Consider the following 345216-nt stretch of genomic DNA (forward strand, 5'->3'; position numbering starts at 1 on the left):
TCTATCATTTTTAAAAACCTTATTTTTAAAATTTTACTTTAAGATACCATATAATGAGCCATTTTTATCAAACAACGCTTTTTAAGAGTGGCTCAAGGGCTAATTGGATAGAATAGAGCCACTATTAGGATAAGGTTTTGATGACGATATGGAAATTAAAAACATCAAAGAGTTTGAAAAAGCTTCCAAAAAACTCCAAAAAGACACTTTAAAGATCGCTCTCGCTCTTTTGTTTCTCATCGGTGCCGCTTTGCTCGCTCTCATTTTTGGGCAGGCTAATTCTAAGGGATTGTTGCTTATTTTTGCGGCCGTGATTGGGGGATATATGGCGATGAATATTGGCGCGAACGATGTGTCTAATAATGTCGGCCCTGCCGTAGGCTCTAAAGCCATTAGCATGGGCGGAGCGATTTTGATTGCTGCGATTTGTGAAATGCTTGGAGCGATCATTGCTGGGGGGGAAGTGGTTTCTACGATTAAGGGCCGTATCGTTTCGCCTGAATTTATTAATGATGCACATGTTTTCATCAATGTCATGTTGGCTAGCCTTTTGAGTGGGGCGTTGTGGTTGCATGTAGCGACTTTAATAGGCGCTCCCGTTTCCACTTCACACTCTGTAGTGGGGGGGATTATGGGGGCTGGAATGGCAGCAGCTGGAATGTCTGCTATCAATTGGCATTTTTTATCCGGCATTGTGGCTAGTTGGGTAATCTCGCCTTTAATGGGGGCTTTGATAGCCATGTTTTTTTTAATGCTCATTAAAAAGACTATCGCTTATAAAGAAGATAAAAAGAGCGCGGCTTTAAAGGTCGTGCCTTATTTGGTAGCGTTGATGAGCTTAACATTTAGTTGGTATTTGATCGTTAAGGTTTTAAAACGCCTCTATGCGGTGGGTTTTGAAATCCAGCTAGCTTGCGGTTGTATCCTTGCGCTTTTAATCTTTATTCTTTTTAAAAGATTTGTGTTAAAAAAAGCCCCGCAATTAGAAAATAGCCATGAAAGCATTAATGAGCTTTTTAATGTCCCTTTGATTTTTGCTGCTGCGCTTTTAAGCTTTGCGCATGGGGCTAATGATGTGGCTAACGCTATAGGCCCCTTAGCGGCTATCAGTCAAACTTTAGAAGATGCAAATAGCCCTATGGGGAATACTTTAAGCTCTGTACCGTTGTGGATTATGGTAGTGGGGGCAGCTGGGATCGCTTTAGGCTTGAGTTTGTATGGACCAAAGCTCATTAAAACGGTGGGGTCTGAAATCACAGAATTAGACAAAATGCAAGCTTTTTGCATCGCGCTTTCTGCGGTCATTACCGTGCTTTTAGCCTCTCAATTAGGCTTACCGGTAAGCTCTACGCATATTGTGGTGGGCGCGGTGTTTGGGGTGGGCTTTTTAAGGGAGCGTTTAAGGGAGCAATCAAGAAGGCGTTTTGCTAGAATCAGAGACAACATTGTAGCCGCGCACTTTGGGGAAGATTTAGAAGAAATTGAAGGTTTTTTAGAGCGCTTTGATAAAGCCAATTTGAAAGAAAAATCGCTCATGCTAGAGAGCTTGAAAAAAAGCAAGAACACCGCCATCGCTTTGGAATTGAAAAAGAAAGAAAAAAAGTCGCTTAAAAAAGTGTATAAAGAAGAAGTGATCAAACGCTCCATTTTAAAAAAGATTGTTACCGCTTGGTTGGTAACCGTGCCAGTTTCTGCACTTTTAGGGGCGCTTCTTTTTGTGGCTCTTGGTTTTATAGAAAAGTATTTCTAGGGTTTTTAAAGGCTTGATTTTTAAAGTTAGGCTTAATCTTTTATGTTAAAATTCCAAGATTTTATATTTATTTTATATTTATCATTAGGTTTAAAGTCATGGGGAGGAATCAAGGAGCTTATTTGGATTCGTCTGAATCAATTTTGATGTTGATGGTTGCTTTTTTATTGGTGCTGTTGAACGCTTTTTTTGTGCTTTCAGAGTTTGCCCTTGTGAAAGTGCGTAAAACCCGCTTAGAAGAGCTGGTTAAAATCGGTAATTCCAACGCTAAACTCGCTTTAAAGATGAGTCAAAGACTAGACACTTATTTGAGCGCAACGCAGTTAGGCATCACCCTTTCTTCATTAGCTTTAGGCTGGGTGGGTGAGCCCGCTATCGCAAAATTGTTAGCCGTGCTGTTTGAGTCTATGGATTTGAGAGAAAATCCTATTTTTATCCATTCAATGAGCGTGGTTATAGCGTTTTTAAGCATCACTTTTTTGCATGTCGTGTTGGGCGAGATTGTGCCTAAATCTTTAGCGATCGCTAAATCTGAAAAAGCCGCTCTTTTTGCCGCGCACCCTTTGCATGTGTTTTGGGTCGTGTTTTACCCGGTGGTGCGCTTGTTTGATGTGATCGCTCATTTCTTTTTAAAAAAAGTGGGCATCAATCCTAAAGAGCATGACGGCACGCATTCTGAAGAAGAGTTAAAAATCATTGTGGGCGAGAGTTTAAGAGAGGGCATTATTGATTCAGTGGAGGGCGAAATCATTAAAAACGCTGTGGATTTTTCTGACACGAGCGCTAAAGAAATCATGACCCCACGAAAAGACATGGTGTGTTTAGACGAAGAAAACAGCTATGAAGAAAATATAGACATTGTTTTAAAAAGCCGCTTCACGCGCTACCCTTATTGTAAAGGCTCTAAAGACAACATTATCGGCATGGTGCATATCAGAGACTTGCTCTCTCGCTCTATTTTTACCCCCAAAATGCATGATTTCAATCAAATCGTTAGGAAAATGATCATCGTCCCTGAGAGCGCTTCCATTTCTCAAATCCTTATTAAAATGAAAAAAGAGCAAATCCATACCGCTTTGGTGATTGATGAATACGGCGGCACGGCCGGGTTGCTCACTATGGAAGATATTATTGAAGAGATCATGGGCGAGATTAGCGACGAATACGACTTGAAACAAGAGGGCGTGAACAAGCTTGAAGAGGGCGTGTTTGAATTAGAGGGCATGCTGGATTTAGAGAGCGTAGAAGAAGTGCTTCACATTGAATTTGACAAAGAATGCGAGCAGGTAACGCTTGGGGGTTATGTTTTTAGCTTGTTAGAGCGCATGCCTATGGAGGGGGATACAATCGTTTCGCATGGGTATGTTTTTGAAGTCTTAAGCGTGGATGGGGCCAGGATAAAACGCTTAAAAGCGGTTAAACAAGATCAGGGAGAAAATGAAGCATGAAAAAAACAACCCTCTTTGTATTGGGCTTATTATTCAATAACTTTTTAAGCGCTGTTGATGGGATTTCTCAAACCGAGCCTTCTTCTTTGAATTTGGCTGAAGACAGCGTGCCTTTGAACCATTCTAACGCTCAAAAACTCTCTTTAAAAAACGCATGGGCTAGGGTGTTATCTAACCATGAAGGCTTGCATGCACAAGAATACGCCATTAAACGAGCGAGTAAAATGAAATTAGCGGCTAAGCTTTCTTTTTTGCCTCAAATTGATTTGAGCGCTTTTTATGTGTACCTTTCTAACCCCATTAAAATGGATTTCGCTAGCCAAAAACAACCGGGCGTGCAAAAAGCCACCAACCAGATCCATCAAGGCTTGCAAAACATCCAGCAAAATATCCCCCCTCAAGTATTAACCCCTCAAATCCAAGCGGGCATGCAAGGGGTGATGCAAGGTTTTGGGGCTTTGAGCAGCACTTTAGAAGCCCCCTTATTGTTTTCTAAGCAAAATGTGGTGATTGGGGCTTTGAGCATTATTTATCCCCTTTATATGGGTGGGGCAAGATTCACGATGGTGCACATTGCGGATTTGATGCAAAAAGACGCTAATGAAGTGTATCGCTTGAAAAAGCTCTCCACTTTTCAAGAGCTTGTGAGCGTGTATTATGGCATGGTGTTAAACGCAGAAGTGGCTGAAACTTTAGAAGAGGTAGAAAAAGGCCATTATAAGCATTTCCAAAACGCTTTGAAAATGCAAAAAGTAGGCCAAATCGCTAGGGTGGAAACATTAGGCGCTCAAGTGGCTTATGATAAGGCCCATATCGCTAGCGTTAAGGCTAAAGATGTGTTAGAAGTTTCGCAGCTCTCGTTCAATTCCATTTTATCCAGCAAGGACGATCTAGCACCTTCAAGCAAATTAGAGATCCACACCGAGAAAAATCTGCCTGATTTGAGCTTTTTTGTTTCTTCCACGCTCAATTCTTACCCGGCTTTAAAAACTTTAGAAAATCAGGTTCAAATTTCTAAAGAAAACACGAAATTACAGATCGCTAAATTCTTGCCCCAAGTGAGTTTTTTTGGCTCTTATCTTATGAAGCAAAACAATTCGGTGTTTGAAGACATGATCCCTAATTGGTTTGTGGGCGTAGCCGGGCGCATGCCCATACTCTCCCCCACAGGGCGTATCCAAAAATACCAAGCGAGCAAATTAGCGGAGTTGCAAATGAGTAGCGAACAAATCCAAGCTAAAAAAAACATGGAATTATTAGTGAATAAGACTTATAAAGAGACGCTTTCTTATTTGAAAGAATACAAAAGCTTGCTTTCTAGCGTGGAATTAGCCAAGGAAAACTTAAAACTCCAAGAGCAGGCTTTTTTACAAGGCTTAAGCACGAACGCTCAAGTCATTGATGCGAGGAACACGCTTTCTTCTATCATTGTGGAGCAAAAAAGCGTGGCTTATAAATACATTGTTTCATTAGCGAATTTAATGGCGTTAAGCGATCATATTGATTTATTTTATGAATTTGTTTATTAAAGGAAAAAATCATGTCAAACAGCATGTTGGATAAAAATAAAGCGATTCTTACAGGAGGTGGGGCTTTATTATTAGGGCTAATCGTGCTTTTTTATTTAGCTTATCGCCCTAAGGCTGAAGTGCTGCAAGGGTTTTTGGAAGCCAGAGAATACAGCGTGAGTTCCAAAGTCCCTGGTCGCATTGAAAAGGTGTTTGTCAAAAAAGGCGATCGCATTAAAAAGGGCGATTTGGTTTTTAGCATTTCTAGCCCTGAATTAGAAGCCAAACTCGCTCAAGCTGAAGCCGGGCATAAAGCCGCTAAAGCGCTTAGCGATGAAGTCAAAAGAGGCTCAAGAGATGAAACGATCAATTCTGCAAGAGACATTTGGCAAGCGGCAAAATCTCAAGCCACTTTAGCTAAAGAGACTTATAAGCGCGTTCAAGATTTGTATGATAACGGCGTGGCGAGCTTGCAAAAGCGCGATGAAGCCTATGCGGCTTATGAAAGCACCAAATACAACGAGAGTGCGGCTTACCAAAAGTATAAAATGGCTTTAGGGGGGGCGAGTTCTGAAAGTAAGATTGCTGCTAAGGCTAAAGAGAGCGCGGCTTTAGGGCAAGTGAATGAAGTGGAGTCTTATTTAAAAGACGTCAAAGCTACAGCCCCAATTGATGGGGAAGTGAGTAATGTGCTTTTAAGCGGTGGCGAGCTTAGCCCTAAAGGTTTTCCTGTGGTGCTTATGATTGATTTAAAGGATAGTTGGCTAAAAATCAGCGTGCCTGAAAAGTATTTGAACGAGTTTAAGGTGGGTAAGGAATTTGAAGGCTATATCCCGGCGTTGAAAAAAAGCGCGAAATTCAGGGTCAAATATTTGAGCGTGATGGGGGATTTTGCGACTTGGAAAGCGACGAATAATTCCAACACTTACGACATGAAAAGCTATGAAGTGGAGGCCATACCCTTAGAAAAGCTGGAAAATTTTAGGGTAGGGATGAGCGTGTTAGTTACTATTAAACCTTAGAAAGGATTGTTTTGTTCAGATTGATAAGCGCATGGGTTTTACAAGACAAGTTCTTGTTTATCGTGTGTTTTATATTGCCTTTTTGTTTAGGGATTTTAGGCACGCAAATCTTTAAACAAGAAATCCCAAGACAGCTCCCTATCGTGGTGGTGGATTTAGATAAGACCACTACAAGCCATCAGGTAGCGTTTGAATTAGGCGCAACGAGCGCGCTTGAAATCAAATACCAAGTGGCTAGCCTTTTAGAAGCCAAACGCTTTTTAAACTCCGCTGAAGTGTATGGGGCGTTAGTTTTACCTAAAGATTTAGAGAAAAAAATCAAAATGGGGCGAAAGGTGGATTTGCCCTTTTATTATAATGCGGAATATGTTTTAGTGGGGAAAACGCTCAAAAACGCTTTTTTACAAACCGCTTTGACTTTAGACGCTAAAACCTTAGCCACCAAAGCTTTAGTGCGAGATTCCAATTTGATTTCTGCTAAAGCCCAAGCGGTGCCTATTGTCTTGCAATTGCATGCACTATACAATGAAGAAAACAATTACACGCAATACCTTTTAAGCGTGATGCTGCCTTGCATGTGGCTTATTTTGATTGCGATTGGCATGCTCAATTTCATTCAAAAAATCTCTAACATGCGCGAGCTTTTAATCAGTATTTTAGCGAATGTGTGCGTGTTTAGCTTTTGGGGGATGGGCATGGCGTTTTATTTTAATCTCATTGGCATGGAGGGGCATTATGCGCATTTGTCATTGGTCTTTTTGGCGGTCGTTTTAATGGCGCTCATTATGAGCGGGTTTGTGGTGCTAGTTTATGGCGTTTCAAAAAGCGTTATTGAAACCGCTGGCGCGATTGGGGTCTATACCGCTCCAAGTTTTGCTTTTGCTGGGGTTACTTACCCACAAAACAACATGGAAATTTTTGGGAGTTTTTGGAGCCATTGCTTGCCTATTAGCCATTTTATGAAGTTCTTTTTACAAGAGGCCTATTACAAGACGGATTTTACAGAGTCTTTAAATTCTCTAATGCCGCTTGTGTTCTTTTTAATCTTTTTAGTCTTAGGGCTTTTGATTTTTTATTTTTCTTTTAAAAAAGGCAAGGCTAGCGCATGAATTTTTTTAAAATCCTTTTAATGGAATTAAGGGCGATTGTTTCTCATAAGGGCGTTTTGTTAATCCTTATAGGCGCGCCTTTAATCTATGGTTTATTATACCCTTTGCCTTATTTAAAAGACACCGTAACGCAGCAAAAAATCGCCCTTGTAGATGAAGACAATTCCTTTCTTTCCAGGCAATTAGCCTTCATGGTGCAAAGCTCCAACGAGTTGGAAATCGCTTTTTTTAGCCCCTCTATGCTGGAAGCTAAAAAGCTTTTAAAAGAAGAAAAAGTTTATGGGATCTTGCATATCCCTTCGCATTTTGAAGCCAATATCCATAAGCAAGTGCCTGTAACGATAGATTTTTATGCGAATTCCAATTACTTTTTGATTTATGGCGCCTTAGCGAATGCGGTGGTGGAGAGCATCAACGCTTTAAATGATGAGATAAGGTTTAAGCGCAACGCTCAAATAGAAGAGGCTGAATTAGGGACAGACGGGATTAAGATTAGGCCTATCGCTTTGTATAACCCTAGTGAGGGGTATTTGAATTACGCGCTCTCTAGCGTGTTTATTTTCATTTTACACCAGGTGATGCTCATTGCAAGCAGCATGTTTGTCAGCTCCAGGCGTTTGGAATTAGCCCTTTTAGACAAAAAGCAAATCGCTTTAAGGCAATTTGCAAGGCTTTTGATCTTTATGGGAGCGTTTAGCGTTTTTATTTTATGGTATTTTGGAGCGTTGTTTTCTTTTTATGGGATCGAACGGCATGCGAGCACTTTAATGGTGTTTTTGAATAGCTCCATCTTCATGCTTGCAACCTTGAGTTTGGGGTTGTTTTTAGGCGCATGGATCAAAAATGAAGCCCACACCACTCAAATCGTTTTAATTTCTTCTTTGCCCTTGATTTTTATGATGGGTTTTGTGTGGCCTTTTGAATCCTTGCCCTCTTATTTACAAGCGTTCGTTCAAATAGTGCCTGCTTATCATGCGATTAGTTTGCTAGGGCGGTTGAATCAAATGCATGCGGAATTTATAGATGTTTCCATCCATTTTTATGTGCTTATTGCGATTTTTATTGCGAGTTTTATAGGGAGTGTGTTCAAACTCAGCTCTTTAAAGAAAGCTTGTGAAAACGCTTAAAAATCTTATCGCTTCCAAGCACCAGACTAAAGCGTCTCGCTTTTTAGGGTATCTTATGCCTTTTGATGGTTTTGAAAAAACCCTTTTACAATTGAAAAAAGAGCATTTTAAGGCCGCGCATTTTGTAACGGCGTTCCGCTATTGTTTAGAGGGCAAAATCACGGAGGGTTTTAGCGATGATGGCGAGCCTAAAGGGAGTTCAGGCATGCCTGTGCTTAGCGTTTTGAGGCGAGAGGATTTGATCAATATAGGATTAGTGAGCGTGCGTTATTTTGGAGGCACGCTTTTAGGGGTGGGGGGCTTGATGAAAGCTTATGCCACTAGCGCGTTATTGTGCGTAGAAAACGCTAAAAGAGAAAACGCTTTTAAGGATTTTGTGGAGTTAGAAACTTTAAGCGCTCATTATTCTTACAAAGAATTAGACGCTCTTCAGCGTGAAATTAAGAAATTTAGCTTACAATTAAGCAAAAAGAATTTTTCAAACCAAAGCGTGGAAGTGGAAATCAGCGGCACGAGAGAAAATTTGCAAGCGTTTTTAAAACAAAATAATATTTGATTAGGGAGAGCAGTATGGAATTTTTGAGCGGGTATTTTTTATGGGTTAAGGCTTTCCATGTGATAGCGGTCATTTCGTGGATGGCGGCGTTGTTTTATTTGCCGCGCCTTTTTGTCTATCATGCCGAAAACGCGCATAAAAAGGAGTTTGTAGGAGTGGTTCAAATCCAAGAAAAAAAGCTTTATTCCTTTATCGCTTCACCGGCTATGGGTTTCACGCTTATTACAGGGATTTTAATGCTGTTGATAGAGCCTACGCTCTTTAAAAGCGGGGGTTGGTTGCATGCTAAATTGGCTTTAGTGGTTTTGCTTTTATCCTATCATTTTTATTGCAAAAAATGCATGCGCGAGCTAGAAAAAGATCCTACAAGAAGAAACGCAAGGTTTTATCGTGTGTTTAATGAGATTCCAACGATTTTAATGATTCTCATTGTGATTTTAGTGGTTGTCAAGCCTTTTTAAAGACAAGCCATGAAGTAAAGAAAAGTCATGAAAAAAGAAAAGCACCTCAAGCAAGAAAAAATCATCAACATGTTTGATGATATAGCCAGCTCTTACGATCAAGCCAACCGCTTGATGAGTTTTGGCTTAGATGTTAAGTGGCGAGAAAGGGCTTGCGAGCATGCGTTTTTGTTTTTGGAAAACAAGAAAGCGTTAAGGCTTGTGGATGTGGCATGCGGGACAGGGGATATGCTCATAGCTTGGCAAAAAAGCGCTCTCAATTGCGGCATAGAGTTTAAGGAGTGTTTGGGGATTGACCCCTCTAATAACATGCTTGAATTAGCCATTAAAAAATGTGAAGAGCTTGAAAATAAAATTTCTTTCATCCAAGCTCAAGCCAAAGATTTAAAGGGCGTTGAAAATAACAGCGTGGATATCCTTTCCATTGCGTATGGCTTGCGTAATGTCGTGGAAAGACAAGAGGCCTTAAAAGAGTTTTTTAGGGTGTTAAAGCCTAGGGGCGTTTTAGTGATTTTAGAATTTTTAAAAAAAGACAACCCCACATGGCTGGATAAAATCTCAGGGTTTTACACGAATAAGGTTTTGCCTTTAGTGGGAGGGGCTATCAGTAAGAATTATGGCGCTTATTCTTATTTACCGCAATCCATTGAGGGGTTTTTGAGTTTGGAGGGTTTGAAGCATGAATTAAAAAACGCAGGGTTTGAGATTTTAAGGACTGAAGATTCTATCGCTCAAATTTCAACGACCATGCTTGTTAAAAAAAGCTAAAGGAATGTTATGCAAGATGAATTATTTGAAACCGAAAAAGCCCCCCAAAAAAATACTAAGAACACTAAAAATACTAAAAACGCCCCTAAAAAAAGCTTTGAAGAGCATGTTCATTCCCTAGAGCAAGCCATAGATCGCTTGAATGATCCCAATTTATCCTTAAAAGACGGGATGGATTTGTATAAAACGGCCATGCAAGAGTTGTTTTTGGCTCAAAAGCTTTTAGAAAACGCTTATTTAGAGCATGAAAAACTCCAAACGCTAGACAAAAAGGCTTAAAGCATGCGAGTGTTTGCTTTGCAATTAGAGTCTTTTGAAGAAAATCTCATGCAATCCTTATTCAACTCCATACCCAAGCAAAGCGTGGTGGTGTTGCCTGAATACGTGATCAACCCCTTTTTCCACCATAACATGGGATTGGATGTGAATGAAATCAGCGATCAGTCCAAGCGAGCGATAGAATTTTTGTCTCAAAAATGCGAAGAATTGGATTTGATCGTTTCAGCCCCGGTGCTTTTAGAAGAACATTCTAAAATCTATAAAAAAATCGCCCTCATTTCTAAGGAAAATATCCAGTATTACACACAACAACGCTTAATTCCCTATCCTCACTGGGACGAAGAGAGCTTTTTTGACAATGAAAAAAGCGCCTTTAAAGAATTGCTCGTGTTTGAAAGAGACGGCTTGAAATTCGCCCCTTTGTTTGGCTTTGAAGCGCATTTTGATGAAATATGGGTTCAAGCTAAAAATCAGGGCGTGGATGTGGTGCTTTTAAGCAGCGTGGCCACTTTTGAATCCAATGAAAGGTGGCGGCTTTTGTGCCAGATGCGCGCTTTTTGCGCTTCTTGCGTGGTGGTTAGGGCTAATAGGATCGGAGCGTATCGCCAGATCATTGTAGAAGAAGATCAAAAAAACGAATTTTTGTGGAAATTTTATGGGGATAGTTTTGTGGCCTTGCCTAATGGCGCTATTGAAGATTCTTTAGAGGGTAAAATGGGGGCTTTGAGCGCTCAAATAGATAAAAACGATATAGACGAATGGGTTAAATTGTGGCATTTTAGAACGATTAAAGAGGGTTGAATGATTGATAGAAAACTTTTATTGCAAGATTTTGACAAGGTGGCTAATTCTTTAAAAAAGCGTAACCATGCGATGGGTGATGAGTTGGAGCGTTTGCGCGAAGTCATCACGCATTATAAAAAGCAACTCATTGAACTAGAAGGCTTGCAAGCCTTTCAAAACAAGGTTTCTAAAGAATTTGGCATCAAAATGGCTCAAAAAGTGGATACAAGCGATCTCAAAAAAGAGCTAGAAAACAATAAAATCAAATTGAATGAGCTTTCTAAAAGCGTGGGCGAATTGGAGCAACAAATTGATTTGAAGCTTTCCATAATCCCCAATCTAGTGGATGAAAAAACCCCTTTAGGCGCGAATGAAGAAGACAACATAGAAATTAAAAAAATCTTAACCCCAAGGGTTTTTACTTTCAAACCCAAAGAGCATTTTGAACTCGCTCAACAAAACGGCTGGATTGATTTTGAAAGCGGCGTGAAACTCGCCAAAAGCCGTTTTTCTGTCATTAGGGGTTTTGGGGCGAAAATTTATCGCGCGCTCATTTATTTAATGTTGGATTTTAATGAAAAAAATGGCTTTGAAATCATCTACACGCCGGCGTTAGTGAATGAAAAAATGCTTTTTGGGACCGGGCAATTACCCAAATTCAAAGAAGATGTTTTTAAAATAGAAAATGAAAATTTGTATTTGATCCCCACCGCTGAAGTAACGCTCACCAATCTATACAACGACACGATTGTTAGCGTTGAAAACCTCCCCATTAAAATGACCGCACACACGCCTTGTTTCAGGAGCGAAGCAGGGAGCGCGGGCAAGGACACAAGGGGGATGATAAGACAGCACCAATTTGATAAAGTAGAACTAGTGGCTATCACGCACCCTAAAGAAAGCGATGCCATGCAAGAATATATGCTAGAGAGCGCGAGCGAAATTTTAAGGGCTTTGGAATTGCCGCACCGGTTTGTGCAATTGTGCAGTGGGGATTTAGGCTTTAGCGCAAGCAACACGATAGACATTGAAGTGTGGCTGCCCGGGCAAAATTGCTACAGAGAAATCAGCTCCGTGTCTAACACGAGGGATTTTCAAGCCAGGCGCGCCAAAATCCGCTTCAAAGAAAATCAAAAAAACCAATTAGCGCACACCTTAAACGGCTCTTCTTTAGCGGTAGGCAGGACAATGGTCGCTTTAATGGAAAACCACCAGCAAGCGGATGGGAGCATTCATATTCCTAAGGCGTTAGAAAAATACCTTTAAGGCTAGTTTGTGCTGAATGAAGAGCAAAATTCTAAAGAATTAGAAGAAAAAGGGGGCGAAAACAAAAACGAAAAAGAAACCCCCCTAAAGGGCATTCATTCTAAAATCCCCTCTTTGAAGCAGGCTTTGGAGCAGACGATTAATAAAATCAAAAGCTCTAAAGAGTTTTTCAAACAATTCTTACACAATAAAAAAAAGCTTTATATCGCGCTTGGAATATTGCTTTCACTCATCGCGCTCATTGTGGCTTTGAGTTTGTTACTAGGGCATAAAAAAGAAAATCAACAAACTTCTTTACAAACTAATACCGCCACCACCAATAACGAAACGCCTAACGACACCAATAACGCTAACAACGCACAAGCCGAGGGGCAAATAGAGAATTTAGATTTACCCGATTTAATCGGCAAGGACTCCCTCAAACGAAACGATGAAAATCAAGTGGATGCGATCATGAAAAAAGCGAGCCTTTTGTATGAGCAAGGGCAAAAAGATGAAGCCTTACACCTGTTTGACAAAGCCGCTTCTTTTTCGCAAGGGATTGCGAGCCATAATTTAGGGGTGATTAAGTTTAAAGAAAAGGATTTTAACGGGGCGTTGGATCTGTTTGATTCTAGCATCGCTTCTAAAGAAAACGCGAGCGTGAGCGCGATTGATGCGTTGGTGAGCGCTTATCATTTGCAAGATGCGGATTTGTATTATCATTATCTAAAAATTGCGAGAGACACTTTGTATAAAGACTATAAAAAGTCTTTTTATTCCTACGCTTACGCGCTCAAATCCTATTACGCCGGGGAGTATTTTGAAGCCCTTTCGCCCTTAATGCACCCTAATTCCAACGCTTTTTTAAAACCTAATGCGCGCCTAGCGTCTAAATTGTTTTTGATGTTTAAAGATGAAACGAACGCTTATAAGCAATTGCAAAAAAGCGCCAACGCCCAAGATGGGCTTGCTTTAGGGCTTTTGCAGGCGCGTTTGGGCCATTACAAGCAGGCTTTGGAGCATTTGCAGCATTATTTGCACAACTACCCTAAAGATTTAAACGCTTTAATGGCTTTGGAATTGGTGAGTTTGAAAAAAGGCGACATCCTTAAAGCGAGCGAAGCCTTAAAACTGGCCAGCCACACGCCAGAAGACACGCTATTAGCCAACTCTTTTTACCCCATCAAGCCCACTATAAACCCTGTTTTTTTGGATAAAGAAAGAGCCAAAGAGCGTTTTTGGAACACGCAATATTTTGAAGGCAAAAGGGATTTTATCTACCGCTTGCTCTTTTATTACGCCCCTTTTAAGGTTTTAGACTCTAAAGAAACCTTAGGCGTGATTGAAGAGGGGCTGTTTCTTTTAGACTCTGATGCACAAAAGGATTTAGAGGGGGCAAGCCTTGCTTTTAAAAGGGGGCGTTTGATGGCGATAGCGGATAAAAACGCGCTCAAAGGGTTGAAAGCGTTAGAAAACAAGCGCTTGAAAAAAGCCCTTTCTTTTTTTGATTCGTCTTTAAAAAACAGCCCCAATAACGCACTCTTGCATTATAATACGGGCTTGATTTATGCGCAATTAGAAAATTACCACAAAGCCTATTTCCATTTTTTAAGGGCTTTTCATTTGAATTCTGCGGATTATTTGAGCGCGGTTTTTGCAATTCTAGCCTCGCATTTCACCCACGAAGACACCACGGAGTTTTTAAGAGAAATCACAGAGAATTTTTATAGTCAGGATTTTTCTAGCCCCACGCAAAAAGCTTTACTATCTTCGCTCATCGCTTATTTGAATTACCGCACCAATTGGGATATGGACTGGCTTAAAAACGCCCCTAAAAAGCTCCCTTTTTATTACGCGCTAGAAGCGGTGTTCGCTAAAGAGAGCAAGGATAAAAAATTGATGGTGCAATCTTTTGGGAATTTAAAAAAAATGCTCCCTAAAGATCTCATCTCTAATATCTTTTATGAAATCGTTTCGTATTATGATGCGAGTATCCGGCATACTTTAAGCATTTACACCCTTTTAGATTCGCATAAAATCAGTTGGGATCAAACCATGCAAGGGCCTATTTTGGGGCGTCATTTCTACACTTACATGGGATTTATGGTCAATGATTTGGATCATCAAGAAAAATTATTAGAGCAAAAAATCGCCAGTTTAGAAGAGAGAGAAGCCCCTAACGATTGGTTAGAAAATTTAGCGCTAGTGAGTTTGTTTCAAGGCCAGTATGAAAAAGCGGGCGCGTTGTATCAAAACTTAATTAGCGATCTTAAGGACAATGAGGTGCGCTTAAAAATCCTAGCGGGTTTAACCTATATCGCGCAAAAGAATTACAATAACGCCGCTTTATGGCTAGAGCTTGGGAAATTAGACGATCCGAATAATGAAAATATCCGTTACGCTTTAGGGTTGTTGTATCAAAGAAAGGGGGACTTGAAATCAGCGCTAAACCATTTTTTAGCCATTAAAACCTCTGATTTTTCGTCGCCTTATTTTGATTTTGAAATTGACACCAACCTTTTAAAAGAGCGTTTAAACCAAGAAGAAAAGGGCGAGTTTTTAGAATAATGGGTTTTGAAAAAAGCATTTTAGACAATTTGAACGGAGCGCAAAAAATCGCTGCAAGCCACATTCAAGGGCCTTTGTTGATTTTAGCGGGAGCTGGGAGCGGCAAGACTAAGACTTTAACGAGCCGTTTGGCGTATTTGATTGGCGCTTGTGGCGTGCCTAGCGAGAACACTCTAACGCTCACTTTCACCAATAAAGCGAGTAAAGAAATGCAAGAAAGGGCTTTGAAATTGTTGAAAAACCAAACCCTTATCCCCCCCTTGCTTTGCACTTTCCATCGTTTTGGTTTGCTGTTTTTAAGGCAACGCATGAGCCTTTTAAAAAGAACGTGCGATTTTTCGGTGCTAGATAGCGATGAAGTCAAAACGCTGTGCAAGCAGCTCAAAATTTCAAACTTTAGAGCCAATATTTCTCAAATCAAAAACGGCATGATGGATTTGAGTGCGCAAGATAGCGAATGTTACAAAGCGTATGAGCTTTATCAAAACGCGCTCAAAAAAGACAATTTAGTGGATTTTGACGATTTGCTTTGTTTGAGCCTTAAGATTTTACAAGATAATGAAAAACTCGCCAAAGAGGTTAGCGAACGCTACCATTACATTATGGTAGATGAGTATCAAGACACGAACGCCTTGCAATTGGAGTTTTTAAAACAATTGAGTTTCACGCACCATAATTTGTGCGTGGTGGGCGATGACGATCAGAGCATTTATGGTTTTAGGGGGGCGGATATTTCTAACATTTTAAATTTTTCCAAGCATTTTAAAGGGGCTAAAATAGTGAAATTAGAGACCAACTACCGCTCTAGCGCTGAAATCTTAGCGTGTGCTAATTCCCTTATCAGCCATAACCAACACCGCCATATTAAAACGCTTCAAAGTTTCAAAGGCTCGCATAAAAGCGTGGTTTGTAAAGAATATTTGACGCAAAAAGAAGAGAGCTTGGATGTGGCTTATCAGATCAAAGCCCTTTTAAAGAAGGGCGAAAATTTAGAAAATATCGCTATTTTGTATCGCTTAAACGGGCTTAGTCGCAGCATTGAAGAGAGCTTGAACGCTTTGAATATCCCCTATAGGCTTATTGGAGCGGTAAGTTTCTATGAAAGAGCAGAGGTTAAAGACGCTTTGGCGTTCATGCATTTAGTGGCTAAAAAAGACGATCGCTTTTTTATCAGGCGCGTTTTAAACAAGCCCTCAAGAGGCCTTGGCAAGATCACTCAAGAATTGATTTTTTCTCTTTTAGATGGTGAGGACTTGAATTTAGAAGAAGCGCTAAAATTTGGGGTGTTTAAAGGCAAATTAAACCCTAAAAACGAACACGCTTTGAATAAATTTATCGCTATGATAGGGCGTTTGAGGGAGGCTTTTGAAATTTCAGTAGAGGAGTTTTGTGCTCGGTTTTTAGAAGAAACCAACCTTTTAAAAAGCTATGAAAAAGAAGACAATTACGAAGAAAGAGAGGGCTTTGTTAAAGAGCTTTTAAGCTTAGTGAAAGAGCATTTTAAAACTAACCCCACGCATTCTTTACTGGATTTTTTGAATGAAAGCGTTTTAGATACCCATAATACAGAAAACGCGCAAAAAGTGAGTTGCATGAGCGTGCATATGAGTAAGGGGTTAGAGTTTAAGCATGTGTTTGTGATCGGGTTAGAAGAAGGGTTTTTCCCGCATAGGGGGTTCAATCAAGAAAGCGATTTGGAAGAAGAAAGGCGCTTGGCTTACGTAGCGATCACTAGGGCGAAAGAAGAATTACAACTTTCTTATGTCAAAGAGCGTTCGTATTTTGGGAGGAAAATTTCTTGCTCGCCCTCTGTGTTTTTAGAAGAGGCCAAGCTGCTCAAAAGTGATCAAACCCCTAAACAGGATCATAAAAAAAACACGCCCATTAAAGTGGGGGATTTAATCAAACATAAGATTTTTGGCACCGGTAGGGTTTTAGGCGTAGAAAAAGGCTTGAGCGGTTTGTGCTTGAAAATCAATTGCGGAGGGAATGTCTATGATAAAATCTCAGAAAAATTTGTAGAAAAAGTGGATAACGGGTTTTGAAAATTTTAACCCTTTTTTTCATGGTTTTACGCACGCTACTAGCTATGGATACCAACACGCTTAAAACAGAGATTAAAGCAATTTACCTTAAAGAATACCAAGACTTGAAATTAGAAATTGAAACCATTAACTTAGAAATCCCAGAGCGCTTTTCTAACGCTCCCATTTTAAGCTATGAATTGAGCGCTTCTAACAAGCTTAAAAAAGATGGGGTCGTGTTTTTAAGATTGGAAAATGAGCCTAATTTACGCCTACCGGTGCGTTATAGCGTGATAGGCAGCATGCAGGCTTTTAAAAGCATAAGCGCGATTAAAAAAGACGAGAACATCACCGCTAGCAATACCAAAAAAGAGCGCGTTTTGTTTGGCGCGCTTTCTAACCCCTTATTAGAGGGTGCGATTGATAGAGTGAGCGCGAAAAATTTTATCCCCCCTGACACGCTTTTAAGCATGGATAAAACCCAAGCCTTAATCATCGTGCGTAAAAACGACATCATCACCGGGGTGTATGAAGAGGGGCAAATCAGCATAGAAATAAGCCTAAAAGCCCTAGAAAATGGCGCACTTAATCAAATCATTCAAGCCAAGAATTTAGAAAGCAATAAAATCTTAAAAGCAAAAGTGTTGAGCAGCTCTAAAGCGCAAATCTTATAAAGGACATTCATGAAATTAGTTTTAGGCATCAGCGGGGCGAGCGGGATACCCCTAGCCTTGCGGTTTTTAGAAAAATTACCCAAAGAAATTGAAGTTTTTGTCGTGGCGTCTAAGAACGCGCATGTCGTGGCGTTAGAAGAATCTAATATCAATCTTAAAAACGCCATGAAAGATTTACGGCCTAGCGCGACTTTTTTCAACGAGCAAGACATTCATGCAAGCATCGCTTCAGGGAGTTATGGTATCCATAAAATGGCGATCATTCCAGCGAGCATGGACATGGTGGCTAAAATCGCGCATGGCTTTGGAGGGGATTTGATCTCTAGGAGCGCCTCTGTGATGCTTAAAGAAAAGCGTCCCTTACTCATTGCCCCTAGAGAAATGCCTTTAAGCGCTATCATGTTGGAAAATTTGCTCAAACTCGCCCATTCTAATGCGATCATCGCGCCGCCTGTGATGACTTATTACACCCAGAGCAAGACTTTAGAAGCGATGCAAGATTTTTTAGTGGGGAAGTGGTTTGACAGCTTAGGGATAGAAAATGACTTATACCCACGATGGGGAATGAACTGATGCAAAAAATCGGCATTTACCCAGGCACTTTTGATCCGGTCACTAACGGGCATATAGACATCATCCACCGCTCTAGCGAATTGTTTGAAAAGCTCATTGTCGCTGTGGCGCACTCAAGCGCTAAAAACCCCATGTTTAGTTTAGATGAGCGTTTAAAAATGATGCAACTGGCCACTAAAAATTTTAAAAATGTAGAATGCGTTGCGTTTGAAGGGCTATTAGCTAATTTGGCTAAAGAATACCATTGTAAGGTGTTAGTTAGGGGCTTAAGGGTGGTGAGCGATTTTGAATACGAATTGCAAATGGGTTATGCGAACAAATCCTTAAACCACGAATTAGAAACCTTGTATTTCATGCCCACTTTACAAAACGCTTTCATCAGCTCTTCTATCGTGCGATCCATTATCGCGCATAAGGGCGATGCGAGCCATTTAGTGCCTAAAGAAATTTATCCTTTGATTTCAAAGGTTTAAAATGTATGTGGTGTTAGAAGGCGTTGATGGCGCGGGCAAAAGTACTCAAGTAGGATTATTAAAAAACAGGTTTAAAAACGCCCTTTTTACCAAAGAGCCAGGGGGGACAAAAATAGGCGAGAGTTTAAGGCGTATCGCTTTGAATGAAAATATCAGTGAATTAGCCCGAGCGTTTTTATTTTTAAGCGATAGGGCTGAGCATACAGAAAGCGTGATCAAACCGGCATTGAAAGAAAAAAAACTCATTATTAGCGACAGGAGTTTGATCTCTGGCATGGCTTATAGCGAGTTTTCAAGCCTAGAATTAAACCTGCTTGCCACTCAAAGCATCTTGCCTGAAAAAATCGTTCTTTTACTCATAGACAAAGAGGGCTTAAAACAGCGCTTAAGCCTTAAAAGTTTAGACAAAATAGAAAACCAAGGCGCAGAAAAATTACTTCATATCCAGCAAAAGATCAAAACCCACGCTTATGCGTTAAAAGAAAAATTCGGGTGCGAAGTTTTGGAACTAAACGCCAAAGAAAGCGTTAAAAACTTGCACGAGAAAATCGCCGTCTTTATAGAATGCGTTGTTTAACCTGTTTGAAGCTTTCTTTTAAGCCTCTTTGCCCAAATTGCTTAAACGATCTGCCCTTAAGCTTAAAAGTAAGGGTTTTAGAGGGCGTGAGCGTGTATAGTTTTTACGCTTATAGCGAAATAGAAGAACTTATTAAAAGCAAATACGCGCTGATTGGCTCTCGCATTTTGCCCTTGCTTTCTCAAAAAGCCGGCGCGGAATTTGTGAAAATCCTAAAAGAAAAAGGCTTGACTACCCCCCTTTATGGCATCGCCATTGATGATAAAATCAAATCCTTTTACTCGCATTCAGCCGCGCTTTTAAAAGGCTTTTGTCAAGGCAATTTAAAGCCCACTTACGGGCGTTTAAGGGCTAATAATACTATTTCGTATGCCGGGAAAAGCTTAGAATTTCGCGCCAATAACCCACGGGATTTCACCTTCAAAGGCGATGAAACTTTAGATTATTTTTTATTAGATGATATTATCACCACCGGCACCACCCTAAAAGAAGCCCTAAAATACCTTAAAACCCTAAACACAAAAGCACACTTTGCAATCGCTCTTTGCAGCGCGGATGAATGAGTTATAATTTTAATTTTTAAAAGGATAAAACCATGCAAGCTTTTCGGTTAGAAGATGATGTTGATGACTATGTTAAAAAAGAATTGACAAAATTAGGGCTTATGAAAAATAAGGATTTTAATGTTAAAAGCCAAATGAGTCCTAGCCTTAAAAACGCCCTTTTGAATGCGAGTAAGACTAAAGATAAAACTTCTTATGGCGAGCCAGATTTCAGTTTAGAAAAATACACGCACCCTAAAAATAAAGAGAGCGTTATCCCTATCATCATAGAAAACAAACTCTACGCTAAAAATTTAAAAAAGCTCAAAAACAGCGTATTGCAAAACGATGATCATTCCATTTCAAAATGCGCCGTGAATGGGGCTTTACACTACGCTCAAAATATCCTAAGAAACAAAGAAAAGTATAAAGAATGTATCGCTATAGGCATAGCCGGCGATGATGAAGAAAACCTTTTGATAGAAGTGTATTATGTTTTTGCGAGCGGGATCAATTCGCACAAACTCACTAACGCTAAAAACCTGCATTTTTTAGAAAATCAAGAATCGTTTAACGCTTTTTATAAAGAATGCACGCTCACTGAAGAAGAAAAACATTTTATCTTAATCAAAACCAAAGCCGATCTAAACGAAACCGCTAAAAAACTCAACCGCCTTATGCATAACCACAACATCACAGCGCCTCAGCGCGTGCTATATGTGAGCGGCATGCTTTTATCCATGCAAGAAATTAAGGGCAAAAAAGAGGGCTTAAAACCAAGCGATTTAAAAGGCGAATTGACCGATACTAGCCGTGATGGTGTTTTAGTGTTTAACCAAATTAGCGAATTTTTGAAAACCAAAAACTTGAGCGAAGAAAAACGAGAACTAATGCTCGCTAGTTTTAAAGAAATCAGTAAAGATCCGCAGCGCGATAAAGAAACGAGCCTGGATAAAGCCATAAGCATGCTTTTAGAAAAAGATGAAAGCATCACTAAGCAAATTTTTACCTTTCTTTATGAGTTTGTCCATAAGCCCATTAATGAAAGCGACAATACCGGTCATTTAGACATCATGGGCGAACTTTATAGCGAATTTTTAAAATACGCTTTAGGGGATGGTAAGGAATTAGGCATTGTTTTAACCCCGCCTTATGTAACTAAAATGATGAGCGAGCTTTTAGGGGTTAATGCGAAATCCTTTGTGATGGATTTAGCTGCAGGGAGTGCGGGCTTTTTAATTTCTTCTATGGTGCTAATGATTGAAGACATTGAAAAAACCTATGGTAAAAACACCACTAAAGCGAACGAAAAAATCAAAGCCATGAAAACCACGCAACTTTTAGGCGTGGAGCTTAACGCTGAAATGTTTTCTCTAGCCACCACTAACATGATTTTAAGAGGCGATGGATCAAGTTTAATCATCAAAGGCAACACTTTTGAAACCAGTAAAAAGATTTATGAAGATTTTAAGCCCAATATCCTTTTATTAAACCCTCCTTTCAGCTACGAAGAAAACGGCATGCCTTTTATCAAGTTCGGGTTAGAGCATATGCAAAAAGGCGGTTTAGGCGCGATCATTATCCAAGATAGCGCAGGGAGCGGGCAAGCGTTAAAATCCAATGTTGAAATTTTAAAAAAGCATTCGCTTTTAGCGAGCATTAAAATGCCCACCGATTTATTCATGCCTCAAGCCGGGGTGCAAACAAGCGTCTATATTTTTAAAGCCCATGAGCCGCACGACTATGAAAAACCCGTTAAATTCATAGACTTTAGAAACGATGGTTTCAAGCGCACCAAAAGAGGCTTAAATGAAACCTCTAACCCCACCAAACGCTACGAAGAAATCATTAAAATTTACAAAGCCGGCTTAAACGCTAAAGTCTCTAAAGAGCTGTGGGGTGCTTTAGAAACGATCTATATTGAAGACTTTATCGCCAAGCCGCGCGAAAACAAGCATGCTAAAGACTTTAATTTTGAAGCCCACCAAAAGAATGACACTAAACCCGAATTAGAGGATTTTAAAAGAACGATAGCCGATTACCTTTCTTATGAAGTGGGCTTGATTTTAAAAAACCAAACGCCCCCAAAGTGATTGGCCCCCTTAGTAGCCAGCTCAACGCTATTAAGTGGGGCGAGTTCAAATTGGGGGATTTGTTTGAGATCTACACTGGCTCTTTATTAAGCCAAGAGGATTTAGCAAAAGGTGATATTGTCCGCATATCAGTTAAAAGTGATAATAATGGCGTTTATGGTCATTTTGACACCTTAAAAAATAAGAAAGCAAGGCATTTTGAAAATTTTATCAGCGTAAATTTTTTTGGCAATTGTTTTTATCACCCTTATTTGGCAAGCGTAGAGATGAAAGTCCATGTCTTAAAATTAAAAAATCGTACTCTTACAAAACGGATAGGATTATTTCTTGCCAATCAACTTAATAAGTGTTTTTATGGTCAATTTACCTATGGAACACAATTATCTAGCTCTAAATTAAAACATAATAATTTTAAAATCCAACTACCCCTAAAACCCACCGCTAAAACTCAAACCCTTAAGGATATTGATTTCAATTTCATGGAAAAATTCATAGCCGAACTTGAGCAGTGTCGGCTCGCCGAACTTGAGGCTTATTTAAAAGCTACAGGGCTATCAAACACCACCCTTTCTAACGATGAAGAAAACGCCCTTAACCTTTTTGACGGCAAAAATTCTGGGGGGGGGGGGGTAATACCCCATGCGGCTTAACATGGCAAAGCTTCAAATTAGGGGATTTGTTTGAAGTGTTGCCATATAAAAAACGCTTTGATGCTAATAAGGTTAATATTTACGCTAGCAAAACTAAAGATACTTACCCTTATGTTGTGCGCACAAGCATAAATAATGGCATAAGGGGTTATTTAAAAGAAAATACAAATTTTTTAAATGCGGGAAACACTATATCTTTTGGGCAAGACACTGCTACAATGTTTTATCAAGAAAAGCCTTATTTCACAGGGGATAAAATCAAAATTCTACGATGCAAAAATCCTAATTTTAATAAGATAAATGCTTTATTTTTTATCACAAGTTTAACAAAGGCTTTTAGAAATTTTTCATGGGGGAGTGCGAGTTTTAGTGTTAGCATAATAGAAAATCAAAATATTTCACTCCCCACCAACCAACATGGCAAAATAGATTTCAATTTCATGTGCACCCTTATAAACGCTCTAATGAAACAAACCATTCAAGGCGTGGTCCAATACAGCAGCGCTAAAATACAGGCCACAAAAGAAGCCATCAGCCAAGAAACGCCAACCCAAAAAGACTCGTTATTTTGAAATGGATGAGGTCAAGCTTGTGTTACAATAAACTTAAAATTTGCTTGATTGAAGAGGGTTGATGCATGGAAGAGCCAGTCATTAAAGAGGGGACTTTAGCGTTAATTGACACTTTTGCGTATTTGTTTAGAAGCTATTACATGAGCACTAAAAATAAGCCTTTAACCAATGATAAGGGCTTTCCTACAGGGCTTTTAACGGGGCTTGTGGGCATGGTTAAAAAATTTTATAAAGATAGAAAAAACATGCCTTTTATCGTGTTCGCTCTAGAAAGCCAGACTAAAACTAAAAGGGCTGAAAAGTTAGGCGAATACAAACAAAATCGTAAAGACGCCCCTAAAGAGATGCTTTTACAAATCCCTATCGCCTTAGAATGGTTGCAAAAAATGGGTTTTGTTTGCGTGGAGGTGAGCGGGTTTGAAGCGGATGATGTCATCGCAAGCCTGGCTACGCTAAGCCCTTATAAAACCCGCATTTATTCTAAAGATAAGGATTTTAACCAGCTTTTGAGCGATAAAATCGCGCTTTTTGATGGCAAAACGGAGTTTTTGGCGAAAGATTGCGTGGAAAAATACGGGATTTTGCCGAGTCAATTCACGGATTATCAGGGCATTGTGGGGGATAGTAGCGATAATTACAAGGGGGTTAAAGGCATTGGGAGCAAGAACGCTAAGGAATTGTTGCAGCGATTAGGGAGTTTGGAAAAAATCTATGAAAATTTAGACTTGGCGAAAAATTTACTCAGCCCTAAAATGTATCAAGCCCTTATACAAGACAAAGGAAGCGCGTTTTTAAGCAAAGAGTTAGCCACTTTAGAAAGAGGATGCATTAAAGAATTTGATTTTTTAAGTTGCGCTTTTCCTAGCGAAAACCCTTTATTGAAAATCAAAGATGAATTGAAAGAATATGGTTTTATTTCTACTTTAAGGGATTTAGAAAATTCCCCTACGCCTTTAATTTTAGACAACGCACCCCTATCAGACAACACGCCCGCATCAGACAACGCCCCTAAAAAATCACGCATGATCGTTTTAGAAAACACCGCGCCTTTGAGCGCGTTTTTAGAAAGATTAAAAAAAACTAATGCAAGGATTTTTATGCGTTTGGTGCTAGATAAAGAAAAAAAAGTTCTAGCCCTAGCGTTTTTATATGAAGATCAAGGCTATTTTTTACCTTTAGAAGAGGCGTTATTTTCGCCATTTTCTTTAGAGTTTTTGCAAAACGCTTTTTTTAAAATGTTACAGCATGCGTGCATCATTGGGCATGATTTAAAACCCTTATTAAGCTTTTTAAAAGCCAAATACCAGGTGTCTTTAGAAAACATTCGCATCCAAGACACTCAAATTTTAGCGTTTTTAAAAAATCCGGAAAAAGTGGGGTTTGATGAAGTTTTAAAGCAATATTTAAAAGAAGAATGGATTCCGCATGAAAAAATCAAAGATTTTAAGACAAAAAGTAAGGCGGAAAAATTAGAGCAATTGGATATGGAATTAAACGCTTTAAAGCGTTTGTGCGAGTATTTTGAAAAAGGGGGGCTAGAAGAGGGTTTGCTTGCTTTGGCTAGAGAAGTTGAAACGCCGTTTGTGAAAGTTTTAATGGGCATGGAATTTCAAGGCTTTAAGATTGATGCGCCTTATTTCAAGCGATTAGAGCAGGAGTTTAAGAATGAATTGCATGTTTTAGAGCGCCAAATTTTGGATCTAATTGGCGTGGATTTTAACCTCAACTCCCCCAAACAACTCAGCGAGATTTTGTATGAAAAATTAGAGCTTCCTAAAAATAAAAGCCACTCTACCGATGAAAAAAGCTTGTTAAAAATCCTAGACAAGCACCCAAGCATCGCTTTGATTTTAGAATACAGAGAACTGAATAAGCTTTTTAACACTTATACCACCCCCTTATTGCGCCTAAAAGACAAAGACGATAAGATCCATACCACTTTCATCCAAACCGGCACAGCTACCGGGCGTTTAAGCTCGCATTCGCCTAATTTGCAAAATATCCCGGTGCGATCGCCTAAAGGCTTACTCATTCGTAAAGGTTTTATTGCTAGCTCTAAAGAATATTGTTTGCTAGGGGTGGATTATTCGCAGATTGAATTGCGCTTACTAGCCCATTTTAGCCAGGATAAGGATTTAATGGATGCGTTTTTAAAGGGGCGAGACATCCATTTAGAAACTTCTAAGGCGTTGTTTGGTGGAGATCTAGCCAAAGAAAAACGATCCATCGCTAAAAGCATTAATTTTGGGTTGGTGTATGGCATGGGGAGTAAGAAATTGAGCGAAACTTTAAACATCCCTTTAAATGAGGCTAAAAGCTACATAGAAGCGTATTTCAAACGATTCCCTAGCATTAAAGATTATTTAAACCGCATGAAAGAAGAGATTTTAAAAACTTCTAAGGCTTTTACTTTGCTTGGGCGTTATCGGGTGTTTGATTTTACCGGCGCAAATGACTATGTTAAGGGCAATTATTTGCGAGAGGGTGTGAATGCGATTTTTCAAGGGAGCGCGAGTGATTTATTGAAATTAGGCATGCTCAAAGTGAGCGAGCGTTTTAAAAATAACCCTTCGGTGAGGCTGCTTTTGCAAGTGCATGACGAATTGATTTTTGAGATTGAAGAAAAAAACGCCCCAGAGTTGCAGCAAGAAATCCAACGCATTCTTAATGATGAAGTGTATCCTTTGAGGGTGCCGCTAGAAACGAGCGCGTTTGTGGCGAATCGTTGGAATGAACTAAAAGGTTAGTTTTTTAATTGAGTTTAAGAAAAAATATATTATTATTTCTTTATAAGTAATACTTAACCATGTTAAGCTAATATAATATAAAGTGGTTATCAAAAAATAAAGGGAAAAGACTGAATGCTGAAAAGAATTATATTGTTAGGGGCTTTGGGTGTTTTAGCGAGCGCTGAAGAGAGCGCGGCTTTTGTGGGAGTCAATTACCAGGTGAGCATGATACAAAATCAGACTAAAATGGTGAATGACAACGGCTTGCAAAAGCCTTTGATAAAGTTCCCGCCTTACGCAGGAGCGGGTTTTGAAGTGGGCTATAAGCAATTTTTTGGTAAGAAAAAATGGTTTGGCATGCGTTATTATGGGTTTTTTGACTACGCGCACAACCGCTTTGGCGTGATGAAAAAGGGTATCCCGGTGGGCGAGAGCGGGTTTATTTACAATAGTTTTAGTTTTGGAGGGACGACTTTAACCGAAAGGGATTCCTATCAAGGGCAATATTATGTCAATTTATTCACTTATGGCGTGGGGTTGGATACGCTGTGGAATTTTGTGAATAAAGAAAACATGGTTTTTGGTTTTGTGGTGGGGATCCAATTAGCCGGGGATAGTTGGGCAACGAGCATCAGTAAAGAGATCGCTAATTATGTAAAACACCACAGCAATTCCAGTTACAGCCCGGCTAATTTCCAGTTTTTATGGAAATTTGGGATCCGCACCCATATCGCTAAACACAATAGCTTGGAATTAGGGATTAAAGTGCCTACGATCACGCACCGGCTTTTCTCCATCACCAACGAAAAGGGATACACCTTACAGGCTGATGTGCGTAGAGTTTATGCGTTTCAAATCAGTTACTTGAGGGATTTTTAACCCCTTTTTAGATACAATCACACCTAAACTATCCTTTAAAGGTGTGAAATGGCAGATTTAGAGAATTTAGACTGGAAAAATTTAGGCTTTAGCTACATTAAAACGGATTTTCGCTTCATCGCCACTTATAAAAACGGCTCTTGGTCGCATGGCGGATTGGTTAGCGAAAATGTGTTACAACTCAGCGAAGGCTCGCCGGTCCTACACTATGGGCAGGCTTGTTTTGAAGGCTTGAAGGCTTACCGCTCTCAAAAGGGGAAAGCTTTACTCTTTCGCCCTTTAGAAAACGCCAAACGCTTGCAAACTTCATGCGAAAGGCTGCTCATGCCCAAAGTGAGCGAAGAGCTGTTTTTAAGGGCATGCGCTGAAGTAGTCAAAGCGAATCAAAAATGGCTCGCTCCTTACAAAAGCGGGGCGAGTTTGTATTTGCGCCCTTTTGTCATAGGCGTGGGGGATAATTTGGGGGTAAAGCCGGCCAGTGAATACCTTTTTATCGTGTTTTGCGCGCCGGTGGGAGCGTATTTTAAAGGAGGCATAGAAAAAGGGGGGGCTAGGTTTATCACCACGGCGTTTGATAGAGCCGCGCCTAAAGGCACCGGTGGGGTGAAAGTGGGGGGGAATTATGCTGCAAGCCTGTTAGCCCACAAAATGGCCACAGAGCAAGGCTATGATGATTGCATTTATTTAGACCCCACCACGCACACTAAGATTGAAGAAGTGGGAGCGGCGAATTTTTTTGGCATCACGCATGATAACGCCTTTATCACCCCACATTCGCCAAGCATTCTACCAAGCGTTACCAGAAAAAGCTTGATGGTTTTGGCTAAAGAATATTTGAATCTCAAAGTAGAAGAGAGGGAAATCTTAATGGATGAGTTGGGTGCGTTTAAAGAAGCTGGAGCGTGCGGGACAGCCGCAATCATTACGCCCATTAAAGAAATCACGCACAACAACAAGTCTTATTTTTTTGAAGCGCCGGGCCATATTACTAAACAACTCTATGATTTGCTTTTATCCATCCAGCAAGGCGAACAAGAAGCCCCTAAAGATTGGATTTTTGAAGTTGGCTAAAAGGTTAAAATTTATAGCTGTATGCCGCATAAAATAAGGGCGAAGTCTCAAAGCGTCTGGAGCTAGAAAGCAATCTGGCGGTGGGTAAGATTTTAAACCCTAATTCAATGCGGTGTCTTAAAAAAAGCGTGAGCATAACCCCCCCATTAATCGCCAAGCCCCCTGAAACCACCGAATGTTTAAAAAACTTGAAATTTTGTTTGTCTGTATAAACGACTAAAGCCCCCCTAGCTCCTCCGAACGCCCCCAAATAATGCTTATAACTCCCTAAAGGGAATTCCATAATCACATCCAAACCCACCGCAAGCATGGTAAAAAAAGAGTTGGTAGGATCTTTATGGCTTTGGTAATTCACTTTTCCTGACCCAAGATCCCATGCAAAAACCCCCCTAATCCCGATGTATTTTTTAAAAAAACTTTGCACGCCGGTTTTTAAATTGAGCGTGGCGATCCAATCTTTCATTTCCTTGCCTTGATAGTCTTTAATGGCCTCTACAGCGCCAAACCCTCCTAAAAAATACCACCCGCTTTTTTTGCGTGTGAGCTTTTGGCGGTTAATGATGCTTCTATAGAGCTTTTCATGGGCTTCTTGGTAACTTTTTTTAGGGGTTTTATTATGCAAGATAGGCATGGCTTCAAGGGGCGGAATAACAAATCCCCCCATTAAAAAAACGCCAAAAAAAATGATTTTTTTAAACATTTTAAAAATGATTAATCCTTTATTAAACAGAGTGTTGTTTAACCTTTTGTTTTATCATTGTGTTAAAATAGCCGTTTTAACAAACAAAATTTTGTTAATAGATTTTACCTAATCTAAGAGAGAATATATTTTAATGAAGACAGAGAAACAAAAATTTTTAGAGATGCGTAAAGATGGGGCGAACTCTGTGCTGATTTTAAGAGGAGATTGGGATTTTAAAACGAGCGTGTTTCGTTTAGATGAGTTGAAAAAAAATTTATTAGATCATCAAGGGTCTTTAAAAATAGATTTTTCAGGGTGCCAAAAAGTGGATTTTGTTTTTGGCATGTTTTTATTTGATTTAGTTAAGGAGCGTTCTTTAAACATTGAATTGTGCAATGTGAGCGAGAATAACGCATGCGCTTTGAAAGTGGTTAAAGACTGGCTTGAAAAAGAAGAGGATTTAGAATCTAAAAAAGCGGGCAAAAAATACGAACTCATGATCACTAAATTGGGTAAGAGTATCGTAGAGACTTATAACACCTTTTTAAACGCATTCAATTTTTGCGGCATGATTTTATTTTACTTCATTAAAAGCGTTTTCAACCCCAAACGCTTTTGCATCACTCCTTTGCTCTATCATATCAATGAATCCGGGTTTAAGGTTTTGCCAGTGAGTATTTTAACGGTGTTTATCGTGGGGTTTGCCGTTGCTTTACAAGGGGCTTTACAACTACAAGACATGGGTGCGCCTTTAATGTCGGTTGAAATGACGGCTAAACTCGCTTTAAGAGAAATCGGCCCTTTTATTTTAACCCTCGTGGTGGCCGGGAGGAGCGCGAGCAGTTTTACCGCACAAATTGGGGTGATGAAGATCACTGAGGAATTAGATGCGATGAAAACCATGGGCTTTAACCCTTTTGAATTTTTAGTATTACCTAGGGTGTTAGCCTTAGTGATTGTTTTGCCTTTATTGGTGTTTATTGCCGATTCGTTCGCCATTCTTGGGGGCATGTTTGCGATTAAATACCAATTGGATTTAGGCTTCCCAAGCTATATAGACAGATTTCATGACACAGTGGGCTGGAATCATTTTTTAGTAGGGATTGTCAAAGCCCCTTTTTGGGGCTTTGCGATTGCGATGGTGGGGTGCATGCGCGGGTTTGAAGTCAAGGGGGATACTGAGAGCATTGGGCGCTTGACCACTATTAGCGTCGTGAATGCGTTGTTTTGGATCATTTTCTTAGACGCTATTTTTTCTATTATCTTTTCTAAGTTGAACATATAATGAACGCTACTAACAATCAAGTCTTAATTGAAGTGAAGGACCTCCATAGCGCTTTTGGAAGCACCATTATTCATAGGGGCGTGAGTTTTAGCGTGCATAAGGGCGAAGTGATGGCGATTTTAGGGGGTTCAGGGAGCGGTAAAAGCACGCTTTTAAGGTGCATGATCTTGCTCAATCGCCCTACAAAAGGGGAAGTGTTGCTTTTTGGGGAAGATATATGGAAACTCAAAGAAGCAGAGCAGCAAAAGATTTTTAACCGCTGCGGCATTTGCTTCCAGTTTGGTGCACTCTATAGCTCTCTAACCGTTTTAGAAAATGTGGGCGTGATGCTAGAGCAATACGGCGCTTATTCTAAAAAAATTGTTGAAGAAATTTCTAAAATGTGGATTGAAAAAGTGGGTTTGCCCCCTAGGGCTTACCACCTTTACCCCTATGAATTGAGTGGGGGGATGAAAAAGCGCGTGGGTATAGCTAGGGCTATGGCGACTAACCCGGAAATCTTATTTTTAGATGAGCCAACAAGCGGGCTAGATCCTTATAGCGCGGGCAAATTTGATGAACTGATCATGACGCTCAAAGAGAGCTTACAGCTTACGGTGGTGATGATCACGCATGATTTAGACTCCGTGCATGATTGCGTGGATCGATTCATCATGCTCAAAGACGGGCTATTAGAATTTAATGGGGATTTAAAAGATTTTATTAAAAAAGCTCAAACTCAAGGGCTAGATGAAGGCAATTTATTCAATTCAACACGAGGAGAGAAATTTTGGAAAGGCATGTGAATTACACTTTAATCGGCGGGCTTTTCTTTTTATGCTTAGTGTGCATGGTAGGCTTTATTTTATGGCTAGGCCATTTGGGCTTAGATGACGGAAAATATTATGAATATGTGGTCTATACGGACAAAGACTTGGGAGGCATTGCGACCAACTCGCCCATTAATTACAAAGGGATTCAAGTGGGTAATGTCATCAAAGTGGGTTTTGCAAAGGATAAAGTGGGGGTGGTCCGTTTGGATTTGATGATTAAATCCAGCGTTAAGATCCGTAAAGACTCCAAAGTGGCGGTTTCTTCTAGAGGGTTTATGGGGTTAAAATTTTTAGCCTTAGAGCAAAGCCACAATGAAGAATTTTATGGTAGTGGCGATAAAGGGGAGCGGATTTTAATCTTTAAAGAAGGGCTTATGGATCGCTTGAGCGGTGATGCTAATCAAGTGGTGCAAGAAGTGATGAAAGCGATCAGGAATGTGAATAGGATTTTAGACGATGAAAATGTGGAAAAATTCAAGCACATTCTCGCTTCAGTGGATGATCTCATCGCTAATTTGGATTCAAGAAAGACTCAATTTGATTCACTAATCAGCAACGCTAACAACCTTGTTTCTAATGTCAATAACGTGGCTTTAGATGTGGATAAACGCGTCAAGCAGGGGCAATACGACTTTAAAGCGATGTTCACTCCCTTAATCATGCAAGCGCAGTTGAGCTTGAGAAACATTGATAATTTTGTGGAAAAAGGCTCTGCTTTGATAGATAAATTTGACGCTAACCCCTATAAAACGATTTTTGGAGAAAGGAAATAATCATGAGAGCTACGGCGATAAAAATCTTTTCACTCTCATCAGCATTAGCCTTATTGCTTCAGGGTTGCTTGAGCATCAATTTAAAACAAATGCTACCAGAGATCAGAACTTATGATTTGAATGCGAGTTCTTTTGAAATCATGCAATGCCCTAAACCTCTGGCTGAAGTGAGGCTCATTAGCATTTTGAGCGCGGATTTATTCAACACTAAAGAGATCGTGTTTAAAGCCAAAGACGGGCAGATCACGCATGGGAAGCACCAAAAATGGATAGACTTGCCTCGCAACATGTTAAAAACCATGTTCATGCAAGAAGCGCAAAAAGCATGCTTAGGCGTGGCTTTGCCTCCTTATGGCGCGGGCGTGCCCACTTATGCGGTTCGTTTTACGATTTTATCGTTTTCTCTTTTAGAAAAAGAAAATTCTACCTATAGGGCGGAATTCGCGCTAGGCTATGACATTAGCGTGAAAGGCGATTCGTATTCTGGAGTGATCATTAAGCATGAAAATATTTCTAGCTTGGAAAATAAAACGACCAAAACGAGTAAAAATGGCAATCAAGATTTTCAAGAAAGCGCGATACAATCCCTCCAACATGTCAGCACGCAAGCGATGCAAGAAGCGGTTTCTTTGATTAAAAAAGCCATTGAAGCGCAAAGCGTAAGCCCGTTAAAAAAATAAAACATAAGGAGGAATTGTTTGAATTTACGATTGGCTGGAGCAAGCGTTTTAACGGCTTGTGTCTTTTCGGGGTGTTTTTTTTTAAAAATGTTTGATAAAAAACTTTCTAGCAACGATTGGCATATCCAAAAAGTAGAAATGAACCATCAAGTCTATGACATTGAAACCATGCTCGCTGATAGCGCTTTTAGAGAGCATGAAGAAGAGCAAGATTCCTCTCTAAATACCGCTTTGCCTGAAGATAAAACAGCGATTGAAGCCAAAGAGCAAGAACAAAAAGAAAAAAGAAAACGCTGGTATGAGCTTTTTAAAAAGAAACCAAAGCCCAAAAGCTCTATGGGAGAGTTTGTGTTTGATCAAAAAGAAAATCGTATTTATGGGAAAGGCTATTGCAACCGGTATTTTGCCAGCTATGTATGGCAGGGCGATAGGCACATTGGGATTGAAGACAGCGGGATTTCAAGAAAAGTGTGTAAAGATGAGCATTTAATGGCGTTTGAATTGGAATTTATGGAGAATTTTAAGGGTAATTTTACGGTAACTAAGGGTAAGGACACGCTCATTTTAGACAACCAAAAAATGAAAATTTATTTGAAAACGCCTTGAGTGGGTTGTTGGTTTCAAACAATCTAAAACCACTAAATTAGGGGTTAAAAAGAAATTTTTAAGCGTTTTTTAAGAGATTATCTCTTGGCTTTTCGCAAGCTTTTGTATTATTGATCGCAAAAGACACTTTGAGTATTTTTTAGATTTAGCGCCAAAGCCCCTTAAAAGGACTTTTTAAAATCAAAAAGAGGGTTTAGGGGTTTTGTCCGTCATTATAGGGAGTTCTGGATAGAGTATTTTAGGTTTTTTACCCTTTAAGGCTCCAAAGAAAATTTCAATTTTTTTCGCTTCTGCATCGCTGATTTCAATGCCTAACTGGATAGATCCCATTTCTTTAATCGCATCTTTAACATCCCAAAACTGCCCGTTATGGAAATAAGGCATCGTTTCGGTGATATTCCTTAAAGTAGGCACTTTCACAAGCCCGTTTTTATCGCCTTTGAAATCGCCCACATTAGCGAATTTATAAGGTTTGACCACCCCAAAAGGCTGCATCGTTCCCCCAAGATTGATGCCGTTATGGCAAGCCACACAGCCTTTAGAAATGAATAAATCCAGCCCCTCTTTTTCGGCTTTACTGAGCGCTTTAGGATTGCCCCTTAAAAAATCATCGTAACGGCTTGGGGTAATAAGCGTGGCTTCAAACATAGCGATACTATCAGCGATCAATTTAAAATCAATTTTGACTTTAGAGCCATAGGCTTTTCTAAAGAGCTTGACATAGCCTGGCATGGAATTGATTTTTTCTACCACCACTTTAGGATCAGCCCCCATTTCAAAAGAAGATTGGATCGGCCCTTGCGCTTGTTCGTTTAAATGCGTAACCCTACCATCCCAAAACTGCACATCGTTAAACACAGAATTATACACCGTTGGGGAGCTTAAAAGGTGGGGGTTTTTCTTCCATTGAGAGCCTATGGCGCTTGGGACTAAATCCACCCCACCTAAGCCCAGATTATGGCATGTGTTGCAAGACACGAGATAGGAAGTGGAAATCCTAGGATCAAAATAGAGCATTTTGCCTAATTCCACTTGAGCGGGGGTCATGATTTCGCTGTTTTTGGTGCCAATACCCACATCTCTGGTTTTTTTGATTTGGTATTCTTTGAGCGCTTTGCCCATAGGCATGGGTTCTAATTGGCTTTCCCTCGCTTTTTTAATCAATTCTAAATCGTTCAAGGCATGAGCGCAAGAAAAAGCCAGACAAACGCCCAACAAAATGGATTTTTTCATGATGAACTCCTAAAATAGCATTAAAAATAAGAAAAACTTTCTTATTATAACCACCATTTTAAAATAATTTACCATTAAATGATCTGATAAAGAGTTTTTTAAAGAGCGGTAGGTATAATGGCGTTAAATCCAAATAGGGGTTATACAATGAAAGAGAATAAAGCCTTCACGCATTTGCACTTGCACACAGAATATTCGCTTTTAGACGGGGCGAACAAGATTAAAATTCTAGCCAAACGCATCAAAGAATTGGGCATGAAAAGCGTGAGCGTAACCGACCATGGGAACATGTTTGGAGCGATTGATTTTTATACGAGCATGAAAAAAGAAGGCATTAAGCCTATCATCGGCATGGAAGCGTATATCCATAATGATGACAACCTCTCTAGCAAAGAAACCAAGCAGCGTTTCCATTTGTGCCTGTTCGCTAAAAACCAAGAGGGCTATGAAAATTTGATGTTCTTAAGCTCTATGGCGTATTTAGAGGGGTTTTATTACTTCCCGCGCATCAATAAAAAGCTTTTAAGGGAGCATTCTAAAGGCATTATCGCTTCTAGCGCATGCTTGCAAGGGGAAGTTAATTACCACTTGAATACTCATAATGAGAGAAACCGCAAGTATGGGGCTAAAGGCTATGATGAAGCCAAAAGAATCGCTTGCGAATACCAAGAGATTTTTGAAGACGATTTTTATTTAGAAATCATGCGCCATGGCATTTTGGATCAGCGATTCATTGATGAGCAAGTCATTAAAATGTCTTTAGAAATAGGGTTAAAAATCATTGCCACAAACGACACCCACTACACCATGCCCAATGACGCTAAGGCTCAAGAAGTAGCGATGTGCGTAGCGATGGGTAAAACCCTAAACGATAAGGGGCGCTTGAAACACTCTGTGCATGAGTTTTACATTAAATCCCCTGAAGAAATGGCAAAGCTGTTTGCAGACATTCCAGAAGCTTTAGAAAACACCCAAGAAATCGCTGATAAATGCGTTTTAGAGATTGATTTAAAAGACGATAAAAAGAACCCTCCAACCCCCCCAAGCTTCAAATTCACCAAAGCTTACGCCAAAAAAGAGGGGCTGGATTTTGAAGATGACGCTTCTTATTTCGCCTATAAGGCTAGAGAGGGCTTGAAAGAGCGCTTAATCTTAGTGCCAAAAGAAAAGCATGATCAATACAAAGAGCGGCTAGAAAAAGAAATTGGAGTCATTACGAACATGAAATTCCCAGGGTATATGCTGATCGTGTGGGATTTTATCCGTTACGCTAAAGAAATGGGTATTCCTGTGGGGCCTGGTAGGGGGAGTGCGGCCGGGAGTTTGGTGGCTTTTGCCTTAAAAATCACCGATATTGACCCTTTGAAATACGATTTGCTCTTTGAAAGGTTTTTAAACCCTGAAAGAATCAGCATGCCTGATATTGATACGGATTTTTGCCAGCGCCGGCGTAAGGAAATCATAGAATACATGATTGAAAAATACGGCAAATACAATGTGGCTCAAGTCATCACCTTTAATAAGATGTTGGCTAAAGGCGTGATCAGAGATGTCGCAAGGGTGTTGGACATGCCTTATAAGGAGGCGGATGATTTTGCCAAACTCATCCCTAATCGCTTAGGCATCACGCTTAAGGGCTATGAAAAAAATGGCGAGTTCATAGAGGGGGCGTGGGAATTAGAGCCTAAAATCAAGGAATTAGTAGAAAGCAATGAAGTAGCCAGACAAGTGTGGGAGTATTCGCTCAATTTAGAGAATTTGAATCGTAACGCAGGCGTGCATGCCGCAGCCTTAGTGGTGGATAGCCAAAAAGAGTTGTGGCACAAAACCCCTTTATTTGCTTCTGAAAAAACCGGCGGTATCGTTACGCAATATTCCATGAAGTATTTAGAGCCGGTGGATTTGATTAAGTTTGACTTCTTGGGGCTTAAAACCTTGACCGTGATTGATGATGCGCTTAAAATCATTAAAACGCAGCATAACATTGATGTGGATTTTTTATCGTTGGATATGGACGATCCGAAAGTGTATAAAACGATCCAAAGCGGGGATACGGTGGGGATCTTCCAAATTGAATCCGGGATGTTTCAAGGGCTTAACAAGCGCTTAAGGCCTTCAAGCTTTGAAGACATTATCGCCATTATCGCACTAGGCAGACCGGGGCCTATGGAATCAGGCATGGTAGATGATTTTGTGAATAGAAAGCACGGCGTTGAGCCTATCGCTTATGCGTTTAAAGAATTAGAGCCGATTTTAAAGCCCACTTACGGCACGATCGTCTATCAAGAGCAGGTAATGCAAATCGTGCAAACTATCGGCGGTTTTAGTTTGGGCGAAGCGGATTTGATCCGCCGTGCTATGGGGAAAAAAGACGCTCAAATCATGGCGGACAATAAGGCGAAGTTTGTAGAAGGCGCTAAAAATTTGGGGCATGATGGCCAAAAAGCGGCTAATTTGTGGGATTTGATCGTTAAATTTGCCGGCTATGGTTTCAACAAATCGCATTCCGCCGCTTATGCGATGATCACTTTCCAAACGGCGTATTTAAAGACTTATTACAAGCATGAGTTCATGGCAGCGATGCTCACTAGCGAATCCAATAAGATCGAATCCGTGGCGCGCTATATTGATGAGGTCAGGGCTTTAGAAATTGAAGTGATGCCCCCACACATCAATTCTTCTATGCAAGATTTCAGCGTGGCGGAATTTAAAAATCAAAAGGGTGAGTTAGAAAAGAAAATCGTGTTTGGTTTGGGAGCGATCAAAGGGGTTGGGGGTGAGCCGATTAAAAACATCATTGAAGAAAGGGCTAAAGGGGATTATAAGAGTTTGGAAGATTTTATTTCACGGGTGGATTTTTCTAAACTCACTAAAAAATCTTTAGAGCCATTAGTGAAATCAGGGAGCTTGGACAATTTAGGCTACACTAGAAAAACCATGCTCGCTAACTTGGATTTGATCTGTGATGCCGGGCGCGCTAAAGACAAGGCTAATGAAATGATGCAGGGGGGCAACTCCCTTTTTGGAGCCATGGAAGGCGGAATTAAAGAGCAGGTTATTTTGGACATGGCTGATTTGGGCGAGCATGACGCTAAAACGCTTTTAGAATGCGAATACGAGACTTTAGGCATCCATGTTTCAGGCAACCCCTTAGACGAGTTTAAAGAAGAGATTAAGGGCTTTAAAAATTTAGTCAAAAGCATTGATATTGAAGAGTTAGAAATCGGCTCGCAGGCTTATTTGTTGGGTAAAATCATGGAAGTTAAAAAGAAAATTGGCAAACGAAGCGGCAAGCCTTATGGCACAGCGGACATTTTGGATCGATACGGCAAGTTTGAACTCATGCTGTTTGAAAAGCAATTAAACGCCTTAGAAGAGTTGGATATCAATAAGCCTTTAGTGTTTAAATGCAAGATTGAAGAGCAAGAAGAAGTGGCGCGATTAAGGCTTTTTGAAATCTTGGATTTAGAGAGCGCTAGAGAGGTTAAAATCCCTAAAGCCCGCTATAAAGACCCTGACAAGCAAAAAGAAGACGTGCGCGAAATCCCTCCCATGGAAATACTCGCTTCTAGTTCTTGCTCTTTAGCGATCGTGTTAGAAAACGATGTGAAAAAAGAGTTTTTAAGACAGATCAAAGAGAGCGCTCTAAAACACCAGGGTAAACGCCCCTTGTATTTGATCATCAAAGATAAGGATAAGCAATTCAAAATCCAAAGCGATTTAATGGTAAATGAAAAGATTAAGGACGATTTTAAAGGGTTAGAGTGGAGGGATTTAGCTTGAGGATCAACCAGTTTTTAGCCCATTATACCAAGCACTCTAGAAGAGAAGCTGAAAAATTGGTTTTAGAAGGGCGAGTGAAAATCAACCATGAGCATGCCAAACTCGCTAGCGTGGTTAAAGAAAACGACAAGGTGTTTTTGGACAAACGACTCATCAAGCCCTTAAAAAACAAAAAATTCAGCGTGCTGGTTTATCACAAGCCAAAGGGCGAACTAGTGAGTAAAGCCGATCCCTTAAAACGGCGCGTGATTTATGAAAGCTTGGAGAAAAAATACGCCCATTTCGCGCCGGTGGGGCGTTTGGATTTTGCGAGCGAGGGGGTGCTACTCTTAAGCGATAGTAAGGCGGTGGTGAGCGCTTTGATGCATGCGGATTTAGAAAAAGAGTATCTTGTTAAAATTCAAGGTTTTGTTACAAGAGAGATAGAAAACGCCATGCAAGAGGGCTTGAAATTAGAAAACGCTACTAAGGGAGCGCACCAAAAAACCCCCATTAAAAGCATGGAATTTGACCCCTTTATTGGTTATGAAATCATCAAAAACCATGCCAAATACTCTAAACTGAGAGTTATTATCAATGAGGGGAAAAACAGAGAACTAAGGCGTTTTTTTGCGTTTTTTAACGCTGGGGTGTTGGATTTAAGGCGCGTTCGTTATGGTTTTGTGAATTTGAACGCCTTGCCGGTAGGGAAAATGCGGTTTTTAAACCGCCAAGAATACAATGAGTTGCATGCGTTTATGGCTAATAGGGCTAATGTTAAAGGGGATTAGCGCTTGAGTTATGCTATACTTCGGCGGTTGGGGGAAATAAAAAATAAGGATTATCATGTTAGAAGTGATTAACGGAAAGAATTACGCAGAAAAAACCGCTCATCAAGCGGTAGTGGTTAATGTGGGGGCGAGCTGGTGCCCGGATTGCAGAAAGATTGAGCCGATCATGGAAAATTTAGCCAAAACTTACAAAGGCAAGGTGGAATTTTTTAAGGTTTCTTTTGATGAAAGCCAGGATCTCAAAGAGAGTTTAGGCATTCGCAAGATCCCTACTTTGATTTTTTACAAAAACGCCAAAGAAGTGGGTGAAAGGCTTGTAGAACCTAGCTCTCAAAAACCGATTGAAGACGCGATTAAAACGCTCTTATAAAGGGCGTTAAAAAGCCTTGTTAAAATAAGAACTCACAAAATCTTTTTAGCCCCTTTTTTGATAGGGGGCTAACTTCAAATAGCTTTTATGTTATTTCTTTATCTCAAAAAATCGTTTTTTATCGTTTTTAAATAAGCATGTTTGTTAAAAAAGTTTCTTTAATTAAGCTAAAAATGAGCGAATTTGTGGTATTAGTGCTCGCAGTGTGAAATTTGTAGGGCTAGAACTTGTAAAATGTGAAAAAAAAGACACATAAAATGCTAAAATCCGCAAAAACACTATGTGTTTATATTAGAAGTTTAGAATTAGAAACAGATGTATCTGTTTTAAATTTTGAATAGGGAGTTTCTATCACTATGGTATTGAAAACAAAATTAAAAATTATAAGCTCGGTGATTTTGAGTGCTTTATTATGGGTGGGTTGCTCAAGCGAAATGGCAACTTATCAAAATGTGAATGATGCCACTAAAAATACGACTGCAAGCATTAATAGCACGGATTTATTGCTAACCGCTAACGCGATGTTAGATTCCATGTTTAGCGACCCTAATTTTGAGCAACTCAAGGGCAAGCATTTGATTGAAGTTTCAGATGTGATTAACGACACCACACAGCCCAATTTGGACATGAATCTTTTGACGACCGAAATCGCACGGCAGTTGCGGTTGCGATCTAATGGGAGGTTCAATATTACAAGGGCGAGTGGAGGGAGTGGCATTGCAGCCGATAGCAGAATGGTGAAACAGCGCGAAAAAGAACGAGAGAGCGAAGAGTATAATCAAGACACCACTGTAGAAAAAGGCACTTTAAAAGCCGCTGATTTATCTTTAAGTGGTAAAGTATCTAGTATCGCAGCCTCTATTAGTAGTTCTAGGCAGCGCTTGGACTATGACTTCACCCTAAGCCTTACCAATAGGAAAACGGGTGAAGAGGTATGGAGCGATGTTAAGCCTATTGTGAAAAACGCTAGCAATAAGCGTATGTTTTAAATTTATATTTGAAAGGATGAGCGATGAAAAATCAAGTTAAAAAAATTTTAGGAATGAGTGTGATAGCAGCGATGGTGATCGTAGGTTGTAGCCATGCCCCAAAATCAGGTATCAGTAAAAGCAATAAGGCATACAAAGAAGCGACTAAAGGTGCTCCTGATTGGGTTGTAGGGGATTTGGAAAAAGTGGCGAAGTATGAAAAATATTCAGGGGTCTTTTTAGGAAGGGCTGAGGATTTGATCACTAATAACGATGTGGATTATTCTACGAATCAGGCTACAGCGAAAGCTAGGGCTAATTTAGCGGCGAATCTAAAATCCACTTTACAAAAAGATTTGGAAAATGAAAAAACCAGAACGGTAGATGCTTCTGGTAAAAGGTCCATAAGCGGCACTGATACTGAAAAAATTTCTCAATTGGTGGATAAGGAATTGATCGCTTCTAAAATGCTTGCCCGCTATGTCGGTAAAGATAGGGTTTTTGTTTTAGTGGGCTTGGATAAGCAAATTGTGGATAAAGTGCGCGAAGAGTTAGGCATGGTTAAAAAGTAGGGTTTTAATGAAACGCCTTGCTGTCGCGCTTGTTTTGGTGTTGGGAGTGGCGTGGGGGAAGTCCTTGCCTAAGTGGGCTAGGGATTGCTCAAAAGAAGTGCAGATTGAAAAGACCCAAACCAAAGACGAAAAAATTTTAGTGTGTGGGATGAGCGATATATTGCTTTCAGATATGGATTATAGCTTGTCCTCAGCCAGACAAAACGCCTTAGAGAAAGTGATGGAAGCTTTCAAGGGGGATAAAATAGAGATTAAGGCTAGTGAGCTAAAGGCCACTTTTATTGATACGGATAAAGTTTATGTGCTTCTAAGAATCACTAAGAAGCATGTCGCTTTAATGAACGAGTAAGGATTAATAATGAAAAAGATTATTCTTGCATGCCTTATGGCTTTTGTGGGTGCCAATTTAAGCGCAGAACCTAAGTGGTATGGCAAGGCCTATAACAAAACAAACACCCAAAAAGGCTATCTTTATGGGAGTGGTTCAGCCACTTCTAAAGAGGCTTCTAAACAAAAAGCGTTAGCGGATTTAGTGGCGTCTATTAGCGTGGTGGTTAATTCCCAAATCCATATTCAAAAAAGTCGTGTGGATAACAAGTTAAAATCCAGTGATTCGCAAACGATTAACTTAAAAACCGATGACTTGGAATTGGATAATGTAGAAATTGTCAATCAAGAAGCGCAAAAAGGGATCTACTACACCAGAGTAAGGATTAATCAAAACCTGTTTTTGCAGGGTTTAAGGGATAAGTATAACGCTCTTTATGGGCAGTTTTCCACCTTAATGCCTAAGGTTTGTAAAGGGGTTTTTTTACAGCAATCTAAGAGCATGGGGGATTTGTTGGCTAAAGCGATGCCTATAGAAAGGATTTTAAAAGCGTATTCTGTCCCGGTGAGTTCGTTAGAAAATTATGAAAAAATCTATTATCAAAACGCTTTCAAACCTAAAGTGCAAATCACTTTTGATAACAATAGCGATACAGAGATTAAAAACGCTCTCATAAGCGCTTATGCTAGAGTGCTAACCCCTAGCGATGAAGAAAAACTCTATCAAATCAAAAATGAAGTTTTCACAGACAGCGCTAATGGCACCACACGCATTAGAGTGGTTGTTAGCGCGAGCGATTGTCAAGGCACGCCCGTATTGAATAGAAGCCTTGAAGTGGATGAAAAGAATAAGAATTTTGCTATCACGCGCTTGCAATCTTTGCTTTATAAAGAATTGAAAGATTATGCCAATAAAGAAGGACAGGGCAATACGGGGCTATAAGTAGGGTAATAATCCCGCTTTGCGCCTTAGTTTTATAGCGTTATTGTTTTGTTGGATGTGGCATTTTTAAAATAGCTCTCTAAAGATTTTTGGCTTTTATTCTTGCCAAATAAACTAAATATCATTCAATACGCTTTATCCCACAAACTCATCTAAAACCACACCCACTAAAAACTAAAATTAACAAAAACTAAAATCTTTTTTAAGAGCCTACACGAGCGAGCAAAAAGAATGACAATCAATAAAAACGAATTTTACAACAATTTTAACAACTTGGGCGCTCTCACAATCTATTACGCTTTGCATGGATTGCATAAAGAACCTCTCTTAATGCAATCTTTATTCTTTTAAAACCCTAATTTTAGTGCTCATTAAATCGTGGTTTAAAGCTTTTTTGATGTTTTCAAATTGGCGTTTTTTGTTTTTAAGGCTTGCGATCTCATTATCCAAAGCGCTTAAAATGTTAGCGATAGCGCTCTGTTCGTTTAGAGGGGGTAAAAAAATAGTCTTTTCTTTATAATCTTTGAAATAAATATGCGGTATTATGCTACCGCTTGTGAAATTTTTAAAATCAAAATTAGATAACAAATAAAATAAAAATTCTGTTGTTGTCTTATGATTAGCAATTAACGCTCCCATAGTAGATAAAACATTTGTTTTAGGTGGCAAAATCCTTACTCTGCCTACACTTCCATCTTTAACGATAGAAATATAAGGCTTATCACTAATGAAAGTTGTATCTGTATAACCTATGAAATTATTCACATCATAGACTTTAATTTTTCCTTGTTGCGTGATTTGTTCTACACTTAAATTTGATGTTAAATAGTTGGCAATATCCCCAAGCCTTACTCTTTGCCAAGCTTGATTGAAACCTTTCAAGCGTTTTCTTTGGCTCAATAGTTCAAAGCTTAAAGCTTTTTTAACGCTCTCTTTTTTAAGAATGAGAGCGTCTAATGCACAAAGATAACGATCCAAACCGCTTAAAATGTTAGCGATAGCGCTCTGTTCGTTTAGAGGGGGTAGGGGGATTAAAGTATTTCTAAAATTATCATTATAAAGTCTTAAGATAGTTGTATGCTCTGTATTCCATTTGACATTAGAATAAGCATAAAATAAAAAATCATTTTTTACTAATGTTTCATCGTTGTCAATCCAAACAATATTTGAGTCTTGAAAATAAGCGGGTTTTCCGTCATAAATGACTGCTCTCCCAATAGTTCCGGAAGCAGAAATTAAAATATCGCCTTTTTTTGGAAAAGAATATTTTGTTCTGTATTCTAAAAATAGCTTTTTTGAAATAAAGGCATCAGCGGTGTTGCCAAATGTGCCTATTTTGTAGAATGGAATTTCACCATATCGTGTTGTTTGATGCTTCATCACTCTTTTACACATGCATGGTTTGCCTATATCCCCAAGCCTTACTCTTTGCCAATTTAAGGGCAGCATTAATGCGTCCATGCGTTCTTTTGAATGGTCTTAAAAAAGATAGCGCGCTCTAATTTTAGGGTGTTATCAAAAGCGTTTTTAGGGTTAAAATCCAGCCTTAATAGCAGGATTTCAATGTTTTTAACTAGCGAGCTTGTTTTGATTTTAGAAGGGTTGTTATGGAATAAGTCATTCCTGGCTTTTCGTATCAAGCTGAAAGCCTTTAAAAAATGCTCCCAAGTGCCATAGGCTGGTAAAACATGCTCGTTGTATGTTTTGTAATCTGCAAATAAGGGTTTAAAATCGCTCCAATACATTTTGATAATGGTTTTTAAAGCGCCAAGAGTGAATAAATTTAAGATTTGAAAGCCATTGTATCCTTTTAAGCTTTCTAAATGGTGGATTTTTTTTAAGTGTTCAATCTCATGGCTAAGCTTTTTAGATAAAAACCAATCGTCAATATCCTTGCTGCTGTGTTTTTGAGCCAAAATAACCGCCATTTTAGAACGCAAAGCCGTTTCAAAAAAATGTGTCCATAAAAAAAGCATGTGGTGTGTTTTAGCCCGTTTGTTGTAAAAATGCATTAAAAAATCAAAAAGGTTATCGATTTCATTTTCTTTATTAGGGTATTTTTGTAACATAATACCTAACTCCTTACTGGCACCTATGAGATAGTCATAGTGTAACACGCTAATAGATTTTTTTAATTGATCCAAACCCTTATTTTTGAAAGCAAGGGGGTTTTTTAGGGCTAGATGCTTTAAAATACGATCAAAAACTTCATTTTCAAGTTCCATTAAATTTCCTGTGTTATAATCGCTTTTAGTTTGGAGGTCTCATAGCGAAGGATACGCTAGTCAAAAGGCACTCCAAACTTTTTAATGTCAAACTACAACCCCCAAATCTTTCAAATGCTCTAAAACTTTTGATTCGCTCTCTTTGACTTCTTTGTCTAATTCTAACAAGCTGTTAGAGTAGTTTGAAATGATTGAATTAAGGGCGCTAGTAAAAGCGTTGATGCGTTTTAAAATTTTGTTTTCTAGGGCGTTTTTTAGGCTCTTAAGCCATTTGTCTTGGATGATGAGATCTTTAATTTCATCTAATTTTAAGTTTTTATACTGGTGGAACGCTTTTAATTCCAGCTCCTCGTAGGCTTTATTTTTCATTTTTAGCGCCTTGTTTTTAGCTTCTAGCAATTCTAAAGCGGTTTTTAGGATTTCTTTATCTTCTAAATCGGTGGCGTTTTTTAGCTCTTTTTTCAAAACGCTTTCATTGATTTTCAATTCATAAAAAAGCCTTTCTTCACTAGAATGCTCTTCTATAAATTCTTCAAAATCAGCCTCTTTTTCATTAAAGGCGTTTTCTAATTCTTCTAATTCTTTTGCTTCTTTTTCAAAAAAGCGTTGTTTGATCAAGTCTTTAGGGATTAGATCGCTTTTATAGTAGGTTTTTTGAATGACAAAATCCGGCTCCTCTAAATAGTTGGCTTTTTTGTTTTTGTCTTTTAGGGGGTTTAATTTTCTTAATTCTTTAGCGCTCAAAAAATCATTGAATGAAAGAAGGAACCAATCGTCTTGTAAAACTTCGTTGTAGTAATCTTTAAAGAGCTGATACACGCCGTATTTGTCTAAAATTTCTACCTTTTCAAATTCTTTTAAAACCTTTGAACAAACGCTCTCTATGAGGGTTTTTGGGTTAAAACCTGGCTTTAAATTGTCAAAAGTTTCAAACAGATTCAATCGGTCAAAAGCGCTTAAAACAGAAGCGTGGAAAGCTTGGAATTCTGAGCTTTGGGTGATTAGATCTTTAATGTTTTGGCATTCTGTTTTTAAAGCGTAATAACCCTCTTTATCGCTTTTTTTAAAAAGCGTGTTTTTAAGCTCTTTAAACACTTGAAAATAAGGGGCGTAGGCTTTTATTTCGTTTTTGGGCAAATAACTAGCCTTGTGGCTGTTAATTAATGCAAACAAGTCTTTTTCTGATTCTTGTTTGGCGGCAATGTAGCGCGCGATATTCAAGTTATAGTCGTTGGTGCTAATTTCTTCTAGGCTTACCATTTTGGAATAATAAGGGATTTCTTTTAAAGCGTTAAAAGTGTCTATCATTTTTTGGACATCTTGCTCTCTTAGGCGGTTTTTATTGCCGTCTTTTTTAAAATCCTTGCTCGCATCTATCATAAAAACGCCCTTTCTGGTGCGCGCGTTTTCTTTGTCTAAAACAATCACGCATGCAGGAATGGAAGTGCCATAAAAAAGATTAGGGGCTAGGCCTATCACGCCTTTAATATAGCCTTTTGTTAAAAGATTTTTTCTAATTGCACCCTCAGCATTCCCTCTAAATAGCACCCCATGGGGTAAAATCACTGCCCCTTTGCCTGTGTCTTTTAGGGATTTGATGATATGGAGCAAAAAAGCGAAATCGCCGTTTTTTTCAGGGGGCGTGCCGTCTTCAAAACGATTGAAACTATCGTTAATGACTTGCTTGCTTTTAGGGTCTATGCTTAGCCCATCAGTCCAGTTTTTCAAGCTAAAGGGAGGGTTAGCCACGACATAATCAAAGGTTTGCAGCATGCCATTTTTAATAAAAAAGGGGTTAGAAAGGGTGCTAGAACCCCCTTTGGCAATATCAGCATCAGTGCTATTGTGTAAAATCATATTCATTTTACAAAGGGCTGTTGTGGAAATGTCTTTTTCTTGACCATAGATAGTTAAGCCGTTTTTACCGGCCAAGCTAGAAGCTTTTAACAATAACGAACCGCTCCCGCAAGTGGGATCATAGATGCTTTTATCTTGTTTGGTGTTTTCATCAATGCCAAGCAAAAGGGACAATAAAAGCGAAACTTCGCTAGGGGTGTAAAACTGCCCTTTGGATTTACCGGATTCGCTGGCAAAATGGCGCATTAAATAATTCGTAAGCATCGCCCAATAAATCATCGTCCAAAGCCCCATGTGCGCCCAAACTCAAATCGGCAAAGATTTTAACCAAATTAGAAAGGGTGTCTACCATCGCTTTGCCCTCTCCAAGCTTAGTGTTATCGTTAAAATCCACGCTGTCAATCACGCCTTTTAAGTCGTTTTGCTCTGCGATTTCTGCGATGATTTTATTTAGCTTGTCGCCTATTTCCTTATCGCCCTCTAAAGCGAGAATGTCTTCATAAAAACACCCTTGCGGCACTTCTATGGTGCTATCAGTATTGTTTTTAGCGTCATTTCTGGCCTTATCGCTGATGTATTTTAAAAAAAGCAGGTTCAAAACATAGTTTTTATACTCGCTCGCATCCATTCCACCCCTTAAACTATCCGCCCCAGCCCATAAAGAGCTATACAATTCGCTTTTTTTGATCGCCATTTCAATCGCCCTATTTTGTTTTTAGGATTATAATATAAAGCGATAAAAAGCGCTCTTAAGGGGGTTTATGGTGAAAACAGAAAAAGAAGTTCAAAAACAAGTCATAGAAACTTTTAAAAGCATGGGCTATGCGTATTTGGGGGATTTAACAAAGAGCGATAATGAAAACATTAATAAAGAAAGCTTGAAGGCATGGCTAGTTAAAAACCAAAAAATCAATCATGAAAGGTGGCAAAGAATTGAGCATGAAATCAATAACGCTTTAAAAAACGATCTATACGAAGCGAATCAAAAATTTTACGAGCTTTTAATTTATGGCGTGAAAACCAAAATAAGCCAGAATGAACCACACCAAACAAGTTGGCTCATTGATTGGAAAGATGTTTCTAAGAATGAATTTAGCGTGGCTGAAGAAGTGAGCGTTAAAGGGCCAAACATGAAACGACCGGATATGGTGCTTTATGTTAATGGGATCGCTTTAGGGGTGCTAGAATTAAAAAATTCCAGCGTGAGCGTAGAAAGCGCTATCAGGCAAAATTTAGACAACCAAAAGAAAGAATTTATTAGAGATTTTTTTAAAACGATTCAATTGGTTATGGCGGGCAATGAAAGTCAAGGGCTGAGATATGGCGTCATAGAAACTGAAGAAAAATACTACCTTTCTTGGAAAGAAGAGGGCGTTCAAAAAAATTTGTTTGAGACGATTGAATGCTTTTTAAAAAAAGAAAGGTTTTTAGAATTTATCCATGATTTTTTGATTTTTGATAAGGGGCAAAAGAAATGCGCCAGATTCCATCAGTATTTTGCGGTTAAAAAAACGCAAGAATTTATCCACAAAAAAGAAGGGGGGATGATCTGGCACACGCAAGGCAGCGGTAAGAGCCTTACTATGGTGTGGCTTACTAAATGGCTAAGAAGCAATATCAAACAAGCAAGGATTTTAATCGTTACAGACAGGAGGGAATTAGACGCTCAAATTCAAGGCGTGTTTGAAGGAATAGGCGAGGCTATTTATCGCGCCGACAGCAAGAAGGATTTATTGAGCGTGCTGTTTGAAAATAAGGAATTTTTGATCGGATCGCTTGTGCATAAATTTGATGACAACGACTTAGAAGACTTAAAAAAGCAACCTGTTTTAAAAGAATGGATTGTTTTAGTGGATGAATGCCACAGAACCCAAAGCGGTAAATTGCACAACGCCATGAAAAGCCTGCTCCCTAATGCGATTTTTATCGCCTTTAGCGGCACGCCTTTGTTGAAACAAGATAAAAAGACAAGCCAAGAAGTGTTTGGGAATTATATCCATTGCTATAAATTTAATGAAGCCGTTAGCGATAAAGTGGTGTTAGATTTAAATTATGAAGCCAGGAGCGTGGATCAATATGTCAGTAGCCCCAAAAAGCTAGACGAATATTTTGAATTAAAAACCCAAAATTTGAATGATGCGGCTAAAACAGAGCTTAAAAAGAAATGGGCTAATTTGCAAAAAGTTTTTTCCACTAAAAACAGATTGGAACACATTGTGCAAGATATTGTATTGGATATGGCAAAACTCCCAAGATTAAGCAATGGAAAGGGGAATGCCATGCTGGTGGCTGAAAGCGTGTATAACGCATGCCGGTATTTTGAACTCTTTTTAGAAACAGAATTAAAGGATAAGGTGGCTGTGATCACAAGCTATGAACCCAATATCGCTGATCTTAAAGATTGCGGGAGCAATGAGAACGAAGAGAGTTACAAATACCGCGCTTATTGCAAAATGCTGCAAAACTTTTTTAATGAAAAAGATGAGAAAAAAGCCCTTAATAAAACCAAAGAGTTTGAAGAAGAAGTTAAAAAGCGTTTTATTAATGAGCCTGCTAGAATGAAGCTATTGATCGTGGTGGATAAGCTATTGACCGGTTTTGATGCGCCAAGCCTCACTTATTTATACATTGATAAGAAAATGCAAGATCATGGGCTTTTTCAAGCGGTGTGTAGGGTGAATAGACTGGATGGCGAAGATAAGGATTTTGGCTGTATCATAGATTATAGCGATTTGTTTGATAGCCTGCAAGAAGCACACAGCGATTACACTAACGGGGCGTTTGAAAACTATGAAAGAGAAGACATTCAAGGGCTTATCTCCAACAAAGCTCAAAAGATTAAGAAAAAATTAGAAGGGCTAGAGATCAATTGAGTTCGCTTTGTGAAAGCGTGAAAGAGCCAAAAGATGAAACGGGTTATATCGCTTATTTTTGTGGGAGCGATTTAGAAAAAAACGCTCAAAAAAGGCGGTTGTTTTACCAGCTTGTGGGCGTGTTTTTAAGAATGTTTGTGGAATTGAACCATTTAGAAAAGCCCATTTATTCTAAAGAAGAAATGCAAAAAATCAAACAAGAAGCAGAATTTTATAGGCATTTACAAAAGATGATTGGCTTAAATAGTGGGGATAGCGTGGATTTAAAAAGCTATAGCGAAGACATGCACAGGATCTTAGACGCTTACATTAAAGCCACGGACAGCAAGACGCTAATTAAAATAGAAGATCAAGGGCTGTGCGAAGTTTTAGCCCAAATGGATATTAATGATTTTAATAAGGAGCTGTCTGAAGTGTTTAAAAAGGAAAGCTCTATGGCAGAAAGCATCGCCAACAACACTAGAAAACGCATTATAGAAAAAGAAGCGAGCGATCCTAAGTATTACGAAAAGTTATCTTCGCTTTTAAACGATTTGATCAACCAGTTTAGAGAAAAGAAATTAACCTATTTAGAATACTTGCAACAAATCCACAATTTAGCCAAGCAAGTTATCCATAAAGAAGATAAAAATTACCCTGAAAAGATCAACACTAACGCTTTAAAAACCCTCTATGATAATTTAGATCAAAATGAAGCCTTAGCCCTAGAAATAGACGCATGCATAAGGGATAATAAAAAAGATGGTTGGGTGGGGCATAACCAAAAAGAAAAAAACCTTAAAATCGCTTTAAGAAAAATCATAAACGATGAGGGTTTGTTAGAAAATACCTTTAATTTAGCCAAACACATAGACGAGTATCATTAATGAACGCTTATTGTTTGACTTTAAATGATACCAACATCGTTATAGAAAAAAAGGATATTAAGCATTTACACATTAGCGTTTGTCCGCCTGATGGCTCTGTGCGTGTGTCTTGCCCCCTAGCCTTAAACGATGAGAGCCTCAGGCTTTCTTTGATTAAAAGACTCCCTTGGATAAAAGAACAGCAACAAAATTTTTTAAACCAAAACAGACAAAGCAAAAGAGGAATGCTAGAGAGAGAAAGCCATTATCTTTTTGGGAAACGCTATTTGTTAAAGATTGAACACACCACAAAAAAACACTTCGTCCTCCAAAGCCCTAAATATTTAATCTTGCATGTCCATCAAAAAACGAGTTTGGAAAAGCGCTTAAAAGTGTTAGAAAGCTATTACAGACAAGTCTTAAGAGAAAAAATACAAACCTACATCAACCAGTATGAAAAAATCTTAAACGAAAGCATACAAAGCTTTAAAATCCAAAAAATGAAACAGATATGGGGGAGTTGCAACATTGCTAAACGCACCTTGCTTTTTAATTTGGAACTGGCTAAAGCGCCTAGCGAGGGCATTGAATATGTGGTTTTGCATGAATTATTGCATTTAAAAACGCGCCACCATAACGAATATTTTAGGGATTTGCTGAGTTTGTATTTGCCTAATTGGCAAAGGGCTAAGGCCAGTCTCAAAGAAACTTATTTGGAGTATTCTTAAATGAAGATTCCATCATTGTTAATAAAACTGCTAAGCGGCTGATTTTAGCGACTCATCATAGAGCAGTAATCCCCCTCCTTTTTAAAGCCTTTAGAAAGTGTAGTTCAAATACGCTGTAACTGACCTTCCAGGTGCAGGTTGCAAGCCTGCAGGGCTAGAACCAATCCCTGTAAAATAATACTTCATGTTGAAGATATTATTGACTTGCAAACTTCCTGTAACTCTGTGTCTTCCGTTTTCCCAGAAAATTTGGCTCACTTGGATATTCCACACCCAATACCAAGGCAATAGCCCTTCATGTTGGGTCATACACCAAGCTTCGCATTGATAACCGCTATTGAGAACGCTTTCATAGTTGTTCCCCCCACTATAATATTGCATCCCATAATAGCCTCCTGCCGCGCTGTTGCTAATCCCGCTATAAGCGCGGCTATAAAAATAGCTAGAAATACCAATGGTGGTTTTATGCCAATTGTAACGAGCGTCAAGAATGAACTGGAAAGGGCTTACAAAAGGGAAATGCTTGTTATAGCTAGTCCCTTTTAGCACATCCCCATTCAAGTCTGTTAAAGGGCCATGGCTGGTTACACGAGTGTCAATGTAGTTGAAAGCGGCATGGAATTGCAACCCTCTAATAGGCCTATAATATAATTCCAACTCCACGCCTTGAGAATAGCCATTAATGGGGCGCACATTACCCTTCATAGGGCCGCTTGTATAGACTGAATACTGCCCGGTGGCAAAATCGCGTGCCCAAATCCTAAAATAGTCCGCATTGAAGCTAAACTTATCTTTATAGGTGTAGCGCGCTCCTGCTTCCACAGTGTCAAAGTGTTGGGTAAAATACTCCGCTCCTCCATAGCTCAAAACATCTAATTGAGGCGGGACAAAAGAGCGTTGGTAGTTAAAGTAGGTAAGCACATTGTGATCGCCTTGCACAGGGATAAAGCCAATGTTGGTTGAGGGCATCCAATTGTTCATGTGCTTGATTTTTCTTAAATCCTTCTCAGGGATTTGCGCCCAGTTAGCCGCATTTTCGTTGTTGTATTGCACAAAAGCGTAGCGCAAACCAGGCACGATGAAAAAGCGCCCATCCCAAGCTTCAATGCGATCGCTCAAATAAACTGCTGTGTAATTGTTGCGCCAGTTATTCCAGTTTCTATAGACGCCATGCTTGATGTGGGGTTGCCAACCGCTCATCACATTAGCGCCCTCACACAAGAATCCTGCCCCCTCACCGCTCGTTTTGGTGGGGCATTCATTGGTGTTTAAGTATTGGCGTTGTAAAAAAGTGGTGGTCATGAAACGCAAGCCCATGATAAAGGTTTGCCTGACTTTCCCGGTATTGACGATCAAACTCACTTTAGGCTCAAAAGCGTTGTTGATGGAGCGCACAGGGTTTTCTACTTCTGCCCAACCATTGTAGTTGGTGGCATAATAAGGCACAGCCAAGTTATACCCTGCCGGGAGTCCTGCCGCCCTACATGCCGCTTCGCTAAAACAAGTAACCGTGTTAGCGCTATTGTAGCTGGAGCTTACCTGAAAGTCCCTAGTCATCAACTGCCCATAGTAAGTGAAGCTGAAAGTCCCGCCCACTTTGTCTAAATCCCCGAAGCGGTTTTCATACACAGCCCCAAAGCGTTGTGAGCGCCCGCCTTTTTGGTTGATAGGGCGTAAATTAGCGAAGCGGTTTATTTTGTAATCTTGCTCGCTGAGCGATCCTGGTTGAGCGATAGCAAAATCGTAGTATTGGTAATAGGCTTTAATCCCGTTGTTTTCGTTGATGTCATAGACTCCATCTAGCCAATAGTTTGAAATACTAGAGGGGCTATTGTCCCTAAAGCCTTGTCCTCTAACCCAGTTAGCTTGTGCTTGGATACCCACATGCTTATTGATCATCCCTCCACTCCTCACATAAGTGTTATAGAGGAGATTATTGCCTAAAGACTTGATGAAAGAAGGATCGCCGGTTTTATCAGGGGGAGCGGCAAACCCGGCGTTTCTAGCCTTAGCCCAATAAGTGATCCTTTCAGCCGCTTGGTTTTCCCATTGAGTAGGGATAGGCTTAGTGATGATATTGACAATACCCCCATAAGTGTTAGGTCCGTATTGCACGCTGCCCCCGCCTTTGATCACATCAATGCGATCAATGGCTTGAAAGGTAACGGGGAAAATGTCTAGCTCAATGTGAGCGTAGGGGGCCATATAAACAGGAATACCATTAACTAACATAAGCGTCGCATCGCTATGCCCTGAACCCCCAGCCCCAAAGCCACGGATTTGGATAGTAGGCATAGCCCCTACACCTGTCGCATTCCTAATTTGCAGACCTGGGACATTCTGTAAAGCTTCTTCAATGCTTTGGTTAGCTTGTTGGGTGAGCGCTTTATTAGAGATCACCGTGCGGCTTCCTGTGTATTTTTTCACTTCTTCATCTTGCCAACTTTTAGGCGCGGTAATCCCGCTATAACCCAAATTGACTTGCCCAGAATAATCAGATTTATCCTTTTTCCCGGCAGTAGAAACCTTGCCTAAAGTGTAGTCTTTATCTTTAGCGAACAAAGACTCTTGGCAAATTAAGCTGGCAGTTAAAGCCAACAGAACTTTTTTATGCAACGCAAACTCCTTATGTTTCGAGATTAAAAAATGGTTTAAATTTTTTAAGTAAAATCACGCTAATGAGAATGCAAGTATTAGGTAATAAAAACAAAAAAAACTTAATAAGAATTTTACATTAATCTCCCATGAAAATCTTTTTTTTTTTTTTGATTTTGCTGATTTTGCTCAATCTCTAGTGAAAAATTCCCATTTTGACACACAACGAGCCTATATGCGCTCTCAAAACACACAAAACATTCTTTGACGCTAAAAGCGGGTTAACTTTTTATCGTTGTGTTTGAAAAGCGATCAGCGACTCATTGTAAAAGATGGCTTCTTGTCTTTAATTTTACAGCTATTAATGATGAGATCTAAGATCTCTAAAACCTGCTTTTCTTCTTCGTCGGTGTGTTTTGCACTCACCGTGGGGTTGTATTCGGTTACTTCAACGGCTCTTAATCTGTCTTTAAAACTTTCTAAAAGCAAGCCCAGTAATTGCTTTAACTCATCAAAGCTCAGCCCGTTGTTTTCACGCACGCCAGTAGAAGTGAAAAGCTTGCCATCCATAATGTCTAAATCCAAACTGAGATAAATAATATCCACCGCTTTTAATAATTCTTTGGTTTTTTGAACCACTTCTTGCATGTTTTCTCTTATCGCTTCCACGCTAAATAAAGGGATTTGCAATTCCTTAATCACATCTCTCTCGCTCTGTTCGGTGCTTCTTACCCCAAAATACACCAAACATTTAGGATCAATTTCTAACCCTCCCTTTTCTAACCCCAAAGAGCAGAGCTTTTGCCATGCCTTCTCTTCGCTCTCACTCATGCGATTGAACCCGCTACGGACACGATTTAAAACCATGCCCAAAGGCATGCCGTGGATATGCTTTGAATCGCTGTCATAAGCCGTATGAATATCCGCATGCGCGTCTAAATACAAAATCCCTATTTTTTTGTCCTTATGAACGCTCCTAAAGGCTTGGAAAATCCCAAACATGTTCGCATGCTCTGAGCTTAAAATCAAAGGAAATTCTTTTTTCTCAAACACTTCTCGCATGCAAGGGATCAAATTTTCTTTACAAAAAAGGTAGTAATCTTCAAAATTCTTAGCGTATCTAAACTCTTTATAAAGCACGCACCGCTCTTGAATGATTGTTTGCATGCCTTTAATCACATCGCCGTGCGTTGTGCTTAAGGCTTCTCTCAAACGCCTAACCCCTTTATCGGTGCCTCTTTTTGACGCTCCTAATTCCGCTTCCAATCCTATTAAAATCATTTTATAACTCCTTTAAATTCCTTTTTCTTGCTGATAGCCCCATTTGTCTTTACTCAAATAATACGCCCCATAGCAAAGCCCCATAAACACCAGCGTGAGATACCCTCCAATGCGTTCATTTGCATCCATATACGCCCCTATAAGCCCCACCAAACATCCGCTGATGCCAATGATTTGGATCAAGGGATTAAGAGGGGCTTTATAAGGAAGATCTTTTAAGAATTTTCCCAAAGCCAGATACTCTTTCCTGAAGCGGTATTGCGCTACACTGATACTGATCCATACAATAATCACCATAAAACTCACCACATTGATCAAGCTTGCCATGATTTTTTCTGGTGCAAACGCTTCGGTAAGCATGCCAATAAGTGTAACCCCTAAAGATAAATACAAAGCATAAGTGGGCGTGCCAGAAGCGTTAAGTTTAGCAAAAAGGGGGAAAAACATCTTTTTTTGGCTTAAGCCATAAATCATCCTCCCTGAAGCGTATAGCCCAGAATTAGCGGTGGATAAAATCGCAGTGACAATGACAAAATTCATAATATCTGCCGCATAAGGGATGCCCACGCCCAAAAAGGGTAAGGGGATTTTTTCTAAAGCGCTCACAAAAGGGCTTTGCGTCAAACCACTATCCGTCATGGGCAAAAACACCGATACCACAAACACCGCCCCTAAAAAGAAAAACACGATCCGCCATAAAGTCGCTTTAATCGCTTTAGGCATGACTTTTTTCGCGTCTTTAGTTTCTCCTGCTGCAACGCCGATAATCTCTGTGCCCGTGTAAGCAAAAATCACCGCTAAAATCGCTCCAAAGAACGCTCCCACGCCTTTAGGGAAAAAGCCTTTTTCTAGCCCTTGAGTCTCCCCGTTAAAATAGAAATTAGCGAACACGCCTTCAAAACCATGCAAATAAAACGAATAAACAATGCCAATGCACCCAAGCACAATAAACACAAAGACCGCTAAAACTTTGATGGTGCTGAGCAAAAATTCGCCTGTGGCAAAAATTTTAACCGAAAAGAAATTCAACAAAAATAAAAGCACAATGCATGCGATGACCCACACATACACAGGAATAGTCGGGAACCATCGTTGCATAAGCAAGCCTATGGCGATGTATTCCACGGCCACGGTTAAAACCCAGCTCAGCCAATACATCCAAAAGACCATATACCCTGTGCTTGGGTTAATAAAACGGCTCGCATAATCCCCAAAACTCCCTGTAGTGGGATACACGCTCGCTAATTCCCCCAAAGATAAAACAATAGAATAGACAATAATCCCTCCAATCAAATACGCTAAAAGCGTGGCTAAAGGCCCTGCGCTAGCGATATTCCCCCCTGTGCCTACAAAAAGCCCGGTGCCAATCGTTCCCCCTAAAGCGATCATCATCAATTGGTTGAAGCTAATGTCCCTGCTTAAAGTCGTGTTGTCTTTCATAAACGCATCCTTTAATCGTTAGGTAAATTCTATTTTAAATCCCAACCAACAATTACAAAATAATAAGAAAATGAATAACAAACAAAATGAATTCTATTGTGTAAAAGGGTAATACTATTTAGCTTTTTAAAAGAAAGATACCCAATCGTTTAATGGAGTGAGTATAATCATAACTGACACTACTATTTAAAGGATTAACATGACTATTGGGCTAGTCAAAGAAAGCATGGATTTAGAATCACGAGTGGCTTTGGTACCTGATGATGTGGCGCTAATCACTCAAAAGGGCGTGGGGGTTTTAGTGGAAAATCATGCCGGCACTAATAGCGGTTATAGTAACGAAGCGTATGAGAGCGTGGGGGCTAAAATCGTGGATTCTAAAACAGCGTGGGGGCAGGATTTGGTGGTCAAATGCAAAGAACCTTTAGAGCATGAATACCCTTTGTTGAAAGAAAAAGCCACGCTGTTTAGTTATTTGGATCTAGCGTATCAAAAAAGCTTGTGCGAAATGTTTATAGATAAAAAAATCACTTCCATTTGCACTGAAACCATTGCCGGGCCTAAAAACGACTACCCTATTTTAGCACCTATGAGCGTGGTGGCTGGGAGGTTGGCTGCGCATTTAATCCAGCATTATTTACTGGCTTTAGAGCATGTTAAGGGCTTTATGGGTAAGGGGGTCATGCTTGGGGGGTTATCGGGTGCACAAAGGGCTAAAATTGTCGTGGTTGGGGGCGGTGTGGTTGGCATGGAGAGCGCGAAAGTGTTGAGCCAAATGGGGGCTAAAGTAACGATTTTAGAATTAGACTACGCTAAATTGCAAAACCACCCCTATTACCATTTGTATGATTTAGAAGTTTTAAGCGTGAATGAAGCCAATATCATTCAGGCTTTAAGCGGAGCGGTGGGGCTAGTGGGAGCGGTGTTAGTTACAGCGAGCCAAACCCCTAAAGTGATCTTAAGAAGGCATTTAAAACGCATGCAAAAACAAGGGGTAGTGATAGATGTGGCTTGCGATTTAGGGGGGTGCATAGAAACCATACACCAAACAAGCCATTCTAACCCGGTGTATGTGGAAGAGGGTTTGTTGCATTATGGCGTGCCTAACATGCCAGGGATTGCCGCTAAAACAAGCTCTGTAGCTTATAGCCATGCGAGCGTGCCGTATTTGTTGTATTATTTAGAGCATGGCTTGAAAGGCTTTTTAAAAGCCAACACCAAAATCGTGGCAAACACCCTTGGAGGCTTGAGCGCTTATAACGGCTATATCACCCAAGAAGGCATCGCTAAAGCTTTCAATCTAGCGTTTAAATCGCCTTTAGAGGTTTTAAAAGAGCTTTAAAAATAGGCTGTAAAAAAGGGCATGGCGATAAACCATGCGTCTTAATGCGTGGAAATATTTCAAAAAAAAAACACTTTTTAATGTTATAATCCATTCAAAACACGCAAAGGGGTTTTTATGGCAAACGAAAGCATTGAAGGCAAGGCCTATCAATTAAAAGATATTTTAGCTACAGAACTTAGTGCTTATTACCAAATCCCTACCTACCAACGCCCTTACCAATGGACAGAAAAAAACTGCGAAAAGCTTTTAGACGATTTGTTTTCTAGCTATGAATATAAAGAAAGCGATTATTTTTGCGGTTCATTAGTTTTAATCGCAATTGACATAGATTCCAAAACCAACGCTACAACCTATGACATTGTAGATGGCCAGCAACGCTTAAGCACTTTCATTCTGCTTGCAAAAGTTTTAGTTACTCTCTATGATAAAGTTTTAAACGATAAAGTTTTAAACAAAACTAGCAGAGATTTTTTAGAAAAGAGTTTGGGCGATACTGATGGAGAAAAAAGAAAGCGGTTGATTTTTGATACTATAGGGCTTAACGCTGAAAAAGATTTTCAAAATGCCTTAGATTTTTTTGACGATCTTGATGCAAGCAAGGGTGAGAATAGCAAGAGCAACGACCCAAGCAAGGGTAAGAACAGCTACTTGAAAAATGCGATTTGTTTAAAAAACTATCTTGAAAAGAAAGAGATTGAGAACATTAACGATTTCATTAGATGGCTGTATCTTAAGGTCATATTTATCAAAACCACTTGCTCCAATATAAGTATGGCGTTAAGGATTTTTGGTGTTTTAAACGCTAGGGGTTTGCCCTTGCATGCGATAGATGTTTTTAAGGTGGAGTTGTTAAAAAACTCGCTAAAGAAAAGGATCAAGAAGAGTTTGTATCTCGGTGGAATGACTTGTATCAAAAATGCTTGGATAATGAGTTAAAAATTCTAAAGGATTTAGAAAAAAAGAAAAAAAGAAAAAAAGAAAAGAGAAAAAACAAGATAGAAATGCCGCAGAAACATTGTTCAGTTGGTATTTAGACTATCTTAATCCGGTAACTGGTGGGAAAAAAATGGAAGAAAGACTTGCCGATCAGTTTGAAAAGCTTGATAAAACCCCTTTAGAATACCTTAAGAGCGTAGAAGATTTTTACAACGCTTATTGTAAAATTTTGGAAATGTCGGATCGATACGCCCACTTGCTTTCTTATGTGGCTACGGATTCTTGGCGTGTCATTTTGTGCACCAGCATATTGCACAACTATAGCCAAAGCGAGATAGAGACTTTAAAAGAATTGCTAGTCAAGTTTTATTACCAAAATTGGGTTGCAGAGCAAAAAGAGCCTAAAAAACAAACTAATTGCAACATTATTAAAGCCCTAAAAGAAAAGAAAAGCGTAGAAGACATCGCTTCTATTGTGAAAAAATATTTAGATGAAAAAAATATCACGCAAAATTTTAGAGAAAAACTAAAAGATGACCATTTGTATGAAAAACACAAAAAAAGTTCAAAAAGTTCATGGCTCAGACCCATTCTCATTTTAGTGGAATATTTCATGAGCGATGATCCTAGACCTAAACGCATTCAAACGAACGATTTTCATGTTGAACACATCTTGCCTCAAAAGCCCGATCCCTCAAGCCAATGGGCGAAGGATTTTAGCGAAGAAGAAAGGGAGTGCTACACGCATTCTTTAGCCAACCTCACGCTTTTAGGGGGCAAGAAAAACAAAGAAGCTTCAAATTTGGATTTCAAAGATAAAAAGAAAATCTACATGGGAGAAGAAAAGAAAACTTTTAGAGCGATGACTTGTTATGACACCACCAAAGACATTGCACACCATTACACAGAATGGACACCCAAAAGCTTAGAAAAAAGAGAAAAAGAGCTGATTGAAATCATTGAGAGCGTTTTAACGCTCTAGGGACACGCCCCTAGAAAGTGAACACATAATTCACATACCATGAATACACGCGCCTAAACCCTATATCCAAATTTTTTGCAGTGATATAGGGGTTTTTCTTCAGCATGGGGAATTTCACGCCCGCTTCAATGCTAGAATGCTTTAAGATCCTTAAGCGAGCCCCCACATTGAATAAAAATTGGAAAGAAGTGGCTTTTTTGCTCACAAGGGCTTGCTCCACTAAAATACCCTCAAAGCTCGGTGTTGCCATAAGCCATGAATTGCCGGCTAATTGCACCCCACCAAAAGCCCCCAAACTCATGATGCCGTTATTGATGACATTGACCATCACATCCATAGCCCCCCCATAAGTGAGCATGTTTGGCTCAAAGGTTTTGGGATCGGCAATGTTTGTTAAACGATTGATTTCTTGTTTCCCAAGAATTTGACCTGCTACTTGTGCCGCTTCGCTGTTATAGTTGGGGTTTTTAAGCCTAATAGAATTGGCATGGGCGTAGTCAAAAAACCCATAAAGGCGCAAGCCAAAGTGTTTTTCAAAGAAAAATTGATACCCTAAAAGCGCATCAAAGCCCTTGATAGTAGCGTTAGTGGCTTGTTTTTGAGAATTAATATCCGCATGCATTTGGGCTTGTCCTTGCAAATAACCCGCCCCTAAAAAAACGCCATTACCATCCATAGCTAGTAGCGTGCTCATAGACACAACCAAAGCTAACAAAGGTTTAGAAAAAAATCTATTCATGTATGATTCCTTAACATAATGCTTACATTTTTAAAAAGAATACCCAAAAAACAATTAAAAACGATTAAAAAATGAAACATTAATAAAAATAAAAACTTCTTATGAATTTCACATAAGATTAATAAAAAGCGGCTAAAACCCTTTTTTTTAAAATTTTGTTTCAAGCTTTAAGCTACAATATACGCATGAAAGATTCACATCAAACTATCGGCGTGTTTGTGCGGCCCACTCATTATCAAAACCCTCTTTTTAAAAAGCTAGAGCAAGCTAAAGAATGGGTTTTAAAGCTTTTAGAAGATGAAGGGTTTGAAAGCTTCATGATTGATAGCCTTGATGGAGCAAAAGATGAGCGGTTGATAGAAAAAGCTTATGCGTTTTTATGTTTAGGGGGCGATGGCACGATTTTAGGGGCTTTAAGAATGACGCATTCTTACAATAAGCCATGTTTTGGGGTTAGAATAGGGAATTTAGGGTTTTTGAGTGCGGTTGAATTGAATGGTTTGAAAGGTTTCTTACAAGATCTCAAGCACAACAGAATCAAATTAGAAGAGCATTTGGCTTTAGAGGGCCGTATCGGGAAAACCTCTTTTTATGCGATCAATGAAATTGTGATCGCCAAAAAAAAAGCTTTAGGGGTTTTAGACATCCAAGCTTATGTGGGCCATACGCCCTTTAACACCTATAAAGGCGATGGGCTTATCATTGCCACGCCCCTAGGCTCAACCGCTTATAATTTGAGCGCTCATGGACCCATTGTGCATGCTTTAAGCCAAAGCTATATTTTAACGCCCTTGTGCGATTTTTCTTTAACGCAACGCCCTTTAGTGCTAGGAGCGGAATTTTGTTTGAATTTTTGCACTCATGAAGACGCTCTTGTGGTCATTGATGGGCAAGCCACCTATGATTTAAGAGCCAACCAACCCCTATACATTCAAAAAAGCCCCACGACCACCAAACTCTTACAAAAAAATTCAAGGGATTATTTTAAAGTGCTTAAAGAAAAGCTCTTATGGGGGGAAAGCCCTAGCAAAAAAAGATAAAAAGGGTAAAACATGCGAGATTTCAATAACGCTCAAATCACACGCTTAAAAGTGCGTCAAAACGCTGTTTTTGAAAAGCTGGATTTGGAGTTTAAAGACGGCTTGAGCGCGATTAGTGGGGCTAGTGGGGTGGGAAAAAGCGTTCTTATTGCGAGCCTTTTAGGGGCGTTTGGGCTTAAAGAGAGCAACGCTTCAAACATTGAAGTGGAGTTGATTGCACCTTTTTTAGACACTGAAGAATACGGCATTTTTAGAGAAGATGAACATGAACCCTTAGTCATCAGCGTGATTAAAAAAGAAAAAACGCGCTATTTTTTAAACCAAACAAGCCTGTCTAAAAACACGCTCAAAGCGTTGTTAAAAGGTTTGATCAAACGCCTATCTAACGACAGATTCAGCCAGAATGAACTCAATGATACTTTAATGCTCTCTTTACTAGATGGCTATATCCAAAACGAAAACAAGGCGTTTAGCCCCCTTTTAGGCGCGCTTGAAGAAAAATTCACCCGCTTAGAGAATCTGGAAAAAGAAAGGCGATTATTAGAGGATAAAAAGCGTTTCCAAAAGGATTTAGAAGAGCGTTTGAATTTTGAAAAAATGAAATTAGAGGGATTGGATTTAAAAGAAGATGAATACGAACGCCTTTTAGAGCAAAAAAAATTGCTTTCCAGTAAGGAAAAATTGAACGATAAAATCGCTCTGGCGTTAGATGTGCTAGAAAATACCCACAAAATCACGCATGCTTTAGAGAGCGTGGGCCATAGCGCTGAATTTTTAAAAAGCGCTTTATTAGAAGCGAGCGCTCTATTGGAAAAAGAGCAGGCTAAATTAGAAGAGTGCGAGCGTTTGGATATTGAAAAAGTGCTAGAAAGGCTTGGCGTGCTAAGTGGGATCATTAAGGATTACGGGAGTATTACGCATGCTAAAGAACGATTAGGGCATGTTAAAAACGAATTGCATAATTTAAAAGAAATTGATAGCCATTGCGAAACTTACTACAAAGAAATAGAGCAACTAAAAACCGAATGCTTGAAATTGTGCGAAGAAATAAGCGGCTTTAGAAAAGAGTATTTAGCCGGTTTTAACGCTCTTTTAAGCGCTAAAGCGAAAGATTTGCTCCTAAAAAGCCCTAGTTTGGTTTTAGAAGAAGCCCCCATGAGCGAAAAAGGTGCTCAAAAACTCGTTTTGAATTTACAAAATTCCCAATTAGAAACCTTAAGCTCTGGAGAATACAGCCGTTTGAGGTTGGCGTTCATGCTTTTAGAAATGGAGTTTTTAAAGGATTTTAAAGGCGTGTTGGTGTTAGATGAAATGGATTCCAACCTGAGCGGTGAAGAGAGTTTGGCGGTTTCTAAAGCCCTTGAAACCTTGAGCAGCCATTCCCAAATCTTTGCCATTTCGCACCAAGTCCATATCCCAGCGCTCGCTAAAAACCATATTTTAGTCTTCAAAGAAAACCACAAAAGTCTCGCCAAAACCCTTAATAACGAAGAAAGGGTTTTAGAAATCGCACGCATGATAGGGGGGAGCGAGAATATAGAGAGCGCGATTTCTTTTGCTAAGGAAAAATTAAAGGCGCAAGAATGAAATTTTTTCTTTTAAAGAAATTCAGCGAATTTTTAAACGCTCAAACGCATTTTAATCTCAAACGCTTGAGTGCATCTAGTTTTTTATTGGAAACTTTTTCTAAAGAAAAACACGCCTTTGTTTTAGATTTGAACGCGCCTTATATCGGTTTGTCAAAAAAACCCCCAGAGAGCGTTTTAAAAAACACCCTAGCGTTAGATTTTTGTTTAAATAAATTCACTAAAAATGCCAAAATCTTACAAGCAAACATCATTGATGACGATCGGATTTTAGAAATCACAGGCGCTAAAGATTTGGCTTATAAGAGTGAAAATTTTATTTTGCGTTTAGAAATGATCCCTAAAAAAGCCAATCTCATGATTTTAGATAAAGAAAAATGCGTGATAGAGGCCTTTCGTTTTAATGACAGAGTCGCTAAAAACGATATTTTAGGGGCATTGCCTCCTAATGCATACGAGCATCAAGAAGAGGATTTGGATTTTAAGGGATTGTTAGAGATTTTGGAAAAAGATTTTTTATCCTATCAACATAAAGAATTAGAACACAAAAAAAATCACATCATCAAGCGATTGAATATGCAAAAAGAACGCTTGAAAGAAAAATTAGAAAAACTAGAAGATCCTAAAAATTTACAATTGGAAGCGAAAGAATTGCAAACTCAAGCTTCGCTATTGCTCACTTACCAGCATTTAATCAATAAGCATGAAAGTCGCGTGGTTTTAAAGGATTTTGAAGATAAAGAATGCGCGATTGAAATTGATAAGAGCATGCCCTTAAACGCTTTTATCAATAAAAAATTCACTCTCAGCAAAAAAAAGAAACAAAAATCGCAATTCTTATATTTAGAAGAAGAGAATCTAAAAGAAAAAATCGCCTTTAAAGAAAATCAAATTAATTATGTTAAAGGAGCAAAAGAAGAAAGCGTTTTAGAAATGTTTATGCCGGTAAAAAATTCTAAAACCAAACGCCCGATGAATGGGTATGAAGTGCTGTATTATAAGGATTTTAAAATCGGTTTAGGGAAAAACCAAAAAGAGAATGTCAAACTCTTACAAGACGCAAGAGCGAATGATTTATGGATGCATGCAAGAGATATTCCTGGATCGCATCTGATCGTTTTTTGCCAAAAGAATACGCCTAGAAATGAGGTTATTATGGAATTAGCCAAAATGTTGATTAAAATGCAAAAAGATGTGTTTAATAGTTACGAAATTGACTACACGCAACGAAAATTTGTCAAAATCATCAAAGGAGCTAATGTCATTTACTCAAAATACCGAACTATTAGTCTAAAGGACACTTAAACATTCTAAGGAGGTTAGCATGGGTGTTTCAGCTTTAGGCAATGTAACTTATATCAACCAAAACGCTCCTTTAAATTCTGCTATCCAACAGGGTGCAAGAAGTGATATGCTGGATTTAGCGCAAAGCTTTCAAAATAAGCTTGAATTAGCCCAAGAAACAAGAGCGTTAGAAAACATGCAAGCTATTAGCGATAAAGACCCTAAAGAAGGCTCTAAAAACCGCTATCAAAACAGCCAAAGGGCTAAGGCGTTTGGCTTGGAAGAAGAAGAAATTGAATTGTGGCATGAAGAGCATTTGTTGGATATTGTGGGGTAGGATTAAACTAAAGGGTTAAGATATTTTGAAATGGATTTTTTAATTTGATTTAAGTAAAACTTGATGTAGGTTTTACTTAATTATTATATTATATTTATACTTTCTTTCTGCTATTAAAATAATTTAAACAATAAACATAAAAATATTTTTTATGTTGACTTACTATTATATTTATGATATTGTAGAACCTATGTCAATGGAAGCTATAACTTTAAAAGCATATAGAAAAGGCTTTTTAAAAGGACACGCAAATGAGCGAACCATTAGAAACATTAGACAAAGACAAACAAGCGATGATTGAAGCTATTAAAAAAGACATTGAAAAAGACAAAGAAAATCTCGCACGCGTAGAAGCGGATAAAAAAGTCAAAGCCGATGAGAGTGAAAAAGGCTACGAAAAAGACGATGACAAAAAAGCGCAAAAGCTTGACAAAGAAATCGCTAAGGACAAAGCAAGCCCTAATGACGATAAGCTTTATGAAGCGGACGACAGAGTTAAGCGAGACAAAGAGAGAGACGATGCCCTCCGTGATGAAGAAAAAGCTAAAAACGACGCATGCATGGTTAGAGCCGATGATGATACCATAGAAGACGACGAGGAATATGGCGATGATGATAAATTAAGAGACGAAATACTCGGTGTTATGGAAGAGCTATGCGACACGCTAAATGATAGCCTTAACTTCAAAAAAGTCGTGTGCATGGGCATTAAGGTTTCAATTGCGTTCAAATTTCTAATTTTTTGCTCTCAATCTTTTAGAAAAAATTCAGATTCTAAGGATCTATCTTTTCGTTAGGATTATTGGAGCGATTGGTTTTATCGCATTTAAATGAAAAATTTTTGCCGTCAAACGCTCTAAGGACAAGACCTGATTGTTTGCACAATTCCAATGCTTTGTTAAGCTTTTGATTTCTTATCTCTTCCAATTGTTCAGAGTTATTTGCAATATCAGTATCAAGATAGGCTTCATAGGTTCCTTTTGTCATTATAATCATTCCAAATGTTAAAATCCTATAGCCTTTATTTTGATGATAGGCTTTAAGCATAACAAAGATCACTAAAGCATAAACACCCAGAAGCGCCAATAACCAAAGAGTTATTTTGCTAGCTATGATTAATGCTTTTTTCACTTCAATACCTAAACATAGGATTATCAAAATAATCAAACATTTTAATATTGTTTTGTGGTTGTGTATTTTGATGATTGGAGTTAAGAATGTTGTTTGTAGGGTTTTCTAAGGGCTTTTTTGTAGCCGGCTCATCGCATTCAAACGAAAAATTGGTGTTATCAAATTTTTTAAGAACACGATTTTGTTGTTTGCAAAATTCTAAAAACTTTTGAAAATTCTCTTGAGATTTTTTTTCTTGCTCTTCTTTTTGCCTACGCTGTTCTTTAAGATTTTTTTCTCTTAAAAGTTCTGCATGCCACCTTGAGATTTCAGCGTCTCTTTTAACTTCTGCTTCTTTTAATCCAATATTGCTAAGTTTTTTAAACTTAATACAATTTTCAAGAGATTTGAATAAAGAAAGACATAAAGAATCTTCAATTTCTAATTCATCTAGTTGCTTGCCAATTTTATACTGAAACCAAATATTATTCATGTGTAATTCCTTGTGAAAAATTATTATTCTACCAAAAAATAGAATAAGACAAAAATTCTAGCTATTTTTTTTGAACTTTTAAGGGTTAGGTTTTTAACAAGCTTATAAACCCACTTATTTACACCATAAACCGCAAAAGTGGTATTGTTAGAAAACCGCCTTAAAAAGCTACAGAAAGAAGTAGCCAAGCCAAGCTAAAAAATAAGCAAAAAAAAATCCCCTATTAGATAGGGGAGTTTTATCTTAAAAAACAAACTATACCGAACTATACCATAATTTGTTTATTTTGTTATAATCCAGCTATGAGCATGGATAATAAAAACACCGATGAAGTCAATATCATACAAGAATACAAAAAGATATACGATGAGTGCGATATTGAGAAAAAAATCAAAGTGTTAGGCAATATCCAAAAGTATCAAATGGATATGCTAAAATTTTATCCCTAATCAAACCCAATTAAACAGCTTTCGTTTAACTGGTTGCTTTTATGATATTTAACAGACCCTTTGTCCTCTCAAAAAGAGAAAATGGCGCTAGAGTCTCTTGGTGTCTGGCTCTTGGGGGTCTTTTGATCAAGGTGTTAGCGCATTTGGAAAAATCAATCAAATCCATCGTCGTTTTGATGTAACTGGGCAAGTTTAATAAGCATATTTCAAAGAGCTTATAGCTCGCTAAAGCGTCCGCATAGGCTCTATGGCTGACTTCTATGCCAAACCCTAAAAGCTCTTTTAAAAAGCTCAAAGAATAACGCATGGATAAAATGGCTCGTTTGGATAAATCCAAAGTGCAAAGCTTTAAGTTCAATAAGGGGCAATGCAATTTTTCTACAAAATAACGCCCTAAAAAGTTGTAATCAAAATTAGCGTTATGGGCTACAAACACGCTATTGCCTAAAAAAAGCCGCAATTCTTGCAAGGCTTCATGCGCACTTGGGGCGTTTAGGGTGTCTTCATAAGTGATGCCTGTAAGCTCAGCGATATAATCAGGAACGCTTTTGACTTTCACAAGGGTTTCAAAACGATTGATGATTTCCCCCCCCTTTACTTGCACGGCTCCGATTTCTAAAATCTCATGTTTTAGGGGGCAAGGGCCGGTGGTTTCTAAATCAATAAAGGAAAAAACCTCATCTTTAAGGGGGGTTTTAAGGTTTTTGAGCGTGATTAAATTTTCGCTCGTTTCTACGAAGTTAAGCCCGCATGCTTTTAAATATTCCAAATTGATTTCATCATAAATAAGGCGAGAGAGCGATTTTTCTAGCATGCCTAAGCTTAAATCCTGGTGCTTTAAGCGAGTGATTAGGGCTTGAATATCTTTATGCAAGAGGCTGTCTGACATTCTGTAAGCCTTCAATAGCCAGCTTACGATCTTTAGATTTAAAAATATAACTCCCTGAAACCACCACATCCACGCCCGCTTGTTGGAGTTCAAAGATATTTTTATCATTCACGCCCCCATCCACTTCTAAAAGACAGCTAGGGTTGTAGCGCTTGATCAATTCTTTAACTTTTAAGCATTTTTCTAACACCAAATCTAAAAACTTCTGCCCGCCAAAGCCCGGATTCACGCTCATTAAAAGCACTAGCCCCACGCTTTCTAGCAAATATTTAAGGCTTTCTTCATGCGTGTGGGGGTTTAGAACAATGCCTGGCGTGATGCCTGAATTTTTAATGAGTTGCAACACCCTGTGGGGGTGTTTTTCATTTTCTGCATGGATGCTGATGATTTGCGGGTTTAAAGGAGCGAACAATCCCACAAAAAAACTCGCATTTTCTACCATTAAATGCACATCTAAAGGCACTTTGCTCATTTTGGTAACATTCTCTAAAACCACAGGCCCCATGGTTAAATTAGGCACATAATGCCCATCCATCACATCCACATGCAAAAAATCAGCGTTACTCACGCTCTCTATCTCTTTGGCTAAATGCATAAAATCAGCGCTCAAAAGGCTCGGGGCTACTTTCAAAATACTTCCCTATTTCCAATGTTTTCAAGTAAAATATTAGCATCTTTAATCAATCAAATCATAAAAGGGTTTTTATGGATTACAAACATTTTAAAGGCAAGCATGCAAGCATCGTTATAGAAATCATCAGTCTTTTAGAAAAAGGGGTTAAAAAAGCCCAAGAGATTTTAGAAAAGCCGGACGCTGGGAGTTACACCAAGCTAGAAAACAGCAGCGGGGATACGCCCATTAAAGCGGATTTAGCCCTAGACAAATTTTTAGAAGAAAATTTTTTGAGTTTAGAAAATGTGAAAAGCGTTTTTAGCGAAGAAAAAGAAACGCCTGTTACTAAAGAAAACGGCTCTTATTTGATCGCTTATGACCCACTAGACGGGAGCTCAGTGATGGAGGCGAATTTCTTAGTGGGCACGATTATAGGGGTTTATGAAAAGGATTATAAGGCGCAAAATTTAGCCGCAAGCCTTTATGTGGTTTTTGGGCATAAAATAGAACTGGTGGTGGCTTTAGAAGAAGTTTATCGTTACGCGTTTTACCAGAACAAGTTCCATTTTATAGAAACCATTGTTTTAGAAAATAAGGGTAAAATCATCGCTAGCGGAGGCAATCAAAAGGATTTTTCTTCGGGCTTAAAAAAGGCTTTGGAAGGGTTTTTTGCAGAAAATTACCGCTTACGATACTCGGGATCTATGGTGGCTGATGTCCATCATGTGCTGATTAAAAAAGGCGGAATATTTTCCTACCCGCAAAAGAAATTGCGAAAGCTTTTTGAAGTCTTTCCTTTAGCCTTGATGGTTGAAAAAGCTAGAGGGGAAGCGTTTTATTTTGATAAGGGGGTTAAAAAGCGCCTGTTAGATCAAAGCGTAGAAAGCTACCATGAAAAAAGCGAATGCTATTTAACCAGCCAGCATGAAGCTCACATTTTAGAAAAATATTTAAAGGGAGAATGATGCAAAATAGTGCTAAAAAAATAGAATATGAAGAGCGTTTTAATGACGCTCTTTTGAAATTGCAAGCATGCCAAGAAGAAAAACAAGTAGCGAGTTGCTTGAAATGTGAGAAGGTTTTGAAATGCGAGATTCGCAACAACTATGTGAATGCGGCTTATGAAAGCATGAGTTTAGGCGAAGCGGGCGGGTTTGATTTCAACTGATTATCAAATACGCATAAGCGTTATTTAATACTCTCTTATTTTTTTATTTCGTTGGTGTTGCTTTTTTATTTCTTTTATTTTTGAGTTGTTTGGGTTGTTGGGGGTTGGTGTTTAAAATTTGATAAGGATAGATCCATTGCAAAAGAACATGAATTGAAATATATTTATTTTGAATTACTAAATTTGCTAGATAAACAAGTGATTTATGATCTACGCTTGAATATGCGTTTGAGCGTTGAAAGCATGACTGCTATTCAAGGAGATGAGCGTCCTATTTATGCTGAGCTTGACATGGCTTTTAGCGATGGTAAAAATCTCTATATTGTAGAGTGTAAGAGTGGGGAATTAAAAAATAAAGGGGTTTTAGCCAATTTATCTGCTAACGCTCAAATTTTTGGTGGAGCCAATGCGAAATGTATTTTAATATCAATTGATGATAATTTGGGACCAAGCATTCAAGAAAAAATTAAAATTTTGAACATCAAGTTTATCTTTAAGGATTTTAAAAAAGATATTGAAAATTACATAAATGACTCTAAGCGTTAGCGGGTAGGGGGGTGTTTAGCCGGTTCGCTTCTTGCCTCACTTTAGGCCGCATTCGCATCAGATAAAATCATTTTGCCATATTGGGGGAATAAACTATGGAGAAGGTATTTGAATAGAACCATTCTAAAATAGCGATTAACCCATGCGCTATCCGTGATGGTGGGCAAAGAAACAAGGGTGGTGCTAATGTTTTGGCATTTTAAAGGGGAAAAATGTTTGAAAGGCTTGATAGTTTCTTGGAGTTTGTTTAAATCATTTTCTTTCAAACCGCAATACATAGATACCAATGATTTCACTACCTATAATATTTTTATCAAATTCTCAAATCTCTACTGATACAATTTTAAGTTTCCTTTAAATCTTTTAACTATTAGGATTAAGAGCGTTTAAATTTTGGGGTGTTAGGGGTTGTTAGAATAGCTATAGCGTTTAGAATTTAGTTAAACCACTCAAAAAGCTTTGTAGTCATAATACCTTATAGGGGTTATTAGTAATAATAAAATCCCAAAATAAAGATTATTTTGAAAAAGCCATTCAAACAACCCACCATAAATTAAAAATCATAAAACCATGCCCTCCCCCCTTTTTTAATTCAATGCACTTCGCTCCAAACTTTTCTTTTCCACGCATAAGCCAAGAACGACAACACCGCAAAGAAAATCATGATTTTTATCCCTAAGGTATTCCTTTCATGTTTTTTCCTATCGCCCGCTTTTTCCAAATAAGAGATGACTTGTTTTTGAGCTTTTTCACTCAACCCCACTCTAGGCATAGCCGTGCCAGGCAAAAGCTTTTGCGGATCGTTGATGAAAACATTCAAGCCATGTTCACCCTTAGCCCTAATCATCATGGACAAATCAGGCGCATGAGAGCCTAAATAATTGGCTAAATCTTTAGGATCGCTAAAGGCCTTATCTTTAGCATAATCCAAGCTATGGCACCTTTGACAGCTTTGAGCAAACACTTCCTCATCGCTCAAACTTTTAGGCAAAATAGAAGTGAGATACGCCACAATATCGCTCAAATCTTGATTGCTAAATTGAGAAAACGCCGGCATAGGATAGGGCCTTTCATCGTTGAATTTATGGCTCAATTTCGCCGTTTTCACAGGATCTTTGATGAAGTGGGCTAAGAAATTCGTGCTCAAAACCCCCGCCACATGGCTTAAATCCGGTGGCACGACCCCAAAAGAGTTGCTCGCGCTAAGGCTATCCATAGGGGCTGGAATGTTTTGGGATTTAATGCCATGGCAAGCGGTGCAATTTTCGGCTACAAGCTGTTTGCCCTTATTAGCGTCGCCATTTTTTAAATCAATCGGCCCTAAATCCTTGAAAGCAAAATCTGCCGGAGCGACTTTAGGGTGCATCACCGAATGCGCATAAGGCTCAACCCCATAATAAATCACTCCTACCACCACAATAAGGATGATTAGAATCTTAAATTCTTTCATCTAACACCCCCTTGTTTCTTGCTCTCAGCGATAGTGATAAGGGGCAACACCACAAAGAAAAGGGCTAGGAAAGTGATTGAACCCACTAAGCCAATGTATTTACCAATCCCAAGCGGAGGCAATTTACCATAGATCGTTAAAACAATCATATCAATGATTAAAAGCCAAAACCACACCATAAACGCTGGCCGTTTGTGCGCGGGAGCGACGACTGGGCTTCTGTCCAAAAAGGGCAGTAAGAAGAAGATCACTTGCGCCACGCCAAAGGCCATTAGCCCTAAATCAGCGCTAAAGAAAAAGCCCCTTAAGACTTCATAGCTCCATAAGAAATACCATTCAGGGTAAATGTGAGGCGGCGTTTTAAGGCTGTTAGCCCTTTCAAAGTTGATAGGATCCATCGCAAAATCATAGTGGTAACACACCAAGTAAAAGAAAAAGACCATGAACGCACAAACCACAAAAATATCTTTAGACAAGAATACCGGCCAAAAAGGAATGACTTTGGATTCTTTTTTCTTGCCTTCAATGAATTTCTTTTCTTCTAATTCAAAGTCAATTTCTTCGCCTTCTTGGTTATTGACATGCGGGATGCGTAAAGAATAAAAATGCACCCCAACAAGTAGAATGATCGCAATGGGCAGTAAAAACACATGGAGCATGAAAAAGCGCGTTAAAGTGGAATCGGCCACGACATAATTGCCCCTAATCCACTCCACCACATCAGCCCCAATGAAAGGAATGCCTCCAAATAAATTAGTGATAACCGCTGCGGCCCAATAGCTCATCTGCCCCCAAGGTAGCATATACCCGCTAAAGGCTTCCGCGCTAAAGACCACAAATAAAATCATCCCGCTAATCCAAATCATCTCACGGCCTTTTTTGTAAGAGCCATAATAGATGCCGACAAACATGTGGATATAAATAATAACAAAAATCATGCTCGCTGCCGTGGCATGCATGTGGCGCCAAAGCCAACCATAAGCCACTTCTTGCATGATGGTGAAATTCACGCTATCAAACGCCATTTTCGCATCAGGCTTGTAATACATGAGCAAGAAAATCCCTGAGACCACAAGCACGCCAAAAAGGGTCAATAAAATCACCCCCATGGCCCATAAGAAATTGATGTTTTTAGGGATCCAATATTCTGTCATTAGCACTTTAACAAGCTTGTTAGTGCCAAGACGCATGTCCAGCCATTCGCCTAAATTCTTCGCTTTTTTTATCTCTGCCATTGAATTCTCCTTACGCTTTAGCCATCATTTTCTTGTATTCAGCCCCGGCTTCACCAAAAGTGATTTTAGTGCCTTCAATTTTAAAAGGCGGGATATCAAAAGGGCGTGGAGGGGGGGTGCCGGCAATATTCACGCCATCAGCAGTGAAACGCCCCCCATGGCATGGGCATAAAAAGCCTTTTTCTTCATCTTGATAAGTGGGGATACACCCTAAATGCGTGCAAATTTGAATGGCTGTGGTAAAAACGCTCTCGCCAATTTCAAAATCGCGCTTTTCATTAAAGCCCTCTTTTTTAGAACGCTTGAGGATATAGACCGGTTTCCCACGCCATTCCACCGTGGAAAACTGCCCTTCTTGCATGTTCGCCACATCTATGGTTGTAAAACCGGCTGAAACAACGCTTGGAAGCGGATCCCAAGTCTTTTTCATCGCTACCAAACTCGCTATCGCCCCCATAGCTGTAACGCTAGCAAGGCTCATTCCTAAAAAATCACGCCTTTGAATATCTGCCATGATTAAAAAACTCCTTAATGATAATTACCTTTTAACGACTAAAGGCATAGCAAATCCCTATTTTACAACAAACTCTCTTAATAATCTTTTTAAAATAACAAATTGAGGCTAAAATCAAACGCTTTTAACGCCGCTTTAAAGAAATTTGAGCGCGCAAATGTTTCAAAAGGGTTTCTAAAATATCGTTATCGTCTTTGCTTGGGGCTTTTAAGCTTTCTTTATGTTCATCGTTATAAGTAAGGGTGATGTTTTGATTGAAATTAGAAAGTTTAATGATGCCAAGCTGGTTGGCTAAGATTTTAAGCGTAATGATTTGCAAAAATTGAGCGCTCAAATCGTCTATTTTACCAAACCTGTCTTCTATTTCTTCATGGATTTGCCCCACCTCATCTACATTTTCACACAAACTCAAACGGCGATACAAATCCAATCTCAAACTATCGCTTGCAATGAGTTCAGGGTTTAAAAAAGCGCTCACGCCAAGTTGGATTTCTACGCTTTTTTCAAGCCTTTTCTTCCCCCCACTCAATTCATAAATCGCGTCTTCAAGCATGCGTGTATAGAGCGCATAACCAATGTTTTTAATATGCCCGCTCTGATCTTGCCCGAGCAAATTCCCGCCCCCCCTGATTTCTAAATCATGATAGGCGATACTCTCCCCACTGCCTAAATACGAATTTTTTTCTAAAGCGAGCAAGCGTTTTAAAGCCTGTTCATTCAAACTTTTTTGATCTTCTATGAGGAAATAACAAAAGCCTTCTTTTTTGCCTCTCCCAACACGCCCTCTTAATTGGTGCAAATCAGCCAGCCCGAAATTTTGTGCATTATCTATAATAATCGTGTTAGCGTTAGGCAAATGGATTCCTGATTCCACAATAGAAGTACATAATAAAACCTGATAGTTCCCCTTAGCAAACTCTAGCATGATTTCTTCGCTCTCGTTAGCGTTAATCTGGGAATGCAAAATAGCGATTTTGAGTTTAGGGATTAACTCTTCTAGCTTGGTTTTGACTTTTGAAATGCTAGCGATGTGGTTATGGATGTAAAAAATTTGCCCGTTACGGCGTAATTCTCTATGAATGATCTCTTTTAAGAGTTCATCATTCTTTTCTTTCAAAAAAGTGCGGCTGGGCTTTCTGTCTGTGGGCGGGGTTTTTAAAGAGCTAATGCCTTTAATTTGAGAGAGCGCCATGTTTAGAGTGCGCGGGATAGGCGTGGCGGACATGCTTAAAAAATGCACGCTTTTGCTCAATTCTTTTAAAGCTTCTTTTTGTTTCACGCCAAATTTATGCTCTTCATCCACCACCACTAAGCCCAAGTTTTTAAATTTCGCGCCTAAAATCGCATGCGTGCCTATTAGCGCATCAACTTGCCCTAATTCCACCGCCTTTAAAAGCTTGTTTTTTTCGCTCGCATACCGATCCAAACGAGCCACTTTAACGCCAAAATTTTCAAAACGCGCCCTTAAAGTCTCAAAATGCTGGTGCGCTAATAAAGTAGTAGGCACGACTAGAGCGCTTTGAAAGCCGTTCAAAAACGCGCAAAAAATCGCATGCATCGCCACTTCTGTTTTCCCAAAACCCACATCCCCACTCAACAATCTGTCCATCACTCTCTTAGAGCTTAAATCCTTTGAAATTTCAGCGATGGCTTTTTCTTGATCGCTTGTGTATTCAAACCCCGCATGCGATTTAAAGACTTCCAACTCCGCTAAATGCACATCCATCTTTTTACCCAAGATCAAATTGCGTTCAGCCGCTAATTCAATGATCTTGCTTGCAATCTCTAAAAGCTTAGTCCTGACTTTAGCTTTTAATTTGAGAAAGCTCCCTTTCCCTAGCCGGTCTTTAACCGGTACGCTATCGCTTTGCGCCACATAGCGAGCGATGAGATGCAAGTTTTCTACCGGTAACAGCAGTTTGTCTTCGCCCAAATAAGCGATTTCTAAAAAATCCCTCTTGCTCCCTAAAACGCTGTGCTGGACTAATTGAGAAAACACGCCCACCCCATAATCATCATGCACCACCCATTCGCCCGCATTCAATTCATTCAAAGCGAGCTTGGATTTTTGGCGTTTTTTCTTCCTTTCAAAAGAATTGAGCGAGATAAAAATCCCATCAGGGGTTTTAAAATTTAACACAAAGGGGGCGATGACGCATTCCATGCTACTTTTTTCAAGCGCGCTTACCGCGTTGTCTAAAATCGTTTTATTGGGGGCTAGGAGCGTGATTTTATGATTTGAATGCAAAGCGATAAAGCCTTCTAGGGCATGCGCATGGATTTCTAAATCTTCATAGCCTTGCGCATTTTCTAAAACTTTTAAAAATTTGAAACGCTCGCAATCCAATTCGTTTAAACTCGCTAATTCTTGAATTTCTTCTAAAGCTCTAGGACTTATGGTGCTTTTATAAACGCTTAGCAAGTCTTGCGCTTTTTCTCCTAAAAACCACAAACCAAAACTGGTTAAATCTTTAGAAAAGCTATTTAAGGGGCTTTGTTCCACTTTTGTTTTCAGATCCTTATAAGATGGTTCGTCCAAACTAAAAAGCGTGGGAGGGATTTCAATTTCTAACAAATCTTCTTTGAGGCTCATTTGAGTGGTGGGATCCAATTCCTTAATGCTCTCACACTCCGTGTCAAAAAAACTCAAGCGATACGCTTTAGAATTGGGTACATAAATATCCACAATATCCCCCCTAAAGCTCGCTTCGCCCTCCACTTCCACTAAGTCTAAAATTTCATAGCCATAATAAAAGAGTTTGTCTTTTAAATCCTTAAGGTTATATTTTTCTAAAAGAGTGATTTTAAAGCTTTCTAAAAGTTCTTTTTTAGGCAAATGGTGCAATAACGCGCTAATAGGGGCAATAATGATAACTTCTTGCTTGTTTTCTAAGGCTTGATAAAACTCCCTTAAACCCCCTAAAAGCTGTAAAAATTCTTCAAAAAACGAACGCAAATCGTCGTTTTTTTTAGCCCTAAACTCCGGGAAAAGAATGGCTTTAATATTTGGCTTAAAATAGCTTATGACTTCTTTAGCGAGCTCGGACTCTTTAAAATCCTTACAAGCGAGTATTTGATAATCAAAGCCTTTGTTTAAGGCTCCATAAAGGCTAGATTGGATCATTCCCTATTTATTTTCAATTTTCTTTTCTTGCTCATTGATCAACAACGCCCCCCCTTGAAGGTTTTTAGGGCGCGTTTCCCCAATCAAAATCCCCTTTCTTTCCACCACAAGCTCTTGGCTAGAGATTTTACCATCAAGGCGTCCTAAAGGCATGATTTCTACCACTTCCGCTTCCACCGTGCCAGTGAACTTGCCATTGACCACTAATTTATTAGCGAAAATCTCACCCACTACCGAGCCGGTTTGCCCGATTACCACCGTGCTTTTAGAATGCACCACCCCTTCTAATTCGCCATCTATGTGCAAATGGCAATCCAAATGAAGCTCCCCCTTTATTTTTGTGCCTTGAGCGATGATAGTCGCTGGTCCTGTTTTTGCATTAGCTGATTTATTATTGTTATCAAAGATTGCCATCTGATGCTCCTTTCTTTATTGAAAACTTCTTCAAAATCTTTCATGTTCCATTTGGTGAAACTCATGGGGTTTATGGGCTGATTTAAAAACCGCACTTCATAATGCAAATGCGGCCCTGTGCTCATCCCTGTACTGCCACTATACCCAATCAACTGCCCTTTTTTGACAAATTCGCCCGTTTTTACGATGATTTTATTCAAATGGGCGTAGTAGGTTTTAAAACCAAAAGGGTGGAAAACTTTAATCAAATTCCCATACCCCCCATTCCACCCCTTGCTCGCTAACCCCACTACCCCGCTCGCGCTCGCATACACAGGGGTGTTAATAGCGGTGCTTAAATCAAGCCCGGTATGGTTGTGCAACACATGCAAAATAGGGTGGATTCTTTTATTAAAGGCGGCTGAAACGCGCCGATAGGATTCTAGCGGGTAGTCATTGGGGATAAGGCGCATGATAAAGCTTTTTTGAAGCCCGGTAATCCCAGCGACATCCAAGCGGCTGGAAAAATTACCCTCTTCTTTTTCTTCTTCAGGCCTATTCACTCCCACCACTTCTTCTAAATCGTTGATGCGTTCCCCTGAAAGTTGCAAATCGTCTAAAAATTCATCCATTTGCAAGGAAAGCTTTTCATTAGTCTCTCTTTTTTTCTCAAATTCTTTAGTGATTAAAGCATGCTGCTTTTCAATGTTTTTAATTTCTTTATTTAAAACCAGTAACGAAATGCCTAAAAACAATAAAGATCCCACAACGCTCAAAAGCGCATACAAGCCAATTTGACGAAATAGTATATGAACATTAATATAACGGCTCCCTTTAGAGTCCGTAACCATCACAATCAAACGCCTGTCTAAAAACACTAAAATCCTTACTGGCTTATTAGCGCGTCTTTATCCACATGCTCTTGGAGCTGGACAATGTCTTCTAAAACCCAAAACAAATTCTTCCATTCAATAAATTTATTTTCTTCTAAAGCGCTTTGAAAATGATCTAAATCCCATGCTAGAAATTTTTGCGCGTCTAAAATTTTACCCAAAAAGCGCACTTCATAATGCAATTTTTCGCCGCCGCTATTACCGCTCTTCCCGCTATACCCAATCAACTGCCCTTTTTGGATAAAGCTTTTAGGCTGCACATTGACATGATCTAAATGCGTGTAAATGGAGCTAAAACCAAACGCATGTTCAATGCGTACCAAGTTCCCATACCCCACATTAGAATTGGTCTTCACAAAATCCACAATCCCATCAGCGCTCGCATAAACAGGCGTGTTTAATGGCGCGATAAAATCAATCCCGGATTCAACGCCCTTAATTTTTTTAATGGGGTGGTTCCTTTCTTTGGTGGGTTTGATCGCGCTATAAGTTTTTAGGGGCATGCCATTAGGAATGAGCATGAGCGCTAAATGTTTTTGAGCCAGATTCAAATTTTCTAAATCCACTTCATCATAAAGATGCACGCCCCCATTAGCCCCTCTTTTGACTTCAATCAAGGATTCTATCGTGCGAATCTTTTGCCCCACAACAAAGAGCTCTTCTCGCTTGTCTTTAATCTCTTTTGTCAAAGTGTAATTTTTTTGATACAAATCCCTAAAATCCCTTAAAACCGCATTCCTCTCGCTTGTCATCGTATCCATTTTAGCGATTAAAAATTTTAAAAACCCTACGCCAAGCCCCACGATCAACAAAAAAATGATAACAGAAATGATGAGGTTGCGTTTTAAATTTTTAGAAAATTTGAGCTGTTTAGAGCCTGATTCATCAATGATGGTGATCACAAGCTGGTTTTGTGGCATCAATCCCTCTTCTTTGGATAGCGTTCATAAAAAGCGTTGGCTACCAGAAATGAGCCATACACCAAATAATTTTCATTTTCTTTCAGTTCTTCAAACAAAGCGTGTTCTAACCCTAAAGTTTCTAAAATCCCTTTAAGTTTTTCTAATTGGATAATTCTTTCATTATGCAATTCTAAAATCAAAACCTTTTTAACCACAGGCTTTAAAATTTCTAGCACCAAAAAAGCGTCTTTATCTTGGTAGCAATTATAAATCAAAACGATTGGAGCGTTAAAAACGCGCTTGATTTCTTCTTTTAAGGCTTTGGCGCTATGGGGGTTATGCCCCACATCTATTAAGATATTAGGACTTAAAAGCTCGCAACGGCCGATCAAATTCAGGGGTTTTAGGTTTTTTAAAACTTCTTGTTTATTGCATGGCACTAGCGTTTCAAACGCTTTTAGAGTCACTTCTAAATTCATCGCTAAAAAATGGGCTAAATGGTAGCGTTCAATATAATCCTTGACTCCTTTTGAAATCTCATTTTGAACCACAATCAATTGCGCGTGTTTTTCTTTGGCGATTTTTTGAGCCACATTTAAAACCAGTTCTTGTTGGGGAGCGATGATATTAAGAGAACCCATCGCTTTTAATTTAGTAGTCGCAATGCTTTCTAAACTATCCCCTAAAAATTCCTTATGATCGTAATCAATGGGGGTGAAAACGCTTAGGGTTTTTTCTAAAGCGTTCGTGCTGTCAAACTCCCCCCCAAGCCCCGCTTCTAAAACCAAATAATCGCAATCTTTAGCGAGCATGACGGCTAGTAAGGTAGCGTATTCAAAATACGAGCAAGCGCTGCTGAAAGCGTGTGGTTGCAATTGCTGGTGGGCGTTTTCTAAAACGCTTTCTTCAACAATAGAACCATTCAAAAAAAAGCGCTCCCTAAATTCAAAAACATGAGGGGAGGTGAAATGCAACACCTTAAAATTTTGATCGGCTAATAAAAGGGTTAAAAACCGCCCTGTGCTGCCCTTACCATTAGTCCCTACAATGTGAATGACCTTCGCTTGAATCTCAAAAAAAGCGTTTTTAAAATCCTTATAAATTTGAATGAAACGGCTAGGGTCAAACTTGTGGTATTCTTTAGGCTTTGTTTCTAAAAACGCCTTTAATCCATTCAAAGGGCTATTTTTCATTATTGAATTTCCCCTCATAAGCGATTTGAGCCACAAATTTAGTCAAAGTTTGTTCCACAGCCTGATTGATAGCGTAATAGCGGTTCTGGTAGGTATTAAGGGGGTCTTGCAAATTCACAGCGTAATTATAATACCCGCTATCTTGAAAAGTCTTTCTAACGCCTCTCTTATTATCGTAGGTATAATTCACAGACACGGTTGCGCGATAGAAAGTCGTAAAGCCTTCTTTATTTTGCGTGATACTCGTATCGGTTACATTCGTGATTTCTATAATAATGATAGAATCCGCATCCTTTTCACTCGCTAAGCGGCTTTGGAAGCGTTGCACGACTAAACGATTCATCAAATCCTTAAACTCTACAGAGTTTTCAGGGTTAGGCAAATTCACAATGAGTTTCACGTATATGCTATCGCCTAAAGCGTTTTGAGCGTAAGCGGCGATGGGCTTATACCCACAGCCCTTGAACAAAAGCAGCAAAATAAAAAAAATAAAGCTCTCATGCGATAACAAAATTAACAAGCTTATTAGGCACATAAATTTCTTTTTTAACGCTCGCATTTTTTAAATATTTCTCTAATTCTTTTTTAGCCAAAATAATAATTTCTTCTTTATCAGCATTAATATTGACTTTCAATTCCGCACGCCTTTTGCCATTAATGGTAAGCCCTAAAGTCATAAAGTCTTCCACTAAAGCGCTTTCATCGATCGCTATAGGCTTAAAATTCGCTCTTTTAAAAAGCCTTTCACTCAACTCCCATGCCGTGTGCGGGATAATAGGCTCTAAAATTTGCAACAATACAAAATAACCCTCGCATAAAATCCGCTCATTATTTTGCGCACTCAAAGCGTTTAAAGCCTCCATGCAACTTGCGATCAAAGTGTTAAACGAGTAAGCGCTTTCAGCCTTATTGAAAATTTCATGCGATTTTTTTAACGCTTCATAGACTTTTTTACGAGCTAATTTTTCCGCTTCATTCAGGCTGACTTCTTTAAATTCAGGCTTAGAAGTGGTAGGGGTAATGGCGTTCGCTTTATCGTATAAGCGCTTGATAAACCGGTGTGCGCCCTCTAAAGCGCTGTCATTCCATTCCAATTCTTTAGCCGGTGGGGCAGCAAAAAGGATAAAAAGCCTTGCAGCATCAGCCCCGTATTTTTTAAGTATCTCTTTAGGGCTAACGACATTGCCTTTAGATTTGCTCATCTTAGCGCCATCTTTTAAGACCATGCCTTGAGTGATAAGCTGTTTGAAAGGCTCATTTAAATTAAGATAGCCCAAATCCCTTAAAGCCTTAGTGAAAAAGCGCGCGTATAACAAGTGCAAAATCGCATGTTCAATGCCGCCAATATAAGTGTCCACCGGCATGAAATACTTCAAGTAATTTTGATCAAACGCTTGATTTTCACGCTGGTTTTTGGGTGTGGTGTAGCGCAAGAAATACCAACTAGACTGAATGAAAGTGTCCATGGTGTCTGTTTCTCTTAAAGCGTCTTTGTAGCATTTGGGGCATTGAGCGAATTTCCAACTCGCATGCTTTTCTAACGGATTGCCCTCCCCATCAATCACAATATCTTCAGGTAAAGTTACCGGCAGTTGGGTTTCAGGCACAATCCCGCAATGTTTGCAATGAATCATAGGAATGGGCGCTCCCCAATACCTTTGACGGCTCACCCCCCAATCTTGCAAGCGGTAGTTGATCGCCCTTTTACCGAGGTTTTCTTTTTCAAAATAAGCGATGATTTGCTCTCTGGCCACTGAGCTAGAAAGATCGCTCCACTCCCCGCTATTTTTTAAAACCTCTTCTTTAGTGTGGGGCAAACTTTGAGAACTTTGAGTGATCACTTTAATAGGGATATGATAAAGATTGGCGAATTCAAAATCCCTTTCATCGCAGGCTGGCACGCCCATTAACGCCCCAGAACCATAATTAGCTAGAGCGAAATTAGCCACCCAAACAGGGATTTTTTGCTTCGTTAAAGGGTGGATAGCATAAATGCCTAAAAACGCCCCTTTTTTCTCTAAGGCTCTTTCTCTTTGAGTCGTGTTTAAAATCGCTTTAATCATCTTTGAATCTTCTTGGCTCACTTGTTTAATGGCATGCTCTACTAAAGGGTGTTCTGGGGCGATGGCGATGTAAGTTACACCATAAATAGTATCCGCTCTTGTGGTAAAAACTTCAATTTCTTGAATGTTATTGCAAACTTTCAAGCACTCATCAGCGATTTTAAAACCAAACTGCAACCCGCTAGATTTCCCTATCCAGTTTTTTTGCATGGTTAGGACTTGAGAAGGCCAATGATTTTCTAAAGTTTCTAAGTCTTTTAGCAATTCTTCAGCGTAGTTTGTGATCTTCAAATAATATTGATAGAGCTCTTTTTGAACAACTTCTGTATCGCAACGCCAACACCTCCCATCAATGACTTGCTCATTAGCTAAAACGGTTTTATCGTTAGGGCACCAATTGAGCATGGCTTTCTTGCGATAAATCAGCCCCTTTTCCCACAAGTCAATGAAAAATTGCTGTTCAAATTTCGTGTAATCCGGATCTGAAGTGGCAAATTCCCTGTTTTTAGAAAAAGAAAACCCTAAAGCTTCAAACTCTTTTTGCATGGCTTCAATGTTTTCATAAGTCCAGGTTTTAGGGTGGATACCATGCTTAATGGCCGCATTTTCTGCAGGCATCCCAAAAGAATCAAACCCCATAGGGTGCAACACATTGTAATGGTGCAAACGATAATAACGCGCCAACGCATCGCCAATGGTGTAATTGCGCACATGCCCCATGTGGATTTCCCCACTAGGATAAGGCAGCATGCTTAAAATGTATTTTTTAGGGAGGTTAAAATCGTCTTTAGGCTCAAAACTCTTATTTTTCCACCAAAATTCTTGCCATTTTTTTTCTATATTGATAAAATCCATCAATTACCCCTTAATCCGTTTCGCTCGTTACAACGCTTTCAATCAACAAAAAGATGAGGCTGAAAGCGTTACTAATCAACGCCCCAATCATGAGCATGTAAGCTGTAACCAGATTGTTTAAAATCTGTAAAAACACAAATGCCGGTATGAGGTGCAACACGGTAGCTAAAGAGCTGGCCAACAGCTCTGAAGCGAAACGCTTACACACCCCAATTTTGAGCGTAACAGAAATAAGATTTAAAGCTAACGCTACAAACAACACCACCGTGTTAGGCTCATACAAAAACCCTGCAATGGTGGTTAAAGAAATAAGGCTGAACAGCACATGAACGACCCGACCCCAATCCATAGAAACTCCTTAAACCCGACCGCTTTCATACAGACGGCGCATTTTTTCTTTCTCTTGAGCTTTTTTGATTTTTCTAGCCTCATTCTCATAATATTTATGCATATCAAAGCCCAACAATAACGCTACTTTAGGGGCGATGAAAATAGAACTATAAGTCCCTACAATCGTGCCTATTAACATGGGCAATGAAAAGCCAATAATGATCTTACTCCCAAACACGCACAAAATCAACACCACAAAAAACACGGTTAAAGAAGTTAGAAGCGTGCGCGTGAGCGTGCTGGAAATGGCTTCATCAATGGCTTGAATGGCATTTTTGGTTTTTTGAGAAAGCATTTCTTCTCTGATCCTGTCAAAAATAATGATCGTATCATTAATGGAATACCCGATCAAAGTGAGCAAGGCCGCAATCACTTCTAAATTCATATCAATCTTAAAAACAATCACCGAGCTTGCCACTAAAATCACATCATGCATAAGCGCAATAACGCTCGCTAAAGCGAAACGCCATTCATAGCGGAAACTCACATAGACCATGATCGCCATCAAAGCTAAAATCAGCGACAAAATGCCCTTTTCTTTCAATTCGCTCCCCACTCTAGGACCCACGGTGTCAAATTTACGGATTTCAAAATCGCCGCTGGGTTTTAGAATGTTAGCCACGATAGCGTTCAAATCTTCATTTTCAGCCGTTTCTACAAAAGGGAATTTGATTAGAATTTCTTCTTTAGAGCCAAATTCGCTCACTTGCACGCCTTTAAAGCGAGCTTCTTTTTCAAACAGATCGCGCACTTCTTTAATGGGGGCGTTTTGAGTGTAACGCACCTGCACCAAACTCCCCCCTGCAAAATCAATCCCTAAAGAAAACCCTTTGAAAAACAAAAGCCCTAACGCTAGAAGCACCAAGATCGCTGAAACGATCACCCCATAATTGGAATAATGCATGAAGCTTAAGATTCTAGTTTGCTTGAATAATTCCATAAAACCTCCTAAGCTCTTTTATTCACGCCAAACCAAAAGTAAAGGCTTTTTGTTTGGGTGAGTTTAGGTAAAAGGGCTTGATAAATCCCTTGCGTGCCTATAATAGCGGTGATAATAGAGGCTAAAATCCCAATACCTGTGGTGAGAGCAAAGCCTTTAATCGCTCCTGTGCCATAAGCGTATAATAACACCGAAGCGATCAAGGAAGTGATATTGGAATCAAAAATCGCCCGACTCGCATTGATATAGCCTAAATGGATCGCTTTAGCGATGCCCTCATTCTCTCTTAAGACTTCTCTAATGCGTTCGTTGATAATGATATTAGCATCCACGGCAATCCCCACGGTTAAAACAATCCCTGCCATTCCCGGTAAAGTCAGCGTCGCTCCAAAAATTGCCATGACCGCCACGATCAAAAAAAGATTGACCACTAACGCCATGCAAGCGATCACTCCCGCCATAGAATAATAAAGCACCATAAAGCCCATAACCAAAATAAAGCCCCCAATGAGAGCGATAATGGAAGTTTTAATGCTGTCTTTCCCTAAACTCGGGCCTATAATCCTTTTTTCTAAAACCTGAATGGGTGCGCTCATCGCCCCACTCCTTAAAGCGATCGCTAAATCGCTCGCTTGAGCCACGCTAAAATTCCCGCTAATTTGCCCGCTCCCTCCGCCAATACGCTCCCTGATCACCGGGGCTGAATAAACCTTATTGTCTAAAACAATCGCCATGCGTTTGCCCACATTCGCGCCTGAGAAATCCCCAAAAATCTTAGCCCCTTGCGCATCCAGCGTGAAGCTCACCACCGGCTGGTTGTTTTGATCATACACCACTTTCGCATCTGTAAGCATTTCGCCATCTAAAATGGGGATCGCTTTGAGTAAGATTTTACCCCCCATTTCCACATCAGACAATAACACGCTGCCTAATTTTTGAGCCTCTAAATCCGTCATTTTCATCGCATCTTTATTGTGCTCTTCATCCACTGCCATCATCTGCAAATGAGCGGATTTAGAAATCAAGTCTTTAGCGCGCCGCTCTTCTTCTAAAGTCTTAATGCCGGGCAATTGCACTGAAATTTCTTCTTTACCTTGCTGGATGACTACAGGCTCAGCCAAACCAAATTGATCCAAGCGGTTACGAATGATCCCTATCACTTGCAAAATCGTGTTTTTACGCAATTCTTCTTGCTCTAAAGGGGTGAGCTTCACGCTATAAAACTCCGCTTCTTTTTTGATTTCAAACTGGCTATGGCCTTGCAATTCCAATAAAAGTGCGTCTAATTTTTTCGCTTCATCTTCATCTAAAAGCTCAAAACTGATCCCTTCTAAATTGGATTTAATGTCTTTAAGCAAGATATTTTGCTTTTTAGCGTTGTATTCTAAAGCGGACGCTAGGCTTAAATACTTGTTTTTTAAAGCCTCATCGGTTTGCACCCCTAAAAGCATGTTTAACCCCCCCCTTAAATCCAACCCTAAAGTGATTTTAGGGCCTTTAGTTTCTAGTAAAGAAGGCACAGAAAACCCTACCCCTAAAAGAAGTGCAAAGATAAAAACGATTAAACGAGGGTTAAAAAGTTTCATTTAGTTGTTATTTGGCGTTGTTTCAAAGTCTTAGCACCGGATAATCTTGCCGAAATTTCTTCTCTGCCTTGCTGAATGACTATAGGCTCTGCCAAACCAAATTGATCCAATTCGTCTAATTTGAACGCTATATAGTTTTTAGAAAGTTTAGCGGTGGTGTCATCGTTGAGTTTTACGCTAAAAAAATTCGCTTCCGCTTTAAGTACCTCAACGATCAACCCGCCTTGAGTGACAACTTTATCGCCCTTAGTCAAGCCCTCTATCATTTCTTTGTGCTTTTTTTGTTGCTGGCGTTGCGGGCGAACAATCAAAAAATAAAAAATAAGAAACAACACCAGAAGGGGTAAAAGCGTCGTTAGAATGTCTTTAATTTGTCCCATTTAATTCCCTTAAAAGATGTTTTAATCTCAAATTATAGCATTTTTAACTATTTCTTTAAAGCCGCTCTTTGGTTTAATAAAAATAAATACAAAGCCCCTATGATCCCAGAAATCAAAGATCCTAGTAAAATCGCAATTTTTGCCACTTCCATAGCGTCCTTATGCTCGCTCGTGAAAGCCAAATTAGAAATAAACATAGACATAGTAAAGCCAATCCCTGCTAAAAGCCCAGCCCCTAAAATATGCCACCAGCTGATGCCTTTAGGGCGCGCGGTGATTTTAAGCTTTTCGCTTATAAAAGTGATTAAGAAAATCCCTAAAGGCTTGCCCAAACAAAGCCCTAAAATAACCCCTAAAAGCACCTTATCCACTTCTAAATTGATGCTAGAATCAACGCTCACCCCTGCGTTTGCAAACGCAAACAAGGGCATGATGAAATACCCGCTAATGGGGGCTAAAAAATGCTCCAATCTTTCTAAGGGGCTTTGTAAAGCGCTCGCTTTTTCTTCAATGGAATGCAAGATCTCTTGCTGTTCTTTGGTTAAAAGCGCTCCTGAACTCGTTTCTGCGTATCGCTTACCCAGTTCTAAAAGCTCTACATTTTTAGAATCTTTAGGGATCTTCACCGGTATCATAAAAGCTAAAATCACTGCAGCAATCGTCGCATGGATACCGCTCTCATGCACGCAAAACCAAAGCAACACCCCTAAAAGCAAGTAAGGGATAAGCGAGCGCATATTCAGGCGGTTTAATACAGCTAAAACAAGAACCACCCCCAAAGCCCCTAAAAGCCATGCGAATTTTAAATTCGTGGTATAAAAAAGCGCGATCACCACAATAGCCCCCAAGTCATCAGCCACCGCTAGAGTGATTAAAAAAACCTTTAAAGCGGTTGGCACCCTCTTGCCTAAAAGCATGATCACGCCCAAAGCGAACGCAATATCTGTCGCCATAGGGATCCCAAAACCATGCTGGGAAGGCGTGTCAGCGTTAAGAAAAAAATAAATCAATCCTGGGGCTATCATGCCCCCTATGGCCGCAATCACAGGAAAAGAAGCTTTTTTGAAACTGGATAGCTCCCCAAACAACAATTCTCGCTTGATCTCTAATCCTATCATCAAAAAGAATAACGCCATTAAAACATCATCAATCCAGTGATGCAAACTAAAGCCGATGAAAAAATCCCCTATTTGAAACCCAAAAGGGGTGTGCCATAGCGCAAAATAACTTTCTTTTAAAAACGAATTAGCCACCACCATCGCTAAAACAGCGTTTAAAAAGAGGAAAATCCCTCCAAAAGACTCGCTTTTAATAAAGTTTTTAAGCGTTAAGCTGATCGCGTTTTCTGTTTTTTTGAGTTTCATAGACAACCTTAAAATTTTTAATTTCAAACCCATAATTTTTCAAGCAGTCTTTTATGAGCGTAAATAATGCCCGCTTGTATCTTAAAATGGGGGGCTTGAGTTTGCAAAAACGCAGCGTAATGAGAAACTTGTGTCTTATGGCTTTGCTGGTAATTTTGAGAGCTTTTATAATCTAAAACATACAAATTTTGCCCCTTATCCCACAATAAAACATCAATCCTAGACACAACCCCTTGGAATAAAAAAGCCACTTCACCCCTTAAGGCCAAATTTTTAAAAAGAGCTTGTATCTTGGCATCGTTTTCAAAAAGCTCCAAACTTTCTTCTAACGCTTGATAATCCAAACCATAAAAACCATGATGGTAGTTTAAATATTCTAAAACGCTTTTTTTAGGAATGCGATAAGCGTATTGGTATTCTAATCCCTTGTGCAAGGCGATACCAAAATTGATCGCTTCTTGGTCGTTATTCTTTTCATAATCGCTAGGCTCTTCTTCTATCTCTTGGACTTGCTCGCCATAGGCATGGGGTTTGATCACAACGCTCGCGCTTGAAGGCTCTTTTTGAGAAGAAATAACCGGCGCGATTTCTCCTTCTTCTAAAGGCGCAAGATCCAATTTTTCGCGCATTCCTTTGTTTTTGCTTTCTTTTTTGTCTTTTTTTTGGTTTTTGTCTTTAGCCACGACAATCAGCCCTAACTCAGCCCTAGTGAATGCGACATAATACACATTGGTTTCTTCATGATCTTTAGCCGCTTCTTCTTTATCTAAAGCCCTAGCGTAATCTTTATCCACCACCTCACGATTTTTCATTCTGTAATAAAGGCGAATAAGCTCTGTGCCGCTATATTCTTCAAGGAATTGATTGGAGTTATTCGTTTTAGGCTTGCCCAAGCGTTCGCACACGATCACATAAGGGAATTGCATGCCTTTAGATTTATGGATAGTCATAATCTGTGCGCCTTCTGCTTTGAAAGAAGCGATCTCTTTAGCCTCTAATTTTTCTAAAAATTCATTCGCATCTTCGCATCCAACCGCTAACTCCAAGCAGATTTGCGCGCACTCTCCATAAAGCTCAAACAATTCCATCACCTTCCACACAAAGCCTGCCACGCTCTCTTTTTTGGGGTTAAAACCAGCTAAAGCGATGGCATCATCATGCAAGTATCCAGCGAGTTTTAAAACGCTGTGCTTATAAAAGGGCTTGTAAGGTTCTTCAGCTAGAGCGTATTCTAAAGCGTTCTTAATGATTTTAGATTCCACAAATTGAGACAATTTAGCACTAGATTCCGTGCTTGGGTTAATCGCGCTCAAATTCTTTTGCAAATAATTTTTGATTTCTAAAGCGTCGTCATTAGTGGCGCATAAAAGGGTAATGTCTTTAGGATCAATGCGATGCTCTAAAAGGTTTTTAGCTTCTTGTAAGATTTGTTTTAATAACAATTCTCTTTCATCAGCCACTAAAGAGACTTTAACATAGCCGTCTCTAGCATGATTATTACTAGAAGCTTTAGGGTATTTTTGCTCCAAATAAGCGGTGGGGGAATTTTGATAAGCCTTTTTAAAAATGGTATTCACATAATTAATGATCAAAGGCGAACTGCGGTGGTTGAATTCCAAATTATCGTGGTAAAAATCCTTAGAAACGCTTTCAAACAAGGAGCTAAAACTCCCCCTAAAACCATAAATACTCTGCTTGACATCACCCACAAAAAACACGCTCCTGTGCCATTTAGCTTGCCCTATCCCGGCCTTAATCTCATCAATAAAAGGGGCTAAAATCTTATAATCGTTCAAGCTCGTGTCTTGAAATTCATCAATCAAAATGTGCGCGATTTTGCTGTCCAATCTGAAATAAAAAAACTCCGCTGGCATCTCTTCATAACCATTCAATAAGGCATGGACTTTATCTTTAATTGCATCAAAATCCAGGGCTTGGATTTTAGAAGTGGCTTTATCATAAAGCTGGATGAATTTAGGGAATTTTTTAAACAATGCGCTTTCTCTGGCTTCATAATAGCGTTTTAGATCGTTTTCAATCTCTTCGCATTCGCTCTCTAAAGTGGGGATTTCATCTTTGAATTTTTTGAAATAGCGGTATTCGCTCTTTTTTTCAAGCCAGGTTAAAGAGCTGTTTAAAAACCCCCTAAAATCATCGCATTTAATGGCTTTTTTAGCCTCATTTGACGCTGTTTCTATGTTTTGAATTTGTTGGTTTAAGCTTCTTAGTTTTTCTAAAAAACCCTCTTCATTAAATACAGGATCTTTCTTATTGGGATCAAATAAATAAAGCTTGTTTTTTAAAAAACGCAACCGCTCTAAAACAGAATCGCTTGTGTAACTATCATGACTTAAGCATTGAGCGATAAAAACGCTCAATTCCTCAAGCTGTTTACTATTTAAAGCACTCAAAAAACTCGCATTAAGCTGTTGTTGGTGCGCTTTTGTGTCTTCATTGACTTCAAAATTCGCGCTCAACCCCACAAACCAGCAAAATTTCCTTAAAATGCTTTGGAAAAACGCATCAATGGTGCTGATTCTGATTTCGGCGTTTAAAAAGCGTTGGTAGATTTCTTGAGCGCTATTTTGCACAAAACTAGGGTTTAAGCGGTATTTTTCTTCTAATTCTTTTAGGATATTTTGGGATTTTTCTTTTTCTTTTTCATCTTCAAGGTTTTCTTTTTGCAAGATTTTTAAATAGTCTAAAATGCGCTCTTTCATTTCGGCGGTGGCTTTTTTAGTGAAAGTGAGCGTTAAAATCTCGCTAGGATTAGCCCCCTTAAACAATAGGGCTAAAAACCGCACGCTCAAAGCGAAAGTCTTCCCACTTCCTGCTGAAGCCTTTAAAGCCATGCATTGTCTTTTTGTATCCATTAGATCTATCCTAAAATTCTATTTTGCCTTTATTATAACCTAAAAGCCTTTTTTACTTAAGCTAAAAAACCCTAATCTTTTGCTATAATCATGGGGTTTTGTCGTTTTTCTATCATTTTATAGGAATCAAAGGCAAAGACAGCGTCAAATTCACACATGCTAATCCTTGTATTTAGGTGTTCTTAAGAAATTTAAGAATCAAATGAGCATGGAGGAAGAGAACCAAAATAACTTTAAGGAGAATATTCTCATGGTAACCATGAAAGATTTATTAGAATGCGGTGTGCATTTTGGACACCAAACAAGGCGTTGGAACCCTAAAACCAAGAAATTCATTTTTGGCGTTAGGAAAAATATCCATATTATTGATTTGCAAAAAACTTTGCGCTATTTTAGATACACTTATAACATCGTGCGCGATGCGAGTGCTCAAGGCAAAAGCATCATGTTTGTAGGCACTAAAAAACAAGCCAATGAAACTTTGAAAGAATTTGCTGAAAGCATTCAAGTCCCTTATGTCAATTACCGCTGGCTTGGTGGCATGCTGACTAATTTTAGCACCATCAGAAAATCAGTGAGGAAATTAGAAATCATTGAAGAAATGGAAAATAGCGGTCAAATTGATTTATTGACTAAAAAAGAAAAGCTCATGATCTTAAGGAAAAAAGAAAAGCTGGATAAGTATCTTGGCGGGGTGCGCCACATGAAAAAAATCCCTGATATGATTTTTGTGATTGATGTGGCTAAAGAAAAAATCGCTGTCGCTGAAGCCAGAAAACTCCATATCCCTATCGTGGCTCCCTTAGACACTAACTGCGATCCTGATTTAGTGGATTACCCCATTCCTGGAAATGACGATGCGATCCGCTCTATCAGGCTATTTTGTAAAGAAATGAGCGAAGCGATTTTAGAGGGGCGAGAACTCATGCAAGAAGAAATCGTCCATGCAGATGAAAATAGCGAAGAAATAGAGTATGTGAGCAATGAAGAAAAAGAAGAAATGCTCGCTGAAATCCAAAAAGAAATCACTCAAGGAGACGAATAATGTCAGGAATTAGTGCTCAATTAGTCAAAAAATTAAGGGATTTAACCGATGCGGGCATGATGGATTGCAAAAAAGCCCTTGTAGAAGTGGCTGGGGATTTGCAAAAGGCTATTGATTTCTTGCGCGAAAAAGGCTTGAGTAAAGCCGCTAAAAAGGCCGATAGGATCGCTGCTGAGGGCGTAGTCGCTTTAGAAGTAGCACCCGATTTTAAAAGCGCGATAATGGTAGAAATCAATAGCGAAACGGATTTTGTGGCTAAAAATGAGGGCTTTAAGGAATTGGTGAAAAAAACTTTAGAAACGATCAAAGCCCACAATATTCACACCACAGAAGAACTGCTTAAAAGCCCATTAGACAACAAGCCTTTTGAAGAATATTTGCACTCTCAAATCGCTGTGATTGGTGAAAACATTTTAGTGAGAAAAATCGCTCATTTAAAAGCCCCTAGCTTTCACATCATCAATGGCTATGTGCATTCTAACGCCAGGGTGGGCGTGTTAATCACCATAAAATACGATAATGAGAAAAACGCTCCAAAAGTGGTGGAATTGGCCCGAAACATCGCCATGCATGCCGCAGCGATGAAACCTCAAGTATTAGACAGCAAAGACTTTAGCCTTGATTTTGTCAAAAAAGAAACTTTAGCCTTGATCGCTGAAATTGAAAAAGACAATGAAGAGGCTAAACGCTTGGGCAAACCTTTAAAAAACATTCCTACTTTTGGGAGTCGCATTGAATTGAGCGATGAAGTTTTAGCCCATCAAAAAAAGGCTTTTGAAAACGAACTAAAAGAGCAGGGCAAGCCTGAAAAAATCTGGGATAAAATCGTTCCAGGAAAAATGGAAAGATTCATCGCTGATAACACCCTTATTGATCAACGCCTAACCCTTTTAGGGCAATTCTATGTCATGGACGATAAAAAAACTATCGCTCAAGTCATCGCTGATTGTTCCAAAGAGTGGGATGATGATTTAAAAATCACTGAGTATGCGCGTTTTGAATTGGGCGAAGGCATTGAGAAAAAGACGGAGAATTTCGCTGAAGAAGTGGCTTTGCAAATGAAGTGAGATTTTAGAAAACAACCTTTAAGGTTGTTTCTTCTAACTTTTCAACTTTCTTTATTTAAAATTTTCCATTTTAAGGTGCTTAAAATTTTTGTAATTTTCAATCTCTACGCTTTTAATCATTTGAATTTCGCCTTTTAGTTAGCTTGAATTGATGCCACTAGACATTGGTACAGTCGCTCTAATTTTACATTATTTTGATTAAATTTTGAACGCTCACCTGTTGTAAACCTTGCGTTTAAATTATAATAGCAAGCTAATCTGCATTCTTTTTTGATTTAAGGGTTAGTTTTGATTGTCTTTCTAGGAATCATGCAAGTCTCATTTTATTTAATTGGGTTCAACCTAACTCAAACAGATTTTTTCTAATCTGTCCTCTAAATTTGGCCCCAAATCGCAGAGCCGGCAACTTAAGACTCCTTTTTTGGAGTTTGGGTTAAAAAGAGCCTTTTATTTTATTTTAAAGCGGTTTTTCTCCAATGCGTTTTGAATCGCAATAGAGGGCGATAGATAATTGTAACGCACTAAAATTTCGGTGATTTCTTTAAAAATAGGGGCTGCAATCTTGCTAGCGTAATATTCTTCCTTGCCATGCGAGCCTAAGATAACCACGCCGATAGTAAAAACCTGCCTTTCATCTTCAGCGAACCCAAAAAAAGAGCTGTTGTAGGACTCCGCACTATAACTCCCGTTTTTAGCAACCCTAGCCGTGCCGGTTTTGCCCCCTATGTATAGCCCTTCAAATTGAGCGTTTTTACCGGTGCCATAACGCACCACTTTGATTAAGGTTTCTTTCATTTTTCTAGCGCTTTTGGGGCTAATGACTTGAAAAGTGGGTTTGGGGCTAGGGATGTAAATATCGCCATTAGGGGCGGTTTCTCGTTGCACTAAATAAGGGGTAGTCAATTTGCCTTCATTAGAAAACACCGCATAAGCCCTTAAAAGCTGTAAGAAAGTCGCGTTCAACCCATAGCCATAAGAGACGCTGCCCTTTAACACTTCACGCTTGAAAGCGGACAAAGGAGGGATCTTTCCTGTGGCCTCTAAGGATAAGTCAATGCCGGTTTTTTGAGAAAACCCGTAGCCTAAAAGCCCGTTATAGAAATCCTCTGGGTTGAGATTTTTACTGATTTTTATCATGCCCACATTGCTAGATTGGATCAAAATGTCTTCCACAACGGCTTTTTTACTGGGGATAAAGTCGTCTTTAATGGTGTATTTTCCTAGTTGGTAATAGCCATGGTTTAAATCAATGCGTTCTTTAGGGTTGATTAGATTCTTGTCTAACAGCAAGGAATAAACAATGGGTTTAATCGTGCTGCCTGGCTCAAAAACCTTTTCGGCAACGCTCAAATTCAAGCTTTCATAATCGCTGGTTTTAATGGCGTTAGGATTGAAGCGCTTGCTTGAAGCTAGCGATAAGATTTCCCCGCTTTTAGGGTTAATGATACCCACTAGGATTTCTTTAGCCCTGAGTTTGTCTTTAGTTTTATCTAATAGGGTTTCAATTTCTCTTTGGAGTTTTAAAGGAATGCTCAAATACACCTCATAGCCATCAAGGCGTTCAACCTCTGTGTAAGAGTGGTTTTGGATAAAGTTAAAACTCACATCCCTTTTGCCTGTTCTTATGCCATTTTGTTGGGCTTTAAGCAAGTGATCTTGAGATTTTTCAACGCCTTTTTTACCGGTAGTTAAAGTGAGTTTGTCTTCTTCTTGTTTTTGCACATAGCCAATGATTGGCTCTAGGCTATTTTGATAAGGGTAATGCCTGGAAACGCCGCTCACTTCAATGTTTAGCCCTTGTTTTTGCCACACTTTATCGTGCGCGTCTTTGAAATTTTGAAAAACCCCAAAGGCTAAAAATTTCTTATTCAAGTCCCTAATATTAGCGGCCATATTGGGCGTGAGATCATAGGCTAGAATGATATAGCCTTTCGTATTGATGGCGTCTTTTAAGGACTTTTTAGGGATATTGCTATAAATAGAAAGGAAATCAATGAAAAAATCTTCTTTATCCGGGTTTAAAAACCTTGTATCAAAGCCCAGTTTGAAAAGGGTTTGCGAAGCGGCCAGGCTGTAGTTGTCTTGACTATAGATAGTCCCCCTAGTCGCAGTGTCTTGTTTGCTCATCACTAGAGTGGGCATGTTGGCTTGGGCAAAAAAAGCTTTTTTAAAAGCCACCATTAAAAAAATAAAAAAAAGCAATAAAAAGATTAAAGCCGTAACCATGCCCTTGTATTTTTGGGTTTCTAAAAATTGCTCTGGGTTGAAGTTGGGATCAATGTTTTTATTATCCATGAACGCTTACTTGAAAATGGCGTAGCTTCGGTTTTTCACAACGCATGAGAGCATGAATTTTTGATGGCAAAATCTGTTAAAATGGGGTGTAGGAACAACAAACCCTCTCTTTAAAAAGGACCAAGCGATCATTTAAAGAGAAGCCCCTTAAGAGACTAGATCTGCGTTCTTAAAAGCTCTTTATAAGCGCTAATCGCTTTGTTGCGCACTTCAAGCATGAGTTTCATGCTCGTTTCAGCCTTCCCTATGGCGATAGCCGCTTGGTGCAAGTCTTTGATTTGCCCTGTCGCCATATCCGCTAAGGCTTTATCAGATTGCTCTTGAGTGTTGTTAAGCTCATTGATAGATTGTTTTAAGAGTTTAGAAAACTCCCCACCTTTTTGTTCTTTGAAAGTGCTACCCGATTCTTCTCTTTTAGTCCTGTTGTCCGTGTTAAGCTCAGAGAAAGGACTCAATAAGCTTTTATCATTGTGTATGGCTTGCATAGAACCTCCTTAAGCTCTTTTTTAAAAATTTAACTCTATTAAATATCTTATTCATTTCTGTATTCTACTGATCTTTGGCTAATACTACCTAAATTTTCTTATACTACCATAAATTGTTGAAAATCGTTCATGTTTGTAACATACTAATCGCGTTTTGCGCCATGTTTTTAGCGCTTTGAAAGGCTGCAACATTAGCCTGATAGGCTCTAGTCGCTTCCACTAAGTCCGCCATTTCAACCACCGCATTCACATTGGGGTAAGCCACATAGCCTTGAGCGTTAGCGTCAGGGTGGCTGGGATCGTATTTCATTAACGGCTCGCTATCATCGCGCACAATCTTATCCACCACCACGCTTGTAATGGGGATTAATGGGTTGTCATCGCCTTCATCTAAGGGGTCTTCATAGGGGATAATTTGATTGTTTTGGGCGATTTTTTGGTTTAAAATCTCGTTGAAATCAAAAGCCCTAAACACTGCTTCTTGCCTCCTATAAGGACCTCCTTCGCTCGTGCGCGTGGTGTTAGCGTTAGCGATATTAGAAGAAATCAAATTAGCCCTTAAGCGTTGGGCGGACAAACCATAACCGCTAATATCAAAAGAAGATAAAAACATGCTTTCCCTTAACTATAAATTCTTACTGGAATCAATGGCGTAATTGATCACGCCTCGATACTTTTTTAAGGCTGAACTCAAGGCTAAATACATGGTAGAGTTCTTGCCCATTTCACTCGTTTCTATGTCTAAATCCACGCTGTTGCCATCATTTTTAGCCAAATGCCCGTCTCTAAAAAAAAGGCTCGCCCCATCTTTAGCGCTATTTTCAAAGTCTAAATGCCTAGGGTTAGTGTGGGCTAAAGGCAAAACTTTACTGGATTGGTTTTCAAAAATTTCTGCTTTTTTCTTTGCTAAAACGCTTTCAAAATCCAAATCCTTTGGCCTGTAAAAGGGGGTATCCACATTAGCGATGTTAGAAGCGATCATATCTTGCCTTAAAGCCCTATAATCTAGTGCTTTATAAACCAATCCAAACGCTTTAGAAAAATCCATCAAAACCCCTTTTTTAAACCCTTGCAAATTAAAGCATGCAAAAATCATTCCAAAATCAGCTCGCTTCTCATCAAAGAATAAAACATGCTTAAGCTTGAGCGATAAGCCAATTTGGAGCCATTATAGTGTAAAATACCCCTAAAATACCTTAAGAGAACGCCTATTCAAAAACCAAAATAAGGAAATCCTAATGACTACAGACAGAAACCTGTTTTTTTGCGCTTCGCTATTGATTTTTTTGGGGGTATTGATGAGCTATTCGCTCTCAACTTACACCACAGTGGTGCTGTATCATTATGGGGAATTCCATTTTTTCATACGCCAGCTTGTGGGTGCAATCATAGGGATTGTCATCATGTGGGGGTTGTCTAGGGTTGATCCTAGCAAGTGGTTTAGCCGTTTGGGGTTTTTTCTTCTTTTTATCCCACCATTACTCATTATTGGCATGTTTTTTTTGCCAGAAAGCCTTTCTAGCAGCGCAGGGGGGGCGAAGCGTTGGATCCGTTTGGGGTTTTTCTCTCTAGCGCCTTTGGAGTTTTTAAAGATTGGTTTCACCTTTTTTCTTGCGTGGAGTTTGTCTCGCACCTTTGTGGCAAAAGAAAAGGCTAATGTCAAAGAAGAACTGATCACTTTTGTGCCTTATTCGGTGGTGTTTGTGGCCTTAGCGATTGGGGTGGGGGTTTTGCAAAACGATTTGGGGCAGATTGTTCTTTTGGGGGCGGTTTTAGCGGTGTTATTGGTTTTTTCTGGGGGGAGTGCGCATTTGTTTGGCTTGATTATTTCAGGGGCGTTTGCGATCAGTGTTTTAGCGATTGTTACAAGCGAGCATAGGATTTTACGCCTGAAATTGTGGTGGTCTAATTTGCAAAACTCACTTTTCACGCTTTTGCCGGATAGATTAGCGAACGCTCTTAGAATAAGCGACTTGCCCGAATCCTATCAGGTCTTTCATGCAGGCAATGCCATGCATAATGGGGGGTTTTTGGGGCAAGGGCTTGGGCTAGGGCAAATCAAGCTCGGGTTTTTAAGCGAAGTGCATACAGATATGGTTTTAGCTGGGATCGCCGAAGAATGGGGGTTTTTGGGGTTATGCGTTTGTTTTATTTTGTTTTCTGTTTTGATTGTTTTGATTTTTAGGATCGCTAACCGCTTGAAAGAGCCAAAATATTCGCTATTTTGCGTGGGCGTGGTGCTGCTTATCAGTTTTTCTTTGGTGATTAATGCTTTTGGGGTGGGCGGAATTCTTCCGGTTAAAGGCCTAGCGGTGCCGTTTTTGAGCTATGGAGGGAGTTCGCTTTTAGCGAATTGTATCGCTATAGGGCTTGTTCTAAGCCTAGCGCGATACACGAAGGGCTAAAAAGCCTAGCCCTTTTAAAGATTAGTGCCATAAAAAGGGTTCAACTTCTGCGTCATTCAAATCAAAAACCACCTTATAATAATCTTTGACTATCGCATTAATATCCACGCCCTTAAAGGCTTCAGGATGGGCTTTTAAAGCGATATACAAGCTAATGAGTGGGGCTCTAGGACCGCCAATATCCATTGTGGGGAGTTTATAAACTTGCTTGTTTTTGATAGCTTTGATAGTAGCAAATTTGGGGTTGTTTAACACATCTTCAGGGCTAAGCGGGCTTATCCACCAAATAAAGATAATCTCAGGGTTTTCTTTAACGATTTTTTCCACGCTAATGTCAGCACGTCCAAACTTAACGTATTTCAAGCCAAAATTATCTATGCCCCCTTTTTCTAAAATATCTGAATCGAGGGCTTGATGGCCGCTGATTTTATTGGCTTTATGGAAAAGCTCCACGCCCTTTTTGTTTTTAACATTCTTCAAACGCTCTTTAATAAAATCCAAAGTTTCTTGCATTTTGGCGAATTTTTTAGAAGCATCAACTTCTAAGGCTTTAGCTTGAGCGTCAATATCTTCCATGACTTCTGCAATGGTTTTTTCTTGGAAAGAAAGGAATGATATACCAAATTTTTTCGCATGCTCTACCGCTTTAGGGTTGCCCACAAAGGTTACCACAAGATCGGGGCTAAGCTTTTTTAAAAGCTCCACATTCAACGCCGCCACATGATCACTGCTCATGGATTTAATGCGATTAGGATCTTTGAGAGTGGCTTTAACAATATCAGATTTAAAAGCGTAATCCGAAATGCCCACGACCCTATCCCAAGTATTGAACATGGCAGGCACTTCTGCAAAGCTACCCAAGTAGATTATTTTAGAAACAGGAAGCTTTATGGTTTGCTCCCCAAAATAATCCTTGACTTGGATTTCTTGATTAGAAGCGTTAGCCACGCCTAATAACGATGAAACAAGAAGTGCCCCTAAAGAATAAGAAATTAAAGCTTTTTTAAAGCGAGCGATTAACATAACAATTCCTTTCGTATGATTTATGAAGCGATTATAACACCATTAAGGAAATACAAGCAGTAAAAATGAAACTTTTTTTCACAAAATCTTAAAATTTAAAAGGAAATATCTTTTCATTAACTTTTTAAGAATATACTCCACCATGTTTCCGCTGATTGAGTGGAAAGCATAATAAAATTAAATCTGTTCAGGTTTAATTTTGATCCAACAAAATTTTAATAACACTAAGGAGTTGTATATGTTAGTTACAAAACTTGCCCCCGATTTTAAAGCGCCTGCCGTTTTAGGAAACAATGAGGTTGATGAACACTTTGAGCTTTCCAAAAATTTAGGTAAGAGCGGTGCGATTCTTTTCTTTTGGCCAAAAGATTTTACTTTTGTATGCCCTACAGAAATCATTGCGTTTGACAAAAGAGTGAAAGACTTCCACGAAAAAGGCTTTAATGTGATTGGCGTGTCTATTGACAGCGAGCAAGTCCATTATGCATGGAAAAACACCCCTGTAGAAAAAGGCGGTATTGGTCAAGTAACTTTCCCCATGGTGGCTGATATTACTAAGAGCATTTCTAGAGACTATGATGTGTTGTTTGAAGAAGCGATCGCTTTGAGAGGGGCTTTTTTGATTGACAAAAACATGAAAGTAAGACATGCAGTGATCAATGACTTGCCATTAGGTAGGAATGCAGATGAAATGCTTCGCATGGTAGACGCTCTCTTACACTTTGAAGAACACGGTGAAGTATGCCCAGCAGGCTGGAGAAAAGGCGATAAAGGCATGAAAGCGACTCATCAAGGCGTTGCAGAATATCTTAAAGAAAATTCCATTAACCTTTAATGGTTTAATTCGCTGTTTGATCAAGAGAAACTTCGTTTTTCTTGGTTGAATCCTTTTCTTTTTATTCTTTGCCAGTTTCTAAGATTTTCGTATCGTTTTATCTTTTTATAATTTTTGAATTTTTGAATTAATTTTTTTAATAAAGGGTTTTTTATGAACATATTCAAGCGTATTATTTGCGTAACGGCTATTGTTTTAGGTTTTTTTAACCTTTTAGACGCCAAACACCACAAAGAAAAAAAAGAAGACCACAAAATCACTCGTGAGCTTAAAGTGGGCGCTAACCCTGTGCCGCATGCGCAAATCTTGCAATCAGTCGTGGACGATTTGAAAGAGAAAGGGATCAAATTAGTGATCGTGTCTTTTACCGATTATGTGTTGCCTAATTTAGCGCTCAATGACGGCTCTTTAGACGCGAATTACTTCCAGCACCGCCCTTATTTGGATCGGTTTAATTTGGACAGAAAAATGCACCTTGTTGGTTTGGCCAATATCCATGTGGAGCCTTTAAGATTTTATTCTCAAAAAATCACAGACATTAAAAACCTTAAAAAAGGATCAGTGATTGCCGTGCCAAATGATCCGGCCAATCAAGGCAGGGCGTTGATTTTACTCCATAAACAAGGCCTTATCGCCCTCAAAGACCCAAGCAATCTATACGCTACGGAGTTTGATATTGTCAAAAATCCTTACAATATCAAAATCAAGCCTTTAGAAGCCGCGCTATTGCCTAAAGTTTTAGGGGATGTGGATGGGGCCATCATAACAGGGAATTATGCCTTGCAAGCGAAACTCACCGGAGCCTTATTTTCAGAAGACAAGGACTCGCCTTATGCCAATCTAATAGCCACTCGTGAGGACAACGTGCAAGATGAAGCCATAAAAGCGCTGATTGAAGCCTTACAAAGTGAAAAGACCAGGAAATTCATTTTGGATACTTATAAAGGGGCGATTATCCCGGCTTTTTAAGCCATTTGTTGGATAAAATTCATCTTTAAGATGAATGGGGACTTTAGGCGCTAATCAAAAGTTCTTTTCTTATTGAGTATTAAAAACGCTAAGAGTATTTTTAAAATAAAACGAAAAGAGCTTGCACTAATCAAGCGGCAATTTCTTAAAAGCGTTATTTCTTAAAGGGGGAAATGGTGCAAAATAACCCCCCTATCTCCCTTTAAAAGATTAAACAAGGCTTTAGCTGTCAATATGCGATTAGAACCAAGCCAAACATACAGCAAGCCTAAATCTCATTGAAGTTACGCTTTTAGAATTTTTCCAATAAAAGCCAGTTTTAAAACCATTAGACTGAGTTATAGAGCACTGAAACAAGTTTGGAAACAAGCTGGCTGGTTTTTAGCGTTTAGAGGGTAATGCGTTTTTGAAAAGATTTAGAATTTTATTAAAGATAGCCAAGCTCATAGAGTTTATTGCTCATTTTCACTAACAAGCCCCCTAGTTTTGACCCCCCTTCCCCATGTTCTACTAAAATCGTGATAGCGTATTTGGGTTTTTCATAAGGCAAAAATGCGGTAATCCACGCATGGGATCGATGGAAATATTCCATATCCTTTTCTTTCATGCGATTGACGATGTTTTGAGCGATTTCCACGACTTGCGCGGTGCCGGTCTTGCACGCTAAAGTAACCTTAGAACCCCTTGTGGAATGATAAGCGGTGCCGTCTTTATGGTTACACACTTCATACATGCCCACGCGCAAGGCTTGGAGCTTCTTTTTTTGAAAACTATTCAGGGGGTCTTTGAGCGGCTGTTGGTTGTTGATAGCAAAATGAGGCGTTGCCAGTTTGCCTATCGCAATGAGTCCCGTGTAGGCTAGCACTTGCAAAGGCGTGGCTAAAAAAGAGCCTTGCCCAATAGCGGTAATGAGCGTGTCCCCAACGCGCCAATCCTGATTGAAGCGTTTGAGTTTCCACAAATTATCCGGCACAATCCCCACAAATTCATTCGGCAAATCAACGCCCGTTTTTTCCCCAAAACCCACTTCCCTTAAGGTTTTAGAGAGTTTTTCTATAGAGATTTCAAGCCCAAACTTATAAAAATACACATCCACGGACTCCCTAATGGCTTTATACAAATTAGAATTGCCATGCCCTGTTTTTTTCCAGTCTCTGAATTTGCGCTTACCCACTTCAATAAAAGGCGGGGTGGGTATGGTGGTGTTTTCTGTGATATGAAGGTTTTCTAAAAAGCTCAACCCCACGCCCATTTTAACCACAGATCCCGGCGGATACAAAGCGTTAGCGAAGCGGTTTAATAAGGGGTTATAAATATCATCTTGAAGTTTTTGCCATTTGTCTTGACTGATCCCGCCTACAAAATCGTTCAAATTGTATTCAGGGTAACTTCCTGCAACGAGCAATTCCCCATTTTCGGCGTTCATCACTAAAATAGCCCCCCTTTTATTTTCAAAGAGCTTGTCCGCTTCTTTTTGCAAGCGTTTGTCTAAACTCAATTGCAAGTGGTTGTTGGCGCTTGGCGGCACTACTTCTAAAGTGGCTAATTCTTGATTGAGCGCATTGACACGCATGATTTTATAGCCCACCTTGCCTTGTAAAAGCTTGTTGTATTCTTTTTCAATGCCGGTTTTGCCCACAATCTGGCTGTATTGATTCTCTTCATCGTCTTTTAGATCTTGCAAGCTTGCCACCCCCACATAGCCTAAAACATGCGAAGCTAAAGCGTTATTAGGGTAGTAGCGCTTGTCTAAGGGCAGCACAAAAATGCCTTGAGTTTGGATGAGTTTGGTATAAAGAGATTGCATGGCAGTATAAGGAATGAGGCCCACCACTTTAATGAGGTTGTGGTTATAAAGCGAATTTTCTTTTTGGTAATTGTTTAAAAGCGTTTCTTTGGAAAAATTAGGGAAAAACTTTTGGATCATTTCAATTTTTTCTAAAAGCTCTTTTTGTTTCAACCCGCTAGGCAAAAACACGCCAAACACCAATTCATTAAGGGCTAAAAACTCATGGTTTCTGTCTGTAATATTGCCTCTTGTAGGGACTAAAAATTCCTTTTTGGTCATGTTGCGTTCGGCCAGTTTTTCATAGTATTCTTGATTTTTAACGCTTAGAATAAATAAATTTAAAACCAACAACCCCCAAAACCCTACAAAAACAAAGAGTAAAAGCTTATAGCGAAGATTTTTCATACAAACCCCACAAAGCGCTCTCTATTAAAGCAAAAAGAGCGAGAAAACCGAGTATCTTCAAATCCAAAGACACCGAAAAAAAGCGCGATAAATAGAGGTAATAAACCAAAAAGACATGCAAAGTTTTGAATAAAAAGCCGTCATTAAAAAGCTTTAAAGAGTTTTTATAGACGATTTGGTGGTAGATTAAAAACAGCAAGGCTAAAACGCCTAAAGTCTTTAAATGCATGCTTTCAAACCAAAACAAACAACCAAATACGCTTAGGCTTGGCAGAAAATGGTCGTATTTTTTGGCATAAAACAAGAATAAAAACCCAATCATCGGGGGTAAAAAAGGCATCAAATCTCTTAAAAGGCTATAAAAATAAAAACCAAAAATCCCTAAACATAAGAAAAAAAAGGAATCTTGTTTTAAAGAGAGCATGGTTTTGTGGCTTATAAAGGGTTGGTGAGCAAGTATTTCAAAAGGGTTTGGCGCACTATTTCAAGGGTTGGGTATTTTGAAGAAAGAGCGTTAAAATGGGTGGTGTTGATTAAAAAAGGTTTAGGAGCGTTTAAAAAAAGGCGGTGTTGCTCGTTTTTATTCAACTTGTCAAATTTCGTAAAAAGAGAAAGGTAGGCTTGATCGGGCCTTAGAAGGGCTTGAATATTTTCTTTAGCGTTTTTGTCAATTTCTAAATCCAAATGGCGTGCGTCTATCAAATGGATAAAAAGTTTGATAGAAACTCTAACGCTCAACAATTCCCATAAAAACCCCTCCCATTCTTTTTTCAAGCTTCTAGAAACTTTAGCGTAGCCAAACCCGGGCAAATCAATCACATTAAAGGTTGTTATTAAAGCGTTTTCTTTATCTTCCCAAGTGGTGGAAAAAAAATTCGCTAAGCGGGTTTTTCCCGGCGTTGCTGAGCTTTTGGCGAGATTTTTCCCCAATAAGGTATTAATAAAGGTGCTTTTGCCTACATTGCTGCGCCCTAAAATGACCATCTCAGAAGTCAGGCTTGCGGGGCATTGAAAAAGTTGGCTTGAAGAAGTGAGAAAATGAGCGTCTTTAATGGCGATCATGGTTTTTCCTTAGCGCCTTTCTTCTTCAATTTAGCCTTACGATTTTCTTCACTAATATCTTCCATATCAAACACAAACTTAGCGGGCCGTTTCGCGCTCCCCAACACATCAGCATAACCCTTAGTTTTGTTTAAAATGATTTCATCACCGGTGATGACATTGGATTTCCCCACTTCTCTAACCACCGCATTTTGCAACAATTTGTATTCCCCATTCAGCGCGTTATAAATGAGCTTGTCAGCGCTCCCGCTGATTTCACGATTATCCTCTGTAAAGATGTTAAAATGCGTGTTCCCTGTGGCTTCATAGCGCTCTGGCTTTCGTTTATCGTTTAAAAACACGCTCACCTTATCCGCAAACAACCGGTCTTTACCTTTTTTGATCTGCACATTGCCTTGAATAACGGCGGTTTTTGTTTTGTCATTCGCTACAAATTTGTTGCCAGTAATTTCTAAAAGTTCTCTTTCTTTTTTCAAACCTTTATTATCTGTTTTTTGAGCGCTCATCACGCTTAAAATACCAAAACAACACACAAGAACACACCACCAACGCATTAAAACCCTCCTTTAAAAGTGGGGAATTTTTTCTTTTCTTTTTGGCTTTGTTTGATCTCATCTAAAAATAAATTAGCTTGAATGCTTTGAGCTTCAATAATGGCTAAAGCATGCGAATAAGAAATGTCAAGCCCTTCAACCTTGCTATCCTTTGAAGTGAGAATGAAACGGCCCTTGCCTTTAAAATTTTGCTCTTTATGGTTGTAAATCCCTGTTTCACTCCAAAAACTAGAATCATCGCTTCTTTTATAGGTAACCCCATTAGGGAAGAAATACAAATCCTGCTGCCGTTTGGCTTTAGGGGATTCAACGCTTTCAATGGTGTCTTCATCATAGCGCTTGATTTTGGAATCAAAAAAGATCTCATGATCATCATATTGCAAAGCTTTTTTGCCTTCTATAGACAGATCAAGGATTTTATCGTTGATTTGGAACGCTTTAAAATTTTCTAATTCAATTTTAGGGATATCTTCTTTAGAGACCACGCTAGTGGGTTGGGAACGCAAAAAGAAAAAAACTAACCCTATCATGATGAAAGACAAAACCACAAAAAAGTTTAAAACGCTATTAGAGGTAAAGCTTGAGCACTTCATCTTGCAAGCCTTCTAATGTTAAAAGATAATCAATCGCTTCCCTAACAGCCCCCTTGCCCCCTGAATTTTGCAACACTTTATAGGCCTTGCTTTTAAGCAAGGGGTGCGCATCAAAAGGAGCGAAACTCAAAGTGCATGCTTTAAACATGCCCAAATCGTTATAATCATCGCCTACGCATGCGATTTCTTGTGCACTTAATTGCAAGTCTTTTTTGAGCCGCTCCACAACCACGCCTTTATTTTCAACGCCCATAAAAACAAACTGAACGCCCAAACTCTCCATGCGTTTTTTGACCATTATTGAAGTTCTTCCTGTAATGATAGCGATTTTTTTGCCCAATTTTTGCCATAGCGTCATGCCAAGCCCGTCTTTGACATTAAAAGCCTTGATCTCGTGAAAATTTTCATCAAAATACAACGATCCGTCTGTGAGCGTGCCATCCACATCTAAAAGCAATAACTTAATCATTCTCTGGTTAAAACCGCATTCTGGTTATATTTTTTCATAAAATCCCTAGCCTCTTCTTCGCTTTGAAACCCTTGAACTAAAACTTTATACAAATCGTCTTTAAAAGCGACCTTAACGCTGTAATTTGGATTCTCCGCTTGCAATTTATCCGCTAAAGTTTGGGCGCCTATTTGGTTTCTAAAAGCCCCCATTTGCAAAGAAAATTTCCCTCCGCTCACGCTTTTTTCGCTCTCGCCGACTTTAAATTCCTTGTGCAAGATCTTTGAAGAGTTAGCGTTAAAGGATTGTTCGTATTGCTTGGAGATAACCCCACCAAAACCCAAAACAATAAGACGCACGCTGGCTGTGCCTTTTTTAACCATGTCAATATCTCTAGCGGCCGCATTAGATAAATCAATGATGCGATCGCTCACAAAAGGCCCTCTATCGTTGATGCGCACAATGGTGCTTAAATTGTTTTCAACATTGATGACTTTCACCACGGTGTTCATGGGTAAAGTCTTGTGCGCGGCGGTGTGGGCATACATGTTATAAATTTCCCCATTACTGGTTTTTTTGGCATGGAAATTGGGGCCATACCAGCTCGCAATGCCATCAAATTTTTCGCCTAAATCCACTTTAGTGGGGTAATACCACTTGTTCCCCACTTGATAAGGGCGCATGGTGGCTCTTTGGATCGCGCTAGAATCGCGCATGCCGTTATCTAGGGGTTGTTTTGTATTGCTATCTTGCGAATCGGAGTGGTGTTTGAAATGGCGTTCAAAAAAATTGCGCTTATAGGTGGCTTTTTTGGTTGTCGGATCATAGTCTTTAGCGTTTTCATAAGCGCGCAAGCTTTCATGCTTATAAGACAAATTCTTTATTCCCTCTTTTTTAACCGCACAAGCGCTAATCAAAAAAATAACGCCTAAAAAACAAACTTTTTTTAACGCCAAACCCATTAAAACTCCCTTGTAGCGAGTAATTTTTTATTAGTAGGGATGATTAAGCGTTGGTGGATAAAGATATTAGAATCTTTGAGGTTATTGGCTAATTGGATACTGGAAATACTGACTTGATAGCGTTTAGCGATAGAAGATAAGGTTTCTTTAGGCAAGACCACATGGGTGATGAAAGGGCTTTTAGGACTGGCTTGAATGTTTTTATTTTGTTTGAGTTGGCGTTGTTTGAAAAGGGCGAGTTTTTCATAAGGGATATAAATGGTGTAGGTTGGGTCTTTAGAGGGCAGAATGTTATAGCGGAATTGGTGGTTGTAGGATTTTAAGGTCTCTAAACTCAAGTTTAAATTTTTGGCCACTTGGATTAAAGAAGTGTGCCTTTTAAACGGGATGCCCACCAAACTCACCCTCGCCCCACGATTGAGCAGATATTCTTTATCTTTGAGGTTGTCTAGGCTGTTGAATTTCAACGCCAGGCTTAGAATGGAGCGGATATACTCTCGTGTCTCTTTAGGGAGGTATTTCTTATCTTCATCCAACAAAATCTTAATGTCTGAAGTGCCGGCGGCTTTAATAGCGTTTTGAACCTTGCGTAAGCCGTAATTATACGCCATAGCGACCAAATACCACTCCCCGGTTTGCTTGTAGAGCCGTTTCAAATAAGTGATCGCTGCTTGAGTGCTTTTAATGGGATCTCTTCTTTCATCAATGTAATGATTGACCTTAAGCCCTAATTCTTTAGCCGTGCTTGGCATGAACTGCCAAATCCCTACCGCTTTTTTCCTACTATAAGCCCTTGATGAAAATTTAGACTCTGCCATGGCTAAAAACAAAAATTCTTGCGGCACGCTCGCTTCTATGAGCATGTTTTTAATGATAGGGATGAACTGGTAATTCACATCAAATCTTTTGACTAACTTTTTCCATTCTTCTTCTTTATTCATTTTTTTTAAAGCGTTTGGCATTTGGGATAAAAAGCTCGCATTAACCCCAAAGGCCTCTAGCGCTTTGGTGTCAATATTAGATTCAAAAGCCATTTTCGCATGACCTAAAGAAGCCAACAAAAGCCAATGGGTAACAAAAAAAACCAACCATTTTTGACTAAAACACTTCATTCTTTTTGACATCACATCCTAATAACTACAGCTATCCAGCTTTTAAAATAGCCTTGATTATAACTAAACTTGAATAACGCTTTCTAACACAGCCTTATTTTTAGGGGAAACTAAAGAGCGTTTGGGCGTTATGCGTACTTAAAGAAGCGAGCTCTTCAGTCTCTATGTTGATGATTTCGGCAATTTTTTGAGCGATTAAAGGGATATAAGTAGGGCTATTCCTAGTGCCTCTAAAAGGGTGTGGGGTCAAATAAGGCGAATCCGTTTCTAAAAGAAGCCTGTTTTTAGGGATTTTAGGGAGGATCTCTACCAGTCTTTTAGCGTTTTTAAAAGTGCTAACCCCCCCTATCCCATAATAAAAACGATCGCTCAGCTCCAAAAGCATGCTATCAGCGTTAAAGCAATGCAACACCCCAAAAGCTTCAGGATAGCTTTTTAAAAGATTCAAACTATCAAAACTCGCCTCTCTAATATGAATAATCAAGGGCTTGTTGTGTTGGATAGAGAACTCAATCTGTTTTTTAAAAATTTCTTTTTGCTTGCTTTTATAATTTTCTCTTTCATTCAATTCAGGCAAGCGGTAGTAATCCAGCCCGCATTCGCCTATTGCCACGCATTTTTGATGACTGACAAACTTTTCAAACAGGCTTTCATCAAAGCTCTCCACATCATAAGGGTGAGCGCCTATGGCAAAAAACACGCCTTCAAATTTTTCGCTAATTGCTACCGCTCTATTCAAATCTTTCATGTCTGCGCCCGGAATCACGCATTGGGTAACGCCTTTTTCTAGGCTTTCTTTTAACACTTCTTCTAAATCGCTTTCATAATCCTTGTGATCCAAATGGCAATGCGTATCGATAAACATGCTTCTATCCTGTGGTTTTATTTAATATGTTACAATACTTGAGCATTCTAACATAAGGAAAATAATCATTAACTATGTTCAGCGGTCTAATCCATCAAATAGCTAAAGTGAAAAGTTTTAAAAACAATATTTTAAGCATAGAGAGCGATCTCAATCCCAAGCTTGGCGACAGCGTTGCAATTAATGGGGCGTGTTTGACCGCCATAGAAAGTTCAAAAACGCATTTTAGCGTGGAATTGAGCCAAAAAACCCAAAACAGCGTAGCGTTAGAAAATTACAAGGATTTAGTCCATATTGAGCCAGCCTTAAAAGCCGATGCGAGTTTAGACGGGCATTTTGTGCAAGGGCATATTGACGCTATCGGGGTGATTGAAAAAATCATTCAGCATTCTAATCAAGTGGATTTTTTCATCAGCGCTTCTAAAGAAACGCTTTTATTGTGCGTTGAGCAAGGCTCTATCGCCATTGATGGGGTGAGTTTGACTTTAAGCAAGGTAGAAGAAAAAGGGTTTTGGCTAACGATTATTCCTTACACTTTAGAAAACACCCTTTTTAAGACTTATAAACTCAAACGGCGCGTGAATATTGAAACGGACATGTTAGTCCGCAGCGTTGCGTCTATTTTGAAAAAAACAAAAGGGTTTGAAAAAAATTTCTCTTGGAATGAGGCTGATGCCTTGACTTTAGGGTATTAGATGAATAAAACCATAAAAGCCGCCGCTCTAGCCTATAACATGGGGCAAGATCATGCCCCAAAAGTGATCGCAAGCGGTGTGGGTGAAGTGGCTAAAAGGATCATTCAAAAAGCTAAAGAATACGATATAGCGCTCTTTTCTAACCCCATGCTGGTGGATTCGCTTTTAAAAGTGGAATTAGATTGCGCGATACCTGAAGAATTGTATGAAAGCGTGGTGCAAGTGTTTTTATGGCTCAATAGCGTAGAAAATAACGCGCAAATGTCCAAGTGATCGGGATGTAAAGTTAAAACGATGGTAGTGGAATTAAAAAACATTGAAAAGATTTATGAAAACGGGTTTCATGCTTTAAAAGGCGTGAATTTGGAATTGAAAAAAGGCGATATTTTAGGCGTGATAGGCTATTCAGGGGCGGGGAAATCCACGCTCATTCGCTTGATCAATTGTTTGGAACGCCCCAGTTCTGGCGAAGTTTTAGTCAATGGGGTCAATCTGTTGGGGTTAAAGCCTAAAGAATTGCAAAAAGCGCGCCAAAAAATAGGCATGATTTTCCAGCATTTCAATTTATTGAGCGCTAAAAATGTGTTTGAAAATGTCGCTTTCGCTCTAGAAATCGCCCGATGGGAAAAAAATAAGATCCAATCCAGGGTGCATGAATTGTTGGAATTAGTGGGGCTAGAAGATAAAATGCATTTTTATCCTAAACAGCTAAGCGGTGGGCAAAAACAACGAGTGGCGATCGCTAGGAGTTTAGCGAATTGCCCTAATTTGTTGCTTTGCGATGAAGCCACATCTGCTTTGGATTCTAAAACCACGCATTCTATTTTAACGCTTTTAAGTGGCATTCAAAAAAAGTTTGATTTGAGCATCGTTTTCATCACGCATGAAATTGAAGTGGTTAAAGAATTGTGCAATCAAATGTGTGTGATCAGCAGTGGCGAAATCGTGGAAAGAGGCTCAGTGGAAGAAATTTTTGCTAACCCTAAACATGCCGTTACTAAAGAATTGCTTGGCATCAAAAACGAGCATGCGGATCAAAAATCGCAAGACGTTTATCGCATCGTGTTTTTAGGGGAGCATTTAGACGAGCCGATCATTTCTAATTTGATCAGGCGTTTTAAAATAGACGTGAGCATCATTTCAGGCAATATTGAAGAGCTTACGACTAAAGATATAGGGTATTTAGTGGTGCGGTTTTTAGGCAGTGTTGCAGAGATTCAAAGGGCTTTAGAGTATTTAAACGCTTTAGGCTTACAAGTGGAAAAATTAAAGGATTAAAATGATTTCTCAAATGCTCATTCAAGCCACGCTAGAAACGCTTTATATGGTGTTTGTGGCGAGCTTTTTGGCGGTTGTTTTTGGCTTGCCTTTGGGGGTTTTATTGTTAGTGAGTAAAAAAGGGCATTTGTTAAACAAACCCTTTTTGCATAAAATTTTAGACACTTCTATCAACATGACTCGCTCTTTCCCTTTTATCATTCTCATTATTTTGCTCTTGCCTTTATCGCGCTTTTTGATTGGCACAAGCATTGGCTCTAGCGCGAGCATTATCCCATTAGCCATTTCAGCCATTCCTTTTGTCGCAAAGCTTTTTGAAAATTCTTTAATGGAAGTAGAGCATGGCAAGATTGAAACCACTTTAAGCTTAGGAGCGTCTCATTTGGAAGTCATTAAAATGATGCTTTTAGAGAGCCTGCCCTCTTTAGTGAATAATATCACCATCACCTTAATTTCTTTAATAGGCTATTCGGCTATGGCGGGAGCGTTAGGGGCCGGGGGCTTGGGGGATTTAGCCATTAGGATTGGCTATCAAAGTTATAGGGGCGATGTGCTTTTTTATGCGGTGGTTGTGATTATTGTTTTAGTGCAAATCATTCAAAGCATGGGGGATTATGTGGTGAAACGCCTAAGAAAGCATAAGTATTAGGATTTGGTTCTCATCAAATACGAATAAAAGCCAACTTTAATACGCTTTTTAAAGGGGATTTTTACGCTTTGTTTATGGTAAAACCCCACTTTCTAAAGAACGCTTTAAAAAGGTTATCATTCAAACTGAATTAGAGCTTTTTACAATCAATATTCAATTAAGTCATCATGCCAAAATGGGCTTTATTTTGCGCCATTGATAAATCTATCCATCTGTTTTTCTAAGTCTATGATTTGCGTTATCGCTCCTTCTAAAATTTCAAAATTTTTAGCGTTTTTTGGGGTAACGCATGCAAGCTTGTTGGAAGTTTTTTCTAACGATTGGATGTCTTTAAGCAAGGTTTTTAAAACTTCTACGCTTTTAAAATCCTTCTCAAAATAATCATCAAATTGCTGTTCTGTTTGAGATAAGTTCTCTAAAAAAGCGCTTTGAAGGCGCATTTGGGTGCGATCATGCCCGGTTTCAACACAGGTTTTATAGGTTTTATCAATCATAATAAAAGCGTCTTTGGCTTTCAAAAAAGCCTTTGAAAGCTCAACGATGATTTCATAATGTTCGCCTTGCACTCTTAAAAACCCTAAAAAAAGCAAAATGAGTAATAACTTTTTTAGCACTTTATCCCTTTACCATTGATAAGAAAAGCTCACCCCATAGCGGCTACTGCCCTTAAAATCGCTAGAGATTTCAGGATAGAGCATCCATTGCTTGGGTTTGTAGCGTGAAGTGAATAAATAAGCAAACCCCCATGCGATAAGGCTGCCGATCGTAACTTGCAAGATCGTGTGTTGTCCTGCCACCACTCTGCTAGCGTCAGTGAGGATTGCAAGAGCGATCACAGGAAGAGCCGGCTTCCACCCATAGCGGTAATACACAAACCCAGCCGCGCTAAACGCCCCCCCAGCATGCCCGCTTGGCATGCCTCTCCAAGAATTACAGCACGGGCGTTTGGCAAATTCCACTCTAGCCCCATCTTTATGGGCGTTGCTAAAAGCTCCTTTAAGGCCATAAATCACTCCTTGAGTGACTAATGTGCCGACCGCTAATTCCCCTAAACCTCTATAATCGCGCATCGCCAAACTGACCGTGCCGACAAAAATAGGCAAAAACCTGAGCACATCGCCAATCTCTTCTAAAATGTATGCCCCCTCATTGATCGGCTCACTCCTTAAAGGATATACCCATAAGAGCAGGATCAAAAAAAGACCTTTGAGCTTTTTCATTGAAACGCTCGCTTTTCTAAGGCGCAAACTTGCCTATTCAAATAAGCATAGCCTATTAAATAGCATGCGATAAAGACCAGACTAATGACAATGAGCGCGTAAGAATTTAAGCGGAATAAGACGCTGATTAAAATAAAAGGCAAGTTGCATAGAATAAGGATAAACGCGCATAAAGGGTTAGGGTAATTGAAAGAGCGTTGTTGCAAGAATTTAAATAAAAGGGTGTGCAAATGCAAGTTGTCTGGCATGGTAGCTTTCTGGCGTTTTATTTTGCGCCTTAGGATACTAAAAAGCACTTCTATGACCGGATAAAGCATTAAATTGAGCCCAAAAAACACGCTGATTTTTTGCTCTAAACTCAAATGTAAAAGGGAGATCCCGCACACCAAGCCCAAAAAATACGCCCCTCCATCGCCTAAAAAAATCTTTCCTAAAGGGAAATTTAACACCATAAACCCAAGCACCATGTAAGCGAGCAAACAAGACAAACTGCCAGGATCTATATAATGGATGACTAAAAGAGTAATCGCGCAAATCCCTGATGCAAGCCCGTTAAACCCATCAATAATATTAATAGCGTTACTGATACCCACCAGCATAAAGATAGCGAATAAAAAAGCGATAAAATAAGGCAAGCTAAAAAGGGGCGAAAAATCGCTCACCACTAAAGGCGTTGATGAGATGATGCAAACGACCCCTACGGCTTGCAAAATAAGGCGTATTTTGGGGCTTAATGAAAGGTTAATGTCTTCTAAAAAACCGCTTAAAAACACCAATAACAAACCCAAAAAAACAAAAAACCCCTTAAAAGGCATCTCAAAAGGTTCAAAATAACAAGCCAACGCAAAAGAAAGAAAGATCCCAAGCCCCCCGGCTCGTGGGGTTCTTGTATGATGAAAGCCTTGTATTTTATTAGCGTTATCCACAAAAAGCATGGATTTTTTAGACCACAAAATAATCAACGAGCAAATAAATAAACTGGTTAAAAAATATAGCACCCACAACACTTTTTATTGGATTTAATTGGCATTTTGTTTTGGGTATTATAGCAAAAGATAGCTTGATGATAAAATCTTATAGGCGTAAGAGGTGGGTTTTATGTTACAATTTCAAAAATCATTATTATAAAATAAAGGACAACCATGCGTTTTGGATTGAACATTGATCACATTGTTACTTTAAGAGAGATAAGAAAAACTTATGAGCCTGAGATTTTAGAAGCCCTATTCATCGCTAAAAACACCCACAAAGTGGATTTAATCACCATTCATTTGAGAGAAGACAAACGGCACATTCAAAATGAAGATGTTTTGAGATTGCTTGAAATAAGCCCTTTGCCTATCAATATTGAATGCTCTATCAATGCAGCCATCACTGATTTTTTATGCTCTTTGAAAAATAAGCCGAGTAAGGTTACAATCGTGCCTGAAAACAGAAATGAGGTTACGACAGAGGGGGGGTTGGATTGCTCATTAAAGGGGTTAGGAGAGGTGATTAGAGCGTATCACAATAAAGGCGTTGAAGTGTCTTTGTTTGTTGATCCTTTAAAAGACGCCCTGCATTTTGCAAAGGAGCATCAAGTCAAGCAAGTGGAGTTCCACACTGGGGTGTATGCGAATTTGCACAACGCTCTATATTCTAACGCTAACAATCAAATCCATGCCATTAGCGCACTCAAAGACAAAAGCCCTAAAGAATTGAAAGAAGAATTGCACAACGCCTTTTTGCAATTAAGAAAAATGAGTAAAGAAGCGTTTTTTATGGGTATCACGGCGTGTGCGGGGCATGGGTTGAATTATTCTAATGTGAAAGAATTGTTAAAAATCCCCTCTTTAAGAGAGCTTAATATCGGTCATAGCGTGATTTCAAAAGCGGTTTTAGTGGGTTTAGAAAAAGCGATTTTAGAAATGGCACAACTCATCAAGCGATAAAATGGCTAAAAAGAAAATTGCGATCAGTTGCGGGGATATTCAAGGCGTAGGCTTAGAATTGATTCTAAAAAGCCATAAGGAAGTGAGCGCGTTTTGTGAGCCGTTGTATCTTGTTGATGGCGAACTTTTAGAGCGGGCCAATCAATTGCTTCATAACGCTTATGAAGCTAAAACGCTTAACACGCTCGCTATCCATTCCCCCTTACCCTTATTAAACTCTAGCACGATAGGCAAAGTCAGCGCTCAAAGCGGGGCGTATAGTTTTGAGAGTTTTAAAAAGGCTTGTGAGTTAGCAGATAGTAAAGAAGTGGATGGCATTTGCACTTTGCCTATCAACAAACTCGCATGGCAACAAGCTCAAATCCCTTTTGTGGGGCATACCGATTTTTTAAAACAACGCTATAAAGATCATCAAATTATTATGATGCTTGGGTGTTCAAAACTCTTTGTGGGGCTATTTAGCGACCATGTGCCTTTAGGGGCGGTTTCTCAACTCATTCAAGTTAAAGCGTTAGTTAAGTTTTTATTAGCGTTTCAAAAAAGCACTCAAGCTCAAATCGTTCAAGTGTGTGGTTTTAACCCCCATGCGGGCGAAGAGGGCTTGTTTGGGGAAGAAGATGAAAAGATTTTAAAAGCCATTCAAAAGAGCAACCAAACGCTGGGCTTTGAATGCTTTTTGGGGCCACTGCCCGCTGATAGCGCTTTTGCCCCTAATAAACGAAAGATAACCCCCTTTTATGTGAGCATGAGTCATGATGTGGGGCTAGCCCCTTTAAAAGCTCTCTATTTTGATGAAAGCATTAATGTGAGTTTGAACGCCCCCATTTTACGCACCTCCACTGACCACGGCACAGCGTTTGACATTGCTTATCAAAACAAAGCGAGCAACAAAAGCTATTTGAATGCAATTAAATATTTGGCTTAAAGATTTTAAAATACAAGCCAACAAAGTATAATTCAGGCAAAAACACCACCCAAAGATAAAGACATGATTTTAAGCATTGAAAGTTCTTGCGATGACAGCTCTTTAGCCCTTACAAGAATAGAGGACGCTAAACTTATCGCTCATTTTAAAATCTCTCAAGAAAAGCACCACAGCTCTTATGGAGGCGTTGTGCCTGAGCTTGCATCGCGTTTGCATGCTGAGAATTTACCGCTTTTATTAGAACGCATTAAAATAAGCTTGAATAAGGATTTTTCCAAAATTAAAGCCATCGCTATCACTAATCAGCCAGGTTTGAGCGTTACTTTAATAGAAGGTTTGATGATGGCAAAAGCCTTGAGCTTGTCTTTGAATTTACCCCTGATTTTAGAAGATCATTTGAGAGGGCATGTGTATTCGCTCTTTATCAATGAAAAACAAGCCTGCATGCCTTTAAGCGTGCTGCTAGTCTCTGGGGGGCATTCTTTAATTTTAGAGGCTAGAGATTATGAGAATATTAAAATCGTTGCCACGAGTTTAGACGATAGCTTTGGGGAGAGTTTTGATAAGGTTTCAAAAATGCTTGATTTAGGCTATCCAGGAGGCCCCATAGTGGAAAAATTAGCCCTTGATTATGCGCATCCAAACGAGCCTTTAATGTTCCCTGTCCCTTTAAAAAACAGCCCGAATCTGGCTTTTAGTTTCTCAGGTTTAAAAAATGCGGTGCGTTTGGAGGTTGAAAAAAACGCCCCTAACTTGAATGAAGCGATCAAGCAAAAGATTGGCTATCATTTTCAAAGCACGGCTATTGAGCATTTAATCCAGCAAACTAAACGCTATTTTAAAATCAAACACCCTAAAATTTTTGGCATTGTGGGGGGAGCGAGCCAAAATTTGGCGTTAAGAAAGGCGTTTGAAAATTTGTGCGCTGAGTTTGATTGCAAGCTTGTTTTAGCCCCTTTAGAATTTTGCAGCGACAATGCCGCCATGATAGGGCGATCAAGCCTAGAGGCTTATCAAAAAAAGCGCTTTGTCCCTTTAGAAAACGCCAACATTTCGCCAAGAACGCTGTTAAAAAGTTTTGAGTGAATGGATACAAAAAGAAAGCGCATGATAAAACGCCCTAAAATTTATCAATCTTTTATCTGTATTTGAGAGATTAAATTTGAATAAAAGCGCATTAAAACTGAATTAACGAGTAAGCAAAAAGCCTTGAAATGCTTGACGAGAATTGTTTTATTATGGGCAGATTATTAGATTAAATACGGATCAAATCTACAATTTTATACAAAACCGCTATCATTTAAGTTAAATTAAGGATTATTGCATTATAGTTCCATCACAAAAAGAGTTTAAAAAATCCTTAAAGAGTTGGTAACTCTTAAGGATCTGTATTTAGTGTAGTGGTGTTACGAGCACCATTAACCTGTCATGATTATGATCAGCTTCATGCTTACTCCTTTCTTGTTTAGATTTTAGTGTGTTTCTTGGCATGCATTATTCTTCAAACCATTAGGTTGGTAGCTAATGGTTTCAAATGGCATGCAAAAACACTGCCACATGTTTTATTATGCCATAAAATAGCCTTATTTAGTCTAAATCCCATTAAATAAGATAAGCGTAAAATGGAATTTCTATAACTACTGATCTCAAGCTGGATTTTGGCGTATTTATTCATGAAAAGCGTGTTGTTGTAAAAACGCTTATAAAATCAAAATAATGCCACTGACAAGGTTTTTATAATGCTTAAAAGTGCTAACGCATTCATCTCAAACGCTAAAGGCGTTTATAAGATTTCTGCATGAGACTAGGTTTAAATCTTTTTTAAACCTTTTTATTAAAAAAGCGTTTCAAGTTTAGTCAAATTTAATATTATTTTTGTTAGAATTTTGGGTGATTAAGTTTCAGTTTAAAGGGAAAAAATGCTCCGCTCTCTCTATAGTGCCACTTCAGGGATGCTCGCCCAACAAACGCATATTGACACTACTTCAAACAATATCGCCAATGTCAATACCACCGGGTTTAAAAAATCTCGTGCGGATTTTAACGACTTGTTTTACCAAGCGATGCAATACGCCGGCACCAACACAAGCAACACGACTTTATCGCCAGATGGCATGGAAGTAGGCTTAGGCGTGCGCCCTAGCGCGATTACCAAAATGTTTTCGCAAGGCAGCCCTAAAGAAACGGAAAACAATTTAGATGTCGCCATTACAGGTAAAGGCTTTTTTCAAGTCCAACTGCCTGATGGCACCACCGCTTATACAAGAAGCGGGAATTTCAAGCTAGACGAGCAGGGCAATCTTGTAACAAGCGAGGGCTATCTTCTCATCCCTCAAATCACTTTACCTGAAGACACCACGCAAGTAAACATCGGTGTGGATGGCACGGTGAGCGTGACTCAAGGCTTGCAAACGACTTCTAATGTGATCGGGCAAATCACTTTGGCTAATTTTGTCAACCCAGCGGGGCTTCATTCTATGGGGGATAATTTATTTTCCATCACCAACGCTAGCGGGGATGCGATTGTGGGCAATCCGGATTCTCAAGGCTTAGGCAAGTTAAGGCAAGGCTTTTTGGAGCTTAGCAATGTGAGATTGGTAGAAGAAATGACGGATCTCATCACCGCTCAAAGGGCTTATGAAGCCAATTCTAAAAGCATTCAAACCGCTGATGCCATGCTCCAAACCGTCAATTCTCTCAAACGCTAAAAGGGGATTTTACTCTCCTTGACGCTCTTTAATCTCTGCTCCCTTGTTGTTTTTGTGCTTGGGGTGGTTTTGTGTTTTGGAGCGGTTGCTGCCATTCTTTAATCCTTGTGGCTAGGGTTTTTAAGTTTTTCAACACCGTTTTTTGGGTTATTGCTTGGGTCATTGCTTGAATGGTGTTTTCCTTTGATGAAAAAAAACAGCTAAAAACAGCCAGACCAATGAGAATGCAAAAAACAATAACCAGATACCACATTTTCTTTTCATCCGCTTCTCGTTCTGCTTTCAGTCTTGCTTGTTTTGCTTCTTGTTATGCTTTCAATTTTTTGCGTAAGGTGGCAACCAAAACGCATGCCGGTATGGTTACCCTATAGGCCGGCCCTGCAATACCAATCACTGTCCATACACCTGTAATGATCCAGCCAACAGGGCCTGTTAAAATGCTTAGCCCTCTTGTAAGAGCGGCATTTGCCCCTAGAGACAACCCTCTTTGAAAAATCGCCTTTATCACGGCGTTTGCAACAATTAAAGCTAATTGATAGGATTTGAAACCCCCCCCCCATTCTAAACAGCGTTAAAGCAGATGCGATTAGGACTTGTTTGTTCTCACCAATCACTTTATCAATATTTGTCATGCCCAATTCATCGCAGAGTTCTTTAATCTCTTTCCCACTCATTTTTTCTAAACTACCTTTCAAAAGTTTAGAAAGCATGTTTTGCTCAATCAAAGAGGTTGGAGATTCTTCATGGTAATTAACCTTTAAATGATCGCACGCATCGCACAAAATCTCTTTGTATAAGACCCCCTTCATCTCTAAAAAAATTCGCAAAACTATTGCCCCCGTAACACTGCAATTCTTCAGCGATTCTTCTGGGGTATTTGGCGTAATCATGACCATACCTTTTATATTCTGTTGAATTTGTCAATTCTTCATTCACTCTTAGTGTGCCATCTTCATCATAAACAAGCACATCAAACAAATCTTTCAAATCATTAGAGCTTAATTGCTTTAAAAATTCCAAGTCGCTATCACATCTGCATGCCATGCAATCCCTTTAATTTTACTTCTACCGCTCGCTCAAATCCCACCAACCCCCTTTTTTAGTGATTAGTGATTATAGCATCATTTTTTAAAATCATGTTTAACGCCCTAAAAGGTTTAAGCACACCCGCTAACTGCGCATGAATATTGCGTTACAAATGCTAATGGGTTTTATTGATTTTACAACCAAAGAATGATGATAATAATTAAAATGTTTTGATACGCTTATCATTTTAAATAAGATAAATCTGATTTGAAAGCAAAAACCTATTGATTTTTTTAGGTGGGGCTAATTTAATGAAACGCTATTTTGATTTTTGGCACAAGAAACCCCCTCCTTTAACCCTCTAACCCTTATTTTTTGTCGTTTTTATGTTCGTGGTTAGCGTTGCATTGATTAGCTTGGTTTTGGCTATTTTTTTGACAACTTTCGTTGTTTTGATTTTTAGCATCACCTTTTTGATTGTGGTTTTGATTACTGCAACTGTTACTCATTTTGTCTCCCTTAAATTAAAATAAAAACTAGATGCATTTTCGCATCTAGGTTTCCATTTTATACCTCTTTCTCTAAAAAAAAGCTTAAATGGATTCTATTTGCAACGACTTCTTATCTTCATTGGCTTGCTGTGTTTTTAGGCGTAAAGTGGCAACCACAATGCATGCTGGTATGGTTACCCTATAAGCCGGCCCTGCAATATCAATCGCTGTCCATACGCCTGTAATGATCCAGCCAACAGGGCCTGTTAAAAAGCTCAGAGTTCTTGTAAGCACTTGATTGCCCGCAAGCGATAAACCACGCCCTAGAATGGTTTTTGCGACCGCATTCGCAACAATGACAGCCAATTGATAAGATTTAAAGCCCCCCATTTTAAACAGCGTTAAAGTCGCCGCACTTAAGGCTTGTCTGTTTAAATTGTCCGTGTTTTTTATGGACAATTCATCGCACATTTCTTTCACTTCTTCATCGTCCATTTCTTCTAAACTTCTTTCTAAGATTTTAGAAAGCATGTTTTGTTCAATTAAAGTCGTTTCGGTTTTCTTGTTGTAATTGACCTTTAATTTATCGCACACATCGCATAAGATCTCTTTGTATAAGACTCCTTCGCCTTTAATGAAGCTTGCAAAACTATTGCTCCCATAGTATTGCAACTCTTCAGCGATTCTTTCTGCGTATTTAGCGTAATCATCGCCATGCCTTTTGTATTCTATTGAGCTTGTCAGTTTTTCATTGTGCCTTTTTTCGCCGTCTTTACCAAAAACAAGCACCTCAAACAAATCCAATAAATCACTAGATTCCAATTGCTTTAAAAATTCCAAATCTCTATCATATTTGTATGCCATATTATTCCTTTATATTGTTTTATCACTTATTAAAAACAAACGACTTTTCACGCTCCATCGCTGTTTTTCTAAAGTGATTACTGATTTTAATATCATTTGTCTAAAACTACACTTAATATTCTAAAAAGGCTTAAGCTCAAAAGCCCAACGCTCTTAAGATTGCTTTAAAGCATCAATTTTCTCAAACGCTAAAAATAAAACCCAGACATTTTATAGAATCTGGGTTTATATTGTATTTTTAAGAAAGGTTTAATAAGAGTTAAAGAAGATTTTTAATTTCGTTTGCTTGCGCTTTTAGGCGTAAAGTGGTAACCAAAATGCATGCCGGTATGGTTACCCTATAGGCCGGCCCTGCAATATCAATCACTGTCCATACACCTGTAATGATCCAGCCAACAGGGCCTGTTAAAATGCTTAGCCCTCTTGTAAGAGCGGCATTTGCCCCTAGAGACAACCCTCTTTGAAAAATCGCCTTTATCACGGCGTTTGCAACAATTAAAGCTAATTGATAGGATTTGAAGCCCCCCATTCTAAACAGCGTTAAAGCAGCTGTGCTTAGGGCTTGCTTGCCTAATTTATTGGTGTTTTTCACTCCTAATTCATCGCAAAGCTCTCTAATCTCCTCATCGCTCATTTTTTCCAAACTTTTTTGTAAAATGCTAGAGAGCATGTTTTCTTCAATCAAAGTTGTGTCAGACTTTTTGTTGTAATTGACTTTTAATTTATTGCACACTTCACACAAAATCTCTCTGTATAAAACCCCTGTACCTCTCAACGCGCTCGCAAAACTATTAGCCCCATAATGCTGTAACTCTTCAGCGATCCTTTCTGCATATTTAGCGTAATCATTGCCATGTTTTTTGTATTCTTCTGAAAGCGTTAATCCTTCAGTAAATCTTTTTTCGCCATCTTTGTCATAAACAAGCACATCAAACAAATCTTTCAAATCATTAGAGCTTAATTGCTTTAAAAATTCCAAATCTCTATCATATTTGTATGCCATATTATTCCTTTATTTTTATTTCTACCACTCGCTCAAATCCCACCAACCCCCTTTTTTAGTGATCAGTGATTAGTGATTAGTGATTAGTGATTACGGCATCATTTTTTAAATTTAGGCATAAAACGCCCTTAATTCAAGGGTTTTTGAGCGAGCTTTTTGCTCAAAGAATCCAAGATAGCGTTTAAAAATTTAGGGGTGTTAGGCTCAGCGTAGAGTTTGCCAAGCTCTATGCATTCATTGATGATGATAGGGTTTTGTGTGGGCGTGAAGCCAATTTCATACGCTCCTAAGCGTAAAATCGCCTTTTCCATGCTCCCTAATCGCTTGAAATCCCAGTCTTTCAAATGCGGTTCAATGAGAGCGTCAATTTCACTGATTTTTTCTAACACGCCATTAAAAAGGCTTAAGGCAAAAGCCAACTGGTTGTTTTTAATCTTTTTTTCTTCTAACATGCTGGAAGCGATTTTTTTAATTTCTTCATTACCGCTTTCAAACGCATACAACAATTCAACCACAGCCCCCCTGGCTTGAGTTCGTGTCGCCATTTTAACCCTTGAGAGTTTGGCACAAGCTCAACAATTCAATGAGGGTGCTCATCGCTTCAAAGCCCTTATTGCCGGCTTTACTGCCCGCTCTTTCAATCGCTTGTTCAATATTGTCTGTGGTAAGCACGCCAAAGCTTACCGGCATGCTGTATTTTAGCATCGCGCTAGCAATGCCCTTAGTCGCTTCCGCGCTCACGTAGTCAAAATGCGGAGTCCCCCCTCTAATAATGGCTCCTAAAACGCACACGCCATCGTATTTTTCACTCTCTAACAATTTGTCTAAAATCAAAGGCAATTCATAAGCCCCAGGCACTAGCACGAGATCTAAAAGCTCCTCATTGCCCCCATGCCTTTTAAAGCAATCCATCGCCCCTTCTTTTAATCTGTCTGTGATGATATGATTGAAGCGCGAGGTTAAAATAGCGATTTTTTCATTCCCTTGTAATTGCAATTTCCCTTCTATGATTTGCATGAAATTCCTTTAAAATAAATTTTGGATTTTTAACATGTCGGTTACTAAGTGTTCTAACTCATCAGGTTTTAGCATGTTTGCTCCGTCGCTTAGGGCGTTTTTAGGATCAATGTGCGTTTCAGCGAATAACCCATCAATCCCCACCGCCGCCGCCGCTCTGGCTAAAATAGGGGCAAAAGAGCTGTCTCCTGAACTTTTCCCGTTCGCTCCCCCTGGCATTTGCACGCTATGGGTAGCGTCAAAAATCACCGGGGCAAACTCTCGCATGATTTTTAAAGAGCGCATATCCACCACTAAATTCCCATACCCAAAGCTGCTCCCCCTTTCACACAGCCACACGCCATTTTTTAACGCTGTTTCATAAGTGGGGCTTTGAATGCTACTATCCCTTGTTTTAAGAGCTTTTAAGACAGAATATTGCATGTCTTTTGGGTTCATGAATTGCCCTTTTTTGATATTGACAATAGCGTCAGTCTGGCTCACTGCTACAATCAGATCCGTTTGGCGGCACAAAAACGCCGGGATTTGTAAAATATCCGCTACTTTGGCTGCCACGCTTGCTTGATAGCTCTCATGCACATCGGTTAAAATTTTATAGCCAAATTCATCTTTGATAATTTGTAACATTTCTAAGCCTTTTTCTAAACCAGGCCCTCTGTAACTCTCCAAACTCGTGCGGTTAGCCTTATCAAAACTCGCTTTAAAATAAAAATCCAACCGCTCGTTGTTGGCTAGGGGTTGTAATTTAATAGCGATACTTCTTAAATTTTCTAAGCTCTCAATGACGCATGGCCCAGCGATTAAAACGGGTTTGGGGGTTTTTATGTTAGAAGTTTTCATGACTTATCCTTTGTTTAATGGTTTCTTCAATCGGCTCAAAAAAATGGCTTTCAAAATTATAATTATAAATCCTGCCTGTTTCTATAATATAGTGCCAACCAAAAATTTTTAATTCGTTATCCATCACTCTTTCTTGAATGAAATCATAGCTTAAGAGGTTGTTGAGTTGCAAGCGCACATTCAAACGCTCTGTAAGCCATGAACGCTTGGCGAAGTGGTTGCTGAATTGCGGGTGATCTTTTAATTCTTCTTTAATAGGCTCTAAAAATTGTATCCAGTTTGCAATGTAAGGGGTTTTAGCTTTGGTGGTTTCATCATTGATTAAATGAATGCTCCCGCAAGCCCCACAATCGCTATGCCCGCAAATGATTAAGTTTTGAATCCCCACATGCACAATAGCGTATTCAATGCTCGCAATGGTAGAAAGGGATTCTTTATAGCTTGTTTTAGGGGGGATCACATTGCCCATGTTGCGGATCACATACAATTCGCCCGGTTTGGTGCCAGTGATTAGATTAGGCACGACTCGTGAATCCACGCAAGAAATGAACAAAGTGTGGGGCTTTTGCTTAGTCTTTAAGCTCTCATAAAGCTCTTTAAGCTCTTCATATTCATTCTCTTGAAACTCTAACGCTCCTAAAAACGCTTTCACTCTTTAACCCTTAAAATCTCATTTTTTTAAACTTGGTTTTCATTCTAAAACGCTTATCATAGCTAAAAATCTTGCATTTCTTTTTGTTATAATGGCGTTATTTTACACTTTAAAGGGCTTTCATGCAATTATGTGTCGCATTGGATTTAGAAAAAAAAGAGGACAATCTTTCTTTATTGCAAGAATTGAAGGGCTTAGATTTATGGGCTAAGGTGGGGCTTAGATCGTTTATAAGAGATGGGGCTGTTTTTTTAGATGAAATCAGAAAGATTGATGAAAATTTTAAGATCTTTTTGGATTTGAAGCTCTATGATATTCCTTATACTATGGCAAATGCCGCGCTAGAATGCGCGAAATTAGACATTGACATGCTCACCGTGCATTTAAGCAGCGCTAAAAGCGCGCTAACCATTTTAATGCAACGCCTGAACGCTCTTAAAAAACGCCCCTTGATCATGGGCGTGAGCGCTTTAACCAGCTTTAGCGAAGAGGAATTTTTGATGGTGTATAACGCCCCTTTAAAAACTCAAGCGATTAAATTGAGCGCTATGGGCAAAGAGAGCGGGATTGATGGGGTGGTGTGTTCGGTGTTTGAAAGTTTAGCGATCAAAGAGGCTTTGGGTCAAGGCTTTTTGACTTTAACCCCTGGCATAAGGCTGGATAAAAACGATAAAGAAGATCAAGAACGAGTGGCGAACGCTAAAGAAGCTAAACAAAATTTAAGCGATTTTATCGTGGTGGGCCGCCCCATTTATCAGGCTAAAGAGCCTAGAGAAGTGGTTTTAGAGCTTTTAAAGGATTGTTAAATGTGGGTGTTAGAAACGATTGCTGCTTTAAGAGAATATCGTAAAAGTTTGAAAGAAAGCGTGGGGTTTGTGCCGACTATGGGGGCTTTACACAAAGGGCATCAAAGCTTGATAGAAAGGAGTTTGAAAGAAAATCCCCACACGATTGTAAGCGTTTTTGTCAACCCCACGCAATTTGGGGCTAATGAGGATTTTAGCACTTACCCGCGCCCTTTAGAAAAGGATTTGGCTTTGTGTGAAAAATTAGGCGTTAGTGCGGTGTTTTTGCCTAAAATTGGCGAAATGTATCCCTATGAAGCAGAGCAATGCCTAAAATTATATGCCCCTGCATTTTTATCCCGCTCTTTAGAGGGAGCCATGCGTAAGGGGCATTTTGATGGGGTGGTTCAGGTTGTGTTAAAATTGTTCCATCTTGTCAATCCCACTAGAGCGTATTTTGGCAAAAAGGACGCCCAACAGCTTTTAATCATTGAGCATTTAGTTAAAGATTTGCTTTTAGACATTGAAATAGCGCCATGCGAGATTGCGCGAGATAGCGATCATTTGGCGTTAAGCTCTAGGAATGTGTATTTGAATGCCACAGAAAGAAAACATGCCCTAGCCATTCCAAAAGCTCTAGAAAGTATCCAGCAAGCCATAGATAAGGGCGAAAAAGCGTGCGAAAAACTGAAAAAACTAGGGCTTGAAATTTTAAAAAATTTAGAAGTGGATTATTTGGAATGCTGTAACCACAAGCTAGAGCCTTTAACAACCATAGAGCCAGCTAACACGCTCATTTTGGTGGCGGCTCGTGTGGGTAAAACCAGGCTTTTAGATAATTTATGGGTGTAGTTTGAAATTTTTGTGGCGACCCTTGAAAGATTTGAACTTCCGTTTCCACCGTGAAAGGGTGGTATCCTTGGCCACTAGATGAAAGGGTCATTTTTAACGATTGACTATTATATTGGAAATAAAGCGTAGAAAATGATTTAAAAAGTTCTTGGTGGCGGAGCGGACGGGACTCGAACCCGCGACCCCCTGCGTGACAGGCAGATATTCTAACCAGCTGAACTACCGCTCCCTATCCAAACCCCATAGCCTAAAAATGCATGCTTTAGTCATGGTGGTCGCTATAAGACTCGAACTTATGACATCTACCTTGTAAGGGTAGCGCTCTACCAACTGAGCTAAGCGACCAAAATATTGAGATAAATCCAACTAAACCCGTATAAAAGAGTGGTGACTCCTAGGGGATTTGAACCCCTGTAACCACCGTGAAAGGGTGGTATCCTAACCACTAGATGAAGGAGCCACGATGCTCATGGTGACCCGTGTTGGATTTGAACCAACGGCCCATTCCTTAAAAGGGAATTGCTCTACCAGCTGAGCTAACGGGTCTCACAAAAAAAGATAATAATACAATTTTTTTTAACGCTTGTCAAGAATAATTGAAAAATATTGCGGTTTTCATAGGAATGACACGCTCTTAAAACGGCATGGGTAACAGCTTTTGCTTAAATGAGAACTTGATTGCGCTTAATGCTGCAAGAATCGCAACAGATTCCATGCGTTTTTGTTATTGGTTGGTATTGTTTTTAAGGTTTTAAAAAATGCTTGTAGCGTTTTTAGTCTCTATAATTAATGCCTAATGAGAACAGAGCCTTATAATTTTATAGCAAATAAAAGCCTGCTAAACACAGACCTAAGATAAAGAAAAAGGCTAACTAAAAACATAGCGGATAAGAGTTGCGTTATTCCTCTGTCTGTTGGGGTGTTGTTTGTGTTTATCTATCAAAGCTGGAAAGTCCAAGTGTCTTTGTTGGTTTGTATTTCTATTTTTCTCATTATTACACTTTGAGAAAAGCCCTTCATGATTTTTTTCAAATTCACTTTAAGAGCGCTTGAATTTTGGGATATCAAGGGCTGTTAGAATAGCTAAAAAATCATCGCAGATAAGGATAATGAAAATAATTTTTAAAATAAAATTTAAAAATATAAAATAAAGTAACTCAATTTTTTGAAACAATGAAAGAATATTCAAGTTAAAAATTTTATTTGTTATTAAAAATACTGAATGGATTTGAAAAGTTGCGTGTTTTATTTTTAGAATGAGCGGTTTTATCAAAGCACCCCCCAAGAAAGAGAGATTTTATAGAGTGCTTTTTAAAAAGTAAAGAAAAGTTACAAAAAGCAAGGGGGCTTACATCATTCCGCCCATGCCTCCCATACCGCCCATGCCACCCACATCAGGCATTGCTGGGGTCGCTTTTTCTTCTTTGATTTCATGCACGGTGGCTTCTGTGGTTAAAAGCAGGCTTGAAACCGAAACCGCATTTTGTAAAGCGATCCTTTCTACTTTTAGGGGGTCAATAATGCCTTCTTTAAACATATCCACATACTTGCCATTGCTAGCGTTAAAACCAAAATGCCCTTCGTGTTTTTGCACTTCATTCACGACCACACCGCCATCATAACCGGCATTGATAGCGATTTGAGCTAATGGGGCTTTAATGGCGCGCATGATGATTTCATAGCCCACTTTTTCATCATCGTGTAAATTCAAATGCACTTTTTGAGCCGCGCGAATAAGAGCCGCACCGCCGCCAATCACAATGCCTTCTTCAACCGCCGCTTTAGTCGCGCTCAATGCATCATCAACCCGGTCTTTTTTCTCTTTCATTTCCACTTCACTCGCAGCGCCCACTTTAATCACAGCCACACCGCCAGAGAGTTTAGCCAACCTTTCTTGCAATTTTTCTTTGTCATAATCGCTTGTCGTGCTTGCAATTTGGGTTTTGATTTGCGCGACTCTGTCTTTAACATCATGGCTATGACCTTTGCCATCTACGATCGTGGTGTTGTCTTTGTCAATCACAATCCTTCCGGCTTTGCCTAAAAACTCCACTTCAGCGTTTTCTAAAGTCAAACCTAATTCTTCGCTAATGACTTGACCGCCGGTTAAAACAGCGATGTCTTTGAGCATTTCTTTTCTTCTGTCCCCAAAGCCTGGAGCTTTAACCGCTGCGATATTTAACACGCCTCTTAATTTATTCACCACTAGAGTCGTTAAAGCTTCGCCCTCAATGTCTTCAGCGATGATTAAAAGCGGTTTGCCCTCTTTCATGGTTTTTTCTAGTAGCGGGAGAATGTCTTTCATGCTAGAGATTTTTTTATCCGTTAAAAGGATGTAAGCGTTATCCAATTGAGCGGTCATTTTCTCAGCGTTGGTTACAAAGTAAGGGGAGAGGTAGCCTCTATCAAATTGCATGCCCTCTACGACATCCAATTCATCTTCAATGCCCTTAGCTTCTTCAACGGTGATCACGCCGTCTTTGCCCACTTTTTCCATAGCGTCAGCGATGAGTTTCCCGATATTGTGATCGGAGTTTGCAGAAATGGTCGCCACTTGGGTGATTTCTTCTTTACCGCCCACTTTTTTGCTGGCTTTTTTAAGCTCATTAATGATCGCTTCAGCGGCTTTATCCATGCCTCGTTTCACTTCAATAGGGTTAGCCCCAGCCGTGATATTCCTCAAGCCTTCTTTAAAAATGCTATAAGCCAGCACGGTCGCTGTGGTCGTGCCATCGCCGGCAGCATCAGCGGTTTTGCTCGCTACTTCTTTAACGAGTTGAGCACCCATGTTAGCCACCGGGCAACTTAATTCAATCTCTTTAGCCACGCTCACGCCATCTTTGGTGATGCTTGGAGCGCCATAGCTTTTTTGGATCAACACATTCCTGCCTCTTGGCCCCATGGTTACTTTGACAGCGTCATGGAGTTGTCTCACGCCTTCAAATAAAAGGTTTCTTGCACTATCTGAAAATTTGATTTCTTTTGCCATTTTGTATCCTTAATAATGATGTTTTTAGTGTTTTTTGTGATCATGACAGCAAGATTCATGCTCTTTAGCATGTTTATGGTCATGACTATTTGTATGACAACAAGAGCCTGAGCTCACAATACCTAGAATGTCTTCTAGTTCTAGCACCATGTATTCAACGCCGTCTAAAACGATTTCTGCACCTTTGTATTTGCCAAAAGCGATCACATCGCCTTCTTTAACGCATTTACAACCCTCGCTGATTTTATGGCTAACCGCTTTGACTACGCCCATTAAAGGCTTTTCTTTAGCGTTATCAGGGATGATGATGCCTGAACTGGTTTTGTTCTCTTCTTCAAGTCTTTCTACTAAGACCCTTTCTCCTAATGGCTGAAACTTCATATTAGTTCTCCTAAGTTTTGATAAATAAAATAGAAAATTAGCGCTTAGTATTCTTAAGCGACATAACTATAGCGCATTTTTAGGGATAAGTCAAGCCATAAAAACAAAGCTAATAATATAACTATAAGGATTATTAAGTCTATTTGTATAAAGTTTCATTAGTTTAAAAATATAAGGATTAGAAAAGGGGGCGTTATCAACAAAGATTTTATTTATTGAGTATAATTCATTCAAGCGAGTTAAAACAAGAAAGCAAGATGAAGAAAGCAAAAAATGATTCTTAAAAGTTCCATTGATCGCCTTTTGCAAACGATAGATATTGTAGAAGTCATTAGCTCTTATGTGGATTTGAGGAAATCAGGTTCTAATTACATGGCTTGTTGCCCTTTTCATGAAGAAAGGAGCGCGAGTCTTAGCGTCAATCAAGTTAAAGGGTTTTACCATTGCTTTGGGTGTGGAGCGAGCGGGGATAGCATTAAATTTGTGATGGAGTTTGAAAAGCTTTCGTTTGTGGAAGCATTAGAGAAATTAGCCCACCGATTCAATGTGGCTTTAGAGTATGACAAAGGCGTTTATTGCGATCATAAAGAAGATTACCACCTTTTAGAAATGGTGAGCTCGTTGTATCAAGAAGAGCTTTTTAACGCCCCGTTTTTTTTGAATTATTTGCAAAAAAGAGGGCTTAGCTTAGAGAGCATAAGAGCGTTTAAATTAGGCTTATGCACGAATAGAATTGATTATGGCATTGAAAATAAAGGCTTGAATAAGGACAAACTGATTGAATTAGGCGTGCTGGGCAAGAGCGATAAAAAGGATAAAACCTATTTGCGTTTTTTGGATCGTATCATGTTCCCTATTTATAGCCCTAGCGCTCAAGTGGTGGGTTTTGGAGGGCGCACCTTAAAAGAAAAAGCGGCCAAGTATATCAATTCGCCCCAAAATAAGCTTTTTGATAAATCCAGTTTGCTCTATGGCTATCATTTGGCTAAAGAATACATCTACAAACAAAAGCAAGTCATTGTAACAGAGGGGTATTTGGATGTGATTTTATTGCACCAAGCGGGTTTTAAAAACGCCATAGCCACGCTTGGGACAGCTTTAACGCCATCGCATTTGCCCTTGCTTAAAAAAGGCGAGCCAGAAATTCTTTTGAGCTATGATGGGGATAAAGCAGGGCGAAACGCAGCTTATAAAGCGAGCTTGATGCTGGCTAAAGAGCAAAGGAGGGGGGGGGTGATTCTCTTTGAAAACAACCTGGATCCAGCGGATATGATCGCTAATGGCCAGATTGAAACCTTAAAAAATTGGCTATCGCGCCCCATGGCTTTTATTGAATTTGTTTTAAGGCACATGGCAAATTCCTATCTTTTAGACGATCCTTTAGAAAAAGATAAGGCCCTTAAAGAAATGTTAGGGTTTTTAAAAAACTTTTCCTTGCTTTTACAAAGCGAATACAAGCCCCTAATCGCTTCTCTTTTGCAAGTGCCTTTGCATGTTTTAGGGATTAGAGAGCGAGCCTCTTTTCAGCCTTTTTACCCCAAAACAGAAAAACCCAATCACGCTCAAAAGTTGGTTAATGCTCCTAGCACGCTCAGTTTGGAATTTTTAGAAAAATTAGTGATCCGCTATCTTTTAGAAGACAGAAACTTGTTGGATTTGGCGGTGGGTTATATCCATAGTGGGGTATTCTTGCATAAAAAACAAGAATTTGACGCTTTGTGTCAAGAAAAATTGGACGACCCTAAATTAGTTGCGTTATTATTAGATGCGAATTTACCCCTAAAAAAAGGGGGTTTTGAAAAGGAATTGCGTTTGTTGATTTTGCGCTATTTTGAGCGGCAACTCAAAGAAATCCCTAAAAGCTCGCTCCCTTTTAGCCAAAAAATGATCTTTTTAAAAAAGGCTCGCCAAGCCATTATGAAATTAAAACAAGGAGAATTAGTCGCCATATGAAAACAATAAAAGCTTTAGCCTTATTTAGTGGGGGGTTGGATAGTTTGTTGTCTATGAAATTGCTTATTGATCAAGGCATTGAGGTAACCGCTTTGCACTTTAATATAGGGTTTGGGGGGAATAAAGATAAAAGAGAGTATTTTGAAAACGCCACTGCGCAAATCGGGGCTAAGCTCTTGGTGTGCGATATTAGAGAGCAGTTTTTTAACGATGTGTTGTTCAAGCCCAAATACGGCTATGGGAAATATTTCAACCCTTGCATTGATTGCCATGCCAACATGTTTAGGAACGCTTTTTATAAAATGCTTGAATTGAACGCGGATTTTGTTTTGAGCGGAGAAGTGTTGGGGCAACGCCCTAAATCCCAAAGGAAAGAAGCGCTCAATCAGGTGAGGAAATTAGTCAGAGAGGTGGGCGAAGAGGCGCGTTTTGATCCTATTTTAGACCGAACGCAAGCAAGCGGTGAGAAACCGCAATTTTTAGACGAGTTGCTTTTACGGCCCATGAGCGCGAAACTCTTAGAGCCTACTTTCATGGAAAAAAAGGGCTGGGTTGATAGAGAAAAACTTTTAGATGTGAGCGGTAGGGGGCGAAGCAGGCAATTGCAAATGATCAAAGATTACGGCTTGAAATATTATGAAAAGCCAGGTGGTGGGTGTTTGCTTACGGACATTCAAGTGAGTAATAAGATTAAGAATTTGAAAGAATACAGAGAAATGGTGTTTGAAGACAGCGTGATTGTCAAAAACGGGCGTTATTTTGTCTTACCCAATAACGCTCGTTTGGTGGTGGCAAGGAATGAAGAAGAAAACCATAAGCTAGACATTGAGCACCCCTTAATGGATAAGATTGAATTGCTAAGTTGTAAAGGCCCTTTGAGTTTAGTGGATAAAAACGCCAGCCAAGAAGATAAAGAATTGGCCGGCCGTATCGCTTTAGGCTATGCTAAGACTTTAAAAAATCAAGCTTATCTCATTCAAATAGGGGATGAAAAGTGCGAGCTTTACCCTTTGGATAAAGAGAGTGCTAGAGAGTATTTGTTTGCTTGAAAGGGAGTTTTTGAGAGTTTTAGGGATTTTCTTTTATGCTATAATGAAAAAAGCTCTAATCAGTGTTAGGCTGTTTTTTAGGAGGTTTGCATGCAAGAGTTTTTAGGTTTTGGTGTGGTGGGGAATTTTGCAGGGCATTTGGAGCAAGCAGGAGAGAGTCATAGTTTTATTAACATGAAAAGCGAAGAAAAGGACGCCCCTAAGGGATTATTCCCTTTTTATATCCCATATGAGAATTGCTATTTGGGGCGTTGTTGCATTGATAACCATAAGATTATTTTGCCTAACGATCCAGATTTAAGGGTGCAAGCAGAGCCAGAAATCGCTTTAGAATGCGATGTTAAATACGATGAGAAACATTTTGTTACCAAGCTTGTGCCTAATTTTTTCATGGCGTTTAATGACGCTTCTGTGCGTAATTTAGACGCCACAAAACTCTCCCAAAAAAAGAATTTTTCACCAGCTTCTAAAGGTATAGGGCAGAAATTGCCCATTGACAGGTTTGCTTATGGGGGGGTGTGTAACAATTTTTCTATCGCGTCTTTTTTGAAATACAATAATGTTTGGCACATTTATGGGGAAAACAGCAAATTGCTCAAATACGAGTTTTTCTACCAGAAACTGCTAGATTGGATCAAAGATAGGCTCAATTACCAACAAGATGGCGATTCTTTAGAAGCTCTAAGGCCGTTTTTAGAGCGCCATAATTTCCCCACTAAAATGATTTTTGCGATAGGGGCTACCCCTTATATGCCCTTTGCGCAAGAGCATTTTTTGCAAAAAGGCGATGAGGTGGCGATTGTTGCTTACAACCATTTGCAATATAGTTTTGAAAAGATTCAAAATCTCTTAGAAGAAGACGCCCTACAAACCAAAGAACACGCTAATCTTTCTTATGTCTATCAAATCGTAGAATAGTAAGGCTTTTACCTCTTTAACTTTGCTTTTTTACCCTTTTAAAGATAAAAGCCACCCTTTTTGACCCCTTTTAGGGAGTTTTAATGGTTTTTTTGAGATAATAAAGCCGTATAAAGTTAATTAAAATTAAACAAAAGGGTTTTGATGTCCGCTCATTTTTTAAAAATCATTTTTTTAGTAGGCATGTGCGTTTCAAGTTTGTTCGCTGAAGGATTAGAAGGGTTTTTTAATGCCCTAGAAGCCCAGCTCAAAAGCCCCATCGCTAAGGGGATTTTAATGGTGATTTTCATAGGGATCGCTATTTATGTGTGGAGGAATTTAGACCGGTGGAAAGAGATTTTATTCACGATCCTTGGCGTGGTGTTTGGGATTTTTTTATTCTTTAAAGCCCCGAGTTTGGCGAATTGGTTTATGGGAGTTTTTTAATGATTATCCTCTCAGCGAGCGTGAAGAATTTGCGTGAAATTTCGGTTAAAGAAAAATTTTTATGGCTGAACGCTAAATCTTATTTGATTTCTGTTTTTGTGCCTTTTGTTTTGCTCCCTTGGATTGATTTATTGAGCGCTTTTTTATTGTATTTAGGGTTTTTAGCGCTCTTTAGCGTGTTGGAATTTTTTGATGAAGACATTGCAGATATTATTGTGGCTAAAAGCAAAATAAAGACTAAAACCAAATCTTATAGAGCGTAGGATGTTAGAAAAGCTTTTAGGCGCTATCAAACAAAAAGTTTCAAACTATTTTTTAGGGGTTTTGCCTAAAAGCTATTCTATGAGCGAAGAAAACAATATTTTAGGCTTGTATGATGAGCATTTTTTACTCACTAAAAACGAAAACCTAGTGGGTATCCTCCGTTTAGAGGGGGTGAGTTACACCCATTTAAGCACAGAGCAATTGCAAGATCTTTTCACTGAGCGCCAAATGGCGTTGGATTCTTTAGAAAAAGTCGTGGCGCGCCTGGTGGTTAAAAGGCGTAAAATTGATCACCAACAAAGCATTCAATCTGATTCTCAATACTTGCAAGCGATTTTGAATCAATTTGAAAATAAAGAAGTGTATGAGAATCAGTATTTTTTAGTTTTAGAAAGCACGCACTCTTTACAAGGTGTTTTAGAGCATAAGAAAAAATCTCTCATGCATGCCAATAGGGAAAATTTTAAGGATATTCTCTCTTATAAAGCGCATTTTTTACAAGAAACTTTAAAAAGCCTAGAAATCCAGCTCAAAAATTATGCCCCCAAATTCTTAAGCTCTAAAGAGGTTTTGAATTTTTATGCAGAATACATTAACGGGTTTGATCTCCCTTTAAAACCCCTAGTAGGGGGGTATTTGAGCGACAGCTATATCGCTAGTTCCATCACTTTTGAAAAAGATTATTTCATTCAAGAAAGCTTTAACCAAAAAACCTACAACCGCTTGATTGGCATAAAAGCTTATGAGAGCGAACGCATCACCTCCATAGCGGTGGGAGCACTTTTATACCAAGAAACACCTTTAGATATTATCTTTTCCATAGAGCCTATGAGCGTGCATAAAACGCTGAGTTTTTTAAAAGAGAGGGCCAAGTTTAGCATGTCCAATCTCGTTAAAAACGAGCTTTTAGAATACCAAGAATTAGTCAAAACCAAACGCCTATCCATGCAAAAATTCGCCCTAAACATTCTTATCAAAGCCCCTAGTTTAGAGGATTTAGACACTCAAACCAGCTTAATTTTAGGGCTTTTATTTAAAGAAAACTTAGTGGGCGTTATAGAAACTTTTGGCTTGAAAGGGGGGTATTTTTCCTTTTTCCCTGAACGCATCCATTTAAACCACCGCTTGCGTTTTTTAACTTCTAAAGCCCTAGCGTGTTTGATGGTGTTTGAAAGGCAAAATTTAGGCTTTAAGGCTAATTCATGGGGGAATAGCCCTTTGAGCGTGTTTAAAAATTTGGATTATTCCCCTTTTCTATTCAATTTCCACAACCAAGAAGTGAGCCACAACAACGCTAAAGAAGTCGCTAGAGTGAATGGGCATACTTTAATCATAGGGGCTACCGGAAGCGGTAAAAGCACGCTGATTAGCTTTTTAATGATGAGCGCTTTGAAATACCAAAACATGCACCTTTTAGCCTTTGACAGGATGCAAGGGCTGTATTCTTTCACCGAATTTTTTAAAGGGCATTACCATGACGGCCAATCTTTTAGCATCAACCCCTTTTGTTTAGAGCCTAATTTACAGAATCTAGAATTTTTGCAATCCTTTTTTTTGAGCATGTTTGATCTTGCCCCTTCAAAGGATAAAGAAGCCTTGGAAGACATGAATGCGGTTTCTGGAGCGATTAAGAGCCTTTATGAGACCTTATACCCTAAAGCCTTTAGTTTGCTAGACTTTAAAGAAACGCTTAAAAGAACCTCATCTAACCAATTGGGCTTGAGTTTGGAGCCGTATTTGAATAACCCCCTTTTTAACGCTTTGAATGATGCGTTCAATTCCAACGCTTTTTTAAATGTAATCAACTTAGACGCTATCACCCAAAACCCTAAAGACTTAGGGCTTTTAGCCTATTATTTGTTTTATAAAATCTTAGAAGAATCCAGGAAAAACGACAGCGGTTTTTTGGTTTTTTTAGACGAGTTTAAATCCTATGTGGAAAACGATTTGTTGAACACTAAAATCAACGCTTTAATCACGCAAGCCAGAAAAGCTAATGGCGTGGTGGTGTTGGCCTTGCAAGATATTTACCAGTTAAGCGGGGTTAAAAACGCCCATAGTTTTTTAAGCAACATGGGGACTCTCATTTTGTATCCGCAAAAAAACGCTAGGGAGTTGAAACACAATTTCAATGTGCCTTTGAGCGAGACTGAAATTTCTTTTTTAGAAAACACCCCTTTGTATGCCAGGCAGGTTTTAGTCAAAAATCTGGGTAACGGGAGTTCCAACATGATTGATGTGAGTTTGGAGGGCTTGGGGCGTTATTTGAAAATCTTTAATTCGGATTCTAGTCATGTGAATAAAGTGAAAGCGTTACAAAAAGACTACCCTACAGAGTGGCGTGAAAAACTTTTGAAGAGCTAGTTTAAAAAAGTTAATATCATTTTGAAACACTCCTATTCAGATGGCTAAGGCACACAAGAAATTAGGGGACTCTGCTGTATTCCTACCCTGAAGCGTTACCCTAAAGTCCTATTGCATAGGTCTAAATAAGAGCTTGGGGATCATTTTAACCATAGAAAGCTTATGTTTTCATTAAAAATGTTATGATACGCTCAAATTAGTCAAGCAAACAAGCAAAAAAATTAAAAGGGTTAGATTGAAAATATTCGTTCTGTTGATGTCGGTAATTTTAGGAATATCATTAACAGGTTGCATAGGCTATCGTATGGACTTAGAACATTTTAACACGCTCTATTATGAAGAAAGCCCTAAACAAGCTTATGAATATTCTAAACAATTCACTAAGAAAAAAAAGAACGCTCTTTTATGGGACTTGCAAAACGGCTTGAGCGCTTTATACGCCAGAGATTACCAGACTTCTTTAGGGGTATTAGATCAAGCCGAGCAACGCTTTGATAAAACCCAAAGCGCTTTCACAAGAGGGGCTGGTTATGTGGGCGCTACCATGATTAATGATAATGTGCGCGCTTATGGGGGGAATATTTATGAGGGCGTTTTAATCAATTATTACAAAGCGATAGACTACATGCTTTTAAACGATAGCACGAAAGCTAGGGTGCAATTCAACCGTGCGAATGAACGCCAACGCAGGGCTAAAGAATTTTATTATGAGGAAGTTCAAAAAGCCATTAAAGAGATCGATTCTAGCAAAAAGCACAATATCAATATGGAACGCTCTAGGGTAGAAGTGAGCGAGATTTTAAACAACACCTATTCTAATTTAGACAAATACGAAGCTTATCAAGGCTTGCTTAACCCAGCGGTTTCGTATCTTTCAGGGTTGTTTTACGCTTTAAATGGGGATAAGAATAAGGGGTTAGGCTATCTTAATGAAGCCTATGGGATCAGTCAAAGCCCTTTCGTGGCTCAAGACTTGGTTTTTTTCAAAAACCCTAACAGGAGCCATTTCACTTGGATCATCATTGAAGATGGTAAAGAGCCGCAAAAAAGCGAATTTAAAATTGATGTGCCTATTTTTATGATTGATTCGGTTTATAATGTGAGTATAGCCTTGCCCAAGCTAGAAAAAGGGGAAGCGTTTTATCAAAATTTCACTCTCAAAGATGGAGAAAAAGTAACGCCCTTTGACACTTTAGCCTCAATAGATGCGGTGGTCGCTAGCGAATTTAGGAAGCAATTGCCCTATATTATCACTAGAGCCATTCTATCGGCTACTTTTAAGGTGGGCATGCAAGCGGTAGCGAACTATTATTTGGGGTTTGTTGGAGGGCTAGTAACTTCGTTGTATTCGGGTGTGAGCACCTTTGCAGACACCAGAAACACGAGCATTTTTGCCCATAAAATCTATCTTATGCGTATCAAAAACAAAGCTTTTGAAAATTATGAAGTTCGAGCTGATTCTATTGACGCTTTTTCGTTTTCCTTAAAGCCTTGTAAAAGATCGCTTGAAAACCCTAAAGTCATTGACGCTAGGGAATTGCTTTCTGGGTTTGTAACAGCCCCACAAATCTTTTGCTCTAACCGCCATAATATTTTATACATCCGCAGTTTTAAAAACGGGTTTGTTTTGAGTCATTTAAAATGATTCCAAAACCCCAAAGATAGTTTTTAAGTGTCGTTGGCATTAAACACAAACACGATATAATTATAAAACGATACGAAAACCTAAATTAAGGGGAAGTCATGGCTGATAGTTTAGCGGGCATTGATCAAGTTACGAGTTTGCATAAAAATAACGAGTTGCAATTGTTGTGTTTCAGGCTGGGTAAAAACAAGGATTTGTATGCGGTCAATGTCTTTAAGATCCGTGAAGTGGTGAAATACCATGGCAATCTCACCATCATCAGCCACGAAAACAATTCGCTCGTTGAGGGGCTAATCATTATAAGAGAGCTCACCATTCCCTTGATTGATATGAAAAAATGGTTTTATTATGACAGCCAGAACAAAAGCAAGGATTTACGCCCTTACAGGATAGAAAAAGAAAAAGGCGAAGACGATATTGTTATGATTTGTGAGTTTTCTCGCTGGACCATAGGGGTTAGGATCTATGAAGCGGATAGGATTTTGAGCAAGAAATGGACTGAAATGGAGCAAAGCACTGGGCTAGGGGGATCTGCTGGGAATAACAAACTCGTGAGCCGCACGCGCTATTTTGACGGGCGCTTGGTGCAAGTGGTGGATATTGAAAAAATGCTTATAGATGTGTTCCCTTGGATTGAAGATGAAAAACACAGCGATTTAGAGACGCTCTCTAAAATCCATTCTAACCAATGCGTTTTGCTCGCTGATGACTCCCCAAGCGTTTTAAAAACCATGCAAATGATTTTAGACAAGCTAGGCGTCAAGCATATAGATTTTATCAATGGTAAAACCTTATTAGAGCATTTATTCAACCCCACAACCGATGTGAGCAACATTGGTCTTATCATTACCGATTTAGAAATGCCAGAAGCGAGCGGTTTTGAAGTGATCAAACAGGTTAAAAACAATCCTTTAACTTCAAAAATCCCTATCGTGGTCAATTCTTCTATGAGCGGGAGCTCTAATGAAGACATGGCCAGGAGTTTAAAGGCCGATGATTTCATCTCCAAATCTAACCCCAAAGACATACAGCGAGTGGTTAAGCAATTTTTGGAATCAGCATGAAAAAATACAGCGCTATCCCCACCCCTTGCTATGTGCTAGAGAGCGAACGCTTAGAAAAAAACGCTAAGATTTTAGAAATCGTGCGCCAACAAAGCGGGACAAAGGTTTTGCTCGCTTTAAAGGGGTATGCGTTTTGGCGTGAGTTTGGGATTTTAAGGCAAAAATTGAACGGGTGTTGCGCAAGCGGTCTTTATGAGGCTAAGCTCGCTTTTGAAGAATTTGGGGGGCGAGAGAGCCATAAGGAAATTTGCGTTTATAGCCCGGCTTTTAAAGAGGCTGAAATGAGCGCGATTTTACCCCTAGCGACAAGCATCATTTTCAACTCTTTTTACCAATACGCCACCTATAAAGACAGGATTTTAGACAAAAACAAGCAATTAGAAAACTTGGGCTTAAGCCCCATTAAAATGGGTTTGAGGATAAACCCTCTCTATAGCGAAGTAACCCCAGCGATCTATAACCCATGCTCTAAAATGAGCCGGTTAGGGATTACGCCTAGCGGATTTGAAAAAGGGGTGAAAGAGCATGGCTTAGAGGGGGTGAGCGGGTTGCACTTCCATACGCATTGCGAGCAAAACGCTGACGCTTTGTGCCGGACTTTAGAGCATGTAGAAAGGCATTTCAAGCCCTATTTAGAAAACATGGCGTGGGTGAATTTTGGTGGGGGGCATCATATCACTAGGAGCGATTACGATGTGAATTTGCTCATCCAAACGATTAAGGATTTCAAAGAGCGTTATCATGATATAGAAGTGATTTTAGAGCCTGGGGAAGCCATAGGGTGGCAATGCGGGTTTTTAATCGCAAGCGTGATAGATATTGTTCAAAACGATCAAGAAATTGCGATCTTAGACGCTTCTTTTAGCGCTCACATGCCCGATTGCTTAGAAATGCCTTATCGCCCCAGTATCCTTAAAATTTCCGTAGAAAACGATGAAGAAATTATTGAAATGGAAAAGGGCGAAAATCAAGGGGCGTTTTCTTATTTTTTAGGCGGCCCTACTTGTTTAGCGGGGGATTTTATGGGGAGCTTTAGTTTTGAGAAGCCTTTAAAAAGGGGCGATAAAATCGTGTTTCAAGACATGCTCCATTATACGATTGTCAAAAACAACTCGTTTAATGGCGTGCCGCTCCCAAGCCTGGCTAAAATAGATTCGCAAGGTTTTAAGATCCTCAAAAGCTTTTCTTATGAAGATTATAAAAACAGGAATTAAAGCTTTTGATTAAGGCTTTTGGGGCTTGTAAAAAGGCTTACGCACAACATTCCAACACCAAGCCCGGCCAACACCGCGCCAATGGTGTGCATGTCTAAATAGATGCGAGCGAGCATGGTTAAAGGGATTAAAGGCAAGAGCCACAAGTATTTTTTAAAAGAATAACGGCGCATTAAAAACGCCACCGCCAAACCCACCATAGACGAATGCCCGCTTGGCATGTTGAAATTACCCCCATAAGGGCGCTCGCCCAAACGCCGATCATTGATCGTTACATGGTTTAAGGCTCTTTTAGTGGTGTGCGTGAGGAGGGTTGTAGCGATAGAAGCGTTAGCGACTTGAAAAAGCCCTACCGCATCTCTTTGAATTAAAGGAATCGCCACAGATAAAATCGTAGGGATAAAGCGCGCGTAATGCTCGGTGAAATGAAACACCAAAGGCACGCTATGCTGTTTAGGGACTTTAGGGAAAGGCGCAAAAATACCTAGTAAAATCAAGCCCAAACTGAGTGCTAACAAAGTTTTAGAAAAGCTTTTAGGCAGGCTTTCACAAAATTTTTGTTTAAATAAGAATTTTTTCATGAGTGTTATTTTACTCTTTTTTGTGTTTGAGCAGATCTAAAGAAGGGCGATAAACAACGCTTGGGTTTTTAAAATCCAAAAACACCCCTAAAACGCTATGGAAAATGGTATTTTGATTAATGGGGGTTTGGGTTTGAATGATGGAATGCTCCTTTTTAAAAAGATCATTGGCATAAAGAATAAAGGGGATCTCGTATTGTTCTTTAGGGGCGATGCTTTTAGGAATGCCATGCAAATAATACGCTCCTTCGCCCAAACTTTCGCCATGATCGCTTAAATAAATCATTAAGGCGGGCTGCTTGGCCTTTTCAAGCATGCTAATGATTTTGTCTAGCAGATAGTCGTTGTAAAAAATGGTGTTGTCATAGGCGTTAATCAGGCTTTCTTTGGAGCAAGAAGACAGATCAGCGCTTGAGCAATAAGGCTTAAACACCCTAAAATTTAAAGGCACTTTGTTGTCATAGTTGGGGCCATGCGAGCCGGCAAGGTGTAAGATGAGTAAGACATTTTCGTTAGAGTGTTCTTTTAAAAGGTCAGGCAAATTATAGAGTAAGGATTCATCATAAGGAGCGATCGCTTCGCAATTGGGGCATTTTTGAATCAATTCGTAGTTTTTACGATAGCTTGTAACCTTAACATTCTTTTCGCCGTCATTCGCGCTATACCAAAAGACTTTGATACCGGCATTAGTCAAGTAAGTTGGCAAATTTTCATAGGCGTTGTTTTTAAAAGAAGAATCTAAAATGCATTCCAAACTCGCTGTCGTGTAAGTGGCGCAAGAAGTGGCGTTAAAAAGGGTGAGTTCATGATTTTCTAAGCGTTTGCTTAATCTTGGGGTGGTGGGTTTTTGATAGCCATAAAGGGCGTAATTGTGTTTCCTAGCGCTTTCACCAATGACTAGCACTACAAACGAATGAGAATGGTTGGGCGAAAAGAGAGGGAGCGGCTTGATAGTGGGGGCGAAAAATTTAAGAGCACTCACTCTAAAAGCGTTCACGCTATAAGCGAAGGGCAGAATTAAGCCCCCTATGAATTTCGCATGCTTGTCAAACCACAGCCAATTTTTAGCGTTAGCTAAAGCGCTAGCGATAAAGATAAACACTAACGCCAAGATCGCTAAAAAGGGCGCTTTTTTAGAAGAATTTTTGATGGGGATTTTATAAATGATATAGCCGGGTAACACCCCAAAAACAACGATAAAAACAAATAATTTAACGCTCAAAAAGCCTAAAACTTCATGCGTGTTGGTGTTTAAGACATTACCCATCATGCTCTTATTTAAAAACACCTTATAAGCGCTAATGAAATAGAAAGCGACAGAATTGAGCCAACTAAAAACAACCGCACTTAAGCGCATCAAAGAAGCAGAGATCAAGCCTAACGCCAAAAAAAGAGCGCCATTAACGCAAAAAAGCACCACAACCATCATGGCTATAAAACTAACTTGGTTGCTTTCTTTATAAACATAAGCGAACAAAGGGAAATGGTATAAAACGCCAAAAATAAGGCTATAAAGCAAACCGGCTTGCAGACAACTTAGGGGCTTTAAAAATTTTAGATGAAATGGTAATGTCAAACACGCCCCTTAAAATCAATCAATCTTAGGATTATATCGTAGGTATGGGGATTTTATGGTTTATTTTAAAGTGGAAAGCACTTTTTTTAGGGTGGTTGCGTTTAAGAGCTTTAAAGCGTGTTTGTTGTAGGATCTCATCACGCCCCATAGTCGCAATATGGGGCAAATCCAAATAAGGAGCATGCCATGAAGCGTAAAAGTGGCAAACGCTCTTGGAAACTATTATACCTTGAAATTTCTTTTTCTTGGTTTAAGGTAGTGTTTTTGATGAAACGCTGATTTCTAAGAGCGTTCCCTAAGCCTAAAAAGCTTAGGGGTTTCCTTTTCAAGTGGGTTTGTCCTTGACTTTTGGGGCGTTTGCATGCGGTTATTAAAAAATGATCGCTTGAATAACGCTAATTTTTATTTAGATTGTAAAAAACGCCTTTGAGTATTTTTTATGATTAACGCTTGAAGTCAAAAAACTTTGTTTGGTGGAAAAAATTAAAAAAGTTTAGAAAAATAAAAACTTTATGAAAAGATTAAAAAGCGAGTGAGAAGTCAGCGAAAAAAGATTAAACCCCCTAAAAAGAGGGTTTAAAAAGGGGTTTAATACTTTAGTAAGCAAACACATAGTTGAGATACACGCTATAAAGCCTTCTGTATTGCAAGGTAGTGCCTAGCAAAGAATAGTAATTCGTGTTGATCGTGGGGATCTTCACGCCTAATTCCATGCCATGTTGCGTGCTATGATCAGCGCCTCTTCTCTTATTCCTAGCGAGATTGGTCCTTAAGCCCAAATTGAATAGGAATTGGAAGTTAGAGGTGTTGATTTTAGCCTTATAGTAATTGTTCACATTCGCCAAATTCACATACTGAGAATTAAGCCATGAAGTCCCGGCTAAGGCGATACCGCCAAACGCGCCAAAAGAAATTTTATTGTGTTTAGTGGCTTTATCGTTGATGAAATTCACTAACAAATCGCTCCCCACACCATAAGTCCAAACATCAGAAGAGGCGTTGAAAAATTGGGATTTGTTATAGGTGTGGTTGTAATCCACAAAGCCGTAGTATCTCGCGCCCCATCGTTTGTTTTTCCCAAAGAATTGCTTATAGCCCACTTGAAAGCCGATCCCGTTCATCGCGCCGTTATTGGTGGTAGAAGCGGCGATTAAGCCGGCGCGTCTGAAAGGGTTACTGCCTAATTCTTGAGTCCTAGATTGCACTTGAGAATGGATATTGGAGTCAATGTAGTAGTTGTCTTGTATGCCTTGCGGGCTATTAGGGTTAGTCTTTTTGCTCACCACATTTTGCAAAGATTGAGCGTCAGGCAAGCTTGAAACGGCTGCTGTGATGCTGTCATAATGTTCGCCTAGCTTTTTATACTGGCTGCTGAAATTCGCTAAAGTGTAGGCGAGATCTTGTGCATTATGGATTCGCTCCGCTTGGTTGCCAAAATGAGCGATGCTGTTTTTTAGATTCGTTACGGTTTCTCCCACATACGCGCAACCGGCTCCCCAAGTGTTAGAAGTGACCGTGCCAGATGGCGTGCCACGAAGATTGCCATCGCTACCCTTTTCATGGCACACCCCTAAAGAGTCTTTCACAAACGCTGCAGGGATTCTTTCAAAGTCCTTCACCACTGCTTGAGCGCGGTTTAAAATCTCCGCTTGCGCTCTAGCGTTAGCGAACATGCTTTGAGAAAAGCTAGCGTCTTTATAGGGGTTGAATGTCTTTCCAGTGTCTAGGTTGTGCTGGTTTTGCGCGTTTGCAGTAACGATTTTGGATTGCTCTACGGCTATTTCAGCGTTTTTGATCATGTCTTGAATTGCACTGATTTCATTTTTAAAAATCCCGCACGCGCTCCCATCGCCCTTCAAATATATTCCTTCCCATAAACTACCACTGCTTGCACCACCTGCACCACCATTATTGATCCATGGGCATGCGCTATTAAGGGTAGTTATAATGGTGCTAGCCTGTTTTAAAAGCTCTTGAGCGTTATTTTTTGTAACAATTTCTTCTTTATTATTATTGCTATTGCTCCCATTTTGGTTGATTGTAAATTTAAGTTCGGTGTTGGTGTCGCTTAAGGCAGGAATATCCTTCCCACTTGCTCCAAAAGCCTTTTGGATGATTTGATAAGCCTTATTGATTTTCGCGTAATTTTCAGTGGATATAATGCTATATGGTCCTGGTTCATATTGAGTAGTGCCACAAGTAATGGTGGTCCCTCCCCATTGATTTGTTGGTGTGTTGTGGAAAGTTTGAACGCCTCCATTTTTGCTGCTGTCTTTGCCAGGGCCGCAAGGGCTGATCGCATAGCTCATGACTTGCCACAACCCCGCTGCCGCATTGAGCGCTAAAAGCACCGCTTGATATGCCGGGGAGTTCTCTTTATCATTGATTAAATTCTTCGCACTCGCATCCAAATTAGTCCTTGCGTTATTGATAGCGTTGGGGTCGGAGGACTGCCTGATGAGAGTGTTTAGGGTGCTGTAACTCGTTAAAAGATTGTTCAATCTTTCATAACTATCTGAAAGATCTTGAATGCCTTTAGTGTTTTTCACCATTTGAGCGGATTCACCGATTTGATAACCCGCACTCACAAAAAAGCCGTTGTCTTCAGCGCTTAAAGTGGAAACTAAAAGCGAACCTAAGGTTAATGACAGAAATTTTTTCTTCATGTTTTTCCTTTACTTCTTGAAATAAGATTGATTTTGTCAGTAAATCTTGCGGAAATGTATATTTAAGTAATTCTATACCGCAAGCTTTCGTTAATATAGTATAAATTAATGCGATTTTGATATTAATGAGGCGTTTTTGCCCTTTCAAAAAAAAAAAAAAAAAAGGTTTTTGTAGCGTTTCTAAACAAATATTAAACCAATAAAGGTAATTTTAAAAGAAATGAGGTTGTTTAATAGGGGTGGCTATCAAAAAAGGGGGTTTTTAACTTTGGTTGTTTGGTGTGGTTGTAATAGTGATTTTTTCTTTAGATTTTGTTATAAAAATGATTTTTTCTAAAAAATGAGATTTGATTGCTTGAGATTTGTTGTAAAAAGGATTTTCTTAAGGAGATAGAAAGGTTTTGCAATCATTTTCCCCAAAAACTCAAGGGTTTGCTTGTAAAAGTGGGGTTATTTTTGAGTTTTGGGGCGTTTGCATGCGGTTATTAAAAGATTATCGCTCGCTTGATGTGAGATCCTTACTCTTTTAAACAAGGCTTTGAGCGTTTCTTAAAACTATCACCAACGCTCTGTTAGGACAAAGCCTAATCCCCTACATAGACTTGTCTTGGGCGTGTGATCCTGGCTTGCGGACTTTTGACATGCTCTAAAAGCTGAGCGCACCAGCCTACGGTTCGGCCAATGACAAACACCGGTGTGAAAAAACGCACCGGGATTTTTAAAGCCCTTAAAATCGTGCCAGAGTAGAAATCCACATTAGGGTAGAGATTCCTTTCAATGAAATACTCGTCTTTTAGCGCGATTTCTTCCACTTTGGCGGCGATTTCACTCAACCTCTTGTCCATTTTAACGCCTTTTTGGTGCAGTTCGTCTTTTAGGCCTTTTAAGATTTTTGCACGCGGATCATAGCTTTTATACACCCTATGCCCAAAGCCCATGAGTTTGAAACTGTCGTTTTTGTCTTTCACGCGTGCAATATATTTATCCACATTTTTCACATCGCCGATTTCTTCTAATTGCAAAAGCACTTTTTCATTCGCTCCGCCATGCAAATGCCCCCATAAAGCGCTAATACCCGCACTAATGGCTGCATAAGGATGCACGCCGGTGCTAGCGACATTCCTTACCGTGGTAGAAGAGGCGTTTTGCCCATGGTCAGCGTGTAAGGTTAGGATTTTATCAAAGGCTTCCACTTCTAGGGGTGTGATTTCCGCTTCGCCTTGAGTGGTGTGTTTTAAACGGCTATAAGGATACCCTCTCAGCATGAAAAGGATATTTTCCACATAAGAGCGCGCGATGTCCGGATAAATAATGGGTGCTCCCACTTCATTACGATAGCAAATAGCCGCCAGCGTGGGGATTTTAGCGATAATTCTTCTGGCCATAGTTTGGTAATCTTCTTCAGTGTGCATGTTTTGGTGCGTGGAATAAAGGGTGGATAAAATAGACACACCGCTAGAAAGTTTCGCCATAGGGTGGGCGTTGCTAGGGAAGGCTGAAAACATGTTGAGTAAGCTCTCATGCACAAAACTTCTGTGGCGTAGTTCCAATTCAAATTCCAAGCTTTCATCTTGATTTTTGGGTAATTCCCCTGTGAGTAATAGCCTGCACACATCTACATATTTGTATTTGGCGACTAAATCTTCTATTCTGTGCCCTCTGTAATACAATTCGCCTTTTTTGCCATTGATATAGCTGATTTTAGATTGGCACCCGGCGGTAGAAGAATACCCTGGATCGTAAGAAAAAAACCCGGTCGTTTCAAAAAGCTTGGAAAAATCCACCGCTTTAGGCCCACGAGTGCATTCAATCGTTTCAAATTCATAGCGTTCATTATTTTCATTATTGATTAAAGTAACAGACATTGTGATTCCCTTAAGTTTTGATAATATTCAACTCCTAATTATAAGCCAAAAAATTAAATGATTTCTTTTAAAAACATTCCGTTTTTTCAAGTTATTTCCAACCGCTACTTTTAAACACGCATTCAAAAAAGATTTTTAGGGGTTATATAGTATTTTTGCGCTAGTATAGTTACTCAAACTTTAGAAAAAGGATAAACAATGGCTTACAACCCCAAAATTTTACAAAAGCCTAAAGAGGGCGAAGAAATTACGATTAAAGACAATAAATTGCATGTGCCAAATTACCCCATTATCCCTTTCATTGAGGGCGATGGCATTGGATCAGATATTACCCCGGCGATGATTAAAGTGGTGGATAGCACGGTTCAAAAGGCGTATAAAGGCGAGAAAAAAATCGCATGGTATGAAGTGTTTGTGGGCGAAAAATGCTATCAAAAATTTAAAGATCATAAGGAATTAAGCCCCGAAGAGCAATGGCTCTTACCGGACACTATTGAAGCGATCAACCATTATAAAGTCTCCATTAAAGGGCCTTTGACCACGCCTATTGGTGAGGGGTTTAGATCGTTGAATGTAGCGTTACGCCAAAAAATGGACTTGTATGTGTGCTTGAGACCGGTAAGGTGGTATGGGAGTCCGAGTCCGGTGAAAGAACCACAAAAAGTGGATATGGTGATTTTTAGAGAAAATTCTGAAGACATTTATGCGGGCATTGAATGGCAAGAAGGCAGTGCGGAAGCGAAAAAACTCATCCATTTTTTACAAAATGAATTAAAGGTTAAAAAAATCCGCTTCCCTGAAAGCAGCGGCATAGGGGTAAAACCCATTAGCAAAGAAGGCACAGAGAGGCTAGTGAGGAAAGCGATTGAATACGCTATTGATAACGACAAGCCAAGCGTAACTTTTGTGCATAAAGGCAATATCATGAAATACACCGAAGGGGCGTTCATGAAATGGGGCTATGCGCTCGCTCAAAAAGAATTTAACGCTCAAGTCATTGATAAAGGCCCATGGTGTTCTTTGAAAAACCCTAAAACCGGTAAAGAAATCATCATTAAAGACATGATCGCTGACGCGTTTTTGCAACAAATCTTATTACGCCCTAGCGAATACAGCGTCATTGCGACCATGAATTTGAACGGGGATTATATCTCTGATGCGTTAGCGGCGATGGTGGGGGGTATTGGTATCGCTCCTGGGGCTAATCTCAATGACACAGTGGGCATGTTTGAAGCCACCCATGGCACCGCTCCTAAATACGCCGGGCTGGATAAAGTCAATCCGGGGTCTATTATTTTGAGCGCGGAAATGATGTTAAGGCATATGGGCTGGGTGGAAGCGGCTGATTTGATCGTCTCTGCTATGGAAAAAGCGATTAAGAGCAAGAAAGTTACTTATGATTTCGCTCGTTTGATGGATGGGGCTAAAGAAGTCAAATGCTCTGAATTCGCTAGCGTGATGATTGAAAACATGTGAAAGAGCGTTTTTTAAGCTCTGGTGTTTGATGCGATTATTAGGCTAATACTATCATAAGGAATGAAGTTGATAAAATTTGTGCGTAATGTGGTTTTATTCATTTTAACAGCGATCTTTTTAGTGCTCATGCTTTTAGTGAGCTATTGCATGCCCCATTATAGTGTGGCTGTCATTAGTGGGGTGGAAGTCAAAAGAATGAATGAAAATGAAAACACGCCCAATAATAAGGAAGTAAAAACCCTTGCTAGAGATGTCTATTTTGTGCAAACTTACGACCCTAAGGATCAAAAAAGCGTGACCGTCTATCGTAACGAAGACACGCGCTTTGGCTTCCCTTTTTATTTTAAGTTTAATTCGGCTGATATTTCAGCCCTCGCTCAAAGTTTAGTCAACCAGCAAGTGGAAGTGCAATACTATGGCTGGCGGATCAATTTGTTTAACATGTTCCCTAATGTGATTTTTTTAAAGCCCTTAAAAGAGAGTGCTGAGATGTCAAAACCCATTTTTAGCTGGATTTTATACGCCTTGCTACTAATGGGCTTTTTTATCAGCACACGTTCTGTTTGCACTTTATTTAAGAGCAAAGCTCATTAATTCCTTTAGGCTTTGTTGGAAAATCACAATGGGGTTATTGGAGCGTTTATTAAAAAGCTCAATATAGGGCAAACTGATGCTGTGAAAAGCGGTGTTGTTTTCTCTCAGATTGATAGCGATTTGATAATCCAGTTGGTGGGATTTCAATAAAAAGTCATTCAGCAAACAATCATTAATCAAACCCAAATTGTCATGGCTGATCAAAAGCATTTTGGCTTTTAATTTTAGGGCCAAATCCAGCATGTTTTCTTCTAAAGTGATAGGCACGCATAGCCCCCCAGCCCCTTCAACGATGACTAAATCGTAAGTTTTGGTGAAATTTTGAAGGCGTTGGGTTAAATTGTCCGTGTCAATGGGGGCGTTTAGATCTTCTTCTTGTTGGGCGATGAGGGGGGCTGAAGCTTTATGATAACGATAGAATGAAATGTCTTTTAAGGTTAAAGAGCGATCCAAAAGGCGGTTATCTTGCAAGAACAAATGCGCATCGCTAAAGTGGTTGGTTGCATCATTAACGCCTGTTTCAATGGGTTTTAATAAAATCGTTCTAACGCCACAAGCGTTGCAATATTGGGCTAAGAGCCTAGCGCATGTGGTTTTTCCGGTATTAGTGTTAGTCGCGCTGATAAAAAGCATGGTTTAACCTTTAAATTTATAGTCGTTACCTCTAAACTGATAAGCCCCATCAAAGATTTGAGAAGTCAATACATTTTTGATTTGTGGTAACTTCACATTCTTTAGTGCTTCTCGTGGGACTTCAATCACCAATTCGTTTAACACTTGGTCGCTTAAAGGGTTATCAATATCAAAAATGAAACTTAAGATATTGTGGAGTGAGTTATAGGTAACCTTGTCAATTAACGCATAATTCAGTCTAACGCCCTCTGCTTGCTCTATAGCGGTAACGATGCTTTTAGATAGTCTAGGGCTGATATTGTTAAGCTGTGTCGCTAAATCTGTCGGTGAAATAAAGCAATAACCCGCATCGGTGTCAATAGTGTTAGCAAGCACTTTAGCTAATAATGTCCTACTCACTTTTTTGCCTTGTCTTAAAGCCTTAACAAGGTTATTGACTTTAATGTTGTGGCTGTAACTTGCTTTAAAACTTTTACTTTTAGCGCATCTTTGTAAATCCAGTCTTTTAATAGCTTGTAGCTCGTATTGTTGGATTTTGTCCATATCAAAAGTGCGACCAGGATAATTTCGTTCCGCTCCTAAACTGCTATGAATAGAAGTTTTAATGTGGTGTTCAATGTAGGCTTTACAAGGGATGTTAAATCCCTCAATGTCTTTAGGCATTCCCATTGCTTTTAATTTTGTCGTAGAAAGCTCTTCAAAACTAACGCCATAATTTTCCATATTTTTCTTTTCAAAGAATGTATAGACTTTATTGTGTAAGCGTGTGAGAGATTGGGTTAAAGGGATAGTGAATGTGATGTCAGTGAATTTCGCCCACACATCGCCAAAGTCATTAGGTAAAGCGCTCACCAATTCCACCTTATCAGTCTTTGCGTTGTCGCAATAACAAATCGCCGCTTGATTGAATAGTCTCGCTAACAACAATAAATAGCTCGCTAAATCAAATGTGCTACTAGGTTCGTTTGCGAATACAAAAAAACTAGTCTCTTTATCAGGGATAAGGTCGTCATCAATATTCTCTTTCCAATAACCGATTACTTGAATATAACCTAAAAAGTGTCGCTTACTATCCAATAGTGATTTTAGCTGTCGTGTCCTTTTCATATTGTCTTTTTGAGTGTAGCGGTATTTTTTGACAAATTTATCACTAGACATAAAGTCTTTCATTGTGGCTTCACTTTTAGGAGCAATATAGCTATCCATAAATTTTTGTCCAAATAAATTGCGAAGTGTCCTATAAATGTTAGTGTTCCCTTTAAAGAAGTCTTTAGCTTTTATAGGTTTATGTAAGTCTATTTTAGTGGGTTTGTTTTGCCAATATTGAGTGATTTTATCGGCGTCAGCTTTAATATAACCGCTCTTATAAGCAATGATTAGTGCTTTTCGTTGGTTTTCAGTAAAGTCTTTAATAAAAGCGTCTTTAAAAGGTCTAAACGCAGAGATAGTCCCAAAAGGTAGTCCGCTTTTGATTTTATTGACAATGCTATTGAGATTAGCGCTCTCAATGGTAGAGCCTTTAATAGTCTCTGTGTTTTGTTCTCTTTTAAGTCGTGAGAGTTCATCGCCAAAGGCATCTAATGTCGCTCTTAAAGATAAGTTGTCTTTTATCCTTACTCTGGGTTTATTTTGTCTAGCTAGTTTCTTGTCCGCTAACGCCTTATCAATAGCCGATGTTAAAGAAGTGTTTCTTTTTTGTGGCTCATCAACAAATTCTAAAAAGTCGTAATTCAATAGCATTATCGTGTCCTTTTCTTTAAGCGAGATTGTAGCGCTTTATCTTTGAGCTTTCAGCGGGTCATTAGGGTTTATTTGGTATAATACCAAAACTTCATTTAAGGTTGGTTCTTATGAATATTTTATTTGGGATTAGCGACACGCAAGAATGCTATAACGCTATTAAATTCGCTGTCAAATTAGCCCATTCGCTTAAAGAGGTCCGTTTCACTCTATTGCATGTGAGCATGGAAGTGTTTATTTATAGCGAAAGCGGGATGATGGATTACGGCCAAACAGAAGCCTTAGAAGAAGAAAAAGCTAAGGCTTTGTTAAAGCAATTTGAAGACGCTTTCAAAAAAGAAAATATAGAGTGCGAGAGCGTTCTAAAAAGCGGTGATTTGATTGATGTGGTTTTAGAAATGGCAAAGGATTATGATTTGTTATTGATTGGGGCGAGCGAATCCAATTTGTTGTATCGTTTGTTCATTTCACACCAAAATAGCTTGGTTGAACAATCCAGTATCCCTGTTGTGATCGCCAAGTAGCATGAATAAGCGGCATGAAAATGTATAACATACCCACCCCCACCATGGCGCAAGTGATCATGGTTGATGACCCCATTACGACAGCGGAATTTGTCATCTCTGCTTTAAGGGATTTTTTTGACAAGTCTTTAGAAGAGGCTCAAGCCCTCACATCAAGCATCCATCGTGATGGCGAGGGGGTTTGCGGCGTCTATCCTTATGATATTGCCAGGCATAGGGCAGCATGGGTTAGGGATAAAGCCAAAGAGTTGGATCTCCCTTTAAAATTATTGGTAGAAGAGATAAGATAATGGCTAAATTCAATCAAGATCTCAATGAAGTCCTAAACCGAGCTTTAAATTTAGCCCTAGATCTTAACCATGCCCTTTGCACCACAGAGCATGTGCTATTGGTCATTTTAGAACATGAGAGCGGGGCAAAGATGATTGGCGCTTTAGAAAGAGATGATTATGATAAAATGAGGCAAATCCTTAAAGACTACTTGTTGCAATACGTGCCTTTAAAGAATGATCCAGCCAAAATGCCTGCCAGGAGTTTTGTGCTATTAAGAATGCTTAAAACCATGTATGCGAGCTGTTTTGAGAGCGTGGGCGTGGAAGAATTGCTTGTTGTAATGCTAGATCACCCTGATTGTTACGCTTCAAAACTCATGGATAGTTTTGGCGTCTCTCGTTTGTATTCTAGTTCTGCTTTATTGGATCTGGATAACCATGGTATTCCTAATAATACCAATAAGGAAGAAGCGCCCAAGAACACTCCCTTAAAAAAATACGCTAAAAATTTGAGCGCTTTAGCCCAAGAGAACGCTTTAGATCCAGTCATTGGCAGAGAAGAAGAGATTTTAAGAGTGATAGAAATTTTAGGGCGCAGGAAAAAGAATAACCCGCTTTTAATTGGCGAAGCGGGCGTGGGGAAAACCTCCATCGCTGAAGCTTTGGCTTTAAAAATCGCTCAAAAAGAAGTGCCGGAGTTTTTGCAAGAATATGAAGTCTATTCTTTGGATTTGGCTCTAATGGTGGCTGGGGCAAAATACAGAGGGGATTTTGAAAAACGCTTGAAAAAAACGCTTAAAGAGATCCAACAAAACGGTCGCATCATTTTATTCATTGATGAAATCCACACCCTTTTAGGCGCAGGGAGCAGTAACGCTGGGAGCTTGGATGCGGCGAACATATTAAAACCGGTTTTAACGGATGGGGGCTTGAAATGTTTAGGAGCGACCACTTTTGAAGAATACCGCAGCGTGTTTGAAAAAGACAAGGCTTTTAATAGGCGCTTTTCAGTAGTAAAAGTTGAAGAGCCTTCTAAAGAAGCGTGTTACTTGATTTTGAAAAAGATCGCTCCCCTTTATGAAGAACACCACCAAGTGCGTTATGATGAGAGCGTGTTTAAGGCATGCGTGGATTTGACGAGTTATTACATGCATGATAAATTCTTGCCGGATAAAGCGATTGAATTGTTAGATGAAGTGGGATCGAGGAAAAAAATCAACCCCAAAAAGGGCAAAAAAATCGGCGTTGATGACGTGAAAGAAACGCTCGCTATAAAGCTTAAAATCCCTAAAATGCGTTTGAGCAGCGATAAAAAAGCCCTTTTAAGGAATTTAGAAAAATCGCTTAAAAATAAGATTTTTGCCCAAGCAGACGCGATCAGTCTTGTCAGCAATGCGATTAAAATCCAGTATTGCGGGCTTTCTGCAAAAAATAAGCCTGTGGGGAGCTTTTTATTCGTGGGGCCTAGTGGGGTGGGGAAAACAGAGTTGGCTAAAGAATTGGCCTTGAATTTGAATTTGCATTTTGAACGCTTTGACATGAGCGAATACAAAGAAGCCCATAGCGTGGCAAAGCTCATCGGGAGTCCTAGCGGTTATGTGGGGTTTGAGCAAGGGGGGTTATTGGTGAATGCGATTAAAAAGCACCCGCATTGTTTGCTGCTTTTAGATGAGATAGAAAAGGCCCATTCTAATGTGTATGATTTGTTGTTGCAAGTGATGGATAACGCCACTTTGAGCGATAATTTAGGCAATCAGGCGAGTTTTAAGCATGTGATTTTGATTATGACTTCAAATGTGGGGAGTAAGGATAAGGATACGCTAGGGTTTTTTAGCGCTAAAAACACCAAGTATGATAGAGCCGTTAAAGAGCTTTTGACCCCTGAATTACGATCTAGGATTGATGCGATCGTGCCGTTTAATGCGCTCAGTTTGGAGGATTTTGAACGCATTGTTTCTGTGGAATTAGACAAATTAAAAGCCCTAGCGCTAGAGCAAGACATAACCTTAAAATTCCATAAAGAAGTTGTGAAATTCATCGCGCAAAAAAGCTACCAAACGACTTTAGGAGCGAGAGAAATTAAAAAAATCATTCACAATGAGATCAAAACCCCATTAAGCGATCTACTGCTCTTGCAATCGTTTAAAAAACCTTGTAAGATCGCTTGCTTGCTAGAAAAAAACCAATTGGTTTTGAAAGAAATCAAGCGTGCGCAAAAGGTGAAAGAAAATGACTTTTGAAATGCTTTATAGTAAGATCCATAGGGCTACAATCACAGACGCTAATCTCAATTATGTAGGCTCGATCACCATAGATGAGGATTTGGCCAAATTCGCTAATCTTAGAGAGGGCATGAAGGTAGAAATCGTAGATGTCAATAATGGCGAACGCTTCAGCACCTATGTGATTTTAGGGAAAAAAAGGGGCGAAATTTGCGTCAATGGCGCAGCAGCCAGAAAGGTGGCCATAGGCGATGTGGTGATCATTTTAGCTTATGCGAGCATGAATGAAGATGAAATCAACGCGCACAAGCCATGCATCGTGCTAGTGGATGGAAAGAATGAGATTTTAGAAAAATAAGGGGTTAGAGATGGATTTTAGTCAATTGGGTGGGTTATTAGACGGCATGAAAAAAGAGTTTTCCCAACTAGAAGCAAAGAATAAAGACACGATCCACACTTCCAAAAGCGGTGGGGGAATGGTGAGCGTGAGTTTTAATGGAATGGGGGAGTTAGTGGATTTGCAAATTGATGACAGCCTGTTAGAAGATAAAGAAGCGATGCAAATCTATTTGATGAGCGCTTTGAATGACGGGTATAAAGCCGTAGAAGAAAACCGCAAAAATTTAGCCTTTAACATGCTAGGGAATTTTGCTAAATTGTGATGTTTCACAAAGCCTTTATTGTTCTATGGTTTTTTTTGAATGGCTTAGGGGCTTATGATTTCAAGCATTGTCAGGCTTTTTTTAAAAAAGCGAGCCTTCAAAAAGGGGGCGTGGCTTTAAAAGAATTGCCTAAAGGCGTGTATTTGTATTATTCAAAAACCTACCCTAAACACGCCAAAGTCATCAAATCCGATCCTTTTGTAGGGCTGTATTTGTTGCAAAGCGTGCCAAGCGAGTATTTTTATACCTTAAGGGATTTAGACAAAGACGCCCTTATAAGGCCAATGGCCAGTATAGGGGATAAAGAAGCCCTAGAAGCGCGATTGCTTTTTAGGCAAAAAGGTTATGATCGCTACGCCCAAATTTCACAAGAGATTCAAAAAAATGGCGTTATCAGCAATATTTGCTATCAAATGTTAGGGCTAGGGGTAGGGGGGAATGGCTTTATAGAAACGAAATTTATCAAGCGCTTTTTAAACCAGCAAGAGCCTTATTATGGGGATATTGGGGTGCGTTTAGAAGAACATCATAAGCGTTTAGTGGTAGCGCAATTTGATCCCTTTTTCCCTAAAAACCCTTTTTTAAAAAACGATGAAATTCTAGCGATCAACCACCAAAAGATCCGCTCGTTAGCGGAGTTTGAATGGGTGGTGAGCAATCTTAAATACCAAAGCCTTGCCAAAGTGAAAATCAAACGAAACCATAAAATCAAAGAAATAACGCTCAAAGTCAATAAGCGTTATGGGGGGTTTTTGCTTAAAGACACTTTTTTAGAGCGCTATGGCATCGCTTTAGACAAGCGTTTTATTATCACTAAAATAGGCAATCATTTGCCCAAAGGTTTGGATTTTTTAAAGCTTGGGGATAGGATTTTATGGGTGAATCGTAAAAATGTGGCGTTCAACCCGAAGGCTTTAAGAGAAGCGTTAAGCGCGCCTAAAATTGAATTGTTAGTGTGGCGTAAAGGCTTTGAATTTTACATTAAAGTCCGTTGAAATATTGATGAAAAATGACGCTTATGAGATTATCCTTTCTTGGTTTATCACGCCTCTCACGGCGATTTTAGGGCGTTTCGCTGAATTTTTTCTCTACACTTTGCATGCGCAATTGGTGTTTAATAGCGTGGTCGCTTTGGCGTTCATGCTCTTTGCTTATAGGAGTTTGAAAGAACAGAATCTCTTCAGCGCTAGCACGCTAACAGAAGCGTTATTGTTTGTGGGGTTTTTTGCGCTTTTTAACTACGCTTTGAAAAACCCTTCGCGCTTTTATGAATTGTTTCAAAACGCTATTTTTATTGCACCTAACATGATCACTCAAAGCCTTTCTCAAAGCTTGAGTAACTTTTCTAACCATGTGCTTTCTTTAGAATTTATCTTTAATCATGGTTTTTATGCCCTTAGTTTTATTAGCGATTTGAGCCATAATGAAATGTCTGTGTGGCTTTTTTTAAGCATCTTGCAAGCGCTTTTTTTGAGCGTTTTGTTTGCGATCATCATTTTAGTGTATTTGGAAGTGCATGTGTGGTGCTCTTTAGGGGCACTGTTTTTAGCGTTTGGGTTTTTCAAAACCTGGAGGAGCGTTGTAATTATATGCCTAAAAAAATGCTTCGCTCTTGGGTTTTACAAGCCTTTTTTGTTGTTGGTGGGGTTTTTGAATGTGTCGGTTACTAAGGCGTTAATAAACGCTCATATGCAAGAAAAACAAGACTTAAGCCTTTTATTGGTGGTAGCGTTATTTTTGTGTTGCGTTTTTATCATAGGCGTGCCTTTTTTCATCAACGCTTTGTTTAGGGTGCAAAACAGCCTTAAAGAAACTTACAAACTCGCCACCAATTTGAGCGCTAACCTCAGCCAAAACGCTCTCAATTCCTTACAATATATCACGACCTCGCCCGCTCCCTCTCCTATTTCTACTTCTACAAGCGGTAGCGTTTCTAAAGAAAAAGAAACGCATTCCCCCACATTTAAGGTAGAAACCACTCAATTAGATGTAAAAATTCCAAATTTCAAGCAAAAAAAGGTTAAAAAGGATACAATAAATACAAAAAATGAAATTTAAATAAATGGGAATTTAATGAGAATTTTTTTTGTTATCATGGGACTTTTGTTATTTGGTTGCACGAGCAAGGTGCATGAGATGAAAAAAAGCCCTTGCACCTTGTATGAAAACAGGTTAAATCTCGCATGAGAGAAAAGCCTTTCAACAGCGAGCAATTGATCTATTTAGAAGAGCTTTTAAGCCACCAAGAAAAGCATTTAGAAAACAAGCTTTCTGGTTTTTCGGTGAATGATTTGGACATGCAAAGCGTGTTTCGGTTGGAAAGGAACCGCTTGAAAATCGCTTACAAGCTCTTAGGCTTGATGAGTTTTATCGCTCTTGTTTTAGCGATCGTGTTAATCAGCATTCTACCCTTACAAAAAACCGAACACCATTTCGTGGATTTTTTAAACCAGGACAAGCATTACGCCATTATCCAAAGAGCGGATAAAAGCATTTCCAGTAATGAAGCGTTGGCTCGTTCGCTCATTGGGGCGTATGTGTTAAACCGAGAGAGCATTAACCGCATTGATGATAAATCGCGCTATGAATTGGTGCGCTTGCAAAGCAGTTCTAAAGTGTGGCAACGCTTTGAAGATTTGATTAAAACGCAAAACAGCATTTATGCGCAAAGCCATTTAGAAAGAGAAGTCCATATCGTCAATATTGCGATCTATCAGCAAGACAATAACCCCATTGCGAGCGTTTCCATTGTGGCTAAACTAATGAATGAAAACAAGCTCGTGTATGAAAAGCGTTATAAAATCGTATTGAGCTATTTGTTTGACACCCCGGATTTTGATTACGCTTCCATGCCTAAAAACCCTACCGGCTTTAAAATCACTCGCTACAGCATCACTGAAATCGCGCCGACTAACAGGGGCGATTGATGCGTAAGGTTTTATACGCTCTCATGGGTTTTTTGTTGGCTTTTAGCGTTTTAAAAGCCGATGATTTTTTAGAAGAAGCGAACGAAACAGCCCCGGCGCATTTAAACCACCCCATGCAGGATTTAAACGCCATTCAAGGGAGCTTTTTTGACAAAAACCGCTCCAAAATGTCCAACACTTTAAACATTGATTACTTTCAGGGGCAAACTTATAAAATCCGCTTGCGTTATGCGATGGCGACCTTATTGTTTTTTTCAAAACCCATTAGCGATTTTGTTTTAGGGGATAAGGTGGGTTTTGATGCGAAAATATTAGAAAGTAACGATCGCATTTTACTCATCAAACCCTTACAAATTGGCGTGGATTCCAATATCAGCGTGATAGATAGTGAGGGTAAGATTTTTTCTTTCTATGTGTTTTCTACCACTTTCACCAGCTCCAAACACCCTAATTTGCAGGTTTTCATAGAAGATAAAAATTATTATTCCAACGCTTTTTTGAAGCCCCAAAAAGAAAATAAAGAAAATATGGCTGAAAATGCCCCTAAAGATGCACCCACAAACAACAAACCCTTAAAAGAGGAAAAAGAAGAAACCAAAGAAAAAGAAGAAGAGACTATAACTATTGGCGATAACACTAATGCGATGAAAATCGTTAAAAAAGACATTCAAAAAGGCTATAAGGCTTTAAAAAGCTCTCAAAGGAAATGGTATTGTTTATGGGCTTGTTCTAAAAAATCCAAACTCTCTTTGATGCCTAAAGAAATTTTTAACGACAAGCAATTCACTTATTTCAAATTTGATAAAAGATTAGCGCTCTCTAAATTCCCGGTGATTTATAAAGTCGTTGATGGCTATGATAACCCGGTGAATACAAGGATTGTAGGCGATTACATTATCGCTGAAGACGTTTCTACTAAATGGACTTTAAGGCTGGGTAAGGACTATTTGTGTATCCGTTTTGTCAAAAAGGCTAAAGATGAATAAGTGGCTTAAGGGGGTGCTTGTTTTTGTGGGGGGTTTTGCAACGATTACAACAATTTCTTTAGTCTATCATCAAAAGCCAAAAGCCCCCTTAAATAACCAACCTAGCCTTTTAAATGACGATGAGGTGAAATACCCCTTACAAGACTACACTTTCACTCAAAACCCACAGCCAACCAACACGGAAAGCTCCAAAGACGCTACTATTAAAGCCTTACAAGAACAGCTCAAAGCCGCTTTAAAAGCCCTAAACTCCAAAGAAATGAATTATTCTAAAGAAGAAACTTTTACCAGCCCTCTCATAGATCCAAAAACAACCCCCCCTAAAAAAGACTTTTCTCTAAAGCAATTAGATTTACTAGCCTCTCGCATCACCCCTTTCAAACAAAGCCCTAAAAATTACGAAGAAAACCTGATTTTCCCCATGGATAACCCTAAAGGCATTGATGGTTTCACTAACCTTAAAGAAAAAGACATTGCCACCAATGAAAACAAGCTTTTACGCACCATTACAGCCGACAAAATGATACCCGCCTTTTTGATCACGCCCATTTCTAGCCAGATCGCTGGTAAAGTCATCGCGCAAGTGGAGAGCGATATTTTCGCTCACATGGGCAAAGCCGTTTTAATCCCCAAAGGCTCTAAGGTCATAGGCTATTACAGCAACAATAACAAAATGGGCGAATACCGCTTGGATATTGTATGGAGTCGCATCATCACTCCCCATGGGATTAATATCATGCTCACTAACGCTAAAGGGGCGGACATTAAAGGTTATAACGGCTTGGTGGGGGAATTGATTGAAAGGAATTTCCAACGCTATGGCGTGCCGTTACTGCTTTCTACGCTCACTAACGGCCTATTGATTGGGATCACTTCAGCTTTAAACAACAGAGGCAATAAAGAAGAGGTAACTAATTTCTTTGGGGATTATCTTTTATTGCAATTGATGAGGCAAAGCGGTATGGGGATCAATCAAGTGGTCAATCAAATTTTAAGAGACAAGAGCAAAATCGCCCCCATTGTGGTGATTAGAGAGGGAAGCAGGGTATTCATTTCGCCTAATACCGATATATTTTTTCCTATACCCAGAGAGAATGAAGTCATCGCTGAGTTTTTGAAGTGACTTAAAAATGCCGGATTAAAAACGCTATAATAACCCTAAAAAACAAAAGAGAGCCTAACAAGAAAACCCATGAAAATTAAAAATATCTTACTGAGTGGGGGGAGCGGCAAACGCTTGTGGCCTTTAAGCCGTAGCCTATACCCTAAGCAATTTTTAAAGCTTTTTGACCATAAAAGCTTGTTTGAATTGAGTTTTAAAAGAAACGCTTCCTTAGTAGATGAAACGCTCATTGTGTGCAATGAAAAGCATTATTTTTTAGCCCTAGACGAGATAAAGAATGAAATCCAAAACAAAAGCGTGGGTTTTTTATTAGAGAGCTTGAGTAAAAACACCGCTAACGCCATTAGTTTGAGTGCTTTAATGAGCGATAAAGAAGATTTGCTCATCGTTACGCCAAGCGATCATTTGATTAAAGACCTTCAAGCGTATGAGAATGCGATAAAAAAAGCAATTGGTTTAGCCCAAAAAGGTTTTTTAGTCACTTTTGGGGTGAGTATTGACAAGCCCAACACGGAGTTTGGGTATATTGAAAGCCCTAACGCTCTAGATGTCAAGCGATTCATTGAAAAGCCAAGCTTAGAAAAAGCGATAGAGTTTCAAAAAAGCGGAGGGTTTTATTTCAATAGCGGCATGTTTGTTTTCCAAGCGGGCGTTTTTTTAGACGAATTGAAAAAGCATGCCCCTGCTATTTTAAAGGGGTGCGAAAGAGCGTTTGAATCTTTGGAGAGGGCGTATTTTTTTGAAAAAAAGATCGCTCGCTTGAGCGAAAAGAGCATGCAAGATTTAGAAGATGTGAGCGTGGATATTGCTTTAATGCAACAAAGCCACAAAATCAAAATGGTAGGATTAAATGCCAAGTGGAGCGATTTAGGGAATTTTAACGCTCTTTTTGAAGAAGCGGCTAACGGCACTAAAGAAAATGTCAGCCTGAATCAAACGCCTGTTTTTGCCAAAGAGAGTGCAAACAATTTAGTGTTTTCTCATAAAGTGAGCGCTCTTTTAGGCGTTGAGAATTTAGCAGTTATTGACACTAAAGACGCTCTTTTAATCGCTCATAAAGATAAGGCTAAAGATTTAAAGGCTTTAGTGAGCGAGATAGAAATAAATAACCAGGAATTATTACAAACGCACACTAAAGTGTATCGCCCTTGGGGGAGTTATGAAGTCTTGCATGAGAGCGGTTGTTACAAGGTTAAGATTTTAGAAGTCAAACCAAACGCTAGGCTTTCTTTACAAAAGCATTTCCATAGGAGCGAACACTGGGTGGTGATTAGCGGGATGGCGAGCGTAGAGTTGGATCACCAATCGTTTGAATTGCAAGCTAATGAGTCCACTTATATCCCTAAAAACACCCTACACCGCCTGGCTAATTACGGCAAAATCCCTTTAACCATCATAGAAGTTCAAGTGGGCGAGTATGTCGGCGAAGACGATATTGTAAGGGTTGATGATGATTTTAACAGACAGAATCAAAACGCCTAGTGAAAAAATTTAATAAATAAAATTTAATAAAGGAAAAATAATGAAAGAAAAAATCGCTTTAATCACCGGGGTTACCGGACAAGACGGGAGCTATCTGGCTGAATACTTGCTGAATTTGGGTTATGAAGTGCATGGGCTAAAAAGGCGCTCTTCTAGCATCAACACTTCTAGGATCGATCATTTGTATGAAGATTTGCACAGCGAACACAAGAGGCGTTTTTTCTTGCATTATGGGGATATGACCGATAGCTCTAACCTCATCCATTTAATCGCTACCACTAAGCCTACAGAGATTTATAATTTAGCCGCTCAAAGCCATGTGAAAGTCTCTTTTGAAACCCCAGAATACACCGCTAACGCTGATGGTATTGGCACGCTAAGGATTTTAGAGGCCATGCGGATTTTAGGCTTAGAAAATAAAACACGATTTTATCAAGCCAGCACGAGCGAATTGTATGGTGAAGTCTTAGAAACCCCACAAAATGAAAACACCCCCTTTAACCCACGAAGCCCCTATGCGGTCGCTAAAATGTATGCCTTTTACATTACCAAAAATTACAGAGAGGCCTATAACTTGTTTGCGGTTAATGGCATTCTTTTTAACCATGAAAGTAGGGTAAGGGGTGAAACTTTTGTCACTCGTAAAATCACACGAGCCGCTAGCGCGATAGCGTATAACTTAACAGATTGCTTGTATTTAGGGAATTTAGACGCTAAAAGAGATTGGGGGCATGCCAAAGATTATGTGAAAATGATGCATTTAATGCTCCAAGCACCCACCCCACAAGATTATGTGATCGCTACAGGGAAGACCACAAGCGTGCGCGATTTTGTGAAAATGAGCTTTGAATTTATCGGTATTGGTTTAGAATTTCAAAATACAGGGATTAAAGAAATCGGTTTGATTAAAAGCGTTGATGAAAAAAGAGCGAACGCTTTAAAATTAAACTTAAGCCATTTAAAAACAGGCCAAATCGTGGTGCGCATAGACGAGCGTTATTTCAGGCCTACTGAAGTGGATTTGCTCTTAGGCGATCCCACTAAGGCTGAGAAAGAGCTAGGCTGGGTTAGGGAATACGATTTAAAAGAGTTAATTAAGGACATGTTAGAATACGATTTAAAAGAATGCCAGAAAAACCTTTACTTGCAAGATGGGGGCTATATTTTAAGGAATTTTTATGAATGAGATTATTTTAATCACCGGTGCCTATGGCATGGTGGGGCAGAACACGGCGTTGTATTTTAAAAAAAATAAGCCTGATGTTACTTTACTCACCCCTAAAAAGAGCGAATTGTATTTGTTGGATAAGGACAATGTTCAAGCTTATTTGAAAGAATACAAGCCTACAGGCATTATCCATTGCGCTGGGAGAGTGGGGGGCATTGTCGCTAACATGAACGATCTTTCAACTTACATGGTTGAGAATTTACTCATGGGCTTGTATCTTTTTTCTAGCGCTTTAGATTTGGGCGTGAAAAAAGCCATTAATCTGGCGAGCTCTTGTGCTTATCCTAAATACGCCCCTAACCCCTTAAAAGAGAGCGATCTATTGAACGGCTCTTTAGAGCCAACGAATGAAGGCTACGCTTTAGCCAAACTCTCTGTGATGAAGTATTGCGAATATGTGAGCGCTGAAAAAGGCGTTTTTTATAAAACCCTAGTGCCTTGCAACCTTTATGGCGAGTTTGACAAATTTGAAGAAAAAATAGCGCACATGATACCAGGGCTTATTGCTAGGATGCACACCGCTAAATTAAAAAATGAAAAAAATTTTGCGATGTGGGGCGATGGCACGGCCAGAAGAGAGTATCTAAACGCTAAAGATTTAGCCAGATTCATCGCTCTCGCTTATGAGAGTATCGCTCAAATCCCTAACGTGATGAATGTCGGCTCTGGCGTGGATTACAGCATTGAAGAGTATTATGAAATGGTCGCTCATGTTTTAGACTATAAGGGCGTGTTTGTTAAAGACTTATCCAAACCAGTGGGCATGCAGCAAAAGCTTATGGATATTTCCAAACAAAAGGCTTTAAAATGGGAATTAGAAATCCCTTTAGAGCAGGGCATCAAAGAAGCTTATGAGTATTATTTGAAGCTTTTAGAGGTCTAAATTCAAGGCTCTTATAGAGTTTAAAAACGCTCCGCTATTAGGCGTTGGACTAGCGATTTTGCGATATTGTGCTTATCAATTCGCTTCAAAAAGCTTGAGCCATTAAAAGGGTTTGGTCGCTTCGCTCTCAATCTCAAGCGCTTTCAAAAAGCAAGGCGTGTTAGTATTTTAATTTTTCATAAAGAGCTAGGGAGTGGGGGAAAGTGGGGGGCTTTTTCTATGAGATTAACCACCGCTTGCTTTGCATTAAAAATAAACTCCTAAAGGGCTATGACAATAATTTCTAAATTGTATTGTCTGTTTTAGATTGTTAGTTTGTTTTTATTTTGTAGAAATCATGACATCATTTTCTAGCAAATGTAAAATTCCAAGTCCCTTTATCGGTCTTAACGCTAATTTCTTTGATATGCTGACAAAACGATGGAAGAATGCGAAACTCATAACTATTGCCAAATCCTAGTTTTCTATCAATCCTACTGATTCCACCACAATTCCCACGATTGATTTTTGCGCTCAATATAGTGATACTATCAACATTTGAAATGATGCTTATCCAATAAGGATTGTATCCAAAAGTCATTCTAAGATCTATTGGTGGTTTTTTTGGCAGTTTTTCATCAAACGCTTCTCTTATCTTTTCCTTTATCTTTTCTTTTTTTATTGTCTCTTCCTCTTTTATCTTTTTTTTAATTCCCTTCTCTTTTATTATCTTTACTATCTTTTTTTGCGTAATCACTCTTACACCCAGAAAAAAACACAGCAAACCCAAAAATGACCGCTAATATCAAGTCCGCTTTTTTATAACCCGCCACTAACACCCTCTTATTGCAAGTTTTCTTTCAAATAGCTTGAGTATAGTAGACTTAGACTTAGCTTAAGCGGACTCTAAACCATTTTTAGGGCAGGCTTAAAACGATTAAAAAGTGACGGCGTGTTAACAAATCCTAGGCAATAATTCGCCCTCTGGCATCTCTAAAATCCTTTCAAAACCCCATGCGTTCTTTAAAACCACGCTAGGATAAGGGTTTTCAAACACTCCGCCAATCACGCAAGCGTTTTTAGCTTTTTCATTACTTTTTAAAATTTCTAAGGCTTTAGGGGCATCTTTTTGATTGAGCGCTAAAACAAACACCCCCTCATTGGCCAGTGCATAGGGTTCTAGCCCTAAAATCTCACAAATCCCTTTCGTTTCTTCTTTTAAGGGGATTTTTTCTTCTTCTATAACGATTTTCACTCTGGAGCTGTTCGCCCATTCGTTCAGCACGCTCGCTAACCCACCCCTAGTCGCATCTCTTAAAGCATCAATTTTGAGATCGCTTAAAAATAAGGGTTTTAATAAAGGGTAGAGCAGTTGGCAATCGCTTTCTAGATTCGTTTTAAGCTTGATTTCATTACGCATCGCAAACAGGCTTGCCCCATGATTGGCGATAGTGTCGCTTAGGATAATGGCTTGCCCTTGTTGTAAGTGGCGCGAAGAAATCCCTGGCTTGATGATTTTACCAATACAGGTTGTATTGATAAAAAGCTTATCCACGCTCCCCTTTGGCACGACTTTAGTGTCTAGGGAGAGGAGTTTTAGGTTGGCTTTAAACAATTCTTTTTGTATGGATTGTAAAATTTGCTTTAAAAGAGGGATTTCTAAGCCTTCTTCTAAAATAAAACCCATATTCAAATACAAAGGTTCGCCCCCTTGCACGCTCACGTCATTCGCGCTCCCGCAAACGCAAAGCTTGCCTATATCGCCCCCATTAAAAATTAAAGGCGTGATGACAAAACTATCCGTGCTCACGCAATATTCTCCACTAGCTTCAAATGTAGGGGCGTCTTCATCAAACGCAACGATAAATTCTTTTAAATAGGGCATAAAGACTCGCTCAATTAAAGCGTTTGTTTCTTTCCCTCCGTTCCCGCATGCTAGAGTTACGCTATCCATTTTTATCCTTTTTTGATGATTGTAGGGTTGAAATACGCCATTAAGGCTTGACCGACAGGGATACTGCTGTCATTAGGGGGGAAATGATTGTGGAAAAAATACTCCCTTTGAAGCTTTTTGAATCGTTGGGCTAATTGTTCGCACAACAATTGGTTGCAAAACACGCCCCCACTACACACCACGACATGTTCTTTAAAAGGCACAATCAAAGCGGTAATGATTTCTACTAAGCTGTTAAAAAATTTCTTAGCGATGCGTTTGGGTTCTAAAACGCCCAAATCCTTTTCAAACGCTTGATAAAACTCTTTCAAACACACCACGCTGTTTTTGATTTCAAAAGGGTAAAAGGCAATTTCATCGCTTTGTAGGGCCAGATTTTCTAAAACCTGCCCGCTCTCGGCTTCAAAACTAATCGTTCCCACTAAATCCAAACTAAACGCTACTATATCAAACAAACGCCCTATGGAATTGGTAGCGACGCTTTGAATTTTTTTGTCATGCATTTGTTGGAAAATTTCTAATTCGTCTTCTTTAAAATGCTTTTGAACGCGCTTTAAAAGTTTGTTGAGTTGGTGTTTTAAAGCGATTTCTAAAACCAAGCGTTTAGGCTCTTTGATCGCTTTTTGCCCCCCTAAAAGCCAAAATTCTTCAAACCTGGCAATTTCTTCAATGCGTTCAAAATCCCCCACAAAACACTCCGCCCCATAAACCTTATTTTCATAAGCCCCACTCCCATCCCAGATGATGCCTATAAAGGGGTGGTTTAAATGCGGATCTTGTAATAATGCGTCTAAGACGCTCGCTAAAAAGTGGGCATGGTGGTGCTGGACTTGCAATAAGGGCGTATTAAATTCAAAAGCCATTTGAGTGGTGGTGTAGTTTTTATGCTTATCGCAAGCTAAGAGCGTGGGCTTGAAATCATAGGTTTTTAAGAAAAAATTCAGGGTTTCTTTAAAGTGTTTTTCATTTTCTAAAACGCTCAAATCCCCGCAAAAAGGCGAGAGTAAAAGAACAGAAGTTCCGCTATCCAATAAACTAAAATGCCCTTTTTGCTCCGCTCCAAGCGCTAAAATCTTTTTTTGTGCTTGATTAGAGCGTTTAGGCAAAGTGAGGTAAAGGGGGGCAAACCCTCTAGCCAAACGCATGGGGCGAATTACATTATCCACGCGCTGCACAATGCTATCATCAATCCTGTGGATGATAGCGCGATTGTGCGTGAGCTTAAAATCAAAAATAAAATGAAGCGAATCGATTTCTTTTTCATCGCTCGCTAAAGGGAGGGAGCTGAAATTCGCGCTCGTAAATACAATAGGGAAATCCAATAAATCCAGTAATAAAGCATGCAAAGGGGTATAGGGCAAGATAACGCCATAAAAGGGGGAGTTTTTAGCGATATTGGGGGCTAATTGGGTGTCAGGTTTTTTACGCGCCAAAAGAATGGGGGTGCTTGTAGAATTCAAGCTCTCGCATTCTAATGTGTTCAAAAACGCATGCTGTTTGGCTGATTTTAAGTCTTTAAACATGAGCGCGAAAGGCTTTAAGGGGCGGTTTTTTAAAAGCCGTAATCTTTCTATGGTTTGAAAATTTCTCGCATCGCACAAGAGAGCAAAGCCTCCCAAACCTTTAAGAGCGATGATTTTACCCTTTTGAATGTCTTTAGCGCATTCTAAGAGAGCGTCATCATTCTTTAGTTGTTTATAATTGAGCGCGATACCGCACTTTTTGCAGCTTATGCCTTGAATGTGGAATCGCTTGTTATGAGTGTCTTTATAAACGGATGCGCAAAATTTGCAGAGCTTGAAAGGTTTTAGGGCGGAGTTTTCTCTGTCATAGGGTAAGGCGTTTAAAAGGCTGTATCTCGCCCCGCATTTCGCGCAAGAATTGAAAGCGTAATGAAAATAGGGGGAGTTTTTATCTCTGATTTCACGCAAGCAATCCTTGCACACGCCTAAATCTTTAGGGATTTGACTGAGCAGATTTAAGGGGTGGTTCTTGCTTTCTAAGATCCTAAAATCATTAAAATTTAACGCCTTATCATAGGGGCTAATAATGATTTTTTCCACTAACGCTAAAGGGGGCAATCCCTTTTTTAGGGCGTTTAAAAAAGGCCCTGTTTTGTGAGCGGGTAAGATGACTTCTAAAGCCGCTTGGGTGTTACGCACAAAGCCTACAAGCTCTAATTTTTGAGCCAGGGTATAAACAAAAGGGCGCATGCCCACGCCTTGAACCACGCCAAAAAGCGTGATTTGATTCAATAAAGTTGCATCGTTACACAATGCAAACTCCCATGCTGTTTGATTAGAGTATTACAATCAACCCCTATCACTTCTAAGGGCGTGTGTTGTTTTAAGGTTTCTAAAATGAGCGTATCATTAGGGTCGTTGTAAGTGGGGACGATTAAAGCGTTATTGCACAATAAAAAATTCACATAAGTTGCCGGCAAGCGTTGTTGGTTTTCATCAAAAATGGCTTTGGGGATTTCTAGGGGGATGAGTTTATAAGGCGTGCCGTCTAGTTTTTTAAAGGTTTTTAATTCTTCTTGCATTTTTTTTAAGGCTGTGTAATGCTCATCGTTTTCATCTTCGCATGCGCTATAAACAATGGTGTCTTTATTTAAAAAACGAGCGAGCGTGTCGGTATGGCTATCGGTATCATCGCCTTTGAGATAGCCATAAGAATACCACAGCACTTGTTTAGCCCCTAATTCCTTTTTAAGCATGTTTTCTATTCCATTTTGATTCAAATGGGGGTTACGATTTTTTTCTAGCAGGCATTGGGTGTTGGTTAAAATGCTCCCGGCCCCATCGCTTTCTATGCTCCCGCCCTCTAAAACATAGGGCATCGTTTTTAAAGGGTGTTTTAAAATCCCTAAATGTTTGAGCTTGAAATTCACTAAATTGTCTAAATTGGACGGGTATTTCAACCCCCAGCCATTAAAACCAAAATCTAAGCACTCTAAAACGCCATGATTTTCAACGCTGATCGCTCCAAAATCCCTAGCCCATGTGTCGTTAGTGTCGACCTTTGCGATCTCTACACCGGGTAAGTTTTTAAGCGTTTCATAACCGATAGTGTCGTTAGTATGGACGCACACTAGCACTTTAGCGTGTTTGGCTATGGTTTGAATGATGTTTAAAAAGCTCTCCCTGGCTTCTTTGATACAATACGCCCAGTCGCCAAACTCATGGGGGAACGCCATTAAAATCGCTTGGATTTTTTCAAACTCCGCTAACATTCTTTTCATTAAAAATATCCTTTTAAGCAACTATAACACAATCTCATTCAAATAGCGTTTTTAAAAGCTAGCTCAAACGCTTTTTGGCGGTTTGAAAATATTCTTTTTCTGATTCTATGCCGATAAAATTTCGTTTTAAATTTTTGCACGCTAAGCCGGTGGTACCGCTCCCCATGAAAGGATCTAGCACGATGTCATTAGGGTTTGTGTGGATGGAAATGATTTTTTCCATTAAGGCTAGGCTTTTTTGCGTGGGGTGTTTGACTCTTTCAAGCCCGCTCACCACAGGGCTTTTTAAGATCAAGGGCCGTAAATATTTTTCATTTTCAGGTTTATTAAACACCCATTTGGCTTTCTTTTTAACCGCCCACAGGGCAAATTCCGTGTCTTGGACATAGCGCCGGTGAATGTTTCTTGGCATGGGATTATTTTTAACCCATTGGATAAAGTCTTTGACCACAAAGCCGTTTTCTTCTAAAAAATCAGCGATATAGCTTATAAACCTGTAAGAGCAAAAAATCACCATGCAGCCGTTTGGATTGACTAAGGGGGCGTAGCGCTTGATCCATTCTAAAAGCCTGAAATTTTTATCCCATTCCCCAAAATCTATGCCTTGCCTTTTAGCGCTCTTTAGGGTGGAAAAATTGTTTTTAACCGAAATGTTGTAAGGAGGGTCTGCGATGATCGCATCCACTTTTAAATTTTGCTGGTGAAAATCCTTGATGATTTCAAAAGCGTCAGCGTGATAAATTTGTATCATTTTCTTAAGCTTTTTAAGATCGCTTTGCCTAAGGCTAGGGCTAGAAGAGGAGGCACAGCGTTACCGATTTGCTTACAAACGCTCGTTTTATTGCCATAAAAGATATAATTATCGCTAAAACTTTGTATCCTAGCAGCTTCTCTGGGCGTGATAGAGCGGTGCAATTCAGGGTGGGAGTTGGTGCCATTACTTGGGGTGTCAAAGCGTGTGTCTATGGTGGGGCTGATTTTATTCCAATTCAAGCGTCCCCATGTGCTTTTGAATTGCTGTTTGCCATGCAAGTTTTTAGGCAAGCATTCTTTGCCCTGCTCTTTATTGATGAGCTTTAATTTCTCTAAAGCGGCTTGCGAGTGGTTGGTGGCTTGGTGGTTGTATAATTTAGGGCTATCTTTTCGCATTAAGGCTTGATAGTTTGATTGGATAGGGTTTAAATAATCACTCTCAAACGCCCCCTCATTAGAACAAAGATAGGCTAAATCGCTTATGGCATCTTGAATATTCTCAAACGCGCTTTGTCCTTCTTTTAAATCCTTAATCCATTCTTGCATATGCTTTGGATAAGTTCTAAAACTATGATAAAAATCCGCCCTGTCATACTCGCCCCAAGTAAGTGGTTTTAACGAGCCTATCACTTCTTTTAAGGTTTTTTCTTGTTTGAAATCAGGAAAAAATTCTAACGCGCTTGTAAAATCTTTAAACTCTTTACAAACCCCTATCACTAAAGTTCTTGTTCGGCTTGAATTAGCTCCAAAATTTTTAAAATTGATCACCTCATCATAGAGCATATAATCACCACTCAAATTTTGCTCTATCATAGATCCTATTTCTAGTAAATTGTCATTTTTGTCTATACAACCTGTTTTATAAAAACTAGGGACATTTTCTAAAATAAAAAATCTGGGTTTGATTTGTTTGATCAAATCAATGCTCTCAACCACCAAAGAATTCCGTTTGATTTCATCGTTTTTCTTTTTATGATTGGCTACGCTCATGCCTTGACAAGGTGGGGTTGCTATCACTAAATCAACCCTATCATTACCAAATTTTTTAGAATAAAATCCAATTTGTTTTAAAATTTTTTCTTTTGTTTCTGGCTTTTTAATATCCCCACTAATGTAGCTTTCATCTAGTTTGCATTTACGATTGATCCTTTGGATATTCAAGCGTTTTTCTAAAATTTCATTGGTAGCAATGCATTCAAACCCCTCTTCTAAAAGCCCATAGCACCCCACCCCTGCCCCAGAAAATAAAGAAACATAGGTTAAGGTTTGATTAAAGAGCATAGGGGGATTAAGGATTAAACCAAGCTCATTTGAAGCGTTTTAATGCCTCAAGCTCTCAATTTCTTTAAGCATGGTTTCAAAAGCCTCTTTAGTGCCTGCTCGCACGCTAGAAAACAAACTAAACACCACAATAGCCACACTCGCTACAATAAAGCCCGGAACGATTTCATAAATATCCAAAAAGCTCTTGCCAAATTTATCGTATAAAATCACCGTGCTAGCCCCAGAGAGCATGCCCGCAATCGCGCCAATGCGCGTCATTCTTGACCAAAAAAGTGAAAACAAAATCACAGAGCCAAAACTCGCGCCAAAGCCAGCCCATGCGTAACTCACGATGCTGAGAATGCTGGCGTTTCTATCCGTTGAAATGAAAAAAGCGATGCAAGCCACCCCTAAAACCGAAAGCCTAGAAATAACCATCACTAATTTTTGCGGAGCGTTTTTGTTAAAAATCGTCGCATAGAAATCTTCAGCAATGGTAGAAGAGCTTACAAGCAGTTGCGAACTGGCTGTGCTCATCACCGCCGCTAAAATCGCGCTCAATAAAATGCCTGTGATCCAAGGGTTAAAGAGCAATTGACTCATCACAATGAAAATCTTTTCAGGGTCTTCTAAGCTCAAATCAAATTTATGCGCATACGCAACGCCTAAAAGCCCCATAGTGCATGCCCCAATCAAAGAAATAACCATCCAAGAAATCCCAATAATGGTCGCTTTAGGGACATCTTTAATGGAGCGGATAGACATGAAACGCACTAAAATATGGGGTTGCCCAAAATAGCCTAACCCCCAAGCAAGGCTTGAAATGATGGCGACTACGCTAGAGCCTTGCAAGAAAGAAAGGTTTTCAGGCTTGATTTCTCTAATGATCTTAATCCCCTCTCCAATCCCTCCAAGATGGATTATCATCACAATCGGCACCACGATTAAAGCGCTCATCATCAAAAGCCCTTGAATCAAATCCGTCCAGCACACCGCCCTATACCCTCCTAAAAAGGTGTAAGAAACAATGATCAGCGTGCCAATGCTTAAAGCGTAGTTGTATTGGATGCCAAAGGTCGCTTCAAAAAGTTTAGCCCCACTCACTAGCCCTGAAGAAATGTAAAAAATAAAAAAGATCAAAATCACAAAAGCTGAAATCAAGCGCAAGATGTGTTTATCATCGCTAAAGCGCGTTTCAAAATAATCTGAAATGGTAATGGAATTAGCGATCACGCTCGTATAAATGCGTAAGCGTTTGGCCACAAAAACCCAGTTAATGAGCGCTCCTAAACTCAATCCTATAGCGATGTGCGAGTTGATAAGCCCCCCCACATATAAAGCTCCCGGTAAGCCCATTAAAAGCCACCCGCTCATGTCACTCGCCCCCGCGCTCAAAGCGCTAATCACAGGGCCCATGGAGCGATCGCCTAAGAAATAATCTTCAGTCGTTTCATTTTGCTTGTAAAAATAAAAACCGATATAGAGCATTAACAGCGAATAAACGATAAACATCGTAACAATAGGGGTGCTTAAAACAACATGTCCCATTTTGATCTCCTTATTTAATACAATATTTATTTTTCAGCACAGCATGATTTGTGGCAAGTGGGTTGTCTTAAAACCCTTGAGCCTAAATTCCCGTAACGATGATACGAAATGCTAACCGATCGCTCTAAGTGGTAATATAATAATTCAAAACGCCCGTTCAAGCATGGTTTGGCCGTGGCTAAAATAATCCCTAAAGCGCTCGCTTGCTTGTGCAATAAATCCAAATCGCTTTTTAAATAACGGACACGATTGAAAGCATGCAATTTTTCGCTAAATTTTTGCAAGCTTTCATAAACGATAGGGGTGTTTGCTCGGAGCACTTTTAAGCATTCTAAAAAAAAGGTTAAATCCTTGTTCGTTCGCTCGTTTTCTATGCTGAGCGTTAAAGGGATTTGAGAAATGAGACATGCCAAAGCCACGCCCAACATGTCGCTTAAGGTGTCCTTTTCGGTGATGCGATAGCCCACGCTTTTAACTTTAGTGTAGGAAAAGAGGTTGTCTTCGCCTCTGATTTTGACATAGTCTTTAGCTTGGCTAAATTCATGTTTATAATGATAAGCGTAGCTCTTTGCCATAAAAATCGCGCGTTTCAACTCATGCGTGTGTTCGTCATAGCCTTTTTGAGTTAAGTTTTCTAAGGCTTCGCTTAAGGGGTTTTTTAGGGCGTGTTCATCTTCTTCTTCTTGGTGGATATTCACAAATTGCGTGATATAGTTAAAAATGCCTACTTTCCTCCCAAACCCCACAGCGGATTTTTTAACCCCCCCAAAAGGCTGGCGCAAAACGATCGCTCCTGTGGTGGGTTTGTTGATATAGATATTACCGGCTTCAATGCGTTCTAAATAGTATTCCCACTCCCTTTCGTCTAAAGACTCTAACGCGCTAGTCAGCCCGTAACCGGTAGAATTGACTATCTCTATCGCTTCGTCTAAATCTTGCGCTTTCATCACGGATAAAATGGGCGTAAAAAGCTCAGTTTGGTGCGTGAAATCGCCTTTTTTGGTGCCGTATTTGATGCTTGGCTTCATCAAATAGGGGTTATCATTCACAAAACTTGCCGGGATTTCGTAATTTTCATAGCTTTTCAATTCATCTATGGCTTTGATGACTTTTTCATTAGGCTTGTCCGCTAGAGTGCCGATTTTGTTTTTGAAATCAAAAGGATCGCCCACGCTAAGGCTTAGAGTCGCATCTATCAAAGTCTTTTTGAAATTCTCATCTTCATAGACTTCTTTTTCCAACACTAAAAGCGAAGTGGCAGAGCATTTTTGCCCCGAATTGCTAAAAGCTGAATGGATAACATTCTTAATCGCTTGATCCCTGTCTGCCATTTTGCTCACAATGGTGGCGTTTTTACCGCCCGTTTCAGCACTCAAGGCTAGAGTGGGGTTAGCTTCTAGCATTTTATAAGCAGTGTCTTCACCCCCGGTTAAAATGGCAAACTGGATGCTTCCATCTTTTAAAAGGTGTTCGCTAATATCGCTCCCTTTAGAGGGCAAGTAAATGAGCGCATCTCTAGGCACGCCCGCATCCCAAAAGCACTCACAAAGCTTATAGCCCGTTACGCTAGATAAACTTGAGGGCTTGTAAATCACCCGATTGCCAGTGGCTAGGGGGGCAGCGATAGTGCCTACAGAAATGCCCACAGGGAAATTCCATGGGGCGATGACCACACCCACGCCTTTGGGGGTGAATTTCGTTTTTTTATTCTGCTCTTGTAACACCCTTAAGCTGTAAGGGTAAAACTCTAAAAAGTCAATGGCTTCGCTCACTTCAGCGTCCGTTTCAGCGAAAGTCTTACCCACTTCTAAAGCCGAAATCCCTACCAAATCGCCTCGCCTTTCTCTAAAAAGCTGGGCGGTTTGACTCATTAAGGCATGGATTTCTGTAAAGCTTTTTTGGCTGAAACGGCTCTTATCGCTTTTAGCCACTTCTAGGGCTTTTAAAATCGCTCCCTTATCCGCTAAATGCACGCTAGCGATTTTTCTATGATGGATTTTATCAAAGACTTCTAAAGGGGTTAAATTAGGATCTTCAAACCTCCCATCCATTTCTGGGTAAAGCTCTAAAATAGGGGCGTTACGCATTTTTTCGCGCACTTTTTTAGCCCACTCTCGGTTAGCTTTTAAAATAAAATCGGTATCGCTTTCGTTTTTAAAAGAGTGGTTTGGGTAGGTGGTATGCCCGCTTTGTTTGGCGTTTCTGTCTTGAGTCCTGTGGGTGGCGTTGTCTAAAGCGGCAACTCCCTTAAGGCTGTTTAAAAAGCGTTGTTCTTGGTCTTTCCATTCGCTCGTGCCGACTTTGAGGTTGAAGAAAGCTTTCATGAAATTATCGCTTGAGGTGTTTTCATCTAACCTCCTCACCAAGTAAGCGATCGCATTATTGAAATGCGCTTCATCGCACACCGGTGCATAAAGAATGAGTTTGTGCATCTCTTTTAGTTCTTGGCTCGCTTGCAAGCTCATGCCCTCTAACATTTCAAAGCTAAAATGCTCCAACACAACAGGATCATTAAGGGCATGGATGCGCGTATAGACATAAGCGATTTCAAAAATATTATGGCTCGCTGCGCCGATATGAATGTATTTATAATTGTCGCCCTCTAAAACAAAATCCAGCATTTTATTGTAATTAGAATCGGTGTCTTGCTTACTAGAAAATGTGGGTAACGCCCAGTCTTTCATAGAAGCGATAGTCTCTTCGCTCTCCATGTTCGCTCCCTTAACAAAGCGGATTTTAATGGGTTTTAACCCTTTTAAAACCCTTTCTTTAGAAAAAGCGTGCAGTTTTTTCAAATATTCATAAGAATCAGGGATATAAGCTTGCAGCACAATTCCGGCGTTCAAATCAAATTTAGCAATGGATTCCATAAAAGACTCCACCGTAAGCTCTAAATCCCTAAATTCTTCCATATCCAAATTGATGAATTTAGGCATGCCTTGCTTTTTTTCTTCTTCTAAAGCCAGGGCATAAAGAGCGTCTAAGCGTTTGACAATTTCTTTTTTAGAGTATTCAAAATCAAGGATATTGATTTGAGAAAAAATCGTGGTGATTTTAATGGAAATGTATTGGATGTAGTTGGATTTTAGGGCTTGAGAGTATTTTTCAAAACGAGCATTAGCTTCTTCTTCGCCTAAAACCTCTTCGCCAATAAAATTCACGTTCAAAACGATGTTTTCATTTTTTCTTTTTAAAACCCGCTCTTTTAATTTATCCTCTTCTTGATCCAAGACCATCGCTTTCGTATCGCTTCTGATCTTATTGACAAAGAAAGGCACGCTCATATCAGGGAGCATTTTCCCAAGGCTTAAAAACCCCATTAAAAGCACTTTTTCAAACGGAGAAAAAATCTCACGGCTTTTGTATTTGTCCAAAACATGCTCAATCATTTCAAAGCGGGCTTTATTGTCCAAGCACCTGAAACTCCGATCCATAAGCTCTATGAGCATGACTTTATTTTCAGGGTTGTTTAAAAGCTTTTGCATTTTAGAGTGGAACGCTTTTTCTTGTTCGCTCAAATGGTTACTAATACTATCTTGCAGTTTTTTAGCTAATTCTAATGAATCGTCAATGATTTTTTGCATGAGCTTACCTTTTATTTAAGAATTTGGCTTGATTGTAGCATGTTTTAAGCGGGTGGCTTTAAGTCTCATTGATTGGTAATGTTTTTTAATTTTAAATTTTGTTCTAGTGGCAATTAATTCTCATTTTAATCTTTTTGAGTTTATCACGCATTTTTACACAATGATAAGAATTTGAGTGATAATTTGTATTGTTTTTAGCTTCATTTACTTTTCGTTTAATAATAAATTATAACATTCGCATCGTGTAATTTAAAACCATTGAACGAAACGATTTTAAATTAAACGGATTTACAAAAAATTTTACAAAACAAAGGATATAAAATGAAAACAATTAAAAATGGTATTATGATTGGCACACTCGGTGCGTTGTTATTGAGCGGTTGTTCTAGCTTTGATACTCAGCGTTTCGCTTGTCTCCCTAAAGACCATTCTTCAAAAGACGCTCCTACCAAAAAAGAAGCGCAATACACGCCTAAGGGCTTTTTTGACCCTTATTCTTCTAACTTAAACCACTGGGATTCTACATTCTAGGGGTTTGTTAGAGGGGGCGAAAAGGGGAGGAAATAAAGCTCATTTTAAGTTTTCTCAGATTACAATAACAATCTTTTTAACACTGATATAATATAAAAGGGGATATTCTTATGAGTGGTGCTCATATTGTAGAAAATACGAATAATGAGAAAATAGAAAATACGATTACTTTAAATCCCACTGCTTCCACCCCCCCCAATAATGATGAAGAGCTTTTAAAATCTGTTAAAGGTCTTGCAGATCGCATTAAAAAATTAGAAGATCTTAAATTAGAAGACTTTGAACCCCTTAGAAAACCCTCTCATTTTATAGGCTCTTTCTTTTCGCTTGGAAAATCCTCTAACGACACCCAAGAAAACTCAAAAGACGCTTTAAAAAAAGAGGAAGAGCTTAAAAAAGTCAAAGAAGAAAGCACCGCACTAAATAGAGAAAAAACAGATCTAACTAGAGAAAAAGATAAGCTAGCTGACCAAAATAAAACACTAACCACAGAAAAAAATGAGCTAACTAACAAAATCACCGGATTATCCACAGACAAAGAAAACCTAACCAATCAGCTTAACGCATCACAAAAGCAAGTGCAAGCGTTAGAACAATCTCAGCAAGTTTTAAAAAATGAAAAAGCCGAGTTGTCAAAAGATAAAGAAAACCTAGCTAAAGAAAAAACAGAACTGACTGAAAAAAATCAAAAACTAACAGCAGAAAAAGATAATCTAACTGAAGATAAAGAAAACCTAACCACAGTGCTATCAACAGCAAAAAGCCAAGCCGAACAAACGAGCCAAAAATTAAATGAGCTAGAGCAAAGGCACGCTCCATACCAAAAATTAGAAAAACTCTATGAAGTCTTTTTGGAAGTCAAAGATCGCTTGAATTTTAATTTTGTAGCAACCACTCACAGCGCAATGGATTTGATCGCGTCTGTTCTTAGCGATAGCAAATACTATTTAGAAAGCCTTTATAACAAAGCGAGCCAAGAATTAAGCGATAAGAGGAGCGATAAGGGCGAGAAATTAGCTGAATTGTTTGATTTGCTTTTTGAATACATTAAGGACAATAAATTTGAACGTTTGAAAGAGCCAAGCGGTTATGATCATTCTTGCAAAAAGCTATACCCAGAGCAAAACACTTCTCAAAAGATGCAAAGAGTGGTTTTAAGAGGCTACACATACGACAAAAAAATAGCATGTTACACTATCGTGGATATGGGAGGGTGAAATGTTTTGTTTGTCTTCAACAAGGGAAAAATTAGAAGCCCGCATCGGTGAGTTAGAAAATGAAAACGCCGAGTTGTTAAGAGAAAGAGAATACTTAGTTGCAGAAACTAGCGAGTTAAAAGACGCTAACGATCAATTATGGCAAGCTAAAGAAAAGCTCACTAAAGAAAACACCGAGCTAACCCATAAAAACACCGCGCTGACTGAGAAAACCGCCGATCTGAAAACCGAAAACGACAAACTCAACCACCAAGTTATCGCGCTCAATAACGAGCAGGGCAGCCTCAAACAGGAGCGAGCGCAATTGCAAGGAGAGCATGGGGTTTTAGAAAAATCATGCGCTAATTTAGAAAAAGAAAACCAACACCTAACCGACAAGCTTAAAAAGTTAGAAAGCGCTCAAAAAAATTTGGAAAACACTAACAATCAATTACGGCAGTCTTTAGAAAACTCTAACGCTCAATTAGCGCAAGCTAAAGAAAAAATAGCCAAAGAAAAAACCGAGCTGGAGCGAGAAATCGCGTGCTTGAAGAGCTTAGAGGGCATGGAAGAAAAAAGCAAATTGGACTTGGATAACAGGCGTTTAGCGAGCGCAAACCAGGATTTAAAACGCCAAAACCGAAAATTAGAAGAAGAGAATATAAAACTCAAAGAGGAGGTTGGTAATGTCAGTTAAAGAAGAAATAGAAAACTTTGTATCACAAAAAGAAGTGCATGCGTTAGAAGACTCTTATCATCTTTTAAAAAATGAAAAAACCGAGTTGTTAAGAGATAAAGAAAAGCTCACTAAAGAAAACGCCGGACTATCAAAAGAAAAAGATAATAGAAAAAGATAATCTAATCAAAGACAAAGAAAGGCTAACTAACGAAAAAGATAATCTAACCAATCAGCTTAATGCATCACAAAAGCAAGTGGAAGCGTTAGAACAATCTCAGCAAGTTTTAAAAAATAAAAACGCTGAGCTGACTAACGAAAACACCAAGCTAAAAAATGAAAAAACCAAGCTGACTGAAAAAAATCAAAAGCTAACAGCACAAAACACCGAGTTAGCTGAAAAAATTAAAGCGCTGACCGCAGAAAAAGAAATTCTAGCTAAAGAAAAAGAAATTCTAAACGATGAGCTTAATGCATCGCACCAAGAAAAAGCCGACCTAGACTTACACAACAGGCGTTTAGCGAGCGCAAATCAGGATTTAAAACGCCAAAACCGAAAATTAGAAGAAGAGAACATCGCCCTCAAAGAGAGGGTTGATGGCTTGAAAGAGCAACTCTCAAAACAACCAAAACCACAATAAAGGAGAAATTCATGGTAACACCCTTACAAAGTTTAAGACTGCCGATTGGCCACCCCTTAGTAGAGAAGCTGTGCGAGTTGTCTTTAAACAATAAAGCCGCATTCAATGAAAAAAGTGGAGTCAATTTCAAAGAAGAAGTGTCAAAAGAAGACAAAATCAAGTTTGAACAAGCGTTGCGGGTGCTTCATGCGATCGTCAATAATGAGACTTCTTTAAGGTATCTTTCTGATGAAAATCAAAAATTCATAGAGGATTTAGCGCAAGATAAAAAGATCACTAATGAGAAAATAGAAAAAACCTTAGAGATCGTTTCTGTTAGCGATGTGGATGTGGATTTTGAAAAATTTAAAGAATTGATGCTTAAGGTGGATAGTGTAGCGGTAGGCCTTAAGAGCTATAGCCAAAGCCAATTGCTTGATTTGGACGGAGGGCATTGGGATTTAAAGGTGCCTAGCGCGCCTAAAGAAAGCGTAACCTTTAGGTTTGATAATTTACCTAAAGACGAAAAAAAACAAAGAAATGAACTTCTATGCGCGCTCAAGTTTGAAGGATTTAAACAAGGGCGTTGTCGCTATTGACTTTGGGACTAAAAGCACGACCGCAAGCTATATGGATAAGAACGGAGATTACCGCTTGCTCTCTATTGGCGGGCTAGTAGATGATACGAGCCTGACAAAGTTTGAAAACCCCACGATCGTGGAGTTCAGACACAGAGAAGCCTTTCTTAACGCTTACAACGCGCTAGATCACCGCCCTTTCACAGAAAAGAACGATATAGAAGTGGCGCATGAAGCCCAAAAGAATGCTGCAGGCGTTAAAGGGAATGATTTGTATCGGTTTTTTTCTAAATTGAAGCAATGGGCTGGAGCGGATGAAAAACAGAATTTTAGGGATCTCATAGAGGATTTTTCTTTAGAAAGCTTCACTAATTGCACGGATTTTAACCCCATAGAAATCTACGCTTACTACATCGGTCGCTGCATTAATAACATGCATAATGGCGTGTTTTTGAAATACTTTTTATCCTACCCCATCAAGTATGAAAAGCATCAGGCTGAAAAAATCAGAGAGAGTTTTGAAAGAGGCTTGAAAAAATCCTTACCCCGGCATGTTTTTGACGATGAAAAAACGGATAAAACTTTCAAAGTGGAACTAAGAGCGAGCGAGCCTTGCGCGTATGCCATTAGCGCTTTAAAAAGCTATGGGTTTTTTAAATCAGAGAAGTTAGACAAGCCGGTTTATTACGGGGTGTTTGATTTTGGGGGCGGGACGACGGATTTTGACTTTGGCAAATGGGAAAAAAGCGCTAGCCCTAAATTCCTTTACAAAATGACGCATTTCAGCAGTGGAGGGGATAAATATTTAGGCGGTGAAAATTTATTGGAATTGCTGGCTTGGGAAGTGTATGCCAAAAATTTCCAAGAGCTGAAAGCAAAAGACATTGTCATCGCTAAGCCCAACTATGACAGGATCGATACGCAACGCTTTGGATCGTTTATGCAAAATTCTAGGGAAGCGCGCTTGAATTTGCAAACGATCGCTTCTACATTACGCCCTTTTTTAGAAAATTTAGACGCTGATATTATAGAAGCGATAGAAGAAAATGAAGAGTTTAGCATAGAGGGTTTTGAAAAGGATTTTAAAGCCATGCTGTTGGATAGGAATGGGGTAGAAACAGAATGCGATCTTAAAGTTGATTGCAAAGAGCTTTTAAATCTCTTAAAAGGCAAGATAGAGGAAGGCGTTGCCAACTTCTTTGCCGGATTTTCTAAAGTGATGGCTGAAAACATTGATGATGAGTGTCGGGCGTTTCACATTTTCTTAGGCGGGAATGCGAGCCGTTCGGTGTTAGTCAAACAAGCGTTTGAAAACGCCAAAGAAAAGCAGCTCAAAGATTACAAGCAAAAGATCTCTAAAGATGATTTCACATTCATCATTTATGAGCCGCTAGGCACAGAAAAATCAGACAAACAGATTTTAGAGCTTACAGGAGAAGATGTTTCTAACATGCTCGCTTATTTGAAGCCCACTTGCAAAACCGGGGTGGCTTTTGGGCTTTTAGAAAGCAGGGACAAGGCTAAAGGGATTGAAATGCCCTCCATAAGCGCCAATCCTGTGTTTAAATACGATTTAGGCATTGAGATAGAGGGGAAATTCCACGCTAAAATCCATAGGGGTTCTTTAAAGCCTAATGAATACCAGATTTTCCAAACTAAAGAGGAATGGGGAGGCTTTGATGGGTTAGAGATACGCTATAGCGATAAAGCCCTAGCCAACACCAACACTCTAAATATTCAAGATACGCAAATGGTTTCCATAGCGCTAGAAGAGCATGAAGAAGTGGATGTGAAGGTGTGTTGCGTGGATTCCCAAAGCATTAAAGTGGGGCTGTTTAAAGACGGCCAACTAATCTATGAAAGCGAGGTAGAAAAATTATGATGACTAAGAACGCTTATGCGTTTGTCGTAATTGAAAAAAGTATTATGGTGTTTAAATGCGCCAAAGACAAGGGGCTAATCCCTATCACTGAAAGCTTTGCACCTTTAAAAGAGGGTTTTTTGAGAAGTTTTAAAGAGCGTTGCAATCTGGAATTTTTAGAAAATTTAGATCTTTTGTTTTTGTATGACTACCAGTTTTCAAGCGAGGTTTTTTCCTTGTGTAAGGATTTGAAAAATTCCATTTGGGACAGGAAGCTTGTGGTAGCGCTAGTGGAGGCTTTGGAGGGTTTTAAGGGCTTGAATTTGTCTCTTAAAGTAGAAGATAGGCGTTCTAACAGCTTGGGTAATGGCATTCAAAAATTGCTCACCAACGCTGATCTAGGGAGCACCCATCAAACAATCGTGATAGACAGCATGAAAACATACCACCAAAGCCAGCAAGAAAAATACAAAAGAGAAAGAGGCGAAACGATAGAGATTCGCCCCACAACACCCCCTAGCTATGGGGGTGGGAGCATTAGAATCAGCGGCGATAAAAAGCCTGATTCTAATGAAGAAAATTTTTAAAAGAAAGGATAGCAGATGAGCAAAGTGCAAATGGATACCGAAGAGGTCAGGGAATTTGTAGGGCATTTAGAACGCTTTAGAGAGTTACTAAGAGAGGAAGTGAATAGCTTGAGCAACCATTTCCATAATTTAGAGTCATGGCAAGACGCTAGGAGGGATAAATTTAGCAAGGTGGTGGATAACTTGAAAGGCACTTTCAATGAATTTGATGAGGCCGCGCAAGAGCAAATCGCATGGCTTAAAGAGAGGATTAGGGTTTTAGAGCAAGATTATTAAGGGGTGGTTTATGGCTGAATGGAAAACGGACACAGAAGAAGTCAAAAAGGTTGTTGAAAAATGCAGGGAATTTAAAAGATCCCTGCAAGAAGAAAGGTGCCTTCAATTTATCACAAATCTTGATAGTTACGCGCGAGAAATCCTAGTAGAACGCAGAAAAATTGAAATGCAATTGGAAAAAGCCATAGGAGAATTAAAAAAAGCCAAAAAGGAGCGAAAGGGCTTTTGGGGACTTCTTGGGGAGCTTGGGAGAGATCTTGGTAATGCGGTAGGGTCGGTTATCCCTCCTGTTAAATTATGCGCTGAACTTTGTGAAAAGGGCTTAAACCTTATGGAAGACAATATAAAAAAATGGGAACACAATGTAAGGTTATTAGAACGAATGCTTGAAATCTACTCGAATCAAGCCAAAGCGAGCGTGGAGCTTGTGGAGGGGGCTTGGGAGAGCGTTAAAAAGATGTTGCATTTTTATACTGATAAGCACCAGGAATTTATCAGGCGTTTGAACTATGCGAGCGCGGCGATAGATAATGAATACAATATCGCGCCCCCAGAAAGTTTAAAGGAGCACGATTTTGAACGGCCTACTTTCTCTTATAGCCCTAAAAAAAGCGTTTTTGATGAACGCTTGAAGGATTTAAGGGAAGATTTCAGCTTTTCTTTATACGCTGATTTGAAAGATAAAATCAGAGCTTTTTCTCATAGAGATCGCGCCACAACTTCTAAAGAGCATGGATTGGATTTGATGAGCGTTGATTTTGAGAGCTTGAATTTAGCCAAAAATCGTTGCACTAAAAACATGAAAGAAGCCTTACAAGGTTTTACAAAAAAGATCAAAGAATCCCCTAACGATTTGAACGCTGTGAATGAAGCCTTTAATCGTTTAAAAACAGAGTTAGAGAAGGCTACAGATGATGAGCGCTTGAAAGATTTGAGAGAAAATTTCGCTTCTTTATACGCTGATCTGTGCGCTGATCTGAAAGACAAGATCCATCATAACGCTTTGTCTAACGAGGATTTAGAACGCATGGCAAGCTCTAAAGAACAAGAATTTGAAAAGAGTTTAGAGGATTTAACGCCAAGCTTTAGAGATAAAACTAACGCCTTATCTGGCGATGATTTAGAACGCATGGCAAGCTCTAAAGAACGAGAATTTGAAAAGAGTTTAGAGGATTTGATGCCGAGTTCTTTAGGCGTGCCTTCTTATGATGAGAGCTTGACTCTAGCCAAAAAGCATTGCGTTAAAAATTGTAAGAAAGCTTTACAAGATTTTGCAGAAAAAATCAAAGAAGCCCCCAACGATTTGAACGCTCTCAATGAAGCTTTTGATAATTTAGAAACAGAGTTGGAGCGCGCTACAGAAAGTTTGAGCCAAAAAATAGCACCCATCTTAGAACGCAATGAAAATTATACGCAAAAAGCGTTGGAGTATAGAGAGTTTTTAGAAAAAGAAAAAGAGGGCTTTATTGTAGATGAGCAAAACCCCTACCCGGAAGAAGTCAAATTCAATGATTTGCGTTTAGCGGAGTTTGATAGCGTTTTTAGCGCCATTGCGCCTTTAGAAGATTGGAGTAAAACCGCATGCGCTCATCATGCCCTAAAGGCTTTACAAGCTGCGCTTAAAGACAACGATTTGGGCTTTGATGCGGCAGAATTGGAACAGATCGCAAAAGGATTCATCCCTAGGGGGTATTTGTGGCATTTTGATGCGAATGTTTTAGGGAATGTGGTGTTGGTGAGAGAAGAGTTATTATTAGGCGTGAAACACACGAAAGGATACAAACTATGGGAGAAATTCCTACAAACACAGAACTGAATTGGGAATTTGTAGAGCCGCTCAATGACAATGCGTTGAACGGGTTAGAAGAGCGATTGAAAATAGGCTTGAGCGATGAATTTAAGGACTTCATCAAACGATCAAACTATGGCTTTAGCCAATGGCGTTCTTTTATGGTGGGCAATGAATCTTACACATTCAAGCATGTTTTAAACTTCAATTTAGAGGGTAAGGGCTTGTTTGTTGATTTGATGCAGAGCTTGAAAGAATGGTTAGAGCCTGAAGAAATTATCTTTGCTAATGACGGGTATGGGGGGTATTATCTTTGGAATACGACTACTGATGTGGTGCTGTTTTTAGACACTGATGATGGCTCAAAACATGCGCTGTTGCATCTTAAAATGTTTTTAAAAAAATTGGAATCAAGGGGTTAAAATGTTGTCTCATAAAGTTTTTTTGGAGGGTTGCACCAATAAATTAAGAAAGATTTGCGATGAATTTGTAGAAAACGCCATGCAAGATGATTTAGGGCAGAAACTCAGGAGCAAGGTGCTAGAGGAGATGCTAAAAATCGCGCATGACTTAGAAAATTTAGAGCAAGACACTCAATACCAAAGAAGAAAAATCAACGAGCAAATTGAAGAAGCCAAGTCTTTAGAGGGGCGAATTGATAGGAATTTCCATTCACCAAGCGAGATCGATAGGCTTATGCGTGAAGCCAAAGAGCATGAAAGAGAAGCTAAGAGACGCTATGATGAATATCTTAAGGATAGAAATGATTGATGCGGGTAATTTATTAAAAGAACTAGACGACGCCTTAGATAAGGTTGTTGCTAAAAAAGAGCCAGAGAGTTTTCTCAAGCCGTCCACTTTAAAAATAGAAGAATATCAAAAGAGTATCAGGCAAATTCAAGCGCAATTCATAGACGCGCCGCAATTTAATGAAACGAGTGCTTACCCTAAATTTTTAAGCTGTGGTTTATTACATGTTAGGGGCAAAAATGGCACTAACATGGAATTTTTATTGCCTAAAGTTTATCCTTTCCCCCCTAAAAGCTTGTATATAGAGCATGAAAAAGACGGGCAGTTTTTAAGAGAAATGCTCATGCGCTTACTCTCCAGCATGCCTTTAGTGCAACTGGAAGTGATTTTGATTGATGCGTTGAGCTTGGGGGGTATTTTCAATCTAGCCAGAAGGCTTTTAAATAAAGACAATGACTTTATTTATCAGCAAAGGATTTTGACCGAAAGCAAGGAAATAGAAGAAGCCCTAAAGCATTTGTATGAATATTTAAAGGTTAATTTGCAAGAAAAATTAGCCGGCTTTAGAGATTTTGCGCATTATAATGAAAACGCCACAGACCCCTTGCCTTTAAAAGCGCTTTTTTTAAGCGGGGTAGATGCTTTGAGTAAAGACGCGTTTTATTATTTGGAAAAAATCATGCGTTTTGGCTCTAAAAATGGGGTTTTGAGCTTTGTCAATTTGGAGAGCGAAAAAAACAATAAATCCGCAGAAGACTTGAAAAAACATGCGGAGTTTTTTAAAGATACGACAAGTTTTGAACGCTTTAAATATCTTAATGTGGAAGTGATCAACGATCAAGGTATTAAATCCCAACACATGCAAGACTTCGCTGATAAAATCAAAGCGTATTACAGGCAAAAAAAGAAGTTAAAAGGGAGTTGAAAGACTTACAAAGAGATAAAGAATTTTGGACTAAAAGCTCTCATCATGAAGTGAGCGTGCCGGTGGGGTGGGATATTAACCATAAGGAAGTGTGTTTTGAAATCGGTAAGGCGCAAAACCACACGCTCATTTGCGGGCGCAGCGGGAGCGGGAAATCCAATTTCTTGCATGTGTTGATTCAAAATCTAGCTTTCTACTACGATCCCGATGAAGTCCAACTCTTTTTGTTAGACTATAAAGAGGGGGTGGAATTTAACGCATACACAGATCCGATTTTAGAGCATGCGAGGTTGGTGAGCGTAGCGAGTTCGGTGGGTTTTGGTGTTAGTTTTTTAAGCTGGCTTTGCGGTGAAATGGAAAAAAGATCTAATCTGTTCAAGCAGTTTAAGGTGAAAGATTTAAGCGATTACCGAAAGCATGAAAAAATGCCCAGATTGATTGTAGTAATTGATGAATTTCAGGTGCTTTTTAGCGATAAATCCACTCAAATGAAAGGGAACGTGGAACGATCCTTAAACACTCTGCTTAAAAAGGGCCGTAGCTATGGGGTGCATTTAGTTTTGGCCACTCAAACCATGCACGGTGGCGAAATTGATTCAAGCTTTAAGGCTCAAATCGCTAACCGCATCGCTTTGCCTATGGATGCAGAAGACAGCAATAGTATTTTGAGTGATGATGATGTGGCTTGTGAGCTTACGCCACCAACAGAAGGCATTTTCAATAACAATGGGGGGCATAAAAAATACCACACCAAGATGAGTATCCCTAAAGCCCCTGATGATTTCACAGCGTTTATCAAAAAAATCCATGAAGAATTTAACCAAAGAAATCTCACCCCCATAGATCGTAAAATCTATAATGGCGAGACGGCTTTAAAAATGCCCCACACCCTTAAGGCTAATGAAATGCGTTTGCATCTGGGCAAAGAAGTGGATTATGAGCAAAAGGACTTGATAGTGGAGTTTGAAAACAACGAATCGCATTTGTTAGTGGTGAGCCAAGATTTAAACGCTCGCATCGCTTTAATGAAACTCTTGTTCCAAAACATTAAGAGTACGAACAAAGAATTGGTTTTCTGCAATAAAGAAAAACGCCTGATAAGGTTTTTTGATGCGCAAAAAGAATACGGTATCACGCCTGTAGAAAATATCTTAAGCGTTTTAGACACCGCCATGAACCCTAATAGCGCGCTTGTGATAGACAATCTCAACGAAGCGAAGGAATTGCACGATAAAATAGGGGTGGAAAAGTTAAAATCGTTTTTAGAAAAAGCCATAGACAACGAGCAGTATTGCATCATTTTTGCGCATGACTACAAACAAATTAAAGCTAATTACCATCTTGACAAGTTAAGAGAATTGTTAAACCACCACTTCAAGCAATGCCTGGCCTTTAAATGCAATGGGGAAAACTTAAACGCTCTCAAAAGCAATTTATCTTTACCAAGCAAACTCAACGCGCTATTTGTAGAGCTTTCCAAAGACAGCCACACTGAGTTCAGGCCTTTCAGCTTATAGGGTCAAAAAGGGGGTTAAAAAAGGGGGGGTTAAAAAGACTAAAGGGATTTAATCTTTTTGAAGCGCTTTTTAAACCTTTGGCGTGATGGTTTGCGTGATTATGCGAGCGATTTTTTCTCTTAAATGCAACAAGGGTTCTGAGCCTTTCGCTAAAGCTTTTAGGCATAAATGAGAACTAGCAATCTTGCTCACGGCTCCATCCACTCCTTCGCTCTCTTCAATCAATCCTCGCACACCAGACAGCTCTATGGGGCAATTGACAAGCACCAGATTCAAATAATGTGTGTAGCCATCAAACATGCACATATTATTCATGTTGGTGGTTTTGGGATCTAAAATCGTATTATCATAATAGATAGGCTTCTCATCTTGTAAGATAGAGATTTTGGTGTGCAAGCGGTTGAATTGGAACAACTCATTGCACGCCACTCGCCCGGCGACAATGATTTCACTATAAAGCAATTGGGAGCTAGAGCGTAAAGAAATCGTGGTGTTGCCCTTAAAATGCGCGTTTTCAAAGGGGATTAACGGGAAAGGCGCGAAGTCTAAAAAGGCGTTTTCCCCCACAACGATATGCATGTCTCTGCTGGCAAACCCATCTTCAGTGTTATGGATTTTTTCAAAGGATTGCGAGGTGATCCTTAGCTTGCAATTTTGACCGATGCTTAATTGCATGTCTTGCGCATCGCCCCTCATCATGCCAGGGCTTACCGCTAAAAGCATGATTTCAGCTAAATCGTCTTTAGGGTAAAAAGGCGCCATGAGCTTAAAGGGGGGCGTGAAAAAATTGTCTTCAATCACGCACCGCCCATCAGCCCCTATTTTGGTTTTTAACCTGAGCTTGGATTCTTGAGCGTAAGTGTTCATCAATCTTCCAATAAAGCGTTGTGCTTAATCCATGCGATCACATCATCTAGGCCTTCTTTAGCGCGGATATTTGTGAAAATAAAGGGCTTTTCGCCGCGCATTTTTTTAGAATCCCTTTCCATGACTTTCAAGTCCGCTCCCACATAGGGGGCTAAGTCAATTTTATTGATGACAAGCAAGTCTGAACGCGTGATTCCTGGCCCGCCCTTCCTAGGGATTTTATCGCCCTCAGCCACATCGATCACAAAAATCGTAAAATCTGCTAGCTCTGGGTTGAAAGTCGCTGAAAGGTTGTCGCCTCCGCTTTCAATCAAAAGTAATTCCAAATCAGGGAAACGCCCATGCATTTCTTCTACGGCCTCTAAATTCATAGAAGCGTCTTCTCTAATGGCGGTGTGAGGACAACCTCCTGTTTCTACGCCAATAATCCTCTCTCGTGGCATCACCGAATTTTTACACATAAACTCTGCGTCTTCTTTCGTGTAAATATCATTAGTGATAACCGCCATGTCGTAATCCTTTGACATGTGGCGCGTTAAAGCTTCAATCAAGGCGGTTTTACCGCTTCCTACAGGACCACAAACTCCAATTTTTACCATAAAATTCCTTTCAATTTGAGATTAAAATTCAAGACATATAAAGGCGCGAGTATAAACTCTCATGCTGCATCGCCTTAATGTCGTTTTGAACGCTTGCCGCACACAAGTGGCTTTCGTCTAGTTCTAGGGTTTTTTCTATGAGTTGGTTAAAAGGGCTTTGCAAGCTCAATAAGATTTTTTGCCCGTCGTTTTGGGATAAAGGGACGCTTTTAACGCAGTTGATTACCATGTTAGAAGTTTGCGCATAAAGATAATGCCTTAAAGCCTTTTTCAATTCAATCCCCAAACTCGCCGCAAAAACGCCATAGCTAGTGGCATGGGTGGGATCTTTGGTTTGTTGAGCGTAAGCGTTAAAAAATGCGCCCATGTCTAATTCGTTCATGGCTTGTAAGGTTTTAATGAAACGATTGCCTAGCTTTTGATTGGCTAATCGTAATTCCATGGGGCTTGTGGATAGCATAATAACTTCTTCAACCCCTAAGATTTTTTTTAAATCTTGTTGGAGGGCGCTTTCATAGGTGAGTTTCAAGCTCAGCATTTCCGTATAAAGGAACTGGCTAGAAAGATTGGCTTTTAAATACTCTAAAGCGCTTTCTTTATTGGTAACCTTTTTTTGCTGGATATAAGTTTCTAGTCCAAAAGAATGCGTGTAAGAGCCAATAGGGAACACCGCATCATTGACTTGCAAGATCAGAAATTCATTATCCACATGAGCATTGTTGTCTGTCTTTGGGGTTTTTGGGGGCATAGCCACGCTTTTTTTAGTGCTTTTCACGCTTTTTCCTCTATCCTCTATATTTATTTCATGACCACTTTAAAATCGCTCGCCAATGAGACCTTAAAATTAGGCTCACTATGGGGCATGCTCACGGTTAAGCGTTCTTTGGAATCCAATTTTGAACTTAAAACACGATTTTGAACCCCTAGCTTTTCTAATAACGCTAGCGTGGGCTTTTCAAATGGTGTTTTAAATTCAAATTGAGACTCGCCATAGTATAAAGCCGCATGGCGGTTTCCTATTTCATAGCATATTTTCGCTACTTCAGCCACGCTCTTGGCTTGGATGTGAATGACTTCAGAATCCAAGATATTAACGGCGATAATTTCCTTCTCTTCTTTAAATAAAATATCCCCTTGAGAGAGACCCAGCTTGGGAGCGTCTTTAAGGCGTATGGCTATGTCTTTGCCTTGCCTGGTTTTAAAACGAGCGATCTTTTTCCTCGTTTCAAACCATTCCAAATCCACATAATCCACATTGAAATCCAAGGGGTTTAAATCCCTTAGATTGCCAACTAAACGCTCTATGATCATCTCACACCCAGTGTTGGATAAAGAGTAACCAAGCAGGAATCCAAGCGGTTAAAATACCCTCAATGATAGCAAGCCATGGAGTGAATTTCCCTAAAGGGATTTTCAAGATGTTTTCAATGAAAGCGGTAAGCCACAAAACACCCCAAGCCAACCATATGATCGCCCACCAATCGCCTTCAGTGATGCCTAACACTTTGTGGTCATCAAGCATATCGCTATAGTGGGATAAAATCGCAGCAGGAATCGTGTTGATCGCTACGAATAAGCTATACCAAGAATACGGCCTCCAATCTAAACCAAAAGTGTGGTTGATAGCCGCATACAAGTAGGTAAAACCAAACAATAACCCAGTCGCTGGCCCATAGAAACTAGTCAAATGGTGCGATACTTGAGCAATATCTTCGGCGCCTTCTACAGGGGCTGTAGGGTTGAGAGCGGAATAAGTGATGACCACCACATTACAAACAATGGAAAGTCCGCCCACAAAAAAGTTCATCACCGCAGTGCTTTTAGGATCGACTTTGGTTAATCCGCAAATCCCGTTGCTGATTAAAACAATCCCAACATATAACAATACAAGTCCTAGCATTGCCTTTTCCTTCCAAACAAAAATTTTTACAACAAACGCACCTTACGAATAACTTTTGTTGCTTGAGCTAATCATAAAGAAAAATAGTAAATTGACAAAAAATAAAAACAAAAAAATAAGCTCTTAACTTTTAATAAAAAAGTTAGAGAGCCTACAACCTAAGATTTAAGGAGGAACGCTCCTAGAACCTTAGAAAATTAAAAAATCCTAGAAAATGCTAAAGAGTTGCGCCAAGCTCACTTTATTGGCTGGTTTAGAAGTTACTTCCTTGCCATCCACGAACACATGGTAAGTTTCAGGATTGACTTCAATGTGAGCGGTAGTGTCGTTGAATTGCATGTCTTTTTTGGTGATGTTTCTGCAATTTTTTACCGGCAACACTTGTCTTTCAAGCCCTAATTCTTCTTTAATGCCTTTGTCATAAGCCGCTTGAGACACAAAAGTGATGTTTGCATCGTATTTAGCTTTACCATGATGAGCGAACATTTCTCTGTAATAAACCGGTTGTGGGGTAGGGATAGAAGCGTTCGCATCGCCCATTTGGCTTAACGCAATGAATCCGCCTTTGATGATCATGTTGGGTTTCACGCCAAAGAATGCTGGACTCCACAATACCAAGTCAGCCACTTTGCCCACTTCTACTGAACCTACATACTCGCTAATCCCATGAGCGATCGCTGGGTTAATGGTGTATTTAGACAAGTAGCGTTTGATCCTGAAGTTGTCGTTATCGCCTTTTTCTTCTTTCAAGCGGCCAAATTCTTTTTTGTTTTTGTCAGCTGTTTGCCAAGTTCTAGTGATAACTTCACCCACACGACCCATCGCTTGAGAGTCAGAACTGGTGATTGAGAAAATCCCCATGTCATGCAAAGTGTCTTCAGCCGCAATGGTTTGAGGGCGAATCCTTGAATCAGCGAACTGAACATCTTCTTTAATGCTTTTATCCAAGTGGTGGCACACCATAAGCATGTCCATGTGTTCGGCTTCTGTATTCACGGTGAAAGGAATAGTGGGGTTAGTGGAAGCGGGTAGAATGTTGTGTTCACCGGCCACTTTAATAATATCAGGAGCGTGTCCGCCGCCAGCGCCTTCAGTGTGGAAAGTGTGCATAGTGCGCCCAGCAATAGCAGCCATAGTGTCTTCTACACAACCAGCTTCATTCAAAGTGTCTGTGTGGATAGCGACTTGCACATCGTATTTGTCCGCAACATCTAACGCATGATTGATTGCAGAAGGAGTGGTACCCCAGTCTTCGTGGATTTTAAAGCCAATCGCACCGGCTTCAATTTGATCGGCTAAGCTCGCATCGTTAGAAGTGTTACCTTTAGCCAAGAAACCTAAGTTCATAGAATATTCTTCAGCCGCTCTGAGCATCCATTTTAAATTTCTTCTACCTGGAGTGATAGTAGTCGCATTAGTGCCATCAGCAGGACCGGTTCCGCCACCAATCATGGTTGTTACACCGCTTGCAAAAGCTGTAGGGATTTGTTGGGGTGAAATGAAGTGGATGTGTGTGTCAATACCACCAGCCGTTACGATTAAGCCTTCACCGGCTAGCGCTTCAGTAGCAGGACCCACGCTAAGATTGTTTTTAACGCCATCTTGCATGTCTTTGTTACCGCCTTTACCAATACCAGCGATTTTGCCATCTTTAATACCAATATCCGCTTTATAAATACCGGTGTAATCCACGATTAAAGCGTTAGTGATGATTAAATCTAATTCTTCTTTGCTAGGGTTGTTAGATTGGCTCATGCCTTCTCTTAGGGTTTTACCACCGCCGAATTTAAGCTCTTCGCCATAAATGGTGTAGTCATGTTCTACTTCAGCGATCAAATCTGTATCGCCCAATCTCACTTTATCGCCTGTAGTAGGGCCATACATAGAAACATATTCTTTTCTGCTAATCTTTTTCATTTCTTACTCCTTAATTGTTTTTACATAGTGGTCATCGCTTTTAGCGCCATGAAAACCACGCTCTTTAGCTCTGTGTAAAGCAATTTTTTTGCTTTCGTTGTCTGCTTGCCTATCAACCAATGCGTTAAATCCAAAGATTCTTCTGTTACCGCCAATGTCAATCAATTCTACGGATTTTTCTTCGCCAGGCTCAAACCTTACCGCTGTCCCGCTCGCAATGTCTAAGCGTTTGCCGAAAGTTTTTTCTCTGTCAAAGTCTAAGCATCTATTCACTTCAAAGAAATGGAAGTGTGAGCCGATTTGAACCGGTCTGTCGCCAACATTTTTAACTTTCACGCTAACGGCTTTTTTGCCTTCGTTGATAGTGATGTCTTCATTTTTTAAGAACAACTCACCAGGAACTAATTTACCATTAGCCTCAATAGGGGTATGCACGGTTACGAGTTTGGTCCCATCAGGAAACATCGCTTCAATACCCACTTCATGGATCATGCTTGCCACGCCATCCATCACATCATCAGGTTTTAAAAGAGTGCGTCCTTCTTGCATCAATTCAGCCGCAGTCTTTTTACCAGCTCTCGCTTCTTCCATAATATGGGCACTAATCAAAGCTACTGCTTCTACATAGTTAAGCTTAATGCCTTTTTCTTTGCGTTTCCTAGCTAATTCTCCAGCGTAGTGGAGCATCAACTTATCTAACTCTTTTGGGGTGAGTTTCATCTCATTCTCCTATTCTTAAAGTGTTTTTCCTTGAAGACATAACGAAATCAAGGTTGGATGTAATTGTAGCAATGTTTTGATTTACTAAGATTAACAGAAGCGTTCATTAACTAATTATTATTTAAAATGAATTAGTGTTATATTTTTGAAGCACTATAAAAGCGTTATTGGGAACGCGTTTAATACCCCTTTAGAATTTATAAAAATCAAAAACCCGCAAAAAAATGAGAATTAGGGTTGGAGTAATAATAATGGTGGCCACGACTGGACTTGAACCAGCGGCCACTACCATGTCAAGGTAGTGCTCTACCAACTGAGCTACGCGACCTTTATTAAAAAGGGTAATTATGCCTTAATTTTGTTTTGTTTTTGCTTAAAAAAGAATCGTCTTAACAATAAAACGCCCACGCCCACATCTATCATGACATCAGCGAAATTAAAAATGGCAAAATCAAAGCCATAATGGTAATACACATAATCCACCACGCCCCCATGCACAAACCGATCCAAAACATTAGAAACCCCAGCGCCAAACACCATGCCAAACTCTATCGCATGGCTTTTAAAAAGCTCAATTTGGCGCATTAAAAAGATAAAAAGCCCCAAAATCAAAAGGATTTGCAAGTATTTCAAACCCCCCTCTAAAAAACTGAGTAAGGAAAACGCCACGCCTTTATTGAACACTAAAACAATATCTATAACCAAACTTTCATAGCGAAACCCCTCTAAAATAGCGTATTTAATCGCTTGATCCACGCCAAAAATAAGAAAAAAAACCCCTATAAAAACCAACAGGCTTTGTTGGGTGGTGTTTAGCACAAATGTCCTTCAAAAAACTCTTTTAATTCTTGCATTTTCAATTCGAGCAATTTTTCATCTTTAGCTTCTAAAAGGATTCGTAATTTGTTTTCAGTGCCGCTATAACGGATCAAATGGCGGATCTCTAGTTGGTCTAATTCTTTTAAAAGAGCGCTATAACCTTTCAGGCTTTCTAAAGGGGGCTTTTTTTGGATATTCAAATTCGCTAGGCTTTGGGGGTATAATTCAAAGGGGTTTAACGCAACAGAACTCACTTGCTTACTTTCTAACACAAGCGCGCTCACTTGCAAAGCGCACACCAAGCCATCGCCGGTTTTAGCGTAATCGCTAAAAATGATATGCCCGCTTTGCTCGCCTCCAAAATTGGCTTTGTTCAACCGCATGCATTCGCTCACAAACTTATCCCCAATCGCGCAATGCTTCAATTCTAAATCTTGGGATTTTAGGTATTCTTTAAGGGCTAAATTGCTCATGTTTGTAGCGACAATTGCTTGAGAAGAAAGGGCGTTTTTAGATTTTTGATAAACCCCTAACACCCCTAAAAGCTTATCCCCATGCACGATATTCCCTAAATTGTCCACCACCACTAGCCTATCAGCATCGCCATCAAAAGCAAAGCCTAAATCCGCGCGGTATTTTTTCACTTCCTGGCTCAATTGGTTAGGGTGTAAAGCCCCACATTGCTCATTAATGTTACACCCATTAGGTTCATCATTAATCACTAGCACATCAGCCCCAAGCTCGCTAAAAACGACCGGAGCCACCTTATAAGCCGCGCCATTAGCGGTATCTAGCACGATCCTTAAACTCTGTAAATTCAAATGTTTGGGGAAAGAGTGCTTTAAATGCACGATATAGCGCCCTATGACATCGTCTATCCTTTTAGCGCTACCGACGCTCTCGCCTACTTTATAGCTAGAATGCAGTAATTCTTCATCATGAAAGATTTCTTCAATCGCTTTTTCTTCTTCTTCTTTAAGTTTATAGCCATAAGAATTGAAAAACTTAATACCATTATCTTCAAAAGGGTTGTGGCTCGCGCTTATCATAATGCCCGCATCACAGCGCATGTCTTCGGTTAAAAACGCAATCGCAGGGGTAGGCATAGGCCCTATTTGAATCACATTATAGCCTATGGAAGTGAGAGCGCTCACTAAAGCGTTTTCTACCATATAGCCGCTTTTTCTGGTGTCTTTACCGATTAGAATTTTATTCGTTTGAGAATGTTTTTTAAAATACAACCCGGCAGCAATGCCTAAACGCATCACAAACATGGGGGTGAGTTTCACCCCTGCTTTACCTCTCACGCCATCAGTCCCAAAAATTTTCATCGTTATAAAATACCTTTTAAACTATTTTTAATCAATTTTTAGATAGAATTATGCCAAATTTTACATTACAAAGGGATTAAAACAAGGCTATGGCAAATCATAAGTCCGCAGAAAAGCGAATCAGACAGACCATTAAGAGAACCGAACGCAACAGGTTCTATAAAACTAAAATTAAAAATATCATTAAAGCCGTGCGTGAAGCGGTCGCTGTCAATGATGTAGCAAAAGCTCAAGAGCGTTTGAAAATCGCTAATAAAGAGTTGCATAAATTTGTCAGCAAAGGGATTTTAAAGAAAAACACCGCTTCTAGGAAAGTTTCAAGGCTTAACGCTTCAGTGAAAAAAATCGCTCTCGCTTAGTTTTGGGGCGTTTTTAACTTCTTTAGCTCAGTAATGGGTTTTTATTATTGGGCTTCTTTTTAAGTTTTAGTGTTTTTTGAATTGTTGCATCTTTCATTCACATCTTTTTATAGGTAGTCTCGCATGTCCATTCTAGCTGAAAAGCTTTCTTCCATTCTCAAACGATACGACGAACTCACAGCGTTGCTTTCTAGCGCTGAAGTGATTAGCGATATTAAAAAACTCACCGAATTTAGCAAAGAGCAAAGCTCCATTGAAGAAATCTCCATAGCGAGTAAAGAGTATTTGAGCGTTTTAGAGAATATCAAAGAAAATAAAGAGCTTTTAGAAGACAAAGAATTGAGCGAACTGGCTAAAGAAGAGTTAAAAATTTTAGAAATCCAAAAAAGCGAACTAGAAACTGCCATTAAGCAACTCCTCATCCCCAAAGACCCTAACGATGATAAAAACATTTATTTAGAGTTAAGGGCTGGCACAGGGGGCGATGAAGCGGGCATTTTTGTAGGGGATTTGTTTAAAGCGTATTGCCGTTATGCGGATTTGAAAAAATGGAAAGTAGAGATAGTGAGCTCTAGCGAAAACAGCGTAGGGGGCTATAAAGAAATCATCGCTTTGGTTAAGGGCAAGGGCGTGTATTCAAGGCTCAAATTTGAAGCAGGCACGCATCGAGTCCAAAGAGTCCCCGAGACAGAATCTCAAGGGCGAATCCATACTTCCGCTATCACGGTAGCGATCATGCCTGAAGTGGATGATGTGGAAGTTTCTATCAACCCTAGCGATCTAAAGATTGAAGTGTTTCGCGCTGGCGGGCATGGGGGGCAATGCGTCAACACTACAGACTCTGCGGTTCGCATCACGCATCTCCCCACTAATATCAGCGTGAGCATGCAAGATGAAAAATCCCAGCATAAAAACAAGGATAAAGCCCTAAAAATCCTAAAAGCGCGCCTTTATGAAAAACAAATTGAAGAGCAACAGCTCGCTAACGCTAAAGACCGAAAGGAGCAAGTGGGTAGTGGGGATAGGAGTGAAAGGATCCGCACTTATAATTACCCACAAAACCGCTTGAGCGAGCATAGAATCAATTTAACTTTGTATAGTTTAGAAGAAATCATGCTTTCAGGGAATTTAGATGAAGTGATCAACCCTTTAATCGCTCATGCTCAAAGCCAGTTTGAATAAGACCATTACTAAAATGATAAAACAAGCGATAAAACACTCAAGCGTTTTTTAAGATAGCCACCCACTACGACCAAAAACCCTAAAAGCTCTAAATTTTTGCCCCACACAAAAACAGCACAAGAGCTTCCATAAAATCTAGTTATAAATATAATTTTAAATTATATATATATTTTTATATATAAATACACTTTTAAAACATAAAACGATTTATTTAACCCATTCTTAACGAAAAATTCACTTTTTTGTGATATAACTCCAAAGCTTAATATTTGTAAGAGCGAATTGTATTCTGTAGAAGCGAATGTATGAGGACAACTCTCAAATTTTGATAGCTCCCTACATTTTTGCACCATAGCATGAATGCAATAAAAAAAGAAATCCTTAGGATTTCTCACATTAAGGAGTTTTAAATGAAAAAAGTTTTTTTAGGTATGGCATTAGCCTTTAGTGTGTCTATGGCAGAAAAAAGCGGCGCGTTTTTAGGAGGGGGGTTTCAATATTCTAATTTAGAAAACCAAAACACCACCCGCACCCCAGGCGCTAACAATAACACCCCGATAGACACTTCAATGTTTGGCAGCAATCAAGTAGCTCCAGCCCAAGAAACGCAAAGCGCTTCTAAACCGGACACGAAAGTCAATCCAAGCGCAAGCTGGATGAAAAAATAAGAAGGAAGTTGTGAAAAAGTCATTCAAAAAATTAGGCTTTGTCTCTTTGGCGGCTAGTGGCGTGCTTTTAGGGAGCATGAACGCTACCGATTTAGAAACCTACGCAGCATTGCAAAAACCATCGCATGTTTTTAGTAATTATGCTGAAAAGGATAAGGATAGTAAATTAACAAGCGATTCACCAACGCAACAACAAGCCCAAACTCAAGCCCAAGCCACCGCTCAAAGCGACAGCCAAGAAGCGACAACACTTGAGAACACCGCTGCTACTGACAGCCAAACCGCCACAACTGATGAAACTTATACAAAAAGCACTGACACTACTGTAGCTGGTGCGGCTAAACAAGTAGAAATCGATAACACAGCCGTTCAAAACGATGAAACAGCTTTAGAAAACGCTGTAGCTCAAGTTAAAAAAGACGCTGATGCTAAAGATTTTGATGAAACCACTTTTACAAAAGATCAAGCAACAGAACAAACCGCTGAAACAACTTTACAAAAGGCTGAAAATCAGCTCACTAACGATCAAAACGCTTTAGAAACAGCGCTAAAAGATCAGACACCATCAACCCCACCAACCCCACCAACTAAAGAGGAACCAAAACACACCGCTTCAAGCGGCACACCAGCTCCAACAACCCCACCAACTAAAAAAGACGAAACAACTGGCACACCAAGCGCTAGCGGGAGTTCTGTGGCAAGCCAGCTAACCAAAGATACCACTATGGTTAATAATTTTAAGAGTGTGAGCGTGAGCGCGATGAACACCACTTTAAGTGGGGTAGAAACCATGTCTCAGCAAACCGCAACGATCAGCTCTCTTTTAAGCGGTAATCCTAATTTAGGCAGTGTGATTTCCAACGCTCAAGGGCTAAGCAGCGCGTTTAGCGCGTTAGAAAGCGCTCAAAACACTCTAAAAGGCTATTTGGATTCTTCTAGCGCGACGATTGGGCAATTGACAAACGGCTCTAATGCGGTTGTGGGCGCGTTAGATAAAGCTATCAATCAAGTGGATATGGCTCTAGCCAATCTTGCTACAGCTGATACGCAAAAAACGCAAGCTGTTGCGCTTGCAGCTGCTAGTGATAGTGCAACGACAACGACAGATGCCATCAATTTCTTAAACGCGCTAAAAACCAATCTAATGGCTCAAAAAGACGCTTTCATGAGCGTGCATAAAAACATTCAAACCGCTGTCGCTCAAGCCCAAGCAACCTACACGCCAAGCGTGATCAACACCAATAATTACGGGCAAATGTATGGGGTAGATGCGATGGCAGGGTATAAGTGGTTCTTTGGCAAAACCAAACGCTTTGGCTTTAGGTCTTATGGATATTACAGCTATAACCATGCGAATTTAAGCTTTGTGGGGAGCCAGCTTGGAATCATGGAGGGTGCGTCTCAAGTGAATAACTTCACTTATGGCGTGGGCTTTGATGCGCTCTATAACTTCTATGAAAGTAAAGAGGGCTATAACACAGCAGGGTTGTTCTTAGGCTTTGGGTTAGGAGGGGATTCGTTTATCGTTCAAGGAGAGAGCTACTTAAAATCTCAAATGCACATTTGCAACAACACCGCAGGCTGTTCAGCGAGCATGAACACGAGCTATTTCCAAATGCCTGTTGAATTTGGTTTTAGGAGCAATTTTTCTAAACACAGCGGGATTGAAGTGGGCCTTAAATTGCCTTTATTCACCAACCAATTCTATAAAGAAAGGGGCGTAGATGGATCAGTAGATGTGTTCTATAAAAGGAATTTCTCTATCTATTTTAACTACATGATCAACTTCTAAGCCTTTTTCTTCTTTTCAATAGAGGGTTTTCTCTCTGTTGGTTTTTTTTCTTTTTTTTTGCGATGTTTGTTTTGTTGTGTTGGGGGGGTTAGGTTTTTGTTTAAGAAAGTTTTTTAAAAACTAAAGAAGCGTTTAAAACAGAACCTTTTGTTTTGGGATTTGATTTTTTACTTTGGCTTGTTTTCAAAAGTCATTTTGATTTCTAAAAATAGTCTATAATGCTCGCAAGAGATATTTTTTAAGGTTATGAATGAAAGCTATAAAAATACTTTTTATAATGACACTCAGTTTAAACGCTATCAGCGTGAATAGGGCGTTGTTTGATTTAAAAGATTCGCAATTAAAAGGGGAATTAACGCCAAAAATAGTGAATTTTGGGGGTTATAAAAGCAGCACCAGTGAATGGGGGGCTAGTGCTTTAAACTATATCAATGCGGCTAATGGCGATGCGAAAAAATTCAGTGCGTTAGTGGAAAAAATGCGTTTTAACTCTGGCATCTTGGGGAATTTTAGAGCGCATGCACGTTTGAGGCAAGCCCTAAAATTGCAAAAGAATTTGAAATACTGTCTTAAAATCATCGCTAGGGATTCTTTTTATAGTTACCGCACCGGTATTTATATCCCCTTAGGCATTTCTTTAAAAGATCAAAAAACGGCTCAAAAAATGCTCGCTGATTTGAGTGTGGTAGGGGCGTATCTTAAAAAACAACAAGAGAATGAGAAGGCTCAAAGCCCTTATTATAGGAGCAACAACTATTACAACTCTTACTATAGCCCTTATTATGGCATGTATGGAATGGGTATGTATGGCATGTATGGCATGGGCATGTATGATTTTTATGACTTTTATGATGGCATGTATGGCTTCTACCCTAACATGTTTTTCATGATGCAAGTTCAAGATTACTTGATGTTAGAAAATTACATGTATGCGCTCGATCAAGAAGAGATTTTAGACCATGACGCTTCCATTAACCAACTTGATACGCCTACTGATGATGACAAAGACGATAAAGACGATAAATCTTCGCAACCAGCAAATCTCATGAGCTTTTATCGTGATCCCAAATTCAGCAAAGGCATTCAAACCAACCGCTTGAATAGCGCTTTAGTCAATTTAGACAACAGCCGTATGCTCAAAGACAATTCGCTTTTCCACACCAAAGCCATGCCCACTAAAAGCGTGGATGCGATAACTTCTCAAGCCAAAGAGCTTAACCATTTAGTGGGGCAAATCAAAGAAATGAAGCAAGATGGGGCGAGCCCTAATAAGATTGATTCAGTGGTCAATAAAGCTATGGAAGTGAGGGACAAATTAGACAACAATCTCAACCAATTGGACAATGACTTAAAAGATCAAAAAGGGCTTTCAAGCGAGCAACAAGCCCAAGTGGATAAAGCCCTAGACAGCGTGCAACAATTAAGCCATAGTAGCGATGTGGTGGGGAATTATTTAGACGGGAGTTTGAAAATTGATGGCGATGATAGAGATGATTTGAATGATGCGATCAATAACCCTATGCAACAACCCGCGCAACAAACGCCTATTAACAACATGGGCAACACCCATGCAAATAACAGCAAAGATCAAGGGGGTAATGCGCTCATAAACCCTAACAACACCACCAACGATGATCACAACGATGATCACATGGATACTAACACCACTGACACCGGCAACGCAAACGACACCCCCACTGATGATAAAGATGCTAGCGGCAACAATACCGGCGATACCGGCGATATGAATAACACCGATACCGGCAATACTGATACCGGTAACACTGATGATATGAGCAACATGAACAATGGCAACGATGATACGGCTAACACTAATGACGACATGGGTAATAGCAACGACATGGGCGATGATTTGAACAACGCGAACGACATGAACGACGACATGGGTAATAGCAACGATGACATGGGCGATATGGGGGACATGAACGACGACATGGGTGGCGATATGGGAGACATGGGGGATATGGGTGGCGATATGGGAGACATGGGGGATATGGGTGGCGATATGGGGAATTGAGATTAAACCCCAACATCAAAGAGTGATAGCCAAACTTAATATTTTTATTTATAATTTTTTTAATGTGGTAGGGGATACTTTGGCGATGAATACCCCTTTAACCCCCAACTAACTCCCCTTAAGAACGCTTTTTAAAATCCAACCAAAGCTTTTTACCATCAAACCAACGCAAAAAAACTCCGTCCTTTAGGGTGTAAGATGTAAACGCTTAGGCTATATTCAAGCTAACAAAATACCTCTAATCTTTTTAGGGTGAGAAATGCCCATGCAGACTTTAAAGAGCCTTTCGCATTAGCGTCCGTTAGGGTCACTTTAGTTAAAAAAACCCCTTGCTTTAGGAAAAAGGGGGCGGTTTTACATTTTAGACGCTCAAAATTAAAAGCAGAAATCAAAATTTCTTCTTGCTCACATCTTCTAAAATATCTTGGGAGATCCCATCAATTTTAGTGCTGACTTGTAAAGAATGGTTAGCGATAGTCAAATTATCCTGGACATCTTGTTGCAAGGCGTTAATGGAGTTGTGGATATTTTCTACGCCCTTATTTTGCATTTTAATAGACTCAGCGTTATCGGCAATGCTTTGAACGAGAATATTGATATTGGCTTCAATCTCGCTGAGCGATTTTTGCGTCCTTTCAGCGAGCTTTCTCACTTCATCAGCCACTACCGCAAAGCCTCTGCCATGCTCACCGGCCCTTGCGGCTTCAATAGCAGCGTTTAGGGCCAAAAGATTGGTTTGATCGGCAATATCTCTAATCATATCCACCACGCTTTTAATGTCTTCGCCTTGAGAGATCATCTCTTGGCTTTTAGAATCAATGGTTGTAATAATATTAGTGATTTCTTCTAAGGATTGAGTGGTGTTTTTCAGGCTTCTTTCTTGTTTGTGAGCGGTTTTGGTTAAGTTATCCACGCAAGTTTTTAAATCTTTGGATTCATGGTTGAGCGCGTTTGCAAACCCTAAAGAAGCTTTAAGCATGCTAGAAATTTCTTGCCCTAAAGTGTTGAGTGCTTTTTCCATGTTGGCTTTAGGGTTTTGGATGTGGTGGGTGAAATCCAGGTTTTTATAATGCTCTAGGGCGTTATTTAGGGCTTCAATATTGGCGCCAATTTGGTTGCGAAAATACTGGATAATGCTATTAATCGTATTTCTTAGGGCTTGCAAATCTTTATTTTTAGGCACGCATGCGATTTCTTGCGTGAAATCCCCATTTTCCACATGGTTTGTTACTTCAATGCTGTTTTGAATGGCTTTATTATCGGCTTGAATGCTTTCTTGGGTTTTAAGAATGTTTTCATTGATAGAAGCTTGCATTTGCCCGATTTCATCATAAGCGCTTGGGGGCGTTAGGCTTATGGCATGGTTATTTTTGGGGTTATTAAGCAAGTTGAAAAAATCGTTTAGGGTGTTATTGACCCTACTGATGCGTGTGGTTATAAGACTAGAAATGATGATAAAGACTAAAAGGGCTAACACCAGCACGCCTAAAATCAAAGTGGTGATAATAATGTATTTGGTGTTTGTGGCTTCTTTAAAGACTAAAGATTTATTGACATATTTTCCAATTGCCCAACGCCACTGATTGCCGTTATCCCCTTTTTCTTCAAAAAAATTAAAGGGCTGTATGGCTAAAAAAGTTTCTGTATTCCCGCTCAATGAATGGTAGCTCAAAGTGCCCGCTTCGTTTTGATTGTAATACTCCACAGCTTTAGCGACTCTTTTATCCGGATTGATAGCGCTTAAAATCTTATCTTGGATCTTATGATTAGGGTTGATTAAAAGCCTGCCATCTTTCCCCATTAAAAAGGTGTTACTCTTTGTCTTGCCTACCACATCTGTATAAAAAGCGTCAATGTTTAAAAAGAGATTCAGCACGCCTATAATCTTTTGATTCTTACCCATTAGGGGGAGGGTAATATCCATGCCATAGATTTTATTGCCATTAATTTCTTTATAGTAGGGATCTGAATGGGTTGTATCTTTGAGCGAATGGATTTGATTGGTCATGGTTTCATTGAGCGTGGTATTAGGGTAGGCGATTTTTGAATCCAAATTCATGGCAGTGATAATTCGTTCATTATTGTTCGTATAAATCGCACTAATCAATAACACATGAGGGTTTGCTAACAAAAACTCAGAGAGCATGCGCCTTTTTAGGGTGTCGTTGATAGCGCTATTTTCATCGCTTAAAAATTTTTCAAGGGTGTTAGCGCCAATAAAAATGCGTTTCATGATGCTTTGAATCTTAAAACTGACTAACTGAGCCTTTTTTTGCAGCAATTCTGTGGCTTGGCTTTGCAACACGCTTTCAACCTTGTAGCTGATAATAACGCCCATAACAGCACTAATTGCAATGACAACCGCACACACTATCATGACAATTTTAGAACCAATTCTTGCAGATTTCATTCTCTTTGCCCTTTTAAAACTAGTGATAGAGAATGATTATTATACATTAATTTTGAAATTTTAATAAAACAAGAGAGAACAAAAAAGCGGAAAATAAAAGAGAGCCAAAGCCTTCCAAAGCCCCCAAAGGAGAGGCAAAAAGAAATAAAAATTACCTTTTGGAGAATTGCGGGCTTCTTCTGGCCTTTCTTTTACCATATTTTTTGCGTTCAACCACCCTTGAATCCCTAGTGAGCAAGCCCTTAGGTTTTAAAACGGCTCTAAAAGCAATATCATAAGCGTTCAAAGCTTTAGAAATGCCATGCCTTAAGGCTTCCGCTTGCGCTGAGTAGCCCCCACCAAAAACCACCGCTTTAATATCCACAGATTGCTCTTGTTTGGTTAAAAGTAAGGGCTGCATGACTTTCATCTTAATGGCTTCATGCCCGCCTAACCATTGATTCAGGCTCTGTTCATTGATACTCAATTCGCCTTTACCCGGAGTGAGCCACACTTTAGCGATAGCGGTTTTTCTTTTACCGGTAGCATAGATTTTTCTCATTTAGCGTCCTTTTTGCTAGTTTGTGCGGTGTGAGGGTGCTTATCATCACGATAAACTTTGAGTTTTTTAATCATCGCTTTCCCTAATTTCGTTTTAGGGAGCATGCCCCTAACGGCTAAGTGGTAGAGCTTTTCGGGGGTTTTTTCTAGCATTTCTTGGAGAGTCTTGCTCTTAGTGCTGCCAAAATAGCCTGAATGGGTAAAATACTCTTTATCCTCTAATTTCATGCCTGAAAATTTAACCTTATTAGCGTTGATAACCACCACAAAATCCCCACAATCCACATTAGGGGTGTAAAAAGGGCGGTGTTTGCCTCTTAAAAGCACAGCGATTTCAGTGATCAAGCGGCCAAAAACTTTGTCTTTAGCGTCTAAAACGACCCAATCACGAACGATGTCATTGACTTTAGCAGTCTTTGTCATGAGAATCCTTTGATAAAATTAAAGCGAATATTATAAGGAAATAAGCTTAAATGTTGCTGAATTTAAGGAAATTTTAAAGTTTAAAAATTTTCTTTCAACTAAATCCCCAAAAGACCGCTTAAAAAAGACCGCTTGATTAAAGACAAGCTTTTTACTATTTGATCGTAAAAATACCAAAAAGCCTTTATTTTTGCTCCTGATTGAGCCTTTCTTCTATCTTTTTGATTTGGTGGCTCATTTGAGCGCTCGCGTTGATTTGATTGATGAGCATGTAAAGGTTTATCATCATCAAAAGCACCACCACAAGCCCTAAAAAAAACACGATTTTAACGGCTTTTTTAGCGATCTCTAGGGCTTCTTGTTCGTTTTGCATGCGTTTTTAATTTTCCAATTCTTCTGGGGATAAATCTTTATAAAAGCGTTCTAATTCAAAGCTCTCGCCCAAATACGCAACGATTTCTTGAGAATCCACAAGGGCGTTTTGCAAGCAACTCGTCGCACCTGGAGAAGGGGTCATGTTAAAAGTGATACCTTTATGGGTGCAAATCTTTTTTTCGCCTAATTCCAGCTTTTGCTTGGTTCTGTCTAAAACTTGCGGGCGCACTTCGCCAAAACCATGAGCGTATTCTAAATCTTCTAGGCTAAGAGAGGGGATGATTTTTTGAGCGTCTTTTAAAAATTTCCTTTTACCGATAATGGGCAATTCAAAAACCATGTTTTTAAACACATAATTACGGATTTCTTTATCGCTCATCAAATCAAACGCAATCTTAAACACATCTTTATTCAAATCCATTTTCAACAATTCCAAGCTAATGCCCTTAAGCCAGCATTTGTTTCGTTCTAATTTAGGCATCGTTAAAGCGGTAGGCCCGATTCGTGTTTTTCCTTTAATGACGGCATCAGGGTCGCCATGCACGGCTGCAAAAGGGAGCTTGGGGTTTTGAACGGTATAAACCTTACCCCTTAATAAATCCGGCACAAAATAAAAGCTGCCCGCCACAGGCAAGCACCCTAAATCCAAGCCATAACCCATGCTCTGAGCCAAAGGCAAAGCGTAAGAGCCGGCATTGACCAGCACGAATTTAGCATACACTTCTTCAGCGTCTTCAGAAATGATTGCGTAAGTGTCGTTGCGTTTTTCAATCTTTTTCACTTTGAAATTCAAAAACACCTGGTTGTTAGGCTTTAATTTTAGGGCTTCTTCAACGAAGTTTTCGCTCAACTTCGCAAAATTCATCGTGCTCCAATCTTTTTGATAACCATGCCCGATAATGTTTTCATGCCTGTCTATGCCATTAGCCCCTAAAATCACATTAGGCTCTAATTCTTTAATCTTTTGTTTGTCAAATTCTTCTAACCCCACAAAGATCTCTTTAAAGGATTCGTAGCGTTTTTTCATGAACTCGCATTCTTCATCGCCCACGCCTATAGCCATTTTCTGGGTTTCAAAAATCACTTCATTTTGCAAGCCTTTATTGAGTGCGTATTGCCTGGTCTTATAAGCGCTCAAACGCACTTTTTTAGCTTTTTCAGGAGTGTAATTCGTTTCAATAGAGCCATCATGAATGGTTTGTGAATTAGCCTTAGCGCTGGAGCTGATTTGAGCTAATTTAGAGCATTTTTCCACGATAGCCACGCGTTTTAAAGAGCTGTATTCGCTCAAAGTATAAAAGGTCGCGCACCCTGAAACCCCACCTCCAATAATCACAGCATCAAATTCCATACTCATTGTCTTTCTCCAAATGTTTTAAATTGATAAATCGTAATCATAGTATAAGAAAATCAATTCGCATTCAAAGGGCTTGAAGTTTTATTGACAAAATCTTTCAAATCGCTCATTCCAAGCACCCTATCAATCAATAATTTCTTTTTAGAAAACGCCCCATTATGTTCTTCGGCTAACCATAATGAAGTGATCACCACGCCCCCTATTTTATGGCTCAAGGTTTTAAAATGCTTTTGGGTTTGCACCGACCAAATGCTGTGAGCGACTATCGCTTGATGGTTGTATGCGCCTAAATAGAGCATGATATGCCCTTTTAAATAGATGAGCGTTCCAAAAGGCGTGGCGTTTTTAAGGATGTAATCTTCTTTTTCTTTAGCTTTCATGGAGCTTAAATCCATATAATTGTTCGCATAACGGCTTTGCGCGTAGGAATTTCTGGGGAGCAAAATACCAAAATTAGCAAAACTATCTCTGGTGAAGGCCGAGCAATCCCTATTACCTAATAGTCCACCCCAGCCGTATTTTTGCCCTAGCATGGTGTCTATAAAATACGCCATGTTCTCGCTGTTAAAAGCCTTAGGAAAAACAAAAAAATCCTTTTCATCTAAGATCACGCTTTGTAAAGCTGCATAACCCTTAGCGTCCCTCAAAAAACCATAGGCTTTCAATTCCTTTTTTTGGGGGTTTTGAGATGCGTTTTGACTTTGGGGGATGAGAGCGAACAATTCGCCCACCCTAGCATTGGTGTAAAAATCCCCATAGTCTGTATAAAGGGGGATTTTATCTTTTATAGGCATGACATAATTTTTAAGCTTGGTTAAAAGCTCTATGTCTTTATCGCGCATGTAGGCTAGATCGCTAACTTTAATCCAGCCATAAACAAAACTGCTTTGAATGTGGGCGTAAGTTTTATCCAGATTAAAATGCGTGATTAAAACCGGCGTGCCTTGAAAAATCAGCGAATTTTGATACCTATCAAAAGGATAGCCTTTTTGAGAAAGGTAATAAGGCTTGTTAGTAGGCACAGCCCTCACATCGCTATCTCGCACCACAACAGCCTTAATCTTAGCACTTGGGTAATGCTCAATATCCATGCTTTTAATAAGTTCATCATTGAAAGCTTTTGCGTTGGGTTTTAGATCTTCGCCATAACCGGTGGATTTATTCATTTCCTTAAGGATCCAAAACACTTCTTTTTTATTGCTTTTGACTTTCGCATCTAGCCATGGGGAATACCACGCTTTGAGATAGCTCTCTTTTAGATTTTCTCTTAACGCTTGGGGGTCAATGCTTTGGTTATTATGACTATCATTTTGAGAGCTTGCAAGATAGCTTGAAGCCTCTTGGGGCAAGGATAAATCTTTGAGCGTGAAATCTTTTTTCATGCAACCCACAAACAAAAACAAGAAAACTATAAGAAAATAACGCATGCTTTAGAGAACCTTAACATCAAATGCGCAAATAGTTTCTTAAAATGCGCCCGTATTGCGGGCTTCTCAATTTTTTGATCGCAGAGCTTTCAATCTGGCGTACCCTTTCTCTAGTAACATTCAATTCCTTACCGATTTCTTCTAAAGTTCGATCGCTTTCATCGTCTAAAAGCCCAAAACGCATGCGGATCACCGCTTTTTCTCGCTCGTTCAACTGGTCCAAAACGCTTTCAATTTGCGCTTTTAAATCTTCTCGCATGATGTGATCAATGGAGCTAACGATATTTTTATCTTCCACGAAATCCCCAAATTTGCCGTCATCATCATTGCCGACTGGGGTTTCCAAACTGATAGGCTCTTTAGTAACCTTAATCACATTCTTCACTTTATCTAACGAAAGCCCCACTTCTTCAGCCACCACTTCCAAATCAGGCTCTTTGCCGGTTTCTTGAATGTGTTTGCGCATGACTTTATTGATGCGATTAATCGTGTCAATCATGTGAATGGGGATGCGGATAGTGCGGGCTTGATCGGCTATGGCTCTGCTGATAGCTTGTTTGATCCACCAGGTCGCATAGGTAGAAAACTTGAAGCCCTTTTCATGCTCAAACTTATCCACTGCTTTCATCAAGCCGATATTACCCTCTTGAATCAAATCCAAGAAGGGTAAGCCTCTGCTTGTGAATCGTTTAGCGATGCTCACTACCAACCTTAAATTGGATTTAGCCATTTTGTTTTTAGCGCGATCGGAAATCAATTTCCCTCTTTTGATTTGCTCTAAAATTTCTTTTAGTTTGTTAGGGGCTAAATCAAAGCCTTCTTCGCTCGCTTCTTTGGTCAAAAAGAGTTTTTTGAGATCCATATACACGCTCACCATAGTCGCTTCTGGCACTTGAGCGATAATATCTTCTTTAGTCATGTTAGTGATATTAGCAAGGATTTTTTTATGGTTAGCGATCAAAACATCATTGAATAAGGGCAGTTTGTATTCCAAGCGTTTCAACTCTTTTTCAAACCCATCGCCGCTTTTTAAAGTGGTCTCCATCGTTTTGACTAATTCATTAATCAGTTTGCTGGTAGGCTCTAAATCATAGAGTCTGTCTTTGAGTGTTTGGCGTTTGTAAGCTAGGGTCAATAAACGCACTAGCTCGTCTTCTTTTTCATCTATGGGGGCTTCAAGGGCTTTAAGCCATTCTTTTTTAGCCTTGTCTAGGGCTTTAAAGCTTTCTTGAACCTTTTCTACGCGCTTCTTGTCTTTTTCAGAAACGACTTTTTTCCTTTCTTCGTTTTCTTCATCTTCTTCGCTGTCGTCATCTTTTTTAGAATCGCTCACGCTATTTTCATCGTCATCATCAAAGCTCCTGAAAAGCTCTTTAACCCTTCGTTCACGATTGATTAAAGCGTCTTTATACGCATAAATAAAATCAATCAAATACGGCACCGAGCAAATCGCATCTAAAATAATGTCTTCACCCAAGCGGATCTGCTTGCTCAATTCAATTTCTTCATCTTTGCTTAAAAGTTTTATATCCCCCATTTCACGCAAATACATGCGCACCGGACTATCGCTTCTGCTCCACTCTAAAAAATCCTTTTCTTTCAAAAAGTCATAGCCATCTTCTAATTCTTCATCTAAAACTTTTTGCTTTTCTTTGGTGTTTTTAATCTTGTCAATCGCATTGAGTTTTTTAGCGTATTCTGAAGAGCTGACCAATTTCTTTTGGTATTTTTGGCACAATTCTTTGATTTTTTTGATTTGGGCTAGAGTGGGGACTTTCGCACTGATTTGAATGATGGACTCATAAGAAACGCAATCGCTTAAGGAATTAGCGAACAATTCTTCTAACGCTTCGTTAAAACTAAGCTTTTTAACAGGAACAGGCTCTTTCGCTGTTTCTTTGACTTTGCTTTCTTTGGTTTTGGCTTCTTTAATTTTGCTCTCTTTGGCTTTGTTTTCTTGTTTAATTTCTTGTGTGGCTTCTGTTTTGGCTTCCTGTTTAGCTCTTTTGGGGGCTTTTTCTTCGTTAGCTTTCTTTTTCATTGGACACTCCATAAAATAAGAACCCATGCTTTTTGCAAGCTAGGTTCATAAGATTAAGATACACCTAATCCTTTGCCATTTTACTAAAAAATAGCTTAAATTCTAATTATATTATTGGAATTTGGTTTTATTCCACCGAATATTGATCGCAAAACCATCAAAAAGCGTAACGCTAATCAAGCGATAGCCTTTAAAAAATGAGTTTAAAATAAAATTTAAACCCCCCCATTTTTTAGAAAAGGGTTTTAATTGTCTGCGTTTAATAAAAACAAGCCCTAAAGCTTATCCACCATGCTTTTTAAAAATTTCGCTGAAGTTTGAGCGCTTTTTTCTAAAAACGCATCAAAGCTCATGTTAGCTTCCTCATCAGCGTTATCGCTAATGCTCCTTAGCACGCAGCATGGCACGCCAAATTTTTGGCACACAAACGCCACGCTCGCCCCCTCCATTTCCACCGCACTCGCTTTAAATTCGCTAACTAAAAACTCTTTCCTTTCTTTGCTATGCACAAACTGATCACCTGATGCGATGACGCCTTCTTTGAGCGCGATATGTTGCTCATTAGCGACTTTTTTAGCTAAAGCGTTTAAACTTCCGCTCGTTTCAATAAAAATCGCGCTTTCGGGGATAAACCCTAAAGGGTGATCAAACGCGCTCAAATCCACATCATGCTGGACTAATTGATTAGCCACTAACAAATCATTGATTTTTAAATCTTTAATCAAGCTTCCAGCCACCCCGCTAAAAAGCACCTTTTGAACGCCAAACGCTAAAATCATGCTCGTTGTGGTTAAAGTGGAATGCACCTTGCCAATCTTGCTATAAGCGACAATGATTTCTTTATCATTATAAACGCCTTTATGGAAAACATTCCCCCCTAAAGGGATCTCTTCAAAACCCACGCCAAACAATTCTAAAATAGGGGTTATTTCTTCTCTCATCGCCCCTAAAATGCCAATTTTTTGCACCATTTTCTCCCAATCACACGTATTCTTCTAAAAATTCAATGGCTTCATCAAGCCCTTTATTATCCCCCACGCTTATGGTAGGCTTGTTGCTTAAGCGCTTGTTAAGCCCCTTTAACACACTCCCGCAGCCTAATTCAAAAAAAACATCCACTCGGTTGTTGTTAGATTTCACGCAGTCTTGATAACGCACCGGCTGAGTGAGTTGCAAGCTCAATAATTCAACGGCTTTTGCTTTGCTATGATACGCTTCGTTAGTCGCATTGGAGATGATTTCAAAATGGAATTTATCTTTTAAGCTTTTTTCCAGCAATTCCTGGAATTTAAAAGTCATAGGCTCTAAAAAAGGGCAATGGCTCGCCACGCTCATTTCTAAAAAAACCACTCTTTTAGCCCCCATTTCCTTTAAAGTCGGCTCTAGGGCTTTCAAATCGTCTTTAATCCCGGCTAAAACCACTTGCATGCCGCCATTGAAATTCGCACACCACACATTTTTGGTTCTTTGACACAAACTCAAAAGGCTTTCTTCAGAAACGCCCAAAACGACCATCATGGAAGCGTCTTTATTCGCGCACGCTTCTTGCATCATTTTGCCTCTTTGGTGCGTGAGTTTAAGGGCTTTTTCAAAATCTAGCGCCCCGCTCAAAGACACCGCGCTCACTTCGCCGAGCGAATGCCCTAAAGCAAAAACGGGTTTTAACCCCCCATTTGCTTGCTTGTTGAGTAATTGGTAAGCGATACAACTCACTAAATAAATGGCAGGCTGGGTGTAAGCGCTCTCTTTTAAAAGCTCATTTTCTTCAAAAAGCGTTTTTTTCATATCCACTTTAAGCGCGTTAGAAGCCCTTTCAAACAATTCTTTAGCTAGGGTGTGGCTCTCATAGAATGATTTTCCCATTCCTATACATTGCGAGCCTTGCCCTGGAAATAATAATGCGTATTGCATGGTGTTATCCTTTAAATTTTATTAATCCATAATTTAAAATTGTAGTATAAAAGCCCTTAGTTTTGTTTAGAAACCATTAAAGTTTAAGGTTTATTTTAACTTATTTTTACTATAATTCTACTTTTTAAAGGACAGGTGGGTGAGTTGGCTGAAACCACATCCCTGCTAAGGATGCGTAGCCGTCAAGGTTACCGAGGGTTCGAATCCCTCCCTGTCCGCCAGCCTTTTTGCCTTTAAAAACTTTTTGTTTAGAATGTATTAACGAGACACCATAGTTTCTAAGCATTCCTTTTACGACACTCCTTTTACAGATTTTACAAATACAATTTTAGGTTGGGTGAAGAGAGACACCCAGCCTAAACCCTATATTTACTGCGGTATTTTCAAACATTTTGAGTATAATCGTTTCCACTACAATCATAAAAAAGAAAGAACATGACTTACATAGAATTAGGTAAAAAAGTTTTAGAACAAGCAGGGAAGCCTTTGAGCGTTAAAGAAATTTTTGAGAAAGCTTGTGAAATGGGATTGGATAAAGAATGCAACGACGGAAAAATACTTTCTCATAGTCTTGGAAGTCAGCTTGGTGAGCACAACATTAAAGAGGAAGACAAGCAATTCTATGTTGCATGCAAAGAAGGAAAAACCTTTTTCTATTGGCTCAAATCTCGTGAAAGAGAATTTCCTCCACAAAAAACCCTAGATGCCAAAGAAGAAGATGATGAACAGAGCGAGTGTTCAGACGCAGCCAAAAAGGAAAAGGAAAAGGAAAGGGATTTGCACCCACTACTTGTGAAATTCCTTGACAAAGATCCAAATTTCAAGCTTCTATGCAAAACCATCCGCCATGAAAAATGTAAAAAAAGCACAGCGGGCGAATGCAAGTGGAATTATCCTGACATCGTGGGCGTGTATTTTCCCTACAATAAATATTTTCCCTACAATAAATATAAAGAAGAAACTTTGAAATTTTTACAGCATACCGGTCAAAAAAGACACAAGCTTTTTTCCTTTGAGCTTAAAATCAGGATTAAACTTTCCAATCTAAAAGCGAGCTATTTCCAAGCGGTGAGCAATTCTACTTGGGCTAATGAGGGGTATTTGGTGGTTTTTAATATTGATGATGAGGTTTTAAATGAATTAAGGCGGCTCAACCAAAGCTTTGGTATAGGGGTCATCAAGCTGGAATCTGAGATTTCAAACTCCAAAATCTTGTTGCCAGCTAAAGAAAGAGAGATTGATATACCCACACTTAACATGCTTATAGAACAAAGTCCGGAGGATTTTAAGCCTTTTATGGAAAAGATTAACAAGCAAATTGAAAAAGGACTTGATACGGCAATCGAGATGAAAGGTTTTGATCCAGTGCTTGATGATGAAGCAATGCAAAAACACATTAAAGATAGAGGCATTAAAGCAGAATAAAAAATGGGAACGCTTTATCTTTCTCGCCCCATTTTTAAAAGCGCAGACGAGCTTTTCACCCTTTATCAAGGGGATTGTAATGAGATTTTGCCCCAATTTGAAAATGCTTTTGATTTGATTTTTGCTGATCCGCCTTATTTCCTTTCTAATGACGGCTTAAGCATACAGAGCGGTAAAATCGTGAGCGTCAATAAAGGCGATTGGGATAAAGAAAATGGGATTAACGATATTGATGAGTTCAATTACCAGTGGATCAACAACGCCAAAAAGGCTTTAAAAAACACAGGAAGCCTTTTAATCAGCGGGACTTACCACAATCTTTTTTCTTTGGGGCGTATTTTACAAAAATTGGATTTTAAGATTTTAAACCTCATCACTTGGCAAAAAACCAACTCTCCTCCCAATTTCAGCTGCCGTTATTTGACGCATTCGGCTGAGCAAATCATTTGGGCGAGGAAAAGCCGCAAGCATAAGCATGTTTTTAACTATGAGGTTTTAAAAAAGATCAATAACGATAAACAAATGCGTGATGTGTGGAGTTTCCCAGCGATCGCTCCTTGGGAAAAAGCAAACGGCAAGCACCCCACTCAAAAACCCCTCGCTTTATTGGTGCGCTTGCTTTTAATGGCGAGCGATGAAAATTCCCTCATTGGCGATCCTTTTAGCGGGAGCTCTACCACAGGCATTGCGGCTAATCTTTTGAAAAGGGAATTTATCGGCATAGAAAAAGAAAGCGAATTTATCAAAATATCCATGGACAGAAAAATAGAATTAGACGCTCGCTTTAAAGAAATCCGATCTAAAATCAAAGATTTAAATCTTAAGTAAGCCCCTTTTTTAAGTCGCTTTAAGCGTTATACTTTTTGGATTTTACCTCAAAATGGGATTCTATTTTCACCCATTCCTCACAAAGGATATTTTCATGCCCAAAAAGCCAGTGTTTGGGGCCAATAATGATTTTTTCTGGATTTTTTATCAAATAAGCCGCCCACCAGCTATAAGTGCTATTAGCGATAATGCCATGCTGACAAGATTGCATGAGCAGCATATCCCAATACGCCTCTTCTTCTTTATCCCTAGTGGTCATGTCTATAAAAGGGTAGCCCAGATCAAGGTTTTGCGTGAATTTTAAGTCTTCGCAAAACACAAAAAGCTCCATGTTTGGCACGCGCTTTGCCATATACTCAAGCGCCTTTTTTTGATAATCAATACCAAGCTGACAGCCAATCCCCACATAATCCCCTCTTCTTATATGCACAAACACGCTGTTTTTAGCGGCTAAAATCAAAGAAAGCTTGCGGTGGTATTCTTCCTCTTTTTTTTTATGATTTTCTGGGGGGGGGGGGGTAGAGTGAAGATTTGCTTGATTAAAGGGGATATAGCGTCAAAATATCGTGGATCTTGGAAATAGCCAAAAAAATAAGTCAAGCGGCTTGGCTTTAGCAATTTAGGCTCGTATTCAAAAACGATTTCTTGACTCACTCTATCAAAACCCATGCATTTGAGCGCGTCTCTTACTAGCTTGGGGAGGTGTTGCATTTTAGCTATAGCGATTTCTTTCGCGCTTGCATAGGGCAAATCAATAGGGAAAAGTTCTAATTGCATTTTCCTATTACTCCAACCAAAAGAAGTAATATCTAATAGCACAGGCGTATTAAGGTGTTTTTGCAAACTTTTAGCAAAAGCGTATTGAAACATTTGATTCCCAAGCCCCCCACAAATTTGCACCACCTTAAAAGCCATTCAATCCCTTTGTTTTTCAAATGAAACGCTCATTTTAGCTCATTTTAAAGCCCTTTTTCAATAAAAGCCTAAAAAGTGGGGCAAGTAACGCTTTCAAATCATTTGAATTTTTTATTTGAAAAAGATGCGTATGAGGGTTCTAGCAAGCGTTCTTGGTATTCTAAAAGAATCCTGTCTTCGCTATTGAGCGAGTAGGCTTCATCGTATTTGCGTTTGATGATGCCCTTTAAAATGGTGTGTTGGACTTGGTATTTATCTTCTTTAAGCATTTCATCCACTAAAGCGTAAAGCTGAATGTCTTGAATGAGTAAATCTGAAATTTTAACGCTCTCTTTATCAAACAATTCTTCATTAGCGCAATATTCATTCACTAAAATAAGCACTCGGTTATACACATCCGATGCGATTTTAGCGTTTAGGGTTCTATAAATGTAGTCTTTGATTTTTTTGAGCTGCTCTTCTAAATCTTCACTGGCCTTGCTCGCTAAGGCTAAAATACTTAAAATTTGAACTAAAGTCATCATTTTATGGCTTAAAGAGCGGGTGCGCCATTTAATGAGAAGGCGCATGAAATAAGACATTTTGATAGAAAGGCTACATGGGAGAGTGTTTTTCTTGGGTTTTGGCATGCTTAGTTTCTTTTAAAAAAGGATTTTTGTGGTTTAATTATATAACTTTAAAATTAAATCTAGGAGTAAAGAGATGAAAACATTCAAAAAAGGCGTAATCTTAGACGCTAAAAGCGTGGGGTTAAAAGCGCTAGAAGTTTTAAAAGAAGTGGCGGATTTTGATTTTTATGAGGTTACTTCGCCCAGTCAAATCGTTGAACGCTCTATTGAAGCTGAAATTATGGTATTGAATAAAGTCGTTATCACCCAAGAGGTTTTAAGCCAATTGCCTAAACTCAAACTCATTTGCATCACCGCTACAGGCACGGATAATGTGGATATAAAAAGCGCGAAAGCTTTAGGCATAGAAGTCAAAAATGTGAGTGCTTATTCTACTGAATCTGTAGCCCAGCACACTTTAGCGTGCGCGTTGTCTTTGTTGGGGAGGATCAATGACTACGATCGTTACTGCAAAAGCGGGGAATATAGTCAAAGCGATATTTTTACGCACATTAGCGGTATGAAAATGGGGCTTATTAAAGGGGGTCAATGGGGGGTTATTGGTTTAGGCGCAATCGGTAAAAGAGTCGCCAAACTCGCTCAAGCTTTCGGGGCAAAAGTGGTGTATTATTCCCCTAAAGATAAAAAAGAAGGGTATGAGCGCTTGAGTTTAGAGGAATTGCTTAAAACAAGCGGTATTATCAGCATTCATGCCCCCTTAAATGAAAGCACACGCGATTTAATCGCTCTCAAAGAATTGCAAAGCCTAAAAGAAGGGGCGATTTTAATCAATGTGGGGCGTGGGGGCATTGTGAATGAAAAGGATTTGGCTTTAATTTTAGAAACCAAAGATTTGTATTACGCGAGCGATGTGTTTGTGAAAGAGCCTTTTGAAAAAGATCATGCGTTTTTGAACCCAAAGATCCAAAATAAATTGCTTTTAACCCCCCATATCGCATGGGCGTATAGCGACAGCTTGAAAACCTTGATAGAAAAAACCAAAGAAAATATCCAGGATTTTTTAGCTTCTCAAAAATAAAAGTAGGATTTTATGGAGAGATGGGTTTATTAATTGTTTGAGTTTTTTCTCTTTTGCCATAAAATCTAAAAAATGGAGTAGGGTTTAATCGTTTTTAACCCATTAAGAAAAAGCCTTTAGGTGGATTGACCCCCAAAAAAAGCTTTTATGACAGAGAGCGATTAAGCCTTAGAAATATCAATCTTAAAGGTGTGGATTTCATCTTCTAAAAAGACTTTAACCACCACCACGCCCGGGGTTTTAAGGTTTTTGGTATCCACTACCACAAACCCTCCCTTAGCCTTACCTTCAACATTAAGGGTGTTTTTCTTAAGGTAATTGATCGCTAGGATCTTTAAAGCTTGGCGGCTTTCTTGCATGATTTCTTGCTCTTCTACATCATCCACCATCATCATGCCAAAGCCTGGCCCATACAAGCCCATTCCCCCATACATCATGTCATAAGCTAAAAATCCCCCTTGCCCGTAATAAAACATAGGCGGGGTGATCATATTGACATTATCAATAGGGGTGGTCGGCACGGCAATATTAAAACTTTGTAAAATGCCCTCAAAATCAAAACTGGATTTCATCACCTGTCTTAGGCTTAAGACCGGTAAATTCGTTTGGTTGATAGACACCGAAATGGCTTTACGGCCAAACGCCACAGGATTTCCCTCTAAAACTTGCGCCGCTACATACAGCACTAAAGGGGACTCGCTCAAGCCTTTTAATTTGCTTTGAGCGATTTCTAGCTGGACTTTAGATTTGGCTTGCGTGGAAGTCATCACTTGAATCCCATTATTATAGGATGTAACATGTTCAGGCGTGATCTTATAGCTCGCGCAAGCGCTCATCAGTAAGGCTATCGCTACTAAAACGATTCTTTTCATTCAAACTCCTTTCATTCAGTTTAATTTTTGTTTAGAGTTTATTTATTATAGTGTGTTTTAACTTAAAATGTAACTTTTATTAAGGTTAAAAGCCAAAAAAAAGTTTTAGTGCGTGTTTTCTAGCCACAAAAGAATAGAAGATTTGATCTCATTGAGTTTTAAAACTTCTTGGTGCTTGATTCCTTTTTCAAATAAATCATCAAGGCGCTGGCTATCTAGGGTATTGTAGCTGTTTTTAAGCGTTTCTAGGGCGGTTTTGTCGTTATCGTTTTTCTTTTGCTCGTTTAGGGCTAAAAGGGTGGTTCTAGGGAATTTTTCATAAGAGGCGGTGGCAGAAACAAGGGTTTTTTCACTAGTTTTCAAGCTGGCGTTTAAAGCGGTGGCGGTGTGGGGGTCAATCAGGTATTGGTGCTCTGCATAAACTTCTTGGATTGTTTTCAAACAAGCTTCATCTGAGCAGCTCGCGCAAGAAAAATGCTCCTGTAAAAGGGCTAATTCTTTAGGCTTTAATGCATAAAATTTCTCTTCTTCTAAAGCTTGCATCAACTCTAGCGTGCGTTCAAACCCAAAGAGATCAAAAAGCACCCTTTCCACATTAGAGCTTTTTAAAATATCCATAGCCGGCGAGTAGGTTTGCTTTAAAGAACGATGGGTTAAATCGTAACGCCCTGTTTCTATAAACTCCCTTAAAACATCATTGCTGTTGGTTACAACCTTGATTTTAGCAATATTCAAGCCCATTTTTTTGGCATAAAACGCTCCTAAAGCGTTCCCAAAATTACCGCTAGGTATGGCTAGGGTGATTTTTTCTTTAGAATTGATCGCGCCTTTTTTATACAATTCTAAAAAGCCCCAAATATGATAGACGATTTGAAAAGCGATGCGCCCAAAATTCACGGAATTAGCCACGCTTAATTTCAATTGGCGCGCTTTTAAAGCGCCGTTAAAATCATCGTCTTTTAAAAGGTTTTTGAGCGCGTTTTGCGCACCATCAAAATCCCCACTGATCCCAAAGACCTTTAAATTGCTAGCGCTTTGGGTAACCATTTGGAGTTTTTGGACTAAACTCGTGCCGTCTTTGGGGTATAAACACACCACAAAAACATTAGGCATGCCCGCCAAACTTTCCAAAGTCGCAGGGCCGGTATCGCCACTGGTAGAAACGAGTATTAAATACTTTTCATTTTTTCCTACCGCTAGATTAGAAAACAAGCTTGCTAAAGGCTGTAACGCCATGTCTTTAAACGCCAAACTAGGCCCATGGTAGAGCTCTTGGACAAAAAGCCTTTCATTGAGCGCAAAAATAGGGGCCGGGTTTTTAGGGTCATCAAAATTTTCATAGCGTTTTAAAGCGCTTGTCAATAAACCCTTAGGAATCTCTAAACCCAAGCGCTCAAACACGCATTCTACCAGCTCGTTATAGCTCAGATTCAAACAATCCTGCCATTGTAATGTTTCAAAATGCTCTAAAGTGTAAAGCCCGCCTTTTGGGGCGTTGGGGTTTAATATCGCTTCAATAAAATCAATCTTTTTTTCTTTCAAAGAACGAGTGGGGACAAAAGGCATGATGATTCCTTTTTATATTTGGATAATTTCAAGTCGTAGCATACCCTAAAAGAGCGAATGCAACCTTAAATGGTTTTTTAATGAGAATGATTGATCGTCTTTTTAACCCAATTTAATTTTTAATTTATGCTTATAATACTATAATGCGGTTTAAAATTTTGCCACAAATAGGCAAAAAATTTCATCATAGCAAGGTTGTGTTTTGTCTAAAGGTTTGAGTATCGGTAATAAAATCATATTGTGCGTGGCGTTGATTGTGATCGTGTGCGTGAGCATTTTAGGGGTGTCCTTAAACAGCAGGGTGAAAGAGATTTTAAAAGAAAGCGCTCTGCATTCTATGCAAGATAGTTTGCATTTCAAGGTTAAGGAAGTGCAAGGGGTTTTAGAAAACACTTATACGAGCATGGGCATTATCAAAGCAATGCTCCCTAAAGACACCAAAAGAGAAATCAAAATCCAGTTGTTAAAAAACTTCATTTTAGCCAATTCGCATGTCGCTGGGGTGAGCTTGTTTTTTAAAGACAGAGAAGATTTAAGATTAACGCTTTTAAGGGATAACGATACGATTAAATTGATGGAAAATCCGTCATTAGGGAATAACCCTTTAGTGCAAAAAGTGATGAAAAATAAAGAAATTTCTAAAAGCTTGGGTTATTATAGGAAAATGCCTAATGGTAAAGAAGTTTATGGGGTTGATATTCTTTTACCTTTATTGAATGAAAACACGCAAGAGGTTGTAGGGGCTTTGATGATTTTCTTTTCCATTGATAGCTTCAGCAATGAAATCACTAAAAACAGGAGCGATTTGTTTTTAATTGGCGTTAAAGGTAAAGTGCTTTTGAGCGCGAATAAGAGTTTGCAAGACAAATCTATCGCAGAAATTTATAAGAGCGTGCCTAAAGCCACCAACGAAGTGATGGCTATTTTAGAAAACGGCTCTAAAGCGACTTTAGAATACCTGGATCCCTTTAGCCATAAGGAAAATTTTTTAGCCGTTGAAACCTTTAGAATGCTAGGCAAAACAGAAAGTAAAGACAATCTTAATTGGATGATCGCTTTAATCATTGAAAAAGACAAGGTTTATGAGCAAGTAGGCTCGGTGCGTTTTGTGGTGATCATAGCGAGTGCCATCATGGTGTTAGCCTTGATTATAGCGATCACTCTCTTAATGCGAGCGATTGTGAGCAATCGTTTGGAAGTCGTTTCTAGCACCTTGTCTCATTTCTTCAAATTATTGAACAATCAAGCCAGTTCCAGCGATATTAAATTGGTTGAAGCGAAATCTAATGACGAATTAGGGCGCATGCAAACAGCGATCAATAAAAATATCTTGCAAACCCAAAAAACCATGCAAGAAGACAGGCAAGCCGTTCAAGACACCATTAAAGTGGTTTCAGATGTGAAAAAAGGGAATTTTGCGGTGCGCATCACGGCTGAGCCCGCAAGCCCTGATTTGAAAGAATTGAGAGATGCGCTAAACGGGATCATGGATTATTTGCAAGAAAGCGTAGGGACTCACATGCCAAGCATTTTCAAAATCTTTGAAAGCTATTCTGGTTTGGATTTTAGAGGCCGGATCCAAAACGCTTCGGGTAGGGTGGAATTGGTTACTAACGCTTTAGGGCAAGAAATCCAAAAAATGCTAGAAACTTCGTCTAATTTTGCCAAAGATTTAGCCAACGATAGCACGAATTTAAAAGAATGCGTGCAAAATTTAGAAAAGGCTTCAAACTCCCAACACAAAAGCTTGATGGAAACTTCTAAAACGATAGAAAATATCACCACTTCCATTCAAGGCGTTAGCTCTCAAAGTGAAGCCATGATTGAACAAGGCCAAGACATTAAAAGCATTGTAGAAATCATTAGAGATATTGCCGATCAAACCAATCTTTTAGCCCTAAATGCGGCTATTGAAGCCGCAAGGGCCGGCGAGCATGGCAGAGGCTTTGCGGTGGTGGCTGATGAGGTGAGAAAGCTCGCTGAAAGGACGCAAAAATCGCTCAGCGAAATTGAAGCCAATATCAATATTTTAGTTCAAAGCATTTCAGACACGAGCGAAAGCATTAAAAACCAGGTTAAAGAAGTAGAAGAAATCAACGCTTCTATTGAAGCCTTAAGATCGGTTACTGAGGGCAATCTAAAAATCGCTAGCGACTCTTTAGAAATCAGTCAAGAAATTGACAAGGTTTCTAACGATATTTTAGAAGATGTGAATAAAAAGCAGTTTTAATGCTCATTCATATTTGCTGCTCAGTGGATAACCTCTATTTTTTAAAAAAGGCTAAAGAGGCTTTTGTGGGTGAAAAAATAATAGGGTTTTTTTATAACCCCAATATCCACCCTTATAGCGAATATCTGTTGCGTTTAGAAGATGTGAAACGCACTTGTGAGATGCTAGGAATTGAATTGCTTGAGGGCGATTATGAATTGGAAAAATTTTTAGATAAAGCTAAGGGTAAGGAATTGTTAGGGGAAAAAAGCGAACGCTGTTTTGAGTGCTTTGATTTACGCTTGGAAGCGAGCGCTCTAAAAGCCTTTGAATTAGGGGAAGAAAAATTCACCACGACCTTACTCACAAGCCCTAAAAAAGACCCTAACCAACTCATCGCTAAGGGACAACACATCGCGCAAAGGCACAATTTGGAATTTGTTGTGTTTAGAAACGATAATTTTGAACATTTTAAGAGCGAGTTGGATTTAAACTTGCAGGCTTTGGCGAGAGAAAATGAGCTTTATCGGCAAAATTATTGCGGTTGCCAATTCGCTTTAAAAATCCAAAAAGAATCCCAAAACAGAAGCCCCTTTGAGCTTTACTCGCCTTTAAAACGCCAGATTTTACCCGCAAGCGTTGAAGAAAGAACGCAAGTTTTTAGAGCGTTAGAAGCAACTAAAAAGGACGCTAGTAAGCCTTTTTTAGCCCAAAAAACGATTGCAACTTACCGCTTATTGAATGGGGGCGTGTGGCTTTCTAAAAATTCAAACCCCTTGAATTGTTATATTTTGGCGCGCTCTAAAAGTAAGGCTAAAGTAAGGATTAACGATTTAAGGTGGGTTTTTTCCCAGCGTTTAAACGCGCTAGTAGGTTATAGCCAAAGAGATGAAACCTTGTTTTTGACTTTAAAAGGCCTTAATACTCTTATGGCAAAAAACTACGATAATTTAAAAGAGTTAAACCTTAACCCCTTAAATTATGAAGAAGAGTTGTCTTTAAGGGCGTTAGTGAGCGGGAGCGAGAGCATAAACCCTATTATCGTGCTAGAAGAACGCACAGAAAAAACCCTTTTTGTAGAAATTAAAAGCATTTTTCAAGAAGAAAAGGTGTTCTATTTGCTCTGAGCCAAACTTTAATTGAGCGATAAATTCTTAAAAAAGCGGTCGTGTTGGGGGGGGTTATAGTAAAAACATACAAGTAATTTAAAATCAATTTAAGATAATTAGGCACAATAGCCACAAAAAGTTTAAGGCTGTATTTGAAAACTCTATTTAGTATTTATCTTTTTTTGTCGTTGAATCCACTCTTTTTAGAAGCTAAAGAAATCACTTGGTCTCAATTCTTAGAAAATTTTAAAAACAAGAATGAAGACGACAAACCTAAACCCCTAACCCTTGATAAAAATAATGAAAAACAGAAAGTTCTAGACAAAAACCAAGAAATCTTAAAAAGGGCTTTAGAAAAAAGCCTTAAATTTTTCTTTATTTTTGGATACAACTATTCGCAAGCCACTTATTCAACCACTAATCAAAACTTGACCCTTCTGGCTAATAGCATAGGGTTTAATACCGCTACAGGCTTGGAGCATTTTTTAAGAAACCACCCTAAAGTCGGTTTTAGAATCTTTAGCGTCTATAACTATTCCCATTCCGTTTCGCTCTCCCAGCCTCAAATCCTAATGGTGCAAAATTATGGGGGCGCGTTAGATTTTTCTTGGATTTTTGTGGATAAAAAAACCTATCGTTTTAGGAGTTATTTAGGAATCGCTTTAGAGCAAGGGGTGTTATTGGTGGATACGATTAAATCCGGCGCTATCACAACAATCATCCCAAGAACCAAGAAAACCTTTTTTCAAGCCCCTTTTCGCTTTGGTTTTATCGTGGATTTTATCGGCTATTTGTCCTTGCAGTTTGGGATTGAAACGCCTTTAGTGAGGAATGTTTTTTACACCTACAATAACCATCAAGAAAGATTCAAACCACGATTTAACGCTAATCTTTCTTTAATCGTTTCGTTTTAGACTCCCTTTAGATCCCCTTTTAAATAAGCCCATGATCTTTCTGGGGTATTTTAAAAGCATGGAAAAAACATTCGCTTGAATGCCATTTTCCTGGCACGCTCTCAAATTTTCTTTATTCCTTAATAAAAGGCTTTTAAACCCCCTTGCGCTAACCCCACCGGTGCGCATGATGACTAGCACTTCTTTCAAATAAGAAAAGCTTATTTTTTGCACCACAAACAAGCGGATGATCATCTCAAAATCCGCTGAAATCTTATAGTCGGTTTTGTAGAGCCCATAGCGTTCATGAATGGCTTTTTTGACAAAAAGCGTGGGGTGCGCTGGCACCACGCCATAAAGCAAGGTTTTAGGGTTAAACTCCCCGCTTTCATAATAACGGACCACTTTTTCTAAACAATCAGGTTTGACAAACACCAGATCCGCATACACGCTATCGCAATTTTTGTTTTCAAACTCATGCACCACTTTTTCTACCACAAACTCATCTTTGTAAAAATCATCGCTATTCAATAAAGCGATAATATCCCCACTAGAACGCTTTATGCCTTTATTCATGGCATCATAAATGCCCTTATCTTTTTCACTCATTACGCAAGCGATTTTATCTCTGTATTTTTGAATGATTTCTAAAGTGCTATCCGTGCTAGCCCCGTCTATAATGATGTATTCAATGTTTTTATAAGTCTGATTAAGCACGGAAAGAATGGTGTCTTCAATGGTTTTTTCGCTATTAAAACACGCCGTGATCACAGAAACTTTTAACAATCCAACCCTTTTTTGATAAACTCCCCCCAATTAAGTTTTAAACAAATTCACTTGTTTGTCTAAATTCATGGTCGTTTCGCTCACATGCGTAGCGATGTTTAAAATATCTGAAGAATCGGCTAAAGTCTTAGAAGCCACTTTTTCCACTTCTACAAAATCGCTTACCATAGCTTCAATTTGGTGTCCGGATTTGGCGTAATCGTCCATGCTTTGATTGCTGTCTTGCACGACTGAGCTTAAATTAGAACTCATTTTTTCGTAAGTTTCTTGCACGCTTTTACTCATATCGCTCAAGCGCTCCATTTTTTGCGAATTGAGATTCATTTGCGAGCTTACGGTATTGATTTCTTGGACAATCACCATGATAGTGGAATTGATTTCAGCTAAAGACTTTTGAGTGCGCCCGGCTAAATTCCTAACTTCATCAGCCACCACCGCAAAGCCTCTGCCATGCTCGCCGGCTCTTGCGGCTTCAATAGCGGCGTTTAGGGCTAAAAGATTGGTTTGATCGGCAATATCATTGATAATATCCAAAATGGATTTGACATCATCAGCGTTACGGCTGAGTTGCTCCACTTGGCTAGAGAGTTCCTCTTCAGTGTGCGCGCTCTCTGTGATTTGAGAAAATAAATCCCCAATCGCATCCTTACTCTCTTTGACAAACGCTTGCGTTTCAATCAAACGCTTCCTTAACCCTTGAGACTGCTCTATGGAAGCATTCATCATGCTCGCTATATCAGTGGCTTTATTTTTTACGGAATTTAGGGTGGTTGATGAATTTTTCATGCTCTTTTGGGTTTCTTGCGTGATTTGGACTAATTTATCCATTGAAGTTTTATTGAGGGTGGAAATCCCTTTAATCTCTTCCATAATCAAGCGGGCGTTCTCCACAAACAAATTGATCCCACGGCCCACTTGCGAGATTTCATCGTTGCGATCACCCACATCAATTTTGGCCCTCAAATCCTTATCTCCATGGCTGAAAGCGTTGATTTTAAGGACCAATTCATCAATGCGTTTCACGATCCTTAATTTAGCGTATATGAGCGCCAAAACCACTAACGCTATTGTCGCTGTCAGTATCCAAAGGAATAATTTCGTGGTGTTTTCATTAAAAACCTTATTCACGCCTTCTTTAATCGCTTTATTTTCTGTGTTAATGTCAGTGTAATAAGAAGTCGTTGCGATCACCATTTGAGACACTTCATCATAATGCGAGTAAGCGAATTTTTTCTCCGGCACGCCTCCATCGTATTTAGGCATTTTATAATAAGTGTAGCCTCCCCCTTTTTTAGCCGCTTCCAAATACCCCCTAACATAATACACCCCATCAACGCTTTGAGCGTCAAGCCCTGATTGGCCTACGGTTTTAGGATTGACCGGATCAAACAGCACCACCCCGTTTTTATCCACCACCACCATGTAAATCATGCCCTTATCGTCGTTAATGCGTTTAAAATAATCCAACGCCATTTTTCTTGCAGTAGCGTTATCAAAACTTTTGTAATATTCATGAATGCCCTGTTCAATAATCTCTGTCATGTAAGCGAGCGTTTTTTCACGCTTTTTGTATTGCCCGGTTTCTAAATGCTCCATGAGTTGCGCTAACACATCTTTTTGCATAACCTTTACAAAACCAATAAAAAGCCCCCCTAAACCTAAAAGAGCGGCTAGCACGATAAATATAATACGAGTCCCCAACGAAGAAAACACCATTCATCTCCTATCAATCATTTTTAAGTTAAACCCTAATTTTAGAGTTAGCTTCTAAATGCACCCCCCCCCCCGAAAAATGAGTGGTGGCACAAAACAAAATTAAAAACCCGGTTGTTTGAAAACCACTGTAAACAGAGAACAAACAAGACAAATTATAGAACATCTCTTTTTAAGTTAGGCTTAAAGAATAAATAATAAAAATAAAGAATCTTATTTAACTTCACTTTCCTTAATGGATTTGACATTCAAGGTCCTTCCGTCTTTTGAAGTGGGGATTTTGATGCTCCCCTCTTTTAATTTTTCTCTCAATTTTTCCAGCAACGGGTTTTTGAAATTGTAGTTGATGATTTCCCAGTTATGTTCCAGTTCAGGGGTTACCTTCCCGCCTTTTTCTTCTGTGATGTATTTGATGATTAAATCTCGTATTTGCCCGTTATCTTGCAATCCATCGTAAGAATTATAATACCTATTAGCGTCTGTAACCAAATTTAATGTCTTGGATAATGTCCCAAATCGGTAATTGTTGATCGCTAATTTATAGATCGCTTTGGGGTCAATGGGTTTGTTGTTAATTGTTGGATTAATAATCCTTGATCCGGCGGGTTTTGTAACATCAACTTGGTATTTCACGCCAGAAAACATATCAAAGTTATAGCCGCGAATATTTTCATTAAAGCTGATCGTCAAATCTCCTGGTTGCAACTGATTGTAGAATTGATACGACCATTCCATGTATTTCAGTAGGTTTTCACCCGTTATTTTCACTCCAATGAGCGTGTTAGCGAACTTGTAAATATAGGCGACATCTTTCCTTTTGAAAGGCCCTTTTTTCAAATTGGCGCCAAAATTGAATAAGGCTGCCGCTGAAACATCGGCTTTTGCATAATATTTTTGCACTTTATTGATCAATTCTATCACCGGTGTTTCTTGCAATGCGGCGGTGGGCATCGTAGTGATTTTTTCTTCTCCTGTGATAAAATCAGGCCTGTCAATAAAGGTTTTTGTAACTTCGCCGACAACTTCATTAGCGTATTCTTTTGATTTTTTATCCACATATTCATATTTTTTCGCTAATTCTTCATCTTCTGGCACGCCTTTTGTGGGTAAATTTTCAGTCGTTATGATTTTTTTCTTCGTTTTGGTGTCAAACACCACCACGCCTTTTGCCAGATAAGCCCCATACGCTCCAGGCTCAATGGTATGCACCTTTCCTATTTTAGTGTTATAAACCGCATGCTCATGCCCTGCAAAAATGATGTCAAATTGCGGGAATTTTTTCGCCAGATCAGGGACTCCATCGCCACCTTTCTCATCTTCTCGCCCCAAATGAAAAGCACCAATCAAAATATCATACTTCCCTTTTAGCTCTTTTAAGGTCTTTTTTAACGCTTTTTCAGCGTCCAAAAACTCCAATCCTGCAAAATGTTCAGGAGTAGAGGCTTCCCAAGTGGGGATGTGTGGCACCACATACCCCACAACCGCCACCCTCACGCCATCAATTTTTTTAACCGCATAAGGTTTTACAAACGGCTGATTGTCCGCAGTTTTGATGATATTCGCATTCACAACATCGCCATTAAACCCCTTGATATTTTTCTCTAAAAAATCTTTACTGAAATTAAACTCGTGATTCCCAAGCACACGAATATCAAATTTCAAATCATTTTCGGCTAAGATTAGCGGGTGGATAGGCTCATCGTTAAACAACTCCGCGCTATTACCCTGCAACAAATCCCCGCTGTCAATCAAAACCACATTTTTATTCTCAGCCCTCTGCTTTTTGATTAAGGTCGCAATCCTTGTCAAGCCATTATTGGGTTTTTGCTCGCCAGTCGCATAATCATACGAAAAAAGCCGCCCATGGATGTCTGAAGTTTCTAAAAACACTATTTTTACTTCTTTTGCAGATATTGAAAGCGTTAGCGTTAAAAAGATGATTAAAACCAATTTTTTCATTGAAATCCTTCTAATACAAGAAATTCATAACATTAATTTTACACAATATTAACACTGATAGTTTTTGATCGGGATGTAACGCTAAAATGAATAAGGGGGCAAATGAATAAGGGAGCAAAAGAGTAAAAATCATTCCCCCCACCAATCAAACCCCCACTTCAGACCACTCAGCGCGTTTGTCTAAAAAAGCGCGCGCTAAATTCTGCGCGCCCTCTAAAGTGTGGTTAGCCGCCCAACCGCATTGCTTTTCATTGCTAGCAGGCACTTCTGTAGCCTTTAACACATCTTGCATCGTCTTTTCTAAAACCTCTAAAATCTCTGTGTAATTGTCATGGTTTAACACCGTGAGATAAAATCCCGTTTGGCAACCCATAGGCGACCAATCCACAACATAACTAGCGTGGTTGCGGATAATCTCAGCGACTAAATGCTCTAAAGAGTGCAAGCTTGGCATGTCCATGTGATCTTTGTTGGGCTGTTTGAAGCGCACATCGTATTTGACAATCAAATCCCCATTAACGCCCTTTTTGCGATCAGCGATACGCACATAAGGGGCTTTGACTTTGGTGTGATCCAAATTAAAACTCTCTACATTCATTTTTGGCGTTTTCATGTTTTTAACTCCTTTAGTTTATAAATGTTAAACTTTAGCCTATTTTAGCGAATGCTTGCTCTAAATCTTCCAACAAGTCCTGTTCATGCTCAATCCCCACAGACAAGCGCACCAGACCATCTCTAATCCCGGCCGCTTCTCGTTGCGCTTTGGGGATACACGCATGGGTCATAAGCGCAGGAATTCCCACCAAGCTTTCCACTCCGCCCAAACTCTCGCCTAAAATAAATAATTTAAGGCTTTCTACAAAAGCAACCGCTTCGCTGTCGTTTTTGAGAGTGAAAGAGAGCATCCCGCTAAAGCCGCGCATCTGTTTTTTGGCCAGTTCGTGGTTAGGGTGAGTGGGAAGACCCGGGTAATAAACTTTCTCCACTTTAGGGTGTTTTTCTAAAAACTCAGCCACGCAAAGGGCATTTTTTTGATGGGCTTCCATGCGCAATCCCAGCGTTTTAATCCCTCTTTGCAACAGCCAGCTGTCTTGAGGGCCTAAAACCCCACCGATAGCGTTTTGGAAAAAAGCGATCTCTTGGGCTAGCGCTTCATTATTAGTGGTTACAAGCCCAGCGACTACATCGCTATGACCGCCTAAGTATTTGGTGCCGCTATGCACCACGATGTCCGCTCCCAAAAGAAGCGGGTTTTGGCAATAGGGGGTGGCAAAGGTGTTATCCACGATAGTGAGCAAACCATGATCTTTAGCAACACTAGCACATTGCACTAAATCCGTGATTTTAAGCAAGGGGTTACTAGGGGTTTCTAAATAAAGGGCTTTGGTGTTGGGCTTGATAGCCTTTTTGATTTGGGATATATCGCTAGTGTCTATAATGGTGCAAGAAAGGTCGTTTTTGACAAGCACTTTATTGAACAAGCGAAAAGTCCCCCCATAAACATCATCGCCTAATAGCACATGATCGCCTGATTGCAAGAGGGAAAAAACGGCGTGGATCCCAGCTAAACCAGAGGCAAAAGCAAACCCCTTAACCCCCCCTTCTAAATCGGCGATGAGTTCTTCTAAAGCAAAGCGCGTGGGGTTGCCTGAGCGAGAGTATTCATAGCCCTTATGGTGGCCTATGGCGTCTTGGCGGTAGGTGGAAGTTTGATAAATAGGCACGCTCACCGCCCCGGTTGTTGCGTCCTCACTAATGCCCCCATGGATTAATTTTGTTTGCATGCGCATGGTTTTTCCTTTTGATGAATTTATAAATAAATACCTTTTGAGAGATAACGATCGGCAACATCCGGGAAAATGGTTAAAACCTGGCTGCCTTCTGGGAGGCGTTGCGCTTCTTTCAATGCTGCTACAAAAGCTGCTCCGCTAGAGCTCCCCACTAACAAGCCGTTTTTCTTGGCTAACTTCCTAGTGTAGCTAAAACCCTCTTCATCTGAAATCGTTTCAAAGCCATCAATATCCAAGTTTGCAAAAAAAGGGGGGATGAATTCCACGCCAATGCCCTCAATCTCATGAGGTCCAGGCTCGCCCCCATTCAAAATAGAACCCTCCGGCTCCACCCCAATCAAGCGAATCGTAGGGATTCGTTCTTTCAAATACTTAGCCGTGCCTGCAAAAGTGCCACCACTCCCTATCCCGGCTACAAAGCTCGTAAAATTTGTGCCTAATTCTTGGACAATCTCAGGGGCTAGGGTGTGGTAGTAAGCGGCGGGATTATTAGGGTTTTCAAATTGCAAGGGCAAATAGCTATCAGGGATACTTTCGGCTAACTCTTTACTTTTTTTAATGGCACCAGAAATCCCCTCGCTAGTAGGCGTGTTGATCACTTTAGCCCCCAAAGCCCTCATGACTTGTTGTTTTTCTGCGCTGAATTTTTCCGGGACAACAAAAATGGTTTTTAAGTGGTGCTTGAGCGCCACTAAAGCTAGAGCGATGCCGGTATTGCCTGCGGTAGGCTCAATAATGGTTGTTTTAGAAGTGATTTTACCCGTTTTAAACCCTTCTTCTATAAGGTATTGGCCTAAGCGGTCTTTAACGCTCCCTCCCGGGTTTAAATGCTCTAGTTTGGCGTAAATGGCGGACTTTGTGGGAATGGGGTAATCCTTGTTAGTGAATTTAAAAATGGGGGTGCGGCCTATGGCGTCTTGCATTGCGGTAAGGATCATTATTCCTCCTAATAATAAAAATAACTCAATTTTAGCGATTATGCCTAAACTCATTAAATGGAGTAAAATTAAGGATAAAATTTGAGCTTATTAAGATCGATCAAGGAGCTTTCAATGAAAACGATAGAATGGAATGGAGAGCAAAGAAAAGCGTTCCAAGACTTGTTAAGAGAGTTTGTAGCGTCAATTGACGCTAAAATGCAAGAGGAAAAGCAAACGGGTAAAAATCCAAAGATACCAAAATACGCTTCATGCCAAAACGGGCTGAATGAGTTTTTAGCGCCATGGGGTTATGCGTGTAAAATCAGTCTTGGCTCTGGGAATTTATCCAATGAGCCATCAATCGCCTTTTGCCGTCAGGATATTTTAGGGGAAGAGTTTGTCAATGGTGAGAAACTAACCCCAAAAAAAGGTTTTTATATTTGGTTTGCTTACTATTGGCGCAACGATTTAGAAAAAATTGATCTTTGCATAGGTCGATCCATAGAGAAGAATGGGGAAAAAGAGTGTCAAAAATGCCCAGCGTATGATAAGATCATTGATCCTAATGGAGACACATACTACCAAGAGATCTATGACGATTTAGAAGCCGATCTTGAAAACATTACCAACGATTTTTTACGCTTTGCTAACGAATTTAATCAAATCCCCACTGCGTGTTTTGAATTAGAGCCATCTAGCGCGAGCCATTGAGAAACAACCCCCATACCAAAAAGAACTCTCTCATAAGGGATTTTCCTAAAATCCCACCAACGCTTTTTAAAATAAGTCTTGAAAAGCTATCGTTTGGTTAAAATCAAGCTTTGATATTTGGATTAAAAAACGCTTTGAGTGTTTTTTAGATTTTGCAATCAGTATCCCATTAATGAAAAAAAGCAAGCAAGTTTTGATTAAAACCGCTCGCCTAAAAGAAGTTTTTAAAGCGCGTTTAAATTTCACTCCACTTCCGCATCAATCACATCATCGTCTTTTTTCTTGGGCTGCTCGGCGTTGTTTTTATTCGCCATGGCTTCGCCTAATTTTTGAGCCGCTTGCGTTAATAATTTTGTTTTGTCTTCAAGCTCAGCTTTAGTAGCGTTATCGTTTTTGATGCACTCTTTAAGAGCGTTAATGGCGTTTTGGATCTCGTTAGCGTCGTTTTCATTCAAATTCGTTTTATGCTCATCAAGGCTCTTTTGGGTTTGGTGCGCCAAACTATCGGCATGGTTTCTCGCTTCAATCACTTCTTTTTTCCTAGCGTCTTCTTCTTTGTGCAATTCAGCGTCTTTAACCATTTTTTCAATTTCGCTATCAGACAACCCGCTAGAGCCAGAAATTTTAATCTCTTGGCTTTTGCCGGTATTTTTATCTTGCGCTGACACGGTTAAAATCCCGTTAGCGTCAATATCAAAGGTTACTTCAATTTGCGGCACGCCTCTTGGAGCTGGAGCGATGCCTTGCAAATCAAATTTACCCAAAGATTTATTATCCCTTGCCAATTCCCTTTCGCCTTGTAAAACCATAATGGACACAGCGGGTTGGTTGTCTTCAGCGGTTGAGAACACTTGAGATTTTTTCGCAGGAATAGTCGTGCCTCTATCAATCACTTTAGTCATTACGCCCCCTAAAGTTTCAATCCCAAGGCTTAAAGGCGTAACATCTAATAAAAGCACATCTTTCACATCGCCTTTTAACACGCCCCCTTGAATGCTCGCGCCCACCGCTACGACCTCATCAGGATTGACGCTTTTATTCAACTCTTTGTTGATAAACGCTTTCACCCTTTCTTGGACTTTAGGGATACGAGTAGAGCCTCCCACCATCACCACTTCTGAAATCTCATTTTTGGTTAGCCCCGCGTCTTTGATCACGCTTTCAATTTTGGAAATCGTTTCTTCCATGAGATCTTCTGTCAAGCTTTCAAATTTAGCCCTAGTGAGTTTTTTAACCAAGTGTTTAGGCCCGGTAGCGTCTGCGGTGATAAAGGGCAAATTGATTTCAGTCTCCATCGCAGAGCTCAGTTCTTTTTTAGCGTTTTCAGCCGCTTCTTTCAGGCGTTGCAACGCCATCACATCGTTTTTAATCTCAATGCCCGTTTCGCTTTTAAACTCAGCCGCTAAGAAATCAATCACACGATTGTCAAAATCATCGCCCCCTAAAAACGCATCGCCCCCTGTGGCTAAAACTTCCACGACATTATCGCCTGTTTCTAACACGGTAACATCAAAAGTCCCCCCACCCAAATCATAAACCATGATTTTTTCGCTCTCTTTTTTATCCAAGCCGTAAGCTAACGCCGCGCTGGTAGGCTCATTGATGATCCTTAAAACATTAAGCCCTGCAATCGTGCCGGCTTCTTTAGTCGCTTTTCGTTGGCTGTCGTTAAAATAAGCAGGAACGGTGATAACCGCTTCCGTAACGCTCTCGCCTAAATAACTTTCAGCGTCTTCTTTGAGCTTCATTAAAATTTTGGCTGAAATTTCTTGAGGGGTATAAACTTTACCCGAAATCTCAATCGCGCAAGCCCCATTCCTGTCCACAATCTTATAAGGCAAGCGTTTTTCGGCCTCTTTAGCCTTATCTTCATTAAACATTAAGCCCATGATTCTTTTAATAGAATAAATGGTTTTTTCTGGGTTAGTAACCGCTTGTCTTTTGGCGCTCTCGCCCACTAAAATCTCGCCCTTATCCGTAAAGGCTACGATAGAAGGAGTGGTGTTTTTACCCTCTTTATTCGCAATAATCTTTGCTTCATTGCCTTCATAAACCGCCATTGCGGAGTTGGTTGTCCCTAAATCAATTCCAATAACTTTTCCCATGCGTTATCCTTTCTTATTAAAATAAATGTTTTAATCGTTTTTAGCAATGCTCACCATTGCCGGCCTCAAAACCCTACCCTTATACTTGTAGCCCTGTTGCAAAACTTGCACGATTTTCCCGTTTTCTTTTTCTTCGCTTTTGACTTGCATGATCGCATTGTGGAAGTTGGGATCAAATTCTTCTAAGCATTCAATCCCCTCAATGCCATGCCTTGCCAAAACTTCATGCAACTTTTCCATCGTAAGCTCCAAGCCTTTGGTTAAAGCGCTCTCCTTATCCACTTCTAAAGCGCTCTTGTAAGCCCCAAGAAGTGCATCAATCACCGGCAATAGATCCAATGCGATTTTTTCATACGCATATTCTAATGCCATGCTCTTGTCTCTTTCTAAGCGCTTTTTCACGTTTTCAAAATCCGCATGCGCTCTTAAATATTTTTCGCGCATTTCTTGGTATTTAAGCTCAAAATCTTCCCTGATCTCGCCTTCTTTTTCGCTCGCTTCTTGTTTTTCTTCACCTTGTTGTTCTTTGCAAGCGCAAGCCTTTTGATAAAACTCTGGCTCTTTTGGGCTTAAATGATCGTGTTCTTGGTTGTGTTCATCTTTCATTATTCCTCCTTAGAAATCGTTTGAAAAAACCCTTCATAATCGCATTCCAATTTCCCCACGCAAAGCAGTTGTATTTGCTCGTTTTGAAATTCTATGGGGCGTATTACCAGCATGCAATCAGGCTCTATAAAATGCAACCCCTTTTTGAAACGCTCCAAAACCTTACCCTCTAAAATGTCAAAAAATAAAGGGCTGTTTAAAAGCGTTTTTAACCCCATCAGATTAAAGCGTGTCATTTGCGCACTGGAATACTCCAAACGCTCTAATTGTCTGGCCAAACTCAACGCATTGACAGAAGCAGCGATTGAGCGCACTTCTTTAACGCTCCTGCCCACAAGCTCTAATAAAAATTTCTCCATTTTAACGCTGTAACCCACCGCGCAAGAAAACGCCAAAAAATCCAAAATCAAAAAGCGTTTTTCGCATTCAATGACTCTTTCTAAACGCTCCAAACTGGATTTTTTTAACAGCGTAAAAAGCCCAAAATTTTCACTCGCGCTTTTTAAGCGTTTTTCATTCACCTTTAAAACTTCAAAGCACAACGACTTGCGCCAATAGTTTTCAAACGCCTTAAAAGTAGGCAATCTAGCGCCACTAGAATGGGCTTGATAAAGCATGCCTTCTTTAGAAAGGATTTGAAAATAATTCCTGATCGTCGCGCAAGATATTTTCAAGTTTGCCAACTCTTTCAAGCGTTTAGAGCTAATGGGTTCTAAAATCTGCAGATAGGTTTTAACAAACGCATCTAACAAACTCTCTTTTTTATTCAAATCAGAACCTACTTTAATTCTTCTTAACATCATTATTTGAAAAATCTCGTCAATCACCATTCTTGATGAAAGAACTCTCGCATTATAGCGCAAAAAGTTAATAATCTATCACTTGCTTTAAAAAAGTGATAAAAATTACCTGATTTTTCTTTAAACTTTAGTCTGTATCACTAAATTTATTTACTAGAATTAAATTAGGATTTTTTATAGAGTTGATTTAATTTAGATCTGTTGGGCAACTAATACCTTTTATTAAAAAAACTTGTTATCATGCTAATCATGAACACACACACAAGAGGCATTGACAGCGGACTGATTCATTCGCTCCAAAGCATTTCATTATCCATGTTTAGAAAGGGTTTTTTTGGGCTTTATCAAGGCTCTATTTCAGCACGCATTGGCACGAATCAATTTGTGATCAATAAAAGAAACGCTGTTTTTGATCAATTGAATGAAAACACCTTGTTGGTTTTGCATGATAAGATCGATTACCGCTGGAAAGAAGCGAGCCTGGATTCGCCCATTCATGCGAGCGTGTATAGGGAGTTTTTGGACGCTAAATTCATCGCTTATGCGCGCCCTCCTTATAGTTTGGCGTATTCCTTGCGCCACAACCGATTGCTCCCTAGAGATTATTTAGGGTATCGTTCTTTGGGCGAAGAAATCGCCATTTTTAACCCCAAAGACTATGACAGCTGGCAAGAAAGAGCGGATACAGAAATTTTACGCCAACTGCAAGAGAGCAAAAAATATTTTGTTTTCATTAAGGGGTGCGGGATTTTTGCCTACCACAGAGAGCTTTCTAAACTCATGGAAGTTTTTGATTTGATTGAAAACTCATGCAAGGTTTTACGATTGGGCGATTTAATGGATTATTGCTATAATGATGATCCACGATTGAGCGTGTAAAAAACTAAAAAGGATAAAACATGACCATCAACACCCATTACACCCCTAATTTCACACAGCTCCAAACCCTAAACAATATCAATAATGACGCAACCATAAAGGACAGGAATCAAGTAGAGCAAGATTTACAACAAAGCAATATTCAAGATGGTTTCAGCCAAGATAATACGCAAAACGCCCCTGATTTTGACAGGTTGCAAGCTTTAAACGCTATCAATAACGACGGCGAGATTAAAGATAGATCCCAAGTTGCAAAAAACCTTGTTGATGGCGGAAATATCCCTGAAATTTATTCCAGCCTAGACACATACGCCTAAAGACATATGCATTTAAAAGGGGGTTTTACCATTCCTTCAAAGCCATTTTGATCGCTTCTATCACGCAATCAATCCCACCCGCTAAACTAAAAAGCCAGTATTTGTGCGCGTAAATGTATTCCAATTGCTTAGCCCTTAATTCGTCTTCATTATTCGTTTTTTTACACACGATTTCAGCGATATGCAATTCCTGGTGGAAGATGTAAGATTGTATCGCATCCATAAAATATGAATTGAATTGTTTGTCATCAAAAAGCTCTTTAATGTTATCAATTTCAGCGCTCAAATTTTCTAATTTTTTAAAATCCAACTCTTCTAATTTTTTTTCTTCATGAAGCTTTTCCACTTCTTCTAAAAATGGCGCCACCTTTAAAAACACTTCTTCAACTTGAGTTTTTTTCTCATTGGCGTATTTGATGATCTCTTCGCATTTTTGTTTAGCGATCTTTAAATTTTTAGCCTGTTCTGATTGGGTGGGATAAATCAGATTGATAGGAGGCTTTGGCTTAGATTTGTCTATTTTTTCGCACGCTTCTTTAAAAGGCATTTCTTTAGTCCCTTTAATCCTAGCCCCCCCTTCAGTAGCGTTAATGACTTCCAGTTTATAGGGCGTGTTAAAAATATCTTTTTCAAAAAATTCTAAGAAAAGTTTCCACACTAAAGTGGTTTCTACTTCCCCGTTACCCCCATATTTTTCTGTAAAGATCTTGTCTTTATCTTTTTTAGGCTTGATCTCTCTATCGCCATAAATCGCCCCACTAGCGTGGCTGTTACCGCTTTGTGAGAAGCTCAAATCTTGCCCGATAAACACGCATCTTTTGAAACGAGAATGCACCACTAATTCATACGCCATGTTCGCTGCACTCATGCCTATGCCCACATAGCCATACTGGTGCAAACCAAAAAGGTTGGTGTAACCAAAGGGGCGGAAACTGAATTGTTTAACCCCCTTTTTAATCGCTTGAATCAATCGTTTATGCACAATGGAAGTCAGAGCAAAAATAACGCCTTCTTGAAAATCCAAGGGGGTTTCTTCGTAGAATTTCGCCGTTAAATCCACCCTTTCTAAAGACAGCACAATATCAGGCTTGATACCGGCTTTAGCTAAAATAGGGAAAGAAGCGTCTATGCAAAAAAGCGTGGCGTAGGGCGCGATTTCTTTTAAAAGGGGGAGTTGTTTGTTCAAACTGGGCCCGGTTGAAACAATAATAGCGGTGTCTCTGTTTTTTAAAGCGCTCACAAAATCCACTAGACTAGGGCTTTTGATGACTTCAGGCAAATTAGCGGCATGCTGTTTGATGCCTATGAGCGCGTCTTTAGCGTCATTGCCTACGCTAATAGCGCCATGCTCTAAAGCGCGCGTGAAATGCTGGTTGATTTCTATCATTTGATGAGAGTATTGTTCATAATAAGCGTTAAAAAGTTTTAAATCATACATTCTTGCGTATAAACGAGATTTTTTATCCATATCAAATAAGGAAGCGATCATGTTGTAATTGCAAAAACTTGCATGCAATACAATCAAACGATTTTCTAAAATCTCCGTGGAAAAATCCAAGAGATTCAGCACAATGAAAATAATTTCTATTTCAGGCTCAATGACCACCAAGCGTTTTAAATTATCATTGCCTAAAAGCAAGCGATAAAACACCCCATTACCCAAGCCAAAATAATACAAATAAGGATAAAGCATGTAAATTTCGCTATTTTTGTATAGCTCTAAGCTTGAATCTAGCGGGCTTTTTTCAAATAAGGGCGTGTTTGTTTCTTTATCTAAGAGGTTGAAATTCGCGCTATCATTCCCTAAAAACACTTCGTATTTTTTGTTTTCTTTAATGGCTTTGAGCTTTGCAAACAAAAGAGGGTCTTTTTTGAAAAGAGCTTGTAAGTTTTTTTGATAAATATCCATCATTCTAACTTATAAAAATAACTTATAAAAAGGGCTAACGCCCCTTTGAATCAAGGGTTGTTATTGTAAAAGCCTTAAGACATTTTGTTGCACCGCATTCGCTTGCGCCATAGCAAAACTCCCGCTTTGCGCCAAAATATTGTATTTAGAAAAGTTCGCGCTCTCTTCAGCAAAATCCACATCTCTGATTTGAGATTCAGCCGCTTTAACATTCACTTGGGTTACAGAAATATTATTAATGGTGGTAACCAATTCCATTTGCACCGAACCCATATCGGAGCGGATCTTGTCTAATTGCGTGCGCGCAGAATCTGCCATATCCATCACAATCATTGCCCCTTTAAGGCTTGTTACCCCAGCCCCTATACCTTGAGAATTGGTCTCCGCTTGCGCGCCATTAGCGTTCGCTCCGGCTGCTGAAGCCACATTCGCATCAAAAATGCCCCTAACCGCTCTCAAATTCACGGTGTATTCTGCCACCCCTTGAGCGGAATGAAAGCCCACATGGCTGAAATTCACACCGCTCACAATGATGTCTCTAGCGTCAGTCCTAGTCAAGGTTAAGCGCCCAATAACCGCATGCTGTGTCCCAGAAATCCCTGCAAAATTCCCTCCCCCAAAAACCTGACCGCTCGCGCTCGCTGCATGCACTGAGATCGCACGCCCATCAATGGAGTGCAAATTAATGCGCCCTTGAATATCCAAGCTCGCTTCCACGCCGGTGCGATCTTTGACGGAGTTAATAGCGTTAGTCAACCTCCCGTCGGCGTCGTTTTTATGCACATCATTCACGGTCCCAATTTCTACGCCATTAATGGTGAGTTCTCTCACGGTTCCTGATTGCACGGGAGTGCCGCCGGTGGCCATGACATTATAAGACGCCCTAACGCCTAAGGTGTTAGAAAAGCGGTTGATGATTTCGCTTAACGCTCCAATCCCAGTGCCAGCGCTTGTGGAAATACGCACGGTTTCAATCTTATAGTCATTCACGCCATTGACTTGTTTGAAATTCAATCCCACTTCAGTCAAGTTTTGCGCCGCTGCACTAGCGAGCATGCCTTCAGCGCTAAAAGAAGAGGTTTCCATGCGCACATGCCCAATCTTATCTGAGCTCGTTGAGCCAATAGACGCCTTAACCGTGGTGTTAGAATACGCGCCAATTTGGAATTCTTTGTTAGAAAAACTTCCTGAAAGCATTTGTTGGCCGTTAAAGCTTGTGGTGTTAGCGATGTTGTCCAGTTCTTCTAACAACCTTTGAATATCGCTCTGGAGCGCTCTTCGGCTTTCTAAAGTTTGCCCGTCTTGAGCGGCTTGAACGGCTTTGGTTTTAATGGTGTCTAAGATTTTGATTTGCTCATCCATCGCTTTATCTGCGGTTTGAACCATACCAATAGCGTCATTAGCGTTGCGGATCGCTTGACCCAAATTCGCGCTTTGACTCCTTAAGCTATCAGCGATCGCCATCCCACTAGAATCATCAGCGGCTTTATTGATCCTAAGCCCTGAGCTTAACTTTTCAAGCGAGCTTGAAAGGTCTCTGTTGTTTTGAACCCCTACCGCATGAGAAGTTAAAGCGGCGATATTGGTATTTATCCTAAAACTCATGTTTGCATCCTTTGCATAGATATTTGCTGTTAGTCAAGCAAAGGGTGTTCCAACTCTTTGATTTTTAGCGCTGTTATGGTTTTTATGGTTTGATGAATCGTTTAGTCAAAATTCTATGCTACAATCATTCATTAATTAGGTATAAACATTTTATTAAAGGCGTTCAATGAAGCACCTTATTATCGTAGAATCCCCCGCAAAAGCCAAAACCATTAAAAATTTTTTGGATAAAAATTACGAAGTCATCGCCTCTAAAGGGCATGTTAGGGATTTATCCAAATTCGCTTTAGGCATTAAGATTGATGAAACCGGCTTTACTCCTAATTATGTCGTGGATAAAGATCATAAAGAGCTTGTCAAACAGATTATAGAACTTTCTAAAAAGGCATCTATTACTTATATCGCTACCGATGAAGACAGAGAAGGGGAAGCGATAGGCTATCATGTGGCTTGTTTGATTGGGGGGAAATTGGAGAGCTACCCTAGGATTGTTTTTCATGAGATCACGCAAAATGCGATTTTAAACGCTCTAAAAACCCCACGAAAAATTGACATGTCTAAGGTCAATGCCCAACAAGCCAGGCGTTTTTTAGATCGAATCGTGGGGTTTAAGCTCAGCTCATTGATTTCATCAAAAATCACTAAAGGTTTGAGCGCTGGGCGGGTGCAAAGCGCGGCTTTAAAACTTGTGATTGATAAAGAGAGAGAGATCAAAGCCTTTAAACCTTTAACCTACTTCACGCTAGACGCTTTGTTTGAGCCGGATTTAGAAGCGCAACTCATTAGCTATAAGGGTAACAAACTCAAAGCTCAAGAACTCATTGATGAAAAAAAAGCCCAAGAAATTAAAAACGAATTAGAAAAAGAAAGCTACGCTATTTCTAGTATCGTTAAAAAATCTAAAAAATCCCCCACACCGCCCCCTTTCATGACTTCTACTTTACAGCAAAGCGCTTCCAGTCTTTTAGGCTTTTCGCCCACAAAAACCATGAGTATCGCTCAAAAATTATATGAAGGCGTAGCCACCCCGCAAGGCGTTATGGGCGTGATCACTTACATGAGGACCGATAGCTTGAATATCGCTAAAGAGGCTTTAGAAGAAGCGAGGAATAAGATTTTAAAAGACTATGGCAAAGACTACCTACCCCCTAAAGCCAAAGTCTATTCCAGCAAGAATAAAAACGCCCAAGAAGCCCATGAAGCGATCAGGCCCACTTCTATTATTTTAGAGCCAAACGCTTTAAAAGACTACCTTAAGCCTGAAGAATTAAAGCTCTATACTTTAATTTACAAACGCTTTTTAGCTTCTCAAATGCAAGACGCTCTTTTTGAAAGCCAAAGCGTGGTTGTGGCTTGCGAAAAAGGCGAGTTTAAAGCTAGTGGGAGAAAACTCCTTTTTGATGGCTATTATAAAATTTTAGGCAATGACGATAAGGACAAATTGCTCCCCAATTTGAAAGAAAATGATCCCATTAAATTAGAAAAACTAGAGAGCAACGCCCATGTTACAGAACCTCCAGCGCGCTATTCAGAAGCGAGTTTGATTAAAGTTTTAGAAAGTTTAGGCATAGGCAGGCCCAGCACCTACGCCCCAACGATTTCTCTTTTACAAAACAGAGATTACATCAAGGTAGAAAAAAAGCAAATCAGCGCTTTAGAGAGCGCTTTTAAAGTGATAGAAATTTTAGAAAAGCATTTTGAAGAAATCGTGGATTCCAAATTCAGCACTTCTTTAGAAGAAGAACTGGACAATATCGCTCAAAATAAAGCCGACTATCAGCAAGTCTTAAAGGACTTTTACTACCCTTTTATGGATAAAATTGAAGCCGGGAAAAAGAATATCATCTCTCAAAAAGTGCATGAGAAAACCGGCCAATCATGCCCTAAATGCGGTGGGGAATTGGTCAAAAAAAATAGCCGTTATGGGGAGTTTGTCGCTTGCAACAATTACCCTAAATGCAAATATGTCAAACAAACTGAAAACGCCAATGATGGAGTTAAGCAAGAATTGTGCGAAAAATGCGGAGGGGAAATGGTGCAAAAATTCAGCAGAAACGGGGCGTTTTTAGCTTGCAACAACTACCCTGAATGCAAAAACACCAAATCGTTAAAAGACACCCCTAACGCAAACGAAATAATAGAAGGCGTGAAATGCCCAGAATGCGGGGGGGATATTGCCTTAAAAAGGAGCAAGAAAGGCTCGTTTTATGGCTGTAACAATTACCCTAAATGCCGTTTTTTATCCAACCATAAGCCCATTAATAAGCGTTGTGAAAAATGCCATTATTTGATGAGTGAAAGAATCTATCGCAAAAAAAAGGCGCATGAATGCATCCAATGCAAAGAGCGCGTGTTTTTAGAGGAAGATGATGGCTAAAGAAAATCCGCCTGTCATTTTTGGGCCTGTTTTATCTAGGCGTTTTGGGAAATCTTTGGGCGTGGATCTATCGCCTTCTAAAAAACAATGCAATTACAATTGCATTTATTGTGAGTTGGGTAAAGCCAAGCCCATTGAACGCATGGAAGAAGTGATAGAAGTAAAAACCTTGATTAGCGCCATTCAAAACGCCCTAAACAACCTTGCTACCCCCATTGATGTTTTAACCATTACCGCCAATGGCGAACCCACTCTATACCCTCATTTATTAGAGCTTATCCAAAGCATCAAGCCTTTTTTAAAGGGCGTTAAAACTTTGATTTTAAGCAACGGCTCACTATTTTATGAACCAAAAGTCCAGCAAGCCTTAAAGGAATTTGACATCGTTAAATTTTCTTTAGACGCTATTGATTTGAAAGCCTTTGAAAGAGTGGATAAGCCCTACTCTAAAGACATTAACAGGATTTTAGAGGGGATTTCGTGCTTTTCTCAAATCTATCAGGGGCAACTGGTGGCTGAAGTGTTGTTAATTAAGGGCGTGAATGATAGCGCGAATAACTTAAAACTCATCGCTGAATTTTTAAAACAAATCAATATAGCCAGAGTGGATTTAAGCACCATAGACAGGCCCTCAAGCTTTAAAGCCCCTAAATTAAGCGAAGATGAATTGTTAAGATGTTCTTTGTTTTTTGAAGGGCTTTGCGTGAGTTTGCCTAAACGATCCATTACTCAAGCTAAAAAATTGATTTCTTGCGATGCGGACGAATTGCTCGCTTTAATTTCCAGGCGCCCTTTAAGCACAGAAGAAGCCCCCCTAATCTTAGATTCTAACGCTTTTAAGCATTTAGAAACTTTGTTAAACCATAAGCAAATTACGATTAAAAAAGTCGGCTCTTTGGAGTTTTATTGCGCGTTTTAACCTCCATTGGTAACCCATAGTTTTACCTTACTTTAGGGAGTTTAAGCTTTTAAAAAGGTTCTCTTTTATTACCAAATAACGCCACAATACCATAAAAAATCAAAAGCCGACAGATCATTAAAAACTTGGTGTAATATTTTAATCGCTACACCCTTTTACTATAACCATAACCCGCTTTTTCTACTTTTTTCTCGGTATTAGCAACTACTTTTATTTCTTTATTGATATCAGCAAATATTTTTTGAACGAGCAAAAGGCTTTGAGAGGTTGAAAGGTGGGCTTGTGGGTCTGGTTTTAAATGCCTCATTTCAAGCATTTTAGCTTGAGCTTTAGAGCGTATTTTTAAATTTTCTTTTTGCCATTCTTCTGTAACACTAAAATCTCTAGGGTCTAATTCTAAATAAGCGATAGAACTTGGTTTATAAAAATCCACTTGTCTAGCGATAGCTTTTTGTGAATAGGGCAGAGATTCCAGCTCTTTTTGCAAATAAGCTATAAGCTCTTGCGCTTTTGATCCTCTTTGAGAGCGGGGTTGTTTAGAGTTTGGGAGGTGTTTTGGCTGGATAGGGGTTTGATTGGTTTTTGTGGGTTTAGGGGTTTTGCATTCAGCTTCTATTTCTATAGCAATACCAGTAGTAATACCGGTCTTAATTCTTGCTTTTTTAATAAACAATTGGCCATGTTTTTCTTGGCAATTTTGTTCTGTTTCTTTAATGAAATCTTTCTGTTCTTTAATCAAATCTCTTTGTGTATTAATTGTCTTTTGTTTTTGCTGTTCTAACTCTATCTCACTCTTATTTGCTTTTTGTTTTTCTTGTTCTGTCTTTTGTCTTTCTTGTTCTGCTTTTATTTGACTATTAGCGAGTTCTATCCCACTCTTGTTTGTTTTCTGTCTTTCTTGTTCTAACTCTATCTCACTCTTATTTGTCTTCTGTCTTTCTTGTTCTGTTTTCTGTCTTTCTTGTTCTAACTCTATCCCACTCTTATTTGCCTCCTGTTTTTCTTGTTCTAACTCTATCTGTTTATCAGTATCACCAGCGCTACAAGCGGCTAATAATAAACTTGTCGCTATTGTTAATCCTGAATATTTCCACCAATTGATTTGATTTTCTTTTTCAGCTTGTTTGGATTTATCTTGGACTTTATCGTCCAATTCTTTCGCTTCCTTGCACGCAACATGGGTCAATACTACTAATGCCGCCTCGCTTTTCTTGGGGTGTTTTTTTACAAGTTCTCTAACTTTCTTTGCGATCTTTGTAAAAAATCCACCAATTGATCTGATCGTATTTGTAATGGCGTTCGCTTGTTTAAAATGAGTCTCTTTATTTGCCTTTGTGTCAGCTGTCTCTGTGTTTTTGCCAACTTTATTTGTTTTTCCTGTTTTTACTGATTCCATTGCCAACCTTTTTTTCAAAAAACAATCCTACCTTTCAAAATTATATCATGGAAACTAATACGAAAAACCCACTCAAGTTAGATCAACCCATTTATTATCAAGTTAAGCCATGTTCTTTCAACTCTTTTTCTAACTTGGCTACAGCGTTCCAAGTGGGGATCACGCTATCAGGGTTTAAAGAAATGGAAGTGATGCCTTCTTTGACTAAAAACTCTGTCACTTCAGGGTAATCGCTTGGGGCTTGCCCGCAAATTCCGCAATATTTGTTGTGCCTTTTACAAGCTTCAATCGCTTTTTTAAACATTTTTAGCATCGCTTCATTCCTTTCATCAAAGACATGGCTGACTAACTCGCTGTCTCTATCCACGCCTAAAGTGAGCTGGGTTAAATCGTTTGATCCAATAGAAAAGCCATCAAACAAGCTTAAGAAATCATCAGCCAAAATGACATTCACCGGCAATTCACACATGATATAAATTTCAAGCCCGTTTTTACCGGATTCTAAATTGTTTTTTCTTAAGATTTCTAGGACTTTTTTACCCTCTTCAATGGTGCGCAAAAAAGGGATCATCACTTTCATGTTCGTTAAGCCCATTTCTTCCCTCACTAACGCTAAAGCTTCACACTCCCACGAAAACGCTTCATTGTAGCTCTCTGAATAATACCGACTAGCCCCTCTATAGCCAAGCATGGGGTTTTCTTCATTGGGTTCATAACTAGAGCCGCCAAGCATGCGCATGTATTCATTGGATTTGAAATCGCTAGTCCTTACAATCACAGGTTTAGGGTAAAACGCTGCGCTGATCATGCCAATGCCTTCAGCGATTTTTTTCACAAAAAAATCTTTAGGGTTAGCATAGCCTGCCATAAGGTTTTCAATTTCATTTTTTTCTTTCACGCTTTTTTTGTGGTGCAAATCCACTAAAGCTAAGGGGTGGGCTTTGATTTGATTTAAAATAATCATTTCCATTCTGGCCAGCCCTACGCCGTGATTAGGGAGTTGAGAAAAGCCAAAGGCTTTTTCAGGGTTTCCAATATTAATATAAATTTTTGTTTGAGTTTCTTGCATGTTAGAAAGCTCCACCCTTTCAATTTCATGCTCATAAATGCCCGCATACACATAGCCCTCTTCGCCCTCAGCGCAAGAAACCGTGATTTCCATGCCGGTATAAAGGCTATCAGTCGCCCCACTCACGCCAACAATGGCTGGCACGCCAATTTCTCTAGCCACAATAGCAGCATGGCAAGTGCGCCCCCCACGATTGGTGATAACCGCGCTCGCTTTTTTCATGCAAGGCTCCCAATCTGGGTCGGTGTTATCCGTAACTAAAATTTCGCCCTCTTTAAAAGAATTCATATGCTCCAAATCATTGATGATGCGCACTTTCCCTGAGCCGATTTTACTCCCAATCGCTCTGCCTTGTAAGATAATCTCTTTCTTTTCGTTAGGGTTTTTGAATTTGAATTTTTCAAAGACTTGATTTTCTTCTTTACTTTTTTGGCTTTGAACGGTTTCTGGGCGCGCTTGAACGATAAAGATTTCCCCGCTATCGCCATCTTTAGCCCATTCTATATCCATGGGGCGGTATTGTTTGGCTTCTTTAGAGTAATGTTTTTCAATTTCAATGGCGTATTTGGCTAAAATCAGCACGTCTTCATCGCGCAATGAAAAGGACTGCCATTCTTTTTTGGTGGTTTTAATGTTTCTAGTAGGGTGTTCGCTACCTCTTGGGGCATAGACCATTTTTTGCGTTTTGTTGCCGAGTTGGCGTTTGATAATGGGGCGTTTGTTTTGCTCTAAAGTGGGCTTAAACACATAAAATTCATCGGGGTTTATCGTGCCGCCCACCACATTTTCGCCCAACCCCCACGCTGAAGTGATAAACACCGCGTCTTTAAAACCGGTTTCAGTGTCAATAGAAAACATCACGCCCGCGCTGCCTTTATCCGCTCGCACCATTTTTTGCACCCCCACACTGAGCGCGACTTTTAAATGATCAAACCCACGACTCGCTCTATAACTAATCGCTCTATCGGTAAAAAGCGACGCTAAACAGGATTTGATATAGTGGATCAATTCTGTTTTACCCTTAATGTTTAAATAAGTGTCTTGCTGCCCGGCAAAAGAAGCGTCCGGCAAATCTTCTGCAGTAGCGGAACTCCTTACAGCCACATCGGCTTCTTTCATGTTGTATTGTTGGCTTAAAATCTCATAAGCTTGAAAAATCTCATCCCTCAAATCGCTAGGAAAAGGCGTGCCAAAAATAAGCTCTCTGATTTGTTTGGAGCGGATTTTTAACACATCAATTTCGGTGGCATCAACATTTTCTAAAAGCTCTATGATTTTTTGTTTAGCCCCCCCTTGCTCTAAAAGATACCAATACGCTTCGCTAGTGATCGCAAAGCCATCAGGCACTTTAATGCCAATTGGCACTAATTCTTGAAACATCTCGCCAATGCTAGCGTTCTTGCCCCCAACCAGATTCACATTCTTATTGTTCAACTCTTTGAAAAACTTGATATATCGCACAAAACTCCCTTAAAATGATCATTAAGTCTCTTAAAACATAAAATATAATAATGATAGCATGATAGAGCTTTAGTTTTAGCTAGTTTGTATTCTAAGCTTTTTAATAAGGGGTGTATTCTTTTTGGTTTATGATTTTATTGTATAATGGGCGGTTAGTTAGGTATTTTTGAATAGAAAGGGTAGTTTTGTATAGGCGGTTGCTATTGAATTTGCTTTGTATGGTGTTTTTACAAGCGTGTTTAAAGCCTATGAGCGACCCTAAAGCTGAGAAAGTGGATTCGCAAGTGCAATGCGGGTTTGGCTCAAAAGATTGCTAAAAGCATTGAAAAAATATTGAAAAAGTATTGAAGAAAGGAAACATAAGTTTTAAAGAATGAGTGCGGAACTGATTGCTGTTTATAAAGACGAGCAAATAATAGATTTAGAGAGTGCAAAAGTCTTAGGGCTGAGCGATGGGATTAAAGCGTTAAAAGGGAGTGAGCCGATATTTTTTGATGATTCGCCTTTGGCTTTAGAAGTGATCAGGCATTCATGCGCGCATTTGCTCGCGCAAAGCTTGAAAGCCCTTTATCCGGACGCGAAATTTTTTGTAGGCCCTGTGGTAGAAGAGGGGTTTTATTACGATTTTAAGACTTCTTCAAAAATCAGCGAAGAGGATTTGCCTAAAATTGAAGCGAAAATGAAAGAGTTTGCGAAGTTGAAACTCGCTATCACTAAAGAGACTTTAACCAGAGAGCAAGCTTTGGAGCGTTTTAAGGGCGATGAATTAAAGCATGCGGTCATGAGTAAAATCAGTGGCGATAAATTTGGCGTGTACCAACAAGGCGAGTTTGAAGATTTGTGTAAGGGACCGCACCTCCCAAACACTCGTTTTTTAAACCATTTCAAGCTCACTAAACTGGCTGGGGCTTATTTGGGTGGCGATGAAAACAATGAAATGCTCATTAGAATCTATGGCATCGCTTTTGCCACCAAAGAGGGCTTAAAAGACTATCTTTTCCAAATAGAAGAGGCGAAAAAACGAGATCACAGAAAGCTAGGCGTGGAGCTAGGGCTTTTTAGCTTTGATGATGAGATAGGGGTGGGCTTGCCTTTATGGCTGCCTAAAGGGGCAAGGCTCAGAAAACGCATTGAAGATTTATTGAGTCAAGCGTTGCTTTTAAGAGGCTATGAGCCGGTCAAAGGCCCTGAGATTTTAAAGAGCGATGTGTGGAAAATCAGCGGGCATTATGACAACTATAAAGAAAACATGTATTTCACCACGATTGATGAGCAAGAATACGGCATAAAGCCCATGAATTGCGTGGGGCATATTAAAGTCTATCAAAGCGCTTTACACAGCTATAGGGATTTGCCTTTAAGGTTTTATGAATACGGCGTGGTGCATCGGCATGAAAAAAGCGGCGTGTTGCATGGGCTTTTAAGGGTTAGGGAATTTACCCAAGACGATGCGCATATTTTTTGCTCTTTTGAACAGATCCAAAGCGAAGTGAGCGCGATTTTAGATTTTACGCATAAGATCATGCAAGCGTTTGATTTTAGCTATGAAATGGAATTATCCACAAGGCCGGTTAAATCCATAGGCGATGATGAAGTGTGGGAAAAGGCCACTAACGCTTTAAAAGAAGCCCTAAAAGAGCACCGCATTGATTATAAGATTGATGAAGGGGGAGGGGCTTTCTATGGGCCTAAGATTGACATTAAAATCACTGACGCTTTAAAGCGTAAATGGCAGTGCGGCACGATTCAAGTGGATATGAATTTGCCTGAACGCTTCAAGCTTGCTTTCACTAATGAGCGTAATCACGCTGAACAGCCGGTGATGATCCACAGAGCGATTTTAGGCTCGTTTGAAAGGTTTATTGCGATTTTGAGCGAACATTTTGGGGGGAATTTCCCTTTCTTTGTCGCGCCCACTCAAATCGCTCTCATTCCTATTAATGAAGAGCATCATGTTTTTGCTTTGAAATTAAAAGAGGCACTAAAAAAGCGCGATATTTTTGTAGAAGTGTTGGATAAAAACGACAGCTTGAATAAAAAGGTGCGCTTAGCCGAAAAGCAAAAAATCCCTATGATTTTAGTGTTAGGGAATGAAGAGGTGGAGACCGAAATTTTATCCATTAGAGACAGAGAAAAACAAGCTCAATATAAAATGCCCTTAAAGGAGTTTTTAAGTATGGTTGAATCTAAAATGCAAGAGGTTAGTTTTTGAGTAGGAACGAAGCGTTGTTAAACGGAGACATTAATTTTAAAGAAGTGCGTTGCGTGGGTGATAATGGCGAAGTGTATGGGATCATTTCCTCCAAAGAAGCGTTCAATATCGCTCAAAATTTAGGTTTGGATTTGGTTTTGATTTCAGCGAACGCGAAACCTCCCGTGTGTAAGGTGATGGATTACAATAAATTCCGCTACCAGAATGAAAAGAAAATCAAGGAAGCCAAGAAAAAGCAAAAACAAATTGAAATCAAAGAGATCAAGCTTTCCACTCAGATCGCGCAAAACGATATTAACTATAAAGTCAAGCATGCGAGAGAATTTATTGAAGCCAATAAGCATGTCAAATTCAAGGTGGTTTTAAAGGGTAGGGAGAGCCAAAATTCAAAAGCCGGGCTTGATGTGCTTTTGAGAGTCCAAACAATGATGGAAGATTTAGCCAACCCTGAAAAAGAGCCAAAAACTGAGGGGCGTTTTGTTTCGTGGATGTTTGTGCCTAAGGCTAAAGAAGCCCCCAAAAACGAAAAGAAAACCAAAGAAAATAACCCGCCTTTTAATCGTATTAACCTTATGAAAGGAGAAAATCATGCCAAAAATGAAGACTAATCGTGGCGCGTCTAAGCGTTTCAAAGTTAAAAAAAACTTGATTAAGCGTGGTAGCGCTTTTAAAAGCCATATTTTGACTAAAAAAAGCCCCAAACGCAAAGCCAATCTAAACGCGCCAAAACATGTGCATCACACTAACGCGCATTCTGTCATGTCGTTGCTTTGCAGGGCTTGAGAATGCTCATTAGAAAGTGGAGTTAATCCCCTTGTTTAAGGGAAAGTCGTTGTAAAAACGCACCTAAAAATATTTTAAAAAGAAAGGTAAAGAAATGAGAGTTAAAACAGGCGTTGTGCGCAGAAGACGCCATAAAAAAGTCTTAAAACTCGCTAGAGGGTTTTATAGTGGCAGAAGAAAGCATTTTAGAAAGGCTAAAGAACAGCTTGAAAGAAGCATGTATTACGCCTTTAGGGATCGCAAACAAAAGAAAAGAGAATTCAGGAGTTTGTGGGTGGTAAGGATTAATGCGGCTTGCAGAATGCATGAAACAAGTTATTCGCGTTTCATGCATGCCTTAAAAGTGGCTAATATTGAATTAGACCGCAAGGTTTTAGCAGATATGGCGATGAATGACATGCAAGCCTTTAAGAGCGTGTTAGAGAGCGTGAAAGAGCATCTTTGATCTCTATTGGCTGTTAGGTTTTAGTTTTAGCCTAAAAAAGGTGAGAGGATTTTAGGACTTTTTACTAAAAAGTTCCTAAAATTGATTTTTTGTTTCAATTTATTCTCATTCAATCGCTATATTTAATCAAAAAAAAAGCAATTTTATAGTAGAATGTAGCATTTAGAACTCAAGTAGAGAAAATGTAGAAGGAAGGAATACATGAAGAAATCTGTTATAGTAGGTGCTGTCTCTCTAGCAATGACAAGCTTATTGTCAGCAGAGACCCCTAAGCAAGAAAAAGCTATTAAGACTAGCCCTACCAAAAAAGGTGAAAGAAATGCTGCTTTTATAGGGATTGATTACCAGTTGGGTATGCTTAGCACTACCGCTCAAAATTGTTCCCATGGGAATTGTAATGGTAATCAAAGTGGGGCTTATGGCTCTAATACGCCTAACATGCCTACAGCGTCAAACCCAACAGGAGGTCTTACTCATGGTGCTCTAGGGACTCGTGGGTATAAGGGCTTAAGCAACCAACAATACGCTATCAATGGTTTTGGGTTTGTTGTAGGGTATAAGCATTTTTTTAAGAAATCCCCGCAATTTGGAATGCGTTATTACGGATTCTTTGATTTTGCAAGCTCTTATTATAAGTATTACACTTATAATGATTATGGCATGAGAGACGCTCGCAAGGGTTCTCAAAATTTTATGTTTGGCTATGGGGCTGGCACAGATGTGTTGTTTAACCCGGCTATTTTCAATCGTGAGAACTTGCATTTTGGGTTTTTCGTTGGCGTTGCGATTGGTGGCACTTCTTGGGGTCCAACAAACTATTATTTTAAGGACCTAGCTGATGAATACAGAGGGAGTTTCCACCCATCAAATTTCCAGGTCTTAGTTAATGGTGGGATCCGATTAGGCACTAAACACCAAGGTTTTGAAATTGGCTTGAAAATCCAAACTATCCGCAACAATTATTATACCGCTAGTGCGGATAATGTGCCTGAAGGGACTACTTATAGATTCACCTTCCACCGCCCCTATGCCTTTTATTGGCGTTACATTGTAAGCTTTTAAGGTGTTTTAGGGTTAATCTTATGGGGGTATAGAAAAGGGCTTTTGCTCTTTATGGCCTTTTATGATTTTCTTGTATCAAAGGCTTTAAAAAATCAATACGATTATTTGGCAAAAATTAAAGCACAATCCTTACAAACAATTGAACTTACCAACAACAGCACACAAACAAGTCTTTGAAAAATCAAAAATGAATTCATTACTTTTGAAAATAATAATAGGGGATACAGGTTAGCTGTTTTACATAAAATCTAAAAATCAATTGGCCATTAAAGCGCTATAAGTTATCTTTAATCAATCAAATGATAGAATTCATTTGTTATTTTTGAATTGGGAGCATTTGATGAAAAAATTGGCGTTTTCTTTATTATTTGCAGGGACTTTTTTGGGGCTTTTTTTGAATGCGAGCGATTTTAAGAGCATGGATAATAAGCAACTATTAGAGCAAGCAGGGAAAGTTGCTCCTAGCGAAGTTCCAGAGTTTCGTGCAGAAGTCAATAAGCGATTAAAAGCGATGAAAGAAGAAGAGCGTAAAAATTATAAAGCGGATTTTAAGAAAGCGATGGATAAAAATTTAGCTTCTTTAAGCCAAGAAGATCGCAACAAGCGTAAAAAAGAAATTCTTGAAGTCATTGCTAATAAAAAGAAAACAATGACGATGAAAGAATACCGCCAAATGGGGCTAGATTTGCATGATTGCACATGTGAAGGCCCTTTTCATGATCATGAGAAAAAGGGAAAAAAAGGCAAAAAACCAAGCCATCATCAGCATTAACGCTTTAGGGTGTGCTAACTTTTTTTGATTTTTGTAAAACCACGCCGTAAGTTTCTGGCTTTTGGCTAGGGGGATATAAGGCGTTTTCGTGTTATAATTCTACCATAGCGTTTGGGCACTTAAAATAGAGGCTATCTGCTTGGTGGGTGGGCTTTGTTGATTCTAAATCTTTTAGCTGTGAAGGGCATGTCAGTTTTTTAGAGTTAAAGTTTTTGGAGTGTTTGTATTTTTTGGATATTTATAGTATCATACCCAATAGTAAAGACCCTTTGAAAGTCTGTAATTTAAGACGGCTAAAATGGCTTGAATTCTAGGTGGTTTTTTATCAATAGAAGAAGATTTCAAAAGAGAGCTTATGAAGAACGGTATCTATTTTTGTTGCGGTTATATATTAATTAGGAGTTTGGTGTGAAACGGATTTTATTTTTTTTAGCGGCTACGACTTTTTTGTTGAGAGCAGAGACGGCTTCTGCCACTATTAACACTACAGTTGATCCCAATGTTATGTTTTCTGAAAGCTCCACAGGGAATGTGAAAAAGGACCGCAAGAGGGTTTTAAAGAGTATGGTTGATTTGGAAAAAGAGCGCGTGAAGAATTTTAACCAGTATTCTGAAACCAAGATGAGTAAGGGCGATTTATCCGCTTTTGGAGCTTTCTTTAAGGGGAGTTTGGAAGATTGTGTGGAGCAAAAGATTTGTTATTATGAGCATAGGAATGGTAAGGTTTCTTTTGTGGTGAATGACAGAGAAAAGTTTTATAAGCATGTGCTTAAAGACTTAGGGACAGAGCTTTCACTCCCTTTGTTCAACTGGCTTTACAAAGGCTCGGATTTTGGGGCTTTGCATGAGCAGTTTGGGGATATGTATGATGGGTATATCAAATACTTGATCAGCATGGTTAGAATAAGCCAAAAAGAAAAGGCTAGAAAACTGGATGCAGTCACTCTTAAAAAAATGGAAGATCAAGCTGAGAAAGACACTAAGGCGGCATTTCAAAAGAGGAGTAATGGGGAGCTTGAAAGCCATACTGATAGCCCTGAATTTATAAGCTCTTCTAAGAAAACACAGACTTCTAATCCGGATCTAGATTCTATGACCAATGCTAACACGCTCAAAGAAACAGCTTCAAAAGAGCTAGAGACTTCTTCAAACAAAGAGAAAAAGTCTAAGAAAAAACGCCGCCTTTCAAAGAAAGAAAGGCAACAACAAGCCTTGCAACAAGAGTTTGAAAAGCAAATTAGCGACTCTAGTAAGTCTGAAAAATAGTAAAATAGCCTAACTTATCTTTTTGAGTAGGGGGCTTTAAATAAGTTTCTTAAGCACTCCTTTTTTGGGCTTTTAGCTCTCTATCGTTAAGCTCTCTTATATTAGGACTATCTTTTTAAAAACCACCGCTTTTTTAAAATCTTTAAACTTTTTGGCTTTTTTTGTGGTAACGATTGGTAACGATTAGCTTAAGGTTTTGTTACGCAAAAATCTTTGAAATATGGCGATTGACAGAGTTAAACACAACCTCAAGACATTCCAACGCATTTTATAAAGCCTATAAAAAGTTTTTAATGGAGTATTGGCATTGATGCCTTTGAGTGTTTTTTACAATCAAAATAAAAAAGCTTGTGTAAGCAAGTGAATAGTTTCTCATAACACGCTCTTAGGGGGTTAGGGGGATTTAGTTTTGGGTTTGAGAAGGGCGTTAAAGCGCAAAATACCCCCTTATTTTCTTATGAGTTTAAACAAACTTAATGAGTTTTACTACAAAATGAAATCCAAAACAATGAAAGAACGCTTTAAACCCTATGTTTAAAAATTTTTAAGGAATATTAAAGTTGGGTGGGGCTTATTTGTGTTGGTTAAAAACAAAGCCTTTTTATTTTGAATTTAAAGCCCTAAAAGTTGAGAGCTATCCTTTAGCATTTTAAGGTTTTGGCTAATCCCCCTAACGAAGTTTCTTTGTATTTTTCATTCATGTCTTTTCCGGTCGCATACATCGTGGCGATCACTTCATCTAGGCTCACTTTAGGCTTGTATTCATCTTCTAAGGCTAGTTTAGAAGCGCTGATCGCTTTAATCGCCCCTAAAACATTGCGCTCAATGCAAGGGATTTGCACCAAGCCCCCCACCGGATCGCATGTCAATCCTAAATGGTGCTCCATAGCGATTTCACTAGCGATCAAAACCTGTTGCGTGGTCGCTTGGCACAAATAGGCTAACCCTCCTGCAGCCATAGAGCTTGCCACGCCAATTTCAGCCTGACACCCCGCTTCTGCGCCGCTCAAGGAAGCGTTTTTCTTGTAAAGATAGCCAATCGCCGCACTAGTGAGTAAAAAATCATTGATAGATTTTTGCGATAAATTTTCAAACAAATGGTTTTTAGCGTATAAAAGCACACTTGGCACCACCGCGCACGCTCCATTAGTGGGGGCGGTTACCACCTTGCCTCCACTAGCGTTTTCTTCAGCAATGGCGCGAGCGTAAAGCGAAATGTAATCAATCAGCGCTAAGGGGTCTTTCCCGCTTGTGGGGTGTTTTTCTAAGCGCGTTTTAACGCTTGGGGCTAATCGTGTTACTTTCAAAGAACCAGGCAGATACCTTTCTTTAGAATTAGCCCCATTATAATAACACTCAAGCATCGCATGATAAATTTTAGTCATCGTTGCATCAGGGCAGTTTTTGAGGGCGTTTTCTCTCAAACGCACGATTTCAGCGATGCTTTTTTGGTGTTTTTGGCACAATTCTAGCAATTCCTTAGCGCTTGAAAAATCATAAGCAACGCTTTCATTCCCGCCCTCTTCAGACAAGTTGTCTAATTCTTTTTCAGTATAGACAAACCCTCCACCAACAGAATAATAAGTCTCTTCCTTTAAAACCTCATTTTTAGCGTTAAAAGCTTTTAGAATGAGAGCGTTTTGGTGTCTGGCTAAAGGTTTGTTGTCAAAAATCAAATCTTTAGCATAATTAAAAGGGATATGATGCTGGTTAGCGAGTTTTAAAGCTTTGTTTTCAAACACCTCATGCAATAAGGCTTTTTTGGTTGTTATATCTAATTCGTTAGCATAGATGCCATGCAAGCCAATTAAAACCGCCTCATCGCTCAAATGCCCTTTGCCGGTTAAGGCTAATGAGCCATGCAAGGTGATTTGAACGCGTTCAACCTGCTCTAAAACGCCTTTTAACAACCCGCAAAATCTCGCTCCCGCTTCCATAGGCCCTATGGTGTGTGAAGAGCTAGGCCCAACGCCGATTTTAAAAATGGATAAAATAGAAAAACTAGCCATTAAAATAGTCCTAAAAATACGCTCAAAGCCGTTAAGCTCCCAAAGACAAACACAAAAATATCCACTTTGAAATTTCTAAAACGCTTCAAACTAGAAACGCTATAAAACGCTATCATGGGCATCACAAACAGAATGAGCGCGATAATGGGGCCGCCTAAATTCTCAATAAAATCCAAGATATTAGGGTTAATATAAGCCACAAGCGTGATAGTCAGCCATAAAAAAATCGTTACGCTCACGCTCAAGGTTTTAGAAGCTTTTTTCAATTTTAAGCTTTGAATGATTATGCCTTCTAAACCCTCCTTAGCCCCATAATAATGCCCAAAAAAAGATGAAAAAATCGCTAAAAAAGCCACCACAGGCCCAGCATAATTGATTAAAGGGTTGTTTAGGGTGTTAGCAAAATAGCTTAAAATGGGGATATTTTGTTCCCTTGCTTTCATAAAATCATCAGCATTCAAGCACATGACACACGAAAACACAAAAAACATCACAAACCCTAAAAGCATCAGCGATGTCCCTAATTCAATTTGATTGAGTTTATACTCTTTGAAAGCGCCGTATTCTTTTCCCACATTTTGAGTGAAGGTGGAAATAATGGGGCTATGGTTGAACGAAAACACAAGCACCGGTAAGGTTAGCCAAATCGCTAACACAAATTCTTTAAAACTTGGCACCACAAAAAGATTAGTGCCTTGCCAATAAGGGATAAGATACAAAGAAAAAAGCAATAAAATCAAGCATAAAGGATACACTAAAGCGTTACAAATGCGTGTCACAATCGTAGCGTTAAAAACCATCACCAACATCATTAAAGAAACTAACACCACAGCCAGTAAGCCCCGATGAAAAGGCGTGAAATGCAACTGGTTAGTGAAAAAATGATCAAACACATTAGTGATACCCACCCCATAAGCCAAACAAATAGGATAAATCGCCAAGAAATAAAGCAAAGTGATAAGAAAACCCCATTGAGCACCAAAATGAGAGCGAACGACCATGGTAATGTCTTCTTGATCTTTAGATCCTATGAAATAAGCCAAAGCTCTATGCCCCAGATAAGTTAAAGGGAAGATGATCGCACTCATCACCACAATAGCCCATATCCCATGCCCACCGGCTCTAATAGGCAAAAATAAAATCCCAGCCCCCACCGCCGTGCCAAATAAAGACGCTATCCAACGCAAATCAAACAAATTGAGTTTTTTAGGATCTCTTGGAACTGCTTTTTCTTGTACCATGCTATTAAACCGCCCTTTTATCGTGTTAAAGAGTTTTCATTGTAGCATAAAGCTTTTTATGATTGGGGTTTTTTGAGATTAAGGGGCGGTTTTGGGCGCGCATTTATTCCCTAAAATCCACGATTTAACCCGCACAAGCTATAATAACGCTTAAAAAAAGATTAATAAAGGATTATAGAAATGTCAAACACAACTTGGTCGCCAACTTCATGGCATTCTTTTAAGATAGAGCAACACCCCACTTACAAAGATAAGCAAGAATTAGAAAGGGTCAAGAAAGAATTACACTCCTACCCTCCCTTAGTGTTTGCTGGCGAAGCGAGGAATTTGCAAGAGCGTTTAGCCCAAGTCATTGACAATAAGGCGTTTTTGTTGCAAGGGGGCGATTGCGCGGAGTCGTTTTCTCAATTTAGCGCTAACCGGATTAGGGACATGTTTAAAGTGATGATGCAAATGGCGATTGTCTTAACTTTTGCCGGCTCTATACCGATCGTGAAAGTGGGGCGCATTGCTGGGCAATTTGCCAAGCCTCGTTCTAATGCGACTGAAATACTAGATGATGAAGAAGTGTTGAGTTACAGAGGGGATATTATCAATGGGATTTCCAAAAAAGAAAGAGAGCCAAAGCCTGAAAGAATGCTTAAAGCTTACCATCAAAGCGTAGCGACTTTAAACCTTATCAGAGCCTTTGCCCAAGGTGGGTTAGCCAATTTGGAACAAGTGCATCGTTTCAATTTGGATTTTGTCAAAAACAACGATTTTGGGCAAAAATACCAGCAAATCGCTGACCGGATCACGCAAGCTTTAGGGTTTATGCAAGCATGCGGGGTGGAGATAGAAAAAACGCCTATTCTTAGGGAAGTGGAATTTTACACCAGCCACGAAGCGTTACTGCTCCATTATGAAGAGCCTTTGGTGCGTAAGGATAGTTTAACTAACCAGTTTTATGATTGTTCCGCGCACATGCTGTGGATTGGCGAAAGGACAAGGGATCCTAAGGGCGCGCATGTGGAGTTTTTAAGGGGGGTTTGTAACCCTATTGGCGTGAAAATCGGGCCTAATGCGAGCGTTGGCGAAGTGTTAGAATTGTGCGATGTTTTAAACCCGCACAACATTAAGGGGCGTTTGAATTTGATCGTGCGTATGGGTTCTAAGATGATTAAAGAGCGTTTGCCTAAACTTTTACAAGGGGTGTTGAAAGAAAAACGCCATATTTTATGGAGCATTGATCCCATGCATGGCAACACGGTTAAAACCAGTTTGGGGGTTAAAACAAGGGCTTTTGATAGCGTGTTAGATGAAGTGAAAAGCTTTTTTGAAATCCATAGGGCTGAAGGGAGTTTGGCTTCAGGGGTTCATTTGGAAATGACGGGTGAAAATGTTACAGAATGTATCGGTGGATCGCAAGCGATCACCGAAGAGGGTTTGAGCTGCCATTACTATACGCAATGCGATCCAAGACTAAACGCCACTCAAGCCCTAGAACTCGCTTTCTTAATCGCTGGCATGCTCAAAAAACAGCGCGCTTAGTTAAAAAGGGATTAATCTTTTTTTAACTCTTTTTCTTTATAATTATCGTTAGCATTTTAATATTCAAAGGATCTTGAAATGAGAATTTCTTTTTTAGCTGTAATTTTAGCGCTATTATTTGTGGCTTGCCATGAAACCAAAAAACAAATTTTGCAAAATGAAGCCGATAGCACCCCTTCAGAAAAAACCATTTGGCAACCTGAACAAAAATAAAAATTGTAAAAATACTCAAAGGCATTTTTTAAAATAAACGCAATAAAAAGGCTAGCGAGTGGTCGTCTTTTGTAAAGCCATCTTATGGGCTATTAAAGGGGAATGATTTCAAAAACACTCCCTATTCCTTATGAAGTTTGTTATCAAACAAAATTTAAAAAACAATTTTTTAAAAGTGAGAGAATGGCTAAAAATCTCAAATTAAAATGGGTGAAAGCTAGAGAGTTACACTACAAACTCTCTAAAACCTTTTGAGCATGGCCTTTCGCTTTGACATTGTAGAAGCATTTTTCTAAAACGCCTTGCGTGTTGATAATGAAAGTGGAGCGGATAATCCCCAAATGCTCCTTCCCATAAAGCATGCACTTGCCATAAGCTTTGTAAAGATTGGCGGCTTTTTTATCTTCATCGCAGAGCAAAATCACATTCAAAGAGCATTGGCTGATAAATTTTTGGTGCGATTGGGCATTATCAGGGCTTACGCCTACGACAACAGCGTTTTTCTTTTCAAATTCACTAAACAGAGCGCTAAAGTCTTTGGCTTCTAAAGTGCATCCGGGGGTGTTGTCTTTAGGGTAGAAATACAGAACCACTTTTTTATGGAGCAAATCTTTTAAAGAAATCTCTACGCCATCGCTGTTTTTCAACCTGAAATCAGGGGCTAATTGCCCCACTTCTAATTTTTCCATTCGTATCCTTTAGTAGAGAATGATAGCGACTTTTTGAGGCCCATGCACCCCAAAAACGGTTTTTAATTCAATATCGGCTGTCCGGCTAGGCCCGCCAATAAGGAGCATGTTTGTGGGTAATACGCCGTTTTTACTCTGGTTTTTTAAAGCTTGCATGCCTTCACTCAAATTGCGCACAATGGATTCTTTTTTCAATAAGATGATGCAATTAAGGGTGATGAGCGAAAGCAACCGTGGGCTTGCATGCGAAGAAACCGCCCCAATCATGCCCAAGCTTGAAATCCCACAAACCCCATGCAATAAAGCCGTATCAATCTCAAACAACTCTTCACGCATCGCTTCAATTTCTTTATCATAAGGCTGTAAAGTAAAATCCTTAAACGCTTCAAAATTCAAATTCAAATCTGTGGAGTGTAAGATTTTTTTGCTTTTAAAATTTTCTAAAGCCTTTAAAATTGCTTGCTCTAAATTTTCTTTAGTGCTTTCAATGACTTCAGCTTTATTCAACACTTGGAAATGCTTGTATTCTTCCACCAAGTCTTCAAACTCCACTTTAATGATATTCCTATAAATAGGGTTTGCTCCCTGAATGGCATGCTTGGCTCTGGCTTCTTTAATGCGCTTTAAAATAAGCTCTTTACTCATAAATCACCCCCTCTAAATGCTGGACTTTTGCATGCAAGCTTGTGTCCATATTGGGTAAGGTTCTCACGCTCGCCCACTCTTTGACTAAAGGCAGTATGGGAGCTAAGAGCTTGCCTAAAGGCGAGAAAAATTGAGCCATTTTCAATTGGAAACGCCACTTAGCCCCATCGCTTGCCATTTTGGCAAACATTTTCATAGAGAATTTTTCCATTCCGCTGTGTTGGGTGCTTTTAGCCCCCTTAACTACGCCTCTGCCTTCGCCCACTTTATCCGATCGTAAATCTCTAATGAGCTCGGCTAAAGGGATTTCTACAGGGCACACTTCAGTGCAACGCCCACAAAGACTGCACAAATTAGGGATATGCCCGTAATTATTCAAGCCAAAGAGTTGAGGGGATACCACCACGCCTATAGGGCCAGGATAAGTAGAAAGATAGGCATGCCCACCGATCTTATCATACACAGGGCAGTGGTTCAAACAAGTCCCGCAACGAATGCATGAAAGAGCGCGATAATACTTTTCATCAGCCAAAATATTAGAGCGGTTGTTGTCTAATAAAATGATGTGGGCTTCTTTAGGGCCGTCTAAATCGCCCTCTTTTCTGGGGCCTGTGATAATGTTTTGATAGCATGTGATAGGCACACCCACAGCGCTTGGAGCGAGCAGATTGTTTAAAATCGCCGCATCATCAAAGCTTTCTACTAATTTTTCAATCCCACAAATAGCGACATGCACATCGCATGCGGTGGTGCTCATGCGGCCATTGCCTTCATTTTCCACTAACCAAATCGCTCCCTCATTAGCGATAGCGAAATTAACCCCACTGATCCCCATTTTAAAGCTTTCAAATTCTTTGCGCATGTGTTTTCTGGCGATCGCATTAAGCTTTTCAGGCTCTTCTTCATAAGCGGCGTTGAGTTTTTCTTCAAAAATCTTACCGATTTGCTTGCGGTTTTTATGGATAGCCGGCACGACAATATGCACAGGGTGTTCATTAATGAGCTGGATAATCAATTCGCCCAAATCCGTTTCTTGCGCTTGAATGCCCTTTTCTTTGAGGTAATGGTTCAAGCCAATTTCTTCGCTCGCCATGGATTTTTGCTTTAAAATGCGCTTGATATTTTTTTCTTTAGCGAGGTTGTAAATGATTTCATTAGCTTCATCGCCGTCTTTAGCGTAATGGATTTTAAAGCCGTTTTGAGTGGCGTTTTTTTCAAACAATTCCAAATACTCATCAAGCCTGGATAGAATTTTAAGCTTGACTTCTTTGCCTAATTCCCTTAAATTTTCCCACTCGCTGTAACGATTTTTAATCAAATTCTTACGATTAGCCCTCAAGGTATCCATTGCAGAACGCAAATTTTCCCTTAGTTGCATATCGCCTAATTGGTCGGCGATGATTTCTTCGTATTCTTGGTCGCTATGGTATTTTTCCATGATTATTCCTTAAAATAATTCTTTAATGTTAAAGCCCAAGCCTTGAGGCTAAAAAGTCATAAAAATGCATGGGTTTTGTGGGAGAGCCCATTTTTTGCATAGCGGTGCTGATATTCATCAAACACCCAGCATCCGCTGAAACAATCACATCCACTTGACGGCTTTCTATGTCTTTGATCTTTTCTTTGACCATAACCGCTGAAATTTCAGGCTCTTTGACTGAAAAAGTCCCCCCAAACCCGCAGCATTCTTCTTCTTTTTCCAATTCAATGAGTTCCACATTTTTAAGCTGTCTGATAAGATTTTTCGCCGAGTCAATCACCTTAGCCACCCTTAAGGCATGGCAATTAGAATGCCATGTGATTTTAAGGGGTTCGCCCTTATCTTCATATTTGACTTGCAATTTTTTATCCAAAAACTCGCTCAATTCATACACCCTAGAGCAAAAATCTTTAACCATGTTGAATTCCGCATGCCCTTCAAACAATTCCAAATAATCATGCCGCATCATCCCTGTGCATGAACCGCTAGGCAAAATAATAGGGTAGTCGTTATTGGAATAAAGCTTGATATTGTATAAAACGACTTTTTTTGTCTCTTCATAATACCCTGAGTTGTAGCTTGGCTGGCCGCAACATGTCTGGTCTTTTTTAAAAACCACTTCCAAATTTTCCTTACGGAGTAATTTGATAGCGTTAAGCGATGCGTTGCTATAAATGGCTGCTCCTAGACAAGTAGCAAAGAAATTGACTTTCAAAGAAGACTCCTTAAAATTCCAAATTAAGAGTTTCAAACACAATATGATACTCAAAAAAATTAACAAGATTGTAACCACAAGTTGATAAACCCACTCGCTCAAACATTGTTACTAAAATAAACCACAAACCCATTAAATTTGACTTAATATTAAATGCTACTTAAAATTAGTTTTTTCTTTTAAGTAAGATGAAGAAATACTTTTAATTATTCAAGGAAGATTTATGGAATTTTATCAAGTCTATGACCCATTAGGCCATATTTGGCTGAGCGCTTTAGTGGCGCTATCGCCTATTGCACTCTTTTTTATTTCTCTTATTGTCTTCAAACTTAAAGGGTATAGCGCTGGGTTTTTAAGCTTAGTGCTTTCAATCATTATTGCGTTATTTGTGTATAAAATGCCTGCTCAAATGGTGAGCGCGAGTTTTTTCTATGGCTTTCTTTATGGCTTGTGGCCGATCGCATGGATTGTGATCGCTGCGATTTTTCTTTACAACCTTTCAGTGAAATCCGGGTATTTTGAGATTTTAAAAGAAAGCATTTTAACCCTAACGCCGGATCACCGCATTTTAGTGATTTTGATTGGCTTTTGTTTTGGCTCGTTTTTAGAAGGAGCGATCGGCTTTGGAGGCCCGGTAGCGATCACAGCGGCGATTTTAGTCGGCCTTGGGCTAAACCCCTTATACGCTGCCGGATTGTGTCTAATCGCTAACACCGCTCCTGTAGCTTTTGGCGCAGTGGGTATTCCTATTACGGCAATGGCTAGCGTGGTGGGTATCCCTGAATTAGAGATTTCTCAAATGGTGGGCAGAGTGTTACCCATTTTTTCCATTGGTATTCCTTTTTTCATCGTGTTTTTAATGGATGGTTTTAGAGGGATTAGAGAAACTTTTCCTGCAGTGGCTGTTACTGGGTTTAGTTTCGCTATCGCGCAATTTTTAAGCTCTAATTATCTAGGGCCGCAACTCCCGGACATTATTTCAGCCTTAGTGTCATTGATCGCTACCACTTTATTTTTAAAAGTCTGGCAACCCAAGCGCATTTTCACCAGCAATGGCAAAGAGCCTGCAATCAGCACAGAAAAACACCATATTTGTAAAGTGATTGTGGCGTGGATGCCTTTTGTGTTGCTCACTATTACGATTATTATATGGACGCAACCCTGGTTTAAAGCGCTCTTTAAAGAAGGCGGGGCTTTGGCGTTTTCTAGCTTTGCGTTTGAATTTAATTCTATCAGTCAAAAGATTTTTAAAACCGTTCCCATTGTTACTGAAGCGACCAATTTTCCTGTCGTGTTCAAATTCCCTTTAATCCTAACGACAGGCACTTCCATTTTTTTAGCCGCTCTTTTAAGCGTGTTTTTGTTGCGCGTGAAAATCAGCGATGCGATAGGAGTGTTTGGGGCTACTTTAAAAGAAATGCGTTTGCCGATTTTAACCATTGGCGTGGTTTTAGCGTTTGCGTATGTGGCTAATTATAGCGGCATGAGCGCCACACTCGCCTTAGCGCTAGCGGATACTGGGCATGTTTTCACTTTCTTTTCGCCTGTTGTAGGTTGGCTTGGGGTGTTTTTAACCGGAAGCGATACGAGTTCCAATCTCTTATTTGGCTCTTTGCAAATGCTTATCGCTACACAGCTTGGCTTGCCTGAAGTGCTTTTCTTGGCGGCCAACACTTCAGGGGGCGTTGTGGGTAAAATGATAAGCCCTCAAAGTATCGCTATCGCTTGCGCGGCGGTGGGGTTAGTGGGGAAAGAGAGCGAATTGTTCAGATTTACGGTAAAATACTCCGTCGCTTTGGCGATCATTATGGGGATTGTCTTCACTCTTATTGCTTATGTCTTCCCCTTTATTATCCCCATCATTCCTTAAATAAGGGGGTTTTTTAAAGAGATCTAGCGCTAAGAGAATATTTTAAAAAGGGATTTTTTAGTGCTAGAATTTCATCAGATTTATGACCCTTTGGGTAATATTTGGTTGAGCGCTCTTGTGGCCTTATTACCGATTTTATTGTTTTTCTTATCTTTAATGGTTTTTAAACTCAAAGGTTATGCGGCGGCCTTTTTGAGCGTGGCTTTATCAGCCATTATTGCGGTTTTGGTGTATAAAATGCCTGTTAGCATGGTGGGTTCAAGCTTTCTTTATGGCTTTCTCTATGGCTTATGGCCGATCGCTTGGATCATTATTGCGGCGATTTTTTTATACAAACTCAGCGTTAAATCCGGCTATTTTGAAATTTTAAAAGAAAGCGTTCAGTCCATCACTTTAGATCACCGGATTTTAGTGATTTTGATTGGCTTTTGTTTTGGCTCGTTTTTAGAAGGAGCGATCGGTTTTGGAGGGCCTATTGCCATTACAGCAGCGATTTTAGTGGGTTTAGGGTTAAGCCCCTTATATTCTGCCGGATTGTGCCTAATCGCTAACACCGCTCCTGTAGCCTTCGGCGCGGTGGGTATCCCTATAAGTGCCATGGCGAGCGCGGTAGGGGTGCCAGCGATTTTGATTTCAGCCATGACGGGTAAAATCCTCTTTTTTGTGAGCTTGTTCGTGCCGTTTTTCATTGTGTTTTTAATGGATGGCTTTAAGGGGATTAAAGAAACTTTTCCGGCCGTTTTTATCGCGGCTTTTTCTTTCGCTGGCACGCAATTTTTAAGCTCTAATTATTTAGGGCCAGAATTGCCCGGCATTATTTCAGCCCTTGTTTCACTCGTTGCAACAGCGCTCTTTTTGAAATTTTGGCAGCCTAAAGCGATTTTTAGAAGCGATGGCAAAGCGGCTTCATTCACTAAGAGTAACCATCATATCTGTAAGATCTATGTCGCTTGGTCTCCCTTTGTGATTCTGGTTTTAGTGATTGTTTTATGGATACAGCCTTTTTTTAAGGCTTTATTTGAAAAAGATGGCTTGTTAGCTTTTTCTAATTTTTATTTTGAATTCAATAACATCAGTAACCACATCTTTAAAAGCCCGCCTTTTGTAGAAGCTAATCAAAGCGTGAGTTTTCCGGTGGTGTTTAAATTTTCTTTAATCAACACAGTTGGCACTTCCATTTTTTTAGCCGCTCTCATTAGCATGCTCGTTTTAAGGGTGCGAGTGAGCGATGCAGTGAGCGTTTTTGGCGAGACTTTAAAAGAAATGCGCTACCCCATTCTCACTATTGGTTTAGTTTTAAGCTTTGCCTATGTGTCTAATTACAGCGGGATTTCTTCCACTCTAGCCTTAGCGCTCACCCATACGGGATTAGCTTTTACTTTTTTCTCGCCCTTGATCGGGTGGGTGGGCGTGTTTTTAACCGGGAGCGATACGAGTTCTAATCTTTTATTTGGCTCTTTACAGCAACTCACCGCCCAACGATTGCACCTCCCTGAGATTTTAACCCTAACGGCTAATACCGTGGGTGGCACTTTAGGCAAGATGATAAGCCCTCAAAGCATCGCTATCGCTTGTGCGGCAGTGGGATTAGCCGGGAAAGAGAGCGATTTATTCAAATTCACGGTCAAATACTCCCTTATTTTTGTAGCGATCATGGGAGTCGTGATCAGCGCGATTGCGTATTTGATCCCTGAAGTGGTGCCTGCGATAAAGTAGAGCCATTTTAGATTTGGCAGGGTTTAACCCCCAAATAAATTTTTTTGTTTTAAAAAATTCAAAATTTTAAGCGTCATAGAGCTTATGGGTAAGGTTTCTAAGTCTTTAAGGCTATAAAAACGAACGGGGTTTTTTAAATCTTTTATTGCAGCTGAATAGAGGTTTAAATTGAGCTTGAATTTAGTGTGGCTGTGTTTGATAACGCCTAAAAAGGGGAGTTTGCATTCTAAATTTTCTTTTAGATTAGGAAAATGGTGCATCCCCAAATAGAGTTTTTGCTCTATTTTTTCTAAAGCGATTTGGTTATTTTGGATCACAACGCCTAAATAACGCTCTTCTTGAATGATTTCTTGTTTTTTCTTAAGCGTGTGTTTTTCTAGGTGGTTTTTACCTAAACAATAAGGATTGAAAGGGCAAATCGCGCATTTGGGTTTAGGGGAGCAGATTAAAGCCCCTAGATCAATTAGGGCTTGGTTATGATTAAAACTCTCATTAAGATTGAGAAAGTCATTCGCCTTAATTTGTAAGTCTTTAGCGTGGATATTAGGATCCAAACCAAAAAGCCTTAAAAGTACGCGCTTGATATTAGCGTCCACGCATGCGGTTTTTTCTCTAAAGCCAAAACATAAAATCGCATTAGCCGTGTATACGCCAATCCCAGGGAGTTTTAACAGGCTTTGATAGTCATTGGGTAGTTGCGAGTGGTGTTCTTTCACGCAAATTTCAGCACTTTTTTTTAAATTTTTAGCCCTTGAATAATAGCCAAGCCCTCGCCAGAGCAATAAAACCTCTTCTAATGGAGCGTTCGCTAAGTCTTTTAAAGTGGGGAAAGCTTCTAAAAAAGGGGAATAAAAACGCTCAACCACCGTGCTGATTTGGGTTTGTTGGCTCATCACTTCACTGATATAGACTTCATAAGGGGCGTTAATGCCCTTTAAATTCCTAAAAGGTAAATCCTTCCGCCCAAATTCTTCATACCATTTTAAAAGGGCGTTGTGTAAAGTTTCCAGCTACAACCACCTATAAGCGATGAGTTTGACCCAAGGCACGCACACGCTTAAAAACACGATCAAATACACCACGCCAAAAATAAACCCCCATTTCCAAAAATCCTTGCTTGAAATATACCCACTCCCGTAATAAATGGTGGATGGGCCTGTGCCATAGGGGGTTAAAATCCCCATAATCCCTAAAGAAAGCATTAAAAACAAGCTCAATTCTTGCAAATTGACCCCTTGAATGTGTGAACCAATCCCTACAAAAAGCGCAAATAACGCGCTCACATGAGCGGTGATACTAGCAAAAAAATAATGCGACAGATAAAAGAAGGCTATAATAAACAAGACTGCTATTAACGGATTCAAGTTGGCATGCTCTAAAAAATTTTTAGCCGCATTGCCAATAAAATTTAAAAACCCTACATTTTTAAGCCCACCAGCCATCGTGAGCAGCGATCCAAGCAATAAAAAAATGTTGAACGCACTCTTGTTTTTGATGATGTCTTCATAGCTTACAATCTTACAAAACGCCATTAAAACCATGACAATCAAAGCCGTCGCGCTCGCATGCAAGCCTAAAGATTTGCCAAAAATCCAACCTAATAAAGCCAATAAAGTGAGGCTGAGCATTAAAATTTCTTTTAAAGAAAACCTCCCCATGCTTTCTAATTCTTTTTTAGCCCACAAACTCACTTCTTTTGAGCCTTTTAAGGTGGGTTTGCAGGTTTTATACGCCAATAAAGGCACAAGCAAGATCAAAAGCACCCCACAAGGCAAGAACGCTAAAAACCACGAAAACCATGAGATTTCATTCACGCCCATTTTGGCAGCGATTTCCATTGCTAGGGGGTTAGGAGCGAGCGCGGTTAAAAACATGGACGAAGTGATGCAAGTTGAAGCCAAAGCGACCCACATCAAATACGCACCGATTTTGTCAGGGTTATTATTGGGAGTAGAACCCATTAAGGGCGGGATAGAAGAAACGATGGGATAGAGTATACCCCCACTTCTAGCGGAATTGCTAGGGATAAAGGGGGCTAGACACAATTCGCTCAAACTGATCGCATAGCCTAAACCTAAAGGGGTTTGCCCTAAAAACCTAATCAGTAAAAGAGCGATCCGTTTCCCTAACAAGCTTTTTTCATACCCTAAACCCAAAATAAAAGCGACAAACACAAGCCACACCGTTTTGTTCGCATACCCGCTCAAACCCCATGAAATGGCCTTATTAGTGCTCGCTACCTCACCGCTCGCTCCAATTCTTAACGCCACGCACAACACTAACGCGCTTAATGCTATCAAACCTGCTGGCACCGGCTCTAAAATCAACCCTATAATCATGCCCATGAAAATACAAAAATAAAGCCATGCGTTAGGGTTTAGCCCGTCCGGTGCGCCTAAAAAATACAACAGCGTTGCGATAAAAAAAGGGGCAAGAATGGTGAGAATTTGTTTAATCATGTTTAACCTTTAGCCAAAGATAGTAGCAATTTGGCTTAAAAATGCCATTCAAATGGGATTAAGTTATTACAATGTTACAGAAAAAGATTAAAAATTAAGCTTTTTGAAAAAGATAAAATTTTATAATTGTGTTTATCTTTGTTGAATTTACTACAAATAGGAGTATTGCATGCAAGAAAATGTGCCTTTGAGTTATGATTATTCTATTAGCAAATTGTTTCTTTATGCGATGGTTGGCTTTGGGATAATAGGCATGTTAATAGGGATCGTGTTAGCTTTTGAATTGTCTTTCCCTAACTTGAATTACATTGCAGGGGAGTATGGCGTTTTTGGCCGCTTGCGCCCCTTACACACGAATGCGGTGATCTATGGTTTCACTCTTGGAGGGATTTGGGCGAGTTGGTATTATATCGGTCAGAGGGTGCTTAAAATCACTTATTACCAACACCCCTTTTTGAAAATTGTAGGGTTATTGCATTTTTGGCTTTGGATTCTTCTTTTAATTCTAGGGGTCATTAGCTTGTTTGCTGGTCTTACTCAATCTAAAGAATACGCTGAATTGATGTGGCCCTTAGATATTATCGTGGTTGTGGCATGGGTGCTATGGGGGGTTAATATGTTTGGGAGCATGAGCGTTAGGAGGGAAAATACCATTTATGTGTCTTTATGGTATTACATCGCTACTTATGTGGGTATAGCGGTGATGTATATCTTCAATAACCTTTCTATCCCCACCTATTTTGTCGCTGATATGGGGAGTGTTTGGCATTCTATTTCTATGTATTCAGGCAGTAATGATGCGCTCATTCAATGGTGGTGGGGGCATAATGCGGTCGCTTTTGTCTTTACGAGTGGGGTGATTGGCACGATTTATTATTTCTTGCCTAAAGAGAGCGGTCAGCCTATCTTTTCTTACAAACTCACTTTGTTTTCCTTTTGGAGCTTGATGTTTGTTTATATTTGGGCGGGCGGGCACCATTTGATTTATTCCACCGTGCCTGATTGGGTGCAAACCCTTTCTAGCGTGTTTTCAGTGGTGTTGATCTTGCCTTCGTGGGGGACAGCTATTAACATGCTTTTAACGATGCGAGGGCAATGGCACCAGCTCAAAGAAAGCCCTTTGATTAAATTCTTAGTTTTAGCTTCAACTTTCTACATGCTTTCCACTTTAGAAGGCTCTATTCAAGCCATTAAGAGCGTGAACGCCTTAGCGCATTTTACCGATTGGATCATTGGGCATGTGCATGATGGCGTGCTTGGGTGGGTAGGCTTCACTTTGATTGCGAGCATGTATCACATGACCCCTAGGCTTTTCAAAAGAGAGATTTATTCAGGCAGGCTTGTGGATTTCCAATTTTGGATCATGACTTTAGGGATTGTGCTTTACTTTTCGTCCATGTGGATTGCAGGGATCACGCAAGGGATGATGTGGAGGGATGTGGATCAGTACGGGAATCTCACTTACCAATTCATTGACACGGTTAAGGTGCTAATCCCTTACTACAATATTAGAGGCGTTGGGGGTCTTATGTACTTTATTGGATTTATTATTTTTGCCTACAATATTTTTATGACAATCACGGCAGGCAAAAAATTAGAGCGTGAGCCCAACTACGCCACGCCTATGTCTAGATAGGGGAGGTTGGAAATGTTTAGTTTTTTAGAGAAAAATCCGTTTTTTTTCACTCTTGCGTTTATTTTTGTGTTTGCGATCGCAGGCTTGGTGGAGATTTTGCCCAACTTCTTTAAATCCGCTCGCCCCATTGAAGGCTTACGGCCTTATACGGTTTTAGAGACAGCGGGGAGGCAAATTTATATTCAAGAAGGTTGTTATCATTGCCATTCCCAACTCATCCGCCCTTTCCAAGCTGAGGTGGATCGGTATGGTGCGTATAGTTTGAGCGGGGAATACGCGTATGACAGGCCATTTTTATGGGGATCTAAAAGGATTGGCCCTGATTTGCATAGGGTGGGGGATTATCGCACAACCGATTGGCATGAAAAGCACATGTTTGATCCCAAAAGCGTTGTGCCGCACAGCATCATGCCCGCCTATAAGCATTTATTCATAAAAAAGAGCGATTTTGACACCGCTTATGCAGAAGCTTTGACGCAAAAAAAGGTTTTTGGCGTGCCTTATGACACAGAAAACGGCGTGAAATTAGGGAGCGTGGAAGAAGCGAAAAAAGCCTATTTAGAAGAAGCTAAAAAAATCACAGCCGATATGAAAGACAAGAGGGTGCTAGACGCCATTCAAAGAGGTGAAGTGTTAGAAATTGTGGCTTTGATCGCTTATTTGAATAGCTTGGGTAATTCTAGGATCAACGCCAATCAAAATGCTAAATAAGGGGTGAATGATGGATTTAGAAAGTTTGAGAGGTTTTGCGTATGCGTTTTTTACCATTCTTTTTACGCTCTTTTTATACGCTTATATTTTTAGCATGTATAGAAAGCAAAAAAAGGGCATCGTGGATTATGAGCGATACGGATACTTAGCGTTAAATGATGCTTTAGAAGATGAGTTGATTGAACCACACCATAAAAACGCTCATGATAATGGCATAAAGGAAAGTTGAAATGGATTTTTTAAACGACCATATAAATGTTTTTGGCTTGATTGCAGCACTTGTGATTTTAGTTTTAACCATCTATGAATCCAGTTCGCTCATTAAAGAAATGCGCGACAGCAAATCTCAAGGTGAGCTCATGGAAAATGGGCATTTGTTTGATGGGATAGGGGAGTTTGCCAATAATGTGCCAGTAGGTTGGATCGCAAGCTTTATGTGCACGATTGTGTGGGCTTTTTGGTATTTTTTCTTTGGGTATCCGCTGAATAGCTTTTCTCAAATTGGGCAATACAATGAAGAGGTTAAAGTGCACAACCAAAAATTTGAAGCCAAATGGAAGCATTTGGGTCAAAAGGAATTGGTGGATATGGGTCAAGGCATCTTTTTAGTCCATTGTTCGCAATGCCATGGCATCACCGCTGAAGGCTTGCATGGGAGCGCTCAAAATCTGGTGCGTTGGGGTAAAGAAGAGGGCATTATGGACACCATTAAGCATGGCTCTAAGGGCATGGATTATCTCGCTGGGGAAATGCCTGCTATGGAATTGGATGAAAAAGACGCTAAAGCGATTGCAAGCTATGTGATGGCAGAAATTTCTAGCGTTAAAAAGACCAAAAACCCTCAACTCATTGATAAAGGCAAGGAGCTGTTTGAAAGCATGGGTTGCACAGGCTGTCATGGCAATGATGGTAAGGGCTTGCAAGAAAACCAAGTGTTTGCAGCCGATTTGACCACTTACGGCACAGAGAATTTTTTGAGAAATATCTTAACGCATGGCAAAAAGGGCAATATAGGGCATATGCCATCGTTCAATTATAAAAACTTTAGCGATTTGCAAGTTAAAGCGTTAGCCGAATTTATCCAATCGCTAAAACCCTTAGAAGATTAAAGGAAAAGAGATGAAATTTTTAAACGGATTAGCAGGGAATTTACTGATTGTGGTTATTTTATTGGGTGTGGTCGTTTTTTTTGCACTCAAAGCGATCCATATCCAAAAAGAGCAAGCCACCAATTATTACCGCTATAAGGATATTAACGCTTTAGAGACAAAAAGCACCCAAAACCGGGCTAATTATGAATTAGTCAATCAAGGGAGTAAAAAATGAAATTCACGACTTTAGAAAAAATCTTAGCCTTAATGGTAGTAGCGACCATTTTAATGACGATTGTTATTTCTTTTGTGCCTAACTTGTTTTTGTTTAGCACATGAGAATCTTATGGCTTGTAATAGCCTTTGTTTGTTGTTTGGGGGCCGATGATTATGTTTTTAATAATTCTAAGGGGCGTTTGGTAGAAAAAAGCGTTGCGTTTGTAGAGAGCGTTTCTAAAGAGCTTTATCTTAAAACAGGCGTGCGTTTTGTGATTGATATGACGGATTTTGAAAAAAATCCTATCGCTTTGGCGGCCAAAAATGAACGCCAAAATTATCAAGAGGGCTTTTTAAAGCAGCTCAAGCCCCCTTTTGTGGTGTTCTTTTTTTACCATGACGCTCAAAAAATAGAATTAGTGGCTAACCCTAAAGATTTGTTAGACACTGATAAAATCTTTTTTGAAAAAATCGCTCCCTTACTCCCTACAAACGCTAAAGAATACACGCCCCAAAGGATTTCAGCCATGCTCATTAACGGCTATTCGGTCGCAGTAGATGCTTTAGCGCAAAAATATCGTGTGAATATCACGCAAAATTTTAACGCTCCTAAGGGAGTAACTTTTGTAAAGGTGGTTATTTATATTTTGTTATTGACGCTTTTAGGCGCGTTTTTGGGGCTTTATTTTTTTAAAAAATCTTAAGAGAGAAATCAATGAAAGAAAAAAACTTTTGGCCTTTAGGGATCATGAGCGTGCTTATTCTTGGGCTTGGGATTGTGGTGTTTTTGGTGGTGTTTGCCCTAAAAAATTCGCCTAAAAACGATTTAGTGTATTTTAAGGGCCATAACGAAGTGGATTTAAACTTTAACGCTATGCTTAAAACCTATGAAAACTTTAAATCCAATTATCGTTTTTTAGTGGGTTTAAAGCCTCTCACAGAAGGCTCTAAAACCCCCATTTTGCCCTATTTCTCTAAAGGCACGCATGGGGATAAAAAACTCCAAGAAAACCTTTTAAAAAACGCTTTGATTTTGGAAAAATCCAACACGCTTCATGCGCAATTGCAACCGCTCAAACCCGCTTTAGATTCGCCAAATATTCAAGTGTATTTAGCGTTTTATCCCAGTCCATCACAGCCCAGATTGTTAGGAACGCTTGATTGTGAGATCGCATGCGAGCCTTTAAAATTTGATTTGTTAGAGAGCGACAAAATGGGGCGCTATAAGATCCTTTTTAAATTTGTTTTTAAAAATAAAGAAGAATTGATTTTAGAGCAACTGGCTTTTTTCAAGTAGCGCATTAAAAAATGCCTTTAGCGTTTTTTATTAACACGCAACCATTAAAAAACTTAAATTTTCTATCCAAACGGGTATAATAAGGCTATGGGTTTTTTAAAAGTTTTTAAACATGACGCCTTGGGGCAAGTAGGGAATGTTGTTGTGGGGAATTTTTTAATAACGCTCACTATTTTAGCGGTTTGTTTTTCCTCTCAAAGTGCTGAAGAAACGACCATGCTCACCCTAAGCTACACGCTCTTTTTTGTCTTGGGGGCGTTTTTACTGGTCGCAATCAGTGTGGGAGCGATCAAAAATCTCAACGCGCTTTTTTCTAAAAGGGGGGTTTTAAGCTTTTCCTTACCCATTAGTTTAGAGTCTTTATTGCTCCCTAAAATCTTGCTCCCTATGGTGTTTTTTATCTTCAGTTTGTTCTGGTTTGTGGCGAGTGTGCGTTTGGGCTATTATCTTTTTAACGCGCAATCTAGCGTGCTGTTTATCTTGCACACCGCTTTAAAAACCTTTGTGTTAAAACCCACTAAAACCTTAGGTATTGCGCTGTTTTTAGGGCTTGTTTTAATGAAATTTTTATTTATTTTGAGCGTTTTAAACGCTGCTAGGATCAAAAAAGCGCGTTTTTTACTAGGGGGGCTGTTATTCATTCTTGTGGGGGTTGTTTTGGAATTAGCGTTTAATTCGTTACTGCCCTTAATGAGCTCTAGTTTAAGCATCAATGAGGGGTTTTATTATTTCTTGCAACAACAAGAATTACAGGAAAATAAATACTACCTTTTATGGGGGGTGGATTTTTTAAAAATCCTTTTATTGTATGCGATGAGCCGTTACTTGCTTACGCATAAATTAGAATTGGATTAAGAAAAGCGGTATTGCAAATATTCATCAGTGAGCAAGCAATCTTTAGTCTTTAATAAACTGGCATAAAACCCATGCTGATAGCCTAATTCAAAAAGCTTGTCTATGGCGAGGATTTGAATCTCGCTTAAGCGCGTTGAAGTTTCATTTGCATACAAGCTTAAATAAGTTTGTAAGCGCTCCATATTGACACGAATGAGCGAGCGCTCTAAGAGCATGCTAGAGAGCAAATTTTGGTGTTTTAGTGCGACTTCAACCGCTTTAATCAAAGCCTTTTTAATCAAAATCGCGCGATACAAGGGGATAGAGCGCCTAATCGCCATGCCCCCTAAAGGTAAGGGTAAATCATCAACCTTAATGAGTTCTTGCCAAACATCCCACAATTCTTTTTCCACTTCTAATTCATTATGGAAATCCAAGATATTTTCATGGATGAGCACGCCTGCATGCACTTTTTCTTCCAAAACCGCTTTTTCAATGTCTAAAAAATTCATGCAAGTGATGCGTGCATGTTTGTAATAAATCTTAAACAAAAGAGCGTTGGTGGTGTGCTCCCCGCTTAATGCGACTCTAAAATCTTTTTTCAATTTCACGCCCTTTTTTTTCACTAATTTAGGCCCATAGCCATTCCCAAAGCTCGTCGCTGTAGGGAGCAAAGCGTAATCGTTCGCAATTTTAGGGAATAGCGCAAAGCTGATTGCACTCACATCATAAGTGTTTTTTAGGGCTTCTTGGTTTAGGGTTTCAATATCAAGGGCGATATTGTGGAATGTTTTATTTTTAATGGGGCAATCTATCCAGCCAAACTTAATCGCATAATACATGAAAATATCATCAGCATCAGGGCTATGAGCGACACTAATCAAAGTAAAATCCTTTTGTGATAGGGTAAGTCCTTTTATTATAATAGATTTTAGGCTAGGATTTGATAGAATAAACAAATCAAATTCAATAAGGTGATTTATGGCAATAGATGAAGACAAACAAAAAGCGATTTCTTTAGCGATCAAACAAATTGATAAAGTTTTTGGTAAGGGGGCGTTGGTGCGCCTTGGGGATAAGCAAGTAGAAAAGATTGACGCTATTTCTACAGGCTCGTTAGGATTGGATCTGGCTTTAGGGATTGGGGGCGTTCCAAAGGGCAGGATCATTGAAATTTATGGGCCAGAGTCAAGCGGGAAGACCACTTTAAGCTTGCATATTATTGCAGAATGCCAAAAAAATGGTGGCGTGTGCGCGTTCATTGACGCTGAGCATGCCCTAGATGTGTATTATGCCAAGAGGCTGGGCGTGGATACGCAAAATCTACTCGTTTCCCAACCAAGCACAGGCGAAGAAGCCTTAGAGATTTTAGAAACGATCACCAGAAGCGGAGGGATTGATTTAGTGGTGGTGGATTCGGTGGCGGCTCTTACGCCTAAAGCGGAGATTGATGGGGATATGGGCGATCAGCATGTGGGCTTGCAAGCAAGGCTTATGAGCCATGCGTTAAGAAAAATCACCGGTGTTTTGCACAAGATGAACACTACTCTCATTTTTATCAATCAAATCAGGATGAAGATTGGCATGACGGGTTATGGGAGTCCAGAGACCACAACCGGGGGTAATGCCTTAAAATTCTATGCGAGCGTTAGGATTGATATTAGAAGAATCGCCGCTTTAAAACAAAACGAACAGCATATCGGCAATAGGGCTAAAGCCAAAGTGGTTAAAAATAAAGTCGCTCCGCCCTTTAGAGAAGCGGAATTTGACATCATGTTTGGGGAAGGGATTTCTAAAGAGGGCGAAATCATTGACTATGGCGTGAAATTAGACATTGTGGATAAGAGCGGGGCATGGCTTAGCTACCAGGATAAAAAGCTAGGGCAAGGCCGAGAAAACGCTAAAGCCTTATTGAAAGAAGATAAAGCCCTAGCGAATGAAATCACTCTTAAGATTAAAGAGAGTATTGGCTCTAATGAAGAGATCATGCCCTTACCCGATGAACCTTTAGAAGAAATGGAATAAAAAGGATTTTGATGCTAACCATTAAAGATATTCATGCTTTAGAAGTGATGGATAGTAGAGGCAATCCTACCATTCAAGCCAGCGTGGTTTTGAGCGATAACACTAAGGCGAGCGCGATTGTGCCTAGCGGGGCGAGCACCGGTAAAAGAGAAGCGTTAGAATTAAGGGATAATGACAAAACCCGTTTTTTGGGTAAAGGGGTTTTAAGGGCATGCGAAAATGTCAATAGCGTGATCAAACACCATTTAATAGGGCTTGAAGCGATCAATCAAGCCTTTGTGGATGAGAGGTTAAGGGCTTTGGATGGCACGCCTAATTACGCTAATTTGGGGGCGAACGCTGTTTTGGGCGTTTCTATAGCGTTAGCAAGGGCTAGCACGAAGGCCTTAAATCTGCCATTATACCGCTATTTAGGGGGGGCTAACGCTCTGACTTTGCCGGTGCCGATGCTCAATATCATCAACGGCGGATCGCATGCGAATAATTCCATAGACTTTCAAGAATACATGATCATGCCTTTAGGGTTTGAGAGTTTTAAAGAAGCCTTAAGAGCGAGCGCGGAAGTCTATCACACGCTTAAAAAACTTTTAGATGAAAAGAATCAGCTCACAAGCGTGGGCGATGAGGGGGGTTTTGCGCCTAATTTTAACAACAATGTAGAACCCCTTGAAGTTATTTCTCAAGCCATTGAAAAAGCCGGCTATAAATTAGGCGAAGAAATCGCGCTCGCTTTAGATGTGGCGAGCAGTGAGTTAGTGGATGAACATTTCAATTACCATTTAAAGGGTGAAAATAAGATTTTAGATTCGCATGAATTGGTGGCTTATTACAAAGAGTTGGTGGCAAAATACCCGATTGTATCCATTGAAGATGGTTTGAGCGAAGACGATTGGGAGGGTTGGGCGTTTTTGAGCAAGGAATTAGGGCGTCAAATCCAGTTAGTGGGCGATGATTTGTTTGTAACGAACGCAAGCATCTTGCAAAAAGGCATTGAAAAAAACATTGCGAACGCCATTTTGATCAAACCCAATCAAATCGGCACCATTAGTGAGACTTTAGAGACCATAAGATTAGCCAAACACCATGCCTATCAATGCGTGATGAGCCATAGAAGCGGGGAGAGCGAGGACAGCTTTATCGCTGATTTTGCTGTCGCATTGAATACGGGAGAAATCAAAACCGGATCCACCGCAAGGAGTGAAAGGATCGCCAAATACAACCGCCTTTTAGAAATTGAGCATGAATTAAAAGGGGGGATTTATATCGGCAAAGAGTTGTTTAAGCATGGCTAGTGGCCTTTTTGAAAACGATGAAATCAAAGACAACAAAGCGCGAGATTTTTTCTATAGCCATAGCTCCCTGATTGTCTTTTTCCTTTTACTGCTTTGGTTTGGGTATTATTTAGGGAAGTTGCTTTTTGGGGGCTCTTCTTTAGAAGTTTATTTGGATTTAAGAGATAAGCATGAACGGTTGCAACAAGAAATCACCGAATTGCAAAGCAAGAATGTGCGTTTGCAAAAGCGTTTGTTTGAGTTGAGGGAATTACGGCCTAGAGATTAATTTTAAGGAATGATTGTGTTAAAAAAGATGGTAGGTTTGGTGGTGGTTTTAAGCGTTTTATTAGCCAGAGATAACCCTTTTGAGCCTGAAATCAATTCCAAGAATTTGCAAGGGGGCTTTAATGGGATCTATGATAGTTATTTTAAAGAAATCCATGTGGATTTGCCCACGAGCGCTAGGATTTTAAAACAAATCACGCTCACTTACCAGGATATTGATGGCTCTATCCATTCTAAAGTCGTGGGCATTGATAAAAGCATTGATTGGCATTACCCCTTAAAGCTCTCCCAACACCCCCTTGATCCAGCCACCTTTGAAAAACGCTACCAGATCCAAGATTTTGATTTTTCCATGGCAAACAACACGATGATTTTGCGATCCCCTTATAAAATTTTGCGCTCTTTTGTGCTAGTCAATCCTTATAGAATCGTGTTAGACACGCAAAAAGGTCCTTTGGATATTTATCAAAATAGGGATTTAAACCAGAAGTTTTTTTCTCAAATTAAAGTCGGCACGCACAAAGATTATTACCGCATCACGCTCGTTTTAGACGGGAAATACCGCTATCTTTTGGAAGAAAAAAACGGGGCGTATGAATTAAAATTGAAATAAAAGCATGCGGCATTTGGTCTTAATCGGTTTTATGGGGAGCGGTAAAAGCTCTTTAGCGCAAGAATTGGGGCTTGCTTTGAAATTAGAAGTGTTGGATACGGATATGATCATTAGCGAGAGGGTGGGATTGAGCGTGAGAGGGATTTTTGAAGAGCTTGGCGAAGACAATTTCAGGATGTTTGAAAAAAATGTGATTGATGAATTAAAAACGCTCAAAACCCCCCATATTATTTCTACCGGTGGGGGCATTGTGATGCATGATAACCTTAAGGGTTTAGGCACAACTTTTTATCTCAAAATGGATTTTGAAACTTTGATTAAGCGTTTGAATCAAAAAGAAAGGGAAAAACGCCCCCTTTTAAATGATCTCACTCAAGCCAAAGAGCTTTTTGAAAAACGCCAAGCCCTCTATGAAAAAAACGCCTCTTTTATCATTGATGCAAGGGGTGGTTTAAATAATTCTTTAAAACAAGTGCTACAATTCATCGCATAAATTTTTTTTAAAGGCCTTTTGATGTTGAGTAGAGACATTGTCCAATATTCCAAGATCCGCACCGAGCTATACGCTTATCTTACCTATTTGTTTTCGCACAATATCCGCAACCACCTCCCTGAAATCACTTTGGATTATTTAAACAAACAGATCAGAAAAATGCATGCTGAAATCAAAATGGCAAAAAGTTTTTTTGTTTTAGACGCTAAAGGCATGCTAATTCTTAAACCAAGCCAACTTAAAGAACAGGGGCATAAGGAAGGGATATTAGAGCATGATTTAACAGAAGGGATTGAATTAGAATCGCATGTCAGCTTTAGCGATAAATATTATTTTTATCAAGCCGTGAGTGAAAAGCGTTGCATTTTAACGGATCCCTATCCTTCTAAAAAAGGAAACCATTTAGTAGTGAGCGCATCTTACCCAGTGTATGATCAAAATAACGATCTAGCGTTTGTGGTGTGCTTGCAAATCCCTTTGAGGGTGGCGATTGAAATCAGCTCGCCTTCAAAGTATTTCAGAACCTTTAGCGAAGGGAGCATGGTCATGTATTTTATGATTTCTATCATGCTCACTTTGGTGTCGTTGCTTTTATTTGTGAAATGCATTTCTAGCTTTTGGACAGCGATTGTCAATTTTAGCAGTTTTGACATTAAAGAAGTGTTCCACCCCATTGTGCTTTTAACCCTAGCCTTAGCCACCTTTGATCTGGTCAAGGCGATTTTTGAAGAGGAAGTTTTGGGTAAAAATAGTGGGGACAACCACCATGCGATCCATCGCACGATGATCAGGTTTTTAGGCTCTATCATTATCGCATTAGCCATTGAAGCGTTAATGTTAGTGTTTAAATTCAGCGTGAGCGAACCAGATAAAATCACTTATGCGGTGTATTTGGCTATTGGCGTGGCAGTGCTTTTGATCAGTTTGGCGATTTATGTTAAATTCGCTTATAGTGTGTTGCCCAAACGAGAACGCTAAGAGTTAAAAAATTTTTCTTTTAAGCGTTTGAAAATCCTATTCAATCTAAAAAAGACATATTCTAAAAGGGTTTTTGGATTGAGTAGGGGGGCAAGAAATTCAAAGGTTTTTTGTTTGTCTTTAAGGCTTAAAAATTCTGTCATTTGTTTAAGGAATTTCACGGAATATTCAGCATAAAAAGGGGTTTTTAAAAGAGTCTCATGCCATTCTTTAGAATATAAAGCAGTGGGTGAAACCCAAGGTTTTCCTACAAAATAAAAATGCAGCATGACAATTTCTTGTCGGTTAGGAATGAAGCGTTTTTGATTGACCATGAAAGGGTGGGTGTTATAAATATAAGGCAAGATTAAAACTTTTTGATAGCATACGAGCGTTAAAAGATCCTGTTCAGGGCAAAACACGCACTGGCCTTTTTGACGGGTTAAATTGAGTAAGCGCTCTTCTAAACGATCAGCGCGCCACAGCTTTAAATTCACGATTAAAAACCCAACATTATAGTGGTTTTCATAAAGGATTTTTATGTCTTTTTCTTTAAGGTAATGCTCATAAAGAAAAAAGGCTTGACGAGGGGCTCTCTCTCTTTCTGTTTGAAAATGTTTAGGGCTTTTAGGAGAAGAAAAATCTTTAGCCGCTCCAAAATAATAACCATCTAGCGGGATGAAAAAACTCTCGCTCACATCATTCAAAAACAAAGTGTCCGCATCAAACATGATAATTTTGTCGTATTGCATGAATAAAGAAGCCAAAAACAAGCGGCACATGACCATTTTAGAAAAGCGGGTCTTAGCGTAAATATTGAGTTGCAAAAAAGCTTCATTGATTTTATCAATCACAGAGGGTTCTATTGAAGTGGTGCAAAGATTGGGGGTTGAAATGTCTAAAAAATCCACGCTCATAAAAGCGCTAAAGGGGGCTAGAGTTTCTTTTAGTTTGCGCTGGTTTTCAAGGCTCAAGTTATCCACCAGGCAGTGGATTTTATAAAAAAGTTTTTTATTATCATTTTGCGATTGGGGATTTTCTGCTTTAGCGCAAGCTAGCATGGAATACAAGCTCACGCCAGCCGGAATGGTATAATGATTGTCAAAAGCGATAACGATAGGAATAGTAATGCTCATTTTAAGTGGTTTCCATACAATCTAGTCTTTAATCAAAATTTAATCTAAAAATTGAATTTGTTCCATTTGCTTAATATTATACTATAATAGCTAATTAGATTTGGAGTTTTACTTTTTTCTTTGAGCGAGCTTTGGATTAGTTTTATAAGGAATGAGATGATAAAGAGTTGGACTAAAAAGTGGTTTTTGATTTTATTTTTAATGGCAAGTTGTTCCAGTTATTTGGCGGCTACAACCGGTGAGGCATATTTTAAAATGGCTACTCAAGCCTTTAAGAGAGGGAATTACCATAAAGCGGTGGCTTTTTATAAGAGGAGCTGTAATTTAAGGGTGGGGGTTGGTTGCACGAGTTTAGGCTCTATGTATGAAGATGGCGACGGCGTGGATCAGAATATTCCAAAAGCCGTCTTTTATTACAAAAGAGGGTGCAATTTAAGGAATCATTTGGCTTGTGCGAGTTTAGGCTCTATGTATGAAGATGGCGACGGCGTGCAAAAAGATCTTCCAAAGGCTATCTATTATTATAGGAGAGGGTGCCACTTAAAGGGTGGGGTGAGCTGTGGGAGTTTAGGTTTTATGTATTTTAATGGCATAGGCGTTAAGCAAAATTATGCCAAAGCCCTTTCTCTTTCTAAATACGCTTGCAGTTTGGATTACGGCATTAGTTGTAACTTTGCAGGGTATATGTATAGGAACGCAAAAGGCGTGGAGAAGGATTTGAAAAAAGCCCTTACGAATTTTAAAAGAGGGTGTCATTTAAAAGACGGAGCGAGCTGTGTTAGCTTGGGATACATGTATGAAGCCGGTCTTTATGTCAGACAAAATGAAGAGCAAGCCTTGAATCTTTATAAAAAGGGTTGTTCTTTAAAAGAAGGGAGCGGTTGTCATAATGTGGCGGTGATGTATTACACGGGTAAGGGCGCTCCAAAGGACTTGGATAAAGCCACTTTATATTATAAGAAAGGGTGCGCTTTAGGCTTTAGTGGTAGTTGTAAAATATTAGAAGTGGTTGGCAAGAATTCTGATAATTTGCAAGATGACGCGCAAAACGACACGCAAGATGATACGCAATAAGCTAGAGTTTAAGGGGCTAATGATTAAAACTCATCTTATAGAAATCTTTCCACTCTTTGTGCTATCAAATAGGGGTTAAGCGTTTCTGTTGATGGGTGTTGAGATTAAAAATCTAGGGTTTGGATTCGCTCTCATATTGATAATAAAAACACTCAAAGGCGTTTTAAAATAAATATAAAAGAGCTTACAAGACACAAGCGATAATTTTTAAAGCACTCTTTGGGGGATTTAATGGGGTTAAAGGGGGTGTTATTTCAAAATCCCCCTATCCGCTTTAAAAAATAGCTTTACCACAAAATAAAAATTGACTATAAAAAAGCTTAAAAACAAGTTTTTAAAAAAGAATATTGAATAAAGCTATTCATATTTGATCAAAACAAAAACCTTTATTCAATCAAAATAAGGTTAAAATCCAATAAAAAAAGAGTTTTATAACTTTTTATAGGATTTTACAAGCTTATAGCAACAAAACTTTTTGTTGGTTTTCATTGGTGAAGCGCCCAACCGCTAAAGACGATTGGGCTTCCTGATGTTGGGGGAGAGTTTGGTTCTTATTCTGTGTCCCTAATGGATTTTACAGAGTTTGATCTCCAACGCATTCCCTACAGCTCTCACGCATCATATCTTATAAAGGCGTAACTTTGCGTGCTTCCCACGCTAGATACGAATGTATGGGGGCATTATAACAAATTAGTGGCATTCATCCCAAACGCTAAAGGTGTTTGGGGTTTCTGCTTGGGTGGTTTTAAAAAATACTTTGAGCCCTTTTTGCATTTCACTCAATATTCGTATAAAGTGCGACCACATCATCATCGTCTTCAATCCTGTCCAGTAATTTTTCGGTAAGCTCCATTTGTTCGTCATTCAATTCAATGGGCGTTGTGGCGATGCGTTGCAAACTCGCTTTTAAAATGGGCAATCTCAAGCTTTCAAACCCCTCATTTAAAAGCTTGAAGCTGTTATAATCCCCCCTAATAATAATCTTGTCTTCCACTTCTTCTAATTCTTCCAAACCATAATCAATGAGAGCGAATTCCAAATCTTCTAGGCTGAGTTTTAAATTTTCCACTTCATTTTTCAAGCATTCAAACACGCTTTTTCGGTTAAACATAAACTCTAAAGAGCCATTAGGCACGATGCTTGCCCCTTGCGTTTTATTGAAATAGCTTTTAAGGTTAGCAATGGTTCTAGTGGGGTTATCAGTCATGCATTCCATAATGATTAACACGCCAAAATTCGCCTTACCCTCATAAGTGATTTCACTCAAATTCCCCTCTTTACTGTTCGCTCTTTTAATCGCTGCGTCAATATTGTCTTTAGGCATGTTTTGCGCTTTAGCGTTTAAAATCGCTGTTCGTAGTTTGGCGTTCGCGTCCGGCTCGCTCCCGCCCTCTTTTGCCGCTAGAGTGATCGCTTTGGCGAGCTTGGGGAAAACCTTACTCATCTTATCCCATCGTTTTTCTTTAGCCGCTCTTCTGTATTCAAACGCTCGTCCCATTCAATTCCTTTGTAATAAGTTAGCCACTTCTTTAGCATGATAGCTAATAATCATATCCGCTCCCGCTCTTTTAAAACAAGTCATCGTTTCTAATAAAACGCTTTCATAGTTGATCAGGTTGTGTTTTTGAGCGAGTTTGAGCATGGCGTATTCCCCGCTCACATTATAGAGCGCTAAAGGGAGCAAAGTGTGATCTCTGATTTCTTTAACAATATCCAAATACGCCAAAGCCGGTTTCACCATTAAAATATCCGCGCCCTGTTTTTCATCTTCTAAACTTTCTAAAAGCGCTTCTTTTTTATTAGCGTAATCCATTTGATAGCTTTTGCGATCGCCAAAACTCGGCGCCGAGTTTGCCGCATCTCTAAAAGGCCCATAGTAACTGCTCGCAAATTTAGTGGAATAGCTCATGATGGGCGTGTAAAAATACCCGGCCCTTTCTAGCACTTTTCTCAAGCTCAAAACATTCCCATCCATCATGTTGCTTGGGGCTAGAATATCCACACCGCTTTCAGCCAAAATAAGCCCTTGAAGGTTTAAAATCTCTAGCGTTTTATCGTTAGACACCGAAGCGTTTTTTAAAATCCCGCAATGCCCATGATCGGTGTATTCACAAAAACACAAATCCGCTATAACGATTAAATCCTTAAATCGTTTTTTAACCTCTCTAGTGGCTTTTGCGACAATATGATCCTTATTTAACGCATGGCTTCCTGTAGCGTCCTTATGTTTAGGAATGCCAAACAATAAAACGGCTTTGATGCCTAAACCCACTAATTCTTCGCATTCTTTTAAAAGAGGCTCTATACTCATTTGATAAACGCCAGGCATGGAGTTGATTTCATTTTTAATGTAACTATCGCTTTCTATGACAAACAAGGGAGCGATGAAATCATCAATATTTAGACGCGTTTCTCTTATCATCGCTCTTAAATTTTCGCTGCTTCGTAATCTTCTCAATCGTTTGAACATGTTCTCTCTTTATTGTTTTTCTTTAGCCCCACAATTGGCTTTTTCTGTTCCCTTCACTCCGCTCACCTCTCTCAAATTTTCGGGGGGGGGGGGTAGCTCTTCATTATCCTCTTCTAAATCGTAAAAACTATTAAAAACGCAATCATGGATAGTGAAACAGATTCTTCCATTGCCATAATGATAGCTCAAATTCAATCCCATAGCCTCTAAAGCGTTTTTAATGATATACATGCCTAACCCAAAACCATGGGCTTGGCTGGGGTTAGAAGATTTAAAATAAGGCTGCAAATACTTTTCAAAATCTTCTTTTAAAGGTTTGCTTTTATTAGACACCACTAGATTATTCCCTATGAAATCCAAAAACACCTGTTTGTCATCGCTGTATTTGATCGCATTATCTACCATGTTTTTTAACGCTATAGCAAACAATTCAAAATCCGCTTCAATAATGTAATTGGAAGAGGACACATGGATAGGGCTTTCTTTATCCTCATCAATCAAAAGCATTTTTTCAATTTTATCGATCAAATCGCTCATTAAAAATTTTTCTTTATTGCTCCCATAATTTTTGGAAGCGAGCTGCTCAATGCGGGCAAATTGCTCAATCAGCGTGTTCAAGTGATCAAATATAGATGAAAAGCGTTTTTGTGTCAATTCTTCTTTGAGCATAGAGCTTAGTATCTTGCCCTTAGTGATAGGGGTGCGCAATTCATGCATGATAGAGCGCAAAAATAAAACCCGAGATTCATTCATCGCATTGATTTTTTGGATGCAATTGTCAAATTCGTTAGCCAGATCCCCTATTTCGTCTTTTTGCTTGCTTTTACAACTCACGCTTTTATCCCCTTGAGCGAAGCGTTTCACTTGAGATCTTAACTCTCTTAAGGGCAATAAACTTTGTAAAACAAATAAGAAGAGGAATAAAATCAATAATAAACCCACCGTAATAGCTAAGAAATAATTCCTATAAGAAACCGCATGCAAATCTTTATAAAGCACAAAATGCTCATCCTTTTTTAACAGGATAAAAACCATATCGCTGAATTTAAACACTTCAGCATACCCAATATTTCTATGGTGCAACTGGTGGCGTCTTTTGGCTAAAACCTTTTCTAAATTTTCTATTGTGGTTTCTCTAAAACCAATTTTATAGAGGTAATCTTCTATGGCTTTGTAATCAGAGTAGTTATTTAAAATTTCATTGATGGTGGTAACAAACTGATAGTGGCGCATTTCGTTTTGATAGTTTTCATGACTGATTTGAGAAGACACGAAATAATAAGCGAACGCTCCAAAACTAAAGAGCGTTATCATAAACAAAGCGACAACCTTAAAAAAGATAGAGAAACGCAAAACCCCTTAACTCCTTATTAGAATCAGTATTCTAATTTGTAACCAATCCCTCTAACAGAGATGATATATTGCGGTTGCTTAGGATTTTTTTCAATCTTAGATCGCAAACGGCCAATGATCACATCAATGCTTTTATTAGAGCTTTCAGGGTTGATGCTCTCACTCTCAATCGCAATGCTTTCACGGCTAAACACATAACCTTTTTTGCTAATGAGAAGCGAAAGGATTTCATATTCAGCCCTAGTTAAGTCTAGCTTTTTTTCATGCATATACACTTCTCGGCTATCCTTATCCACCCTAAAGATATTCGCATCGCCTGGCTCACTCACTTCTTCTTTTTTATGAGAACGCCTGAGTAGCGATTGGATACGAGCTAATAATTCTTTAGGATCATAGGGTTTAGGGAGGTAATCATCAGCCCCATAATCTAGCGCTTTAATCTTGTCTTCCACATCACTTCTTGCTGAAGAAATAATAATAGGGATATGTTTTTGTTTGGAGATGCGCCTACACACTTCAAGCCCGTCTAAATTAGGCAAAGTTAAATCCAATAACAACAAATCATAATTTTGTGTGTTAGCCGCACTAATGCCGGTATATGGCTCATCGTAATTGGTTACATGAATGCCATGTTGGAGCAAAAACTTGCTCAAAAACTCGGCTAATTCTATATCATCTTCTATCATTAAAACTTCTATCATACTTCAATTAACTCCTTCAATGATTTTTTGCAACTTTAAAAACGATTAACTTTGTTAATGTTTTAAGGGACTAATTCTAGCATTTTATTATTAAAGATACCTTGAAAATATCTTAAAAATAAAAATTCAAAACATTATCATAGTTATTAATGGAATTAAGGCTTTGTTTTCATAAAATATTGAAAATGAAAGTCTTATTTTTTAATGTTTTTAAAAAATTCCTTGGCTCATTTTTCATTCTGTGTTTTCTCGCTCCAAAGATTCTAATCGTTTTTCAAGCGCGCTCAATTGGTATTGCAAGAAACGCGCCACTAAATCCAAACGCTTCAGCGCGTCTTTTTCTTCTAAAGCTTGCATGCCTTTAAATAACACTAAGGTTCTCTCTAATAAGCCTTTTAAAAAAACCCGCTCGTTTGGAATTAACACTTGCGTGGGGTTTTCTTGCGTGGGGTTTTTGGGCGTGATTTCTTCTGTAATGATTTCTTTTAATTCTTCTTCTTTTTCTTCTGTGATTTTTTCTTGCGTTTCTATTTTGGCAGCGTTTTTTGGCTCTAAAGGGGCATTAGCATTTTTAGGGTTTGGGGTGTTTTGCAAATGGGGGGGCGTTTTGAAAAAAGAGGGCGTTTTTTGCGCCGTATTAAAACCATCATCAATGGTTTTAGCCATTTTTTCAATTTCACTAAGGGTTTCTGAAATAATGTTTTTCAATTCCATTCTACCAGCCATTTTTCTAAATTCTCAACGCTCAAATAATCCCCTTTGATAAAATGTAAATAGTGCCGCTCTAGTGTTGCATCGTGCTTGAAAGGAGCGAGATTTTTTTGGATTTTTTCCAAACGCTTTATTTGTTTTAACGCCTCTGTATGGTCAGGGGTTTTTTTTAAAATATTAGTATAAATTTGCAACGCTTCTTCAAAAAACCCTTGTTCTTCGTAAATATGAGCGAGCGTGATAGTTTCTAAGGGCATGCGTTTCTCTTAATCGTTTGTAATCCCTAATCTCTAAACGCCATTTTTAGACTCTACTTGGGTGCGTAAAAAACTAAAAGCCGGTAAGGGTGCAGGCAATCGCACTAAATTCACATTCCCGCTATGGATAGTTTCTAATTCGGTGTTATTTTCTAAAAGGATTTTATACAGCACTAAATAAGAGCGTTTTTCAAAGGTGTAAATCTTGCCAATTTCATTGACTATGGGCGTGATAGCCGCATTTTTGGGAGCGATGATTTCATAAGCTATGTTAGTGGTCGTGGTGAATTTGCATGCAAAAAAACGCCCGTCTTCTGTGATTTCGCCATTGACTTGAAAATCCCCTTCGCTAATGGCTGTTTGGTGGTTTTGAGTGTCTAGCCTTTCAAAAGGCCTACGCATCAAATAGCCGTCCGTAAAACCCCTGTTTTTAAGCGTGTTCAATTCGCTAGTATAAAAACTCGGCTTTAAGGTGTTGTTATAAAAATCATCAACCGCTAAACGATAGATGCGCGTGGTTTGTGCGGCGTAATAACTGGACTTGGTGCGCCCTTCAATCTTAAGCGCGCTAATGGCGTTTGAACTTAAAATTTCAGCGATATGGCCAGAAAGGTTCAAATCTTTAGCGTTAAAAATATGCGTGCCTACGCCCTCTTCTTCAACCAACCTCATCATCACGCCGTTATCTGGGTTTTTCACATAATATTCATAATCAAACCGGCAATCATTCGCGCAACTCCCTCTATTAGGCACGCGCCCCTTTTGTAAAGCCGAAATCAAGCAACGCCCTGAAAAGGCAAAACACATGCTCCCATGCACAAAGATTTCTAATTCTAAATCGGGTAAGGCTTTTTTAATCTCAATCGCATCATTCAGGCTCAATTCCCTAGCGCACACAATGCGTTTAACCCCTAGATCATAAAACACTTGTGCATCCAGCAAATTTAAGACATTCGCTTGCGTGGATAAATGGATAGGGATATGCGGGGCGATTTTTTGTGCAAGTTTGATCACTCCAGGTGCAGCGATAATAAAAGCGTCTGGCTCTAATTCTGCCATTTTATAAATATGTTCTTCTAAAAGCTTGAGCTGTGAATTGAAAGGGAAACCATTGATCGTGGCATAGACTTTTTTATTTAGCGCATGGGCGTAGTCAATCCCTTCTTTGAAAGTTTCTAAAGTAAACTCCTTGCTTGCACGATTGCGTAAAGAAAAATGGCTCACTCCCCCATAAACCGCATCAGCCCCATAGTTGAGGGCGATTTTAAGTTTTTTTAAATTACCGGCTGGAGAGAGTAATTCAACCTGGTTCAAAACTACTTGGCTCCAAAAGAAGCGATCAAGGCTTCAATATCATCCGCGCTGGCTAAATCTTTATCGTCATCGCCGGTGATATAAGTCGCTGAACTCACGCGTTTAGAATCATCAATTTTGCCTTCAAAAAGCGAATTCATGTATTGGCTGAGCGCTCGCATGACATTGACCACTCGTTCAATTTTTTGGCGATGAATGTCTTGAAACTGCATAATATCCATCGCTTGCATGGAACTATCAGAGCAATTAGCGGCTTCTTCTCCAATGCTTTTAAGGGCGTTTAGGATTTCTTGTTGCTCGTTGAGCGCGGTTTTAAAAGATTCAACATGGGGGAAATGCGCATGCAAATTGTCAAAAATTTCTTGGTGTTTTTTTAGGGGTTCTTGGATTTTTTTAACCATTTTAGCGATTTTTTCAGCACTAGCCCCGATCAAATCCAATTGATCAAAAATTTGCGTGGCTTTCACTTCAGAATCCCTTGTAACATCGTCTAACTGATGCACAACTTTATGCTCTTCAGTGGGGGGAGGGGGAGGCCATTCATTGGGACTAATCTTGCCGTATTTTTCAGCGTCTTCTTTTTTGACGGTCATTTTTTGGCTAGAGCTTTCTTTGGATTCTTTAACCTCTTCTTTCTCTTTAGTTGGCTCTTTAGCCTCTTCTTTAGCCTCTAGGGCTTCCAAGTTTTCTAAATCGCCACCACTCATCAAAGCGTCTAATTCTTCTTGTGTCATTGTTGTTCCTTGCCAATTGGTTTTAAAAAGCGTTTTATAGCAACCATAATTTATCAGCTGTCATTTTAGCACACTTAAGCTTTAGCAATCAAAACGCCCTCTAAAATCGCATCAATATCGCCATCTAAAATCGCTTCCACATTGCTATAAGCAATATTGGAGCGCGCGTCTTTGACTTGCTGGTAGGGGGCTAGGACATAGCTTCTTATTTGATGCCCCCAGCCGATCTCGCTTTTTTCTTCATTTTTGGCGCTGCTTTGCTGCTTTTCTAATTCCAATTCATAAAGCTTGGATTTAAGCATTTTTAACGCGCTCGCTTTGTTTTTATGCTGGCTCCTGTCGTTTTGGCATTGCACCACAATACCGGTAGGGAAATGCGTGATTCTAACCGCGCTTTCTGTTTTATTGACATGCTGACCGCCTGCCCCACTAGCTCTGTAATAATCATAACGGACATCTTTTTCATCAATTTCAATATCAATATCATCATCTAATTCAGGGCTAATTTGCACGCTCGCAAAACTCGTGTGCCGTTTGGCGTTCGCATCAAAGGGCGAAATCCTTACAAGCCTATGCACCCCGCTTTCATTTTTCAAATAGCCATAAGCGTTTTCGCCCTTAATGATAAAGGCGACCCCTTTAATGCCCGCTTCTTCGCCATCTTGATAATCTAAAATCTCGCTTTTAAAGCCCCTTCTTTCCGCCCATTTCAAATACATGCGATACAAAATACTCGCCCAATCCTGGCTCTCCGTCCCCCCCGCTCCAGGCTGAATGGTGATAATAGCGTTTGAAGCGTCGTTTTCACCGCTTAACATGATTTCAATTTCTACTTTTTGGACGCTGTGCTCTAAAATAGAAGCCTCTTCATAGAGTAAGGATAAAGTAACCTCATCGTTATCGTTTTGAGCGAGTTCAAACAATTCTGTGCTTTCATCTAAGGAATTTTTGGTTTTTTGGTAGGTTTCTAGCAAGCGGTTTAGGCGCACTTTTTCTTTATTAGTATCTCTAGCCTTTAAGACATCTTGCCAAAAATTAGGGTCTTCTTGCTCTTTTTCAATGCGTTCTAATTCTTGTTTGATCTTTTCAGGCTTGATGATTAAAGCGATATTATCGCATTTGTTTTGCAAGCTTTTTAACAATTCGCTATAGGTGTAGTTATCCACAAACAGAACCTTTATGAGTGGGGTTTTAAACTCGTCATTATAGCAAAAAGCCATTTTAATTTTCAAACCTTAAAATTTCAATTTCGCCCTGAACTAATCTAACTCCTTCATCAATTAAAGCGATAGAATCAACTTGCGCAAGGGCTTGAATCGCTCCTGAGTCATAGCGGTTGTTGTAAGGAATGAATTGGTTGTTTAAATAGTTGCCTAAAATTAAATGCGTGCGTTCGCCTTTAAGCTTTAAGGGGGCATTGATTTGAGCCTTAAAGGGTTTTAGTTTAAAATCTTTATTTAATGATAAGCGCTCCAATAAGGGTAGAATCAAAACTCGTAAAACGACTAAGCAACTTAAAGGATTACCCGGTAAGCCTATAATAATACTTTGATTGAGTTGGGCTAAAGTTACCGGTTTTCCAGGTTTGAGATTGACTTTTTCGTAATAAAAAAGGGCGTTTCTTTCTTTCAAGGCGTCTTTGAAAAAGTCTTTATCCCCTACGCTCACCCCCGCGCTTGAAAGGATGACATCATAATCTTGCAATTCAAGTATTTTAAGCTGTAAATCTTTATCGTCTTTTAAAACCCCTAGAAAATGCGTGTTGTAATTTTTAAGCATGTTAAAAATACCCACTGAATTCACATCATAAACCTGGCATTCTAGGGCGTTCTGCCCTAAAGGCACTAATTCATCGCCGCTGCTAAAGAGAGCGATTTTTAATTTCCTAAACGCTTTGATTTCTTTGAACCCTTGAGAGGCAATGAGCGCGATATGCCCATAATTCAAACGGGTATTTTTAGGGACTAACACGCTGTTTAAAGAAGCGTTCTCGCCCTTTTGACGGATATTGGCGTTTATTTTAAAATCTTTGGGAGCTAGAGCGGAATTTTTATGGCTTTCTAGCATGCATTCTATGGGAACGATCGTTTCTATTCCCTTTGGCACCATCGCTCCAGTCATGATTTTAACGCATTCATTTTCTTTAACTTCTAAAGCGCTCACATCATCTCCGGCAAAAATGTGCTGGATGACTTGAGTTTTTTGGCCTAAATCTTGCATCTTAAACCCATAGCCATCCATTGCGCTTTGATTGAATTTAGGCAAAGCGTGAATGCAAATAATATCCTCTGCTAAAATGCACCCTGTGCTTTCAAACAAAGAGACAACCTCTATTTCTAAGGGTTTTAAGGGAATGCTAGAATGGATTTTTAGAGCTTCTTTAAAACTAATCATGTTTATCCTTTAAAAGATTTTACTAATAACGCTAAAGGCTAGGCTGATTTCTTCTTTAAAACGCCCCATGATAGCCGAAGCGATTAAAATAATGCCCACAAACCCGATTGCAATTTTAACCGGAAACCCGATAGCGAGCAGGTTGAACTGAGGGTGGGTTTTCATGATCATGCCAAAAATAATATCGCTCAATAACACCAAGCATAAAATAGGGAACGCCATAGAAAACCCTATGACAAACAAGTGCGAAAAGGCTTTGATAATGTTTTTAGCTAACGCTGGCTCAAAGACAAATTGCCCTAAAGGGACGGCTTTTAAGCTGTGATCCACAAACAAAATGATTTGATGGTGGAACGATAAATCCAATAAAATTAAAATCGCTAACAATAAAAGGGCTTGCCCTACAATGGGTTTTTGCGATCCTGAAATAGGATCATACACGCTCGCCATCGTAAGCCCCATAGAAAAGCTGATGCTATCGGTTGCAAACACCAAGCTTGCAAAGACGATTTGTAAAAAGATAGACGCGCACACCCCTAAAAACAGCTCGCACAAGCAAGCAATAATAAAACCCTCTGGCGTGTAAGCAGCGTTTGAAAACTCTAAAGTGGGGTAAAAAATCGCACTCACATACAAGCTTAAAGCCCCACGCACCGACAAAGGCACTAAATGGTTTTCAAAAAAAGGGAAAAAAGATAACACGCCACTAACCCTTAAAAACAACAAGAAAAAATCCCTAACATGGGGGGTGCTAAGCTCTTGAATAAAATCTAGCATTCTTTTTCTTTAAGGATAAAAAAGTAGTGCGTTAGCATTAGGGTTTGCAATAAAGTGGCAAAAAAATTAAAAAAAGGGATTAAGGAAAAAAGATAGCAAAAAAACGAAAAACGATAATGCTTCAATCGGTGCTGTTTGAGTAAATTTTGATAGCTTTGATGATTAAAAATCATGCTGGCTATATCCAAACTCATGGTGTTTTTGAAAAAAAGAAAATGTGGGATTATGGAAAAAAAGACCCCAAAGACTCCTATAAAGGGAATGAAATAAAAGGGCGTTAAAACCGCTATCCACAAAAGCATAAAAGTGAGCGATTTTAAAAAATATTTAATAGAAAAAAAAATAGAGCCAAATTCTTCTAAAACAACATGGGGATAATATTTTTGGTGCAAATAAGAAACCACTAAAGGGGTGTAAAAAACAGACGCAAAAATATTGATGACTAAACTCAAAAGAATCACGATCCAAAAAACAAGAAAATACACTAACGCTTTAAAAACCCAAACAAACACGCCAGCAAAAAAGCCTTGAGAATGGGAATAGTCATTCAAAGATTGCGGTAATAAAGTTTGGCAATAACCCACAATATTTGCGCCATTGTAGTAAAAAACAGCTCCAAAAAACGCCAAGCTCAAAAGGATAGGACAAAGATTGATTAAAAGCATTCTAGCACTTAAAAAATCATTAAAGCTTTTTTTAAGGATAGATAAAGACAAAACCATAACTTGAAATCCTTCTTCACTCACTTTGCTAGGGTAATTTAAGCGCAAAGTCCCTTAATCTTACATAGTAAGTTTATAAATTACGAGATTGACTAAAAAAGAATATAGAAGTTATTTAATATGGAATAACATATAGTAATAAAAACATTATGGGGTAAAACAATACCATCAGTATCCAAGGGCACAAAATGATTACAGCAACAATAATAAATATAACATTCACCATTGTCTTATAAAATTTTGAATCTTCTTTAAACATCCTTTTTCTTTCCAACAAAGAATATAACTAGCACCAATAAATACAATAAATATTATTACAATATCTGCAGCGAACACTTTTACCCACTTTTAACGGAATGAATAACTTTAAGCATTTCTTACCCCTTAATGTGAGTTTTCTGTATATCATGATAGCTGATTTTGTTTTAAATTTGCTATAATGCGAATTTAATGATGAAAATTAGTTTAGAGTGGAGAACACACAATGAAAAAAAATATCTTGAATTTAGCGTTAGTGGGCGCGTTGAGCGCGTCGTTTTTGATGGCCAAGCCGGCTCATAACGCAAATAACGCTAAAAAAACGGCTGAAGCACAAGGAAGCGTGTTAGCGACAGTAGATGGTAAGCCCATCACTAAAAGCGATTTTGACATGATCAAACAACGCAACCCTAATTTTGATTTTGACAAGCTTAAAGAGAAAGAAAAAGAAGCCTTGATTGATCAAGCCATTCGCACCGCACTTGTAGAAAATGAAGCTAAAACCGAGAGATTGGATAACACTCCAGAATTTAAAGCGATGATGGAAGCGGTTAAAAAACAGGCTTTGGTGGAATTTTGGGCGAAAAAACAGGCTGAAGAAGTGAAAAAAGTCCAAATCCCAGAAAAAGAAATGCAAGATTTTTACAACGCTAATAAAGATCAGCTTTTTGTCAAGCAAGAAGCCCATGCTAGGCATATTTTGGTGAAAACCGAAGATGAGGCTAAGCGGATTATTTCTGAGATTGACAAACAGCCAAAGGCTAAAAAAGAAGCCAAATTCATTGAGTTAGCCAATCGTGATACGATTGATCCTAACAGCAAGAACGCACAAAATGGCGGTGATTTAGGGAAATTCCAAAAAAACCAAATGGCTCCGGATTTTTCTAAAGCCGCTTTCGCTTTAACCCCTGGGGATTACACTAAAACCCCTGTTAAAACGGAGTTTGGTTATCATATTATCTATTTGATTTCTAAAGATAGCCCTGTAACTTACACTTATGATCAGGCTAAACCCACCATTAAGGGGATGTTACAAGAAAAGCTTTTCCAAGAACGCATGAATCAAAAAATTGAGGAACTAAGAAAGCACGCTAAAATTGTTATCAACAAGTGATTGATGAGGTGTTATCATGTTAGTTAAAGGCAATGAAATCTTGTTAAAAGCCCATAAAGAAGGTTATGGGGTAGGGGCGTTTAATTTCGTGAATTTTGAAATGCTAAACGCTATTTTTGAAGCAGGAAATGAGGAAAATTCCCCGCTTTTCATTCAAGCGAGTGAAGGAGCGATCAAATACATGGGGATTGATATGGCGGTGGGCATGGTGAAAGTCATGTGCGAACGCTACCCACACATTCCTGTAGCCTTACACTTAGATCATGGCACGACTTTTGAAAGCTGCGAAAAAGCCGTGAAAGCGGGTTTCACTTCTGTGATGATTGATGCGTCTCATCATGCTTTTGAAGAAAATTTGGAATTGACTTCTAAAGTGGTCAAAATGGCGCACAACGCTGGGGTGAGCGTGGAAGCGGAGTTGGGGCGTTTAATGGGGATTGAAGACAACATTTCAGTAGATGAAAAAGACGCGGTGTTAGTGAATCCTAAAGAAGCGGAGCAGTTTGTCAAAGAATCTCAAGTGGATTACTTAGCCCCAGCCATTGGGACAAGCCATGGAGCGTTTAAGTTTAAGGGCGAGCCAAAATTGGATTTTGAACGCTTGCAAGAAGTCAAAAGGCTCACTAATATCCCTTTAGTCTTGCATGGAGCGAGTGCGATACCAGATGATGTGAGGAAATCTTATTTGGATGCTGGAGGCGATTTGAAAGGATCTAAGGGCGTGCCTTTTGAATTTTTACAAGAATCTGTGAAAGGGGGGATCAATAAGGTCAATACCGACACGGATTTGAGGATCGCTTTCATCGCAGAGGTGCGCAAGGTGGCTAATGAAGATAAGAGCCAATTTGATTTGAGAAAGTTTTTTTCTCCGGCCCAATTAGCGCTTAAAAATGTGGTCAAAGAGCGCATGAAGCTTTTGGGCAGCGCTAATAAAATTTAACCAACAAGGAAAGAGTGTAACATGGCAATTGGGATGAGTGAGCTCAAAAAGGGCTTGAAAATTGAATTGGGGGGTGTGCCTTATAGGATCGTAGAATACCAGCATGTCAAGCCCGGCAAGGGTGCGGCTTTTGTGCGCGCGAAAATCAAGTCGTTTTTAGATGGCAAGGTGATTGAAAAGACTTTCCATGCGGGGGATAAGTGCGAAGAGCCTAATCTGGTTGAAAAAACGATGCAATACCTTTATCATGATGGCGATACATACCAATTCATGGACATAGAGAGCTATGAGCAAATCGCTTTGAACGACTCTCAAGTGGGCGAGGCTTCTAAATGGATGCTGGACGGCATGCAAGTGCAGGTTTTATTGCATAATGACAAGGCGATTTCAGTGGATGTGCCGCAAGTTGTGGCTCTAAAGATTGTAGAAACGGCTCCTAATTTTAAGGGCGATACTTCTAGTGCGAGCAAAAAACCAGCGACTTTAGAAACCGGTGCGGTCGTGCAAGTGCCTTTCCATGTTTTAGAGGGTGAGGTGATTAAAGTCAATACGGAAACAGAAGAGTATCTTGAAAAGGTGAAGTGAGATTATTTTTTTTATTGGGTTAGCGTTTTTAGACACAGCCTTTTTGTCATAAGGGGTATTATCAGCCCCCTTATTTGGGCTTTGTTTAAAATGCGTGTGGAATCTGTGGTTAGAAATTATTTAAAATGGATTGACTTTTTTTATTGAGTGCCAATAAAAATATTCAAAGGCATTTTTTAAGATTAAATAAGAGATTGATATAAGAGATTGATTTAATCAAGCGGATAATCTCTTAAAAAAGCATTTTTTGGGGTTAGGGATTAAACGCAAAATATTCCCTTAAAAAAATGGGTTTTGTTATAAAGTTTAAAACGATAGCAACAAAGTAATCCTGTTTTTATTAAAAATTAAAGTTAATTGAGATTCAAATAAGGCTCTAGGCAACATTTGATGAGAGCGATGCCCCTATCCCCTTAAGAGTTTAAAATAAAGAAAATGAGTTTAAAATCAAATCTAAAACCATAAAACAAAATTAAAAACCCCATTTTTTAATCAAAACAAACCTACAGTGAGCGTTCTATATCATCAGCACTTAAAGGGGTGTTGGCTTTTAAAAATTTTGACGCCTTTTGGCCTAAAATTTCTTTATAAAATTTAGGGTGTAAGCCAAGGTTGGGGCGTAAGGCTTTGATATTATCGCTAGTCAATGCTTCGCCTTTTTGAATATCCTTAATGACAAATAAAGAGCGAGCGAAGAATCTTCGCTTTTCTAAAGTCTTTGGATTGATTCTTGGCTCTTCTTCGCCTAAGGCTAAAACGCTTTGCTTGATGGCTTCAACCATGCTTTTAAATTCGTTAAAATCCATGCTAAAAGCGCTGTCTGGGGTTTGTAAGGATTTGTTTAAAATGAAATGCTTTTCTATCATGCTCGCTCCTAAAGTGGTGGCTAAAATGGGGCAAAGAGAGCCAATCGTGTGATCGCTCAAGCCAAATTTAACGCCAAAGGTTTCGCCTAATTTAACCATGCTCAATAAGTTAGCGTCTTCTATTTTACTGGGATAAGCGCTCACGCATTTTAAAAGGGTGATGTCAAAATTATTCACGCCTTTGCACAAAGAAATAGCGTCTTGCAATTCAGTGCTTGTAGCGATACCGCTAGAAAGGATAATGGGTTTTTGTGTGCGAGCGGCTTTTTCAATCAAGTCTAAATCAACGATTTCAAAACTAGCGATTTTATACATGGGGCAATTCAAGCTCTCTAAAAGCTCTAAAGCTTGTGAACTAAAAGGCGAGCTAAAAATGCCTAAATCAAGCTTTCTAGCCAACTCAAACAATTCCGCATGCCATTCTAGGGGGGTAGAAGCCTTTTGATACAATTCATACAGATTTTCTTTATCCCATAAAGTGCCTTGAATGATGAAAGGATTTTCTTTAGAATCTAAAGTCATGCAGCTTGGCGTGTAGGTTTGGAGCTTGACAAAATCCGCGCCGCTTTCCTTAATGGCATGAAGGCTTTCTTTGGCGAGATTTAAATCTTGGTTATGATTAGCGCTCAATTCAGCGACAATTTTAGGGCGTTGCAACATTTCTTATTTTTCCTTAATCAAAACTTCTTTTTCTAGGCGATAGACTTGAGAGCAAGTGAAGGCTAAATGCTCATCATGCGTGGCTAAAACTAACGCCCCTTCGTTTTCTGTAATGTAATTTTGCAGCATGCTGATGACTTGATTAGCGCTAATGGTGTCTAAATTCCCGGTGGGTTCATCAGCGATAATGATTTGGGGTTTTTTAGAAAGCACTCTGGCGATGCTTAAGCGTTGTTGCTGGCCGCCGCTCAATTCACCCACGCCTTGTTTTAGGGTGTGGGCTATGCCTAATTGTTCTAAAAGGGAATGATTTATTTCTTGCTTGGCTAGGATTGAAGCGACTTGCAAGTTTTCTAAAGCGCTAAAACCCTTAAAAAGGTAATGCGATTGAAAAACGATGCCCACTTTTAAGCGCCGTAATTCCAAAAGCTTTTTGGAATTTAAAGCATAAATATCTTGGTGTTCTAACAAACTAACTGTTCCGCTATCCGGTTTTAGCATGGTGGCTAGATGGCTTAAAAGCGTGCTTTTACCGCTCCCGCTCACGCCTAAAATCGCTAGGCTTTCTTTGGGTTTAATGCGCAAATTCACGCCATTATAAAGAGGCTTTTCAAAAGCATGAGAAATATTAACGGCTTTAATCATGATCGTTTCCTAAAAAGAATATCGCCTAATAAACTAGGGCTTAAGATGTAAGAAGTTGAAAAATTCGCGCTGTGCAAGATGGTTTTATCATAACGCCTTGCATAGTATTTTAAGAGCGTTCTTTGTAAGGTGGGTTCAATGCTTGGGCTAAACCATGCGTTATTGCTCATCACGATAAAAATTTTTGAAGGGCTGTTTGAATAAGCGGCTTTGGAAGTGCCTTCATAGCAAATCAGGGGGCGAAAAGTAAAATCGTCTAATGTAAAATCGCTGAAATGAGGAGCGTTGCGGTATAAATAAGCGCTCTCGCCAAAAAAGAGTTTTTCAAGGGGTTTTTGAAGAAACTTGGGTAAAGGCATTATCTCGCCAAAGGGGGCTAAGATCACTTTATCAGCGATCTGAACGCCCTCTTTAGAAAATAAAAACGAGCTGTTATAAAGGCTATAGCCTTGGGTGCGCAATGTCCCTATTAAAATAGCAATATCATCGCTCAAATATTCTAGCTTCGCTTTAAAGGGGGAGTTCTCTAAAGCGATGGGGTAGGCGGTTTCTGGAAAAACAATCAAGGTTTTTTGCTTATTTTGAGCGAGCTTGATTTCTTTAAGAATGTTGTTTTCAATATTGTTAAGGTAGTTTGAGTCAAATTTCAAATCCTGGGGCGTTTTTGTAGAGACTAATTCAATATTTCCAACCTTTTTTAAATCGCTTGTTTTGAAACCATTAAAATCCAACGCGCCCAGTAACAATAAAACCGCTATGATCCTGTATTTTTTAAATTGTTTAGCGCTCAAAAAAATGCAAGCCAAAAAAACAAGCCCTAGCGATAATTTATCCACCCTAAACACGCTATAAGAAAAAAAGCTATCCGGGACTAACCAATCAAATCCAAAGGGGTGGATAAAACTAGAGCCTAAAAAACACAAAAGCCTGAAGTAGGGGTTTTCAAAATAGAGCAACAAATAAAATAAAACCCCATAAACTAACGCTATTAAAACAATGATTAAGGGCAATAAATAAGTGAAATCCGAGTAGCGAAAGCTTAAAGCGCACCAATAAAACAATAACGCTCCCACAAAAAACCCCAAAGCAAAAGCACTGTTTTTTGGGGTTTTTAAAAACGCTAGCATGCTTAAAGGGGCTAATAGGCTTGTGAGTATGATAGGAATATAGGGGTTTTCAACCGTATAAGCGTCTAAAACAGCGTTCGCATACACGCTTGAAACAAACGCGCACGCCAATAAAAAAGCGTTTTGATTGAATAAAATAAGACGCATGGCTAAATTTTGAAACCTTGAGATTGTTTTAGTGTATTATAGCTATATTTTAATTTAAGAATTTTAGATTGATTTTTTTAAGGGTAGTTTTTTTTAAGTTGTGTTATTATTTTCGAATTTCAAGTCTAAAGAGTGTGAATTGGCATGATTTAAGAGTAATGGGTGTTTTTGAACGCTTACTATCTTTATGCTTTATGCGAGATATATGAGAGAAAGGTTTGGGTTTAGGGTTTGAACTATATTGATTTGGCGTTACTTGTGGTGGTGGTAGCCTTTGGGATTAGGGGGTTTTATCATGGCTTCGTGAGTGAAGTGGCGGGGACTTTAGGGATTGTGCTTGGCGTGTATTTAGCGTCTCGCTATTCTGTGGCTGTTGGGAATTTATTTTCAGAGCATTTGTATGATTTAAGAAATGAAACCATGACGAATCTCATCGGTTTTTTATTGGTGTTAGCGTCTATTTGGGTGTTTTTTTTAGCTTTTGGAGTGTTGCTAGGCAAGGTGTTAGTCTTTAGCGGGTTAGGCATTATAGACAAAGCGTTAGGGTTTATTTTTTCATGCTTAAAGACTTTTTTAGTGCTTTCTTTTATCCTTTATGTGCTCTCTAAAATGGAAGTAATGAAAGACGCTAACGCCTATTTGCAAGAAAAAAGCGCTTTTTTTTCTACCATGAAAAGCATCGCCAGTAAGATCATGCGCCTTGATGGCGTCAAACATGTGGAGCAAAACCTTAAAGGCAACCTTGAAGAAATGAGCGATGAAGTCAAAAACAAAGAATCTTTTAATAAAAATAAAGAGTCTTTTAATAAAACGATGGATAAGGGCGTGGAATCTCTAAAAGAAAAGGCTAAAGATTTGCCTAAAAACATGTTAGATCCAAAAGCTAACCAAACCCCACCAAACCCCACCCCATCTAATAAAGAACCCCTATAAAGGCATCACATGTTTTCTAACCAATACATCCAACAACGCATCCATAAAGCCAATAGCTTGAGAGAAGAAGGGAAAAACCCTTATAAAAATGGCTTGAAACGAAGCCTCACCAACGCCGCTTTTTTAGAAAAATACGCTTATGTTAAGGGTTTAGAAGAGCCTAAAGACAAAGAAAAATGCGAAAGTATTGTAGGGAGGGTCAAGCTTTTGCGTTTAATGGGTAAGGCATGTTTTATTAAAGTTGAAGATGAAAGCACGATTTTGCAAGCTTATGTTTCGCAAAATGAATTGAATGATGAGTTTAAAAGCTTGAAAAAGCATTTAGAAGTGGGCGATATTGTGTTGGTGAAAGGCTTCCCTTTTGCTACCAAAACCGGTGAATTAAGCATTCATGCCCTAGAATTTCATATTTTAAGCAAAACTATTGTGCCTTTACCTGAAAAGTTTCATGGATTAAGCGATATAGAATTGCGTTACCGCCAGCGCTACTTGGATTTGATCGTCAATCCTAGCGTTAAAGATGTGTTTAAAAAGCGCAGTTTGATTGTCTCTAGCGTGCGGAAATTCTTTGAAATGGAAGGGTTTTTGGAAGTGGAAACCCCTATGATGCACCCCATTCCTGGCGGGGCGAACGCAAGGCCTTTTATCACTTATCATAACGCTTTAGAAGTTGAAAGGTATTTGAGAATCGCTCCAGAATTATACCTTAAACGCTTGATTGTGGGGGGTTTTGAAGCGGTGTTTGAAATCAATCGTAATTTCAGGAATGAGGGCATGGATCACAGCCATAACCCCGAATTTACGATGATTGAATTTTATTGGGCGTATCACACTTATGAAGATTTGATTGAACTCAGTAAGAGGCTATTTGACTACTTGCTAAAGACTTTAAATTTAGATTCAAAAATCATCTATAACGATATGGAAGTGGATTTCAACCAAACGAGCGTGATTTCCTATTTGGACGCTTTAGAAACAATAGGGGGCATCAGTAAGGATATTTTAGAAAAAGAAGACAGGCTTTTGGCTTATTTGTTAGAGCGAGGCGTTAAAGTAGAGCCCAATCTCACTTATGGCAAGTTACTCGCTGAAGCGTTTGATCATTTTGTAGAGCACCAACTCATTAACCCCACTTTTGTAACCCAATACCCTATTGAGATTAGCCCTTTAGCCAGACGCAACGATAGTAACCCTAATATTGCTGACAGGTTTGAATTGTTTATTGCAGGTAAAGAAATCGCTAATGGCTTTAGCGAGTTGAATGATCCTTTGGATCAATTAGAACGCTTTAAAAATCAAGTGGCTGAGAAAGAAAAAGGCGATGAAGAAGCCCAATACATGGATGAAGATTATGTGTGGGCCCTAGCCCATGGAATGCCCCCCACTGCAGGGCAAGGCATAGGCATTGACAGGTTAGTGATGTTACTCACTGGGGCTAAAAGCATTAAAGATGTGATTTTATTCCCAGCGATGCGTCCTGTTAAAAACGATTTTAATATTGAGAGTGGAGAATAATGGCGTATTTTTTAGAACAAACGGATAGTGAAATTTTTGAATTGATCTTTGAAGAATATAAGCGGCAAAATGAGCATTTAGAAATGATAGCGAGCGAGAATTACACTTTTCCTAGTGTTATGGAAGCTATGGGGAGCATTTTAACCAACAAATACGCTGAAGGATATCCTAACAAGCGCTATTATGGAGGCTGTGAAGTGGTGGATAAAATAGAAAGCCTAGCCATAGAAAGGGCTAAAAAGCTTTTTAATTGCCAGTTCGCTAACGTGCAAGCGCATTCAGGCTCACAAGCTAATAACGCTGTCTATCACGCTCTTTTAAAGCCTTATGACAAGATTTTAGGCATGGATTTAAGCTGTGGAGGGCATTTAACGCATGGCGCTAAAGTGAGTTTAACCGGCAAGCATTATCAGAGCTTTTCTTATGGCGTGAATTTGGATGGCTATATTGATTATGAAGAAGCGCTAAAAATCGCTCAGAGCGTTAAGCCAGAAATCATTGTGTGCGGGTTTTCAGCTTATCCAAGGGAGATTGATTTTAAGAAATTTAGAGAAATCGCTGATGCAGTGGGAGCGTTACTACTAGGCGATATAGCCCATGTGGCAGGGCTTGTGGTCGCTGATGAGCATGCCCATCCTTTCCCGCATTGCCATGTGGTTTCAAGCACCACTCATAAGACTTTAAGAGGGCCTAGAGGGGGGCTTATTTTAACTAATGATGAAGAGATAGCGGCCAAGATTGACAAAGCGATTTTTCCAGGGACTCAAGGCGGGCCTTTGATGCATGCAATTGCTGCTAAAGCGGTGGGGTTTAAAGAGAATCTAAAACCAGAATTTAAAGCTTATGCAAAATTAGTGAAATCTAACATGCAAGTTCTCGCTAAAGCGTTAAAAGAAAAAAACCATAAGTTGGTGAGCGGTGGCACTTCTAACCATTTGCTTTTAATGGATTTCTTAGATAAGCCTTATAGCGGGAAAGACGCTGATATTGCATTAGGGAATGCCGGAATCACCGTGAATAAAAACACCATTCCTGGCGAAACGCGCAGCCCTTTTGTAACGAGCGGGATAAGGATTGGCTCAGCGGCATTGAGCGCAAGGGGCATGGGAGCTAAGGAATTTGAAATCATAGGGAATAAAATATCGGATATTTTGAATGATATTAATAATGTTAGTTTGCAATTGCATGTGAAAGAAGAATTGAAAGCCATGGCCAGTCAATTCCCTGTGTACCACCAACCCATTTTTTAAGGGAGTCAAGATGACAGAAATGGAATTAAAGCTCATTAAGATAGACACAAGCCATTATTTTGAAAAAAAACCAGGCTTGGGGGAGAGGGTGGATTATGCGGGGCGTTGCTTCTATAATAAATTCCAAAGAGTGAATGCCATGCTCACAAGCTCGCTCATTCAAAAGCATTTGAAAAAGGAAATAGAAATCGCGCACAACCTCATCTTGCGTAACGATAAGGTGGAAAATATTGTGTTTGATTATAATGGGAGGAACCCGGAGCGTTTTTATCATAAGGCGCAGTTATTGCTTCGTGAGGAAGGTTTTATGAATTTTACCGCTTATAACACGAAGACACCAGGGCATTTGCATTTGTACGTGCATAAGGGGCATACGGAATTAGGCGAGGGTGAAAGGTTGGTTAAAACTTTGTCTATGAAATTAGCACAAGGGTTGCCTAAAGAATGGAGAGTCTTCCCTAGCAATGAATGGCCTAAGGAATTTAATATTTTAGCTTTACCTTATGAAGTATTTGCAAAAGAGCGAGGGAGCTCTTGGGCGAAGCATTTATAACAATTTTTGAAAGGATTTTTGATGTCAGAAAAAGAAAGACTGAATGAAGTGATCTTAGAAGAAGAAAATAATGGGGGTGGCACTAAAAAGGTGTTTTTGATCGTGGCTATAGCCATTATCATTTTAGCGGTGCTTTTAATGGTGTTTTGGAAAAGCACGAGAGTCGCTCCTAAAGAGACTTTTTTACAAACCGATAGCGGCATGCAAAAAATAGGCAACACTAAAGACGAGAAAAAAGACGATGCGTTTGAAAGTTTGAGTTTGGATCCTTCCAAACAAGAAAGCGATCTGGACAAAGTGGCGGATAATGTTAAAAAGCAAGAGAATGATGCGTTTAAAATGCCCATTCAAACCGATCAAACTCAAACGGAGATGAAAACAACAGAAGAAACGCAAGAAGCTAAAAAAGAATTAAAAGCTGTTGAACACACTCCCATGAGTGCTCAAAAAGAATCTCAGGCTGTGGCTAAAAAAGAAACCCCCCATAAAAAGCCTAAAGTAACCCCTAAAGATAAGGAAGCTCATAAAGATAAAGATAAGCATGCGGCTAAAGAGCCAAAAGCCAAAAAAGAAGCTCATAAAGAAGTTTCTAAAAAAGCCAATTCTAAAACCAATCTGACTAAAGGGCATTATTTGCAAGTGGGGGTTTTTGCGCACACGCCTAACAAAGCGTTTTTGCAAGCGTTTAACCAATTCCCCCATAAGATTGAAGATAGGGGAGCGACGAAGCGCTATCTCATAGGCCCATATAAGAGCAAGCAAGAAGCCTTAATGCATGCTGATGAAGTCAGCAAAAAGATGACTAAACCGGTTGTCATAGAAGCACGCTAGGGGTTTGGGCTAAAAATTCTTATTTTTTTCTTGGGCGTTTTTAGTGGATCGCCCAAGCTCTAAAACGATGGGGTAGCTTTACTCCATCGGCTCGGATAATTTTAACAGACAATGAAGATAAACAGATTTTTTTGATCAATTTATTATATTAATGATATTAACCATATGTCTAATGATGAAAAAGTAATTTACTTATTTACTGTTATATGTGGGTGTTTAATTTTATTGTGGTGACAGTATTGATTATTTCAATATTGTTATTCACAAAATACAGTAAATAAGAAATAACGATGAAGTCTAAACACATAAGTAGAGTATATACTCTACTTATGATAATTTTTTTATTTATTGATTACTTCTTTTATTTTTTTACTACTTCTTGAGTTTCTTTTTGAATCCAATTTTTCCAATAAATAGTAGCATCTCATACCTATTTGGTCTTTGAGGAATTCAGATAATTCTTGCGTTTGAATTCAGCCTTAAAGAGCATTCATTCGTTAAAAGTATTTGTTTGTTGTTTGAAAACTACGGAGCGTTTAAATTTTGTAAAATTATTGCTTGCTGTTTGATAACCCATAACCCTCCAAAGAAGAGAGCGGTTTGAAACTAGCTTTATGGGTGCGATGGTGGGGCTAGGAGCAAGAGAGTAGGTGTGCTCACGCTTCTTTAGTCTCACGCTTATTGGGTGGCGAAATCCTTAAAAAAGGTGTTGATTAGCCATTCTCGCATTTCATCATTCCTTGCTATCAAGGCCTTTTTGTTAAAACCTTTTGCATTAAAGCGCCTATTAAAAGGGATCTCACTATTCTTGTAGATTTCATCTTTTCCATACAGATCCTTATCGCGTGCTTGGGAGTTGAGTGATCCCTCTAGGGAGATGAGATTGCCGTATGTGTGAATGTAATCTTCAAGATCTTTTTTGCCTTCAAAACCAAGTTTTTGGATCTCAATTTCATTGTCCAATTCTAATAAATTTTCGGGGATGATGTGCTCTTGTTGTTGGGAGAATTGCTTCTCAGGGATTAATTTTTTGAGATCGGCAAGACCCATCTCCTGGCAGTTCTTTTCAAAGAAGACATAGTGGAAGCATGATGATTTGAATGCGTTCTTTACAAGCTCCAAAGAAGCCGACTTTATCTTTATATCATTTCTGCATTGGGCGATCATCGCGCTTTTCAATCCCTCTTTGCCCTTTTGAAGATACTCATTAATCAGGTTGTAGGCATTTGCTCTCATATTTCTACCAACTTGGAAAAGCAAAATATCGGTTTTGGCAAAGAGTTTCATCGTTTCATCGTCTAGCTCGTTGTTGATTTTCAGGCGGATGAGAGAATTGAAAAAAAGCGGGTTGATCGTGTTGATGAGCATGGCCTTAAAGGTGGTTGGGTTGGTGTCAATCTCGCTCAATAGATCAAGGAAAGCCTGATAGAAGTTTTTCAAATCGCTGACATAGGATTGGATGAAACTTTTCAATTTGCTTTCGCTTTTTTTGATTCCTTTTAGTTCATCCTTGAGTTGTTCGTAGGTGTTGTCTGTGCTTGCTTCGTAGTGTCCTAAAAAATCGATCCCATCAAATCTTTGGCTCCCTGCGTGGTAGCGGAAGATGTTGCCTTCATCAAGATTAGAGGTGTGGTTACTCTTTTTGATCTTGGCAAAGATCTTAAAAATTTCTCCAAAATGATCGCTGATGAACTGGTCTAACCCCATTTTCCCATCGCAAAAAGTGTTGGAATAATAGATGAGGAGGGATTTTAGTTTGTCTAGCAAGAGGAGAGGCACGCCTCTGTCATTCACGCTCTGAAAGGTTCTGATAGCTCTTCCAGGATCGGGCTCTTCAAACCGCATCAAAACCATTCCCAACAGCGTCTCAAAACGCTCATTCACTTCTTCTTTATTCAATTTGCTGACCTTGTCCAAGATGGCCTTCAAAACCTCAAAGAGATTTTGCTTGCCCTCGGTGTCTGCATCTTTTTCACAATGGCTGATATTTCCCTTTTCTGCCGCTTCCAAGAGCGCTTTGAAGAAGCTCTGGTTTTGAGGGGCGACTTCTAATTTTAATTCCCCCTTTTGGTATAGATATTTTCTTGTCTCTTGCTTGTCTTTCTCATTTTGCTCGTTCGCCAAGACATGCAAGAGCATGAAGATGGTGGTCGTTCGTTGCTGGCCGTCAATGATGTCATACAATTTTTTGTTGCCTTCATTCTTAGCGACAACCATGGTGCCTATAAAATGCCCCTGACCTTTTTTGTTGTATTCTATCGCTTCTTCTAAATCTTCCCACAGATCCATAAAATTCTTGTCCTTCCAGGCGTAATCCCTCTGATAGTTGGGGATACTGTATCCTTTTCGCTTGAAAGATTTCTTTTATAGTGGTTTTCATTCACTCCTCCATTGTTGCATGCCCAAATTTATACCATAAATACCATAAGAATGGCTTGAAATTCCACTCTATCAAGGCGTTCTATTAGCCACTCGGGGCGTTTTATTAGCTATAATGGTTTAAAAAAGACATAATCCTTAAAAAGAGTTTGAACATGTTAGAAAAATTGATTGAAAGAGTGTTGTTTGCCACTCGTTGGTTGCTAGCCCCTTTATGCATTGCCATGTCGTTAGTGCTGGTGGTTTTAGGCTATGTGTTCATGAAAGAGTTGTGGCACATGCTAAGCCACCTAGACACGATCAGCGAAACGGATTTGGTTTTATCAGCCTTAGGATTAGTGGATTTGTTGTTTATGGCCGGGCTTGTTTTAATGGTGTTGCTCGCCAGTTATGAAAGCTTTGTTTTTAAATTAGACAAGGTGGATGCTAGTGAAATCACTTGGCTAAAGCACACGGATTTTAACGCTTTAAAATTAAAGGTTTCGCTCTCCATTGTAGCGATTTCGGCGATTTTTTTGCTCAAACGCTACATGAGTTTAGAAGATGTTTTATCCAGCATTCCTAAGGATGTGCCCCTATCGCATAACCCCATTTTTTGGCAAGTGGTGATCCATTTGGTGTTTGTGTGTTCAGCGCTTTTAGCCGCCGTTACTAATAATATCGCTTTTTCGCAAAATAATAAAGGGCATTAAAAGTTTTAAAGCTCTCTTTCAGGAAGGACTTTAGACCATTCTTTAATCAAGCGTAAAAAGAAGGACGCATCAGGCGAAGTTTTTTCATGGATTAAAATCCCTTCTTCTACCGCTTCCCAAATAACCCTATGCCGATACACCACCAAATGCCATGATTGTTGGGCATGATCTTTAAGCGACAAACGCACCCTTTTAGCAAAAGACGGGTTGTCAAACAAGACCGCGCTTTCAGTGTTGATGTATGCAGAGCGCGGATCAATATTGAAACTCCCTAGAAGCGTCAAATTGTCATCAAAAACAATCGTCTTGCCGTGTAAGGAATGCTTGGTGCTAAAGCGCCCTTTAATCTGGCGGTTGAAAAAATCGTTTCGTATTTCATAAACATTCGCGCCCATTCGCACTAATTGGTTGCGATACCTTTCCCACGCCCCATAGACCACTATCGCATCAGTAGATGAAAGGGAATTGGTAAGAATATTCAATTCAATCCCCTTAGAAATTTGATTTTTAAAGATTTTCATCATCTTTTTGCCTGGAATAAAATACGATGAAGCGATAAAAACGGAGTCTTTAGCGTTTTTAAGGGCTTTCTCAAAAGCGATTTTGATAGGCGAATACAAGGGCGTGTCAATTTTTTTGGGCGAATCAGCTAAAAAAATGGCATTCCCATAATAAATAGGGTATTGGTATTTTTGGAAGCGTTCTATAAAATCATTGACTTTTTTTTCAAACTGGTTTTTGTCTTCAGCGCTGATAGGGATTTTTTCATGGAGTTTAGCGATTTCTTTAGCGTTATTTTTGAGTCTTTTATGGGTCCTTAGTAATGAAACAGGGATAGAGCGGTGGAATCTCCAATAGCGTTCAAAACTTTCTTTGGCTTTTGAAGCAACCCCCCCAAAAAACAAAGCGTCTAAATCTAAAAAATTCGTGTCTAAATCGTTATCAAAATAATTATCCCCAATATTGCGCCCCCCTATAATGACAGCGAAATTATCCACGATGAAAAGCTTGTTGTGCATGCGTTTTTTAATGCGCTCATAATCCGCAAGCATTTCAAAATAACGCAAGCCTTTATTGCGGATATAGTAGGGGTTAAAAATTTTCACTTCAATGTTTTTATGGAAATTTAAGAGCATAATATCTGAAAAATCCGAATCCAACCCGTTATCGTCTAAAAGGATGCGCACTTTTACCCCACGATTGGCCGCATTTAAAAGTTCTTTAGCGATCACTTGAGAGGAAAGATCGTTCTTATAGATATAAGTTTGCATGTCAATGCTTTTTTGGCTCATTCTAATGAGTCCCACTCTATGCAACAAAGCGTCAAAGCCGTCTTCTAAAAGAATGGCCGTGCTATGGTTAGGGTTTTCTTTTAATTTTTCAGCATACAAGCTCCCAATGGTGGTAGTGTAGGGATCATAAGAGATAGGGGGGCTTGAAATGGGAGTCTTATAGACTAACCCAAAGCACCCATTGAAAAAAAAGACGCTTAAAAGGACTAAAAGAATTTTCAAAAACGACCCACTAAAAAGAAATTAGCGGCTTTTACCCACTTTCAACATCCTATTACGCAAAGTAGCGATACTGCTTTGCAAGGGTAATTCTTTAGGGCAAGTGTCATGGCAAGCGATCAAGCTCATGCACCCAAAAACGCCATCATCATCGCCGACTAATTCATAAAAATCATCATCGCTTCTTTCATCGTGGCTGTCAATCATAAAACGCATGGCTCTGTTCATGCCAGCAGCTCCAATGAAATTAGGGCGCATGAGTTTAGTCCCGCAAGAAGCGATACAGCACCCGCATTCAATACACCTGTCTAGTTCAAAAACTTCTTGGGCTTCATCAGGTTCAATCCTTTTTTCCGGCTTAGTAATATCCACTTCTTCTTTAGAATGCGCCCAGCTCTCCACCCTTTTAGTCATATCGCCAAACCAATCGCCTGTATTCACGCTCAAATCTTTAATGAGCGTAAAACTGGGCATGGGCATAAGCGTGATCACCCCGCTTTCAAAGCTAGAAGTTAGGGTCTTACAAGCCAATCTCGGTCTCCCATTAACCATCATCGCGCAAGATCCACAAATCCCAGCGCGGCACACAAAATCAAAGCTCAAATCCGGATCTTGATGCTCTCTAATAAGGTTTAAAGCGATAAAGAGCGTCATGGATGGGGTTTCTTTCAATTGATACTCTTTAAAATGCGGCTTACTCACCGCACTTTGAGGGTCAAATTTTAGCACTCTAATTACAATCGTTCGTTCATTATCACTCATGGTGTTCTCCTTTTAGGTTAGCGTTGTGTTTGTCTAATAAATCATGGACATTGAAAGAATACAAATGTTCCCCCCTAGCCCTCACTTCCTCATCTTCTAAACGCATGTTCCTAGCCTTGTATTTTTCTTGCAATTCAAAAGGCATGAGCGCATGTTGGACTTCTATTCTGTCTTTCCCGAGCTTTTCTAATTCTAAAATCGTTTTCAAAATCTCAGCATCGCGCTCTTCTTTTTTGGGGTGGGGAATGAAATTGCCCTTTTTGCCATAGCCCCTAAAATCAGGGCTGATTTCCATTTTCATCACATCTAATTCTTCGTATTCAATCGTGGGCATGTCTTGCTCAGCGCTAGGCCAGCTTGCTAAAGTCCGATTAAGCCATTTTTCATCGTCTCTTTTAGGGTAGTCAATCCTAGTGTGAGCCCCTCTGCTTTCAGTGCGCAGTAGTGCTCCTTGAGTGATGCAAAGCGCGAGTTTGAGCATTTTTTTGGTGCGGTAAGCGTCTTCTAATTCAGGGTTATTGTGCAAAACCTTGTTTTTCACGCAAATGTTTTTGGAGCGTGCATAAAGCTCTTGCAATTCTTTAAGGGCTTCTTCTAGCCTTTTGCCTTCTCTAAAAACGCCCACTTTTTCATCCATGACTTCTTTCATGCGTTCTCTGATTTCATACACATCTTCCTTGCCTTCATTGTGCAATAAAAAATGCATATAATCTTGGCTTTCTTTAATGAAAGCTTCAACTTTTTGCGTGTTGATTTCAATTTGCGCTTCTAAACAATGCGAAGCGAAATAATCCCCTATGATCATGCCAGCGACCACCGCTTCACTCACGGAATTACCCCCCAAGCGGTTAAACCCATGCAAATCCCAGCATGCCGCTTCACCCGCACAAAACAAGCCTTTTAAATGGGTTTCGCCTTTAGGGTTTGTCCTAACCCCACCCATAGAATAGTGTTGCATGGGTTTTATGGGGATCCAGCCTTTTTGCTTAGCCATCGCTTGCCCATATTCAGGCTCATTTGCGGGCATTCCTTGCATGTTGTCTTTGGTTTGCTCTTCGCTATCAGCCGGATCAATGCCCGCAAAAGTCATGGCAATATCGCGCACATCTCTTAAGTTTTTTTCCACATGGTTACGCCCTAAAATAGCAATATCCAACCACACATGATCCCCATAGGGCGATTTAGCTCCATAGCCTTTTTGGATATGCTCTAAAATCCGCCTTGAGACCACATCTCTACTCGCAAGCTCTTTTTTCTCCGGCTCATAAGCGGGCATGAAGCGTCTGCCAAACTTGTCTCTTAAAACCCCGCCATCGCCCCTACAACCTTCAGTCATTAAAATCCCGCTTGGCACTAAAGCGGTAGGGTGGAATTGCACCGCTTCCATGTTGCCTAATTTAGCCACGCCGGTTTCTAAAGCACTCGCCGCCCCGGCTCCATCGCAAATCACGGCGTTAGTGGTGTGTTTATACACGCGCCCATAACCTCCGGTAGCTAAAAGCGTGCCTTTAGAAACATACGCTGAAATTTCGCCTGTGATCAGATCCCTTACCACCGCCCCGTAACATTTATTATCATGATGGATGAAAGCGAGCATGTCCTTTCTGTCTTGAATATCCACTTTATGGTGTAAGGCTTCATTAGCGACCGCATAAAGCATGGTATGCCCTGTAGCATCAGCCGTAAAACATGTGCGCCATTTTTTAGTGCCGCCAAAATCACGGCTTAGAATATAACCATGCCTGTCGTCTCTTTCGGTAATGGTAACATGCTCACCATTGACGACCGCAGGCCTATCGCCCTTTTTAATCCTAGTCCAAGGCACCCCCCAACTGGCCAATTCCCTAATGGCTTTAGGAGCAGTGGTTACAAACATTCTAGCCACTTGCTGATCGCACCCCCAATCGCTCCCCTTAACCGTGTCTAAAAAGTGCAAATCTTCATTATCGCCCTCGCTTTTTTTAGCGTTCGCAAGGCTCGCTTGCATGCCTCCTTGAGCGGCTGCAGAGTGCGAACGCCTGACAGGCACTAGGCTTAAAACGATGGTGTTTAAACCCTTTTGTTTGCATGCGATACTAGCCCTTAACCCGGCCAACCCGCCTCCAATAATTAGCGCATCACAATATGTTATTTTCATTTTCTACCCTTATTCTTTGTGGAATTTTCCATCAGCTTCTATGGCTTCTTGCATGGTTTTAATGCCATTATCCTTATTTTCTAAACCTTTTTTAATGTAAGCCCCATAGGTGCAAAGCCCTAAAACAATAAAAAACACGCTCATCGCCCATTTGACTTTTCTCAAGCCTTGAATGCTCACATCCTTAAACCACCCCCATTTGATCGCTAAACGATACAACCCAATAGAGCCATGCAATTCTACGGCAAACAATAAGAAAATATACAAAAGCCAAAAGTTTTGCGTTACAAAACGATAGCTTGAACCATGAGGCCCAATACTTTCAGGCTCTGTGAGCATGACAAACAAGTGGATACTCGCTAAGAAAAACATCGCAAACCCGGTTAAGGCTTGAATAAACCACAAACTCGTATCGCCATGCTTCATCAAATGCTTGTGGGTTTTAAAAACCTTGTATTGCCTGTAATTGATAGGGAATTTTCTCAACGCCAAAAAAGCATGCGCGACTAAAATAAGAATAACTCCTGCTGCAACCACGCTCACAATAGCCGGCTCGCCTGCTTTTAAAAACAAGCTCCCTTCAAAAAATTTCGCCACTTTATACATGGCTTCATCGCTAATCAAGATGCTTGAGACCAAAAACATGTGCGCTATCATAAAGAGCGCTAAAATCAAGCCCGTAGCACTCTGTAAAAAATCCAGCTTAGCGTAAATACCGCTCTTTTTAAGCCCTTTGCTAGCGCCATAATAACCCTCTATAATCTCTTCTTGTTGCATAAAAACTGCTCCTAAAAACTCAAAATTAACCTAAAATCGCTTGACGCAGAAACACTGCCTTAATTCTACTACATTTGAAATAATTTTTCTTATAAACAAAACCTAAATTGAGAAAAAATTCAATTCAAGGGGGCTATTGTTTAAAATTTACATTTTTTGAATGCTATTAGGTATAATAAGGGATAGACCACCTATAAAATAAGGATCATTCAATGACAAAAATTGCCATGGCTAATTTTAAATCCGCTATACCTATTTTTAAAAGCCATGCGTATTTAAAAGAATTAGAAAAAACTTTAAAACCGCAGCATTTTGATAGGGTGTTTGTATTCCCTGATTTTTTGGGGTTATTGCCTAATTCGTTTTTGCATTTCACTTTAGGAGCACAAAACGCTTACCCTAGAGATTGTGGGGCTTTTACCGGTGAAATCACTTCACAGCATTTAGAAGAACTGAAAATCAACACGCTTTTAATAGGGCATAGCGAGAGGCGATTGCTTTTAAAGGAAAGCCCTAGCTTTTTGAAAGAAAAGTTTGATTTTTTTAAAAGTAAAAATTTTAAAATTGTCTATTGTATTGGCGAAGATTTAAAAACCAGAGAAAAGGGTTTAGTGGCTGTAAAGGAATTTTTAAATGAGCAATTAGAAAATATTGATCTTAATTATTCCAATTTAATTGTAGCGTATGAGCCTATTTGGGCGATTGGCACCAAAAAAAGCGCTTCTTTAGAAGATATTTATCTCACGCATGGTTTTTTAAAACAAATCTTAAATCAAAAAACGCCCTTATTGTATGGGGGGAGCGTGAATGTGCAAAACGCTAAAGAAATTTTAGGGATTGATAGCGTGGATGGCTTATTGATCGGGAGCGCGTCTTTGGAATTAGAAAATTTTAAAACAATCATTTCATTTTTATAAAGGAAAATCATGGGATTTTTAAAAGGTAAAAAAGGGCTTATTGTGGGGGTGGCAAACAATAAATCCATCGCTTATGGGATCGCTCAATCTTGCTTCAATCAAGGGGCTACTTTGGCTTTCACTTATTTGAATGAGAGCTTAGAAAAGCGCGTGAGGCCTATCGCGCAGGAATTGAATAGCCCCTATGTGTATGAATTGGATGTGAGCAAAGAAGAGCATTTCAAGTCGCTATACAATAGCGTTAAAAAGGATTTAGGCTCATTGGATTTTATCGTTCATAGCGTGGCCTTTGCCCCTAAAGAGGCTTTAGAAGGGAGCTTGTTAGAAACTTCTAAAAGCGCGTTTAATACCGCTATGGAAATTTCTGTTTATTCTTTAATAGAGCTGACAAACACTCTAAAACCTTTATTAAATAACGGGGCGTCTGTTTTGACTTTAAGCTATTTGGGCAGCACCAAATACATGGCGCATTACAATGTGATGGGGTTGGCTAAAGCGGCTCTAGAGAGCGCGGTGCGTTATTTAGCGGTGGATTTAGGCAAACATAATATTAGAGTGAATGCCCTATCGGCTGGGCCTATCAGGACGCTCGCTTCTAGCGGGATCGCTGATTTTAGGATGATTTTAAAATGGAATGAAATCAACGCTCCTTTAAGGAAAAATGTGAGTTTAGAAGAAGTGGGCAATGCCGGGATGTATTTGCTTTCTAGCTTGTCTAGTGGCGTGAGTGGGGAAGTGCATTTTGTGGATGCCGGCTATCATGTGATGGGCATGGGGGCTGTGGAAGAAAAAGATAATAAGGCTACGCTGTCGTGGGATTTGCATAAAGAACAATAAGGGGTATTGATGAAGTTAAGCGAATTGTTAAGCACCTATTCTATTGAAACGGAATTTTCAAACGATTTTGAAGTGCATGCTTTAGCGGAATTGGATAAGGCCACGCCTAATGATATTAGCTATATTGATCAAGCACGCTACCTTAAACTTTTAAAAGATTCAAAAGCCGGGGCGGTGTTTATCCGTAAAAAAGAATCTTCTAAAGTGCCAAAACACATGCAAGCTTTAGTCGTGGATAACCCGCATCTAGCCTTTGCTAAAGCTTCGCATGCCTTTAAAATCCCTTTTTTTAAAAACCCAGAAAGCGTGAATGAGCCTAAACATTTTGAAAAAGTAACGATCATGCCTAATGTTACGATTGGAGAGGGCGTAGAAATTGGCGAAAACTCTTTGATTTATCCGGGCGTAGTGATCGCTGATGGAGTCAAAATCGGTAAAAATTGCGTTTTGTATCCTCGTGTGATTTTGTATCAAAACACGATTTTAGAAGACAACGTTACTATCCATGCAGGCAGTGTGATTGGAGGCGATGGCTTTGGTTATGCGCACACCGCTTTAGGAGAGCATGTCAAAATTGAGCATGTGGGGATTGTTAGGATTCAAAAAAATGTAGAAATTGGAGCTAACACGGCGATTGATAGGGCGGTGTTTGGCGAGACTTTGATTAAAGAGGGCGTTAAGATTGATAACCTGGTTCAAATCGGGCATAATTGCGTTTTAGGCGAGCACAGCATCGTCGTTTCTCAAGTGGGCTTGAGCGGCTCTACAACCACTGGCCGTAATGTGGTTTTTGGCGGGCAAGTGGGCATTGGGGGGCATTTGCATGTGGGCGAATTCACTCAAATTGGGGGTAAAAGCGCGGTGGGTAAAGACTTGCCCCCTAACACTAATTTTGCCGGAGCGATCCCTGCTATGGAAATCCATGAATGGCACCATTTTTTGGCTCATTTACGAACGAATTTCAGAAAACAGCAAAAAACGAGTTTGTTGCAAAAAGCTAAAGGGTTTTTTAAGTCTTAAAGAATGAAATGAGCTATAATAAGCCCATTTTGAATACGAATGATTATTAATAAGGACAATCAATGAAAGATAGTTTTCTTTTCACTTCTGAATCAGTAACCGAGGGACATCCTGATAAAATGGCTGATCAAATCAGCGATGCGGTTTTAGATTACATTATTGAGCGCGATCAAAAAGCCAAAGTCGCATGCGAGACTTTAGTTTCTAACGGGTTTTGCATGATCACTGGCGAGTTAAAAACTTCTGTTTATGCCCCTATGCAAGAGATTGCAAGAGAAGTGGTTAAGAAGATTGGTTATACAGACGCTCTTTATGGCTTTGATTATAGAAGCGCGGCGGTTTTAAATGGCGTTGGCGAGCAAAGCCCTGATATTAATCAAGGCGTGGATAGAGAAGATGGCGAGATTGGGGCAGGGGATCAAGGGCTTATGTTTGGTTATGCGTGCAAGGAGACTGAAACGCTCATGCCCTTACCCATTCATTTAGCGCACCAGCTCACTTTCGCTCTGGCTCAAAAAAGAAAAGACAACACTCTGCCTTTTTTAAGGCCTGATGGCAAGTCTCAAGTGAGCGTGCGTTATGAAAACAACAAGCCTGTAAGCATTGATACGATTGTCATTTCCACCCAACATTCCCCAGAAGTTTCGCAAAAACATTTAAAAGAAGCCGTGATTGAAGAGATCGTGTATAAGGTTTTACCCAAAGAATATTTGCATGACAATATCAAGTTTTTTGTCAATCCCACAGGAAAATTCGTTATCGGTGGACCGCAAGGCGATGCGGGCTTGACGGGCAGAAAAATCATCGTGGATACTTATGGGGGGAGTTGCCCGCATGGCGGGGGAGCGTTTAGCGGGAAAGACCCTAGCAAAGTGGATAGGAGCGCGGCTTATGCGGCCCGCTATGTGGCTAAAAATTTGGTAGCGAGTGGGGTTTGCGATAAAGCGACCGTGCAGCTTGCTTACGCGATTGGGGTTGTGGAGCCTGTGTCTATTTATGTGAACACGCATAACACGAGCAAGTATTCAAGCGCGGAGTTGGAAAAATGCGTGAAATCGGTTTTCAAACTCACGCCAAAAGGCATTATTGAAAGCTTGGATTTATTAAGACCCATTTATTCGCTCACTTCAGTTTATGGGCATTTTGGGCGCGAATTAGAGGCATTCACTTGGGAAAAAACCAACAAAGCTGAGGAGATTAAAGCGTTCTTTAAGCGTTAAAAAATATTTTAAGGGTAATATTTTAAAAAATTTTTGTATAATCAACAATTCACAAGGAGTTTAAATTGAAACAAAGAACGCTGTCTATTATTAAACCGGATGCGCTTAAGAAAAAAGTGGTAGGCAAGATCATTGATCGCTTTGAGAGTAACGGTTTGGAAGTCATTGCTATGAAACGCTTGCATTTGAGCGTTAAAGACGCTGAAAGCTTTTATGTGATCCACAGAGAGAGACCTTTTTTTAAAGATTTGATAGAATTTATGGTCAGTGGTCCGGTGGTGGTTATGGTTTTAGAGGGCGAAGATGCCGTGGCTAAAAACAGAGATCTTATGGGAGCGACTGATCCCAAACTCGCTCAAAAAGGCACTATCAGAGCGGATTTTGCTGAAAGCATTGACGCTAATGCGGTGCATGGGAGCGATAGCTTGGAAAACGCACACAATGAAATCGCTTTCTTTTTTGCCGCTAGAGAACTTTAAGGTTTAAGGGCGTTTTAAGTAAGCATGCAGTTTGAAATGCGTAAAATCGCTTTTAATGCGCCTAAAGCGTTTTCTTTAGAGCATGAGGGAGTGGTTTTAGAGGGCGAAGTTGTGCGAGTGGGGGCGAAATTGTTCCGCTTGAAAGCGCACCTTAAGGGTGAATTGATGCTTGTTTGCGATACAAGCGGTAAAGAGTTTAAAAAGAGCCTCGATGAGTCGTTGGTTTTGCATATTTCAGACGGGTTGTGGGATACGCAAAGCCAAAGTTTGGATTTTGATAATTTAGATGTTATTGAATCTTTCAATGGTTTTATTGATTTGAGCGAAATTTTACGCTCTGAAGTGGAGTCTATTAGATTAGACTACCATTATGCAGATTGAAATTAAGGAGAATTTATGGCAGTACCTGATAGAAGAGTGAGTAAGACAAGAGCAGCAAAAAGGCGCACGCATTATAGCGTTAAGTTGGCTAAGCCCATAAAAGCTAAAGATGGCACTTGGAAGCTTCCCCACCACATTAACAAATTTACTAAAGAATACTAATATAAAAGCTATCTTTGATGATAGAAAGTATTTTAAAAGATTGCAACGGATTGCAACAAGCCTTTTAAGGACGCATGATGAAAATTGTAATAGACTTAATGGGGGCTGACCATGGGGTTTTACCCATTATTGAGGGAGTCTCAAGGGCTTTAGAAAATAAGAGTTTTAGCACGGTTTTAGTGGGGGATAAAGACAAAGCGACCCCTTTTATTTCTAAAGAGTTAGCCAGCAAAGTGGAAATGATCCACACGCAAGATTATATTAAAATGGAAGAAGCCGCCACTGAGGTGATCAAGCGTAAGGAATCTTCCATTTACTTGGGTATGGATATTTTAAAAAATGGGGCTGACGCTTTGGTTTCAGCGGGGCATAGCGGGGCGACTATGGGTTTAGCAACCTTGCGTTTAGGGCGTATCAAAGGGGTTGAAAGGCCTGCCATTTGCACTTTAATGCCTAGCGTTGGCAAACGCCCTAGCGTGCTATTAGACGCAGGAGCGAACACGGATTGCAAGCCTGAATATTTGATTGATTTTGCTCTTATGGGGTATGAATACGCTAAAAGCGTGTTGCATTATGATAGCCCTAAGGTGGGTCTTTTGAGTAATGGTGAAGAAGATATTAAAGGGAACATGCTCGTTAAAGAAACGCATAAAATGCTGAAAGCTTACGACTTCTTTTATGGCAATGTGGAGGGGAGCGATATTTTCAAAGGGGTTGTGGATGTGGTGGTTTGCGATGGCTTTATGGGGAATGTGGTCTTAAAGACAACTGAAGGGGTCGCTAGTGCGATAGGCTCTATTTTTAAAGATGAAATTAAAAGCTCTTTTAAATCTAAAATGGGGGCTTTGATGCTTAAGAATGCGTTTGATATTTTAAAACAAAAAACCGATTACGCTGAATATGGGGGAGCGCCGCTTTTGGGCGTGAATAAAAGCGTGATCATTAGCCATGGCAAGAGCAACGCTAGAGCGATTGAATGTGCGATTTATCAGGCTATTAGTGCTGTTGAAAGTCAGGTTTGTTTGAGGATTACTCAAGCGTTTGAGAGCTTGAAGCCTAGCGTTTCTGTGCCTCAAAGTGATCAGCAAGACGCTTAAAGATGACTATGTTAAGGGGATTGAATGGAATTTTACGCCTCTCTTAAATCCATTGCGATGCATGTTCCAAGCGAGCGTGTGAAAAATGCAGAGTTCCAGCAATTTTTGGATACCAGCGATGAATGGATAGAAAAAAGGACCGGTATCAAAGAACGCCGTTTCGCTAACGATGAGGAAAAAAGCAGCGATTTAGGGGTAATAGCGGCTAAACAAGCCATAGAGAGAGCGCATTTAACCCCAAAAGACATTGATTTGGTGGTTGTAGCGACTTTAAGCCCTGATTTTTTAGCCATGCCTTCAACCGCTTGCGTGTTGAGCGCGAAATTAGGCATTGAAAACAAACCGGCGTTTGATATTTCGGCCGCTTGCACGGGTTTTATTTATTTATTATCGGTGGCTAAGGCTTATGTTGAGAGTGGGATGTATGAAAATGTGCTGATTGTGGGGGCAGAAAAAACGAGCAGCGTGTTAGATTTTAAAGATAGGGGGACTTGTATTTTATTTGGCGATGGGGCTGGGGCGTGCGTGATAGGCAGAACCAAGTGTTTAAAAGAGAGCGTTTTGGATGTGCAAATTTCAGCGAACGGGAATTTTTCTAATTATCTTTATACGCCAAGGACTCTAAAACCCACGCCTTTTAACGCTAAAGAAGAAGCCTTAGAGCCTTTTTTGCGCATGAAAGGCAATGAAGTGTTTAAACTAGCGGTAAAAACGCTTTTAAAAGATGTGGAAATGATTTTAGAAAAAAACGCTCTCAAACCTGAAGATGTGCGTTTGTTTATCCCGCATCAAGCTAATTTTAGGATCATTCAAGCGGTGCGGGAGCATTTGGATTTTAAAGATGAGCAAGTGGTTTTAACCGTGCATAAATACGGCAACACTTCAGCAGCCAGTATCCCTATGGCCATGTGTGAAGCTTATGAAGAGGGGCGTTTGAAAAAGGGCGATTTAATGCTTTTAGACGCTTTTGGTGGGGGATTGACTTGGGGTTCAGCGTTGGTGTATTTTGGCGGATAAAAAAGATAAAAGGAGTATTGATGAAAAAGGTGATTTTTTTATTTTTAGTGGTGTTGGGGGGGTTAAAGTCGCAAAGCACTTATTGCAGTGATCATTGCGAAGGCACACCAGATAGCCGTAACCCCCCTATGGGGTTTCATTTCAGTTTTGTGCATTCAGTGAAATATTACTTGCAAGATCCGCAAGAGCGCGATCACAAGCTTGAAAAATGCCATGAAGCCTTTGATTCGACGCTTAAGGTTAATTTTATTACGAAGTCTTTTAAAAAGGATTGCAAGCATGCGCAAATGGCTTTAGAGCAAGCTCAAAAAGGGACTCCATAAAAGGGGTTTCTTTGAGAGATTTTATTTCTTATAGCAGAAATTATTCTTAAAGTAAAAGACAAATAATGTTTAGAAGTATCGTAGTTATATTTTAATACCTATTGTTCTTATTGGGTTAGCATTAACAGCTATTAGAGCTACTATAATGGCATTTAGAGGCGATACTGATGACGATGAAGTTGAGAGTGATGGTTTTTTAGTAGAATATAATTCGTTGAATATCTCGGCTCTATTCTAGTTACTATAATAATATTTTTTCCTTATATAATTGGTCCAATTATTGTCATAATATTATACTTATCTGAGTTAGGTTATAACCTTCTTTAACTTTATAAGATAAATAACTGACTATTATTTTTTATATTTTTTTGAATCCAATTCTTCCAATGACTAGTAGCGTCTCAACCAAAAACTCAACCAACAACCAATTGAGAACCCAATATAGAAATTAATATTTTTTAGTCTGTTTTTTAAAAAAGGGGGTTTTGGTTGCTTTGTTTTATGGCAAACTTTTAAAGGAATAGGGGGATATTTTGCACTTTAATATCCCTTTAACCCACCAACTAAATCCCCCCTAACCCCATAATACCGCATTACAAGAAATTACCGCTTGCTAAACAAACTTTTTGATATTAAAAAAGTTTTTAGCATTTTTAAATTTTATCACCAACACCCCATTAGAACAAAAACCAAATTTTATTTGGAAAATTTATGGTAATACTCGCCCTTGTCCGTGATGATTTTAACTTCTAACAATTGGTTAGGCTTGCAATCCAAGCGGTAAAATATCTGTTGCGAGTATTTTAATTCATGATCAAAGAGTTTTTCTTTTTTAAACTTATCGCCAAATTTGGGCTCTACTTTTTTAGTCGCTTCGCATGAATTTCCCCTATTGACAATCAGATTTTTAATCACCACCGGTTCATCGTTCATGGAGGTGATGCTTAAAAGACTAGAGTCCGTCATTTTCCCCATGAGTTTCCCCCCAGTCGCGCGATAATCCAGCTTGAAATCCAAATCCTTTGCCCCCACACAAACACCGCTTATAACTAGCAAGCTCAAACACATTTTTTTAAACATCAAAATCCTTTCACTAATAATATTTGTAGGGTATTATAATCAAATTTGATATATTCTTTTTTAATCGTTTGTTGCGTTTAGTTTTTGATCAAGTTTGTAGCCCATGCAATCCATTTGAATAATTTTAAAAAATTTCTTTTTGTTTGTTTTTCTACCGCATCTTTCCCACCATACAAAAGCCTTGTTTTGAACGCCATGGCCAATTCCATTTGCTTATTTTTAGCGTATTTTTTTCTATCGTTTGCGCTGAAACAATCTTCAATTTGTTTGAAATGCCTATCGCAATCTGAGAGTTGTAAGATAGTGATGGGATCATGCATTTCTTCATTAGCCCTTTTAAATCGTTCGCTCGTTGCTTTTTGGTTAAAAACGCATTTTCTGTCATCATCTGTCAAAACAATAGGGTTATTGTCTAACTCGCAAAGTTTTTTAATGGTTTCTTGCATAGCGTTTGGATTGTTTTTAAGCCCTGAAATGGGTAAGAAAGTGAAAGGAATGGGGTTGTCTTTGTATTCTTTGTAGCACAAATACAATTTGAAAGCGCTCAAATAACAATAATCCGTGATGCCTTCTACAAAGACGATTCGGTGTTTTTGGGGGTTGTGGAAAACATGCTGACCCACCCCTAAAGAGCGTTTGATTTTATCAAGAGCGTCGGAGTCTTTGCTTGCATTATTTAGGGGATAGTTAAAGTGATTCTTGATTACAGAGCCTTCTGTTTCTTTTTCTACAATCCTTATTTCATCTAAATGATCCGTATCCACTAAAAAGGGGTCATGGGTGGCTAAAACAAAAGTAACATGATTTTTATGAGCGTATTCTTTTAAAAACTTCCTAAACTCCTTTCTAGCTGGCACGCTCAAGTGAGTGGCTGGCTCGTCTATGACATAGATGATATTTTTGTTAAGGCTAAAATGTGATCCCCAATTGACATACATTGTTATTGCATTCGCCTTTTACTTCAGTTGAAAGATATTTTGATTGTTTGATCTCTTTTAGTAATTCTTGATCTATTTCTTGCAAGTATTTTTTAGGGATATTGAACAATTTATTTATAAATAGAATAAATTTCTAAATCATTATTTTTATCAAACATTATTTCTAACGCTTGCTCATGTTTTGAGTTTTTTTGATTAAAATTTTTATAATTCAAAATTCTCCCAAAAAAATTCCAAATTGTATTAGGGTGAAAGTCCATTTTCCTAAACAATGAATTTCTAAAGAACCAATCCGATTGGTTAAATTCAGAAGAGGGAGAATAATCAAAGAGAATAAATAATGCAGTCTTAAGGTCATTATCTGTGTTTTTTGGCTCTTTGTATTCTTTCATGGTTGGCACGAGTTTGTAAGACTTATAAGATAAACCACCGCTTAAAGGGAATTGAACTTTATTTCTTAAACCTTGAAACGCTGTATAAGGGTTGCACTCCCTACAATACTCTATGATTTCTGAAACGCTCTCGCTTTTTTTGAACTTTTCCTTGTTTATCTTAAATTTGTCTTTGATTTCACCAATATTTTTAGGGAACAAATGAATGCCGCTTTCATTGTCTAAAGTTTTTATACTCTCCCAAAGAGATTTTCTTGCTGATTCAAGAAAATCACTGTATCTGTATTGTTCGATTTCTGAATTGACTAATAAATCTATCTTTTTCAAATAAAACTGACACATCATGGATTTAATATCTTTAGACGCATCATTAACGGCATGACTTGCTATATATTTTTTGCATATTTGTTCAATATTATCCAGCAAAACATCATAATTAAACTTTAGCACTTTTTGATTTTTGCAGTAATTTTCAATTTCTTGGATCAATCGCTCTTTTTTTAACTCAAAATCTTTTCTTATTTTGTCAAGGTTTTTTAAAGAATTTTTAATTCTCTTTTTAAGACTGATTATATTTGATCGGAATGTTCTAAATTGCCGTTTAAAATTTTCATTGATAGGGTATTTTTCATCTATTTCTTTAATAATATCTTTCACTTCAGTTTTTGGTGTGAATTTTGTAAAATCGGTAGTCTTAAAAATTTCATCTAAACTTTTTAGCTTTTTTAAGATGTCTTCATTTTGTGGTTTTATTTTACTTTCACTAAGTCTTTTTAAATGAGAATAAATTTTTGCTAATTGGTTTTGTTTGTGTTGCCCCATGATAAAAAATTCATCTGAATTGTATTTCTTATCAGGCGTATTGCACTTTATGATTTCTTTAATGCACTGACAAAAATTTTTAATCCATTCGCTATTACCGCTTACATATTTGATTAATTCTTTGAAAAGCAGATTGTTGGTTGCATCGGCATATTTGGTTACAAGCTCGCTCAATTTTAATTTTTCTTTGTAGAAATGTAAAAATAATCCTAATGAATCGTAAGAAGTTATAAGATTTATAAAATCACTCACAAAAGTGCAAATATTTGAATAGTCGTTATTGTTAGTGGGAATATAAATGCTGTTGCTACATTGTTCCCCTAAAGCTTCTACATGCTTTTCAAAAGGGTAGCTGATCAGCGTTTTTGATAATTCTTTTAATCCCTCATTAACTTCCTTAGATTGAATTTTTAAATCCACGCAAGAAAAACCTGTGATTTTGTGATCAAGGATTGCTTCTTCTTCTAAACTTAAAAGGGAATCTTTTTCATGGGCTTTGAAATAATCTTCTTCACTACAAAGTTTAATATCCGCATCATTAAAGATTGTCAAAGCTTCTAAAACATTGCTTTTACCGACATTATTTTCCCCCACTAAAACCACCAACCCCCCAATGTTTTTCAAAACTTGAATTTAAAAGCAATTCTGTGGGCGATTTTCTACCCAAATTCCTAAATTGATGTAATTTCAAAACACGCTTATAAAATTCCATGCCCTATCCTTTAAAAACGCAAATTTAATTTATAATGCAAAATTAAACAAAACATGCTATAAAGAAAATTCAAATACTATCATTTTAAGGATTAAAATGCTCACCCAAGAAGATGTCTTAAACGCGTTAAAAACGATCATTTACCCTAATTTTGAAAAAGATATTGTCAGCTTTGGTTTTGTTAAAAATATCACCTTGCATGACAACCAATTAGGGCTTTTAATAGAAATCCCCTCAAGCTCTGAAGAAACGAGTGCGATTTTAAGGGAAAATATCTCCAAAGCGATGCAAGAAAAAGGCGTGAAAGCTTTGAATTTGGATATTAAAACCCCGCCTAAACCGCAAGCCCCAAAGCCCACCACTAAAAATTTGGCTAAAAATATCAAGCATGTGGTCATGATAAGCTCAGGCAAGGGCGGTGTGGGTAAAAGCACCACCAGCGTGAATTTAAGCATCGCTTTAGCGAATTTAAACCAAAAAGTGGGGCTACTAGACGCTGATGTGTATGGCCCTAATATCCCTAGAATGATGGGCTTGCAAAACGCTGATGTGATCATGGATCCTAGCGGTAAAAAACTCATTCCTTTAAAAGCTTTTGGCGTTTCTGTGATGAGTATGGGGCTTTTGTATGATGAGGGGCAGAGTCTCATTTGGAGAGGACCCATGCTCATGCGAGCGATTGAGCAGATGCTAAGCGATATTATTTGGGGGGATTTAGATGTGTTGGTGGTGGATATGCCCCCAGGAACAGGCGATGCACAACTCACGCTAGCCCAAGCCGTGCCACTCAGCGCAGGAATCACCGTTACTACGCCTCAAATCGTGAGTTTAGATGACGCTAAACGGAGTTTGGACATGTTTAAGAAACTACACATTCCTATTGCGGGCATTGTAGAAAATATGGGGAGTTTTGTGTGTGAGCATTGCAATAAAGAGAGTGAGATTTTTGGCTCAAATTCCATGAAAGAATTATTAGAGGCTTATAACACGCAGATTTTAGCCAAGCTCCCTTTAGAGCCTAAAGTGCGTTTAGGGGGGGATAAGGGTGAACCGATTGTGATCTCTCACCCTGATAGCGTGAGCGCTAAGATTTTTGAAAAAATGGCAAAGGATTTGAGCGCCTTTTTAGACAAAGTGGAAAAAGAGAAACTAGCCGATAATAAGGACATCCAGCCCACGCAAACGCATGCTTGCTCGCATTAATTTTTAAAAGGGGTTTAAAAAACCCTTTTAACCAATCGTTTCACTTTTTGTTTGATTTTAAAAAGCAAAAATCCTACAAGGAGCTTAGAAGAAAGCCTGGGCAGAAGAAATTCAAAAGAATGCCGTTTGTCTGAAAAAGATAGGATTTTATCAAGAGCGTGGATTTCTTGGGTTTCTTTATCCCTGTTTTGAAGGGATTCAAAGAGGTGATCCAAAAAGGGAGCGTTAAAATAAGCGTCTTTAAAAGGCGTTTCAATCAATACTTCATGCCATTTTTTCGCGCCAATGACGCTTAAGAGTTTCCAGGGTTTATCGCCCCAAAAATGCAGCATGCGCGCTTCTTTAAGGCTAGGGAATAAGGGCGTATCAAGGAAACTAGGGTGGGCGTTGTATGAATAAGGCAGTTCTAAAATCCTACCACGGCACACAAAACACAAAGCATCTTGATCGTTAAATAAAAGTTTTTCATTTTTCAAAAGGAAAAATCCAATCAATTGGTTTTCCAGATTTTCTTCACGCCATAATTTTAAATTTAAGGCTAAAAACCCGGCGTTAAAGTAATTGTCAAAAAGGATTTGCGCTTCTTCTAAATTAGGGAAAGCGTCAGCGACGCCGATAGATTTTGCATGCATTTGGCGTAATTCGTATAAATCCTTAGCCGAATTCCTGTTCATAGCGATCAAATCTTTTTCCCTCACAGCCCCAAAATAATGCGTTCCAAGGGGGATAAAAAAGCTCTCGCTTATATCACCCACAAACAAAGTGTCCACATCAAACATGATCATCTTATCGTATTGGGGGAAAAGGGAAGCGAAAAAGAAACGGCACATGATCATTTTAGAAAAGCGTTTTTGCGAAAAATCGCTGAGCTTTGTGAATAACTCTTCAATCTTATTGGCTATTATTGGATCAATGTTTTGATAATGATCGCTTTTAACGGCTTGGTTCTTTTTTATTTCTTGGTTTTCTTTGGGTGCGTTATTATTAGAAATATCCAAAAACTCTATACTGGAAAAAGTGCTAAAAGGAGCGATCGTTTCTTCTAATTTGGTTATATTTTCAGTGCCTAAATCCTCCACCAAACAATGGATTTGATAAAAGAGTTTTACTTTCTCTCTCTCGTTTGGCGTGTGCTAGCATGGAATACAAACTCACGCCAGCAGGGATACAATAATTATTATCAAAAGCCACCACAATAGGGATAATCTCTTGCATGCATAGTCCTTAAATCTTTAAATTAAACCCGCTAAAAAGGGGTGATTTGTAATCTTATCGTTTTTTTTTTTTTTTTCAAAACAACAATCAGCGGGCAACTTGCGAGTTTGTTTATGGCATAATATTAAACTTCAATAAAAAGGGTGTTTGATAAAAGGGTGCTTAATCAAAAAATTTGGCTAGGGTTTTTAGCTTTGCATGGGGTTTTTCTCAGCGCTTTTGAGTATCAAGTGAGTGCGAGAGTGGGATCGTTTTCGCGCATCGCTTTGAACCAATCAATCATCAATTCCCAAAAAGGGATTTACCCTACAGGGAGTTATGTAACCACTACCGGGGCCTTACAAGTTGATTCTAGTTTGCTCCCTAAAAGGGTTGAAAACCACAAACTGGGTTTTGGGGTGGGGGGCGAAATAGGAGCGTTAGCGTATGATTCTACGAAATTTTTGATTGATGAAGCCAACCCTAAGGCAGGGTTTCAGCCGGCGAACTGGTATTACATGGGGCGATGGGAGGGCTATTTGATGCAGCACAGCCAAAATTGGACCAGAGAGCAAAAGGCTCAAAACGCCAGGCCTTATGTGCTATATAATTTGTATTTAGATTATCAATATAAGGACATTTTTGGGATTAAACTAGGGCGTTACCCTTCTAAGGCTTTGTTTTTGAGCGGGTTTAATCAAGGGTTTGAGCTTTTTTACCGGTGGAAAAAGTTTAGGATAGAGTGGTTTAGCACCTTTGGAAGGGCTTTAGCCAATGAGCAATACATTAGAGATTTTTACGCCCCTGTCAATTACAAGCAAAAAATCAACTACGGCATGCACAATTTCAACCTCATTTACGAAAATAAATACATTAGGATCGCGCCTTTTATTTGGTTTTACCCTAAAAATTTTAACGCTCCTGGATTTGAAATCACCCATGACACAAAGTCTTATTGGAAATCTCTTTGGCGCATCCAAACGACTTTTTACGCATGGTTTCCTCTCTATAGCGATTATTTGTCTAAAGATTATTACAGAGCCGCTTTAGTGGGTAAAAAAAGCGCGAGTTTGTTTGTGTTTCAAAGAGTGAATTTCCGATCTTATCGTTTTGGCTGGAGCGTGTATAAGAATTTTGGGAATGGGAGCGTTCAATTAGGCTGGAATGGCTCGCCAGCGGATCCTTTTTATGACACTAAAGATGACACCCCTTATGAAGACGCTTATTCCAATTTTTACAACGCTAATTCCATAACGATTAACGCTTTTGTAGGGAAGAGCATTAAGAATCTTTTGGTGCAATTGTATGGGAAATTGACTTATTCCCCAAGGGCTGATGCACAAAGCTTAGGGGTTACTTTTAAATATAACCTTAAAAAACATATCTATTTAATGCTCATGTTTAATGGCTATCAAATCACGATGCATAAGGGTTATAAGGTAGGGTTTTTTACAAGCGGTTACAACCCTGATTTCGCTCAAACCATTCAAAACAGAAGCTATTTTATGAGCTCTATGAGTTATCGTTTTTAAAAAATTAAACATTCTTTCATGTTATTTTTTAAACCATGGCATACCCCTTTTAAGCGCGCTTTTATTGTATAATCTTAAAAATTTTATTAAAGGAAAAGATCAATGTCTAATCAAGAATACACCTTCCAAACTGAAATCAACCAGCTTTTGGATTTGATGATCCACTCTTTGTATTCTAATAAAGAGATTTTTTTAAGAGAGTTGATTTCTAACGCGAGCGACGCTTTGGACAAGCTGAATTATTTAATGCTGACCGATGAGAAATTAAAAGGGCTGAATATCACGCCTAGCATTCATTTGAGTTTTGATAGCCAGAAAAAAACCTTAATGATTAAAGATAATGGTATAGGCATGGATAAAAACGATCTCATTGAACATCTAGGCACGATCGCTAAATCAGGAACGAAGAGTTTTTTAAGCGCTTTGAGTGGGGATAAGAAAAAAGATAGTGCCTTGATTGGCCAATTTGGCGTGGGCTTTTATTCAGCGTTTATGGTAGCGAGCAAGATTGTTGTTCAAACCAAAAAGGTAAATAGCGATCAAGCTTATGCATGGGTGAGCGATGGTAAGGGCAAGTTTGAAATCAGCGAGTGCGTCAAAGAGGAGCAAGGCACAGAAATCACTCTCTTTTTAAAAGATGAAGATTCTCATTTTGCGAGCCGTTGGGAGATTGATAGCGTTGTTAAAAAGTATTCTGAGCATATCCCTTTCCCTATTTTTTTAACTTACACCGATACGAAATACGAGGGCGAAGGGGATAATCAAAAAGAAATTAAAGAAGAAAAATGCGATCAGATCAATCAAGCGAGCGCTTTATGGAAAATGAATAAGAGCGAGTTAAAAGACAAAGATTACAAAGAGTTTTACCAATCGTTTGCGCATGATAACAGCGAACCTTTGAGCTATATCCATAATAAAGTGGAAGGCTCTTTAGAATACACAACGCTTTTTTACATTCCTAGCAAAGCGCCCTTTGACATGTTTAGGGTGGATTATAAAAGCGGGGTCAAACTTTATGTTAAAAGGGTGTTTATCACTGATGATGACAAAGAATTGCTACCGTCTTATTTGAGGTTTGTTAAAGGCGTGATTGACAGCGAAGATTTACCCTTAAATGTGAGCCGTGAAATCTTGCAGCAAAACAAGATTTTAGCCAATATCCGTTCGGCTTCAGTGAAAAAGATTTTAAGCGAGATTAAGCGCTTGAGCAAGGATGAAAAAAATTACCATAAATTCTATGAGCCTTTTGGGAAAGTGCTAAAAGAAGGCTTGTATGGGGATTTTGAAAACAAAGAAAAACTTTTAGAATTGTTAAGATTCTATTCTAAAGACAAAGAAAAATTGGTTTCTTTAAAAGAATACAAAGAAAATTTAAAAGAAAATCAAAAAAGCATTTACTACCTTTTAGGCGAAAATTTAGACTTACTAAAGGCGTCCCCGCTTTTAGAAAAATACGCTCAAAAAGGCTATGATGTTTTGTTATTGAGCGATGAAATTGATGCGTTTGTGATGCCAGGCGTGAATGAATACGATAAAACGCCCTTTAAAGACGCTAGCCATAGCGAGAGCCTAAAAGAGCTTGGTTTGGAAGAAATCAACGATGAGGTAAAAGATCAGTTTAAAGATTTAATGAAAGCGTTTGAAGAAAACCTTAAAGATGAGATTAAAGGCGTAGAGCTTTCTAACCATCTCACTTCAGCGGTGGCTTTAATAGGCGATGAACAAAATGCGATGATGGCTAATTGGATGCGCCAAATGGGGCAAAGCGTGCCTGAAAACAAGAAAACTTTAGAATTAAACCCTAACCATGCGATTTTGCAAAAACTCTTAAAATGCGAAGATAAAGAGCAGTTGAGCGCTTTTATCTGGTTGCTTTATGATGGGGCAAAGCTTTTAGAAAAAGGGGCTTTAAAAGACGCTAAAAGCTTTAACGAACGCCTAAATAGCGTGCTATTGAAAGCGTTGTAGGGGGTAAAACCCTTTAAGGGTTTGAATAAACTAGCTTAAACCCTTCAGGCACTAATCTAAAAACGGCAATGAATGGGTGCGATAAGAACTTATTATGATTAAAAGATTAATTCGTGGGGTTTATGCTTTCATTAAAACATTAAAAAGCGTAAAAGCCAGCTAAAGTTTAGCTTAACTTCATTAAAACTAAAGTTCTATTTTTAATTCCTTAAGAGCGTCGCATGCTTCTTTAACGCCTGATTTACAACCTTTTTTAAAGTTTTCTACCGCTTGCTTTTCGTCCTTTGCTGTGCCTTGGGCGTTGTATTGCATAACCCCTAAATTATAACACCCCCTACCATCATTCAACTCGCAAGCTTTAGAATAACGAACGATAGCCTCCTTAAAATTCTTTGCTATACCATATATGTATCCTGCGTTAATACACCCCGGGCTATCTTTTAAATCGCAAGCTTTTTCATACAAATCAAGAGCCTTTCTTGAATCCTTAGGCGTGCCTAAGCCATGATGGTATAAGCTTCCTAATACCATACACCCTTCAGCATGGTTTAGTTCACAAGATTTAGAGTAATATTGTGAGGCTTTTTTGGCGTCTTTAGAAACGCCTTGCCCATTATAGTATAAATTGCCTAATAGGCGGCACCCATAACCATCATTCAATTCACAACCTTTAGTGTAAAATTGAATGGCTTTTTTCAAGTCTTTCCCCACTCCTTTCCCTTCTTCATAGAACGCCCCTAAAAAAACACACCCAAAGCCATCTTTTAACTCACAAGCTTTTTCAAAATGCGTTTTAGCTTGAGTGAAATCTTGCTTCTTTGTGCTCTCTATGCCTAAATTAACAAGCTCTTTAGCGTCTGGCTCTGCCATTAACCCTCTCAAACACAACGCGCCCAAACACAAGACCCCAAAAAGGGTTTTTTTAACACTTCCTAGCATGATATATCTCCTATTAAAAAAATGTAATCCTTTATAATTATAATCAAATATTGACGATTAAAGCCTTATTGAACCTTTGATGAGATAAAGAAAAAATTATTTTTTTAATAACTGCGTGTCGCTTGAGTTGGATTGCTATGCTAAAAGGGATACTTCTAAAGATAGGGCTGTATTAAAAGATTTTGTTTTAAAAAATTGATTGAACCGCCACCCTTTTAAGAGTGGCTTTGGTAAAAGCCCTTAAGAAATTTAACTAAAAACAAAAGGAGCATTTCTCTATTAAAAATCGCAAACAAAAAGAGCTAAAAAATTATAGCAAGCTTTGGCTACTTTGTCAAGCATTACCCCACTCTTGTGAGAGCGCCCCTTTTTAAAGAAAGGAGCTTCCTAATTAAAGCGTTCCATTGAATGCTAACACGAAAGGCTTCGTTCTTTATAATCTGCATGGATATTTCCTACTCCAAAAAAACTAGAGATATTTTAACCTCTTTTAGCTTGAATATAGTCTAACGGCTATGCACTTACATCTTGCACCCTAAAGGACAGAGTTTTTCGCGCTGTTAGGATAAAGGTTACAATAAATGATTGCAATCACGCTAAAGCTTGAGTTGGTTTGATGATTGGTGTCAGCAAAAAAGGCGTTGGTATTAAAAGAAAAATCCTTACGCCAAAACCACTATTATACCCATTTATTTCTCGCTTAAATTCTCTAAAACCCCCAAAAACACTTTTTCTAAAAGCTCTAATTCTTTCAAGCTCACCCTTTCATCAATGGCATGGATCCTGTCATTAATAACGCCAAATTCCACCACTTCTATACCATGAGCGCTAAAAAATCGCGCATCGCTCGTGCCACCTTTGGTGTTTAAAAGGGGGGTGGTATGGCATGTCTTTAAAATATTTTCTTTTAAAACGCTGGAAAGCTTTGAATGAGAAGCCGTGATGAAAGGCGAACTGCTTGATTCTAATTCTAAAGTGTGAGGCAAATCTTTTAAAACTTTTTCTAAATATTCTTTCAAACTTTCTTTGGTGGTTTTTAAAGAATGGCGCATATTAAAAATAATTTCTACGCTTGCGGGCGTTACATTATTCGCTCCTAACCCTGCGTGCAAGTTGGTGATAACCAATTTTGAAGGGTCAAAATATTCATCGCCATCGTCTAAAAGCACTCCTGAAATCAAGGGCAAAACAGAAGCGAGCGCATCAATGGGGTTTTGGCATTTTTGCGGGTAAGCCGCATGCCCTTGAGTGCCTTTTAAAATGAGTTTGCCATTAATAGAGCCTCTTCGGCCGATTTTGATGCTATCGCCTAGGATTTTTTCGCAAGTGGGTTCAGCCACAACCGCCATATGGGGTAGCAAATCTTTTTCTTTGAGTTTTTCTAACATAAGCCTAGTGCCAAAAATCCCTGGCCCTTCTTCATCGCTTGTGAGTAAAATAGAAAGCATGAAAGGGGTTTTAGGGTTAAAATTTAAACTCGCGCTCAAAAACGCCCCCACGCCTCCTTTCATGTCTTGCGCCCCACGGCCGTATAAAAACCCCTCCTTAATAATGGGTTTAAAGGGATCGCTTTGCCAATTATCTCCAGGAGGCACGACATCAATATGCCCTGCAAAGCAAAAATGCAAGGGCTTAATATTTTCTTTTGCATGCTTTTCTTCTGCATGCTCTTTGGGGTGGTTAAAAATGCGGTATAAAAAAAGGTTTTTCACGCCATTTTCCCCACACTCTAGAGCTTTAAAAGTAGGAAAAAGCGATTTAATGTATTCAAAAATACCGCATTCTTTGGGCGTGATGGTGGGGTAGCTGATGAGCTTTTGGGTGATTTCTAAAGCGTCCATTAAAAAATCCTTTAAGAGTTTTTTCGCAAATGGATGTATAAATGCAAAACATCTAAATTCGCCGGGGTGATCCCGCTGATTTCTGAGGCTTCAAAAAGGCTTTTGGGGCGGAATTTTTCTAACTTTTCTACCGCTTCTAAGCTTAAGCCTGGAATGCCTTTAAACACAAAACCTTTAGGGATAGAAACTTTGAGCATGCTATCCATTTTAGCGATATTTTCGTGTTGCTTTTCAATATAAATATTATACTTGCATTCAATTTTAATCTGCTCTAAAACCCGCTCATTCAAAGGCGTTAAAAAGCTGAAAAAGGAGCGCATCTTTTCTGGATTAAAACTATCGCGTGCTAAAAGGCTAACGCCATCAACCTTGTCATTGATAGGGTTTTCGTCTAATTCATTCAAGCGTTTTAACACTTCTTTACTAGGGGTAAGGACGCATTCTTTAAGGCGTTTGAGATTATCTTGTATCTCTTGTTTGTCTTTTTTTAATTCCTTATAAAAATCCTCTTCCATAAGCCCTAAACGATAGGCATGTTCGCCTAATCTAAAAAGCGTGTTGTCCTCTCTTAAAAGCAAGCGGTATTCGGCTCGGCTGGTAAACATTCTGTAAGGCTCATTCGTGCCTTTAGTAACCAAATCATCAATCAACACGCCGATATAAGCTTCATTGCGTTTCAAAATAAAGGGGTCTTGATTCTTTAAGGCTAATACCGCATTAATCCCAGCCATAAGCCCTTGAGCCGCCGCTTCTTCATAGCCGGTAGTCCCATTGATTTGCCCGGCCAAATAAAGCCCTTTGATTTTTTTGGTTTCTAAAGTGTGGGTCAATTCCGTGGGCTGGATAAAATCATACTCTATCGCATAGCCATAGCGCGTGATGAGAGCGTTTTCTAATCCTTTGATAGAGTGAATGACCTTTTCTTGCACATCTAGGGGTAAAGAGGTGCTTAAGCCGTTGATATAATATTCGCTTTTGTGAATGGTTTGAGGCTCTAAAAACAGCTGGTGGCGTTCTTTTTCGCTGAAGCGATTGATCTTATCTTCAATGCTAGGGCAATACCTTGGGCCTATGCCTTCAATTTGACCGCTAAATAGGGGGGCTCGGTGGAAATTATCCCTAATGATTTGGTGGGTAATAGGGTTGGTGTAAGTGATGAAACAAGAGAGTTGGGTGGGGTTAAAATCTTTGGTTTTATAGCTAAAATAGGGAGGGTTTGTGTCCCCAAAATGCTCTTCTAATCCTTCAAAATCAATGCTATTACCCGCCACTCTTGGGCAAGTGCCGGTTTTTAACCTTTCCACCTTAAAGCCAAGATCTTTTAAATTCAAGGCTAAAGAATTAGAAGCGTTTTCCCCAAAGCGCCCGTTTTGGTTTTGGTGCGTGCCAATATGCACCACCCCTTTTAAAAAAGTGCCTGTGGTGATGATCACTTTTTTAGCCTTGTAAGTGTTGTTGATGTTTGTGGTTACGCCCACTACCTCATCATTTTCAATGATTAAACTTTCAGTCATTTCTTGAGAGACGCTCAAATTAGGGGTGTTTAAAACAAGATTCCTTGCAAAAATGCGGTAAGTATCCATATCAATTTGCGCTCTAGTCCCTCTAACCGCCGGCCCTTTAGAAGCGTTTAACACACGATATTGCAAACCGCTATTATCCGTAATAATCCCCATAGCCCCCCCTAAAACATCCACTTCTTTAGTCAAATGCCCTTTACCCAAGCCCCCAATCGCCGGGTTACAGCTCGCCAAACCGATCGTGTCTATGAGCATGGTGATTAAATGCACTCTAGCCCCCATTTTGGCTGCAATCAAGCTCGCTTCAATGCCTGCATGCCCCCCACCGATCACTAAAATATCACTTTCTTTTACCACTCTTTTTCCTGTTTTGATATGATTTTTCTAAAATCTTAGTTTTGAAAAAGTTTTATTGTAGCATGGAGGTTAGTAATTTTAAAGGGTAAAATAAAATGGAAAATCATTCGCATACCAATACGCATACAGATACGCGCACCGATGATAAAAGCACTAAGATCGTGCGCTTGTTAGGGTTAATAGGAGGGGTGTTAATCGCGCTTATTGTCTATTACGCTTTAAACGCTCAACTGCCTCATATTGTAGAAGCAATCCCCAAGCTCAGTTCTTTAAATTATAAGGCGATGCCTGTTGTGGCTGGGGTGGCTGTTTTAATGGGGATATGGTGGATGACTGAAGCCATTGACCTGCCCGCAACCGCGCTTTTACCTTTAGTGCTTTTTAGCGTCTTTAGCGTGGATCAATTCTCTAGCGTTAGCTCTTCTTACGCATCGCCGATTATCTTTCTTTTCATGGGAGGGTTTATTTTAGCTTTAAGCATGCAAAAATGGAACTTGCACACACGTATCGCTTTAAGCATTATTTTATTAGTAGGCACAAGCCCTAGGAGGTTGATTTTAGGTTTCATGATAGCTACAGGCTTTCTGTCTATGTGGGTGAGCAATACCGCAACGGCGGTGATGATGCTCCCTATTGGCATGAGCGTTTTGCAATTAGTCGCTAAACTTGTGGGCAAAGAAAACGCCTCTAATTCATGGCATCAAAAAGAAGAAATCACCAAAGCGCATGGGGGCATTATGGGCAATATCGTGCATAAGGGCAAAGACATTACCCAAGTCATTCAAGAAAAGACCATCATTTATCGCACGAATTTTAGTATTTGCTTGATGCTTGGCATCGCTTATGCGGCTTCTATTGGCTCTTTAGGCACTCTTATTGGCACGCCGCCTAACGCTTTATTAGCCGGCTATATGAAAACCGCTTTCAATATTGAAATTGATTTCGCCCGGTGGATGGTGTTTGGGACGCCGTTAGCCTTCATCATGCTCATTTTATCGTGGCTCTTGCTCACTTATGTGATTTTCCCTTTAAAGATTAAAGAAATCCCAGGGGGTAAGGAAGTCATTAGGGCAGAGTTAAAAAAATTAGGCCGTTTGAGTTGGGCGGAAATCTCTGTGGGCGTTATTTTTATTTTAGCGTCTTTAGGGTGGATTTTTTTAGATACGATTTTAAAATCTTGGGGTGTTAAGATAGATAAAATTGATTCAGTGATTGCGATGGGGGTTTCTGCGCTTTTATTCATTTTGCCCGCTAATCATCAGGGCGATAGGCTCATTGATTGGGGTGTTGCTAAAAAACTCCCTTGGGATGTGTTGCTTTTGTTTGGCGGTGGGTTAGCCTTGAGCGCGCAATTTTCTAAAACCGGGTTGAGTTTGTGGATCGGGCATTTAGTTTCTGGCTTTTCGCACTTACCGATTTTATTCATTATTTTCATGGTAACTTTAATGGTCATTTTCTTAACCGAAATCACTTCTAACACCGCCACCGCTGCGGCGTTTTTACCGGTGATTGGAGGGGTTGCGATGGGCATGGGTTATGAAAATCATCAGAGCTTGTTATTGACCATTCCTGTAGCCTTGAGCGCGACTTGTGCGTTCATGCTCCCTGTAGCCACCCCACCCAATGCGATAGCTTATGGCTCTGGGTATGTTAAAATAACGGACATGATTAAAGCCGGTTTGTGGCTTAATCTGGTAGGCGTTGTTTTGATTAGCGCGTTTAGCTATTTTTTAGTTTCGCTGGTATTTAATTGATTAATTGATTAAGGAAAAAAGTGAAAGAAGAGTTATTTAAAGAAAAATCTCGTTACATTACAGGGTTTGTTTTAATCATTGTGGCAGGCTTGATTTTGTATGCGGACAATTTGTTGTTGTTTTGGGCGGTTTTAGGGGGGGTTTATGTGGCAGGGTTTTCTGAAGCGTTAAGACTATTTCAAGTTAAAGCGAGCTTTAGCCTGTATCTTGTTTTAGTGTTGTCATGGGTAGCGGCGTATTTTAACGGGCACCCTATAGAATGCGCTCTTATTAGCGCGATGGTCATGGCTAGCATCATCGCTTATCAAAAAGTGCACCATAGCGAAGCCATTTTACCCTTTTTATACCCGGGCGTTGGGTTTTTTGCGCTTTTTGGGGTTTATAAGGATTTTGGTGCGGTAGCGATCATTTGGCTTTTAGTCGTGGTGGTTGCAAGCGATGTGGGGGCGTTTTTTGGAGGTAAGCTTTTAGGCAAAACCCCTTTCACGCCCACTTCGCCGAATAAAACCTTAGAGGGCGCGTTGATTGGCGTGGTTTTGGCGAGCGTTTTAGGATCGTTTGTGGGCATGGGGAAATTGAGTGGGGGCTTTCTTATGGCGCTTTTATTCAGCTTTTTAATCGCCCTTGTGGCGGTGTTTGGGGATTTGTATGAAAGCTATTTGAAACGAAAGGTCGGGATCAAAGATAGCGGTAAGATTTTACCTGGGCATGGGGGCGTTTTAGACCGATTGGATTCCATGCTTTTTGGGGCTTTAAGCTTGCATGTGTTGTTGTATTTTTTAGAAGTTTGGAAAGAAACGGCGGTGTTTTTAGGGGATTGAATGGTTGTTTTAGGAAGCACCGGCTCTATTGGGAAAAACGCCCTAAAAATCGCAAAAAAATTCAAGGTAAAAATAGAAGCCTTGAGCTGTGGGAAAAATATCGCTTTAATCAATGAGCAAATCAAAGTTTTCAAACCCAAGAAAGTGGCGATTTTAGATCCTAACGATTTGAATGGCTTAGAGCCTTTGGGCGCGAAAGTGTTTGTGGGGCTAGAGGGCGTTGATGCGATGATAGAAGAGTGCGTTTCAAATTTAGTCATTAACGCCATTGTGGGCGTGGCTGGATTGAGGGCGAGCTTTAAAAGCTTACAAACCAACAAAAAACTAGCCCTAGCGAATAAAGAAAGCTTGGTGAGCGCGGGGCATTTATTAGACATTTCACAAATCACGCCCATTGACAGCGAGCATTTTGGTTTGTGGGCGTTGTTGCAAAACAAGGCTTTAAAGCCTAAATCCTTAATCATTAGCGCGAGTGGGGGGGCTTTCAGGGACACGCCTTTAGAACTCATTCCTATTCAAAACGCGCAAAACGCGCTCAAGCACCCTAATTGGAGCATGGGATCTAAAATCACCATTGATTCAGCGAGCATGGTCAATAAGCTTTTTGAAATCCTAGAAACTTATTGGCTTTTTGGCGCGTCTTTGAAGATTGATGCGCTGATTGAAAGGAGTTCTATCGTGCATGCTTTGGTGGAGTTTGAAGATAACTCTATCATCGCGCATTTGGCAAGCGCGGACATGCAATTACCTATAAGCTATGCGATCGATTCGAAGTTGGCTTCTTTGAGCGCTTCTATCAAACCCCTAGATTTATACGCTTTAAGCGCGATTAAATTTGAACCCATTAGCATGGAGCGCTACACTTTGTGGCGTTATAAAGACTTGTTGTTGGAAAACCCAAAGCTTGGCGTAGTGCTGAATGCGAGCAATGAGGTGGCGATAGAGAAGTTTTTGAGCAAAGAAATTGCTTTTGGTGGGCTTATCAAAACCATTTCTCAAGCCCTAGAATCATACGCTAAAACGCCTTTCAAGCTCTCTAATTTAGATGAAGTGCTGGCGTTGGATAAAGAAGTTAGGGAGCGTTTTGGAAATGTAGCGAGAGTGTAGTATAATAAGATTTTGCTTTTAGTAGCGTTTTTATTTCAATCAGGAGTTTTTATGGGGTTAAAAAATAAAATCAAGGGTTTTATTAAAGAGAGAATGCCTTTTGTGGTCAGATATGTTCGTAGTTTAAAAGGGACCAAAAATATTTATGATGAAATCAATCATGAAATTAAGGAAATGTTAGAGGCTAAAAAACTTCATTCTCTTCAAGAAAAAGCTTTATTCAACCATGACCATCAAGAAAGCGTGTTTTTGGCTATCGCTTCTTTAAATAATGAAAGTTTCATTGAACGCAATAAGAGTATTTATAAAAATAATTCTCTTAATTATAATTATGGGGGGGGGGGCATTTAGAAGATAGGGTTATCCATCCCACTTTAACTCTACCCAATCCCACGCATTCAGGTTATTTTGACTATGATAAAAAAAGTCAAAACCCTAAAAGCCCTCTAAACCCATGGGCTTTTATTAGAGTCAAAAATGAAATCGTTACTTTAGAAGAGAGTTTGTTTTCTATGCTTCCTGCCATTCAAAGGGGGGTCATTGGTTTTAATGATTGCGATGATGGCTCTAAAGAAGTGATTTTAGAGTTTTGTAAAAAGTTCCCCTCATTTATCCCTATCAGCTATCCTTATGAAGTCATACTAAAGGATTGCCCGAGTTTGTGGCACCAATTTTATCATTACTCTAATTATACGCTTTCTTTTATCCCTAAAAATGAGTGGGTTATCAAAATTGATTGCGATCATATTTATGACGCTAAAAAACTTTATGAAAGTTTTTATATCCCTAAGAGCATTAAAGAGGTTGTGATGTATTCGCGCATTAATTTTGTGGTGCAAGATTTTGAGGTGTTTATGCGTAATGATGGGGATTTTGGGTTTTTAGACGCATGGGGAGATCATTGGTTATTTTATAACGATTGTGAGCCTTTTGAAATTTGGCAATATAATGGTGATGCTTATGAAACTTTAAAGCTTAAAGATAAACACCATATTAAAGATAAAGAACTCGTGCAATGGCACTTCCCTTTAGCTAAAAAGAGGCGAAACGCTCTTGTTTATAATGATTTAATCCCTTTAAAAGATTTTAAAAAGCACCATGCCGATTTGATAGGCACAAGGATTGAAGAAAGCATGCTAGATGAAAAGAGAATTTTAGAAATGTATCAAAAATTCAATTTAGCGAAAGAATAGCTACAAGCATGTAGCCTATTTCCTCACAAACTGCTTGTATAAAAATTCCTTTCTCCCTATGGCGATGATATGCCCGCGCATTTTGTCATGCAAATCGCCTAAGAAAAAAGGGGCTTTTAAGGCGAGTTTAGGAATGTCTAGGGCATACACCTGAATTAAGTAATGGTGATCGCCATTAGGGGGCATGGGACCGATATATACGCTGTTATTGAGATTGGAACGTTGTTTTTCGCTTTCATTAAGAGAAGAACGGATAAAGCCTTGAGTGAGCGAATTGACCCCTTGAGTAATCCTTTTATCCATCATGGAAGCGTTTTCTTCTAAAACATTATAAGAAATATTGCCCACGACCCAATGGACAAATGACATGCCGCACACTTTTTGAGCGTCATGATCGATGAGTTCTAACGCATAGCTTTGAGCGCCTTCTACTTTTTGCCATGAGATTTTAGGCGAATAAGTGGGTAAGCCGTTTGGATTGAGAAACCCTCTAGGAGCGTTACCGCCAAATTTAGCGTCCAAATACCCTTGCGAATCGGTTTGAATCATTACTTCAAAAGTTTTCATTTTAAGCCCTTTTTCTTTGAAATCATTTTGCGTTTTTTATTGTAGCATGATAATAAAAATACATCTTAATTTGGAGCATGGTATTAGAATAATCATTTTTAATGATTAAATAGCTATTTATTTTTAGTGGTTAGTATTGAACGCATGGAAAGTAAAATAAATCGTTTGAGTGCCAAGATAGATGCATTATTGGAACAGCAAAAAAGGGTGATTTCTTTACTAGAAGCTTATTTGAGCGTTTATCCCACCCAAGAGGCTTCAAATAAGTTTTTTAAAAGCGTTAGTCAAGGGATGGAGTTAGCCCCAGAAATCGCACAAGAAGATGAAGAAAAACGCCTTTATGTGTTGCAATATTTAAGCCATGTAGATATTACTAAAAACAAGCAAGACTCCCAGCTCAAAAAAGATTGTTTGGAATTTATCCAAAGGTTTAATGTCCCAAAGCCCATTATGGTTACCGCTCTTTATAACCTTAGGGGCATTAAGCCCACTAAAAAAGAAGTAGCGAAGCAATTGCAAAAACTCTATGTGTGGGAGAAGCGTTACCAACAAGGGGGGATAGACGCTTTAAAAGGCAGGCGTGGGAGACCCCTTAAAAAACCTTAAGTGGGTTGGTAGTGGCTGTTGTTGGTTTTTGATAGGAGGATGTTCGCATTTCTCAAAATGTTTTCAAAAATTCATCTTATTTTTAAGTTAAAATTAAGAAAATATCTTGTATTAAATCATAATTTAGACCTAGATAAGAAAATCTATGTAAAATTTTTAAGGAGAACACCCATTTGTTACAACGAATTTATTTAGACAATAACGCTACAACTAGGATTGACCCTAAAGTCAAAGAAATCATGGATCCTTTTTTAAGGGATCATTACGGGAATCCTAGCTCGTTGCACCAGTTTGGCACAGAAACCCACCCAGCCATTGCAGAAGCGCTAGACAAGCTTTATAAGGGCATTAACGCTAGGGATATAGATGATGTAATCATCACTTCTTGCGCGACAGAAAGCAATAATTGGGTTTTAAAGGGCGTGTATTTTGATGAATGCTTGAAAAAAGGCAAAAACCATATTGTAACCACGGTTGCAGAGCATCCGGCGGTGCGATCCACTTGCAATTTTTTAGAAAGCTTGGGGGTGGAAGTTACTTACTTGCCCATTAATGAGCATGGGAGTATCACCGCAGATCAAGTCAAAGAAGCGATCACAGAAAAAACCGCTTTAGTGAGCGTGATGTGGGCGAATAATGAAACCGGTCTCATTTTCCCTGTTGAAGAAATTGGGGCTATTTGTAAAGAAAAGGGCGTGTTGTTCCATACCGATGCGGTGCAAGCGATTGGTAAAATCCCTGTAGATGTGTTAAAAGCGAATGTGGATTTTCTTTCTTTTAGCGCACACAAGTTTCATGGGCCTAAAGGCATTGGGGGGTTGTATATTAGAAGTGGGGTGGGATTAACCCCTCTTTTTCATGGCGGGGAGCATATGAATGGCAGGCGTAGCGGGACTTTGAATGTGCCTTATATTGTGGGCATGGGCGAAGCGATGAAATTAGCCGTAGAGCATTTAGACTATGAAAAAGAAGTGGTAGGGAAATTGCGCGACAAATTAGAAGAAGCGCTTTTGAAAATTCCTGATGTGATGGTGGTGGGGGATCGAGTCCATCGTGTGCCTAACACGACTTTAATCAGCGTGAGAGGGATTGAAGGAGAGGCCATGCTGTGGGATTTGAATCGCTCTAATATCGCCGCTTCCACAGGGAGTGCATGCGCGAGTGAGGATTTAGAGGCTAATCCTGTCATGGTGGCGATTGGAGCGAGTAAGGAATTAGCTCATACCGCTATCAGGCTTTCATTAAGCCGTTTTAACACGGAAGCTGAAATTGATAAAACGATTGAAGTTTTCTCTCAAGCGGCTACAAGATTGAGAAACATTTCAAGCTCTTATTAAAAAGAAAATATAAAGGAATTAAAATGGCAAAACATGATTTAGTGGGATCAGCCCTTTGGGACGCGTATTCTAAAGAAGTTCAAAGGCGCATGGATAACCCTACGCATTTAGGGGTCATCACCGAAGATCAGGCTAAGGCTAAAAACGCTAAGCTCATTGTAGCGGATTATGGCGCAGAAGCATGCGGTGATGCGGTGAGATTGTATTGGCTTGTAGATGAAAGCACGGATAAGATTGTTGATGCGAAGTTTAAAAGCTTTGGTTGCGGAACAGCGATCGCAAGCTCAGACATGATGGTGGAATTGTGTTTGAATAAAAGAGTCCAAGAGGCGGTAAAAATCACGAATTTAGATGTGGAAAGAGGCTTGAGAGATGAACCGGATACGCCGGCTGTCCCTGGGCAAAAAATGCACTGCTCCGTGATGGCGTATGATGTGATCAAAAAAGCTGCCGGCATGTATTTGGGGAAAAACGCTGAAGATTTTGAAGAAGAAATCATCGTGTGCGAGTGCGCTAGGGTGAGTTTAGGCACGATTAAAGAAGTGATTAGGCTCAATGATTTAAAAAGCGTTGAAGAAATCACTAACTACACCAAAGCCGGTGCTTTTTGTAAAAGCTGTGTGAGACCTGGAGGGCATGAAAAAAGGGATTATTACCTGGTGGATATTCTTAAAGAAGTGCGCGAAGAAATGGAAGCTGAAAAGCTTAAAGCCACCGCTGATAAATCCCAAAGTGGGGAATTGGCTTTTAGGGAAATGACTATGGTTCAAAAGATTAAAGCCGTGGATAAAGTCATTGATGAAAATATCCGCGCTATGCTTATGATGGACGGAGGGGATTTAGAGATTTTAGACATTAAAGAAAGCGATGATTACATTGATGTGTATATCCGCTACATGGGGGCATGCGATGGGTGCATGAGCGCGACTACCGGGACTTTATTTGCCATTGAAAACGCTTTGCAGGAATTATTGGATCGCAGTATCAGGGTGTTACCGATTTGATTTGTTCTTTTTAGGGGGTGAAAGCCTTTTTCAAGCGAGTGCTAATAAACTTACAATGAAGAATGATTAGCGCTTGCGGTATTCATTATACGCTACTTTTATGCTAATATGCTATTTTCGTTTAAAGCGATTTGCGATGATGATTGAAGGAACTTGATGAAAACGACAGAAAACACAGATGAAACTCACTTAAGGGGAACTAAAAATAAACTAGGGCGCAAACCAAAAGCAGACGCTAATAAAAAAACTCGCGCTGTAAGCTTGTATTTTTCTGATGAGCAATACCAAAAACTAGAGAAAATGGCTAACGAAGAAGAAGAAAGCGTGGGATCTTATATCAAACGCTATATTTTGAAGGCTTTAAGAAAAATAGAGCAAAATGGCCCTTGATAACTTTTTAACTTGTTTTTGCTTTACGAGTTTTGCTATAGAACAAAACCAAACCCCATTTTTATTTGGTCTTTAGCTGTGTGGTTTTAAAAAAGAGTGGTATTTTGGCTAAAAAAACTTCTTTATTTGAGTGTCAGCATTGCGGTTTTACAAGCCCTAAGTGGCTGGGCAAGTGCGTTCAATGCAACGCATGGGAGAGTTTTATAGAATTGAACCAAACCCAAAAGGAAGTTTTAATCGCACTTAAAAACCCTCTCCCAAAAGCGCAAAAAAGCGTTTCTATCGCTGAAATTGAGCATGAAGAAGTGGTGAAGTTTTCTTCCACTCAGAGCGAGTTGGATATTGTTTTGGGTGGGGGGATTGCTAAAGGAGGGTTGTATTTAGTGGGGGGGAGTCCTGGGGTGGGGAAATCCACTCTGCTTTTGAAAGTGGCTTCTGGCTTAGCCAAAAACCAGCAAAAGGTTTTGTATGTGAGCGGGGAAGAGAGCTTGAGCCAGATTAAAATGCGCGCCACTAGATTGGATTGCATAGAAAAAGAATTGTATCTGCTCAATGAAATCAATTGGCCTGTGATTAAGGCTAATATTGAAAGCGAAAATTATTTTGCTTGCGTGATTGATTCCATTCAAACGCTTTATTCGCCAGAGATTTCTTCAGCGCCCGGCTCTATTTCGCAAGTGCGAGAGATCACTTTTGAGCTCATGCGTTTAGCCAAAACAAGAAATATTGCTGTTTTTATCATCGGTCATATCACTAAAGAAGGGAGCATCGCAGGGCCTAGAGTGCTAGAGCATATGGTGGATAGCGTGCTGTATTTTGAAGGCGATCCCAGTAGGGAATTAAGGATTTTAAGGAGTTTTAAAAACCGCTTTGGCCCTACGAGTGAAATCGGCTTGTTTGAGATGAAAGAGCAGGGTTTGGTGAGCGCTAAAGAAGCTTCAAGCTTGTTTTTTTCTAAAGAAGAGCCTATGGAGGGGAGTGCCATTACCATCACTTTAGAAGGATCAAGGGCGTTGATTTTAGAGATTCAGGCGTTGGTGAGCGAGTGCAGTTTTGGAGCGCCCAAACGCTTAGCGAACGGGTTTGACACCAACCGCCTTAACATGCTCATCGCTTTATTAGAAAAAAAGCTAGAAATCCCTTTAAACCGCCATGATGTGTTCATTAATGTGAGCGGAGGCATTAAGATTAGCGAGCCGGCTTGCGATTTAGCGGTCATTGCCAGCATCCTTTCAAGCTTTAAAAACAGAAAAATTGACAATAAAACGGCGTTTTTGGGCGAAGTGAGTTTGAATGGTAGGATTTTAGAAGCCCCTAATTTGAACGCCAGATTGAAAGAAATGGAAAATTACGGCTTTTTAAAAGCCATTTTGCCTAAAAAACCCAGCCAAAAAACCTCGATCAAATGCTATGAAGCCAATGCGGTGGGCAAGATTGTTGAATGGATGTGATTGGAACTTTTGTTACCTAATCAAAACAGAGCCTTATTAAAATTTAAACTCAATTTAAAGAACAACTACCATTTTTTTTAGTTATAATGGCGGACACCATTAAAATTAAAACAAAGGTTATTCAATGAAAGTATTATCTTACTTGAAACATTTTTATCTTTTTCTACTAATAGGAGCGTTTATGCAAGCGAATGAAAACATGGGATCTAAACACCCAAAAACCGATGAAAGGGTGATTTACTTGGCTGGGGGGTGCTTTTGGGGGCTAGAGGCGTATATGGAGAGGATTTATGGCGTTATAGACGCAAGCTCTGGTTACGCTAACGGCAAGACTTCAAGCACGAATTATGAAAAGTTGCATGAGAGCGATCATGCTGAAAGCGTGAAAGTGATCTATGATCCTAAAAAGATCAGTTTGGACAAGTTGCTACGCTATTATTTTAAGGTGATTGATCCGGTGAGCGTGAACAAGCAGGGTAATGATGTGGGCAGACAGTATCGCACAGGGATTTACTATGTCAATAGCGCGGATAGGGAAGTGATAGACAATGCCTTAAAAGCGTTACAAAAAGAAGTGAAAGGCAAAATCGCCATTGAGGTAGAGCCGTTAAAAAATTATGTGAGGGCTGAAGAATACCACCAGGATTATTTGAAAAAACACCCCGGTGGCTATTGCCATATTGATTTGAAAAAGGCGGATGAAGTGATTGTAGATAGCGATAAATACACCAAACCAAGCGATGAAGTTTTAAAGAAAAAACTCACCAAACTCCAGTATGAGGTGACTCAAAACAAACACACTGAGAAACCTTTTGAAAATGAGTATTACAACAAAGAAGAAGAGGGTATTTATGTGGATATTACCACAGGCGAGCCGTTATTTTCTTCAGCGGATAAATACGACTCCGGTTGCGGGTGGCCAAGCTTTTCTAAGCCTATCAATAAAGATGTGGTGAAATACGAAGACGATGAGAGCCTTAACAGGAAACGCATTGAAGTATTAAGCCGTATTGGTAAGGCGCATTTAGGGCATGTGTTTAACGATGGGCCTAAAGAATTAGGGGGCTTAAGGTATTGCATCAACAGCGCGGCTTTAAGGTTTATCCCCTTAAAAGACATGGAAAAAGAGGGTTATGGCGAGTTTATCCCTTATATCAAAAAGGGTGAATTGAAAAAATACATCCAAGATAAAAAAACGCATTAAGGGGTGATGACTAAGCCCTCTTAAGGGGGGTTAAAATAGGGGGGGGGTTTAAGCGTTTGGGTTGTCTTTAAAAAACGCTAAAATCCGCCCTAAATAATTCATTTTTTAATTACCCTTACTTTGAAGACATTCTTTTTTAAGTTTTATGGTTTTGTTCTTAAAATATCAATAACTAAAGCTTTTTATTTTTTTAAAATGGGTTTTTAATTTTATTTTTTGTTTCAAACTCATTTTTTAAGGGGGTAGGGGGTTATCCCATTACAACCCCCAAACTAAACCCCCCTAACCCTAAAGAAGCGCTTTTTAAGAAACTATCGCTTGTTAAAAATCAAGCTCTTTGCTATTTCATCTTTCATCTTTAAAAAATGCCCTTGATTTATTTTTAGATTTTTACCCCATAATGAGCTTGTGCAAAGTCGCTAAAATGCTTAAGGCATAAATGAGGAGCAACAGGATTTTATGCACCTTTTCATTAGCCAAAGCAATGAGCTTAATGCCAATGCCCACCCCTAAAAACGCTCCAATACCGGTAATCACCCCCGCTTGAACGCTTATATCATCAAGAACTTTCCCGTTATAAAGAGAGATGACCCCAGATAAAGAAGCGAATACCACAAAAAATAGCCCCAAAGGCACGATTTTTTTAGAATCGTATTTCAAAAAATAGCCCAAAAACGGCACCATTAAAATCCCCCCACCCATGCCTAGCGGGATAGAAAAGATGCCGGTAACAAAACCGGCGAGCATCAAAACCCCATGCGTTCTATCCATAGACACAAAAGGGATTGCACGCTTTTTTTCGGGCGTTTTGTTATTCGCATGCAAATCAAAATGCATTTCTTCAAAATGCTTTGGCTTTTTGTTGCTAGAAAAAGCGTATTTGATAAAGGTGTAGCACACCACCACCACAAACACAGCCATTAAAATTTTATCGTCAATGATTTTTAAGATAAAGCTCCCTAAAATCGCCCCCATTAGCCCTCCAAGCGCGGCAAACGAGCCTTCTTTCAAATCCAATAAGCCCTTTTTGTAATTGATGATAGAGCCGACCACTGAAGAAAAAAGCATTTGCATGAGCGAAATACCCACCGCATGGCTATAGCTAAAATGGGCAAAAATCGCGCTAGGGACGACAATCTCCCCCCCACCAATACCAAAAAACCCGGCGGTGATGCCGGTGAATAGCCCCACAAGAGCCAAAATAAACGCTGTTGATTCTTCCATGAAAAACTCCTTAAATTCTAAAATATTACTTTATCAAAAAAGAGTGATAATCTTTAAAAAATTTTCTTTAATGATTACAAAAATAGGGTTTTGATTACTTTAATTTTATCGCTTGAGAGCGGTTGCAAGAGATTATCTAGGCTCTTTACTGCTTAATTTTAAAAATGCTTTTAAGCGTTTTTAAACAAGCCCCTTTTTTTAAAGAGGGTTTTTAGTAAGCAAACACATAATTGAGGAAAAGGCTATACATCCTTCGGTATTCTAGTTTAGCGCCCATGAAAGAGTAATA

319 protein-coding genes, 7 tRNA genes, 1 other RNA gene and 11 pseudogenes (1 of these 338 cut by a window edge) are annotated in these 345216 nt (G+C 39.4%); 179 read left to right on the top strand and 159 right to left on the bottom strand.

The genetic code is table 11. The features are described from left to right. Nucleotides 1-8, bottom strand: the 5' end (the start) of a protein-coding gene (locus DBU79_RS00280; protein ID WP_000569296.1) for a NifU family protein. It extends 262 nt beyond the left edge of the window; only the first 8 of its 270 coding nucleotides appear in the window; its start codon is at nucleotides 6-8; its stop codon lies beyond the left edge, outside the window. A 140-nt stretch (nucleotides 9-148) separates the two neighbouring features. Here DBU79_RS00280 and DBU79_RS00285 point away from each other — a divergent pair, with 140 nt between their 5' ends. The 25 genes from DBU79_RS00285 to ilvE all read left to right on the top strand — a co-directional run bounded on the left by DBU79_RS00285 (nucleotide 149) and on the right by ilvE (nucleotide 27484). Then, complete coding sequence (locus DBU79_RS00285) at nucleotides 149-1750, top strand: inorganic phosphate transporter (protein ID WP_154411175.1); 1602 nt, start codon at nucleotides 149-151, stop codon at nucleotides 1748-1750. A 98-nt stretch (nucleotides 1751-1848) separates the two neighbouring features. Further along, entirely contained in the window at nucleotides 1849-3198 is a 1350-nt protein-coding gene (locus DBU79_RS00290; RefSeq protein ID WP_154411176.1) for a hemolysin family protein, read from the top strand. Continuing rightward, nucleotides 3195-4727 (top strand): TolC family protein, encoded by a 1533-nt coding sequence (locus DBU79_RS00295; protein ID WP_154411177.1) that lies wholly within the window; start codon nucleotides 3195-3197, stop codon nucleotides 4725-4727. The genes DBU79_RS00290 and DBU79_RS00295 overlap by 4 nt, the downstream gene beginning before the upstream one ends. A gap of 11 nt (nucleotides 4728-4738) precedes the next feature. Next, the gene (locus tag DBU79_RS00300) at nucleotides 4739-5728 is read left to right on the top strand and encodes an HlyD family secretion protein (RefSeq protein ID WP_154411178.1); all 990 of its coding nucleotides are present in this window, start codon (nucleotides 4739-4741) and stop codon (nucleotides 5726-5728) included. An 11-nt stretch (nucleotides 5729-5739) separates the two neighbouring features. Further along, on the top strand, nucleotides 5740-6837 hold the full coding sequence (locus tag DBU79_RS00305; RefSeq protein ID WP_154411179.1) for an ABC transporter permease: 1098 nt from the start codon (nucleotides 5740-5742) through the stop codon (nucleotides 6835-6837). Beyond that, complete coding sequence (locus tag DBU79_RS00310; RefSeq protein WP_154411180.1) at nucleotides 6834-7964, top strand: ABC transporter permease; 1131 nt, start codon at nucleotides 6834-6836, stop codon at nucleotides 7962-7964. The genes DBU79_RS00305 and DBU79_RS00310 overlap by 4 nt, the downstream gene beginning before the upstream one ends. Next, a complete protein-coding gene (locus DBU79_RS00315; RefSeq protein WP_154411181.1) occupies nucleotides 7951-8520 on the top strand; it encodes a YigZ family protein in 570 nt (189 codons plus the stop codon). The genes DBU79_RS00310 and DBU79_RS00315 overlap by 14 nt, the downstream gene beginning before the upstream one ends. 14 nt (nucleotides 8521-8534) lie before the next feature. After that, nucleotides 8535-8981: a protoporphyrinogen oxidase HemJ gene (gene hemJ, locus DBU79_RS00320; protein ID WP_154411182.1), complete on the top strand. Its 447-nt coding sequence runs from the start codon at nucleotides 8535-8537 to the stop codon at nucleotides 8979-8981. Nucleotides 8982-9008: 27 nt separating this feature from the next. Continuing rightward, nucleotides 9009-9749, top strand: a complete 741-nt coding sequence (gene ubiE / locus DBU79_RS00325; RefSeq protein ID WP_154411183.1) for a bifunctional demethylmenaquinone methyltransferase/2-methoxy-6-polyprenyl-1,4-benzoquinol methylase UbiE — start codon at nucleotides 9009-9011, stop codon at nucleotides 9747-9749. A gap of 9 nt (nucleotides 9750-9758) precedes the next feature. Continuing rightward, nucleotides 9759-10028, top strand: a complete 270-nt coding sequence (locus DBU79_RS00330) for an exodeoxyribonuclease VII small subunit (RefSeq protein WP_134890495.1) — start codon at nucleotides 9759-9761, stop codon at nucleotides 10026-10028. Nucleotides 10029-10031: 3 nt separating this feature from the next. Further along, entirely contained in the window at nucleotides 10032-10829 is a 798-nt protein-coding gene (locus tag DBU79_RS00335) for a carbon-nitrogen hydrolase family protein (protein WP_134890496.1), read from the top strand. Continuing rightward, nucleotides 10830-12077, top strand: a complete 1248-nt coding sequence (serS, locus tag DBU79_RS00340) for a serine--tRNA ligase (protein ID WP_134890497.1) — start codon at nucleotides 10830-10832, stop codon at nucleotides 12075-12077. It begins immediately after the preceding gene. Between the two features lie 9 nt (nucleotides 12078-12086). Further along, complete coding sequence (locus DBU79_RS00345) at nucleotides 12087-14627, top strand: tetratricopeptide repeat protein (RefSeq protein ID WP_154411184.1); 2541 nt, start codon at nucleotides 12087-12089, stop codon at nucleotides 14625-14627. Beyond that, on the top strand, nucleotides 14627-16672 hold the full coding sequence (gene uvrD / locus DBU79_RS00350; protein ID WP_195834198.1) for a DNA helicase UvrD: 2046 nt from the start codon (nucleotides 14627-14629) through the stop codon (nucleotides 16670-16672). Before DBU79_RS00345 ends, uvrD begins: the two co-directional genes overlap by 1 nt. A gap of 20 nt (nucleotides 16673-16692) precedes the next feature. After that, complete coding sequence (flgA, locus tag DBU79_RS00355) at nucleotides 16693-17325, top strand: flagellar basal body P-ring formation chaperone FlgA (protein WP_412018769.1); 633 nt, start codon at nucleotides 16693-16695, stop codon at nucleotides 17323-17325. Nucleotides 17326-17334: 9 nt separating this feature from the next. Continuing rightward, nucleotides 17335-17898, top strand: coding sequence for a UbiX family flavin prenyltransferase (locus tag DBU79_RS00360; protein WP_000780113.1), 564 nt, complete (start codon nucleotides 17335-17337; stop codon nucleotides 17896-17898). Next, nucleotides 17898-18371, top strand: a complete 474-nt coding sequence (gene coaD / locus DBU79_RS00365) for a pantetheine-phosphate adenylyltransferase (RefSeq protein WP_154411187.1) — start codon at nucleotides 17898-17900, stop codon at nucleotides 18369-18371. Before DBU79_RS00360 ends, coaD begins: the two co-directional genes overlap by 1 nt. 1 nt (nucleotide 18372) lies before the next feature. Continuing rightward, nucleotides 18373-18948 carry a dTMP kinase gene (tmk, locus tag DBU79_RS00370; protein ID WP_154411188.1) on the top strand — a complete coding sequence of 192 codons (576 nt, stop codon included), beginning with the start codon at nucleotides 18373-18375 and terminating at the stop codon, nucleotides 18946-18948. Next, on the top strand, nucleotides 18936-19511 hold the full coding sequence (locus tag DBU79_RS00375) for a ComF family protein (protein ID WP_154411189.1): 576 nt from the start codon (nucleotides 18936-18938) through the stop codon (nucleotides 19509-19511). Before tmk ends, DBU79_RS00375 begins: the two co-directional genes overlap by 13 nt. A 32-nt stretch (nucleotides 19512-19543) precedes the next feature. After that, nucleotides 19544-21583 carry an HsdM family class I SAM-dependent methyltransferase gene (locus DBU79_RS00380; RefSeq protein WP_154411190.1) on the top strand — a complete coding sequence of 680 codons (2040 nt, stop codon included), beginning with the start codon at nucleotides 19544-19546 and terminating at the stop codon, nucleotides 21581-21583. Beyond that, a complete protein-coding gene (locus tag DBU79_RS00385; RefSeq protein WP_154411191.1) occupies nucleotides 21580-22233 on the top strand; it encodes a restriction endonuclease subunit S in 654 nt (217 codons plus the stop codon). The genes DBU79_RS00380 and DBU79_RS00385 overlap by 4 nt, the downstream gene beginning before the upstream one ends. A gap of 35 nt (nucleotides 22234-22268) precedes the next feature. Beyond that, the gene (locus DBU79_RS00390; RefSeq protein ID WP_229763990.1) at nucleotides 22269-22805 is read left to right on the top strand and encodes a restriction endonuclease subunit S; all 537 of its coding nucleotides are present in this window, start codon (nucleotides 22269-22271) and stop codon (nucleotides 22803-22805) included. A gap of 65 nt (nucleotides 22806-22870) precedes the next feature. After that, nucleotides 22871-25552 (top strand): DNA polymerase I, encoded by a 2682-nt coding sequence (gene polA, locus DBU79_RS00395; protein WP_154411193.1) that lies wholly within the window; start codon nucleotides 22871-22873, stop codon nucleotides 25550-25552. A 114-nt stretch (nucleotides 25553-25666) separates the two neighbouring features. After that, complete coding sequence (locus DBU79_RS00400) at nucleotides 25667-26413, top strand: outer membrane protein (RefSeq protein WP_140608877.1); 747 nt, start codon at nucleotides 25667-25669, stop codon at nucleotides 26411-26413. A gap of 48 nt (nucleotides 26414-26461) precedes the next feature. Continuing rightward, entirely contained in the window at nucleotides 26462-27484 is a 1023-nt protein-coding gene (gene ilvE, locus DBU79_RS00405; protein WP_154411194.1) for a branched-chain-amino-acid transaminase, read from the top strand. 4 nt (nucleotides 27485-27488) lie between these two features. Here the strand turns inward: ilvE and DBU79_RS00410 are convergent, their stop codons facing one another. Next, a complete protein-coding gene (locus DBU79_RS00410) occupies nucleotides 27489-28184 on the bottom strand; it encodes an outer membrane protein (protein ID WP_154411195.1) in 696 nt (231 codons plus the stop codon). A 133-nt stretch (nucleotides 28185-28317) separates the two neighbouring features. On the opposite strand from DBU79_RS00410, the gene DBU79_RS00415 reads away from it, so the two are divergent. The 5 genes from DBU79_RS00415 to DBU79_RS00435 are packed head-to-tail and all read left to right on the top strand — an operon-like array spanning nucleotide 28318 to nucleotide 32322. Beyond that, on the top strand, nucleotides 28318-29451 hold the full coding sequence (locus tag DBU79_RS00415; RefSeq protein WP_154411196.1) for an ABC transporter permease: 1134 nt from the start codon (nucleotides 28318-28320) through the stop codon (nucleotides 29449-29451). Further along, the gene (locus DBU79_RS00420) at nucleotides 29451-30236 is read left to right on the top strand and encodes an ABC transporter ATP-binding protein (RefSeq protein WP_000994578.1); all 786 of its coding nucleotides are present in this window, start codon (nucleotides 29451-29453) and stop codon (nucleotides 30234-30236) included. The genes DBU79_RS00415 and DBU79_RS00420 overlap by 1 nt, the downstream gene beginning before the upstream one ends. Continuing rightward, nucleotides 30221-31036, top strand: coding sequence for an MlaD family protein (locus DBU79_RS00425; protein ID WP_000439509.1), 816 nt, complete (start codon nucleotides 30221-30223; stop codon nucleotides 31034-31036). The genes DBU79_RS00420 and DBU79_RS00425 overlap by 16 nt, the downstream gene beginning before the upstream one ends. Nucleotides 31037-31038: 2 nt before the next feature. After that, complete coding sequence (locus tag DBU79_RS00430) at nucleotides 31039-31716, top strand: hypothetical protein (protein WP_154411197.1); 678 nt, start codon at nucleotides 31039-31041, stop codon at nucleotides 31714-31716. Nucleotides 31717-31734: 18 nt separating this feature from the next. Then, nucleotides 31735-32322 carry an META domain-containing protein gene (locus tag DBU79_RS00435; RefSeq protein ID WP_001053529.1) on the top strand — a complete coding sequence of 196 codons (588 nt, stop codon included), beginning with the start codon at nucleotides 31735-31737 and terminating at the stop codon, nucleotides 32320-32322. A 180-nt stretch (nucleotides 32323-32502) separates the two neighbouring features. Here DBU79_RS00435 and DBU79_RS00440 read toward each other — a convergent pair whose 3' ends face one another. Then, a complete protein-coding gene (locus DBU79_RS00440; RefSeq protein WP_154411198.1) occupies nucleotides 32503-33555 on the bottom strand; it encodes a cytochrome-c peroxidase in 1053 nt (350 codons plus the stop codon). Between the two features lie 147 nt (nucleotides 33556-33702). Here DBU79_RS00440 and dnaE point away from each other — a divergent pair, with 147 nt between their 5' ends. The 7 genes from dnaE to DBU79_RS00475 all read left to right on the top strand — a co-directional run bounded on the left by dnaE (nucleotide 33703) and on the right by DBU79_RS00475 (nucleotide 41288). Beyond that, entirely contained in the window at nucleotides 33703-37338 is a 3636-nt protein-coding gene (gene dnaE, locus DBU79_RS00445; RefSeq protein WP_154411199.1) for a DNA polymerase III subunit alpha, read from the top strand. Beyond that, complete coding sequence (locus DBU79_RS00450) at nucleotides 37320-38108, top strand: pseudouridine synthase (protein WP_154411200.1); 789 nt, start codon at nucleotides 37320-37322, stop codon at nucleotides 38106-38108. The genes dnaE and DBU79_RS00450 overlap by 19 nt, the downstream gene beginning before the upstream one ends. A gap of 55 nt (nucleotides 38109-38163) precedes the next feature. Then, the gene (locus tag DBU79_RS00455) at nucleotides 38164-38478 is read left to right on the top strand and encodes a thioredoxin family protein (protein WP_000895154.1); all 315 of its coding nucleotides are present in this window, start codon (nucleotides 38164-38166) and stop codon (nucleotides 38476-38478) included. Between the two features lie 356 nt (nucleotides 38479-38834). Beyond that, nucleotides 38835-39467, top strand: a complete 633-nt coding sequence (gene lpoB / locus DBU79_RS00460; RefSeq protein ID WP_000243392.1) for a penicillin-binding protein activator LpoB — start codon at nucleotides 38835-38837, stop codon at nucleotides 39465-39467. A 23-nt stretch (nucleotides 39468-39490) separates the two neighbouring features. Further along, a complete protein-coding gene (locus tag DBU79_RS00465; protein WP_000795968.1) occupies nucleotides 39491-40018 on the top strand; it encodes an LPP20 family lipoprotein in 528 nt (175 codons plus the stop codon). Between the two features lie 7 nt (nucleotides 40019-40025). Then, nucleotides 40026-40367, top strand: coding sequence for a hypothetical protein (locus DBU79_RS00470; protein ID WP_079301340.1), 342 nt, complete (start codon nucleotides 40026-40028; stop codon nucleotides 40365-40367). A 9-nt stretch (nucleotides 40368-40376) separates the two neighbouring features. Beyond that, nucleotides 40377-41288, top strand: a complete 912-nt coding sequence (locus DBU79_RS00475) for an LPP20 family lipoprotein (protein WP_154411201.1) — start codon at nucleotides 40377-40379, stop codon at nucleotides 41286-41288. Between the two features lie 339 nt (nucleotides 41289-41627). On the opposite strand, the gene DBU79_RS00480 is transcribed toward DBU79_RS00475, so the two are convergent. From DBU79_RS00480 to DBU79_RS00490, 3 genes and pseudogenes are all read right to left on the bottom strand, one after another. Beyond that, complete coding sequence (locus DBU79_RS00480; RefSeq protein WP_154411202.1) at nucleotides 41628-42749, bottom strand: restriction endonuclease subunit S; 1122 nt, start codon at nucleotides 42747-42749, stop codon at nucleotides 41628-41630. Beyond that, nucleotides 42737-43513: a CAAX protease gene (locus DBU79_RS00485; RefSeq protein ID WP_154411203.1), complete on the bottom strand. Its 777-nt coding sequence runs from the start codon at nucleotides 43511-43513 to the stop codon at nucleotides 42737-42739. Before DBU79_RS00485 ends, DBU79_RS00480 begins: the two co-directional genes overlap by 13 nt. Before the next feature lie 87 nt (nucleotides 43514-43600). Then, nucleotides 43601-46064, bottom strand: a pseudogene (locus DBU79_RS00490) (type I restriction-modification system subunit M). A gap of 70 nt (nucleotides 46065-46134) precedes the next feature. Here DBU79_RS00490 and DBU79_RS00495 point away from each other — a divergent pair. Both DBU79_RS00495 and DBU79_RS00500 read left to right on the top strand, forming a co-directional pair. Continuing rightward, a pseudogene (locus tag DBU79_RS00495) lies at nucleotides 46135-49109 on the top strand (type I restriction endonuclease subunit R). Beyond that, on the top strand, nucleotides 49109-49816 hold the full coding sequence (locus tag DBU79_RS00500; RefSeq protein WP_154411204.1) for a YgjP family zinc-dependent metalloprotease: 708 nt from the start codon (nucleotides 49109-49111) through the stop codon (nucleotides 49814-49816). The pseudogene DBU79_RS00495 and the gene DBU79_RS00500 overlap by 1 nt, the downstream one beginning before the upstream one ends. A gap of 90 nt (nucleotides 49817-49906) precedes the next feature. On the opposite strand, the gene DBU79_RS00505 is transcribed toward DBU79_RS00500, so the two are convergent. The 3 genes from DBU79_RS00505 to DBU79_RS00515 form a co-directional block, all read right to left on the bottom strand. Beyond that, nucleotides 49907-52432: a TonB-dependent receptor family protein gene (locus DBU79_RS00505; RefSeq protein WP_154411205.1), complete on the bottom strand. Its 2526-nt coding sequence runs from the start codon at nucleotides 52430-52432 to the stop codon at nucleotides 49907-49909. 291 nt (nucleotides 52433-52723) lie between these two features. Next, nucleotides 52724-53692 carry an arginase gene (gene rocF, locus DBU79_RS00510; RefSeq protein WP_154411206.1) on the bottom strand — a complete coding sequence of 323 codons (969 nt, stop codon included), beginning with the start codon at nucleotides 53690-53692 and terminating at the stop codon, nucleotides 52724-52726. A gap of 12 nt (nucleotides 53693-53704) precedes the next feature. Beyond that, entirely contained in the window at nucleotides 53705-55132 is a 1428-nt protein-coding gene (locus tag DBU79_RS00515) for an amino acid permease (RefSeq protein WP_154411207.1), read from the bottom strand. Nucleotides 55133-55331: 199 nt separating this feature from the next. On the opposite strand from DBU79_RS00515, the gene DBU79_RS00520 reads away from it, so the two are divergent. Together DBU79_RS00520 and DBU79_RS00525 are read left to right on the top strand one after the other, a co-directional pair. Next, nucleotides 55332-56474 (top strand): alanine dehydrogenase, encoded by a 1143-nt coding sequence (locus DBU79_RS00520; RefSeq protein WP_154411208.1) that lies wholly within the window; start codon nucleotides 55332-55334, stop codon nucleotides 56472-56474. Nucleotides 56475-56591: 117 nt separating this feature from the next. Then, nucleotides 56592-58395, top strand: a pseudogene (locus DBU79_RS00525) (DUF262 domain-containing protein). 10 nt (nucleotides 58396-58405) lie between these two features. On the opposite strand, the gene DBU79_RS00530 reads toward DBU79_RS00525, so the two are convergent. Continuing rightward, the gene (locus tag DBU79_RS00530) at nucleotides 58406-59134 is read right to left on the bottom strand and encodes an outer membrane protein (protein WP_154411209.1); all 729 of its coding nucleotides are present in this window, start codon (nucleotides 59132-59134) and stop codon (nucleotides 58406-58408) included. Between the two features lie 185 nt (nucleotides 59135-59319). On the opposite strand from DBU79_RS00530, the gene DBU79_RS00535 reads away from it, so the two are divergent. The 5 genes from DBU79_RS00535 (at nucleotide 59320) to DBU79_RS00555 (ending at nucleotide 64178) form a co-directional block, all read left to right on the top strand. Beyond that, nucleotides 59320-60174: an NAD(+)/NADH kinase gene (locus tag DBU79_RS00535; protein WP_154411210.1), complete on the top strand. Its 855-nt coding sequence runs from the start codon at nucleotides 59320-59322 to the stop codon at nucleotides 60172-60174. Between the two features lie 12 nt (nucleotides 60175-60186). Next, complete coding sequence (locus tag DBU79_RS00540; protein WP_154411211.1) at nucleotides 60187-61761, top strand: DNA repair protein RecN; 1575 nt, start codon at nucleotides 60187-60189, stop codon at nucleotides 61759-61761. Then, nucleotides 61758-63065 carry an NFACT family protein gene (locus tag DBU79_RS00545; RefSeq protein WP_154411212.1) on the top strand — a complete coding sequence of 436 codons (1308 nt, stop codon included), beginning with the start codon at nucleotides 61758-61760 and terminating at the stop codon, nucleotides 63063-63065. The genes DBU79_RS00540 and DBU79_RS00545 overlap by 4 nt, the downstream gene beginning before the upstream one ends. A 19-nt stretch (nucleotides 63066-63084) precedes the next feature. Beyond that, the gene (locus DBU79_RS00550; RefSeq protein ID WP_000539080.1) at nucleotides 63085-63381 is read left to right on the top strand and encodes a hypothetical protein; all 297 of its coding nucleotides are present in this window, start codon (nucleotides 63085-63087) and stop codon (nucleotides 63379-63381) included. Nucleotides 63382-63632: 251 nt separating this feature from the next. Beyond that, nucleotides 63633-64178, top strand: coding sequence for a prohead core protein (locus tag DBU79_RS00555; RefSeq protein WP_154411213.1), 546 nt, complete (start codon nucleotides 63633-63635; stop codon nucleotides 64176-64178). On the opposite strand, the gene DBU79_RS00560 is transcribed toward DBU79_RS00555, so the two are convergent. Both DBU79_RS00560 and DBU79_RS00565 read right to left on the bottom strand, forming a co-directional pair. After that, the gene (locus tag DBU79_RS00560) at nucleotides 64156-64512 is read right to left on the bottom strand and encodes a hypothetical protein (protein ID WP_154411214.1); all 357 of its coding nucleotides are present in this window, start codon (nucleotides 64510-64512) and stop codon (nucleotides 64156-64158) included. The genes DBU79_RS00555 and DBU79_RS00560 overlap by 23 nt on opposite strands. 1 nt (nucleotide 64513) lies before the next feature. Beyond that, nucleotides 64514-64984, bottom strand: coding sequence for a hypothetical protein (locus DBU79_RS00565; protein WP_154411215.1), 471 nt, complete (start codon nucleotides 64982-64984; stop codon nucleotides 64514-64516). Nucleotides 64985-65292: 308 nt separating this feature from the next. Here DBU79_RS00565 and DBU79_RS07740 point away from each other — a divergent pair, with 308 nt between their 5' ends. After that, the gene (locus DBU79_RS07740; protein ID WP_172413698.1) at nucleotides 65293-65433 is read left to right on the top strand and encodes a hypothetical protein; all 141 of its coding nucleotides are present in this window, start codon (nucleotides 65293-65295) and stop codon (nucleotides 65431-65433) included. 25 nt (nucleotides 65434-65458) lie between these two features. On the opposite strand, the gene DBU79_RS00570 is transcribed toward DBU79_RS07740, so the two are convergent. Together DBU79_RS00570 and rpe are read right to left on the bottom strand one after the other, a co-directional pair. Beyond that, complete coding sequence (locus DBU79_RS00570) at nucleotides 65459-66322, bottom strand: 3'-5' exonuclease (protein WP_154411216.1); 864 nt, start codon at nucleotides 66320-66322, stop codon at nucleotides 65459-65461. Continuing rightward, complete coding sequence (gene rpe / locus DBU79_RS00575; protein WP_000861459.1) at nucleotides 66300-66953, bottom strand: ribulose-phosphate 3-epimerase; 654 nt, start codon at nucleotides 66951-66953, stop codon at nucleotides 66300-66302. The genes DBU79_RS00570 and rpe overlap by 23 nt, the downstream gene beginning before the upstream one ends. A 74-nt stretch (nucleotides 66954-67027) precedes the next feature. Between rpe and DBU79_RS00580 the strand changes: the two genes are divergently transcribed. From DBU79_RS00580 to DBU79_RS00590, 3 genes and pseudogenes are all read left to right on the top strand, one after another. After that, nucleotides 67028-67900 (top strand): class 1 fructose-bisphosphatase, encoded by an 873-nt coding sequence (locus tag DBU79_RS00580; RefSeq protein WP_154411217.1) that lies wholly within the window; start codon nucleotides 67028-67030, stop codon nucleotides 67898-67900. After that, nucleotides 67900-68103: a hypothetical protein gene (locus tag DBU79_RS00585; RefSeq protein WP_041202062.1), complete on the top strand. Its 204-nt coding sequence runs from the start codon at nucleotides 67900-67902 to the stop codon at nucleotides 68101-68103. The genes DBU79_RS00580 and DBU79_RS00585 overlap by 1 nt, the downstream gene beginning before the upstream one ends. A gap of 90 nt (nucleotides 68104-68193) precedes the next feature. Further along, nucleotides 68194-68649, top strand: a pseudogene (locus tag DBU79_RS00590) (hypothetical protein); the annotation flags it as partial. Nucleotides 68650-68690: 41 nt separating this feature from the next. Here the strand turns inward: DBU79_RS00590 and DBU79_RS00595 are convergent. The 17 genes from DBU79_RS00595 to DBU79_RS00675 form a co-directional block, all read right to left on the bottom strand. Further along, complete coding sequence (locus DBU79_RS00595; RefSeq protein WP_229763992.1) at nucleotides 68691-68945, bottom strand: hypothetical protein; 255 nt, start codon at nucleotides 68943-68945, stop codon at nucleotides 68691-68693. A gap of 296 nt (nucleotides 68946-69241) precedes the next feature. After that, complete coding sequence (locus DBU79_RS00600) at nucleotides 69242-70099, bottom strand: cytochrome c1 (protein WP_154411218.1); 858 nt, start codon at nucleotides 70097-70099, stop codon at nucleotides 69242-69244. After that, nucleotides 70096-71334, bottom strand: a complete 1239-nt coding sequence (locus DBU79_RS00605; protein WP_154411219.1) for a cytochrome b — start codon at nucleotides 71332-71334, stop codon at nucleotides 70096-70098. The genes DBU79_RS00600 and DBU79_RS00605 overlap by 4 nt, the downstream gene beginning before the upstream one ends. A gap of 10 nt (nucleotides 71335-71344) precedes the next feature. After that, complete coding sequence (gene petA, locus DBU79_RS00610; RefSeq protein ID WP_154411220.1) at nucleotides 71345-71848, bottom strand: ubiquinol-cytochrome c reductase iron-sulfur subunit; 504 nt, start codon at nucleotides 71846-71848, stop codon at nucleotides 71345-71347. 124 nt (nucleotides 71849-71972) lie between these two features. Continuing rightward, a complete protein-coding gene (gene mfd / locus DBU79_RS00615; RefSeq protein WP_154411221.1) occupies nucleotides 71973-74972 on the bottom strand; it encodes a transcription-repair coupling factor in 3000 nt (999 codons plus the stop codon). Nucleotides 74973-74975: 3 nt separating this feature from the next. Next, nucleotides 74976-75386, bottom strand: a complete 411-nt coding sequence (locus DBU79_RS00620; RefSeq protein WP_015645666.1) for a bactofilin family protein — start codon at nucleotides 75384-75386, stop codon at nucleotides 74976-74978. Further along, the gene (gene csd1, locus DBU79_RS00625) at nucleotides 75305-76243 is read right to left on the bottom strand and encodes a peptidoglycan DD-metalloendopeptidase Csd1 (RefSeq protein ID WP_154411222.1); all 939 of its coding nucleotides are present in this window, start codon (nucleotides 76241-76243) and stop codon (nucleotides 75305-75307) included. Before csd1 ends, DBU79_RS00620 begins: the two co-directional genes overlap by 82 nt. A gap of 8 nt (nucleotides 76244-76251) precedes the next feature. Next, nucleotides 76252-77178, bottom strand: a complete 927-nt coding sequence (gene csd2, locus DBU79_RS00630; RefSeq protein ID WP_154411223.1) for a M23B family cell shape-determining DD-metalloendopeptidase Csd2 — start codon at nucleotides 77176-77178, stop codon at nucleotides 76252-76254. Then, nucleotides 77178-78353 carry a bifunctional folylpolyglutamate synthase/dihydrofolate synthase gene (locus DBU79_RS00635; protein WP_154411224.1) on the bottom strand — a complete coding sequence of 392 codons (1176 nt, stop codon included), beginning with the start codon at nucleotides 78351-78353 and terminating at the stop codon, nucleotides 77178-77180. The genes csd2 and DBU79_RS00635 overlap by 1 nt, the downstream gene beginning before the upstream one ends. Next, nucleotides 78343-78888 carry an LPS assembly lipoprotein LptE gene (gene lptE, locus DBU79_RS00640; protein WP_154411225.1) on the bottom strand — a complete coding sequence of 182 codons (546 nt, stop codon included), beginning with the start codon at nucleotides 78886-78888 and terminating at the stop codon, nucleotides 78343-78345. Before lptE ends, DBU79_RS00635 begins: the two co-directional genes overlap by 11 nt. Beyond that, entirely contained in the window at nucleotides 78851-81271 is a 2421-nt protein-coding gene (gene leuS, locus DBU79_RS00645; protein ID WP_154411226.1) for a leucine--tRNA ligase, read from the bottom strand. Before leuS ends, lptE begins: the two co-directional genes overlap by 38 nt. A gap of 10 nt (nucleotides 81272-81281) precedes the next feature. Continuing rightward, nucleotides 81282-81620 carry a DUF6394 family protein gene (locus DBU79_RS00650; RefSeq protein WP_000383774.1) on the bottom strand — a complete coding sequence of 113 codons (339 nt, stop codon included), beginning with the start codon at nucleotides 81618-81620 and terminating at the stop codon, nucleotides 81282-81284. Nucleotides 81621-81629: 9 nt separating this feature from the next. Then, on the bottom strand, nucleotides 81630-82601 hold the full coding sequence (secF, locus tag DBU79_RS00655) for a protein translocase subunit SecF (protein ID WP_154411227.1): 972 nt from the start codon (nucleotides 82599-82601) through the stop codon (nucleotides 81630-81632). An 8-nt stretch (nucleotides 82602-82609) separates the two neighbouring features. Next, the gene (gene secD / locus DBU79_RS00660) at nucleotides 82610-84187 is read right to left on the bottom strand and encodes a protein translocase subunit SecD (RefSeq protein ID WP_154411228.1); all 1578 of its coding nucleotides are present in this window, start codon (nucleotides 84185-84187) and stop codon (nucleotides 82610-82612) included. Next, on the bottom strand, nucleotides 84184-84567 hold the full coding sequence (yajC, locus tag DBU79_RS00665) for a preprotein translocase subunit YajC (RefSeq protein ID WP_154411229.1): 384 nt from the start codon (nucleotides 84565-84567) through the stop codon (nucleotides 84184-84186). The genes secD and yajC overlap by 4 nt, the downstream gene beginning before the upstream one ends. Before the next feature lie 47 nt (nucleotides 84568-84614). Then, nucleotides 84615-85931: a sodium/proton antiporter NhaA gene (gene nhaA, locus DBU79_RS00670; RefSeq protein WP_154411230.1), complete on the bottom strand. Its 1317-nt coding sequence runs from the start codon at nucleotides 85929-85931 to the stop codon at nucleotides 84615-84617. 23 nt (nucleotides 85932-85954) lie between these two features. Then, nucleotides 85955-88804 carry a RecB-like helicase gene (locus DBU79_RS00675; RefSeq protein WP_154411231.1) on the bottom strand — a complete coding sequence of 950 codons (2850 nt, stop codon included), beginning with the start codon at nucleotides 88802-88804 and terminating at the stop codon, nucleotides 85955-85957. A 250-nt stretch (nucleotides 88805-89054) separates the two neighbouring features. Here DBU79_RS00675 and rpsB point away from each other — a divergent pair, with 250 nt between their 5' ends. Both rpsB and tsf read left to right on the top strand, forming a co-directional pair. Next, a complete protein-coding gene (gene rpsB, locus DBU79_RS00680; RefSeq protein ID WP_001860660.1) occupies nucleotides 89055-89849 on the top strand; it encodes a 30S ribosomal protein S2 in 795 nt (264 codons plus the stop codon). Continuing rightward, nucleotides 89849-90916 carry a translation elongation factor Ts gene (gene tsf / locus DBU79_RS00685; protein ID WP_154411232.1) on the top strand — a complete coding sequence of 356 codons (1068 nt, stop codon included), beginning with the start codon at nucleotides 89849-89851 and terminating at the stop codon, nucleotides 90914-90916. Before rpsB ends, tsf begins: the two co-directional genes overlap by 1 nt. A gap of 54 nt (nucleotides 90917-90970) precedes the next feature. Here tsf and DBU79_RS08105 read toward each other — a convergent pair. From DBU79_RS08105 to flgB, 6 genes and pseudogenes are all read right to left on the bottom strand, one after another. Continuing rightward, nucleotides 90971-91036, bottom strand: a pseudogene (locus DBU79_RS08105) (AAA family ATPase); the annotation flags it as partial. Between the two features lie 327 nt (nucleotides 91037-91363). Then, nucleotides 91364-93211, bottom strand: a complete 1848-nt coding sequence (locus tag DBU79_RS00690) for a peptidoglycan D,D-transpeptidase FtsI family protein (RefSeq protein WP_154411233.1) — start codon at nucleotides 93209-93211, stop codon at nucleotides 91364-91366. 6 nt (nucleotides 93212-93217) lie between these two features. After that, the gene (locus DBU79_RS07745; RefSeq protein WP_134890010.1) at nucleotides 93218-93343 is read right to left on the bottom strand and encodes a transcriptional regulator; all 126 of its coding nucleotides are present in this window, start codon (nucleotides 93341-93343) and stop codon (nucleotides 93218-93220) included. A 23-nt stretch (nucleotides 93344-93366) separates the two neighbouring features. Beyond that, entirely contained in the window at nucleotides 93367-93696 is a 330-nt protein-coding gene (gene fliE / locus DBU79_RS00695) for a flagellar hook-basal body complex protein FliE (RefSeq protein WP_001147918.1), read from the bottom strand. 127 nt (nucleotides 93697-93823) lie between these two features. Beyond that, nucleotides 93824-94309, bottom strand: coding sequence for a flagellar basal body rod protein FlgC (gene flgC / locus DBU79_RS00700; protein ID WP_134890574.1), 486 nt, complete (start codon nucleotides 94307-94309; stop codon nucleotides 93824-93826). Between the two features lie 12 nt (nucleotides 94310-94321). Then, nucleotides 94322-94792, bottom strand: a complete 471-nt coding sequence (gene flgB / locus DBU79_RS00705) for a flagellar basal body rod protein FlgB (protein WP_167599641.1) — start codon at nucleotides 94790-94792, stop codon at nucleotides 94322-94324. Nucleotides 94793-94934: 142 nt separating this feature from the next. On the opposite strand from flgB, the gene DBU79_RS00710 reads away from it, so the two are divergent. Then, nucleotides 94935-96101 (top strand): FtsW/RodA/SpoVE family cell cycle protein, encoded by a 1167-nt coding sequence (locus DBU79_RS00710; RefSeq protein WP_154411234.1) that lies wholly within the window; start codon nucleotides 94935-94937, stop codon nucleotides 96099-96101. A gap of 21 nt (nucleotides 96102-96122) precedes the next feature. Here DBU79_RS00710 and DBU79_RS00715 read toward each other — a convergent pair whose 3' ends face one another. After that, complete coding sequence (locus DBU79_RS00715; protein ID WP_154411235.1) at nucleotides 96123-97124, bottom strand: ABC transporter substrate-binding protein; 1002 nt, start codon at nucleotides 97122-97124, stop codon at nucleotides 96123-96125. Nucleotides 97125-97362: 238 nt separating this feature from the next. On the opposite strand from DBU79_RS00715, the gene DBU79_RS00720 reads away from it, so the two are divergent. Together DBU79_RS00720 and DBU79_RS00725 are read left to right on the top strand one after the other, a co-directional pair. Continuing rightward, nucleotides 97363-97959, top strand: coding sequence for a peroxiredoxin (locus tag DBU79_RS00720; RefSeq protein WP_100957935.1), 597 nt, complete (start codon nucleotides 97363-97365; stop codon nucleotides 97957-97959). A 153-nt stretch (nucleotides 97960-98112) separates the two neighbouring features. Beyond that, a complete protein-coding gene (locus DBU79_RS00725) occupies nucleotides 98113-98928 on the top strand; it encodes a MetQ/NlpA family ABC transporter substrate-binding protein (protein ID WP_154411236.1) in 816 nt (271 codons plus the stop codon). Between the two features lie 427 nt (nucleotides 98929-99355). Here DBU79_RS00725 and mrdA read toward each other — a convergent pair whose 3' ends face one another. The 9 genes from mrdA to DBU79_RS00770 form a co-directional block, all read right to left on the bottom strand. Continuing rightward, on the bottom strand, nucleotides 99356-101122 hold the full coding sequence (gene mrdA / locus DBU79_RS00730) for a penicillin-binding protein 2 (RefSeq protein WP_154411237.1): 1767 nt from the start codon (nucleotides 101120-101122) through the stop codon (nucleotides 99356-99358). Then, nucleotides 101103-101546, bottom strand: coding sequence for a hypothetical protein (locus tag DBU79_RS00735; protein WP_015643507.1), 444 nt, complete (start codon nucleotides 101544-101546; stop codon nucleotides 101103-101105). Before DBU79_RS00735 ends, mrdA begins: the two co-directional genes overlap by 20 nt. A gap of 11 nt (nucleotides 101547-101557) precedes the next feature. Further along, nucleotides 101558-102184, bottom strand: a complete 627-nt coding sequence (yihA, locus tag DBU79_RS00740; RefSeq protein ID WP_154411238.1) for a ribosome biogenesis GTP-binding protein YihA/YsxC — start codon at nucleotides 102182-102184, stop codon at nucleotides 101558-101560. Continuing rightward, the gene (lptA, locus tag DBU79_RS00745) at nucleotides 102181-102738 is read right to left on the bottom strand and encodes a lipopolysaccharide transport periplasmic protein LptA (protein ID WP_154411239.1); all 558 of its coding nucleotides are present in this window, start codon (nucleotides 102736-102738) and stop codon (nucleotides 102181-102183) included. The genes yihA and lptA overlap by 4 nt, the downstream gene beginning before the upstream one ends. Further along, nucleotides 102738-103331 carry a hypothetical protein gene (locus tag DBU79_RS00750; protein WP_154411240.1) on the bottom strand — a complete coding sequence of 198 codons (594 nt, stop codon included), beginning with the start codon at nucleotides 103329-103331 and terminating at the stop codon, nucleotides 102738-102740. The genes lptA and DBU79_RS00750 overlap by 1 nt, the downstream gene beginning before the upstream one ends. Continuing rightward, the gene (locus tag DBU79_RS00755) at nucleotides 103306-103800 is read right to left on the bottom strand and encodes a KdsC family phosphatase (protein ID WP_154411241.1); all 495 of its coding nucleotides are present in this window, start codon (nucleotides 103798-103800) and stop codon (nucleotides 103306-103308) included. Before DBU79_RS00755 ends, DBU79_RS00750 begins: the two co-directional genes overlap by 26 nt. After that, entirely contained in the window at nucleotides 103797-104741 is a 945-nt protein-coding gene (locus DBU79_RS00760; RefSeq protein WP_154411242.1) for a septal ring lytic transglycosylase RlpA family protein, read from the bottom strand. The genes DBU79_RS00755 and DBU79_RS00760 overlap by 4 nt, the downstream gene beginning before the upstream one ends. Then, the gene (locus tag DBU79_RS00765; protein WP_154411243.1) at nucleotides 104741-105865 is read right to left on the bottom strand and encodes a lytic transglycosylase domain-containing protein; all 1125 of its coding nucleotides are present in this window, start codon (nucleotides 105863-105865) and stop codon (nucleotides 104741-104743) included. Before DBU79_RS00765 ends, DBU79_RS00760 begins: the two co-directional genes overlap by 1 nt. Nucleotides 105866-105953: 88 nt before the next feature. After that, a complete protein-coding gene (locus DBU79_RS00770) occupies nucleotides 105954-106718 on the bottom strand; it encodes a TatD family hydrolase (RefSeq protein ID WP_134889829.1) in 765 nt (254 codons plus the stop codon). A 74-nt stretch (nucleotides 106719-106792) separates the two neighbouring features. Between DBU79_RS00770 and ribE the strand changes: the two genes are divergently transcribed. Genes ribE through metI form a run of 4 tightly spaced genes read left to right on the top strand, consistent with a single transcriptional unit; the run spans nucleotide 106793 to nucleotide 109340 of the window. Next, nucleotides 106793-107413, top strand: a complete 621-nt coding sequence (gene ribE, locus DBU79_RS00775; protein ID WP_134889830.1) for a riboflavin synthase — start codon at nucleotides 106793-106795, stop codon at nucleotides 107411-107413. Continuing rightward, complete coding sequence (locus DBU79_RS00780; RefSeq protein ID WP_001044047.1) at nucleotides 107414-107686, top strand: FlhB-like flagellar biosynthesis protein; 273 nt, start codon at nucleotides 107414-107416, stop codon at nucleotides 107684-107686. Between the two features lie 21 nt (nucleotides 107687-107707). Then, nucleotides 107708-108691, top strand: a complete 984-nt coding sequence (locus DBU79_RS00785) for a methionine ABC transporter ATP-binding protein (RefSeq protein ID WP_134889831.1) — start codon at nucleotides 107708-107710, stop codon at nucleotides 108689-108691. Nucleotide 108692: 1 nt separating this feature from the next. Further along, nucleotides 108693-109340 carry a methionine ABC transporter permease gene (gene metI / locus DBU79_RS00790; RefSeq protein ID WP_134889832.1) on the top strand — a complete coding sequence of 216 codons (648 nt, stop codon included), beginning with the start codon at nucleotides 108693-108695 and terminating at the stop codon, nucleotides 109338-109340. A gap of 182 nt (nucleotides 109341-109522) precedes the next feature. Here metI and DBU79_RS00795 read toward each other — a convergent pair whose 3' ends face one another. Genes DBU79_RS00795 through wecA form a run of 3 tightly spaced genes read right to left on the bottom strand, consistent with a single transcriptional unit; the run spans nucleotide 109523 to nucleotide 111567 of the window. Continuing rightward, nucleotides 109523-109954 carry a hypothetical protein gene (locus DBU79_RS00795; protein ID WP_154411244.1) on the bottom strand — a complete coding sequence of 144 codons (432 nt, stop codon included), beginning with the start codon at nucleotides 109952-109954 and terminating at the stop codon, nucleotides 109523-109525. A gap of 9 nt (nucleotides 109955-109963) precedes the next feature. Further along, complete coding sequence (gene lpxF, locus DBU79_RS00800; protein WP_000734118.1) at nucleotides 109964-110560, bottom strand: lipid A 4'-phosphatase; 597 nt, start codon at nucleotides 110558-110560, stop codon at nucleotides 109964-109966. After that, nucleotides 110557-111567 (bottom strand): undecaprenylphosphate N-acetylglucosaminyl transferase WecA, encoded by a 1011-nt coding sequence (gene wecA / locus DBU79_RS00805; protein WP_134889834.1) that lies wholly within the window; start codon nucleotides 111565-111567, stop codon nucleotides 110557-110559. Before wecA ends, lpxF begins: the two co-directional genes overlap by 4 nt. 135 nt (nucleotides 111568-111702) lie before the next feature. Here wecA and pdxJ point away from each other — a divergent pair, with 135 nt between their 5' ends. The 4 genes from pdxJ (at nucleotide 111703) to flgG (ending at nucleotide 116124) form a co-directional block, all read left to right on the top strand. After that, nucleotides 111703-112491: a pyridoxine 5'-phosphate synthase gene (gene pdxJ / locus DBU79_RS00810; RefSeq protein WP_154411245.1), complete on the top strand. Its 789-nt coding sequence runs from the start codon at nucleotides 111703-111705 to the stop codon at nucleotides 112489-112491. Between the two features lies 1 nt (nucleotide 112492). Then, nucleotides 112493-113416 (top strand): 4-hydroxythreonine-4-phosphate dehydrogenase, encoded by a 924-nt coding sequence (gene pdxA, locus DBU79_RS00815; RefSeq protein ID WP_154411246.1) that lies wholly within the window; start codon nucleotides 112493-112495, stop codon nucleotides 113414-113416. Between the two features lie 63 nt (nucleotides 113417-113479). After that, entirely contained in the window at nucleotides 113480-114502 is a 1023-nt protein-coding gene (tsaD, locus tag DBU79_RS00820; RefSeq protein WP_154411247.1) for a tRNA (adenosine(37)-N6)-threonylcarbamoyltransferase complex transferase subunit TsaD, read from the top strand. 833 nt (nucleotides 114503-115335) lie between these two features. Next, nucleotides 115336-116124 (top strand): flagellar basal-body rod protein FlgG, encoded by a 789-nt coding sequence (flgG, locus tag DBU79_RS00825; RefSeq protein ID WP_000946437.1) that lies wholly within the window; start codon nucleotides 115336-115338, stop codon nucleotides 116122-116124. 28 nt (nucleotides 116125-116152) lie between these two features. On the opposite strand, the gene DBU79_RS07750 is transcribed toward flgG, so the two are convergent. The 9 genes and pseudogenes from DBU79_RS07750 to DBU79_RS00870 form a co-directional block, all read right to left on the bottom strand. Next, on the bottom strand, nucleotides 116153-116377 hold the full coding sequence (locus DBU79_RS07750; RefSeq protein WP_167599562.1) for a hypothetical protein: 225 nt from the start codon (nucleotides 116375-116377) through the stop codon (nucleotides 116153-116155). Nucleotides 116378-116431: 54 nt separating this feature from the next. Continuing rightward, a pseudogene (locus tag DBU79_RS07755) lies at nucleotides 116432-117168 on the bottom strand (YaaW family protein). 350 nt (nucleotides 117169-117518) lie between these two features. Beyond that, entirely contained in the window at nucleotides 117519-117659 is a 141-nt protein-coding gene (locus tag DBU79_RS07760) for a hypothetical protein (RefSeq protein ID WP_000071328.1), read from the bottom strand. Nucleotides 117660-117743: 84 nt separating this feature from the next. Next, nucleotides 117744-118505: a YaaW family protein gene (locus DBU79_RS00845; protein WP_000323693.1), complete on the bottom strand. Its 762-nt coding sequence runs from the start codon at nucleotides 118503-118505 to the stop codon at nucleotides 117744-117746. 259 nt (nucleotides 118506-118764) lie between these two features. After that, nucleotides 118765-119508: a YaaW family protein gene (locus DBU79_RS00850; RefSeq protein ID WP_154411250.1), complete on the bottom strand. Its 744-nt coding sequence runs from the start codon at nucleotides 119506-119508 to the stop codon at nucleotides 118765-118767. A gap of 128 nt (nucleotides 119509-119636) precedes the next feature. Beyond that, nucleotides 119637-120053: a transcription antitermination factor NusB gene (gene nusB / locus DBU79_RS00855; RefSeq protein WP_000235743.1), complete on the bottom strand. Its 417-nt coding sequence runs from the start codon at nucleotides 120051-120053 to the stop codon at nucleotides 119637-119639. A 1-nt stretch (nucleotide 120054) separates the two neighbouring features. Continuing rightward, nucleotides 120055-120525, bottom strand: a complete 471-nt coding sequence (ribH, locus tag DBU79_RS00860; protein WP_154411251.1) for a 6,7-dimethyl-8-ribityllumazine synthase — start codon at nucleotides 120523-120525, stop codon at nucleotides 120055-120057. Nucleotides 120526-120534: 9 nt separating this feature from the next. Then, a complete protein-coding gene (gene kdsA / locus DBU79_RS00865; RefSeq protein ID WP_154411252.1) occupies nucleotides 120535-121365 on the bottom strand; it encodes a 3-deoxy-8-phosphooctulonate synthase in 831 nt (276 codons plus the stop codon). After that, nucleotides 121352-122017, bottom strand: coding sequence for a carbonic anhydrase (locus tag DBU79_RS00870; RefSeq protein WP_154411253.1), 666 nt, complete (start codon nucleotides 122015-122017; stop codon nucleotides 121352-121354). The genes kdsA and DBU79_RS00870 overlap by 14 nt, the downstream gene beginning before the upstream one ends. Nucleotides 122018-122139: 122 nt before the next feature. On the opposite strand from DBU79_RS00870, the gene pyrF reads away from it, so the two are divergent. Together pyrF and panC are read left to right on the top strand one after the other, a co-directional pair. Next, nucleotides 122140-122823, top strand: coding sequence for an orotidine-5'-phosphate decarboxylase (pyrF, locus tag DBU79_RS00875; protein ID WP_078241365.1), 684 nt, complete (start codon nucleotides 122140-122142; stop codon nucleotides 122821-122823). Then, a complete protein-coding gene (gene panC, locus DBU79_RS00880; RefSeq protein WP_154411254.1) occupies nucleotides 122824-123654 on the top strand; it encodes a pantoate--beta-alanine ligase in 831 nt (276 codons plus the stop codon). 13 nt (nucleotides 123655-123667) lie between these two features. Here the strand turns inward: panC and DBU79_RS00885 are convergent. The 7 genes from DBU79_RS00885 to groES form a co-directional block, all read right to left on the bottom strand. Further along, nucleotides 123668-123743, bottom strand: a tRNA-Glu gene (locus DBU79_RS00885). Between the two features lie 63 nt (nucleotides 123744-123806). Beyond that, a tRNA-Asp gene (locus DBU79_RS00890) sits at nucleotides 123807-123883 on the bottom strand. 40 nt (nucleotides 123884-123923) lie between these two features. Beyond that, nucleotides 123924-123999, bottom strand: a tRNA-Val gene (locus DBU79_RS00895). 40 nt (nucleotides 124000-124039) lie between these two features. Then, nucleotides 124040-124114 (bottom strand) — tRNA-Glu (locus DBU79_RS00900). A gap of 10 nt (nucleotides 124115-124124) precedes the next feature. Then, nucleotides 124125-124200, bottom strand: a tRNA-Lys gene (locus DBU79_RS00905). 802 nt (nucleotides 124201-125002) lie between these two features. Next, a complete protein-coding gene (groL, locus tag DBU79_RS00910; protein ID WP_154411255.1) occupies nucleotides 125003-126643 on the bottom strand; it encodes a chaperonin GroEL in 1641 nt (546 codons plus the stop codon). A 24-nt stretch (nucleotides 126644-126667) separates the two neighbouring features. Continuing rightward, a complete protein-coding gene (gene groES, locus DBU79_RS00915; protein WP_000671959.1) occupies nucleotides 126668-127024 on the bottom strand; it encodes a co-chaperone GroES in 357 nt (118 codons plus the stop codon). Between the two features lie 273 nt (nucleotides 127025-127297). Here groES and dnaG point away from each other — a divergent pair, with 273 nt between their 5' ends. The 6 genes from dnaG to DBU79_RS00945 all read left to right on the top strand — a co-directional run bounded on the left by dnaG (nucleotide 127298) and on the right by DBU79_RS00945 (nucleotide 133998). Then, nucleotides 127298-128977: a DNA primase gene (gene dnaG, locus DBU79_RS00920; protein WP_154411256.1), complete on the top strand. Its 1680-nt coding sequence runs from the start codon at nucleotides 127298-127300 to the stop codon at nucleotides 128975-128977. Further along, nucleotides 128974-130026: an MnmA/TRMU family protein gene (locus DBU79_RS00925; protein ID WP_154411257.1), complete on the top strand. Its 1053-nt coding sequence runs from the start codon at nucleotides 128974-128976 to the stop codon at nucleotides 130024-130026. Before dnaG ends, DBU79_RS00925 begins: the two co-directional genes overlap by 4 nt. Nucleotides 130027-130116: 90 nt before the next feature. Beyond that, nucleotides 130117-130944 (top strand): DUF5718 family protein, encoded by an 828-nt coding sequence (locus tag DBU79_RS00930; protein WP_154411258.1) that lies wholly within the window; start codon nucleotides 130117-130119, stop codon nucleotides 130942-130944. A 144-nt stretch (nucleotides 130945-131088) separates the two neighbouring features. Further along, nucleotides 131089-131370, top strand: coding sequence for a TrbC/VirB2 family protein (locus DBU79_RS00935; RefSeq protein ID WP_052917233.1), 282 nt, complete (start codon nucleotides 131089-131091; stop codon nucleotides 131368-131370). Beyond that, nucleotides 131370-131633, top strand: a complete 264-nt coding sequence (locus tag DBU79_RS00940; protein WP_100973674.1) for a competence protein ComB — start codon at nucleotides 131370-131372, stop codon at nucleotides 131631-131633. The genes DBU79_RS00935 and DBU79_RS00940 overlap by 1 nt, the downstream gene beginning before the upstream one ends. A 1-nt stretch (nucleotide 131634) precedes the next feature. Then, nucleotides 131635-133998: a VirB4 family type IV secretion/conjugal transfer ATPase gene (locus tag DBU79_RS00945; RefSeq protein ID WP_154411259.1), complete on the top strand. Its 2364-nt coding sequence runs from the start codon at nucleotides 131635-131637 to the stop codon at nucleotides 133996-133998. Nucleotides 133999-134028: 30 nt separating this feature from the next. Here DBU79_RS00945 and ffs read toward each other — a convergent pair. Further along, nucleotides 134029-134126, bottom strand: an RNA gene (gene ffs / locus DBU79_RS00950) — signal recognition particle sRNA small type. A gap of 176 nt (nucleotides 134127-134302) precedes the next feature. On the opposite strand from ffs, the gene DBU79_RS00955 reads away from it, so the two are divergent. The 3 genes from DBU79_RS00955 to nspC all read left to right on the top strand — a co-directional run bounded on the left by DBU79_RS00955 (nucleotide 134303) and on the right by nspC (nucleotide 137921). Then, a complete protein-coding gene (locus DBU79_RS00955) occupies nucleotides 134303-135643 on the top strand; it encodes a COG3014 family protein (protein ID WP_180634143.1) in 1341 nt (446 codons plus the stop codon). A gap of 98 nt (nucleotides 135644-135741) precedes the next feature. Beyond that, on the top strand, nucleotides 135742-136707 hold the full coding sequence (cheV1, locus tag DBU79_RS00960; protein WP_154411261.1) for a chemotaxis protein CheV1: 966 nt from the start codon (nucleotides 135742-135744) through the stop codon (nucleotides 136705-136707). After that, on the top strand, nucleotides 136704-137921 hold the full coding sequence (gene nspC / locus DBU79_RS00965; protein ID WP_154411262.1) for a carboxynorspermidine decarboxylase: 1218 nt from the start codon (nucleotides 136704-136706) through the stop codon (nucleotides 137919-137921). The genes cheV1 and nspC overlap by 4 nt, the downstream gene beginning before the upstream one ends. Here nspC and lpxE read toward each other — a convergent pair. From lpxE to DBU79_RS00990, 5 genes are all read right to left on the bottom strand, one after another. After that, a complete protein-coding gene (gene lpxE / locus DBU79_RS00970; protein WP_229763996.1) occupies nucleotides 137918-138463 on the bottom strand; it encodes a lipid A 1-phosphatase LpxE in 546 nt (181 codons plus the stop codon). The genes nspC and lpxE overlap by 4 nt on opposite strands. Nucleotides 138464-138512: 49 nt before the next feature. Beyond that, entirely contained in the window at nucleotides 138513-140078 is a 1566-nt protein-coding gene (gene eptA / locus DBU79_RS00975) for a phosphoethanolamine--lipid A transferase EptA (RefSeq protein WP_154411264.1), read from the bottom strand. Between the two features lie 137 nt (nucleotides 140079-140215). Beyond that, nucleotides 140216-140407, bottom strand: coding sequence for a hypothetical protein (locus DBU79_RS07765; RefSeq protein ID WP_180394869.1), 192 nt, complete (start codon nucleotides 140405-140407; stop codon nucleotides 140216-140218). A 267-nt stretch (nucleotides 140408-140674) separates the two neighbouring features. Then, nucleotides 140675-142744 carry a Hop family adhesin SabA/HopD gene (sabA, locus tag DBU79_RS00985; protein ID WP_154411265.1) on the bottom strand — a complete coding sequence of 690 codons (2070 nt, stop codon included), beginning with the start codon at nucleotides 142742-142744 and terminating at the stop codon, nucleotides 140675-140677. A 584-nt stretch (nucleotides 142745-143328) separates the two neighbouring features. Then, nucleotides 143329-144609: a citrate synthase gene (locus DBU79_RS00990; protein ID WP_154411266.1), complete on the bottom strand. Its 1281-nt coding sequence runs from the start codon at nucleotides 144607-144609 to the stop codon at nucleotides 143329-143331. 198 nt (nucleotides 144610-144807) lie between these two features. Between DBU79_RS00990 and icd the strand changes: the two genes are divergently transcribed. Further along, nucleotides 144808-146085, top strand: a complete 1278-nt coding sequence (gene icd, locus DBU79_RS00995) for an isocitrate dehydrogenase (NADP(+)) (RefSeq protein ID WP_154411267.1) — start codon at nucleotides 144808-144810, stop codon at nucleotides 146083-146085. A 66-nt stretch (nucleotides 146086-146151) separates the two neighbouring features. Continuing rightward, nucleotides 146152-146679: a DUF1523 family protein gene (locus DBU79_RS01000; protein WP_167599608.1), complete on the top strand. Its 528-nt coding sequence runs from the start codon at nucleotides 146152-146154 to the stop codon at nucleotides 146677-146679. Here the strand turns inward: DBU79_RS01000 and bioD are convergent. Both bioD and DBU79_RS01010 read right to left on the bottom strand, forming a co-directional pair. Continuing rightward, on the bottom strand, nucleotides 146656-147312 hold the full coding sequence (gene bioD, locus DBU79_RS01005) for a dethiobiotin synthase (RefSeq protein WP_154411268.1): 657 nt from the start codon (nucleotides 147310-147312) through the stop codon (nucleotides 146656-146658). The two genes, DBU79_RS01000 and bioD, sit on opposite strands and share 24 nt — an antisense overlap. A 3-nt stretch (nucleotides 147313-147315) precedes the next feature. Further along, nucleotides 147316-149052, bottom strand: a complete 1737-nt coding sequence (locus DBU79_RS01010; RefSeq protein WP_154411269.1) for a hypothetical protein — start codon at nucleotides 149050-149052, stop codon at nucleotides 147316-147318. 110 nt (nucleotides 149053-149162) lie between these two features. On the opposite strand from DBU79_RS01010, the gene DBU79_RS01015 reads away from it, so the two are divergent. The 14 genes from DBU79_RS01015 to DBU79_RS01080 all read left to right on the top strand — a co-directional run bounded on the left by DBU79_RS01015 (nucleotide 149163) and on the right by DBU79_RS01080 (nucleotide 161361). Continuing rightward, nucleotides 149163-149576 (top strand): universal stress protein, encoded by a 414-nt coding sequence (locus DBU79_RS01015; RefSeq protein WP_001023008.1) that lies wholly within the window; start codon nucleotides 149163-149165, stop codon nucleotides 149574-149576. A 14-nt stretch (nucleotides 149577-149590) separates the two neighbouring features. Beyond that, nucleotides 149591-149866, top strand: a complete 276-nt coding sequence (locus tag DBU79_RS01020) for an ATP-dependent Clp protease adaptor ClpS (RefSeq protein WP_024422371.1) — start codon at nucleotides 149591-149593, stop codon at nucleotides 149864-149866. After that, nucleotides 149866-152088 carry an AAA family ATPase gene (locus DBU79_RS01025; protein WP_154411270.1) on the top strand — a complete coding sequence of 741 codons (2223 nt, stop codon included), beginning with the start codon at nucleotides 149866-149868 and terminating at the stop codon, nucleotides 152086-152088. The genes DBU79_RS01020 and DBU79_RS01025 overlap by 1 nt, the downstream gene beginning before the upstream one ends. Beyond that, complete coding sequence (gene panD, locus DBU79_RS01030) at nucleotides 152078-152428, top strand: aspartate 1-decarboxylase (protein WP_154411271.1); 351 nt, start codon at nucleotides 152078-152080, stop codon at nucleotides 152426-152428. Before DBU79_RS01025 ends, panD begins: the two co-directional genes overlap by 11 nt. A gap of 10 nt (nucleotides 152429-152438) precedes the next feature. Next, entirely contained in the window at nucleotides 152439-152732 is a 294-nt protein-coding gene (locus DBU79_RS01035) for a YbaB/EbfC family nucleoid-associated protein (RefSeq protein ID WP_154411272.1), read from the top strand. Continuing rightward, the gene (locus tag DBU79_RS01040) at nucleotides 152732-153727 is read left to right on the top strand and encodes a PDZ domain-containing protein (RefSeq protein WP_154411386.1); all 996 of its coding nucleotides are present in this window, start codon (nucleotides 152732-152734) and stop codon (nucleotides 153725-153727) included. Before DBU79_RS01035 ends, DBU79_RS01040 begins: the two co-directional genes overlap by 1 nt. Nucleotides 153728-153734: 7 nt before the next feature. Then, nucleotides 153735-154790 carry a type IV secretion system protein gene (locus tag DBU79_RS01045; protein WP_154411385.1) on the top strand — a complete coding sequence of 352 codons (1056 nt, stop codon included), beginning with the start codon at nucleotides 153735-153737 and terminating at the stop codon, nucleotides 154788-154790. A 15-nt stretch (nucleotides 154791-154805) separates the two neighbouring features. Next, the gene (locus DBU79_RS01050; protein ID WP_001217870.1) at nucleotides 154806-154919 is read left to right on the top strand and encodes a hypothetical protein; all 114 of its coding nucleotides are present in this window, start codon (nucleotides 154806-154808) and stop codon (nucleotides 154917-154919) included. After that, complete coding sequence (locus DBU79_RS01055; RefSeq protein ID WP_154411273.1) at nucleotides 154916-155659, top strand: VirB8 family type IV secretion system protein; 744 nt, start codon at nucleotides 154916-154918, stop codon at nucleotides 155657-155659. Before DBU79_RS01050 ends, DBU79_RS01055 begins: the two co-directional genes overlap by 4 nt. Continuing rightward, nucleotides 155659-156645: a TrbG/VirB9 family P-type conjugative transfer protein gene (locus tag DBU79_RS01060; protein ID WP_134890282.1), complete on the top strand. Its 987-nt coding sequence runs from the start codon at nucleotides 155659-155661 to the stop codon at nucleotides 156643-156645. Before DBU79_RS01055 ends, DBU79_RS01060 begins: the two co-directional genes overlap by 1 nt. Then, complete coding sequence (locus DBU79_RS01065) at nucleotides 156638-157768, top strand: DNA type IV secretion system protein ComB10 (RefSeq protein ID WP_154411274.1); 1131 nt, start codon at nucleotides 156638-156640, stop codon at nucleotides 157766-157768. The genes DBU79_RS01060 and DBU79_RS01065 overlap by 8 nt, the downstream gene beginning before the upstream one ends. A 69-nt stretch (nucleotides 157769-157837) precedes the next feature. Then, nucleotides 157838-159250 (top strand): mannose-1-phosphate guanylyltransferase/mannose-6-phosphate isomerase, encoded by a 1413-nt coding sequence (locus DBU79_RS01070; protein ID WP_154411275.1) that lies wholly within the window; start codon nucleotides 157838-157840, stop codon nucleotides 159248-159250. 40 nt (nucleotides 159251-159290) lie between these two features. Further along, nucleotides 159291-160436, top strand: a complete 1146-nt coding sequence (gene gmd, locus DBU79_RS01075; protein ID WP_154411276.1) for a GDP-mannose 4,6-dehydratase — start codon at nucleotides 159291-159293, stop codon at nucleotides 160434-160436. Then, a complete protein-coding gene (locus DBU79_RS01080) occupies nucleotides 160429-161361 on the top strand; it encodes a GDP-L-fucose synthase family protein (protein ID WP_134890285.1) in 933 nt (310 codons plus the stop codon). Before gmd ends, DBU79_RS01080 begins: the two co-directional genes overlap by 8 nt. A 343-nt stretch (nucleotides 161362-161704) precedes the next feature. On the opposite strand, the gene DBU79_RS01085 is transcribed toward DBU79_RS01080, so the two are convergent. The 8 genes from DBU79_RS01085 to DBU79_RS01120 all read right to left on the bottom strand — a co-directional run bounded on the left by DBU79_RS01085 (nucleotide 161705) and on the right by DBU79_RS01120 (nucleotide 173686). Next, nucleotides 161705-162097 (bottom strand): hypothetical protein, encoded by a 393-nt coding sequence (locus tag DBU79_RS01085; protein ID WP_134890286.1) that lies wholly within the window; start codon nucleotides 162095-162097, stop codon nucleotides 161705-161707. Between the two features lie 198 nt (nucleotides 162098-162295). Next, nucleotides 162296-163294, bottom strand: a complete 999-nt coding sequence (gene hypE / locus DBU79_RS01090; protein ID WP_154411277.1) for a hydrogenase expression/formation protein HypE — start codon at nucleotides 163292-163294, stop codon at nucleotides 162296-162298. A 2-nt stretch (nucleotides 163295-163296) separates the two neighbouring features. Then, entirely contained in the window at nucleotides 163297-165549 is a 2253-nt protein-coding gene (gene hypF, locus DBU79_RS01095; protein WP_154411387.1) for a carbamoyltransferase HypF, read from the bottom strand. Then, on the bottom strand, nucleotides 165546-166538 hold the full coding sequence (locus tag DBU79_RS01100) for an agmatine deiminase family protein (protein WP_154411278.1): 993 nt from the start codon (nucleotides 166536-166538) through the stop codon (nucleotides 165546-165548). The genes hypF and DBU79_RS01100 overlap by 4 nt, the downstream gene beginning before the upstream one ends. 58 nt (nucleotides 166539-166596) lie before the next feature. Then, a complete protein-coding gene (locus tag DBU79_RS01105; RefSeq protein WP_154411279.1) occupies nucleotides 166597-167289 on the bottom strand; it encodes a DNA-methyltransferase in 693 nt (230 codons plus the stop codon). Continuing rightward, a complete protein-coding gene (locus DBU79_RS01110; protein ID WP_154411280.1) occupies nucleotides 167286-168572 on the bottom strand; it encodes a DNA cytosine methyltransferase in 1287 nt (428 codons plus the stop codon). Before DBU79_RS01110 ends, DBU79_RS01105 begins: the two co-directional genes overlap by 4 nt. A gap of 39 nt (nucleotides 168573-168611) precedes the next feature. After that, the gene (gene putP, locus DBU79_RS01115; RefSeq protein WP_154411281.1) at nucleotides 168612-170102 is read right to left on the bottom strand and encodes a sodium/proline symporter PutP; all 1491 of its coding nucleotides are present in this window, start codon (nucleotides 170100-170102) and stop codon (nucleotides 168612-168614) included. Between the two features lie 26 nt (nucleotides 170103-170128). Then, nucleotides 170129-173686, bottom strand: a complete 3558-nt coding sequence (locus DBU79_RS01120) for a bifunctional proline dehydrogenase/L-glutamate gamma-semialdehyde dehydrogenase (RefSeq protein WP_154411282.1) — start codon at nucleotides 173684-173686, stop codon at nucleotides 170129-170131. A 321-nt stretch (nucleotides 173687-174007) separates the two neighbouring features. Here DBU79_RS01120 and DBU79_RS01125 point away from each other — a divergent pair, with 321 nt between their 5' ends. The 12 genes and pseudogenes from DBU79_RS01125 (at nucleotide 174008) to DBU79_RS07855 (ending at nucleotide 184992) form a co-directional block, all read left to right on the top strand. Continuing rightward, entirely contained in the window at nucleotides 174008-174217 is a 210-nt protein-coding gene (locus DBU79_RS01125) for a hypothetical protein (RefSeq protein WP_039093372.1), read from the top strand. Between the two features lie 308 nt (nucleotides 174218-174525). Continuing rightward, nucleotides 174526-175434, top strand: coding sequence for a hypothetical protein (locus tag DBU79_RS01130; RefSeq protein WP_154411388.1), 909 nt, complete (start codon nucleotides 174526-174528; stop codon nucleotides 175432-175434). 1 nt (nucleotide 175435) lies between these two features. After that, nucleotides 175436-176110 (top strand): coiled-coil domain-containing protein, encoded by a 675-nt coding sequence (locus DBU79_RS01135; protein ID WP_154411283.1) that lies wholly within the window; start codon nucleotides 175436-175438, stop codon nucleotides 176108-176110. Continuing rightward, nucleotides 176100-176270 carry a hypothetical protein gene (locus tag DBU79_RS01140; protein ID WP_154411284.1) on the top strand — a complete coding sequence of 57 codons (171 nt, stop codon included), beginning with the start codon at nucleotides 176100-176102 and terminating at the stop codon, nucleotides 176268-176270. The genes DBU79_RS01135 and DBU79_RS01140 overlap by 11 nt, the downstream gene beginning before the upstream one ends. Nucleotides 176271-176274: 4 nt before the next feature. Further along, a complete protein-coding gene (locus tag DBU79_RS01145; protein ID WP_229763999.1) occupies nucleotides 176275-176730 on the top strand; it encodes a hypothetical protein in 456 nt (151 codons plus the stop codon). A gap of 11 nt (nucleotides 176731-176741) precedes the next feature. Next, nucleotides 176742-179169: pseudogene (locus tag DBU79_RS01150) on the top strand (hypothetical protein). Next, a complete protein-coding gene (locus tag DBU79_RS01155; RefSeq protein ID WP_134890293.1) occupies nucleotides 179166-179735 on the top strand; it encodes a hypothetical protein in 570 nt (189 codons plus the stop codon). Before DBU79_RS01150 ends, DBU79_RS01155 begins: the two are co-directional and overlap by 4 nt. Before the next feature lie 15 nt (nucleotides 179736-179750). Then, complete coding sequence (locus DBU79_RS01160; RefSeq protein ID WP_154411285.1) at nucleotides 179751-180011, top strand: type VII secretion protein; 261 nt, start codon at nucleotides 179751-179753, stop codon at nucleotides 180009-180011. Between the two features lie 10 nt (nucleotides 180012-180021). Next, a complete protein-coding gene (locus DBU79_RS01165; protein ID WP_154411286.1) occupies nucleotides 180022-181827 on the top strand; it encodes an HNH endonuclease in 1806 nt (601 codons plus the stop codon). After that, a complete protein-coding gene (locus DBU79_RS01170; protein WP_154411287.1) occupies nucleotides 181797-182222 on the top strand; it encodes an SMI1/KNR4 family protein in 426 nt (141 codons plus the stop codon). Before DBU79_RS01165 ends, DBU79_RS01170 begins: the two co-directional genes overlap by 31 nt. Before the next feature lies 1 nt (nucleotide 182223). Beyond that, nucleotides 182224-182571, top strand: a complete 348-nt coding sequence (locus tag DBU79_RS01175; protein ID WP_154411288.1) for a hypothetical protein — start codon at nucleotides 182224-182226, stop codon at nucleotides 182569-182571. Then, a pseudogene (locus tag DBU79_RS07855) lies at nucleotides 182564-184992 on the top strand (FtsK/SpoIIIE domain-containing protein). Before DBU79_RS01175 ends, DBU79_RS07855 begins: the two are co-directional and overlap by 8 nt. A gap of 69 nt (nucleotides 184993-185061) precedes the next feature. On the opposite strand, the gene DBU79_RS01195 reads toward DBU79_RS07855, so the two are convergent. From DBU79_RS01195 to glmM, 10 genes are all read right to left on the bottom strand, one after another. Further along, nucleotides 185062-185859 carry an urease accessory protein UreD gene (locus DBU79_RS01195; protein WP_154411290.1) on the bottom strand — a complete coding sequence of 266 codons (798 nt, stop codon included), beginning with the start codon at nucleotides 185857-185859 and terminating at the stop codon, nucleotides 185062-185064. Beyond that, the gene (gene ureG, locus DBU79_RS01200) at nucleotides 185859-186458 is read right to left on the bottom strand and encodes an urease accessory protein UreG (protein ID WP_000238757.1); all 600 of its coding nucleotides are present in this window, start codon (nucleotides 186456-186458) and stop codon (nucleotides 185859-185861) included. Before ureG ends, DBU79_RS01195 begins: the two co-directional genes overlap by 1 nt. A gap of 28 nt (nucleotides 186459-186486) precedes the next feature. Then, entirely contained in the window at nucleotides 186487-187206 is a 720-nt protein-coding gene (locus tag DBU79_RS01205) for an urease accessory protein UreF (protein ID WP_154411389.1), read from the bottom strand. Between the two features lie 50 nt (nucleotides 187207-187256). Continuing rightward, a complete protein-coding gene (gene ureE, locus DBU79_RS01210; RefSeq protein WP_000583096.1) occupies nucleotides 187257-187769 on the bottom strand; it encodes an urease accessory protein UreE in 513 nt (170 codons plus the stop codon). A 1-nt stretch (nucleotide 187770) separates the two neighbouring features. Then, nucleotides 187771-188358, bottom strand: coding sequence for an acid-activated urea channel protein UreI (ureI, locus tag DBU79_RS01215; RefSeq protein WP_154411291.1), 588 nt, complete (start codon nucleotides 188356-188358; stop codon nucleotides 187771-187773). A gap of 207 nt (nucleotides 188359-188565) precedes the next feature. After that, nucleotides 188566-190275 carry an urease subunit beta gene (gene ureB / locus DBU79_RS01220; RefSeq protein WP_000724308.1) on the bottom strand — a complete coding sequence of 570 codons (1710 nt, stop codon included), beginning with the start codon at nucleotides 190273-190275 and terminating at the stop codon, nucleotides 188566-188568. Between the two features lie 3 nt (nucleotides 190276-190278). Next, complete coding sequence (gene ureA, locus DBU79_RS01225; RefSeq protein ID WP_000779231.1) at nucleotides 190279-190995, bottom strand: urease subunit alpha; 717 nt, start codon at nucleotides 190993-190995, stop codon at nucleotides 190279-190281. Between the two features lie 252 nt (nucleotides 190996-191247). Next, nucleotides 191248-191323 (bottom strand) — tRNA-Val (locus DBU79_RS01230). Between the two features lie 17 nt (nucleotides 191324-191340). Beyond that, nucleotides 191341-191814: a signal peptidase II gene (lspA, locus tag DBU79_RS01235; RefSeq protein WP_154411292.1), complete on the bottom strand. Its 474-nt coding sequence runs from the start codon at nucleotides 191812-191814 to the stop codon at nucleotides 191341-191343. Next, nucleotides 191808-193145: a phosphoglucosamine mutase gene (gene glmM, locus DBU79_RS01240; RefSeq protein WP_154411293.1), complete on the bottom strand. Its 1338-nt coding sequence runs from the start codon at nucleotides 193143-193145 to the stop codon at nucleotides 191808-191810. Before glmM ends, lspA begins: the two co-directional genes overlap by 7 nt. A gap of 89 nt (nucleotides 193146-193234) precedes the next feature. Between glmM and rpsT the strand changes: the two genes are divergently transcribed. The 5 genes from rpsT (at nucleotide 193235) to DBU79_RS01265 (ending at nucleotide 199184) form a co-directional block, all read left to right on the top strand. Beyond that, nucleotides 193235-193504, top strand: coding sequence for a 30S ribosomal protein S20 (gene rpsT / locus DBU79_RS01245; RefSeq protein WP_001273615.1), 270 nt, complete (start codon nucleotides 193235-193237; stop codon nucleotides 193502-193504). Nucleotides 193505-193627: 123 nt separating this feature from the next. After that, on the top strand, nucleotides 193628-194686 hold the full coding sequence (prfA, locus tag DBU79_RS01250) for a peptide chain release factor 1 (protein WP_134890304.1): 1059 nt from the start codon (nucleotides 193628-193630) through the stop codon (nucleotides 194684-194686). A 410-nt stretch (nucleotides 194687-195096) separates the two neighbouring features. Beyond that, complete coding sequence (locus DBU79_RS01255; RefSeq protein WP_033764644.1) at nucleotides 195097-195354, top strand: hypothetical protein; 258 nt, start codon at nucleotides 195097-195099, stop codon at nucleotides 195352-195354. A 10-nt stretch (nucleotides 195355-195364) separates the two neighbouring features. After that, nucleotides 195365-197146, top strand: coding sequence for an outer membrane beta-barrel protein (locus DBU79_RS01260; RefSeq protein ID WP_134889639.1), 1782 nt, complete (start codon nucleotides 195365-195367; stop codon nucleotides 197144-197146). A 250-nt stretch (nucleotides 197147-197396) separates the two neighbouring features. Next, a complete protein-coding gene (locus tag DBU79_RS01265) occupies nucleotides 197397-199184 on the top strand; it encodes a dentin sialophosphopreproprotein (RefSeq protein ID WP_154411294.1) in 1788 nt (595 codons plus the stop codon). 388 nt (nucleotides 199185-199572) lie between these two features. On the opposite strand, the gene tlpC is transcribed toward DBU79_RS01265, so the two are convergent. From tlpC to fabD, 9 genes are all read right to left on the bottom strand, one after another. Further along, a complete protein-coding gene (gene tlpC, locus DBU79_RS01270) occupies nucleotides 199573-201594 on the bottom strand; it encodes a methyl-accepting chemotaxis protein TlpC (protein WP_154411295.1) in 2022 nt (673 codons plus the stop codon). Nucleotides 201595-201745: 151 nt separating this feature from the next. After that, on the bottom strand, nucleotides 201746-202135 hold the full coding sequence (gene rpsI / locus DBU79_RS01275; protein WP_001227270.1) for a 30S ribosomal protein S9: 390 nt from the start codon (nucleotides 202133-202135) through the stop codon (nucleotides 201746-201748). After that, nucleotides 202132-202557, bottom strand: coding sequence for a 50S ribosomal protein L13 (rplM, locus tag DBU79_RS01280; protein ID WP_000167675.1), 426 nt, complete (start codon nucleotides 202555-202557; stop codon nucleotides 202132-202134). The genes rpsI and rplM overlap by 4 nt, the downstream gene beginning before the upstream one ends. A gap of 184 nt (nucleotides 202558-202741) precedes the next feature. Then, entirely contained in the window at nucleotides 202742-202930 is a 189-nt protein-coding gene (locus DBU79_RS01285; RefSeq protein WP_154411296.1) for a DUF5408 family protein, read from the bottom strand. Nucleotides 202931-202936: 6 nt separating this feature from the next. Next, the gene (locus DBU79_RS01290) at nucleotides 202937-204289 is read right to left on the bottom strand and encodes an FAD-dependent oxidoreductase (protein WP_154411297.1); all 1353 of its coding nucleotides are present in this window, start codon (nucleotides 204287-204289) and stop codon (nucleotides 202937-202939) included. A gap of 53 nt (nucleotides 204290-204342) precedes the next feature. Beyond that, nucleotides 204343-205716: an SH3 domain-containing C40 family peptidase gene (locus tag DBU79_RS01295; protein WP_134889649.1), complete on the bottom strand. Its 1374-nt coding sequence runs from the start codon at nucleotides 205714-205716 to the stop codon at nucleotides 204343-204345. A 19-nt stretch (nucleotides 205717-205735) separates the two neighbouring features. Beyond that, nucleotides 205736-207784, bottom strand: a complete 2049-nt coding sequence (rpoD, locus tag DBU79_RS01300; RefSeq protein WP_180581851.1) for an RNA polymerase sigma factor RpoD — start codon at nucleotides 207782-207784, stop codon at nucleotides 205736-205738. A 248-nt stretch (nucleotides 207785-208032) separates the two neighbouring features. Further along, the gene (locus DBU79_RS01305; RefSeq protein WP_154411299.1) at nucleotides 208033-208728 is read right to left on the bottom strand and encodes a 5'-methylthioadenosine/adenosylhomocysteine nucleosidase; all 696 of its coding nucleotides are present in this window, start codon (nucleotides 208726-208728) and stop codon (nucleotides 208033-208035) included. 10 nt (nucleotides 208729-208738) lie between these two features. Then, entirely contained in the window at nucleotides 208739-209668 is a 930-nt protein-coding gene (gene fabD / locus DBU79_RS01310) for an ACP S-malonyltransferase (RefSeq protein ID WP_154411300.1), read from the bottom strand. A 129-nt stretch (nucleotides 209669-209797) separates the two neighbouring features. On the opposite strand from fabD, the gene DBU79_RS01315 reads away from it, so the two are divergent. From DBU79_RS01315 to DBU79_RS01325, 3 genes are all read left to right on the top strand, one after another. Continuing rightward, a tRNA-Ser gene (locus DBU79_RS01315) sits at nucleotides 209798-209889 on the top strand. Nucleotides 209890-210103: 214 nt separating this feature from the next. After that, the gene (locus DBU79_RS01320) at nucleotides 210104-211093 is read left to right on the top strand and encodes an HTH domain-containing protein (RefSeq protein ID WP_154411301.1); all 990 of its coding nucleotides are present in this window, start codon (nucleotides 210104-210106) and stop codon (nucleotides 211091-211093) included. A gap of 3 nt (nucleotides 211094-211096) precedes the next feature. Beyond that, complete coding sequence (locus DBU79_RS01325; protein WP_154411302.1) at nucleotides 211097-211921, top strand: DNA-methyltransferase; 825 nt, start codon at nucleotides 211097-211099, stop codon at nucleotides 211919-211921. A 19-nt stretch (nucleotides 211922-211940) separates the two neighbouring features. Here the strand turns inward: DBU79_RS01325 and futC1 are convergent, their stop codons facing one another. From futC1 to DBU79_RS01340, 3 genes are all read right to left on the bottom strand, one after another. Beyond that, nucleotides 211941-212381 (bottom strand): alpha-(1,2)-fucosyltransferase FutC1, encoded by a 441-nt coding sequence (futC1, locus tag DBU79_RS01330; protein ID WP_015427338.1) that lies wholly within the window; start codon nucleotides 212379-212381, stop codon nucleotides 211941-211943. Continuing rightward, entirely contained in the window at nucleotides 212378-212836 is a 459-nt protein-coding gene (locus DBU79_RS01335; protein ID WP_154411303.1) for an O-fucosyltransferase family protein, read from the bottom strand. The genes futC1 and DBU79_RS01335 overlap by 4 nt, the downstream gene beginning before the upstream one ends. A gap of 98 nt (nucleotides 212837-212934) precedes the next feature. After that, on the bottom strand, nucleotides 212935-213465 hold the full coding sequence (locus DBU79_RS01340; protein WP_001125781.1) for a hypothetical protein: 531 nt from the start codon (nucleotides 213463-213465) through the stop codon (nucleotides 212935-212937). Between the two features lie 73 nt (nucleotides 213466-213538). Here DBU79_RS01340 and DBU79_RS01345 point away from each other — a divergent pair, with 73 nt between their 5' ends. Continuing rightward, a complete protein-coding gene (locus DBU79_RS01345) occupies nucleotides 213539-214483 on the top strand; it encodes a D-2-hydroxyacid dehydrogenase (protein ID WP_154411304.1) in 945 nt (314 codons plus the stop codon). A gap of 161 nt (nucleotides 214484-214644) precedes the next feature. Here DBU79_RS01345 and DBU79_RS01350 read toward each other — a convergent pair whose 3' ends face one another. After that, nucleotides 214645-215355, bottom strand: coding sequence for a hypothetical protein (locus DBU79_RS01350; RefSeq protein ID WP_154411305.1), 711 nt, complete (start codon nucleotides 215353-215355; stop codon nucleotides 214645-214647). A gap of 105 nt (nucleotides 215356-215460) precedes the next feature. Continuing rightward, on the bottom strand, nucleotides 215461-216921 hold the full coding sequence (thrC, locus tag DBU79_RS01355; RefSeq protein ID WP_154411306.1) for a threonine synthase: 1461 nt from the start codon (nucleotides 216919-216921) through the stop codon (nucleotides 215461-215463). A 202-nt stretch (nucleotides 216922-217123) separates the two neighbouring features. On the opposite strand from thrC, the gene tlpA reads away from it, so the two are divergent. The 3 genes from tlpA (at nucleotide 217124) to DBU79_RS01370 (ending at nucleotide 221153) form a co-directional block, all read left to right on the top strand. After that, a complete protein-coding gene (gene tlpA, locus DBU79_RS01360) occupies nucleotides 217124-219151 on the top strand; it encodes a methyl-accepting chemotaxis protein TlpA (protein ID WP_154411307.1) in 2028 nt (675 codons plus the stop codon). Next, entirely contained in the window at nucleotides 219151-220257 is a 1107-nt protein-coding gene (locus tag DBU79_RS01365; protein WP_154411308.1) for an epoxyqueuosine reductase QueH, read from the top strand. The genes tlpA and DBU79_RS01365 overlap by 1 nt, the downstream gene beginning before the upstream one ends. Nucleotides 220258-220391: 134 nt before the next feature. Beyond that, nucleotides 220392-221153: an outer membrane beta-barrel protein gene (locus tag DBU79_RS01370; RefSeq protein ID WP_024948056.1), complete on the top strand. Its 762-nt coding sequence runs from the start codon at nucleotides 220392-220394 to the stop codon at nucleotides 221151-221153. Here DBU79_RS01370 and DBU79_RS01375 read toward each other — a convergent pair. From DBU79_RS01375 to DBU79_RS01400, 6 genes are all read right to left on the bottom strand, one after another. Beyond that, nucleotides 221136-221918 carry a glycosyltransferase family 2 protein gene (locus DBU79_RS01375; RefSeq protein ID WP_154411309.1) on the bottom strand — a complete coding sequence of 261 codons (783 nt, stop codon included), beginning with the start codon at nucleotides 221916-221918 and terminating at the stop codon, nucleotides 221136-221138. The two genes, DBU79_RS01370 and DBU79_RS01375, sit on opposite strands and share 18 nt — an antisense overlap. Nucleotides 221919-221948: 30 nt before the next feature. After that, the gene (tlpB, locus tag DBU79_RS01380) at nucleotides 221949-223634 is read right to left on the bottom strand and encodes a methyl-accepting chemotaxis protein TlpB (RefSeq protein WP_154411310.1); all 1686 of its coding nucleotides are present in this window, start codon (nucleotides 223632-223634) and stop codon (nucleotides 221949-221951) included. Nucleotides 223635-223844: 210 nt separating this feature from the next. Next, nucleotides 223845-225545 carry a bifunctional metallophosphatase/5'-nucleotidase gene (locus DBU79_RS01385; protein WP_326731032.1) on the bottom strand — a complete coding sequence of 567 codons (1701 nt, stop codon included), beginning with the start codon at nucleotides 225543-225545 and terminating at the stop codon, nucleotides 223845-223847. A gap of 190 nt (nucleotides 225546-225735) precedes the next feature. Beyond that, complete coding sequence (locus DBU79_RS01390) at nucleotides 225736-226203, bottom strand: S-ribosylhomocysteine lyase (protein ID WP_000856645.1); 468 nt, start codon at nucleotides 226201-226203, stop codon at nucleotides 225736-225738. Between the two features lie 34 nt (nucleotides 226204-226237). Then, nucleotides 226238-227380: a cystathionine gamma-synthase gene (locus tag DBU79_RS01395; protein WP_154411312.1), complete on the bottom strand. Its 1143-nt coding sequence runs from the start codon at nucleotides 227378-227380 to the stop codon at nucleotides 226238-226240. 20 nt (nucleotides 227381-227400) lie between these two features. Continuing rightward, entirely contained in the window at nucleotides 227401-228318 is a 918-nt protein-coding gene (locus tag DBU79_RS01400) for an O-acetylserine-dependent cystathionine beta-synthase (protein WP_195834199.1), read from the bottom strand. Nucleotides 228319-228432: 114 nt separating this feature from the next. On the opposite strand from DBU79_RS01400, the gene DBU79_RS01405 reads away from it, so the two are divergent. Next, a complete protein-coding gene (locus tag DBU79_RS01405; protein ID WP_134889940.1) occupies nucleotides 228433-229011 on the top strand; it encodes a hypothetical protein in 579 nt (192 codons plus the stop codon). 242 nt (nucleotides 229012-229253) lie between these two features. On the opposite strand, the gene dnaK is transcribed toward DBU79_RS01405, so the two are convergent. The 3 genes from dnaK to DBU79_RS01420 are packed head-to-tail and all read right to left on the bottom strand — an operon-like array spanning nucleotide 229254 to nucleotide 232552. Beyond that, a complete protein-coding gene (gene dnaK / locus DBU79_RS01410) occupies nucleotides 229254-231116 on the bottom strand; it encodes a molecular chaperone DnaK (RefSeq protein WP_154411313.1) in 1863 nt (620 codons plus the stop codon). Nucleotides 231117-231146: 30 nt separating this feature from the next. After that, nucleotides 231147-231722 carry a nucleotide exchange factor GrpE gene (grpE, locus tag DBU79_RS01415; protein WP_134889941.1) on the bottom strand — a complete coding sequence of 192 codons (576 nt, stop codon included), beginning with the start codon at nucleotides 231720-231722 and terminating at the stop codon, nucleotides 231147-231149. Then, nucleotides 231722-232552: an HrcA family transcriptional regulator gene (locus tag DBU79_RS01420; RefSeq protein ID WP_154411314.1), complete on the bottom strand. Its 831-nt coding sequence runs from the start codon at nucleotides 232550-232552 to the stop codon at nucleotides 231722-231724. Before DBU79_RS01420 ends, grpE begins: the two co-directional genes overlap by 1 nt. 210 nt (nucleotides 232553-232762) lie before the next feature. Between DBU79_RS01420 and DBU79_RS01425 the strand changes: the two genes are divergently transcribed. Beyond that, the gene (locus DBU79_RS01425; RefSeq protein WP_154411315.1) at nucleotides 232763-233401 is read left to right on the top strand and encodes a class II aldolase and adducin N-terminal domain-containing protein; all 639 of its coding nucleotides are present in this window, start codon (nucleotides 232763-232765) and stop codon (nucleotides 233399-233401) included. 20 nt (nucleotides 233402-233421) lie between these two features. After that, entirely contained in the window at nucleotides 233422-233718 is a 297-nt protein-coding gene (locus tag DBU79_RS01430; RefSeq protein ID WP_154411316.1) for a hypothetical protein, read from the top strand. Nucleotides 233719-233743: 25 nt separating this feature from the next. Here DBU79_RS01430 and DBU79_RS01435 read toward each other — a convergent pair whose 3' ends face one another. Beyond that, on the bottom strand, nucleotides 233744-235627 hold the full coding sequence (locus tag DBU79_RS01435) for a motility associated factor glycosyltransferase family protein (protein WP_195834200.1): 1884 nt from the start codon (nucleotides 235625-235627) through the stop codon (nucleotides 233744-233746). 60 nt (nucleotides 235628-235687) lie between these two features. Further along, the gene (locus DBU79_RS01440; protein WP_120865325.1) at nucleotides 235688-237232 is read right to left on the bottom strand and encodes a flagellin B; all 1545 of its coding nucleotides are present in this window, start codon (nucleotides 237230-237232) and stop codon (nucleotides 235688-235690) included. Nucleotides 237233-237398: 166 nt separating this feature from the next. Here DBU79_RS01440 and topA point away from each other — a divergent pair, with 166 nt between their 5' ends. Both topA and DBU79_RS01450 read left to right on the top strand, forming a co-directional pair. Beyond that, on the top strand, nucleotides 237399-239609 hold the full coding sequence (gene topA, locus DBU79_RS01445; RefSeq protein WP_154411318.1) for a type I DNA topoisomerase: 2211 nt from the start codon (nucleotides 237399-237401) through the stop codon (nucleotides 239607-239609). Then, nucleotides 239602-240528, top strand: a complete 927-nt coding sequence (locus DBU79_RS01450; RefSeq protein ID WP_154411319.1) for a radical SAM protein — start codon at nucleotides 239602-239604, stop codon at nucleotides 240526-240528. The genes topA and DBU79_RS01450 overlap by 8 nt, the downstream gene beginning before the upstream one ends. A gap of 145 nt (nucleotides 240529-240673) precedes the next feature. Here the strand turns inward: DBU79_RS01450 and DBU79_RS01455 are convergent, their stop codons facing one another. Beyond that, complete coding sequence (locus tag DBU79_RS01455) at nucleotides 240674-241924, bottom strand: DUF874 family protein (RefSeq protein ID WP_154411320.1); 1251 nt, start codon at nucleotides 241922-241924, stop codon at nucleotides 240674-240676. Between the two features lie 97 nt (nucleotides 241925-242021). Then, the gene (gene ppsA / locus DBU79_RS01460) at nucleotides 242022-244454 is read right to left on the bottom strand and encodes a pyruvate, water dikinase (protein ID WP_154411321.1); all 2433 of its coding nucleotides are present in this window, start codon (nucleotides 244452-244454) and stop codon (nucleotides 242022-242024) included. Between the two features lie 185 nt (nucleotides 244455-244639). Between ppsA and DBU79_RS07990 the strand changes: the two genes are divergently transcribed. From DBU79_RS07990 to DBU79_RS01500, 7 genes are all read left to right on the top strand, one after another. Further along, nucleotides 244640-244771 carry a hypothetical protein gene (locus DBU79_RS07990; RefSeq protein ID WP_001892720.1) on the top strand — a complete coding sequence of 44 codons (132 nt, stop codon included), beginning with the start codon at nucleotides 244640-244642 and terminating at the stop codon, nucleotides 244769-244771. A gap of 56 nt (nucleotides 244772-244827) precedes the next feature. Continuing rightward, nucleotides 244828-246666 carry a threonine--tRNA ligase gene (thrS, locus tag DBU79_RS01470; protein WP_154411322.1) on the top strand — a complete coding sequence of 613 codons (1839 nt, stop codon included), beginning with the start codon at nucleotides 244828-244830 and terminating at the stop codon, nucleotides 246664-246666. Beyond that, nucleotides 246663-247274 carry a translation initiation factor IF-3 gene (infC, locus tag DBU79_RS01475; protein WP_154411323.1) on the top strand — a complete coding sequence of 204 codons (612 nt, stop codon included), beginning with the start codon at nucleotides 246663-246665 and terminating at the stop codon, nucleotides 247272-247274. The genes thrS and infC overlap by 4 nt, the downstream gene beginning before the upstream one ends. Then, on the top strand, nucleotides 247255-247449 hold the full coding sequence (gene rpmI / locus DBU79_RS01480) for a 50S ribosomal protein L35 (protein ID WP_001125542.1): 195 nt from the start codon (nucleotides 247255-247257) through the stop codon (nucleotides 247447-247449). The genes infC and rpmI overlap by 20 nt, the downstream gene beginning before the upstream one ends. 94 nt (nucleotides 247450-247543) lie before the next feature. Then, entirely contained in the window at nucleotides 247544-247894 is a 351-nt protein-coding gene (gene rplT, locus DBU79_RS01485) for a 50S ribosomal protein L20 (RefSeq protein ID WP_001264161.1), read from the top strand. A 201-nt stretch (nucleotides 247895-248095) separates the two neighbouring features. After that, a complete protein-coding gene (locus DBU79_RS01490) occupies nucleotides 248096-248956 on the top strand; it encodes an outer membrane protein (RefSeq protein ID WP_000750236.1) in 861 nt (286 codons plus the stop codon). A gap of 340 nt (nucleotides 248957-249296) precedes the next feature. Further along, a complete protein-coding gene (locus tag DBU79_RS01500) occupies nucleotides 249297-249728 on the top strand; it encodes a DUF1104 domain-containing protein (protein ID WP_154411325.1) in 432 nt (143 codons plus the stop codon). Between the two features lie 293 nt (nucleotides 249729-250021). Here the strand turns inward: DBU79_RS01500 and DBU79_RS07860 are convergent. Then, nucleotides 250022-250213, bottom strand: a pseudogene (locus DBU79_RS07860) (hypothetical protein). Between DBU79_RS07860 and DBU79_RS01505 the strand changes: the two are divergent. Continuing rightward, on the top strand, nucleotides 250137-250994 hold the full coding sequence (locus DBU79_RS01505; protein WP_154411326.1) for a hypothetical protein: 858 nt from the start codon (nucleotides 250137-250139) through the stop codon (nucleotides 250992-250994). The pseudogene DBU79_RS07860 and the gene DBU79_RS01505 sit on opposite strands and share 77 nt — an antisense overlap. A gap of 641 nt (nucleotides 250995-251635) precedes the next feature. Here the strand turns inward: DBU79_RS01505 and DBU79_RS01510 are convergent. Together DBU79_RS01510 and DBU79_RS01515 are read right to left on the bottom strand one after the other, a co-directional pair. Then, nucleotides 251636-253003, bottom strand: a complete 1368-nt coding sequence (locus tag DBU79_RS01510) for an L-serine ammonia-lyase (protein WP_154411327.1) — start codon at nucleotides 253001-253003, stop codon at nucleotides 251636-251638. After that, nucleotides 253003-254244, bottom strand: a complete 1242-nt coding sequence (locus DBU79_RS01515) for a serine/threonine transporter (protein ID WP_154411328.1) — start codon at nucleotides 254242-254244, stop codon at nucleotides 253003-253005. Before DBU79_RS01515 ends, DBU79_RS01510 begins: the two co-directional genes overlap by 1 nt. A 180-nt stretch (nucleotides 254245-254424) precedes the next feature. On the opposite strand from DBU79_RS01515, the gene DBU79_RS01520 reads away from it, so the two are divergent. Next, on the top strand, nucleotides 254425-255774 hold the full coding sequence (locus DBU79_RS01520; RefSeq protein WP_154411329.1) for a class II 3-deoxy-7-phosphoheptulonate synthase: 1350 nt from the start codon (nucleotides 254425-254427) through the stop codon (nucleotides 255772-255774). A gap of 78 nt (nucleotides 255775-255852) precedes the next feature. Then, nucleotides 255853-255987: a hypothetical protein gene (locus DBU79_RS07995; RefSeq protein WP_001222814.1), complete on the top strand. Its 135-nt coding sequence runs from the start codon at nucleotides 255853-255855 to the stop codon at nucleotides 255985-255987. Between the two features lie 230 nt (nucleotides 255988-256217). Here the strand turns inward: DBU79_RS07995 and DBU79_RS01530 are convergent, their stop codons facing one another. The 4 genes from DBU79_RS01530 to DBU79_RS01545 are packed head-to-tail and all read right to left on the bottom strand — an operon-like array spanning nucleotide 256218 to nucleotide 259516. Next, on the bottom strand, nucleotides 256218-256676 hold the full coding sequence (locus DBU79_RS01530) for a peroxiredoxin (protein WP_096411965.1): 459 nt from the start codon (nucleotides 256674-256676) through the stop codon (nucleotides 256218-256220). Nucleotides 256677-256685: 9 nt separating this feature from the next. Continuing rightward, on the bottom strand, nucleotides 256686-257321 hold the full coding sequence (locus tag DBU79_RS01535; protein ID WP_154411330.1) for a LutC/YkgG family protein: 636 nt from the start codon (nucleotides 257319-257321) through the stop codon (nucleotides 256686-256688). Continuing rightward, entirely contained in the window at nucleotides 257314-258759 is a 1446-nt protein-coding gene (locus tag DBU79_RS01540) for a LutB/LldF family L-lactate oxidation iron-sulfur protein (protein ID WP_154411331.1), read from the bottom strand. The genes DBU79_RS01535 and DBU79_RS01540 overlap by 8 nt, the downstream gene beginning before the upstream one ends. Before the next feature lie 28 nt (nucleotides 258760-258787). After that, nucleotides 258788-259516, bottom strand: a complete 729-nt coding sequence (locus DBU79_RS01545) for a (Fe-S)-binding protein (protein WP_000867260.1) — start codon at nucleotides 259514-259516, stop codon at nucleotides 258788-258790. A gap of 223 nt (nucleotides 259517-259739) precedes the next feature. On the opposite strand from DBU79_RS01545, the gene DBU79_RS01550 reads away from it, so the two are divergent. Together DBU79_RS01550 and DBU79_RS01555 are read left to right on the top strand one after the other, a co-directional pair. Further along, the gene (locus tag DBU79_RS01550) at nucleotides 259740-261386 is read left to right on the top strand and encodes an L-lactate permease (protein ID WP_154411332.1); all 1647 of its coding nucleotides are present in this window, start codon (nucleotides 259740-259742) and stop codon (nucleotides 261384-261386) included. A gap of 60 nt (nucleotides 261387-261446) precedes the next feature. Further along, complete coding sequence (locus DBU79_RS01555; protein WP_154411333.1) at nucleotides 261447-263102, top strand: L-lactate permease; 1656 nt, start codon at nucleotides 261447-261449, stop codon at nucleotides 263100-263102. 23 nt (nucleotides 263103-263125) lie between these two features. Here DBU79_RS01555 and DBU79_RS01560 read toward each other — a convergent pair whose 3' ends face one another. Together DBU79_RS01560 and DBU79_RS01565 are read right to left on the bottom strand one after the other, a co-directional pair. Next, on the bottom strand, nucleotides 263126-264112 hold the full coding sequence (locus DBU79_RS01560; RefSeq protein ID WP_154411334.1) for an adenine-specific DNA glycosylase: 987 nt from the start codon (nucleotides 264110-264112) through the stop codon (nucleotides 263126-263128). Further along, nucleotides 264113-265561 (bottom strand): DASS family sodium-coupled anion symporter, encoded by a 1449-nt coding sequence (locus DBU79_RS01565; protein WP_154411335.1) that lies wholly within the window; start codon nucleotides 265559-265561, stop codon nucleotides 264113-264115. A gap of 169 nt (nucleotides 265562-265730) precedes the next feature. Between DBU79_RS01565 and ccoN the strand changes: the two genes are divergently transcribed. From ccoN to DBU79_RS01605, 8 genes are all read left to right on the top strand, one after another. After that, nucleotides 265731-267197, top strand: coding sequence for a cytochrome-c oxidase, cbb3-type subunit I (gene ccoN / locus DBU79_RS01570; RefSeq protein WP_078284942.1), 1467 nt, complete (start codon nucleotides 265731-265733; stop codon nucleotides 267195-267197). Between the two features lie 12 nt (nucleotides 267198-267209). Then, complete coding sequence (gene ccoO, locus DBU79_RS01575) at nucleotides 267210-267908, top strand: cytochrome-c oxidase, cbb3-type subunit II (RefSeq protein ID WP_000490777.1); 699 nt, start codon at nucleotides 267210-267212, stop codon at nucleotides 267906-267908. A 10-nt stretch (nucleotides 267909-267918) separates the two neighbouring features. Continuing rightward, a complete protein-coding gene (locus DBU79_RS01580; RefSeq protein WP_017179877.1) occupies nucleotides 267919-268137 on the top strand; it encodes a cytochrome c oxidase, cbb3-type, CcoQ subunit in 219 nt (72 codons plus the stop codon). 1 nt (nucleotide 268138) lies between these two features. Beyond that, on the top strand, nucleotides 268139-269017 hold the full coding sequence (ccoP, locus tag DBU79_RS01585; RefSeq protein WP_154411336.1) for a cytochrome-c oxidase, cbb3-type subunit III: 879 nt from the start codon (nucleotides 268139-268141) through the stop codon (nucleotides 269015-269017). A 10-nt stretch (nucleotides 269018-269027) separates the two neighbouring features. Next, complete coding sequence (locus DBU79_RS01590) at nucleotides 269028-269234, top strand: DUF4006 family protein (RefSeq protein ID WP_154411337.1); 207 nt, start codon at nucleotides 269028-269030, stop codon at nucleotides 269232-269234. A 100-nt stretch (nucleotides 269235-269334) separates the two neighbouring features. After that, nucleotides 269335-269919 carry a hypothetical protein gene (locus DBU79_RS01595; protein ID WP_024116646.1) on the top strand — a complete coding sequence of 195 codons (585 nt, stop codon included), beginning with the start codon at nucleotides 269335-269337 and terminating at the stop codon, nucleotides 269917-269919. 11 nt (nucleotides 269920-269930) lie between these two features. After that, entirely contained in the window at nucleotides 269931-270512 is a 582-nt protein-coding gene (locus tag DBU79_RS01600; RefSeq protein ID WP_000660379.1) for a hypothetical protein, read from the top strand. 87 nt (nucleotides 270513-270599) lie between these two features. Further along, nucleotides 270600-271367 carry a hypothetical protein gene (locus DBU79_RS01605; protein WP_017282870.1) on the top strand — a complete coding sequence of 256 codons (768 nt, stop codon included), beginning with the start codon at nucleotides 270600-270602 and terminating at the stop codon, nucleotides 271365-271367. On the opposite strand, the gene DBU79_RS01610 is transcribed toward DBU79_RS01605, so the two are convergent. Continuing rightward, a complete protein-coding gene (locus DBU79_RS01610; protein WP_154411338.1) occupies nucleotides 271364-272230 on the bottom strand; it encodes a menaquinone biosynthesis family protein in 867 nt (288 codons plus the stop codon). The two genes, DBU79_RS01605 and DBU79_RS01610, sit on opposite strands and share 4 nt — an antisense overlap. Nucleotides 272231-272327: 97 nt before the next feature. On the opposite strand from DBU79_RS01610, the gene recA reads away from it, so the two are divergent. The 6 genes from recA to DBU79_RS01640 are packed head-to-tail and all read left to right on the top strand — an operon-like array spanning nucleotide 272328 to nucleotide 277014. Then, nucleotides 272328-273371: a recombinase RecA gene (gene recA / locus DBU79_RS01615; RefSeq protein WP_077368041.1), complete on the top strand. Its 1044-nt coding sequence runs from the start codon at nucleotides 272328-272330 to the stop codon at nucleotides 273369-273371. Nucleotides 273372-273382: 11 nt separating this feature from the next. Then, nucleotides 273383-274663, top strand: coding sequence for a phosphopyruvate hydratase (gene eno / locus DBU79_RS01620; protein WP_154411339.1), 1281 nt, complete (start codon nucleotides 273383-273385; stop codon nucleotides 274661-274663). Continuing rightward, nucleotides 274656-274931, top strand: a complete 276-nt coding sequence (locus tag DBU79_RS01625; protein ID WP_000146214.1) for a hypothetical protein — start codon at nucleotides 274656-274658, stop codon at nucleotides 274929-274931. The genes eno and DBU79_RS01625 overlap by 8 nt, the downstream gene beginning before the upstream one ends. Nucleotides 274932-274946: 15 nt before the next feature. Continuing rightward, nucleotides 274947-275543, top strand: a complete 597-nt coding sequence (locus DBU79_RS01630; protein WP_050827944.1) for an AMIN domain-containing protein — start codon at nucleotides 274947-274949, stop codon at nucleotides 275541-275543. Between the two features lie 4 nt (nucleotides 275544-275547). Then, nucleotides 275548-276036, top strand: coding sequence for a shikimate kinase (locus DBU79_RS01635; RefSeq protein WP_154411340.1), 489 nt, complete (start codon nucleotides 275548-275550; stop codon nucleotides 276034-276036). A gap of 21 nt (nucleotides 276037-276057) precedes the next feature. Beyond that, nucleotides 276058-277014, top strand: a complete 957-nt coding sequence (locus DBU79_RS01640; RefSeq protein WP_000952289.1) for a PDC sensor domain-containing protein — start codon at nucleotides 276058-276060, stop codon at nucleotides 277012-277014. Here DBU79_RS01640 and rfaJ read toward each other — a convergent pair. Further along, the gene (rfaJ, locus tag DBU79_RS01645; protein WP_154411341.1) at nucleotides 277011-278129 is read right to left on the bottom strand and encodes an HP0159 family lipopolysaccharide 1,6-glucosyltransferase; all 1119 of its coding nucleotides are present in this window, start codon (nucleotides 278127-278129) and stop codon (nucleotides 277011-277013) included. The genes DBU79_RS01640 and rfaJ overlap by 4 nt on opposite strands. Before the next feature lie 156 nt (nucleotides 278130-278285). On the opposite strand from rfaJ, the gene DBU79_RS01650 reads away from it, so the two are divergent. Continuing rightward, nucleotides 278286-279203, top strand: a complete 918-nt coding sequence (locus DBU79_RS01650; protein ID WP_154411342.1) for a tetratricopeptide repeat protein — start codon at nucleotides 278286-278288, stop codon at nucleotides 279201-279203. 775 nt (nucleotides 279204-279978) lie between these two features. On the opposite strand, the gene DBU79_RS01655 is transcribed toward DBU79_RS01650, so the two are convergent. The 12 genes from DBU79_RS01655 to DBU79_RS01710 form a co-directional block, all read right to left on the bottom strand. Then, nucleotides 279979-280701, bottom strand: a complete 723-nt coding sequence (locus tag DBU79_RS01655; protein ID WP_154411343.1) for a YebC/PmpR family DNA-binding transcriptional regulator — start codon at nucleotides 280699-280701, stop codon at nucleotides 279979-279981. Continuing rightward, the gene (hemB, locus tag DBU79_RS01660) at nucleotides 280702-281673 is read right to left on the bottom strand and encodes a porphobilinogen synthase (RefSeq protein ID WP_154411344.1); all 972 of its coding nucleotides are present in this window, start codon (nucleotides 281671-281673) and stop codon (nucleotides 280702-280704) included. Nucleotides 281674-281682: 9 nt separating this feature from the next. Further along, complete coding sequence (gene arsS / locus DBU79_RS01665; RefSeq protein WP_229763993.1) at nucleotides 281683-283026, bottom strand: acid-sensing histidine kinase ArsS; 1344 nt, start codon at nucleotides 283024-283026, stop codon at nucleotides 281683-281685. Nucleotides 283027-283049: 23 nt separating this feature from the next. Further along, entirely contained in the window at nucleotides 283050-283727 is a 678-nt protein-coding gene (gene arsR, locus DBU79_RS01670) for an acid response regulator transcription factor ArsR (protein WP_154411345.1), read from the bottom strand. Nucleotides 283728-283961: 234 nt separating this feature from the next. Continuing rightward, a complete protein-coding gene (locus DBU79_RS01675) occupies nucleotides 283962-284441 on the bottom strand; it encodes a CiaD-like domain-containing protein (RefSeq protein WP_195834201.1) in 480 nt (159 codons plus the stop codon). Then, a complete protein-coding gene (locus DBU79_RS01680; RefSeq protein WP_154411347.1) occupies nucleotides 284432-284695 on the bottom strand; it encodes a hypothetical protein in 264 nt (87 codons plus the stop codon). Before DBU79_RS01680 ends, DBU79_RS01675 begins: the two co-directional genes overlap by 10 nt. A gap of 33 nt (nucleotides 284696-284728) precedes the next feature. Beyond that, complete coding sequence (locus tag DBU79_RS01685; protein WP_154411348.1) at nucleotides 284729-286009, bottom strand: peptidase U32 family protein; 1281 nt, start codon at nucleotides 286007-286009, stop codon at nucleotides 284729-284731. A gap of 2 nt (nucleotides 286010-286011) precedes the next feature. Further along, entirely contained in the window at nucleotides 286012-286743 is a 732-nt protein-coding gene (cheZ, locus tag DBU79_RS01690; protein WP_154411349.1) for a protein phosphatase CheZ, read from the bottom strand. 74 nt (nucleotides 286744-286817) lie between these two features. Beyond that, complete coding sequence (gene prfB, locus DBU79_RS01695) at nucleotides 286818-287909, bottom strand: peptide chain release factor 2 (RefSeq protein ID WP_154411391.1); 1092 nt, start codon at nucleotides 287907-287909, stop codon at nucleotides 286818-286820. Between the two features lie 55 nt (nucleotides 287910-287964). Then, entirely contained in the window at nucleotides 287965-289137 is a 1173-nt protein-coding gene (locus DBU79_RS01700; RefSeq protein ID WP_154411350.1) for a molybdopterin molybdotransferase MoeA, read from the bottom strand. A 9-nt stretch (nucleotides 289138-289146) separates the two neighbouring features. Further along, nucleotides 289147-289914, bottom strand: a complete 768-nt coding sequence (gene fliR, locus DBU79_RS01705) for a flagellar biosynthetic protein FliR (RefSeq protein WP_154411351.1) — start codon at nucleotides 289912-289914, stop codon at nucleotides 289147-289149. Then, nucleotides 289908-290636: an EI24 domain-containing protein gene (locus DBU79_RS01710; protein WP_195834202.1), complete on the bottom strand. Its 729-nt coding sequence runs from the start codon at nucleotides 290634-290636 to the stop codon at nucleotides 289908-289910. Before DBU79_RS01710 ends, fliR begins: the two co-directional genes overlap by 7 nt. A 484-nt stretch (nucleotides 290637-291120) precedes the next feature. On the opposite strand from DBU79_RS01710, the gene cbf2 reads away from it, so the two are divergent. From cbf2 to efp, 3 genes are read left to right on the top strand one after another with little or no spacing between them, the layout of a single operon-like run. Further along, nucleotides 291121-292008 (top strand): peptidylprolyl isomerase CBF2, encoded by an 888-nt coding sequence (gene cbf2, locus DBU79_RS01715; RefSeq protein WP_154411353.1) that lies wholly within the window; start codon nucleotides 291121-291123, stop codon nucleotides 292006-292008. A gap of 16 nt (nucleotides 292009-292024) precedes the next feature. Next, nucleotides 292025-292948 carry a class II fructose-bisphosphate aldolase gene (locus DBU79_RS01720; RefSeq protein ID WP_154411354.1) on the top strand — a complete coding sequence of 308 codons (924 nt, stop codon included), beginning with the start codon at nucleotides 292025-292027 and terminating at the stop codon, nucleotides 292946-292948. A gap of 21 nt (nucleotides 292949-292969) precedes the next feature. Continuing rightward, a complete protein-coding gene (gene efp / locus DBU79_RS01725; RefSeq protein WP_000974267.1) occupies nucleotides 292970-293533 on the top strand; it encodes an elongation factor P in 564 nt (187 codons plus the stop codon). A gap of 503 nt (nucleotides 293534-294036) precedes the next feature. On the opposite strand, the gene pseI is transcribed toward efp, so the two are convergent. The 3 genes from pseI to DBU79_RS01740 are packed head-to-tail and all read right to left on the bottom strand — an operon-like array spanning nucleotide 294037 to nucleotide 296978. Then, nucleotides 294037-295059, bottom strand: coding sequence for a pseudaminic acid synthase (gene pseI / locus DBU79_RS01730; RefSeq protein ID WP_134889801.1), 1023 nt, complete (start codon nucleotides 295057-295059; stop codon nucleotides 294037-294039). A 3-nt stretch (nucleotides 295060-295062) separates the two neighbouring features. Next, nucleotides 295063-295704, bottom strand: coding sequence for an ATP-binding cassette domain-containing protein (locus DBU79_RS01735; RefSeq protein ID WP_134889802.1), 642 nt, complete (start codon nucleotides 295702-295704; stop codon nucleotides 295063-295065). Further along, entirely contained in the window at nucleotides 295701-296978 is a 1278-nt protein-coding gene (locus DBU79_RS01740; RefSeq protein ID WP_154411355.1) for an apolipoprotein N-acyltransferase, read from the bottom strand. Before DBU79_RS01740 ends, DBU79_RS01735 begins: the two co-directional genes overlap by 4 nt. A 231-nt stretch (nucleotides 296979-297209) precedes the next feature. Here DBU79_RS01740 and DBU79_RS01745 point away from each other — a divergent pair, with 231 nt between their 5' ends. The 5 genes from DBU79_RS01745 to DBU79_RS01765 are packed head-to-tail and all read left to right on the top strand — an operon-like array spanning nucleotide 297210 to nucleotide 302060. After that, complete coding sequence (locus DBU79_RS01745) at nucleotides 297210-297911, top strand: CvpA family protein (protein ID WP_154411356.1); 702 nt, start codon at nucleotides 297210-297212, stop codon at nucleotides 297909-297911. A 9-nt stretch (nucleotides 297912-297920) separates the two neighbouring features. Beyond that, entirely contained in the window at nucleotides 297921-299426 is a 1506-nt protein-coding gene (lysS, locus tag DBU79_RS01750; RefSeq protein WP_154411357.1) for a lysine--tRNA ligase, read from the top strand. After that, nucleotides 299426-300676 (top strand): serine hydroxymethyltransferase, encoded by a 1251-nt coding sequence (locus DBU79_RS01755; protein ID WP_154411358.1) that lies wholly within the window; start codon nucleotides 299426-299428, stop codon nucleotides 300674-300676. Before lysS ends, DBU79_RS01755 begins: the two co-directional genes overlap by 1 nt. Before the next feature lie 10 nt (nucleotides 300677-300686). Further along, nucleotides 300687-301229 carry a DUF1882 domain-containing protein gene (locus tag DBU79_RS01760; protein ID WP_000138080.1) on the top strand — a complete coding sequence of 181 codons (543 nt, stop codon included), beginning with the start codon at nucleotides 300687-300689 and terminating at the stop codon, nucleotides 301227-301229. 21 nt (nucleotides 301230-301250) lie between these two features. After that, the gene (locus DBU79_RS01765; protein WP_154411359.1) at nucleotides 301251-302060 is read left to right on the top strand and encodes an SPOR domain-containing protein; all 810 of its coding nucleotides are present in this window, start codon (nucleotides 301251-301253) and stop codon (nucleotides 302058-302060) included. A 678-nt stretch (nucleotides 302061-302738) separates the two neighbouring features. On the opposite strand, the pseudogene DBU79_RS01770 reads toward DBU79_RS01765, so the two are convergent. After that, nucleotides 302739-304440, bottom strand: a pseudogene (locus DBU79_RS01770) (DUF262 domain-containing protein). A 154-nt stretch (nucleotides 304441-304594) separates the two neighbouring features. Here DBU79_RS01770 and DBU79_RS01775 point away from each other — a divergent pair. After that, a complete protein-coding gene (locus DBU79_RS01775) occupies nucleotides 304595-305131 on the top strand; it encodes a TIGR00645 family protein (RefSeq protein WP_154411361.1) in 537 nt (178 codons plus the stop codon). A 5-nt stretch (nucleotides 305132-305136) separates the two neighbouring features. On the opposite strand, the gene clsC is transcribed toward DBU79_RS01775, so the two are convergent. From clsC to DBU79_RS01795, 4 genes are read right to left on the bottom strand one after another with little or no spacing between them, the layout of a single operon-like run. After that, nucleotides 305137-306645 (bottom strand): cardiolipin synthase ClsC, encoded by a 1509-nt coding sequence (clsC, locus tag DBU79_RS01780; RefSeq protein WP_154411362.1) that lies wholly within the window; start codon nucleotides 306643-306645, stop codon nucleotides 305137-305139. Nucleotides 306646-306666: 21 nt separating this feature from the next. Beyond that, nucleotides 306667-307404, bottom strand: a complete 738-nt coding sequence (locus tag DBU79_RS01785) for a fumarate reductase iron-sulfur subunit (RefSeq protein ID WP_001282395.1) — start codon at nucleotides 307402-307404, stop codon at nucleotides 306667-306669. Beyond that, entirely contained in the window at nucleotides 307397-309541 is a 2145-nt protein-coding gene (locus tag DBU79_RS01790; protein WP_000705996.1) for a fumarate reductase flavoprotein subunit, read from the bottom strand. Before DBU79_RS01790 ends, DBU79_RS01785 begins: the two co-directional genes overlap by 8 nt. A 9-nt stretch (nucleotides 309542-309550) precedes the next feature. Beyond that, nucleotides 309551-310318, bottom strand: coding sequence for a fumarate reductase cytochrome b subunit (locus DBU79_RS01795; RefSeq protein WP_120851432.1), 768 nt, complete (start codon nucleotides 310316-310318; stop codon nucleotides 309551-309553). 212 nt (nucleotides 310319-310530) lie between these two features. On the opposite strand from DBU79_RS01795, the gene DBU79_RS01800 reads away from it, so the two are divergent. The 10 genes from DBU79_RS01800 (at nucleotide 310531) to DBU79_RS01845 (ending at nucleotide 317771) form a co-directional block, all read left to right on the top strand. Beyond that, nucleotides 310531-311235: a triose-phosphate isomerase gene (locus DBU79_RS01800; RefSeq protein WP_154411363.1), complete on the top strand. Its 705-nt coding sequence runs from the start codon at nucleotides 310531-310533 to the stop codon at nucleotides 311233-311235. A gap of 9 nt (nucleotides 311236-311244) precedes the next feature. Further along, nucleotides 311245-312072: an enoyl-ACP reductase FabI gene (gene fabI, locus DBU79_RS01805; RefSeq protein WP_088297014.1), complete on the top strand. Its 828-nt coding sequence runs from the start codon at nucleotides 311245-311247 to the stop codon at nucleotides 312070-312072. 9 nt (nucleotides 312073-312081) lie between these two features. Beyond that, on the top strand, nucleotides 312082-313092 hold the full coding sequence (gene lpxD / locus DBU79_RS01810) for a UDP-3-O-(3-hydroxymyristoyl)glucosamine N-acyltransferase (RefSeq protein ID WP_154411364.1): 1011 nt from the start codon (nucleotides 312082-312084) through the stop codon (nucleotides 313090-313092). Nucleotides 313093-313154: 62 nt separating this feature from the next. Continuing rightward, nucleotides 313155-314312 carry a methionine adenosyltransferase gene (metK, locus tag DBU79_RS01815; protein WP_131130509.1) on the top strand — a complete coding sequence of 386 codons (1158 nt, stop codon included), beginning with the start codon at nucleotides 313155-313157 and terminating at the stop codon, nucleotides 314310-314312. A 65-nt stretch (nucleotides 314313-314377) separates the two neighbouring features. Then, on the top strand, nucleotides 314378-314791 hold the full coding sequence (ndk, locus tag DBU79_RS01820; protein ID WP_154411365.1) for a nucleoside-diphosphate kinase: 414 nt from the start codon (nucleotides 314378-314380) through the stop codon (nucleotides 314789-314791). A gap of 24 nt (nucleotides 314792-314815) precedes the next feature. Next, entirely contained in the window at nucleotides 314816-315172 is a 357-nt protein-coding gene (locus tag DBU79_RS01825) for a DUF177 domain-containing protein (protein ID WP_001159195.1), read from the top strand. A 15-nt stretch (nucleotides 315173-315187) separates the two neighbouring features. Further along, complete coding sequence (gene rpmF / locus DBU79_RS01830; RefSeq protein ID WP_000290428.1) at nucleotides 315188-315334, top strand: 50S ribosomal protein L32; 147 nt, start codon at nucleotides 315188-315190, stop codon at nucleotides 315332-315334. A 77-nt stretch (nucleotides 315335-315411) separates the two neighbouring features. Next, nucleotides 315412-316431 carry a phosphate acyltransferase PlsX gene (gene plsX / locus DBU79_RS01835; RefSeq protein WP_195834203.1) on the top strand — a complete coding sequence of 340 codons (1020 nt, stop codon included), beginning with the start codon at nucleotides 315412-315414 and terminating at the stop codon, nucleotides 316429-316431. Nucleotides 316432-316455: 24 nt separating this feature from the next. Then, nucleotides 316456-317448, top strand: a complete 993-nt coding sequence (fabH, locus tag DBU79_RS01840) for a ketoacyl-ACP synthase III (RefSeq protein WP_154411367.1) — start codon at nucleotides 316456-316458, stop codon at nucleotides 317446-317448. Between the two features lie 20 nt (nucleotides 317449-317468). After that, nucleotides 317469-317771, top strand: a complete 303-nt coding sequence (locus tag DBU79_RS01845) for a hypothetical protein (RefSeq protein ID WP_154411368.1) — start codon at nucleotides 317469-317471, stop codon at nucleotides 317769-317771. Nucleotides 317772-318467: 696 nt separating this feature from the next. On the opposite strand, the gene DBU79_RS01850 is transcribed toward DBU79_RS01845, so the two are convergent. Together DBU79_RS01850 and DBU79_RS07870 are read right to left on the bottom strand one after the other, a co-directional pair. After that, on the bottom strand, nucleotides 318468-318851 hold the full coding sequence (locus DBU79_RS01850) for a hypothetical protein (RefSeq protein WP_000473931.1): 384 nt from the start codon (nucleotides 318849-318851) through the stop codon (nucleotides 318468-318470). 77 nt (nucleotides 318852-318928) lie between these two features. Then, nucleotides 318929-321715 (bottom strand): annotated as a pseudogene (locus tag DBU79_RS07870) (OLD family protein). Here DBU79_RS07870 and DBU79_RS01870 point away from each other — a divergent pair. Continuing rightward, a complete protein-coding gene (locus DBU79_RS01870; protein WP_154411369.1) occupies nucleotides 321704-322918 on the top strand; it encodes an Mrp/NBP35 family ATP-binding protein in 1215 nt (404 codons plus the stop codon). The pseudogene DBU79_RS07870 and the gene DBU79_RS01870 sit on opposite strands and share 12 nt — an antisense overlap. A gap of 14 nt (nucleotides 322919-322932) precedes the next feature. Here DBU79_RS01870 and DBU79_RS01875 read toward each other — a convergent pair whose 3' ends face one another. Then, nucleotides 322933-323997, bottom strand: a complete 1065-nt coding sequence (locus DBU79_RS01875) for a glycosyltransferase family 8 protein (RefSeq protein ID WP_229763995.1) — start codon at nucleotides 323995-323997, stop codon at nucleotides 322933-322935. After that, a complete protein-coding gene (locus DBU79_RS07875) occupies nucleotides 323978-324133 on the bottom strand; it encodes a glycosyltransferase family 8 protein (RefSeq protein ID WP_154411371.1) in 156 nt (51 codons plus the stop codon). Before DBU79_RS07875 ends, DBU79_RS01875 begins: the two co-directional genes overlap by 20 nt. A gap of 158 nt (nucleotides 324134-324291) precedes the next feature. Between DBU79_RS07875 and hofA the strand changes: the two genes are divergently transcribed. After that, complete coding sequence (hofA, locus tag DBU79_RS01885; RefSeq protein WP_154411372.1) at nucleotides 324292-325644, top strand: outer membrane beta-barrel protein HofA; 1353 nt, start codon at nucleotides 324292-324294, stop codon at nucleotides 325642-325644. Between the two features lie 102 nt (nucleotides 325645-325746). Further along, nucleotides 325747-327612 (top strand): molecular chaperone HtpG, encoded by a 1866-nt coding sequence (gene htpG, locus DBU79_RS01890; RefSeq protein ID WP_154411373.1) that lies wholly within the window; start codon nucleotides 325747-325749, stop codon nucleotides 327610-327612. Between the two features lie 186 nt (nucleotides 327613-327798). On the opposite strand, the gene hcpA is transcribed toward htpG, so the two are convergent. The 3 genes from hcpA to mnmG all read right to left on the bottom strand — a co-directional run bounded on the left by hcpA (nucleotide 327799) and on the right by mnmG (nucleotide 332269). Further along, the gene (hcpA, locus tag DBU79_RS01895; RefSeq protein WP_140569050.1) at nucleotides 327799-328551 is read right to left on the bottom strand and encodes a Sel1-like repeat protein HcpA; all 753 of its coding nucleotides are present in this window, start codon (nucleotides 328549-328551) and stop codon (nucleotides 327799-327801) included. A gap of 689 nt (nucleotides 328552-329240) precedes the next feature. Beyond that, entirely contained in the window at nucleotides 329241-330392 is a 1152-nt protein-coding gene (gene dapE / locus DBU79_RS01900; protein ID WP_154411374.1) for a succinyl-diaminopimelate desuccinylase, read from the bottom strand. 11 nt (nucleotides 330393-330403) lie between these two features. Then, on the bottom strand, nucleotides 330404-332269 hold the full coding sequence (gene mnmG / locus DBU79_RS01905) for a tRNA uridine-5-carboxymethylaminomethyl(34) synthesis enzyme MnmG (RefSeq protein ID WP_154411375.1): 1866 nt from the start codon (nucleotides 332267-332269) through the stop codon (nucleotides 330404-330406). 95 nt (nucleotides 332270-332364) lie between these two features. Here mnmG and DBU79_RS01910 point away from each other — a divergent pair, with 95 nt between their 5' ends. From DBU79_RS01910 to DBU79_RS01930, 5 genes are read left to right on the top strand one after another with little or no spacing between them, the layout of a single operon-like run. Then, nucleotides 332365-334023 carry an SLC13 family permease gene (locus tag DBU79_RS01910; protein WP_154411376.1) on the top strand — a complete coding sequence of 553 codons (1659 nt, stop codon included), beginning with the start codon at nucleotides 332365-332367 and terminating at the stop codon, nucleotides 334021-334023. 20 nt (nucleotides 334024-334043) lie between these two features. Beyond that, nucleotides 334044-334844 (top strand): phosphatidate cytidylyltransferase, encoded by an 801-nt coding sequence (locus tag DBU79_RS01915; RefSeq protein WP_154411377.1) that lies wholly within the window; start codon nucleotides 334044-334046, stop codon nucleotides 334842-334844. Continuing rightward, nucleotides 334845-335951: a 1-deoxy-D-xylulose-5-phosphate reductoisomerase gene (dxr, locus tag DBU79_RS01920; protein ID WP_154411378.1), complete on the top strand. Its 1107-nt coding sequence runs from the start codon at nucleotides 334845-334847 to the stop codon at nucleotides 335949-335951. 51 nt (nucleotides 335952-336002) lie between these two features. Next, the gene (locus DBU79_RS07880; RefSeq protein WP_042349187.1) at nucleotides 336003-336302 is read left to right on the top strand and encodes a hypothetical protein; all 300 of its coding nucleotides are present in this window, start codon (nucleotides 336003-336005) and stop codon (nucleotides 336300-336302) included. An 11-nt stretch (nucleotides 336303-336313) separates the two neighbouring features. Then, on the top strand, nucleotides 336314-337144 hold the full coding sequence (locus tag DBU79_RS01930; RefSeq protein WP_154411379.1) for a beta-1,4-N-acetylgalactosamyltransferase: 831 nt from the start codon (nucleotides 336314-336316) through the stop codon (nucleotides 337142-337144). Between the two features lie 15 nt (nucleotides 337145-337159). On the opposite strand, the gene DBU79_RS01935 is transcribed toward DBU79_RS01930, so the two are convergent. Then, complete coding sequence (locus DBU79_RS01935; RefSeq protein ID WP_021308376.1) at nucleotides 337160-337711, bottom strand: YbhB/YbcL family Raf kinase inhibitor-like protein; 552 nt, start codon at nucleotides 337709-337711, stop codon at nucleotides 337160-337162. 144 nt (nucleotides 337712-337855) lie between these two features. On the opposite strand from DBU79_RS01935, the gene DBU79_RS01940 reads away from it, so the two are divergent. The 6 genes from DBU79_RS01940 (at nucleotide 337856) to msrB (ending at nucleotide 343703) form a co-directional block, all read left to right on the top strand. Next, a complete protein-coding gene (locus tag DBU79_RS01940) occupies nucleotides 337856-338317 on the top strand; it encodes a helix-turn-helix domain-containing protein (RefSeq protein ID WP_195834204.1) in 462 nt (153 codons plus the stop codon). 173 nt (nucleotides 338318-338490) lie between these two features. Continuing rightward, complete coding sequence (locus DBU79_RS01945; protein WP_154411381.1) at nucleotides 338491-339654, top strand: NifS family cysteine desulfurase; 1164 nt, start codon at nucleotides 338491-338493, stop codon at nucleotides 339652-339654. A gap of 23 nt (nucleotides 339655-339677) precedes the next feature. Further along, nucleotides 339678-340658: an iron-sulfur cluster assembly scaffold protein gene (locus tag DBU79_RS01950; RefSeq protein WP_154411382.1), complete on the top strand. Its 981-nt coding sequence runs from the start codon at nucleotides 339678-339680 to the stop codon at nucleotides 340656-340658. A 156-nt stretch (nucleotides 340659-340814) separates the two neighbouring features. Then, nucleotides 340815-341048, top strand: coding sequence for a ribbon-helix-helix domain-containing protein (locus DBU79_RS01955; protein WP_000858681.1), 234 nt, complete (start codon nucleotides 340815-340817; stop codon nucleotides 341046-341048). 104 nt (nucleotides 341049-341152) lie between these two features. Beyond that, entirely contained in the window at nucleotides 341153-342499 is a 1347-nt protein-coding gene (gene radA, locus DBU79_RS01960; RefSeq protein WP_195834205.1) for a DNA repair protein RadA, read from the top strand. 124 nt (nucleotides 342500-342623) lie between these two features. Next, a complete protein-coding gene (gene msrB, locus DBU79_RS01965) occupies nucleotides 342624-343703 on the top strand; it encodes a peptide-methionine (R)-S-oxide reductase MsrB (RefSeq protein WP_154411384.1) in 1080 nt (359 codons plus the stop codon). A 390-nt stretch (nucleotides 343704-344093) separates the two neighbouring features. Here the strand turns inward: msrB and DBU79_RS01970 are convergent, their stop codons facing one another. Continuing rightward, nucleotides 344094-344927, bottom strand: a complete 834-nt coding sequence (locus DBU79_RS01970; protein ID WP_120935055.1) for a sulfite exporter TauE/SafE family protein — start codon at nucleotides 344925-344927, stop codon at nucleotides 344094-344096. Nucleotides 344928-345216: the final 289 nt, after the last annotated feature.

It is taken from the genome of Helicobacter pylori, from assembly GCF_009689985.1.
Classification (GTDB): domain Bacteria; phylum Campylobacterota; class Campylobacteria; order Campylobacterales; family Helicobacteraceae; genus Helicobacter; species Helicobacter pylori_CG.

What these genes read in the sequence shown, in the direction of transcription:
- DBU79_RS00375 (WP_154411189.1), top strand. Translation starts at nt 18,936, where the DNA reads ATGCGTTGTTTAACCTGTTTGAAGCTTTCTTTTAAGCCTCTTTGCCCA.
- DBU79_RS01205 (WP_154411389.1), bottom strand. Translation starts at nt 187,206, where the DNA reads ATGCCCCCAAAAACCCCAAAGACAGACAACAATGCTCATGTGGATAAT.
- DBU79_RS07880 (WP_042349187.1), top strand. Translation starts at nt 336,003, where the DNA reads ATGGGGTTAAAAAATAAAATCAAGGGTTTTATTAAAGAGAGAATGCCT.
- pdxJ (WP_154411245.1), top strand. Translation starts at nt 111,703, where the DNA reads ATGCGTTTTGGATTGAACATTGATCACATTGTTACTTTAAGAGAGATA.
- glmM (WP_154411293.1), bottom strand. Translation starts at nt 193,145, where the DNA reads ATGAAAATTTTTGGGACTGATGGCGTGAGAGGTAAAGCAGGGGTGAAA.
- DBU79_RS01825 (WP_001159195.1), top strand. Translation starts at nt 314,816, where the DNA reads ATGCAGTTTGAAATGCGTAAAATCGCTTTTAATGCGCCTAAAGCGTTT.
- DBU79_RS00710 (WP_154411234.1), top strand. Translation starts at nt 94,935, where the DNA reads ATGACTACAGACAGAAACCTGTTTTTTTGCGCTTCGCTATTGATTTTT.
- DBU79_RS01565 (WP_154411335.1), bottom strand. Translation starts at nt 265,561, where the DNA reads ATGATTAAACAAATTCTCACCATTCTTGCCCCTTTTTTTATCGCAACG.
- DBU79_RS07745 (WP_134890010.1), bottom strand. Translation starts at nt 93,343, where the DNA reads ATGATCGCTTGGTCCTTTTTAAAGAGAGGGTTTGTTGTTCCTACACCC.
- DBU79_RS01675 (WP_195834201.1), bottom strand. Translation starts at nt 284,441, where the DNA reads ATGGAATTGAAAAACATTATTTCAGAAACCCTTAGTGAAATTGAAAAA.
- DBU79_RS01345 (WP_154411304.1), top strand. Translation starts at nt 213,539, where the DNA reads ATGAAAACATTCAAAAAAGGCGTAATCTTAGACGCTAAAAGCGTGGGG.
- DBU79_RS00780 (WP_001044047.1), top strand. Translation starts at nt 107,414, where the DNA reads ATGAATAAAACCATAAAAGCCGCCGCTCTAGCCTATAACATGGGGCAA.
- htpG (WP_154411373.1), top strand. Translation starts at nt 325,747, where the DNA reads ATGTCTAATCAAGAATACACCTTCCAAACTGAAATCAACCAGCTTTTG.
- prfA (WP_134890304.1), top strand. Translation starts at nt 193,628, where the DNA reads ATGTCCATTCTAGCTGAAAAGCTTTCTTCCATTCTCAAACGATACGAC.
- DBU79_RS00455 (WP_000895154.1), top strand. Translation starts at nt 38,164, where the DNA reads ATGTTAGAAGTGATTAACGGAAAGAATTACGCAGAAAAAACCGCTCAT.
- DBU79_RS01775 (WP_154411361.1), top strand. Translation starts at nt 304,595, where the DNA reads ATGTTAGAAAAATTGATTGAAAGAGTGTTGTTTGCCACTCGTTGGTTG.
- DBU79_RS01580 (WP_017179877.1), top strand. Translation starts at nt 267,919, where the DNA reads ATGGATTTAGAAAGTTTGAGAGGTTTTGCGTATGCGTTTTTTACCATT.
- DBU79_RS00410 (WP_154411195.1), bottom strand. Translation starts at nt 28,184, where the DNA reads ATGTTTAAAAAAATCATTTTTTTTGGCGTTTTTTTAATGGGGGGATTT.
- metK (WP_131130509.1), top strand. Translation starts at nt 313,155, where the DNA reads ATGAAAGATAGTTTTCTTTTCACTTCTGAATCAGTAACCGAGGGACAT.
- DBU79_RS00845 (WP_000323693.1), bottom strand. Translation starts at nt 118,505, where the DNA reads ATGGCATACAAATATGATAGAGATTTGGAATTTTTAAAGCAATTGGAA.
- DBU79_RS01625 (WP_000146214.1), top strand. Translation starts at nt 274,656, where the DNA reads ATGGCTAGTGGCCTTTTTGAAAACGATGAAATCAAAGACAACAAAGCG.
- bioD (WP_154411268.1), bottom strand. Translation starts at nt 147,312, where the DNA reads ATGCTTTTTATCAGCGCGACTAACACTAATACCGGAAAAACCACATGC.
- DBU79_RS00465 (WP_000795968.1), top strand. Translation starts at nt 39,491, where the DNA reads ATGAAAAATCAAGTTAAAAAAATTTTAGGAATGAGTGTGATAGCAGCG.
- pyrF (WP_078241365.1), top strand. Translation starts at nt 122,140, where the DNA reads ATGCAATTATGTGTCGCATTGGATTTAGAAAAAAAAGAGGACAATCTT.
- tmk (WP_154411188.1), top strand. Translation starts at nt 18,373, where the DNA reads ATGTATGTGGTGTTAGAAGGCGTTGATGGCGCGGGCAAAAGTACTCAA.
- DBU79_RS00295 (WP_154411177.1), top strand. Translation starts at nt 3,195, where the DNA reads ATGAAAAAAACAACCCTCTTTGTATTGGGCTTATTATTCAATAACTTT.
- cbf2 (WP_154411353.1), top strand. Translation starts at nt 291,121, where the DNA reads ATGAAAAAAAATATCTTGAATTTAGCGTTAGTGGGCGCGTTGAGCGCG.
- lpxF (WP_000734118.1), bottom strand. Translation starts at nt 110,560, where the DNA reads ATGAAAAAGCTCAAAGGTCTTTTTTTGATCCTGCTCTTATGGGTATAT.
- DBU79_RS01440 (WP_120865325.1), bottom strand. Translation starts at nt 237,232, where the DNA reads ATGAGTTTTAGGATAAATACCAATATCGCCGCTTTAACTTCTCATGCG.
- kdsA (WP_154411252.1), bottom strand. Translation starts at nt 121,365, where the DNA reads ATGAAAACTTCTAACATAAAAACCCCCAAACCCGTTTTAATCGCTGGG.
- DBU79_RS01320 (WP_154411301.1), top strand. Translation starts at nt 210,104, where the DNA reads ATGACTTACATAGAATTAGGTAAAAAAGTTTTAGAACAAGCAGGGAAG.
- ubiE (WP_154411183.1), top strand. Translation starts at nt 9,009, where the DNA reads ATGAAAAAAGAAAAGCACCTCAAGCAAGAAAAAATCATCAACATGTTT.
- DBU79_RS01170 (WP_154411287.1), top strand. Translation starts at nt 181,797, where the DNA reads ATGGGAGAAATTCCTACAAACACAGAACTGAATTGGGAATTTGTAGAG.
- DBU79_RS00715 (WP_154411235.1), bottom strand. Translation starts at nt 97,124, where the DNA reads ATGTTAATCGCTCGCTTTAAAAAAGCTTTAATTTCTTATTCTTTAGGG.
- DBU79_RS00335 (WP_134890496.1), top strand. Translation starts at nt 10,032, where the DNA reads ATGCGAGTGTTTGCTTTGCAATTAGAGTCTTTTGAAGAAAATCTCATG.
- DBU79_RS01950 (WP_154411382.1), top strand. Translation starts at nt 339,678, where the DNA reads ATGGCAAAACATGATTTAGTGGGATCAGCCCTTTGGGACGCGTATTCT.
- DBU79_RS07875 (WP_154411371.1), bottom strand. Translation starts at nt 324,133, where the DNA reads ATGCAAGAGATTATCCCTATTGTGGTGGCTTTTGATAATAATTATTGT.
- DBU79_RS01125 (WP_039093372.1), top strand. Translation starts at nt 174,008, where the DNA reads ATGAAAACAATTAAAAATGGTATTATGATTGGCACACTCGGTGCGTTG.
- DBU79_RS01365 (WP_154411308.1), top strand. Translation starts at nt 219,151, where the DNA reads ATGCTCATTCATATTTGCTGCTCAGTGGATAACCTCTATTTTTTAAAA.
- DBU79_RS01265 (WP_154411294.1), top strand. Translation starts at nt 197,397, where the DNA reads ATGAAAGCTATAAAAATACTTTTTATAATGACACTCAGTTTAAACGCT.
- DBU79_RS01755 (WP_154411358.1), top strand. Translation starts at nt 299,426, where the DNA reads ATGGCGTATTTTTTAGAACAAACGGATAGTGAAATTTTTGAATTGATC.
- eno (WP_154411339.1), top strand. Translation starts at nt 273,383, where the DNA reads ATGCTAACCATTAAAGATATTCATGCTTTAGAAGTGATGGATAGTAGA.
- lysS (WP_154411357.1), top strand. Translation starts at nt 297,921, where the DNA reads ATGTTTTCTAACCAATACATCCAACAACGCATCCATAAAGCCAATAGC.
- DBU79_RS07760 (WP_000071328.1), bottom strand. Translation starts at nt 117,659, where the DNA reads ATGAGTAACAGTTGCAGTAATCAAAACCACAATCAAAAAGGTGATGCT.
- DBU79_RS01650 (WP_154411342.1), top strand. Translation starts at nt 278,286, where the DNA reads ATGATAAAGAGTTGGACTAAAAAGTGGTTTTTGATTTTATTTTTAATG.
- panD (WP_154411271.1), top strand. Translation starts at nt 152,078, where the DNA reads ATGACTTTTGAAATGCTTTATAGTAAGATCCATAGGGCTACAATCACA.
- DBU79_RS01110 (WP_154411280.1), bottom strand. Translation starts at nt 168,572, where the DNA reads ATGCTCTTTAATCAAACCTTAACCTATGTTTCTTTATTTTCTGGGGCA.
- DBU79_RS00760 (WP_154411242.1), bottom strand. Translation starts at nt 104,741, where the DNA reads ATGGGTTTGGCGTTAAAAAAAGTTTGTTTTTTAGGCGTTATTTTTTTG.
- secD (WP_154411228.1), bottom strand. Translation starts at nt 84,187, where the DNA reads ATGAAACTTTTTAACCCTCGTTTAATCGTTTTTATCTTTGCACTTCTT.
- DBU79_RS00550 (WP_000539080.1), top strand. Translation starts at nt 63,085, where the DNA reads ATGGGTGTTTCAGCTTTAGGCAATGTAACTTATATCAACCAAAACGCT.
- polA (WP_154411193.1), top strand. Translation starts at nt 22,871, where the DNA reads ATGGAAGAGCCAGTCATTAAAGAGGGGACTTTAGCGTTAATTGACACT.
- DBU79_RS01655 (WP_154411343.1), bottom strand. Translation starts at nt 280,701, where the DNA reads ATGGGACGAGCGTTTGAATACAGAAGAGCGGCTAAAGAAAAACGATGG.
- DBU79_RS00540 (WP_154411211.1), top strand. Translation starts at nt 60,187, where the DNA reads ATGCGAGATTTCAATAACGCTCAAATCACACGCTTAAAAGTGCGTCAA.
- DBU79_RS01425 (WP_154411315.1), top strand. Translation starts at nt 232,763, where the DNA reads ATGCTAATCATGAACACACACACAAGAGGCATTGACAGCGGACTGATT.
- DBU79_RS00415 (WP_154411196.1), top strand. Translation starts at nt 28,318, where the DNA reads ATGAAGACAGAGAAACAAAAATTTTTAGAGATGCGTAAAGATGGGGCG.
- panC (WP_154411254.1), top strand. Translation starts at nt 122,824, where the DNA reads ATGTGGGTGTTAGAAACGATTGCTGCTTTAAGAGAATATCGTAAAAGT.
- hemJ (WP_154411182.1), top strand. Translation starts at nt 8,535, where the DNA reads ATGGAATTTTTGAGCGGGTATTTTTTATGGGTTAAGGCTTTCCATGTG.
- sabA (WP_154411265.1), bottom strand. Translation starts at nt 142,744, where the DNA reads ATGAAGAAAAAATTTCTGTCATTAACCTTAGGTTCGCTTTTAGTTTCC.
- DBU79_RS01400 (WP_195834199.1), bottom strand. Translation starts at nt 228,318, where the DNA reads ATGATCCTTACCGCAATGCAAGACGCCATAGGCCGCACCCCCATTTTT.
- fliR (WP_154411351.1), bottom strand. Translation starts at nt 289,914, where the DNA reads ATGCTAGATTTTATTCAAGAGCTTAGCACCCCCCATGTTAGGGATTTT.
- DBU79_RS00480 (WP_154411202.1), bottom strand. Translation starts at nt 42,749, where the DNA reads ATGGACGCATTAATGCTGCCCTTAAATTGGCAAAGAGTAAGGCTTGGG.
- DBU79_RS00500 (WP_154411204.1), top strand. Translation starts at nt 49,109, where the DNA reads ATGAACGCTTATTGTTTGACTTTAAATGATACCAACATCGTTATAGAA.
- DBU79_RS01435 (WP_195834200.1), bottom strand. Translation starts at nt 235,627, where the DNA reads ATGGATATTTATCAAAAAAACTTACAAGCTCTTTTCAAAAAAGACCCT.
- DBU79_RS01135 (WP_154411283.1), top strand. Translation starts at nt 175,436, where the DNA reads ATGTTTTGTTTGTCTTCAACAAGGGAAAAATTAGAAGCCCGCATCGGT.
- DBU79_RS07740 (WP_172413698.1), top strand. Translation starts at nt 65,293, where the DNA reads ATGGATAATAAAAACACCGATGAAGTCAATATCATACAAGAATACAAA.
- DBU79_RS00535 (WP_154411210.1), top strand. Translation starts at nt 59,320, where the DNA reads ATGAAAGATTCACATCAAACTATCGGCGTGTTTGTGCGGCCCACTCAT.
- DBU79_RS00360 (WP_000780113.1), top strand. Translation starts at nt 17,335, where the DNA reads ATGAAATTAGTTTTAGGCATCAGCGGGGCGAGCGGGATACCCCTAGCC.
- DBU79_RS01785 (WP_001282395.1), bottom strand. Translation starts at nt 307,404, where the DNA reads ATGAGTGATAATGAACGAACGATTGTAATTAGAGTGCTAAAATTTGAC.
- dnaE (WP_154411199.1), top strand. Translation starts at nt 33,703, where the DNA reads ATGAAAGAGAATAAAGCCTTCACGCATTTGCACTTGCACACAGAATAT.
- metI (WP_134889832.1), top strand. Translation starts at nt 108,693, where the DNA reads ATGATTTCTCAAATGCTCATTCAAGCCACGCTAGAAACGCTTTATATG.
- DBU79_RS01390 (WP_000856645.1), bottom strand. Translation starts at nt 226,203, where the DNA reads ATGAAAACGCCAAAAATGAATGTAGAGAGTTTTAATTTGGATCACACC.
- DBU79_RS00650 (WP_000383774.1), bottom strand. Translation starts at nt 81,620, where the DNA reads ATGGATTGGGGTCGGGTCGTTCATGTGCTGTTCAGCCTTATTTCTTTA.
- DBU79_RS01500 (WP_154411325.1), top strand. Translation starts at nt 249,297, where the DNA reads ATGAAAAAATTGGCGTTTTCTTTATTATTTGCAGGGACTTTTTTGGGG.
- DBU79_RS01350 (WP_154411305.1), bottom strand. Translation starts at nt 215,355, where the DNA reads ATGAAAAGAATCGTTTTAGTAGCGATAGCCTTACTGATGAGCGCTTGC.
- DBU79_RS01420 (WP_154411314.1), bottom strand. Translation starts at nt 232,552, where the DNA reads ATGGTGATTGACGAGATTTTTCAAATAATGATGTTAAGAAGAATTAAA.
- DBU79_RS01105 (WP_154411279.1), bottom strand. Translation starts at nt 167,289, where the DNA reads ATGATACAAATTTATCACGCTGACGCTTTTGAAATCATCAAGGATTTT.
- DBU79_RS00725 (WP_154411236.1), top strand. Translation starts at nt 98,113, where the DNA reads ATGAACATATTCAAGCGTATTATTTGCGTAACGGCTATTGTTTTAGGT.
- DBU79_RS00955 (WP_180634143.1), top strand. Translation starts at nt 134,303, where the DNA reads ATGGACTTAGAACATTTTAACACGCTCTATTATGAAGAAAGCCCTAAA.
- msrB (WP_154411384.1), top strand. Translation starts at nt 342,624, where the DNA reads ATGAAAGTATTATCTTACTTGAAACATTTTTATCTTTTTCTACTAATA.
- DBU79_RS01140 (WP_154411284.1), top strand. Translation starts at nt 176,100, where the DNA reads ATGTCAGTTAAAGAAGAAATAGAAAACTTTGTATCACAAAAAGAAGTG.
- DBU79_RS01045 (WP_154411385.1), top strand. Translation starts at nt 153,735, where the DNA reads ATGAAAAATGACGCTTATGAGATTATCCTTTCTTGGTTTATCACGCCT.
- DBU79_RS00545 (WP_154411212.1), top strand. Translation starts at nt 61,758, where the DNA reads ATGAAATTTTTTCTTTTAAAGAAATTCAGCGAATTTTTAAACGCTCAA.
- DBU79_RS01155 (WP_134890293.1), top strand. Translation starts at nt 179,166, where the DNA reads ATGATGACTAAGAACGCTTATGCGTTTGTCGTAATTGAAAAAAGTATT.
- rpsB (WP_001860660.1), top strand. Translation starts at nt 89,055, where the DNA reads ATGGTAACCATGAAAGATTTATTAGAATGCGGTGTGCATTTTGGACAC.
- fliE (WP_001147918.1), bottom strand. Translation starts at nt 93,696, where the DNA reads ATGCAAGCCATACACAATGATAAAAGCTTATTGAGTCCTTTCTCTGAG.
- lptE (WP_154411225.1), bottom strand. Translation starts at nt 78,888, where the DNA reads ATGTGCCTAATAAGCTTGTTAATTTTGTTATCGCATGAGAGCTTTATT.
- DBU79_RS01325 (WP_154411302.1), top strand. Translation starts at nt 211,097, where the DNA reads ATGGGAACGCTTTATCTTTCTCGCCCCATTTTTAAAAGCGCAGACGAG.
- DBU79_RS00850 (WP_154411250.1), bottom strand. Translation starts at nt 119,508, where the DNA reads ATGGCATACAAATATGATAGAGATTTGGAATTTTTAAAGCAATTAAGC.
- DBU79_RS00420 (WP_000994578.1), top strand. Translation starts at nt 29,451, where the DNA reads ATGAACGCTACTAACAATCAAGTCTTAATTGAAGTGAAGGACCTCCAT.
- ureG (WP_000238757.1), bottom strand. Translation starts at nt 186,458, where the DNA reads ATGGTAAAAATTGGAGTTTGTGGTCCTGTAGGAAGCGGTAAAACCGCC.
- yajC (WP_154411229.1), bottom strand. Translation starts at nt 84,567, where the DNA reads ATGGGACAAATTAAAGACATTCTAACGACGCTTTTACCCCTTCTGGTG.
- DBU79_RS01050 (WP_001217870.1), top strand. Translation starts at nt 154,806, where the DNA reads ATGAGAATTTTTTTTGTTATCATGGGACTTTTGTTATTTGGTTGCACG.
- nusB (WP_000235743.1), bottom strand. Translation starts at nt 120,053, where the DNA reads ATGGCGACACGAACTCAAGCCAGGGGGGCTGTGGTTGAATTGTTGTAT.
- DBU79_RS01605 (WP_017282870.1), top strand. Translation starts at nt 270,600, where the DNA reads ATGGGTTTTTTAAAAGTTTTTAAACATGACGCCTTGGGGCAAGTAGGG.
- pdxA (WP_154411246.1), top strand. Translation starts at nt 112,493, where the DNA reads ATGGCTAAAAAGAAAATTGCGATCAGTTGCGGGGATATTCAAGGCGTA.
- DBU79_RS01955 (WP_000858681.1), top strand. Translation starts at nt 340,815, where the DNA reads ATGAAAACGACAGAAAACACAGATGAAACTCACTTAAGGGGAACTAAA.
- tsaD (WP_154411247.1), top strand. Translation starts at nt 113,480, where the DNA reads ATGATTTTAAGCATTGAAAGTTCTTGCGATGACAGCTCTTTAGCCCTT.
- DBU79_RS01700 (WP_154411350.1), bottom strand. Translation starts at nt 289,137, where the DNA reads ATGATTAGTTTTAAAGAAGCTCTAAAAATCCATTCTAGCATTCCCTTA.
- ribE (WP_134889830.1), top strand. Translation starts at nt 106,793, where the DNA reads ATGTTCAGCGGTCTAATCCATCAAATAGCTAAAGTGAAAAGTTTTAAA.
- petA (WP_154411220.1), bottom strand. Translation starts at nt 71,848, where the DNA reads ATGGCAGATATTCAAAGGCGTGATTTTTTAGGAATGAGCCTTGCTAGC.
- DBU79_RS01100 (WP_154411278.1), bottom strand. Translation starts at nt 166,538, where the DNA reads ATGAAAAGAATGTTAGCGGAGTTTGAAAAAATCCAAGCGATTTTAATG.
- ccoO (WP_000490777.1), top strand. Translation starts at nt 267,210, where the DNA reads ATGTTTAGTTTTTTAGAGAAAAATCCGTTTTTTTTCACTCTTGCGTTT.
- DBU79_RS01720 (WP_154411354.1), top strand. Translation starts at nt 292,025, where the DNA reads ATGTTAGTTAAAGGCAATGAAATCTTGTTAAAAGCCCATAAAGAAGGT.
- flgA (WP_412018769.1), top strand. Translation starts at nt 16,693, where the DNA reads ATGGTTTTACGCACGCTACTAGCTATGGATACCAACACGCTTAAAACA.
- DBU79_RS01305 (WP_154411299.1), bottom strand. Translation starts at nt 208,728, where the DNA reads ATGGTGCAAAAAATTGGCATTTTAGGGGCGATGAGAGAAGAAATAACC.
- DBU79_RS00600 (WP_154411218.1), bottom strand. Translation starts at nt 70,099, where the DNA reads ATGAAAGAATTTAAGATTCTAATCATCCTTATTGTGGTGGTAGGAGTG.
- DBU79_RS01970 (WP_120935055.1), bottom strand. Translation starts at nt 344,927, where the DNA reads ATGGAAGAATCAACAGCGTTTATTTTGGCTCTTGTGGGGCTATTCACC.
- ureE (WP_000583096.1), bottom strand. Translation starts at nt 187,769, where the DNA reads ATGATCATAGAGCGTTTAGTTGGCAATCTAAGGGATTTAAACCCCTTG.
- ureB (WP_000724308.1), bottom strand. Translation starts at nt 190,275, where the DNA reads ATGAAAAAGATTAGCAGAAAAGAATATGTTTCTATGTATGGCCCTACT.
- DBU79_RS01035 (WP_154411272.1), top strand. Translation starts at nt 152,439, where the DNA reads ATGGATTTTAGTCAATTGGGTGGGTTATTAGACGGCATGAAAAAAGAG.
- efp (WP_000974267.1), top strand. Translation starts at nt 292,970, where the DNA reads ATGGCAATTGGGATGAGTGAGCTCAAAAAGGGCTTGAAAATTGAATTG.
- DBU79_RS01760 (WP_000138080.1), top strand. Translation starts at nt 300,687, where the DNA reads ATGACAGAAATGGAATTAAAGCTCATTAAGATAGACACAAGCCATTAT.
- DBU79_RS01040 (WP_154411386.1), top strand. Translation starts at nt 152,732, where the DNA reads ATGTTTCACAAAGCCTTTATTGTTCTATGGTTTTTTTTGAATGGCTTA.
- DBU79_RS00785 (WP_134889831.1), top strand. Translation starts at nt 107,708, where the DNA reads ATGGTAGTGGAATTAAAAAACATTGAAAAGATTTATGAAAACGGGTTT.
- DBU79_RS00620 (WP_015645666.1), bottom strand. Translation starts at nt 75,386, where the DNA reads ATGGCAATCTTTGATAACAATAATAAATCAGCTAATGCAAAAACAGGA.
- DBU79_RS01455 (WP_154411320.1), bottom strand. Translation starts at nt 241,924, where the DNA reads ATGGAATCAGTAAAAACAGGAAAAACAAATAAAGTTGGCAAAAACACA.
- DBU79_RS01510 (WP_154411327.1), bottom strand. Translation starts at nt 253,003, where the DNA reads ATGGCTAGTTTTTCTATTTTATCCATTTTTAAAATCGGCGTTGGGCCT.
- DBU79_RS01020 (WP_024422371.1), top strand. Translation starts at nt 149,591, where the DNA reads ATGAAAATGTATAACATACCCACCCCCACCATGGCGCAAGTGATCATG.
- DBU79_RS01295 (WP_134889649.1), bottom strand. Translation starts at nt 205,716, where the DNA reads ATGCGTTATTTTCTTATAGTTTTCTTGTTTTTGTTTGTGGGTTGCATG.
- flgG (WP_000946437.1), top strand. Translation starts at nt 115,336, where the DNA reads ATGCTCCGCTCTCTCTATAGTGCCACTTCAGGGATGCTCGCCCAACAA.
- cheZ (WP_154411349.1), bottom strand. Translation starts at nt 286,743, where the DNA reads ATGACACAAGAAGAATTAGACGCTTTGATGAGTGGTGGCGATTTAGAA.
- thrC (WP_154411306.1), bottom strand. Translation starts at nt 216,921, where the DNA reads ATGCCTTTTGTCCCCACTCGTTCTTTGAAAGAAAAAAAGATTGATTTT.
- fabI (WP_088297014.1), top strand. Translation starts at nt 311,245, where the DNA reads ATGGGATTTTTAAAAGGTAAAAAAGGGCTTATTGTGGGGGTGGCAAAC.
- tsf (WP_154411232.1), top strand. Translation starts at nt 89,849, where the DNA reads ATGTCAGGAATTAGTGCTCAATTAGTCAAAAAATTAAGGGATTTAACC.
- DBU79_RS01635 (WP_154411340.1), top strand. Translation starts at nt 275,548, where the DNA reads ATGCGGCATTTGGTCTTAATCGGTTTTATGGGGAGCGGTAAAAGCTCT.
- DBU79_RS01740 (WP_154411355.1), bottom strand. Translation starts at nt 296,978, where the DNA reads ATGCGTCTTATTTTATTCAATCAAAACGCTTTTTTATTGGCGTGCGCG.
- DBU79_RS00520 (WP_154411208.1), top strand. Translation starts at nt 55,332, where the DNA reads ATGACTATTGGGCTAGTCAAAGAAAGCATGGATTTAGAATCACGAGTG.
- cheV1 (WP_154411261.1), top strand. Translation starts at nt 135,742, where the DNA reads ATGGCTGATAGTTTAGCGGGCATTGATCAAGTTACGAGTTTGCATAAA.
- DBU79_RS00940 (WP_100973674.1), top strand. Translation starts at nt 131,370, where the DNA reads ATGATTATCCTCTCAGCGAGCGTGAAGAATTTGCGTGAAATTTCGGTT.
- fabD (WP_154411300.1), bottom strand. Translation starts at nt 209,668, where the DNA reads ATGCAATACGCATTATTATTTCCAGGGCAAGGCTCGCAATGTATAGGA.
- flgC (WP_134890574.1), bottom strand. Translation starts at nt 94,309, where the DNA reads ATGTTTTTATCTTCTTTTGATATTAGCGGTTATGGTTTGTCCGCCCAA.
- DBU79_RS01940 (WP_195834204.1), top strand. Translation starts at nt 337,856, where the DNA reads ATGGAAAGTAAAATAAATCGTTTGAGTGCCAAGATAGATGCATTATTG.
- DBU79_RS01845 (WP_154411368.1), top strand. Translation starts at nt 317,469, where the DNA reads ATGAAAAAGGTGATTTTTTTATTTTTAGTGGTGTTGGGGGGGTTAAAG.
- DBU79_RS01160 (WP_154411285.1), top strand. Translation starts at nt 179,751, where the DNA reads ATGAGCAAAGTGCAAATGGATACCGAAGAGGTCAGGGAATTTGTAGGG.
- DBU79_RS01790 (WP_000705996.1), bottom strand. Translation starts at nt 309,541, where the DNA reads ATGAAAATAACATATTGTGATGCGCTAATTATTGGAGGCGGGTTGGCC.
- rplT (WP_001264161.1), top strand. Translation starts at nt 247,544, where the DNA reads ATGAGAGTTAAAACAGGCGTTGTGCGCAGAAGACGCCATAAAAAAGTC.
- DBU79_RS01450 (WP_154411319.1), top strand. Translation starts at nt 239,602, where the DNA reads ATGGCTAAAGAAAATCCGCCTGTCATTTTTGGGCCTGTTTTATCTAGG.
- tlpC (WP_154411295.1), bottom strand. Translation starts at nt 201,594, where the DNA reads ATGAAATCTGCAAGAATTGGTTCTAAAATTGTCATGATAGTGTGTGCG.
- DBU79_RS00310 (WP_154411180.1), top strand. Translation starts at nt 6,834, where the DNA reads ATGAATTTTTTTAAAATCCTTTTAATGGAATTAAGGGCGATTGTTTCT.
- DBU79_RS00990 (WP_154411266.1), bottom strand. Translation starts at nt 144,609, where the DNA reads ATGTCTGTTACTTTAATCAATAATGAAAATAATGAACGCTATGAATTT.
- dxr (WP_154411378.1), top strand. Translation starts at nt 334,845, where the DNA reads ATGGTTGTTTTAGGAAGCACCGGCTCTATTGGGAAAAACGCCCTAAAA.
- DBU79_RS01800 (WP_154411363.1), top strand. Translation starts at nt 310,531, where the DNA reads ATGACAAAAATTGCCATGGCTAATTTTAAATCCGCTATACCTATTTTT.
- DBU79_RS01060 (WP_134890282.1), top strand. Translation starts at nt 155,659, where the DNA reads ATGCGTAAGGTTTTATACGCTCTCATGGGTTTTTTGTTGGCTTTTAGC.
- yihA (WP_154411238.1), bottom strand. Translation starts at nt 102,184, where the DNA reads ATGATCGCCATTAAAGACGCTCATTTTCTCACTTCTTCAAGCCAACTT.
- DBU79_RS00605 (WP_154411219.1), bottom strand. Translation starts at nt 71,334, where the DNA reads ATGGCAGAGATAAAAAAAGCGAAGAATTTAGGCGAATGGCTGGACATG.
- DBU79_RS00300 (WP_154411178.1), top strand. Translation starts at nt 4,739, where the DNA reads ATGTCAAACAGCATGTTGGATAAAAATAAAGCGATTCTTACAGGAGGT.
- plsX (WP_195834203.1), top strand. Translation starts at nt 315,412, where the DNA reads ATGAAAATTGTAATAGACTTAATGGGGGCTGACCATGGGGTTTTACCC.
- DBU79_RS01910 (WP_154411376.1), top strand. Translation starts at nt 332,365, where the DNA reads ATGGAAAATCATTCGCATACCAATACGCATACAGATACGCGCACCGAT.
- DBU79_RS01765 (WP_154411359.1), top strand. Translation starts at nt 301,251, where the DNA reads ATGTCAGAAAAAGAAAGACTGAATGAAGTGATCTTAGAAGAAGAAAAT.
- ureI (WP_154411291.1), bottom strand. Translation starts at nt 188,358, where the DNA reads ATGCTAGGACTTGTATTGTTATATGTTGGGATTGTTTTAATCAGCAAC.
- DBU79_RS01395 (WP_154411312.1), bottom strand. Translation starts at nt 227,380, where the DNA reads ATGCGCATGCAAACAAAATTAATCCATGGGGGCATTAGTGAGGACGCA.
- DBU79_RS01175 (WP_154411288.1), top strand. Translation starts at nt 182,224, where the DNA reads ATGTTGTCTCATAAAGTTTTTTTGGAGGGTTGCACCAATAAATTAAGA.
- DBU79_RS01590 (WP_154411337.1), top strand. Translation starts at nt 269,028, where the DNA reads ATGAAATTTTTAAACGGATTAGCAGGGAATTTACTGATTGTGGTTATT.
- DBU79_RS01025 (WP_154411270.1), top strand. Translation starts at nt 149,866, where the DNA reads ATGGCTAAATTCAATCAAGATCTCAATGAAGTCCTAAACCGAGCTTTA.
- DBU79_RS00530 (WP_154411209.1), bottom strand. Translation starts at nt 59,134, where the DNA reads ATGAATAGATTTTTTTCTAAACCTTTGTTAGCTTTGGTTGTGTCTATG.
- DBU79_RS01055 (WP_154411273.1), top strand. Translation starts at nt 154,916, where the DNA reads ATGAGAGAAAAGCCTTTCAACAGCGAGCAATTGATCTATTTAGAAGAG.
- DBU79_RS01710 (WP_195834202.1), bottom strand. Translation starts at nt 290,636, where the DNA reads ATGGTTTTGTCTTTATCTATCCTTAAAAAAAGCTTTAATGATTTTTTA.
- topA (WP_154411318.1), top strand. Translation starts at nt 237,399, where the DNA reads ATGAAGCACCTTATTATCGTAGAATCCCCCGCAAAAGCCAAAACCATT.
- hemB (WP_154411344.1), bottom strand. Translation starts at nt 281,673, where the DNA reads ATGTTCAAACGATTGAGAAGATTACGAAGCAGCGAAAATTTAAGAGCG.
- DBU79_RS01850 (WP_000473931.1), bottom strand. Translation starts at nt 318,851, where the DNA reads ATGTTTAAAAAAATGTGTTTGAGCTTGCTAGTTATAAGCGGTGTTTGT.
- DBU79_RS00765 (WP_154411243.1), bottom strand. Translation starts at nt 105,865, where the DNA reads ATGTCAAAAAGAATGAAGTGTTTTAGTCAAAAATGGTTGGTTTTTTTT.
- nhaA (WP_154411230.1), bottom strand. Translation starts at nt 85,931, where the DNA reads ATGAAACTCAAAAAAACAGAAAACGCGATCAGCTTAACGCTTAAAAAC.
- DBU79_RS01595 (WP_024116646.1), top strand. Translation starts at nt 269,335, where the DNA reads ATGAGAATCTTATGGCTTGTAATAGCCTTTGTTTGTTGTTTGGGGGCC.
- DBU79_RS00770 (WP_134889829.1), bottom strand. Translation starts at nt 106,718, where the DNA reads ATGTTTATCGATACGCATTGCCATTTGGATCACAAGGATTATGAAAGC.
- DBU79_RS01795 (WP_120851432.1), bottom strand. Translation starts at nt 310,318, where the DNA reads ATGCAACAAGAAGAGATTATAGAGGGTTATTATGGCGCTAGCAAAGGG.
- ureA (WP_000779231.1), bottom strand. Translation starts at nt 190,995, where the DNA reads ATGAAACTCACCCCAAAAGAGTTAGATAAGTTGATGCTCCACTACGCT.
- DBU79_RS01340 (WP_001125781.1), bottom strand. Translation starts at nt 213,465, where the DNA reads ATGCCAAAACCCAAGAAAAACACTCTCCCATGTAGCCTTTCTATCAAA.
- DBU79_RS01735 (WP_134889802.1), bottom strand. Translation starts at nt 295,704, where the DNA reads ATGATTAAAGCCGTTAATATTTCTCATGCTTTTGAAAAGCCTCTTTAT.
- DBU79_RS01010 (WP_154411269.1), bottom strand. Translation starts at nt 149,052, where the DNA reads ATGCTATTGAATTACGACTTTTTAGAATTTGTTGATGAGCCACAAAAA.
- DBU79_RS01520 (WP_154411329.1), top strand. Translation starts at nt 254,425, where the DNA reads ATGTCAAACACAACTTGGTCGCCAACTTCATGGCATTCTTTTAAGATA.
- grpE (WP_134889941.1), bottom strand. Translation starts at nt 231,722, where the DNA reads ATGAAAGATGAACACAACCAAGAACACGATCATTTAAGCCCAAAAGAG.
- flgB (WP_167599641.1), bottom strand. Translation starts at nt 94,792, where the DNA reads ATGATTTTTGCATGCTTTAATTTGCAAGGGTTTAAAAAAGGGGTTTTG.
- dapE (WP_154411374.1), bottom strand. Translation starts at nt 330,392, where the DNA reads ATGGACGCTTTAGAAATCACCCAAAAGCTCATCAGCTACCCCACCATC.
- DBU79_RS00290 (WP_154411176.1), top strand. Translation starts at nt 1,849, where the DNA reads ATGGGGAGGAATCAAGGAGCTTATTTGGATTCGTCTGAATCAATTTTG.
- ccoN (WP_078284942.1), top strand. Translation starts at nt 265,731, where the DNA reads ATGCAAGAAAATGTGCCTTTGAGTTATGATTATTCTATTAGCAAATTG.
- DBU79_RS01430 (WP_154411316.1), top strand. Translation starts at nt 233,422, where the DNA reads ATGACCATCAACACCCATTACACCCCTAATTTCACACAGCTCCAAACC.
- DBU79_RS00735 (WP_015643507.1), bottom strand. Translation starts at nt 101,546, where the DNA reads ATGCTCTCTTTAAAACAAGATTCCTTTTTTTTCTTATGTTTAGGGATT.
- DBU79_RS01405 (WP_134889940.1), top strand. Translation starts at nt 228,433, where the DNA reads ATGAAAACGATAGAATGGAATGGAGAGCAAAGAAAAGCGTTCCAAGAC.
- gmd (WP_154411276.1), top strand. Translation starts at nt 159,291, where the DNA reads ATGAAAGAAAAAATCGCTTTAATCACCGGGGTTACCGGACAAGACGGG.
- ribH (WP_154411251.1), bottom strand. Translation starts at nt 120,525, where the DNA reads ATGCAAATCATAGAAGGGAAATTGCAATTACAAGGGAATGAAAAAATC.
- DBU79_RS00925 (WP_154411257.1), top strand. Translation starts at nt 128,974, where the DNA reads ATGAAAACAATAAAAGCTTTAGCCTTATTTAGTGGGGGGTTGGATAGT.
- DBU79_RS00475 (WP_154411201.1), top strand. Translation starts at nt 40,377, where the DNA reads ATGAAAAAGATTATTCTTGCATGCCTTATGGCTTTTGTGGGTGCCAAT.
- leuS (WP_154411226.1), bottom strand. Translation starts at nt 81,271, where the DNA reads ATGGATTTTATCAATATAGAAAAAAAATGGCAAGAATTTTGGTGGAAA.
- DBU79_RS01290 (WP_154411297.1), bottom strand. Translation starts at nt 204,289, where the DNA reads ATGAGTATGGAATTTGATGCTGTGATTATTGGAGGTGGGGTTTCAGGG.
- putP (WP_154411281.1), bottom strand. Translation starts at nt 170,102, where the DNA reads ATGGGACATGTTGTTTTAAGCACCCCTATTGTTACGATGTTTATCGTT.
- DBU79_RS00750 (WP_154411240.1), bottom strand. Translation starts at nt 103,331, where the DNA reads ATGAAGTGCTCAAGCTTTACCTCTAATAGCGTTTTAAACTTTTTTGTG.
- rpoD (WP_180581851.1), bottom strand. Translation starts at nt 207,784, where the DNA reads ATGGGTTCTTATTTTATGGAGTGTCCAATGAAAAAGAAAGCTAACGAA.
- recA (WP_077368041.1), top strand. Translation starts at nt 272,328, where the DNA reads ATGGCAATAGATGAAGACAAACAAAAAGCGATTTCTTTAGCGATCAAA.
- DBU79_RS00330 (WP_134890495.1), top strand. Translation starts at nt 9,759, where the DNA reads ATGCAAGATGAATTATTTGAAACCGAAAAAGCCCCCCAAAAAAATACT.
- rpmF (WP_000290428.1), top strand. Translation starts at nt 315,188, where the DNA reads ATGGCAGTACCTGATAGAAGAGTGAGTAAGACAAGAGCAGCAAAAAGG.
- lpoB (WP_000243392.1), top strand. Translation starts at nt 38,835, where the DNA reads ATGGTATTGAAAACAAAATTAAAAATTATAAGCTCGGTGATTTTGAGT.
- coaD (WP_154411187.1), top strand. Translation starts at nt 17,898, where the DNA reads ATGCAAAAAATCGGCATTTACCCAGGCACTTTTGATCCGGTCACTAAC.
- nspC (WP_154411262.1), top strand. Translation starts at nt 136,704, where the DNA reads ATGAAAAAATACAGCGCTATCCCCACCCCTTGCTATGTGCTAGAGAGC.
- DBU79_RS01080 (WP_134890285.1), top strand. Translation starts at nt 160,429, where the DNA reads ATGAATGAGATTATTTTAATCACCGGTGCCTATGGCATGGTGGGGCAG.
- ccoP (WP_154411336.1), top strand. Translation starts at nt 268,139, where the DNA reads ATGGATTTTTTAAACGACCATATAAATGTTTTTGGCTTGATTGCAGCA.
- DBU79_RS01120 (WP_154411282.1), bottom strand. Translation starts at nt 173,686, where the DNA reads ATGCAAAAAATCATTGACGATTCATTAGAATTAGCTAAAAAACTGCAA.
- lptA (WP_154411239.1), bottom strand. Translation starts at nt 102,738, where the DNA reads ATGCGTTGGTGGTGTGTTCTTGTGTGTTGTTTTGGTATTTTAAGCGTG.
- DBU79_RS00400 (WP_140608877.1), top strand. Translation starts at nt 25,667, where the DNA reads ATGCTGAAAAGAATTATATTGTTAGGGGCTTTGGGTGTTTTAGCGAGC.
- DBU79_RS01530 (WP_096411965.1), bottom strand. Translation starts at nt 256,676, where the DNA reads ATGGAAAAATTAGAAGTGGGGCAATTAGCCCCTGATTTCAGGTTGAAA.
- DBU79_RS01935 (WP_021308376.1), bottom strand. Translation starts at nt 337,711, where the DNA reads ATGAAAACTTTTGAAGTAATGATTCAAACCGATTCGCAAGGGTATTTG.
- DBU79_RS00570 (WP_154411216.1), bottom strand. Translation starts at nt 66,322, where the DNA reads ATGTCAGACAGCCTCTTGCATAAAGATATTCAAGCCCTAATCACTCGC.
- DBU79_RS00430 (WP_154411197.1), top strand. Translation starts at nt 31,039, where the DNA reads ATGAGAGCTACGGCGATAAAAATCTTTTCACTCTCATCAGCATTAGCC.
- DBU79_RS00945 (WP_154411259.1), top strand. Translation starts at nt 131,635, where the DNA reads ATGTTAGAAAAGCTTTTAGGCGCTATCAAACAAAAAGTTTCAAACTAT.
- DBU79_RS07995 (WP_001222814.1), top strand. Translation starts at nt 255,853, where the DNA reads ATGAGAATTTCTTTTTTAGCTGTAATTTTAGCGCTATTATTTGTGGCT.
- tlpB (WP_154411310.1), bottom strand. Translation starts at nt 223,634, where the DNA reads ATGGTGTTTTCTTCGTTGGGGACTCGTATTATATTTATCGTGCTAGCC.
- DBU79_RS00690 (WP_154411233.1), bottom strand. Translation starts at nt 93,211, where the DNA reads ATGGATAATAAAAACATTGATCCCAACTTCAACCCAGAGCAATTTTTA.
- hypE (WP_154411277.1), bottom strand. Translation starts at nt 163,294, where the DNA reads ATGGATAGCGTAACTCTAGCATGCGGGAACGGAGGGAAAGAAACAAAC.
- DBU79_RS00585 (WP_041202062.1), top strand. Translation starts at nt 67,900, where the DNA reads ATGCAAAATAGTGCTAAAAAAATAGAATATGAAGAGCGTTTTAATGAC.
- secF (WP_154411227.1), bottom strand. Translation starts at nt 82,601, where the DNA reads ATGGAATTATTCAAGCAAACTAGAATCTTAAGCTTCATGCATTATTCC.
- DBU79_RS00580 (WP_154411217.1), top strand. Translation starts at nt 67,028, where the DNA reads ATGGATTACAAACATTTTAAAGGCAAGCATGCAAGCATCGTTATAGAA.
- DBU79_RS01550 (WP_154411332.1), top strand. Translation starts at nt 259,740, where the DNA reads ATGGAATTTTATCAAGTCTATGACCCATTAGGCCATATTTGGCTGAGC.
- DBU79_RS01065 (WP_154411274.1), top strand. Translation starts at nt 156,638, where the DNA reads ATGAATAAGTGGCTTAAGGGGGTGCTTGTTTTTGTGGGGGGTTTTGCA.
- icd (WP_154411267.1), top strand. Translation starts at nt 144,808, where the DNA reads ATGGCTTACAACCCCAAAATTTTACAAAAGCCTAAAGAGGGCGAAGAA.
- DBU79_RS00635 (WP_154411224.1), bottom strand. Translation starts at nt 78,353, where the DNA reads ATGAAAAATAGCCCTTTGAATGGATTAAAGGCGTTTTTAGAAACAAAG.
- uvrD (WP_195834198.1), top strand. Translation starts at nt 14,627, where the DNA reads ATGGGTTTTGAAAAAAGCATTTTAGACAATTTGAACGGAGCGCAAAAA.
- DBU79_RS01490 (WP_000750236.1), top strand. Translation starts at nt 248,096, where the DNA reads ATGAAGAAATCTGTTATAGTAGGTGCTGTCTCTCTAGCAATGACAAGC.
- DBU79_RS00930 (WP_154411258.1), top strand. Translation starts at nt 130,117, where the DNA reads ATGCAAGAGTTTTTAGGTTTTGGTGTGGTGGGGAATTTTGCAGGGCAT.
- dnaK (WP_154411313.1), bottom strand. Translation starts at nt 231,116, where the DNA reads ATGGGAAAAGTTATTGGAATTGATTTAGGGACAACCAACTCCGCAATG.
- DBU79_RS00440 (WP_154411198.1), bottom strand. Translation starts at nt 33,555, where the DNA reads ATGAAAAAATCCATTTTGTTGGGCGTTTGTCTGGCTTTTTCTTGCGCT.
- DBU79_RS01640 (WP_000952289.1), top strand. Translation starts at nt 276,058, where the DNA reads ATGTTGAGTAGAGACATTGTCCAATATTCCAAGATCCGCACCGAGCTA.
- DBU79_RS01195 (WP_154411290.1), bottom strand. Translation starts at nt 185,859, where the DNA reads ATGAACACTTACGCTCAAGAATCCAAGCTCAGGTTAAAAACCAAAATA.
- mfd (WP_154411221.1), bottom strand. Translation starts at nt 74,972, where the DNA reads ATGATCCAATCTAGCCTTTATGGAGCCTTAAACAAAGGCTTTGATTAT.
- DBU79_RS00935 (WP_052917233.1), top strand. Translation starts at nt 131,089, where the DNA reads ATGTCCGCTCATTTTTTAAAAATCATTTTTTTAGTAGGCATGTGCGTT.
- DBU79_RS00755 (WP_154411241.1), bottom strand. Translation starts at nt 103,800, where the DNA reads ATGATTAAGTTATTGCTTTTAGATGTGGATGGCACGCTCACAGACGGA.
- arsR (WP_154411345.1), bottom strand. Translation starts at nt 283,727, where the DNA reads ATGATAGAAGTTTTAATGATAGAAGATGATATAGAATTAGCCGAGTTT.
- serS (WP_134890497.1), top strand. Translation starts at nt 10,830, where the DNA reads ATGATTGATAGAAAACTTTTATTGCAAGATTTTGACAAGGTGGCTAAT.
- ilvE (WP_154411194.1), top strand. Translation starts at nt 26,462, where the DNA reads ATGGCAGATTTAGAGAATTTAGACTGGAAAAATTTAGGCTTTAGCTAC.
- DBU79_RS01165 (WP_154411286.1), top strand. Translation starts at nt 180,022, where the DNA reads ATGGCTGAATGGAAAACGGACACAGAAGAAGTCAAAAAGGTTGTTGAA.
- DBU79_RS01285 (WP_154411296.1), bottom strand. Translation starts at nt 202,930, where the DNA reads ATGCAAAACGAACAAGAAGCCCTAGAGATCGCTAAAAAAGCCGTTAAA.
- DBU79_RS01540 (WP_154411331.1), bottom strand. Translation starts at nt 258,759, where the DNA reads ATGGAAAAATACCATAGCGACCAAGAATACGAAGAAATCATCGCCGAC.
- DBU79_RS00470 (WP_079301340.1), top strand. Translation starts at nt 40,026, where the DNA reads ATGAAACGCCTTGCTGTCGCGCTTGTTTTGGTGTTGGGAGTGGCGTGG.
- DBU79_RS00485 (WP_154411203.1), bottom strand. Translation starts at nt 43,513, where the DNA reads ATGGAACTTGAAAATGAAGTTTTTGATCGTATTTTAAAGCATCTAGCC.
- dnaG (WP_154411256.1), top strand. Translation starts at nt 127,298, where the DNA reads ATGATTCTTAAAAGTTCCATTGATCGCCTTTTGCAAACGATAGATATT.
- lpxD (WP_154411364.1), top strand. Translation starts at nt 312,082, where the DNA reads ATGAAGTTAAGCGAATTGTTAAGCACCTATTCTATTGAAACGGAATTT.
- rplM (WP_000167675.1), bottom strand. Translation starts at nt 202,557, where the DNA reads ATGACAAAGACTGCTAAAGTCAATGACATCGTTCGTGATTGGGTCGTT.
- DBU79_RS00285 (WP_154411175.1), top strand. Translation starts at nt 149, where the DNA reads ATGGAAATTAAAAACATCAAAGAGTTTGAAAAAGCTTCCAAAAAACTC.
- rfaJ (WP_154411341.1), bottom strand. Translation starts at nt 278,129, where the DNA reads ATGAGCATTACTATTCCTATCGTTATCGCTTTTGACAATCATTATACC.
- DBU79_RS00565 (WP_154411215.1), bottom strand. Translation starts at nt 64,984, where the DNA reads ATGAATAATATTTGGTTTCAGTATAAAATTGGCAAGCAACTAGATGAA.
- DBU79_RS07750 (WP_167599562.1), bottom strand. Translation starts at nt 116,377, where the DNA reads ATGTGGTATCTGGTTATTGTTTTTTGCATTCTCATTGGTCTGGCTGTT.
- DBU79_RS01070 (WP_154411275.1), top strand. Translation starts at nt 157,838, where the DNA reads ATGAAAATTAAAAATATCTTACTGAGTGGGGGGAGCGGCAAACGCTTG.
- thrS (WP_154411322.1), top strand. Translation starts at nt 244,828, where the DNA reads ATGAGTGCGGAACTGATTGCTGTTTATAAAGACGAGCAAATAATAGAT.
- DBU79_RS00555 (WP_154411213.1), top strand. Translation starts at nt 63,633, where the DNA reads ATGAGCGAACCATTAGAAACATTAGACAAAGACAAACAAGCGATGATT.
- groES (WP_000671959.1), bottom strand. Translation starts at nt 127,024, where the DNA reads ATGAAGTTTCAGCCATTAGGAGAAAGGGTCTTAGTAGAAAGACTTGAA.
- DBU79_RS01515 (WP_154411328.1), bottom strand. Translation starts at nt 254,244, where the DNA reads ATGGTACAAGAAAAAGCAGTTCCAAGAGATCCTAAAAAACTCAATTTG.
- rpmI (WP_001125542.1), top strand. Translation starts at nt 247,255, where the DNA reads ATGCCAAAAATGAAGACTAATCGTGGCGCGTCTAAGCGTTTCAAAGTT.
- DBU79_RS01600 (WP_000660379.1), top strand. Translation starts at nt 269,931, where the DNA reads ATGAAAGAAAAAAACTTTTGGCCTTTAGGGATCATGAGCGTGCTTATT.
- hcpA (WP_140569050.1), bottom strand. Translation starts at nt 328,551, where the DNA reads ATGCTAGGAAGTGTTAAAAAAACCCTTTTTGGGGTCTTGTGTTTGGGC.
- DBU79_RS01255 (WP_033764644.1), top strand. Translation starts at nt 195,097, where the DNA reads ATGAAAAAAGTTTTTTTAGGTATGGCATTAGCCTTTAGTGTGTCTATG.
- csd2 (WP_154411223.1), bottom strand. Translation starts at nt 77,178, where the DNA reads ATGCCACAAAACCAGCTTGTGATCACCATCATTGATGAATCAGGCTCT.
- DBU79_RS01535 (WP_154411330.1), bottom strand. Translation starts at nt 257,321, where the DNA reads ATGAGTAAAGAGCTTATTTTAAAGCGCATTAAAGAAGCCAGAGCCAAG.
- DBU79_RS00515 (WP_154411207.1), bottom strand. Translation starts at nt 55,132, where the DNA reads ATGAAAGACAACACGACTTTAAGCAGGGACATTAGCTTCAACCAATTG.
- DBU79_RS00675 (WP_154411231.1), bottom strand. Translation starts at nt 88,804, where the DNA reads ATGGATACAAAAAGACAATGCATGGCTTTAAAGGCTTCAGCAGGAAGT.
- rocF (WP_154411206.1), bottom strand. Translation starts at nt 53,692, where the DNA reads ATGATTTTAATAGGATTGGAAGCGGAATTAGGAGCGTCAAAAAGAGGC.
- DBU79_RS00720 (WP_100957935.1), top strand. Translation starts at nt 97,363, where the DNA reads ATGTTAGTTACAAAACTTGCCCCCGATTTTAAAGCGCCTGCCGTTTTA.
- DBU79_RS00380 (WP_154411190.1), top strand. Translation starts at nt 19,544, where the DNA reads ATGCAAGCTTTTCGGTTAGAAGATGATGTTGATGACTATGTTAAAAAA.
- DBU79_RS01335 (WP_154411303.1), bottom strand. Translation starts at nt 212,836, where the DNA reads ATGGCTTTTAAGGTGGTGCAAATTTGTGGGGGGCTTGGGAATCAAATG.
- DBU79_RS01680 (WP_154411347.1), bottom strand. Translation starts at nt 284,695, where the DNA reads ATGCCCTTAGAAACTATCACGCTCGCTCATATTTACGAAGAACAAGGG.
- rpsT (WP_001273615.1), top strand. Translation starts at nt 193,235, where the DNA reads ATGGCAAATCATAAGTCCGCAGAAAAGCGAATCAGACAGACCATTAAG.
- mrdA (WP_154411237.1), bottom strand. Translation starts at nt 101,122, where the DNA reads ATGAAAAATCTTCGCTATAAGCTTTTACTCTTTGTTTTTGTAGGGTTT.
- DBU79_RS01015 (WP_001023008.1), top strand. Translation starts at nt 149,163, where the DNA reads ATGAATATTTTATTTGGGATTAGCGACACGCAAGAATGCTATAACGCT.
- fabH (WP_154411367.1), top strand. Translation starts at nt 316,456, where the DNA reads ATGGAATTTTACGCCTCTCTTAAATCCATTGCGATGCATGTTCCAAGC.
- groL (WP_154411255.1), bottom strand. Translation starts at nt 126,643, where the DNA reads ATGGCAAAAGAAATCAAATTTTCAGATAGTGCAAGAAACCTTTTATTT.
- rpsI (WP_001227270.1), bottom strand. Translation starts at nt 202,135, where the DNA reads ATGAGAAAAATCTATGCTACCGGTAAAAGAAAAACCGCTATCGCTAAA.
- pseI (WP_134889801.1), bottom strand. Translation starts at nt 295,059, where the DNA reads ATGTTGCAACGCCCTAAAATTGTCGCTGAATTGAGCGCTAATCATAAC.